The organism is Bradyrhizobium sp. NBAIM14, from assembly GCF_020193895.1.
In the GTDB taxonomy this organism is placed as follows: Bacteria; Pseudomonadota; Alphaproteobacteria; order Rhizobiales; family Xanthobacteraceae; genus Bradyrhizobium; species Bradyrhizobium yuanmingense.
In genome coordinates, this window is record NZ_JADYVQ010000001.1 from 511,593 (window position 1) to 966,470 (window position 454,878).

Here is a 454,878-nt window from a genome sequence, read left to right on the forward strand (position 1 = left end):
CGATCAGCTTGATGCCTTTGCTGCGCATGGCCTCGAAATTCGCGATTGCATCGTTGATGTCCTTCGCGAACACGGTCTGGCCGTCGGCCCCGAGCGCGTAAGGATGGAGCGCGCCGCGCCGGCCGGTCTCGGTGAGGCCGACTGCATAGAGAATGCCGAGCGGAATCCCATGCTGCCGGGCCGCGCGCGCCATCTCGCGCTCGCAGGGGCGCGCAGTCTCGGCGGCGGCTTCCGAAGCGCTCGCGTTACAGATAAACAGGGCCGCGACGGTGATGCGGCGCCACGTCCTGCTCATGACGCGTCTCCTGGTTGAACTGGCGCTCCTGGCGAGCCTGTTTCGCGCCGCCGCCGGATTGCCCCGACGACGTGCCGGCACCGCCGAACGCGCCTTGCGACTGCGGCGAGGATTGTTGCTGGCCCGAGAGCTGGGGCTGGGACTGGCCGGAGCCGCTCTGGAATCCGTCCAGCGAGCCGTGCTGGACCGGCGCGACGTCGGCGACGTAGCCGGCCGACTGCATGAGCTCGCGGATCTGGTCGCGCTGCTGGTCGAGCATCTGGCTCGTGTCCTTGCGCTCGGCCGCGAGCTGGACGGACACTTCGGTGCCGACGAGACGCAGGCGCACCGTGACGTTGCCGAGGGCGGGCGGTTCGAGATTGACCGTCAGGATCCTGAGCGGCTGATCCGGTGCGTTGGTCTGGGATGCGGCGAGATCGGGTGCCGCGGACGCAGCCGGTGCCAAGGACTCCTTCAGCTCGGCGACGACTGCATTGGCAACCTGCTGCGGGGCGTTGAACTGCGCCGGTGGCAGATGGGTTTCCTGCTGGACCACGGTGACCTTGGTTGTCTCGGGTAGCGCGGCGCGCGCCGAAGCCTTGGCAGCGCGCTCGACATCGGCCGTAACCGCCTCGAAGCCGGGTGATGCCGGCCTTGCGCTCGAGGCTTCCGCACCTTGCGTCAGCGCAGATTGCGACGCCGCCATCGCTTGCGAAGCCGCCGCCTGCGAGCGCGCGCCGGCCGGGGCAGGACTGGATGGACCGGCATCGCCGGTCGCCGCCTTCACCGCGCCCGGTGCCTCGTGCTTCGCCGAGGGCGACCGCTCGTCACGCGCGGGCGCGTCCTTGTCTGCGGAGGGCACTTGCATCTGCGGTTTCACGGCAGACACAGCAGCGATCTCCTGCCCGACCATCACAGCGATGCCGGATTGATCCTGGCGATCTGTCCCGGTGAGATGATCGACCGGACGTGGTTGCTCCGCCAGCTTGTCGGACTTGGTGTCGGAGGTCTCGTCCATGGACTTTGGATCAGCAATGGTCGCGACGCGTTCGCGCAGCGCCGCCTCCTTCGGCTGCTCCTGCTCGGCCGGATGGATCGAACGCGTGCGCAGCGTTCCGGTCTTCGCGGCCGCCTCGCTGCCGTCTTCGCTCAGCGCCTGCTTGGCGAGATTCGAGACGGTGTGGAGCAGATCATTGAAGGACGAGTTCGCCTGTGGTTTGGTCGCGGCACCCTTTGCCGCGCGCGACCCGCGCATGTTGAGACTCTCGGCGAGACCGTTGAAGAGCTGTCCGGAGATTCCACTGAGCTTGGTCATGGCCGGCGATCCTTGGTCAGGAGTTCGAGCTCCCCGAGCTGCTTCTGCGCGCGTGCGAGCGTCGCGGTCGATGACGCCAAATCGAGTCGCGCCGGCGTTGCCGGAGGCTTGTCCGCTGCCGCGGCGGATCCGCCCGCGAACGGCTTGCGAACGTCGAGCGCGAGCTGCACCGTGGCATTGAGAAGGGGGACGTCGCGTTCGGGCAGCTTCGACCGGTCGAGCGCCTTCAGTTCGGCGAGACCGCCGTCATATTCGTCGGTGAGCACGCGCGAGGCGCCGCGGAAGAAATGGGCGCGCTCGCGTTCCGCCGATGCATCCGCGCTCAGGGTCAATGCCCGCTCGCCCGCAAGTCGGGTCACGGTCAGCCGTCCGCGCACCATCGCGGCGCGCGCGATCACGAGATAGAGCTTGAGGCGGCTGGCGCGATCGATCTGCTCGAGCAAGGCTGAGATCCGCGCAAAGCGGCGCTCGTCGAGTGCCAGGCTCGATTGCGTCAGCCCCGCGGAGAAGCGCTGCCAGAAATCGCCCGCATAGATCGAGTTGCGGTAATGGCGGATATAGGCCAGCGTCAGGAACTCGAACTTCTCGAAATCCTCCGCCTGCCCCACCAGCAGGATCTCGCGCCGCAGGGCCGCCTCCTCGACCAGCGTGCCGGGCAACAGCAGGCGCGCATCGTCCAGGCGCTCGATCGCGAGCGAGGCCTCGGCGCGCGCGAACAGCGCGCCTTGAACCAGCGCGACCTGTCCGCCCAGTCCCGAAGGAATCGTCCGCGGCTTGATCTCCTTGAGCAGCTCCCGTGCTTCCTCTTGGCGACCCTCGACATAGGCGAGCGCACCGTTGAACAGCCGCTCGTCAACGTTCAACTTGTCGCGCGGCAGTTTGCGGACGATTTGCGGCGCACCGCCGCTGAGCAGGTAGATAACGACCGCCTGGCCGTTCCGCAGATTGCTCCACACCGCGGGATCGGCCGCGAGAAACTTCTCGCCGATTTGCCGGATCAGCGCGATATGACTGCCATGTGCGGCGGTGTCGCCACTGGCGATGCCGTCCTGCACCGCTTGCAGCGCGCGGACGAGCTCATAGGGTTCGCTGCCCTGGGGTGCAGGCTGGGCAAGCGCATTTGCCGCGATGAACGGCAGCAGCAAGACGGCGCGGCGCAGCACCCTGATCAAGGTCGCTTCTCCCGGATCAGGATTTCGATCCGGCGGTTCTGGGCGGCCGCCGGATCGTTCGGGAGCTTCGGCCGCCGATCGGCGTAACCTTCGATATGCTCGATCCGCCGCGCATCGACGCCGGAACGGACCAACATGTAATAGGCCATCTGCGCACGCGCGGTCGACAGCCTCCAATTGTCGTAGGTTTCCGATCGATACGGCCGATTGTCGGTATGCCCGCGGACGATGATCATGCCCTGGCGCTTCATCAGCAGCGGCCCGATCTTGTCGATCACGCGGATCAGCTCGGGCCGCGGCTCCGCCGAGCCGACCGCGAACATGCCGAAGCTCGCATCGTCGGTGAGGCTGACCAGGAGCCCTTCCTCGACCTGACGCACCTCGGCCGCCGGCCCCGCCCCTGCTTTGATGTCCGACAGCGCCTCCGCGACCGCGGACTGAAGCTGCTTGAGGGTGGGCTGCTGTGTTTGCGCCGCGTCGCGCGCCTCCGGCTCCTTCGCCGCATCGTTGGGACGAGCCTGCGGGGCGGTGCTCACCTGGACGCCAGCTTGGGCGCTGCCCTCGCGCGGCGACTGCGTCGGTGCGGCGCCCGGCGGCATCAGCGGCGACAGGCTTGCGGACGAGCTCTCCGGGCCCGGAGCCACGTTGCCGCCGGCATCATCCGTCCTGCTCCGGCGCGCCTGCACCTCGCCCGGATTTGCTCCGGCTGCGCCGTCTCGCGCGGAGGCATTCGGCTTCGGCTCGCTCTCGATGAAGCGATCGGCGTCCTTGGACGCCTGTGGCGCCAGCTTCCAATAGCCCGGATCGAATGGATCGCGATAGGCATCGCCTCCCTTGAGGCCGTCCTCTTCAGCGGAGGTCAGAGCGCCGGCGCGCCGCTGGCCCGTCGACTGGTTCGCGCTGTTGGCGATCTCGGCGAGCGTCGCATAGGGGTCACGGAACAGGACCTTCTCCTCGAAAGAGGCCGGCTTCTCAGCCGTCGGAGAATCGCCGCGCCTTTCCTCGTTCGTACCGGCCGGCTGACGCTTGCCGTCCTGGCCTTCGAACGACGACGGCTCCTTTTTGGAGAGATCCTTGAGGCCCTTTGGGGCAGGTGAGTTCTCAGCGAGCTTGATCGGGTTGAAATAGCTCGCGACGACCTGCTTCTGGTCCTGGTTGAGCGCGTTGAGCAGCCACATGACCAGGAAGAACGCCATCATCGCGGTCATGAAGTCCGCATAGGCGATCTTCCAGACGCCGCCGTGATGCGCCTCCTCGGCGAAGGCGCTGCGGCGGCGGACGATCACGATCTCATGCTTGACCTCCTCCATGGCGGACTACCGGCGCGCTTCCTTGAGGCGTTCACTCCAGGCGGAGATCTGCGTCTCGATCACGGTCTGGTCGGCCACGACGCGCACCTCGAGCGTCTCGGCGGCCTCGTATGCGATGCCCGCTCGCCTGGATGCCTCGAGCTGCGTCTTCACGAGGTCCAGCAGCTCGCTCGGGCCGGTGACCTTGAAGGCCGGCGCCGACGAGCTGCCGGTCAGCGCCGCGATCTGCTCGACCAGCGATCCGATCGCCTTGTCGCGCACCGCATCGGTGAGGAACGGCAGCAGGATCCGCGCCACGGAGCTTGCGATGTTGGTCTCGATCTCGCGGCAGGCCGCCTCGAAGCCGCTGACGATCGCGACTGCCTGCTGGTCGGACCATTTGGCCCGCTCTTCGCCGAGCCGGATCGCGCTGCGGACGCGCTCCTCGGCCAATTTGGCGTCGCCTTCCGCGACGCCCGCGGCATGGCCGCGCCGATAGGCATCGTCCAGGAGATTGACCGGCGGCGCTTCCGTCGCGGGCGCCGGGGACTGAGCCTGAAGCTGCGTGTGGGCCTGCGGCTGGGATTGAGGCTGCGGATCGCGCCTCGCCTCCTTTGGCCTGGTCAGCACGTCCTGGATTTTTGGAGGCGGGGGCGGCGGCGACGACTTGACCCGGCCATTCGCATCGAACTGCGTCAGGAGTTTTCCGATTGCCGCGTTCATGCCGCCTCCTCGCGTCGCATCCAGTCTTTAAGGATCGCCGCCGCCTGCATCTGGTCGAGCCGGACGATCTGCTCGAGCCGCTTCTGCGGCGTTCGCTGCATCTTGCCTTCGAGGTCTTCGACGAGGTTGAGCTCGGCCTCCTCGCCGTCGGGCAGTGCAAGGGCCGCCGAGGCCTCGAGCTGGGCGGCCTCGGCCGCCTCGGCCTGCTCCTGCTCCGCGCGATGGGTCAGGATGCCGTTGACCGCCGGCCGCAGCCCGAACCAGACCAGCATCGAAGCCACGGCCAGGATCGTGATCGCGTTGATGACGCTGCCGAGCTGCTTGTTGATCATCTCGACGAAGCTGATCGGCGGCACCGGCGCCAGCTCACGCGAGCCCTCGATGAAATCGACGGCCGTCACCTGGATCTGATCGCCGCGCGCCTTGTCCAATCCGCCCGCGGTCGCCGCGAGCTGGCTGATCTCGGCGAGCTTGCTGTCGATGATGGCCTGGTTGCTCTTGTCGCCGAGATCGGCAACCAGCCGAGCGCGATTCACCAGGACGGCGATGAACAGCTTCTTGACCGAATAGCCGTCGCTGACCGTCGTTGTGGTCTTGGAGGAGACCTCGAAATTGGTGACGTCCTCGCGGCGGGTCTTGTCCTCGCTGGAGTTCTTGCCGCCGCCCGCATTCACCTGCTGGTCGGGGAGATTCTGCTGCACCGTGGTCGGCGACGAGCGGTCGGCGTTCTGCGAGGATTCCTTCTCGCGTACGGCCCGCACCGAGCGCTCGGCGCGGTTCTCGGGATCGTAGACCGTCTCGTTGATCTGCCGCTTGTCGGTGGACAGCTGCGGAGCGACGCTCACCTCGAAGTTGTCGAGGCCCAGATACGGCGTCAGCGCCTTGCGGATGCTCTCCTGCACCATGCCGCTGACCGTCTTCTGCAGGCTCGCCATCTTGGCTGGCGCGGCGCTGGCCTCGTCCTCTTCGGCGAGCAGCATCGAGCCGTCGGCATCGAGCACCGTCACCTTGTCGCGGCTCATGCCGGGAATGGCGGCGGCGACGAGATGCCGGATCGACTGTGCCGTGCGCGCCTCGATCGCGCCGTCGGTGCGCAGCACGACCGATGCCGAAGGCGGCTGCTGCGTGGCGCGGAACGAGCCGCGCACCGGCAGCACGATATGCACGCGCGCCGCCTTCACGCCCTTCATCAGCTGGACGGTGCGGGCGATCTCGCCTTCGAGCGCGCGCAGCTTGGTGACCTCCTGCATGAACGAGGTCAGCCCGAGCGAGCCGATCTTGTCGAACAGCTCGTAACCGGAATTGGCGCTGGTCGGCAGCCCCTTCTCGGCAAGCAGCATCCGCGCCTGCATGGTCTGGCTCGGACGCACCGAGACCGCATCGCCGGCGGAATTGACGTCGAAGGTGATGTTCTGCTCGCGCAGTGCCGCGCCGATGCGCGTCACATCTTCGCGGGTGAGGCCGGTGTAGAGCGTTTCGAACTCGGGGCGGCTGAGATAATAGGCGCCGCCGACGACGGTGACGAGAACCGCAAAACCGATCAGTCCCAAGGCCATCAGGCGTCGCGGCCCAAGCTCCAGCAGATTGTTGAGCAGTTGCTGTACCTGCGCACGACTGAGCATATGACCTCGTACCAATGCGAATGGTGACGACACTCAGCTGCCAACCTTGTCTGAAGGTTGCGCGAGGCGCGAATGTGTGGGTTCGCTGGCAAGGCGTTGCAATTATGCAAGACGAGGCGACGCAATCGGTTTGGCAGGCGCGAGCGAGCGCTCGGGCGCACGGCAGCCCGACCGGCCGCGGCATGTCGCAAGACGTATGACGAAGGTTCGATTGCCGGCATATCGCGTGTCGGCGCCCACCATCACGGCGGGGACCGTGCTCCCTGAGGGAGCACGGTCGTTTTCGAAAGCGCCGCTTAGCCGCGGAACAGCGACAGGATGCTCTGGCTGTTCTGGTTGGCGATCGAGAGCGCCTGAACGCCGAGCTGCTGTTGGGTCTGCAGAGCCTGCAGGCGGGTCGATTCCGCATTCATGTCGGCGTCGACGAGCTGGCCGACGCCGCGATCCACGGAGTCCATCAGGGTCTTGACGAATTCCGTGTTGGTCGAGATGCGGTTCTTGACCGCGCCGAGATCGGCAGCGGCCGAGGCCACCGAGTTGATCGCCGCCGTGACCTGCGCGATGTAGCCATCGAGCGTGGTCTGATCGGCCGCCGAGTCGGTCAGCGCGGCGATGTTGATCGTGTCGACCGAGGCGCTGCCGGCCACGGTGTCCAGAATGCCGGTCTGCGTGGTCGAGTAGAGCGTGTAATTGGCGGTCGTCACCGTGATCGAGCCGATGGTGGGCGTGCCGCCGACACGCGAGTAGGACGAGACGAGGTTGAAGCTCGTCGGGGTGGTGCCCGTCGTGGTGCTCAGCCAGTTGATGCCGTTGAAGGTGGCCGAATTGGCCTTCAGCTTCATGTCCTGCTGGATCTGGGTGATGTCGGCCTGGATCTTGGTGCGGTCGATACCGGCGGTCTTGGCTTCGACCAGCAGCGCCTGGAGCTTGGTCAGACCCGAGTCCTTGTCGCCGATCACCGAGGTCAGAGCGGTGTATTCGGTGTCGACGGTCGCAGCCGACAGGCCGAGCGAGTCGGAGACCGCGGACAGCGCGGCGTTGTCGGAGCGCATCGAGGTCGCAATCGACCAATAGGCAGCGTTGTCCGAGGCGGTGGACACGCGCTGACCGGTGGAAATCCGGTTCTGCGTGGTGGCGAGTTGCGTGCTGACAGACCGCAGGGTCTGCAGCGCGGTCATGGCGGAGGAGTTGGTGAGAAGACTAGAACCCATTTTGATGTCCCTTTGAAGATTGACTTGAGTTGGGGACATACCGGGCTTGCACCGGTACGACAGGGCGGCGTCATGCCTTTGGGCGTGCCGCAAACGCGGGTTCAAGGCCCAATCTGTCGTAGCGGCGAGGTTAGCGAGCGAAGCTTGTGCGGGGCTTGTGGCCCTGTGTTCCGGCCGCAACAGGCGGCCGGACTTGGGCGCGCGTGGCTGCCTAAGCGAAAGGGCCGCGCTTCGCGAGAAGCGCGGCCCTCCCCCGATGACTTCCGTCTTAGCGGAACAGCGACAGGATGCTCTGGCTGCTGTTGTTGGCGATCGAGAGCGCCTGCACGCCGAGCTGCTGCTGGACCTGAAGGGCGGCCAGGCGGGTGGATTCCGCGTTCATGTCGGCGTCGACGAGCTGACCGACACCGCGGTCAACCGAGTCCATCAGCGACTTCACGAAGTTCGTGTTGGTCGAGATACGGTTCTTGACCGCACCGAGATTGGCGGCGGCCGAGGCCACCGAGTTGATCGCAGTCGTGACCTGCGCGATGTAGCCATCGAGCGTGGTCTGGTCGGCGGCCGAGTCGGTCAGCGCGGAGATGTTGATCGTGTCGACCGAGGCACTGCCGGCCACGGTGTCCAGAATGCCGGTCTGCGTGGTCGAGTAGAGCGTGTAGTTGGCCGTCGTCACCGTGATCGAGCCGATGGTGGGCGTGCCGCCGACGCGCGAGTAGGATGACACGAGGCTGAAGCTCGTCGGGGTGGTACCCGTCGTGGTGCTCAGCCAGTTGATGCCGTTGAAGGTCGCCGAGTTGGCCTTCAGCTTCATGTCCTGCTGGATCTGGGTGATGTCCGCCTGGATCTTGGTGCGATCGATACCTGCGGTCTTGGACTGGACCAGCAGCGCCTGGAGCTTGGTCAAACCCGAGTCCTTGTCGCCGATCACCGAGGTCAGAGCGGTGTATTCCGTGTCGACGGTCGCGGCCGACAGGCCGAGCGAGTCGGACACCGCCGAGAGCGCGGCGTTGTCGGAGCGCATCGAGGTGGCGATCGACCAATAAGCGGCGTTGTCCGAGGCAGTGGACACGCGCTGGCCGGTGGAGATCCGGTTCTGCGTGGTGGAGAGTTGCGAACCCACAGACCGCAGGGTCTGGAGTGCGGTCATGGCAGTCGAGTTCGTAAGCAGGCTTGACATTGCGAATGTCCCTTTATGTACGCGTTTACATTTTCACGAGGGGACATACCGGGCTTTCACCGGTACGGAAGGGCGGCATCATGCCTTTGGACCGATCTGTGTGGGTCCAACCCGCCGTACCGTGTTGCTAGCACGCCGAATCTTGCTTCCGGATTAAGACGAGCTTGAATTCCGCAGTAGAATCATATGGTTAAAATAACGCGCCGCTAACCAAATCCAGCACCTTTCGCTTAACCATAACCGGCCGGCCAGTGCTCACGAGAACGAGCGGACCAGCCCGGAGGCCAGCAGATTCCAGCCGTCGATCAGCACAAAGAACAGCATCTTGAACGGCAGCGCGAGGATCGTCGGCGGCATCATCATCATGCCCATCGACATGGTCAGCGTCGCCACGATCATGTCGATCACCAGGAACGGCAGGATGATGAGGAATCCGATCTCGAACGAGCGCCGGAGCTCGGAAATCATGAAGGCCGGAATGATGACGCGCAGATCGACCCGCTTGTCGTCGAACTTCCTGCGGAAGCTTTCGGCGGCGAGCGCTTCGAAGGTCTGGAGATCCTTGTCGCGGACATGGGCCAGCATGAACTCGCGGAACGGGTCCGTGATCTTCAGATAGGCTTCCTCTTCCGATATCTCGTTCTTCATCAGCGGCTGGACGCCGCTCTCCCAGGCCCGGTCGAAGGTCGGCGCCATGACATAGAAGGTCATGAACAGCGCGAGGCTGATCAGCACCAGGTTGGCGGGCGTGGTCTGGAGGCCGAGACCGGCGCGCAGGAACGACAACGCCACCGCAAATCGCGTGAAGCTCGTCACCATGATGAGCAGCCCCGGCGCCACCGACAGCACCGTGATCAGCGCCATCAGCTGGATGATCCGGCCGCTGGTCGAGCCGTTTCCGGGCGGCAGCAGGGAATTCAGGTCCGGAATTTGGGCCAGCGCCGCTTCGGGCAGCACGACCAGAACCAGCGCGAGCAGCAGGACTTTCACCCTCACTGGATCACCAGCGTCTCGATGATCAATTCGCGGACCTTGCCTGACGAGCGGATATTGGCGCGCTCGGTCAGGTCGTCGCGCAGATGCTGGAGCCCGCGCGATCCCTCGAACTGCGCGACCGTCGCCGACCGCAGATAGGTCACGATGTCCTCGCTGATATGGGCGGCCAGAATGCCGGCATCCTCGTCGCTCATGCTGTCGGTCACCATCGAGGCTTCTATGCGCGCCCAATTGTTGGCTGGCGCCGCGAGATTGGTCACGATCGGAGACAATTTCCTGAGCCGCGCGCTGCCGGCGTAGCTCGACGCGATCGGCGGCGATGTGGCGTTCTTCTTGGCGTCGGCAACGCGTTCGGCGGTCGCGATCAGATGCAGACCGGCAATCGCGCCCGCGCCGATCGCGATCAGGGTCAGCACGACGATGGCAGCGATCAGGCGCATGGCGTCTCCTGCCATCGCGGCGCGATCCAGCCGGCTCGGGCCTCAGAATGGTGCCACGGCGTCATAGATCCGGTGTCCCCATCCAGGCTGCTGCACGTCCGACAGATTTCCGCGCCCGCCGTAGGACACGCGCGCCTCGGCGATCTTGTCGTAGGAGATGGTATTGGCCCGCGAGATGTCACGCGGACGCACGATGCCGCCGACTTTGAGCACGCGCATCTCCGTGTTGACGCGAAATTCCTGCGAACCGCTGATCATCATGTTGCCGTTGGGCAGCACGTCGGTGACGACGGCTGCGATCGAGAGCCTGATGTCCTCGGTGCGGTCGATCTGGCCGTTGCCCTTGATCTGGGTATTGGTGCTGAGATTGGCGTTGGCCGAACCCGTGTCGTTCCATCCGGCGATGTCCATCAGCCAGTCGAGCCCGAACTTGACCTGCGAATCGCGCGAACGGCCGGTCTTGTTGTCGAGCTTGGCCTTGTCCTGCATCGAGATGATCACCGTCACGACGTCGCCGGTGCGGCGGGCGCGCGGATCGCGGTAGAGATCGGTGCCGTCGTCCCAGGTCGAGCGATAGCTGACGGGCGTGCGCATGCGCGGCGTCACCGGGATCGGATCGGCCTGCATCCGCAGGCCGCTGCCGACGGGCGACATCTGCGGACCGGTCAGGACTTCGGCCGGATCATGGAAGCAACCGGCCAGAAGTACGGACGCCGCGAGCAGCGAGAGGATGAGGATCGGCTTGGTCATCTATTTGCTCTTTCCGTCGTCCACGCGACGCATGCCGCCGAGCAGGTCTGCGAGGTGCGCCGCGCGTGCCGTGTCCATCTCGTTGAAGATCGCGCTCGAGCTGCGCGGGCTGAGCTTGGCGAGCACGGCGGCGGCGGTCTCGTCGGCCATGCCGGCGATCTGCGTCGCCGCAGCTTCGGGCTTCATGCGCGAATAGATCTCGACGACGCTCGCTTCGGCCTTCTTCAGGAAGTCGTCGCGCAGCGCCATCCACTTCTCGTATTCGGCGCGCTTGGCCTCGACCTCGGCGATGCGCTCGCGCAGCAGGCTCTCGGCCTTCTCGAGCTCCTTGAGCTGCCAGGCCAGCCTGGCATCGACGGCGGGATCGGCGACGTTGCTGCAGAACAGCGCGATTTCGTTGTCCGGGGGCGGCGCAGCCTGCGGCGGTGCAGGCTTCGGCGGCGCCGTGACGCTGCCAGGCTTGGCCGGACGGGCAGGCGCCGGTGTCTCCGGCACCGCACCGGTGACCGCGGGGCCCGAATCTTCGGCCGCCCATGCCGTGGCCCGGACCGACGCATTGTCGACAGGTGTCGCGGTGGCCGACGGCTGCGGCTTCTGCGGTCCGCCAGCGCGGGCGCGGGCGAAGGAGAGCAGGTTGAGCGGTTTCGACGGCTTGGCCTCGTCCAAGGCGAGCGCGGGCGAGGCGCTCGCGAGCATTGCCGCCGCGGCCAGCAGGAGGAGTTTGCCTTTGTGATCCAGCTTCAGCATCGGGCCGCGTGCGATTCTCGCTTCAGACCTGAGCATTGAGCGACCAAGCTTGCACGACGCTTGCGCATCATTGCACGATAACGTCGGCCTGGAGCGCGCCTGCCGTCTTGATCGCCTGCAGGATCGCGATGATCCCCGACGGCTTCAGGCCGATCTGGTTCAGGCCACGCACCAGGCGTTGGAGATCGACCCCGCTCAGGATCGCCACCTGCGATCCGGCCTCGTTGGCTTCGACCACCGTCTGCGGGACGACCACCGTCTGTCCTCGCGAGAACGGCGCCGGCTGCGACACCACCGGCATCTCCGTGACGCGAACCGTCAGATTGCCGTGGGTCACGGCAACGGTCGATATCCGCACGTCGCGCCCGATCACGACCGTGCCGGTGCGCTCGTTGATCACGACCCGCGCCGGCGTATCCGGCTCGACCACCAATTCGCCGATCTCGGCGAGGAAGCGGACAGGGCCGACATGACGCGGCTTCGACAGCACGATGGTGCGGTAGTCGCGCTCGAAGGCGATCTGCGCGCGGTAGCGACCGCCGGCGTAGCGGTTGACAGCGTCGAGGATGCGCGTTGCGGTGACGAAGTCCGGGTTCTTCAGCTGTAGCACCAGGAACTCCATCTCGTGGAGACTTCCCTGCACCTCGCGTTCGACCAGCGCACCGTTCGGGATGCGCCCGGCCGTCGGCGTGCCCTGGCTGACGTTCTGCGCCTGGCCTCCGACGCTGTAGCCGGCAACCGTGATCGCGCCCTGTGCCACCGCATAGACGGCGCCGTCCGCCGCGCGCAGCGACGTCATCACCAATGTGCCGCCGAGCAGCGATGTCGCATCGCCGAGCGAGGACACGGTGACGTCCATGCGCTCGCCGGGCCCGATCGAAGGCGGCAGGTCCGCCGTCACCATCACCGCTGCGACGTTGCGCGTGCGCAGCGTGGTCGGACGCGGGGGATTGTTGGTGCTCGTGGTCTCGTTCCTGACGTTGATGCCCATGTTCTCGAGCATCGACTGCAGGGACTGTTCGGTGAACGGAGCGTTGCGCAGCGTGTCGCCGGTACCGTTGAGGCCGATGACGAGGCCGTAGCCGACGATCTGGTTCTCGCGCAAACCCTTGATGTCCGCGATGTCCTTGATGCGGACGGCGGCCTGGGCGCCGGCGGCCGACACCAGCAGCATGAGCGCAAGCAGGAGCCTGGTCATGACCCGTCCATGACCTTGACGCTGCCGTCCGGCTGGACGACGCCCCTGATGATCACGCCGGTGTCCGTATTGCGCACGGGGATCAGCGCGCCGGCCGCACCCGACTGCATGGCCGAGCCGTAAGTGACGATGGACAGGCCGCTGTCCTCGACCACGACCTTGACCATGGCGCCGCGCGCGACGGTCCAGGGGTCCTCCACCGCGTTCGTCGGAATGGGCTGGCCCGGCAACAGCGCGCGCCGCGCCATGCGGCCGACCAGGATCTGACGCGCCTCGATGAACATGGCGACGCCGAGCAGGCTCGGCGCGAAGGCGCGCTCGGTGATCATCTCCTCGCGGATCAGCTCGCCGGCGCGGATCGAGACGGCCGGCACGGGAAGCCGCTTCTCCTCGGCCGCGGCGACCCGCGCCGTTACGAGAACCAGCAGCACGGCGGCCAACCCGCGCACGATCAGGCCCACCCTGTTCAACATCGAGACACCGGAACTAGCGCATGCCCTTCGAGACCGTCTGGGCCATTTCATCCGAGGCCTGGATGACCTTGGCATTCATTTCGTAGGCACGCTGTGCCGAGATCAACTCGGTGATTTCCTTGACCGGGTCGACGTTCGAGGCTTCGAGCCATTTCTGGTTGATCTTGCCATAGCCGGCATCGCCCGGCAGACCGACGACCGGCGTGCCGGACGCCGTGGTCTCCTTGTAGAGATTGCTGCCCAGCGGCTCGAGACCCGCTTCGTTAGCGAAGTTGGCGAGGTTGAGCTGGCCGATCTGCCGCGGATTCACTTCCGTGTCGAGCTTGGCAAACACCTGGCCGGTCTGGTTGACCGTGACCTCGACCGTCCCCTGCGGGATGGTGATCGCGGGATCCAGCAGGTAACCGTCGATCGTGACCAGCTGAGCGTTGGCGTTGACGTTGAACGAGCCCGCACGGGTGTATTGCACCTCGTTGTTGGGGCCGAGCACCTGAAACCAGCCACGTCCGTTGATCGCGAGATCATAGGGATTGCCGGTCTGCGTCAGCGCGCCCTGGATGTGCAACTTGCGGATCGCCGCCGACTTGACGCCGAGGCCGAGATTGGCACCTTCCGGAATCGGCGAGGAGCCGTTGGTGTTCGCGACGCCCTGCATGCGGTCCATCTGGTAGAACAGATCGGTGAACTCCGCGCGCGCCCGCTTGTAGGAGGTCGAGTTGATGTTGGCGATGTTGTTCGCGATGACTTCGATGTTGGTCTGCTGGGCGTTCATGCCCGTGGCCGCAATGGCGAGCGATTTCACTGGTCCCACTCCTTCAGATCAAATCGACATCCGAACGACTTCCTGGTAGGCCTGGACGACCTTGTCGCGAACCGCGACCGCCGTCTGCAGGGCCTGCTCGGCCGACATCAGCGCTTCCACGACGCGGCGCGTCGATTCCTTGCCCTGCATTGCAGAGATCGATGCCGCCTCGCCCGCCTTCAGCGTCCCGATCGCATCCGACGTCACCTGCTTCATCACCGATTCGAAGCCGACGTCGTCACTGGTCTGGATCGCGGTGGTCGCCGCCGGCGAGACGGCCTGCGTCTCGGTCGCACGGCCCGCGGCTTGCCCTGCGGAAATCGCGGTGGATGAAATCGCCTCAAGCATGGTCAGCTCCTCAAGAGGTCGATGGTCATGCCGAGCATGGACCTCACCTGCTTCACGACCTGGAGGTTGGCCTCATAGGAGCGGTTGACCTCCCGCATGTCGGCCATCTCGATCATCATGTTCACGTTCGGCAGCTTGACGTAGCCGGCCTTGTCTGCAGCGGGATGCCCCGGATCGTACTCCACCCGGTAAGGCGTGGTGTCGACCCCGATCTCCTTGACCTTCGCGAGCTGTGCGCCCGAGGCGCGATCCATCGCCGCATCGAAGGTGATGGTCTTGCGCTGATACGGATCGGCGCCGGCGGCGCGCCCCGTCGAGGTGGCGTTCGCGAGGTTCTCCGAGACGATGCGCATGCGCGTCGACTGCGCTTCGAGCCCGGAGCTTGCGACCGTCAGCGAGGCGCTCAATGAGTCCAGCATGTCAATTCACCTCAGGCCTTTGCACTCGACAGCACCATGCGGTGAAACGACCGCACGATCGCCGCGTTCATCGAATAGTCGCGATTGACGTCGCTGCCCTTGATCATTTCCTGCTCGAGGCTGACGGAGTTGCCGGAGTGAACCACTTCCCAGCTGTCCTTCTTCGCGGTCGCCCGCGTGTCGGTCTCGGCTGCGGCCAATTGCATGTGCGAAGGCGACGTCGTCGCGAGCCTCACCGGCATGCCGTCGAGCACCTTGCTGAACGGCTCGACGTCGCGCGCCCGGAATCCCGGCGTGTTGGCGTTGGCGACGTTGGTGGCGATGGTCGACTGACGCAGCTCGAGATAGCGCGCCTGCGACGATGCGAGTTCGAAGAGATAAAGCGGTCCCACGACGGCCCCATTCTGATCCATTCGGGACGAGCCTAGGGCGTTAAGCTTTCGTCAAGCTGTTGCGCGAAGCACCATCCTCGGAAATCTATCGGACGTTCTCGGGCCGCGGCGCCTGCTTGGATTGGAGGAAGTAGATGATCTCGGCAACGGGCCGGAAGAATTCCGCCGGAATCACCTGATCGACCTGGACTGCCTCGTAGAGCGCGCGCGCCAGCGCCTTGTTTTCGATGACGGGGATTCGGTTCTGCTCGGCAATCTCGCGGATCTTCAGCGCGATCACGTCCATGCCCTTGGCCACGACCAGCGGCGCGGCGTTTTCCTCGCGCTTGTAGCGCAGCGCGATCGCGAAGTGCGTCGGATTGGCAATCACCAGCGTCGCGCGCGAGGCCGAGGCGATCATGCGTTGGCGCGACCGGTCGCGCGCCAGCGAGCGCAAGCGCGCCTTGATCAGGGGATCGCCTTCCGCCTGCTTGTGCTCGTCCTTGATCTCCTGCTTGGTCATGCGCAGCTCGCGCCGCCAGTGGAAGCGCGCCCAGGCGAGATCGATCGCCACCAGCACGATGGTGGCGATGCAGATCGCCGAGACGATGCGCATCGCGATGTTGAGGATCATCTCCGGCAGCGCGACCGGGTCGGTGTACATGGCCTCGAAGGCCCTTGCTTCGGATGAGCGCAGCACGAAGGCGACCACGGCGGTCACCGCGGCGAGCTTGAACAGCGACTTGGCGAACTCGATCAGGCCCTGCGTCCCGAACAACCGCTTCCAGCCGCTGACGGGAGAGATTCGCGACAAGTCAGGCTTGATCCGCTCGAGCACCAGGCGCGGCGCGTTTTGCAGCAGCGAGGCCGCGAGCCCGAACACCACCAGGATGACCACCAAGGGCACCAGGAACCGCAGCGCCTGCAGGCCGACCACGGTGAGCAGGTTCTGCGCGTCCGCACCGGTCGAGAGCGGGAAGCCCTCGGGATCGTCGAGCAGGCTCTTCAGCGTCGGCGTCAATTGCTGCACGCCCTGGCCGATCAGGAATGCCTGGATCACCATCAGCGCGGCCATCGAGGCGAAAATGGAGGCCTCCCGAGAGACCGGAATCTTGCCCTGTTCGAGCGCATCGCGGACTTTCTTCTCGGTCGGCTCTTCTGTCTTGCTCTCCTGATCGGATGTTTCTGCCATGCCCGTTCAGCGGTCAGCGGAAGACCAGCCCATCCTCCTGCTCGGGGTTGAGCTCGATTTCGCCCTTCTCCGCGAGGTCGAGTGCAAGGTCGGTGATCACACGGCGCGCCTCGAGCACGTCGCGCTGGTTCGACGGCTCGCCGATCGCGAGCTCGGCCTCGACGACGCGGCGGACGCGCGAGGCGACCGCGGACAGGATCACCTCGCGGAAATGCTTGTCGGTGCCCTTCAGTGCGACCACGATGCGGTCGGTCGGAACCTGGTCGAAGATCATGGTGCGCGCCTTCGGCGCCAGGTTGATGACGTCGTCGAAGGTGAACAACAGCTCCTTTAGCACCTCGGCCGACTTCGGACGCTTCTCCGACAGGCTCTTCAGGATGTCCTCGATGTGGCCGCGCTCCATCTTGTTGATGATGTCGGCGACGCGGGCGTAGGTGTCGGCGCCGAGGTTGCGGGCGAAATTCAGCGTCAGATCTTCGTGCAGCGTCTTCTCGAGGACCTTCATCGCGTCATCAACGATCGGCTTGAGGCTGAGCACGCGCCGCATCAACTCGTTGCGCAGACTCGACGGCAGCTGGCTCATGACCTTGGCGGCGCAGGACGGCTTGACTTTGGACAGGATGAGCGCCGCGGTCTGCGGATGCTCCTTGGACAGGTAGGTGGCCAGCGAATTTTCCGACACCGACGAGACGCGGTCCCACACAGAGCGGCTCGAATTGCCGAGTAGGTCCGTCATGATCGCCGAAACCTGATCGGCCGGAAGCACGTCGCCGAGCACCGCTTCCAGGCCACCGAGGGTGCCGAGAATGTTCGCGCCCATCGAGAACTGCTGGGCGAACTCCTCGACGATCCCCTCGAGCTCCTGCGCGGTGATCGGCCGCAGCTCCGCCGCCGCCTTGGTGACGATGCGGATCTCCTGCGGCTCGAACTGCTGAAGCACGCTCGCCGCCGCCTGCCGGCCCATGGCCAGCAGGAGCGCGGCGACCTTTTCCGTGCCGCCCAGCGTGGTAACGCCTCGCTGCTTGACGGGAGCGATGCCGACCGGTGCCGCCATGGTCAGGTATCACCCTGCCCCAGCGGTCCGACGATCTCCGTGAGTGAGACGCCGAAGCGGGAATTGTCCTCTTCGACGACGACCACCTCGCCGCGGGCGACGATGCGACCGTTGACGACGACGTCGACGGGCTCCCCGACCCGGTGATCGAGCGGAACCACCGCGCCGCGTCCGAGCTTCATCAGGTTCGCCACCGGAATGGTCGCCGATCCCAGCACCACCTGCATGGTGACGGGAATGCGCAAGATGGCGTCGACATTGGCGAACTTGCCGGTCTCCTCGGCCGTGCGCTGGGCGATCTCGGCCAGGCGTTCCAGCGGTGACGTCTCGGTCTCAGCCGATGCAGGTGCAGACTCGTAGTCGAATGATTGCGCCATATGGTATCGCCTCTTGGTACTTCCGCTGCCGGAGCGCCGTGGCGTTCCGGCCGTATTGCTCTGCCGGTGCCGGCATTCAGTGCTTGTTCAGCTCGGCGGTCGCGGCCGTCGCCGCGGGTGCGAGCCCGCTGCGCGCATCGAGCGCTGCGATCGCCTCGTGAGCCTGGTCGATCTTCGTGCTCAGCACGTTGGCGAGGCGTCCGAGATTCGCCGTGGAATCGTGCGCCGCGGTGATGACCGTGTCGAAGGCACCCGCGGTCTCGTGCATGATGGTTGAGAATTCGCCCTGATAGCTGCGCAGCCGCGCCAGCTCGCGATGCATCCTGGTCACCCGCAGGCTGGTGAAGGCGAGCGCAACCAGCAGCACGATATCAACGAGATAGGATATCATCGACGAACTCCCGCTTCTGATCGACGGGATCTGCCACCTGCATGGCGTAATAGCCGTCGAGCTGGCCGATCTGACACCAGAACAACACCTGATTGTTGCTTTCGAGACGGGCCAGCGTGCGCGGCGTGGCCTCGAGCTCGAGCACCTGCCCGACCTCGAACTTCACGACGTCGCCGAGCGTCACCATCTTCTCGTCGAGGACGGCGCTGAGGGTCACCTCGGTCCGCTGCACCTCGCTTTCCATCTGTTCGCGCCAGCGTGGGTCGGCGGCGCGACCGTCGCTGACGACCACGTGAGCGAGCTTCTGACGCAGCGGGTTGAGCGCGGAGTGCGGAATGATCAGGAACATCTGACCGCCGCGGTAGAGTGCCTGCACCATCATGTTCGCGCAGATCGACATGTTGCTGGCGCGTCCGATCGCCAGCGACGCCATCGCGGTCTCGACACGCTCGACGCGGAAGGTGACGTTGGACGTTCCGGCGAAGGCGCCTTGCAGCGCCTTGGCGAACCGCTCGAACAGCGCCTGGACCAGCCGTATCTCAATGTTCGAGAACGTCCGTTCGACGTCAAGCGGCGGTTCCGCTCCGTCAGAGCCGAACATCGCCTCGACCATCGTGAATACGAAGTCGCGGTCGAGCATGATAATGACGCGCGAATCCCACTGCTCGGCATAGAGCACGGCCGCGACCGCGTTGCCCTCGTAGTCCTTGATGATGTCGCCGAGCGGATCGTTGGTGATGCCGTTGACCGAGAAATAGCAGGGCGTTCCGGCCATCGGCTGCAGGCTGTCGGTGCACGATGCCGCCATGCGATCGAAGATCACATTGAGCATCGGCATACGCTCGATCGATATGCCGGCAGCGTCCAGCAGGTAGTTCGGCAGCTGCTTGCGCTGGTCGACTTCTGCGTCTTCCATCATCATGCGCGCGCCGCCTTGGGTTCAGCGTCGGCAGCGACGGGCTTGGGACCTGCGATCGTCTCGTTTTCGACGACGTCGATCGAGGGACGCTCGCTGCTGGAGATCATCTTGCGGCCGTGCTCGACGGCGATCTGCGGCATGGCACCGTTCATGAATGCCAGCAGCGTCTGCTTGACGATGATGTAGGGCCGACACTTCTTCTCGCGCGTCATCTTGATCTTGATCGCGAAGGGCGAAAGCACGCCATAGGACAGGAAGATGCCTGCGAAGGTGCCTACCAGGGCTGCACCGATAAAGCCGCCCAATAGCTTCGGAGACTGGTCGAGCGCGCCCATCGCCTTGATGACGCCAAGCACGGCGGCGACGATGCCGAGCGCCGGCAGCGCCTCGGACACCGTCACCAGCGCATGATAGGGCGCCAGCTTGCCTTTCACGATGGTATGGATCTCCTCGTCCATCAGCGCCTCGATCTCGTGCGTGCGCGCATTGCCCATGATGATCAGGCGGACATAGTCGCAGATGAACTGGAGCAGCGAGGGATCTTCGAGCACGCTGGGGAACGCCTTGAAGATTTCGGAGGAGGCGGGATCGTCGATATGCGCCTCGACTTCGTTGCGCCCCTTGCCACGCAGCTCGCGCATCAGAGCGTGGAGCGCGCCGAGCAAGTCAAGGTAGTAGCGCTGGCCGGGCACCGCGCCGGTGATGGCCTGCATACAGGCGACGCCCGTGTCCACCACCGTCTTCCATGGATTGGCCACGATGAAGGTCCCGACCGCGGTTCCCATGATGATCACGAACTCCCACGGCTGCATGAGCACGGCCAGGTGCCCGCCCATGGCGGCAAAGCCGCCGAGCAGCGCCGCTACCGTGATGAAAATCCCCACGAAACTGCCCAACGCGCCGCTCCATCGCCGATCCCACCTGGAATACCTAGTCGGCGACGCTTGCGCGAAGCTGGCTTCGAGGTCGCCAGCCCCGCGCAAGCAATTGGCGGCAGCTTGAAGCGGGGTCGCGACCTGCGGCCAGAGGGGCGCGTGTCATGCTATCCACCATCGCGGACTACACCAGGCTGACCAAAGACATGGGCAAGTCGCTGACGCAGGTCGCGAAGCAGCCGGACGTCAGCCGCGACACCGACTATTTCCTCGGCCATATCGGCAAAGTGAAGACTATCGACGATTTCCTGAAGGACTATCGTCTCTATTCCTATGCGATGAAGGCCTATGGCCTCAGCGACATGACCTACGCCAAGGCGTTCATGCGCAAGGTGCTGACCGAGGGGGTCACGAGCAAGGACGCCTTCGCCAACAAGCTGACCGACACCCGCTACCGGCAATTCGCGACCGCCTTCAATTTCGCCGCACTCGGCGACAAGGCGACCCAGACCGCCGCGGCCACGACCGGCACCGCGACCCAGTACGTCACGCAGACGATGGAGGAGAAGGCCGGCGATCAGAACGAAGGCCTGCGTTTGGCGCTGTATTTCACCCGCAAGGCTTCCACGATCACGACCGCCTACCAGATCCTGGCCGACAAGGCGCTGACGCAGGTGGTGCAGACCGCGCTCGGCCTGCCTTCGACGATCAGCGCGGCGAACATCGACGCCCAGGCCAAGATGATCGCGGACAAGATCAAGCTCACCGACTTCCAGGATCCGGCCAAGGTGACCAAGTTCGTGCAGCGCTTTGCGGCGATGTGGGATGCGACCCAGGCCCGGAACGACAGCTCGACCAATCCCGCGCTGGTCCTGATCGCCGGCGCCGCGACGTCGGTCAGCATGGATACCAACGTGCTCACGACGCTTCAGAACATCAAGTTCAACAGGTAAGTCATGCAATCGGCTCTCTATGTGGGATTGTCGGCGCAGGTCGCCCTCGAAAAGCGCCTCCAGACGATCGCCAACAACGTCGCCAACGTCAACACGGCCGCGTTCCGCACCGACGTGGTGAAGTTCGAGACCGTGCTGTCCAAGGCCGGTCCGACGCCGGTGGCGTTCTCCTCGCCCGGCGACAACGTCATCTCGCGCGAGATGGGAAACATTACCGAGAGCGGCAACCCGCTGGACGTCGCCGTGGTCGGCCAGGGCTGGATCGCCTTCGCCGGTCCGAACGGCACGGTCTACACGCGCGACGGCCGGCTCCAGATCGCCCCCAACGGCGATCTTCAGACCGTGAGCGGCTTTCCGATCGTCGATTCCGGGGGCGCGCAGATCACGCTCGACCCGAACGGCGGACCGATCTCGATCGCGCGCAGCGGCGCGATCATCCAGGACAACAACGAGATCGGCACCATCGGCCTGTTCAGCATTCCGGCCGACGCCAATCTCGAACGCTACGGCAATTCAGGCGTGACGCCCGACCGGCCTGCGACCGCCATCGCGGACTTCTCCCGGGACGGCTTCAAGCAGGGCTATGTCGAAGGCTCCGGCGCCAATCCGATGCTCGAACTGACGCGGCTGATCTCGGCCTCGCGCGCTTTCGATGGCACCAACTCGATGATCGAGGGCACCGAGAGCTCGCTGCAGAACGCGATCCGGACCCTCGGCGAACCCGGCAAGTAGATTGCGCGCCAAGCGCGCAGGATGAGGTTGGACGGTTTCCTTGAACGCTCTTCGGCAACTCGAGTGGGCGCTGCTGGAGCTTCAGCAGAGCACTCCCCTGGCAAGCGTCAGTGGCGCGATCTCCGAGATCGCGCCGACGCATTTCCGCGTCTCCGGCCTGTCGCGCTTCGTCAGGCTCGGCGAGCTCATCGGCGTCGATTGCGGCGGTAAGCGCCAGATCGGCGAGGTGGTGCGGATCGACAGCGAGGGCATCATCGCCAAGCCGTTCGACCGGCAATTTGGCGGCGGGCTCGGCTCGGCGGCCTACCGGATGCCGCCGCTGTCCTTCGCGCCCGATCCGAGCTGGAAGGGCCGCGTCATCAACGCCCTCGGCGCGCCGCTGGACGGACAGGGGCCGCTCACGCAAGGGTCGCAGGCGGTCTCGACGGAGGCGGAGGCGCCGTCGGCCATGAAGCGTGCGCGCGTGCACAAGCCGCTGCGCACCGGCGTACGCGTCATCGACCTGTTCGCGCCGGTCTGCGCCGGCCAGCGCGTCGGCATCTTTGCCGGATCGGGCGTCGGCAAATCGACGCTGCTCGCGATGCTCGCCCGCAGCCAGGGCTTCGATACGGTCGTGCTGGCCCTGGTCGGCGAGCGCGGCCGCGAGGTGCGCGAGTTCATCGAGGACGTGCTGGGCAACGACCGTCATCGCGCTGTCACAATCGTCTCGACGGGCGACGAAAGCCCGATGATGCGGCGACTGGCGCCGAAGACGGCGATGGCGGTGGCCGAATATTTCCGCGACCGCGGCGAATCGGTCCTGCTGATGGTGGATTCGATCACCCGTTTTGCCCACGCCGCCCGCGAGGTCGCGCTCGCCGCCGGCGAGCCCGCGGTGGCGCGCGGCTACGCGCCGACGGTCTTCACCGATCTGCCGCGCCTGCTCGAGCGCGCCGGTCCGGGCGAGGAGGGATCCGGCACCATCACCGGGATCTTCTCCGTGCTGGTCGACGGCGACGATCACAACGAGCCGATCGCCGACACCATCCGCGGCACGCTCGATGGGCACATCGTGCTCTCAAGGCACATCGCCGACCAGGCGCGCTATCCGGCCGTCGATGTTCTGGCCTCGGTCTCCCGCCTCGCCCACAACGTCTGGGACCCCGAGGAGCGCGAATTGGTGAGCAAGCTGCGCGCCATGATCGCGAAATACGAGGACACGCGCGACCTTCGCCTGATGGGCGGTTATCAGCCGGGACGTGATTCGGGCCTCGACCAGGCGGTCGAGATGGTTCCGCGAATCTACAACGCGATGCGACAGGGCGCGTCGGCGCCGCCGAGCGCCGATCCGTTCCGCGAGCTTCGGGACATGCTCAAGGGCGACTGACGGGTGGAGAGGGTGAGGCGCCTGCCGTCCGCCCTGCCCGTGGTTTTCGACAAGAGATTGCGCATGTCGCTACGCTTCCAGCGCATGCGCGTGCACACCGGCTCACCCATTTTCGTCGTGAGCGAATTCGCCGTTCGCGGTGTGCACGAGCTGGCAAGCGCTGTGCAAGCGATCGAAGAGTCTATTCTGCAAGCACGACGGGAACAACCGCCGCGTGCAATTCCAATGAGTTCCCTCGACGATTCCGCGGCAGAACGCACAAGTTGTGGATGACGTGCCGCCAAACGTCATCGTGATGCACAAGCTTCGATCAGTTTGCATCAACGCAAGACAACAACGCGCGTGCAATCAAACTCTCACAATATCGAGTGCATATTACTCGCCGCGCCATGTATTGCGTTCACCATCATGTGTCCCGAACAACGAGATTGCCCTTGAACGTTACATTCGCCTGCCACGACATCCAGCCTGTGAGAGGGTCTCTACTTGATTTTGTTGAGAAGCTCATCCATCGTTTTGGTTGAGTATAAGAAACGTCTGCTTGTGACTTGAACTTTGGGGGCTTCGGTTGAGCCACTCCGATCCACCGTTTGCCGGCGACGGCAACCCGAGCTCCCGCGCGACGACCACGCCGTTGGCATGCCATCAGCGATACGGCTTCTCGCTGCGGACGATGCAACGCTCCTCGGCCGAGGTCGGGCGCGGTGCGATCCGCGCCATTGTGCGAGAGTTCGACAGGGCATGCTCGTCTGACACTCAGGGCGCAAAGCGGCTTCGGGACGCCGCAGACGAAGTTCCGGGGACGAGGTAGATTCATGCCATTGGCGCGGGAAGCCGTCGAGCTGCTGGTTCAGGCGGCGCGGGCTTGGTATTTCGAAGGCAATCAGCATGGATTGCGCGATCGGGAATGGATAGCGCTGCGCTTTCTCGGGCGCGCCAACAGGTTTTCGCGCACGCCGTCCGCACTGGCCGGCTTCATCGGCGCCACACGCGCGACGGCGTCGCAGATCGTGAAGACTCTGGAGAGCAAGTCGTTCCTGGTGCGAAAGCCGTCGCATGAGGACAAGCGTTCCGTCGTCCTGCACGTCACGCCGCAGGGCGAGAAATGCCTGAGCCAGCACGACCCGATCAATCACGTGGTCAACGCGGTGACGTCGCTCGGGACCGAGGAGTGCATCAGGCTGCGCGACTCTCTCCGCGAGATCCTCAATCACCTCGATGCTGCCCATCAACGGCTCGAAGCGAGCATCTGCCGGGACTGCATGTTTCTCGCAGAGCGCGGGCCGGGCACCGGCAAGGGGCGTGGAAACGCCGAATTCATGTGCCGGCTCTATCGTGCTCCGATCTCGCTCGAGGAGACCGAGCTGCTCTGCACCAGCTTCGAGCGCACGCGTGACCGCCCCAAGATCGAGCAGCATCTCGACCGCGAGCGCATGGCGAGCCAGGGCTGAGGCCGCCAAGAAGCGGCGCTCCATCAACGTCATTGCGAGCGAAGCGAAGCAATGACGGAGTATGAGGCGATAGCTCGCTCTCCGAGTGACGGCTGTCATTCCCCGCGAAGGCGGGGAATCCAGTACGCCGCGGCCTCTGCATTGAACAACTGTCGTCTCGGAGTACTGGATCGCCCGGTCAAGCCGGGCGATGACAGCGAGTGTGTGGTCGCAGACGTGCATATTCATTCTCGCGACTGATTTCGCCCGAGCTTTGCTTCGTCTCGCCGCCCTCATCGGCAAGAGGGCGCAGGGAAGACCGGGTGCTGACATCGCACCCGCGGTCCGCTGCGCAAAACGCACACGCAGAAAACCGCACAGCAGCATACAGGTGGTGCCAATCACTCGGCCTTCCCTGCGCGATGGCCGGACGGCTTATGCCGTGCTCTCCCGGGAGCCGAGTTCCTTCTGGCCTCCCTCACCCTCGCAAAAGTCACCGGCACCGCGCCGGTTGACGCCAATGCCGCATTCGCGAGAGCTTGACCGTAGCAACGACAGCCAGGACCACACGGTTTTGCCGTACGCACGGCCCGCCATTTCGCCCGCAGTATTCCCTGACACCGTCGACAGCGCCGGAAACTTACAGACGAGACGAAACCTAGCAGCGCCGTTCGTCCGCGCGCGGCCGCGAGCTCACCGGGGACTACCCTCCCTGCCCGCACCTTTCGCGCCCGACGCTGCCGCGTCCACCGCAAGCCCGGCTCGCGACAATGACGACCTCATGATCGCCCCTCGAGATTGAGCCGGGATGACCGACACATACGACAAATCCGAATTTCGGTAAAGAAGAATATCTTTGCTTCACTGTGTTGACACGAGACCGAAACAGGCCGCCAGGCTGGCCCTCGAACCCGCGGGGACCAGACGCACCCTTGTATGCATTATCCCAGTTGCCATTCCCCTGCGCTTCGCTTTACATGCCCTCAACTGCCCCGCGGAACGGCCGGGGCCGGAAAAATCACACAGATTTCCAGGGGACGGAGCATGGCGCGCAACATATTGATTCTTGGGGCTTCTTACGGCTCCCTGCTGGGCACGAAGCTGCTGATGGCCGGGCACAACGTGACCCTGGTCTGCCGCGCAAAGACCGCGGAGCTGATCAACCGCGACGGTACCGAGGTGCGCATTAAGCTACGCGACGAGGCGGTGCACCGGGCGATCTTCTCCCGCAACCTCCCTGGCAAGCTCGACGCGGTGACGCCGGCCAATGTCGACCTCTCCCGCTACGATCTGGTCGGCCTCGCGATGCAGGAGCCGCAATACACCAACCACACGGTGCGCGTCCTCATGGTCAAGATTGCCGCGGCGAAGCTGCCGTGCCTGTCGATCATGAACATGCCGCCCCTGCCCTATCTGAAGCGGATTACGGCACTCGCCGACATGGATCTCGAGGAGGCCTACACCAATGCGCAGGTGTGGGAGCGGTTTGAGCCCGGGCTGGTGACGCTGTGCTCGCCCGACCCGCAGGCCTTCCGGCCGCCGGAAGAGGCCGCCAACGTGCTGCATGTCGGCCTGCCCACCAACTTCAAGGCGTCGGTCTTCGCCGACGAGAAGCACAACAAGCTGCTGCGCGAGCTGGAGGCCGACATCGACGCGGTGACGCTCGACGGCCACGACGTGCCGGTGAAGCTGAAAGTGTTCGATTCCCTGTTCGTGCCGCTGGCGAAATGGTCGATGCTGCTGACCGGCAATTACCGCTGCATCACGCCGAACGAGCCGCAGTCGATCCGCGACGCCGTGCACGGCGATCTCAATCGTTCGCAGACGATCTACGACCATGTCGATGCGATCGCCCGCCGCCTCGGCGCCGATCCGCAGGACCAGGTGCCGTTCGCGAAGTACGCCAAGGCCGCGGAGAGCCTGCTCAAGCCGTCATCGGCGGCGCGCGCGGTCGCGAGCGGTGCGCCCTTCATCGAACGCGTCGACCTGCTGGTGAAGCTGATCTCGCATCAGCTCGGCGTGCCCAACGCCGAGATCGACCGCACCGTCGACACCGTGGACCAGAAGCTGAACGAGAAGATCGTGCAGGGCGGCTCCGGCGCGCAGTAGCGCCGCTCCCACCGAGGTCCGCTCAGGCAACCAGGAAGGATTGCAGCCAGATCAGGCCGGTCACGGCGACCAGCGTAACCGCGCCGGTGCGCGTGACGAGGTCAGGGCGCCCGAGGCGACGGGCGCCGCGGCCGAGCGTTGCGCCGAGAATGATCCACGCGGCGCCGGCGGTGAGAATCTGCAGCACGATCACGCCGAGCCACGGCAGCAGTTCGAGCGGCCCGGCCCCAAGCGGCAGCAGCAGGAACGCGAAGACCAGTGCTTTCGGGTTGAGCAGCGTCGTCAGCAGCACCTGGCCGAACGTCACCGCAGCGCCGTCGCGCAGCTCGCGCGTATTGACGCGCCAGAGCATGACCGCGAGGCACAGGATGTAGATGGTCACGGCGACGCGGAGCAGCAGCGCCGCAATCGGGATGTCGCTGATGACCGGACCGAGCGCCAGCCGCAGCACCGCGATCGCCAGCAGATAGCCGCACAGTTCCGCCGCAAGCAGATGAAGGGAGCGCGAGATGCCCGCTCCGGCCCCCGATGTCGCCAGCAGGGTGTTGGTCGGCCCCGGCACCGCCAGCAGGAAATAGGTCGCCGTGAAGAAGGTCAGAAAGGTCATACGGCCGGATAGCAGGTCTCGGGCCCGTCGATCTTGATCTGCGTCATTTCGGGCCGAGCGATGGCGGTCTGCACCATCTTCCCCGAGCCGGCGCCGTTCGGCACCGGGTTCCTGCCGCGCACGGCGGAGCTTTCCGGTTTTGGCGTGGGCAACACCATCTGATTCGCGCTGGAGCGCTCGACGCGCCGCGGCTGGATTGATAAGCCGCTGTCCGCGAATGACGGGACTTTGAGTCGGGGACATGACGGTTGCGATCGAGATGGGGCAGACCACGGCAGGCGCCGCGGCCGCCATGGACCTCGAGGAACTGCTGGCGACCCGTCTCCTGGTGCAGGGCAATTCGGGCTCCGGCAAGTCGCATCTCTTGCGGCGGCTGCTGGAACAGAGCGCCCCCTGGGTGCAGCAGGCCATCATCGATCCCGAGGGCGACTTCGTCACGCTGGCCGAGCGCTTCGGCCATCTGGTGATCGAGGCCGAGGATCACACCGAGCGCGGCCTCCAGGTCGCGGGCGAGCGCGCACGGCTGCATCGCGTCTCCACCGTGCTCAATCTCGAAGGTCTCGACGCCGAGAACCAGATGCGGCGCGCGGCTGCGTTCCTTGGCGGGATGTTCGACGTCGACCGCGATCATTGGTACCCGATGCTCGTCGTCGTCGACGAAGCGCAGTTGTTTGCGCCGGCGGTGGCGGGCGAAGTCTCGGACGAAGCACGCAAGCTCTCGCTCGCCGCCATGACCAATCTGATGTGCCGCGGCCGCAAGCGCGGGCTTGCCGGCATCATCGCAACCCAGCGCCTGGCCAAGCTCGCCAAGAACGTCGCGGCCGAAGCCTCGAACTTCCTGATGGGGCGGACCTTCCTCGACATCGACATGGCCCGCGCCGCCGACCTGCTCGGCATGGAGCGGCGGCAGGCGGAAGCCTTCCGCGATCTCGAGCGCGGTCAGTTCATGGCGCTGGGACCTGCGTTGTCGCGCCGGCCGCTGCGCCTCAACATCGGCCCGACCGAGACCAGCCCGCGCAATTCGACACCGCGGCTGATGCCGCTGCCGGAAGCCACGCTTGAAGATGCCCGCGCGGTCATCCTCGCCGCACCGCCGCCCGATGCCAGCCGGCCGCAGCGACGGCCGGCTCCGGATCTGCTCGAGCAGCTTCGCGCGGCGAAGGCCGCCGCGGTGCCGGAGATTCGGGTCGAAGTGGTCGAGGCTCCCGTCAGTGCCGAAGAGCTCGCCGAGCGGCGCGATCGCGTGGATCGCACGCTGCGTGCCGTGATGGCCGAGCCCGACGCCGGCTTCCGCGCCATCGGCGTGCTCTATCAGGAGTTCGTGGTTCGCTGCCGCATCGAGGGGTTAGGGGCGGCGGTGCCCGATCTCAACGAATTCCGTCGCATGCTGACGCATGCGCGCGCCGGGCTCGGGACGGATCTCACCGAAGACGACGCCTGGCAGGACGTGGCGCTGCGCGCCTCGATCCTGCCCGACGACATGCAGGGCGTGTTCATGATGATCGCGCGCGCGGCGAAGGAAGGCTGGCCCTGCCCCGGCGATGCCGCGATCGCCCGTGCCTACGGCTCGCACTCGCTGCGCCGCGCGCAGCGCCTGCTCGGCTACATGGAGGAGCAGGGCCTGATCGTCGTCCAGCTCGACGGCGGCGGCCGCCGGATCGTGACGCTGGTGGAGCTCGCCTGGGCGACCGCGCCGGGCGATCCCAACGGCGATGATCAGCCGGCGGAGCAGGTCGCGAGCGCGGCGTCGGCTTGACACGGGATGGAGGTCGTCATGCCCGGGCTTGTCCCGGGCATCCACGTTCTTCGTGCCGGGAGGCAAGACGTGGATGGCCGGGTCATAGGCGAGCGCAAGCGACGCCGTCCTTCGGACGGCTATGCCCGGCCATGACGCGGAGAGGTCAGCGCACTGCGTCAGGCCGCCTCGGAGCCGCCGAGATAGGCGTCGCGGATGCGGGGGTCGTCTTTCAGCGCGCGCGCGGGGCCAGACAGCACGATCTTGCCGGTCTGCAGCACATAGGCCTCGTGCGCGATCTCGAGCGCGAGGCTGGCGTTCTGCTCGACCATGAAAACCGAGACGCCCGCCTGGTTGATGCTGCGGATCAGCTCCAGCACGCGATCAACATAAAGCGGCGACAGGCCCATGGTCGGCTCGTCCATCACGATCATGCGCGGGCGGCTCATCAGCGCGCGCGCCATCGCCACCATCTGCTGCTCGCCGCCGGACAGCGAGCCGGCGCGCTGCGACAGCCGCTGGCCGAGCTTCGGGAACAGCGTCAGCATCCTGTCGAGATCCTGCGCGATGGCGTCGCGGTCATTGCGCACGAAGGCGCCCATCAGGATGTTCTCGCGCACGCTCATGTCGGCGAACAGCCGCCGCGCCTCCGGCACGGAGCCGATGCCGCGGCGGACGATCTGCGGCGTGGAGAGCCCGATCAGCGAAGCGCCGTCGAACGTCACCTCGCCCGAGCGCGGCTTCACCAACCCTAAGATGATCTTCATCGTGGTCGACTTGCCGCTCGCGTTGCCGCCGAGCAGGCAGACAATGTGGCCGCGCGCGACCGTGATCGACAGGTCGAAATGCACCTGGGCCTGACCGTAGAAGGTGTTGACATCAGACAAAGCCAGCAGTGCTTCGGGTGCGCTCGTCATGCCGCGCTCTCCTGCTCCGTCGTCCCTGACAGTCCGTGGCCGAGATAGGCCTCGATCACCTTGGGATCGCTCCGCACCTGCTCGCCCGGCCCTTCCGCGATCTTCTTGCCCTCGTCCATGACGATGACGCGGTCGGACAGGCGCATCACCATCTCCAGCTTGTGCTCGATCAGCAGGATGGTCAGCCCTTCGGCTTTCAATTCGGCGACGAGCCCCTGCATCTCCGCGGTCTCGGTCGGGTTCATGCCGGCGGTGGGCTCGTCGAGCAGCAGCAGCCGCGGCTTCAGCGCGAGCGCACGCGCGATCTCGACGCGGCGGCGGTTGGCGTAAGACAGACTATAGGCGGGCTGGTCGATGCGCGGCAGCAGCCGTTCGCCGAAACGCGCGAGGATGGCCTTCACCTCCTCGCGCAGCCGCTCCTCCTCGGCCCTGACGCGCGAGGGACGCAGCAGGGCCAGACCCAATTCCAGCAGCGGGCCGATCACCGGCACGGTCGGCTTCACGGCGCGCAGCCGCGTGTGCGCGCCGATCAGGACATTGTCCATGACGCTGAGATTGCCGAACACGCGGCCGAGCTGGAAGGTGCGCGCGATGCCTTCGGCCGCGAGCCGCTCCGGCGACAGGCCGGTGACGTCCTGCCCTTCGAAGCTGACTGCGCCGGCATCGGGCCGGTCCAGCCCGGTGACGAGATTGAACAGCGTTGTCTTGCCGGCGCCGTTCGGGCCGATGATGCTGATCAGCTCGCCCCTGGCAAGGTCGAGGTCGATCGTATCGACCGCGGTGAGGCCGCCGAAACGGCGCGTCAGGCCGCGCAGGGACAGCATGGCGTGAAGCTGCTTCTCCATCAGACCGTTCCCAACAGGCCCTGCGGCCTGAACCGCACCAGAAGCAAGAGAACGATGCCGTAGATCAGGATGCGGTACTCGGCCGCGATCCGGAACACCTCGGGCAGGCCGACCAGCGCGACCGACCCGACGATCGCGCCGACGACGTTGCCGAGGCCGCCGAGGATCACGACGGTCAGCGCCAGGATGGATTGCTGCGTGTTGAAGGTCTCGTGGTTGATGTAGGAATAGAGATGCGCGGCGATGCCGCCGCTGACGCCGGCGGCGAAGCCGCCGAAGATGAAGGCGATCGACTTGTAGCGGTTCAGGCTGAGGCCATAGGCGCGCGCGGCGATGTCGTCGTCGCGGATGGCGCGAAAGCTGCGGCCGAGATGCGAGGTAAGCAGCCGTCCCTGCAGCAGCGCCAGCACGACCATCACCGCAAGGCTGAACCAATAGACCGAGGTCGGGCTGATCAGGTCATAGCCGAACAGCGACAGCGGCGGAATGCCGGAGATGCCGATCGGGCCGCGCGTCACGCTCTCCCAGTTCAGGATCACCAGCGCCACGATCTCGCCGATCGCGAGCGTCGCGATCGACACGTAATGCCCGCGCAGGCGGAAGGACGGCGAGATCAGGAGCGTGCCGAGCGCGGCGCTCATCAGGCCACCGCCGATGACCGCAAGTCCGGCCGGAACGGCCAGCACCAGCGACAGCAATGCGGAGGTGTAGGCGCCGATCGCAAGCAGCGCGGCATGACCGAGCGACACCTGCCCCATCGTGCCCGCAACCAGCGTCAGGCTGAGCCCGAGCATGCCGAGCAACCAGGCATTGACCAGGGTCTGGAGCACGTAGAAGGACACCGGGAACAGCGGCAGGATCGCAAAGCCGGCAACAGCGACCAACAGCGCCCAGCGCGGAATATTCACCGGGCGGCTCGGCGCGATGAACGTGCCGGTGAGCGGCTCGGGCGGCGCCTGCCGTGCGCTGACGAACAGGCCGTTCGGCCGCAGCACGAGCACGACGACGAGCAGCAGGAACGCGAACAAATTGCGGTAGCTGGTGCCGAGCACGGCGACGCCGTAGCTCTCGACGAGGCCCAGCAGCAGGCTGCCGATCACCGCGCCCGGCACGTTGCCGGCACCGCCGACGACTTCCGCGACGACGCCCTTGAGCGTCGCCTGAAGGCTCATCGCCGTGTCGATCTGGTTGTAGTACATGCCGACCAGCATGCCGGAGACGCCGCCGAGCGCCGCCGCGATACCGAACACGGCCTGATTGACCCGGTTGACGTCGACGCCCATCTGCATGGCGGCGTCGCGGTCCTGTGCCGTGGCACGCACGGCCCAGCCGAGCTTGGTGTAACGCAGGAACACGAACAGCAGCAGCGCACTGGTGAGGCCGACGCCGGCAATGAGCAGATCAAGCGGCCCGATCGTCCCGCCACCGACCTGGAAGCGGACATCGGGCAACTGGCTCGGCAGCGCGCGCGGATTGGGCGAGAAGATCAGCATCACCAGTTGATCGAGCACGAAGCTGATGCCGATGGTCGCGAGCAGCGGCGCGATGCGCACCGAGTTTTGCAGCGGCCGTAGACCGAATCGCTCGATGATCAGACCGACGATCGCCGCGGCCACGGCGACCACGATGATGGTGAGAGGCAGCGGCGTGTGCAGTTGCACCACCGCGATCCAGCCGATATAGGCGCCGACCAGATAGATCGAGCCTTGCGCGAAGTTGATCAGCCGGCTGACGCCGAAGATCAGCGCGAGCCCGACTGCAACGAGCGCGTAGACATTGCCGACGATCAGCCCGTTGATGGTGTGGTCGAGCCAGGAGGACACGCAGCATTCCTAATCAGGGAGAAGCGGCCGGAGCGATCGCTTCGGCCATCACATCAGGTCGGCTTGCCGTCCCAGAGCGCGAACTGGCCCTTGCGCACGACGAGTTCGGCGTTCATGGCGCCCTTGACGCGGCGGCTCTCGACGTCGAACGTGGCCTGACCGAAGATGACGCTGGAGACGTCCTTCACCTTGGCGAAGGCATCGCGGATGGCGCGGCGGTCGGTGCCGCCGATCTTCACCACGGCAGCGGCCATGTTCATCGCGTCATAGGAGTATGCATTGAAGGCGTCGGGCTCCTGCCCGTTGTACTTGGCCTTGAAGCCGTCGATGAACTTCCTCACCTCGGGCCGCGGATCTTGCGGGAAATAGCGCGTGCCGAGATGGACGTCCTCGACCGCCTCGCCCCCGAGCTCCAGGAATTTCGGCGAGTACACCGAGCTGGCCGCGCAGATCGTCTGCTTCAGGCCGACCTGGCGGGCCTGGCGCGCGATCAGCGCGCCGTCGGAATAATAGGAGATCAGGATCAGCCCGTCCGGGCTGGCGTCGCGCACGCGCACCAAGGTGGAGCGGAAGTCGCGTTCCTCGGCGATGTAGCCCTCGGTGATCGCGACCTCGGCGCCGTATTCCTTGGCCGCCTTGACGAAATGGTCGCGGCTGGTACGGCCCCAATCGGTGTTGAGGTGCAGCACCGCAAGCTTCTTCAGGCCGAGCCGCCTGACGGCGTAGGACGCCAGTAGCGGCTGCTCGTCGGCCTGGCTCACGGACGTGCTCCACATGAAGTCACCGCCCTTGGTGAAGTCGGGGTGCGAATTGGTGAAGCCGAACTGCACCAGGCCGCCGCGCTGATAGATCGGGGAGGCCGCCATCGAGGCGGGACTGGAGAAATCGCCGAGCTCCATGACGATGCGGGGATCGGAGACGAATTTCTGGGCGATCGCGACCGACTGGCGCGGATCGCTCTGGCTGTCCTCGAACTGGTAGGCGAGCTTGCGGCCGTTGATGCCGCCGGCGGCGTGAATCTCGTCGAGCGCGAGATCAAAGCCCTGCTTCCACTGCGCGCCATATTGCGCGTTCGGTCCCGTGAGGGGGCCGCTGACGCCGAGCAGGATCGGCTCGGCGGATTGCGCCAGTGCGGCGCGCGAGAAGGCTGTGCCAGCCATCATGGCGGCGAGCGAGCCTTTGACCAGGGTACGGCGATCGATGTTGCTCATTCACGGCTCCATCCATTCAATGTTGATACAGCAGCAATTCTCGTGCCGGTAAGATTGCCTATTTCGAGGGCTCGCCGAGCGACAGCATCAGCCGATTCGCCCAGTTGAAGAACGAGGCGCCGTTGATGACGTCGACGATCTCGGCGTCGTCGAGACCGGCGCGGCGCAGCTCGGCGATATTGTCAGGCCCGAATGCGATCGGCGTTGCGGCCAACGCCACCGAGGCCTTGACCACCGCATTCCAGCGCTCGCCGAGATCGGCCCCAACGCCCTCGTCGAGCAGGCGCTGGACGTCGTCGCGCCGTTTGGAATAGGTGCTGGCGAAGCGCGCATGCACGGAGGCGCAATAGATGCAGCCGTTGTAGCGCGAGGTCGCGGCAGCGGCGAGCTCGCGCTCGGCGCGCGGCAGGCCGTCGGCGACGTTGTAGAAGATGTCCTTGTCGGTCTTGGTGCGGGCTTCCAGCACTTCGGGATCGCGCACCAAAAGACGAAAGTATTCCGACTTGGCGCGGGCGCGGTCGACGAGGCCGGCGTAGTGCCGCTCGGTCAGCTCGGCCTCGGGCAGCGGGTCGATCCACGAGACCCAGCCGAGCTCGTCCTGGGTGAAGACGACGGGCGGATTGACGGTGCTCATGATTGGGCCTCCTACGCGCTTGCCGCGGCGAGCGTGCGCAGGCCGCTGACGACGCGCACCTGGAACGACAGGAACGCAACGAGCTGGGACAACGTGACGATGCCGGTGGATGACCAGCCGGCAGCCAGTAGCGCCTTCATGTCGGCGGACGCGGCATCGCGCGGGTGGAAGAGAAGCAGATGCGCGTGCTCCAATGCTGCGACCAGCCTGGCGCCGAGGACAGGCTTGCGCTCCGCGCTGACGCGATAGATCAAGCCGGCCTTGTTCTCGATCGACAACGGACCGGCCGGATAGGCGCCGTATGGGCCGGAGGTCTTGCCGCGCTCGATCTCGGCGTTGATCGCATCGAGCAGAGGCGCGCCATCCGCAGTCGCGGCAAGCTTGTCGCGATAGAAGGCGGCGACGGGGGACTCGCCATGGAGCCCGGTCACGAAGGCCGCGACCACCGCGCGCTCGGCAAGCGAAAAATCGCCGGCCTCGATCGGCTCGAACAAAGCGAGATAGCTCTTCTGCGCATTCTCGCGCGCCTGCAGGCGGCGCGCGCGGATGGCGTCGAGCGTGGAGCCGGGCTCGATGCCGGCGAGCGTGTCGATGATGTCTTGCGTTCCCATTATTCAGCCTCGTGCAACGCGTTTTTCGTTCATTCCGGCTAACCTGCGAGGGCAATGTCTTTGGCGGCCGTCCGGGTCCAGCCCAGCACTGGGGCGACCTGGTCGGCGACGAGCTCGATCGAGCGCAGGACGTCAGGATGCGGCGCATCGACCGAATGCACCTGGAAGACGAGATCGGTCACCCGTTCCAGCGTGGCGTCGGTGCGGAGCGAGGCAATGACGTGGTCGGCATCGCCGACATGGGTGTCGAACGCGGTGATCATCTCCTCCAGCGTCTCGCCCGGAGGGGGATGTCCGCCCTTCATGAATTGCGGCAGCGCGCGGCGCAGTCCGATATCGGCAAGCCGCAGCGCCTCGCGATGGTCGTCGGCAACGAAGATGCTGCGCGAGGCCATGATGCGCGGCTCGCAGCCCGGCGGCAGCGCGGCGAGATAGGCATCGATGATCGGGTTCTGGATCTCGGCGAGCGTCGCGTTCGGCGCGTCCTTGGCCCGTGGCTGCGTGCGCGAGAGCAGGAGGCCGTCGCCGGCCTTGCCGGCGCGGGCGCCGCCAGCAACGGAGAATGTCGCCTGCCAGATGCGCTTATCCAGTTGCGGCCGCTGCGGATAGAGCGTGTCGCCGCCATCGAGCGGCTTGCCGGTCAGGGCGTTGCGGACGATATCCAGATTGCGGCTGAAAATCTCATTGCGCTGGGCGCTGTCGAGGCCGAAGGCGGCGAAGGCGGACGGGTTGCCGCCGGTGCCGACGCCGAGCTCGAAGCGGCCGTTGCAAAGGAGATCGAGCACCGCGGCGTCCTCCGCCACCCGCACTGCGTTCTCCAGCGGCAGCGTGACGATGCCGGTGCCGAGGCGGATGCGCGAGGTCTGCGCGGCGACATAACCCAGGAACGTGAAGGGCGACGGCAGGCCGCCCTCGCGCTCATGGAAATGATGCTGAGCGATCCACGCGGAATCGAGCCCGGCCTTCTCGGCGCGCACGATCTGCTCGGCGGCGAAGCGATAGCGGTCCGCCGCCGGCGCCTCGTCGAGCAGCCGCGTGAAGAAGCCCAGGCGTTTCAGGTTGGCAAAGCGTTTCATACGATCCCTGTCGGGCGAGGATGGGCCCCGATGATGTCGGTTGCCGCAGCTCCCGACAAGCGGGGCATTGCGCAGGGCACATACGCAAGGCACATACGCAAGCCCCATACGCAGGGCTGCCCGCCGGATCGCCCTAATGTGGACTCTGGGCGGGCAGATTGCCTACCAGCTCGGCAGCACCGCGCCCTTGAACTTGGTCAGGACGAACTCCTTGACCTCAGGCGTGTGGTAACTGTCCACGAGGATCTTGACCCAAGGCTTGTCCTTGTCGGCGCTGCGCACCGCGATCAGGTTGACATAGGGCCCCTTCGGGTCCTCGCGCAGGATCGGATCCTTGACCGGATCGAGGCCCGCCTGGGTTGCATAGTTGGTGTTGATCGCGGCGGCATCGACGTCGTCGAGCGCGCGCGGGGCCTGCGCCGCGTCGACCTCGATGAACTTCAGCTTCTTGGGATTGTCGGTGATGTCGAGCACGGTCGGCTTGAAGCCGGTGCCGTCCTTCAGCTTGATCACGCCCTTGTCGCGCAGCAGCAGCAGCACGCGGCCGCCATTGGTCGGATCGTTCGGGATCGAGACCTTGCCGCCCGCGGGGATATCGCCGAAGGCCTTGTGCTTCTTCGAATAGACGCCGATCGGGAAGTTCACGGTCAGGCCGACGGATTCGATCTTGTAGCCGCGGTCGGCCTTCTGGTTGTCCAGGTAAGGCTGGTTCTGAAACGAATTGGCCTGGATCTCGCCGGCATCGAGCGCGGCGTTCGGCACCACGTAATCGGAGAACTCCAGGAGCTGGATGTCGAGGCCCTGCTTGGCGGCGATCGGCTTCACCGCTTCGAGGATCTGCGCATGCGGCCCCGGCGTCACGCCGATCTTGATGGTCTCGGCCGCGGCTGCGGCGGACCATGCGGCCAGCACGGCAGAGAGAATCAGGGGAAGGCGAAACGGCATCTTGGTCTCCTTAGGTCTTGCGGCAACGGACCCGTATTCCCTTTTCTGCGGTGCGAAATCAATGAAATGGAAATCCATATTGTCCGCGGCTCGGGGCCAGCCTTTCTCCATTCGGCCGCAAACGGAAAACGAATGCAGAGTGCGACAAAGTGCGCGCGCGTAACCCGGATGAAGCGCCGCGCAAGCAGGGCTGCTGCCGCTCGTGGCAAGAATCCCGGATTACACTTTCGTTCCATCCGCAGCCGGGCCGGCGTCCTTCTCTTTGACTCCACCACGCCCGACGTGCTGAGTTAGCGCGCACTGAGCCGGTGGCGACGAAGTGGGGATCATCCAATGAACGAGAACGAAATCCGCAATCTGGTCGCAGAGGTGAAGCAAGGCACGCTGTCGCGGCGCTCATTCATCAGGACAATGGCCGCGGTCGGAATCGCGGCGCCGATCGCGAGCCAGATCCTGGTCTGGCACGACGTCGCGATGGCTGACGCCACGCTGCCGTACAAGCCGGCCAAGGCCGGCGGCGGCGGCACGCTCAAGATGCTGCTCTGGCAGGCGCCCACCCTGCTCAATCCGCATTTCGCGCTCGGCACCAAGGACCAGATCGCCTCGCGCATCTTCTTCGAGCCGCTCGCCGGCTGGGACAAGGAGGGCAACCTCATTCCCTGCCTCGCCGCCGAGGCGCCGACCAAGGCGAACGGCGGCCTTGCGGCCGACGGCATGAGCGTAATCTGGAAGCTGAAGCGGGGCGTGACCTGGCATGACGGCAAGCCCTTCACCGCCGACGACGTCGTCTTCACCTGGCAATACGCCGCGGATCTCGCCACCGCGGCCTACACCACGGGCTCCTACAAGGACATCAAGGTCGAGAAGATCGACGACCACGCTGTCAAGGTGATCTTCCGGGCGCCGACGCCGTTCTGGGCGGATCCGTTCGTCGGCTCGGTCGGGATGATCCTGCCGAAGCATCATTTCGGCGAGTATGTCGGGGCCAAGTCGCGCGAAGCGCCGGGCAATCTGAAGCCGGTCGGCACCGGCCCGTACAAATTCGTCGAGTTCAAGCCCGGCGATATGATCCGCGCCGAGCGCAATCCCGACTATCACATCAAGAACCAGCCGCATTTCGACATGGTCGAGATCAAGGGTGGCGGCGACGCGGTGTCCGCGGCGCGCGCCGTGCTGCAGACCGGCGAGTACGACTTCGCCTGGAACATGCAGGTGGAGGAGGAGGTCCTCAAGCGCATGGAGGCCGGCGGCAAGGGCAAGCTCGAGATCACGCCTTCAGGCAATGTCGAGTTCATCATCCTCAACACGACAGACCCCTGGACCGAGGTCGACGGCGAGCGCTCGAGCGTCAAGACCAAGCATCCGACGCTGTCCGATCCCGCCGTTCGCCGCGCGATCAACTTCCTGATCGACCGCGATTCGATCCAGAAGTTCATCTACGGACGCGGCGCCATCGCCACCGCGAGCTTCGTCAACGCGCCCAAGCAGTTCAAGTCGCCCAAGCTGAAATACGAGTTCGACATCGACAAGGCCAACAAGATCCTCGACGAGGCCGGCTGGACCAAGGGCGCGGACGGCATCCGGGAGAAGGACGGCAAGAAGCTCAGATACGTATTCCAGACCTCGACCAACGCGCCGCGGCAGAAGACGCAGGCCATCATCAAGCAGGCGTGCCAGAAGGCCGGCATCGACATCGAGATCAAGGCGGTCACCGCCTCCGTGTTCTTCTCATCCGACGTCGGCAATCCCGACACCTACTCGAAATTCTATGCCGACATGGAGATGTACAACACCACGCAGCCGCAGCCCGATCCGGAGCGCCTCTTGAACCAGTGCGTGTCCTGGGAGATCGCCACCAAAGACAACAAATGGCTCGGCCGCAACAATTCGCGCTATTCCGACCCCGAAGCCGACAAAGCCTACAAGGCCGCGCAGAACGAGCTCGATCCGGTCAAGCGCGCCGCGCTGCTGATGAAGGTCGACGAGATCTTCTGCGAGGCAAACGTGTTCCTGCCGCTGCTCTCGCGCCACGTCGTCAACGCCGGCGCCAACAATTTGATGATCGACATCTCCGGCTGGGACACCATCACGTGGAACCTGGCGGCGTGGTACCGGACCTGAGGGGGCTCGTGAGCGCGCTGATGGTTGCAGCGCAGCGCGGGATTCAGATCGCGATGCCGAATCCCGTCCACTGTGTGCTCCAGATCACAGCGGAATCGCGCAACCTCGCCTACAAGGATCAGGCATGGCCGCAAACAAGGTAACGGCGGTACGCACGAGGCTGGGAAGACCATCAACAGCTATGGACTTTGTGACGCCGCCAGGGTGAACAACCCGGCGGCTTTTTTCTTGCTCGGGCGACCGGCACCTGCGGTCCGCGCGCAGAGGACGGAGATACCGCCCGGCGCTATGAAGCGCCCGAGCTCTTTCGCTCCTCGCGTTCATCTTCGATCTGACGTTCGGCTTCCAGCCAGAACTCCAACTCGCGATTGCTCGGCCGTCCCGCCTGCTCCCAGAGCTCATAGGCGCGTGTGCGCACCTTGCCACGGCGCATTATGCGAAGCAGCTTTCGTTTCAGTTCCTCCGCGAAGCTCCTGAAGCGTTGTCCGGTGGTTTCATCCCTGACGAGCGAGGCCGCTCGCGTTGCGAGTTCGATCTGGTGCTCTAGCTTCTTCTGCTCGTCCACCACCGAAACTGCCGCGGAAAGAATTGTTGTCGGAGCCGTGCGGACACTAAATTCCTTTCCGGGATGGTCCGTTCCCTGAGGTGCAGCGTTTCGGAAGTGACCAGCCGAGCAGGCATCGGTTGGGCGCCGCTAGTGCCACGTCGTGTCGGCTTCGACGATCACCACCCTGATTTCAGGGTCCTCGGTCGTGTTGCAGGAGCAGGGCATGCCCTCGCCACAGCGGCAGCCGCCGAGCTTCTCGCTCCAGACCCGGAGCGGATGGTTTTCGCAGACCCATCCAAGACCCTGGCAGAATGGGCAGGTCTTGTCGGTCACAGCGTATCCGGCGTCCGCAGCGTGCTCGACCTGTCCTCGTTGCGCAGCTCCTGCTCCGCCGCGTGCCAAAATTCCTCCTCGCGCCCTTCGGGCTTGCCCGCCTGCTCCCACAATTGGTGCGCGCGTTCTCTGATCTCTTGCTCGGTCGGCTCGGACAATTGCACCTCCTGCTTGGAAGCACGGCCCCACCCAGGGGGGTATGGGGGGCTTGGAGGCGGGGCCGTGCAGGCCAGCGATCGGCGGCGATGCTGACCCGCGGAGTCAAGTTTCGATCGGGCGCGAGAGTTCCAAGCTGCGCCTGTGCGGCACGACGCCGCGAAGGAAAATCCAGGACGCGGCAAACAATCCACCATGTTCCCAAGGCGAGCGGCCGCAGCAATTGCCTCAAGGCAGTCGGCACTCGGGGCACAGCTGCTGCTGTGCCCCTTTCTGAGATGCCAAGGACGCGCGTTAGAGCAATCCCACCCTGTGCATGATTTCCCGGATCTGCGCCGGATTCGGATCCACCATCATGGGCGCGACTGCCGCGCCTGCGGTCTGTGCGGCACCGTGAGCGACGGAGCTCGATCCGTTCTTGATCGGATCGACGGACTGCAGATTCATTGCGGCCGCCGTTTGTGCCGGACCGCGCGCCACGTGGATCGCACTGCCGTGCACGGGATCGGCGGACGGCGGCGGCGACCCCACGGGAACCATGCTCGGCGCTTCGACCGACTGCAATCCAAGCAGACGCCGCAACGTTGCCAGCGCAGGATCGGTAGCGGCGGCGATCACCGGGGCGACGCCGGTTTCCAGGCCGAGTGCCCGCATCACGTTCGGCAATCCCGCGCCGGTCCGATTTGGGTCGCCAAACTGCAGCGGCGTCGCGGTTTCCTTCAGAATTTGGAACAGCCGCTCGACACGGCGTGCGTCGCGATTCTGAAAGTTGCCTTTGGTGAAGTCTGGATGATGCGCCAGCACCAGCGCGGCCAGGCCCGTGACATGGGGAGTCGCCATCGAGGTGCCGTCCCATGCTCCGAAGCCATCGGCGGGAAGCGACGAGACGATCGCCACACCAGGCGCGCAGACGTCGACCTCCGGACCGAAGCAGGAGAACTTTGCCGGAAAATATCCGTCGCGGCTCTGGAAGCCGTCGAGGGCCTGCTGCGAATGATAGCTGTCGTTGGGGAATTCGCCCCACTTGCCGATCGCGGCAACCGCCAGGCAATGCGGCGTCGACGCGGGAAACTGCACCGGCCCCGAGGAATTGCCCGCGGCGATGATGCAGGCCATACCCATTTGCTTGGCCCGGATGATGCGTTCCTCGATAATGCGCGAAGGCTCGCCGCCGCCCAGGCTCATATTGGCAACATCGATGCCATGCTCCATGCAGTAATCGAGCGCGGAGACGAGATCGCTGAACCGGCCGCCGGGGAAGATGCGGCAGACGTGGATTTCCGCCGCGGGAGCGAAGCCGCGGATGCCGCCACCGGCGCCGACGGGTCCGCCAGCGATGATTCCAGCGCAATGCGATCCGTGGCCGATCGTATCGACGGTCCAGGCCGCCTTGTCGGTCCCGACGATACTGGTGCCTGCCGTGATGCCGTGCAGATTGCGATGGGTCGGCGCCAGGCCGGAATCGATGACTGCGATCTTCATGCCGGCGCCATCGAAGGACGGAGGCAGACGATCAAGGCCCATCGCGCGCTCACCCCATCCCATCAATTGCTGGCCGGGGAAATCCCGCAACACCGCGCCGAGCGCCCTGACAACGATCCGGTTGACGCTGTTAGGAACGAGCTGCGGACGATCGAGCCAGAAGGTCCAGTAGTCGATCTTCGGTTTGACCAGGATCGAGCGGATGGTCTCGGGTCTTTCGCCTTGCAGGGTCACTGTGGCGCGGCCGGTGGCGTCGGTGATGCCTTGGGCCGGCCACATGCTGCCGAACACATAAACCTCGGCTTCAGGCAGCGGACCATCCTGGCCCAGCACTTCGATCGTGGTCGTGAAGCCGTCGGCCAGCGGTGTCAGCACCCCCGGATTGGGCAGCTGCGGCGTGGTCGGATCGAGCATGTAGCTCAGCCGCTCGTCGCGCTCCACCGCGCAACGCTGTCCCGCCTGGGTCTGCAGCAACTTGGCCTTGTCAGGAGTCATCTTGGCGAGGACCAGCGGGCTGAGCGGCACTTGTCCGAGCTCTGCGCTCTGAAATCCGAACAGGCGCGGCGGAGAGACCGTTTTCACCACTTCGATGTCGGGACTGTTGCTGAGCTGCTGAGTCAGGAAATCGACGCTGAAGGTCGCAAGCCCGGGCTGCTGCTGCGGCGCGATCATGAATTGCGCCGGGCGCGCTGCGATCGTTGCGGGCTCCTGCCCCCGTGACGATGATGGAGCGGTGCCCTGGTCCGGAACGGACCCATTGCCGTTCATCGCGGCTTCGGTCGCGTCGTGCTCGCCCTGCGTGGAAGTTCCTGATTTGCCTTTCGTGGCCATCTGCGGCCTCCTTGATGTTTTGCGTGTCCAATGTTTGCCCACCGACGTCAGTCGGCATCGAATGGCTTCAGCGCTGAATCCGGTTCGACCACCAGCGTGGCAAACGTCGATTTCAGGCGATCGGCCTGTGTCGTCGTCATCGACAGGATGACGACATCGGGTGCGACTTGCGCGACTCGCTTCACGCCGGGTTCACGCTGCAAGTGTTCGTTGAGCTCACCGGATTGGACCGGGCCTCCCTGCACGATGAATTGCTGCGACGCGGTTGAATCGGCCATCTGGTTTCCATTCACGTCTAAGCGCAGAGGGCGGGCTTGCGCCCGCCCCCACGCGTTGGGTCTAGTGCATCGTGCCAGCGGGCTGGCCGGCGTTGAAGACTCCGAGCTGACGGCCGATATCGAGGCCGGTCTGGGCGCCCTGGCCGATCTTCTTCAGCACGCTCCAGAAGCCCTGCAGCTCGATGTCGGAGACCTGCGCCGCCGCGGGCTGCAGGCCGGGCTGGGCGCTGAACACGCCGAGCTGCTTGCCCACATCCAAGCCGGTCTGCACGCCCTGGCCGATCTTCTTCAGCACGCTCCAGAAGCTCTGCAGCTCCATGTCGGAGACTTGCGCCGCCGCGGGTTGCAGGCCGGGCTCGGCGCTGAACACGCCGAGCTGCTTGCCCACATCCAAGCCGGTCTGCACGCCCTGCCCGATCTTCTTCAGCACGCTCCAGAAGCCCTGCAGCTCCATGTCGGAGACCTCCGCCGCCGCGGGCTGCAGGCCGGGCTGGGCGCTGAACACGCCGAGCTGCTTGCCGACGTCCAAGCCGGTCTGCACGCCCTGGCCGATCTTCTTCAGCACGCTCCAGAAGCTCTGCAGCTCCATGTCGGAGACTTGCGCCGCGGCAGGCTGACCGCCGGGGCCGGCACTTAACACGCCGAGCTGGCGACCGATATCGAGGCCGGTCTGGGCACCCTGGCCGATCTTCTTCAGCACGCTCCAGAAGCTCTGCAGCTCGATGTCGGAAACCTGCGCCGCGGCGGGCTCCAAGCCGGGCTGGGCGCTGAACACGCCAAGCTGCTTGCCGACATTCACGCCGGTCTGCACGCCCTGACCGATCTTCTTCAGCACGCTCCAGAAGCTCTGCAGCTCCATGTCGGAAACCTGCGCCGCCGCGGGCTCCAGGCCAGGCTGGGCGCTGAACACGCCGAGCTGCTTGCCGACATTCACGCCGGTCTGCACGCCCTGGCCGATCTTCTTCAGCACGCTCCAGAAGCCCTGCAACTCCATGTCGGAGACCTGCACGGTACCTTGCATGTCCGGACCGGCCGAGAACGGCAGGAAGCCACCACCGATGTTGCCGATCGCGCCGCCGATCTGCTTCCCCTTCTTGCCGCCGAGCAGGTTGCCGATAACGCGTCCGGCCGCGCCGCCGAGGATCGAGCCGAAGATCCCCTGCGGGTCCAATTGGCCGTAGTCCTCAGTCTGTTGCTGAAATCCAGTCATGTTCAAAATCTCCTGATGAAGTGCTTGAGCCGTGAGCGACACGCGCTCCCCACAGGGAGGCGGGATCACTGCGCACGATTGTGCGAGCGGCTGAAGGCTACGACAGGGATCGTGATGCAGGCGTCACGTCGAGCGTGAAAGTTGCGTCAGAATTCTTATCGGGAGGCAATTTGAGTGAAGTAGATCTCACAGCGGCTCGGAACGTGTGCCGGATTTCGAGCTGCAGCCGTTCCGTCTCTCGCTCCGGCGCTGCGCGAACCTCGCGCCACAGTACGGAGCGGCAGAGATCGTACTGACGGAGCGCATCGGTCCGGCGGCCTTGCTGCGCGTAACAGCGCATCAAGATGCGATGGATCTCTTCCTGCAACGGGTCGATTGCGAGGATCCGTAGCGCGAGTGCGATCGCGATATCCATGTGTTCGCGCCCGCCGGAGTCGAGCAGGCCCGCAAGCGCCCGCATCGCCTGGGTCCGCAGTCGCTGGCGCTCGGCAGACAGCCAGGCCTCGAATTGGCATGAGGTCGAGCCGATGCCCTCGAGAAGGTCGCCGCGATAAAGCACCGCCGCGCGGGCCAGACGTTCGGGATCCCCTCCCGTCAAAAGCCGCTCGAATTCCCCGACATCGGTGCTGATGCTGTTCGGACAGATGCGTATATCATCGCGATCGGCCAGGATCACATCCGAACATCGCGGCAGCTCACGCCGCAACGTGAGCAGGGCTTGTCGAAGACTGGCGCGCGCGCGATCGCCGAAATGACCGTCCCACAACAGCGTCGCGAGCTTGCCGCGCGAAATGGCGCGAGGAGAACTGAGCGCCACGTAGCCCAGGAGAGTTGCAGCCTTGCGACTGGGGATCAACACCGACTCGCCGGTCGCACACACGACCTCGACACCGCCGAAGAGATTGATCTGGAGCAGCGACATTGTCCTTTTCCTTCGGTCATTGTCTTCTGTCCCTCATTCTATCCGGGGGCGAACATTCTTCTTATGATCATGATCACTAGGACACGGACAGCGCCGATTGGCCGCACATCGTCGATCAGACCGGATGCTCTTACGGGCACCATACAATCTAGGTTAGACAAAGCAATGGAACTCGCCTTGGCTCCGCGTCAGCAATTTGTGAGAGCGGAAATTTCAGATGTGTGAGGTAGCCCATAGTCAGCATGCAAATTGCAGGCGCCACAATTGCTCGCATTTGATGCATCTTTCGTGCGGACGTCGGACGCCGCAAGCTGTCGCATGACGTGACGCACCGAAGGCCGGTGCAAGTTGTCTCACTCGGCGGTACTCGACAAAGCGAAGTCATGGGTCATGATTGCATCCATATAGAGCAGATCCGTCGACAACGGGTTCCGCGGCTTCGCGACCGCCTTACGTCATCCGAACCCAGACGCCATTACCCGCGGACGACTTCACCGCAGCATCGATCAACTTCACGCCGGCGAGGCCATCCTCGACCGTCGGGAAGACGACATCGGGATGCGGCTTTTCACCGGCCGCTGCCGCGCGGATGGCGCGCGCCGCCTCGGCATAGATCGTTGCGAAGCCTTCAAGGTAGCCCTCAGGGTGGCCTGATGGGATGCGGCTAACGCGGGCGGCCTCGCCCATTGCGCCGGCTCCGCCGCGGGTCAGGAGCTGCCTGGGCTTGCCGTAGGGTGTGAACCAGAGATGGTTCGGATTCTCCTGCGCCCATTCGAGGCCGCCTTTGCTGCCGTAGACGCGCAGCGTGAGCCCGTTCTCGTTGCCGACGGCAACCTGACTCGCCCACAGCATGCCCTTGGCGCCGCCCTTCCACTTCAGGAGGATCTGGACATCATCGTCGAGCCGCCGCCCCTCGACGAAGGTCGACAATTGGGCGAGCAATTCGTCGAGCTCGAGCCCGCTGACGAAGCAGGCAAGATTGTAAGCATGGGTGCCGATGTCGCCGATGCACCCGCCGGCGCCGGACCGGGACGGGTCGGTGCGCCACGCCGCCTGCTTCTGGCCGGTGGTTTCCAATGGCTCAGTCAGCCAATCCTGCAGATACTCGGCCTTGACGAGACGGATCTCGCCGAGATCGCCATTCGCGACCATGGCGCGCGCTTGCCGGATCATGGGATAGCCGGTGTAATTGTGCGTGACGACGAAGATCCTGCCGGTCTTCCTGACCAGCGCCACCAGTTCCTCGGCCTCGGCCACGGTCGTCGTCAGCGGCTTGTCGCAGATGACGTGGATGCCGGCTTCAAGGAAAGCTTTCGCGACCGGGCTGTGCAGGTGATTGGGTGTCACGATCGAGACCGCCTCGATGCCATCCGCCCTCGCCGCTTCAGCCCGCGCCATCTCCTCGAAGGAGCCATAGGCCCGGCCGTCAGCGATACCGAGCTCCTTTGCGGTCGTCTTGGCGCGAACCGGATCCGACGCGAGCGCGCCGGCGACCAGCTCGAACTGGTCGTCGATGCGCGCGGCAATGCGGTGGACGGCACCGATGAAGGCGCCCTGGCCCCCGCCGACCATGCCGAGGCGGATACGGCGATGGCCGCCGGTTTCAGTGCTTGCTTCGATCGCCATGTTGCACCCTCTCTTTTAGGAGATGCCGAGCATCTTGCGGTTGGCAGCCGCGTCAGCGCCGCCGCCTGCGAAATCGTCGAAGGCTTTCTCCGTCACCCGGATGATATGGTTTCGGATGAACTCGGCGCCTTCGGCCGCGCCTTGCTCGGGATGTTTCAGGGCACACTCCCACTCGAGCACCGCCCAGCTATCGTAATCGTATTGCGTGAGCTTGGAGAAGATGGCGCCGAAATCGACCTGACCATCGCCGAGCGAGCGGAAGCGGCCGGCGCGGTCGACCCAGCTCTGGAAACCGCCATAGACGCCCTGGCGACCGGTCGGATTGAATTCGGCGTCCTTGACGTGAAACGCCTTAATGCGCTGGTGGTAGATGTCGATGTAGTCGAGATAGTCGAGCTGTTGCAGCACGAAGTGCGAGGGATCGTAGAGCAGGTTCGCGCGCGGATGATTGTTCACCCGCTCGAGAAACATTTCGTAGGAGACACCGTCGTGGAGGTCCTCGCCAGGATGGATCTCATAGGCGAGATCGACACCGTGCTCGTCGGCATAGTCGAGGATCGGCCGCCAGCGCCTGGCGAGTTCGTCGAAGGCGGTCTCGATCAGGCCGGCGGGGCGCTGCGGCCAGGGATAGACATAGGGCCAGGCAAGCGCGCCGGAAAACGTTGCCTGGGCCGTCAGCCCGAGCCGCCGAGACGCCAGGATGGCGCGCTTGACCTGATCGACGGCCCATTCCGTGCGGGCCTTGGAATTGCCACGCACGTCCGGCGCGGCGAAGCCGTCGAACGCCGCATCATAGGCCGGGTGAACGGCGACGAGCTGGCCTTGCAGATGGGTCGAAAGCTCGGTGATGGAAAGCCCGTGCCGAGCCGCAACACCCTTCACCTCGTCGGCATAGGTCTGAGACTCCGAGGCTTTGTTCAGGTCGAAGAGCCGCCCATCCCAACTCGGAATCTGAATTCCCTTGTAGCCAAGCGAGGCGGCCCATCCGCATATGGCATCGAGCGAATTGAACGGCGCCGCATCGCCAGCGAACTGAGCGAGGAATATCGCAGGCCCCTTGATCATCTTCATCGCGTGCTTCCTTCCTTGGACGTTTTTGGGCGCTTTTCCGCGCACTTGGTTCGAGGATGCCGGCCATCAAGGGAGAGAGCAATACCGGACTATGCAACGAGAAAAGCTTCAAACGGCCGCAGGACAGATCCAGGCCGCAGCTTCATCGCTTCTGCAACACGCTGGAAAGCGCCGGACCGTCGTTCAAGATCGAGAAGATTTCCCGCGAGGATAGATGCTCTGCGGCCTCCTCGAAAGTTTCGCTTGCATCGACCTTGGCACGGCCGACCGCCAGGTTGGCGTCGACCGTATCGGGCCTGGTGGCGCGAGGAGGCAGCAGCTGCGCGAGGTGGAAGGCCAGGAGCGCGGGGTCTTGGCGCAGCTCCACCAAGGCGGGGCTGCCCCCTACGTCTGCCGACGCGCTGAGTTCGTTCGCTCGCCGCAGCACGGAAGGCGGCTCTCGTTCTTCGGGAGTAACAAACAATCTTCCGGAGGCGGGCATGGCGGTCAGCGCGCCTATGGGAACGGCGAACAGCAGCCCAACGATGACCGGCGACATCCAAAGCAGAAGGGGCACCGAAACCGCGTACGCGCTTGCGGCCATCGCAACGCCGCACAGGGTTGGAATGCCGTACTTCCGATAGAGTTCGCGGCGCTCCACCGTGCCGTCGTCGCGCCTCTGGGTCTGCCAGCCGGCATCGCGGCCGGCCAGAATCTCGACGACGGCGATCGACTGAAAGATCATCATCACCGGCGCCATCAGCGCGGACACGACGATCTCTGCGAGAACTCCGGCCGAAGCACGCAACGCGCCGCCGAACTGGCGTCTCACCGAGCCCCGCATCCAGACGAGGACCAGGCTGAGCAGCTTCGGCAACAGCAGCAACCCCATGGTGGCGACGAATACCCAGATGGCGAGCACGGGATCCTGGGCCGGCCAGGTCGGAAACAACGAGAACCCCTTCGGAAAATACTCCGGCCGCACGAAGCGGGCCTGCAGCGAGATCAGCATTCCCAGCAGCAGGAACAGCAGCCACAGCGGCGCCGTCAGATACGCTCCTATGCCCACCATGAAATGCACACGCGATACCCAGTGAAGACCCCGCGCTGGCACGACAGCCAGATGCTGAAGATTGCCCTGACACCAGCGTCGGTCGCGCGCCGCAAAATCGAGCAGCGAAGGCGGCACCTCTTCGTAGCTCCCGCCGAGCGTCGGCAGCATGTAGATGCCCCACCCGGCCCGCCGCATCAACGCAGCCTCGACGAAATCGTGGCTCAGGATGTGCCCGCCGAATGGCTTGCGTCCGCGCAACTGCGGCAGCGCGGCCGATTCCGCGAACGCCTTCACCCGGATGATCGCGTTGTGGCCCCAGTAATTACCTTCCGAGCCGTGCCACCAGGCGACGCCGGCGGCGATCATCGGTCCGTAGAGGCGGCCCGCGAATTGCTGGACCCGGCTGAACAGGCTTCGCGCGTTGACGACCATGGGGAGCGTCTGGACGAGGCCGGCGCTCGGATTGCTCTCCATGGCATGGACCAGTCGGACGATGGTCTGCCCGCTCATGAGACTGTCGGCGTCGAGCACGATCATGAAGTCGTAGGCGCCGCCGAACCGCGTGATCCACTCGGAGATGTTGCCGGCTTTCCGAGCCGTGTTGTCGGCTCGATGGCGATAGTACAGCCTTGGCGTTCCGACGGCTTGTCGCAGCACGAGGAGCGCTTTTTCCTCGGCGACCCAGATGTCGGGATCGGTGCTGTCGCTCAGAACGTACCAGTCGAACAGCCTTCCTTGCGAGGTCGTCTCCAGGGATTCGATGATCGCGCGAAGCCGCGCCGTCAATCGGTGCGGATCTTCATTGTAGGTGGGAAGCAGCATGGCGGTGCGGCTTGCGATCGCAGGCAACTCCGCCTCTGGCGCGAGGGCGCCTGGACGATGGGCCAGCAGCACGAAGAAGCCGGCCAGCGCGGAGGCGAACGAGAAGGCGACCCAGGCGAGCAGGACCAGGAAGAGCGCCAGCACCATGGCTTCAAGGACGGTGACGCCGCCGACCTGCAGCACGCGATACATCTCATATCCGCCGGCCCCCGTGAGCGCCGCCGTCGAGAGCAGGATGAGGCCGCGCCGCCAGGCCATTGCGGGGGCAGCCGGCGCAGGAATACGGTCGGGTACCAAGCTTTTTCCGAGGTCGCCAGGAGCCATCGGAAGGGGGGCCTCCGTCGGCAGCAGGCGCTGGGTCGCGATATCGCCGGCAATCGGCCGCGGTGCAGTGCTCAGGGTGCCCATCGGTAGACCCAGATTTCCGACAAGGGCTTGTCGCCTTCTGCCAGAAATGCCCGCAGCTCGATCGGCTCGCTTTTCACCTGGCACTGGAAGCTGAGCCGCCACCCACCGGTGTAGGGATTAGGCTGCGTGACGATGTTCTTCACCTCAGACTTCCCCGCCGACACCACGCCTTTGACAGCGGCAGGATCGACGCCCTTGAGGTTGTCGCCATGCAGATCGAGCACGAACAGGCGCGCATCTCCGCCCCTCGCCCCTATCCCGCTTCGCGTAAATCTGGCCAGCGAATGCGGCTTCGGGCTATCTGGCCCCCAATGCAGCCGATAGGTGTAGTTGTGTTCGCCCTTGGCCTGGAGCGGGCTTTTCGGGCGCCAGAATGCGGCAATGTTGTCGTGGATCTCCTCCTTGGTCGGGATCTCGAACAGCACGACGCCGCCCTCGCCCCAATCGCCGATCGGCTCCATCCAGAGGCTTGGGCGTTTTTCGAAACTGGATTCGATGTCCTGGTAGGCGAAGAAGTTTCTCTCCCGCTGCATCAGCCCGAAGCCACGCGGATTGAGATCCTGGAAGGTGCTGATCTGGAGATCGCGGGGATTGCTGAGCGGCCGCCAGAGGCTTTCGCCCTTCCCGTTGAAGATCGCAAGGCCATCGGAATCGTGGACGGAGGGGCGGAAATCGTCGATGTCGTTGCGGTCGTTCGGACCATAAAAGAACATGCTGGTCATGGGCGCGAGACCGGCGCGCGGCATCTCGACGCGCGGGTAGACCGACATCTCGACGTCGAAGACCGTCGTCTCCCCGGGGCGCACGGTGAATCGGTAGCTCGCGGTGCAGCTCCTGCTGTCGAGCAGAGCATGAATCACCAACGAGGTCGCACCCGGCGCCGGCCGTTCGAGCCAGAACGTCTTGAAGAGCGGAAATTCCTCGCCCTTGGCTTCGCCCGTATCGATCGACAGCCCCCTCGCGGAAAGCCCGTAGGTCTGCCCCTTGGCCACGGCGCGGAAATAGCTCGCACCTAGGAAGACGCAGACCTCGTCGTAATAGTCGGGACGGTTCATCGGCGCATGGATGCGGAAGCCCGCGAACCCGAGATCGCTGTCCTCGAACGGCGGGACCTTCTCGCCGAAGGAGAAGTCCGCCTTGCGGTACTTGAGCTCGGATGCCTTTCCGTCCGCGACCTCGAAGATGTTCACTCTGTTCTTGTAGAAGAAGCCGCGGTGGAAAAACTGCGCTTCGAACGGAAGATTTTTGCCGCGCCAGAGCGCCCGCTCGGGCAAAAAGCGGATCGAACGATACTGATCGTAGTCCAGGTCCTTCAATCCGCCCGGGAGCTTCTCGTCCGGCGCCTCGTACGGCTTGCCCGCCAGCCTCCGCGCCAGGTCCCTCACGGTGGACGGCCCGAACATGTCATCCGAAGGGGCGGCCAGACTGCATCGGGAAGCAAGCAGCAAGGCCGGCAGCACTGCCGACCCTTGAACAAGCTGGCGTCGGTTCACGTGCTCTCCCCGATCGTTACTGCTGCCCCGGCCAAGCAAACGACCATCACGCCCACGAGTTCCAGCCCGTCCGGCGCCCAACTCGAGGAGCGGCCAAATAGAGGTAAGCTAAATGCCCAAACCGGATGAAATTCGCCGTCCGGCAGTGTGCCTGGTGCAAGCGCTGGCGATCGGCTTCAATGTCGCAGCGGAGTGACATTTCATAGCAGGAAGAGGATCATGGCATCGCCTGACAGGACGAGGATTTTGGCTGGGCAGGTGGCCCTGGTGACCGGCGCAGGGCGAGGGCTCGGCCGCGCCTTTGCGGAAAAGCTCGCCGCGCTCGGTGCCAGCGTCGCGATACACGGCATGCGCGAGAACGGACCGGCCGAATATGGCGAGGGCACCACGCTCACTGCCGTTGCCGCGGAGATCAGCCGAGAATTCGGCGTGAGCACCGTGCGCGTCCTTGGCGATCTCACCAGGACCAACGATATCTCGCGGGTGATTGCCGAAACCGAGGCCGCTCTCGGGCCGATCGACATCCTCGTGCACAATGCGGGCGGCGATATCGCGGCTGCGGGTGGCAAGCCCGATCCGAACGATGCCGTGAACATCAAGGAAGCCGACATACGGGCTGTGCTGGAACGGAACCTGCTCTCGACCATCCTGACCTGCCAGGCGGTCGCGAAGGGCATGATGGAGCGGCGGCGCGGCCGCATCGTCACGCTCGGCTCGGTCGCCGCCTTCAAGGGCCGCACCAACGGCTCGATCTATGCGGTGGCGAAGGCCGGCGTGACGCATTACACGCGTTGTCTTGCCGACCAGCTCCGTGCCTACGACATCGCCGTCAATTGCATCGCGCCCGGCGACACCCGCACCGGCCGATTTCTTGGCACCCGAGCGGTCGACCCCAACCGGATGGTCGAGACCGGGACGCTCGACCGCATCGCCACCGTCGACGAGGTCGCGCGCGTGGTCGAGTTTTTTGCAGGACCCATGGGTGCCTTCGTCTCGGGCCAGGTGTTGCGGATCGACGGCGGTGGACAGGCGTGGCCGGCGTGAGCCGCCGAAAATGTCACCATGTCGCAAGTCCGATTGCCGGGCACGATGCGTGACCCGCGGACAGGGCCCTTGCGCCGATGGACCAGGGGGCAACATGCCTCCGACAGGCGCCACTCATTGCAGGCGACCTAGCAGCGCCGTTCGTCCGCGCAAGGATGAGCCGGGATGGGCGGGGTGTACGATATTCCGAAATTCGGCTCAATACCGTGAATTTTGGCCCGCGCGACAGCCAAAGCCTTGCGTCTCATTTCCCGGCAACGAAGTAAAAATCCTGCCGGCCCGAGACCGATCCGTAGCTGAACGGTTTTTGTGCACGATTGGTCGCCTCCATGACGTCGTCACGCACGACGTCGAACAGCCGGCGCACCTCGAGACCGGGCTTGCGCATGTTGTTGACGAACGCCGTGGCGAACGGGCTGTTCCTGCCCTCTCCGTCGAGCGCCATCTCTCCGTCCTTGGCGGCATACACCACCAGCGTGCCCGCCTCGGGCTCGATCGCCGCAAGGCCGCGCGACACCGAACGGGACGCCAGCGTCATGGTGCGCTTCATCTGGTTGGCGAAGGGATTGTCGCGGCAGGCATCGAGGACGATGAGGCGCAGCCGCTTGGCGCGTTCCGCCGCGTTCAACACCTGGTCCAGCGCCACGGCTTCGAAGCTGACGTCGCGGTCGGAGGCGATCTTCGCGTCGATCGGGATCAGGTAGTTGACGCCGCCGACCTCCATGCCGTGACCGGCGTAATACACCATCGCCCAGTCGGCGATTTCCGCCTGCCTTGCAAAGTCGCGCAGCGCCGCGGTCAACGCATCCTTGCGCAGATCGGTCAGCAGCGTGACGGATTCGAATCCGGTGAGCTTGAGCGTTTCGGCGACGAGCGCCGCATCGCGCGCCGGATTGGCGAGCGCTGCGACATTCTCATAAGCGGAGTTTCCGACCACGAGCGCGATGCGCCTGTCATTTCGACTTGACGGTCCCGGCAGCGCGATGACCGACGTGGTGGTGGCGGGAACGGACTTGATGGACGTATCGTCCAGCGCGGCGAGGCGTTCGCGCGCCTTGTCCATCGCCCATTTCGCGCTGTCGTACTTCTGCGGCGCAGCCAGAGCTGCGTTGAAGTCGGCGCGGGCCTTTGCGACCTCGCCCAGCTTCTCGAACACCATTCCGCGGTTTACCAGCGCGCTCTGATGTTGCGGATCATTGCGCAGCGACTCATTGAAATCGGCGAGGGCTTGATCGTACCTGCCCTGAAGGAGATAGATGTCGCCACGGTTGTTGTAGGCCAGCGTCGTCCTCGGCAAAAGCCGGATCGCCTCGCTGAAATCGGCCACGGCACGCTCGGCCTGGCCGGTGTCCCGATAGGACAGTCCGCGATTGTTGAATGCATAGCCGTAGGTCGGGTCAATGCGAATGACCTCGGAGTATTCGGCGATCGCCCGGGTGTGGTCGCCCTTGCCGGCATAGAGCCGCCCTCGATTGAAGTAGGCGAACTTGAACCTCGGATTGATGCGGATCGCAGCGTTGTAATCCGAAAGCGCGCGCTCGGAATCACCTGCTGCGGCATAGGCCATGCCGCGGTCGTTCAAGGCGTTCAGATTGTTTGCATCGAGCCGGATCGACTGGGTCAGGTCAGCGATGGCCCGATCCACCTCGTTCCGGCGAAGCAGGGCGGCGCCGCGGTGCTGCCAGGCAAGCGCGTATTTCGGATCGATGCGGATGGCCTCGCTGAAATCGGAGATTGCGCGATCGTAGTCGCCCTTGTCGCCATATTCGGCACCGCGATTGTCGAACGCCACGGCGTCGCGCCCGCCGCTCTTTGCGATCAGCCGTGAGCACGCGGCGATGCGGTCTTCATGGCCGCGCTGCGCGCAGATTGTCCGATCGTCTGCGGCCGCACGATCAGCGGCTGCCAGAGAAGTGAAAAAAAAGAAACTGAAAACCAGTGCAATCCGATTCCGCATGGTCGCCACCCTGCTCCGAGCCGGCAATATACACACAGGAAGGCGGCCACGCCTGTGATGGTGATCACAGAACCGGTCGCTTGCTTCCCGAGCAAACCTTCGAGGACCGGCGCGACGGCCAAGTCAAATCGGTATTCGAGCATAAGTCGGCGTGAACGGTCGAGGGTCTCGTCCTTGTCTCCAGCACGGACAGGGCGCCCGCGCCGAGAGAGTAAAGGGCAGCGTCGTGGGGGCTCCGACAGCGCTTCGCATCACAGACACGCCTTCGCAGCCTCGCGACTGATTTCGCCCGAGCTTTGCTTCGTCACTTCACCCTCTGAAAGCCAAGAGGGCACAGGGAAGGCCGGGTGCTGACATCGCACCCGCGGTCCGCTGCGCAAAATGCACACGCAGAAAACCGCACAGCAGCATACAGGTGGTGCCAATCACTCGGCCTTCCCTGCGCGATGGTCGGACGGCTTATGCCGCGCTCTCCCGGGAGCCGAGTTCCTTCTGGCCTCCCTCGCGCTCGCGGAATTCACCGGCACCCGCGCCGGTTGACGCGAATACCGCCTCCGCAAGAGCTTGACCGTAGCAACGACGGCCAGGACCACACGGTTTTGCCGTACGCACGGCCCGCCATTTCGCCCGCAGTATTTCCAGCTCCGTCGACGAGGCCGGAAACTTACAGACGAGACGAGACCTAGCAGCGCCGTTCGTCCGCGCGCGGCCGCGAGCTCTCCGGGGACTACCCTCCCTGCCCGCTACCCTTCGCGCCCGACGCTGCCGCGTCCACCGCAAGCCCGGCTCGCGATCAAGACGACGACGCGATCGCCCCTCAGGATGAGCCGGGATGGGCGGGGTGTACGATATTTCCGAATTTCGGTAAAGGGGAATATTTTTGTGGGGAGGGATTGACGGTGCGAAACAGGGAGGGACACATCGCTGAGGCTTAGCTTCCCTTCGGTATCGCCTCTTTTAGCCAGAGGATTATCTGCCAAACACCCACGCCGATGGTAATTACTGTTGCAAATAGCCCGACAGCTTTCGCATAGCCCCCCTCGAAAATCCGATCTAGTGCGACACCAAATCCACGCGATGCAGTATGCAGCCGACCTGAGATAAATTTGTGAATAGCGGAGTGGAGAAAGCCAACTTTGCCCAAAGTTGAATTGTGCATTCTAATGAATTCATTGTTTTGAAAAGCCTGCACCTCTTCTTCGCCAGTGAGAAAATGCCGGTGAATTCCTCCGTTCAATTCCATCAATGATTTCAACTTGGGATGGGAGGCATAGTCGTTGCCATAGCGGTCTGCCAAGAGGTCATTGAGATTCAGCCTTCGTTCGACCGGAATAACGGGGGCATCATTACCACCCAGAACTCTGTACCGATGTTCCAAATGCTCGAAACCATAAGTAAGGTTTCGCATATTCCAATGAACCCAATATTTGTCGCGACGGTCGCGTATGAACGCGTAGAAACCTCTAAGCAATTCACGCTCCACCTCATCGAAGCGATCTCTAACAAACTCGCGAGGTATATGGAGCTCCTCGGCTATTGCATGCGTTGAAAAGCTTACCGTCTGCTCCGTCGCATAGTGCGCAATAGCTATGGACGTAATGCGCGGAGAGAGCGCCTCATTGTCATCGTACAAACTCTGACAGGAATAGTGGATAACATAGAAATTCTCGGGATGAGCCTTCGCTTCGCTTATAAAGTCCGCGCTGTTGTATATACCCATCCTGAACTACCTACCTTACACCGCCCTTTTTCGCTTTAGATGGCCTTCGTTTGCCCGACCCACGTGTACTCCGCATCGCGCTCGTCACACGTACTGCATTCTGTTCGAGCGCTGTCACTGGCATATTTATCTTGGCTAGCGAGCCCGTGGTCGATTCGATGATTTGCTTCTCAAGCACTAAATAGAACGGGAACTTCAGGTCAACGATTGGCTGCTTAGTACCGCCGATCCAGTCTTGAAATTCACCTGAATTCTTTCTGCTCGACCGCTCAAAAAGCTCGCGATATCTACGAGGAGAAACACCGTCAAAATGCTCAAAACTCACCCCACCAAACGTCGAGTACTTGCCCCGATCAGCGCCCTCTATGGTTATTGAGTCTGAGTGAAGATTCGCGGCAAGGCTTTTCGGATATGGCTCGAGGAAGATAACTTTCTTAATGCCGGCCGCAACGACGTGCTTGGCGCACAAATGACAGGGGAAAGTCGTTGTAAAGAGGATAGCGTCCTGAACCGACCTACCAAGTCGGGCCGCGTCGCAAATCGCCGACATTTCTGCGTGTATGATCCGACCATACTCAAGCGCATCCATGAACTGAGAATCTTGGATTTTCTTGTTCTCGACGAGCTTCTTTGCATCGCGTACTTTTGCTAACTCAAGAAGCTCTAACAGCAATTGAGCCTTCCGCTTGTCGTTTGCATCGTGACCTCGTTGATAGTCACGATCATCATGTCCTTCCGGATCATCGCACCAGTAGGTGCCGCCGCCGGCTTTGGGAACCTCGTTGGATCCCATGGAAATAATTTCCCCGTTTTGCGAGAAGATAGCTACGCCGACCTGACGCGATAAGTCGAGAGTTCGCAAAGCCGCCGCTTTGGCTGCGAACATTCCGTACTCATTCCTATTCGGAGAAATTCGATTTGACCCGAACAACAAATCGCAGAAGCGTCTGACCTGCCGGTCAACGTCTTCTTCGCCTTTGTCAGAATTCACAATCACATCTGCATCGTGAAAGATTCTAGATACTCGCTGGCCGTGCTGCTCGTCGGACTCATTTTCGTCCCGTTGAACAATTTCTTCTGCCGCGCCTCTATAAGTATTGGTATTGCCTCGGTTGTGGCCTTCAGCAAAACGTCTCGAAAGATTGTCCACACGGGCCCCCCTTCGCGAATACACTGACACTTGAAAAAAAGCGCGGCCATAAACTGACCGAAGCAGGTCTATTTCTTCACGTCGCTTGAATTGGTAGAGTAGGTAAACATTCTTCTCAGGTGCTGCGGCTTTGTCTGCAGCACTTCGTGCAAGGCGCCACTGGACAATTCGCGTGATAGTTATTGCTGCCAGGACTTGATCGTCATCAAAGGTGGAGCGAAGCTGGTTCCCGTACTTGATATAGGTTTCTAAACGGCCAGCCTCATCGCTTTGCACCAGCTTCTTTTTGGGGGGAAGATAGGCAGCAAGCTTGTCAAAGACTTCCGTTACTTTAATTGGAACAACGTTGTAGCCCTCAGCTTTGAAATAGCTAGAAAAACTGTTGATTGACGCACGCACATCTGTGCCGATGGGTGCGACAAAACCTATAAAGAGCTCTGGGTACTCAATTCTTGTGATGCCGTGTGCCAAGGATTCACGTCCCGTTGAGGTTTTGGTAAGAAGGTTGCTTAGGGGGTGATTCGCGATGTCAAAAATTCAAACTCGAAATCAGTCAGTTGAAATGAATGATGCCGCCGCTGAATTGGTGATCGCCCACACCAGAATTATGGATGCTTGGTTCGAGCAATGGCGAATTCAGGAGCGATCGAGAATCGATATTGCCTTCCGGAAAAGTGGCGCCACTGAACAGCCGCGTAGACACATTGCCTAAACTTTAGATAGTTCGGCAGCGCCGATGTATAGTGGATTGAAACTATAGTTAACACACGCGCTGCGTGCGAACAATCTTCTGACCCATTCTCGACTAGGTCTTCATCGGATGGGCGATTTACGACAATTCCGCGAGCCAGACGCTTCGCGGGACAGCAGAGTGCCGCTGGAATCTACGCAGGCCGTCGGCATACTTGAGGATGAAACGTTTAAACTATGGTAGCGGGGGAGGGACTCGAACCCCCGACCCCAGGATTATGATTCCCGTGCTCTAACCAGCTGAGCTACCCCGCCACAGGGATCGCGGCGGCGAACTAAGCCGATCTCGCGAACGCGCGGCATATAAGGAAGGGGGCGGGGGTAAGTCAACGCCAAAAGCTTCCGCCTTCGCCGAGGCTTCCACCTTCGCTAAAGCTTCGGCGAACAAGGTCGGCGGGACAAGTCGGCGAGAAAAGCACGATTTCGGCGCCGGATTTGCCGCTCCTTAGGACCAGACTCGTGGACGGTCCCCCTCACCCGCAATCCGCGCGTCGCGCGGATTCCGGCCTCTCCCCGGCGGGGAGAGGCGAAGGGAAGCGTCCCTTATTTCGGCCTCACATTGGGGTCGCCGCCGGGGCTGCCGGGGGGCGGGATCACCGGGGTATTGCTGTCGGTGCTGGGCGCGGGGGCGTGCATGTCGGGATCGACGCCCGCGGGCGGGCAGAGCACGCCGTCCGTCTTGGCCAGCTTGTCGCCGAGCGGTTCCCGGGACTGGCCGGTGGTGGTGCCTTCCGGGGTGGTCGCCAGCCGATCGGATGGGGCACAGCCGGCGGCGCGTTGCGGGGATGGCGGCGCGGTCGCTTGCGGCGGCGTCGCCGGGGCGGGCGGGGCCTGCGCGATCGCCGGTGCAGAGGCGGCGATCAGGAGGCCCGCAAGAATGAGGTTTGTCGTGCGCATGGGAAGGAAACGCGCGCGCGACGCCCCCTGTTCCCGCAGGTGGCAATCACGATTTGCGGTAGCGGATCAGCGAGAAATGGCCCATCGGCGGCATGGGACGGCGCTCGGTGAGCGCGACGCCGCCGTGCCTTGCGGCCCAGCCCTCGAGGCGCGCCCACGGGAATTCCGGGCGCCAGCCGAGGCGGCGGGCGATGGGCGCGAAAGCGAGCTCGAACAGCTTGCGAGGGCCGCTCTCCGCACCGATGTGGTTGACCAGGATCAGCTCGCCGCCTGACTTAAGCACGCGCATGAACTCGTCGAGCGTGCCTTCGGGATCGGGAACGGCGGTGATGACATATTGCGCCACCACGGCGTCGAAGAAATCATCGGGGAAGGCGAGGTTCTTCGCATCCATCACCGAGAGCACTTCGACGTTGGAGAGGCGGAGCGAGCGCACGCGCGCCTGCGCCTTGCGCAGCATCGGCTCGGAGATGTCGACGCCGCAGACCTTGGTGGTGCGCGCGTATTCGGAGAGCGAAAGACCGGTGCCGACGCCGACGTCGAGGACGCGGCCGCCGATGCGGTCGGCCTCGGCGATGGTCGACTGCCGGCCGGCGTCGAACACCTTGCCGAACACGAGATCATAGACCGGCGCCCAGCGGCCATAGGCCTTCTCGACCCCGGCCCGCGAGATGTCTGCTGCCATGCCCCCTGCCCTTACTTCACCTCTCCCCAACAGGAGAGGTGAACCCAGCCCAATGAGTTGTGCTTGATGTCGTCATTCCCTCAGCCGCGCACGGCTTCCGCGAGCGGGCGCGATGTGCCCGTGCCGACCTTGGCCGCAGCGCTCTGGATGAAGCCGCCGCCGAGCACGCGGGCCTGGCCGCCGGCTGCGTCGTAGAACACGCAGGCCTGTCCCGGCGAGACGCCCTCTTCGCCTGCGACGAGCTCGACCTCGTAACGGCCATTGCTGCCGCGCAGCCAGGCCGGTTGGGGGCTACGGGTGGAGCGCACGCGCACGAACATTTCGAGGCCGCTTCCGATGGCGCGGTCGATGTCGCCGTCGCCGATCCAGTTGACGTCGCGAAGTGCGATGCGGTGCATCTTCAGTGCCTCGCGCGGGCCGACCACGACGCGGCGGGTCGCCGCGTCCAGCCGCACCACGAACAGCGGCGAGCCGGAGGCGATGCCGAGGCCGCGGCGCTGGCCGACGGTGAAGTTGGCGATGCCGTTGTGCCGGCCGAGCACGCGGCCCTCGAGATCGACGATGTCGCCGGGGTCCATCGCATTGGGGCGCAGGCGCGTGATGATGTCGGTGTAGCGGCCGGTCGGCACGAAGCAGATGTCCTGGCTGTCGTGCTTGTCGGCGACCGCAAGGCCAAAGCGGCGCGCGAGCTCGCGCGTCTCGGGCTTGGTCATGTCGCCGAGCGGAAAGCGCAGGAAGTCGAGCTGTTCCTGCGTGGTCGCGAACAGGAAATAGCTCTGGTCGCGATCGGCGTCGGCGGCGCAGACCAGCGCGCGCGAGCCGTCGCCCCGACGGCGCGAGGCGACGTAATGGCCGGTGGCGAGCGCCTGGGCGCCGAGCTCGCGGGCGGTCTTCAAGAGGTCGCGGAATTTGACGCTGCGGTTGCACTCGATGCAGGGCACCGGCGTCTCGCCGAGCGCGTAAGAGTCGGCAAAGTTGTCGATGACGGACTCGCGAAAGCGGTCCTCGTAGTCGAGCACGTAATGGGGAATGCCGAGCTTGGCCGCGACGTCGCGTGCGTCGTGGATATCCTGGCCGGCGCAACAGGCGCCCTTGCGGTGGGTGGCCGCGCCATGGTCGTAGAGCTGCAGCGTGATGCCGACGACGTCGTAGCCCTCAGCCTTCAAGAGCGCAGCCGTCGTCGAGGAATCGACGCCGCCCGACATGGCAACGACGACCCTGGTGTCCTCGGGACGGCCTTCGAGATCCAGACTGTTGAGCATGGGCCCTAGAGCGTTGTGACGGCGGCGACGCGCGAATCCGCGATTTGCTTTCTCGGGGGACGGCGGCGATCCCCCGGAACCTTGGTTCCCGAAGAGCACGACTGCCCAAGTCGAAAGCGGCTGAGAGTAGCCTCTTTAATATAGGCGGCATTCCGGTGAAGCAATCACGCGAGCCCCCCGCTTAGGGCAATTCTTGCCGGGGCGGCAGAAATGGCGGGGTCGGAGCCCGCGGCCCGGCAACCCACTCACATCGCCAAATCATTGATTATATTACTGAAATCTTCGAGTTGAGGCGCTGGCCCGCTCCTTGCTCCCTCTGGTCCGAAGTTGCTCGCAAGGGGTTGCCTGTGGTCGGTCGGATGTCAGATGTCGTGGCAAGCGTGCAAATCCAGAGCGCGCAGCAGAAGCCTGCCCGGTCGCAAGCCCCGAAGGACACGCCCGCGAGCGAGGCTTTCGGCTCGCTGGTCGACAGCAACACGCAGGCCAGCGGCAACAACGCGCCGGCGCAGGACAGCCCGCCGCGCCGGAACGAGCAGAGCTCGTCCTCCCCGGCGGCCGAGCGGCCGTCGCGCGACACCTCTTCCACGGACCAGCCTTCGCAGAGCAAGGCGAGCGACGACACCGAGGCGTCTGCGCCTGCGGAGAATGACAGGGGCGAGGCGCCCAGCGATCCGACCAAGGACGCCGGCAAGGTCAAAGACAAGTCCGAGACGGCCGACGCCAAATCGGCCGACAAATCCGACGAGCCCGAGAGCGACGCGACTGATGGCACCGAGGTCCTCACGGCCGCCGTCGAGGCGGCTGCCGCCGCGCCGTCCGCGACGACGCAGACCGCCCTGCCCGATCTTGGAATCATCGTTGCCGCGCCGGTCGTCCCGGTCGACCCGAATGCAGCTGCGAACCAGGCTGGCGATGCCGCCGCCGCGCCGCTCGCGATCGCCGCGGCAGGTCTTGCCGCCAGCGCCTCCATCGCGGCCCAGATCGCCGGCGCCAAGACCGATACCGCCACGGCGAGCGCCAAGGCCGCAGGCGCCGAGGTCGATGCCGAGACCACGACGACGCTCGGCGAGGCCGCCGCCGGCACGACCGAGACCGCCTCGACCGATGCAAAAGCTGGTGGCGGGCTGATCGCCGCGGTCAGCCAGGGCACGCCCAAGACCGCGTTCAAAGAGGCCGCCACGGCGCAAGCCCAGACCGACATCTCCAATATCGGCCAGGACACCGGCAAGGCGAACGTCGCTGCGCAGGCACCGGCCGCCAACGCCGCCCATGCGCAAGGCTTGAAGCCGCAGGCCGATCACGTCGCGACCGACGCCAAGGCGGGTCCCGCCGACCGCGCCGCCGATCAGGCCCAGGGCACGTCGGCCGCGCCGGCGCATGCCGGCCCGCAAGCCACGATCGCTCCGACGGATACCAGCGCGCAGGCCGCTTCTACCGTGCAGGCGCCGCTGACGAATGCGACCTCGGCCGCGACAGCATCAACCGCGACGCTCACCGCGACCGCGGCGACCCACCCTACGGCGGTGCCGATCAGCGGCATCCCGATCGAGATCGCAGCCGCCATTCGGTCCGGCAAGTCGCGGTTCGACATCAGCCTCGATCCGGCCGAGCTCGGCCGCATCGACGTGCGCATCAACGTCGACCGCGCCGGCAACGTCACCTCGCATCTCACCGTCGAGAGGCCGGAGACGCTGCAGATGCTGCGTCAGGACGCCCCGCAATTGCAGCGCGCGCTCGACGATGCCGGCTTCAAGACCGGCAGCAACGGCCTGTCCTTCAGCCTGCGCGACCAGAATTCATCCGGCCAGCACTCGGGCCAGAACAACGACAATGGCGGCAATGCGCGCCGCCTGATCATCAGCGAGGACGACAGCGTTTCCACGGCGCCCATCGGGCGCGGCTATGGCCGCATGCTCGGATCGAGCAGCGGCGTCGACATCAGAGTGTGAGGAGTATCTGGCAATGACCACCACGAATGCCGCCACTTCGCCCCCGGTCGTCTCCGGGACGACCGACCTGCCGAAATCCTCGTCGAATTCGTCGATGAGCTCGACCACGGGGTCGACGCTCGCCGGCAATTTCCAGACCTTCCTGACCCTGCTGACGACGCAGCTGCAGAACCAGAACCCGCTCGATCCGCTCGACACCAACCAGTTCACCCAGCAGCTGGTGCAGTTCGCCGGCGTCGAGCAGCAGCTCAAGACCAACGAATCGCTGGCTCAGCTCGTCACTCTGCAGCAGACCACGCAGGCGACCCAGGCGCTGGGCTTCGTCGGCAAGACCGCGCTGGTCGACGGCTCGACCGCGACGATGACCAACTCGACGGCTGTCTGGCATCTCAACGTCCCGACCGACTCCACGGTCGAGATCTCCATCGCCAACTCGAGCGGCCAGACCGTGTTCAACGGCAAGTACACCGCCGCCGCCGGCAACGACATTCCCTTTACCTGGAACGGCATGGGTAATGACGGCACGCAATGGCCCGACGGCAAGTACACGATCTCGGCCACGGGCAAGGACGTCGCGAACAACAATGTCGGCATCGCCGCGCAGGTGCAGGGCGTGGTGTCGTCGGTCGATCTGACCCAGTCGCCGCCGCTGCTCACCATCGACGGCGCCAGCTACACGCTGAGCCAGGTCAAGAGCATCATTGCGACGAGCAATTGAGGGCGGGCAAGCGAACCACATACGAGATGTCATCCCCGCGAAGGCGGGGATCCATAACCCCAGGAAGTCGTTTTCGCATTAGGTCGTAACCCCGAGTCGTCGTCAAACTGCTCCCTGGGGTTATGGGTCCCGGGCTCGCGCTACGCGCGCCCCGGGATGACAAGAGAGGGCCTCCACGGCACCTCGGCAGACCCTCTTTGTTAGTAAAGTATTTACCTTCTGCCCCGCTCAGCCGGCCGAGATTGCGTCTTTCGCCCGCCGAGTCGGCCGCGTTCCGGCAAGATTCAACGAGAATTGTATTGAACCCTTAGGCTTAGCGGATTTTTAAGCCGCGGGGGTTACGGTTACGGCGTGAGTTCAGTGGTTGAGAGTTTGTGAGTACGCCATGACAGAACCCCATCGCCCGAGGGTAAAATACGTCATCGGGCCGGACGGCAGTCCGTTGACGATCGCGGATCTGCCTGCACCCGGCACCAAACGCTGGGTCATCCGCCGCAAGGCCGAAGTCGTCGCCGCTGTCCGTGGCGGACTTCTCTCCCTGGAGGAGGCCTGCAGCCGTTATACCCTGACGGTCGACGAATTCCTCTCCTGGCAGTTTTCCATCGACCAGCACGGTCTGGCGGGTCTTCGCACCACCCGCATCCAGCAATATCGCCAGTAGGCGATCCGGAATTCTGCGGTCTTTGACGAAAATCGGCCTCGCTTTGCGAGGCCGATTTTTTTCATGATGCACTTTTGTCCGACCTCTTAACCTTCGTTAACCATATCGAAACCATCACCTAGGCAATAATTGCCCAGTCGACCGCTCGGTTGCGGGTCGGATTGGTCGGGGCGGTTGCTTGCAAGGTCTTGCGGACTTCTTAAAAAGTATCGGTGCCGCCCGGTTCGGGGCGATGATCGCGGTCACCGCCGCGCTCATCGGCTTCTTTGCCTTCGTCATCATGCGTGTCACCACGCCGCAGATGACGACGCTGTTCACGGACCTGTCAGTCGAAGACTCCTCCAGCATCATCAAGGACCTGGAACGCCAGGGCATCCAGTTCGAGATCCGCAATGAGGGCTCCATCATCATGGTGCCCAAGGACAAGGTCACGCGGCTGCGGATGAAGCTCGCCGAGGGCGGCCTGCCCAAGGGCGGCGGCGTCGGCTATGAGGTGTTCGACAAGTCGGACGCGCTCGGCACCACCTCCTTTGTCCAGAACATCAATCATTTGCGCGCGCTCGAGGGCGAGCTCGCCCGCACCATCCGCGCCATCGACCGCATCCAGGCCGCCCGCGTCCACCTGGTGCTGCCCGAGCGCCCGCTGTTCGCCCGCGAGGCGCCGGAGCCGTCGGCCTCGATCGTGGTGCGCGTCCGCGGCGCGCTGGAAGCCCAGCAGATCCGCGCCATCCGCCACCTCGTCGCCTCCGCCGTCAACGGCCTGAAGCCGCAGCGGGTCTCGATCGTCGACGAGGCCGGCCAGCTGCTCGCCGACGGCGCCCAGACCGATCCGGAACAGGCGATCGGCGAGGAACGCCGCATCGCCTTCGAGAAGCGGATGCGCAAGCAGGTCGAGGACATCGTCTCCTCCGTGGTCGGCTCGGGCCGCGCCCGCGTGCAGCTCTCCGCCGATTTCGACGTCAACAAGGTCACCCAGACCTCGGACAAGTTCGACCCCGAAGGCCGCGTGTTGCGCTCGAGCCAGACCCGCGAAGAGCAGAGCATGACCGCCGACAACAACGGCCAGGTCACCGTCAACAACGAGCTGCCCGGCAACCAGCAGAACAACGGCGTCGCGCCCAAGGACCAGAGCAAAAAGACCGAGGAGACCAACAATTACGAGATCTCCCGCACCACCAAGACCGAGGTGACCGAGGCCGGCCGGGTCAACCGCATCTCGGTCGCGGTGCTGGTCGACGGCATCTACAGCAAGAACGACAAGGGCGAGCTGGCCTACCAGGACCGCACCAAGGAGCAGCTCGACCGCATCGCCACGCTGGTGCGCTCGGCGATCGGCTTCGACCAGAAGCGCGGCGACCAGGTCGAGGTCGTCAATCTGCGCTTCGCCGACGCGCCCTCCACCGCCCCGATCGGCGAGCCCAGCGGCTTTCTCGGCATGCTGCAGTTCACCAAGGACGATGTCATGTACTTCGTCGAGCTCGGCGTGATGATGCTGCTCGGCCTCGTCGTGCTGTTCCTGGTGATCCGCCCGCTGGTCAAGCGCATTCTCGCCTCCGACGAGGTCGCCGCCGCCATCTCCGGCGTGCTGACGGGCCCAGCCGCCTCGGAAGAGGCCGCGCCGGCCGGCCAGCCGCTGCTGCCGAGCGGCGGCACCAGCGCCATCGACGTCGCCACCATTCAGGGCCAGGTCCACGCCCAGTCCGTTCACCGCGTCGGCGAGCTCGCCGAACGCAATCCCAACGAAACCGTCGCAATCATCCGCCAGTGGCTGACTGAGCCGACGAAATAACCGAAGCCAAGTGCATCAAGAAGTGATCTGACATGGCCGCCACCTTGCAAAACGCCAACTCGAACGACATCACCAGCGTGATCTCCACGCTGGGTCAGCGCGCCGGCAATCGCGCCGCCGACGGCAAGGGCCTCGAGCAGCTGCCCGGGCCGAAGCGTGCCGCGATCCTGATGCTGGCGCTCGGCGAGCAATATGGCGGCAAGATCTGGGGCCTGCTCGACGACGACGAGGTGCGCCAGCTCTCGCTGGAGATGTCGACGCTCGGCACCGTCGAAGTCGACACCGTCGAGGACATGCTGCTCGAATTCGTCTCGCGCATGTCGGCCTCGGGCGCTCTGATGGGCAATTTCGACGCCACCGAGCGGCTGCTCCAGCAATACCTGCCGCCGGAACGCGTCAACGGCATCATGGACGAGATCCGCGGTCCCGCCGGGCGCAACATGTGGGAGAAGCTCTCCAACGTGCAGGAAGAGGTTCTCGCCAACTATCTCAAGAACGAATACCCGCAGACCATCGCCGTGGTGCTGTCGAAGCTGAAGCCGGAGCACGCCGCGCGCGTGCTCGGCATCCTGCCCGAGGAGCTCGCGCTCGACGTCGTCAACCGCATGCTGAAGATGGAGGCGGTGCAGAAGGAGGTGATCGAGAGTGTCGAGAAGACGCTGCGCACCGAATTCATGTCCAACCTGTCGCAGACCCGCCGCCGCGACGCCCACGAGGTCATGGCGGAAATCTTCAACAATTTCGATCGCCAGACCGAGACCCGCTTCATCACCTCTCTGGAAGAGGACAACCGCGAATCCGCCGAGCGCATCAAGGCGCTGATGTTCACCTTCGACGACCTCGTGAAGCTCGATTCCGGCTCCGCCCAGACCTTGATGCGCAACGTCGACAAGGACAAGCTCGGCGTCGCGCTCAAGAGCGCGAACGAGGACGTCCGCAATTTCTTCTTCGGCAACATGTCCTCGCGCGCGGCCAAGATGCTCCAGGACGACATGGCGGCGATGGGCCCCGTGCGCCTGCGCGACGTTGACGAGGCCCAGGCGCTGCTGGTCAATCTCGCCAAGGACCTCGCCGCCAAGGGTGAGATCATGCTGACCAAGAACCGCGCCGACGACGAGCTGGTGTACTGATGGCCGCTCCGGCAAAATTCCTGTTCGATACCGACTTCGCGGCGCCCGAACGGGCGACGCGCGAGAAGGCCGCGACCGCGGCCGAGATCGCGCAGAAGGTCGCGGAAGCCGAGGCCCGCGCCTATCAGGACGGCTTTGCCGCCGGCCAGCGCGAGGCTAAGGCCGAGAGCGACCGTCGCGTCGCGCTCGCGATGGAAGAGATCAACATCGCCATCCGCGGCGTCGCCGCCGGCATCGGCAACATCGAGACCAGGATGGAGACCGAGGCGGTCGAGGTCGCGATCGCGGTGGCGCGCAAGCTGTGCGCCGACCTTGTCGCCGCCGAGCCGCTCGGCGAGGTCATCGCGCTGGTCAAGGACTGCTTCTCGCATCTGGTCGCGACGCCGCATCTCGTCGTCCGCATCAACGATTCGCTCTACGACAGCGCGCGCGAGAAGATCGAGCGGCTCGCCAAGCAGAGCGGCTTCGAGGGCCGGCTGGTGATCCTGGCCGAGCCGGAAATTGCCACCGGCGACTGCCGGATCGAATGGGCCGATGGCGGCGTCGTGCTGGAGCGCGGCGCCATTGCGGCCAAGATCGACGAAATGGTCGGACGCTATATCGCGTCCCGCAGGGGGAGCTAAACCATGAGCGACACCGACGGACAGGTCCCGCTGCCCGATCTCAACGGCCCGATGCCGCCTGCCGGCACCGACGTCGGCTACAACGAGGACGAATATGCGGCGCGTGCCGCCGCCGACCTCGAGGCGGTGTTCGACGTGCCGGTGCAGGTCTCGGCCGTGCTCGGCCGCTCCAAGATGGACGTCGGCGAGCTCCTGAAGCTCGGACCGGGCACCGTGCTAGAGCTCGACCGGCGCGTCGGCGAGGCCATCGACATCTACGTCAACAACAAGCTGGTCGCCCGCGGCGAGGTCGTCCTGGTCGAGGACAAGCTCGGCGTGACCATGACGGAAATCATCAAGGCCGAACGCGGCTGAGACGCAAGGACATGACGCGCGACGGCGCGAGCAGACGGACAGGAGACTGACATGCGGCTTCTCATCGTTGGCACATTGAAGGGCCAGCTCACCACCGCCACCAAGATCGCGATGGAGAACGGCGCCACCGTGACCCATGCCGAGGATCACGAGCAGGCGATGCGCGTGCTGCGCGGGGGCAAGGGCGCCGACCTCCTGCTGGTCGACGTCGCGCTCGACATCCGCGACCTCGTGCTGCGGCTGGAAGCCGAGCACATCCACGCCCCGATCGTCGCCTGCGGCATCACCAACGACGCCCGCGCCGCGGTCGCTGCGATCCATGCCGGGGCCAAGGAATACATCCCGCTGCCGCCAGATCCGGAGCTGATCGCCGCGGTGCTGGCTGCCGTCGCCAACGATTCCCGCGAGCTGGTCTACCGTGACGATGCGATGGCAAAGGTGATCAAGCTCGCCCAGCAGATCGCCGGCTCGGACGCCTCGGTGATGATCACCGGCGAATCCGGCACGGGCAAGGAAGTGCTGGCCCGCTACGTTCACTCCCGTTCGGCCCGGGCCAAGCGTCCGTTCATCTCGATCAACTGCGCCGCCATCCCGGAGCACCTGCTGGAATCCGAGCTGTTCGGCCACGAGAAGGGCGCCTTCACCGGCGCGGTCGCCCGCCGCATCGGCAAGTTCGAGGAGGCGACCGGCGGCACGCTGCTGCTCGACGAAATCTCGGAGATGGACGTTCGCCTGCAATCGAAACTGCTGCGCGCCATCCAGGAGCGTGTGATCGACCGCGTCGGCGGCACCAAGCCGGTTCCGGTCGACATCCGCATCATCGCGACCTCGAACCGCAATCTCGCCGAGGCCGTGCGAGAGGGCACGTTCCGCGAGGACTTGCTGTTCCGCCTCAACGTCGTGAATTTGAAGATCCCGCCGCTGCGCGAGCGTCCCGCCGACATCCTCGAGCTCGCCCAGCACTTCGTGAAGAAATATGCCGACGCCAACGGCGTGCCGCTGCGTCCGCTCTCGGCCGAGGCGCGCCGCGTGCTCTCCGCCAACCGCTGGCAGGGCAACGTCCGCGAGCTCGAAAACACCATGCACCGCGCGGTGCTGATGGCCCAGGGCGACGAAATCGGGCCCGACGCCATCATCACGCCGGACGGCGACCGCCTCGACCTCGCCAAGACCGCCCCGGCCGTGGCGCATGCCACCATGGCCGCCGAGCAGGTGACGCGCGCGCTGGTGGGGCGCACCGTCGCCGACGTCGAACGCGACCTGATCCTGGAGACGCTGAAGCACTGCCTCGGCAACCGCACCCATGCCGCCAACATTCTCGGCATCTCGATCCGCACGCTGCGCAACAAGCTCAACGAATATGCCGACGGCGGCATCCCAATCCCGCCCGCAGGCACGCCCGGGGAATATCCGCGGATGCCGATGATGGGGGCGTAGACGCCCGCGACCATCGAGCGGACGCGAATGCCCGGGCCAAGTCCGGGCATTTTTCGTTTGGCGCAGGCCGCCACCCCGTCATTGCGAGCGCAGCGAAGCAATCCAGAATCCCTCGGCGGCGACAGACCGGATTGCTTCGCTGCGCTCGCAATGACGAACCTCAAGAGCATCCTTCGCATGACCGAACCGCGCCACGTGACTATGCCATCCGCGCGGCACGCCCTATAACCCCGCCCGAAAACCACGCGAGGGACCACATGTCTGAAGCTCAAATCACGGATTGGCTGGCGTCGCAGAAGCAGGCGATGATCGACCTGCTCCGCGACGTCGTGAACATCGATTCCGGCTCCTACGACAAGGAAGGCGTCGATGCGGTCGGTGCGCGGTTCGAGCGGTACTTTGCCGAGCATGGCATTCCGTTCCGGCGCGAAAGCCACGGCACGTTCGGCGACGCGATCCATGCCGAGGTGGCAAAGCCCGGCAGCAACGAGAAGCCGGTGCTGTTGATGGGACACCGCGACACGGTGTTCGGCAAGGGCGAGGCTGCGCGGCGGCCGTTCACGATCCGGGATGGCCGCGCCTATGGACCCGGTGTCGCCGACATGAAGTCCGGCCTCGTCATGAACGTGTTCGTGGCCGCCGCCTTCCACAAGTTCGGCGGCTCACCGCATCCGATCAAGGTGCTGATCACCTCGGACGAAGAGATCGGCTCGCCCTCCTCGCGGCCGGTGATCGAGCGCGAAGGACGCGCGGCGCGCGCCGTGTACAATTCCGAGCCTGGCCGCCCGACCGGCAACGTCGTGACGGGGCGCAAGGGCGGCATCTTCATGCACATGGCCATCACCGGCAAGGCCGCGCATTCCGGCGCCAACTTCGCCGCCGGCGTCAGCGCCATCGGCGAGCTCGCGCACAAGATCGTCCAGATCCACGCGCTCACCGACCTAGACAAGGGCATCACGCTCAATGTGGGCCTCGTCTCGGGTGGGCAGTCCGTCAACACGACCGCGCCTTACGCGGAAGGGCAGATCGACCTGCGCTATGTCGATCCGGCCGATCGCGCGCGGATCATGGGTGCGATCGAGAAGATCGTCGCGACGCCTTACGTGCCCGGCACCAGCGCGACGCTGTCGATCAAGGGCGAGTTCGTGCCGGTGGTGCAGAGCGCGGAGTCGAAGGCGCTGTTCGAAAACTATCAGGCGGCCGCAAGGCAGGTGGGCCTCACCACGCTGCAGGGCGAGTTCTCCGGCGGCTGCGCCGATTCCGGCTTCACCGCCGCCGTGGGCACGCCGACCATTTGCGGTCTCGGCCCGGTCGGCGGGCTCGCGCACACGCCGGAGGAATATCTGGAGATCGACAGCATCGTGCCGCGCGCGCAGGCGCTGGCGCTGGCGATTCTGCGGGGGTAAACACAGGTGCGTAGGGTGGGTTAGCCCTGCAGATGCGCAAAGCGCATCTGCTCGGCGTAACCCACCTCGTCATTTTCCGTGGAGACAAACAGTGGTGGGTTACGCCTACGGCTAACCCACCCTACGAGACCGTCACGAATAGCTCGGCGCATCCGGCTTGCGGAAGATGTGGATGGGATCGCCCGGCACGATCGGAGAGCCAGAGAACATCGCGTAGGCGTAGAGCGCGAGATAGGCGATCGCGAGCGCGCCGATGGCGTAGAAGATCAAGGTAGCCACGCGCTTCATCGTCCGCTCCATGCGTCCGGCGGGACAGTCAGGAGCGCTTCTAGAGCGACGAGGCGGAAAAGGCCAGCCTTGCGCGAGGCTCGCCGACGGCGATCAAATGCCGCGCCGGCCGCGCGCGGGAAGGCTGACATCGGCGAGCCGGGCCGCGTCTTCGTCCTGGTCGACCGCCACGTATTGGCCGTGCCAATAGGCCAGCGCGGCATTGCGAGTCGAGCTCCTGATATCCCTGACACGGCCGATGACGATGCCGTGCGAGTGCCGTTCGACGATCTCCTCGACTTCGCAATCGAAGGCCGAGAGCGCGCCGGCCAGCAGCGGGACACCAGAGACTGCCGTCACCCACTGGCTGCCTACAAAGCGATCCGCACCCTTCAGCCCGCCCTTGCCGGCAAAGCGTTCGGCAATGTCGAGTTGGTCAGCATTGAGGATGTTCACGCCGAAGGCGCCGTGGCGGCGGATCAGCGGAAACGACGAGGCGTCGCGGTTGATGCTGACCAGCAGCGTCGGCGGCTCGACCGACAGCGAGGTGACCGAGGTCACAGTCATGCCGGAGATGTCCTTGCCCCGCCCGGCCGTAATGATGCTGACGCCGCCGGTGAGGTGGCGCATGGCGCCGCGGAAATCGGCGGACGAGACGGGAATTTCGGTCATGAGCTCGCGGGGCACTACATTCATGGCGCTACTCCCCGCAAGCGGGGGTTCCCTTTATTTAGGTACGATCGTCCGCCGACAACAGGTGGCTCAGGATGGAGCCTTCGAGCCCGGCAAGCTCGGCCGAGCCGCGCTGGCGCGGCCGGGCGGCGTTAACCGTGACGTCATGGGCGATGCGGCCCTCCTCGATGACGAGCACGCGGTCGGCCAGCGCCACGGCTTCCGAGACATCGTGGGTCACCAGGATCGCGGTAAAGCCCTGATCGCGCCAGACCCGCTCGAGGAGCCGCTGCATCGAGATGCGGGTCAGCGCGTCCAGCGCGCCGAGCGGCTCGTCGAAGGCGAGCACGCGCGGGCGCGAGACCAGCGCACGGCCGAGCGCGACGCGCTGCTTCTGGCCCCCTGAGAGCACCGAGGGCCATTGATCGCGCTTGTCGGCGAGGCCGACCTCGATCAGCGCCTTCTCGGCGCGGGCATGCGCATCGCTCGAGGCACGATCGCGGCCGAGGCCGACCTCGACATTGGCGAGCACGCGGGCCCAGGGCAGCAGCCGCGGCTCCTGGAACATCACGCGGATGTCCTCGGGCTGAATATCCTGCCCGAAGCTGATGCTGCCGGCATCGATCTTGTCGAGGCCGGCGATCAGGCGCAGCAAGGTGCTCTTGCCGCAGCCGCTCTTGCCGACGATCGCGACGAACTGGCCGGCGGGAATGTGCAGGTCGATGCCGCGCAGCACCTCGTTGTTACCGAAGGATTTGCGCAAGCCGCGGATGCTGAGCGGCAGGCCGCTGGCCTGAACTCGGTGTTCTTTTTGCCGCTCCTCGCGCACCACGCGGGCGTGTGGGGCGAAAGCGGCGCGGCCGGCGAGCTCGGTCTCGGGAAGAGAGGTACGAAGCGCTGTCTGCATGTGATTCCCAGTATTTTGCTCAACGTTTCTGGAAGGCGGGGTGCCAGGAGAGCGTCAGACGCTCCAGCACGCGGGAGGCGCTGTCGGCGAGCTTGCCGAGCAGGGCGTAGATCAGGATCGAGAGCACGACGACGTCGATCAGCATGAACTCGCGCGCTTGCATCGCCATGTAGCCGAGGCCGGAAGAGGCCGCGATGGTCTCGGCGACGATCAGCGTCAGCCACATGATGCCGAGCGCAAAGCGGATGCCGACGAAGATCGAGGGCAGCGCGCCCGGGAAGATGACGCGGCGGAACAGTTCGCCATCGGTCATGCCGTAGATGCGGCCCATCTCGATCAGCTGCGGATCGACGGTGCGGATGCCGTGCAGCGTGTTGAGATAGATCGGGAAGAACACCCCGAGCGCCACCAGGAAGAGCTTTGCGCTTTCGTCGATGCCGAACCAGAGGATGACCAGCGGGATCAGCGCCAGATGCGGCACGTTGCGCACCATCTGCAGGGTGGTATCGGTGAGCCTGGCCGAGAGCTGCGACAGGCCGTTGGCGAGGCCGAAGGCGAAGCCGATGCTGCCGCCGATCAAAAAGCCGACCGAGGCGCGCCAGAACGACACCCAGATGTTGCGGACGAGCTCACCGGAGACCAGCAGCTTCCAGCCCGCGAGCACGACGTCGCTCGGGGCCGGCAGCACCCGCGTCGGCACGAAGCCGGTGACGCTCGCGACCTGCCAGACCGCGATGATGGCGAGCGGCACGATCCACTGGATCAGGCCGTCGGCCCGCGGCAGGCGGATGCTGCGCGGAAGCGAAATGCTGTCGATCAGGCTCATGACTGCGACACCCGGTGCTGCGGACGGAAATCGCTGCCGACGGTCTCGCCGAACGGACCGCCGTTGAAATGCAGCTTCGTCACGTTGCTCGGCTGCTCCAGCGCGAGCAGCGGGAACACCAGCTCGGCGAAGCGATAGGCTTCCTCCAGATGCGGATAGCCCGACATGATGAAGGTATCGATGCCGAGATCCTGATACTCCTTGATGCGGGCCGCAACCGTCTGGGCGTCGCCGACCAGCGCCGTGCCGGCGCCGCCGCGGACGAGGCCGACGCCGGCCCACAGGTTCGGCGCGATCTCGAGCTTGTCGCGCTTGCCGCCGTGGAGCTGCGCCATGCGCTGCTGACCGACCGAGTCCATACGGGCAAAGTTCTTCTGGGCCAGCGCGATGGTGTCGTCGCTGACGTGCCTGATCAGCTCGTTTGCGGCGTGCCAGGCTTCTTCGTTGGTCTCGCGGACAATGACGTGTAGACGGATGCCGAAGGAGAGTTTGCGGCCACGAGCGGCGGCAACCTCCCTCACCTTCGCGATCTTCTCGGCGACCAGCGCCGGCGGCTCGCCCCAGGTGAGATATTTGTCGACGGTGTCGACGGCGACGTCGATGCCGGCATCGGAGGAGCCGCCGAAATAGAGCGGCGGGCGCGGCGACTGCACGGAGGGAAACAGCAGCTTGCCGCCCTCGATGCGGATGTGCTTGCCTCCGACGTTCACCGTCTTGCCGGCGAGCAGGTCGCTGTAGACGTTGAGGAACTCGCGGGTGACCTCGTAGCGCTCGTCGTGGCCGAGGAAGATGCCGTCGCCCTTGTTCTCGACGGGATCGCCGCCGGTGACGACGTTGACGAGGAGCCGGCCGTTCGAGATGCGATCGAGCGTCGCGGTCATGCGCGCGGCTACGCTCGGCGATTGCAGGCCGGGACGAACGGCGACGAGATAGCGCAACCGCTCAGTGAACGGCGCGACCGAGGACGCAACGATCCAGGAATCCTCGCAGGACCGCCCGGTCGGCAACAGCACGCCGAAATAGCCGAGCTGATCGGCGGCCTGCGCGATCTGGCGCAGATAGTTGAAGTTGACCTCGCGGCCGCCGATGCCGGTGCCGAGATAGCGGCCGTCACCATGGGTCGGCAGGAACCAGAGGATGTTGGCGTTGGATTGGCTCATGGATTGCCCCTAGCCGTAAGTGGTGCCGACGGCGGCCGCGACGATGCCGATCGACAGCACGATGGCTGCGATCACGCGTTGAACGATGCGCTTCATGTTCAGACCTTTTTGAACGGGAAGAGTTGTCGGCACGGTCAGGCTGCCGGGTTGCGCCAGACGATGTCGCGAATATGAATCGGCTTCGGGATCAGGCCGAGCTCGTAGAAGCGGTCGGCGACGCCCTGCTGGGTCGCAACGATCTCGTCGGTGACGGGGCCGACCACGAAGTTCGCGCGATTGGCGGCGACGGTCTGGATATCCAAGGGAACGCCGGTGATCGCGGCGAGCGATCTTGCGACCTCGTCGCGGTGCTGCTCGGCCCATTGGCCGGCCGCGGTCGTCACGTCGACGATCTGCTGCAGGATCGCCGCATGGTTCTTCGCGAACTCGCGGTTGGCGATGTAGAAGGAATTGGTCTTGGTGACCTCGCGCGCATTGATCAGGATGCGGCCGTTCTGCTTGGTCTCGCCGATGGCGAAATAGGGATCCCAGATCGCCCACGCTTCGATGCTGCCATTGGCGAAGGCGGGGCCGGCATCCGGCGGCGTCAGGTAGACCGGCGTGATGTCGGCATAGGTGAGGCCGGCCTTCTCCAGCGTCTGCACCACGACGTTGTGGGCGCTGGAGCCCTTGGTGAAGCCGATGCGCTTGCCCTTGAGGTCTTTGATGTCGCGGATCGGCGAATCCTTGGGGACCAGGATGCCCTGGCCGTTGGTGATGGGCTGGCCGGCGGCGTAGACGATCGCCGCGCCCGCGGCCTGGGCGAACACAGGCGGGGAATCTCCGACCGCGCCGAAATCGACGCTGCCGACGTTCATCGCCTCCATCATCGGCGGGCCCGAGGAGAACTCGATCCACTTCACCTCGATGCCTGAGGCTGCGAAATGTCTTTCCAGGGCAGCCTGCTGGCGCGTGATGACCAGCACGCCGGTCTTCTGGTAGCCGATACGAATTTCCTTCACCGCCCCTTGCGCGATCGCAGGCGATGCGAACGCGGCGGCGGCCGCAGTTCCAACCGAAAGTTTCAGAAAGTCTCGACGCTGCATTCCACACTCCCGGCCGCGTGCGGCCGTCATCATTCACGTTTACCGAATGATGGTGCGCGTCATCGGAAGTGTCGAGACGTCCGCGAAAATAGCGATGCGAGCACTGCGCTGCATGCCGCGCGCGTGACTAATCTTTCAAGCGGCGAAGCGAATGAGGATGGAATTTTTCTGCACGCGAATGTGAGGGCTCCACGGATTTGGTCGAGCCCGGACCGGCGGAACATAAAAAGTCGCAAAACAACCCCATGCACAGTAGCCGGGCGTGCGAAAACAACGACTTACGTATTATCCGAAGTGCGGTTGACTCGTCGGGCAAAACAGCGGCAGAATGGCATGATTTCGTAGTGGGTGCCGAGGCGCGGAGCTCCCTCCACCCTCTCGCCGTCATTCCCCGCGAAGGCGGGGAATCCAGTACGCCGCGGCCCGGCGATTCAACCACAACTGTCTCGGAGTACTGGATCGCCCGGTCAAGCCGGGCGATGACACCGAACGTGTGACGGGCGACGTGCCACGAGCACCACCGGCCTATCGCTCCCACCTCACCGGCAGATTCTGCAGCCCGCGGAAGGCCCAGCCGCCGATCCGCACCTCTTCGTCCTCGGCGAGCTCGATGCGCGAGGCCCGCGCGAACAATGTCGGCAGCGCGACGTCGGCGATCATGGCGCGCGAGGCGAAGGCGCCGGCGCAGAAATGCGGGCCGGCGCCGAAGGCGACGCTCTTGGAGGTGTCGCGCCGCACGTCGAACTGATCGGCGCGCTCGAAATGCTTCTCGTCGCGGTTGGCGGAGCCGAACATCAGGAACACGCGCTCGTCGAGCTCGAACGCCACATCGCGAATGGTCCAGGGTTTTGCGATACGGCGCGGCGACATGCCGATCGGCGAGATCCAGCGGGCATATTCCTCGAAGGCTTGCAGCCACGACACCTCCCCGCGCAGGACCAGATCGAGCTGGTCGGGATGGGTCAGCAGCGCCCAGACCGTGCCGGCGATCGCCTTGCGCGGCTCGTTCTGGCCGCCCGAGATGGCGAGCTTGACGTTGGCGCGCACGCTCTCCATCGGCATGCCCGAGGCGAGCAGCACGCCCAAAATGCTCTGGTCGGGATGCTTGCGCATCACCGGCAGGATGTCGTCGATCGCGGCGTCGATGCCCACGGTTGCCGCATGACAGCGCGCCTCGACCGCGGGGTCGCCGGCATAATTGGCGATGCCTTCGATCATGCCTTGCGACCACGAATCCATGTCCTGAAAGCCGATATTGGTGAGGCCGGTGATCGACTTCAGGCATTCGCCGGAGAACGGCAGCGCGAAGTCGCGCATCAGATCGATCCGGCCCGGTTCGAGCGAAGCGATGATGCGATCCGCATGGGCCTGGAACTGGGCGGTCCAGTAGCCCTTCACCGTCTTCGGCGAGACCGTCGGAAACATGGCGCGGCGCTCGACGAGATGCGCTTCGCCGTCCTTGCGCATCATGTTGTGGCCCATCAGCCGGTTCATCAGGCCGGCGGGCTGGTGCGAGGAGAACACGTCGATCTGCTTCTCGGAGATCGAGATGTCGTCGCGGCTCGTCAGCAGCGTCGAGCCGAGCTGCGGCACGAAGGCGATCGGCGCCTCCTTCCGCATCTTGGCGAGCATCGGATAGGGGTCGGCCCAGAAGGCAGCCGGGTCGATCTCGATGCGCGGCGCGGTGCTCAAGCTTCGCTCCCTTGTCGTCTCCTCGATGCCGAGGCTAGCGCCTTTCAGTTGCCGCCGTCTGTCCCCATGGATTGGGACAGGCGGGCCAAAAGCTGCCTTTGTCCGCTTTCAACTCAGATGGCAGCTCCGGCCAGCAAGAAAGCGCCGCCAAGCGCGACCATCACAAGTCCAGGCCAGTTCGATTTGACGCCGAAGCCGCTACCGGGCCTTTCAGGCTCCAGCGTGTCACGTCCGGAGCCAAGCCACTTCCCACCACTGAATCGACCTCGCCAAATGGGCTGAAACGCCATTTGGAATAGGCCGCCGAAAACAAGGAGCACTCCAAGCCATATGAGGATCATGCTCGCCTCCTCTATCCGCGAACGCCGATAGGTTGATGCGCCGAGAACCGTGGTCCATTCAGCGCTGCCCCCGGCTTACGGGATCAGACCGACCTTGAAAGCCGCCGGGACAACCTCTGACCTGTCAAATAGTTGATATATGGACATGATTTCTGCTAGCCGTCCATCCGGGCCGGCTTGGGAAATAGTAGCAATTGGTTCCGCCGAAGCGGATTGGTATCAAGGGCCTTGGGCGGGCGAAGCACGAAGGCTGCTGCAGAAATGCACGCCGCGCGTCTGAAAGATCGGTCGAATCTGATGGGTCCAGCGCAGCAATGACGGGCATCGATTTCGAGCAGATCGTGGACCGCATCCACGAGGCAGCGACCGTTCCGGAGCTCTGGCCGGACGTCCTGGAGAACATCGCTCATGCCGCGGGCGCGCATGGCATGGTCATGATCACCTCGGACTCCGATCAATGGTCCGGTGTCTGGAATGGTGTCGTGACGTCGCCGTCGATCCGCGAGGCTTTCTCGGCGTTCCTGCGTGGCGACCTCTCCAGCCGGACGGAGACGACCCCGCGACTCCTGGCGCTTGATCACCCCGGCTTCGTCGGCGAGCACGAGGCATTTTCGCCGGAGGAATGGGAGCGCGATCCCTATCGGGTGGAATGGAACAAGAAGTGGGGTTTCGAACACGCCTGCGCGACGGCGGTCCGCAGCCCGTCCGGTGAGATCATCGTCTTCCACATGGAAAGACTGGCCGGCCGCCCCGCCTTTTCGCGGCAGGACCTCGATTTTCTCGACCGCTTTCGCCCCCATCTCGCGCGGGCGGCTTTGCTGTCGACACGCTGGCGCCTCACCCGGATGCGGGCGGCAACCGAGGCGCTGTCGCTGGTCGGCTTGCCGGCCCTCGCGATCACGCGCTCCGGGCGGGTTCTGGCCGCCAACGCCTTGATCGAAGCCATGACCGACCTTCTGCAATGGTTGCCGAAGGACCGGATCGCGATCAAGGACCGCGCCGCCGACACCCTGCTGCGCGCCGGCCTCGCCCAACTCGATGCGCCGGACAAGGCCGTGTGCTCCTTCGCCGCGCGTCGCGCCAGCGATCTCGATCGGGTGGTGCTTCATCTGGTTTCGATGCCGGGCGAGGCCCGCGATCTCTTCGATGGAGCGGTTGGCCTCCTCATCGCGACGCCGGTCACCGCCTCGCAGGCCCCGAGCCTCGCCCTCATTCGCGGCCTGTTCGACCTCACCCCGAGCGAGGCGCGCGTTGCGCGCGGAATCGCGCAAGGACAGACGATCGGCGACATCGCCGCGCATCACGGGCTCAGCCGCGAAACCATCCGCACGCAGGTCAAGGCCGTCCTCGCCAAGACGGGAACGCGCAACCAGAAGAGCGCAGCTGCCCTCTTCGGCGCGATCCCCAAATTACCGCTGAGAGATTGACGCCAGACTTGTTTGATGGCGTGCGTCGGCAGGGACAAGCTTCGCTTCACCCAAATGGGTGAAGACACAGGCCGGCGCTCCGGGTTCAACTTCGCCCAAATTGGATGTCTGGCGAGAAGCGGCGGCAATGGCGGGACCGGAATTTCCGATCTTCGAAGTGACCCTGGCGCAGCGCAGGCGCAGGACATGGAGCTGGAGCGTCTGCACCATTCAAGGGGCGGTGGTGATGCAGGGCCGGGAAGCCAGTCGACCCGCAGCAAAGTACCAGGCCGAGAGAGCGCTGTTCATGCTGCTGCTCACCGCGCCCTATCGTTCCCGACTTTCCGCATAGCAAGGGGCTCCTCGAGCGCTGCAGGGTTGCCAGTGTGCGGGACAGCAAGCTAAGCGTCGGTCGGCGAGCGACCATGCGTCAGCCAATGGTCGATCTGCCAGGTCTCGTAACCGAGCAATTCGCCGAAGCGCCGTTCTCGATCATCGGACCAGGCTCCGGGCTCGTCAGCAGCGCAAGCGTGGCGTCAATCCGCCACTCGTGACCGGGCAATGTGTAGAACAGCATCCGATATTCGAGCTGCGGCGCCCCAGGACATGGCTCGATCAGCTCGCGCTTCGTCAGGCGGCCTTCAGCGACATGCCGGTCGAACATGCGCCAATACCGAATACAGATGTCCGGCTCCTGGCCGACGATATCCATGAAATATGCGAGGGCTTGGTGCCCCGGAGCATCAGGCCGAGCTCTCTGTTGGTGTGAACCAGATAGGGCACTTGACGACGCCGTTTGGAATGCATGTCGAGCATGTTGGCGACGCAACGTTAATTTCCGCTGAGGGACCTCGCGCGAACGTCCTGAGCGAAAGGCAACGACGGCTTCCGGCTCAATCCGGACAATTGCAACGAATTTCACGGTGTGCCCTTGTGACGGTGGGCGTCATGATGGCCAAGGCGTACAGCAAAGAAACGGCTAACCACGTTGCAACGACCGCATGCGCGAGAGCATGGAGGAGAAATCAACTCATGATAGTATCGGCCTTGTCAGCCGACCAAAGGGAACTGCCGTGACTGAAATGACCAAGCTTCGATCTCGACTTCTGTTGATTGCCTTGTGGGTCAGTCTCGTCGGAGCTCTCGTTGTCTTGTTTACGTTCGTCAACGCACGAGGCGGAAGCGATGGTTCATCCTGGGCGTTCAGCCTGATCGTGTCCTGGTTGCCATTCCTGGCGCTGATGGGCTTCTGGCTGTGGTACGCGCGTTTTAGCCGGCGTTCGTCATCCGGAACGAGTTGGGTCGATCTCTACGAGCAGCAGGTCGCCGAAAACAGGCGGACCAATGCATTGCTGGAGAGGATCGCGGCGGCTCTGGAAAAGCCGTCTCCGGGTTAGCTCAAACGCCGGTACAAGTGAGCAGCAGTATGCGCTCAGGATTTTCCGCGCGGATCTGGCTGGTTGCCCTCGCAGTCGCCGTCGTCAGCCGGCCCGCGACTGCCGACGATCGACAGGCTTGTCTGGAAGGATCGAAGGCGGCCGCTGCCGAGACCATCGCCGCCTGCACACGCGCGATCCAAAGCGGAGACTACAACGACCAGGACCTAGCCAATTTGTATCATGCGCGCGGCTATTCCTGGTCATGGACAAGCTTCTCCGATCGCGGCGACCGCGCCTTGGCGGACTTCACCGCGGCGATCCGAGCCAACCCGAAGTCTGGCGGTTCACTGCTGAACCGGTCGCACATCTACAATCAACGGCGCGACTACGACCGGGCGATAGCCGACGTCAATCAGGCCTTCGAAGCCGGTCTATCGGACTACGGAAAGCGGGTCGGATACGGCGAGCGCGGCCATGCCTATCACGGGAAAGGGGACAACGATCGCGCCATCGCAGACTTCACCGCCAGCATCCAGCTGAATGCGAACGATGGTTTCGCCATCATGGCCCGGGGCAACGCCTATTTTGCCAAAGGCGATTTTGACCGTGCCATTGCCGACTACAACCGGGTGATCGCAGTTGATCCCGAATATGCCCACGACTATGCCGCCTACGGCAGCCGCGCGATTGCGTACCTGCGCAAGGGCGACCTCCGCCAGGCCTTCGCGGACGTCGACCGGAAGCAGGCGCTATCCTGGCTCGCTGCCGGCGTCTTTCTGGCAGCGCTGATCTGGCTTTGTTGCCGAGGGGGCGCACGGTCGTTCGGATGGCGGTCTGGACGAACGATCATCGAGATGTGCGAACAGCAGCTGGTCGACTTGCGGCACACAAACGCCGCCCTGGAGAAAATCGCGGCGGCTGTCGAGAAGCGATCGTCGGGTTAGCTCGGGTTCGTCGGACGTTCGGCCGCGCCGACGTTGCTAACTTCCGGAATGGCCGTCAGAGCCGCCGGACCAACCATCATTCTGGCCGGGTCCAAAGTTCGTATTGTTTCGATCCGGCGGGACCCTCATGCCCTGGTAAAAGGCGTAGCCAATGACTCCCAGCAAGGCGACCAGGCAGATAGGTGCAAGAAGCCAGTCTGGCATGTTCTCATCCTCGGATCGGCCCTACGTGCCGCAACCGCATCGGATGATAGGCCAAATGCTTCAACTAAAGTTGGATGGACACAGACATCGCGGACTTGGAGCCCCTAGTTCAGGCCGCGCGGACCCGTCAGCAGGCGCAGCACAATTCCGAATAATTCGCTCTGCGAGGAGATGCCGAGCCGCTCATAGGCGCGCTTGCGGTAGGTCAGGATCGAATGCAGGCTGATGCCGAGCGCCTGCGAAATCGCCTCCGAGCTGAAGCCTCCGAGGATATGGCGGCAGACCTCCTGCTCGCGCAGGGTGAGCGCGGAGAGCGGCTTGCGCGTCGCGAACAGGGACGCAAGATCGGACGTCGGCTTCTCCTGGAAATGGCGGGCGACGCTGGCTGCGATCGCCGGTGCGATCGCCCCGAGCCGCTCGCGCTGGGCGGCGCTGAAGCGGCCCTGCGCGGCGATCCGATAGAAGTTGACGTAGAAGCAGGTGTCACCGGTCCAGATCGCGGTCGCACATTTGTCGACGATGCCGGAATCCTGGAAGAAGATCTTGCGATAGCGCGCGCCGTACATGCGCGGCGCGAAGCGAGGCAGCATGATCTGCGCGCCGCCCTCGCCTTCGAACAGCGCATCGCGGTTGGGATCCGTTTCGTGGAACTGGCCGGCATAGGCGGCGCCGAGATCGGCGCCGATCGGGATGTTGCCGGCATCGAGCAGGCAGCTTGCCGCGCCTGCCCGGCTCAGCGCGAACACCATGCAATGGCCGACATCGGCCCGCCGGCGCAGCGTGTCGATGAGCACATCGGGAAAATCGGAGCGGCCGATGGCGAGCACCGCGGGCGTGACATCGCCGGCCGACGGATGAAAGGTTGTCCCGTTGGGTCGCACCGTATTCCTCCGCAAGACGCTCTTTTGCGAGAGGATAGCAGCAACGGAATCTTACCGGAAGCGCTCACGAGCACCGCCCAAGGCCGCTCGGCTGTTGCAGACAACATTGGCGGGTCTCACGCTGCGCCTCCCCCTTCGAGACGGCATCGTCGCGATTTTCTCAGATGAGGCTGATCCGATGGCCCCACCGAGTCACTTCACCCTGTGCCTGAAAGCAATCTCGCGCAGATGACTGAAAAGCTTTGAGAGCCGCTTCAAGCGCTCACTGACCAGCGCGCAAAGAAGCATCAGCCACGTTGCGAGCGCGACACACCACAACAGAAATTCCAATGCTGCGGGCATGAGGGCACCTTTCGAAACGAGTTGCGAAACAAAGGCGGGGCAATGATGCTCGTTGAAAAACGCGAGCGCTGCGTCTGCGTTATCAGCCTTTATGGCCTCTCGCGCTGCCGCGATCATGATCGCCTCCGCTGCCGACCGCATTCGAAGGCTATTACGACCTCCTGAATTGCACTAGAATTAATGCTGAAAGTCACAATTCCATTTCGGGGAATGATCCGATGGACAGGCTCGATGAACTTGCGACATTCGTCGCGATAGTTGAGGTTGGAAGTCTGGTAGGCGCAGCAAAGCGATTGAAGCGTTCGCCTCCCGCGGTCACTCGCGCGCTTGCGGCCCTCGAGGAAAGGGTCGGAAGACGATTGGTGGAGCGAACAACCCGCCGCCTTGCACCGACGGATGCCGGACGCCACTTTGCTGAGCGCGCCCGCGAGCTGGTCAACGGCTACTCGACCGTCATGAGCAGGCTTGTCGAGACGGAGGGGGCTCCGCTGCACGGTATCCTGCGAATAGCCGCTCCCACCATCTTCGGACGCCGTCATGTCGCTCCGATCGTATCGAGCTTCCTTGACGCTCATCCGGCGATCCGTATCGAGCTCGTCATGGGCGAAAGATCGCTCGACCTGATCAGTGAAGGCATCGATGTTGCGGTCAGGATAGGTCAGCCGCGCGACTCGCGCCTCGTCGTCAGATCAGTGGGGTCGGTCCGTCGCGTCCTGGTCGCCAGCCCTTCCTACTTGCGCAGGCAACCTGAGCTTCGACATCCGCGAGACATACCGAAGCACGATGTCGTGTTCTTTTCCGGATTTGCGGGGCCGACCGAACTGCGTTTTCAGAATCGAGGTCGCTTGCACACGGTTCGCATGATGCCGCGCCTCATGACGACAGATCTCGACACGGTCATTGCCGCCGTGACATCGGGCCAAGGCATCGCTCGACTGTTATCCTATCAGGTCGAAGCCGAGATTTCGTCAGGCAAGCTCGTGCGTCTTCTTCCGGCCTATGAGCCGCCGGCCGTACCGGTTCAAGTCGTGATTCCCGGTTCCCGGCGCACCGCACCGGCTGTGAGGGCATTCGCGGATCACGCCGCTGCGTCGCTCCGTACCCTTTCGATCATCCGCCATTGACTTCAAGGGAGCTGCGCGGGGCGGGGTGTCCGGTTCTCTGCCTGCAGCCAAACCCATCAGTTCCCCCGCGAGGAACGATTGCAGCCCCGCTTTATTGGTCCGTATCTTCAAGGCTTGATCAGGGCGTTGCCCAGGCCGCTCATCGAAGGATCAGTCGATGCGCATCCTTCTCGTCGGGGCTACAGGACTTATCGGATCGGCGATCCACGCCAGGCTGTCCGCCGAAGGACATGACTGCATCTTGGTGTCGCGTCATCCCGCGGCGGCGCACGATCCTCGCCACGTCGCGCTCGACGTCGCCCGGACCACCGATGTGTCGAAATGGAAGGGCCTTCTCGCCGGCGTCGATGCCGTGATCAATGCAGCGGGTGCGCTGCAGGGACAGGACATGCAAGGCGTTCATGTCGCCGGCAGCGCGGCACTCTATGCGGCCTGCGAGACCGCCGGGGTCCGCAGGGTCATCCTGTTCTCGGCAATCGGCAGCAATGTCGATGCGCTCAGCGATTTTTCCCGCACCAAGCGCGAGGGCGAAGCCGCCTTGATGGCGCGGGAGCTCGATTGGGTGGTGCTGCGGCCTTCTGTCGTGGTCGGCCGGCCCGCCTATGGTGGCAGCGCGCTGCTGCGCGGGCTGGCGGCGCTGCCGGTTCTGCCGGTCATGCCCGACACGGCGGCGATTCAACCGGTGCATCTCGACGACGTCGTTGAGACCGTGCTGTTCTTCCTGCAGCCCGGCGCGCCTTCACGGGTCGCGGTCGATCTGGCCGGCCCGCGGCGGATCGCCTTCAGCGATGCGGTCGCGCTGTTTCGCGCCTGGCTGCGCTGGCGCCCGGCCTATCGCCTGCAGCTGCCGCGCTGGGCGGCTTCAATTGCCTATCGTGCGGGCGACGTTGCGCAGATGCTGGGATGGCCAACGCCCATCAACACGACGGCACAGGCGGAAATGCGCCGCGGCGCGACCGGCGATCCCGAGCCCTGGCGTCGATTGACCGGCACTCCACCGCGCGATCTCGAAACCGCGCTCGCACGCGAGCCTGCGTCGGTGCAGGAACGCTGGTTTGCACAGCTGTATGCGCTCAAGCCGCTGATCTTCGGCGTCTTCGGCGCGTTCTGGATCGCCACAGGCATCATCTCGCTGAGCGCGGGCTGGGACATCGGCATGTCGTTGCTGCTTGAAGGCGGGCTGCAAAGAAACGTCGCGGCGCTCGTCGTCACCGCCGGCGCGCTCGCCGACATCGTCATCGGCATCGCCATTCTCTGGCGGCCTCTGAGCCGCTACGGACTCTGGGCCGCACTGATCATCTCGCTCACCTATGCCGTGATCGGCACCGTCCTGGTGCCGCGGCTGTGGGCCGATCCGCTGGGACCGATGCTGAAGATCTGGCCGGTGATCATGCTCAACCTGGTCGCCATGGCGATCCGGGAGGATCGCTGATGCTCTACTTCCTCGTGAAGATGGCGCACATCATCGGCGCTGCCGTGCTGCTCGGCACCGGGGCCGGCATCGCCTTCTTCATGCTGGTGGCACATCTGCGCGGCGACCCGCGCGAGATCGCGGGCGTCGCGCGCACGGTGGTGCTGGCCGACTTCCTGTTCACGGCGAGTGCCGTGATCCTGCAGCCGATCACCGGGACATGGCTCGCCTGGTCGAGCGGGTATTCCCTCGGCGACGGCTGGGTGGCGGCGTCGATTGCACTGTATCTCGTGATCGGCGCCTTCTGGCTGCCGGTGGTGTGGATGCAGATGCAGATGCGCGATCTCGCCGTTGCGGCGGTCGCGAGCAACGGCAAGCTGCCCGCCCGCTATCACCGTCTCTTCTGGTGGTGGTTCGCGTTCGGCTTTCCGGCTTTCGCGGCCGTGCTGATGATCTTCTGGCTGATGATCGCCCGTCCGGCCATTCCATACTGGGATTAGGTTCGCCTTCAGGACAACTCACCTGCCTGATCACCCAACCAGAGCGAGGCGCGTGGCCAGCGCATCCCGCTCTCCCTCGCCTCACTACGGAGCCTTCACCTCGGCGCGGGCAGCTGCCGCAGCGTCCATCCCGGCCTGCTTGACTCGGTCCACAATCTCGGCGCCGGTATCGCTGATTTCCGAGACAACCGTGTCCGAGGCTTCACGCAGGGCCTGCGAGACCGCACCGGCGCGCCGGTTCAGGTCAGCCTTCACGTCGTCGCTGACGTCTCCGATGTACTGGTTCTCGATCTCGGAGGCGCGGAACGCGCCCGCCACGGCCGCACCAATTGCGATGCCCACGACCCCCAGCACGAGCGGTTGCCGCTCCAGCATGTCTGCCAGTGACGACTTCGCACTCGCCATGGTGTCCTTGTTCGGAAGCGCATTGCCCAGCTTGCTGAATTGCTCCTGCGCGAAGGCGACGCCCTCGTCGAAACGATCCCGGACGCCCTCGGCGGCCTGCGACATAGTATCGGAAGCGGCGGCGGTCGCGCCACGCAGGGTCTCCCCGACCCCTTGCGAGCCGTCGTTGTCCATTTCGGGGGCGGTCGGCGGCGCCACGGTCCGCTTGATCGCGGATGCTGCCGAGCTGAAGCCGCGCGTCCCTAAGTCGGCAACGGGTTCGACGGCCTCGGCAGCAGAACGCGCTACAGTCTTTAACTTCTGGTCGCCGGCCAATAGCCAAAGCGCGCCGCCTCCGATGAGGGCCGCGGCAAGCGGATTGTCCCTGGCGGCCGTTACCAGATTGTCGATAAAACCGGTTTTCGTGCTGCTCATCGCACCATTCCCTTCACGGTGTCCTTGTCTTTTTCCAGCTGGCCGATCGTTTCGCGGGGAGCCAGCTGACGCATATCAAGCCGGTTCATGCCCATGGCCACCAGCGCGGCGGCGATGGCCGCAGCGATGACTGCCGATGTCAGATATGACAGTGGCTGCGACCATCCTGCGGAGATCAATGCGGCCGAGAGGGCAAACAAGGCCATGACGATGGCCGGGATCACCAGAACGGCGCCGCCTACGATCAAGCCGACGGCGCCGCCGATCTTCTGGAGCTTCTCGCCAACTTCTGCCTTTGCCAGGTCGATCTCGTTCTGGAACAGCTTGGCGAACTGCGACATGGCATCGCCGAGCAGCGTCGAGATTTCCCTGAACTCGCTTTTGCTGGTTTTGATATCGCGCTCGATGCTCATGGTAACGTGCTGCCCTGGAAGGATGAGGATTGTTGCGTATGGGGGTTACGGGTCCCGGACTCCCGATTCCAGTTTTGCTCTCCCGCCGAAAACGGTCTCCCGCCCGACGTTTGCCCGCTCCCCGACGTGCTGCCGGGGGTGTTGCGCTGCCCTTGGGATGACGACTGTCCGCCCGATGCCTTCAGGAAGCGAACGGCCGCGAAGCCAGCCAGCACCGATATGCCAAGAAAGGCGGCCGGCTGACGTTTGGCGAAATCGGTCGCGCCTGCGACAAGATCTCGGAAGCTTCCGTCCCGAATCTTCTGGGCGGCATCCTCGACATAGTCCGCCGCCGAACCGATGCCGCGTGCGGCGAACGGTACGTCGCTCTCGAAAGCCCGTCCGGCCTCGCGGATGTTGGCCGCGAGGCGCTCGACGAAATCGGCGCCCGATCGCTGCTGTTCGCGCGCCTGGCTCTGAATCTGGTCCATGGTTCCGTCCGCGACGCCCTTTGCTGCATCCGCGGCCTCGCCGAACTTGTCTCGCGCGACGTCGGCCGATGCCCGGAACGCATCGCCGGCGCGCTGCTTCATCTCCGCTCCGGCATCGCCGATCTGCTCTTTCATGTCCTTCGCGGTGCCCTTGTCCTGGTTCTTTGTGAACTGCTTCACGTTCTGCGGGTCCAAATCGCTCATGATGGTTTCCTTCAGGTTTTGGTTTGAGAGGGGCTAAAGGCAGCTTTGACGACGTCGTCCGCAGCCTCCTTCAGAGTGTCCGCCATGTTCTGCGTCATGCGGCTGGCATGGGTGCCGAGATCAGCATCGGCGACCCTTTGCGCCGCAGCATCGGCCGCCGACGTGGTGGCGTCTCTTGCGGCCTCGAACCCGGATTGCGCCGCGGCGGCAGCAGCCTGCTTCACCCCGTCGCTCGTCCGGCCCATAACCTTAGCTTCGACCTTGGTCTCGGGAAGAGCAGCCGCAATGATGGCGCCGATCGCGATGCCCAGGCCGCCGATGAGCGCAGCATTGTCGCCAATGGCCTGCCGGGCCTGGTCAGGCGCGCTCGCGGCGGCATCCCTGGTTGCATTCATGCCACTCTTGAGCTTTTCACTCGCAAAACTGGCAGCACGCGCCGCGCTCTCCCGCAGATCGGCGGCAATGCCGGCGGCCTTCTCCTGCGCGTCATCAGCCATGCCAGCGGTTCGGCTTTGCGCGGAGGATAGCGTCTCCTTGGCGTCACCCTGCATCGCCCGTGCGCTCTCGGCCACCTCCTCAAGCATGTGCCCGGCTTTGTCCATGACCGGGGCGGTGACGTCTGCAGCACGATCGCGCACCGTCTTCGAGGTCAGAGCGAGTCCTGCGCCGATCATGAGAAGTGGCAACGGCGTACCTCGCACCAACCGAAGCAACGGAATGCCGACTGCGGCGCCCGCGGCGACTGCGCCCATCGGGTTGTCCATGATCTGTTGCTTGAGCCCTTCGACCCAGCTCTGGGTCTTGTGGCTGACGTATTCGGTAACTTCGGATTTGATGTGCTGCGGCGAGACCTTGTGGCGAATGTCCTCGGCGGTGTCCGATATCTGCTCCTTCAACCGTCCGACCGTTGCCGCCAGCTCGGCGCGGCTACGCTCGGACTCGCGTCTCAACTCCTCCACGGATCGTGTCATCGCGTTACCCTCTTGCCTTTGTTTCTTAGATTTGAGGTCGAACTCACGCTGTGTTGAATCGTTCCTCGCGCCGCTTGGGCGCTTGCCGGGACGACGATATGCGTGAAGCAGCGCAACGGCGCGCGACCTCGGCCGCCTAGCCATTGCTGGATGCGGAAGGGTTCGAAAGGTCTGCTCCGGGTCAAAACGCCGCACTGATGCGCGGCTCACCGCACCGCTTCAGCACCAGGAAGCAGGACCTGTCGTTGCTTACAGGCTACCCCGCCGCCGCCTTCGCGGGGGCCACGTTGATCGCCAGCTTGCCGTAGCGATCGGTGAAAGCCTCGGTATCGATCTCTTCCAGCTCGATCTCGCCGCTCATCACGCCCTGCTTCCAGGCCGCCTGCGCCGGATCGTTCTGGAACTCCGGCATCACCTCGCGGCCGAACAGCTCCAGCGACTCGCAGATATGCTCGTGGCTGTTCTTGCCGGCCTGGTTGAGCAGGATGACCTGGTCGATGTGCGAGGACTGGAAGCGCTTCAGCTTCCTTCGGATCGTGTCGGGTGAGCCGATCAGGCCGCCACGCAGCGCCGCCTCCTGGGCTTGCGGATTGTCGCGCTTCCACTTGTTGTACTCGTCCCACATGTTGACGGTGTAGGGCGCGGGGCGCTGGCGGTTCTGCGCGGCGCCGTAGAAGCGCAGCGCAAACTGGAAGAAGGTGGCGCCGTCGGCGCGGGCGCGCGCCTCTTCATCCGTCTTCGCGCACATGAAGAACGAGACCAGCGCCATGTTCGGATTGATCTCGTAGTCGGCGAGCTTGTGCAGCCGCTTGGTGATGGCGTTGTAATAGGCGTGCACCCAGGCATGCGCGGCATCGGCGCTGACGAACTGGAAGCCGAGCGCACCGAAGCCGTGGCGGCCGGCGCGCTCGATGGTCGGCAGCTGCGAGCAGGCCATCCACAGCGGCGGGTGCGGCTTCTGCACCGGCTTGGGCACGACGTTGCGCAAGGGGATGTCGAAATATTTGCCGTGATGCTCTGAGCCTGCGTCCTTGAACATCGGGAAGATGGCCGCGACCGCCTCCTCGAACACCTCCTTCTTGGTCTCCATGTCGCGGCCGAACGGCTCGAGCTCGGTGATCGAGGCGCTCTCGCCCATGCCGAACTCGCAGCGGCCGTTCGAGAGCAGATCCAGCACCGCGACGCGCTCGGCGACGCGCGCCGGATGGTTGGTGGTGAGCTGGAGGATGCCGTGGCCGAGCCGGATGTTCTTGGTGCGCTGGCTTGCGGCAGCCAGGAACGATTCCGGCGAGGGCGAGTGCGAATATTCTTCGAGGAAGTGATGCTCGACCACCCAGGCATGGTCGTAGCCGAGCTTGTCGGCGAGCTCCATCTGCGAGAGCGCATTCTGATAAAGGGCGAGTTCGTCGCCGGCCGCCCAGGGCCGCGGCAGCTGCAGCTCGTAGAAGATGCCGAACTTCATGGCGTCGCTCTCCCGCTTGTTGTTGTTAACGGCATCTTAATGCGCGAGGCGACGCTGTCTACGGATGCGCAATTCCGCCACGTGGGAGACGATCCATCCTCCGGCGCAGCGAGAGGCAGCCAACCGACATTGATCCAAATCAACGCGCTGTCGGGTGGAACGTATCTAAAGTGCAGCAAGGCGACGGCCCGGATGCCGTCACGATTCCCCACAGCTTCAAGAGACCGAATATGTCGGCCCCTGACGACACGACGTCGCGCGTGCGCCGTAAGCGCATGGAGATTTTCGCCTTCCTGTTCCTGACCGCGATCGTGATGCCCATGCTCGCGGTCGGGACGGTCGGCAGTTACGGGCTCGGCGTCTGGATCTACCAGATGTTCGCCGGCCCTCCCGGCCCGCCGCCCTCCCCGCATTGATCGGCAACTAGCGAAAGACAGGCATCATGGCTCACGCCACACTCAACCGCCGCGCCTTGATCACCGGCCGGGTGCTCAGCGCCGACCGCGTCATCGCGCCGCCGGGCGCCGAGATCGCCAGCATCATCGTGCAGGCGCGGCCCGAACGCCTTGCCGAACTCGAAGCCGAGATTGCCGCGCTGCCCGGCTGCGAGATCCACGGCCGCGACGCGCGCGGAAAGCTCGTCGTCGTGGCTGAAGCGGCGGATGCCGGCAGCCTTGGCACCATGCTCAACACCATCCAGTCGCTGCCGAACGTCTATTCCGCAGCGCTCGTCTTCCACGCCATTGAAACCGCCTGAGTCAGGAAGAGCCATCATGACATCGCCGAAGCTCGACCGCCGCCAGATGCTCAAGCTCGAGGCCGCCGCGATCGCCGCGGCCGCCGCCGGCCTGCCGGCACCGGCGCTCGCCGCCAACCTCGCCGCCGAGCGGAAGGAGAGCGAATTGAAATGGGACAAGGCCGCCTGCCGCTTCTGCGGCACAGGCTGCTCGGTGATGGTCGCGACCAAGGACAACCGCGTCGTCGCCACCCATGGCGACATCAAGGCCGAGGTCAATCGCGGCCTCAACTGCGTCAAGGGCTACTTCCTCTCCAAGATCATGTACGGCCATGACCGGCTGACGCAGCCGATGCTGCGCAAGACGGGCGGCAAGTACGACAAGAACGGCGAGTTCACGCCCGTCACCTGGACCGAAGCCTTCGACATCATGGAGCTGAAGTGGAAGGAAGCGATCAAGAAGCGCGGCCCCAACGGCGTCGCCATGTTCGGCTCCGGCCAGTGGACGATCTGGGAAGGCTATGCCGCCGTCAAGCTGTTCAAGGCCGGCTTCCGCACCAACAACATCGATCCCAATGCGCGGCACTGCATGGCCTCGGCGGTCGCCGGCATGATGCGCACCTTCGGCATCGACGAGCCGGCCGGCTGCTACGACGACATCGAGGCCACCGATGCCTTCGTGCTGTGGGGCTCCAACATGGCGGAGATGCATCCGATCCTGTGGACGCGCATCGCCGACCGCCGGCTGTCCGCACCGCATGTCCGCGTCGCCGTGCTCTCCACCTTCGAGCACCGCTCGTTCGACCTCGCCGACATCGGCATGGTGTTCAAGCCGCACACCGACCTGTACATCCTCAACGCCATCGCCAACCACATCATCAAGACCGGTCGCGTCAACAAGGACTTCGTTGCCGCACATACCGTGTTCAAGCGCGGCCAGACCGACATCGGCTACGGCCTGCGGCCCGAGCATCCGCTGCAGAAGAAGGCGACGGGCGCGGCGAAACCCAACGACGCCACCGACATGAGCTATGACGAATTCGCCAAGTTCGTGTCGGAGTACACGCTGGAGAAAGCCGCCCAAATGTCGGGCGTGCCGCTGAACCGGCTCGAGGCGCTGGCCGAGTTGTATGCCGACCCGAAGACAAAAGTGGTCTCGTTCTGGACCATGGGCTTCAACCAGCACACCCGCGGCGTCTGGTGCAACAACCTCGTCTACAACATCCACCTTTTGACCGGAAAGATCTCCGCGCCCGGCAACAGCCCGTTCTCGCTGACCGGCCAGCCCTCGGCCTGCGGCACCGCGCGCGAGGTCGGCACCTTCTCGCACCGTCTGCCCGCGGACATGGTGGTGACCAACAAGAAGCATCGCGACCACACCGAGCAGATCTGGCAGCTGCCCGAAGGCACCATTCCGGACAAGCCGGGCGCGCACGCCGTGCTGCAAAGCCGGATGCTGAAGGACGGCCTGATCAACGCCTATTGGGTGCAGGTCAACAACAACCTCCAGGCCGGTCCCAACGTCAACGAGGAGATCTATCCAGGCTTCCGCAACCCCGACAATTTCATCGTGGTCTCCGACGCCTATCCAACCGTGACGGCGCTCGCCGCCGATCTGATCCTGCCCACCGCGATGTGGGTGGAGAAGGAAGGCGCCTACGGCAATGCCGAGCGGCGCACCCAGTTCTGGCACCAGCTCGTCCCCGCGCCGGGCGACTCGAAGTCGGATCTCTGGCAACTCATGGAGTTCTCCAAGCGCTTTAGAATCGAGGAGGTCTGGCCCGCGGAGCTGATCGCCAAGAAGCCGGAATATCGCGGCAAGACCCTGTTCGACGTGCTCTACAAGAATGGCCAGGTCGACAAATTCCCGGTCACCGATATCGAGCCGGGCTATGCCAACGACGAATCCAAGGCGTTCGGCTTCTACGTCCACAAGGGCCTGTTCGAGGAATATGCCCAGTTCGGCCGCGGCCATGGCCACGACCTCGCGCCGTTCGACACCTATCACCGGGAGCGCGGCCTGCGCTGGCCCGTCGTCAACGGCCAGGAGACCAAGTGGCGCTTCCGCGAAGGCAGCGACCCCTACGTCAAGCAGGGCACCAACGTGCAGTTCTACGGCCATGCCGACGGCAAGGCCCGCATCTTCGCGCTGCCCTACGAGCCGCCGGCGGAATCGCCCGACAACGAATATCCCTACTGGCTCTCCACCGGCCGCGTGCTGGAGCACTGGCATTCCGGCACCATGACGCGCCGCGTCCCCGAGCTGTTCAAGGCCTTTCCCGAAGCCGTCTGCTTCATGCATCCGGACGATGCGCAGGAGGCGAAGCTGCGCCGCGGCGACGAGGTGAAGGTGGTCTCCCGCCGCGGCTTCATCCGCGCCCGCGTCGAGACGCGCGGCCGCGACCGGCCGCCGCGCGGCCTCGTCTTCGTGCCGTGGTTCGACGAATCCAAGCTGATCAACAAGGTGACGCTCGACGCCACCGATCCGATCTCGCTGCAGACCGACTTCAAGAAATGCGCCGTGCGCATCGAGCGGGTGAACATGTCATGATGAAACGATCCGCAATCATCCTGCTCGCCTTCGCGATCGCAGCGGGCACGAGCTCGCTGACGGCGCAGACGGTGACCTCCGGCCTGCGCGGCCCGACCCCGCTCAACGACGAGGGCCCGGCGCCGCCGATGCTGCCGAACCGCAACACCTCCGAGAAGGAGGTGCGCAACTATCCGGAGCAGCCGCCCGTCATCCCGCATAATATCGACGGCTACCAGGTCGACCTCAACGGCAACAAATGCCTGTCCTGCCATGCACGGGCGCGCACGGCGGAGTCGCAGGCGCCGATGGTGTCGATCACGCACTTCATGGATCGCGACGGCCAGTTCCTGGCCTCGGTCTCGCCGCGCCGCTTCTTCTGCACCGAATGCCACGTGCCGCAGAACACCGCCAATCCTCCGGTCAGCAACGATTTCACCGACATCGACACGCTGCTGTCACGCGCAAGCCCGGGTGGCCGCAGATGACGACGACTGCCGACGATCCCAACGCGGAGCTGAATGCCAAGCGCGGCGTCATCGCGCGCAGCCGGGCGTTCCTGCTCGAGCTGTGGCAGGTGCTGACCCGGCCGAGCTCGGTGTTCGCGCTCGGCACCCTGGTGCTGGCCGGTTTCGTCGCCGGAGTGATCTTCTGGGGCGGCTTCAACACCGCGCTGGAGATCACCAACACCGAGAAGTTCTGCACCGGCTGCCACGAGATGAAGGACAATGTCTACGCCGAGCTGAAGTCGACCGTCCACTTCACCAACCGCTCCGGCGTGCGCGCGACCTGCCCGGACTGCCACGTGCCGCACAACTGGACCGACAAGATCGCGCGAAAGATGCAGGCCTCCAAGGAGGTCTGGGGCAAGATCTTCGGCACGATCGACACCCGCGAGAAATTCCAGGATCACCGGCTCGAGCTCGCCGCGCACGAATGGGCGCGCTTCAAGGCCAACGACTCGCTGGAATGCCGCAACTGCCACAGCGCCGATTCCATGGACATCACCAAGCAGTCGCCGCGGGCCTCGGTGGCGCACCAGCGCTTCCTGTTCACCAAGGAAAAGACCTGCATCGACTGCCACAAGGGCATCGCCCACCAGCTGCCCGACATGCGCGGCGTTCCCGGCTGGCAGTAGGGTTTGGCGACGCCTGAGCGAACGCCTCGTCCTTCGAGATGGCTGCTTCGCAGCCTCCTCAGGATGAGGCTCAACGGCATCTTGCCCGCCAAAAATGCCGCCGCGCACTCCGCCCTGATCCTGAGGGCCCGCCAAAGGCGGGCGTCTCGAAGGATGGCGGCCGGGAACGGACTTCAAATGCGACGGGCCCGCGCTTGAACCAGCGGGGCGAATGGTTAGTTTGGGGGAAGGCGAATCGCCTCATTCGCCGCTCCCTCAAGACAGACATGGCCACTTTCACCCCGCACCAGGATGCTGCGCTCAAGGCCGTCGGCGACTGGCTCAAGGCCAAGCCGGGACGGGGCGGCACGCCGCCGGTGTTCCGCCTGTTCGGCTTTGCCGGCACCGGCAAGACCACGCTGGCGCGGCACATTGCCGAGGGTGTCGACGGCGAGGTGAAGTTCGCCGCCTTCACCGGCAAGGCGGCCCTCGTCATGCGCAACAAGGGCTGCGACGGCGCCTCCACCATTCATTCGTTGATCTACCGCGCCCGCGAATCCGGCGAGGAGCAGCCGAGCTTCGAGCTGTGGGACGATGCGCCGGCGTCGAAGGCGAAGCTGATCGTGATCGACGAATGCTCGATGGTCGATGCCGAATTGGGGCGCGACCTGATGTCGTTCGACTGCCCGCTGCTGGTGCTCGGCGATCCCGCGCAGCTGCCGCCGATCCAGGGCGGCGGCTTCTTCACCAATTCCGAGCCGGACGCGATGCTGACCGAGGTGCATCGCCAGGCCCAGGACGATCCGATCGTGCGGATGTCGATGGACGTGCGCGAGGGACGCGAGCTCGACATCGGCCGCTACGGCGAGAGCGAGGTCGTCACGCGCAAGGAGCTCGACCCCGATCGCGTCATGGGCGCCGACCAGATCCTGGTCGGCCGCAACAACACGCGCCGCGCCTACAACATGCGGGTGCGCCAGCGCCAGAACATCGAGGACCAGTTCCCGGTCGCCGGCGACAAGCTGGTGTGCCTGCGCAACAACCGCAAGAAGGGCCTGTTCAATGGCGGCCTGTGGCGCGTCAAGTCGCGGAACACCTCTCGATCGAAATCGCGCATCCTCTCAATGCGGTTGTCGCCGGATGAGGATTTCGGTCACAAGGTGACCAAGGTCTCAGTGCGCGCCGATTGCTTCGAGGGCGGCGTCGAGCAGATCGCCTGGGAGCAGCGCAAGCCCTATGACGAGTTCGACTACGGCTACGTCCTGACCGTGCACAAATCGCAGGGCTCGCAATGGGACGACGTCGTGCTGTTCGACGAGAGCTTTGCGTTCCAGGATTCGCGGGCGCGGTGGCTCTATACCGGCATCACGCGTGCCGCGAAACGGCTGAGCGTGGTGGTATGAAGCTGCCGTAGCTCGATCAATATTCAATACAAAAGCACTCGCATGTAGCTGCGCTCAAACGAACCACTCCCGCACGCGATGAGCAGCCACGACGAGGTGCGTTCACTGCCCGCTAGGCTTTGTGCTGTATCAGCTTGCGATCTGCCTCGGAGTGGAACGCATGACCTCGCGCGCGACAAAGCCTGATGACCTCGATCGCCGGCTCGATGATGTTGCAGTGAGCCGCCGGAGCTTCCTCAAGTCCGGAAGCGCGGCAGCGGGCCTTGCGCTCTCGACCACAATTCCGGACACCGCTTTTGCATTGCCGGCGCAGGTACGACGCACGGATGCGGGCAAGCCTGTGCGCGTCTCCAAGGAACGGCTCAATACGCTGGCCGCAAAGTTCTATGCCGTCTTCAACGAAGGCAATATCCTGCCAGCTGCCTTTCCCGAAAGATATGCGGCACGAAACGACGTGGAGCTGCGGCGCATCGTCACCTTCACACGCATCCCGGATACCGGAGAACGCGTCAAGGTCAGCGGCCTGCTTGCGGTTCCGGTCGGCGCGCGCGGCGCCTTGCCGCTGCTGTCATGGCAGCACGGCACGATCCTCTCCTTCGACCAGGTCCCATCGAACCTGCTGCGGCTGAAGGAGGAAAATTACGAGCTGCGCGACAATGTCGATTCGCTCGAGACCCTGTTCAACATCCAGCGCTTCGCCGGCAACGGCTATGCCGTCATCGCCGCCGACTACATCGGCAAGGGCCTCCATCGCGACGGTCGGAGCGAAGCCTATGCCGTGAAGGGCGCGACGGTGCCATGCTGCCTCGACATCCTGACGGCAGGGTTGCACGAATTGCGGACCCTGGGCCTGCGCCAATCAAACCTGTTTCTGAACGGTTGGTCGCAAGGCGCCCTAAACACGCAGTGGCTGAAACAGGAGCTGCAGCGCCGCGGCATCAAGGTGCGGGCGACCGCAACACAGAGTCCGTTCAACGATCTCGCCGAGAGCTTTCATTACTGGACCGATCCGAAGCTCTATATTCCGGCCAATGAGACGTCCTACCCGATGCCGCCGGTCTGGATCACACCTTGCTTGATCGTCCTGCTCGGCAGCTATCGGCGCTATTACGGGCTGACCGACTTGTTCAAGACGGCGGTCAAGCCCCAGTATCAGGCGTTCGCGGAGAGATACTGGTCCGATTACAGCCTCGACGGCGAGATCGCGAAGAGCATTCCTGCGGCGGGCGATTTCCTGGTCGAAGGCTTCTTCGACCGCTTCACCAACGATACCAACAGCGCATTGCTGCGCCGCCTTGGTGGCAATGGTGCGACGTTCTGGGAGTACGATTCCCCGATCAGATTTTACTACGGGCTGGCGGATGAGGCCCTGCATCCCCGGCTGGTGCGGCCCGCGATCGCCGCCGGCGGGCATTTCGCCGCGGGCGTCGCGGTCAATGGCGCAAGCCATCGCGGCACGTTCCTGTCAAGCCTGTATGGCGAAGCGGCCGTTCTGAGCGGACACGCGACGGCGTTCGACTGGTTCAATTCGCTGGCGTGAGCGCGGCTACTTCCCAGCGACGAAGTAAAAATCATCTAGCGCGGAGTTCCGCATCCCGCCAAGCCGGCCCGTCGCCGCGTCAGCCGCGTCCTCACGGTCTCGTGTCCGCCCCGGCGTAACAATCTGCGGTACGGCCCGTATCTCGGATGATGCGAAAACGCGGCCGGGCAGGCTGTTCGCCCGGTCCTGACCGCCCTAGACTGTCAGCCCTTCCGAAAGAGGATGCCCATGCGCCGAACCGCCCTCGCCACCCTGCTGGCCGCAACCACCGCCCTGACGCTGGCTTTCGTGATGCCGTCGCGGGCCGCGGAGGAGGCGGTCGTTATCCCAGCCCCTACATTGGACGCGGCGCCCGCGAGTGGCGTCCAGACCGCCGTGCTCGCCGGCGGCTGCTTCTGGGGCGTGCAAGGCGTCTTCCAGCACACCGCAGGCGTCGTCAACGCGGTCTCCGGCTATGCCGGCGGTACCAAGGCGACCGCCGACTACAAGACCGTGTCGAGCGGCCGCTCCGGCCATGCCGAGGTGGTCGAGATCAAGTACGACCCGAAGAAGATCTCCTACGGCAAGATCCTCCAGATCTACTTCTCGGTGGTGCACGACCCGACCCAGCTCAACCGCCAGGGTCCCGACGTCGGCCCGCAATATCGCTCGGCCATCTTCACCACGTCGGACGAGCAGAAGAAGGTCGCGGAGGCCTATATCGCCCAGCTCAACGGCGCCAAGGTGTTCAACAAGCCGATCGTGACCAAGATCGGCGCGCTGGAGGCGTTCTATCCGGCGGAGGCCTATCACCAGGATTATCTGACGCTGCACCCGAACCAGCCCTACATCGTCTATAACGACATCCCGAAGGTCGAGAACCTGAAAAAGCTGTTCGCGGATAACTACATCGAGAAGCCGACGCTGGTGAATGCCGGCAAGGCCACCAACTGATCGCGAGATCCCCAAAGCAACGGGAGACCCATGCCCGACACCAAGACGAAAGCGACCGACGACAAGGTCATCAAGAGTGAAGAGCAGTGGCGGCGCGAGCTGACGCCGATGCAATACGCCGTGCTGCGCGAGAAGGCGACCGAGCGTCCCTTCTCGGGCGAATATGAGCACGACCACCGTGCCGGCACCTATGTCTGTGCCGGCTGCGGCAATGTGCTGTTCGAGTCGGATGCCAAGTTCGATTCCGGCTGCGGCTGGCCGAGCTTCACCCAGCCCGCGATCGAGAGCCACATCGACGAGGAGCGGGACACCAGCCACGGCATGATCCGCACCGAGGTGCTCTGCTCCAAATGCAGCGGCCATCTCGGCCACGTCTTCCCCGACGGCCCCGGGCCGACCGGCCTGCGCTACTGCATCAATTCCGCGGCCCTGAAGCTCGAGCCCAAATAAACCCAAGCCCGCCGCCGGGTTCCCCCATGGAACCCGGCGGCGCGATGTGCTTTTCTGCTCTGGCGGTGCGGCCGATCATCGCATTTCGGTGGCCGCCAGGGAGGATGCCATGGCGCTTGGGACCATCCTGATCATCCTGGTGATCATCTATCTCGTCGGCGGCCTGTCCGGCCGGTTCGGCGGCTACGGCTATGGCCTTGGCCATTCCGGCATCGGGATCGGCGGGGTCGTGCTGGTCATCCTGGTCGTGCTGCTGCTTCTTGGCAAAGTTTAAGTCACATAAGCCTTTGAGATATCGATAGGTTTCGTCCCCGCGGGGCTGCCATGCGCTGATTCATCATCTCGCATCGCGGGGGTCGCATTTTTGTCAAATCGGCCTATATTAGAGGGCGACAACGACATGCGGCGGGCCCGCTCGATTGCGGCCCCTGCCCTCCCCAACCCCACGCGCTTAAAGCCCCAGAGAAGATCACGAGGTCTTTGACCATGCGTCCACTGCGTCCGTTCAACTTCAACACCTCCGCCGAACTCTTCCCCGCCGCCATCCGCAAGAAGAAGCGTGCGGGCTTCACCTATCGGCGGTTCGGCACTGCGGCCGAGGCCGTGCAGTTCGCGATGGAGCAGTTGCCGACGGACTCGCTGAACGGCGCCTATCTCCAGGTCGAGGAAGCGCGCTTCGACCAGAACGGCATCCGCTCGCTGTACGAGAGCGATGCCTTCCCGCTGCCCCGCCGGCCCAAGCCGGCCCCGGCCGCGGAGACCGACGCCGACGCGGCGTAAGCTTTCGCAACAAAGTTCGATGTGCGCAGAAGGCGCGATGGCCGAAAGGTCGTCGCGCCTTTTGTGTTTGGGGCTTTCTCATCCGCTATCTCTCATCCGTCATTGCGAGCGCAGCGAAGCACCCAGCGTCCCTCCGCGGAAAGATTCTGGATTGCTTCGCTACGCTCGCAATGACGACTCTGGAAGATCGAGCGCATTGTCGACCAATCGGACTCGCGGCGAGCGCTCTCAGCCAGGCTACATCCGCGGCTGCTTTTCCAGCCAGCGCTGGAGCAGGCGGACGTTGCGCGTGTTGGCGCGGAACATGACGTCGAAGGCGTCGCCCGCGAACGGGACCAGGCCGACCACGCCGTCGACCGCGACATTGCCGAGCATGCGCGCCGTGATGTGCCAGGGCGCGCCCAGCGCGCGGGCTTCGCGCACCAGCCACAGCGAGATCGCGGTGGTGATGATGTCGCCGACGACGGGAATCAATCCGATCAGCCCGTCGATGCCGTAGCGGATGTTGGTGCCGGGCAGGATGAAGGCGACGTCGAGCAGCTTGGCGATCGCCTCGAGCCGCGCGATCCGCTGCTCGCGCGTCAGATTGCCGAACGGGCTGCCTTGACCGAACTCGAAACGAAACTCGCGAAATCCCTGCTCCAGGCTTTCCGGCCTGATCTCGTGGCCGTCCTGGTCGATGATCGGGCCGCGCGCCTCATCGCGCGAAAAGCGCGCATGCGGGCCGCTCCCGGAACGGGATTTGCGCGGAGCGAGGATGTCGTCGTCTTGCATGGCCATGGCCTTCAGTGAACGCGCCAGCGCGGCGGAGGTTGCGGCCGCGCCCGAACGCCGCGCGTCAGGTCGGCACCGGCGCGGCTTGCGGCTCCTCGACGTAGCGATGCACCAGCCAGGATGAAATCACCGCCGGCACGAAACCGACGAGCCCGTACAAGATGAACTGCACCGCGCCCGAATCCGGCCCGCGCGAGCTGTGGGTGAGCGAGGCCAGAGCGAAGGCGAACAGGCCGACCAGGAGCATCCGCAAGACCGGCCCAATCCGGCGGATGTGGATCAGGATGTCATCGACTGCGCCGATCATCAGCGCAGGCAAGAACCCGAACAGGTAGCTGTATTGGAGCGTCTTGAAGAACACCGCGAACAGCTTGCCGACCTCGCCGAGGTTGGTCTGGGCCCAATAGCCGGACTGGTAGGTCGTCGTCAGCAGCAGCAGGAACCCGCCGATGAATGGGACGACCAGCGCAAATACCAGATAGCGTTTCATCAAGCACCTCACACTCTGCAGGCGTTATAGCAGCGCAGCGGGAACCTTGAACAGCGGGCGCCGGGCTCCTTAAGGGGAACAAGTGGCAAGGCGATGAGTTCATGCTGGACCTGAATTGACCGCTGGCAGACTGGAGCCGCCGATGGCCCGCAAATTTCTCCTGGCGACGATCGCGCTGGCGGCCCTGAGCAGCCTGCCGACGGCACCCGCGCTGGCCCAAGGCCATATGGGCACGCCGCAGGAGCGGCAGGCTTGCACGCGCGATGCGCAGCGCTTCTGCCGCAAGGACCTCGGCAATGACGGCGCGGTGCAGAGCTGCCTGCAAGCCAACCGGGCCAAGCTGTCGAAGTCCTGCAGCAAGGTGTTTCAGAGCCACGGCATGTGAGGACGGACCCATACCCGCGAACGGAGAGTGACGCCATGTTGCACGACGAAGAGCTCTCGATCCTGCGGGACATCAGCCAGTCCGTTGCCTTTGCCGACGACCGGCATGGCAAGATGGGGCAATTGATCGCCGACGGCTACGTGATGAAGGACGGCGATCTGTTCGAGCTGACGCCCAAGGGCGTTACCGCTGTCGAGGAGCACGCCGCCGCTCTCGGCGCGAGCGATGAGGAACAAGCGTCTCCGATCGGCTGATCTGATCGCGCGACGTGACTGGCGTGCAACAATTGCGAATTCCTTTGTGCCGGCCATTGCGGGCGCGTGACAATGGCGCATACTTCGCTCGGGCGGCGCAGCACTTTCGATTCGAGCATCAAGAAGTCGAGCGACCACACGCGGGATCGAAGCTCCCGACGTGAAGGCTGCGACATGCGGCAGATCAAGCCGCGTGCGGCGCCCCAAAACCAAGCGGCTCAAGCCTTAAGGGAACTCGGGGATCCATTCCACATGACACGCCTTCAGACCATCGCTTCGCTCTTCGCAGTCGCCACCACCTTCGCTCTCCAGACCTCACCCAGTTTCGCCTTCACGCAAGAAGCCCAGCAGATGTGCTCGGGTGACGCCATGCGGCTGTGCTCCAGCGAGATTCCCGACATCCCGCGGATCACCGCCTGCATGGTGCGGAACAAGGCGCAGGTCAGCCCCGGCTGCCGCGCCGTGATGGACCGCCAGCACGCCGCCGCCGCGGCATCGCGCAAGCGGGAAGCCGCGGCGCAGTAGTCCTCTCGGACGTCATTCCGGGGCGTGCGAAGCACGAGCCCGGAATCCATCGGGCGGCATGTGACGCGGTGAAATGGATTCCGGGTTCGCGCTACGCGCGCCCCGGAATGACAGAAGAGCCTTAATCGCCCCACTGCGCGAAGGCGTCGTTGAAGGCGCGCTCGCCGGGGGCGCCCTTCTCGATGGCGATGATGGCGCGGCGCTGGTTGGCGTAGACCAGCGGCACGTCGAACCAGGAGCGCTCCTTCAGGAGCTGGACGTTGCGGGCGCGGTCGGCGTCGACATTGGAGAGGCCGACCAGGAAGAAGCCGTCGGTGACCTTGACCGCGAGGCCGGCGAGCGGCGTGCCGCGGGCCTGCTCGTTCGACTTCATCAAGATGCCCGGCACGTTGGAGACGCTGCCGCCGGGGAAATCCTGCGGCAGGATGAAGGTCAGCTCCGCCGTGTGGCTCGCCGGCAACGAGGAATCGGTGTTGCGGCGGAACGACATCGTCATCTTGAACTTGCGGTCGGGAATCTCGATGTCGGCGCGCACGGCGACATCGGCCTTCTGGTTGCCCGAGGCCTTGATCGGCTCGAGCCGCCACACCACCGAGCCGACATATTGCTTGCCCTTCGGATCGGACGGATCCTCGTCGTAGAGCACGACCTTCTGCGCCACCGGCGCGACCGGCTGGTCCGCCGAGGGCTGACCGACGCGATCGGGAATCTTGGGCTTGCTCTGCGGCTGCGCCGGCGTCGTCGGCGTGTCAGCAACTTGCGTCGCGGACGGCTTGAGAAAGCCGTTGACGATCTGGACCAGTTGCTTGCCCCAGAGAATGCCGGCGCCGACCAGGATGAGCACGATGCCGACGGCAATCGCGCTCTTGAACGGAAAGGCGGAGCCGGTGCGGGCGCGCTTCTTGACGTCGCGATCGGGGGCGATGCGCGGACGCGGCGACGGCGGCTGCGGCGCGTAGCGCTCGGCCTCCTCGATCGACTCGTCGTAGGAATAGGGCGCTTCGGTCTCGCCGGCGCGGTTTTCCAGGCTCGGCTCCAGCCGGTCGAATTCCGGCGAGGGCGAGGGCACGTTGGCGTAGGTGCGGCGCGCGGCGCGGCTGGCCTGCGCGGCGGCACCGCCGAGATCGTTGGCGTCGGCCGCGGGGCCTCGCCTTGATCATCGACGTTGAAGGACGGGCGGTCGGCGCGCGGCGGCGTCGGGGCCGGACGCGTGCGCGGCGGCACTGCTGCCGGGTTGGCCTCGGTGGCACGGGTGCTGGCGCGGCGGAAGGCATCGCCACTCGAGCCGGAGCGGGCGGCGCCACCGGGACGCGAGGCCTCGCGGGCCCGCTGGGCGGCCTCCGATTCGACCTTGCGGACGGCCTCCTCCAGCGACAACCGTTCCCGGGTGATCTCGGATTCGGAGAGCGGCGGCTGCACGCTGCGCAGCTGCGCGATCAGGGCCGTGCGCGCCCGTTCATAGAGCGCGCGACGGCTTTCGCCGGGAGCGTTGGGGTCCAGGGCGGCAATAGCGCGGGCGATCAGCGGATAGTAATCAGCCATTTCTACTCAACTATACGCGCGTCCCGGTAAGATATCGTTAAGCCTCAAACGGATTTTGCACCAGGATAGTATCTTCGCGTTCCGGGCTGGTGGAAAGCAGCGCGACCGGACATCCCACCAATTCCTCGATCCGCCGGACATATTTGATGGCCTGCGCCGGCAGGTCGGCCCAGGACCGCGCATTGGCGGTCGGCTCCTTCCAGCCCTCGATGGTCTCGTAGATCGGCTCGACCCGGCTTTGCGCGCCCTCGCCGGCCGGGAAATGGTCGATCTCCTTGCCGTCGAGCTTGTAGCCGGTGCAGACCTCGATTGAATCGAAGCCGTCGAGGATGTCGAGCTTGGTCAGCGCCAGGCCATTGATGCCGCAGGTCCGGACCGCCTGGCGGACCAGCACGGCGTCGAACCAGCCGCAGCGGCGCGGACGGCCGGTATTGGTGCCGAACTCGCGGCCGCGCTCGCCGATCTTGCGGCCGATCTCGTTGTCCTGCTCGGTCGGGAACGGGCCCTGGCCGACGCGGGTCGTGTAGGCCTTGCACAGGCCGAGCACGTAGCCGACCGCGCCCGGCCCGAGGCCGGCGCCGGTCGCGGCCTGCGCCGCCACCGTGTTGGACGAGGTGACGTAGGGATAGGTGCCGTGGTCGACGTCGAGCAGCGCGCCTTGCGCGCCCTCGAACAACATGCGCTTGCCGGCGCGCCGCTCGATATCGAGCAGCCGCCAGACCGTCTCGGCATAGGGCAGCAGCTGCGGCGCCATCGCCATCAGCTCCTTCAGGATCACCGCGCCGTCGAATTCCGGCAGGTTGAGGCCGCGGCGCAGCGCGTTGTGGTGCGCCAGCAGGCGGTCGATCTTGTGTGGCAGCGTCTGATGATCGGCCAGATCCATCAGGCGGATGGCACGGCGGCCGACCTTGTCTTCATAGGCCGGCCCGATCCCGCGGCGGGTGGTGCCGATCGCAGTCGCGGCGCTGGCGGATTCGCGGTGCGCGTCGAGCTCGCGGTGCAGCGGCAGGATCAACGTGACGTTTTCGGCGACACGCAGGTTGTCGGGGCTGACATCGACGCCCTGCGACCTGAGCCTGGCGACCTCGTCGAGGAAAGCGGCGGGATCGAACACGACGCCGTTGCCGATCACCGACAGCTTGCCCTCGCGCAGCACGCCGGAGGGCAGCAGCGCGAGCTTGTAGGTCTTGCCGTTGATCACCAGCGTGTGGCCGGCATTGTGGCCGCCCTGGAAGCGGACGACGATATCCGCCTGCTCCGACAACCAGTCGACGATCTTGCCCTTCCCTTCGTCGCCCCACTGGGCGCCGACGACGACAACATTGGCCATTCGCGGGTAATCCTGTTCAATCTGTCTCTAGAAGGCATGATCCTCGCGGAAAACCGGTGCCCACTCTTCCGGGATCACGCCTGCGCCCAGCCCAATCGGCAGCCGGAGCCGCCCGCACGCAAGGCAGCCAACCGGATAAAGGAAGCAGCCCTTCTAGGCAAGCAAGAACGGGGCTTTTTCGGGGTCCAACGTCCGGTCCAAGCCCTTGATATCCGCGGAAAATCCCGGACCCTGGCGGGCCGGCGCAGGCGGCTTCGACCAAAGCGGGAGAGGCCGCCTTCGCCGCCAGCATGGTCGCGATGCGCCCGTCCCCGTTGATGCAACCTGGTTTTCCGTGTCTTTGGACCTGCCGGGTGATCAGCCGGCCCGGACCTCGCCGGGCCGGAGGGCTCGGCGTACTCGACGCGGGGCTCAACCATCACAATGTCCGCCACCGGCCAGACCACGCCCGCGGAAACATCCGGCCACAGCTGGATCGCCAACCAGCCTTACCTGCTGCTCAGCATCACCGCGCTGTGCTGGGCCGGCAACGCCATCGTCGGTAGGCTCGCTGCCGGCCACATTCCGCCGGTGACGCTGTCGTTCCTGCGCTGGTTCTTCGCCTTCCTGCTGGTGCTGCCGTTCGCCTTCAAGCACCTCGTGCAGGACTGGCCGGCGATCCGCGGCAAGCTCGGCCTGATGGTCACGCTCTCGGTCACCGGCATCGGCGCCTTCAACACGCTGCAATATTGGGCCCTGGAGCACACCCAGGCGCTCAACACGCTGCTGCTGCAGTCGGCCGCGCCGCTGCTGGTGGCGCTGTGGTCGCTGGTCATCCTCGGCATTCGTCTCACCGCCGCGCAGGCCTTCGGCGTGCTGCTGTCGATGTGCGGCGTGCTGACCATCCTGCTGCATGGCGATTTCACCACGCTGTCGAGCATCGACTTCAACAAGGGCGACCTGATCTTCCTGCTCGCGCTCCTGATCTTCGCGCTCTATTCGGTGCTGTCACTGAGGCGGCCGCCGATGCACGGCCTCTCGTTCCTCGCCTTCACCTTCGGCTGCGGCGCCGCCTGTCTCATTCCGCTGGAGATCTGGGAACTGTCTGCTCGCCCGGTGATGAAGCTCGACGGGCCGAACCTCCTGACGCTGTTCTACGTCGCCGTCTTTCCCTCGACGCTCGCCTATCTCTGCTTCAATCGCGGCGTGCGCCTGATCGGCGCCAACCGCGCCGCACCGTTCTTCCACGTCGTGCCGGTGTTCGGCTCGATCATGGCGATGGCGTTTTTGGGCGAGCACCCGCAGGCGTTCCACTTCATCGGTTTCGCATTGGTGCTGGCGGGCGTGTTCGCGGCGTCGCGAAAGCAGGCAAGTTAGGCGGCTTCATCGAAGCGCTCGCTGCACTTCCCTTCTCCCCTTGTGGGAGAAGGTGGCGCGAAGCGCCGGATGAGGGGTTGTCTCCGCGCATTCAATTGGGAGTGGACTCGCGGAGAGAGACCCCTCACCCGTCTCGCCGCTACGCGGCGAGCCACCCTCTCCCACAAGGGGAGAGGGGAAAAGTGCACGCGCTGCTACTTCGTCTTGAACTTGCTGTACGCCTCGCTCGTCGCAATGATCACGTGCTCGGCGCAGCCGTTGACGCGATGCGGATCGGCTTCGCGCTCGTAGGCTTGCGAGGTCATCATGTCGAGAAAGGCCGAGACGGACGGGTAATGGACCAGCGCGACGAAGTCCCAATCGTTGCCCGCGTGCGGACCGAGTGCGACCTCCCTGCCTTCACCGGTCCAGAGCAGCGTGCCGCCGCGCGCCTTGATCATCGGCACCGTGATCGCGCTGTAGCGCAAGTATGCGTCCCAGCCCGACCCGTCGCCATCGAGCGAGCGCGCGTGGAAGCGCATCAGGTTCAGCATCACCACCGGCGCATTCGGATCGAGCCGCTCCAGGCCCTCGATGTTCAACATATTGACCGCCAATGGCACCTCCTTAGGGCTCGGCTGCATTGTAGCATTGCGGCGCTGTGACTTGTGCCATCGCGGCAATCGGGCGCAAGTTGTATCCAACGCCCATGACGACCGCTTCGCCCGCGCCACCGGCCGCCAATCCGGCCAGCTGGCTCAACAACCAGCCTTATCTGCTGCTCAGCCTTAGCTCGCTGTTCTGGGCCGGCAACATCGTGCTCGCGCGCCATGTCGGGGCGCATGTGCCGCCGCTGACGATCACCACGATCCGCTGGTTCGGCGTGTTCCTGATCCTGTTGCCGTTCGCCTGGCCGCATCTGAAGCGCGACTGGCCTGCGTTGCGCAAGAGCATGCCCCTGATGCTGTTCCTGTCGCTGGTCGGCTTTGCCTTCAACAACGCGATCTCGTACTGGGCGCTGCAATACACCGAGGCGCTGAATGCGCTGCTGATCCAGTCGGCGGGTCCGCTGTTCGTGGCGCTGTGGTCGCTGGTGCTGTTCGGCGTGCGGCTGACCGGCGCGCAGCTCGGCGGCATCGCGATCTCGCTGCTCGGCGTGCTGATCATCATCCTGCGCGGCGACCTCGCGGCGCTGGCAAGCATCAGCTTCAACAGGGGCGACATCATGTTCGCCTCCTCGCTGGTGGCGTTCGGGCTCTACTCGGCCTTCATCCCGCGCCGGCCGAAGATCCACCAGCTCTCCTTCCTGTCCTTCACCACCTGCTGCGGCGCGACGATGCTGCTGCCGACGGCGATCTGGGAGGCGGCGAGCGGCCTCGTGCTGCAATTCGACGCGACCACGCTAGCGACACTGGGCTACATCCTGATCTTCCCCTCCACACTCGCCTATCTCTTCTTCAACCGCGGCGTGGCGCTGATCGGGCCGAACCGGGCGGCGCCGTTCTTCCATTTGGTGCCGGTGTTCGGCTCGGCGCTGGCGATCGTGCTGCTGGGCGAGAAGCTCCAGCCGTTCCACCTAATCGGTTACGCCCTGGTGCTCGCCGGGGTCGTGCTTGCATCGCGCCGGGGCTCGGCGATGACATAATTCCGCGCGACGGACGCGGTCACGACCTATAGCCATCTTCCGATTCCCCTTTGGACAAGCTAGGTTCCCCGCCAACCAAAAAGAGGGAACGACCGACATGATTTCAGGGCTGATTCGAAACCTGCGGACCGTCGCCGCGGCCGCGCTATGCCTCACGGCAGCATCCACCGCTCACGCCGACACCTATCCCAGCCGCAACATCACGCTGGTGCTGCCCTTCGCGGCCGGCAGCGGCACCGACACCACGACACGGCTGATTTCGCAGCATCTGTCGCAGGCGCTCGGCGTTCCCATCGTGATCGAGAACAAGGCGGGGGCCAACGGCATGCTTGCCGCGACCTATGTCGCGAAGGCTGCTCCCGACGGCTACACGCTGCTGGTGACGACCAACACGACGCATTCGGCCAATCCCTATCTGCTCAAGAGCCTCACTTACGATCCGGTCAAGGATTTCACCCCGATTGCCCGCACCGGCGATCTGCCCTTCATGCTGGTCATCAATCCCGAGGTGCCGGCCAAGACGGTCGGAGAGCTGGTGGCCTATGGCAAGGCCAATCCGGGCAAGCTGAGCTACGCCTCGGGCTCCTCGGCGGCGATCGTGTCGGGCGCGACCTTCGCGCACAATGCCGGGCTCGACCTGCTGCACGTGCCCTACAAGAGTTCGCCGCCGGCGCTCAACGACGTCATGGGCGGCCGCGTGTCGATGATGTTCGTCGACATCCTGACCGGCCTGCCCCATGTCAACGGCAACGCGCTGCGCGCGCTCGCCGTCACCACCAAGAACCGCACGCCGCTGGTGCCACACCTGCCCTCGATGCAGGAGGCCGGCGTGCCGGACTTCGACATCACGTCCTGGCAGGGCTATTTCGGCCCGGCCGGCATGCCGAAGGAGATCGTGACCCGGCTCAACACCGAGATCCGCAAGATCATCGAGAACCCGGAGATCAAGGCCAAGCTCGCCACGCTCGGCATGGACGCTTTTTCCGGCACGCCGGAGCAGCTCGGCACCTTCGTGAACGAGCAGCTGGTGCTGTGGGAAAAGCTGATCGCCAACGCGAAGATCGAGAAGCAGTAGAACGGTCTCGTAGGGTGGGCAAAGCGCAGCGTGCCCACGAAGAGTCGCACCGTACTCAAAAAGAAAAGGTGGGCACGACGCTTCGCGTCTTTGCCCACCCTACGAATTCAGCGTAAGAATTTACGCCGCGCGGACCTTGGCGAGGAAGCCGTCGACGGCATCGCGCAGCGCGCCGGACTGGGTGTCCAGCTCGCGGGCGTTGGTGAGCACATCGCTGGCCGCGCTGCCGGTCGCTTCGGCGGCCGAGGTGACGCTGCCGATATGGGCGTTGATCTCGCTCGAGCCGGCCGCGACCGACTGGATGTTGCGGGCGATCTCGCGCGTCGCCTCGCCCTGCTGCTCGATCGATGCGGAAATGCCGGCGGTGATCTCGCTCATCTCGGCGATCGTCTGGGTGATGCCGGAGATGGCCGACACCGCATCGCTGGTCGAGGTCTGCATCGCCGCGACCTGGGCGGAGATCTCCTCGGTCGCCTTCGCGGTCTGGTTGGCGAGCGCCTTGACCTCGGAGGCGACGACGGCGAAGCCGCGGCCGGACTCGCCGGCACGCGCCGCCTCGATGGTGGCGTTGAGCGCGAGCAGGTTGGTCTGCGCCGCGATCGAGTGAATGAGCTTGACCACCTCGCCGATCTTCTCGGCACCGGTGGAGAGCTCCTGCACCGTGGCGTTGGTGCGCTCGGCATCGCTGACGGCACGGCTCGCAACTTCAGTCGAGCGCGTCACCTGGCGGGAGATTTCCGCAACCGAGCTCGACAGCTCTTCGGCGGCGGCCGCAACGGTGCCAACATTGCCGGACGCCTTCTGCGAGGCGGCACCGACGGTTGCCGCGCGCGAGGAGGCATCGCTGGCGGTCGCGGTCATCGATTGCGCCGTGGTCTGCATGCCGGCTGCGGCCGAGGAGACCGAGCGGACGATGCCGTTGACGCTGCGCTCGAAATCGTTGGCGATCTCCTCCATGGCGCTGCGGCGATCCGCCGCGGCGCGTTCCTTGGCGTCCGCGTCGGTCTTCTCGAGGTCGCGGATGCGGATCGCGTTGTCCTTGAAGATCTGCACGGTCGATGCCATCGCGCCGATCTCGTCGCCACGACCGACGCCGGGGATGTCGCCTTCGAGCTTGCCGTCGGCCAGCTCCCGCATCCGGGTGCCGAGCAGCCCGAGCGGAGCACTGATGCTGCGGCCGATCATCCAGGCGACGCTGCCGGCAACGATGACGATGCCGAGCACCGCCAGGCCGAGCAGCCAGTAGACCGGACCCATCTTGGCGTCGATGTCATCCAGATAGGCGCCGGTGCCGAGATACATATCGAAGCCGGGGACCGCGACCGCGTAACCGATCTTGCGGATCGGCGTTTCCTGGCCGGGCTTCATATATTCATAGTGAAGCAGGATCTCGCCGTTGGCCTTGACGCCGTTCATCAATTCCAGCGACAGCTTGCGGCCGTTGGTCACGACGTCCATTCGGTTGGTGCCGATCACCTTCGGATCGGGCGCAAGCTGGGTGAGACCGTCATAGGACGTGCCGAACAGGTAGCCGGCACCCTTGTCATAGGTCATCGCGTTGCCGTAGCGGCGAAGCTCGGCCATCGCGGCGTCCTTCGTCATCTCGCCGGCATCGACGCGCTTCTTCAACGCGGCGGCATAGTTGCGCGCCAGCTCGACGATCGCCTTGGCCTGGTCGATGCGCGCATTTACCATCTCGCGCTTCATCAGATAGCCGGCGAGAACTCCGGAGATGCAGAGGCCGAACAGCGTGACGCCGACGAGAATGCCAAGCTTCGGGGCGATCTTCAGATTGCTCAACTTCACAGGTTAGCTCCGGCAATGATGGGGTACAGGCGCACGACGAGATCGATCAAATTCGAATCAAGTCTTAGTGGCGGAGCCCTTAGCAAGTTACTTACGCACCTCCGTAGAAGCCCGGGGCTTGCACGGAAAAGCGGAAATATACCTCGCCCGCAACAACCGTGAATTGTACGCACTCGCCCGGATTTCGCGTAAAAGACGCAAAGGCCCGCCCGTCGAGGCGGGGCGCAACAAGAAACCAAAATCGGGAGCAGATAATGCCGAAATACAGGGTGGTGACGCCGAAGGGTGCGAGCTTCACCGTCGCGGGCAGCGATTATTCCTATGAGCGCGAGGCGCTCGATCCGATCGATGCCGAGATCGTCGAGGGGCCCGCCGACGAGGCGGGGTTCATCGCCGCCGCGAAGAATGCCGACGCGATCTACGCCAAGGGCATCCCGATCACCAAGACCATCATCGACGCGCTCGAGAGCTGCAAGGTGATCACGCTCGGCTCGGTCGGCGTCGACAGTGTCGACGTCAAGGCCGCCACGGCCCGCGGCATTCCGGTCACCAACATTCCCGACACCTTCATCGAGGAGGTCGCCGACCACGCCATGATGCTGCTGCTCGCCGGCTTCCGCCGCCTGGTCGAGCAGGACCGCATGGTGCGCGACGGCCGCTGGGCCGAGGGCCGGCCGGCGCTGCTGAAAATCCCGAGGCTGATGGGCCAGACGCTTGGCTTCATCTCGTTCGGCCGGGTCGCGCGTGCGGTCGCGAGACGCGCCGCGCCTTTCGGCCTGCGCATGATGGCCTACGATCCCTTCATCCAGGAAACGCTGATGTACGAACACGGCGTGATCCCGGCGACGCTGAACGAGGTGCTGTCGCAATCCGACTTCGTCTCGATGCATGCCCCGGCGCGGCCCGAGGTGCATCACATGCTGACCGAGAAGCACTTCCGACAGATGAAGAAAGGCTCGATCTTCATCAACACCGGCCGCGGTGCCACCGTGGACGAGGAGAGCCTGATCAAGGCGCTGCAGGAGGGCTGGATCGCGCACGCCGCTCTCGACGTGCTGGAAAAGGAGCCGCCCTCGCACAACAATCCCCTGCTCGGCATGGAGAACGTGACCCTGACCGCCCATGTCGCCTCGGCCTCGGCACGGTTCGACGAGGCGCGCAAGCGCCGGGTGGGCTACGAATTGTCACTGGTGCTCCAGGGCATGTGGCCGGTAAGCTGCGTCAATCCGTCGGTGCTGCAGAACACCGCGCTCCGCCGCTGGCAGCCCGTCAGCATGGACCGCGGGCCGAACAGCTAGGCGGGCGGCGCGAAGGCGCCAAGGACCAAACGGCCCCTTCACCGGCGATCAACGCCGGGAAGGGAGACATCATAGGGAGGTACTGATGAGGAACGACATCACACGTCGTGATGCCTTGGCGCTGGGCCTGTCCGCTGCAACGCTCGCGGCCACCGGTGCTGCAGCGCAAACGTCCGCTATCAAGGCTGCCGACGTCCCGGCACCCAAGCGCGAGATCGAAAAGGGCGCGTCCTTGCGCATGCTGCGCCCGGTGCGCTTCGTCCAGGCGGACGAGGACGTGTTCCGCGCCAATGCGGCAAAGTTCACCAAGGACACCGGGGTCGAGGTCAAGGTCGACTTCGTCGGCTGGGAGGACATCAACCAGCAGACCGCGGTGACCTCGAATTCCGGCGCCGGCCCCGACATCATCATCGGCTTCTCCGACGCGCCTCACATCTACATCGACAAGCTGATCGAGCTCACCGACGTCGCCGACTATCTCGGCAAGAAGTACGGCGGCTGGCTGCCGCTGGCGCAACGCTACGGCAAGAAGAACAAGAGCGAGTCCTGGATCGGACTGCCGTTCGGCGCCACCGCAGGTCCCCTGATCTACCGCAAGTCGGTCCTGCAATCGGTCGGCTTCGACAAGGTTCCGGAAGATCATGCCGGCGTGCTCGACCTCTGCCGCAAGCTGCAAAAGGCCGGCAAGCCGGCCGGCTTCGCACTCGGCAACGCCAAGGGCGACGGCAACGGCTTCGCCAACTGGGCGCTGTGGTCGCACAACGCCTCGCTGCTCGACGAGGAGGGCAACGTCACCATCAACAGCAAGGAGACGATCGCCGCACTCAACTGGGTCAAGGAGCTGTATCCGACCTTCATCGCCGGCACGCCGTCCTGGAATGACGTCAGCAACAACCGCGCCTATTCCTCGCAGGAGATCGCGCTGACGGCCAACGGCGTCTCACTGTACTTCTCGCTGAAGAACGACCCGGCCACCAAGTCCATCGCCGAGGACAGCGAGCATCAGCTGCTGCCCAAGGGCCTCGCCAAGGTCTCGCCGATGGCGGGCCTGACATTGAACGCCATGGTGTTCAAGCACAGCCCGTACCCCAATGCCGCCAAGGCCTTCCTGCAGTACATGCTGGAGAAGGACCAATACGAGCCGTGGCTCAATGCCAATTCGGGCTACTGGTCGCAGCCGCTGGCCGCCTATGCCGAGGCTGCCGTGTGGTCGCAGGATCCGAAGGTGAGCCTGTTCAAGAACACGATGAACAGCACTTACTATGACGGCTACAAGGGGCCGATCTCGACGGCCACCGGCGCAGTCAGCGCCGATTACGTGCTGATTCAGATGTGCGCGTCCGTCGCCACCGGAGCCGCCACGCCGGAAGCCGCGGCTGCGGAAGCCGAGCAGCGCTGCAAACGCTACTTCCGGCGGCAGCGGTAGAGCGCGACGACGACAGAGCCGCCGTCATTGCGAGGAGCACTTGCGACGAAGCAATCCAGACGATCACTGCGGAGACAGACTGGATTGCTTCGCTTCGCTCGCAATGACGGTGTCGTGACACTTCAGACGGGACAAACCAATCTATGTCCGTGACCACCCTCTCCTCCCACGCACTGGCGCAACGACAGCCGAACTGGATCGTGCGCCTGTTCGACTACAAGCCGTTCCTGATCGTGATGTGCCTCGCGCCCGCGCTCGGGCTGCTCACGGTATTCCTGACCTACCCGCTCGGCCTCGGCGTCTGGCTCGCCTTCACCGACACCACGATCGGCCGTCGCGGCATCTATGTCGGGATCGAGAATTTCCAGTACCTGCTCACGGATCCCTTGTGGTGGAACGCGGTGTTCTACAGCGTGTTCTACACGGCCGTGGCGACCTTCGGAAAATTCGCGCTCGGCTTCTGGCTCGCCCTGCTGCTCAACAACCATTTCCCGTTCAAGAGCCTGCTGCGCGCCATCGTGCTGCTGCCCTGGATCGTCCCGACGGTGCTGTCGGCGCTGGCGTTCTGGTGGATCTACGATCCGCAGTTCTCGATCATCTCCTACCTGCTGGTCGACGTGCTGCATTGGCGCGACAGCAATATCGACTTCCTCGGCTCGCCCTGGCCGGCGCGGTTCTCGCTGATCGCCGCCAACATCTGGCGCGGCATTCCCTTCGTCGCGATCTCGCTGCTGGCGGGCTTGCAGACCATCTCGCCCTCGCTCTACGAGGCCGCGATGCTGGACGGCGCCAGCGCCTGGCAGCGCTTCCGCTACATCACCTTCCCGATGATGCTGCCGATCCTCGCCATCGTCATGACGTTCTCGATCATCTTCACCTTCACTGACTTCCAGCTGGTCTACGCCATTACCCGCGGCGGTCCGGTGAACTCGACGCATTTGCTGGCGACGCTGGCGTTCCAGCGCGGCATCGCCGGCGGCGAGCTCGGCGAAGGCGCGGCGATCGCGGTGTCGATGATCCCGTTCCTGGTGTTCGCGACGCTGTTCTCCTATTTCGGCCTAGCACGCCGCAAATGGCAGCAGGGAGAGGCCAATGACTGAAACCGTCGCGCAATCGACCGTCGCGGACGCAAAAGCGCCGCCCGACACCATGGCCTGGGATTCCGGGCTGCGGCGGCTGATGATGATCTACCTGCCGCTCGGCTGCTTCGTTCTGATCCTGCTGTTTCCGTTCTATTGGATGGCGATCACCTCGTTCAAACCGAACGCGGAGCTGATGAACTACCGGGACAACAACCCGTTCTGGATCTCCTCGCCGACCCTGGCGCACATCAAGCATCTGTTGTTCAACACCGCCTATCCGCAATGGCTGAAGACGACGATGCTGGTCGCGATCGGCTCGACCACGCTGTCGCTGATCGCGAGCACGCTGGCGGCCTACGCGATCGAGCGCCTGCGCTTCCGCGGCAGCCCCTATGTCGGCCTCGGCATCTATCTCGCCTATCTGGTGCCGCCGTCGATCCTGTTCATTCCGCTCGCCACCGTGGTGGTGCAGTTCGGCCTGTTCGACTCGCCGCTGGCCCTGATCCTGGTCTATCCGACCTTCCTGGTGCCGTTCTGCACCTGGCTCCTGATCGGCTATTTCAAGTCGATTCCTTACGAGCTCGAGGAATGCGCGCTGGTCGATGGCGCCACGCGGCTGCAGATCCTGCGCCGGATCACGCTGCCGCTCGCGGTGCCCGGGCTGATCTCGGCCGGCATCTTCTCCTTCACGCTGTCCTGGAACGAGTTCATCTACGCGCTCGCCTTCATCCAGAGCGGCGCCAACAAGACGGTGCCGGTCGCGATCCTGACCGAGCTCGTCACCGGCGACGTCTATCAATGGGGTGCGCTGATGGCGGGATCGCTGCTCGGCTCGCTCCCGGTCGCGATCTTCTACTCGCTGTTCGTGGATTACTACGTCTCTTCGCTGACGGGTGCGGTGAAGGAGTAGCCCCGCTCTCTCGTCCCCCTCTCCCCGTTCTCACGGTCTGCAGGCGGGGAGAGGCGAAGAGCGCTGCGGCCTTTGGCCCGGCTTCACAATACTGCAACATGCGATCCGCATAAGCGTTGCGTCCGCCAACAGGAGACGCACATGCGCGCGACTTTTCTTTGCACCGTCGCCACGATCATCCTCACCGCGAGCACAGCGCTCGCGCAGAGCGAGGGCGAATTCCCCGCCAAGCTCGCCGGCCACGCGGTGATGCCCGCCGAAACCTTCATCGAGGCGCCGGCTGATGCCCCCGCCGATCTCAAGGCGGCGGGCAAATATACCACCGGCAAGCGGGTCGACGCGCTCGGCACCGTGATGGGCAAGTCCTTCGAGCGTCCGACCGGCGTGTCGCTGCCGTTCAAGGGCCAGCCGCTGCAGGGCCATTCCGGCATCAAGACCCTGCCCGACGGCACGTTCTGGGTCCTCACCGACAACGGCATGGGCGCGCGCGCCAACTCGCCGGATTCGATGCTGTACCTCAACCGCTACAAGATGGACTGGGCCAGCAGTAAGATGGAGCGGCTGGAGACCATCTTCCTGCACGACCCCGACAGACGCGTCCCCTTCCGCATCGTGCACGAGGACACCCAGAAGCGCTATCTCACCGGCTCCGATTTCGACACCGAAGGTTGCCAGATCGTCGGCGACACCTTCTGGATCGGCGACGAGTTCGGCCCCTATGTCCTGAAGGCGGACAAGTCAGGCAAAATCCTCGGCGTGTTCGATACGGTCGCCGACGGCAAGCCGGTGCGCTCGCCCGACAATTGGGCGGTGGGGACGCCGGCCGCGCCGGGCGCGACCTACACCAATGTCAATCTCCGCCGCTCCAAGGGCTATGAGGGCTTCGCCGCGTCCAAGGACGGCAAGTTCCTCTACGGCCTGCTCGAGGGACCGCTGTGGGACGCGGAGAAGAAGGAGTGGGAGAAGGTCGACGGCAAGGAAGCCGCCCGCATCCTCGAATTCGACGTCGCCGCCGAGAAATTCACCGGCCGGTACTGGCACTATGTGTTCGAGCAGAACGGCAACGCCATCGGCGACTTCAACATGATCGACCAGGCTTCCGGCCTCGTCATCGAGCGCGACAATGGCGAGGGCACCGCCGACAAGGCCTGCCCGCAAGGCCAGCGCGGCGAGAACTGCTTCCCCGACCTCGCCAAGTTCAAGCGCGTCTACAAGATCGAGCTGACCGACGCCAATGTCGGCAAGCCCGTGCGCAAGATCGGCTATATCGACCTGATGAAGATCAGGGATCCCGACAAGAAGGCGCGGAAGCCGCTCAACGACGGCGTCTACACCTTCCCGTTCTTCACCATCGAGAACGTCGATCGCGTCGACGACACCCACATCATCGTCGGCAACGACAACAACCTGCCGTTCTCCTCCAGTCGCGATCCCAACAAGGCCGACGACAACGAGTTCGTGCTGCTCGAGGTCGCGGATTTCCTGAAGGCGAAGTGAGGCGAGGCTCGCTCTCTCTCCCTCCCGCTTTTCCGCGGGAGGGAGAGTCATTGCCCATGGCTACTTCCCGAAAATCACCGGGACGTTGATGGGTATGGTTGCATAACTGATCTCGGCCGGCACCGGCGGGAATGGTTGGGCCTGGCGCACCATGGCCATCGCCTGGGCATCGAGCGCTGCGACGCCCGAGGAGCCGCCGAGGCGGCTGGACAATACCTGACCGTTACGGCCGAGCGTGAAGCTCACCTTGACCACGCCCCTCTGGCCATTCGCGCTCGTCGGATACTGGTGGAAGCGCATGAGATGCGCGCGGACGCGCTGATAATAGGTCGCCATCGCAGACGCGAGCGAGCCGGCATTGACGGCAGAGGCCAGCGGAGCCTGCCGCTCCGTGCGCGGCGGTGCGCTGGTGCGCGGCGCCGGAAGGGCATCCGACGGCTTCCGGGCGTCGAGGCGGACCGCCTTGGGCTTCGCCGGGGCGGGCTTCTCCACGGGCACAACTTTCGCGGGCTCGGGCTGCGGCGGGCTCGGCTCGAGCTTCTGTTCCGGTGGAGCCAACACCTCCGGCCGCTCCTGCGGCGGTGTCGGCGGGATCATTTCCTCGACAGCCTGCTGCTGCACCGGCTCGGGCGGTGACGCATCCGCCTGCTGCATCATCGGTCCCGGCGCGATGTCCAGCGGCGTTGACTGCGGTGCCGACGTCTCCGGCGTCATGTCGATCAGGATGGCCGGCATGTTGACGCCCTCGTCCGGCACCTGCTTCAGCCAGTTCATCGCAAGCAGCGCGGCGCCGAGATGCAGCGCCACGATCATCGCCGCCGAGGCGCCCCAGCGCGCGCCCTCCCGCTCGTCAAGCGGCTGATGCAAGGCAAAGGCGTTCGCTGCCATCAGCTGCGTCCGTCGAGCCCGACGAGGGCGACCTTGAGATAGCCGGCGTTGCGCAGGGTGTTCATCACCTCCATCAGGTCGCCATAGGAGACGGCCTTGTCGGCGCGCAGATAGATGCGCTCGTCCTTGCGGCCCTTGGTGGCGGCATCGAGTGAGGTGCTGAGCCCGTCGCGAGCGACGATATCCTCACCCACGGCGATCGAAAGGTCCGGCTTGACGGTGACGAAGACCGGCTTGTCGGGCCGCGGTGCCGGCTCGGCGGCGGTCGCCGGGAGATCGACGCCGATGTCGACGGTGGCGAGCGGTGCGGCCACCATGAAGATGATCAGGAGCACCAGCATCACGTCGATGAACGGCGTGACGTTGATCTCGTGGGTGACGTCGAAATCCCTCGTCTCGCCGCGCGAGCCGAGCTTCGATGTTCCGAGCTTGACGGCCATGGCTACTCCGCTGCCCGCGCCAGACGGAAATGGCTGTGGTCGCGCTGGCGGCTCACCAGCAGCATGAGCTGCGCCGAGGCGTCGCCGAGCAAAGCGCGGTAATTGGCAATGCCGCGGACGAGGTGATTGTAGATCACCACCGCCGGAATCGCGGCGACGAGACCGAGCGCGGTCGCGAGCAACGCTTCGGCAATGCCGGGCGCGACCACCGCCAGACTGGTGGTGTGGCTCTCGGAGATGCCGATGAAGGAATTCATGATGCCCCAGACGGTGCCGAACAGACCGACGAACGGCGCGATGGCGCCGATGGTCGCGAGCACGCCGGTGCCGCGCGCGATCTGCCTGGACATCGCCGCCTCGACCCGCTCCAGCCGCAACGCGACGCGCTCCTGCAGGCCGTCGTCGAGAATGCCGCCGGAGAGCTCGGCCTCCCTGGCGCAGGACTGAATCAGCTGCGCGACTGCGTCGCGGGCGTCGCCGGTCCGCGCGGATGCCTCGGCCAGCGTCATGTTGCCTTCGAGGGTGCGCGTCCGCTGCAAGGCGAGCGAGCCCTTGCGACGCAGCTCGATGGTCTTGGCGAGCCAGACCGTCCATGTCGCCAGCGAGGCAACGGCAAGCCCGACCATCACGACCTTCACGACGATGTCGGCACCGAGGAACATGCCCCAGGGCGACAGATTGCGCGGCAACAGCGCCGCGTCGATCGCAAAGGCCGGCGCCGGCACGAGCGCCAGTGCGATTGTGAGGATCACGTGCCCTAGCGTGGAATTGCTCTGCATCCTGATCTCCCGACAAATGGAAGTCACGCCGAAAGCTTCGCCGCGATCCGGTCCGCGAGCCGCCGGAACCGCGCCAGCTGATCCGCCCGCAGCGCCCTCGTCTCGTCGCGGCCGACGAAGACCTTGAACATGATGCCGCCGTCGGCGTTCACGAAGGCGACGAAGGCCGAGGACTTGCCCATGAAGGGCCGCTCGACGAAGGCAATTCCCGCGCAGCGCTCGTGGCGGAGATGGCCGTGCAGGCCCTTTGGCTGCATCAGGTTGAAATAGCCGCGGCCGATCTCGCCCGCGGGAATGGTCCCGGTGAACTCGAAGATCGCATCATCGGTGTGGACGATCAGCGTGACCTCGCCCCATTCCGCGATGTCCTGCATGGCGGCGGCAAAATGTTCGCCGCTCCCGATGCGCACCATTGACGGCGGCAACGCCTCGATCACCGCGCGCGGCGTGGCGCTGCGCTCGCGCGCGACGTCCTCGATCACGGCACCCGGATTGTCCGCCATATGCGCCTTGAGGTCGGCGAGATCGGTGCTCAGCATATCTGGCTCCTCAACCCCGGCGCCTCAAGCGGCCGCGCTCGCCTTGCGCTCGGTCATGATGACCTCGAAACCTTTGAACTCGGGGTGACCGAGATAGAGGCTCTCGCCGGTCTTGTTGTCGGCGCGCGCATGAGCGCGGCGGAATTCCTCCGAGCGCGTCCAGGCGTCGAAAGCCGCCTTGTCGACCCACACGGTATGCGAGGAATACAGCGTGTGGTCCTCGGCGACCGGCCCCTTGAGCAGATGGAATTCGACGAACCCCGCCATGCTGCCGAGATAGGACTCACGGGTCCGCCAGACGGTTTCGAACGCGGCTTCCGAGCCGGGCTTCACCTGGAAGCGATTCATGGCGATGAACATTCGACTTTTCTCCTGTGACTTGTAGATCGGCAATTGCCGACCGGATATTTCAGAACGGGTCGAAAGCCACGCTGACGCATCAGCGTGGCTTTCGAGATCAGCAAGGCATAACCTGCGGTGTCTTCCTCAGGTGCCGCCAAAGTGGTATTTGAGACCTCCCTTGATCACGAGCCCAGCACCGGCGCTCGCCCACTTCACGTCGTTTTGCGTGTCGCCCGTGCTACCGACCGGAATGGCGTACGGACGATAGTAGCGATTGAAGAGGTTCTCGACGGAGAAGTTGAGCGTGAGATCGGGCGTCGGGTGATACTGCGCGTAAAGATTGACGAGATCGTACGACGTCGCGGGCGTGTAGGTCCTGGGGATGTCGTAGTTGGCGATTGCCGACGTCCACATCATCGAAAGGATGAGGGTGCGGTCGAGCAGACGCACGCCGGCCGTCGTCGTGATCTTCTGCGGCGGAATGCTGTAGAGGCCGAAGCCGGTCTGCAGATTCTTTCCGCTCTGATAGGTCCCGGAGAGGCCGAAGAACCACAGGTTCGCGTCATACATCGCCTCGGCCTCGACGCCTTGTATGAGCGCGGACGCCACGTTCTGATACTGCAGGAACGGGAGCACCGTGATCGACGGCGCCGGTGGCGGCCCGGTCGGGACCACGAGCGGGTTTCCGTAAGCGACCTGATCGATGAAGTCGCTGATGTCGTTGCGGAACACGTTGATCTTGCCGCGCAGCGTGTCGCCCGCCGTGAACAGATCGTTCTTCTTGATATTGAAACCGATCTCCTTGTTCTTGCCGACCTCGGGGCGCAGGTTTGGATTGGGCACGAAGCAGAAGGTCGAGTCCGCGCCCGGTCCCGGCGTGCCCGACGGACAGCGGAAGAACGAGTCGTTGACCGTCGCGCCGGCATGTGGCCCGCTCACCAGCGTCTCCGTGATCGAGGGCGCCCGATAGCCTTCCGCGTAGCTGGCATAGGGGGTCACGACCGCGGTCGGAACGAGAGCAACGGTGATCTTCGGCGAGAGGCGATCGCCGCCCGACGACGAGGATGCCGAGGAAAGCTGATAATTGTCGTAACGGAGCGCACCGATCACCTCGAGCATCGAGGTGTAGTTCGCCCTCCACTGCACGAAGCCGCCAGACACCGTGCGCTGGCCGCCCGGCGTAGTCACTTCGCCGGTACCCGTCCTATCCTGGGTAGATACTTTGTCCTGGAACGCATCCAGACCGTAAGTCACCGCGTGGCGCCAGCTTCCCGTTTCGAAGCGTGTCGTGTTGTGCACGTCGATACCGATCGTATCGAGCAGATATCCGCGGTTGCTCCCGATGCACCCCGAAACGGCATTGCCCGGCACGCCACCGCAATAAACTGACGGCGTCGTGGTGGTGTGCCTGGTCTTAGTCTGGTCGTTCTCGGTGCGATTCCAGTAGATCTTCGCATCCCAGTCGAACCACTGATCATCCGGCTGCGAGTATTTCCAGCCGAGCGTCGTGGTGTAATTCTTCACGTTGGAGGCGTAGATGGACGTGCCGTTCAGATTGTTCGTGCCGTTCGCATTGGTCGAATTGGGATCGCCGGCGCGTCGCGGCGGCTGGCCCAGACTGTAGATGTCTTCCTGAAAGATGGCGCCGAGCTTGACCTCGTGGCCGTCCGCCGGCCGCACCGTCAGCTTGGCGATGCCGCTGCTGAGCCGATTGCCGGTATTGGCGACCTCGAAGCCGGTGCCGTCCTTGTAGCTCTCCTGCGTCGAATAGGTGCCGCCTGCGAACACGTCGACATTCGGATTGACGTGCACGCCGCCAAAGGCCGAGCCGAGTGCGCGACCATAATTGCTGCCAAGGATAGTCTTGACATCGACGCCCCAGCGCTCGCCCACACGGACGACATCCTCGATGTCCTTGGTGCGGAACGAGGCCACGCCGCCGATCGCGCCGGAGCCGTAGATGTTCGCGGTCGGGCCGCGCACGATGTCGATGCCGCTGATCAGCTCCGGATTGAGGAAGAAGGAGCCGTTGGCGAAGTGGCCTGTGCGCTGATAGTTCTGCCGCGCGCCATCGACGACGACAGCAACGCGGCCGAAATCCTGCAGGCCGCGAATGTTGATCGAGGTCGACGGCTCGTCGCCGCGATTCTGGACCCATACGCCCGGCACATTATAGATGAGGTCACCAACCGTGCTGGCCTGACGTCCCTCGATCTGCGCCGAGGTCACGACGCTGACCGGTGCCAGCGCATCCACGGCACGCTCCTCGGTCTTCGTTGCCGCGACCGTAATCGCATCGAGCGTTTGCACCGGCGCTGCGCCGCCGGCCTGGGCGCGGGCGTTCATCACCTCCGGCGCGGCCTGCTGCGCAACTTGCGGCGCCTGCTTGCGCTTGGCCTGCTTCGGCCTTTCCGACGACGCGTTTTCACTCTGCGGCGATGCGGTCTGCGCGAGACTGCCCTCCGCCGTCATTGCCGCAATTGAAACCACCGACGCGCCCAAAATCAGGGCGCGCGAATACCTAGCCCCGTCAGCCATATCAGCCCCAGCCTGCACTTCACTTTAGTTTTTGATGTCGTCTGGCTGGCGCGCGCTCGCAACGCGAGCGACTGGCTGGCTGATTGTTCCAAGAGGCGGGCGAGTTCCCCGCCGTCAGAAATGGTTACGTGGCAACACTCTGACGGTCAATGACATCGGGTTACAGTTTATATCGATTGTAAACTGCGATGGTTGGAATGCGCTTGGCGCCACCTGTACAAACGGGCGGTACTCCAGCTTTCGAAAGCGCATCACACCGACAATGTCAGCCACATCAGGAGACAGCAGCGGCAGCGCGGCAGGACCGGCACAAAGCCCTTCTGCGGCAACCCGAACTCTCACCATGCGCGGCAGCCGCATCGATAGCCGCGAGCTGTTTGCCGCCGAGCGCGAGATCATCATTGCGCATGGCGAGGACAGCTATCGTCTCCGCCTGACCTCGCAGAACAAGCTGATCCTGACGAAGTAACTGCAATGACATGTTGCCGCACCCTCACCCGTCTCCTGCTCTCCGGCGGACTCGCGTTCGCGTCTGCTGCGCACGCCGCGGGCATCACCGTGCATGACGCGCGCAATCGCCACGTCACTGTTACCGATTTTGCCCGCACGGTGTCGATCGGCGGCGCCATCACCGAGATCCTCTATGCGCTGGGATTGGAAAGCCGGCTGGTCGGCGTCGACACGACGAGCCTCTATCCGGCGGCGGCACTGCAAGACAAGCCGAATGTCGGCTACGTGCGCCAGATCTCGGCCGAAGGCGTGCTCGGTCTCAACCCGACGCTGATCCTGGCGATCCAGGGCTCGGGCCCACGCGAGACCATGGACATCCTGGAGACGGCGAAGGTGCCGCTGGTGCTGGTGCCCGAGACCTTTTCCGAGGAAGGCCTGATCGAGAAGATCAAGCTGGTCGGCCACGCCATGGGCGTCGATGCGCGTGCCGAATGTCTCAGCGCCGCGGTCGGCGCCGATCTTGCACAGCTCCGTGCCCTGCGCGCCAAGGTGACGAAGCCGGTGCGGGTGATGTTCGTGATGTCGCTCCAGAACGGGCGGGCGATGGTGGCGGGCCACAAGACCGCGGCGGATGAGATCATCCAGCTCGCGGGCGCGGCCAACGCGGTCGAGGATTACGATGGTTACAAGGTCATCAGCGACGAGGCGATCGTGGCCGCAAAGCCCGATGTCGTGCTGTCGATCGAGCGCGGCAAGGATTCGCTGCAGGCCGATGCAGTCTACACGCACCCCGGCTTTGCGCTGACGCCGGTCGCGGCCAACAAGAGCTTCATCAGCATGGATGGGCTTTATCTGCTCGGCTTCGGGCCGCGCACCGCGGCAGCGGCGCGCGATCTCTCAGTCAAGCTCTTTCCGGCCTTGGCCGAGGGCGGCGCGTTCGCGTCGGCGCTGTCGACGGCGAATTGCCGGCAATGAGCGTGGCCGCCGGGATCGAAACACAGAGCCCGCGACACAGCGCGGGACGGCGAGCAGCATCGTTCGCGATTCCCCTTCTGCTCGTGGTGCTCCTGGTCACCGCGATCGCCGCCCTGACGGTCGGCGCCGCCGGCATCCCGCTCTCCCGGCTGCCAGCCGCGCTGGGCTTGGCCGGCGAAAGCGCGGCCATGACGGCCCGCGACCAGCTCGTGCTGTGGTCGATCCGCATTCCCCGGATCGCGGCGGCGGCGATGATCGGCGGCCTGCTTGCCGCGGCCGGCGCGATCATGCAGGGGCTGTTTCGCAACCCGCTCGCCGATCCCGCCCTGGTCGGCGTCTCCAGTGGCGGCGCGCTCGCAGCCGCGAGCGCGATCGTCTTCACCGATTCCCGCTTCGGCGAGGCGCTGCGCTTTCTCCAGACCGAGCTGTTGCCCCTCGCGGCCTTCGCAGGTTCGCTGGCGACCACCACAATCCTCTACGGCATCTCCAGCCGCTCGGGACGCACCTCGATCGCGATCTTCCTGCTCGCCGGCGTCGCCATCACCGCGATTGCCAATGCGGGCATTGGCCTGCTGGTATTCATCGCCGATGACCGTCAGCTGCGCGACATCACGTTCTGGATGCTGGGCTCGATGAGCGGCGCGACCTGGACCAAGGCCGCCGTGCTCGCGCCGGTGCTCATTGCCGGACTCGCAGGCTGCGCCTTCATCGCGCGCGGCCTCGACCTGCTGGTGCTCGGCGAGGCCGACGCCTTTCACGGCGGCGTCGACGTCGAGCGCCTGAAGCGGATCTCGATCGTGATGGTCTCGGCCATGACCGGCGTCGCGGTGTCGATCAGCGGCGTGATCGGCTTCGTCGGCATCGTCGTGCCGCATCTGCTCCGTCTCGTGATCGGCCCGGCGCATCGCCTGCTGCTGCCGGCCTCGGTGCTATCAGGCGCGATCCTGATGGTCGGGGCCGACACGCTGGCGCGGACCATCGTGGCGCCCGCGGAGATGCCGATCGGCATCCTGACGGCGGCCGTCGGCGCACCCGTCTTTCTCTTCATCCTGCTGCGGCAGCGCGGGCTCGCCGCGCTATGACCGCAGTGCTCGATGCACGACACCTAGGCAAGCGCGCCGGCCGCGCGACATTGCTTGACGGCGTCGGCCTAACGGTTGCGGCCGGCGAGATGATCGCCATCATCGGCCCGAACGGCGCCGGCAAGTCGACGCTACTGCGGCTGCTCTCCGGCGATCTCCGCCCGAGCGCCGGCGAGGTGCGGCTCAAGCAGCGCGACATCGGCAGCTTCGCGCCGCGCGAGCTCGCCGCGCGCCGCGCGATGCTGTCCCAGCACATCAACGTCACCTTCCCCTTCACCGTCGAGGAGATCGTGCTGATGGGCGCGGGCGAGCGCAGCTGGCGCGAGGCCGGCCCGCTCGTCGACGCCGCGCTGGACGAGGTCGGACTGTCGCATTTCCGCGAGCGGCAATTGCCGACGCTGTCGGGCGGCGAGCAGCAGCGCGCTCATTTCGCCCGCGTGCTGGTGCAGCTCGCCTGCGGCGAGGCCAAGCACGGCCCCGGGCTCTTGCTGCTGGACGAGCCGACATCGAGCCTCGATCTGCGCCACCAGATCGACCTCGTCGAGGCGGCCCGCCGCCGCGCGGCTGCCGGCACCGCCGTGATCGCGATCCTGCACGATCTCAACCTCGCGATCCGCTTTGCCGACCGCCTGGTCGTGCTGGCCGGCGGCAGGCTCGCCGCGGACGGTCCGCGCGCCGAGGTCGTCACGCGGGAGAGGATCCGGGATATTTTCGAGATCGACGCGGACGTGCATCAGGTTGACGGCGTGCCGTATGTGCTGCCGCAGTCGATGCGGGTTGCGGGGCAAGCTGAACTGCCGCCACGGTGAAGGTGCGCTGCCTCGCCCCGTTCTTACGGGGAGAGGGGTGGGGTGAGGGGCCTCTCTCCACACGCGAGATGGTCGAGAGACCTGTACCCCCTCACTCGGATTGCATCTTCGATGCAATCCGACCTCTCCCCGCAAGCGGGGCGAGGTGAAGCTGCGCCACCTGTGCAGGAAATCAGCCCGCCGGGACGATCACCATGCTCTTGTCCTTCGGCCAGCGGATGCGCCAGGCGAAGTTGATGTCGCGGGCCTCGCCGGGCTTGGCGTCGAACGACCATTCCAGCACGCCGCGCTTGTCGCGGATGTTGTTGGCGGTCGGCTGGGTGCTCGAGGGCAGCATCTCGACGACGATGTCCTCGTTCTCGCTGACCGGCAGCTGATCCTCGATCGCGACGCGAATCGGAAAATCATGCCCGTTGCGGATCGTGGTCTTGAACGAACGCTCGTCGGTCTTCGACGTCGTGACCAGGAGGCCTGCCGAGCCTTCGTTGCGCTTGAGCACGGCGCGTTCGATCTTGACCTTGTCGTCGGCGCCGAACCCGAGCCGCACGATGTCGTCCTTGGTGGACGCCGTGATCTTGCCGCGGCCGACGAAGGTGCCGTCGCGATAGATCGCGACCTTGCCCGGCAGCAGGGTCGTGTCGTCGGTCTGTTTGAAGCTGGCTTCCAGGAATGCGGTCGGATCCAGCACCGGCGCGGCGCGCACCGCGAGATCGGCGGGCACATTCACCGAAGCGATACGTAGGCTCTTGGCACCGTCGGCGGCGCCGAGGCTGACGCGGCCGGGAATCCTGAAGGTGGCCTGGAAATCGCCGATCTCGGCGACGGCCTGTTGCTCGTCGGCGCGCTCGCGCAACTCGGTCGCTTCGGCAGCGTTGGACATGGGCTCGTACGAGCGCTGGCGAACAGTTGGCGCAGGCCGCGCTAGATCCGAGGCCGTGCCAAGGGCCATGGGCTTCGGCACTTGTGGATATTGCGCGATCAGCGAATGCAGCTCCGGAGCACTGCCGCCGCGGCTGATGCGCACGGTGGAGACGCCGAGCGTCACGTTCGACCAGTCCTCGCCGGTGGCCTGCGTCACCTCGGCGCGACGAACCAGTTCGAGCTGCGGCTTGCGATCCTTGGCGCCGGTATCGAGCCGCGCATCGTAGAGCGGCACCCAGCGCGCGTTGCGCACAGCATAGGTCACGCGCAGCGTCGCCTTGGTCGCGGCGGCCGAGGCGACGTCGATCCGCACTTCCAGCTTGCTCGGCGGCTTGGCCGAGCGCTCGGCTTCCAGTTGCGCGATCTGGCGGTCGAGCTCGCGCTGTTTTCGCGTGGAATCGCGAATTGCGCTGTCGGCGGTCGCGATCTCCTCGGCGACCGCGGCAAAGGCCGCGCGCCATTCAGCAATCGGGCGCGCCTCGCCCTTCTCGCCGAGGCCGGCCGGCGACGCCTCGGCAAAATGCTGCGCGAACTTGCGCCGGGCATTGGCCGAGTCGATCGCACCCTGCAGGTCGGCCCGTTGATCCTTCAGCGCTTCGATGCGCTTGTCGAGCTCGGGCAGGTTGACCGGCGGCGCGGCCTTCGGTGGGCGTGCATCGATCGTGCCGATGGTGAGCTTGGCGCCCGCCTCGCCTTCGACGCGGAGGGAAGATGGATCGAGCGAGAGCGGAAAATCCTTGGCCACCAATGTCGAATCGCCGGAGGCGAGATCCAGCGAAATGACGCGGGTGACGGTGGCACCGTCGGGATAGACGGTGACCGTGTCGATCGTCGAATTGGCGTCCACATTGGCCGCCCATAACGGCGATGCGAGCGCCGTGGTCACCAGGACCAGGCCCGTGGTTGCCAAATATCTTGCGGTGATGCGCATAAAGTCCCTCCTGCCGGTATCGCCGCGCCGCCAGCCGGACGCGCGCGATGAGATGCCTCGCCATCGTGGTTGGACGCGGCAGGGAAGGAACCGGTTCGATTGAGACTTCCGTGGGGCGCCGCCGCGGCGGCACCATGTCTGTGGAACGCTCGGTGGTCCGGGCGGCTTCAGGCCTGGGCCTAAGAGCCCTGACCGAAAATGCGCCGGAGCAGATCGGTCACGTTCTTGGCGCCGGCCTTCTTCAGGACGCTGGCACGGTAACCTTCGACCGTCCGCGCGCTCAGATGCATCCGCCGGGCGATCCCCTTGTTGGTGAGGCCGGCGGCAAGATGCTCGAGCACGTCGGCTTCGCGCGCGGTCAGAGGCTCACAGCCCGGCAGCCAGCGTTGCCCGATCGCCCCGGGTTGCGCGAATTGATCGATGGCGGCATCGATCCGGTTGACAATGTCGTGGGTGCGGAACGGCTTTTCGATGAAGTCGGTCGCGCCGCTCTTGATGGCGTCGACCGCCATGGCGATGCTGCCATTCGCCGACGTCACCAGCACCGGCGCCATGCAATTCTCCTCGCGCAGCTGCCTGAGCACCTCGAGAGCGGAGCGATCCGGCGGCATCTCCAGCAGCACACAGGCCGGCATCCGCGTCTTGGCTTCCGAGAGCAGAGAGGCACCATCGGCAAAGCAGATCACGTCATAGGCGCTCTGTTCGAGCGCGGCGGAAAGTTGTTCGCGGGAGGCGGCGTCAGTGTCTATGACGAATACCTCGCCCTTGGAATGCATGTTCCCCGGCATAGTCCCGATCCAGCAATGTCTTGGTCAAATGGCCCGAGACGGCCGGGCCCCGTCGCGCCCGCCGTCAATGCGCACGGCATTCACGCCAGTGCATCGGTTTTCCTTATGTATGCGCCACCGGGTTCCCCGATTTGACGTATTGAGACAGAAACTTTACATTTCGGGACATCTGCGGGTATGGCTGGCAGGAACGGTTTGCATGACCGACCTCATTCGCAGCGCAGGCTTGAGCTGTTACCCCGAGGTCGCGCGGTCGGTCGGGCTGGACCCCAGCCAGATGATGCGCAAGGTCAGGCTCCCGCTGGCCTGCCTCGACCAGCCCGACATCCCCATCGCCGTCACCGGCCTGCGCCGCCTGCTCGAACTATCGGCAAAGGCGTCCGGTGCAGAGGATTTCGGCCTGCGTCTCGCCGAGCGCGGCGGCCTCACCAATTTCGGCGCGGTCGGCCTGATCGTGCGCGAACAGGCGACCGTCGGCGAAGCGATCGAGGCGTTTTCGCGCTTCATCCATATCCATCACGACGGCATGCGGCTCGACGTCACGCGTGACGAGCGGACCGTGACCATCACGCTGCATTTGCGCGGCCGGCAGCCGCGCGCGCCGCGGCAGTCGATCGACATGGCGCTCGGCAGCGTTCAGCGCATCATCCAGTCGCTGTTCGGAGGCGATTGGCGGCCGCTGGAAGTGCATCTGCACTACCCGCCGCCGCTCGACCGCAAGCGTTACCGCGACTTCTTCGGCTGCCGGGTGATCTTCAATGCGGACGACGATGCGATCCTGTTGTCGGCGCACGACATGCAGCGCCGGATCCCAAGCGCGCATCCCTTGATCGCGAGTTACTTGCGCAAGCGGATCGAGGCGATCGAGAGCAGGCCGGCAAGCTGGGAGGCGAAGGTCGACGAGGTGGTGCGGACCCTGCTCGCCAGCGGCGATTGCACGGTCGAGCGCGTCGCCGAGCATCTGGCCTGCACCCGCCGCACCATCCACCGCCGCCTCGCCGCATCGGGCACCAGCTTCTCGGCCATCCTGGACGCGCAGCGCGCCGATCTCGTGCTCCAGCTGATCGAGGATCACACCCGGCCGCTCGCCGACATCGCGGTGCAGCTCGGCTTCTCCGCGCAGAGCGCCATGGCGCGCTGGTTTCGCGGCCGCTTCGGCTGCACCATCACCGATTGGCGCAAGGGCGTGCGGCCTCGCTCCGCACCGCCCTCGGCAAGTGCAGCCTGACTTCAGCGCGCGGGGGCGGGCACGCCCATCGTGGCGAGCGCCCGCCGCCCGCTGCCGGCGAGCAGCGGACCGAACGCGACGGCAAATCCGAGGAAGGCGAGGATCCAGCCGCAGGCAGCGACGTACAGCAGCACGTCGCCATACGCGGGCAACACGACGGCACCGATTCGGGCCAGAGCCGCGATGACGATTGCAGCATAGATTGCCTGGACCGCCGGCGAAGCCGTCAGCGCCTGTCCGGTATGGCCGAGGCTGGCGCGGGTCATCACCGCGAGCGTCATCGTTCCCGCAGCACCCGCCATCCAGGCATGGATGCCGGCGCTCGGCGGCAGCTCGCCGAAGGCGGCCACAGCGTTCAGGATGAAGCCGAGCGGCACGAAGACATAACCGACATGCAGGATCAGCAGCAGCCGCTCCCGCGTGGTGCGGTCGCCGGCCCAGCGTGCAAGCCGAACCAGATGCAGCACGCCGACTGCCGCCATCGCGACGCCGGTGATCATGTTCAGCGGTGCCGCGATCCATGCGATCAGCGCCAGCGCGCTCAAGCCAATCACCGCGCCATCGAATCGTCCGAACGGCACCGGCAGGCGGCCGGGATTGAACTTGACCAGCCAGTTGCGGGTGAAGCTCGGAATGATGCGGCCGCCGATCAAGCCGATCAGCAGGACGACCACGCCGATGCCGACGCGGATGCTGACGTCGGCCGCGCCTGCGTAATGCGTCTCGACATGGAAGGCGACGTTGCCGGCGAGCAGAACCAGCACCAGCCCCACCACCGGCAGGTTGCGCCAGTTGCCGCCCGCGATGATCTCGCGCGTTGCGGCGGCAACGACCAATGCCAGGAACGCGGCATCGACGACCAGTGCAAACATCCAACCGGTATTCGCCGACAGCGTCACCGCGACGCGTCCGGCAAGCCAGACCGTCACCAAGCCTGCGAGCGGCGCGCCCTGGATCGGCAGGCGCCCCGTCCAGTTCGGGATGGCGGTGAAGAGGAAGCCGGTGATGACGGCCGGCAGGAAGCCATAGAGCATCTCGTGGATGTGCCAATCGCGCGGCGCGAATGCGGAACTCACCGACAATTCGCCGTAGAACATCGGCAGCCAGACCAGGATCGACAACGCCGCCTGGATTGCGGCGAGCAGGAAAAAGGGGCGAAAGCTGTTCGCAAACAGCGGCCAGCCCGTAAAGTTGCGGGATCGGGCGCCAGCCATGGGTCAACTCCAATCAAATCAGACTGTTGCTTGGAAAAATACTGCCACCGGGCGGCCTCGTTTTGCGCTAACGCAAACTACCTGACGATTGCAGGTGCCATCACACTCCCTGATGCCAGGGGAGGCAGAATGGCCAAGGTCGACACATCGCTGGTTGCGCATTTGCCGCTGTTTGCGGGGATGACGCCGGAAGCTCTCGACGAGATCCTGCGTGAGGCCCGCTCGGCGCGCTATCCCAAGAACAGTGCGATTTTCGAGCAGGGGGCGGACGCGCAGTCCTTCTTCCTGCTGCTGCACGGCCATGTCCGCGCGGCCAAGACCACACCTGCCGGCGAGCAGATCGTGGTGCGCTATGTCACGCCCGGCGAGACGTTCGGGCTCGCGATGGCGATCGGAGCCGCGCGGTATCCGGCGACGGCCATGGCGGTCGACGACAGCGTCGTGCTGATCTGGCCGACTTCGGCCTGGCCGCGGCTGGTCGAGCGGTTTCCGGCGCTTGCCGCCAACACGCTCCAGACCGTCGGCACGCGGCTGCAGGAAAGTCACACCCGCATCCTGGAAATGTCGACCCAGCAGGTCGAGCAACGCGTCGCGCACGCGCTGCTTCGCCTCGCCAAGCAATCCGGCAAGAAGCTCGACCACGGCATCGAGATCGACTTCCCGATCAGCCGCCAGGACATCGCGCAGATGACGGGCACCACGCTGCACACCGTCAGCCGCATCCTGAGCGGCTGGGAGAGCCAGGGCCTGGTCGAGAGCGGCCGCCAGCGCATCATTCTGCGCGAGCCGCACAAGATTGTGGTTCTGGCGGAGCGGAGCGTCGACAGCGGCACGGCGTGAGAGACACCTCTCTGCTCAAGTCAGGGATGAGGCGCGCTTCCGCTTACGGCGAAAGCGCGCTCATCATCCGGGAACCCACGCACACCTGCGCGATTCCTGATCGTTTCACGCCGGCACGCACTCGATCAGCGCGGCGAGGAACTTGTCGCGGTCAATGCCATGCTCGCGGCAGGCGTCATCGACCGTGTGGAAGGTCGCGATCGGACAGCCGACGCAAGCCATCCTGAAGGCGAGAAACACGCGGATCGTGTGCGGCGCCGAATGCATGATGTCATCGACCAGATCGTCGGATCGGAAGGACATGGACAACTCCATTCCGATCGACGATAGCGACGCGGGACCGAGTTTCTTTGTTGGAGCGCAAGCTGGCTCGTCATTGCGGGGCGCGCGTAGCGCGAACCCGGAATCCATCGAGCAGCAACCAGTGCAGTGAAATGGATTCCGGGTTCGCGCCAAGAGGCGCGCCCCGGAATGACGGGGGGCTACACCGCCCGACTGTGCAACTGCTTGCCTGGATCCAGATGCGCATCGAACGCAGCGGCGACGCTGCGGACCAGGAAGCGCGAGTCCTTGGCGACAGCGAGTCGATCGCCCTCCACCCTCACGACGCCGTCGGAAATCAGCGGCTTCAGACGCGAGGCAGATTTCAGCATGGCGCCGGCCTCCGCGCCATGGCGCGCGCAGATGTCACCGAGATCGGCACCGAACTCGCACATGATGCGTTCGATAATGTCGGCGCGCAGCCGGTCGTCATCGGTGAGGCCGTAACCCTTCGCGGTGGCGAGGCGGCCGGCAGCGATGCTCTGCGAATAGGCGCCGATCTGCACCTCGTTCTGGACATAGCCCTGCGGCAGGTGCCCAATCGCGCTGGCGCCGAAGCCGAGCAGGACTTCGCTCCGGTCGGTGGTGTAGCCCTGGAAGTTGCGCCGCAGCGTGCCCTGCTCGAACGCCACGGCCATGGCATCGTCGGGCCGCGCGAAATGATCGAGCCCGATCTGCACGTAGCCGGCCTCTTTCAAGGCATTGGCGATGGCGCAGGCCTGGTCGTGGCGCGCAAGGCCGTCGGGCAACACGCCTTCATTGATCATGCGCTGGTGCTTCTTGAAGGCTGGCACGTGAGCATAGCCGAACACCGAGAAGCGGCTGGGTGAAAGCGCGAGGCTGCGTCGCACCGTCTCCAGGCACGAAGCCACTGTCTGGTGCGGCAGTCCGTAGATCAGGTCGAAGTTGACACCCTCGATCGCAGCGCCGCGGAGCATCTCGACCACGGAGGCCGTCTGCGCGAAGCTCTGCACACGGTTGATCGCCCGCTGCACCACCGGGTCGAAGCTCTGCACGCCGAGGCTCGCGCGGTTGACGCCGGAGAGCCGCATCGCCTCGACCATGTCCGCGCTCAATGTACGGGGATCGATCTCGACCGCGATTTCCGCCGAGGGCAGCACGAAGAATTCCTGGCGCATCGTCGCCATCAGCTCGGCAAAGGCGTCCGGCGCCATGATCGTCGGCGTACCGCCGCCGAAATGAATGTGCTCGACCTTGATGCGGTGGCCGATGGTTTCGGCCGTCAGCGCGATCTCTCTGCGTAGCGTCCGCTGGTAGCCGGCGATCAGTTCGTCGCGGCGGACGATCTGGGTATGGCAGCCGCAGTACCAGCACATCTCGCGGCAGAACGGCACGTGCAGATAGAGCGAGGCGCTGGCGGCCACGGGCAGCTCCGCCAGCCAGCGGGCATAGGCGTCCGGACCGATCGCGGGCGTGAAATGCGGTGCGGTCGGATAGCTGGTGTAGCGAGGCAGGCGCTCCTCGCCGTAGATCGCCGCAAGATCAGCTCTCATAAGTTACCCATTCGTAAATGCCCGCCGCGCGCGAGACATCGCGGCAAATCACGGAATGAATTCAAATAACCCGGATCGGCGGACGCGGCTTTGCGCTCGCGCAAAGCGCGGATACCGGTTCCCGGCCATGGTGAGAAAAAATCGCGGCCATCCGGAGCGTTCGCCATGAGGCTTTTCGCACTCGAACTCATTCTCTCCCTGCTCGACGTCCGCGGCCATATCCCGCGTTTCGACGACTTCCGGCCGGCCCCGGCCGCGCCGGCCCCCGCAGGCGCGGTGCGCGCCCTGGCGGCCGCGATCGCCGTCTTCGTCGCGCTGTCACTGGCGATCTGGGGATTGGTCTGGCTCGCCGTGAACCTGCTCTGAACGGACGCGCCTTCGCCAAGGCCTGTCTTGCGATCTCGTCCACGCGCATGAGCGGGGCAACCGAGATCGTCATCCAGCTTGAACATGCAAACGAGTTGCCGCTGAGTTGACGCTCGGCCTCGATCGGCATCGCGCCTGCGGACGCGGTGAGTTGCCATCGCCGATCCCGCTCCTTCGAGAAATCTAGGTCATGTTGCCGAACGCGAATCCGGCGGAAGCTTGTCGCAGCACAAACACGCTTGCCGCAATCGGCGCACACTGCACTCCGTCATCAAAACCATTTCAGATGAAGGATGCTTCCGATGTTCACCCGCAGAGCCGCATTGATCAGCGCCGCCGCGACCGCCCTGATGTTGGCGATCCCGGCTTTCGCCGCCGGCGATCTCAAGCTGCCGCGTCAGAAGGTAGAGCTGGTCGCTCCGCCCTTCGTGCACGCGCACGAGCAGGCCACGACACAGGGCCCCAAGATCGTCGAGTTCAGGATGACGATCGAGGAGAAGAAATTCGTTATCGACGACAAGGGCACCACCTTCCAGGCGATGACGTTCAACGGCTCGATGCCGGGCCCGCTCATGGTCGTGCACGAGGGTGACTATGTCGAGCTGACGCTAGTCAATCCCGCGACGAACACCATGCCGCACAACATCGACTTCCATTCCGCGACCGGCGCGCTCGGCGGCGGCGAGCTCACGCTCATCAATCCCGGCGAGCAGGTCGTGCTGCGCTGGAAGGCGACCAAGACCGGCGTGTTCGTGTATCACTGCGCACCGGGCGGCCCGATGACCCCCTGGCACGTCGTCTCGGGCATGAACGGTGCCGTGATGGTGCTGCCGCGTGAGGGGCTGAACGACGGCAAGGGCCGCGCGCTGAAATACGACAAGGTCTACTATATCGGCGAGCAGGACATGTACGTGCCGCGCGACGAGAAGGGCAACTTCAAGTCCTACGAATCGCCGGGCGAAGCCTTCACCGAGACCGAAGAGGTGATGAAGAAGCTGACCCCGACCCATGTCGTGTTCAACGGCAAGGTTGGCGCGCTCACCGGCAAGAACGCGCTCACCGCGAAGGTCGGCGAGAACGTGCTGATCGTGCACTCGCAGGCCAATCGCGACAGCCGTCCGCATCTGATCGGTGGCCACGGCGACTATGTCTGGGAGACCGGCAAGTTCGGCAACGCGCCCGAGGTCGGGCTCGAGACCTGGTTCATCCGCGGCGGCTCGGCGGGAGCTGCGCTGTACAAGTTCCAGCAGCCCGGCATCTACGCCTATGTCACGCATAACCTGATCGAGGCGGCCAGTCTCGGCGCCACCGCGCACTTCAAGGTCGAAGGCAAGTGGAACGACGATCTGATGATGCAAGTGAAGGCGCCTGCCGAAATACCTCCTGCCAGCACCAACTAGACGCGACGAAGGGGCCGGTCATCGCCGGCCCCTTTTTTCCTTCTGCGGAGGAATGATTGTGCTGATCGCATTCAAGCTCAAGCTGGCACTTGCCTGCGCGGCCGGGCTTGCGGGGCCGCTGGCCGTTGCGCCTCTGGTCTCGGAACTGACGATGCGCCATGCCGTCGGCGAGCCGGCCTTGGTCGAGGTCGCCCCGGGCAGCTTCGCCTATCGCGAGGCCGGCGATTTCACCCGCGGCGGACAGCAGGCGGAAGCGCCGATGCGCACCATCCGGATCAACCGGCCGCTGCGCATCATGCGGAATCAGGTCGCTTCATCCGACTATCAGCATTGCGTGCAGGATGGCGCCTGCCGCGCACTCGATCGCGACGTGGCAATCGCCCCCGATCGCCCAGCAGTGCAGGTGAGCTGGCACGATGCCGAGGCCTACGCAGGCTGGCTATCGCGCAAGACCGGCCATCAATACCGCCTGCCGAGCGACGAGGAATGGGCCTTTGCCGCCGGCTCCCGATTCAAGGACGACGGCGCACCGGTCGATGCAAGCGACCCTTCGAAGCGCTGGATCAGCCGCTATGAGCGCGAATCCGAACGCGACCTCTCCGACACCACGGCTCATCGCTTCGGCAAGTTCGGGCCGAACGAGCATGGCGTCGAAGACCTCGCCGGCAATATCTGGGAGTGGACCGCGACGTGCTTCGTGCGCTCGCGTGTCGATGATTCCGGCAATCCCGGCCGCGCGACCGTGAATTGCGGCGTGCGCGTCGCCGAGGGTGCGCACCGCGCCTATGTCACCGACTTCATCCGCGACGCCCGTGCCGGCGGCTGCGCCCAGGGCGTGCCGCCCGCCAATCTCGGCTTCCGCCTGGTGCGCGAGGAGACGTCGTGGCTGGCCAGCGTCTCGCAGCGCCTGAGCAAGATGAGGCCGGCAGGATCATAGGGCGTCAATTATTTCCCATGACCGTCGCTTCAGTATTAGAATGAGTCTAAAAGATACTTTGGAATTGCTCTAAGCTTATGCTCTCGCGACATCGCGTCGCTAACGTTGGCCCCCCGCCTGCGCTACTCAATCGGCGTTCAATCTCGCGCCTGGGAGCAGCCCTTATGATCTATCTTCGCGTCCTCGCCGCGTCTGCGGCGGTGTTGAGCCTGACCACGTCTTTCGTGTCGGAGGCAGCCGCCAACGGCGAGGTCAACGTCTATACCTACCGCGAGACCAAGCTGATCCAGCCGCTGTTCGATGCGTTCACCAAGGACACGGGCATCAAGGTCAACGTCGTCTCCGCAAGCTCCGGTCTGGAGCAGCGCATGAAGGCGGAAGGGGCCAACAGTCCGGCCGACGTGCTGCTGACGGTGGACATCGGCCGCATCGACGAGGCCGTGCAGGCCGGCGTCACCCAGCCGATCAAGTCGGAGGCGGTCGACAAGGTCGTGCCGGCGCAATATCGCGATCCGGACGGACACTGGGCCGGCATCTCCATGCGCGCGCGCGTGATCTATGCCTCGAAGGATCGCGTCAAGCAGGACAAGATCACCTATGAGGAGCTCGCCGATCCCAAGTGGAAGGGCAAGATCTGCATTCGCTCGGGCCAGCACATCTATAACAACGCGCTGTTCGCGGCCTACGCGGCCAAATACGGCGAGGCCAAGGCCGAGGAATGGCTGCGGGGCCTGAAGGCGAATCTCGCGCAGAAGCCGTCGGGCGGCGATCGCGAAGCCGCGCGTGACGTCGCCGCCGGCAAATGCGATATCGGCATCGGCAACACCTATTACTGGGCGCTGATGATGAACAACGATCCCGAGAAGAAGCCGTGGGCGGAGGCGACCCGCGTCATCCTGCCGACCTTCGAGGGCGGCGGCACCCACGTCAACCTCTCCGGCGTGCTGCTCGCCAAGAACGCGCCCAACAAGGCCAACGGTACCAAGCTGATCGAGTGGCTCGTCAGCGAGCAGGCGCAGCAGATGTATGCCGACCAGAACTACGAATATCCGGTTCGGAGCGGTGTCGCCGTCAATGCGACCATCGCCGGCTACGGCAAGCTCGTCCCGGATCCGTTGCCGATCGCAAAGATCGCCGCCAACCGCAAGGCTGCGGCCTCGCTGGTGGACAAGGTCGGCTTTGACAACTGATCTCTGGCGGCCCACGTCTATCGAACTGCTGGAAGCTACGAGCACACGGCCTCGATCGAGGGGCCGTGTGCGGGCCGGTCGCGCCGCAACCGCCATCGCGATCGCAACCGCGGTCCTGGTCGCGGCGCCCGTGATCTCGATCGTTTCGCTGGCTTTGCAGCCGGCATCCGATGTGTGGCACGACCTGATCAACTACGTGCTGCCGGCCGCCCTTCTCGACACTGCCCTTCTGCTCGTCGGGGTCGGCGCGGTCACACTTTTGATCGGCGCCGGCACTGCATGGGTGATGTCGCGCCACGATTTTGCCGGCCGGGGCATGCTGCTGTGGCTGATGCCGCTGCCGCTGGCGATTCCGACCTATCTTGCGGCGTACGTCTATGCCGATCTGTTCGAACCGCTGGGCCTGGTGCATCGCACCCTGGCGACCTGGCTGCCGCTGGGCGATGCCCTCGGCCTTCTGCCCAACCTCCGCTCGCTGCCGGGCGCCATCTTCGTGATCGGGCTCGTGCTCTACCCTTACGTCTATCTCTCGGCGCGTGCGACGTTCCAGGTTCAGTCAGCCGAATTCGCGGAAGCGGCCACGACGCTGGGCGCCGGCCGATGGACCATCTTGTGGCGCGTTTCACTGCCGATGGCGCGGCCGGCGCTGGCGGTCGGCGTGGCGCTGGTCGCGCTGGAAACGCTCAACGACATCGGAGCCAGCGAATATCTCGGCATCCGCACGCTGACGGTCTCGATCTTCACCACTTGGCTCAACCGCGGCAGCCTTGCCGGTGCAGCGCAGCTCGCATGCCTGATGCTTGCGATCGTCGCCGGCCTGATCGCGATGGAGCGTTACGGCCGTCGCAACGCCAGCATCGAATTCTCGGCCGAAAGCCCGCATGTGAGGCGGCGAACCCCGCTGTCGGGCGCAAGAGCGTCGATCGCGTTCGCGGTCTGCGTGCTGCCGGTGCTGATCGGTTTCGTGGTCCCGCTGCTCTATCTGGCGCATCAGGCTCTCGGCCGCGGCCTGCTTGCAAATTTCGACCCGCTGCTGTGGCGCCACACCTTCCATTCGTTTGCCTTTGCAGGGCTCGCAACGCTCATGGCCTTGATGCTTGCGCTCGCCACGACGATCGCGCATCGCTTGCGGCCGGATCCTCTGCGATATGTCGCGCTGAGCATCGCGCAGGCCGGATACGCGCTGCCGGGTCTCGTCATCGCTCTCGGCCTGCTCACCCCGGTCCTGGCGGTCGACAATGCGCTGAGCGCGGTCGCGACCTGGACCGGACGTTCGCTTCCGGGGCTGGTCCTGGTCGGCTCCGGGATGGCCGTCGTGATCGCCTACACGATTCGTTTTCTGGCTGTGCCGGTCGGCATGATCAAGGCCGGGTTCGACAGCATTCCGAGCGACTATGACGAGAGCGCACGCGCGGTCGGCGCCGGCCAGGGGGTCATGTTGAGGCAGATCTATCTGCCGTTGCTCCGGCCCGCGATGCTTGGCGCCGTCATCATCATGTTCGTCGACTGCCTGAAGGAGCTGCCGGCAACGCTGCTCCTGCGGCCCCTCAACGTCGAAACGCTGTCCACGTCGATCTACCAGTACGCAAGCCGCGGCAATTTCGAGGACGGCGCGCTCGCGGCCCTCCTGATCATCGCCGCGAGCATCGGCCCAGTTGCCTGGCTGACCCGGTTCTCCGAGGTGCCGAGCGGCCCCGCTTGAAGGGGCACATCGTCCGCACATTCATGGCGCTTCGACCAATTGATAGCAAACGCTTGGTTGTCGCCGGTGCCTGCAACCTGCTCAAATCTTCCGCGCGAACATGCGAAAACCGGGCGCGCCGATGATTGCCTCGAAATTCGGGTCGCGCTTCTCTTCCGCGAAGACAAAACCCGCCTTCGCGTAGGCGCGCTCGGCCGGCTCGTTGCCGATCAGGAACGATATCGTCGCCCGGGCAAACCCAGCTGCCCGCCCTTTGTCCAGCGCATGCGCGATCAACGCCTGCATCAAGCCACGACCACGATAGGCAGGGTCGGTCGCGACATGCTCGATCATCCAGTCGCCCTCGCCGCCCTGGACCCAGCAAGCTCGCGAATAGGCACCGCGCTGGCGGATGGCGTCGAGCTCTGACGCCGTCAGCCCAATTGAGAGACCGACCTCTTCGACCGCGCGCCATGCCGCCGGTCCGGTGCCGGCTGCCGGCACGGCGCAAAGTGCAGCAGCGGGCTTGCCATCGATCTCGGCGACCAGGAACTGCGAAAAATGCCACATCGACACCGCCCGTGCGACGGCGACGCGCGCGACGGAAGCGAGGCACTCCGCTTCCGGCCAGCCGAGCGCCACGTCGAACCAGCCGCGCGGCCGGTGGCCGCGCATCGAATTCAGGATGGTTTGTGCGATGAATTCGGCATCTTCGGGACGCGCGGACCGTATCGTCATGCGCGCCCCTTTACGACGACCCTACGTGTTCTTCAGCGCGACGCGGAATTCGGCTTCGGTCTTGGACTTGATCTCGTCGAGCGTGACGCCGTCGGCGAGCTCGATCAGCGCCATGCCGCCATCGCCGTGCTTGTCGATGGTGAAGACGGCAAGATCAGTGACGACCATGTCGACGACGCGCTCGCCGGTCAGCGGCAGATTGCACCTCTTCAGGAGCTTCGGGCCGTCCTTGGCCGAATGCTCCATCACCACGACGACGCGCTTGACGCCTGCGACGAGATCCATCGCGCCGCCCATGCCCTTGACCATCTTGCCCGGGATCATCCAGTTGGCGAGATCGCCGTTCTGGGCCACCTGCATGGCGCCGAGGATCGAGAGATCCATGTGGCCGCCGCGGATCATGCCGAAGGAATCCGCGCTCGAGAAATACGAGGTCGATGGCAGCTCGCTCACCGTCTGCTTGCCGGCGTTGATGAGATCGGCGTCTTCCTCGCCCTCATAGGGGAACGGCCCCATGCCGAGCATGCCGTTCTCGCTCTGCAAGGAGACGTCCATGCCATCGGGGATGTAGTTCGAGACCAGCGTCGGGATGCCGATGCCGAGATTGACGTAATAGCCGTCGCGCAATTCCTTCGCAGCGCGCGCGGCCATCTGTTCACGGGTCCAGGCCATGTGAGTCTCCTGTTGCGCTAAGCGGCGGTACGCGGGCGGGTGTTGCGGAATTCGATGCGCTTCTTGGCCGTGCCGACCTCGACGATGCGCTTCACGAAGATGCCGGGCGTGTGGATGTGGTCGGGATTGAGTTCACCGGCGGGAACCAGATGCTCGACCTCGGCCACCGTGATCTTCGCGGCGGTCGCCATCATCGGGTTAAAGTTGCGCGCGGTCTTGCGGTAGATCAGGTTTCCGGCGGTGTCGCCCTTCCAGGCGTGCACGATGGCGAGGTCGGCGAACAGGCCGCGCTCCATCAGGTACTTCTCGCCGTCGAATTCCTTCACTTCCTTGCCTTCGGCGATCAGCGTGCCGACGCCGGTCTTGGTGTAGAAGGCCGGGATGCCGGCGCCGCCGGCGCGGATGCGCTCGGCCAGCGTGCCCTGCGGATTGAACTCGAGTTCCAGCTCGCCGGCGAGGTATTGCTGGGCGAACAGCTTGTTCTCGCCGACATAGGACGAGATCATCTTCTTGATCTGGCGGGTTTCGAGCAGGCGGCTAAGGCCGATGCCGTCGACGCCGGCATTGTTGGAGACCACGGTCAGGCCCTTGACGCCGGAATCCCGGATCGCGTCCGACAGCTCCTCGGCAATGCCGCAGAGGCCGAAGCCGCCCGACATGATCATCATGTTGTCTTTTAGAATGCCTGACAGCGCCGACTTGGCGTCGGGATAGACCTTGTTCATGCAAAAAACCTCGACTGAACCTTGGGCTGGCGGGCGTCGCGCCTCATTGGCGGCGATTATTAGGCGAAATCGTCCGAAGCCGTCAATGATACGGGGTTCTCCGCTCCGCCCCCGGGTGATAGAAGCTGCCCATGCCGTGGGCATAACCGCGCAGCGGCCTTGAAAGCGTCAAGAAAACCCATCAAGTTGCGGTACTTAACACCATAGGATCTGGGCGTCGGCACAGACGTTTCGCGGCCCGCCCTTCTGGCTCCAACGACCAACCCGATCAGGACATGCCATTGACCATGGCCCAAGGAATGAAGCGCCTCGGGACGCCGATCGCGGCGCTGCTCGGCGTCGCGCTGATCGCCCTGATCGCGACCTCCTGGCTCATCAACCGCGACGCGCTGCGCAAGGCGGTCGAAGCGCAGATCCGCGACGTCACCGGGCTCGAGCTCAATGTCGCAGGCAGCATCGAGATCTCGGTGCTTCCGGCGAGCTACATCTCCTTCCGCGACGTCGGCCTCAAGGGCGGCGGCACCAGCGCTCCCGCGCTCCAGGTCGACGTGCTCACCGCGAATTTGCGGTTGCTGCCGCTCCTGCTGCAGCGTTTCGAGATCGCCGACCTGACGCTGCTGCGGCCGCGCATCCACGTCAGCCTGAAGCCGGACGGCGAGAGCAACTGGACGCCCTTCATCCAGACCATCGCACGCACCATGAAGCCCGGGGCCGAGAACCAGGTCTCGTTCTCCGAAATCCGCATCCAGGACGGCGTGCTCGACTACGAGGACGTTGCCACGCATGCCACCGAGAAGCTCGAGGACATCGACCTGTCGCTGGCCTGGCCTTCGATCTCGCGCTCTTTTGCCGCGACCGGGCAGTTCGACTGGCGCGGCGAGCGCGTCGACGGCTCGATCAGCTTTTCCGATTTCGTCGCCGCCCTCTCCGGCGACCGCTCCGGCCTGAAGGCGCGCATCGCCAGCGCGCCGCTCAAGCTCGCCTTCGACGGCAGCGTCGCCAATCGCACCAGCGCGATGATGGAGGGCACGCTCACAGTGGACAGCCCGTCCTTGCGCAACGCGCTGCGCTGGACCGGACAGCCGCAGCCCGGCAGCGGCGGCTTCGGCCGCTTCGTGCTGAAGGCGCGCGCCAACGTCGTCGGCGCCTCGATCGCGCTCACCAATGTCAACGTCGAGCTCGACGGCAATGCCGCCGAAGGCGTCATGACCTACGCCAATAACGGCCGGCAGACGCTGCAGGCCACGCTCGCCGCCGACGCGCTCGACTTCACACCTTATATCTCGACGTTCCGCCTGCTCGCGAGCGGCGCGCGCGACTGGAACAGGCAGCTGTTCGACCTCCAGGGATTGTCGACCACCGACCTCGACATGCGCCTGTCGGCGGCCAAGCTGACGGTGGGGCCCACGCGGCTCGGCCGCACCGCGATCGGCGCCAATTTGCGCAATGGCACGCTGGCCCTCTCGGTGGGCGAGGCGCAGGTCTATGGCGGGATCGCCAAGGGCTCGTTCGGCATCGCGCGGTCCGATACGGTCGCCGACATCAAGGCGCAATTCCAGTTCACCGATGTCGATCTGCAGGCCTGCGCCACCGAGCTGTTCGGCCTCAACAAGCTGTCCGGCCGCGGCAACATCAACGTCTCGCTGTTCGCCTCGGGCTCGAGCCCGTTCGGCCTCGTGCAGTCGCTCGACGGCAGCGCCACCGTGACCGGGCATAATGGCGCGATCGCGGGCTTCAATGCCGAGCAGCTGCTGAAGCGGCTGGAGCGGCGGCCGCTGTCGGGCGGCGGCAATTTCCGCAGCGGCTCGACGCCATATGACAAGCTCACGATCGCCGTGAAATTCTCCGACGGCATCGCAACCGCCGAAGACATCCGCATCGAAGGCCCGGCGGCCAAGATTACGCTGACCGGCACCGCTTCGGTGCCGGCCCGCGAATACGACATGAAGGGCGTGGCGAGCCTCAACACAGCGTCCGGCTTTCAATTGCCCTTCATGGTGCAGGGCCCCTGGGACGATCCCCTGATCTTTCCCGATCCCGAAAGCCTGATCCGGCAGTCGCCGGCGGCGTCTCCCTTCCTCGATCTCCTCAAGCAACGCATCACGGGTGGAAAGCGCCCGGAGGGACCGCCGACCGCCGAAAATGCGAAAGAGGGCGCGAAGTCGAACTGACGATTGTGCGCCGTGGAGCGCGCGCGAATTGATCCCGGTGAATTGATGCGGCGATTGGATCGATGCGCGCATGATGCATCTCCGACGCGCTACGACCTTGGTCCGACAAGATGCGTTGATTGCGCTACCACCATGCGCTAGTGTTTTATACGACCGGTTAAAACACCGGCCGTTTGAGGGAGAAAAACGTGAAATCCAAGGTTATTGGCGCAGTTTCATTGGCGGTCGCTGCGGTTGGGCTGTTTGCCGCCACTGCGCCCGCATTTGCACAACAGAAGACGATCACGGTCTGGTGGGTCAAAGGCTTTTACAAGTCTGAGGACGAAGCGCTCGCCGAGACGATCAAGAAGTTTGAAGCCAAGACCGGCATCAAGGTCGAATTGTCGCAATACGCGATCCAGGACATGATTCCGAAGACCGTCGCAGCGCTCGATGCGGGCACCGTGCCCGACGTCGCCTATTCCGACAGCTACGACGTGCAGGTACAGGGCAAGTGGGCCTATGAGGGCAAGCTCGAGGACCTCACCGACGTCATGGAGCCGATCAAGGGCCGGTTCGTGCAGAACACGCTGGACGCCTCGATCCTCTACAACGACGTCGCCAAGAAGAAGGCCTATTACGGCTTCCCGCTGAAGCAGCAGAGCATGCACGTCCAGATCTGGAACGACATGCTGGAGAAAGCCGGCTTCAAGCAGAGTGACATCCCGAACGACTGGACCGGCTACTGGAGCTTCTGGTGCGACAAGGTGCAGCCGGCGATCCGTAAGGCCACAGGCCAGCGCATCTATGCCGTCGGCCAGCCGATGGGCGTGGAATCCACCGACTCGTTCCAATCGTTCTACACCTTCATGGACGCCTACCACGTCAAGCTGGTCGACGACGACGGCAAGCTGCTGGTCGACGACCCCAAGGTCCGCGACGGCCTGATCAAGGCGCTGAAGGACTACACCGACACCTACACCAAGGGCTGCGCCCCGCCCTCCGCGACCACCTGGAAGGACCCGGACAACAATGTCGCCTTCCACAACAAGACGATCGTGATGACCCACAACTTCACGATCTCGATCGCAGCAAAATGGTACGAGGAGTCACAGAACCAGAACCTCACGCCGGAACAGCGCGAGGCCGGCAAAAAGGCTTATGAGCAGGACATCGTCACGGCGTCCTTCCCCAAGGCTCCCGATGGCTCGACCATCAAGTATCGCTCCGACGTCAAGACGGGTCTGATCTTCACCGCGGCCAAGAACAAGGCCGAGGGCAAGCAGTTCCTCAACTTCCTGCTGCAGGAAGAGAACATCCGTCCCTACATCGAGGGCGCGCTCGGCCGCTGGTTCCCCGTGACGAAAGAAAGCCAGGAAAGCCCGTTCTGGCAGGCCGACAAGCATCGCAAGGCCGTCTACACTCAGTTCAAGGGCGGCACCTCTCAGTTCGACTTTACCAGGAACTGGAAGTTCACGATCTTGAACAATGAGAACGTGTGGGCGAAGGCGATGAACCGCGTCGTCAGTGAGAAGGTTCCGGTCGACAAGGCCGTCGACGAACTCATCGCCCGCATCAAGCAGGTCGCGGGCTGAGTCGTCCGCCCATCTCTCCGCGTTGCGGGGGAGAGTGCAACAACAACACCGGCCGCGTCTCGCGGCCGGCTTCTCTTTGAAGAGTCCGAAAGAATGGCGATCACGCTCTCTGGCGATCAGGCAATACCCGGCCCGCCCCTGTCGTCGCGGCTGACCCCGGCGCAGGTCTGGGGCATCCTCCTGCTAACACCTTATCTGCTCGTCTTCCTTGCCTTTGTCGTCTATCCCGTCTGCTACGGGCTCTGGCTGGCACGCGATCCGGCGAACTATGTGGCGCTGTATCACGACCCGATCTTCGCGCGCGCTGCAATCAACACGCTGATCTTCCTGGTCGTCGGCATCAACATCAAGATGATGATTGCGCTGTTCCTGTCCGGCTTTTTCGCGCAGCAGCGCACCTGGATCAGATGGCTGTCGGTGATCTTCATCCTGCCCTGGGCGGTGCCGTCGATCCCGACCATCCTGTCGGTGCGCTTCATGCTCAATCCCGAATGGGGCATGGTCAACCACTTCATCTTCTCCCTGACCGGCGATGACGGCCCGAACTGGCTGAACGACCCGACCGTCGCGCTGTGCATGGCGATCGCCGTGCACATCTGGAAGTCGCTGCCGTTCTGGACGCTGATCCTGATCACCGGGCGCCTTGCGATCTCGCACGATCTGTTCGAGGCCGCCGAGGTCGACGGTGCCAGCTGGTGGCAGAAATTCCGCTACATCACCTGGCCGTCGATGCAGACGCTCTACGTCACCTGCACGCTGCTCTCGATGATCTGGACGCTGGGCGATTTCAACAGCGTCTACCTGCTCACCGGCGGCGGACCTGCCGACCTCACGCACGTGCTGGCGACGCTCGGCATCCGCTATCTTCGGCTCGACCAGCTCTCGCTCGCGATGGCATCCATCGTCTGCGCGATGCCGTTCGTCCTGCCACTGGTTTACTTCATGATGAAACGGTTGTCGCGATGAAGCTTCCCTCCCTCCGTGACGTCGCGACGGAAGCGCGGCTGCTGCTGATCGGCATTCCCGTCTTCCTGTGGACGATGATCCCGATCTACCACATGTTCCTGTTCGCGATCTCCCCGAAGGAGGACGCGTTCTCGGGCAAGCTGTGGCCGGACCATCCGACGCTGCACAACTTCGAAATCGTGTTCAAGCAGCAGCACTACTTCCTGCGCGACTTCTACGCCCAGTTCTGGAATTCGACGCTGATCGCAGTCTCCGTGGGCGTGCTCACGCTGTTCATCGCGACCGCCGCGGCGTTCGCGATTTCGCGATTGAAGGTGCCGGGCGGCCGCGCCGTGCTGAACCTCGCGCTCTTCACCTATTTCATTCCCGCGGCGTTCCTCGCGGTGCCGATGTATCGCACCATGGGCAATTACGGCCTGCTCAACAATCACTGGTCGCTGATCCTGGCCATGGTGACGATCGCCTCGCCTTACGCGATCTGGGTGCTGAAGCAGGCCTCGGACAAGCTGCCGGTGGAGCTGGACGAGGCCGCGGTGATGGACGGCGCCACCACGCTGCAGATCTTCCGCCTGGTCTATTTGCCGCTGATGATGCCCTCGCTGGTCGCGATCGGCACCTATGCGGTGCTGCTGGCCTGGAACGAGTATCTCTACGCGTTCCTGCTGCTGTCGAACGACCGCGACATCACCCTTCCCGTCGCGCTCGGCAACTTCCTCGCCGCCGACGACTCGCCGTGGGAGCTGCTGATGACGACGGGCTTCATCTACGCGCTGCCGCCGGCCGCGGTCTATTACGCCTTCCGCCGCTACATGGTGGGCGGGCTCACGGCGGGTGCGGTGAAGTCGTAAATGGGCTGTCATTCCGGGATGGTCCGAAGGACCAGACCCGGAATCTCGAGCTTCTCAGGTGCGCCATTCCGCACCATGGTTCAATGCTGCGTATCGCTCCGGAGTGACGCTCTCCCCTACAGCGGCGCCGCGCTCTCGCCCTGCGAGTTCGACAGCTTCGAGGCGAGCGAGGCAATGACGATCACCACCGCGATCAGCGCGATCACCAGCGTGCAGATCGCGTTGATCTCGGGCTTCACGCCGAGCCGCACCTCCGAATAGATGCGGATCGGCAGCGTCGCCGAGCCTGGGCCCGTGGTGAAGCTCGCGATCACGAGATCGTCGAGCGACAGCGTGAATGCCAGCATCCAGCCGGCGACGATTGCAGGGGCGATCAGCGGCAGCGTCACGGCAACGAACGCACCGACGGGATTGCAGCCGAGATCCATCGCCGCCTCCTCCAGCGAGCGATCGAGCGAGCCGAGGCGCGACTGCACGACCACCGTGACGAAGCACATGGTGAGCGTGGTGTGGGCGATCGTCACCGTCCAGAAACCGCGCTCGGCGTTCAGCGCAACGAACAGCAAGAGCAGCGACAACCCGGTGATCACCTCCGGCATCACCAGCGGTGCGTAGAGCATGCCTGAGAACAGGGTGCGACCACGAAAGCGTTCACCGCGCGACAGCGCCACCGCTGCGAGCGTGCCGAGCAGCGTCGCGATCGTCGCGGAGGCGACAGCGACCCGCAGGCTCATCCAGGCCGCCTCGATCATGGCGCGATCGTTGAACAACTCATGATACCAGCGCAGCGACCAGCCGCCCCACACCGTCACCAGGCGCGAAGCGTTGAAGGAATAGAGAACGAGGATCAGGATCGGCAAATAGAGGAACGCCAGCCCCAGCGCGAGCGAGGCGATGTTGAAGCGGGACAGGCGGGAGATCCTGCGCATCGCCGCTAGCTTCCCTGCTCCAGCTGCCGCTTCTGCAGCCGTTCGTACAGCAAGAGCGGCACCAGCAGCACGACGAGCAGCACGATCGCCGCAGCGGAGGCGACCGGCCAGTCCTTGTTGGTGAAGAATTCGAGCCACAGGGTCTGGCCGATCATCAGCGCGTTGGAGCCGGCCAGGAGATCCGGGATGACGAATTCGCCGACGATCGGGATGAAGCACAAGAGCACGCCGGCGCCGACGCCGGGCAGCGACAGCGGGAAGGTGACGAGCCAGAACACCCGCCAGGGCGGCGCGCCGAGATCGGCAGCCGCTTCCTCCAGCACCGGCTCCATCTTGGCGAGCGTCGCGTAGAGCGGCAGGATCATGAACGGCAGATAGGAATAGACGATGCCGATATACATCGCGGTGTCGGTGGAGAGCCACACCACGGGCTGGCTGAAAAGATGCAGCGCCAGCAGGACCTGGTTCAGCAGGCCGTCGTGCTGGAGGATGTTGATCCAGGCGTAGATGCGGATCAGGAACGAGGTCCAGAACGGCACGATCACCAGCACCATCGCCACCGCCTGCCAGCGCTGCGGCAGCCGCGCCATCCCGTAGGCGATGGGATAGCCGATCAGGAGCAGTAGCGCGGTGGCCGTGAGGGCGACGGTGAGGCTGCGGACATAGGCGAAGACGTAAATGTCGTCGGAGGCGAGCAGCTTGAAATTGTCGACCGAGAGCGCAGCGAACGCTGCCTTCAGCGCGTCCCATCCCGCCGTGAGGTCGAACACCGGCTCGTAAGGCGGCTGCGCGATCGCGGTCTGGGACAGGCTGATCTTGAGCACGAAGCCGAACGGCACCAGGAAGAACAGCACCATCCAGACATAGGGCGCGATGGCCGCGAAGCGCGCCGGCTTTGCGAAGATGCGGCGCGAGCTCATGATTGCAGCACCACGCAATCGTCGGGCGTGAACCAGGCGACGACATGCTGGTTCAGGCTGTACGCGTCGACGTCCAGCCGCGCGCTGTTAGCGACCGACGCCTGCAGCATCCCGCCGGTGTCGAGCTTCACCTTATAGGTGGTGGTGCCGCCGAGATAGCAGATGTCCGCGATCACGCCCTCGAGGGTGTTGATCGCCGTCTCACGACCGGCCTCGTTGGCCGGGCCGCGCCGCGACAGCTTGACCTTCTCGGGGCGGATCGCGACCGCCAGTTTTCCGGTGCCGACGGCCTCGCGCGGCTCGGCCACCACCAGCGCCCCCGCATCAGGCGTGCCGATGACCAGACGATGACCGTCGCGCAATTTTGACTCGCCGTCGAACAGGTTGATGTCGCCGACGAACTCGGCGATCCAGCGCGAGCGCGGCGCCTCGTAGAGCTCGCGGGGGCTCGCGACCTGGGCGAGCTTGCCTGATTTCATCACGCCGATCCGGCTCGCCATCGTCATCGCCTCCTCCTGGTCGTGGGTGACGATGATGAAGGTCATGCCGAGCCGCCGCTGCAGTTCCATCAGCTCGGCTTGCGTGTTTTCGCGAAGCTTCTTGTCGAGGGCTGCGAGCGGCTCGTCGAGCAGCAGGAGCTGCGGGCGGCGCGCCAATGCGCGGGCGAGCGCCACGCGCTGGCGCTGACCGCCGGACAGCTGGTCCGGCTTGCGCTTCTCCAATCCCTCGAGCTTGACCAGCGCCACCATCTCCGCGACGCGCGTGGCGATGTCGGCACGCGGCATGCCGGCGCGCTTCAGGCCGAAGGCAATGTTGTCGCGTACCGACAGATGCGGGAACAGCGCATAGTTCTGGAACATCATGTTGATCGGGCGCTCGTGCGGCAGCGCCTGCGCGATATCCTTGCCGCCGAGCAGGATACGCCCCTCGTCCGGCGCCTCGAAGCCCGCGAGCATGCGCAAGAGCGTGGTCTTGCCGCAGCCGCTCGGGCCGAGCAGCGCGAAGAACTCGCCGGCCTTGATATCGAGCGACACGCCGTCGACGGCGCGGAACGTGCCAAAGGTCTTGGCGACGCCCTCGATGCGCAGCAGCGGCTGGCCGGCCGCCGGACATGCGTCTCCGCCAGCCGGTTCAGCCGCAACGTTCATCCCGGGCAATTCTTCCGCCATGGTCCCTGCCAACCCCGATTCCGCCGCACGCTAGCGGCCGATTGGCTTTTGCTCAACCGGTTCGGGGAAAACTTACATCGCGCCGCCGTAGCCCGGATGGAGCGAAGCGGAATCCGGGGCTGTTCGCCGGCGCAGAGACTCTCCCGGATTTCGCTTCGCTCCATCCGGGCTACACCAGTGACCGGCTCACATCCGCCATGAACGCCGCCAGCGCGTCGTGGTCCGCCGCAGGCATTGTCAGGCCCAGCTTGGAACGGCGCCACAGAACGTCATCCGGAAAACGCGCCCACTCGCAGGTCATGAGATATCGCACCTCCGCGCCGGTCAGTTCGGGACCGAAGGCTGGGCCAAGCTCTTTGCGCGTCCTTGCTTCACCGAGCACGGCCGCCAATCGCGAGCCGTAGGCCGCGACCAGGCGCTGGGCTTCCGGCTCGGACAGAAAGCGCCAGCGCTCGCGTGCGCGGTCGACCTCGGTGTCGAAACGATCCCAGGCGAAATCTCCGCCTGGCAGCGCTGCGCCGGCGGTCCAGGGCGGCGACATCGGATAGAACGGCGTCAGCCTCGTCACCGCCCGCTCGGCGCGCCGGCGCGCGGTGGTGAGGTCGCCGCCGAACATCGTGATCAGCGGTGCCTTGCGCCGGCGCGCGTGGAACAGGGTTGTGCCCTCGCGTTGCCGCGCGGACGCGGGCCTCAGATTGACGCCGCAGACCGTCCGGACCACGTCGGTCGGGGCGACGCGCTCGCGGAAGTAGCGGCTCGCCGCTTCGCAGAGATAACCGACATCGGCCCCTCGCACTGCCACGATGGCGGGGTCGCCGGTGAAATCGTGCGTGACTGTGCCGATCAGCGTGAACGCGCGCTCAAACGGGCTTGCGAAGATCAGTCGGCCGTCGCTGTTCTGGAACACGTAGACATTGTCTGAATCGAACAGCCTGGGCACGATGATCTGGCTCATCTGCATGGCCGTCGCGGCGGGCTGCGGCTGGCGCAGGACGGTCTCCGCGACGATCGAGGTCCAGCCGCCACTGGTATTGGCCAGCGCCCTTGCTGTAACGGAGCGGCGGTGGCCGCGGTCGACCACGGCGAGCCGCCAGATGTCGGTTCGGTCGGCACGCACGCAGCGCGCCCCGGTCCGGATCGTCGCACCACGCTCGGCGGCGTCCAGCGCCGTGAGCACGACAAGGCGGGAATCGTCGACGATACAGTCCGAATATTCGAACGCCGTGCCGAACGGGCGCTTCAGCGCGTTGCCGACCGGGTGATGGGTGATGTCGAGGGTCGTCGATCCGGGCAGGCCGCTCCGGCCGGCGAGGACGTCATAAAGAAACAGGCCGGCCCGCAGCAGCCACGGCGGACGCTCGTCCACATGTGCAGGAATCACGAAACGCATCGGCCGCACCAGATGCGGCGCGATGGCGAGCCAGGTCCGGCGCTCGGCCAGTGCCCGGCGCACCCGCCAAAAGCCGCGGCGCTCCAGCACCGAGAGATCGCCGTGGATCAGCCGCGGTGTGGCCGACGACGCCGCGCCGCCGAGATCGCCCTGCTCGAACAGGATCACCCGCAGGCCGCGGCCCGCCGCATCGCGGGCGAGGCTGACGCCGTTCAGGCCGCCGCCGATGATCGCGAGGTCGTAATCCGCCATGAAGCCGTCGAATGGGAGCGAAGCACTCCCATCCACTAGAGCGATTTCCGTTCCGATGAAATCGGAACGGTGGCTCTAGATTCATATTCTGACGCGTTTTCTTGACGCGAGCCGCTGTCCACTTCGCTCGAAAACGCTCTAACCGGTCTTCAGCGCAAGCTCCATGGCTTCGGCGCGGCCGACGAGCCCGGCATATTTGCCGATCGGCAACGGCTTGCCGAGCAGATAGCCCTGCACCCCGTCACAGCCTTCCTTGGCGAGGAAGGCGAGCTGGTCGAGCGTCTCGACGCCCTCGGCGATGATCGACATTTCGAGGCCGTGGCCGAGGTCGATGACGGCGCGCACGATCGCCGCCGATTGCGGGTTGCGGCCGAGATTGATGATGAAGGCGCGGTCGATCTTGATCTTGTCGAACGGGAACGCCTGGAGATAGCTCAGCGAAGAATAGCCGCTGCCGAAATCGTCCATGGAGATGCGCACGCCGAGCGCCTTCAGGCGGCGCAGCAGCGCAAGGCCGCGATCGAAATCCTCGATCAGAACACCTTCGGTGATCTCGAGCTCGAGCCGGCCGGGTGCGAGGCCCGTCTCGATCAGAATCGAATGGACGAGGCCGACCACGTCGCCGTGCATGAACTGCGCCGGCGACAGATTGACCGCGACCTGCAGCGGCTTCGGCCAGGACGCCGCCTCGCGGCAGGCCTCGCGCAGGATCCACTCGCCCATCTCGACGATGAGGCCGCTCTCCTCGGCGATGGGAATGAATTCGGCCGGCGAAACCTGGCCGCGCACCGGATGCTGCCAGCGCGCCAGCGCCTCGAAGCCGATGATCTCGCTCTCGGCGACGCTGTGGCCCGCGGCCCCCTGCGGCTGGAAGGCGAGCGAGAGCTCGCCGTTCTTGACCGCCATGGAGAGGTCCTGGTGCAGCACGCGGCGGTCGCGGATCTGCTGGTCCATCTCGGGCTGGTAGAGGCTGATCGTGCCGCGCGACTTCTGCTTGGCGCGGAACAGCGCCGCGCCGGCATTGGCGAGCAGCGAGGCGCCATCGGTGCCATTGTGGGGAAAGACCGACATGCCCGTGGTGATGCCGGCGCGGACCGGCCGGCCGTCGATCTGAAAATCCTTCGCGACGGCTTCGCCGATCTGCTGCGCCAGCGCGAGGCCGGCCTCGGGCTGCTTGCCGTCGATGATCAGGCCGAACTCGTCCCCGGACAGGCGCGCCACCACGCCGCCGCGTGCGGAATCCTGGAGCCGATGGGCGACCTCGATCAGGAGCTTGTCGCCGAGCGCATGGCCGAAGACGTCGTTGACCTCCTTGAGGCCGTCGAGGTCGACGCAGAGCACCGCGAACTCCTCGCCGGTGCCCTCGCAAGCCTCGATCATCTGGGTCAGAGCCTGCAGGAAGGCGGCGCGATTCGGCAGATCGGTGAGGCCGTCGTGATAGGCCATGTGCGCCATGCGCGACTCGGTCTGCCGGCGGTCGGTGACGTCCTCGTGGGTCTTGATCAGATATTGCGGCTCGCCGGCATCGTTGACCACAGTGGCGCGGCGGGTCAGGAACAGCCGCAGGCCGCCCTTGGTGGAGATCGGATGCTCCTCGGTGATCATCCCGCGCTTCTTGATCGCGGCCTCGTCGCGCGCGACGATCAGCTTGGCTTCCTTGGCGTTGAAGATGTCGGACGCGGTCAGTCCGGTGGCTTCCTCGCGCCTGCGGTTGAGGATCGTCTCCGCGCTGCGGTTGGCGAGCAGATAGCGGCCATCCTTGACCTGCTCCACGATCAGCGCAACCGGGATGTTGTCGACCACGAGCTCGAGGAACTTCTTGGTGCTCTCCAGCTCCTGCGACAGCGAGCGGCGGTCGGTGATGTCCTCGAACAGGATGAGCAGAAATTCGGGCTTGTTGCTCTCGTTGCGGACCACGATCCGGATCGAGGCGACCATGCGCCGCGCGCCGGCACGATCCACCTCGAACTCATTGCGGTGCTGGCCATCCGGCGAATTGAGCGCGGCCTGGTCAGCGGCCTCGATGCTGGCCGCCGAGGCCGACGCAAACAGCTCCCGTGCATTCCTGCCGACGGCGAAGTCTCGCGACAATCCCCAGAACTTCTCATAGGCGCTGTTGGCGAAGATGTAGCAGCCGTCCTCGATGTTCTTGGCCGCCACGCAGGCCGGCACATGATCGAGCACCGATTCCAGGAACTGCTTGGTGGAGGCGAGCTGCCGCGACAGGTTGCGCTGCTCGGTGACGTCGAGATGGGTCGCCACCGAGCCGCCGTTCGGCAACACGAAATACTTCACCAGGATAGCCCGTCCGTCCGGCAGTTCCGTGGTCAGGCCATTGGCGCTCGATGCCTTTTGGTAAAATTCGTCATCGGTGACGCCGAGCACTCCGCGCTCGCGGCGCAGCCTCAGGATGTCGCAACCGGTCATGTTGGGCCGGAGGTCGGATCGCGTCAGGCCATAGATCTCGAGATAGCGGTCATTGCAGAAGATGACGCGGCGCTGCGCATCCGTCATCACCACGCCCTGGTTGAGGTTGTTCATGGCGGAGGAGATGAAGGCGTTGCGACGCAGCTGCAAACGGCTGGACCGGCGCAGCGAGGAATGGATCCACAGCCCGATCGCGGCGAGGAACGAGCAGACCACGATGCCCGCGATGAGGGCTTCCCAGATCACGCCGGGATCAAGCCTGGTGAGATCGCCCGGAACGGCAAGGCTGTCCGATGCCGCAAAGGCGCGCGCAGGCGCGCCCGTAACGGCCAGGCATAGGAGGGCGTGCACAGCAATCGAAAGCGTGCTGCCCACGTGCCAGTTCTTCTCAGCCATCAGCCACCCGCGATTTCAACGTCGGATTGTCTGGCTTCGCGGGTTTGGATCGGGTAAACGCCTGTGGGCACAACAGAATAATGTGACATAAAATGCGGCAATTGCCCTGACATGATAAACGACTTCTTAACGGAAGCCCCGCCTGCGCCGCCGCATCCGGACCGTGCGCCACCGGTGCTTCCAACTGGTATCCTGCACAACCATGGATAGGGTCGATTGCGTCGTCATCGGAGCCGGCGTGGTCGGGCTCGCGGTGGCCCGGAAGCTCGCCCAGGCCGGGCGCGAGGTGATCGTGCTCGAGGAAGCCGAGGCGATCGGCACCGTCACCTCCTCGCGCAACAGCGAGGTGATCCATGCCGGCATCTACTACCGGGCCGGGAGCTGGATGGCGCGCATGTGCGTGGCAGGCAAGCACGCGCTGTACCGCTACTGCGCCGAGCGCGGCATCCCGCACAAAAATTGCGGCAAGCTGATCGTCGCGACCAGCCCGAAGGAGACCGAGAAGCTGCAATCGATCAAGGCGCATGCCGAGGCCAACGGCGTGCTCGACATGCAGCTGCTCTCGGGCGAGGCCGCACGCGCGCTGGAGCCGGCGCTCGCCTGCGACGCCGCGCTGCTGTCACCGTCGACGGGCATCATCGACAGCCATTCCTACATGCTCTCGCTGCGCGGCGAAGCCGAGGACGCCGGCGCAGCTTTCGCGTTTCACACCCCGCTGATCCGTGCCAAGGCGGCGGCCGGCCTCATCGAGATCGATGCCGGCGGCGAGGCACCGATGACGCTGCAATGCAGCCTCCTCGTCAACGCCGCGGGGCTGTCGGCAACGCATGTGGCGCGCAGCATCGACGGCATGCCGCTGGACCGGATTCCGCCGGCCTATCTCGCCAAGGGAAACTACTTCAGCTGCAACGCCAGGGCGCCGTTCTCGCGCCTGATCTATCCGGTGCCGGAGCCCGGCGGCCTCGGGGTGCACTTGACGCTGGACATGGCAGGACAGGCGCGCTTCGGGCCTGACGTCGAATGGATCGAGACGATCGACTACGAGGTCGATCCGTCACGCGCCGAGCGCTTCTATCCCGCGATCCGCAAATACTGGCCGACGCTGCCTGACGGCGCGCTGATGCCGAGCTATTCGGGCATCCGCCCGAAGATCGTGCCGCCGGCCGTGGCCACGCAGGATTTCTTGATGCAGGGCCCGCGCGATCACGGCGTTGCAGGCCTGATCAATCTGTTCGGCATCGAATCGCCGGGACTGACGTCCTCGCTCGCGATCGCCGATCACGTCGCCGAGCTCGCAGATATCGACAGTGTTTCGAGAAGCGGATAAGTGTGCGCGTCGAGAGCCACGGGTCCAAGCAAGAGTGAGCGCCGCACAACCGTGTTGCACGGTACACACCTTGCAGCAGGGATGAGCACGGATGCTCTCATCCCTGCGTGAAGGACGTGATCAACTCTACACTGTCACGGGGGTTACTAGTGGAGCGTGTCGCCAGATTGCTTCAGACGCTCGATCTGGTCCTTGACCATCAACTTCCGGCGCTTCAACTCAACAATTTGCAGGTCGTCTGTTGAAAGGTGCACGAGAGCTTCGTGCAATTCGTTTTCGAGAAGTTTGTGCTTCCGTTCCAATTCAACGAGATGTGCCTGAATTGTCATTCGAAACCTCCTCGGTAGGGTTGAACCTTTAGGATTCGATCCGGACAACCAAGTCTACATCACCGATTCGTCCTGTCGATGGGTATCCGTCGTTGCAGCGTCATTTTTGAAAGTTCATATGTAACGAAGCGTGACTAAGGGAACCACGCCGGAAAAATCCATGATATCAATACGCCGACGCACCGCCGCAGCTCCCTGCAGAAATATGTTGCTGGAGATCGGGGACGAGGGATCGCAGATCGCTTGCGATCACGCGGCGCAAGGACGATAATTTCCACAGGGCATCCACAGCCCGGATCTCACGCCTATCGGTTTTCGGCCACCGCAGACATGACCAATGAAGATGAGCGTGAGCTCGAAGCCGAGCTCACCCGGTTGCAGCAGGAACACCGAGATCTCGATGCGGCGATCGATGCATTGCATCAATCGCCCGCCCCCGACCTGTTGCGGTTACAGCGCCTGAAGAAGCGCAAGCTGTTGTTGCGCGACCGCATCGCATTCATCGAAGACCAGATCACCCCCGACATCATCGCCTGACCGTGAGCCGGTCTTGCGCGGCGCCCCGCCGCTTCCGAATCCGCTTGACTCAATAAGAACAAAATAGGAACATTCGCGGGCGCCCCAACACCTCAGAGAACGCTCAAGGACAACACACGAGGACAACGCAGATGTCGGCAACCGCCCTTTTTGACAACAGCCATTACGAACAGGCCTGCGATCAGGCGATCGCGATGTGCGACGGCAATCTGCGCAGCACCATCAAGGCGCTGATCATGGCCAACGAATATCTGGAAGCCGAGCTGGAGGAATTGCAGGCGGCGATTTCAGCCGGCTGCATTCCGGAGATCTCGCGCAGCAAGATGCGGAGCAAGAGCAGCGCCGCATAATCTTCAACCTTGGAGCAACGCCATGTCGGATGTGACCTATTACGTTGCAATGCCCTTCTTGATCGATGACGACGGATCACCCGTCGCAGGCGCTGCAGAGGAGTGTCAGTCCTCGACGGCGGCGCTGCGACGCGCAGAGATGCTGGCGCGCGGCGCCGGCCATATCGGCGCGATCGCGTTCAGCCGCAGCGGCGATCCCATGACCGGCGAATTCGGCGACGCGACGCTGCTGCGCAAGTTCGGCACCGTGCCGGAAGATCTTGCCACCCTCTAGACTAGCGCTCGCCGCCGACCAGCCTGATCCGCGGCTCGTGCCGGCGGCTCGCCTTGCGCACATACATGGCGGCATCCGCCTCCTCCAGGGCGCGGCCTGCACCGGATTGCGGACCGAGCAGCGCGACGCCGGCCGAGGCGCCCGCGGTCACGTGCTGGCCGCGAAAAACGAATGACAATTCGTCGATCGCCTGCTCCAAGGCCGCAGCCTTGACCTTCGCATCGGTCTCGCTGAGATTCCAGAGCAGCAGCGCGAACTCGTCGCCCCCGAGCCGGCCGACCACGTCGGAGGCGCGGACCTGTCGCGTCAGCGTGGCGACGATCGCCTTGAGCACCTCATCGCCGGCGGCATGACCGAAGGAATCGTTGATCGGCTTCAGCCGATCGACGTCGAGCACGATCAGCGCCCCGCTGGCGCGGTAGCGCTTCATATAGGCGATGGCGCGCGCAAGCTCGCGCTCGAAACCGCGCCGGTTGGGAATCCCGAGCAGGAAATCGGTATCGGCGGCCGCCTCGAGCTCCGAGATCCGCAGCAGGGCCGCCTTGAGCTTGCTCCTGAGGCCGCGGATGATCGCCTTGCCGTCATCAGCAGCCGGCGCTCTGCGCAAGGCCGGTTTGGCCGCGCGGCTCGAAACGGCTTTGGAGCGGGCGGCGCTGATGTTCCGGCCCTTTCTGGCCTTCACAGGGCTCGCCCTTTTCGGTTTCTTCATGGGCATCCTGCTCAATGAAGGCTTGCGGGGATTCACCAAGACAGGATAGTGGATTCCCTTCTCCTTGCCACCGCCTTGCGAGCCGCCGGCCGGAATCATTAATCTGGCCTATCTCTCTGTTTTTCTGGGCACAATTGACGTCATGACCGCGCCGATCGCCATCATCATGGGAAGCCAGTCGGACTGGGACACGATGCGGCACGCCGCCGACACGCTTGACGCGCTCGGCATTGCTGCCGACAGCCGCATCGTCTCGGCCCACCGCACGCCCGACCGGCTGTTCGCATTCGCCAAGGGTGCCAAGGCCGCAGGTTACAAGATTATCATCGCCGGCGCCGGTGGCGCGGCCCATCTGCCCGGCATGGCGGCGGCGCTGACGGAACTTCCCGTCTTCGGCGTTCCCGTCGAATCCAAGACGCTCAAGGGCGTCGATTCGCTCTATTCGATCGTCCAGATGCCCGCGGGCATTCCGGTCGGCACCCTCGCCATCGGCAAGGCCGGCGCGATCAATGCCGCGCTGCTGGCAGCGGCCGTGCTGGCATTGTCCGACCCGGCCCTGTCGGATCGCCTCGCCGCCTGGCGCAAGGCCCAGACCGAGGCGGTCGCCGAGCGGCCGGAGGACAAGGCGTGACGGACACCAGGCACGTGAAGCTGAAGCCCGGTGACACCATCGGAATCCTCGGCGGCGGACAATTGGGCCGGATGCTGGCCATGGCCGCGGCGCGACTCGGCCTGCGCTGCCAGGTGTTCTCGCCCGATCCGGATTCGCCGGCCTTCGACGTCGTGCTGAACGCGACCTGCGCCGAATATGCCGACGTCGAGGCGCTCGAATTGTTCGCGCATGATGTCGACGTCATCACCTACGAATTCGAGAACGTGCCGGCGGCAGCCGCGCTGGTATTGGACGCGCGCCGCCCGGTGCTGCCCAACCGCAAGATCCTCGAGACGACCCAAGACCGGCTCGCCGAGAAGGATTTCGTGACGAAGCTCGGGATCGGCACTGCCGCCTACGCCGACGTCACCTCCGTCTCCTCGCTGCGCGAGGCGATCGCCAGGATCGGCCTTCCAGCGGTGCTGAAAACCCGCCGCTTCGGCTATGACGGCAAGGGCCAGGCCATCATCCGCGAGGGCGACGACATCGCGAAGGTGTGGACCAGCCTCGCCACCAAATCGGCGATCCTGGAGGCCTTCGTGCCCTACGAGCGCGAGATCTCCGTGATCGCCGCGCGCGCGGCCACGGGCGAGGTCGAGTGCTTCGACGTCACCGAGAACGAGCACCGCGACCACATCCTGAAGATATCGCGTGCGCCCGCGCCGATTCCTGACGCGCTCGCCGAGGAGGCGCGCAGCATCGCGAGCAAAATCGCAAGCGCGCTCGACTATGTCGGCGTGCTCGCGGTCGAAATGTTCGTGCTGGCAGGCGGCACCGGACCGAAGGTGCTGGTCAACGAGATCGCGCCGCGCGTGCACAATTCCGGGCACTGGACGCTCGACGGCGCCTCCGTCTCGCAGTTCGAGCAACACATCCGCGCCATCGCCGGCTGGCCGCTCGGCAAGCCGGTGCGCCACGGCGACGTCGTCACCATGACCAACCTGATCGGCGACGAGATCAACGATTACGAAAAGTGGATGAGCGTGCCGGGCGCGACCGTGCACATCTACGGCAAGGGTGCGCCGCGCCCCGGCCGCAAGATGGGCCACGTGACGGAAGTCAGGCCGCCCCGCGACAAGTGACGGGATCGCAGCAAGAGCTGCAATCCCGCCGGGCGATTGTGACTACGCCGTCTTCACGCCCGCAACGACGCCGCTGGGCTCCTCGCTGAGCCAGCGATAGATCACCCCGCCGAGCGCGCCGCCGATCAGCGGCGCGACCCAGAACAGCCACAGCTGCGACAGCGCCCAGCCGCCGACGAACAACGCCGGGCCGGTGCTGCGCGCCGGGTTCACCGAGGTGTTGGTGACGGGAATGCTGACGAGGTGGATCATCACCAGCGCGAGCCCGATCGCCAGCGGAGCGAAACCCGCCGGCGCGCGCCCATGGGTCGCCCCCATGATGATGAACAGGAACATCATGGTCATCACCACCTCGGTGAGGAAGCCGGCCATCATGCTGTACTGACCGGGCGAATGCGCGCCATAGCCGTTGGAGGCGAAGCCCTTGCTGACGTCGAAGCCGGGCGCCCCACTCGCAATGACATAGAGCAGCGATGCGGCGACAATCGCGCCCGCCACCTGGGCGATCACATAAGGCAGGATCTGGCCGGCCGGAAAGCGGCCGCCGGCGGCGAGACCGACCGTGACGGCCGGATTCAGATGGCACCCGGAGATGTGGCCGATCGCGTAGGCCATGGTGACGACGCTCAATCCGAAAGCCAGGGACACGCCGACCAGCCCGATCCCGACCTGCGGGAAGCCGGCGGCGATCACCGCGCTTCCGCAGCCCGCGAATGTCAGCCAGAAGGTGCCGATGGCTTCGGCAGCATATTTTTTGATGTCCATTGTAGTCCCTCATTGCAAAGATTCCGGAACAAAGCTCCGGTGCGGCCCCGTCCTCGGCGCCAAATCGCCCAAATCGGGGCCGCATGGAGGTATTTTCGCCGCATTTAATGGCCGAACTTGGCCCGAAAATCCGCTTGGCCGGTGGACATCTGCGGTTTTGTCTGATACATCCGCGCGCTCAAGGTTAAGGGCTTGCGCGTTTCGCCATCCCCTTTGACTTACCAGAATTCAAATCCGATCCACCTGAAGAGGATGCCGCGTGCAGGTTCTCGTTCGCGATAACAATGTTGATCAAGCCCTCAAGGCGCTGAAGAAGAAGATGCAGCGCGAGGGAATTTTCCGCGAGATGAAGCTCCGCGGTCATTACGAGAAGCCCTCCGAGAAGAAGGCCCGCGAAAAGGCCGAAGCCGTGCGCCGCGCGCGCAAGCTGGCCCGCAAGAAGCTGCAGCGCGAAGGCCTGCTGCCGATGAAGCCGAAGCCGGTGTTCGGCGCCGGCCCGGGCGGTGATCGCGGCGGTCGTGGCGGCCCCGGCGCAGGTCCGCGCGGACCGCGCTGAGCCGATTCAGCAAGACTCTAGTTTTCGATGACGCGGGCCCCGGGCCCGCGTTATTGTTTTGAGGACTTGTCGGATCAAGCTCTAGCGCGAGCCAACCGTAGATGGCCTCCCCTTTCTCCCAGCGCGGCCTTCCGCGACGGCGCCGGATCTGGCAGCCGCCGCTCGCGGCGGCCCTGACGGGGATCGTGCTGGGCGGCTGCTCGTTCGATCTGGGATCACTGATGCCGGAGAAGGACAAGCCGCAGGAGGCCCCCAAGGCCGCCGCGCCGGCCGAGAGCGCGGTGAGCGCCGGCAACGTCACCGAAGCCCAGGCCCATACCGCGAAGGCTCAATCTCTGGCGAAGTCAGGCGAGGCCGCGGCAGCGCTCGACGAGTTCAATCGCGCGATCGGCCTCGATCCCTACAATGCGCAGGCGCTCTATGGCCGCGCCCTGATCTACCAGGGCAACAACCAGCACGACTTCGCGATCGCCGATTTCAGCGCCGCCAGCGGACTCAACCCGCAAAAGGCCGAGCCGCTGCTGGGCCGCGCCAACAGCTATCTCGCGCTCGGCAAGGTCAAGGAGGCCGCAGCCGATCTCGACGAAGCCTCCGAGGCCGATCCGAACAATGCCCAGGTCTGGACCGCGCGCGGTCAGGTCTATGAGCGCTTGGGCGACAAAGCCAAGGCGGCGGCGTCCTACACCAAGGCGGTTGCGCTTCGTCCACGCGACGAACCCGCTCGCAGCGGTCTCGCCCGCGTCGGCGGCTGACGGTTTGGCGGAGGCTGAGCGGAGTTCTAGTCGGGCGTGGCGCTCTTGGGCAGAACGGCGTTGAACATCGACTTCATGCCCGACAGCATCTCGTCGGCGACATTGGTCTTCTTCGGCCGCGGCAGGGCGGCGCCCGCATCGGCACGCAGGTCGAGCGGCGGTGCGATGACCGGCACGGGAATGTCGGCCGGCGGCGTCACCCGATTCGGATCATCGTTGCCGATCGAGGCCGTGTAGGGCGGATTGGAGCCCCCATTGCCATAGGCCTCGGGTGAGGGCGTCGAGACATTGATCGGCGGCGGCAGCGGACGGACTGGAGACGGCTCCACATTCACGACACGCGGAGCCTCCGGCGTGCGGGCGGCGTCCCGCACCGCAGGCTCAGCCGGCTTGGTCTCCGACGCGCGAGCCTCGGCAGGCTTGGTTTCCGACGACCTGGCCTCGGCAGCCTTGCCCTCGGGCGACTTGCGCAGGCGCTCGATCGCAGCACGCGCCAGATCGTTGGCGTCGGGAGCCGCGGAAGCCGCCGTCGGGGCCGAATTGGCCTCAACCACGGGAGCAGAAGCCGCCGGTGCGGATTTCGCCGCGGCCTTGTCGCGGGCAGAGGGACGTCCGCGCGGACCGGTGTCAGCGGGAGCCACGTCTGCGGCCTTGGTCTCGGCGGCCGGCGGATGATCGACCGGCTTCTCGACCGCCGCCTTGTCCGTCACGCTCTTCTCGGGGATGCCCTTGGCCTTGACGCCGGAGGCGGGAAGGTTGGCGGTATCGGTGGGTTTGCCGTCGCTGCCGGTCTGGGCAGGCGCGGTCACGGCGGCTGGGGTGTCGGCGGCCGGCTTGGCGTTGATGTAATGATTGACGATGTAGGCCCCGATGATCGTCGCGAGCACCGAGGGGAAAATATCCATCGAAATTTTTGCGAGGTATTTCAGCATTCCGACCACACTCCCCGCGCGACCTGATGCGGGAACTTTAGGGCATTGTGAGGGATCAACTGCGACGGATCGATGGCAAACGGTGGCGCGACCCTAGCGCTTCAGCTCAATTTCAAGGAACACGATCTCAGTTGAGGTTTCGTTAAGTACGTCATGCTGGACGCCGGCCTTGCGGAAATAGGATTTCCCGGCGGCAAGCTGCGCCTTGGACCTTTCGCCATTGGGCGCGACGATGGTCATCTCGCCGGCGGCGAGCGGAACGATCACATAGTCCATGCCATGGGTGTGATGGCCGGTGGCGCTGCCGGGGGCAAGCCGCCATTCCGTCACCCGGACCTCTTCGTTGTCGACCTGAACCTCGGACTGGGCGGCAAGCACCGGGAGCTCCTTCTAGGGTACGAAAACCATGAACACGTAGACGGCAAATACCACCATATGCACCAGGCCGAACAGGACATTGGTCCTGCCCGTGCCGAAGGTCAGCATGCTCAGGAAGAAGGTCAGCAGCAGGAGCACGCTGCCCTGGGCGCCGAGGCCGAGCTCGAGCTCCTTGTCGAGCGCGTAAGTGGCGACCCCGACGGCAGGAATGGTCAGGCCGATGGTCGCCAGCGACGATCCCAGAGCGAGGTTGATGCTCTTCTGGAGGTCGTTCTGGCGGGCCGCCGAGACGGCCGCGACGCCTTCCGGCATCAGGATCAGAAGCGCGACCAGAAGCCCGGCAAAGGCCGGCGGCGCGCCGATCTTGGCCGCGACGGCGTCGACCACCAGCGAGAATTTCTTGGAGAGCAGCACGACCGCCAGCAGCGCGATCAGCAGCAGCACGACGCTGAGCACCAGCATCCTGCCCGACAGATGCACCTCGCCGCTGCCGGCGTACGCCCGCTCGTGGACGAAGTAATCCTTGTGCAGGACCGTCTGGGTGTAGAGAAACACCGCATAGAGCGCCAGCGTGACCACGTCGACGAAGCCGAGCTGGACCGCCGAATAGACAGGCCCCGGCGTGGTGGTGGTGTAGTTCGGCAGGATCAGCGTGATGGTCGCGAGCGCGAACAGGACGCTGAGATAGACGTTGGCGCCGGAGAGCTGAAAACCCTGCTCGCGATAGCGCAGGCCGCCGATGAAGATGCAGAGCCCGACGAGGCCGTTGCAGACGATCATGACCACGGCGAACACGGTGTCGCGCGCCAGTGCCGGGGCAGGCTTGTCGCCCAGCATGATCGTGGTGATCAGCGCGACCTCGATGATGGTCACCGAGAGCGTCAGCACCAGCGTGCCGTAGGGTTCGCCGACCCGCTCCGCGATCACCTCGGCATGATGAACCGCCGCGAACACCGTGCCGAACAGGATGACCAGAAGGACGACGGTGAAGAGAAGACCGCCAAACGACAGCGTGAAGACGTAATCCGTGGCGCTGACGGCTGCGAACAACAGCAGGGCCAGCGCCGGAAAGACCCAGGCCGACCGGGGCATCGGATCATGAGCGCTCATCCATCGGCTCCAACTACAAAGCGAGCAATAGCAAATCGGCCGGCGGATTCAATGCCAGTGCAGGATCGGTGCGACCGGCAGGAACGTCAGCAACAGGAACAGCGGGATCAGCACGGCGCCGGCGCGCAGGAGATAACCGAAGAAGCTCGGCATCGCGACGCCGTTCTCGCGGGCGATGCTGCTCACCATGAAGTTCGGCGCGTTGCCGATATAGGTGAGTGCTCCCATGTAGACCGCTCCCATGGAGATCGAGGCGAGCGTGCCCGAGAGCTGATGCATCAACACCTGCGGATTGCCGCCGGCGAGCTCGAAGAACAGCAGATAGGTCGGCGCATTGTCGAGGAACGCGGACATCAGGCCGGTGAACCAGAAATAAACGACCTCGCGCGGCGCGCCATCCGGCGCCGTCACCGCCGACAGCAGCCAGGCGAACGCGCCGTGATGGCCGGCATTGAGCATGGCAATGACCGGGATGATGGCGACGAAGATGCCCGCGAACAGTTTTGCGACCTCGCGGATCGGCTCCCAGGTGAAGCCGTTGGCCTGCCTGTGCTCGTCGGGCGTCAGCCACACCGACAGCGCCGCGATGGCCAGCAGCGCCAGGTTGCGCGCGACGTCCTCCAGCTCCAGCTTGGTACCGAAAATGTCGAAGGCAATGTCGGGCCTCCACATCGCCGAGGCGAGAAGGCTGGCGACGATGGCTGCGATCAGCACCAGATTGACGAGGCCGCGGATGCGCAACGGCTCTCCCCGGCCTGTGTCGGCGGGCGGCGGCTCACTGCGAAAGCGCCAGACGTCGACGACGGCGAAGATCGCGAGCAGCAGGACGGCGACGAGTGCGGTCTGCAACCAGATGGTCCGCGTGGTCCAGAAGAAGTCAACGCCATGCAGGAAGCCGACGAACAGCGGGGGATCGCCGAGCGGGCTCAGCGCGCCGCCGACGTTGGCCACCAGGATGATGAAGAAGATGACGACATGGGTGTTGTGGCGCCGCTGCCGGTTGGCGCGGATCAAGGGGCGGATCAGGATCATCGCGGCACCCGTGGTGCCGACGATGCTCGCCCCCAGCGTGCCGAGCGCGAGGATGCCGACATTCGCCGCCGGCGTGCCCTTGATGTCGCCGGTGATGAGGATGCCGCCCGCCACGACATAGAGAGCGAACAGCAGCACGATGAAGCCGAGATATTCGGCGAGCATGGCATGGACCAGCGCCGCCAAGGTCGCCGCGCCGCCGGCAAAGACGACGAGCGCGGCGAGCGCCAGCAGCGACCAGGCGGCGGTGATCTTGCCGTAGTGGTGATGCCAGATCTTCGGCAACAGCAGCGGCCCCATTGCAATCGACAGCAACAAGCCGGCAAAGGGCAGCGCATAGGGCCAGCGCATCGCCGCACCATCGAGGCCGGTCGCGGCAAGCGCATTCTGCGGCAGAAGCGTCAAGCAGGAGGCAGCGAGCGCGGGGATGTAACGTTGAGCCAAGCCGTCAGCCGCCAATGAAGCCTCTCGCCGTTTCGATCGCGCCATATTGATCGAGATCGTCGTGCCCGCCGCCCTCGATGCGAACGAACCGCTTGGGCTCGCGGGCGAGCGCGAACAGACGCTCTCCGAAGACGATCGAAATGACAAGGTCATTGGTGCCATGCATGACGAGCAGCGGCACCGTGACGCGCGACATGCGCTGGTCCGAATGGAACGGGTCGCGCATCAGAAGGCGGACCGGAACGAACCAGAACGATGACCCCGCAATGTCGGCCGTCGACGTATAGGGCGCCTCCAGGATGAGTTTTCCAACGCGATGCTCCGAGGCGAGCGCGACCGCGACGCCCGTCCCGAGCGAAAAGCCCCAGGCGACGATTCGTTCCGCCGCATAGCGCGCGGTGGTGAACGCGTAGGCGGCTGCAGCGTCGCGCAGCAGGCCCTGCTCGCTCGGCATCCCGCTCGAGCCGCCATAGCCGCGATAGGACAGCGCAACGAGGCCGGTGCCGTCGGCAGTCATCGCCTTGAAACGGCCGACGCGGCCGGCGAGAAAATCGCCATTGCCGTGGAAGTAGAGGATCACGGAACGACCGGGCTTGGCCGGCACGTGCCAGACGATGACCTGCTCGCCATCAGACGTGGTCAGGACATGCTCTTGCGCCTCGGGAAGGCCCGCAGCATCGGGTGCGGTGCGGCCGGCGGGCGGGATCGGAAACAGCATCTCGCGCTGGCGGACGTACAGCACGAGGAGACCGGCGCAATAGACGGTCAGGAGCACGATGGCGATCCACTTGACAATGCTCATCATTGCGCGGCCGCTCCCTCGCTTGAGACTAGGGCTTGCGACGGCTCCGCAGCAATTTCATGACGTCGGTCGCAGGCTCGCCGGAACGTCGCGGCAGCTGCACGCCGCCTTGTGGGCAGCGTGCCAGGCGACGCGCTGCTCGCGCACGCCTTGGGCGGCATGCGATCGGACTGGTGCCATTCCTAATTGATGGCCACGGTCCCTCCCCCCGTCACATCGCCTTGACGATGTTCTCGGTGACCTTCTTGGCGTCGCCGAGCAGCATCATGGTGTTGTCGCGGTAGAACAGCGGATTGTCGATACCGGCATAGCCCGACGCCAGCGAGCGCTTGATGAACATCACCGTGCCGGCCTTCCAGACCTGGAGCACCGGCATGCCGTAGATCGGCGAAGTCTTGTCCTCTTCGGCCGCCGGGTTGGTGACGTCGTTGGCGCCGATCACGAAGGCAATGTCGGCCTGCGCGAATTCGGAGTTGATGTCCTCGAGCTCGAACACCTCGTCATAGGGCACGTTGGCTTCGGCCAGCAGCACGTTCATGTGGCCGGGCATGCGGCCGGCGACCGGGTGAATGGCGTATTTCACCTCGACGCCTTCCTTCTTGAGCATGTCCGCCATCTCGCGCAGCGCGTGCTGGGCCTGCGCCACCGCCATGCCGTAGCCGGGCACGATGATGACCTTGGAGGCGTTCTTCATGATGAAGGCCGCATCGTCCGCCGAGCCGAGCTTGGCGGGCTTCTGCTCGCCCGTGGCGCCGCCGGCCGCCGTGGTCTCACCGCCGAAGCCGCCGAGGATGACCGAGATGAAGGACCGGTTCATCGCGTGGCACATGATGTAGGACAGGATCGCGCCCGAGGAACCGACCAGCGCGCCGGTGATGATCAGCGCGGAGTTGCCGAGCGTGAAGCCGATGCCCGCGGCGGCCCAGCCGGAATAGGAGTTCAGCATCGAGATCACGACCGGCATGTCGGCGCCGCCGATCGGGATGATCATGAGCACGCCGAGCGCCAGCGCGATGATGGTGATCATCCAGAAGTCGAACGCGCCGCCGGTGAGGACGAGACGGACGATGAAGAACACCAGCGCGACGGCCAGCGCGATGTTGATGACGTGGCGGAACGGCAGGATGATCGGCGCGCCGCTCATGCGCGCGGACAGCTTCAGGAAGGCGATCACCGAGCCGGTGAAGGTCAGCGCGCCGATGGCGACACCGAGCGACATTTCGACCAGACTTGATGCATGAATGGCGCCAGGCTTGCCGATGTCGAAGGCCTCAGGCGCGTAGAACGCGCCGGCAGCGACCAGCACCGCGGCCATGCCGACCAGCGAGTGGAAGGCGGCGACCAGTTCGGGCATCGAGGTCATCGGCACGCGGCGGGCGATCACCGCGCCGATGCCGCCGCCGATCGCGACCGCGAGGATCACGAGGACCCAGGCCACGCCATCCGCCGGCGGATGGCTCGCCAGCGTGGTGGCGACCGCGATCGCCATGCCGATCATGCCGAACAGATTGCCCTGGCGCGAGGTTGCCGGGCTCGACAGCCCGCGCAGCGACAGGATGAACAGCACCCCCGCCACGAGATACAAGAATGCAGAGAGATTGGCGCTCATCTCAGGTCCCCATTGATCCCTTCAGCCCGAGGTGGCCGCTTACTTCGACTTCTTCTTGTACATCGCCAGCATGCGCTGGGTGACAAGGAAGCCGCCGAAAATGTTCACGCAGGCGAAGACGAGCGCGACGAAGCCAAAGCCGCGCGCCCAGCCCGAGCCGCTCGAAACCATGCCGACGCCGACCGCGAGCAGCGCGCCGACCACGATCACCGAGGAGATCGCGTTGGTCACGCTCATCAGCGGCGTGTGCAGCGCCGGCGTCACCGACCACACCACGAAATAGCCGACGAAGACGGCGAGGACGAAGATCGACAGCCGGAAGATGAAGGGGTCGACGACCTGTGCAGCGTGCTCCATGGCAATCTCTCCTTAAGCTTTCGGCTGGAAGTTCGGGTGGATCACGGCGCCGTCCTTCGTCAGCGCGGTAGCCTTGACGAGTTCGTCGTCCCAGTTGACGGCGAGCTTCTTCTCTTTCTTGTCGACCATGGTCTCGATGAAGGAGAACAGATTGCGCGCGTAGAGGCTGGAGGCCGAGGCCGCAACGCGACCCGCAACGTTGGTGTAGCCGACGATCTTGATGCCATCGAGGTCGACGACTTCGCCGGCCTTGGCGCCCTCGACATTGCCGCCGCGTTCGACGGCGAGATCGACCAGCACCGAGCCGGGCTTCATCGACTTGACCATGTCGGCACTGACGAGCTTCGGCGCCGGGCGGCCCGGAATCAGCGCGGTGGTGATGACGATGTCCTGCTTCTTGATGTGCTCGGCGGTGAGCGCGGCCTGCTTGGCCTGGTATTCTTTCGACATTTCCTTGGCGTAGCCGCCGGCGGTCTGCGCGTTCTTGAACTCCTCGTCCTCGACAGCGAGGAATTTCGCGCCGAGGGATTCCACCTGCTCCTTGGTGGCGGGCCGCACGTCGGTCGCGGTCACGACGGCGCCGAGACGGCGCGCGGTCGCGATCGCCTGGAGGCCGGCGACGCCGACGCCCATCACGAACACCTTTGCGGCAGGCACGGTGCCGGCTGCGGTCATCATCATCGGAAAGGCGCGGCCGAAGGCTTCGGCGCCCTCGATCACGGCGCGGTAGCCGGCGAGGTTGGCCTGCGAGGACAGCACGTCCATCACCTGCGCTCGGGTGATGCGCGGCATCAATTCCATCGCGAAGGCGGCGATGCCGGCATCGGCCATCGTCTTCAGCGCGGCCTCGTTGCCGTAGGGGTCCATGATGGCGATGACGAGGGCGCCGCGCTTGTACTGCGCCAGCTCGGATGCCTCAGGGCGCTTCACCTTGATGATGATGTCGGCGTCCTTGAGCGCGTCAGCGCTGACGGTGGCGCCGACCGCGGTGAATTCGGAATCCGGCAGGCCCGATTTGATGCCGGCACCCGGCTCGACGGCGATCTCGGCGCCCAACGCCTTGAACTTCTTCACCGTATCAGGCGAAGCGGCGACCCGCGGCTCCGACGGATCTATTTCTTTGGCAACGGCGATCTTCATAGGCCCTCCGGCGACGCGGACAAAAACGCGCACGCGAACTTAGCGTTACTCCCGCAACGTTTGGATACCGGTTTTGAAACCGGCTTGTATGCAAATTTAATGAGCAGCCGCCGGCGTTGGCGGATGCAGCCGACGATGGATCAGGTCAGAAAGACCGCCATCAGGATCACGATGAGCGCGACCGAGACCGTGCCGTACTTCACCAGCTTGATGAAGCCCTCATAGGTCTGCTCGTGGGCAACGTAGTCGTTGCCGTCGGCGGTGGTGTACGCCACTTCGCTATGGTCAGCCATGGAATGTCCCCAGTCGAACGTCGAATTCTCGGGCTGGGATACCTGAAAGATTTAGACAGGGCAACGGCACCGAGGCGGGGTTTTCCCGCAAATCGGGTCATTTGGAATTCCAATTGTCCCGGATCCATCGCGTCAGACTCTCCTCACTGACTTCGCCGGCGGCGAGGGAGAGGATGATCGTTGTCGCTTCCGCGGGATCGGGGCTGAAAGCTACGCCGTTCTTGCGAAGAAAAGCCATCATGGCCATGAAGGCGATGCGCTTGTTTCCATCGACGAATGCATGATTTTTCGCGAGGCCGAATGCATAGGCTGCAGCGAGTTCGTCCAACGGCGCCTGTTCCGAGCGCCATTTGTTGATCGGGCGCTCCAGCGCCGAGCGCAGCATGCCTTCGTCGCGCAATCCCGGCGCACCGCCGAAGCGCCGGAGCTGTCGACCATGAAGTGCGACAGCCTGCTCGTAGGTGACCCAGAGCGGCTCCTGAGGATCGCTCATGCGCATCGCCAGCTATTTTGCGAGCGCAGCGAGCGTGTCGCGATACTTATCCATGATCTCGTCGGCGATCTCCATCGTCCGCTCGAAATCGGGGTCGTAGGGCAGCAGCTGAAAACCACCACCAGGCAATTCCACCACATGCAATTGCTGGCCGCGCTTGAGATCGAGGCGCTGCATCAGCTCGCGTGGCAACAGCAAACCATCCGAATTGCCGATCTTCTTGATCTCAATTTTCATGGCTGACCTCCGGCGCGTTATACACTTGTATAACACAACCAACGGGTCGGTTCAACGGATGTTTTACGGATGGCGAATGCGTCAGCCCATCGCCTCCAGCTCGTCGATCATTCCGGCGATGACGCTGAGCCCGCCGTCCCAGAACTTTGGGTCCTTCGCATCTAACCCGAATGGCCGCAGCAGCTCGGAATAGTGCTTGGTACCGCCGGCGGCGAGCATGTCGAGATAGCGCTCGGCGAAACCCTCGGCTGCGTTCTCGTAGACGGCATAGAGCGAGTTCACGAGACAGTCGCCGAACGCGTAGGCGTAGACGTAGAACGGCGAATGGATGAAGTGCGGGATGTACATCCAGTAGTTCTCGTAACCCGCCTTGATCTCGATCGCCGGCCCGAGGCTCTCGCCCTGCACCGACAGCCAGATCTCGCCGAGCCGCGTCGCGGTGAGCTCGCCGTTCTTGCGCTCGGTGTGGACCGCACGCTCGAAGGAATAGAACGCGATCTGCCGCACCACGGTGTTGATCATGTCCTCGACCTTGCCGGCGAGCAGCGCCTGGCGCTGCTTCGCGCTCTTGGTCTGGGCCAGCAGCCGCTTGAAGGTGAGCATTTCACCGAACACGCTCGCGGTCTCCGCCAGGGTCAGCGGCGTCGGCGCCATCAGCGCGCCGTTCTTTGCCGCGAGCACCTGATGGACGCCATGGCCGAGCTCATGCGCGAGCGTCATCACGTCGCGCGGCTTGCCCTGGTAGTTCATGAGAACGTAAGGGTGCGCTGACGGCGTGGTCGGATGCGAGAACGCCCCGGGCACCTTGCCCGGCCGGACCGGCGCGTCGATCCAGCGGTCGGTGAAGAAGCGCTCGGCGATATCGGCCATTTTGGGCGAGAAGCCGCGATAGGCCGTCAGCACCATGCTGCGCGCCTCCGGCCAGGCGATGACATCGGTCGCCGCAAAGGGCAGCGGCGCGTTGCGGTCCCAATAGGCCAGACGCTTCTTGCCGAACCATTTCGCCTTCAGCGCATAATAGCGATGCGACAGTTTCGGATAGGCTGCGCGCACCGAGGCGACCAGCGCATCGACGACCTCGCGCTCGACACGATTGTTCAGATGGCGGGAATCGGCCACGTCCTTGAAGCCGCGCCAGCGGTCGGAGATGTCCTTGTCCTTGGCGAGCGTGTTGGTGATCAGCGCAAAGGTGCGCTCATTGGCCTTGAAGGTCTTCGCCAGTGCCTCCGCCGCGCTCTTGCGCTTGGCGCCGTCGCGATCCTGCAGCAGATTCAGCGTCGGCTCGATCGCGAGCTCCTTGGCGCCGACCTTGAAGCGGAGGCTGGAGATGGTCTGATCGAACAGCCGGTTGAAGGCTGAATAGCCGGTCTGCGCCTTCTCCAGGAAAAGCTGCTCGAGCTTGTCGTCGAGCTGGTACGGCTTCTCCTTGCGCAGATCCTCGATCCAGGGACCGTAGTGCGCGAGCTCGGCGGCCTGCATCGCGCGATTCAAAATATCGTCATCGATCCGATTGAGCTCGAGCGCGAAGAACAACAGATGCGTGGACGCCGCCGTCAGCCGCTCGGACACGTCGCCGTAAAACTTTGAAATCGCAGGGTCCACACTGTCGCCGGCATGGACGAGCCCGGCATAGGAGCCGAGACGGCCGGCGAGATCGTCGATCGCCTCATAGCGTCGCACCGCCTCGGCGAGCCACTTTCCGCCATCTTCGTTTGCTGTCCCTGTCGCCAGCTTGCCCCTGTAGTCCGTCTCGAAGGCGACGCAGTCGGCATCCATTCTCTCGAGGTCGCGCGCCACCTCCGGCGCCTCGATCCCGGAATAGAGGTCGGCCAGGTTCCACTCCGGAAGCTTGCCGGTCTTGCTCGCAGCTTTGGAGGGTGCAGCTTTGGAGGGCCTTGCCTTGGGGGCGGATTTTTTGGTGCTTGGCTTGCGGAGAGCGGGCTTGCCGGGAGCGGACTTCTTGAGAGCGGACTTGTTCAAGGCAGATTTGTTCAAGGCGGACTTGGAGCGCGAATTCATTGTGTGGGAAACCTGTGTTCAACAATCGCGGCGGCAGGCGGGGGCATCAAGGTTTAAGCGTGCGTTAACCGGCTTCGGCCAGAGTGCCCCGATTCGAGACAGATAGTAGTAGCGTGCGGGGAACACCATGGCTGCCAGTATTTTGATCGCCGACGACGACGCTGTAGCCCGCCGGCTGGTCGAGAACATGGTGCAGAAATGCGGCTATGAGACGGTCGTCGTGGACTCCGGTGACGCCGCAATTGCCGCCCTCACTGCCCCCGACGGACCGGCCATCGACGCCGTCATCCTCGACCTCGTCATGCCCGGCCTCGACGGCATGGGCGTATTGGCGAAGATCCGCGAAGCCGGCCTGAGCGTCCCCGTCATCGTGCAGACCGCTCATGGCGGTATCGACAACGTGATCTCCGCGATGCGCGCGGGCGCGGCCGATTTCGTCGTCAAGCCGGTCGGCGTCGAGCGGCTCCAGGTCTCGCTTCGCAACGCGCTCAACACGTCCGCGCTCAAGGGGGAGTTGCAGCGCATCCGTCACAGCCGCGAAGGACGGCTCACCTTCTCCGACATCATCACCCGCTCCGAAGCGATGACGGGCGTGATGCGCGCCGCCCAGAAGGCGGCAAACTCCGCGATCCCCGTGCTGATCGAGGGCGAGTCCGGCGTCGGCAAGGAGATGTTCGCGCGCGCCATCCATGGCAGCGGCGAGCGCAAGGCCAAGCCGTTCGTTGCGGTCAATTGCGGCGCAATTCCCGACAACCTCGTCGAGTCCATCCTGTTCGGCCATGAGAAGGGCGCCTTCACCGGGGCCACCGAGCGGCACACGGGCAAGTTCGTCGAGGCTCATGGCGGCACGCTGTTTCTGGACGAGGTCAGCGAGCTGCCGCTGACGGCGCAGGTAAAGCTGCTCCGTGCGCTCCAGGAAGGCGCCGTGGAATCGGTCGGCGGCCGCAAGCCGCTCAAGGTCGACGTCCGCATCATCTCGGCCACCAATCGCAAGCTGCTGGAGCGGGTGAAGCAGGGACAATTCCGGGAAGACCTGTTCTACCGGCTGCACGTGCTGCCGCTGACGATCCCCTCGCTGCGCGCGCGGCGTGAGGATATCCCGCACCTGCTCAGGCATTTCATCGCGCGCTTTGCCGCCGAGGAGAACCGCCCGATCACCGGGATCAGCGGCGAGGCGGTGGCCCATCTTGCCCAGCTCGACTGGCCCGGCAACATCCGCCAGCTCGAGAACGCGGTCTATCGCGCCGTGGTGATGAGCGACGGGGACCAGCTTGGTCTCGGCGACTTCCCTCTGCTCGCCTCGCAGGCGCATCCCGTCACGGATATTCCGACCGCTCCGTTGCTGCTCGAGCCGGCGGCGACGCCCTCCGTAGTGTCGGGTAATGAAATACCAATCGCCCCGCTCCCCGCGGTGGGAACGCTGTCTATGCTCACTGCGACCGGGGATGTCCGCCCGCTGGAGGACATGGAGAACGAGATCATCCGTTTCGCCATCTCGCATTATCGCGGCCAGATGTCCGAAGTGGCTCGCCGACTCAAAATCGGCCGCTCGACGCTCTACCGCAAACTCGACGAGGCCGGGGTTCCCGGGCATGGCGGCAAAAGCGGCGAGGAGACGCATTGAGCCCAGTGCGAACGAAGCTTCGCGCGGCGGTGCGAGATCGCTCTAAGCCGTTCGCGTGACGACGGAATTCGTCTGCGATTTGAACCGTGACTTGGAAGTGACAGACAGAGGGAAAAGCGCGTGGCAGAGGCGTACAATCCGTTGCCAAGAGGCTCCCTTGAAGTCAGTTTGTCGTGAGTTGCCCCGGGCAGCGCTGGCCGCAAAATCGGGGCCTGTATATCGTCTGCGTCAGAATCGTTGGGTGCAGGCGTGCAACTTTCGAGAGGCCGGCGCGGTTTAGCCGAAACATCAATAAGCGATAACGAGCTGTTCCATGAAGGAACAGTTCACCCGAGGGGTGCGACACAATGCGTGACTGTTTGAACCACCGTGTGGGCTTTGACCGTGTCTTGATGACGGTCGCGGCGACCTTCCTCACGGTGTCAGCCAGCTCGGCCCTGGCGCAGGATCTGCCGCGCAGCAGCGCCGCGGAACTCGCGATCGAAGCCGCGATCCCGCGCCCCGAACCGGCAAACGTCCCGCCCCCGACTGCAGCCGACATCAAGCTCGACACCACCGCCACGGTGCAGGATTCCACGAAGGACGTCGCAAGGGATTCCGCCAAGGTGAACGTCGCGCCCACGGCGGACAAGGTGGAGACCAAGCCCTCCGACGTTGCCACCACACCCGCGCCGGAAGCGCCGAAGAGCGAGACTGCGAAAACCGAGCCGGCCAAGGCCGACACCGCAACGGCCACGCCGGCGGCTCCCGCAGCACCGGCCGCCGAACCGGTGAAGGCCGCAAGCAACGTGCCCACCGCCGACCAACCGGTCGCGGACAAGCTCAAGGACATCATCGGCGCTAAGACCTCGCGCCATTTCGACCGCAAGAACGAGCGTGCAGCGATTGAGAAGTTCTATGGCGCGCGCGACTTCGCGCCGGTCTGGACGCAAGGCGGCAACCTGACTGCTGCGGCCAAGGGCGTGATCGCACGGCTCAAGGACGCGGCGTCCGACGGTCTCAATCCCGCCGACTATCCGGTGCCGGATTTCGCCGCCACGACCCCCGATGCGCTGGCTGATGCCGAGCTCAAGCTCACCGCCAGCATGTTCGACTATGCCCGCCACGCCCAGAGCGGCCGCATGCATTGGTCGCAGGCCGGCGGCGACATTCTCTATCCCGAGCATCCGGTCGATCCCGGCGAAGTGCTCGCCAAGGTCACGACGGCGGCGGACGCCTCCGCGGCGCTCGAGAGTTACAACCCGCCGCACAAGCTCTACAAGGAGCTGAAGGCCAAGCTCGCCGAGCTGCGCGGCCAGGGCAGCGGTCCGGTGATCGAGATCGCCGACGGCCCTGCGCTGAAATACACCCCTGCCGGCAAGAAGCAGGCTGAGATCGTCGTGGAAGATCCGCGCGTGCCGCAACTGCGCGCCAAGCTCGGCCTCGCCGAGAATGCCAGCGACACCCGCTACGACGCTGCGGTCGCCGAAGCCGTGCGCAAGTTCCAGACCGGCGCCGAACTGAAGCCGACCGGCATCCTAGACGACAAGACGGTCAAGGCGCTCAACACCCCCAAGCGCGACAAGCAGATCGACGTGGTGCTGGTGAACATGGAGCGCTGGCGCTGGCTGCCGCGCGATCTCGGCGCGCCGGCGCTGGGTGACGCCTATGTCATCCTCAACATTCCCGATTTCACTTTGAAAGTGATGCAACGCGGCCAGCAGGTCTGGACCACACGCGTCGTCACCGGCAAGCCGGGCAAGCAAGCCACCCCGCTCCTCACCGAGACGATGAAGTACATCACGGTGAACCCGACCTGGAATGTGCCGCCATCCATCGTTTACAACGAGTACCTGCCGGCATTGCAGCAGGACCCGACCGTGCTTCAACGCATGGGCCTGAGGCTTGAGCAAAACCGCGACGGCTCGGTGCACATTTCGCAGCCGCCGGGCGAAGCCAACGCGCTCGGCCGCATCCGCTTCAACTTCCCGAACAAGTTCCTCGTCTATCAACACGACACGCCGGACAAGCATTTGTTCGCCAAGGAAGAGCGCGCCTTCAGCCATGGCTGCATGCGCGTGCAGAATCCGGATCAGTACGCCTCCGTTCTGCTCAACATCGTCATGCCGAACGAGAAGTACACGCCGGAGCGCATCCGCAGCATGTACGGCAAAAGCGAGATCGACCTGAAATTCCCGACCCCAATCCCGGTCAACATCACCTATCAGACCGCGTTCGTGGATGAGGCCGGCAAGCTGCAGTTCCGCAAGGACGTCTATGGCCGCGACGCGGCCATGATCAACGTCCTGAAGAACAACCGCGGCAAGGACCTCGAGGCCGTCGTGGCGCATTCCCAGCCGAGCTATTCGCGTCCGGCAACGACGCTGCCCTCCGGAGTGGCCGTGGCCAACAACGGCAGCGGCTTCGGCTCGTCCGGGCCGAACTTCTTCGAGCGGCTGTTCGGGGCGCCCACCCAGGCCGTGCCGCCGGCACCGGTCGGCCGCCGTCCGCAACAGCAGCGGGTGTTTACCCGCTGACGCCCGTCCCGCACTCGTTTTCCTGAAATTCTGCAAGGAAATCAGCGACCCCGTCCCCAGGATGGGGTCGTTGACGTTAACCATGCTGCGACCTGCGATGGGGCGGCGGGCGTTTTTTTGCCACAGTCAACCGCTTAGGATCGTAATCTGACTTGGTTTGGGGGCGAGAAGGTCAACCTCAAATTAACCTTCTCGCTTTAAGAAAGCGTTCATCCTCTTTCGCGCTGCTAACGGGGTTGGCGGGAGAGTCCATTTGAACGCTCGTCGACTGGGTGGGCTCATACGTGCTGACTGGTCTCGCACGCCAATTCGTTGTGCTGTCGTTGTCCCATGCGGGCGTGAAGGCCGGATCCCGGATCGGCCTTGCGGCTGCATTGCTGCTTGCGGCCGCCGGTTCGGTTCATGACGCCGCCGCTCTGAACGAGACCAAGACGCTCTCGTTCCACCACACCCATTCCGGCGAAGACCTCACCGTCACCTTCAAGCGCGACGGGCGCTACGACGAGGCGGCGCTGAAGCAGCTCAACCACTTCCTGCGCGACTGGCGTACCCAGGAACAGACGGTCATGGACCGTCGCCTGTTCGACATCCTCTGGGAAGTCTATCGGGACGTGGACGGCAAGCAGCCGATTCAGATCATCTCCTCCTATCGCTCCCCCGCCACCAACGCCATGCTCCGCCGCCGCTCCTCCGGCGTGGCGCGCGCCAGCCAGCACATGCTGGGCCATGCGATAGACTTCTTCATCCCCGGCGTACCGCTGGAGCAGATCCGCTTCGCCGGCCTGCGCCTGCAGCGCGGCGGGGTCGGCTTCTATCCGACATCCGGCTCGCCTTTCGTGCACCTCGACACCGGCAGCGTCCGGCACTGGCCGCGGATGACGCATGACCAGCTCGCCCGCGTCTTCCCGGACGGCAAGACGGTGCATCTGCCGACCGATGGCGTGCCGCTGAAGAACTATGAGCTCGCCAAGGCCGAGATCGAGCGGCGCGGCAACGGCGATGATGCCGGCAGCAAGCCGAATTTCTTCGCAGCCTTGTTCAGGAGCAAGCCGGCAGCTCCGGCCGCCAGCGACGAGGATGACGAGGGCGCGCCCGCCCCGGCCGCGAAGCCGGCGGCACCGACCGTCGTCGCAGCCGCCGCCAAGCCCGCCGAGCCGGTGCCGACGCCGCGCGCCAAGCCGCAGATCGCCGCCGCGATCCAGCTCGCGTCGGCCGATGCGCAGATCGTCGCGCCGCCCAAGCCGAAGCCCGCGCCCGTGGCTGACAAGCCCGCTTCCGGCAAGCCTGTTGACGGAAAGCCGGAGACCCCGGCCGACATCATCAATGCGCGCGGCTTCTGGGATGACGTTCCGGCCACGCCGCAGCAGGCGACACCGGCGCAGGTCGCCGCGCTGAAGGCGCGCCAGGCGCTGGCCGCGGCCACCGATCCGCAACCGACCGCGAGCGTGTCCAACGCGGCCCTGCAAGCCCTGGCTTACGCGCCGGCGGCCTCCCCGGTCGACCGCGCCAATGTCGTCGCCGCCTCGGCGCCGATCCCGCGCACCACCCGCCCCCGCAGCGTGGCTCAGGCGCCGGAGATCAACAGCGTGGTCGGCAAGAGCGTCGACGGCAGGGTCGCAACCGCGACCCGCCTGTCTGCGGCCAAGGGCGAGAGCATCTGGCTCAAGATCGTGATGCTGTCGCCGAGCGCCAGCCACGCGATGTCGGTGACGCTGATGGGCGAGCTCGATACCGCGGCGCTGCGCGGCTATTTCGTCAAGCCGCGCTCCGTGATCGCGATGGGCTTCTCCGACGACCCGATGCAGGGCCTGTCCTGCGACAATTTCTCGGGCAGCGCGACCGCAAAGCTCGAGACGACGTCGTTCGTCGTGCGCACCGCCGCGCTGCGCTGAGTCCTCTGTACCAGCAAAGCTCTCTCTGTTCGTCCTTGCCCGGGGTTGATCAAGCCGGCAAGCCGGCCGCGATGAGGCCGGCCTCGTGACGCTGCCGGTCGGGCTCGCGCTTGTAGTGCAGCGTCGCAAGATAAGCTGCCACCGAGAATCCCGGTTCGCGCTTCAAGACCTCGGCGGCGTGAGCGCCGGCCGCGATCGCGTTCTTCATCTGCGCGAATGTCGCCGCCAGGAACGCATGATGGGTATAGTCGGGGCGCGTGATCCTTGAAAACGCCTCGGCGGCCTCGGCGTATTTCTCCGCGCAATAATAGGCGCGGCCCAGATGGCTCCAGAAGCGCTCGGGATGATAGGGGTTGAGACGCATCGCTTTCCTGATCCAGTCGATGCCTTCCTCCGGCAGGCCCAGCCAGGTCAGAAGCTCTCCCTGTTGCACGACGACGAGGTCGTAGTTGGGATTGAGGGCGAGTGCACGCTCCTGGTGATAGGTGGCCTTTTCGTAGTCGTGTCGCGTCAGATTGAGCGCGGCGAGAATTCGGTGCACGTCCGCGTCGTTGTCGTCGAGCGCCAACGCAATTTCCAGCTCCGAAGCAACCTGCTCGAAGGTCGCCTCGCGGTCGGCGCACCAGCCATAGATCCAGCACTGACCGAGCACGCATGCCTTCCAGGCATGAGCGTGGGCATAGTTCGGATCCATCGCCAGCGCGCGGTTGAGCAGCGTCTGCGCCTGAGCGTTGTCGTCGCGGGTTGACCGATGATGCAGGAGCTTTGCAGCCAGCACGCATTCGTAAGCGGGCATGTTGTCGGTCGGCTTGCGCTTGGTGCGGTCGTGCGTTGCGGCTTCTACTCGCCCCGGCAACGTCGCCACGATCGCGCGGGTCATCTCGTCCTGGATGGCGAAGATATCCCGGAGCTCGCGGTCGTAACGTTCGGCCCAGATATGGCGGTCGGTCTCTGCATCGATCAGCTGCACGGTGACGCGGACGCGCTCGCCGGCCTTGCGAACGCTGCCCTCGATGACATAGTCGACTCCGAACTCACGGCCGATGTCCTGGACCTTTACGGCCTTTCCCTTGTAGACGAACGTCGAGTTGCGGGAGATGACGAGCAGGTCGTGGAAGCGCGAAAGCTCGGTGATGATGTCCTCGGTGAGACCGTCAGCGAAGAACTCCTGCTCCGGATCGCCGCTCATATTGGCGAACGGCAGCACGGCGATGGACGGCTTCTTCGAAACACCCGGCGGCGTCAGAGCACGATTGGACCCGTCAGGCAGGCTTGCGGGCCCCTCCGCCAGCCGAATGCGGAAGATGCGGATTGGACGGGCGATGTTCTTGACGCTCTGTTCACCGAGATCGTCGAACTGAACGCCGTCGAGCCGGTCGCCGACCTGATCGCGCACCGCGCCGGAGACGCAGATTCCTCCGGGCTCGGCCAGCGTCTCCAGCCGCGCCGCGACGTTGACGCCATCGCCGAATATGTCGTTCTGATCGACGATGACGTCGCCGAGATTGATGCCGATGCGGAATTGGATCCACCGCGGCGGCGGGACGTCGGCATTGCGCCGCGCCATGCGGCGCTGAACCTCGGCCGCACATAGCACGGCATCGACGACGCTGTGGAATTCCGCGAGCATGCCGTCGCCGGTCGTCTTGATGATACGGCCGCGATTCTTGGCAATGGCAGGATCGATGAGCTCGACACGATGGGTCTTGAGGCGCGCAAGAGTGCCGGCCTCGTCGACCTCCATCAGCCGGCTGAAGCCGACCATGTCGGCAGCGAGAACCGCGGCAAGCCTGCGCTCTGGTCCCGGCACATCCATCGCTCGGTCCCTTCACCGAGCAACCTAGCAGATGCCGAGATTTTGCCCAAGCTTGGTGCGCTGCAACGCCGACCGGGCGGGGCGCCTCAGAGCATCCCCAGCGCCTGCATGTAGGTCTCGAGGATGGTCTCTGCCTCGGCGCGCTCGTTGGGGTCCTGCTTGCGCAGGCGCACGATGGTGCGCAGCGCCTTGACGTCGTAGCCGTTGCCCTTGCTTTCGGCATAGACGTCGCGGATGTCGTCGGAGATCGCCTTCTTCTCTTCCTCCAGCCGCTCGATGCGCTCGATGATGGATTTGAGCTGGTCCTTGGCGAATTTCGTCGCGGGCTCGTCGTCGCGGACGGCGGCGGAGGTGGCCATCTTGGTACTCCCAATGGAACTGGCAAAACGAGGTGACGCCGGCATCCCTCACCGCGCGTGCTGGGTAGACCCTTAGGGTCGGCGCTCCCAGCGTTCAAGCAAGCATCACGCTCGTCCACAGCGCGCCCACACCTTCCTGCGCCGACGCATAGAAAGCTGTTGTGTGGTGCGACTCAGGGCTCGGCGATGGGCCGTTCAATGCCCGTGGGGATGGACCTTCTTCATCGCCTCGAGCTGCTCGGGCGTGGCCGTGCCCTGGTGCTTCGCCTTCCAGGTCTCATAGGGCATGCCGTAGACGGCCTCCCGGCTCTCGTCCTTGCTCAAGGCGACGCCCTGGGCGTCCGCGGCGTCCTTGAGCCAGTTGGACAGGCAATTGCGGCAGAAGCCGGCCAGATTCATCAGGTCGATGTTCTGGACGTCGGTGCGGCTCCGCAGATGCTCGACCAAGCGCCGAAAAGCGGCCGCCTCGAGCTCCGTTCTGGTTTTGTCGTCGATTGCCATGGCTGTCTTCCTCAAGGTCCGTTCCGGGGCAGGGTTACGGGATCAGGTGGGTCTTGTCACAGATTTTGCCATATCGCGGCGCAAAGGGGCCACTGCCCGGCTGCCCCCGGCCGAACGCCAAATCGTCAATGATCTGGTATAGCTTCCGCGACAATGACTGCCGAATCTCCCCGCTCCCCGCTTTACCTGCTCGCCCGGTTGGTCCCGGTGCTGGTGGTCGCCCTGGCGTGCCTCTACGCCGGCCCGGCCTCCGCCGATTTCCGCCTCTGCAACAACACGTCGAGCCGGGTCGGGATCGCGCTCGGCTACAAGGACGCCGAGGGCTGGACCACCGAGGGCTGGTGGAACATCTCGTCCCGTTCCTGCGAGACGCTGCTGCGCGGCACGCTGGTCGCCCGGTACTACTACATCTACGCCATCGACTACGACCGCGGCGGCGAATGGTCGGGCCAAGCCTTCATGTGCTCCCGCGACAAGGAGTTCACCATCCGCGGCACCGAGGATTGCCTGGCCCGCGGCTATGACCGCACCGGCTATTTCGAGGTCGACACCGGCGAGCAGCGCGCCTGGACGGTGCAGCTGACCGACGCCAACGAACAGCCGGCGCAGCAGCGCGTGCCTGGCCTGCCCGGCCCGGTGGGCCCGGGCGGCGTTCCGGGTTTGCCCAATAGCCTGCCCGGTGCTACGCCCCCGGGCTCGCCCGGCCTGCCACCCCCGTCTGGAAATAAGCCATGAGGCGCCTTCGCCGTATCAAGATTCTCGCGACCCTGGGACCAGCCTCTTCAGACCTCGCGATGATCCGCCGCCTGTTCGAGGCCGGCGCCGACCTGTTCCGCATCAACATGAGCCACACCCCGCATGACAAGATGCGGGAGCTGGTGGCGACGATCCGCAACGTCGAGAGCAGCTACGGCCGGCCGATCGGCATCCTGGTCGACCTGCAGGGCCCGAAGCTGAGACTGGGCTCCTTTGCCGAAGGGGCGATCCAGCTCCAGAACGGACAGACTTTCACGCTGGATTCCGACAAGACGCCCGGCGATGCCACGCGCGTCCAGCTCCCGCATCCGGAGATCCTGGCGGCGCTCAGGCCCGGCCATGCGCTGCTGCTCGACGACGGCAAGGTGCGGCTGATCGCGGAGGAGACCTCGAAGGAGCGTGCGGTGACGCGTGTCGTGGTCGGCGGCAAGATGAGCGACCGCAAGGGCGTCAGCCTGCCCGACACCGACCTGCCGGTCTCGGCGATGACGCCCAAGGACCGCGCCGACCTCGAGGCCGCCCTCGTCACCGGCGTCGACTGGATCGCGCTGTCCTTCGTGCAGCGCGCCGACGACGTCATCGAGGCCAAGAAGATGATCCGCGGCCGGGCCGCCGTGATGGCCAAGATCGAGAAGCCGCAGGCGATCGACCGCCTCGCCGACATCATCGAGGCTTCCGATGCGCTGATGGTGGCGCGCGGCGACCTCGGCGTCGAGCTGCCGCTGGAGCGGGTGCCGAGCCTGCAGAAGCAGATGACGCGGATGGCGCGCCGCGCCGGCAAGCCGGTGGTGATCGCGACCCAGATGCTGGAATCGATGATCCAGTCGCCGGTGCCGACCCGCGCCGAAGTCTCCGACGTCGCCACCGCGGTCTATGAGGGCGCCGACGCCATCATGCTGTCGGCGGAATCGGCGGCCGGCAAATTCCCGGTCGAGGCGGTCTCGACCATGAACCGCATCGGCGAGGAGGTCGAGCGCGATCCGACCTACCGTTCGGTGATCATGGCCCAACGTCCGGCGCCGGAATCCACCGCGGGCGATGCCATCGCCGACGCCGCGCGGCAGATCGCCGAGACGCTCGACCTGCCGGCCTTGATCTGCTGGACCTCATCGGGCTCGACCGCCGTGCGCGTGGCGCGCGAGCGGCCGAAGCCGCCGATCGTGGCGATCACGCCGAACATCACCGCCGGCCGCCGGCTCGCGGTCGCCTGGGGCGTGCATTGCGTGGTGGCGGAGGACGCGCGCGACCAGGATGACATGGTGAGCCGCGCCGGCCAGATCGCCTTCCGCGACGGTTTCGTCCGCGCCGGCCAGCGCGTCATCATCGTCGCCGGCGTGCCGCTCGGCATCCCCGGCACCACCAACATGGTGCGCATCGCCTCGGTCGGCCCCGAGGGCGACGCCAACATGTGAGGCCCGCCCGGGGGCGGCCAAACAAAAAGTCGAAAAACAACCCCATGCACAGTAGCCGGCCACTCTGGCCGGTCTTGCCGGGGTTTTGCGAAAAGGCACGCTCGGGCAATGGCCTGAGCGCGATCAGGTCGCCTTTTGGCTCGCGGCGCGATTTCTTCAGGTCCCGACCAGCGCCGTGTTCGCAGGCAGCAGCGTCTGCTGCACCAGGCCGCTATCGCTAGGAACCGGTTATATGGCCACCACCGTAGAATCCGAAGCCCGCGCCCGCCCGACGCTGGGCATCGTGCTCATGGCGGCCGCGATGCTTTCGATCCCGCTGGTCGATGGGATCGCCAAATATCTGAGCGCCGACTATTCGCCGCTCTTCATCGCCTGGGCGCGCTACGCCGTGGCAAGCGCCGTCGTCCTTCCGGTGGCCGCGATCAGGTACAAAGGAGAGATCTTTCCCGCCGAACGGCGCGCCTCCCATATGCTGCGGACGGTGTTCCTCGTCACCGGGATGACACTTTACTTCCTGTCCATCGCGACCGTTCCGCTGGCTACAGCCGTCAGCGCCTATTTCGTGGGGCCGGTCATCGCGGTCGCGCTCGCCGCCATGGTCCTGAAGGAGCGTTTGACGCAACGAAAGATCGCGAGCCTGGCGCTGGGCTTCACCGGCGCCATCGTCATTCTGCGCCCGGACGGCGACATCGAGCCCGGCATCCTGCTGGCGCTCGGCGCCGGGCTAACGTTCGCGCTCTATCTGATCGCAACGCGGCAGGCTTCTCTGGTCAGCGATCCCGTCAAGACGCTCGCCTTCCAGTGTGTCGTCGGCATGGTGCTCCTGACGCCACAAGCCATCTTGACCTGGACCACACCGGCTTGGGACGCTGTCATGTTCTTTCTGGCTTTGGGTGCGCTCTCTGCTGTCAGTCATGTCCTGTCCATCGCGGCATTTCGCTTCGCCGAAGCGTCCACCCTGTCGCCGCTGGTCTATCTCGAACTGCTCGGTTCCACAGCCATCGGCTATCTTGTCTTCAAGGATATCCCGCAAGGCTCCACGATCGCCGGAGCCGTCCTCATTGTGACCGCCGGGCTCATTCTTCTGAAGCGTCCCACCGGGGTTGATCAGTCCGGCCGGGAAAATGCTGATGTAGCAGGATAACAGCGGGCCCGGGCGATCCCGGTGGCGGGTCGGCTCAGGCGCCGACCAGTGCCTTGGTCGTCGGCAGCAGCGTCTGCTGCACCACGAGGCCGCGGGCACGAGCGTCCATGACGCCGACGGCGCGCAGCGCCAGCAGGGTCACGGTCTGCACCGCATCGCGCATCTTGACGGGATCATCGAGATTGTCGGGCGCGAGCGGCCCGACCAGGGCCTCATGCAGCGCGCCGAGCAAGGCGGTGGCGGCGAGCGCGGTGTCCTGCGCCGGCAGATGGCCGGCACGCACGGCGGCGTCGATCCGCGAGGCGATCTCGCCGGCGATCTCGCGCCGGCTGGCGAGACGGGAGGCGCTGACATCGACATCGACAGGCTCGGCCAGGATGCCCCAGGCCAGCCTGCGCTGCGACAGCGTATGCACCGCCACGGTGGTGACCGCGGCCGCCAGCGCCGAGGACGGCCCCGGCGCGGCATCTGCCGCTCTTCGGATCGCCGCGAGCTCGTCGCGGGAGACCTCGGCAATGAGCTCGGAGATCAGCTCGGCCTTGGAGGGGAAATAGCGATAGACGGTGCCGGCCGCGACATTGGCCCGTACCGCGACCGGCGCGATCTGCACCGCCGCCATCCCGCCTTCCGCCGCCGCCTCCCGCGCCGCCGCCAGTATGGCGCTGCGCCGCGCCGCAAGGCGCTTAACCACTTGATGCGTCCGCCGATAAACCATGGCGCGCTTCCTGTCCCACACGCCGGCCGCACGCCCTGCGGCCGAACGCTTCTCACGCAATAGATGCAAATCGCCCCGCAAGGACTGAACAACTATTCAGGGTGAATGACAAGATGCAAATGCGTGGGGCGTCATGGTGGGCGGACGGAGGCGTCAAGCTGCGTCGGCGGGCGCGTGGGCTTCGTTCTGCAACGCACTCCGCCCTCGTTCCCGTTTCCGACATCCACAATCTCTAGGTGTCAAATCAGAAAATTCTCGCAAAGATTCATGCAACCTTAACTGGCTACCCGTAGTCCTACGGTTGTAAATTGGAATTCGGCAATGCGTTTCACGAGCGGGCTTTCTGCGGTTCAGCGACCCGGCTCTGCTCGTGATGTTCCCGGCGCATATGGCGCCTTGATGCTGGAACGCGCGGCGATTTCTTCCGATCCGCGAGAGGTCATGTCCCTTCCCGCGGCCGACAGGCTGCGGCGGTCGTGGAGGGCGAAGCAGCGCGGCAATGCGCTTGCAGCGATCGCCGTTGTCGTCTGCTCGATGCTGGCAGGCGCGCTCTACACCCTGGCCATGGGAGAGGACGTCAACTGGGATTGGCAGAACTACCACGAATACAATGTCTGGGCCGTTCTCAACGGCCGCTATGGCGTCGATGTGGTCCCGCCGGGCTTTCAGACCTACTTCAATCCGCTCGTCTATTTCCCCGTCTACTATCTCCGCCACGTGCTGCCGGCGCCCTATGGGCTGATGATCATCGGCGCTGTTCACGGCCTCAACCTTGCGCTGATCTGCCTGTTCGCGCGGCTGCGCCAGGCCGCAACCATCGCGTCGGTCGCAGCAGTGGTCGTCATCGCTGCCTCGGGTCCGATGACGCTCTCGGAAGTCGGCACGAGCTTTTCCGACGTGCTGCTGGCCTTGCCCGTGATCGGCGGCTGCCTTCTGATCCTGGTGGCGGATCGCCGACCGGCGATCTGCGTCCTGCTCGCGGGATTGCTGATCGGTGCCGCCGTCGGGCTGAAGCTGACCAATGTCGTCTACGCGATCGGCGCTGCCGCGGCGCTGATCGTCTCCGCGCGTCCGCTGCGGGCGATCACGCTTCTTGGCATCGGCGGAATGGCCGGCGCGGCGCTCACCGGCGGCGGATGGTGCCTGATCACGTGGCGCGACACCGGCAATCCGATCTTCCCGCTGTTCAATGCACTGTTCCAGTCGAGCGAGGTGGCCGGCGTCAACCTGATGGATGCGCAGTTCATGCCTCATGGCGTGCTCGACGCATTGGCCTACCCCTTCTACTGGCTGATCGGCGACCACCGAGGCGCGGAGCATCCGTTCCGCGACGCGCGCTTCGCGGTGGTGATGGTCCTGCTCGTGCTCGGCCTGTGGGTCCGCGCGAGGCGCAAGAGCGCGATCCTCACCCGGGGTGACGTGCAGCTGGTGGTGCTGTTTGCGGCCTCTTACCTCGCATGGCTCGGCTTGTTCTCGATCCAGCGCTATGCGGTGGTTCTGGAGCTCCTGTGCGGTCCGCTGATCGTTCTCCTGCTCACGCGCCTCGCCGCGAGCACCGGACCGTCATCGCTGACGGCGTCCCCTCGTCCGCTCGCCGTGTTGACGTTGACGCTCGCAGTCGCGATCGCAGCGTGGTCGCAGCCGGCGGACTGGTGGCACCGCCCCTGGTCCGACGTCTACCGGCCGAAGATCGCCCACGAGCTCGATCAGCCCGCGACCTATTTCATCCTCGGCAAGCCACTGGCCTATATCGCGCCGCAGCTGCCCTCCCAATCGCGCTTCTACCTGCTCGCCGATATCGCCGTGCCGATCGTCCCCGGCGGCATCTTCGACCAGCGCATTCGCGCCGGGCTGAAGACGCCGCTGCCCGGCGGCGTCCGCGAATTGCACATGCGCGGCGATCCGGACCGCAGCGCGCTGCTGGATCGCTACGAGCTCACCATCGATCGCTCCCGGCCCTGCGTCACCATTGAGGGCGCCCGCCCCGGCACGGTGATCGAAAGTTGCCCGCTGATCGCGCGGACTGCGCATTAGTCGCCGTCCGCGCGGAACTCAAACTTGAGAACCATCGCGCCTCTCGAACAGAGGCCTTACCCTTTGAGCGTACAATGAGTCATGGCAAGCTTGGCACAGGCAATCCAGCATCAGTAAGGATCTACGCGTCCCTCACCGTGGTCGCTGCGGCCATTCTGCTGGCGGTTGTCATATTTGACTTCCAACTGGCAGCATCCCAGTCGTTCCCATCGTTCGTACTTGACCCAGGCGGCTTTCCGGTTGGTCGAGATTTTCTGAACACTTGGATAGGCGGCCGATCGGCTTTTTCCGGCGGCCCTGCGGACTGGTTTGATTCCAGCGCCTACATGGCTGCGATAGCGAAGGTGACCGGCATTCCCGATTTGGCACCTCTGTATTGGTCGTATCCGCCGCATCTTCTGTTCGTCATTTGGCCCTTTGGTTTGCTCGGTTTTCTGCCGTCGTACATTGTGTGGTGCGTCACCGGGCTCGCCCTGTATGTTTGGGCGGCAACATCATGTGGTGTCGAACGAAAATACTGGGTGTTTCTGGCCGTCGCACCTGCCGTCACGGTTAACGTATTCCTCGGCCAAAATGGCTTCTTGACCGCTGCGCTCTTGATCGGCGGTCTGGCAAACCTCGAGCGGCGGCCGATACTCGCTGGAATTTTGTTTGGTATGCTGACTATCAAGCCGCAACTCGGTCTCCTGCTTCCGATCGTGCTGGTGCTGGGAGGGCACTGGCGAGTCATTGGTTCAGCCGTCGTCATGACGGTGTCGCTTGTCGCCGCGACTGCAGCATGGTTTGGGCCAGAAATCTGGATCGCATATTGGCATAAAGTTTTGCCGCAACAGCACGAACTGCTCGACGTGGCAGGTATCATGGGCTGGCCGATCGTTGCCTCAGCCTTGATCAACGCCCGCCTTGCGGGTCTTCCGGCTGATTTGGCCTGGGTAGTGCAAGGAGCGGCGTCGGTATGCGCCGTCGGTGCAGTGGTTTGGACATTCTGGCGCAAGCGCGATCCGGTCCTCTCACTAGCGCTCTTCGTTACCGCCACCTTCTTGTTTTCGCCCTGGATCATGAACTACGACATGGTCGTATTCGGATGGATTGTCGCGCTCCTGCGTCAGCGCGGAAACGAAACGTTCGTGGATCAAATTCTTTCGCTTGCGTTATGGGCGTTGCCTATTCTGATGTTCCCATTCGGCTTCGCGCAAATACCGATTGCTTTACTGATCCTCCCCTTGTTCGCCGCGCGTCTCCTATGGCGGTTGTCCAATGGCAAAACAAAGCAGGCCTCGTCAGTGGCATCGCCAGCTTTAGCTTGAGTGGCGACATTTCCCATCTGACGTCTGACCAGTGCCTGTGCCCGACCGAGCTTCTCAGCTCGTTCGTGTGAGAGCGACCTGCGTTGACGCGGCCTCGGCACTCCGCCAGGCTGCGCAGCGTCCGAGGATCAGCCCGAACACGATCAGGATCGCCGGGAAGCCGACCGGCTGCCCGAGAAACAGGAAGCTCGCAAGCAGGCCGAAGACGAGCGCCAGCGCCATCACCTCGTGGCGTGCGAAACCTTCGTCGAGACCGGCTCGGATGAGGAAGGCCACGGCGATGCCCAGCACGACCAGATCGTACATGAAGAGATAGGGCGTCGTCAGCAGCGCCGCGGTCGCGAGCATCGCCGCCTTGAGGGCATAGGGCAGCCGGCTCCGCCACACCACGACCAGCGCCACGGCAACAGCTGTGGTCAACACCCACTGGAAGATCCATGCGAGCTGCTCGGTGCCGCCGAGATAGCGCACCAGCGCGAAGATGCTCTGCATCTTGAACCAGGGCGCCCTGCCTTCGGTCAGGAAGGCCTGGGAGAACATCGGAATCCAGTGGAAGAACGCCTGCCAGCTTTCGGTGCCGAAGGCGAACCAGGATAGTGCAGCGATCGCAACGGTGACGATCGCGGCGCTGAACAGCACGGTCCATTCGGCGGCGGCGAGCAGGACAAGCGGAAACAACAATCCGTATTGCGGCTTGTAGCTGAGAAGGCCGAGGCAGATTCCAGCCAGCACCGGCCGCGTCGGCAACAGATAGAGCATGCCGCCGATCAGCGAGGCCGTGAGGAAACCGTTCTGCCCGACCAGGATGTTGAGGAAGGCGGCCGGAAATCCAACCGCAATTACCAAGCCCGCGTTGCGCCCGATGATGGCGCGCATCACGGCGAGATAGGGCACCATGCTGAACGCGGCCCAGCCGATGAACGCCACCGTATAGGGAAATTGCGCGAGGAAGGACGCGACGAACAGGAAGGGCGGCGGATAATGCCAGGCGAAATGGCCGACAAAATCCTGCTTGAGAAGCGCAAGCTCGACCTGCTTCTGAATGTCCCAATCCCAGGCCTGCGCGGGATGCCCCTCGAGCGCCAGTCTTCCGGCCGCCCAGACGTTGACGAAATCAGTGGGGATGCCGCGCCCGTCGGCGTCAAAGATCCAGAGATGGGCGAGATAGGCCGTCGGAAAATACGCCAGCGTGACGATCGCCAGCACGAAGGAGATGTTGACGAGGATCGCTGGGACCGCACCGTGACGGCCGATTGCAGGCGGAACGGAGGAGGCTTCGGCCATGCGGCTTCCTTGCGCGATGATGTGAGGCGGATGCGCCCAAGCCATACACCCGAGTGGCTTGAAGGAGGCTTAAGCCTGATCGTCGAACGCCCCGCGCCGATTCCTGGACAACGCAAAAGAGCCCCGTCGATGACGGGGCCCTTCGCTATTCCGCTGGTCGTCCGGCCTTACTTGAGGCTGGTCGAGATCGAGCTGAACTTCGTGTTCAGCGTGGTGCCGAGGTTGTTGACGACGGTGATGATCGCCAGCGCGATGCCGGCAGCGATCAGGCCGTATTCAATGGCGGTGGCGCCGGATTCATCCTTCATGAAACGCGCAACGAGGTTCTTCATAGAGTGCTCCAAATGAGTACACGAGGCTACAACTGATCTGGTCTCTTCGGCTTCCCAGCGCCGCCCGACCATGGCAACGGAACGTAGAGGCAAAGAATTGCACCGCAGTTAATTCGGCTGCGTAAACACCGAGCGGATTGCGTGTATCGGCCCATGGTAAATCCAAGTTCGAAACAATCCGTTAAATTGTAAGCATCTGACCCCGGCCTGGCGCGGCCGGTTTACCCGAAGTTATGACCGGCGTGGTCCAATGCCGCCCGCTCGGGCCGGCAAGAACAACCAGGACGACGAGGCGGCATGTCCCTTTCCTTCGCCAACAGCATCGCGGTGCAGGGCCGCGCGCGCGCTCTGGCGCCGTTGTGCGTCGGTGCCGGCGCCTATCTGTTCTTCCTGTTCCTCGGCGACACGCTGCTTCAGGATTCCGACTCGTTCTGGCAGATCAAGATCGGGCAATGGATCCTCGATCACCGCGCCATGCCCATGATCGACTTCTATTCCTTCACGCGGACGGGCGCGCCGTGGATCTCGACGTCCTGGCTGTCGCAGGTCGCGTTCGCCTTCTCGCATGCGCACTGGGGCTGGGCAGGCCCCGTCATCCTCACCGCGGCCGCCGTCGCGCTCACCGTCGCGATCTTCGTCCATCTGCTCGAGGCGCATATCGGAGCCCCGCGCGCGGTGCTGTTCGCGATGCTGGCGCTGCTGCTGTCGATCCATCACGTGCTGGCGCGGCCGCATATTCTGGCGCTGCCGGTGATGGTGGCGTGGGTCGGCTTGCTGATGGCGGCTGCGAGCCGCCGGAGCGCGCCGTCCTGGACCTGGCTGCCGCTGATGGCGCTGTGGGCGAACCTGCACGGCGGCTTCGTGCTCGGGCTCGCGCTGATCGGCCCGATCTCGCTCGAAGCGGTCGAGCATGCCGGGAAGGGACGGCGGCTCGCCCTGTTCATGCGCTGGGTGCTGTTCGGAATCGGGGCGCTGATCGCGAGCTGCTGCACGCCGTACGGCTGGCGAACGCTGCAGGGCGCGACCAACATCCTCAGCCTCGGCGAATTGCTGACGCTGATCGTCGAATGGATGCCGGCGAACTTCGCCACGTTCACCCCGTTCGAAGGCGCCCTGCTCGCCCTGATCGCATTCGGTTATTATCGCGGCCTGGTGCTGTCGGCACCCCGGATCTTCCTGATCCTCTTCCTGACCTGGAGCGCGCTGAGCCACGTCAGGAGCATCGACGCATTTGCATTCCTGGTGCCGCTGGTGCTGGCAAAGCCGCTCGGCGAGATGTTCCCGCAGCCGGCGCTTGAGCCCGCCGGTGCCGACAGCTGGCCGGGCCGCTATGTCACGGCGCTCGGCGCGCTGATGATCGTGGCGGCAAGCTGGACCTCGACCTCGCTCTATCTGGGGCACCACCGCTTCACCTTCACGATGACGCAGACGCCGGTCGCGGCGGTCGACCTGCTCGAGCAACGCAAGCTACAGCGCGTCTTCAACGCCTACCAGTTCGGCGGCTATCTGATCTCGCGCAATATCCCTGTTTTCGTCGACGGCCGCGCCGAGCTCTACGGCGAGAAATTCATCATGGACTTCTTCAAGGCGACCGAGGGCAAGAAGCCCGAGCTGTTGCCGCGCCTGCTCGACGAGCACAAGATCGATGCGACATTGCTGGGCGCGGATGCGCCGGGCCCGCAGATCCTCGACCAGCTCAAGGGCTGGAAGCGGATCTATGCGGACGACATCGCCGTGATCCACGTGCGCGACGCCGCAGATGGCGCGACCGCGGCGCCTTCGAAGTGACGACCCACTCCAGCGCGCGTCTTCGGCCTCAGCGACTTCATCAGATGGTTCCTTCCAGCAAGCCGATCCTGACAGATCCGGCGCGTTCCGCCCCGGACCGAGCCGTGGCGATGATCGTGCTTGTGATGCTGGCTGTGGTCTCGTTTGTTCCGGTGCTGCTGACGCCCATTCCGGCGATGGTCGATTATCCCAATCACCTCGCCCGCATGTCTGTTCTGAGCCAGAACGGCACCGCGGGTGCAAATCCGTATTACGAGGTGAGGTGGGCCTTCTATCCCAACCTCGGAATGGACCTGCTGGTCCCGCAGCTGGCGCGGCTGATGAGCGTCGAGAACGCGACGCGGCTGTTTCTCCTGCTGAGCCAGGTCCTGATCGTCACCGGTGCGCTTCTGCTCGAATGGGTCAGGAAGGGACGCATCCATCTCGCCGGCTTCGCCGCGCTCGCTTTGCTCTATTGCCTGCCGTTCAGCTGGGGTTTCGTGAACTTCGAGTTCGGGCTCGGCCTCGCGCTCTGGGGCATCGCCGTCTATCTGATGCTGGCGGAAGGCCCCTGGCCGCTGCGCTTCATGGCCAATCTGATCTTCGTCGCCGCGCTCTATGTGGCGCATTTCTTTTCGCTCGGCATCTATGGCGCAACGCTCGGCCTTTTCGAGCTGTCGCGCGTCCGCCAAGGGCGGGTCGCGTATTCCGTCGCGGCCGCGCGGCTTGGCGCGCTGGCCCTACCGGCGCTTGCGCTGCTTGCGATCATGCATGTCACGGCAGGCGCGATCGGAAGCCAAGGCAACGATTGGTTCCTCGCATTCAAGCCGGTCTGGCCGCTCCGCGTCATGAACGGCTACAATCTGACGGCCGCGGCGGTGACCGGGCTGACCCTCATGACCGCGTTGCTGTTCGCCGCAAGGCGCGGCTTGCTCAGGCTCGAGCCCGCCGGGATCTGGATCGCGCTCGGTCTTGCGCTCCTGTACGTGGCCATTCCCTCGAGACTGTTCGGGACCTCTTTCGCCGACCTCCGCGTGTTTCCTGCTGCGGCGCTGATCCTGCCGGCGTTCTGCTCGCTGTCGCTGCCAAGCCGGGCTTGGCGGATGGCTGCACTCGCTGCGATCAGCAGCATCACGCTGATCAATCTCGCCGTTGTCTTCACGGTATGGCTGCCCTACCGCGCTGACTACGCGGCCATTGTCGAGTCGTTCCGCAAGCTCGAACGCGGCTCGCGCGTCCTCGTCAGCAATGCGGACGAAGCTGGCGACCCGCCCTTCGCCGATCTCACCGCGTATCCGATGTATTATGCGCCAACGCTGGCGGTGCACTATGCCAATGCGTTCGTGCCCAATCTCTTCACGGAGGCGGGCAAGCAGCCTGTTCGGGCCGTCGAGGCCGTGCGCCATCTTGCCACTCCGGATGGCGGACTGGTGTCCTCAGGCCTGCTCACCGCGATAGCAGCGGGCCACCCGCCGGCGGACTCGCCGCGCTTTGTCCGCACCTGGTACCGGGATTTCGACTACCTCTATGTGCTGGGACCGCGGGCCGCAAACCCGCTGCCGGATCTGCTGGAACTATTGCAGACCTCGGATCGGTTCGTGCTCTACAGGATTCGCCGCAAGTCCTGAGAAAGGCGACCTTAACCACCTGCCCGTAGACTTCCGTCCCTGCAACCCAGCTGGACTCCTTCGCATGGCGGCCAATTCCGGACCGATCCGCTACAGCCTCGTCATTCCCGTCTTCAACGAGGAAGCCGTACTGCCGATATTGTTACGCCGGCTCGACTTCCTGCTGTCCCGGCTCGACGGGCCGGCAGAGGCGATTTTCGTCGACGACGGCAGCAGCGATTCCAGCTCGATCGTGCTACAGGCACTCGCTGTGCGCGACGCCCGCTTTCGCTATATCGGCCTGTCGCGGAATTTCGGCCATCAAGTCGCCATCACCGCCGGCATGGACGCCGCGCAGGGCGACGCGATCATCGTCATGGACGCCGATCTGCAGGATCCGCCCGAAGTGATCGAGCAATTGATCGCAAAATGGCAGGAAGGCAACGACGTCGTCCACGCCCGCCGCCTGTCGCGCGAGGGAGAGAGCCGATTCAAGCGCGCGACCGCACACCTGTTCTACCGGCTGCTCGGCAAGATGTCCTCCGTCGGCATCCCCGCCGACGTCGGTGACTTCCGCCTGATCGATCGCAAGGTGCTGGACGCGCTCAGGCAGATGCCGGAGCAGGATCGCTTCGTACGCGGCATGATCGCCTGGCTCGGCTTCCGCCAGGCCGAGGTCACCTTCCATCGTCTCGAGCGCGCCGCGGGCGAGACCAAGTACCCCCTGTTCAAGATGATCCGCCTAGCGGTGAACGCCGCGCTCGGCTTTTCTGATCTGCCCTTGCGCCTGGCGATCTGGTGCGGATTGACCGTCTCGGCATTCGCTCTGCTCTACGGCGGCTGGGTCGTCGTGATGTGGCTGAGCAACGACGCTCATCTCGTGACCGGCTGGTCCTCGACCATCGTCCTCCTCTCGCTGTTGTGTGGAATGAACATGCTGATGACGGGGATCGTGGGCCTTTACGTCGGCCGCATCCATGCCGAAGTAAAGCGCCGTCCACTGTACGTGGTCCAGAAACGAGCCGGCTTCGATCGCAACGAGGCGGCGACCGTACCCGCCAAGCACGCAATCAACGAGTGATCCGCCGCAATCATCTCGGACGTGAGGCCAACACCTCGTCTTCGATGCTGCTGCCGAGCGGGCTTTACTGCATCTCCCGACGCTTGTGGACGACCGCCACATCGTCGCTGTACACGCGCTGCCAGTGCGGCAACCGATCAAGCATCGCTGTGGCGGGCGTATTCGGTGCGAGCAGCGTCGCGCGGATCTTGTAGTCGTCGAGCAGCTTGAGAAAATCTCCGAGGTCAATCAGCGCCAGGGCGCGATTGTAGCGGTCGATGAACGGTCCGCCGAACAGTTCCGCGCGGCCGTCGATGAAGGTTGGAATGCCGGCAAAGACCAAATAGCCGCCGAAGGAATAATCGTTGAGCAGCGGCCCCGCCTTGGCGAGGTCGGCACGGGCGACCGCCGCCTCGGGGGTGATGAGGGGAGCCGGCCGGATGTCGCGCGCCAGCGCCAATCCACTCATCGCGGCCAAGATGCCGAATGCCGCCAGGTTCAAGCCACGCGAGGAGCGGTCGGTCTCGTTCCCGCTCGGCCCGCCGAACCTCCGGGCCAGCGGGGCCGCGAGGTAGAGCGGTGCCAGCATGGCCAGCAGATCCGCATTGCGCATCTGCGCCAGCGCGAAATGGAGCAAGCCGATCACCACCAGGGTCCGCACGACCGGCAGCGTGACGCCGCGCGAGAGCGCGAAGATGCCCCCCAGCAACAGCAGCTCGAAGCCGCCGATGCGGCTGAAATCCTGCGGCCGCCATTCCGCGATCCAGGCGAGCGCGGGACCGAGGCCGAGTGTCGTGATCGGCATCAGCAGCGGCTCCGGCCCATGCGGCGTCAGGCAGGATGCGGCGACGGCAAGCAGTGTGAATGGCACCCAGCGCAGCAGCACGCGTGGCCATTGGCTTCGCTCCTCGCGCAGCAGCGCCTCGAGCACCACGGGTCCAATCAAGCCAAGCGCCAGCACTCCGCTGCCGTGCAGATTGCCCCACACGACCAGCAGCGGCAGGGCCCAGTATGGTGGCGGCCTGCCATGATCCATGCAACGCACCAGGGCAGCCGCCCAGATCACCATGATGGGCATCACGAGCACGTGTGGCCGCGCCAGCATGTGCGGCGCCGTCAGGATGACGGCCGCGATCACCATGATCAGCGTCTGGGTCGGCGACAGCTCGCGCAGCAGGAAGTATGTGAGCAGACCAAAGGCGAGTGCGATCGCCGCGGCCGCGACGACGACGACGCCGGACCAGCCGGACAGGACGTAGGCTCCGGCATAGATGACTTCCGACAGCCATTCGAACGTGATCCAAGGCGCGCCATGCTTCGAAAACGAAAATGGATCACTCGTCGGCAGGGTCCCATGCGCCATGATCCAGCGCCCGAGCTCGACGTGAGAATAGCTGTCGGGATCTCCGAGCAGCTTCGGGCCGACAGCCAGCAATACAGCGTAGACGGCGAGCCCCACAGCCCAAGGGAGCACTGCACGCGCCGAAAACGGTTGAACCGCGCTGGAGACGACCTGATCAGTCATGGCGGGCCAAGCTAGGCCTTAATTGTTAAGGTGTTCTTTAATGTTTCACCGATCGCGCGTGCGGAAGCGAGAGAACCGCCATCGCAACGCCCGGGTCCTCCGCCGAAACGCCACGCGGGCGCTATCGCACGAGATCGATCAGGAGCAACGCGGCGCTTGTGAACAGTCCTGCGATCGGCACCCAAATGGGCACGAAGAACACGCCGGCGGGAGGCTTGGATTCTCTCGTCTTGATGCGAACAAGCGCCAGGTTGACCAGGACGAAGATCCCGAGCGTCAGGCGTGAGGTCCATTCGGCCAATCCGGTCAAGGGAACGCCGAGGGCGAGGATCAGGATGGCGCCCACGCCGAAGAGGGTTGCAACCACCGGCGCGCCGCTTCTGGCGTTCACACGGGCCAGAAAGGCCGGAAGGCTGCCTTGGTCCGCAAGCCCGTACAGCACACGTCCGATCATCAGCATGTGAACGATGATCCCGTTGACCGTCGCAACGATCGCGATGACGCTCAATACCGAGAGGGGAAGACCGGTCAACCGCTGAAAGACAAGTGCAAGCGGAGCCGAGGCGTGCGCGAGCTCGGCCGGGGGCACCGCGACCACCGCGACCCAGACGACGATCATGTAGAGGAGCGCGGTCACGCCGAGGGTGATGAAGAGCGCCCAAGGCAGCGTTTGGGACGGATTCTTCATCTCCTCGGAGATGTTCACGAGGTGCTCGAACCCGATGAACGCAAACACGGCGAGCAGCGACGTCTGTGCGATCCCGGTCCACGCTGCTTTATCGCTCAGGGGAGCCAACAGTTCGGGCAGCCGGGAGACCAGGGCGTCGCCCTCAAACAGCCCGGCTCCGACAATGAGGACCAATCCTCCGATCTCCACGACCGTCATCAAGCCGGCGAAGCTGATGGACTGAACCGCGGAGAGGCAGGCGATCGCTCCCATCGCGAGCACGACGCCCGCGATGATCCAGCTGGCAGGCAGCGGCAGGAACACGCTGATGTAGCCGGCGCTCCCCACGGTGATGGTCGCGCCCGAAATCGTCGCTGCAGCCACCACGAGCAACCCTGTGGCACCGCTGAGCCATTTTCGATGAAACGCGGCCTGGACATAGGCGGCCTCGCTCGCCGCGACCGGCAGTCGCGTGCCCAGTTCGGCAAAGCTCCCGGCCGTCACGCCCATCACGACCGCGGCAACGAGGAACGCCAGAGGTGCATGCATTCCGCTCCGGGCAGCGGCCGCGCCCACCAGGACGTAGATGCCGGCGCCGATCGTCACGCCGAGCCCATAGAGGACCGCGTGCGTGAGCGTCAGCGATCTGACCAGTTTCGTAGACCCGAGCGGCGCCACCTCCTGCATCACCAAGCGTCAATGCGAAAACAGGATCGGCACCGGCGGCTTGGACAGCAGGCCCCTGGTCGCGCCGCCGAGCACGAATTCCCGCCACCTCGGCGTTCCGTACGCGCCCATCACGAGGACGTCGATGCCGTGGGACAGCACGTAAGATGTGAGGACCTCGTCGATCGGCTTGCTCTCGGCATCGATCTCATCCAGCACGACCTCGATGCCGTGACGAGCCAGGTTCTTCGCCAGTTCTCGGCCGGAATGTCTGGAATCCAGGGGCTTTTCGTTGGTGACAGTCACGACGCGTACGCTTCTTGCGCTTTCAAGCAAAGGAAGTGCGTCGGAAACCGCTCGCGCAGCGGTGCGGCTGAAGTCCCAAGCCACGCAGATGGCATCGAGCCGCAAGGGACGCGACCGCGGGCCGGTGGGCAGGATCAGCGTCGGCCTGCCGGATTCGAAGATCACCTCCTCGGCGTACCCCAGATCATGGGAGTCCGGCACCGCCATGATCGTGAGATCCCGAAGCCTTGCATAGTCAACCAGCAGCGCGGCCTCGCTGGCGGTTGCACAGTGCTCGAAGATGGTCTCATGCCGGACGCCGGATTTGTCGGCGGAGGCTTCGAATGCGGCAAGCAGGGCTTTCGCATTCTCGCGGCTCTTGGCGGCCTCGCGCGCAATAAGCGCGGGTATGTCCAGGATGACATCCCCGAGCAGGCTTGCGCGCACCTCCGCATGGACCTCGCAGGAAATGGCTGCGAGGTGCGCCCCCAGGGTGGCGGCCACCGAGACGGCATCGTCGATCACTGAAACCGGCGTCGGCTCCGGGTAGCTCGCCAGGGTCAACAGAACATCCTTGAAAGCCATGTGTGCCTCCTTTGACGAGTCGGAACCTAACGCCGTCGAGATGCTCCTTCTTGACCCACCGCAACCGATTCAACCGGATGGCTGTGGCAAAACGGCCCAGGCTCGAACGATGGCGCCGGAACAGAACGCTCTGGTTCGGCGGCGCCTGCCTTGCGGGAGGGCCAGCGCAATGCGAGCTCGCGAAGGCGCGCTCGGACAATAAAAAACGCGGCGTTACCGCCGCGTTTTTCGATTCTCAGCTGCCGCTTGGAATTACGCCTGCGGCTGCGGCTCCAGGCCGGGATCCGGATCGGGACGCGGGCGCGGCTTGCCGGCCGGGGGCACGGCGGAGGCGCGCGGTGTGGTCGGCTCGAGCACGGACTCGCGGTTCGGCTTCTTGCCCTTGAGCAGGTCGACGATCTCGTCGCCGGTCAGCGTCTCGAACTCGAGCAGGCCCTTGGCCAGCGTCTCGAGATCGGCGCGCTTCTCGGTGAGGATGCGCGTCGCCTCCTTGTAGCCTTCCTCGACCAGACGCTTGATCTCGGAATCGATCTTCTGGACGGTGGCTTCGGAGGCGTTCTGCGTGCGCGACACCGACATGCCGAGGAAGACCTCGTCCTGGTTCTCGCCATAGGAGACGGTGCCGAGCTCTTCCGACAGGCCCCAGCGCGTCACCATCATGCGGGCCAGGCGCGTGGCCTGCTCGATGTCGGACGCCGCGCCCGAGGTCACCTTCTCGCGGCCGAAGATCAGCTCTTCGGCGACGCGGCCGCCCATCATGATGGCGAGGCGCGAGGTCATCTGCTCCAGCGACATCGACAGCTTGTCGCGCTCGGGCAGCTGCATGACCATGCCGAGCGCACGGCCGCGCGGGATGATGGTCGCCTTGTGGATCGGATCGGTCGCGGGCACGTTGAGGCCGACGATGGCGTGGCCGCCCTCGTGGTAGGCCGTGAGCAACTTCTCTTCCTCGGTCATGACGAGCGACTTGCGCTCGGCGCCCATCATCACCTTGTCCTTGGCCTCCTCGAACTCGGCCTGCGTCACCATCCGCTTGTTGCGGCGGGCGGCGGTCAAAGCGGCCTCGTTGACGAGGTTCATCAGGTCGGCGCCGGAGAAGCCCGGGGTGCCGCGCGCGATGGTCTTGAGGTTGATATCGGGCGCCAGCGGAACCTTGCGAACATGCACCTTCAGGATCTGCTCGCGGCCGACGACGTCGGGGTTCGGCACCACGACCTGACGGTCGAAGCGGCCCGGACGCAGCAGCGCGGGATCGAGCACGTCGGGGCGGTTGGTGGCGGCGATCAGGATCACGCCCTCGTTGGCCTCGAAGCCGTCCATCTCGACCAGCAGCTGGTTCAGCGTCTGCTCGCGCTCGTCATTGCCGCCGCCGAGACCGGCGCCGCGGTGACGACCGACGGCATCGATTTCGTCGATGAAGATGATGCAGGGCGCATTCTTCTTGGCCTGCTCGAACATGTCGCGGACGCGGCTCGCGCCGACGCCGACGAACATCTCGACGAAGTCGGAACCGGAGATGGTGAAGAACGGCACGTTGGCTTCGCCCGCGACCGCACGCGCGATCAGGGTCTTACCGGTGCCGGGCGGGCCGACCAGCAGCACGCCGCGCGGAATGCGGCCGCCGAGGCGCTGGAATTTGCCGGGGTCGCGCAGGAACTCGACGATCTCCTGCAGGTCCTGCTTGGCTTCGTCGACGCCGGCGACGTCTTCGAAGGTGACGCGGCCATGGGCCTCCGTCAGCATCTTCGCACGCGACTTGCCGAAGCCCATCGCCTTGCCGGCGCCGCCCTGCATCTGCCGCGACAGGAAAATCCAGACGCCGATCAGCGCGATGAAGGGCAGCCAGGAGACCAAGAGCGAGACGAACCACGGCACGTTGTCGCCGGGCGGCTTCGCGGTGATCTGCACCTTGCTGTCATAGAGGCGCTTCACCAGCGTCGGGTCGTTCGGCGCGTAAGTCTGGAAGCTGGAGCCGTTGGTGAAGGTGCCGTGGATGTCCGGCCCCTGGATCACGACGTCGCGCACATTGCCGCGGTCAACTTCGCTCAGCAGCTGCGAGAAGGCGATGTCCTGCGAGGAGGCCCGCTGACCCGGATTCTGGAAGAGCGTGAACAACGCCAACAGCAGCAAGACAATGATGACCCAGAGGGCGAAATTGCGCAGATTGGCGTTCATCGATCTTCCTTCGTGGTCGCGCGGATCGCGGCCGTGATCCTTGGGCAGTTGATTTGGTCAATGCGAGGAAATCCCAAGGAATCCTCATCGTTAGACGGATACAATTTAGGTGCCGCCCCGGTCGCTGCCAAGGGAACGAGATGGGACTATTTATCCCATCTTAGCGCGATTCCCGCTGAAATCATGGCGTCCGAACCCGGGTTTTTCCTGCCTGGTTAAGGTGGCCTGACGGCACGGACGCGAATTGACCGGTGTCATGATCCGCTCTCGTCGCGCTCATCTGCCCTTGCGCCGCCGGGCCGGCGCCGGCGCGATCTGGATACGCCCGCCGGCAAGGCTGATCAAGGCTCCCGCGAGGGTCTGCTTCAGAACCGGCCGGCCATTTGCGGCTGCACCGGGGCCGGCGATCGCCCGATCAAGCACCGACATCAGGGTTTCGACCTTGCCGAGTTCCGCCGGCCCTTCATGGCCGAGCGCGTTGATGGCCCGCAGCAGGAGCCGCAGCCGCACCTCCTCCGGCAGGGCGGCAAAGGTTGCGGCCTCGAAGCTCCTGACACTCGCCTGCGGCGCATCGCCGCGATCCCGCAGGCGGAGGAAGCGCTCGGCGCCGTCGGCAAGCACCTCGACCGCCGCATTGGCCCGCGCCAGCCTTGCCGCGAGCCGCGCCAGATTTCTGGCGTCGCCGCCCTCGGCCGCGAGGAGCGGCAGCAGCGCGCGCAGCCGCGGCCGTGTGTAGGCGGTGTCCCGGTTGGTGGGATCCTCGGCAAAGCCGATCCTCGCCCGCCGCAAGGTCGCGATCAGCTGCGATTTCGGAACGTCGAGCAACGGACGCGCCAGCACGATTCCGTCGCGCTCGGTGAATGGAGCCATGGCCGAGAGTCCGGCAAGTCCGCTGCCGCGGAACAGGCGCATCAACAGGGTCTCGGCCTGGTCGTCGCGGGTGTGTGCCGTCAGCACATGGCTCGCGCCGGCGGCACGGGCGGCCTGTGCGAGCAGGCGGTAACGGGCCTCGCGCGCGGCGGCAGGCAGCCCCGTCTTCGGCTTTTCACCGCGCCAGCGCAAGGTCCGGTGCGGCAATCCGAGCGCCGCGGCGAGCCGCTTGACCTCGCGCGCCTCACGGGCGGCCTCCGGGCGCAGGCCGTGATCAATCGTGACGACCGTGATTTGCGGGCCTCGCGCGAGGCTGCGCTGCCAGCGCGCTGCAAGCCACATCAGCGCAACCGAGTCGGGCCCGCCGGAGACCGCGAGCACCAGCGCCGGGGCATCTCTCAGGCCCGCGAAGAGCCGCCTCGCCTCGCGCGCCGAGATCGGTGAATCGTCGTCGTCTGACATGACGCTGCAATCATCCGCGGATTGACCGAATGTTTAGCGCAACGCCATCCGCTTTGTCAGCGGATCAGCACTTCACCCGCTTCTGCTCGCGATCGACGGCGGCTTTGACGCCGGCGGAGGCGCGAGGATATTTGCGGCCGATCTCGCCGAAGGCGGCGCAGGCGGCCTCCTTCTCCTTCAGCGCGGCGAGCGACTGGCCGAGCCGCAGCAGCGCATCCGGCGCCTTGGCCGATTTCTCGTATTTGGTGGTGACGGCGAGGAACGCTTCGGCGGAATCGCGATATTGCTGGCGCTGGAAATAGCTCTCGCCGAGCCAGTATTGCGCGTCGCCGACCAGCGGGTCGCTCGGAAATTTCTGCGTGAAGTTCTTCATGGTCTGCTCGGCGAGCGCGTAGTCCTTGCGCTGCATGTAGCCGATGCCGAGATCGAACTCGTCGCGCGGCGTCGCCGACGGCGGCAGAGTGGCCAAAGCAGCGCCACCGGCCGGTGCGGGATAACCCGATTGTGCCGGCGGATAGCCGGGCTGCGCGGCCGGCGGCACACCTTGTTGGTAGCGCGGGCTGGTGTTGGCGAGATCGAGCGGCTCGCCCGCATTGCGGCCGCCGCCAGGCGTGACCGCCGGCATCGGCTGCTGCCCGCCGCCGAGTGCGCGCGGCGCGCCGGGTGCATTCGGGTTCTGGTTGGGGTCGAAGGCATCGCCGCGGCGGCGTGTGCCGGGAGCGCCGGGCGCCGGCTGCTCCTGAACGATCGGCGCGGGCGCGGCGATCTGCGGCTGCTCGTAGCTCGGCTGCGCGGCTTGCTGTTGCGGCGGCGGCTGGCGATAGCCGGGCGCGACCTGACCTGGTGCAATCTGGCTGGGTGCGATCTGCGCGGGCGGCATCGCCGCGACGTTGGGTGCCTGCCCGGGCGCCCCTTGCGCGCCGCCCTCGAGCGCCCGCAGGCGCTCTTCGAGCTGGCGGTTGCGATATTGCAGCTCCTCGTTCTGGCCGGTGAGCTGGCGCAGCCGGTTCTCCAGCCGCTCGATCCGCATCTCAGGGTCGACATCATCCGACTGCCCGTAGACCGATTGCGCAAGCGCGGGCGAGCACAAAGAGAGCAGCGCGGCGGTCGCCGCGGTACCGGTAAAAGCCTTAAATCTGGATGACATCTTGCCCTGACGACGAAAGCGAAATGGCCTGCGACGGAACCCTCGACGCGCCACACATCGAAGTGGAGTACGCCAAAAATGTGACTGATACCAAGGGGTTTTCAGTCACAGAATGCTGAAACGAAACCGGCGCCCAAGAGGGCGCCGGCATCATCCAATTGCAAAGCTGAACGGGGCCTGACTGACCACCGGGGACCTGACCGAGCGTCAGGAGCTGGCGTTCAGGACAGTGACGGCGCGGCGGTTCTGCGACCAGCAGGAGATGTCGTTACAGACGGCGACCGGCCGTTCCTTGCCGTAGGAGATCGTGCGCATGCGGTTCGGGTCGATGCCGCGCGAGGCGAGGAACGAACGGACCGACTGGGCACGGCGGGCGCCGAGCGCGATGTTGTATTCGCGGGTGCCGCGCTCGTCGGCATGACCTTCGATGGTGAAGGAGTAGCGCGGATAGGTCTGCAGCCACTGCGCCTGCTTCTCCAGGGTTACGATCGCCTGCGGGGTCAGATCGGTCTGGTCGCTTTCGAAGAACACGCGGTCGCCGACGTTGACGACGAAGTCCTGCTGGCTGCCGGGCGTCGCCGCATTGGCCATCGCATCCGTCGCGGCATTCTTGTTGGCGCAGGCGCCCATCGACAGCGCGACGGCGAGCACCGCGGCCAGCTTCAATCCCTGGAGGATACGCATAGGATGTCTCATTCCGGAGCCTCCACGCTCACGTTAGTCCACTGCTGTCCGGTCTACAGGGGGTTGGTTAAGCGAACGTTCCGTCAACCTTGACGGAACCTTGCCTCAGCCGGTCAAATGCCCCCAACCAGCGAAAAGCAAACGTCATGGTTAATGGGTTGTAAATGTGGCGCGAGGGTGAAGGCAAGCCGCGTCGGCCGGCAAAAGAGCCGGCACTTGCTGGAATTTTGGGCCGAAATGACCGGGGAGCGCCCGCCTAGACCGAACCGAGCGCTTGAGAGGCCACGTCCAGGGTGCGCGGCGTGGTGAGCAGAATCGGCCGCGTGGCGGCCTGCCGGGGGATGCTGCGTTCAAACAGCATGCGCCGCTCGAACGCGCTGGAGCGCATGATCGGAAAGCGCGCGAGCACCTTGTCCCGCTGCCGCCGGACGTCGGTCGCCATCAGGACCGCCTTCTTGGTGGGCCAGCCCGGAAAGCCCCGCGGCTCCGGCGAAATGGTCTCGTGCAGGAAGATGCGGCGGTAGAACGCCTGATGATCGGTCCGGATCATGGCAAGGCCGGTGTCGGCGTTGAAATGATCGCACGCGACAAAGGCGAGGCGGACGGTCAAATAGGGCAGCTCGGGAAAGCGGTGGTGCTTGTCGGGATCTGCAACGAGCCGGCACGGATCGACAAAAACCTCGCCGCGATCGAGGCGGGGATGCAGGATGTCGCCGAACACCTCGGTGGTATAGGACATCCGCCATTCCGACGTCAGCAGATGGATGCGGACGGAGCTGCAAAGCTCTCCGTCAACGTAGACCCCGAAATTCCAGGTGTTGGGCGTTTCGTCGAAACGATCGCTGACGCGCAGCGAAGGTGATGGCTCGATCAGACCGGCCTGCAGATAGGCGCGGTAGCGCATCAGATACAGGTTGTCCTTGTCCTCGGGCGTTTCGATGAGCCGATAATCGATGCGGTCAAACAACGCGGCGCCTCGTGGAAGGAGCGCCGTGTTCGGTTCGGCTCCGGACTTCATCTGCAACCTCTGACTCCAAGCAACTTCCACGAGTAGCCAGACCTTAATGGTTCCTTAACGGAATTGCAAAGCTATAGAATCGTTAGGGTTAACCTTTGCGGGCCCGCAAGACTACGGTGCACACGGGAGCCGATTGCGAGAGTGGAGCTGCCGGGAAGGGATCGGGCCTATCGCGACGACACGAGGGCGAGCTGGTCGTCGGGCACGCGACGACCATGCGAGGCGTTGAGCAATTGCCGGATCCGCACCGCCGGTACGGGCCGGCTGAACAGGTAGCCCTGCCCTTCGGTCACGGTGCCGTCGGCGCTGATCAGCTCGAGCTGCTCGTTGGTCTCGATGCCTTCGACCACGACGGCCATGCCGAGGTCGGCGGACAGCCGCGCGACACCGCGCAGCAGCGTCAGCGGCCGGTCGGAATCGATACCTTCGAGGAAGGAGCGATCGATCTTCACCTTCTGCATCGGGAAATTGTGCAGGTAGCTGAGGCTGGAGTAGCCGGTGCCGAAATCGTCGAGCGAGATGCGCACGCCGAGCGCATGCAATTGCGACAGGATGTCGTGGGTGAGCTGGGTGTTGCGCAGCAGCGAGGACTCGGTGATCTCGATCTCAAGACGATGCGCCGGCAGGCCCGACACTTCGAGCGCGTAGCGGATTTCGCTCAGGACGTCGCGCTGGTGGAATTGTTGCGGCGAGAAATTGACGGCGACGCTGACGCCTTCCGGCCACTTCATGCATTCCATGCAGGCGCGGCGCAGGATCCAGCGGCCGAGATCGACGATCAGGCCCATGTCCTCGGCGACCGGGATGATGTCGACCGGCGAGACCGTGCCGCGCACCGGATGATTCCAGCGCAGCAGCGCTTCGCAGGTGGTGATCTTGCCGGACCTCAGATTGACCAGCGGCTGGAAGAACAGCTCGAATTCCTCGTTGGCGAGCGCCTTGCGCAGGTCGAGCTCGAGGATACGGCGCGCCTCGACGGTCGCGGCCATCTCGTCGCGGAAGAAACAATAGGTGCCGCGGCCGTCGGCTTTGGCGCGGTACAGCGCCATGTCGGCGTTCTTGAGCAGCGTGTCGGCGCTGGTGCCCTCCGGCGAGGTCAGCGCGATGCCGACGCTGGCGCCGATCTCGACCAGATGATTGTCGATGCGGTACCGCTCGCTCAACCGCTCGACGATGCGGCGGGCGAGTGCCGCGGCATCCTCGGGCGACGTGAGGTTCTGCTGGAACACGACGAACTCGTCGCCGCCGAACCGGGCGACGAAATCCTCGGGGCGCAGCATCTCGCGCAGGCGGTTGGCGACGGCGCACAGGAGCTGGTCGCCGCAGGGATGGCCCAGCGTGTCGTTGACCTGCTTGAACTGGTCGAGGTCGATGAACAGCAGCGCGGAGAGCTGCGCCGCATCGTGGGAGACAGCCAGCAGGTGCTCGATCTGGTCGCGGAAGTTGACCCTGTTCGGCAACGCCGTCAGGTCGTCGTATCGCGCAAGATGGGTGATCTTGGCCTCGGCGTTGCGCCGCTCGGTGATGTCCTCGAGCAGCAGCACCGCCCCTCCGTCCGCCATCGGCTGAACGGTCCAGCACAGCGACCGATTTCGCTCCAGGTTCGCCTCGGCGGTGATGATCTCCTTCTCCCGCGAACTTTCGATGCCGGCGACGATATGCTCGCCGTCCGCGCTCGAGATGGATCTTGCCTGCACGCACGCCGCGATGATGTCGCGCGCACTGGCGCCGCTCCGAGGCAGATGGTCGGGCAGGTTCATCATCGCCGCGAAGCGGTGATTCATCACCGCGAGCTGGCCATCGCGATGGAACATGCAAAGACCGTGCGGCATGTTGTTGAGGGCGGTATCGAACTGGCCCGCAAGTGCGGCTTCGCGCTCGCGCGCCACCACGGCGCCCATGAAGATCCGGTGCAAGTTGACCGAGAGCTGCATGATCGCCAGCAGGAAGGCCGCGCTCACAACGGCCATCGCGATGTAGTAGGGCGTGCCGCGCCACGCCAATGCCAGCACCGCCGGGGCGAAAATGAGCAGCGCCTGCAGATGGAAGATCGACGGTCGTCCGTACGCCCTTCCCGCTCCCCCTGCGGCAATGCCTGTCGTGACCGACAGGGCAATCATATGCGCGACCGCGTCGTCGGTGGCGAGCAGAGTCGTGCCGCACCAGATGCCGATCGCTGCAGCTTGGATCTTCGCGCCAATCTGATACCGCGCCTGCCAGCGTTTGGCCGCCTCGGCGGTCACGCTCGACTTGCGTCCCTGATAGCGACGCAAATCGATCGCCCGCACCGTTCCGGCCAAGACGAGCAGCGCCACGCACGCCCAAATCAGGGGCTCACCTGTCTTCAGCGCAGTCAGCGCAGCACCGATCGACACGAAGATGAGACCGGCCAGCAGCGGTCCGGGCGCTTCAAAGAGCGAATCGATCTGCGCCGCCGGATTGACCGGCGGCGGCTGCCCCTGCTCTCCGCTCTGGCTTGCGAACTGCATTTTGGTTTGTACGCGCGTCCTGTTCAGCGCGTAGTCTTACCCAGCCGAGATGAAGCTTTTCTGAGGGAACATCGTTAAAGTCGGGTTGTTTTTCGGCAATAGCGAAATGATTTCTGCTGGAATATCAAGCAGGTAGGCAAGCCTTGCCGGGCGCAAGGTGAAGGAAGTGTTGCCGTTCACGGCAAACTCGGAAAAAATCGGCGCGGTTTTTCGAAAACATCGCGCGTCTGAACGCGCGATGTTTCAACTGCGCCGTTGTCAGCCCGAGGTCGAGGACAACAGCGGCGACCATGCCGGGTCCGAGGCAAAGCCCGGCGTCGGCACCTTCAATTCGTTGCGGCCGGAGATGTCGACCGAGTACAGCGACGGCCCGCCATTGCCGCCGGGATCGCGGAAGAACATCAGCACGCGGCCGTTCGGCGAGAAGGTCGGGCCTTCGTTGTGAAAGCCGGAGGTGAGCAGCCGCTCGCCCGAGCCGTCGGGCTTCATGACGCCGATCGCGAACTGCCCGCCGCCCTGCCGGGTGAAGGCGATGTAGTCGCCCTTCGGCGACCACACCGGCGTCGAATAGCTGGCGTTGGTGTCATCCTTGGAGAAGGAGATGCGCTGCGCCTGTCCGCCGCCCGCACTCATCACGTAGATCTGCGACCTGCCGCCACGATCGGACTCGAAGCAGATGCGGCTGCCATCGGGCGAATAGGACGGCGAGGTGTCGATCGCCGGCGTGTCGGTGAGACGCGTGGTCGAGCGCGAGCGCAGATCCATCACGAACAGGTTGGAATTGCCGCCCTGCTGCAGGCTCATGATGACGCGCTGCCCGTCCGGCGAGAAGCGCGGCGCAAAGGTCATGCCGGGGAAATTGCCGACGATCTCGCGCTGGCCGGTCTCGATGTTGTAGAGATAGACCTTCGGATCACCCTGGCCGAACTCCATGTAGGTGATCTCTTGCGAATTCGGCGAGAAGCGCGGCGTCAGCACGAGGTCGGAGCCGCGGGTCAGATAGCGCACATTGGCGCCGTCCTGGTCCATGATCGCGAGCCGCTTGACGCGGCGCTCCTTCGGCCCGGTCTCGTCCACGAACACGACGCGGCTGTCGAAATAGCCCTTCTCGCCGGTCAATTTCTCATAGATCTGATCGGAGATGATGTGCGCGATGCGGCGCCAATATTCCGGCGAGGTGAAATATTGCTGGCCGGTGAGCTGCTGGCCGGAGAGGACGTCCCACAGGCGGAATTCGGCCTTCAGGCGGCCGTCCGGCTGCCGCGTCATGCGGCCGGTGACCAAAGCCTGCGCGTTGATGGTCTTCCAGTTCTCGAATTGCGGCGCGACGTCGATGTTGCTGATGCGCTCAATGAAGGCGGCCTGGTCGATCGGCGCGAACAGGCCCGAGCGCTTCAGGTTGTTGGTGATGACCTGCGTGACACCGTTAGCGACGTCGCTGTCGGAGGGCGAGCCGGGCACGAAGTTGCTGATCGCGATCGAGATGGGCTGAAATCCGCCGGGACTGACTTGAAGTCGCCCCTGCGCCGTCGCGGCGCCTCCGGCCAGCAGGGTGACTGACGATCCCGCGGCCGCGATGAATCCACGTCGCGTCAGAAATGGCATCTTGTTCACCTGAGTTAATTCATGTCTCATCTACTGCTGATCTTTCATATCGAAAGTCAGCGCAATCGTTTTCCAAGTGTCGTACTGAGCTTTGGGCAAGAACGTGTAGGCCTGACACTGTTGGATCGCACGCTTGGCACTCTCCGCCATCGCATTTGCAATTGCCCGAGACGGTCCTCGAACCGCGACAATCACAGGCGCTGACGCGAGCGTGCCGTCGGGGCGCATCTGAATGTCTATGTCGGCCGTAAACTGATCCCTGTCCTGAGCATCATAAGGGAAATTGAAGCAGTGCTTGACGGCAGCGACGAAAGCTCCCTGCCAAGTCGCGACGTTGTTGGCGGCCGTCCCTGTCGCTGTGCCCAGCGAGGCTGATGCATTCAACGCCGAGCCGGTCTGCTCGTGCCGGGTCGCGGCGCGCTTGTCGAGGTCGCGCTGGATCTGCGCGGGGTCGAAGGTGCGCTCCTTGGGCTTAGGCTGCTGCTGCGGCTGCACCGCCGCGACCTTCTGCTCCACGGGCTTCGGCGGCGGCTTCTTGGTCTCCATCTTCTTCTGCAGCTCGGCGATCGGATCTTCCTTGGCCGGATCAGGCTTCTTTTCCTGCGGCTTCGGCTCTTCCTTCGGCTTGGCCTCCGCCACGGGCTTCGGCGGCTCCGGCTTCTTCTCCACCGGCTTCTCGACCGGCTTCGGCGGCGGCTCCGGCTGCGAATTGGTCTTGATCAGCTCTTTCTTCTCAGTGACCTTGCCGACGGCGTCTTCCTCGGGCTTGGGCTCCGCGATCTTCTCGACCTTCGGCTTCGGCTCTTCCTTCTTGCCGGTCTTCTGCCCCGCCATCATCTTGGCGAGCTGATCGGAGGAGATGATGTCGATCGGAAGCGATTCCTGCGTAGCGATGTAGGCCTTGCTGCTGAAGGTGACGAGCCCCCATCCCAGCACGAGGACATGCAGGGCAATCGACGCAACGAGTGTCTTGTCGACGTTCACCTTCACGGCCTCAAGACCCCTGATCCGCTTCCGTGACGAGCGCCAGCTTCTTGAATCCGGCGCCCGAGAGCTGGCCCATCACCTTGGCCACGGTGCCGTAATCCGCCTTCTTGTCGGCGCGCAGATAGATGCGTTCCTCGAGGCCGCCGCGCGCATCGGTGATCGCCTTCAGCTTCGGGATCAGCTCGTTCAGCGCAATCTCGGTGTCGTTGATGAACACCTTGCCCTTGATGTCGACCGACATCTGGATCGGCTTCTGGTCGTTGTTTTCGAGGCTCTTGGCACTGGTCTGGGGCAAATCGAGCGGGACGCCGACCGTCAACATCGGTGCCGACACCATGAAGATGATGAGCAGCACTAGCATGACGTCGACCATCGGCGTGACGTTGATCTCGGCCACGACCGGCTTGCGCCGGCCACGGCGCCCGCCGCCGCCGGACGAACTCGCAACGTTCATGGCCATGATCGCGTGCCCAGATTGCCCTTCACACTATACATGCCGTCCGTCAGCCCCGCTCGTCGATCTGACGAGACAGAATGGCTGAAAATTCATCAGCAAAGCCCTCGAGCCGCTGGGCCTGCCGGTTCACCTCGGAGGTGAACTTATTGTAGAAAATAGTGGCAGGAATGGCGGCGATAAGGCCGACGGCGGTCGCAAACAGCGCCTCGGCGATACCGGGGGCGACCACCGCCAGAGAGGTATTCTTCGAGGCCGCGATCGACTGGAAGCTCGACATGATGCCCCAGACCGTGCCGAACAGGCCGACGAAGGGGCCGGCGGAGCCGACGGTCGCCAGCACCAGAAGGCGCCGTTCCAGCCGCTCGACCTCGCGCGCAATCGAGACGTTCATCACCTTGTCGATGCGCATCTGAAGCCCTGCGACCGAGCGGGCATGGCTCTCGAACGAGCGCTTCCACTCGCGCATCGCCGCCACGAAGCAGGCCGCCATGGAATGCGTCGGCTTGGCCGACAGCGTGCGATAGAGCTCCTCGATCGACTCGCCGGACCAGAACGCCTGCTCGAACCGGTCCATCGAGCGGCGGGTGCGCGCGTAGAGAAAGATCTTGTCGATAGCGATCGCCCAGACCCAGACCGAGCAGGCCAGAAGCCCCAGCATCACCGCTTTCACGATCCAGTGAGCCTGCCAGAACAGCGCGATCAGCGACACGTCGGCGGAGGCAGCAACCGGAAGGGCTGACTGAGCCAATTCGGCCGGATTCATAAGCAGTATCCTCTCAAGGCGATCGTTACCTAATGTCCTTCGGCCAGCAAATCGCGGCCGGTGTTCCCCAACAGCCGCGCTGGACCCGCGCGGCGGGCAAGCCCGCTCAAAGCCTTGTCTTTCTGGGGTGCAGGGCTCGTCCAAAGGCTCGTCAAAAGCCGGCCGCCTGCATTCCCCGCCAAGATGTCAAAACTAAGGGGCCTCGACCCCAGGCCTTGACGTCGGGCTCCGGGCACGCCTGTCCGCACATACCAGAGCCCGCCGATGGTTAATGCGGGGTTACCGGCGGCGCATTTGGCTGCAGGAAAGACAGTCCGTGCAGGGGGATGGACCCCGGATCCCGTGTTCCAGACGCACCGGCCGGAGGAACCTGCTCTCGTGCCAAAAATTGTCGGGAAAATCACTCTCCGCGAGGTCCTGCCATGTCCATCAACCCCAAGACGACCGCCGCGATCGGCGATCACCCGCTCCACCCCATGCTGATCCCGTTCCCCGTCGCGTTCCTGGTCGGCGCTCCCATCGCCGATCTGGCCTTCATCGGAACCGGCGACGGTTTTTGGGCACGCGCCGCGATGTGGCTGATCGGCGCCGGCATCGTCATGGCGCTGGTTGCCGCCGCAGCCGGCTTCACCGACTTCTTCAGCGAGCCACGCATCCGCCGCCTGAACGATGCCTGGTACCACATGGTCGGCAATCTCGCGGCGGTGGTGCTGGCCCTGGTCAATTTCTATCTCCGCTACGCCCAAGGCGCGGAGGCGGCGATCAAGCCCTGGGGCGTCGTGCTGTCCCTGGTCGTGGTCGGCATCCTTCTGTTCACGGGATGGAAGGGCTGGGAAATGGTCTATCGCCACCACGTCGCGGTGCTGGATGCGCCGGGCCAGACCAGCTCGGAGCCGGTCAACCCGCATCATGGCGGCGAAAGCCACCGCCGCGCCGCCTGAGCGACAGTCAAGCGGACGAAGCGGCCGCAAGGCAATTGGTGAGCCGCGCGGGATTGCCGATTGCGGTGCAGCCGCCAGGCACGTCACCGGTCACGACAGTCCCGGCGCCGATCTTGGCGAAGTCGCCGATCTCGATGTCGCCGAGGATGGTCGCGCCGGAGCCGATGAACACGCCGCGGCCGATGCGAGGCGAGCGCATCGGCAGGTCGCCATGGCGTCCGATGCTGACATTCTGAAGGATGGTCACCTCGTCGCCGATGACGACATTGGCACCGATCACGATGCCGGTGGCATGGTCGAGATAAACCGACGAGCCGAGGCTCGCGGCCGGATGAATGCTGACCTGCAGGACGTTCGAAGCCTCGTTCTGCAACAGCAGCGCCGCATCACGATGGTCATGACGCCATAGCCAGTGCGAGACGCGCCAGGACTGCAGCGCGACATAGCCCTTGAAGTGCAGCAGCGGCGGCAACAATCCGGCGATGGCGGGATCACGGAGCACGATGGCGCGCAGGTCGCGGCCGGCCGCTTCGACCAGATCCGGTTGGCCGCGAAAGGCATCGCGGGAAAACGTCGTGAAGCGCTCGCGATCGGCGGCGCTGCCGCCCAGCCGACGCCCGATCAGATCGGCCAAGGCAGCGGTAAAATCGTCATGGGCAAGGATGGCATCGGCGACAGCCTTGCCGAAGACGGGATCCGCCGCTGCGGTGCGCCGCGCCTCGCCGCGTATCTCCTGCCAGAGGATGTCGCTCGCCACGATCGCAGTCTCCGTCCGCATTGCCGCCTGCGGTGTTTTGACGCTTGCTTCTCGCTGTCGAATATAGGACGCAGGCCGCCTGCGCGCCAATTGGCGTCGGCAACACGCGCGGCCACCTGTGCGCCATGCTCCCCGTAAGACTACGGGCTTGCTTGCCAGAGAGCTGCGGCCAGCCTTCGGCCGAAGCCCGCGGTGGCATCCGCGGGTTTTGGTACCCGCCGGACGTCAAGCTGCCGGCCAGTTCCGAATCCACGTCATCCGAGGTCACGCTCAAATATGCCGCTCAACGCCCCCGCCGACGACCAGCACGACGACATCATGTATCCATCCGCCCTGCCGTTCCTGCTGGTCCATCTCGGCTGCCTTGCGGCAATCTGGTCGGGCGTCACCTGGCAGGCGGTCGCGATCTGCGTCTCACTCTATTGCTTGCGGATGTTCGCGATCGGAGCCGGCTACCATCGCTATTTCTCGCATCGGGCGTTTGCGACCAGCCGGGTGTTTCAGTTCATCCTGGCCTGCCTTGCGCAAAGCAGCGCCCAGAAGAGCGTGTTGTGGTGGGCGGCCAAGCATCGCCACCATCACCTGCATTCCGACACTGAAAACGACGTGCATTCACCGCGTCACCGCGGCTTCCTCTATAGCCATCTCGGCTGGATCTTTTACCGGCAGCACGACGCAACCGACCTCGTGAAGGTCGGCGATCTCGCCGCCTATCCCGAGCTGATGTGGCTGCATCGGCTGGAGCTGCTGCCGGCCTTCGTGCTGGCAGGGCTCTGCTTCCTGGTCGCAGGATGGTCGGGTCTGGTGGTCGGCTTCCTCTGGAGCACGGTGCTGGTCTATCACGCGACCTTCTGCATCAATTCGCTTGCCCATGTGCACGGGCGCAAGCGCTACGTGACCGGCGATGATTCCCGTAACAACTGGCTGCTGGCATTGGTCACGCTGGGTGAGGGCTGGCACAACAATCACCACGCCTATCAGAGCAGCGTGCGACAGGGCTTTCGCTGGTGGGAGGTCGACGTGACCTATTACATCCTGACGCTGCTGTCGTGGATCGGCGTCGTCTGGAACATGAAGGCGCCGCCCGAACAGGTGCTGCGCAACGAGCAGCCGCTCGGCGCGCGGGTCATCCAGCGGGCGGCCCGCGAGCTCGCCGGACGGTTCGATGCGCAAACCCTGGCGCATGCGATCTCGTCGGCACGCCGCCGGGCCGATCTCGCCCAGTTGCAGCTGCCGACGCTGCACGACATCCTCAATCGCGCGCATGAAGGTGTCGACGCGCTGACGCATCTGCATCTGCCGAAGATCCCGACACGCGAGGAGTTTCTCGCGGAAGCCAAGGCGATGTTCGCGCGCACGCGATCGCTCAACGAGATCGTCGACCACGCCTACGAATACTTCCTGGCCTCGGTTCGCGCGCAGCTCGCCACGGCGCGCTGAAGCTTCACGCCATGCGACACCGGCCGGCAGCGGTCATGCTGCCGGGGCGCGTCCATCGCGGGCGCGGCCGGGGTCAGCTTGCTTGCGGAGGCTGAGCGCATAGAGCCAGCCGCCTGCGGCGATCAGCACCGGCAGGACGAAAAGCGCGAAATCGCGGAGCAGGATCATGGGACGATACTTCCCTGCGCGAACGACACAGCGCGGCTGAGTGCGTACGATGCGCCCCAATATAGATTGGCGCTGAGAAACAACCGCCAGGACTCGCCGAGCTGCCATTCCGGGTAGAGCTGAACTTCCGTGGGCCACCCATTGAGGAACGCGATCGCCACCGGGACGACCGGGCCGAAGCGCTCGAACAACACGGCCGCGCGCTCGAACAATGCGAGGCGCTGGCTGATTTGTTTGCGTTCAATATTGGTCATGATCGTGCCCGTCGGCGCCGCGGAGGCGCAGTCAAGGCTTGGTCGGTGCTCGCGCGGTCCGGGTTCTATCGATCCTGCACATCTGCGTGATGGGCCTCGCAAAGCCCTCGCAGGCGCTTCGCATCGCCAGGACGACCATCGAAGTGTGACATAAACCAAACCGCCCGCCTGCGGGTTGCGCAGGCGGGCGGCTCGGGGCCATCAGGACTTTGGGGGCATGCGCCTGAAGGCTTTGAGAGGTGCAATTCTTCGGATCAGCCCTGCTGCTGATCGGTCGGCGGCGGGGTCGGACGCGTCTTGTGCTGCGCCATGAACTGGTCGAACTCTTCCTTGTCCTTGGCGTGACGCAGGCGGTCGAGGAAGTTCTTGAACTCGACCTGCTCTTCCTCGAGCCGGCGCAGTGTCTCAGTGCGATACTCGTCGAAGGCGCGGTTGCCGGAGGACGGCGGGCCGAAGCCAAAGCCGAAGCCGCGGCGCTCCATGCGGTCGCGCATGCGATCCATCTTGTACTGCATCTTTTCCATCTTGTTCTGCCAGCGATCCTGATTGCTCCAGCACGACATTCTTCTGCTCCCGAGTGTGAAAAAGAGGAGGGCAAGTCCGATCGGCCACCAGATGATGAAGCCGAGAATGGTCACGGCGATCCAGCCGGGATGCCAGGGCGTGTCCAGCATGCGGGGGCGCTCGTAATATTGCTGTTGGTCCGACGGGCCGCGCCAGCGATTGACATCAGCGGTGTAGGCCATTTCCCTTCTCCATCACGGCACCAGCGCCGTTGTGAATGTAAATAACATTTACATAGCTAGACCATCCCGCGATTTTGTCAAGCTGGCAGCAAGACACGCCCGCGTGATTACTTGCGCAATCTTATTTCGGCTTGCCCCAGGGGCTGCCGGGCGGCAGGCCCGAACCGGAGGGAGCCTCCGGCGGCACCGGCGGCGGCTCGGCGCCCCTGGCCGGAGGACGGCGGTCGATCGGGAAGCCGAGGCCGCGCAGATAGATCAGCACCTCGGCCTCCAGCAGCTCGTCCGGCGACATCGGCAGCTTGCGTCGCGCAGCATCGCCGCGGGAAAACAGCGAGGCCACGCCATGCGACATCGACCAGATGTGCAGCGCCATCATCATCGCCGGCGGGCGGGGTGTGCCGGGCGGCGTCAGTGCGGCGAGCCGCTCGGCTGCGGCTCGAATGATGTTGAAGGCGCGTTCGCTGGCCGCCTGAAGTGCGGGATTGGCATCGACCGGCACGCCCGATTCGAACATCGCGTTGTAGAAGGCCGGCTCCGCGCGGGCAAAGGCGAGATAGGCCTTGCCGACGCGCTCGAAGGCGGTGACGGTGTCGGGCCGCCCGTCGTCCCAGGCCGCCGACAGGCGCGCCTCGAACTGCTCGAAACCGCGCTGGGCGATAGAGGACAGCAGCTCGTCACGGTCGCGGAAATGCCGGTAGGGCGCCGCCGCACTGACTCCGGCCATGCGCGCGGCGTCGGCGAAGGTGAAGCCGGCCGCCCCCTTCTCGGCGATCAGCCCGAGGGCCGCCTGCAACAGGGCTTCCTTCAGATTGCCGTGGTGATAGCCGCGCTCGGCGCGGCGCTGCTCCTTGCGCCAGCTCATGTGAACGAGCTTTACATGAGCCGGGCGTGAAGGTCACTAGCGGCGGCCGGACTGGTTGACCCGTATTTTCACGTCATTCCGGGGCGATACGGAGCATCGAACCCGGAATGACGGGTGACCGGGGCTACATCTCCGGAATCGGCAGCACGGGCATGACCTCGATTGCCTCGCCCGGGAAGATCGCAAAATGCGGATGGTTCTCGAACAGCTTTGCGGCGTCCTCCTGCGAGGCGGCACGCACCACCGTGAAACCGGTCAGCGCGTTGCTGACCTCGGTGATTCCGCTCCCGTCGATCCTGCGGGTCTTGCCGAGCGGGCCCCCCATCTCGACGATCACGGATTTGTGCTTCTCGACCCAGCCGTGCCAGGCGGCCATGCCCTCCTGCTCCTTCGCCTTCCGCTCGGCCTCGGGCAGCGCGCGCCACGCCGCCATTTTCGATCCGCTCGTGCTGCCGAGATAGACGGCGAGAAATTTGTGTTCGGTGCTCATGGGTTTTCTCCTCAGGGTTGATTGGGAATCGCGCAGCCGCCGTCTCGTCTACGTCTTCAGGTCGCCAAACCCGGCGACGATCTCTTGCACTTCGGGCGAGTAATCGGCCATCTCCTGCACCTGGCGGACCTCGATGATCTCGTTGGCTGAAGCGGGACATTTCTTGGCCCAGGCGATCGCCTCGGCGCGCGAGGCGACCTCGATCATCCAATAGCCGCCCAGGACTTCCTTGGCTTCCGCGAAGGGCCCGTCGGTGACGATGGGCTGGCCGGTCGCAAACGAGACGCGTGCCCCGGTCGACGGCGGGTGCAGCCCATCGAGCGTGATCAGCACGCCTGCGTCCTTCAGCGCCTCGTTGTAGCGCATCATCGCGGCGACGCGCTCGGGATCGAGCTGCAGCTCCGGCGGCGCGTTCTAAGACGAACGGCCTTCTGCCGGGCCGACAGCGGGACAGAAATTATTTCGAGGCCGCAGCGCAGCCGCGGCTGGCGCATTCTGGGCCACATTGGGCTCGATCGGCTCGGCGAGGCCTTTCATGCCGGAACGAAAGCGCAGTAAAAGGAACCGGCGCTTCGCGCGCTGCTCCCGGACACAGGACAGATCAGCCAATGCCGCAAGCCCCGCAAAAAGTCGCCCTCGTCACCGGTGCCGCCCGCGGCATCGGGCTTGCGACCGCGAAGAAATTCTTGGCCGAGGGCTGGCGCGTGGCCCTGCTCGACATCGAGCACGAACTGCTCGGCCGCGCGGTCGCGGACATCGGCCAGAGCGAGGCGACGCTGGCGCTGACCTGCGATGTCGCCGACGCGGCCGCAGTCAGCACCGCAATGACGACGATCGAGCGGCGGTTCGGCCGGCTGGACGCGCTGGTCAACAATGCCGGCATCGCGGTGTTCGCGCCGCTGATGGAGACGTCGGGTGCCGACTGGCGCCGCGTGCTCGAGGTCAACCTCACCGGACCGTTCCTCTGCACCAAGGCCGCGGTGCCCCTGATGCGCGACGGTGGTGGCGGCGCCATCGTCAACATCACCTCGATCTCAGCCGTGCGCGCTTCGACACTGCGCTCGGCCTACGGCACCAGCAAAGCAGGCCTTGCACACCTTACCAAGCAGCTCGCGGTCGAGCTCGCCTCCCTCAACATCCGCGTCAACGCGGTCGCACCGGGGCCGGTCGACACCGCGATGGCGAAGCAGGTGCACACCAAGGAGATCCGCGCCGACTATCACGACGCCATTCCGCTCAACCGCTACGGCCTGGAAGAGGAACTCGCGGAAGCGATCTATTTCCTGTGCTCGGGCCGCGCGAGCTACATCACCGGCCAAATTTTGGCCGTGGACGGCGGCTTCGATGCGGCGGGCATCGGCCTGCCGACGCTGCGCGGGCAAAGGCGCAACGGGTAGGCGCAGGATTTGTAGGGTGGGCAAAGGCGCAACGCGCCGATCCCAAATTTGCGGTGCGGATGGTGGGCACGCTACGCTTTGCCCACCCTACGAAAGCGAGTTGGTGGAGAGTTCATGCAACGCATCACCTTCCTCAAAGCTCTGATGCTTGCATCCGCGCTGCTCGCCGCCGCGCCCGCAGCGGCCGAGATCCGCATCATCCAGTCTCCGGGCGGACAGGTCGGGCCGTTCCTCGATCTGTTCGAAAAGGTCCGCGACAGTGGCGAGCGCGTGGTGATCGACGGTCCCTGCCTGTCCGCCTGCACGCTGGTGCTGAGCATCGTGCCGGGCGAGCGCATCTGCGTCACCAAGCGCGCCGTGCTCGGCTTCCATGCCGCACGCTCGGTTGACCGGCGCGGCCGCTTCTATGCCGAGCCGGAAGCATCGGTCGCGGTGCTTGCCGCCTATCCCGGTCCGGTGCGCGACTGGATCAGCCGACGTGGCGGTCTGACCTCGCGGCTGCTGCTGTTGAAGGGGCGCGATCTCGCCGCGATCTATCCGCGTTGCCGCTGATACAGCCGGCAGCCGCCAACCGCTTTCAAAACAGCGTCTGGATCACTGGCGCCAGCTTCGCGCTGGCGCAAATGAGCATTCCCCAAAGAGCAAAGTTGATCTGTAGCGCCGCCGCCATCGGTCGCTCCCCTTGCAAGTGACGTCCATCCCAGTTTGTAGCTTTTATGACTCACCAATAACGATTCTGACGTGCAGAGCACAGCCCAATCTTGCGCCAATTGTTGTGCGATGCAGCTCGCTTCACGAAGCGGCCTCACTGCGTCCGCAAAGTGATGCGAAAGCACGACTCATATTCGGCCATGCCGGCAAGTTTGTTTTGCCTTGAGTTCCATTGAACCGACGATGCGCGTGTCTCACGCAGATTCTGCGCGCCGATTGTGGAGGCAAAAGCCCGGCATGATTCGACACGGCTTGATCGTGCTCACTTTTTGCACAGCGCTGATCGGATGCGCAGAGGCGCCAGCGCAGGAACGCCGCGCCATTGCATGGGATGGCCTCGGCAAGGATCCGAACCGTCCGCATGTGGCCAAGCGGCGCGTCACGACCGGCGCGCCGGCTGCAAGTGATCCCAATCAGGAGCGCGAAAAAGTGCTCGGCACATTGCGCCCCTATTCCGAGGCGTGGTGGGCGGTCCAGGACGAGATACAGGCGGAGAACGACAGGAAGCTGGGCGCCAAGCTCGTGATCTGTCCTCGCTGCGTGGAATCGTCGCCCGAGGACGTCACCGGATCAATCCGGTGAAAGGACAACGGCTGATCGGCGCCTGACGTAACGAAACGTACGTCCCCTCTCCCGCAGCATTGGAGAGAGGGGATCGCAACGCGACGGTCGCGCCCAAAGCGCGATGCGATAGGATAAATCGTCATCGCGCTTTAGGTTGTTGTTTGAGCATGATCTTTTCGGAAAACCGCTTCACACTTTTCCGGATCATGCTCCTATCACATGCCCTCGGCCGGGCAATTCACCATCCAGGGAATGCCGAACTTGTCGACACACATGCCGAAGCCCTTGGCCCAGAACGTCTTGCTGAAGGGCATGGTGACGCTGCCGCCGTCGGCAAGCGCGTTGAACTTGCGCTCACCATCTGCGGGGTCCTTGACCGTAAGCGAGATTGCAAAGCCCTGCGGCTTCTGGAAATGCTCGGCCGGCGAGTCGGAGGCCATCAATACCGTGCCGTCCGGCAGTGACATCCGCGCATGCATGATCATCTTCTCGCGCCCGGGCGTAGCCGGCACCTCCGGCGGCGCATCCGATGCGCGCATCATCGCGTCGATCTTGCCGCCGAGAACCTTGGCGTAATAGTTGAACGCTGCTTCGCAATTGTCCTGGTAGAACAGATAGGGATTGAGCATCGTTTCTCTCCTCTTCGTTTGCAGTGAGGCTTATTGCTTCTCGGTGAGCTTCTTCAGGCCGGCGAGGCCGGTCTCGAAATCCTTGCCGATCATACTGTCCATGTTGAAGAACACCTGCATCAGCTTGGACAGGAACGGGGCCGGACCGTACATTACCCATGTGACGAGTGTGGCATCGCCTTGCGGCACAAAGGTGAACTCGGCGGTGTTGTGGCCTTCGAACGGCCGCTCGAAATCAAGCTTGATGCGGAGCTTGGAGGGGCCGTTCGCCTCCAGGATCTCCATATGGCCGGCGCCGACCTTGTTGTTGCCCTCCCAGGCATAGGTCGCACCCTTCCCTGCCGGGGTTCCGCCGAACGTCCGCTTCATGGCGGGATCGCGGGTCTCATACGGCGACCAGGCGGTCCAGCGATGGAAAACGGCAACCAGCGGATAGATCACAGCGGCCGGTGCCTTGACGGCGAGCGAGCGTTCCACACGGAACGTGTCGGGTTTCGTCAGGGCGAAGACGAGGACCGCGGCAAGGCCGGCGGCGAGAACGATGGCGATGACGGCAATGGCTTTCAGCATGGATGGCTCTCCGTGGATACGGAGCCTAGGACGAACGGGGGAGGCCCCGGCCCGACAATGGGACAGAAATTCTTTGGCGCACTGCGCACCCCACGTCATGGCGTGGAAACAGACGGGCCTACTTCGCCTTGGCGCTTTCCTTTGCCTTCGGCTGGCTGTCCCGGATCAGGCGATCGAGATGCATGCGGATGTGGGCGGCTTCGGCCGAGGTGTTGGCGAGCGCGATGGCGCGGTCGAAGGCGATTCGGGCTTCGTCGTTGCGGCCGAGCTGCATCAGGAAGGCGCCGCGCACGCCGTAGAAATGGAAATAATTGGCGAGCTTCGGCGCCAGCGGCTCGATCAGCTCGAGCGCGGCCTGCGGCCCGCGCACCTTGGAGACCGCGACCGCCCGGTTGAGCGTCACCACCGGCGAGGGCTGCACCACTTCGAGCGCGCCGTAGAGCAGGTCGATCTCCGTCCAGTCGGTCTCCTCCGGCGTCGCCGCGCGCGCATGCAGGGCGGCGATCGCGGCCTGAATCTGGTAGGGCCCGCTGCGGCGGTGGCGCATCGCCTTGTCGATCAGCGCGAGGCCCTCCGCGATCATGGTGCCGTTCCACAAGGAACGATCCTGATCGTCCAGCAGGACCAGCGAGCCGTCCGCGGCAAAGCGCGCCGCGCTGCGCGCGTGCTGCAACAGGATCAGCGCGGTCAGGCCCATGATCTCCGGCTCGCTCGGAAACAGCCGCAGCAGCAGCCGCGCCAGCCGGATCGCCTCCTCGCACAGCGGCTTCCTGATCTCCGCGGTGTCACCGCTCGCCGAATAGCCTTCATTGAAGATCAGGTAGATCATCGCCGCGACGCCGGCGAGCCGTTCAGAGCGCTCGACCGCGCCCGGCGCCTCGAACGGCGTCCCGGCCTCGGCCACCTTTGCCTTGGCGCGCGTGATGCGCTGCTCCATCGCCGCTTCCGAGACCAGGAACGCGCGGGCGATCTGCTTCACCGTGAGGCCCGAGACGATGCGCAGCGCCAGCGCGATCTGCTGCGTCGCCGGCAGTCCTGGATGGCAGCAGATGAACATCAGCCGCAAGATGTCGTCGCGATAATGCGAGCCGTCGAGCCGCTCGGCCAGCTCGCCTTCGGCGTCGTCGAGATCGGAGATCGCCTGGTCGTCCTCAGGCAGCGGCTGCTGCCTGCGCGCGCGTCGCACTTCGTCGATCGCGACGTTGCGGCCGACCATGATCAGCCAGGCCGCGGGATCGCGCGGCGGCCCATTCTGCGGCCAGGTCTTGAGCGCGCGCAGGCAGGCGTTCTGAAACGCCTCCTCGGCGGTGTCGAGATCGCGGAAATAGCGCAACAGCGCGCCGACCGCCTGGGGTCGCGCCGAAGTCAGCGCAGTCTCGATCCAGGCGGTATCGGCCTCGCTCACGTCAGGTTTCCTCCGGGCCGGAATACGCCGACGGGACGCACCTCATAGGCGCCGCCGGGATTGGCGGCACCCAGCTCGCGTGCGACGTCGAGCGCGTCGTCGAGATTCTTGCAGTCGACGATGTAGAAGCCGAGCAGCTGCTCCTTGGTCTCGGCATAGGGGCCGTCGAGCACCAGCGGCGGATCCTCCTTGCGCAGCGTCGCCGCCGCGGTCGTCGGCAACAGCCGCGCCACCGGCCCGAGTCGACCCTGCCTGGTGAGCTTCTCCTGCACCACGGTGAGCTTCTTCATCACGGCCTCGTCCTGTTCCTTGCTCCAGGAGCCGACGAAATCCTCATCGTGATAGCAAAGAATGGCGTAAAGCATGGGCAGCACTTCCCTCGTCTGTTCTGAAGACGCGCCAATATGCCCCGCCCCGACAGCGCTGCGGAAAAAATTTGCAAGAAAAATCCGGCAGATCGTGCCAAGGAGGGCCTTCTTGCGCGGAACCTGAAGAGGCACTTCGAATGACCATGGGCACACTGGCCGTCCTGATCAACAGCACGCAGCAGAACTGGCTGCCGGAGCGCTGGAAGGCCCGCTTCGACGCGGTCTGCGGGGGACGCCGCGTGGTGCTGCTGCCGGACGCCGGGCTCGATCCGGCGGAGGTGCATTATGCGGCGGTGTGGAAGCCGGTGCCCGGCGATCTCGGTGCGTTCCCCAATCTGCGGGCGATCTTCAACCTTGGCGCCGGCGTTGACGCGCTAATGGCGGACAAGAGCCTGCCCGAGGTGCCGCTGGTGCGCGTCGCCGTGCCCGATCTCACCAATCGCATGACCGAATATGTCATGCTGCACGTGCTGATGCATCACCGCCAGGAGCTTTACCTGCGGCAATCGCAGCGCGAGAAGCGCTGGGAGCCCAGATATCAGTGGCCGGCCAGCGCGGTCACGGTCGGCGTCATGGGATTGGGCACGCTAGGCGCCGATGCGGCCGACGTGCTGCGGCGGCTCGGCTTCCGCGTCGCCGGCTGGAGCCGCAGCCCGCGCACGATCGAGGGCGTCGAATGCTTCCATGGCGCCGCCGGAATGGACGCGTTCCTGCGCAAGACCGATATCCTGGTCTGCCTGCTGCCGCTGACATCAGACACGCACGGCATCCTCAACCGCGAGGTCTTCGCCAAGCTCAATCGCACCAGCCCGCTCGGCGCGCCGGTGCTGATCAATGCCGGCCGCGGCGGCCTGCAGAACGAGGCCGATATTCTCGCCTGCCTCGACGACGGCACGCTCGGCGCCGCCTCGCTCGACGTCTTCGTGCAGGAGCCGCAGCCGAAGGACAGCCGGTTCTGGACCCACCCCAAGGTGGTGTTGACGCCGCACAATGCCGCCGACACCGACGCGGATGCGATCTCGGCCTATGTCGCCGAGCAGATCGCCCGGTTTGAGGCGGGCGGCGCGCTGGAGAACGTGGTGGATCGAACGCGGGGATATTGAAGCTTCGCTTCCAGCTTATCCTTTGGCGCCGATCATCACGTCGATCGCGCCCTTGACGATCGCCTCCAACTCCTTGCGCGGCACGCGGGCGCGGGAGCGGATGGCGATGGTGTGGATGGTGGCCGATGCGATCTGTGCCAGCGCGAACGGATCGGCGCTCTCCGGCAGCTCGCCTTTCTCCTTGGCGCGGCGGAAGCAACTGGCAAAGGCCTTGTCGAGCCCGGTGAGGCCGTCCAGCACCATGGCGCGGATCTCGGGATCGCCGACCGCCTCGGAGGCCGCGGTCACGACCGTGAAGCAACCGCGCGGTCCGGTGTCGCCGGACAGATAGATGTCCAGCGCGGCTGCGTAGATGCGCTCCAGCCGCTGGCGCAGCGGCATCTCCTCGCGGAAGATCGCGACCATCGCCGCGCCCGCCTCGTCGCGATAACGCTGGTAGCTCTTGATGTAGAGCTCGCGCTTGTCGCCGAAGGCGCCGTAGAGGCTCGGCCGATTCATGCCGGTGGCGGCGCTGAGATCGTCGAGCGAGGTGGCCGCGAAACCCTGCTTGCGGAACAGATCGAGCGCCTTGCCGAGCGCGACATCGGGCTCGTAGGCGCGCGGACGGCCGCGGCGCTTAGGCCCACCGCGACGCTCGGGCTCGCCGCGGCGTTCGGGCTGATTGGCAGCAGCTGGCGGCTTCGATTTTTGTACCATTCCGCAAGTTATTCCTTGACCTCACCCATATTATGCAAGATGGTACAAAAATCAATCTGGCCAGGTTGAGCGACACCCACAGAGGAATTGCCCAAGGAGGCTACAGATGGATCTCTATTTCTCGCCGCTTGCCTGCTCGATGGCGACACGCGTCGCGCTGTATGAAGCCGGCGCCGAGGCGAACTACCTCGAAGTCGATCCGCCGACCAAGAAGGTCTTGAGCGACGGCTCCGACTTCCGCACCGTGAATCCGATCGGCCTCGTGCCGACGCTGCGCACCGAGGACGGCATGGTGCTGACCGAGAACGCTGCGATCCTGCAATATGTCGCGGATCGTTTCCCGCAAGCCGGCCTCGGCGCGAGCGCCGGCATCGAGCGCACGCGGCTGCATCAATGGCTCTGCTTCATCGGCACCGAGCTGCACAAGGGCCTCTTCATCCCCATGCTCGACCGCAAGGCGCCGCAGGAAGCCAAGGCCTATGCCCTGGAAAAGAACCTGTCGCGGCTCGACTATCTCGACAATTACCTGAAAGGACGCGAGTTCCTGCTCGACCATTTCAGCGTGGCCGATGCCTATCTCGTCACGGTCATCAACTGGACCATGGCGACGCCGCCGATCGAGCTTGCGAAATGGCCGAACCTGAAGGCGTATCACGAACGGCTGCGTCAGCGACCTTCGATTGCCAAGGCGATCGCGGAGGAGTTCGAGCTGTACAAGGCCGAGCTCGCGCGGAAGAAGGCCGCGGCCTGAGGCCGCACGCGAGCTCCGTAATCGCGCGGCAGCGCGCTATCTCGGCGCCTGCAGCGCGATTCCGTAGCGGCGGTAGATCCGGTCGATCGTGCCGTCGCTGCGCAGCCGCGCCACGGCTGCGTCGATGGCTTCGCGCAACGCATCGTCCGGGCGGACCATGCCGACGCCGACGTTCCAGTTCAGATCGGCCGTGCTCTCATCGCGATCGAGGATCCGGAGCGGATTGTCCGGATGGGTCAGATTGAAATAGCTCGCCGCAGTGGGCGTCACCGCGGCGGCGTCGATCTCGCGGTTCAACACAGCCTCCAGGCTGTCGCTCTCGAAGCCGAAGGTCGAGATCGGCACCCGCCGCCGGCCGATGATCATGGCTGCGATCGATCCAACCTGCACGCCCACCTTGGTCGATTCGTTGAGGCTGGCGAAGGACGTGAGCGTGCTGGATGACGGCACGGCGAGCGCGACGCCTGTGCGATAATACGGTTTGGAGATTCTCAGGCGGGTTTCGCCTTGCGCTTCGCGATCGGCGATGACGTCCAGAAGGATGTCGCAGCCGGCGCTGCGCATCTGGTACTGCGTGATGATCCAATCGAGCCTCAGCGAGACACCGAGCTCGCGTGCCAGCACCCGACCGAGCTCGACCTGGAAGCCGGGCGGATCGCCGGTCTTGTGCGCGAAGGGAAGCGAATTGGGATGTGCGCAGAGCCCGATCACGCCGCTGGAGCGGATCGCCTCCAGGGGGCGCGCCGCCGCCTGCCCGGACAGAGCGATGGCGGCAGCGACGATGACCGGGGCAAATGTCTTCATTCCACACTCTATGCTAGTCAGCCGTCGCGCGGTTTCAGCGCGCGGATGTACTTGACCATCTGATCGATCTGGGCGTCGGTGAAGGCGCCGTCAAAGGCCGGCATCGCTCCTTGCTTGCCGAGCTTGATGCGACTGCGGATATAGTCGTCGTCGCGCGGCGAATTCATCAGTTGCGGCCCCTTCCCAGCGGCCCGGCCACCGTCGGAGTGACAGAAGCCGCAAGTCCCCGCAAACACCTGCTCGACCTCGAACGCCGCGTTCTCCGGCGCGGGTGTGGCGGATTGGGCCTGGGCCATCGCAGCCCACAGCAACGAGGCGCCCAGCCCCGCCAAAATCGTCTTGCAAGACAGTCTCAACAGCTACGCTCCATTCCTGAGCCACGCGGCCGCGACATCGATCGAGGAGCGGGCTTGCGCCCGCTCCAGGATCGGAACATCTGCGGCAGACTATTTCAGGCTGAAGACGACCAGGGCGCCGTCGTCACGCGGCATGCTCTTGTAGACGCCGCCGAAGTTCGGCGCATATTCGTCCGCCAGCATCCCGCCGAAGCCCGCCGTCACCGCGATATATTGCTTGCCGCCGACGGAGTAGCTGACGATGCCGCCCTGATGGCCGGTGCCGTTGTTGTGCCTCCATAGCTCGGCGCCAGTTTCGGCATCATAGGCGTGCAGCACGCCACGCGAATCAGGCACGAAGACGAGGTTGCCTGCGGTCGACAGCACGCTTCCGAGCGGAGGCTCGGGATAGCGAACCTCCCATTTCTTCGCGCCCGTGATGGGATCGCGCGCGTCGAGATGTCCGTAGATCTCGCCACCCGGAGGAGGCACCATCTTGAAATCGGCACCGATGTTGAGCTGGACCTGCGGCGTGGTGACCGGCGTCGTCTTCTGGATATCCAGCGTCATGCACCATTCCTGTCCGATCTTGTAATAGAGACCGGTCTTGGGGCTGTAGGAGCCGGCGTTCCAGCTGATGCCGCCGCCGATGAACGGACACAGCGGCGGTTCGGTGACCTTGCCGACCGGGAAATCGCGACGGCCGATCAGGGCGCCGGTCTTGGGATCGATGTCCTTGACGAAGTTGATGTTCTCGACCAGCCGCCAGACGTTCTTCACTTTGAGATTGCGGTCGTAGACGAAGACAAAGCCGCCCTTGTTCGGATGGACGACGTATTTCTGACCGTCACGCTCGAGCATCACGAATTCGCCGACCGAGCTGTCGAAGTCCCAGGCATCGTGCGGCAGTTCCTGATGGTAGAATTTCAGCTTGCCGGTATCGATGTCGAGCCCGATCACCGAGCTCGTATAGAGGTTATCGCCGGGACGCGCCCCCTGGGTCTTGTAGTCCGGACCCGACCAATCGTAGAGCGGCGCCGGATTCGCAGTGCCCCACAGGACAGTGTTGGTCTCGGAATCGTAGGTGCCCGGCATCCAGCCGCCACCACCGCCGGTGCGCCAGGACTCGTTGCCCCAGGTCTTCATCGCCTCTTCGGTGCCTGCGACCGTGAGGAACTCCCACTTCTTCTTTCCGGTTGCGGCATCGAGCGCGAAGATCGGGCCGCGGCCCGGCCATTCGCCGCCTTGCGCGCCGATGATCACGCTGCCCTTGGCGTAGAGCGGCGCGCCGGTGAAGCCGACCGTCAGCTTCTGCGAGTCGATCAGCCTGGTCTCCCAGAGAACCTTTCCGGTCTTGGCGTCCAGCCCGAAGACACGACCGTCCATGGTGCCGACGAAGACCTTGCCTTCGCCGAGAGCGACGCCGCGGTTATAGGGCGAGTGGGTCTGGCGGCTGATCAGCGCTTCATCCAGCTCCGGAAAGAACGACCAGATCACCTCGCCGCTGGCGCCGTTCAGCGCGAAGACCCGGCTGTAAGAGCCCGAATAGTACAGCACGCCGTCGGCGACGAGCGGCATCGACTGCAGGCCGCGCGTCGATCGCCCGGGAATGTGCATCCATGCCACGCCCAGATTGCCGACATTGCTCGTATTGATCTGTGTAAGCGGGCTGTAGTGATGGGATTTGTACGAACCGTGATAGGTGAGCCAATCGTTCTGGCCGGCGGCCTCGATCCGGGCCGTATCCACGGACTGAGCCAATGCCGCCGTCGCTGCAAGTGTCGCAACGACAACGACAGCCAAGGCCGAGCTGAGCCACTGTTTCCTCATTTGCACTTCCTCCCGCTCTTGTGTTTGTTGATTGCGTCTCGTGAATGCGGCTTGCGAGGGGTATTTGCAGTTCAGTGTGCGTCGATCGTCCTCCATCGGACCGAATCGTCAACAGACGTCCCCTTCCTCGGCGCATCGCGCCGAGGAGCCACGTTCACCGGAGTGGTTGCTGTTGTACTTCTGCTTGCCGTCACACTGTACGACGGATCACAGGGCCTGCAAATATGGAATGCGCGCCGAAGTCGCTTCGATGCAGGGGGACTTGAAACGGCAGCGGCGCTGACCGTTTTGCTTTCGATCCGCCGATCCCGGAACAAGTTGTCTTATCCGTAAAGCACCTTCGGCAGAATCGTGACGATGCCCGGCCACAGCGTCAGCAGCAGCACGAACCCGATCATGATCATGAGGTACGGCATCGTGACGCGGGCGATATAGCCGAGACCGTCGTCGGTCAGCCCCTGGATCACGAACAGGTTGAAGCCGACGGGCGGCGTGATCTGCGCCATCTCCACGGCGAGCACAAGGAAGACGCCGAACCAGACCTCGTCGAAGCCGGCACCCTTCACGATCGGCAGCACGATCGGCAGCGTCATCACGATCATCGAGAAGCCGTCGAGGAAACAGCCGAGCACGAGATAGAAGACGATCAGCGCCACGATCAGCATGAAGGGCGACAGGCCGAGGCTCTTGACGAACGCGGCCACCGCCTGCGGGATGCCGAGGAAGGCCGCGGCATTGCCGAGGATCGAGGCTCCCAGCACGATCAGCGCGATCATCGAACAGGTGACGACCGAGCCGATCAAGACGTCGCGGATCACCTGCTGCGACATTGCGCCTTGCACCCAGGCAACCAGGGCCGCGCCGAGCACGCCGACCGCGGCAGCTTCGGAGGGCGTTGCGAGCCCGCCATACATCGAGCCGAGCACGCATGCGATCAGGAACAGCGCCGGCGCGAGATCCTTCAGTGCTGCAAAGCGCTCGCTCCACGGCACCTGCGAGAGCTTGGCTTCGGTCTCGGGCACCATCGCGGGTTTGAGGGTGGTGTGCAGCATCACCCAGGCCATGAACGTCGCGGCCAGCAGGAAGCCCGGCAGCACGCCGGCGGTGAACAGCTTCAGGATCGAGACGTCGCCGAGCACGCCGTAGATGATCATGATGTTGGAGGGCGGGATCAGGAAGCCCAGCGTGCCGGCGCCGGCGAGCGAGCCGATCGCGATGTCACGGGAATAACCTCGGCGCGTGAGCTCGCTGAGCGACATGCGGCCGATCACCTGCGTCGTCGCGGCCGACGAGCCCGAGATCGCCGCGAAGATGGTGCAGCCGATCACGTTGACATGCAGCAGGCGGCCGGGCAGCAGCCCGGCCCACGGTGCCAGTCCCTGAAACAGCGAGCGCGACAGGCGGGTGCGGAAAAGCAACTCGCCCATCAGAATGAACAGCGGCAGCGCCAGCAGCTCCTGCGTGGTCAGGATGTTCCAGGCGTATTGCGGCAGCAGTTTTTCAAGCGGGATCGAGCGGAACATCGCGAGCAGCAGCGTCGCGGTCAGCGCAAGCGTGAGGCCGATCCAGACGCCGCAAGCCAGCAGCACAAACAGGATCGCGAACAGGGCGACGACTTCGACGGTCATGCGAACTTGGATCCGGATGCGGGCAAGGCGGTCATTCGACGGGCGAGGCCTTCATGCGATGGTCCTCCAGCGGCAGGCCGAGCGCGGCCTGGATCGCACGCGCGAGGAACTGCAGCGTCAGCAGCAACATGCCGAAGGTGACGATCGCTTGCGGAAACCACAGCGGCGTGTCGCTCGAGGTCGAGACCTGGCCGCGCACGAAGGCGCTCCAGGCGAATTTCGCCATGGCCATGGTCAGGAACGCCATGAAGGCGAAGCCGGCCGCCGCCGAGAGGATCTCGAGCGCGCGCTGCACCGGCACGGGTGCGTTCTTCAGGAGCAGCACGACGCGGATGTGGCCGCCGACGCGCAGCGTCATGGCGGCGCCGAAAGTGAAGGCCGCCGCCATCAGATAGGAGGAATATTCCCACGCGATCGAGATGGTCGGCGGGAAGAACGGCAGGAAGTTCGAGAGGAAGCGGGTTGCGACCTCGCACAGCATCAACAGCGTCAGCATCAGGAGACAGAAGCCGCCGATCCAGCCGTCGAGCCGGCCGAGGCGATCGATGGCGTCGAGGACGATGCGCAGCGGCGCGGGCGCCGCTGCGTTGAGGCTTTGCGATGCTTCGGGCGAAAGGCTCACCACGTCTCGCCCTCAGCCGCGCTTGATTTCGGCGAGATAGGCCCGCACCGGCTTGTCCGCCGCCGGCACGCGCTTGAGGAAGGCGTCCAACTGCGGCGCGGTCTTGGCCCGGATGTCCTTCATCATGGCGTCCGAGACCGGCACCACCTCCATGCCGCCCTCCTTGAGGCGGTTGAGGCTGTCGACATCGGCCTTGAGCGAATTGGCCCAGAAGCCGGGCTCCATCTTCGCCGCGATGTCAGCGACCAGCTTCTGTTGATCGGCGCCGAGCGCCTTCCAGGCATCGAGATTGACGGTGAGCATCTGCGACGACCAGACATGGTTGGTCGGGTAGACGTATTTCAGGAACTCCCAGAACTTGCCGTCGACGCCGGACACCGACGAGGTGGAGACCCCGGCCACCGCGCCGGAGGCGAGTGCGGGGATCGTTTCGCCCCAGGGGATCATCACCGCCGCCATACCGATGGCATTGAGCATCTCGACCGCATTCTTGTCGGGCACGCGGATCTTGATGTTCTTGAGGCCCTCGACCTCGGCGACCTTCGCCTTCAGATGCAGATATTGCGTCGGCCACGGCACGATGTAGAGGATCTTCTGGTTGTTGCGCGCAGCGATCTTCTCGTATTCAGGCCGCACATATTTGTGCAGCACCTTGAGCTCCTCCACGGAGCCGCAGAGGAAGGGGATGCTCTCGACGCCCATGAAGGGCTCGTCGCCGACCTGCTGGATGTTGAGGACGTCGGCGAGCGGCACCAGGCCGTCGCGCACGGCCCGCAAGTGCTCGGGCCCCTTGAAGCCGAGCTGGCCGCCGGCCTTCACGGTGATGGCGACCGCACCATTGCTCTGCTTCTTCACCTCCTCCGCAAACGCCATCGCGTTCTGGGTGTGGAAATTGCCGTCGGGCCAGACCGTCGACATATCCCAGCTCGTTGCCGCCCGTGCGCGAGTCGAGATGTGGCCGGCGGCGAGCAGCGTCGCTGCGCCCACAGTGAAGTTCCGTCGCGTAATCATTGCTCCCCTCCGTTTACCGAGCGCGTTGATGCATCAACGCGCGTACCCATAGACCTTGACTGCGTTCTCCGAAGACACGAGACCGCTTGCGACGTCGTCGTTGACGGCCGCGCGATCGCGCTCCCTGGGATCGCCGATGCCGGCACCGCCGGGCGTCAGCACGACCAGCCGGTCGTCCGGCGGCACCTGCTGAAAGCCCTTGCCGCGCAGCTTCTTGCCGGATTTGAGACCGACATAGCCGGCCTCGCCGTTCTGGCCGCCGTCCCGCCCGCGCGGCGGGTGGTCGATGCGGTCGAACGCGGCGAGGATGTCGAACGGCGCATCGACCCCGCTGCCGACTTCGATGATCTGGCCGAGGCCGCCGCGGGTGCGCCCTGCCCCGCCGGAATCCGGACGCAGCTCCTTGCGCCAGAAGATCAGCGGCGTCTGCGTCTCCGCGATCTCGACCGGCGTGCCGCGCACGCCGCTTGGGTAAGCGGTCGCCGACAGCCCGTCCTTGCCGAAGCGCGCACCGGTGCCGCCGTTGGAGGTGACTGCCATCGAGAACCCGTAATTGCCGCCGGCGCCGGAGCGGGTCTGGCCGCGCACGTTGAGATTCCACAGGCAGGAGGTGCCTTCGGCGGGCACGCGCTGGGGTATGATCTGGCGCAGGCAGCCGAACACGACGTCCGGCAGCATCTGGCCGATCACGTGGCGCGACGCCACGGGCGCCGGCTTTGGCGCATTGAGGATGGCACCAGCCGGCGCCGACACCGTCAGCGGCGAGAGCGAGCCGGCATTGTTCGGGATCTGCGAGGCGACGACGCAGCCGAGGCCGAACACGGTGTAGGCGGTGGTGTAGGACAGCGGCACGTTGATGCCGAACTTCGAGGCCGCCGAGGTGCCGTCGAAATCGACGTGGATGCCGGTATCCGAGATCGTCAGCGTCGCCGCCAGCGCCACCGGCGCATCATAGCCGTCGACCACCATGGTGTTGCGCCAGCTGCCCTTCGGCAGCTTGGCGATTTCGGCCAGCACCGCCTCGCGCGAGCGGTCGCAGATGTAGTCGCCGAGCTCGTCGAGCGTCTCGATGCCGAACTCGCTCATCATCTCGACCAGGCGCTCGCAGCCAACGTCGTTGCAGCCGGCGAGCGAATAGGTGTCGCCCTCGGTGTCGATCGGAAGCCGCGTATTGGTGCGGATCATCGCCATCAGCGTCTCGTTGACGACGCCCTGGTCGATCAGCTTCAGCATGGGGATGTAGAGCCCCTCCATGAACACGTCGGTGGCATCGGGCCCGAAGCCGATGCCGCCGATGTCCATGAGATGGCTGGTGCAGGAGAACAGTGCGACGACCTTGCCGTCCTTGAAGCAGGGCGTGGTGACGACGAAATCGTTGAGATGACCGGTCCCCATCCAGGGATCGTTGGTGATGTAGGCATCGCCCTGCTTCATCGTCTCGATCGGGAAGTGAGCGATGAAGTGCTTGACCGATTCCGCCATCGAGTTGACGTGGCCGGGTGTGCCGGTCACCGCCTGCGCCAGCATCCGCCCCCTGAGGTCGAACACGCCGGCCGAGAGGTCGCCGCATTCGCGCACGATCGGGCTGAAGGCGGTGCGCAAGAGCACCTGCGCCTGCTCCTCGACCACGGCGATCAGCCGGTGCCACATGATCTGAAGGTCGATCAGGCTCGCGCCATTTGCCTTGCTCATGATCAGGCCGCCTTTCGTTCCATGACGATGCTGCCGGCACCGTCGATATGGGCGTCGAAACTGGTGGAGACGAAGGTCGAGGTTTCGTCTTCCGCGATCACGGCGGGGCCTGCGATGGTCGCCCCTGGCGCCATGTCCTCGCGCCGATAGAGCGGGATCTCGATCACTTCGCCGGCCCGGCCGTCGAAGAATTTTCGGCTGCCGGACGCCTTGGCCGCGGGCTGGCGCGCCACGGAAGCGACGGCGGGCGGATTGCGCGCCTCCGTGGTCGCGAGCACCGACCAGCTCAACACCTCGATCGCCGCGCCCGGGATCGGTCGCTCGAACATCGCCGAATAGTCGGCCTCGAACTTTTGCCGCAGGTCAGCGAGATCGGCCGTCGTCAGCGGACGGTTCGGCAGCTCGACGGTGATCTCGTGGCCCTGGCCGACATAGCGCATGAAAGCCGCGCGGCGCTCGCGCAGCGGCGCGCCGGCCGCGCCCGGCTCGACCAGCGCGCGCGCTTCGGTCACCATGTCCTGAAGCAAGTCAGAGACCGCCTCGGTATCGAAATCATCGAGCCGGACGTGACGGCTGCGCACCAATTCATACGCGATGGGAGCCGCCAGAAATCCGACCGCCGAGCCGACGCCGGCGTTCGAGGGCACGATCACGCGGGAGACGCCGATCTTCTCGGCAACGCGCGCCGCATGCAGCGGCGCGGCGCCGCCGAAGGCGATCAGCGTGTGCTGGCCGACCACCGCGCCACGCTCGACAGCGTGCACGCGCGCCGCGCTCGCCATGTTCTCGCAGACCACCTCGTGCACGGCATAAGCCGCTGTTTCCGCCGACAGGCCGAGCGGCGCACCGACATCGCGCAGCAGCGCCTGTTTCGACAGCTCCGGATCGAGCTTGATCGTGCCGGCCGCAAAGGCGTCAGGATCGATCATGCCGAGCGCAACGTCGGCATCCGTCACCGCGGGGCGCTGACCGCCGCGGCCATAGCAGGCCGGTCCCGGCTCCGACGAGGCGCTCTCCGGGCCGACGGTGACGCGCTTCATCGCGTCGACATGGGCGATCGAACCGCCGCCGGCGCCGATCTCGACCATCTCGATCACGGGGATGCGCACCGGCAGGCCGGAGCCCTTGAGGAAGCGCGCGGCGCGATCGACCTCGAACACGCGCGAGGTCTCGGGCTGGTATTTCTCGATCAGGCAGATTTTTGCGGTGGTGCCGCCCATGTCAAAAGAGAGCACCTTGCTCTCGCCAAGGCGCGCCGCGATCTGCGCCGCGAAGATCGCGCCGCCCGCAGGACCGGATTCGACGAGACGCACTGGAAAGCGCCGCGCCGTCTCGATCGAGGTGACGCCGCCGCCTGAGGTGACGAGGTAGATCGCGCCGCGGAACTGCTCGACCTGCAGGGCGTCGGCCATGCGGGCGAGATAACCGTCGATCAGGGGTTGCACATAGGCGTTCGCGACCGCAGTCGATGTGCGCTCATACTCGCGAATTTCGGGACAGACGGCGGAAGACAATGTGACGGAGATGCCGGGCATCTCCTCGGCCATGATCGCCGCTGCGCGTCGCTCGTGCTCGGGATTGGCGTAGGAGTGCAGGAAGGCGACCGCGACGCTCTCGACGCCGAGTTCACGCAATTTCGGCGCGAGCGCGCGCACGGCCGTCTCGTCGAGCGGGAGGCGGACGGCGCCGTGGGCGTCGATGCGCTCGGGCACGGTGAAGCGGAGGCCGCGCGGCGCCAGCGGCTTCGGCTTGTCGATGCTGAGATCGTACTGGTCGTAGCGGCTCTCGGTGCCGATATCGAGCACGTCGCGGAAGCCCTCGGTCGCGATCAGCGCCGTCTTGGCGCCGCGCCGCTCGATGATAGCGTTGGTCGCAAGCGTCGTGCCGTGGATGAAGACGTCGATATCGCTGATATGCGCGCGTGCATCGGCAAGAATGAGCCGCATGCCGTCCAGCACCGCCTGCTCGGGCCGCTGCGGCGTCGTCAGCACCTTGCGGGTTTTGCGGTCTTGTCCCACGTCCAGCACGATGTCGGTGAACGTGCCACCGATATCAACGGCAAGCCGCACCTCGGCTCCCTCGAGCATTCCAATTTCTCCGTGCTGATCGTCAAGTTCGGGTCCAAAAGCACAGCAATTCCCGTGCCATGAGGCATGCCTGCAACGCTGTGCCCGGCTATTTTGCGCGGCACCTATGCAATAGGCAAGGCGTGTTCGCGCCTGAGCGATCAGAGCAGGAATGCAAGCGCCGCTTCACAGCGCTCCTCAACCTTCAGCGTCAGGAGATCGTCGGCGCGCGTGCGGCCGAGATTGACCGCGGCGATGGGGATATTGCGCCGCGCGGCGGCTTGGACGAAGCGGAAGCCGGAATAGACCATCAGTGACGAGCCGACGATCAGCATGGCATCGGCTTCTGCCAGATGATCCTGCGCCGTGGCCACCACCTCGCGCGGCACGTTCTCACCGAAGAACACCACGTCGGGCTTGAGGATGCCGCCGCAGGCTTGGCAAGGTGGCACCTCGAAGGAGGAAAAATCCTCGTGCTCCAGATCGGCGTCGCCGTCGGGCGCATCCGCGGCATCGAGCGTCAGCCATGCCGCATTGGCGCGGCCGAGCGCGTGCTGAAACTCCTCGCGCGACGTCTTCGCCCCGCAGCCCATGCAGCGGACCAGATCGAGCCGGCCGTGCAGGTCGATCACCTGCCGATGGCCGGCCGACTGATGCAGCCGGTCGACGTTCTGGGTCAGCAGCATCCCGCACCGGCCGTTCGCCTCGAGCCGGGCCAGCGCGCGATGCGCATCGTTGGGCCTCGCCCGGCCGAACCGCCGCCAGCCGATCAGGCTGCGCGCCCAATAGCGCCGGCGGGTCTGCTCGTCCGACATGAAGGCCTGGAAGTTGACGGGCTGGGTCCGCTTCCAATTGCCCTGGCTGTCGCGATAGTCGGGAATCCCGGAATTGGTGCTGCAGCCGGCGCCCGTCAGCACGAACAGGCGTTCGTGCCGGCCGATGAAATCCTGGAGCGGAGGTTTTGCCGGAGGGGCATTCGTCATGGCGCATGATGTAGTTCGCGCCGGCCCGTTTTGCCAGATGACGACAATCCCGGCGCATGGCGGCCGCATAGCCGCTATCGCGGCGACCGCCGTCCCGTGAGATCGAGCGGACGAGCTTTCTCTTGTCCCGCGATCCGCGCGGCCTGCTGCAGCGTCAGCCTGAACTCGTCCCGCTTCTCGTGCACCGAGGCGATCGCATGCCCGACTGCAACGCCGAGGCCGACCAGTGCGGCTTCGGAGAGCTGCAGGCTCGCCTCGATGGTTTCCGGCACCGCATCGGTTGCGCCGATCGCGTAAAGGTGCCGGGCATGATCGGCGTCCCGCGCACGCGAGACGATCAGCACGTCCGGCCGCACCGCCCGGATCCGCTCGACGACGGCATCGATCGCCGGCCGCGACTGGATGGTGATGATCACGCCGGTCGTCTGCATCAAGCCGCAGGCTTCGAGGAAACCCGGCTCTGTCGCATCGCCAAAATAGACCTTGTGACCGTCGCGGCGGTCGCGCGCCACGTCGACGGCCGCGTGATCGACCGCGATGTAGTTCAGGCCATGGCTGGTCAGCAGGGAGCAGACGACCTTTCCAACACGGCCATAGCCGACCACGATGGCTTGCGCCCGGTCGCCGGGCGGCCGGACCGCGAGCTCGGGATCGGGCGTGCGTTCGCTGCTCAGCTTCGCGGCCAATCGTCGCCCGAGCATGCCCAGAAGCGGCGTCAGGGCCATCGTCACGGCGGTGACGGCGACGGCAAAGCTCGACACGCGGGGCTCGATCATGCCTCCGGCCGCCGCCATTCCGATGCTGACGAAGGCGAATTCGCCGACGGGGCCCAGCAGGAAGCCGATCTCGATCGCCGCGGGCCATGACAGCCTGAAGAGGCGCCCCAGGATGATCAGCACGATCGCCTTGCCGACGAGAATGCCGACGACGGCGGCCAGCAGCCAGCCGGGCTCGCGCAGGAACACACGGACGTCGATCGCCATCCCGACTGTGAAGAAGAAGATGCCCAGCAGCAGGCCCTTGAACGGCTCGACGGTGGCCTCGATGGCCTTGCCATATTCGGTTTCCGCCAGCATCAGTCCTGCAACGAAGGCTCCGAGCGCCATCGACAGGCCAGCCTGGTGGGCGGCAAGGCCTGCGCCGACGATGACGAACAAGGTCGCGGCAACGAACAACTCCGTCGAATGGGTGCCTGCGACCATCTGGAAGAGCGGACGGATCAGCAGCCGTCCGACCAGAGTGAGGAAGGCTACCGCCAGCACAGCCTTCAGGACCGCACTGGAGATGTGCGCCACGACCGAGCCACCGCTTCCCGCGCCGAGCACCGAGACGAAAACCAGAATGGGGACGACTGCGAGGTCTTGAGCCAGCAGCACCGAGAAGCTGGCGCGCCCGGCCGAGGTGGAAAGCCGCCTCTCGGCGGACAGGAGCTCGAGCACGATCGCCGTCGAGGACAGCGCAAGGCTCGCGCCGAGGATCACGGCCGTATCGGAGCTCTGCCCGAAGAGAAGCGCCACGCCGAAAATCATGGCCGACGTCGCGAGGACTTGCAGGCCGCCGAGCCCGAACACCAGACGCCGCATCGTCATGAGCCGTCTGAAAGACAGCTCGAGCCCGATCAGGAATAGCAGGAACACGATGCCGAGATTGGCGATACCCTCGACGTTCTGGGCGTCCGTCACGGTGAACCAGTACAGGACCGGGACGTCCTTGACGAGCGAGCCGAGCCCGAGCGGACCGAGAATGGCGCCGGCCCCGAGATAGCCCAGCACGGGATTGATGCCCCAATGCCGGACCATTGGCACCACCACGCCGGCAGTCCCGAGCACCACCAGCGCGTCACTATAGGCATTGATGTTGATGGTTGTGGTCACGGGCCCTTCACGTGTCGGCGCCCGCCAATAGCGGCAGCGCCATCCACGGTCGATAGCACACGGCGCCGCAGATCCCCAACCGGTCGCGCCCCTCTATCCCACGCGAGGCGCGCGCAACCCCAAGCCGGTTTTCAGCTTGCCCAGTTCTCCCGAAACTCTGGAAACAGCGTCAGGCCCCCGCAGGCATAGATGGTCTGGCCGGTGATGTAGCTGGCGTCGTCCGAGGCGAGGAAGGCGAACACCGCGGCGATCTCTTCCGGCGTGCCGACGCGCCCCATCGGAATGTGGGAGGTGACGACGCCGCGCTTCTCCGGATCGCCGGTCCAGGCCGCATTGATCGGCGTGTCGATCGCGCCGGGACCAACCGCATTGACGCGGATGCGCTGGCCGGCGAATTCCAGCGCCAGCGTGCGCGTCAGATTGGCCATGCCGCCCTTGCTGATCGAGTAAGCGAGATAGCCGGGTTTGGGGATGATCTGGTGGACGCTGGAGCAGTTGATGATGCTGCCGCCTGCCCCGCGCGCGACGAAATGCGCCAGCGCCTTCTGCGCACACAGCACGGCGCCGTTCAGGTTGACGTCGATGATGCGGCGATAGGTTTCGACGTCGAGCGCCTCGCTCGGCGATTCCCGCTGGAAGCCGGCATTGTTGACGAGACAGTCGAGGCGCTTGAAACGCGCCAGGACCGTCTCGAACATCGCGGCGATGTCCTGCTCATTGCCGATATCGGCCTTGACGACGATATGGTCGAGCCTGCCGTGGCCGCGATCGCTCGATGCGGTTCGTGCGAGCGCGAGCGTCTCGTCCGCCCCCTCGGGACTGCCGAAATAATTGATGGCGACGGTCGCGCCTTCCTGGGCGAGCCGGATGGCGACGGCACGGCCGATGCCTTGTGAGGCGCCGGTCACCAGCGCGTACTGGCCGACGAGGCGCGAGGGAAACGGGGTCGAGCGTTCGGTTTGCGGCATGTGTTTTCTCCGGGATGCATCATCATGGATGGAACCGGCGTTTTGTTCCATCCCTCGCAGATGCCGGGATCTAGTCAGCTCGCTGCGCGCGCGGCGAGGTCAAGATCTGATAGAGGATGATCGCGCCGAAGGTCGCGGTGCCGATGCCGCCGATCGTGAATGCACCGAATTTGAGCGTGAGATCGCCGGCCCCTGCGATCAGCGCCACCGCGACCGTGATGAGGTTCGCAGGATTAGCGAAGTCGACCTTGTTCTCGACCCAGATTCGTCCGGCCATCGCCGCGATCAATCCGAACAGCACGATCGAAAGCCCCCCGATGACGGGACCCGGGATGGACAGGATGAGCGCGCCGAATTTCGGCGAGAAGCCGAGCAGGATCGACACCAAGGCTGCGAACGCAAACAGCAGGGTCGAATAGACCTTGGTCGCCGCCATCACGCCGATGTTCTCGGCATAAGTGGTGACGCCGGTACCACCGCCGCACGCCGCCACGATGGTAGCTAAGCTGTCGGCGAAAAGAGCGCGGCCAAGATAAGAATCGAGGCTTCGGCCGGTCATGGCGCCAACGGCCTTGATGTGCCCGAGATTCTCGGCAACGAGAATGACGGCAACCGGCGCGATGAGGAAGATCGCATCGGCATGGAAGCTCGGCGCAGTGAAGTTCGGCAGCCCGAGCCACGGCGCGGCCGACAATTGCGTGAAGTCGATCGGCTTGCCAAAGCCGAGGCCGTTCGCGAACAGCAGGTAGAGGAGATAGCCGCCGACCGCCCCGAGGATGATCGGTAGGCGGCGCCACAGGCCTGGTGCTGCAACGGCGACCACGCCGATGATCAAGACGGTGGCGAGGCCGATCCAGGTGTCGAATGCATTGGCGCTCACCGCCTTGACCGCCACCGGCGCGAGATTGAGGCCGATCGCGGCGACGACGGCGCCGGTAACGGCCGGCGGCAGCAGCCGCTCGATCCAGCCGACACCGGACCACATCACGACCAGCGAAATCAGGCCATACAGCACTCCGGCGCCGACGATGCCGCCGAGCGCAACCGACAGGTTCGGGTTCGGCCCCTGCCCGGCATAGCCGGTGGCGGCGATGACGACGGCGATGAAGGCGAAGCTCGAGCCGAGATAACTAGGCACGCGCCCGGCGACGATGACGAAAAAGATCAGCGTGCCGACGCCGGAGAACAGAACTGCAACGTTGGGATCGAACCCCATCAACAGCGGCGCGATGATCGTCGCACCGGACATCGCGACGCAATGTTGAAGACCCGAGACGATGGTCTGGCCCCAGGACAGCCGCTCCTCCGGCATAATCACGCCCGAGGTCTTGAGCTTCCAACGTGGAAAATAACTCTGCTCGTCCGAGCCTGTTGCGATCGTCATGTTCCCACCCAAGTTCGACGCAACGACCGATGGTCGTGCCAACAGACAAAAATGTGATTGTCGCTTCTGCGGCGCCCATCACATGATGCAAATCATGCACGATCAATCCGTTCCCGAGCCTACATTATGACACAGATTGCGATCCCGTCAGCCATCCAGCGCCGGCACCAGCCCTGGTACAAGATCCTCTACGTCCAGGTGCTGATCGCGATCGCACTCGGCGTGCTCATCGGCTATGTCTATCCCGATCTCGGCAAGGCCTTGAAGCCGCTCGGCGACGGCTTCATCGCGCTGATCAAGATGATGATCGCGCCCGTGATCTTCTGCACCGTGGTGCACGGCATCTCCTCGATGGGCGATCTGAAGCGGGTCGGCCGGGTCGGGCTGAAATCGCTGATCTATTTCGAGACGGTCTCGACCGTGGCCCTCGCGGTCGGCCTTCTGGTCGGCGAGATTCTCCAGCCCGGGCGCGGCTTCAACATCGATCCGGCGACGATCGACCCGAAATCGGTGGCGACCTACGTCACCAAGGCCCACGAAGAGGGCATCGTAGCCCACCTGATGGCGATCATTCCCGACAGCTATCTCGGGGCGATCGCGCGCGGCGACCTCTTGCAGGTGCTGCTGATCTCGATTCTCTCCGGCTTCGCCATCGCCTTTCTCGGCAAGGCCGGCGAGCCCATCGCGGACGCGATCGACAAGGCGGCGAAGATGTTCTTCGGCATCATCCGCATCATCGTGCGCGTCGCGCCGATCGGCGCCTTCGGCGCCATGGCGTTCACCGTCGGCGCCTACGGCCTCGGCTCGCTGCTCAATCTCGCCGCGCTGATCGGCACGTTCTATCTGACCAGCATCCTGTTCGTGCTGATCGTGCTGGGTTCGATCGCCCGGCTCGCCGGCTTCTCGATCCTGCGCTTCATCGCCTATATCAAGGACGAACTCTTGATCGTGCTCGGCACCTCGTCCTCCGAGACCGTGCTGCCGCAGATGATCCAGAAGATGGAGCATCTCGGCGCCTCACGCTCCGTGGTCGGCCTCGTCATCCCGACCGGCTACAGCTTCAACCTCGACGGGACCAACATCTACATGACGCTGGCGACGCTGTTCCTGGCGCAGGCGACCAACACCCATCTGACCATCTGGCAGGAGCTCGGCATTTTGGGCATCGCCATGATCACCTCCAAGGGGGCCTCGGGCGTGACCGGCGCCGGCTTCATCACGCTCGCTGCGACGCTGTCGATCGTGCCTGATATCCCGATCCAGTCGATCGCGATCCTGGTCGGCATCGACAAGTTCATGAGTGAATGCCGCGCGCTCACCAACCTGATCGGCAATGGCGTTGCCTGCGTGGTCATCAGCATCTCCGAAGGCGAGCTCGACCGCGACGCGCTGCACGAGACCATGGCGCATCCGCTGGAGATCGGCGAGGCGCTGGAGCCGGGTGGAGGCGCGGCATCCTAGGCCGCGCAATCGGTAGGCAGACGAAGCCTGGTTCCGATGCGGTAGTTTCCCGGAGTAGAAAATCGATGCGGCCCGCGTCACAACAATGGCGTTGGGATCACGGATTTATACTCATTTTTTTCCGCCCGACGCGCTGGGGGCAGGGCGTCGGGCTTTTGAAAATCACAGCCAGATCCAGAGCGCCAGGCGGGATCAGACGATCCCGCCATCGATGCGCGGCAAATTGGCGGCAAGTTCGATCCGCCGCGTGATCCCGATCGCCTGCAGGAACGCCTCGTCATGGCTCACGACCAGCAGTGCGCCGTCATAGGCCCGCAAGCCGGCCTCGACGGCTTCGATGGACTCGAAGTCGAGATGATTGGTCGGCTCGTCCAGGATCAGCAGCGACGGCGGCGGCTGCCCGCCCAGCACGCAAGCGAGGCCCGCGCGGAAGATTTGCCCGCCGCTCAGGCTCCCGGCGATTTGCAAGGCGGCATCGGCGCGAAACATGAACCGGGCCAGCGCGGCATGGCACTCGTTCGCACCGGCCTTCGGATTGAGACGCCGAAAATTGTCCAGGATGGAGCGCGCCGGGTCGAGCAGGCTGACCTTCTGGTCGAACAACGCGAAATCCGGCCTGAGCCGCACGATGCCCGCAAGCGGACGCAGCTCGCCCACGATGAGCTTCAGCAGCGTCGTCTTGCCGGAGCCATTGGGCCCGACCAGCGCGACGCGCTCCGGCCCGACCACCGCAAATGAGAGGTCGCGCACGACAGGCTGCTCCGGCCAAAAGCCAGCGCTGACACCGTCAAGCCAAAGCACTTCCCTCCCCGCCGGCAGGTCGGTTGCGGGCAATTTGACCGAGAGCGGCTGAAGAACCTCGATGCGCCGGCGCGCCGTGTCGATGGCTTGAAGCGCCTCCGCGCGCTGCCGCTCCGCGATTTGCGCATTCTTGCCGCCGGTGTCCTCGCTGCGATCCTTGCGGGCGCCGGCCAGGATGCGCGGCATGTCGCCCTTGGCGCGCTTCTTTCTGCCGCCGCTGTCCTTGCGCGCTTTCTTCTCCGCGGCCTCCTGCGCCCTCCCGTCGATCTCGGACAGGCGGTTCTCGGCATGCGCGAGATCGTGCCTCACAGCCGCGAGCTCGATGGCCTTCTGCGTTCGAAAGCTGCTCCAATTGCCACCATATCGCGTCGCGCCGAGCGACGTCAGTTCGACGATCGCATCCATGGTGTCGAGCAGTGTCCGGTCGTGGCTGACGATAATCGCGCCGCCGCGCCAGGCAGACAGCAGATCGGTGACGGCCTTGCGTCCGTCCTGGTCGAGATTGTTGGTGGGCTCGTCCAGCAGCAGGAAGTCAGGCGCAGCGAACACCAGCGCGGCGAGACGAACCCGCGTGATCTGGCCACCGGACAGGCACGACAGCGCCGTATCGGGAGACGGATCGAACCCGAGGCGCGCCAACGCGGCCTCAAGCCGCGTCTCGAGCGTCCAGTCGACCGCAGCGACCTCGTCGGCGGAGGCGTCGCCCCGCTCGGCACGGCGCAGCAACTCGAGCGCCGGCCGCACGCCGAACAGATCCGCCACGGTCGCGCCGGCAAGAACCTGCACGTCCTGGCGCAACAAGCCGATAGTGCCGTTGATCAGAACGCGTCCCGACTGAGGAACATGTTCGCCGAGCATCGACGCAAGCAGCGTCGTCTTGCCAACGCCGTTACGGCCGACGAGACCAGTTCGCTCGGCGCCGAGTGTCAGATCGAGGTTTGAGAAAAGAGAGCGCCCGTCAGGCGTGGACAGCGACAGGTTCGACAGGACGATTGAAGCAGGCATGGAATTCCCCGTGAGCAAGGCGGATGGGCGTTGCGGTCGGAGAGAAATCCATGGCTGCGAAGATCCTGATTGAGGAACTCTCTAACTAGTCCCATCAAAAGGCGAGATCAAGGCGCGGCTCGAGGAGACAACAGCGTGATTGGCGCTGTCGTCCTTCCTCGCCGTGCGCCATCAGCCCTTGAGCGCGGTCACCACCACCTCGATTAGCGCGCCGCCGCCGAGATCGGCGACGCCGACGGTGGCGCGGGTCGGCAGGTTGTCGCCGAAGAATTCGGTCCAGGCCGCGTCCATCTCTTTCTTCTTGGAGAGATCGGTGACGAAGATCGAGGCGCTGACCACGCGGCTCTTGTCGGTTCCCGCCTCTTTCAGATAGCCGGCGATCTTGCCGAGGATGTTGCGGGTCTGCTCGCCCATCGAGACCGAGGTGTCGTCGGCGATCGTGCCGCCGAGGAAGACGAAGCCATTGGCTTCGACGGCGCGGTGCATGATGGGCGTGCGGATGCTGCGGGTGATGCTCATGATATCCTCTTGTTTAGAGCGTGGAAGGGTGGAAGCGGTCGATGCCGAGTTCGCCGATACGGGTCTGGGTGCCGCCGTTGACGATCAGTTCCGCCATCACGGCGCCGGCGCCAGGGCCGAGCTGGAAACCGTGCAGCGAGAAGCCGAACTGGTGATAGAGGCCCTTGTGACGCGAGCTCGGCCCGAACACGGGAATGTCGTCCTTCATCTTGGCTTCAATGCCGGCCCAGGCACGGACGATGTTGGCGCTGCGCATCACCGGAAACAGCTCGAACACGGTCTGCGCACTGGTCGCAAGGCTCTTCCAGTCCAGCACCGTCTCGTTGCGATCCTGATAGGGCGTCGCCAGATGGCCGCCACCGATCAGCACGGTGCCGTTCTTGAACTGCTTGAAGGACAGCTTTCGACCACGCAGGATCACGACGGGGTCGATGAAGTGCGGCACGCGCGAGGTGATCATCAGCATCGGCGCCACGGTTTCGACCGGGACGGGCTCGCCGAGATGAGCCGCGATCCTGCCGGCCCAGGCGCCGGCAGCATTCACCAGCACCGGCGCGGCAAAGCTCTCCGACCCGGCATCGACGTGCCAGAGGCCGTCACGGTGCCGGATGCTGCCGGCAGCTACGCCTTCGCGCACAGTTGCGCCCAATTGCTCGGCCTTGCGGCGGAACGCCGTCGTCGTCTGCGCCGGATTGGCCGCACCGTCACGCCGAGAAACCACACCGCCGGGACAGGTCTCGGCCACCGCCGGCACCAGCCGGCGCAGTTCGGCGGCGTCGATCAGCTCCTCGTGGGTGAAGCCCAGCGCATTGAGCTCGGCGACGCGCGCGCGGCAGAGGGCGAGTTCTTCCTCGTTCTCGGCGACCAGCACCTGGCCGTAGCTCTCGAAGCTGCAATCGTCGTCGACGAGATCCGTGATCTTCTCCCAGATGTCCATCGAGCGGATCGACAGCGGAATCTCGGGAATGTGCCGCGCGAGCTGCCGGACGCCGCCGGCATTGACGCCCGAGGCGTGACGGCCGGCATAGTCCTTCTCGATCAGCACCGGCTTCAGGCCGGCGAGACACAGATGCAGCGTGGTCGAGCACCCGTGGATGCCGCCGCCAATGACGATCGCATCCACATTTGTGCTCATCCGCGCACCACAGCCTTGACGTCGGCCTCGCTCTTGGGAACGGCGGCGAGTTCGGCCAGCGTGATCGGCTTCACCGGCGCGCGCAGCCGGTAGTAACCGATCTCCTGCGGGGTCTTGCCGCGCGCCCGCGCCATCAGCTCGGTGACGGTGAGGCCGCAGAGCCGGCCCTGGCACGGGCCCATGCCGGTGCGGCGATAGGCCTTGAGCTGATTCGGCCCGGTCGCGCCGATCGCGACGGAATCGAGAACGTCCTTTGCCGTGACCTCTTCGCAACGACAGACGATGGTATCGCCTGAAGGAATCCGGAACTGCGGCGCGGGGCGGAACAGCGTGTCGAGGAACAGGCGGCCACGCTCAGCCTTGGCGAGGTCGGAACGGAGCGTCGCCATTGCGGGAAGTTTTGCGGCAGAAGCGGGCGCCAGTGCTTCGACGGCGGCGCGCGCGGCAATGCGACCGCGCACCACGGCTGCACTCGCGCCGCCGATGCCGGCCCCGTCACCGGCGATCGCGATGCCGGCGACCGACGAATTGCCGCTCGCGTCGAGCACTGGCGACCAGCACAATTGCAGATCATCCCAGCGATGCTCGATGCCGGCTGACATCGCCAGATTGACGTTGGGCACGACGCCCTGATGCAGCAGCAACAGGTCCGCAGCGATGGTCTCGCGCTTGCCGCCGGCGACGTAGCTCACGCTGGCAAGCTGGCCATCACCGGAAGCCGCAAGCTCGGTGACGCCGGAGACGACCTGCACCTTCGCCCTCACCTCGCGCATCATCGACAGGCCCTTGGCGAAATAGGGCGAGGTGAGGAAGGCGAAAGCGTGCGGGAGCGCGGCGAAATAATTGCCGCGCTGGGTGGTGTCGAGGATGCGATCGATGCGGCCGCCAAGCCGCAGTATCTGCGCGGCGAGCAGCCAGAGCAGCGGCCCCTGCCCTGCGATCACCGTGCGTCCGTCGGGCACCAGGGCCGAGGACTTCAGCATGGTCTGCGCCGCGCCCGCGGTCATCACGCCCGGCAGCGTCCAGCCGGGAATTGGGAACGGCCGCTCCAGCGCACCGGTCGCGAGAATCACGCGTTTCGCCTTGACGAAGGCCGAGGCGCCGCCGATCGAGACGGCGATATCGAGATTGCGGTCGAGGCTCCAGACGGTGGCGCGGTGAATGACCTCCGCATTGCTCGCGCGCAGCGACTGCACGAGATCGGCGCCGACCCAATAATCGGCGCCGAGCTGATTGCGCTCGGTAACCGGCGTCGAGGCGATGGCGCGAAACACCTGACCACCGGGGCCGATGTTCTCGTCGAGCAGCAGCGTCGAGAGGCCGGCCTCGGCGGATGTTGCGGCAGCAGCAAGGCCCGCGGGCCCGGCGCCGATCACCACGACGTCATAGTTTTCGCGCTTGGGAGCCACGCTCATTTTCCGATCTCCCGCTTGCCCTTCTGGATTTCGATCTGCATGCCCTCGGCGACGGGCACGAGGCACCCTTGCCGGTTGCCGACGCCGTCGATGGTGACGAGGCAGTCGAAGCAGACGCCCATCATGCAATAAGGCAGACGCGGCGCGCCGCTCACCGCGGTGGAACGCCGTGCGTCAACGCCGGAGGCCAGCAGTGCGGCGGAGACGGTGTCGCCCTGGCGCGCTGCGACCGCGACGCCGTCGACGAAGATCTGCACCTGTGGCCGCTTGTCCTGTTCGGATCGCTTGAACATGGGGATGCCTCTTGGCTCCTTCTCAGAATCTCTAGTAGCCGCTGCTGTTCGCAGCACCTGCGCCACCAAAACGGCTGGCCGAGAACGCGCCGACCAGCTCCGGCTCGAGCGCGCCCTGCACCACCATGCGCGCGATCTCGAAGGCGTGGTTGGAGGCGAGCGTCACGCCGGAATGGCAGCAGGCGACGAAGGCGCCGGGATGCGTCTCCGACTGATCGTAGATCGGAAAGCCGTCCTGCGGCATGACGCGAATGCCGGACCAGCTCCTGACCACGTTGAGCCGCGCCAGATGCGGGAACATGCGCTGCGCGCGATCGGCCATGACGCCGCTGATCGACGGCTTCAGCGTGCGATCATCGAGCTCGTCCTCCTTGCTGTCGCCGATCATCACCGTGCCCTCGTCGGTCTGGCGGATCGTGGTCAGCGGATGCGGCAGGAACGGCATGGTGCGCTCGGTCACGACGACCTGGCCGCGAGTCGGGCCCATCGGCGCAAAGAGGCCGACCATCGGCGCCAGCGTCTGGTTGGCGTTGCCGGCGGCGAGCACGATCTTGGCGGCGCGCAGCTCGCCCTGCGGCGTGATCAGCCGAAATTCGCCCCCGCTCTTGCTGATCGCCGAGACCGGACGCTCCGGAAAATAGTCGATGCCGAACGCAATGAAGCCGGTGTGGAAGGCGCGGAACGTGCGCAGCGAATTGACGTGGCCGTCGAGCGGACAATAGCTGCCGCCGGAGACCTCGGGGCCGATCAGCGGCAGCGCCTCCTTCACCTCGGACGGCCGCAGCATCTCCATCTTGTAGTCGGCCGCGCCGACCTGGTTGTGCATGCGCTTGACGAGCTCGGTGCGCTGGCCGAATTCGTCCTCGCCGAGCGTGAGATGAAAACCGCCGTTCTGCTGCAGGGCGACGTCGAGGCCGGTCTGCTGCTTCAGCTCGGAGGCCAGCCGGCCCCACGCCTGCGAGGCCTGCACGGTCCACCGCGTATAGGCCGGCATGCCGAGCCCTTTGCTCTGCACCCACACCAATGCGAAGTTCGCGCGCGAGGCGCGCTTGGTGATGTCGCCTTCGTCGAGCACGGCGACCTTCTTGCCGAGCCGGCCGAGGCCCCAGGCAATGGCGGAGCCGAGCAGTCCGCCGCCGACGACGGCGACGTCGTAATCTCCTGACATGAGTTCTCCTATCGTCCCGTATCGCCCTTGCCAGCGAGCACACGGTCGAGCCCGTAGAAGCGGTCGAGCAAAATGAGGGCGGCCATGGTGATTGCGATCACGCAGGCCGAGACCGACGTCACGAGCGGATCGATGTTGTCCTGGATGTAAAGGAACATGCGGACCGGCAACGTCTCGGTCCCGGGCGCAGCAAGGAAGACGGTCATGGTGAGATCGTCGAAGGACTGAATGAAGGCGAGCGCCCAGCCGCTAATCACGCCGGGCAGGATCAGCGGCAAGGTCACGCGGCGGAACAGCGTCCAGCCGCCGGCGCCGAGCGAGACCGCCGCCATCTCGACCGTGCGGTCCATGCCGGTCGCCGCCGCCAGCGTCAGCCGCAGCGCGAACGGGAACACGATGATGACATGCGCGACGATCAGCGCCGCGAAGCTACCGCCGAGACCGGCCGAAGTGAAGAAGCGCAGGAAGGCGATGCCGAGCACCACATGCGGGATCATCAGCGGCGACAGGAACAGCGCCGCCAGCACATCACGACCACGGAAGCGATAGCGCGCGATCGCCAGCGCCGCCGGCACCGCGAACAGCAGTGCCGCGAGGGAGGACAACGCGCCAAGGCCGAGGCTGACCCAGAAGGCGTGAATGAATTCGGGGTAGTTCGCAATGGTCCTGAACCAGCGCAGCGAGAAGCCGTTGGTCGGCAGCGACAGGTATCCCTCAGGCGTGAAGGCGACGAGGCAGACCACCAGGATCGGCGCCACCATGACGATGACGAAGATGGTGTGAAAGATCAGCGCGAGCGGACCGTTCCGGCTCATCGGAACACCTCCGCATAGCGGCGTTCGATCAGTGCGTTGCTGCCGACGACGATCAGCACCAATGCGGCCAGCAGCAGCGTTGCGACCGCAGCGCCCAGCGGCCAGTTCAGCGTGTTGAGGAATTCGTCATAGGCGAGCGTTGCCGCGACCTTGAGCCGGCGGCCGCCGATGATCGCAGGCGTTGCGAAGGCGCTGGCCGAGAGCGAGAACACGATGATGGCGCCCGACAGCACGCCCGGCACGATCTGGGGCATGATGATGCGGCGGATGATGGTCGCAGGGCCCGCGCCGAGCGACATCGCGGCATTCTCGATCTGCGGATCGAGCCGCTGCAGCGCCGCCCACACCGAGAGCACCATGAACGGCATCATCACGTGCGCGAGCGCGATCACCACGCCTGTTTCGGTGAACATGAAGGGAATGGGGGAGCCGATCAGCCCGAGCGAGATCAGGAGCTTGTTGACGAGGCCGTTGTTGCCACCGAACAGCAGGGCCCAGCCCAGCGTTCGCGCCACCACTGAGATCAAGAGCGGCCCGAGAATGACCAGTAGGAAAAAACTCTTCCAGCGGCCGCTCATGCGGTTGAGGATATAGGCTTCGGGCGCGCCGAGCAGCGCGGTGAGCAGCGTGGTCAGAATCGCGATGCGAAAGGTCCGCGAGAACATCTCGGCGTAATAGGGATCGGTCGCGATCTCGTGCCAGTTCTTGAGGATGAAGACCGGCTCGATGCCCTTGTACTGGCCCCAATCGTGGAATGACAGCATTACCGTCATCGCCAGCGGAATCAGCAGCACGCCGACGAACAGCATCAAGGCGGGTGCGGTCAGCACCCACGGCGCGCGCAGGCTGCGCTCCTCGGCCGCCATGCTCATGCGCCGGCCCTCACGCGAACGCTCATGTCTTCGGGCCGCCAGGTGAGGCGAACCGCGTCCCCTTCGGCCGGCTGCGCTTTGCCGTCGTTCTGGCGGATCACGATCGCCGGGCCGCATTCACTGTCGCACTGGAACAGCCAGTGATTGCCCTGGAAGATGCGCGTGATGATTTTTGCGCTGAGCCCTGTATCGCCAAAGCCGATTCTTTCGGGGCGAACGCTGACGGTGACGGGACCGCCGAGCCCAGCCGGCGCCGGTGCGCGCCAGGAGCCGGCCACCAACTGCGTCGGCGCGACGGTCCGGTCGATCGTTCCGGCAAAATCGTTGGTCTTGCCGAGGAATTGCGAGACGAAGGCCGAGGCCGGCCTTTCATAGGTCTCTTGTGGCGTGCCGATCTGCTCGATCTTGCCCTGGCTCATGACCACGATGCGATCCGACAGCGACATCGCCTCGTTCTGGTCATGCGTGACCAGGATCGTGGTGGTGCCGACGGTGCGCTGGATCTGGCGCAGCTCGATCTGCATCTCCTCGCGCAGCTTGGCGTCGAGGTTCGACAGCGGCTCGTCGAGCAGGAGCACGCTGGGCTTGATCACCAGCGCACGCGCCAGTGCCACGCGCTGCTGCTGGCCGCCGGACATGCGGCGCGGATGGCGATCCTCGTATCCGGCGAGGCCCACCATCGCGAGTGCGGCGCGGACGCGTTCGGACCTTTCAGCGCGCGGCACGCCACGCATCTCCAGGCCGAAGGCGACGTTCTCCGCCGCGGTCATGTGCGGAAACAGCGCGTAGCTTTGGAACACGATGCCGAGGCCGCGCTTTGCCGGATGGATCGCGGTCAGGTCCTTGCCCTCGAGGCGGATCGCGCCGCGCGTCGGATCGAGGAAGCCCGCGATCATCTGCAGCGTCGTGGTCTTGCCGCAGCCGGACGGGCCGAGGAAGGAGATGAACTCCCCCTTCCCCACCGACAGGCTGAAGTCATCGACCACAGTCTGCGTGCCGAACTGCTTTGCGACCCGATCGAGCTCGAGATAGGCCATGACGCTGTCTCCGCGGCGACCGATCAGCGTTCGACCTCGCGATTCCAGCGCTTGGTCCACTCCTCGCGCTTCTCGTTGATCACGGTCCAGTCCGGATTGTAGAGCTTGGCCGCGCGCTCGCCGATCGGCGCCATCTTGCCGAGCTCGGGCGGGATCACCAGCGATTTCAGCACCGGGCCGTAGCCGTAATCCTTCAGCATCACGAGCTGGGTTTTCGGATCGAGCAGCATCTTGACGAAGCTCGCAGCCAGCGGCGAAGCATTGGGCTTATTGATCGGGCACGCCGTGGTCAGCAGCGTCGCTGCGCCTTCCTTCGGGTAGACGAAGTCGACGGGGAAGCCGGTATTGGCGAAGCTCTGCACGCGGCCGGTGCCCCATACCGCGATCACGGCCTGGCCGGACTGGAACAGCTCGGTCATCTTGCCCGGCGACGGCTCATAGGCCAGCACGTTCGGATTGATCTGCTCCTTGAAGATCTTGAAGCCGGACTCGACGTTGGTCTCGCCGCCGCCGTTCATCTTCGACAGCATCACCAGCGCTTCGAGACCGTAGGTGTTGTTGATCGGTGGAATCACGAGCTGTTTTGCGTATTTCGTGTCCTTCAGGTCGTTCCACGAGGTCGGCGGCGCCCAGCCTTTCTCCTTGAACACTTTCGTGTTGTACATCAGCCCGGTGGCGACGATGCCGATCGCAACCGCGCGATCGTCCTTGAAGCGTGCAGTATCGTAGAGATCGGCGGGCAAGCCGTCGAGCTTGCCGCAGAAGCCGAGCTGGATGGCCTGGTACATCGGGCCATCATCGACGATGGCGACGTCGATCTGCTGGTTGCCTTTCTGCGCCTGGAGCTTGGCCAGCGTGTCGGTGGAATTGCCGGCGACGTATTCGACCTTGACGCCGTTCTCCTTCTCGAAGGCCGGGATCACCTCGTCGCGGATGGTCTTCTCGAACGAGCCGCCATAGCCGGCGACGTAGAGCGTTTTCTGCTGGGCCGAGGCGACCGAGGGGACGGCAATGAGCGCTGCGATGCTGACCGCGGTCAGAAGGCGAAAAGTCTTCATGTGGACCGATCTCCAATACCGGAATGAGGTGACGTGCCGACGAGTCTCGCTGGCTGAAGCGCGTTGCCGCATTCCCTTCCGCGCCAATCCGCTTCCGATCAGGGCTCCGGCCCCCATTCGGCGGGTTTTGGCGCGATCTGGAGGTTTGAACCCCTCCAATCTGCCGAAAAAGCGGGCTGTCTCCAGTCCTGATGAAAAAGATCGCAGACCTATACTTCCATCGTCCAATGAATAATGGCACCCTCTGCATGCCGAAATGTTATGGATGGAGTTGGAATGGCGCGTATCAATTCGCGGCAGGTGGAGGCCTTCCGCGCGATGATGCTGACCGGCAGCGTGACGGAGGCGGCGGCGCTAATGAAGGTGACGCAGCCGGCCGTCAGCCGGTTGCTGCGCGACCTCCAGGCGCTGCTGAAGATGGAGCTGTTCGAACGGCGCGGCACCGGCCTGGTGCCGACCGCCGCGGCGATGGCGCTCTACACCGAGGTCGAGCGCTCCTTCGTCGGCCTCGAACGCATCACTGCGGCAGCAGAAGAAATCCGGGGACGCCGCACCGGCTCGCTACGCATCGCGGCACTGCCGGCGCTGTCGAACGGCTATCTGCCGCGGCTCACCGGTCACTTTCTGAAGGAGCGGCCAAACCTCAACCTCGCCTTCTTCGGTGTCATCTCGCCGATCGTGGTTGACTGGGTGCTGAACAATCAATGTGACGTCGGCTTTGCCGAGGTGCCGATCGCGCATTCCGGTCTGCCGAGCCAGAGACTGCCGGCGCCGGCGCGCGTCGCAGTGCTGCCGACCGGTCATCGCCTCGCGGAGAAGGAAGTCCTGGAGCCGCGCGATTTCGAGGGCGAGACCTTCATCTCGCTGTCGGCGGGATCGTCGAGTCGGCATCTCGTCGACCAGGTCTTCCACCGCCACGATGTCCGCCGCGTGCTGCGCGTTGAGACCACGCTGTCGGAAATCATGTGCGGCATGGTGTCGTCAGGCCTCGGCGTCGCGATCTGCGATCCCTTCACGGCGCAGGAATTTGCAACGCGCGGCGTCGTCGTGCGCCGCTTCCTGCCGCGCATCGATTTCGAATTCTCCGCGGTCTTTCCGGCGCAGCGCAGCCCGTCCCCGGTGGCGCTGGACCTGGTCGAGACCATGCGCAAGGCGCTGGTGGAGTTCGAGGACGACGAAGCCGGGGTCAGCCGTTGAACGCGGCCTGCGCCTCCGGCAGATCCCAGATCTTGCCGATCGCGGCGGTGCCGGCCGCCGTAATCGCGGCTTCATCCGCGCCGAGATAGCGTCCCTCATCGACCAGGACCCGGCCATCGACCATGACCTGATCGATATTGGCGCGGTTGGCGAGTGCGATCAGCGCGCGGCGCGGGTCGAACAGCGGCTGCAGATGCGGATGGGTGAGATCGACCACCGTGAGATCGGCGGTCGCGCCCGGCTCGATGCGGCCGAGATCGGGCCGCTTGATCACGTCGGCGGCGACCGTCGTGTTCGCCTCGATCAGTTCGGGTGAGTTCGCGACGTCAGGGCGCGCCGAAATGATCTTGGAGATCAGCGACGCCGCATTGAGCTCGCCGAGCAGGTCCATGTTGTAGCCGTCGGTGCCGACCACGGTGCGCACGCCGTGCTCGGCGAAGCGGCTGAACGCCGCGGTGATGCCGGCACGCGCGAACACGCGCGGGCAGTTCAAGACGGTCATGCCGCGCGCGGCCATCAGCTTGAGATCGTCGTCGCTGCTGAACATGCAATGCGCCGCCATCAGATCGGGCGCGAGCAGGCCGAGCCAGTCCAGGTATTGTGCCGGCGTGCGGCCGCCATAGCGCTTGCCGATGGTCTCGACCTCGGCGCGGCTCTGCGCCATGTGCGTGGTGATGGGAACGCCGAGCTCGCGCGCCCGCGTGGCGCAGGCCTTCAGCAGATCGGGGCCGCAGGTGTCGGTGGCGTGCGGGCTCATCGCAAGGCTGATGCGGCCGTCGCCGCGATTATTCCAGCGCTGATAGAGCGCGTCCCACGCCGCCATATCCGCAGCGCCGTCATCGCCGGAATATTGGACCACACCGTCAGGCCCGGCCTTGGCGTCGGAGGTCGAGAACAGATAGGGCGCGCCGTAGAAGCGGATGCCCATCTTTTCCGCCGCGTCGAACATCTCGGGGATCGAGTTGCGGAACGGCTCCATCACCGTGGTGGCGCCGCCCTTGAGCAGCTGGAGGATGCCGAGCCGCGCCACCGCAAGGCGCTCTTCCGCCGACAAGATAACGGCGCCACGCTTGGTCAGCGGCAGCAGCACCGTGTAGACGATGCTCTGGTTGTTCTTGCGGCCGTTGCCGTCCTCGGTGTGGCTGCGCGCCACCGCTTCCGAGAAGCAATGATTGTGCAGGTTGAGCAGGCCTGGCAGGACGAAGCGGCCTGGGCGATCATAGACCTGATCGGCGCGCGGCTTGTCGCGCGTGATCGCCGCAATCTTCTTGCCTTCGACCAGAACCCAGCGGTCGCGCAGCACGTCCTGCGCGCCGTCTTTCCGTGACAGCACATAGCTGCCGAAGATTGCTGTGGTGCTCATGCGGGGCGCACGTTCCAGAACACGGCGGTGCCGTCGAGAATGCCGGTGATGGCCTTGCGATAGGCCGTCGGCTGCTTGTAGAGGCCGATCGGAATATAGGGGATTTCCTCGAACGCCACCCTCTGGACTTCGCGGCAGATGCGCTGCTGTTCGGCGAGTTCGGAGGCCGCCAGCCACTGGCTGCGCAACTCGCCCATCTTCGTGCTCGCGTACCAGCCGGCGACCTTGCCTTCGCCGCGAATGTTGGTGTTGCCGGCCGGGTTGAGCCAGTCGATGCCCTGCCAGTTGCCGACCGCGGCGCTCCAGCCGCCCTGCGGAAGCGGATCCTTCTTCAGCTGGCGCTGCAGCACCACGGCGAAATCGAGGCCGGCATATTCGACGTTCATGCCGGCCTTGCGCAACGAGTCCACCGCGATCTCGCCAAGCGGCTTTTGCGCCAGCGAGTTGGTCGGAACGAGCAGCACGATCTTCTCGCCGTTGTAGCCCGCGGCTTTCAGGTCGGCCTTCACCTTGGCGTAGTCGCGCGGGCCGCGGAACACGTCGAGGCCGACCTCATTTGCCATCGGGGTGCCGGGTGCGAAATAGCCGACCGGTGAGACCTGGAACGCCGGATCGGTGCCGGCGACGGCGGTCATGAATGCGGACTGGTCGATCGCACCCAGGAGCGCGCGGCGGATGGCGGGATTGTCGAACGGCGGCTGCAGGTGGTTGAGGCGCAGCATGCAGGCGTAGCCTCGGGGATCGAGGATGCGCGTCTCGATATCGCCGGCCGCCTTGATCACCGGAAGCAGATCGTGCGGCGTAGTCTCCTGCCAATCCTGCTCGCCGGTCTGGAGCGCGGCGACGCCGGTGCCGGCATCGGGCGTAGTGGTCCAGACCACGCGATCGTAGTGCACGATCTTCGGCCCCGCAGTCCAATCCGGCTTGCCGTCGGTGCGCGGCTGATAGCGCTCGAACTTGGCATAGGCATTGCGCGCGCCCTGCACGCGCTCGTCGGCGAGATAGCGGAACGGACCGCTGCCGATCACCTCGGTGAGCGGCTTGAACGGATCCTGGCTCGCCAGCCGCTCCGGCATCATGAAGCAGGCATTGATCGCTGCCTTGCCGAGCGCCTGCGGCAGCAGCGGAAAAGGACGCTTCAGACGGAAGCGGATGGTGCGGTCGTCGGCAGCCGAGAGCTCGGCGGTCGCCTCCATCAGCTCGCCGCCAAAGCCGTCGCGCGCGGCCCAGCGACGGATGCTGGCGACGCAATCGCGCGCCAGCACCCGCTCGCCGTCGTGCCAGAACAGGCCGTCGCGAAGCGTGAGGTCCCACTGTAGCTGGTCGGCGGAGATGGCGTGGCCCGACAGCATCTGCGGCGAGACCTGGAGCGAGGAGCTCATGCCGTAGAGCGTGTCGTAGACCATGAAGCCGTGGTTTCGCGACACCTGCGCGGTCGAATAGATGGGATCGACGAAGGCGAGATCGATGACGGGGATGAAGCGCAGCGTGGATTGCGATTCAGCGCGGACGATGCCCGGCAGCGACAGCGCCGGCAGCGCCGCGCCGGCCTTGAGGAGCGAACGGCGGGAGATCGACATTAGCGGTGACCCGCTTCGTGGCGCAGGAAGTTCTCCGCGATGTTCTCGCCAGTGGTGATCCAGACATCAGGGCACGATTTTGCGTAGGTCAGGAATTCGCGCAGCAGCCGCAGCCGCATCGGGCGGCCGCTGCATTGCGGATGCAGCACGGTTGTCACCATCGCGCCCCAGTCGCGGACCTCATCCAGCTCGTCCTTCCACATCGAGAGCACGTGTTCCCTAGGGAAGATCGAGCGCGGACTGAAGCGCGCGGACAGGCCGTGCATCCAGTCGTCATAGCTCGCGGTCACCGGCAGCTCGATCGTGCCGGGCTTGCCGTCGGCGAGGCGATGACGATAGGGCCTGACGTCGTCGCGGAACGATGACGTATAGACGATGCCGTGGCGCACCAGCGCGACGCGCAGCTCCTCGGTGAACTCGCCATAGGGCGCGCGATAGCCGGTCGGCTTGACGCCGAGCCGGCGCTTCAGCGCCTCGAAGCCGCGCTCCAGCTCCTCCTCGATCCAGGGATCGCCGGGATCTGGCAGCAGATGGTGATAGCCGTGATGGCCGATCTCGTGACCGGCCTTGAGGATGGACTCCGCCATCGCCGGATGCGCATCGACCGACCACCCCGTGACGAAGAACGTCGCCTTGAGATCGAGCTGGTCGAGCAACTCCAGGAGTTTCGGCGTGCCGACGCGCGCCTCATAGCCGCCATAGCTCATGGTGATGAGCCGCTGCGCATGACCTGCGTCCTTGCTGGTCCAGGCACTCTCGGCGTCCACGTCGAACGACAGGAACATCGCGGATGTGTACGGCTTCGGCCACGGATATTCGGGCGCGGGATCCGCGGTGTTGGCCGGAACGAGCGGAATGCTCTGGAGTGCCTTACTGTCCAGCATTGATGGTCGCCTTCTCGATTGCGTTGTCGCTCAATTTCCACTTCGCCAACAGCGTCTTGTAGGTGCCGTCCGCGATCAGCGCGTCGACCGCCTCCAGCATTGCCTGCTGCAATGCCTTCTCCTTCACCGGCAGAGCAATGCCGGTAAATTGCTGTGCGATGGGCGCGCCCACGGTCGCATAGGTGTTGGGCTCGAGGTCCATGATGTAGGGCAGCGTCTCGTTGCCCTGGGCGGCGGCATCGATGCGGCCTTGCCTCAGCTGGGTGCGTGCATCGGCCGAGCCGTCGGTGCCGACGAACTGGATCGGAGAGCTGCCGCAATTCTTCTCGCTCCACGCCGCAATCTGGGCCGGGAACATGGTGCGTCGGCTGGCGCCGACCTTCTTGCCGCACAGCGACGTCGCATCCTTGAATTCCGCCTTGCGTGACGCCTGCACGAAGAACTGCGGGCCGCTGCGCAAATAATCGACGAAGGTCGCGACCTCGTGCCGGCTCGCATAGTCGGTGAAACCGGACAGGATCGCATCCACCCGCCCCGTCGAGATCGAGGGCATGAACTCGGCAAAGCTGGTCTCGGTCCATTCGATCTTGACGCCGAGCTTGCGGCCGATCGCCTCGCCAAGATCGACGTCGAAGCCGGAGAGCGCGTTGGTGGCGGGATCGCGGAACTCCATCGGCGGATAGTTCGGCACCACCGCGACCTTGATGCTGCCGCGCTTTACGATCTCAGGCGGCAGTTCGGCCGCCATTGCCGACACGCTCATGGCGCCCAGGAACGCCGCCGCAAGCAAGAATCTCTTCATCACCATACCCCCAATGTCAGATCACTGCCGAAAGAAATGCCTTGGTGCGCTCCTCGCGCGGCGCGCCCAACACGTCGGAGGCCCGGCCCTGCTCGACGATCGCGCCCTGGTCCATGTAGACGACGCGGTCGGCGACCTCGCGGGCGAAGCCGAGCTCGTGCGTCACCACCATCATGGTCATGCCGCTTCGCGCCAGCTCCTTCATGACCGCGAGCACCTCGCCGACCAGCTCGGGATCGAGTGCGCTGGTGGGCTCGTCGAACAACATCAGCATCGGCTTCATGGCGAGCGCCCGCGCGATCGCGACGCGCTGCTGCTGGCCGCCGGAGAGCTGCGCCGGATACCAGTCGGCCTTGGCCGACAATCCGACGCGCCGAAGCAGCTCGGTCGCCTCGGCGCGCACCTCATCCGGCTTCCGCCCCTGCACCTGGGTCGGGCCTTCCGTGATGTTCTCCAGCGCGGTCTTGTGCGGAAACAGGTTGAAGCGCTGGAACACCATGCCTGTCTTGAGCCGCTGCCGCCCGATCTCGCGCTCGCTGAGGCGATGGAGCTTCCCGCCTTGCTCGCGCACTCCGAGCAGTTCGCCGTCGAGCCAGATGCCGCCGGCATCGATCGTGGCGAGCTGATTGATGCAGCGGAGCAGCGTGGTCTTGCCGGAGCCGGAGGCGCCGATCAGGCACATCACCTCGCCGGGCCAGACGTCGAGCGAGACGTTCTTGAGAGCCTGAAACTCTCCAAAGTTCTTGGCTACGGAGCGGATCGCGACGAGCGGCTTTGTCATCGCGCCAGCCGCAATGTGCCGCGCGCAAAGCGGCGTTCGAGCAACATCTGGAGCGGTGTCAGGATCGAGACCGCGAGCAGGTACCAGAGCCCGGCGACGATCAGGAGCTCGATGACGCGGGAGTTGGCGTAGTAGATGTTCTCGGCATTGTGCAGCAGCTCCGGATACTGGATCACGCTGGCGAGCGAAGTCGCCTTCACCATGCCGATGAACTCGTTGCCGAGCGGCGGGATCACCACGCGCATCGCCTGCGACAGCACGATCCGGCGCAACGCGCGCAGCCGTCCCATGCCGATCGCCTGCGCCGCTTCATATTGCCCGATATCGACCGACAGCATGCCGGCGCGCATGACTTCGGAGGTGTAGGCGCCCTGGTTGATGCCGAGCCCGAGCAGCGCGGCAAGGAACGGCGTCATGACATCGACGGCGCGTGCAGACCACAGGCCGGGGATACCGATGGTCGGAAACACCAGCGCGAGGTTGAACCACAGCAGCAGCTGCAGGATCAGTGGCGTGCCGCGAAACAGCCAGGTGTAGCCGGCGGCGACCGACTTCAGCACCGGATTGGGCGACAGCCGCATGATCGCGACGACGATGCCGAGGAAGATGCCGAGCATCATCGCCAGCATCGCCATCACCATGGTGTTGACGATGCCTTCGAGGATGACCTTTGCGGTCAGGAAGCGGCTGACATAGGACCATTCGATCTGGCCGTTCGCAAAGGCGCGCGCGATCGCCGCCAGCACGAGGACGATCAGGGCCGCGCTGATCCAGCGAAACCAGTGCGGCTCGCGCGCGATCCGCATGCCCGACAGATCGGGAAATCCTTGCGCGAGTGCCGGCGCCTGCTTCATTGCGGCGCCGCGTTCAGCATGGGCTGGGCGACTGCATTGGTCCCTAGGCCCCATTTGTCGAGAATGGCCTTGTACGAGCCGTCAGCGATCATCGCCGCGAGTTTCTCGGTCACGACTTCGCGCAAGGCGGCATCGTCCTTGCGGAACATGATGCCTTGATAGCCCTTGGCAAAGGGCTCGCCGACGATGCGGTACTTGCCGGGCTCCTGTTGCTGCGCATAAGGCAACGTCTCGCTGCCCTGCACGGCGGCGTCGATGCGGCCCTGCTTGAGCTGGTTGCGGACGTCGATGGAATTCTCGCCCGGAACGTACTGGATCGCCGGCTTGCCGGCCGGCTCGCAATTCTGCTTGCTCCACTTCTCGATCTCGACCGGGAAGCTGGTGCTGCGGGTGGTGCCGACCCTCTTGCCGCAGAGATCGGTGGCGTCCTTGGCCGCGCTCTCCGCCATCACGAAGAACTGCGGCCCGGTTGCGAGGTAATCGACGAAATCCGCCGTCTCGCGCCGCGAGGCACGATCGGAGATGCCGGAAATGATGAAGTCGGCCCGCTTGGTCGTGAGCGAAGGGATCAGCTCGGCGAACGGCGTCTCGCTCCAGACGATCTTCAGCCCTCCGAGCCGCTTGGCGAGCTCCTTCGCCAGATCGATGTCGAGCCCGACCAGCTCGTTGGTTGCGGGGTCGCGATATTCCATCGGCGCGTAGGTGGAATTGACCGTGAGCTTCAGCGTACCAGCCTGCTTGATCTCCGCCGGCAGCTCGGCGGCTCGCGCCGACGTCACCGCAGCCAGCGCTGCGCAGGCAAGCAAATACGAGAGGCGTGTCATGTCAGCTCCTTTTGCCAACGCCGCGACCGGCCGTTGGTCAATCTGCGTCGAGAACGGCCGGCTCGATGATGCCGGCACGCTCGGTGATCACCCTGTATTGCTCGGGCCGCCGGTGGGCGGCGAAGTTGAACATCTTGTCCTTGCCCTGGCGGCAGAGGTCGAGATCGATGTCGGCGACGATCACCTCGTCGGCCAGCGTCTGAGCCTGCGCGACGATGCGGCCGTTGGGATCGACGATGCAGGAGCCGCCGATCAGGCCGGACCCGTCCTCCTCGCCCGCCTTCGCCACCGAAATCGCCCAGGTCGCGTTCATGTAGGCGTTGGCCTGCGTCACCAGCGTCGAGTGGAAGGTGCGCAAGGCTCCGTCTTCGGTCGTGCCGCCGTTGGGATCGTAGGCCGCCGAATTGTAGCCGATGCAGACGAGCTCGACGCCTTGCAGACCGAGCACGCGCCAGGATTCCGGCCAACGACGATCATTGCAGATCATCATGCCCATGATGGCATGGGCCCAGGACGAGCCGGCGCGGAAGGCGGGAAAGCCGAGGTCGCCATATTCGAAGTAGCGCTTCTCGAGTTGCTGGTAGCGCGCGCCCGGACGCGGCTCGACCGAGCCCGGCAGATGCACCTTGCGATAGCGGCCGAGAACCTCGCCGTCGCGATCGACCAGGATGGAGCAATTGTAGCGCCGCCCCTCCGGCGTCAGCTCGGCATAGCCGACATAGAAGCCGACGCGCAGCGCACGTGCGCGATCGAATAGCTTTGCCACCGCGGGGTTCGGCATGCTGCGCTCGAAATACCGGTCGAGGGCCTCGCCTTCGAGCAGCCAGCGCGGGAAGAAGGTGGTGAAGGCGAGCTCCGGAAACACCACAAGGCTCGCACCCCGACCGGCCGCCTCATCGAGCATGTCGAGCATCCGCGACAACGTGTGCTCGCGCGTATCGGCTTTTTGCGTCGGCCCCATCTGAGCGGCGGCGGCGCGAAGGACACGAACCAAGATTGCCTCCAATCTGTGCGCAGTGCTGCCTCAATGGGCGAACGAACCCTTTGATGCGACGTGCAAATCCGCTGCCATTACGGGCGAGCGGTGCTGCAAAATCAATTCGCGTTGCTATGATGTTTTGGCCCTGACTATAATCGGCAGTGATATGAACCTGCGTCAGCTCGAGATCCTTCGCGCCGTGATCCGCCACCGCACCACGGTGGCGGCGGCGGACGAGCTGGCGCTGTCGCAGCCGGCGGTCAGCAACGCGCTGAAGACGATGGAGGCGCAGGCGGGCTTTGCGCTGTTCGAGCGCGTCAACAACCGGCTGTTTCCAACCGCCGAAGCGATGGCGCTCTACAAGGAGAGCGAGGCGATCTTCGCGCTGCACGCCAAGCTCGAGAACCGCATGCGCGATTTGCGCGAGAACCGGTCCGGGCATCTCGCCATCGTGGCGACGCCGCCGCTCGCGTACAGCATCATTCCGTCCGCGCTGTCGGGCTTCCTGCGCCGCCGCCCGGAGACGCGGGTGTTCTTCGACGTACGACGCTATGAGGGCATCATCGAGGGTGTGCTGAGCCGCGTCGCCGAGCTCGGCTTCGCGCTCGGCCTCACGCATCATCCAGGGATCGCGCACGAGGTGGTGCACACCGGCGAGATGGTCTGCGTGCTGCCGCCACAGCATCCACTCGCCGACCGGCCGATGATCTCCGCTTCCGATCTCTCCGGCCTACCCTTCATCGGGCTCGAACGCGGCACGCGGCTCGGCGAAGCCGTGCGCGACAGCTTTGCCCGCGCCGGCGCGCCGTTCCGGCCGACGGTCGAGGTGCGCTACTGCAACACGGCCTGCGTGCTGGCCGCCGCCGGCGTCGGCGCGGCGGTGGTCGATCCTTTCTCGCCGCGGCAGAACGGCGGCAGCGGCCTCGTCGTCCGTCCGTTCACGCCGACGACGCAGGCGGTCGCCTATATGCTATGGTCTGAAGCCGAGCCGCTGTCGCGTCTGGCCAAGGCCTTTCTCAACGAGATCCGCAAGGAGAGCGCTCTGCTCGAGCGCACAGCGCCGCACCAGCAACATGGGGCAGAAAGCGGCTGAGCTTCGCAACCTTTTGACCGGGAGGCCCATGGCACGCATCACCATCATCGAGACCGGAGAGGTGCCGCAAAAATACCGCGAGCGCCACGGTTCATTTCCGGACATGTTCGCGCGCATGATCCGCGCCGAGGAGCCGGCCGCGACGATCGAGGTCGTCAGCATCCCCAGCGGCGATGCGCTGCCCGATCCGAGCAAGCTCGAGGCCATCCTCATTACCGGCGCGGCGGCCGGGGTCTATGACGGGCTCGACTGGATCGCGCCGCTGGAAGATTTCGTGCGAACGGCTTACGCCAACAAGACACCGATGGTCGGTGTCTGCTTTGGCCACCAGCTGATCGCGCAGGCGCTCGGCGGCACCGTGCGCAAATCAGAACAGGGCTGGGGCATCGGCCGGCATGTCTATCAGGTGCTGCCGGAGAACGGCCTCATCGACGGTGAAGCGGTCGCGGTCGCCGCCTCGCATCAGGACCAGGTGATCGAGCCGCCAAGCGAGGCGCTGACGATCCTCTCCTCCGAGTTCACCCCGCATGCCGGCCTGCTCTATGCCAATGGCGCAACGCTGACCGTGCAGCCGCATCCGGAGTTCGATGTCGGGTTCGCGCAAGTGTGCTGCGATCTGCGTGACGGGAAAGCGCCGGAGGATGTCGTTGCCACAGCAAGGGCGTCGCTGGCGGAGCCGATGGACAATGCGAAGCTCGGCGGGGCGATTACGCGGTTTCTGGCTAAGAGCACCTGACTACGAAGCTCGAGACGCACTCGTCTTCCCTTCTCCCCTTGCGGGAGAAGGTGGCGCGAAGCGCCGGATGAGGGGTTCTATCCATTCGCCGGACTGCTCGTGAGGAGAGAGACCCCTCACCCGTCTCGCCGCTATGCGGCGAGCCACCCTCTCCCGCAAGGGGAGAGGGTGAAGCAGCGGTCGCTTTGTTAATTTCAGAACGGCTCGCTTCCCAGCCCCGGCACATCGGCCGGCCGCGGGCCCGGCGCCGCCCAGTGAAATCGGCGGTCCTTCTCCGCAATGGCGATGTCGTTGATCGAGGCCTCGCGCCGTTTCATCAGGCCGTGCTCGTCGAACTCCCATTGCTCGTTGCCGTAGGAGCGGTACCACTGGCCGCTTGCATCGTGCCATTCGTACTGGAAGCGCACCGCGATGCGGCTGCCGTCGAAGGCCCAGAGGTCCTTGATCAGGCGGTAATCCTGCTCCTTCTCCCATTTGCGGGTGAGGAAGGCGACGATGGCCTCGCGGCCCTGAAACACTTCCGAACGGTTGCGCCAGCGGCTGTCCTCGGTATAGGCGAGCGAGACCCGCACCGGATCGCGTGAATTCCAGGCGTCCTCGGCCATGCGGGCCTTTTGCGCGGCGGTCTCGCGGGTGAAGGGTGGAAGCGGCGGGCGCGACATGGTGGCCTCATCGGTTGATCGGGACCGCGAATGTATCGTCGCAATTGGCGGAGTCGATAGGCGATCCGCTATCGAGCGATCACGTAACCAGATCGGCCTTCATCAGCTGGCGGATCGACTTCGGAATCGGCTGGGCCCGGCCGCCGCTGATGAAGGCGACGCGGACCTCGGCTTTCACCAGCACGTCGTCACCGCGCCGCACCTCCTGCGCCAGCATGATTGACGCCCCTTTCACCGCGACCGGCCAGGTCACGACGTCGAGCACGTCGTCCATTCGCGCGGGCTTCAGGAAGTCCAGATGCATCGAGCGCACCACGAAGGCGAAGCCCGCGCCGTCCGTCTCGGTCTGCTCGAACAGCACCTGCTGCTCGGCACCCATCAGCCTGAGATGATTGGTGCGTCCGCGCTCCATGTAGCGCAGGTAATTGGCATGATAGACGATGCCGGAAAAATCCGTGTCCTCGTAATAGACCCGGACCTGCATGTGGTGGCGGCCGTCGCGGATCTCGCCGTCGAGATGAGCTGTCACGTCCGGAGCCTCTTCGCTGGTCGGTAACCGGCACGTTTTGCGCAAAAACAGCCGGACGCGCAAGCGTGTTAGGACACGACCGGTCCTGGCCTTCCCAGCGTCACCTCGACGATCTCAGGCGGCACGCCGAAGCGGAGCGGCATGATGCTGCAACCGAGGCCGCCGGACACGATGAGATCGCATTTCAGGCGGAAATGGCCATAGGCGAGACGCAGGCCGTTCCTGGGCGCGACGGCCGGTGACCAGCCGAGCAGGCGGACCTGGCCGCCATGGGTATGGCCGGACAATTGCAGCGCGACGCGCGCGGGCACGAGCGGAGCGACATTGGGCTCGTGCGCGAGCAGAATGACCGGCGCATCGTCGGTGATCTTCGCCAGCGTAGCATTGAGATCGTCGGCACCGAAGTGCGCCATGCTCCGGAAGCGCCGCGCCGGCAGGAAGGCGAGCTGATCGCCGAGGCCGGCAAGCCAGAACGGACGGCCGTCCTTGGTGAGGCGCACAGCATCGTTCTCGTAGACGGGGATGCCGGCCGCCTCCAGCGCCCGATGTGCGATGGTCGGCCCGTGCCCTGCCTGCTGCACTGTTCTGTCATCCCAATAGTCGTGGTTGCCCATGACGGCATGGACGCCGAGGGGCGCCTTCAGGCGCCCCAATACCCTTGCCCATTCGCTCGACGGAATGAAGCGCGTGACATGGTGAAGGCCGGCGACATAGTCGCCGAGCAGCACGATGAGATCGGCGTTGAGCGCGTTGGTCCGGTCGACGATGCCCTCGATGCGCTCCAGCGACATCCAGGGATCGCAGGCATGGATGTCAGCGATGGCGGCAATCTTCAGCGGAAAATCCGCCGGCCACTGCCGCGGCATCGGATGATAGCGCGTGACGCGAAGGCGCAGCACCGGCTCGACACCGACGCCGTAGGCTGCGGTCGAGACGCCGAGGGCGGACAGACCGCCGATGGAACGGATGAGATGACGGCGCGTGATCATGGAAGCCCGATGATGATGCGGCGCCTTGATGATATCCGATTGGAGCGGAATTGGGGTGCGTTCGTGCAGATCGTCTGCACGAGGTTAACGGAAATTCATCAAGCCGGAACAGCGCGAGGTTCGGCAGATCACTCGTCGCTGTCATCCGTGCCGAACAGGCCGAACTGCGCCGCCGCATCGCGCGAGGGCTCGGCGAGACCGAGATGGCGGAAGGCGTGCGAGGTCAGCAGGCGGCCGCGCGGCGTGCGCTGCAGATAGCCGCACTGGATCAGATAGGGCTCGATGATGTCCTCGATGGCGTCGCGCGGCTCCGACAAGGCCGCAGCCATGGTCTCGACGCCGACCGGTCCGCCGCCATAGTTGAGCGCGATGGTCGAGAGATAGCGCCGATCCATCGCGTCCAGCCCTGCGGCATCGACCTCGAGCGCGCTCAGCGCATGGTCGGCAATCTTACGGTCGATCTTGTCGGCATCGGCCGCCGAGGCGAAATCGCGCACGCGGCGGAGCAGGCGGCCGGCGATGCGCGGCGTGCCGCGGGCGCGGCGCGCGATCTCGTTGGCGCCATCGGCGCTCATGCCGACGTTGAGCACGCGCGCGCCGCGGCTGACGATGCTCTCCAACTCCTCGATCGTGTAGAAGTTGAGCCGGACCGGAATGCCAAAGCGGTCGCGCAAGGGATTGGTGAGAAGGCCGGCGCGCGTGGTGGCGCCGACCAGCGTGAATTTCGACAGCTCGATCTTGACCGAGCGCGCCGCCGGGCCCTCGCCGATGATGAGGTCGAGCTGAAAGTCCTCCATCGCGGGATAGAGCACCTCTTCCACCGCGGGGCTGAGGCGATGGATCTCGTCGATGAAGAGCACGTCGCGCTCTTCGAGATTGGTCAAGAGGGCGGCAAGATCGCCGGCCTTGGCGATCACGGGCCCCGAGGTGGCGCGGAAACCGACGCCGAGCTCCTTCGCCACGATCTGCGCCAGCGTGGTCTTGCCGAGCCCCGGGGGACCTACGAACAGCACGTGGTCCAGCGCCTCGCCGCGCTTGCGCGCCGCTTCGATGAAGATCGAGAGATTCTTGCGCGCCTGCGCCTGGCCGACGAAGTCGGACAGCGATTGCGGCCGCAGCGCGGTGTCGCCGACATCATCGCTGCGGCGCTCGGGCGAGACCATGCGGCTGGCCTTGGGGTCGCTCACTCAGCGAACTCCATCGGATCGTAGGGTGGGCAAAGGCGCACTTCGCGCCGTGCCCACCATGTCGCTGCTCGCTTTGTAGATGGTGGGCACGCTTCGCTTTGCCCACCCTACGAGACTGACCATTGACGCACTCACTTTGCCAATTCCTTCAGCCCGAGCCGGATCAGCTGCGCCGTCTCAGCGCCCTCACCCGCACTGCGCGAGGCCGATGCAATCGCCGCGGCGGCCTGCGGCTGGCCGTAGCCGAGATTGACCAGCGCGGAGATCGCATCCGCCACAGGCCGCGGCGCGCGCTGGTCGTCGACGGCGCCGGCAAGATGCACGACGGCGGGATCGACGTTGGCGAAGGCCGGCGCCTTGTCCTTCAATTCGGTGACGATGCGCTCGGCGACCTTGGGGCCGACACCGGGCGTTCGCGCCACCGCGGCCTTGTCGCGCAGCGCGATGGCATTGGCGAGATCGGCCGGCGACAGCGTGCCGAGCACGGCCAGCGCGACCTTGGCGCCGACGCCCTGCACGGTCTGGAGCAGGCGAAACCATTCGCGCTCCTGATCGGTGCGGAAGCCGAACAGCTTGATCTGGTCCTCGCGGACATAGGTCTCGATCGACAGCACAGCGGCCTCACCCGGCGAGGGCAGATGCTGCAAGGTGCGCGAGGAGCAATGTACCTGATAGCCGACGCCGCCAACGTCGAGGATGACGAAATCCTCGCCGTAGGAATCGATCAAGCCCTTGAGCTTGCCGATCATATCCCCACCACCTTCAGCCTGAGAGCGGTGCTCTGGCGGTGATGGGCGTGGGTGATGGCGATGGCGAGCGCGTCGGCTGCGTCCGCGGACGGCGGCTCGGCCTTCGGCAGCAAGATTTTCAGCATCATCGCGATCTGTTGCTTGTCGGCGTGGCCGGCGCCGACCACGGTCTTCTTGACCTGGTTCGGCGCGTATTCGGCGACAGAGATGCCGAACATTGCCGGCGCCAGCATGGCGACGCCGCGGGCCTGGCCGAGCTTCAGCGTCGCAACGCCGTCCTTGTTGACGAAGGTCTGCTCCACCGCCGCTTCCACCGGCCGGTGATCGGACAAGACGGAAGCGAGCCCTTCATGGATCGCGAGCAGCCGGCTCGACAGCGGCAAATCGTCGGGCGGTTCCACCGAGCCGCAGGCGACGTAGATCAGGCGATTGCCCTCGGCCTCGATCACGCCCCAGCCGGTGCGGCGCAGGCCGGGGTCGATGCCGATGATGCGAACGGGGCCACGAATCGGGAGCGCAGTCATGCGCCAGTGATAGCGGCTGGCTGCCCTGGAGGAAACAGAAACAGAACGAAAGTAACAGGGGAAGTGCCGTCGAGCCCTAGCCGCCCATCTTCGCAACAAGCGCGTCCGACACCTCGAAATTGGCGTAGACGTTCTGCACGTCGTCGTGCTCGTTGAGCAGGTCCATCAGTTTCAAGAGCTTCTCGCCGGTCTCGTCGTCGACCGCAACCGTGTTCTGCGGCTTCCAGATCAGTGCGGCCTTGCGCGGCTCGCCGAACTTGGCTTCCAGCGCCTTGGCGACATCGCGATAGCTTTCTGTCGAGGCGTAGATCTCGTGACCGTTCTCGCCAGAGACGACGTCGTCGGCGCCGGCTTCGATTGCGGCATCCAGCACCGCATCGTCGGAGGCGACGCTGCGGTCGTATTCGATGATGCCGGTGCGGTCGAACATGAAGGAGACCGAGCCGGTTTCGCCGAGATTGCCGCCGGACTTGGTGAAGAAGGAGCGGATGTCGGAGGCGGCGCGGTTGCGATTGTCGGTCAGTGCCTCGACGATGACGGCGACGCCGCCGGGGCCGTAGCCCTCGTAGCGGATCTCATCATAGTTCTCGCCGTCGCTGCCGAGCGCCTTCTTGATGGCGCGCTCGATATTGTCCTTCGGCATGTTCTCCTGGCGCGCAGCGATCACGGCGGCACGCAGGCGGGGGTTCATGGCGGGGTCGGGAGTGCCCAGCTTGGCAGCGACGGTGATTTCCCGCGCCAGCTTGCCGAACAGTTTCGACTTCTGGGCATCCTGCCGCCCCTTGCGGTGCATGATGTTCTTGAATTGGGAATGTCCGGCCATGCGTGGTCTCTTGAGAAATCGTCAGCCAAAGATGAGCGTGGGAAGCGCGGCCTTATAGGCCGCCAACCCACCGGAATCAAAGGGCTCGGCTGCTCCTGAGGTAGCACTGTAAAGGTAGCCGCCGTAACGGCGCCTGCCTAGATGGGCACCGTTAACCCTGATTTCATTCCGGACTGCGAAAATAGCGCCCGACCGTCCCCCGACAAGAGAGACCCGATGGCGTTCGGATTATTTCGGAAGCGTCTGCCGGACACGGCCGCGCCCGCGGCAGCCCCGGAGGCTGCGCAGCCGGCGGCCCCTGCCGCACCCGCCCCGACCGCCGAAAGTGATTCGGCCCGGGAAATCCTGGAATTGCTGGAACTCGAGCTCGGCGCCATGATCCGCCAGCTTGAGCGCGCCGCCAATTCGGTGGCTGGCGGCGCCGAGGCGACCGCGGCGACCCTCGCTGCCATTCGCGACCGCACCGACGCCCTGACCGGCCGGACCAACGCGGCGCAATCCACCGCCTCCACCTTCGCCCATGCCGCCGACAAGTTCACCCAGTCCGCGCAAGGGATTGGCGCGCAGGTCCGGGAAGCCGGCAAGCTCGCCGACGAGGCCAGCGCCGCCGCGCAGGAAGCCCGCGCCAATGTCGACCGCCTGCGCGAATCCTCCGCCGCCATCGGCAACGTCGTCAATTTGATCGCGCAGATCGCGCGGCAGACCACGCTGCTCGCGCTCAACTCGACGATCGAGGCCGCGCGCGCGGGCGCAGCCGGAAAAGGCTTTGCCGTCGTTGCCACCGAGGTCAAGGCGCTCGCGGTGCAGACCCAGAGTGCGACCGAGGAGATCACGAAGAAGATCGACGCATTGCAGCGCGACGCCGCCGGTTCGGCGGACGCCGTGCACCGCATCTCGCAGGCGATCGAGGCGATCCGTCCGGTGTTCGACACCGTCAACGGCGCGGTCGCCGAGCAGAATGCCACGACCAGCGAAGTCTCCGGCAATGCCGCCAGCGCCTCGGAGTTCATCATCTCGGTCGGCGAGAGCGCGGCCGAGATCGACGCGGCGACCAAGGCGGCCGAGACCCATGGCGAGAGCGTCGCCAGCGCCGGCAAGGCCGTCACCACCTTCGCCCAGAAGCTGAAATCGCGCTGCGCGGTGCTGCTGCGCCAGAGCGAGCACGACGACCGCCGCAAGACCGAGCGGCTGCCCTGCCACCTCAAATTCGAGACCGCGCGCGGCGTGATGCCGGTCTATGAAATCGCGATGGAAGGCGTGCTGATCGGCGGCGCGGACGCAAGCCGGCTGGCAACGCAAGCGACGATCGAAGGCAGCTTAGAGGACATCGGCGCCTGCCGCCTGCGCGTGATCGAGCAATCCAAGGCCGGCGCCCGCGCGCAATTCGTCGGCGCCACCGCCGCTCTCAACGAGAAGATCGAGGACAAGCTCTGGTCGATCCATGAGGAGAACACCGAGTTCGTCACCCGTGCCATGGAAGCCGGCAATGCGCTGACGCAGATATTCGAGCAGGCGGTTGCGCGCGGCGAGGTCAAGCTCGACGACCTCTTCGACACGGACTATTTGGAAATCGCCGGCACCAATCCGCAGCAATACCGCACCAAATATCTCGACTGGGCCGACCGCGCCCTGCCGCCGTTCCAGGAAGCCTTTCTGGCGCGGGAGTCGCGGATGGCGTTCTGCGCCATGGTCGACCGCAACGGCTTTTTGCCGGTGCACAACAAGATCTATTCGCATCCGCAGCGGCCGGGCGACGTCGCCTGGAACACGGCCAACAGCCGCAACCGGCGCATCTTCAACGATCCGGCGGGGCTGGCCGCCGCGCGCAACCTGCGATCGTACCTGGTCCAGAGCTATGCGCGCGACATGGGCAACGGGAACACGGTGATGATGCGGGAGATCGACGTCCCGATCCGCGTGCAGGGCCGGCACTGGGGCGGCTTCCGCACGGCCTACAAGCTGTAGCGCTCCCGCGCGTGCACGCACCTGCACGCACCTGCACTCCTGGGCAAGACGCCGGGCGCGAATCATCCTCTAAGGTCGGATCTGGAATCGGAATGCCGCCAAGGAGCCGATCAACGGCTCCGACTGGAGAGAGCCCGTACATGTCCTCTGCACAACTTGCCGTATTGGACACTTCCTCCAACCGGACGCTGGCCGAACGCCTGATCGACCAGCTCGCCGACCGCATCGGCGGTCTCGGCGTCGAGCTCGCCGACATCGCCGGCAACGTCCAGGACGTCGCCAACCGCGTCGCGAGCCAGTCGGAACGGTTTCACCATTTGCAGAAGACGGCCGAGACGATGGTCTCGGCCAACCACGACATCGCCAATGCCTCGCAGGCGGTGCAAACCACGACGTCGGCCGCGGTCGGCGAGATCGCGCAGTCGCGCGGCGCGGTCGACACCGCGGTCAGCCACATCTCCGAGCTCGTCGCCGCGGTGGAGCGGATCGAGGCGCGCCTGTCCGCCGTCGGCGCGGCGCTGGCGCAGGTGGCGAAGGTCTCCGGCTCGATCGAGGCGATCGCCAAGCAGACCAATCTGCTCGCGCTCAACGCCACCATCGAGGCCGCGCGCGCCGGCACTGCCGGCCGCGGCTTCGCGGTGGTCGCAAGCGAGGTCAAGAACCTCGCGGAGGCCACGCGCCAGGCCACGCATGAGATCTCCGACACCGTGCGCGATCTCGACGGCCAGATCGAAGGCCTGATCGGCGAGAGCAGCGACGCCTCGCAGCGCGCCAAGACCGCCGGCGAAGGCGCGCAAGCGATCTCCGGCATCATCTCGCGGGTCCAGCAGGGCTTCGCCTCGGTCGAAGCCGAGATCGACGGCGTCGCGCGCGCGGCGACCTCCAACCTCGGCCACTGCGACACCGTGATCAGCGAGCTCAACGAGCTCGCCAAGGGCGTCGACCTCTCCTCGCGCGACCTCCGAAGCGCCGACGAGCGGGTAGCAAAGCTGCTCGACGCCTCCGAAGGCCTGATCGCGCTGATCGCCGACAGCGGCGTGGAGACGTCGGACGCGCCGCTGATCCGCATCGTCGTCGACACCGCGAAGCGGATCTCGGCCGAGTTCGAAGCTGCGATCGACCGCGGCGAGATCACGCTCGACCAGCTCATGGACGAGACCTACCGCGAGATATCAGGCACCGATCCGAAGCAGTACCTCACCAATTACGTCGAGTTCACCGACCGCGTGCTGCCTGCGATCCAGGACCCGATCCAGAAGACCGATCCGCGCATCGTGTTCTGCGTCGCCTGGGCGCGGGGCGGCTACCTTCCGACCCACAATCCGAACTACCGCCTGCCGCAGGGCAAGGACCCCATCTGGAACAACGCCAATTGCCGCAACCGCCGCCTGTTCACCGACCGCGCGGTGAAGAAGGTCGCGGCCAACACAAAACCCTTCCTGCTGCAAACCTATCGCCGCGACATGGGCGGCGGGCAGTTCGTGCTGATGAAGGACCTGTCCTCGCCGATCATGATCCGCGGCAAGCACTGGGGCGCCTTCCGGATGGGATTCCGGCAGGGCTGACGGGCGGCGCTAAGGCCTTTGACTCAAAACCTAAAAAACAACCCCATGCACAGTAGCCGGGGTGTGCGGAATCAATGGTTTACGCCGGCGGGCCCCGACGCGCGTTGACTCGTCGGGCAAAACAGGGGCAAAATGCTATTATTCCGAAATTGTGAGAGGCGTGCGGTTCTCCCCGCCGTCCGCCGAGCACAGAAGCCGACTGCACTGGTGCGGCGGCCGACGTTGCCGTAGAAATGCCGCCGCGCATCCGCGCGAACCCGAACACAGCAAGCGGGCTTTTCGATGTCCTGTCCACCCGCCCAAATCGGCGCGCCGTTTTCCGAGATCGATACACCGGCGCTGATCATCGACCTCGACGCCTTCGAGCGCAATCTCGACACGATGGCGGCGGCGGTGAGCAAGCTCGGCGTTCGCTTGCGTCCGCATGCGAAGACTCACAAGTCACCGATCATTGCGGCCAAGCAGATAGCGCGCGGCGCAATCGGCATGTGCTGCCAGAAGGTCGCCGAGGCCGAGATCCTGGTTGCGGGCGGGGTGAGCGACGTGCTCGTCAGCAACGAGGTGGTGGGCCTGCGGAAGCTGGAACGGCTCGCAGGCCTCGCGCGCCACGCACGCATCAGCGTTTGCGTGGACGATGCGATCATGGTCGAGCAACTGTCGCACGCCGCGGAGCGGGCAGGATCGCAAATCGAAGTCCTGGTCGAAATCGACGTCGGCGCCGGTCGCTGCGGCGTCAGGCCGGGGCCGGCGGCGGCCACCCTGGCGCGGCAGGTGGCGGCTTCACGCTTCCTATCGTTCGGCGGCTTGCAGGCCTATCACGGCTCTGCCCAGCATTTGCGCACGCCGGAGGAGCGGCGCGCTGCCATCGCCGGTGCCGCGAACGCGACCGCGGAGACACTGCGGGTCCTCAAGGACGCGGGCTTTCAGTGCCGGACGATTGGAGGTGCGGGAACCGGCACATTCGAGCTCGAAGGCGCGAGCGGCATCTGGAACGAATTGCAGGCGGGCTCCTATATCTTCATGGACGCCGACTACGCCAAGAACCTCGCCGACGGGGCGCGCAACGCCAATCCGTTCGAGCATGCGCTGTTCGTGATCGCGACGGTGATGAGCACAGGCGCCGGCGAACACGCGGTCATCGATGCCGGCCACAAGGCTCTGTCGAACGACAGCGGATTTCCGGTCGTGCTCGGCCGGCCCGATCTGCGCTATCATCGGCCATCTGACGAGCATGGCTTGCTCGATTTCGACAGCGCTTCGTCGCGACTGGCGATCGGCGACAAGGTGACGCTGATCCCCGGCCATTGCGACCCGACCGTCAATCTCTACGACTGGTATGTCGGCGTGCGCGGCTTCAACACGCCGGATTCCCGCGTGGAGGCACTTTGGCCAGTCGCGGCGCGGGGCGCGGTCACCTGAGATTGACGCGTGATTGCGCGCGACGCCGTAGCGCCCGGCCACTATCCTGTGCTGCATCTTAGAATGAATGTGGCCGACGCCATCGACGACTTGGAGACGATATCATGAGCGCAGACTCGGAAATCAAATCTGCGGGCGCCAACATTCAGGCAAGCACTATCAGCACCATTGTACTTGGCTTTGCAGCCGATCCGATGGCGCGTTGGGTTTGGCCCGATTCATCCGAATATCTCAGGATTATGCCTCAATTCGTCAAGGCATTTGGCGGACGGGCATTCGAGCATGGCACAGCTTACATCACAGAAGGGGCTCGCGCGGCCGCCCTGTGGCTGCCGCCCGGCGTCGAGCCCGATGAAACGGCCATGGACGCACTCATGGCGCAATCCCTGCGTCCGGAGATCGCCGATGATATTGGACACATGCTCCAGGGAATGGCCGAACATCATCCCCACGAGCCCCATTGGTATCTGCCTCTCATTGCCTCCGATCCGAACTGGATCGGCCAAGGTCTCGGCACATTGTTGATGAAGCACGCTCTTCGACGATGCGACGAGGAGGGCATCGCCGCCTACCTCGAAAGTTCGAATCCGCGAAACATCTCCCTTTATGAACGCCACGGCTTCAAGATCATCGGCGAGATACAACATGGTTCTTCGCCGACGATGACACCAATGTTGCGGACAGCTTCTTGAACGGAATCCAATCTGTCGAAGAGAAGGGCTCGCAGCCGCCAATGACTGTTGACTTCCGCTTGTGGCCCAAAGCGGAGTTCCCTTGTTGCCCGTCGATGTCCGCTGCTGAGGGCAAAGTTTGATATAATCGTCCGGGGACGACACCGGGTGATTTCGCTCGCGCTTCAGCTCAACCAGAATTTCGGCGTCGTCGGCTCCAGCCTTCCACCCACGCGCACCGGCGCGATCTTGAGCGCGAGCCCTGTCGCATCGTCCGTTTCCACGGCGACGCCGCTGAGCGTCGCGGCGCCTGCGGCCGGCTCGAAGCGGCCGGACGGAATTCCTGATGTGAACCTCCGCAGCGGCTCTTCCTTCTGCATGCCGATGATGGAATCGTAATCGCCGGTCATGCCGGCGTCGGTCATGTAGGCGGTGCCGCCTGACAGGATCTGGTGGTCGGCGGTCGGCACATGCGTGTGCGTGCCGACGACGAGGCTGGCGCGGCCGTCGCAGAAGAAGCCGATCCCCTGCTTCTCGCTTGAAGCCTCGCAATGGAAATCGACGACGATGGCGTCGGCGGCGACGCCGAGCGGACAGGCGCCAAGCTCGCGCTCGAGCGCGGCGAAGGGATCGTCGAACGGGGTCATGAAGACGCGGCCGAGCGCGTTGACGACGAGGGCGTGCTTGCCGTTCTTGGTCTCGACCAAGGCGGCGCCGCGGCCGGGCGTGCCGCGCGGATAGTTGGCGGGGCGCACCAGGCGGTCGGCGCGCTCGATGAACACCAGCGCCTCGCGCTGGTCCCAGGAGTGATTGCCGAGCGTCACCGCGTCGGCGCCGGCCTCGAGAAACTCCTGGTAGATCGCTTCCGTGATGCCGAAGCCACCGGCCGAATTCTCGCCGTTGACGACGACGAGATCGAGCGACCAGTCCTTGACCATGCCGGGCAGATATTCGGAGACGGCCTCGCGTCCGCTACGGCCGACGACGTCACCCACGAAGAGAATGCGCAACTTCAGAACTCCGGAAATCGAACACGTCCGATTCCGTTAGCACATAATCGAGCGCCACGTCGTGGGATAGTGCCGGAACCGCCTCGATCTCCTGCACTGCAAACGCAAGGCCGATGCCGACGATGTGCTTGGCTTTGCGCAAATGCGCGAAGGTGAAATCGTAATGCCCGGCGCCATAGCCGATGCGATGGCCGAGGCGGTCGAAGGCGGCGAGCGGCGTCAGCATGATGTCGGGAATGACTTCGGCCGCAGCAGGTGAAGGTTCGGGAATGCCGAGCGGGCCGAGCATCAGGCGGTCGTTCGGATGGAAGAGACGGAAGATCAGCGACTGGCCGCGCGCGGTGACGCAGGGCAGCGCCAGCCTGGCGCCCTCTTCCGCGAGCTTTGCGAGCAGCGGCATCGGATCGATCTCGCTGCGGATCGGCGAATAGCCGGAGACGATGCTGCCGGGCAGCAGCTTGAACGGTAGCCCGCGCTTGGCGAGCTTTGCGGCGGCCGCGATGCGTTTCTTCTCGCTCAGCGCATCGCGCTTGGCGAGGGCTTTGGCACGGAGCTCGGCTTTGGAGTTGGACATGTGCTTTGGTCCCCACGTCATCACCCGCGAATGCGGGTGATCCAGTATTCCAGAGGCGGTGGTGATTCACACAAGGGCCGCGGCGTACTGGATTCCCCGCCCCGTGCGCAATTGCGCACTCGGGGGGAATGACACCTGTTGAATTGGCCGCAGTCGTTTCAACAAGCACAAACGAACCAAACGAAAGTGCGAAGCCGCGAACGCCGTTGAAGCACTCGATCCCGGAGTTCCCTACGAAAGTAGGTGGGCACCATATGTCCGAGCCCACGGGCCCGGCCAGGGACAGTTCCCTAAAGGATCGATAAGGCCCCGGGGATATATGGCTCCTGACGCACGTCGCAGCCTCGCGCAGGCAATGTAACAACTGTACTGACGAATCGCCAGTGCGACGAGAGTGCGGCTTCCGCTGCGCGCTTTCTTACCCTCCCCTGGAGGGGTCCGGGACGAGCGAAGCTCGCCCGTGGGTCGGCTCACATGGAGCGCAGCGAAATGTGAGACGGGGTGGGGTGATCTCTCCCCACGGGCACTGTCCGTGTGGAGAGATCACCCCACCCCGCTCGCGCTACGCGCGATCGACCCTCCCCCTCCAGGGCCCTCCAGGGGAGGGTAAGGGCACGGCTCCTATCGAGCTTCAGCCGATCGCGATGCCGTTCCCCACCGTCCGGTTCAGGACCTGGGTCGATTTCTCGATGCGCTCGGCGGCGGCGTTCAGCGCGTTGACCACCGCGGTCTGCGTCATCCTGGCGCGCTCGACGGCGGCATTGCGGAAATCCCTGAGCTCGGTCAATTCCTGCTCAAGGGTGCGGACGCGGTTGGTGGTGTCGATCAGCTCATCGCACACGGTGAGCGCAGCCATGACGGTGAGGCGCGCATCGCCGATCTCGCCGAATTTTCCGCGCAGCGACTGGATGCGCGTCTCCAGCGTCTCGGCGAGCTTGAGCAGCCGCACCTCCTGGCCCTCCTCGCAGGCCATGCGATATTGCCGGCCGTTGATGGTGACGTTGATGTGGCTCATCCGTCCTCTCCGGTATCGAGCACCGAGCGTATCGTCACGATCGCGGAATCCAGCCGGTCAGAAATCTCGCGATTGGTGCGCTCGAGCTTGCGTGCCTTCACCAGCGCGCCGTCGAGCTCGTCGGCAAGACGCGAGCGATCCGCGCCGAGCGCCTGGATGCGCGCCGCAAGCTCGTTCTCGTCGCGATCGGCATCGCGACGCCGCTCCACCGCACTTTCGAGCGCATCGAGCGCCGCCATGAGTCTGCGGGTCGCAATCTCGATCTCGACGGCGGACGACTCCGTCATGGCGGAACTGTTGGATACGCGATCGTTCATGCAGTCAGCGGCGGAACCTGGCGGCCTTTGCCCAGTGGCCTTTCCCTGGAGCTTGCCGTCCGGCAAAAGACTCGGTTCGGCAAGCGGTTAGAAGCAGAAATTTACAAAGCAAGCTAGCCAAGCGCAACGCCGCCGCAAAACTATGCACTGTTCAATCGGGACGACGTGTCGCTGCGTCGCTTCCGCCCGGCGCGATCCCGGCGGAAAACCGATGTCCACACAGGCAACTTTTGCGGCCAAACCGGCGTTCGATTGCCTTGGACTCCCGGAACCGAGGTGCTATCCCAGCGCCAACCTTCAGTGGCCGCCAGGCTTCTCCCCGCGCGGGCAACCATCGCCAAGCGCTTCATTTCAGACGGATTTCAGACATGACGCAGGTCGATCACACCCGTATGGCCAACGCGATCCGCGGCCTTTCGATGGACGCTGTCGAGAAGGCGAAATCGGGCCATCCCGGCCTGCCGATGGGCGCCGCCGACATCGCCACCGTGCTGTTCACCCAATTCCTGAAATTCGACGCCGCCGCGCCCGCCTGGCCGGACCGCGACCGCTTCGTGCTCTCGGCCGGCCACGGCTCGATGCTGCTCTATTCGCTGCTGTATCTGACCGGCAATGCCGAGATGACGCTGGACCAGATCAAGCAGTTCCGCCAGGTCGACTCGCTGACCCCCGGCCACCCCGAGAACTTCCGCACCAGGGGCATCGAGACCACCACCGGCCCGCTCGGCCAGGGCATCTCGACTGCGGTCGGCATGGCGCTGGCCGAGAAGATGCTCGCGGCCGAGTTCGGCAAGAAGATCGTCGACCACCACACCTATGTGCTCGCCTCCGACGGCGACCTGATGGAAGGCGTGTCGCAGGAAGCGATCGCGATGGCCGGGCACTGGAAGCTCAACAAGTTGATCGTGCTCTACGACGACAACGGCATCTCGATCGACGGCCCGACCTCGATCTCCGATTCCGTCGACCAGGTGAAGCGCTTCAAGTCGGCGGGCTGGGCGGCCGAGAAGATCGATGGCCACGACCAGGCCGCGATCGCCGATGCGATCACGCGCGCGAAGAAATCCAGCAAGCCGACGCTGATCGCCTGCCGCACCACGATCGGCTTCGGCGCGCCGCACAAGCAAGGCACCTCGAAGGTGCACGGCGAAGCACTCGGCGCCGACGAGCTCAAGGCTGCCAAGGAAAATCTCGGCATTTCGCTCGAGCCGTTCGCGGTCGCCGACGACGTGCTGAAGGCATGGCGCGCGGCCGGCAGCCGCGGCGCCGCGGCACGCCAGGAATGGGAAGCGCGGCTCGGTGAGCTCGGCAGCCGCAAGCGCGCCGAGTTCGAGCGCCGCCTGCGTCATGAGCGTCCGGCTTCGCTCGCCAAGGCCGTGCGCGCCTACAAGAAGGAGCTGCTGGAAAAGCCGATGACCGCGGCCACCCGCAAGTCGTCGGAAGCGGTGATCGAAGTCATCGCCGGCGCCATGCCGATGGAATTCCTGGCAGGCTCGGCCGACCTCACCGGCTCCAACAACAACAAGGCGAAGTCGGCGACCGCCTTCTCAGCCAAGACGCCGAAGGGACGCTTCATCCATTACGGCATCCGCGAGCACGGCATGGCGGCCGCGATGAACGGCATTTTCCTGCACGGCGGTTTCGCACCGAACGGCGCGACCTTCCTCGTCTTCACCGATTATGCGCGTCCGGCGATGCGCCTTGCCGCGCTGATGGGCGCCGGTGTCGTCTACGTCATGACCCATGACTCGATCGGTCTCGGCGAAGACGGCCCGACCCATCAGCCGGTCGAGCATCTCGCAGCGCTCAGAGCCATTCCCAACATGCGCGTGTTCCGTCCCTGCGATGCCATCGAGGTCGCCGAGTGCTGGGAGCTCGCGCTCAACCGCGTCGATGGCCCGACCGTGCTGGCGCTGACGCGGCAGAACCTGCCGCAGCTGCGGACCACCGCACCGAACGACAATCCCTGCGCGGCTGGTGCCTACGAGCTGGTCGCCGCCCAGGGCGAAGCCAAGGCGACGCTGTTCGCCTCGGGCTCGGAGGTCGAGATCGCGGTCGCGGCCCAGAAACAATTGGCGGAACGCGGCGTCGCTTCGCGCGTTGTCTCCGTTCCCTCGCTGGAGCTGTTGTTAGCGCAACCAGAGGCCAAGCGCGCCGCCATCATCGGCAACGCGCCGGTGAAGATCGCGATCGAGGCCGCCGTGCGCTGGGGCTGGGACGCCGTGATTGGCCAGGATGGCGAATTCATCGGCATGCATTCGTTCGGCGAAAGCGGCCCTGCCAAGGAGCTTTACAAGCATTTCGGCATTACCGCCGAGGCCGCGGTTAACGCTGTGCTGAAGCGCGTTTCCTGAGAGTTGAGCTTGCCGCAAAAAAGGACTACCTAATCTCCCATATGATCAAGCACCGCCCGGCCGAACCGGGCGTCCGCCCCTAAAAAACCCTCGCAGGCGCGTATAGCGCGTTGTGCGGGATGACAACGGTCATTGAAGGAGACGAAACATGGCAGTCCGCGTCGGAATTAACGGTTTTGGCCGCATCGGCCGCAACATCCTGCGGGCTATCGCCGAGTCCGGCCGCAAGGACATCGAGGTCGTCGGCATCAACGACCTCGGCCCGGTCGAGACCAACGCTCATCTCCTCCGCTTCGACAGCGTCCATGGCCGCTTTCCCGGCACCGTCACCGTCGACGGCGACTCCATCAGCCTCGGCAACGGCAAGATCAAGGTCACCGCCGAGCGCGATCCCTCGAAGCTGCCCTGGAAGGATCTCGGCGTCGACATTGCGATGGAATGCACCGGCATCTTCACCTCGAAGGACAAGGCTAGCGCGCATCTGACCGCCGGCGCCAAGCGCGTGCTGGTCTCCGCGCCCGCCGACGGCGCCGACGCCACCATCGTCTACGGCGTCAACCACGACACGCTGACCAAGGATCACCTCGTCGTCTCCAACGGCAGCTGCACCACCAACTGCCTTGCGCCGGTTGCCAAGGTGCTGAACGATCTCGTCGGCATCGAGACCGGCTTCATGACCACGATCCACGCCTATACCGGCGACCAGCCGACGCTCGACACGATGCACAAGGATCTCTACCGCGGCCGCGCGGCGGCGATGTCGATGATCCCGACCTCGACGGGTGCTGCGAAGGCGATCGGCCTCGTGCTGCCCGAGCTGAAGGGCAAGCTCGACGGCGTCGCGATCCGCGTGCCGACCCCGAACGTCTCGGTCGTCGACCTCAAGATCGTCGCCAAGCGCGCCACCGACGCCAAGGAGATCAACGCGGCGATGAAGCGCGCCAGCGAGCAGCAGCTCAAGGGCATCCTCGGCTACACCAATGCGCCGAACGTCTCGATCGACTTCAACCACGACCCGCACTCCTCGACCTTCCACGAGGACCAGACCAAGGTGCAGAACGGCACGCTGGTGCGCGTGATGTCCTGGTACGACAACGAGTGGGGCTTTTCGAACCGCATGGCGGACACCGCCGCCGCGATGGCGAAGGTGATCTGAGGGAAGCCAAGGTGCTTCCTCACTGGATTGGCATCCCTGGCGTCATACTGTTGATCGCGTTGATCGCGTACGGATTTCGCCGGGGCCTCGCAGTGAAGTCTCCGAAAGACGGTGGAGGGAGCGGCGACCACGGCCATTCGCCTCCCCCCGATTCCGACACTCCGACGCACGGATGATGAACGATGCCCGCTAAATTCCGCACCCTCGACGACGTCGACGTGAAGGGCAAGCGCGTGCTGCTGCGCGTCGACCTCAACGTGCCCATGGAGAGCGGGCGCGTCACCGACGCCACCCGGCTCGAGCGCGTGGCGCCGACCATCACCGAGCTCGCCGACAAGGGCGGCAAGGTCATCCTGCTCGCGCATTTCGGCCGGCCGAAGGGACGCGACGCCAAGGACTCGCTCAAGCCCGTCGCGGAGGCGCTGGCGAAGGTGGTGAAGAAGCCCGTCGCGTTTGCCGAGGATTGCATCGGCGAGCCCGCGGCCAAGGCGGTCGCCGGCCTGAAGGATGGCGACATCCTGTGCCTGGAAAACACCCGCTTCCACAAAGAGGAAGAAAAGAACGATCCCGCCTTCGTCGCGGAACTCGCGAAGCTCGGCGACATCTGGGTCAATGACGCGTTCTCGGCCGCGCACCGCGCCCACGCCTCGACCGAAGGTCTCGGCCACAAGCTGCCGGCCTATGCCGGCCGCACCATGCAGGCCGAGCTGGACGCGCTGGAGAAGGCGCTGGGCTCGCCGAGCAAGCCCGTGATCGCCATCATCGGCGGCGCCAAGGTCTCGACCAAGATCGACCTGTTGGAAAACCTCGTCACCAAGGTCGACGCGCTCGTGATCGGCGGCGGCATGGCCAACACGTTCCTGCACGCGCAGGGCGTTGCGGTCGGCAAGTCGCTGGCCGAGAAGGATCTTAGCCCCACCGCGCTGCGCATCATGGAGAAGGCGGAAGCCGCCAATTGCGCCATCATCCTCCCGGTCGACGCCACCGTCGCCTATCACTTCGCCGCCAACGCGCCGTCGCATGCCTATGGGCTCGATGCGATCCCGGCCGACGGCATGATCCTCGACGTCGGCCCGCAATCGATCGCGCGCGTCCATGCCGCGATCGACGATGCGGCGACGCTGGTCTGGAACGGCCCCCTGGGCGCATTCGAGATGCAGCCGTTCGACCGCGGCACGGTCGCGGCCGCCAAGCACGCCGCCGAGCGCACCAAGGCCAAGAAGCTGATCTCGATCGCGGGCGGCGGCGACACCGTCGCGGCGCTCAACCAGGCCCATGTGGCCGGTGACTTCACCTATGTGTCGACCGCCGGTGGCGCGTTCCTTGAATGGATGGAAGGCAAGCCCCTGCCCGGCGTTGAAGTTCTGCGTAGCAAGTAATCAAGCGGCCTTTGAGGCCCCAACGGGAGACAAAGACAGATGGCTCGGATCACGTTACGTCAATTGCTCGACCACGCGGCGGAGAACGATTACGGCGTACCGGCCTTCAACATCAACAACATGGAGCAGGCGCTGGCCATCATGGACGCGGCCAACCAGGTCGACGCGCCCGTCATCATCCAGGCCTCGCGCGGCGCGCGCTCCTACGCCAACGACGTCATGCTCAAGCACATGATGGACGCGGTGACCGAGATCTATCCGCACATTCCGGTCTGCGTTCATCTCGACCACGGCAACGAGCCGGCGACCTGCATGACCGCGATCCAGGCCGGCTTCACCTCGGTGATGATGGACGGCTCGCTCAAGGCCGACGGCAAGACCCCCGGCGACTGGGGCTACAATGTCGGCGTCACCAAGACCGTCACCGACATGGCCCATCTCGGCGGCATCTCGGTCGAGGGCGAGTTAGGGGTGCTCGGCTCGCTCGAAACCGGCATGGGCGACAAGGAAGACGGCCACGGCGCCGAAGGCAAGCTCAGCCACGACCAGCTGCTGACCAATCCGGACGAGGCCGTCAAGTTCGTGCAGGAGACCAAGGTCGACGCGCTCGCGATCGCGATGGGCACCTCGCACGGCGCTTACAAGTTCACCCGCAAGCCCGACGGCGACATCCTCGCCATGAACGTGATCGAGGAGATCCACCGCAAGCTGCCGAACACGCATCTCGTCATGCACGGCTCCTCCTCGGTGCCGCAGGACCTGCAGGACATCATCAACGCCTATGGCGGCAAGATGAAGCCGACCTGGGGCGTGCCGGTGGCCGAGATCCAGCGCGGCATCAAGAACGGCGTGCGCAAGATCAACATCGACACCGACAACCGCATGGCGATGACCGGCCAGATCCGGAAAGTTCTGAAGGACAACCCGGAAGAGTTCGATCCGCGCAAGTACCTGAAGCCGGCGATGGAAGCCATGACCAAGCTGTGCAAGCAGCGCCTGCAGGAGTTCAACACCGCAGGCCAGGCCTCCAAGATCAAGAAGGTGCTGACCACCGCCGAGATGGCCAAGCGCTACGCCAAGGGCGAGCTCGATCCCCGGGTCGCGTAAGGCCTCCGTCACATCCTCCCGTCATTCCGGGACACGCGAAGCGTGGGCCCGGAATCCATAACCACAGCCTGGGGTTATGGATTCCGGGCCTGCGCCTTTCGGCGCATCCCGGAATGACAGAAAGACCCTTTACCCTGCGACGAACGATAACTCGGCAATTGCCCGAGAACGGTCTATTTTCACGGGCAAGGGCAGAATCGTTTTGGGAGGACCTCTCGATGAATCTGACTGAGCTCAACAAGATCGCGACCGCCATGGTGGCGCCCGGCAAGGGCATCCTTGCTGCCGACGAATCCTCCGGCACCATCAAGAAGCGCTTCGACGCCATCGGCGTGGAATCGACCGAGGAGAACCGCCGCGACTATCGCGAGATGCTATTTCGCGCCAAGGACGCCATGAGCCAGTACATCTCCGGCGTGATCCTCTATGACGAGACGATCTGGCAGAATGCCAAGGACGGCACGCCGCTGGTCAAGCTGATCGAGCAGGCCGGCGCCATTCCCGGCATCAAGGTCGACGAAGGCACGCAGGCCTTGCCGATGTGCCCCGGAGAGCTCGTCACGGTCGGGCTCGACAGGCTCGCCGAGCGGCTGAAGAAATATTACGAGCGCGGCGCACGCTTTGCCAAATGGCGCGCGGTGATCGACATCGGCAGCGGCATCCCCTCGATGACCGCGATCAGCGTCAACGCCCACGCGCTGGCGCGCTATGCTGCGCTGTGCCAGGCCGCGCAGATCGTGCCGATCGTCGAGCCGGAGGTGCTGATGGACGGCGACCACGACATCGAGCGCTGCTACGAGGTGACGAGCCGCGTGCTCAACAAGACCTTCCAGGAATTGCGCGTGCAGCGCGTGGCGCTGGAAGGCATGGTGCTGAAGCCGAACATGGCAATCGCCGGCAAGAAATGCGCAAAGCAGGCCTCGGTCGAGGAGGTCGCGGAGAAGACGATACGGCTGCTCAGGGCCTGCGTGCCGGCGGCGGTGCCCGGCATCGCCTTTCTGTCCGGCGGCCAGTCGGACGAAGAGGCGACCGCGCATCTCAACGCCATGCACAAGCTCGGTCCGCTGCCCTGGGGCCTGACCTTCTCCTACGGCCGCGCGCTGCAGGCCGCGCCGCAGAAGGCCTGGTCGGGCAAGCCTGAGAATGTCGCGGCCGGCCAGCGCGCCTTCAGCCATCGCGCCCGCATGAACGGCCTCGCCTCCAAGGGCGAATGGCAAAGCAGCCTGGAACAGAAGGCAGCCTAGACCTTGTCGAACAAACCGCCTCCGCCGCGCCCGGCGCCGCGTCTCTATCTCGCGACGCCCGTCGTCGATGATCCCGCGACGCTGGTCGCCGCGCTGCCGGGGCTGATCGCGTCCGCCGACATCGCCGCCGTGCTGCTGCGGCTGAAGGAGACCGATCAGCGCGGCATGATCTCGCGCGTCAAGGCATTGGCGCCGCCGGTGCAGAAGGCGGGCGCGGCACTCCTCGTCGACGGCCATCCTGATATCGTCGCGCGCGGCGGCGCCGACGGCGCGCACCTGCCCGGGATCGCCGCGCTGAAGGAGGCCCTGCCGTCGCTCAAGCCGGATCGCATCGCCGGTGTCGGCGGGCTGACGACGCGGCACCACTCCATGGATGCGGGCGAGATGGGCGCGGATTACGTGCTGTTCGGCGAGCCCGATGCGAAAGGCCAGCGGCCGTCGTCGCAGGCGATCGCCGAGCGGCTCGACTGGTGGGCCGAGCTGTTCGAGCCGCCCTGCGTCGGCTTTGCCACCACGCTGGACGAGGCCTACGATTTCGCCGCCAGCGGCGCCGATTTCGTGCTGGTCGGCGACTTCATCTGGGCCGATCCGCGCGGGCCCAAGGCCGCCCTGATCGAGGTCGATGCCGCGATCAAGAAGGCTCATGCGACGGCGCAGGCCGGCCAAGATCCTGCGGGCCAGGAGCACGGCTAGCGCCCGACATGAAGCTCCCGTGCATCACCATGCTGGCCACGCTGCTGCTGACAGTGCCCGCGGCCGCGCAGCTGCAGATCACCCCGCCGGCGACGACGCCGAGCGCACCGGCAGAGAAGCAGAAGCCAAAGCCGCCCGCCCCTGCCAAGAAGAAGGAGGCAGCACCGGCGCCGAAGCCTACGGCATCTCCCAAGCCGTCCGCTTCGCCCAAGCCGGCAACCGTGATCCCCGCGCCGCCGTCCGACGATCCCAACGTCGACCTCGTGTTCGGCGCCTATCAGCGCGGCCAGTACAAGACGGCGTTCGAGCTCGCCACGGTGCGCGCGCAAGCCGGCGATGCCAAGGCGATGACCATGCTCGGCGAGCTCTATTCCAACGCCATGGGCATAAGGCGCGACTACGTCAAGGCGGCCGAATGGTACAAGCGCGCCGCCGATGCCGGCGATCGCGAGGCGATGTTCGCGCTCGCCATGCTGCGCATCTCCGGCCGCGGCGGCCCGGTCGACAAAAGCGAGGCGGTCAGGCTGATGGCCTCCGCCGCCAAGCTCGGCGAGCCCAAGGCGGCCTATAACCTCGCCCTGCTCTATTTGGACGGCCAGACGCTGCCGCAGGACGTCCGGCGTTCGGCGGAACTGCTGCGCCAAGCCGCCGATGCAGGCCTGCCCGAAGCGCAATACGCGCTCGCGACCTTCTACAAGGAGGGCACCGGTGTGCCGAAGGACCCCGAACGCGCCGTGCGACTGCTCCAGGCCGCCGCGATCGCCGACAATGTCGATGCCGAGGTCGAATATGCCATCGCGATGTTCAACGGCACCGGCACGCCGAAGAACCAGCCGGCGGCTGTCGCCCTGCTTCGCAAGGCCTCCCGCCAGGGCAGCGCGATCGCGCAGAACCGGCTGGCCTGGGTGCTGATCAACGGCGTGGGCACGCCCGTGGACAAGATCGAAGGCTTCAAATGGCACCTGGTGGCCAAGACCGCCGGCAAGGGCGACCCCGAGCTCGACAAGCAGCTCTCCGATCTGCCGGCCGATGACCGCGCCAAGGCCGAGGCCGCTGCCAGGAAGTGGCTCGGGTCCAAATGACTTGACGCGGGGCCCCTCACGGGGCACCCAATCCCTCAAACAGGCGTGTTTCCGCGCCCCTCTCCCCGATCAAGACCAGAAGCATATGCTGTATTCCGCCACTATCAACGTCATGGTCAAGGCGGCGCGCCGCGCCGGCCGCAGCCTCAAGCGCGATCTCGGCGAGATCGAGCATCTCCAGGTCTCGCTGAAGGGACCGGCCAATTTCGTCTCGCTCGCCGACAAGCGCGCCGAGGAGATCCTCTACCAGGACCTTGCCAAGGCCCGCCCCGGCTACGGCTTCATCGGCGAGGAAGGCGGCACCCGCGAGGGCACCGACAAGAGCCACACTTGGATCGTCGATCCCTTGGACGGCACCACCAACTTCCTGCACGGCATCCCGCAATTTGCGATCTCGATCGGGCTCGCCCGCGAGGGCACCATGATCGCCGGCGTGATCTACAACCCCGCCAATGACGAGCTCTACATCGCCGAGCGCGGCAAGGGCGCCTTCCTCAACGACCAGCGCCTGCGCGTCGCCGGCCGCCGCCAGCTGAGCGAATGCGTGGTGGCCTGCGGCCTGCCCCATATCGGCCGCGGCGACCACGAGGAATTCCGCCGCGAGATGACCGCGATCCAGGACCGCGTCGCCGGCTTGCGCCGTTTCGGCGCTGCCTCGCTCGATCTCGCCTTCGTCGCCGCCGGCCGGCTCGACGGGTATTGGGAGCGCGATTTGCAATCCTGGGACATCGCGGCCGGTATGCTGATGGTGCGCGAAGCCGGCGGCACCATCAGCGATATCGCAACGCCGGGCGACCCGCTGGTCACCGGGCACGTCGTGTGCGGGAATGAGTACGTGCACGGGGAGCTGGTGAAGATCTTGCGGAAGCCGGCTTAAGGCGGCAGCTCGCGCTCCACATTCCCCTGTCATTCCGGGCCGCGCCTCTTGGCGCGAGCCCGGAATCCATTGATCCTCGTCAATGGTGGCCCGCTGGATTCCGGGCTCGTGCTTCGCACGCCCCGGAATGACGGGGGTGCATCAGTGGCCGGTGTGCGCCCGCGCCGGTCGGCCGTGCGCTTCAGCTTCCCGCGCCGCGTTCGGCTCCCTGTCCCCACCCAGCACGCGCTGCACCGAGACGAAGAACACCGGCACCATCAACAGCGCCAGGATCACCACGGCGATCATGCCGCCCATCACCACTGAGCCGAGCGCCTGCTGGCTGGCGCCGCCGGCGCCGTGGGCGATGGCCATCGGCAGCACGCCGCAGATGAAGGCAAGGCCGGTCATCAAGATGGGGCGGAAGCGCAGGCGGCAGGCTTCGATGGTGGCTTCGACCAGCGGCTTGCCTTCTTTCCGCAGATCTTTCGCGAACTCGATGATCAGGATCGCGTCCTTTGCGGCGAGGCCGATGATCGTGATCAGGCCGACGGTGAAATAGACGTCGTTGGGCAGGCCGCGCAGCATGGCGGCAGTGACCGCGCCGACGATGCCGAGCGGCACGGTGAGCAGCACCGCGAGCGGAATGGTCCAGCTCTCGTAGAGCGCGGCGAGGCACAAGAACACCACGAACACCGACAGCGCGAGCAGGAACGGCGCCTGCGAGCCCGACAGCTTCTCCTGTAGCGACTGTCCGGTCCATTCATAGCCGAAGCCGCGCGGCAATCGGTCGGCGAGCCGCTCCATCTCGGCGATCGCGTCGCCCGAGGTGAAGCCGGGCCTGGCCTCGCCGGAGATGCGCACCGCCGGATAATAGTTGAAGCCGGCGATCTGCGTCGGGCCGCGCGCCCATTCGATCGTGGTGAAGGACGAGAACGGCACCAGCTGGCCGCGGCTGTTCTTGACGTTGTAATTGAGGATGTCCTCGGCCCGCATGCGGTCGCGCGCGTCCGCCTGCACCACGACGCGCTGCATGCGGCCGCGATTCGGGAAGTCGTTGATGTAGTTCGAGCCGAGATTGGTCGAAATGGTGTTGTTGATGTCCTCGAAGGTGACGCCGAACGCGCCGGCCTTCTCGCGGTCGATCATGAGATTGACCACGCCCGCCTCGGGCAGGCCTTCGATATAGACCTTCTGCAGCACCGGGCTGGCATTGGCCTCCGCGATCAGCTGGTCGGCGGCGCGCATCAATTGCTGATAGCCCTTCTGGCCGCGATCCTGGAGGCGAAACGAGAAGCCGGACGAGTTGCCGAGATTGTCGATCGGCGGCGGCTGCAGCGCCGAGATTTTTGCGTCGCGGATCGACGAGCCCAGGTCGCGGTTGACGTCGTTGACGATCGCGGCAGCGGAGTCCTTCGGCCCGCGCTCCGACCAGTCCTTCAGCGTGATGAAGGCCTGCGCGGTGTTCATGCCCTGGCCGGAGAAGCTGAAGCCGGTGAGGAAGGTGACGTTGTCGACGCCCGGCCGCGCGGCGAGATATTTTTCGACCTTCTCGATCACGGCCTCGGTGCGGGCATAGGACGAATCCGAGGGCGTCTGCACGTCGGTGGTGATGAAGCCCTGGTCGTCGACGGGGAGGAAGCCGCCGGGCAGGTTGACGAAGGCCCAGGACAGGCCGACCAGCAGCGCGGCATAGACCAGCATCAGGCGGCCGGTGCGATTCAGCGAAAAGCCGACGGTGCGTGAATAGCGTTCCTTGACGCCTTCGAGCATGCGGTTGAACCAGCCGAACACGAAGTTGGTCGAATGACCGTGCCCCTTTGCCACAGGCTTCAACAGCGTCGCGCACAGCGCCGGCGTCAACGACAGCGCCAGGAAGGCGGAGAAGCCGATCGCGGCGACCATGGTGACGGAGAACTGGCGGTAGATGATGCCGACCGAGCCCGGGAAGAACGCCATCGGCACGAACACCGCCATCAGCACCAGCGTGATGCCGATGATGGCGCCGGTGATCTGCGACATGGCTTTACGCGTCGCTTCCTTCGGCGGCAGGCCTTCCTCGGCCATGATGCGCTCGACGTTCTCGACCACGACGATGGCGTCGTCGACGAGGATGCCGACCGCCAGCACCATGCCGAACATCGAGAGCATGTTGATGGAATAGCCGGCGAGCAGCAGCGTGGAGCAGGCGCCCAGCAGCGCCACCGGGACCACGATGGTCGGAATGATGGTGTAGCGGATGTTCTGCAGGAACAAGAACATCACCACGAACACCAGCACCACGGCTTCGACCAGCGTCGTCAGCACCTTCTCGATCGAGGCCTCGACCACAGGCGTGATGTTGTAGGGGATCTCGTAGGTGATGTTGGCCGGGAAGAAGCGCGACAGCTCCTTCATCTTCGCTTCGACCGCGCTGGCGGTCGCCAGCGCATTGCCGGTCGGCGACATCAGGACCGACAGGCCCGCCGTCGGCTTGCCGTCGAGGCGCGTGTTGAACTGGTAGCTGAGGCCGCCGACCTCGATGCGCGCGACGTCGCGCAGGCGCACGGTCGAGCCGTCGGCATTGGCGCGCAGGATGATGGCGCCGAACTCGTCGGGCGAGGAGAGCTGGCCTTTGACCAGCACCAGTGCCGAGGTGCGCTGGTTCGAGGTCGACGGCTCGGCGCCGATGCTGCCGGAAGCGACCTGCGCGTTCTGCGCGGTGATGGCCTTGTTGACGTCGTCGGCGGTCAGGCCATAGCCGACCAGCTTGGCCGGATCGACCCAGACACGAAGCGAGCGCTCGGTCGAGTACAGTGTGGCGCGGCCGACGCCGGGAATGCGGCGGATCTCGCCGAGCACGTTGCGGATCATGAAGTCGCCGAGGCCGACTTCATCCAGGCTGCCGTCAGTCGAGTTCAGCGTGATGATCTGCAGCACTGCGCTCGAGGCTTCCTCGATCAGGATGCCCTGCTGCATCACCGCGCGCGGCAGGCGCGCCTCGACGCGCTTGATGCGGTTCTGGACCTCGACCGAGGCGGCACTGGTGTCGGTGCCCGGCTGGAAATTGGCGATGATCTCGACCTGGCCGAGCGAGTCGCTGGTCGATTCGAAATTGAGGATGTTGGCGGCGCCGTTGAGCTCCTCCTCGATCAGCCGCGTGACGCTATTGTAGAGGTTTTCCGGCGAGGCGCCGGGATAGCTGGTCGAGACCGAGATCGAGGGCGGCGCGATGATCGGATATTGCGCGATCGGCAGCAGCGGCACCGCGATCGCGCCGATCAAGCAGATGAACAGCGCGACCACCCAGGCGAAGATCGGCCTGTCGATGAAGAAACTCGGCATTGGCCGTTTTATCCTCGTTGTTCGGTTAGACCCTCATGGTGAGGAGCGCGGAACGCGCGCTCCGGACGATGCCGCGCATCGCCGCGAGAACCATGAAGGCCCGGCTCTCTCCCGCGGCCATCCTTCGAGACGCCCGCTTGCAGCGGGCTCCTCAGGTTAAGGACGACACTTGCTGCGCGGAGCGTTACCGCGTGAGCTGCTGAGCGTGCCGGTTGTCTGCGGTCGCTTCCGCCTCCGACCAGGATTGCGGCTTGACCTTGTCGCCGGCCGCGAATTTCTGGAAGCCTTCGACCACGACCTTGTCGCCGGACTTCAGGCCTTCGGTGATGAACCAGAGGCCGTCCTGCACCGAGCCGGTGCGCACCGGCTGCACCGCGATGTGATTGTCGTCCTTGACGACGAACACCTCGCTGCCGCCGCCGCCATTGCGCTGGATCGCCTGCTGCGGCACCGCGATCGCATCGGAATCGAGACCCTGGTCGATGCGGACCCGGACATACATGCCCGGGAGCAGCTCGCGCTTGGGATTGGGGAACTCGCCGCGCAACGTCACCTGCCCGGTGTGGGCGTCGACCTTGGCGTCGGAGAACAGCAGCTTGCCGTCGAGCGAATAGATGGTGTTGTCGTCGAGCACGAGGCGCACCTTGGCGGCATCGGCGGCGATGCGATCGAGGTCGCCGGTCTCGAAGGCGCGGCGGAGCTGGTTGAGCTCGGTCACCGACTGGGTAAAGTCGGCATAGATCGGATCGAGCTGCTGGATGGTGGCGAGATTGGTCTCGTTCTGCACGGCGAGCGCGCCCTCGCTGACGAGGGCCGCGCCGACCACGCCGTCGATCGGCGCACGCACGGTGGCGTAGTCGAGATTGAGCCTGGCCCGCGCGAGCTCGGCCTTGCGGCCCTCGACCTCGGCATGGGCCTGGCGTTCGGCCGCAATCGCCTTCTCGTTCTCGGCTTCGGGCGCGGCGCGATCCCTGGTCAGGGTGGCGATACGATGCGCCTGCTGCTTGGCCTGCGCCAATGCCGCTTCGGCCTTCGCCAGCGCGGCCTCGTTGGCCATGACCTCGACCTCGAACGGGCGCGGATCGATGCGGTAGAGCGGATCGCCGGCCCTGACCTCGCTGCCCTGGCGGAACAGGCGCTCTACCACGATGCCGGACACGCGCGGCCGGACTTCGGAGACCCGGGTCGGGGCGATGCGGCCCGGCAGCTCGCGCACCACGGCGCGCGGCTGCGGCTTGACGATAACGATGCTGACGTCAGGGGCAGGCGGCTGGGCGGCGGACACCGCGGAACTGGATTCCTCGCAAGCACCCAGCAGCGGCGCAAGGGCCGCGAGCATCATTGCAACGCATGCCGATCGCGCTCGAATTCCAAACATGAAGTGGGATGCCCCGATTGTTGAAACTGATCATGCTCGCGCGAAGCCCGTTCTGGACCTTTTGCACGCGGCTGATGCCGCCAAAATAGAATGCATCTGCTGCGATGCAACGCATGGCGCGGGCGGCTCATTGTCACACAGCTTATCCCGTTGAAATCAGAAGGCTTTTGCGGTGTAACTTGATTGTGAATCTAAGTTCCACCGGCGCGTGCTGCGGCGGAACACCGCAATTACTCGGCGGCCTTCATCCGGTAATGGCTGACGCCCCATTCTGTTCCGTCGGCGTAACCGAACAGGCCCGAGGTCGCGAGCAGGAACCAGCGCCAGCGACGCATCCAGAGAGCGGTCTCCTCGCCGTGGACCCCGTGCAAGGAGGCTTCGATGGCCTCGCGATGGGCATCGAAATTGGCCAGCCAGTCGTTGGCGGTGCGCTGGTAGTGCGTGCCGCTCCAGCACCATTCCTTCTCGATGGCAAAGATATCGTCGAACTGCCTGACGAGGTGATGGCTCGGCATCAGCCCGCCTGTGTAGACGTATTGCGCGATCCAGTCGTCGCGATCGGCCGGGTCAGGCAGATGCGAGCCGGACCGGTGGGTGACGACGTGCATGAAGAACCGTCCCTCCGGCGCGAGCCATGACCGCACGCGCGTCATCAGCTTGCGCCAGTTGCTCATCCGCTCGAACATCTCGACCGAGACGATGCGGTCGAACTGGCCATCGGGCGCGAACACGTTCATGTCGGCCGTGACCACGCGCAGATTCAGCAGCCCGCGCCGCCGCGCCTCCTCCTCGACGGAGGCGCGCTGCGCCTGCGAGGCCGCGACCGCCGTCACCGTCGCGTGCGGAAATTGCCGTGCCATCCACAGCGACAGCGAGCCCCAGCCACAGCCAAGCTCCAGAATGGCCTGGCCGTCGGCCAGGCCGGCATGCTCGACGGTCTGGCGCAGCGCCTCCTCCTCCGCCTCCCGCAAGGTGGTCGCGTCGGTCTTGTAGAAGCAGGAGGAGAATTTGCGTTTGGGGCCGAGCAAGTCGGCGAAGAAGGCCGCGGGCACCTCGTCATGCCCCGCTGCCGCGCCCTCGGCGATCGGCCGCAGCATCATCCGCCCGGCGAAGGCGGCATCGTCGCCGAGGCCCAGCCCGGACAGGCGCGTCGCCATGCGGGAGCACAGGCGCTGGATCGCGGCGCGGATCACCACGTCCGGCAGCGGCACACGCTCGGCAGTCCCGATGATCGCGGAAACGACGCTCATGCGCCCCCCGAATGGCGAACTTCTGCAGAGACCTGCTTATCAAAGCACCGCTTCCGGTCCGGGTTCCCCGAGCTGTCCCCGAAATCGGCGCATCCGGCGCTTTTTTTGGGCCGGCGCTGTGCCATAGTGCGCGCCGCAAGCAAGCTTTACGTAACGGATGATACCGGCATGAGGTCTGGCACTTCCCGATCCACCATGGACATCGAGTACACCAAACTGTCCTCGCCCAGCGTCTTCCTGGTGCGGATGCTGGTCTTCCTGGTGCTGTGCACGCTGGTGAGCGTGGTGCTCTACAAGCAGATCGTCCAGGCCTTCTTCGCCAATCCCGGGCTCAACGCCCTGATCGGAGGGGTGCTGTTCATCGGCATCATCCTGGCCTTCCGCCAGGTCATCCGGCTCTATCCCGAAGTCTCCTGGGTCAACAATTTCCGCGTCGCCGATCCCGGCCTGGCGCCGGCCCGCCACCCCAAGCTGCTGGCGCCGATGGCTGCGATCCTTGGCGGGGAGCGCTCGGGGCGGATGACCATCACCCAGACCACGATGCGGCACCTGCTCGATTCGATCGCGACCCGCCTGGACGAGGCCCGCGACATCTCCCGCTACATGACCGGCCTCTTGGTCTTCCTCGGCCTGCTCGGCACCTTCTGGGGCCTGATCGAGACGGTGGGCTCGGTGGGCAAGGTGATCGACGGGCTCAAGGTCGGGAGCGATTCCGGGGCGCTGTTCGACACGCTGAAGGAAGGTCTCGCCGCCCCGCTCGGCGGCATGGGCATCTCCTTCTCCAGCTCGCTGTTCGGCCTTGCCGGCTCGCTGATCCTCGGCTTCCTCGATCTGCAATCGAGCCAGGCGCAGAACCGCTTCTACACCGATCTCGAAGACTGGCTCGCCACCACCGTGCGCGAGTATGGCAACGGCGAGGCGCCTGTCGCGACCGGCGGCGGCGTCGCCAGCGGCGAGCTTCAGGCCGCGGTCGAACGGCTGCGGTCCGTGCTCGAGGAAGGCAGCGGCGGCCGCGGCACCACCGCGGCGATGGCGAGCCTTGCCGAAGCCATCCAGGCGCTGGTCTCGCACATGCGCACCGAGCAGCAGATGATCCGCGAATGGGCCGACGGCCAGGGCGAGCAGAACCGCGAGATCCGCCGCCTGCTGGAGCGGATCGCGCGCCAGCCCGAGAAGAGTTGAGACGGTGTTGTGCCCCGGACGCGACGCAGCATGAAATGATGCATCGCTGAGCCGGGGCCCAGCGTCAGGGACAAGATGGGTCCCGGCTCTGCGCAGCAGCGTTGCACGCTGCACCGCGTCCGGGACACAAGAGTGGAGACGGATGACATGGCCCTTGCCCGCGCCCGCCGCAGCGAAGGCGGTCTCAACTACTGGCCCGGCTTCGTCGACGCGCTGTCGACGCTGGTGCTGTCGATCGTGTTCCTGCTGTCGGTATTCCTCGTGGTGCAGTTCTTCCTGTCGCAGGAGGTCACCGGCAAGGACAAGGCGCTGGAGCAGCTCAACGCCAAGATCGCCCAGCTCAACGAGCTGTTGTCGCTGGAGAAGCTCGGCAAGCTCACCCTCGACGACCAGGTCTCGTCGCTGAAAGCCGGGCTCGCCTCGGCCGAGTCCGAGCGCGACCGCATCAAGGGCCTCTATGACGGCTTGGCTGCCGCCGGCAACGACGCGCAAGGCAAGACCGCCGAGCTCGGCAAGGCGCTGGACTCCGAAAAGGCGGTCTCGGCGCGGGCGCTGGCGCAGATCGAGGTGCTGAACCAGCAGATCAGCGCGCTGCGCCGGCAATTGGCGGCCCTGGAGGAGGCGCTCGATGCCTCCGAGAAGCGCGACAAGGAATCGCAGAACCGCATCGCCGACCTCGGCTCCCGCCTGAACGTGGCACTGGCGCAGCGCGTGCAGGAACTGTCGCGCTACCGCTCGGAATTCTTCGGCCGGCTGCGCGCCATCCTCGGCAACCGCCCCGACATCCGCATCGTTGGCGACCGCTTCGTGTTCCAGTCCGAAGTGTTCTTCGACACGGGACAGGCGGTGCTGCTGCCCGAGGGCCGCGCCGAGCTCGACACCTTGGCAGCGGCGCTGATCGAGCTCGACAAGAAGATCCCGAGCGACATCCCCTGGGTGCTGCGCGTCGACGGCCATACCGACGTGCGGCCGGTGAGCGGCGCGAACTTCAGGTCGAACTGGGACCTGTCCGCGGCGCGCTCGATCTCAGTGGTGCAATATCTGGTCTCGCTCGGCGTGCCCGCCCAGCGCCTCGTCGCGGCCGGCTTCGGCGAATTCCAGCCGCTCGATACCGGCAACACCGAGGAGGCCTACAAGCGCAATCGCCGCATCGAGCTGAAGCTGACGGAGCGGTAGTGGTGAGGGACGCACGACCTCAACGTCATGGCCGGGCTTGTCCCGGCCATCCACGATCTTTGGCCCGCCGCGACAGAAAGGCGTGGATGCCCGCGACAAGCCGGGCATGACGACCTTCGTAAAATGAGCGCGCTCCACCTCCGCCTTTACCGACCCGAAGACGAAGCCGTCGCGATCGATCTCTGGCATCGCACCTGGCAGCAGGCCTATCCGCAGATCGACTTCGCGGCACGGCTCGAATGGTGGCGCGAGCGCTGGCTGAGGGATCTGGTGCCGAAGGCCCAGATCGTGGTGGCGGAGCAGGACGGCGCGCTGGTCGGTTTCGTCACCATCGACGGCGAAGGCTATCTCGACCAGCTCGTCGTCGATCCCGCGCATTGGGGCTCCGACGCGGCAAGGCTGCTGGTGGACGAGGCCAAGCGCCTGTCGCCCTCGGGCGTCACGCTGCTCGTCAACAAGGACAATGCCCGCGCGATCCGCTTCTACGAGCGTAGCGGCTTCGCCCATGCGGGCGACGACGTGAACCCGACCTCGGGGCGGCCGGTGTTGAAGATGGTGTGGAAGGCGTGAGGTCCCCGGTACTTTCCGCCGTGTGAGGCGTCTACGCGCCCTCGAACTGCAGCCGCGCCAGCCGCGCATAGAGCCCGTTCGCCGCGACGAGCTCGGCATGCGTGCCCTGCTCGACGATCCGGCCCTGGTCCATCACCAGGATGCGGTCGCAGGAGAGCACGGTGGCGAGGCGGTGGGCGATGACGAGCGTGGTGCGGTGGCGCATCAGCTCTTCCAGCGCGGTCTGCACCAGCGTCTCGCTTTCGGCGTCGAGCGCGGAGGTGGCTTCGTCCAGCAGCAACAGCGGCGCGTCGCGCAGGATGGCGCGTGCGATCGCAATGCGCTGGCGCTGGCCGCCGGAGAGCGTCACGCCGCGCTCGCCGAGCGCAGTCTCGAAACCTTCGGGCAGGCGGCGGATGAATTCGGCGGCATGGGCGAGCTCGGCGGCGCGCTCGACCTCGGCATCGGTCGCATCGGGCCGGCCGAAGCGGATGTTCTCGCGGGCGCTCGCGGCGAACACCACGGATTCCTGCGGCACCAGAGCGATGCGCGCGCGGAAATCGCCGGGGTCGGCGGACCTGACCGGCACGCCGTCGAGCGAGATCGTCCCGCTGCGCGGATCGTAGAAGCGCAGCAGCAGATGAAAGATGGTGCTCTTGCCGGCGCCGGAGGGACCGACGATCGCGACCTTCTCGCCGGGACGCACGGTGAACGACACCGCGTCGAGCACCTTGACGTCGGACCGCACCGGATAGGCGAAGCTGACCCGATCGAAGCCGACTTCGCCGCGCGCCGGCACCGGCAGCACAAGCGGGGCCGCAGGCGCGGTGATCTCGGGCTCGACGTGGAGGATCTCGAACAGGCGCTCGGCCGCGCCCGATGCCGCCGAGACCTCGCCCCAGACCTCGCTGAGCTGGCCGAGGCCCGCCGCGGCAAACACGGCATAGAGAACGAACTGGCCGAGCCGGCCCGGCGTGATCGCGCCGGAGAGCACGTCATGCGAGCCGATCCAGAGGATGGCGACCACGCTTGCGAACACGATGAAGATGATGATCGCCGTCAGCACGGCGCGGGCCTGGGTCGAGGTGCGCGCGGCTTCATAGGCCTGCTCGACCTCGCCGCCGAAACGCTTCTCGGCAAATTGCTCGCTGGTGTAGGCCTGCACGGTGCGGATCGCGCCGACCAATTCGCCCGCATAGGCGGAGGCGTCGGCGAGCGTGTCCTGCGCATTGCGCGACAGGCGCCGCACCCAGCGCCCGAACGCCACCAGCGGCAGCACGATCAAAGGGATGGCCAGCAGCACAAAGCCCGAGAGCTTCGGGCTGGTGATCACCATCATCGCCGTCGCGCCCAGGAACATCATCAGGTTGCGCAGCGCGATCGAGACGGAGGCGCCGACGGCCGATTTCAGCTGCGTGGTGTCGGCGGTGAGGCGCGAGATCAATTCGCCGCTGCGCGCGGAATCGAAGAAGGCGGGCGAGAGCGACAATAGATGGGCGAAGACGTCGCGCCGGAGATCGGCGACGATGCGTTCGCCGATCGTCATCACGAGGTAGTAGCGCGCGGCGCTGGCGATCGCGAGCACGGCGACGACCGCGAGCATGACCGAGAAGTAGCTGTTGATCAGCTCGATGCCCTCGGGCGTCAGGCCGAAATCGATCATCCGGCGCACCGCGACCGGCACCAGCAGCGTGGTCAACGCTGCGATCGTCAGCGCAACGAAGGCCAGCGCCGCCCGGCCGCGATAGCGGATCACATACGGCGCGAGCGCGAGCAGCGGCCGCAGCTTGGCGCGGCCCTTGGCCGGCGCTTCGATCAGCTCGGCCTCGATCGAGGGAGTGTCTGCGGCGTTCATTGCGGGCCGTTCGACATCGTGGTCATCCAGCCGTTCCACTGCGCTCATGAGATCCGACCCGTTGCATTGATCTGCTCCCAATAGGCCGGTGCATGAGTAGTGGCAAATCCGGGAAGTCCCTTAGGGGCAAACCCGGTCCAGCGCGCCGGCATGGCTTGTTTTGCGGGGTTTCGTGAGGTATAGAGCCGCCCAAATCCGTCATTCGCGAGCCACCCAAGAAGGCGCCGGAGCGCCGAGGAATTGCCATGAAAGCCGAAATTCATCCGAATTATCATACGATTAAGGTCGTCATGACCGACGGAACCGAGTACCTGACCCGCTCGACCTGGGGCAAGGAAGGCGACACGCTGAACCTCGACATCGATCCGAAGTCGCACCCGGCCTGGACCGGCGGCTCCGCCCAGATCATGGACCGCGGCGGCCGCGTCTCGCGCTTCCAGAAGAAGTTTTCGGGCTTCCTCAAGAAGGATTGAGCCGCCCGCAAGGCTGGAGATGAAAACGCCCCCGGGAGACCGGGGGCGTTTTTTGTTTCTAGCCGTCATTCCGGGGCGCGACGAAGTCGCGAGCTACGATGCGCAATTGCGCATCTGAGAATCCATAACCTCGATCGGGAGTATGGATTCCGGGCCCGCGCCAAGAGGCGCGTCCCGGAATTACGATTGTTGATAGACCCTACCGCTCGAACGCGGCCTTCAGCGCGTTGAGGTGCGGCACCAGCGGGTTGCCGATCGTGGCCTGCTCGGCCGGCGGGGTGTGGATCGTGCTGTCGAGGCGGCGGACGCGGGTCTGCAGGCTCATCGAGCGATGGATCAGGTCCTGAAGCTGCGCGGGCAGCTTCTCGATGGTGTCGGCGGGACCGGGATCGGCGGCGGTAAGCTTGACCTTGGTCTTCTCGCGATTGGCCTGGCTTAGCGTCATCTCGCCTTCCTTGACCGCGCGGTGCAGCAGCAGCCAGGAGGCGAGCTGCATCAGGCGCGTCGTGAGGCGCATGCTCTCGGTCGCATAGGTGAGGCTGACGGCGCGGTCGAGCGCCTTGGCCTCAACGCGGCCGGCGCCGTCGAGATAGGCGGCGGTCTCCTCGACGAGGTCCATGCCCTCACGGAACAAATTGCCGAACGCCGCAGAATTGGTGAATCGCTCACTGAGCTGAACGAGCGCGCCGTCGGCCTGCAAACGTTCCATGGTTAACGCCTCTTACGCAACTGTTTGACTGCCCGGCTTTGCCGCCGGCTTATGATGAACAAATCATTGCGCGGGCGGGACGCGGAGTCCAGTGACAAGCGCGGATATGGTTTCTGCGGGTCAATCCTTTCGAATGCAACCGGGATGAGAGGTGCAAACCGGGCAGTGAACGCAAAAAAGAGCCGCCGGAGACCGGCGGCTTTGAAAGTTGATAACAGGGAGGCGTCAAACAGAGTGGACAGGAGCCACTCGGTGTCCAAACGAGGACAGTTCCAGTCATAAACCCGAAAGCTTAATCTGAAGTAAACGAGCTAATTTTTTCAGAGTTCATTAGTCATGTGAGCCAGTGGCCGAGTGTGCTGCGGGAACAGACTCTCCGTCGTCATTCCGCGGCGCGACGAAGTCGCGAGCTACGATGCGCAATTGCGCATCTGAGAATCCATAACCACGAGCGGATGGAACGGCCCGGCTCTCTTGGCGCGCCCTTTTGCAAGAGCCTGGATTATGGATTCCGGGCTCGGCGCTGACGCGCCGCCCCGGAATGACGAGGCGGGGAAAGTTCGGCCCACGCGTCCGGGACGACAGTCGTTGTGCGGCGACCACTACGACTTGAAAATACTGTTCGCCGCATCGCGCGAGGCGCGTTTCTTGGCGGTGGCTTCTTCCAGTCTTGCGATCTCGGTCTTGAGCAGCGCCACGCGCTCGGTCAGTTCCTCCACTGACAAAAGTGAGAGGTCCTGCCCAATTTCATGGCTGATCTTTTTGCGCGGGCGATCGTCCTCTTCTAGCGGCATCGTCGTTGCTCCTCTCGTCCGCGGACCGGACCACACGGCCTAAGGCGGTTGCCAGCCTGCACCGCGCTGGCTAAGCAAGGGCCTCGTTTCCTCCCGCACTTTTGCTCAAGGACACATCATGGACAAGCTGCCCGCGCAAATGACCGTGGTCGCCATCTCCAAGCCCGGCGGGCCGGAGGTGCTGGTGCCGGAGCAACGCAGTGTTCCGCAGCCCGGCCCCGACGAGATCCTGGTCAAGGTCGAAGCTGCCGGCGTCAACCGGCCCGACGTGGCGCAGCGCTCCGGCGCCTATCCGCCGCCGCCCGGCGCCAGCGACCTGCCCGGCCTCGAGATATCAGGCGAAGTCGTCGCGGTCGGCAGCAACGCCAAGCGGCACAAGGTCGGCGACAAGGTGATGTCGCTGGTCGCCGGCGGCGGCTATGCGCAGTACTGCATCGCCCAGGACGCCCAGGCGATGAAAGTGCCGCCGGCGCTGTCGATGAAGGAAGCCGGCGCGCTGCCGGAAACCCTGATGACGGTCTGGCACAATGTGTTCGAACGCGGCGGCCTCAAGGCCGGCGAGACGCTGCTGATCCATGGCGGCTCGTCCGGCATCGGCACTATGGCCATTCAGCTTGCCAAAGCCTTCGGTGCGAAAGTGTTCGTCACCGTGGGATCGCAGGACAAGATCGACGCCTGCCTCAAACTGGGGGCCGACCGCGCCATCAACTACAAGACCGAAGACTTCGTCGCCGTGGTGAAGGCGGAGACCAACAACGTTGGCATCAACCTGATCCTCGACATGGTCGCCGGCGACTATGTCGACCGCAACTATGATGCCGCCGCGGTCGACGGCCGCATCGTCCAGATCGCGACCCTCAACGGCCCCAAGATCAGCGTCAACATCGCCAAGGTGATGGTCAAGCGCCTGACCCATACCGGCTCGACCTTGCGTCCCCGTAGTAATGCGGACAAGGCAGCGATGGTGGCCGCGATCGAGCAGAAAGTGATGCCGCTTTTGCGCGAAGGCCGCGTCAAGCCGGTGATGGACAGCACTTTCCCGCTGGAAAAGGCGGCAGACGCCCACCGGCGCATGGAAACGAGCGCACATATTGGCAAAATTGTGTTGGAGGCCTAGGCCGCTGGCCGACAGGGCAAGCCGGAAACCCTTTGATTTTCCTCGCTTTCGTGGCATCTATCGCGACGCACCGAACCGCATCGGTCCGGTCAGAAATCGCCTTCTAGATTTGCCTTGCACTGACGAGTTTGCGTCGAACGCGGAGAACTGACCTTGCGTCTGATCAGGTGCCTCGCGCCCATCGCGCTGGGCCTCATGATTCTTGTCGCCGCGTATCCTGCGCGCGCGCTCGACGCCGTCAGCGTCCGTAGCGACGCGCCCGCGATCGACCTCACCGGCGTGCTCGAGCATCAGCGCAGCGATGCCGATCGTATCCAGGTCTCCACCGCACCCGGCACCGACGGCATCGTCCGCCGCATCGAGGTGCGCGCCCGCGAGGGCGGACAGAACTGGGTGGTGTTCGCGCTCGCCAACAACACCGACGACCAGCTCGACCGCCTGATCGTCGCTCCGCATTACCGCATCGTCTCCTCGGGATTGCTCTGGCCCGACCTCGGCCTGTCGCGCATCGCGACCATCACGCCCTCGATCGGCGACCGCCCGGAACGGCAGGAAAGCGCCACCGCGGACGTGTTCCGCATCACGCTCGACCCCGGCGCCGTCGTCACCTTCGTTGCGGAGCTGCGCACCGACAAGCTGCCGCAGCTCTATCTGTGGGAGCCGGAAGCCTACAAGGACAAGGTCAACTCCTTCACGCTGTACCAGGGCATCGTGATCGGCATCTCCGGCTTGCTTGCCTTGGTGCTGACCATCCTGTTCGTGGTGAAGGGCAGCATCATGTTCCCGGCCGCGGCGGCGCTGGCCTGGGCGGTGCTGGTCTATATCGGCGTCGACTTCGGCTTCTGGGGCAAGGTGCTCGACATGTCGAACAACGCCGAGCGCATCTGGCGCGCGGCGGGCGAAGCGATCCTGGCGGCGACACTCCTGGTGTTCCTGTTCGCCTATCTCAATCTCAGCCGCTGGCACGTGCGCTATTCGCACATCACGGTCGGCTGGCTCGCGTTCCTCGGCTCGCTGGTGGCGCTCGCGCTGTTCGACCCGGCGGTGGCCTCCGGCATCGCCCGCATCTCGCTGGTGCTGATCGCCTTCGCCGGCTTCGCGCTGATCGTCTATCTCTCCACCCACGGCTTCGACCGCGCCGTGCTCTTGATCCCGACCTGGTTCCTCCTCGTGGTCTGGGTGGTCGCGGCCGGCATGACGGTGGCGGGCTCGGTCACCAACGACATCGTCGGCCCGGCCCTGCTCGGCGGCCTCGTGCTGATCGTGATGCTGATCGGCTTTACGGTGATGCAGCACGCCTTTGCCGGCGGCGGCGCCAGCACGGGCGTCGTCTCCGACATCGAGCGGCGCGCCTTGGCGCTGGCCGGCTCCGGCGACCTGATCTGGGACTGGGACGTCTCCGCCGACAAGGTGTTCACCAGTCCCGAGACCGAAGCCCTGCTCGGGCTGAAGCGCGGGACGCTGGAAGGCCCGGCCGCCTCCTGGTTAGAAGTACTGCATCCGCTCGACCAGGACCGTTTCCGCGCCGCGCTCGACAGCGTGCTCGACCAGCGCCGCGGCCGCCTGGTGCAGGATTTCCGTCTGCGCACGCCGGACGGCCACTTCATGTGGTTCGCGCTCAAGGCGCGCCCGGTGGTCGGCTCGGACGGCGAGGTCTCGCGCGTGGTCGGCACGCTCACTGACGTCACCGAGCTGCGCAACGCCGAGGAGCGCCTGCTGCACGATTCCGTGCATGACAATCTCACCGGCCTGCCCAACCGAAAACTGTTCATGGACCGGCTGGGCGCGGTCGCGCATTTCGCCAAGACCATGCCGACGCTGCGGCCGACGCTGATGGTGATCGACCTCGACCGCTTCAAGCAGGTCAACGATTCCGTCGGGATCGCGGTCGGCGATTCCATCCTGCTCACGCTGGCGCGCCGCCTCACCCGCATCCTGAAGCCGCAGGACACGCTGGCGCGGATGGCCGGCGACCAATTCGGCCTGATCCTGCTGTCGGAGCAGGACCCGGCCCGCATCACCGCTTTCGCCGAGACCATCCGCAAGACCATCCGCGCGCCGATCGCCTTCAACGACCGCGAGATCTTCCTCACCGCGTCGATCGGCCTCGCGCTGTCCGATCCGCAAACCCAGCTCACGGACGAGATCATCAAGGACGCCGAGCTGGCGATGTATCACTCCAAGCGGATCGGCGGCGACCGCATCGACGTCTACAAGCCGGCGATGCGGGCGCGCAAGACCGACCGCCTGACGCTGGAGAGCGAGTTGCGCCGTGCCATCGAGCGCCAAGAGATCACGATCCTGTACCAGCCGATCGTGCGGCTGGAGGATCGCTCCATCGCCGGTTTCGAGGCCCTGGCGCGCTGGGACCACCCGAAGCTCGGACGCATGGCGCCCTCCGAGTTCATCACCATCGCCGAGGAGACCGGGTTGATCGTCGACCTCGGCATGTTCGTGCTCGACCAGACCGCCAAGCAGCTTTCGGTGTGGCAGCGGGCGATGCGCTCGCGCGAGCCGATCTTCGCTTCCGTCAACGTCTCCTCGCGGCAGCTGCTGCGCCACGATTTGATTCACGATGTCCGTACCGTGCTGTCGCGCTCCTCGGTGGCGCGCGGCACGCTCAAGCTCGAGCTGACGGAATCGCTGGTGATGGAGAATCCGGAGCACGCAGCCCAGATGTTGACCCGGATCCGCGAGCTCGGCACCGGGCTGTCGCTCGACGATTTCGGCACAGGCCACTCCTCGCTGGCCTATCTGCAGCGCTTCCCGTTCGACACTATCAAGATCGACCAATCGTTCGTACGCACCACCAGCCGCGGCACCCGCCCCGTGATCCTGAAGTCGATCATCGCGCTCGCGCATGACCTCGGCATGGACGTCGTCGCCGAAGGCGCCGAGACCGATTCGGACGCCGTCGAGCTCTACCAGATGGGCTGCGAATACGCGCAAGGTTTTGCCTTCGGCGAGCCGATGGACGCGGACGCGGCGATGCGGCTGCTCACGGAAGTGCGGCTGGAAGCTGCGAGCTAGAGTCTTTTCTGCCCTCTCCCCTTGTGGGAGAAGGGCACTGCCTAGAATGCCAATGAGATCAATACGAATCGGCTTTGGTACCCAACCAGTATCAAGACCAGCGCCGCAGGCTTCCTACAGCGGCAAGCCTGTGATCCGGTAGGCTTCTGTCAAGCTGTATGCAGCGCTACGGCTGCTAGGATGGCGCGCGGACCAAAGCGCTGATCGCCTTACAGGACCTCCAATCCCGCGCATCGATGAGAACCGCGACGCCAAGCGCGCGATGTTGATCAACGGGGGCTTACGTCGCCGTTGTTCATTAGTACTGCTACCCACTCGACAACGCGATCTATCGCAACGGGATGATTGTAGATGCTGTGCGACAACTCGCCGAAAGATGAACCGGGCAACGGGGACAACATCTCGACATTCCATTCGCCTTCAGGGGCGCTTTCGGTATTGATCTCGATCATCAGCGCCAATAGCCCCGCACTGACAACAAATATCGGAAATCGGATGCCTGAACCCTCTCGAACGTGCTTCGGAATTGAAGTTCCTAGCAGAAAACGGTTTAGCAACAGCGAGACGATCAGCGCGGCCGTCGCTAAGCCGAAGAGAAGGCGATCAAACCAAGTCGTCTTGATTAGCAGTACCAAAAATAAGAATGCAGCAATAGCGCCGCCCAACCACGGAAGCAACGCGACTACCGTCGTCGGTGCTGCGAAGATCAGAACAACCGCGATGGCCGTCAGAATGCTCAGTACAACCGCTGCATTTCTGACGAAGGATGGCAGCTTCTGCCCTCTCACACGCAGGTAGAATGGGTTCTTTTGTTCGGCCCTCGCAAGTTTTTCGGTCGAGTGGCGCGACACCCATGCGGTTAGCTGACCGAAACTGAGGACAAGCGATGCCTCGTCGCCTGGAGCACGCAGTATCTTAAGATTAGTTGTTGGCGACCGCGCATGCGTCCAGTGAACAATGTTCTCCGCCAATGGCCGCAGGGAATCTACGCCGCCCGATAGGAAGGCAGCAACTCCGTTGCTCACGATAACTACGATCACCAGATAAACAAAACTCCAGAAAAGCGAGATGCCGATGATCATATTGACGATGAAATAAGGAACCATGAGCAGCGCCAGTATTACCGAGCAGATAAACTTCCCAGACAAATCGGCGCCATGGCGCAATCGAGAGTGAAAGAACGGCGTAGCCAAGCAACAGATACCATCTATTGGCCGACTCAGGCTGCCGTGGCTAGCGGCTTGGAGAGCGAGGTTTCCGCCGTGGCTGTGCGCTATGAGAACATGACGAATGTTTGGATGCGTCGCCTCGACGGCTCTAAGGTGCGCAATGAGATCTCTAGCAGCCAAGATGCGCTCGAAGCTATTATTGGCGCCATTCCAATGAAAGGGCGCGACAAGACAACGGTCGCCATACAGAGCAGACAATGCTATCCGCATACTAGACGTGGGACGAACCCATTCGGCATCGGCCGCGAAGGTGCCGTGGATCAACGTAATTGCATGAGTCGGGGCTGCATCCTCGATCATCCGCACTCCCAACCGTTTTGCTGCTCCATTCAATTTACAAGTGATGTTAGACACGCTCAACTCATCGTAGTCTATTCTAAATGCTCTCAGGCGGGAACGTGGTCGGTTCCATTTTGGTAGGCAAGTACGGCGGCGACAGTCAGGGGCTTCAGAGAGAAAATTTCTTCTCGGCGTTTTCACAATGCGCCGGCGTTAAAATCGCAGCGCCGCGTACAGCTCGCACAGCTGCAGCGTGACATGCAAAGGAGTTAGCCGCCACGACCAGTCCGGAACGGCTTCTTGTTGCCACCGATCTGCGCCGGCTAGGGCCGGCGCCGATGCCATCGATAGACAGATGAGCGCGCCCTTCGATGGTGCTACGGCAAATCGAGGCAGCCCACGCTTTACCGATGGAAGGCGTGGGCCCCTCTGTGGAACGGCCGCAGCCCGGACTGCGCCGCCCCCATCCGACTGAGATGGATGAAGAATTGGACGCGGAGTGGTCCCTGTGGCTCAGCACAATTAGATCACAAGAAGCCGTCCATCACGAAAGATATCATTCACCGGCGGCAGAGCCGATTATGAAGTCAGGCGGTTCGGGCACATCGATGGTCTGCTCGGGCTTCAATGGCCGCTTGCCAGGGTTGCCTCTGTTCGCCTCACGCTCCACCTTCGTCCTGCCCATTGACTCGTATTAGTAGAGGTGCCGATTGCCGTCAGAAAAAAGCGTCAACTGCGGGCGCTAAATTTCCGGCGCCGCCAGTGCTCAGAAATAGCAATTCCGCTTTCCTGTCCCCCCGCCCCTAGAAATACAACCAGCCCGCAAGGCGCCATACAAGATTCGCCGGTCCTCGCGCGTCCCCGCCATTTGCATCACGTTCGGCAGGTTGATCACCTTGCCCGCATTGTCGGCTGCTCACCAAGCGTACTTGTCTGCCCGACCATTAACAACTAAAAATAGATAGATTGCAATATTTGGTATTTGGGAGAAACTCGGATGTTCAAATTTGAGGCGATAACCACAACCAACATCATCAGCATAATTCAATTGTTAGCGGTTATAGCCGGCTTCTATTTTTCCTGGCGGACACTCATGTTGGGACTTCAAAGCCTAAACGCCACTCGTGCCAACATCGAGTTGGCAACACAAAATGCTCAATCGCAGCTCTACCATAATATGTTGATTCAAGGACGCGGATTGCAGTTGAAATTCATGGACGATCTCGTTCCAGAGGGTGAGACCAAGACGAAATTCTTCATGGCCATTGTCATTGCATACTACGCAAGTTGTTTCGAACTTAGGCAGGTTCTTTCTTTACCTGCATCTGCGATAAAATTGCTAGACAATGACGTTAAGGAATCTATGCGAGACCCTTCGTTTCGCCAACGATTTGACGAACTCAGAAACCTACACAGCCGAGAATTTGGGCAATACGTTGATAGTCTGAGGGGAGTGGCATGACGTTTTTTGCAAACGCCGGAGTAAAGTGGCCGTCCGTCCAATCGCAACTTCAGCAAGCTGGCACCGACGCGCTAACTGGGGGCGCAGAGCTTTGGAAGCTGTTCTCTAAGATTGAAGCATGGAAGTTCGATCAAGCCACAATCCATGAAGACGAGGAAGACGTTAAAGGTCGTTGTGTAAAGGCATTGCGAAATGCAGCGGACACTTACTCAAGTAATCTTGAGTCTTTCGAGACATCAACGGTTGATCTACTTACTCCGGCCGAGATAGAGGCGGCCGCATTACCAAGTTACTATGATGATCAGTACCCGTTCCAGTTCGTGCCAAGTCAATTTAATACGCGAGAGCTCTACCGCGAACTGATTACTAGGATTCGGACTCTTGCATCGCAGGTTACTACCTTTAACCTCCAGAGCGATAGACGCGATCTGGCCGTTCAGGTTTTCCGAGCTATGCGAGACTGGGAGACTATTGCTTCCCTGGCGCGGCTCATAGCCGTTCTAAATCTGAGACAAGGGAAATGAAGACAGCGTTGCTGTGATGTAAACGACCAGCGGATTCTTCCCGTATTCATCCCAAGACCATCAGAGCCCAGTTCGTAGGTCTCCATCAGCGTGATCCCGCTCCAAAACGACGACCTAAGGTGACAAATGTCTCCGTGCCATCACGCGCTACCCGCCGCATGGCCGATGGCAATCGCCTTGATTCCATATCATCGCGTAGATCGGGCTCTACAAGATCGGAGGAGTCGAGGGCCTTCTTTCATTCGCGCGAGACCCCATAAGGGGAGAGGGAAGAGCGCGCCTCATCGACATCATCGCCGCCGCTCACCCTTCTGCTTCCTGAACCGGACGCTCTGACCATCCGGCATGCGCGTTGCCACGAAGCCGGCGGCGAGGCAGGCTTCGCGTTGCGGCATCTGGATGTCGGGGCTGCGAAGGCTGTCCCACCATGAGGCACGCTGGGCCGCGCGCGGCAGCGCCGCGCCGATGATCTCCTCGATCTGCTCAAAGCTCAGCACGAGCTCCTCCTGCTTCTGCCGCAGCAGATAATCGCGCAACGCGTCGTAGTCGTTCACACTCGTCCTCTCGTCCGGGGCGAAGTCAGGCTGCTCAAAACCGTCAGCCGCATAAACCGATTCTTAACTCATTGCGGCAGCGCCGTCGCGGCTTAAACACTACGCAAGCTTTCGGGCGCATCCACTATGGACAGGAGCAAAAAATGTTCTCTGGATGGCGCGACGTTGCGGCCCGCCGGCCGTGGCGGATTTCGGCGAAGCTGCTGATCATCTCGTCCGTGGTGACGGTGATCGGTTTTTCCGCCATTTGCGTCAACGTCATGCTCGACATGCGCCGCGGCGAGGAGGCACTCGCCCGCCAGACGCTGGAGAACCTCGCGACCACGATCGAGTCCGACGTCAGCCGCAACGTCGAGATCTACGATTTGTCGCTGAAGGCGGTGGCCAGCAACATGCTGCTGCCCGAGCTCGCGACGGTCTCCAAGACGATCCGTCACCTGATCCTGTTCGACCACGCGACCACCGCCAAGCATTTCGGCGCCATCCAGGTGTTCGATGCCGAGGGCCGGCTGACCATCGATGCCTCCACGCTCGATCCCCTGCCCGAGGACCGCAGCGAGGAGGACTACTTCAAGGTCCACCGGGATAATCCCGGCGCAGGCCTGTTCATCAGCCGTCCCATGCTGTTTCGCGGCGCCTACTCGATCGTGCTGAGCCGGCGCATCAGTGACGCTGACGGCGGCTTCATGGGCGTCGTCGCCGGCTCGATCCGCTTCAGCTATTTCCACGAGCTGTTCGATCGGCTCACCCTCGACCCTGAGGACACCATCACCGTGCTCAAGCGCGACCGCACCATCATCATGCGGCGACCGTTCGATCTCGACATCATCGGCACGAACCTGAACGACCGTCAGAACTGGAAGGCCGACAATCTCAGGGTCGGCGCCGCCTATTCGGGACAGGGCCCGGTCGATGCGACGCCGCGGCTCTATGTCCGCAGCAAGAACAATGGTCCGCTGTTCGTGGTCGCCGGCAAGCCTTTGGCCGCGGTGTTCGCGCTCTGGCAAAGGGAGGCGCTCCGCATCGGCACCGTGGTGCTGGCGCTCATCCTGTTCGTGCTGGGATCGACCCTCGTGCTCGCGCGCGAGATCGGCCGGCGCGCCGAGGCCGAGCGCAAGCTCGAGGAGTTGGCGACGACCGACGCGCTCACGGGCTTGAAAAACCGCCGCAAATTCGATTCCGTCATCGACGTCGAATGGCGGCGCGCCATGCGCCAGAAGGCGCCGATCGCGCTGCTCATGATCGATACCGATCACTTCAAGGCTTACAACGACACGTTCGGCCATCAGGCCGGCGACCAGGTGCTGGTCGGCATCGCCATCTGCATTTCCGACTCGGTGAGCCGCGCCGGCGATTGCGCGGCGCGCTACGGCGGCGAGGAATTCGCCGTGCTGCTGCCGAACACCTCGGCCACTGAGGCCCACAAGGTGGCGGAGATGATCCGCCTCAAGGTGCAGGGCTGGTCCGACGATCAGGCGATGTCGACGGTGTCCTGCGGCATCGCGAGCCTCGTCCCCGCCGCCGGCATGGACTGGCCGCTACTGGTTGCCGCCGCCGACAAGGCGCTCTACGCCGCCAAAGCCGGCGGGCGCAACCAGTCGGTGGTGGCGAGCCTGCCGCAGCTGTCGCTGGTGGCGTGAGGCTCACTTCTGGGCCGCGCTTCGCGCGGATCCGTTGGCTCGCGATGACGGCGGGAGCTACTGCCCCAGATACTTTTTCATCTCCGCGACCAGGCCGTCGCGCAATTCTGGCCGCTTCAAGCCATAGGCGATGTTGGCGCGCAGGAAGCCGGGCTTGGAGCCGCAATCATGGCGCTCGCCCTCGAACTCGACGCCGTAGAATTTCTGCGTCTTGGCAAGCCCGATCATGGCGTCGGTGAGCTGGATCTCGCCGCCGGCGCCGCGCTCCTGGGTCTCCAGGATCTTGAAGATCTCCGGCTGCAGGATGTAGCGGCCGGTGATCGAAAGGTTGGAGGGCGCGGTGCCCTTGGCCGGCTTCTCGACCATGCCGTCGACCTCGAACATCTTGCCGTTGCGCTTGCCGACGCCGCAGATGCCGTATTGATGGGTCAGGTGATCGGGCACCGCCTCGACCGCGATCAGATTGGATTTCTCGCCGAGCGAGGACGCCATTTCGATCATCTGCTTCAGGCAGCCGGGCGTGTTGAGCACGAGCTCGTCCGGCAGCACGACGGCGAACGGCTCGTTGCCGACGATGTCGCGCGCGCACCAGACCGCGTGGCCGAGGCCGAGCGGCGCCTGCTGGCGGGTGAAGCTGACCGCGCCGGCTTCGGGCTGGTTCTGCGCCAGGATATCCTGCTCGGCTTTCTTGCCGCGCGCGGCCAGCGTCGTGTCGAGCTCGAACATCCGGTCGAAATGATCCTCGATGACAGCCTTGTTGCGGCCGGTGACGAAGACGAAGTGCTCGATGCCGGCTTCCTTCGCCTCGTCATAGACGTATTGGATCAGCGGCTTGTCGACGATGGTCAGCATTTCCTTCGGCATCGCCTTGGTGGCAGGCAGAACGCGGGTGCCGAGGCCGGCGACGGGGAATACGGCTATGCGAATCTTCATGGGATCGATCGAATACCTTGGGGCACATGGGACGGGAGCAATGGCATCCTTGCTAGCCTGTTTGCAGCCGCCAACAAAGGCGGATGTGGGGCCTCGCCCCGACGGAGTTAAGAAAAAGGCCGCCACCAAAATTTCACCTTTGTTAAGCTATTGGCAACGCTAACCAGGCCTCCTGTGGCGGGTTTTTCAGGCCGACGGGTGGAACATGATGCAATCAATGGCAGGACTGGCGAGACGGGCTGGCGGCGCAGTCGTTGCGGCCGCTTTGCTGCTGCCGGCCGGCGCACACGCCCAGGCGCAGAACGGCCTGTCCAACCTGTTCGGCGGCATCTTCTCCGGATCGAACCCGGCACCGGCGCAGCCCTCGCCGGGCCCGAGCGGCGCGCCGACGGGTCCATTGCCGTGGAGCGGCGAGGACGGCGCCTCCGGCCATCCCTTGATGACGGCCGCCGCGATCCGCGAGGCTGCCGGCAATTTCAACAATTGCGTCGCTGCGATGTGGCCCGATGCCGCACGGCGCGGCGTCACGCAGGAGAACTTTCAGCGCTTCACCGCCGGACTGTCGCCCGACCTGCGCATCATGGACCTCATGGATTCGCAGCCGGAATTCACCAAGTCGATCTGGGCCTATCTCGACATTCTGGTGAACGACAACCGCCTCGCCAAGGGCCGCGAGGTCCTCGCCAAATACAAGGCGCAGTTCGACGCGACTGAGAAAGCCACCGGCGTCGACCGCTACATCATCGCCTCGATCTGGGGCATCGAGTCCAATTACTCGACGCAGATCGGCGATCGCAGCGTGCTGCAATCGACCGCGACGCTCGCCTGCATCGGCCGCCGCCAAGCCTATTTCAAGGACGAATTCCTCTCCGCGCTGGAGATCCTCAACCGCGGCGATTTGCGTCCGGAGCAGCTGCGCGGCTCCTGGGCCGGCGCCTTCGGCCCGACCCAGTTCATGCCGACCGCGTTCAAGCGCTTCGCGGTGGACGGCGACGGCGACGGCCGGCGCGACGTCGTCGACAATCCGACCGACCTGATCGCGTCGACCGCCAACAATCTGAAGAAGGACGGCTGGCAGCCAGGCCAGACCTGGGGCTACGAGGTCGTGGTGCCGCAAGGCTTCAACTACATGCTGGCCGACCGCGCCAAGGCGATGCCGATCGCGCAATGGGAGAAGCTCGGGCTCAAGCGTCCGAACAACCAGGCCTTCCCGCATCCTGCGGACAAGGCCTACCTGCTGGCACCCGCCGGCGCGCAGGGACCGGGCTTTTTGATGCTGCAGAATTACCGCGTCATCATGAAGTACAACCCGGCGGAAGCCTATGCGCTGGCGATCGGCCATTTCGCCGACCGCCTGCGCGGGGGACAGCCTTTCGTGCAGCCCTGGCCGCGGCAGGAGCGCGAGCTGTCCCGCACCGAACGGCTGGAGCTGCAGCAGCTGCTGGCTCAGCGCGGCTACTACAAGGGCACCCCGGACGGCCAATTCGGCGGCCTGACCAGGGAGGCTCTGCGTAATTTCCAGGCCTCGATCGGGGTCCCCGCCGACGGTTTTGCCTCCTCCGACGTGCTGGACCGGCTGCGCGGGCGGTAAAATCGCGCTCGAAGTAACCTTGAAGGGGGATTTTGGCTGATAGCCTTGACCGGGACTGGTGTTCCCCGGTCTATGGACAAGAATCTGCGATGGAATTTGCCCGTTTGGCGCCTGATTCCGTTATTATATTGAGCTAACTCCGATCCCCCATTGCGCGTGCCCGAGATCGCATGTCGAAGAAGTCCCTGTTCAAGGCGCTGACCGAGACCGGCCCGTTGATCGCGCTGGGGACGGCGCTTGCGATCCTGGTGTCGGTGGCGGCACCCGCTTCGGCGCAGTTCTTCAACTTCCCTGGCTTCGGCGGTCCGCCGCAGCGTTCGGCCCCACCACCGCCACCACGGGGCGGCGGAGGTGGCGGATGGTTCGGCGGCGACTTCTTCGCACCCTTCCAGCCGCCGCCGCAGGCGCCGCGCCAGGATTTTTCGCGCGCGCCGGCACCGGCCAAGCGCGACACGATTCCTGAGAAGAACGTGCTGGTGATCGGCGATGCCATGGCCGACTGGCTCGCCTATGGCCTCGAAGACGCCTACGCCGAGCAGCCCGACATGGGCGTGATCCGCAAGCACAAGACCACGTCCGGCCTGATCAGGTACCAGCCCAAGGGCGAGCCCGCGGACTGGGCCGCGGCGGCCAAGGGCATTCTCGAGACCGAAAAGCCCGACGTGATCGTCGTCATGCTCGGCCTCAACGACCGCGTCGCGATCCGCGAGCCGGCCGCCGACAAACCCGATAAGCCGGCCGCGGAGAAGGACAAAGATAAGAAGAACGACAAGGGTGCGCGCGCAAAGCCGCAAGGCAAGCCCAGCGACGCCAAGCCCGGCGACGCCAAGCCCGGCGACAGCGCCGCCAAGCCGGACGATAAGCCTGCCGACGCCGACCTGCCGCAGGACGACGCCGACAATGCCGACACGCCGGCAGCCGCGCCGGAAAAGACCGCGCGCAATCCGAACGGCCTCTACGAATTCCGTGACGAGCGCTGGGTCGAGCTCTACGGCAAGAAGATCGAGGAGCTCGCGGCCGTCCTCAAAACCAAGGGCGTGCCGGTGCTCTGGGTCGGCCTGCCCGCGGTCCGCGGACCGAAGGGCACCGCGGACACGCTGTTCCTGGATTCGCTGTACCGTGAGGGCGCGGCCAAGGCCGGCATCACCTATGTCGACGTATGGGACGGCTTCGTCGACGAAGCCGGCCGCTTCCTGCAGAAGGGCCCGGACTTCGAAGGCCAGATCCGCCAGCTCCGCAGCTCCGACGGCATCTATTTCACCAAGGCCGGCGCGCGCAAGCTCGCGCATTATGTCGAGCGCGAGATCACGCGCCTGCTTGCCGGACGCTCCGGCCCGATCGCGCTGCCGAGCGAGCCCGCGACGCCCGACACCAGCGCCGAGCCGGGCAAGCCCGCGCCGCGTCCGCTGGCCGGGCCGATCGTGCCGCTGGTTGCAGCCTCGATCTCGACCGATCAATTGCTGGGCGGACCGGGCACGCGTCCCGCCGCTGTCGATGCGCTCGCCGCCAAGACGATGGTGAAGGGTGAACCGCTGGCAGCCCCGGCCGGCCGCGCCGACGATTATGCCTGGCCGCGCCGGGAAGTCGGCCGCGAGCAGGCCAAGGGCGATACGCCGATGGCGGCAACGACGCCGGACGGCGGGGCAGCTCAAGGCGTATCGGCCGCGGCCGCCGCGATCGCACCGCCAAAGCTCGCGCCGAAGAAGCCGCAGGTCGCCCCGCAACTGCCGGCCCAGGCAACGCCCACATTCCGTGATTTCTTCGGCTTCGGCTCGCCGCAGCCCCCGCCGCCGCGCCAAATGGCGCCGCCGCCCGGGCCGCGCAATCCGAATCCCAATCCTGGGATCCCGCGTCCGCCGGCTAACGTCGGCCGTTCCGCCGAGATGTTCCGGTAAGGTAAGATCTCGTGTCCCGGACGCGACGCTGCACCTTCTGGTGATGCGGCGCAGAGTCGGGACCCAATTCGTGCGGCATTCAGAAAAGATGGCCCGGCTCAGCGATGCAGCGTCTCACGCTGCATCGCTGAGCCGGGGCACGCGTGACAGGCGTTTCGGCAACTAGCCGTAATAGCGCCAGCGTGACGGCGGGCGGCGGGCGGGACGCGACATCAGCAGCGCCAGCGCGAAGCCGATGCCGCCGGCAACCAGCAGCGCGCCGAGCGGATTGTCCTGCACCTTCTGCGCAATGGCCTTCGAGCCGTCGCGGAAAGTCTCACCACTGTTCTCGTAGGCGTCCTTGGCATAGCCCGCGGCGGTGTCCGTGGCGTCGCGCACGGCATCCTTGGCCTGGCCGTAGAGATTCTGCACCGTGCCCGCGGCTTCCCGCGCCTTGCCCGACGCCTGCGTCTTGGCATCGCCTGCCATGTCTCCGATCGCGCCTTCCGCGCGTCCGGCATATTCCTTCGCCGATCCAACAATCCGATCCGTGTCCATGATGATCCTCCTCGATGGTCAGCCGAAGTAACCGATCAGACGCAGCGCGGTTCCTTAGGCTCTCCTATAGAATCAGGCCGCCATCGACGACCAACGTCTGGCCGATGATGTAGGACGACAGCGGCGAGGCCAGGAACAGCGCCGCGCCCGCCATGTCGGCCGGCGTACCCAATCGCCGCAACGGGATGCGTGCGAGCGCGCCTTCGAGCCGCTTCGGATTGTCGGTCGTCACCTTCGTCATCTTGGTGTCGACGAGCCCTGGCGCGATGCCGTTGACGCGGATGCCGTCCTCGGCCCAGGCCTCGCCCAGCGTCCGCGTCAATCCGACCGCACCGGTCTTCGAGGCATTGTAGGCGGGATTGCCCATGGTGGAATGATAGGCCGCGGTCGAGGACACGATGATCAGCGCGCCCTTCGCGTCCCGCAACATGGAATGAAAGCGCGTCGCGCAGGCCATCAGGCTCATCAGATTGATCTCGACGACCTTGCGGAAGCCCGCCATCTCGAATTCGCCGCGGCGGTAGATCACCGCGCCCTGCGCGAGCACCAGGATGTCGAGACGGTCGAACGACGGCTTGAATGCTTCGATCGCACCGGAATTGCCGACATCGAGCTGCGCGTAAGCAAGACCTTCGAGATCGGAGCCTTCGTCGGCTGAATATTCCGTTGCGCGAGCACGCGTGCCGCAGACGGCAACAGCTGCGCCCTTGGCGCGAAAGGCCTGCGCGATGCCGTTGCCGATGCCGCTGGAACCGCCGATCACCAGCACCTGCTTGCCTGAGAAATCGAGCTCGTTTGCCATTGTCGGCCTCCCCTTTTGTTTTCTGCTTGTTTGACCTGTCTGCGGATCGATGCCAGCCTTGTCAATCACAACAAGAACCAGCTCGGCGCGAGGGAACAGCATGTCCGACGTCAGGGAGCTCAGCCGGTCCGTGAAGGGGCTCACCGTGCTCGTCACTGGCGCAGCCAGCGGCATGGGGCGCGCCACTGCGCGCGTATTCGGAAACGAAGGTGCGAACGTCGCCGTCACGGATTTCGACGAGCAAGGCGCGCATGACGTCGCCAGGGAGATTGCGGCAAGCGGAGGCGCGGCAAGGGCGTGGAAGCTCGACGTCGCCGACGGCGGCGAAATCAAACGTGTGGTCGGCGATGTCGCCGCGCATTTCGGCGCCCTCGACATCGTCGTCAACAATGCCGGCATCTCCGTGCGCGTCGCGATCGACGATGAGGGCTACGAGGACGCCTGGGCGAAGGGCATCGCCGTGATGCTGACGGCGCACCCACGCATCATCCGCGCCGCGCTGCCGCACTTGCGCAAGTCGAAGAGTCCCCGCATCGTCAACATCGCCTCGACCGAGGCGCTCGGCGCCACCGCATTGCACAGCCCGTATTCGGCCGCGAAGGGCGGCGTCGTGAGCCTCACCCGCTCGCTGGCGGTGGAGCTCGGCCGCGAGGGCATCACCGTCAACTGCATCTGCCCCGGACCGATCCGCACAAAAATCACCGACCGCATCCCGGAGGAGCACAAGACCATCTACGCCAAGCGCCGCACCGCACTCGGCCGCTACGGCGACCCTGAAGAGGTCGCGCATATGACGCTGAGCCTGTGCCTTCCGGCGGCGTCCTTCCTCACCGGCGCGGTGATCCCGGTCGATGGCGGGCTGATGGCGCGGAACGCGTGAGAGCCATGCGCGCGGCGCGTTGACATCGCCGGATGCGGGAGTCATTTTTTCCACAAACAGAGCGGGGAAACCGCTCGTAGATGCGGGAGGAACGCAATGACCATCGCCATCCGGCAGCTTCAGAAACATTTCGTCGGCGAGGTGTCCGGCCTCGACTTGCGCAAGCCGCTCACGCCGGATCAGGCGCGCGAGATCGAGGCCGCCATGGACAAGTACGCGGTGCTCGTCTTCCACGACCAGGACATCACCGACGAGCAGCAGATGGCATTCGCGCTGAATTTTGGCCAGCGCGAGGAGGCGCGCGGCGGCAACATCACCAAGGCGGATGAACACCGCCTCACCTCAGGCCTGAACGACGTCTCCAACCTCGGCAAGGACGGCAAGCCGCTGCCCAAGGACAGCCGCGCCAATCTGTTCAACCTCGGCAATTGCCTGTGGCACTCGGACAGCTCGTTCCGTCCGATCCCCGCAAAATTCTCGCTGCTATCGGCGCGCGTGGTGAACCCGAAGGGCGGCAACACCGAGTTCGCCGACATGCGCGCGGCCTATGACGCGCTCGACGACGAGACCAAGGCGGAGATCGAGGATCTCGTCTGCGAGCATTCGCTGATGTATTCGCGGGGATCGCTCGGCTTCACCGAATACACCGACGAAGAGAAGGAGATGTTCAAGCCGGTGCTGCAACGGCTGGTGCGCACGCACCCCGTGCATCGCCGCAAGTCGCTGTATCTGTCATCGCATGCCGGCAAGGTCGTCGGTATGAGCATGCCCGAGGGGCGGCTATTGCTGCGCGATCTGACCGAGCACGCCACGCAACCCGAGTTCGTCTACGTGCACAAATGGAAGCTGCATGACCTCGTGATGTGGGACAACCGCCAGACCATGCACCGCGTCCGCCGCTACGACCAGTCCCAGCCCCGCGACATGCGCCGCGCGACGGTGGCGGGGACGGAGCCGACGGTGCAGCAGCAGGCGGCGGAGTAGGCCGGGTCGGAGTAGCCACAAATTCGGTCGTCGTCCCGGACAAGCGGAGCGCTGGGCAACGCGTAGCGTTGTCCGGCGCGAAGCGCCGATCCGGGACGACAGCGGAGAATAACTGAGGGCAGTGGAGAGTGTGGCAATAGCGGCCGATAACGCTACGCGTGCCCGGCCTCGTTCGAGAGCATGCCGGGGTCGATGCCGATCTTCTGCAAAGCGCGATTGTACTTGTCCTCGACGTCGTCGCCGAAAATCAGATCCGCGTCCGCGTCGCAATGCAGCCAGCCGTTGCTCTGGATCTCCGTCTCGAGCTGGCCCGGCGCCCAGCCGGCATAGCCGAGCGCGAGGATGGCGTGCTTGGGGCCGGAGCCGTTGGCGATGGCGCGCAGAATGTCGACCGTCGCGGTCAGGCAGACGCCGTCATCGATCCGCAGCGTCGCGTTCTCGATGTAGAAGTCGCTGGAATGCAGCACGAAGCCGCGCCCGGTGTCGACCGGCCCGCCCCGCAGCACCTTCATACTTTCGGCATTCTCCGGCAGCTTGATGTGCTCGCCCTTCTTGATGATGCCGAGCTGCTGCAAGAGCTCGGGGAAATCGATGCTGCCGGCGGGGTGGTTCACGATGATGCCCATCGCCCCCTCCGCCGAATGGGCGCAAAGATAGATCACCGAGCGCTCGAAGCGGGAATCGCCCATCACGGGCATTGCGATCAGGAGCCGGCCGTCGAGATAGCCGCCGGAACTGGGCAGCGCGGCGCCCGAGCTGCGGGTGCTTTCGCCCGTCCTCTTGCCTGTGGGAGCCATCGCTCGAGCACTCCGGTTTCAATTCCTATCCTGATGTCGGGCCGGGCGGCTGTCAAATCAAGGGTTGCGGCGAGTTGATTCGAGTGCATCCATCACAAGCAATTCAATGGTTTGGCCCTAGGTGACCCTGTAAAGACGTGCCATGTCCAGCATTGTTCCCCTGCGTGCGGCGATTGGCGTCGCGACAACCCTGCTCGCGTCGTCGTTGGCTATCGCGGCCCGTGCCGATGACGCATCGCCTTGGCAGCGCGATGGACATTCCGCGGTGCGGCTCCTGGCGGGCTCGCGCAGCGGCGCGGTGCTGCTCGGCGGTATCGCCTTCCAGCTGCAGCCCGGCTGGAAGACCTACTGGCGGTCGCCCGGCGATTCCGGCGTTCCACCCCGGTTCGACTTCTCCAAGTCCGACAATGTCGAGGCGGTGACGGTGATGTGGCCGGCGCCGCTGAAGTTCGACGACGGCGCGGGCGGCCATTCCATCGGCTATCGCGACCAAGTCGTGCTGCCCCTGCGCATCGTCGCCAAGGCTGCAGACAAGCCGGTGACCTTGAGGGCCGAGATCAACTACGCGGTGTGCGAGAAGCTCTGCATTCCCGTAGAGGCCAGCGCCGAGCTCGGCTTCAACAGCGTCGCCTCGACCGAGGACGCGAACTTGCGTGCCGCGCTCGACACCGTGCCGAAGCCCGCCAATATCGGCGACCCCAATCCGCTCACCATTCGCGACGTCAAGCGGGACGGGCCCAAGAACGTAGTGGTCGATGTGGTGGCGCCGGACAGCCGCAAGGTCAATCTGTTCGTGGAAGGCCCGACTCCCGATTGGGCGCTGCCGATTCCGGCGCCGGTGCAGCCCAGCCCGCCCGGGGTCGTGCGCTTCTCGTTCGAGCTCGACGGGCTGCCGCCGGGCGCCAAGCCCGAGGGCGCCGCGCTGAAGTTCACGCTGGTCGGGCCGGAGAAGGCGTACGAGTTCAACACGAATTTGAACTAGCGTCCGCCCAACCGAATCTTAACGAATGGTTGCTAATCCCTCGCCTGCCGCTGCAGGTCGCTGGGGATTGTTCGAATTGGCCGTGATGGATGCACCACCCGCAACGACCGGACCGGCCGGGCTGATCGCGCGGCTGCGCGCCAGGCTCGCGGGCGGATCGAGCGAGGCGTCGCTGACGCGCCGGCTCGCCGGCACCATCTTCATCATCCGCGTCATCAGCGCCGGCCTGGCTTATGTCTCGCAGGTGCTGCTGGCGCGCTGGATGGGCACGTCCGATTACGGCATCTACGTCTATGTCTGGACCTGGGTGCTGCTGCTCGGCAGCATGATGGATTTCGGCATCTCGGCCTCCGCGCAAAAAATCATTCCGGAGTACCGCGCCAGCGGCGCGCACGCGCTGCTGCGCGGCTTCCTGTCCGGCAGCCGCTGGCTGACCTTTGCCGTGTCCACGCTGACGTCGCTCGGCCTTGCCGGCCTCGTCAAATTGCTGTCGCCCTGGATCGATCCGGCCGAGGTGCTGCCGCTCTATATCGGCTGCATGACGCTGCCCGCCTTCGTGGTCGCCAACACCCAGGACGGCATCGCGCGCTCGCACGACTGGATGCAACTCGGCCTGATGCCGCAATTCATCATCCGCCAGGCGCTGATCATCGGCATCACGGCGCTCGCCTTCCTGCTCGGCTATCACCTCGGCGCCGTCGCCGCGATGGTGGCAAGCCTTTGCGCGGTATGGATCGCGATGGCCGGGCAGATGGTGGTGCTGAACCGCAAGCTCGCCGATCACATCACACCGGGACCGAAGGCCTATGACGTCAAGGGCTGGCTCGCCGTCTCGCTACCGATCCTGCTGGTCGAGAGCTTCTACCTGCTCCTGTCCTACACCGACGTGCTGGTGCTGCAGCAATTCCGTCCCTCGGACGAGGTCGGCGTCTATTTCGCCGTGGTGAAGACGCTGGCGCTGGTCTCGTTCATCCACTACGCGATGTCAGCTACGACGGCACACCGCTTCGCCGAATACAATGCCAGCGGCGACAAGGCGCGCCTGTCGGCCTACGTCGCGCATGCCATCACCTGGACGTTCTGGCCGTCGCTGGCCGCGACCATCGTGCTGCTCGCGCTCGGCAAGCCGCTGCTCTGGCTGTTCGGACCACAATTCGTGATCGGCTACGACATCATGTTCGTGGCCGCGATCGGCCTCGTCGTGCGCGCCGCGATCGGTCCGGTGGAGCGCCTGCTCAACATGCTCGGCCAGCAGAAGATCTGCGCGCTCGCCTATGCGCTAGCCTTCGTGATGAACCTCGTGCTCTGCATCGCGCTGGTGCCGCGCCACGGCGGCCATGGCGCCGCGGCTGCAACCTCGATCTCCCTCACCTTCGAGACGGTGCTGCTGTTCTGGATCGTGCGGCAGCGGCTGGGGCTGCACGTGCTGGCGTTCGGCAAATAGACGACGATCGAAAACGCCGATCCACTCTCGCTGTCATCGCCCGGCTTGACCGGGCGATCCAGTACTCCGAGGCGGCTGTGATTAACCAAGAGGCCGCGGTGTACTGGATGCCCCGCCTTCGCGGGGCATGACCGAGAGTTGTCAGGTGGGCACGAATTACTCCGCGGTCCAGCCGCCGTCGATCGAGAGGTTGGTGCCGGTGATTTGGGCGGCGTCGTCGCTGCACAGGAACAGCGCGAGCGCGGCGACCTGCTCGGAGGTGACGAACTCCTTGGTCGGCTGCGCATCGAGCAGCACGTCGTTGATGACCTGCTCGCGCGTCAGATTGCGCGCCTTCATCGTGTCGGGGATCTGCTTCTCGACCAGCGGGGTCCAGACGTAGCCGGGGCTGATGCAGTTGCAGGTGATCTTGTGGGTCGCGACTTCCAGCGCCACGGTCTTGGTGAGGCCGGCGATGCCGTGCTTGGCCGAGACGTAGGCCGACTTGAATGGCGAGGCCACCAGCGAGTGCGCCGACGCCGTGTTGATGATGCGGCCCCAGCCCTTCTTCTTCATGCCGGGCACTGCGGCGCGGATGGCGTGGAAGGCCGAGGACAGATTGATCGCGATGATCTGGTCCCATTTCTCCGGCGGGAATTCCTCGATCGGCGAGACGAACTGGATGCCGGCATTGTTGACGAGGATGTCGACCGAGCCGAACGTCTTCTCGCCGAGCGCGATCATGCCGGCGACCTCGGCGGGCTTGGTCATGTCGGCGGGCGAGTAGACCGCCTTTACGCCGAAATCGGATTCGATCTTGGCGCGCTCCTTCTCAATGTCCTCCGGCGAGCCGAAACCGTTGATGACGACGTTGGCACCGGCGCCGGCGAAGGCGCGCGCGTAAGCGAGCCCGATGCCGCTGGTCGATCCGGTCACGACGGCGTTCTTGCCTGACAGAGTACCCATTCTATTCGCTCCTTTTTGCCGGGGGCGCGGTGACGTCCCCCGTGAGATCGTAGGTCACCATGGTCTCGCCGGATTGCGGCCGCTCCAGCCAGTCCTTGTGGCGCATCGACAGGTGCACGTCACGCACGCCGGCCTCCCAATGCTCGACCATGGCAATGTGCGAGAAATCGTAATCCTTGGACGAGGATTCGTAGTTCTTGCTGCGGTAGATCAGATGCACCACGGTGACGGTGCTTTCGCGCGACACTTTCGCCAGGAATTCGACGGAAGGATCGTTCTTGAGATAGTCCGGCAATTTGCCGATCAGATCGCGCACGGCCCTGCGGGCGTTGTGCAGCTGCTTGTTCTTGTCGGTGTTCATCCGCGTGCGGCTGGAATAGCGGATGTCCTTCTCGCGCTCGGCCGCCTCCAGCAGCGAGTTCGGCAGGTCGCCGCGCGCGGAAAACAAATCGACCTGAAAGATCAGCATGTCGCGTTCGACCTCGGCATCGAGCACGTAGTCGAGCGGAGTGTTGGAGGCGATGCCCCCGTCCCAATAATGCTCGCCGTCGATGACAACGGAGGGAAAGCCCGGCGGCAGCGCGCCGGAGGCCATGATGTGCTCGGGGCCGATCTTCTTGCCGAGCTTCTTGAACGCGTAATTGTCGAAATATCTGAAATTGCCCGAGGTGACGCCGACCGCGCCGACCGACAGGCGTGTCTTCAGATCGTTGATGCGGTCGAAATCGACGAGTCGCTCCAGCGTCTTCTTCAGCGGCGAGGTATCGTAATAGCTTTCGGCCTCGCGATGCCCCGGCGGCCACAGCGGCGCCGGCGGAATGCGTGGCGTGAAGAAGCCGGGCACGCCGAACGTCGCAATCAGCGCGGCACTGGTGGAATTGAACAGCTCGCGGCTGCGGTCGCTCTTGCCGACCGGCTTCCACGGCACCGGGGCCGACACCATTTCCCAGAATTCCTTGAGCCGCTCGACGCGGGTGTGCCCCTCGTTGCCGGCGATGATGGCGGCATTGACCGCGCCGATCGAGATGCCGGCGACCCATTCCGGATCGAAGCCGTAGCCACACAGCGCCTGGAAGGCGCCAGCCTGGTACGAGCCGAGCGCGCCGCCGCCCTGGAGGACCAGGACGCGTTGCGCATTCGTGGGGATTGTTGCGGTTTCCGGACTATGATCGGTCATGCGGGAACAATAGCAAAAGGCTGGCCACCGTGGCGACACTCCGCCGCGACGTCAATGCATCCCCGGGATCAAGTCTGGCTTATCGAGGCTCGGTGGAGGCCAGGATCATGGTCCAGAACACCTTGTATTTGGTGCCTGGAGCATAGCTCGCCGCGATGCCCAATTTTGTGACACCGCTCTTGAGCATGTTCGCGCGGTGCGGAGGCGAGTCGCGCCAGCCGGAAAACGCTTCCGCCAGCGTATGATAGCCGGCCGAGATGTTCTCGACCGCCACGGTGGCAGGATAACCGCCAGAGGCCAGACGCTTGGCGAGCGGCGCGCGGACGTCGTGGTCCATCTTGTTGGCCGCCGCCATCGCGCCCGATTGGGATTCGGCGAGCCGAGTCAAATCCGGGTCGACCACGACCGTACCGAGCCCGTTGTTCTGGCGGTATTGCGAGATCATGATCGCAGCTGCCTGGACGTCGAGCTTGGAGCCCGGCACCGCCATGTCGGCATACATCGACGGCTGCTGGACCGGTGCTTCGTTGCCGGCACAGCCGGCGAGCAGCAACATGATCAGAATTGCGGCCGCAGCGCGCATGAATCGGGGCCCCCAAATGAGGGGCTGTTGTTGCATACCAACAATGGCTGAAAGGTGAATTTTGAAGAGAATTTGAGCCGTCATTCCGCGGCGGAATGACGGCGGGGCTTAGCCCGCAAAAATCCGGTAGCGACGCGGATTGAGGCCGATGGTGTCGCCTGCGCGCAGTTCCTTGTCGCGGGGGGCGTCGATTTCGATGGTCTCGCCGCCGGACAGGGCTACTTCCGCCCGCTGCACCGGACCGAAATTGCGGACGTGCTGGACCGCGCCCTCGAAGGCGCCGCTGCCGGGCGGGCCGACCAGCATGTCATGTCGCCGCACGAACAGCTTCGACGCGCCAGGCGCAAGCCCATCGGCCGCCAGATCGAGCTGCCGGTCGCCGAGCCGGATCGCACCATCGCCGATCTGGATCGGCAGCACGATGGATTCGCCGATGAAGCCGTGCACGAACGCCGTCGCCGGATTGTCGTAGACATCGTCGGGCGAGCCGATCTGCTCGATCCGTCCCTTGTCCATCACCACGACGCGGTTGGCGACTTCCAGCGCCTCCTCCTGGTCGTGCGTGACGAAGATCGAGGTGACATGGATCTCGTGATGCAGCGAGCGCAGCCATTTGCGCAGCTCCTTGCGCACCTTGGCGTCGAGCGCGCCGAAGGGTTCATCGAGCAGGAGGATGCGCGGCTCGATCGCAAGCGCACGGGCGAGCGCGATGCGCTGACGCTGGCCGCCGGAGAGCTGGCTGGGATAGCGGTCGGCGAGCCAGTCGAGCTGCACCAGATCGAGCAGCTCCTTGACGCGCGAGCGGATCGCAGCCTCATCCTTTCGGACCGCGCGCGGCTGCACGCGGAGGCCAAAGGCAACGTTCTCGAACACCGTCATGTGGCGGAACAGCGCATAATGCTGGAACACGAAGCCGACGTGGCGCTCGCGGGCTCCTTGCGCCAGCGCGTCCTCACCGTTGAAGGAGACTTCGCCCGAGTCCGGCCAGTCGAGGCCGGCGATGATCCGCAGCAAGGTGGTCTTGCCGGAGCCGGACGGGCCGAGCAGCGCCAGCAGCTCACCGTCGTTGACCTTGAGATCGACGCCGTCGAGGGCAGCAAAACTGCCGAATTTCTTGACGAGATTCTTGACTTCAATGGTCACTGGCGTCTTGTCCTTCGTCGAGATGACGTTCGAGAATGGTTTTTGCGATCAGCGTGATCAGCGCCAGCATTGCGAGCAGCGAGGCGATCGCGAAAGCGGCGACGAACTGGTATTCGTTGTAGAGGATCTCGACCAAGAGCGGCATGGTGTTGGTCTCGCCGCGGATGTGGCCGGAGACGACGGAGACCGCACCGAACTCGCCCATCGCGCGCGCGTTGCAGAGCAGGACGCCGTAGAGCACGCCCCATTTGATGTTGGGCAGGGTGACGCGGAAGAAGGTCTGCAGGCCGGAGGCGCCGAGCGAGATCGCAGCCTCCTCCTCCTGCGTGCCCTGCTCCTGCATCAGGGGGATCAGCGCGCGCGCCACGAAGGGGAAGGTCACGAAGGTGGTGGCGAGCGCAATGCCGGGGACCGCGAACAGGATCTGGATGTCGTGCTCGCGCAGCCAGCTGCCGAGATAGCCTTGCGCGCCGAACAATAGCACGAAGACGAGGCCCGAGATCACCGGGCTGACCGAGAATGGCAGGTCGATCAGCGTGATCAGGAAGGTCTTGCCCGGAAACTCGAATTTTGCAATCGCCCAGGCGGCGACGAGGCCGAACACCAGATTGAGCCCGACCGAGATCGCCGCGACGATCAACGTCAGCTTGATCGCCGCCATCGCCTCCGGCTCGGCGAGCGCGGCGAAATAGGCGAGGATGCCGCGCGAAAATGCCTGCGCGAACACGACGACCAGCGGCAGCACGACGAAGACGGTGAGAAACAGCAACGCCAGCGTGATGATGACGATGCGGACAGCGCGCGGCTCGGTGCGCAAATTGTTCCGCGCCGCCGCCGCGTGCGCGCGTGCCTGCGAGTCGGAGGCCGAGAGCGACACGGAATCTGCGATCTGCATCGTCATGGTCCGCCCTCAGCGCGCCGGGATCCGGCTCTGCGCCCAGCGCTGGAGCCGATTGACCGCGAAGATGATGACGAAGGAGACGACCAGCATGACCACCGCAATCGCGGTCGCATCGGCGTAACGGAATTCGGACAGGCGTATCACGATCAAGAGCGGCGCGATCTCGGAGACGTTGGGCAGATTGCCGGCGATGAAGATCACCGAGCCGTATTCACCGACCGCGCGGGCGAAGGCGAGCGCGAGGCCCGTGAGCAGCGCCGGCGCGAGCGAAGGCAGGATCACGCGAACGATGGTCTGCAAGCGGCTGGCCCCCAGGCTGCCCGCGGCTTCCTCGATTTCAGGGTCGAGATCCTGCAGCACCGGCTGCACGGTGCGGACAACGAAGGGAATGCCGATGAAGATCATGGCGACGAAGATGCCGACCGGCGTGAACGCCACCTTGAGGCCGAGCGCGGCGAGCGGCGCCCCCAGCCAGCCCTTCTCGGCGAACAGCGCCGTCAGCGCGACGCCGGCCACCGCCGTCGGCAGCGCAAACGGCACGTCGACGATGGCATCGAAGATGCGGCGGCCGGGGAAGCGGTAGCGCACCAGCGCCCAGACGATGATGCTGCCCATCACCAGATTGACGCAAGCCGCCGCAAAGGCGAGGCCGAACGAGACGCGGAGCGCGTTCAGAGTGCGGCGGCTGGAGAGGATGTTCCAGAACTGCTCGGGGCTGAGCTCAAGCGATCTCAGGAACAGGCCGGCGAGTGGAATCAGGATGATCACGGACAGCCAGGAAAGCGTCAGTCCCATGGTGAGACCGAAGCCCGGCAATGTCCGGCGTCGTGCTGCGAGTGCGCTCACCAGGCCCCCTGCTAAAGCCCCCTACGACAGCGCCCGATCAGTTCTTGTAAATCTGATCGAAAACGCCGCCGTCTGCAAAATGTTCCTTCTGTGCCTTGGTCCAGCCGCCGAAGACGTCGTCGATCGTGAACAGCTCGACCTTGGCGAAGGCATTTTCGTACTTTTTGGCGGTCTCGGCATCACGCGGACGGTAGAAATTGCGCGCGGCGATTTCCTGCCCTTCCTTGGTGTACCAGTATTGAAGGTAGGCGTCAGCCGCATTGCGGGTGCCCTTTTTGTCGGCAACCTTGTCCACGATCGCGACCGGCGGCTCGGCGAGGATCGACTGCGGCGGTGCAACGATCTCGAACTTGTTCGCACCGAATTCCTTGAGGGCCAGGAACGCCTCGTTCTCCCAGGCGAGCAGCACGTCACCGACGCCGCGCTCGACAAAGGTCACAGTGGCGCCCCGGGCGCCGGTATCGAGCACCGGCACCTGCTGGAAGAGCTTCCCAACGAAGTCCTTGGCCTTGTCGGCCGAACCGTATTTCTTTTGCGCAAAGCCCCAGGCGGCAAGATAATTCCAGCGCGCGCCGCCCGACGTTTTCGGGTTCGGGGTGATGATGGCAACGCCCGGCTTGATCAGATCATCCCAGTCCTTGATGCCCTTGGGATTTCCCTTGCGCACCAAGAACACGATGGTCGACGTGTAGGGCGACGAATTCTGCGGCAGCCGCTTCTGCCAATCCGTCGCGGTGAGGCGCTTGCTCGCGATAGCGTCGATGTCATAGGCCAGCGCAAGCGTCACCACATCGGCCTGCAAGCCGTCGATCACCGCGCGCGCCTGCGAGCCGCTGCCGCCGTGCGACTGCTTGATCTCGACGCTCTTGCCGGTTTCCTTCTGGTAGGCGCTCGCGAACGCCTTGTTGAACTCGACATAGAGCTCGCGCGTCGGATCGTACGACACGTTCAGCAAATTGATGTCGGCGGCCAGAGCCGAGCCTGCCCAGAACCCCGTCGCGAGCAATCCTGCGGCGAGCGGAACGATACGGCGCATCATGTCCATCTCCATTCACCTCGACGACATCGGCGTCGTCGACGGCAGGCATAACTCGTGGCGAAACGCTCTTGTGTCAACGGAACCCGATTTTCTTGTTCGCTAGCTTGCAGCGCGACTGTGCTACGAAGTCTTCATCGTATGGATGCCGCATTCTGTCTTGGCCCGGCCGCGCCACCGGCCGGCGCGTGCATCCTCGCCCTCAGTCGTTCTGCTGGTGCAAGGCATACACCCAACCGACAGGAATCCTGACACAACCAGAGGGTGCCGCGGCAATTTAGCGCGGGTGAAGATCGCCTCGATCTCCTCGCGCGAGACGTTGGCGAAGGGATTGAACTTCAGCCGCGCGCCATCGTCCTCGACGACCGGAATGTCGGCGCGCGCATTGCCCTGAAAGCGCTTGCGGCCGTTGAGCCAGGCGCCGAACGGCTTCAGCGCACGCGCCAGCGGCTCGACCTTGCGGATGCGGCAGCAGGCGTCGGGATCGGAGAACCAGAGGTCGCGGTCGGGATCTTCGCGCGACAGCGTCTCCTCGGCCGGCTTGATCGAGCGAACGTCCTTCAGGCCCAGCGTCGCAATGAGCGTATCGCGATAGGCCAGCGTCTCCTCGAACAACCAGCCGGTGTCGAGAAAGATCACGGGGATTGCGGGATCGACATCCGACATGACCTTCAACAGCGTCGCCGATTCCGTGCCGAAGGACGACACCAGCGCAAGCTTCTCGCGCCCGACCGTCTTCAGCGCCGCGGCAATGACCTCCGCAGGCGAGGCATCCCGCAAGGCGCGATCGAGCTCGTCCGCCGAAGGTAGCGCAGACACGGGCGAAACCTGAGGCGCGATCGCGTTCACGTGCCGACCCCTTCGGAGTGGCGCAATTGCATGCGCCGGTGCAGCGCTGTGATGCGGCCATCGCCGGTCGGCTGGTAGAACACCGAATAGCGCTTCGCGGTCTGCATGAAGGCCTCCGCATCGGCCTGCTTCTTGACCTCGAAGGCATCGAAGCCGGCGCGCAGCATGAACACGAACTGGTCGCGCAGCACCTGACCGGTCGCGCGCAATTCGCCGCGATAATTGTAACGTTCGCGCAGCAGCCGCGCCTGGCTGTAGGCGCGCCCGTCACGGAAGGTCGGGAACACCAGCGCGACGGCGGCGATCCGGCCGAGATACGGCACGAGCTCGGCGATGTCGCGATTGTTGGGCCAGATCACCCCGACCTTTCCGGCGCGCTTGAGCAAGCCCTCGGCCTCGCCGAGGAAGCGCTCGGCGGGCACCAGGATGTCGCCGCCCTCGGGCAGCGGCGTGTCGACGGCGAGCTTAACGAAGCGGTCGTCCGTGATCTTTCCGCCATTAACGAGTGGCATAGACGCGCTCCTTGAAGGGTTCGACGCCGAGGCGCTTCACCGTGTCCATGAACAGCTCTTCGGGCCGCTCGCGCAGCGCCAGATAGGCTTCCACGATGTCCTCGACCACGTCGGCGACCTCGTCGAACTTGACGCCGGGACCGATCAGGGTGCCGAGCGCGGCGTTCTCGTCGGCACGGCCGCCGATGGTGATCTGGTAGACCTCCTCGCCGTTCTTCTCGACGCCGAGAATGCCGATATGGCCGACATGGTGATGGCCGCAGGCATTGATGCAGCCGGAGATGTTGATGTGCAGACGGCCGATCAGGTTAGCGAGCTCGTGATTGGCGAAGCGCCGCGTCAGCTCCTGCGCGATCGGAATCGAGCGGGCATTCGCCAGCGAGCAATAGTCGAGCCCGGGGCAAGCGATGATGTCGGTGATCAGGTTGACGTTGGGCGTCGCCAACCCGAGCTTGTCGAGCGCCTTCCACAGTGCCGGCAGGTCGCGCTTGGCGACGTGCGGCAGCGCTAGATTCTGCTCGTGGCCGACGCGGATCTCGCCGAAGGAATATTTGTCGGCAAGATCTGCCAGCGCGTCCATCTGCTCGGCGGTGGCATCGCCCGGAGGCCCGCCGGTCGGCTTCAGCGAGATCGTGACGATGGAGTAACCCTGCACCTTGTGCGGGGCCACCGAGTTCTTGCGCCATGCCTCGAAATCGGGGTCGGCCGCGGCCTGGCGCAGCTCGTCCGGCATATGCGGCAGCTTCTCGTAGGCCGGATAGGTGAAGCGCGAGCGGATGTCCTCGATCACCTCCTCGTCGATCTGGAGCGAGGAGTTGCGAATGTGCTGCCACTCGTCCTCGACCTCGCGCGAGAATTTCTCGATGCCGAGCTCGTGCACCAGGATCTTGATGCGCGCCTTGTAGATGTTGTCGCGGCGGCCGTACTGATTGTAGACGCGTAAGATCGCCTCGATGTAGCTGAGGATGTCGCGGCCGTGCACGAAGTGCTTGATGGTCTTGGCGATGAACGGCGTCCGGCCGAGACCGCCGCCGACCAGAACCTCGAAGCCGGTCTCGCCCTTCTCGTTCTTGATCAAGCGCAGGCCGATGTCGTGGATCTTGATCGCGGCGCGGTCGTGGTCCGAGGCGGTGATCGCGATCTTGAACTTGCGCGGCAGGAACGAGAATTCCGGATGCAACGTGGTGTGCTGGCGGATCAGCTCCGACCAGATGCGCGGATCCTCGATCTCGCCCGGCGCGACGCCGGCCCACTGGTCCGAGGTGACGTTGCGCATGTTGTTGCCGGAGGTCTGCATCGCGTGGATGCCGACCTTGGCGAGGTCTTCGAGTGCATCCGGCAGCTCGGCGAGCTTGATCCAGTTGAACTGGATATTCTGCCGCGTGGTGAAGTGGCCGTAGCCGCGATCGTATTTGCGCGCGACATGGGCGAGCGCCCGCATCTGGTTCGTCGCCAGTGTGCCATAGGGGATCGCGACGCGGAACATATAAGCGTGCAGCTGCAGATAGACGCCGTTCTGCAAACGCAGGATCTTGAACTCGTCCTCGGTGAGCTCGCCGGAAAGGCGCCGCTTCACCTGGTCGCGGAACTCCGAGACGCGCTCGTTGACGAGCGTGCGGTCGATTTCGTCGTAAGCATACATAAGTGGGTGCCTTAAACCTGGGCCGGCTGTCCGATGGTGACGCCGGTGCGGCGAATCTGCTCGCGCAGATTGCCGGGCTGGACCTTGCCATCGTCGCCGATCTGCACCGGCGCGATATAGGGGCCGATGGCGCCGACGTCATCGGCCACGGCTTCCGCAAGCAACGCCTTGGCCTCGTCGGAGTTGCGCACGATCGCGGCTTCCGACAGCTCGGCGGACCAGCTGTTGGCGGCGGTGCGGTAGACCACGATGCCGTCCCAGGTGCGGTTGGCGGTCACGACCGAGGGGCCGGCGATACGGATCTTCTTTTGTTCGAGCGGAGAGGTCATTCGGCTGCATCCAATAGGTCAGAGATGATTTGTTTGGGTGTCTGGCGGCGAAGCGAGCCGGCATGCCGGACCACGTCGCCGATGATGAGGATGGCGGGACCGCCATGGATCCGCCGCACCAGTTCCGGCAGATCGCGCAGCGTGCCAATTGCGCCTTGCGCATCGGGCCGCGTGACGCGGGCGAACACGCCGACCGGCGTCTCCGGCGAGCGGCCGGCCGCGAACAAGCCTGCGCGCACGGCGGGCGCTGCGGTCATGCCCATGTAGACCACGACGGTCATCTTGGTGTCGGTCAGTGTCGACCAATCCACGTTCTCTGCATCGCGGGCCTTGTGTGCGGTGAGGAAGGTGATGCGGGTCGCTTCGTGACGATAAGTGAGCGGCACCTCGAAATCGGCAGCGGCGCCGAGCCCTGCGGTGATGCCGGGAATGATCGAATAGGCGACGCCGGCGGCGCGCAACGCTTCCACCTCTTCGCCGCCGCGGCCGAACACGAAGGGATCGCCGCCCTTCAGCCGCACGACGCGCTGGCCCGATTGCGCGGCCTCGATCATGCGCTTGTTGATGGCGTCCTGGCCGATGCCGGGCTTGCCGACGCGGCGGCCGACCGCAACGCGCGTGGTGTCGCGGCGAATGCGGTCGAGAATCTCGGGCGAGACCAGCTCGTCATGGAAGACGATGTCGGCGTCCTGCAAAGCGCGCAGCGCCTTGATGGTGAGCAGATCGGGATCGCCGGGGCCAGCGCCGACCAGCGCGACGGAGCCTTCCGGCTTGTCGGCGCGCGCGAACGCGGAAAGGTCGGCAATCGCCTTGAGCGATGCATCGGCTTCGCTGTTGCGGCCGGCGAGCACGGCGGCGCCGATCGGACCGTCGATGACGCGCTCCCAGAAGCGGCGGCGCAGCGGAAACTCGGCGATGCGCTCGTTGATCGACTTGCGGAAGGTGCCGATGAACTCGGCGAGCTCGCCAATGCGCGCCGGCAGCAGCGCCTCGATCTTCTCGCGCACACGCCGCGCCACCACCGGAGAGGTGCCGCCGGTGCCGACGGCGACCACGACATCGCCGCGATCGACGATGGCCGGAAAGATGAAGCTGGAATGCTCGAGGTCGTCCATGACGTTGACGGGCAGGCCAGCCGCCTTGGCGCGAGCCGACATGGCGACACCGACATCACCTGCGCCCGCGCAGACGACGGCGATGACGCCGGAAATATCCGCCGTGAGCGGATCGCCTGCCGCGATCTCGATGCGCGCCAAGTCTTCGGAGCCGAGGCCAAGGTCGTGATTGCCATCGATCGCATGCACGCGCAGGCGCGCGCCGGCAGCGGCGAGCACGCGCAGCTTGGCGCGCAAAAGCTCGCCCGCCCCGATGAGGACCACCGGGCCGGCCTTGAGATCGAGAAACACCGGCAAGAACCGCATGTGATACTCGCTTCCCCACAAACGGGGTTGACTGGAATTATTTTCTATATATGTCTCGTTTCGAGCGCGCAAAGAGAAAATTTTTTCTTCTCTTCCGCACCGCAACTATAGAATTTTCGCCTCCAAACGCAAAGTGGCAGAGATGCATCTTCTCAAGGACGATTCCGCTGCTGATCGACTGAGCAATCCGGCGCTGGCTGAGCGCGTGCGCGCGCAAGAATTTGCTGCCGAACTTGCCTCGAGCATGGACCATCTCGACCAGCTCGAAGCGCAGAGCATCTACATCTTCCGTGAGGCCTTTGCCCGGCTGAAGAAGATTGCCCTGTTGTGGTCACTCGGCAAGGACTCCAACGTCATGATCTGGCTGGCGCGGAAAGCCTTCTTCGGCAAGATGCCGTTCCCGGCGCTTCACGTCGATACCGGCAAGAAGTTTCCGGAGATGTATCGCTTCCGCGATCATTACGGCAAGGAATGGGATCTCGATCTGCGCGTCGAGCCCTGCCCGCCGATCGATGCCGTCGACCCAACGCTGCCGCCGGCCGCCCGGTCCGCCGCGCGCAAGACCGAGGGCCTCAAGATGGCGCTCGCAAAATATGGCTTCGACGGCCTGATCGCCGGCATCCGCCGCGACGAGGAAGCAACGCGCGCCAAGGAGCGGGTGTTCTCGCCGCGCGGCTTGGAGGGCAATTGGGACGTGCGCGACCAGCCGCCGGAATTCTGGGATCATTTCAACGCCTCGCCGCCGCAAGGCGCGCATCTGCGCATCCATCCGATCCTGCATTGGACCGAGGCCGACATCTGGGCCTACACCAAGCGCGAGAACATCCCGATTATTCCGCTGTACCTCGCCAAGAACGGCAAGCGTTATCGCTCGCTAGGAGACCAGGACATCACCAATCCGGTTGCCTCGAATGCCTCGAACATCGACGAGATCCTGATCGAGCTCGAACAGACCAAGGTGCCGGAGCGCTCGGGGCGCGCGCTCGACCACGAGACCGAGGACGCCTTCGAGCGCCTTCGCGTCGCCGGCTATCTCTGATCAAGGACGCGGCCATGAACATGATCGTCACGTCAGCCTCGCCCGGCACGCCGAACGGCACCACGCGTCCCCAGGTCCGCATCGTCATCGTCGGCCATGTTGACCACGGCAAGTCGACCCTGGTCGGCCGCCTCCTGCATGAAACCGGCAGCCTGCCCGAGGGCAAGCTCGAAATGCTCAAGGCCGTCAGCGCGCGGCGCGGCATGCCGTTCGAATGGTCGTTCCTGCTCGACGCGCTGCAGACAGAGCGCGACCAGGGCATCACCATCGACACCACCCAGATCCGCTTCCGCACCAATTCGCGCGACATCGTGCTGATCGATGCGCCCGGCCACGCCGAATTCCTCCGCAACATGATCACCGGCGCCTCGCAGGCCGACGGTGCGGTGCTGATCATCGACGCGCTGGAGGGCGTGCGCGACCAGACCAGGCGGCACGGCTATCTCCTGCATCTGCTCGGGGTGAAGCAGGTCGCCGTCGTCGTCAACAAGATGGACCGCGTCGATTTCTCCGCCGCACGCTTCAAGGACATCAGCGACGAGATCTCCGCGCATCTGAACGGCCTCGGCGTGACGCCCACGGCCGTGATCCCGATTTCCGCGCGTGACGGCGACGGCGTCGCGATGCGCACCGACCGCATCTCTTGGTACAAGGGACCGACCGTGGTCGAGGCGCTTGATCACCTCGAGCCGGCGCGTCCGCTGGAAGCGCTGGCGCTGCGGCTGCCGGTGCAGGCGATCTACAAGTTCGACGACCGCCGCATCGTCGCCGGCCGCATCGAATCCGGCAGCCTGATTGCCGGCGACGAGATCGTGATCATGCCGGCCGGTAAGATCGCCAAGATCAAGACGGTCGAGAGCTGGCCGGCGACGCCGGTAGCGGGCCGTCAGGGCGCCGGCCGCTCGGTCGGCATCACGCTCGACCGCGAATTGTTCATCGAGCGCGGCGACATCATCGCGCATGCGGGCAGCGCCCCGCGCGAGACGCGGCGGCTGCGCGCGCGCATCTTCTGGCTGCACGACAAGCCGCTTGCCAAGGGCGACCAGCTTTTGGTGCGCTGCGGCCCCAAGGAAAGCCGCGCCACCGTGGTCGCCATCGAGAAGGCGGTCGATCCCGGCGAGCTCTCGAGCAGCGAGAACAAGGCGATCGGTCGCAACCATGTCGGCGAGATCGACATCTCCCTGTCCAATCCGATCGCGACCGATCCCTACACCGAAAATCCGCGCACCGGCCGCCTCGTGATCGAGGTGTCCGGGCGCATCGCCGGCGGTGGCCTGGTGCTGTCGGTCGATGCCGGCCAGCGTGCCGTGCCTGTCGACATCGTGCCGGTGGAATCGGCGCTGCGTAGCGACGAGCGCTCGGCCCGCTACCGCCACAATGGCGCCGTGGTCTGGCTTACCGGCCTGCCGGCCTCCGGCAAGTCGACGCTGGCGCGGGCGCTGGAGCGGCGTCTCTTCACCAATGGCGGCTCGCCGATCCTGCTCGATGGCGACACGCTGCGCGCCGGGCTCAACAGCGATCTCGGCTTCTCCGCCACTGATCGCAGCGAGAACATCCGCCGCCTCGCCGAGGTCGCGACGCATCTCGCCCGCAACGGCCACATCGCCATCGTCGCGGCGGTCTCGCCCGCGCGCGAAGATCGCGCCGCCGCGCGTCGCATCGCCGACACCGCGTTTCGCGAAATCCATGTCGCGACGCCCGCCGAGGTGTGCGAGGAGCGCGATCCCAAGGGCCATTACAAGAAAGCCCGCGCCGGCGCACTCGCCTCGTTCACCGGCATTGGCAACGACTACGAGAAGCCTGAGGCCGCCGAGCTCGTGATCGATACGTCGAAGCGGACGGTTGCGGAAGCGGCCGACGAGATCGAGCAGATGCTGAAGGCATCAGGCGTGCTGTTCGACGAGCTCGTGGACCTCGCTGCGAATATTTGAGGCCGCCCTAGTCGTCGCCCGGCTCGGCCGGGCGACCCAGTATTCCAGAGACAGCGTTGGAATACGAAGAAGCCGCAGCGTACTGGATTCCCCGCTTGCCGCCTTCGCTAAAGCTTCGGCGCCCCTAGACCTCAACCTCGGCGAAGCCTTAGCGTAGCCGGGTCGCGGGGAATGACACCGGTGCGTGGGACCGTCTCCCACCTCTCCTTGACATTTTGACAAGCTCCCGGGGGTCTTCTCACGGCCTCTTTTTTGGGGCTAATAGGCCCCCGAAAGCTGCCCCGCGCGGGCGCATTTTGCTGCTGTCGGGTCAAAAGCAGCCAAAAACAGCCATTTCCAACAAGAAAGCCCATCATGAAACGCGTCGACGCCCACGGATTGAAGATCGCACCCGTCCTGTTTGACTTCATCGCCAAGGAAGCGGCCCCGAAAACCGGGATCGCGCCGGATGCGTTCTGGGCCGGGCTGGCCGGCATCATCAAGGAGCTGGGACCGAAGAACCGCGAGCTGCTCGCATTCCGCGACAATCTGCAGGCCAAGATCGACGACTGGCACCGCGCCAATAAAGGCAAGGCGTTCGACCTCAATGCCTACACCGCCTTCCTAAAGGAGATCGGCTATCTCGTCCCGGAGCCGGCGACGCAGAAGGTCGAGACCGCCAATGTCGACGAGGAGATCGGCAAGATCTGCGGCCCGCAGCTTGTCGTGCCGCTCACCAATGCGCGCTACGCGCTGAACGCGGCGAACGCACGCTGGGGCTCGCTCTATGACGCCTTCTACGGTACCGATGCGATTCCGCATGATCCGTCCGAGAGCGGCAAGGGCTACAACAAGGCACGCGGCGACAAGGTGATCGCCAAGGCCAAGGCGTTCCTCGATAACGCCGTGCCGCTCGCGACCGGCAGCCACACCGACGTGACCGGCTATAGCATCGTCGCGAGCCAGCTCGCGGTGAAGCTGAAGAGCGGCAACGCCACCGCGCTGAAGAACGCCGCGCAGTTCGCGGGCTTCCAGGGCGATGCGGCTGCGCCGAGCGCCGTGCTGCTCGTCAACAACGGCCTGCATATCGAGGTCAAGATCGACCGCAGCAGCGCGATCGGCAAGGACGATCCGGCCGGCGTCGCCGACATGATCATGGAGGCCGCGGTCTCCACCATCCTCGACATGGAGGACTCGGTCGCCGCTGTCGATGCCGAGGACAAGGTGCTGGTCTACCGCAACACGCTCGGCCTGATGAACGGCACGTTGTCGGCCGATTTCGAGAAGGGCGGCAAGACGCTGACGCGTTCGCTCAATTCCGACCGCCTCTACAAGACGCCGGACGGCAAGGGCGAGCTCAAGCTGCACGGCCGCAGCCTGCTGTTGATGCGCAATTGCGGTCACCACATGTTCACGGACGCGGTGCTCGACGAGAAGGGCGAAGAGGTTCCGGAGGGCCTGCTGGACGCCGCCGTCTCGGGCCTGCTCGCGATCCACGACCTCAAGGGCAATTCCAAGGTCAAGAACAGCCGCACCGGTTCTGCCTACATCGTCAAGCCGAAGATGCACGGCCCGGACGAGGTCTCGCTGACCTGCGAGATTTTCGACCGCGTCGAGAAGATGCTCGGCCTGCCCGAGAACACGCTCAAGGTCGGCATCATGGACGAGGAGCGACGCACCACCGTCAACCTCAAGGCCTGCATCCAGCGCGCCTCCAAGCGCATCATGTTCATCAACACCGGCTTCCTCGACCGCACCGGCGACGAGATCCACACCTCGATGGAAGCGGGCCCGATGATCCGCAAGAACGAGATGAAGGCGCAGGCCTGGATCAAGGCCTATGAGGACTGGAACGTCGACATGGGCCTGATCGATGGCCTGCCCGGCCACGCCCAGATCGGCAAAGGTATGTGGGCCGCGCCCGACAAGATGGCGGACATGCTGGCACAGAAGCTCGGCCATCCGCAGGCCGGCGCCACCACCGCCTGGGTGCCCTCGCCGACCGCGGCGACGCTGCACGCGCTGCACTACCACCAGGTCAACGTCATCGCGCGCCAGGAGGAACTCGCCAAGGGCGGACCGCGCGCAAAGCTGTCCGACATCCTCACCATTCCGGTGTCGAAGTCGAACTGGGCGCCCGATGACGTCAGGCAGGAGATCGACAACAATTGCCAGGGCATCCTGGGCTATGTCGTGCGCTGGATCGACCAGGGCGTCGGCTGCTCGAAGGTGCCCGACATCCACGACGTCGGCCTGATGGAAGACCGCGCCACCTTGCGCATTTCCAGCCAGCACCTTGCCAACTGGCTGCATCAGGGCGTCATCACCGAGGCGCAGGTGATGGAATCGCTTAAGCGCATGGCCGTCGTCGTCGACAAGCAGAACGCGGATGATCCCATCTACAAGCCGATGGCGCCCGCCTTCGACGGCGTCGCCTTCAAGGCCGCCTGCGACCTCATCTTCAAGGGGCGCGAGCAGCCGAACGGCTACACCGAATACATCCTCACCGCGCGCCGCCGCGAGGCCAAGGCTCTTGCATAAAAAGGCTCTTGCATAAAGAGGCTCTTCGATAAAAGAGGCTCTTGGATAAAGAGGCGCTCGGCTGAGCAGAGTCACGGAACATCGAAAGCCCCGGCGGAAACCGGGGCTTTTTCGTTGGGCGAAACGTCGCGCTGTGTCACGGAACAGGCTGCGTGCGCCTCGCGTTGTCGGGCCATCAACCAACGGGAGATGGTCATGGACTGGAATCGGATCGAAGGAAACTGGAAGCAGTTCAAGGGATCGGCCAAGGAGAAATGGGGCAAGCTCACTGACGACGACCTCCAGCTGATCGAGGGCCGCCGCGAGCAGCTTGAGGGCCGGTTGCAGGAGCGTTACGGCAAGGCCAAGGACCAGGTCCGTCAGGATGTCGACGACTGGCTGAAGTCGCTGCACTGAAGCAGCACGAACGAAGCCCCGGCGAAAGCCGGGGCTTTTGATTTGAAAACATTTGCATTCGTAGCCCGGATGCAGCGTAGCGCAATCCGGGATCGGTTTCGCTGTGGCAAGACTCCGGATTTGCTTCGCTCCATCCGGGCTACGCGCCTACCCCCGCTAGAACACCGCGAGATATTTCAGCAATGAGACAATGCCGATGATGATGACGATGACGCGCGCGATCTGCTTGGCGCGGCCGTCCATTGGCAGCATGTTGATGAGATAAAGCACAAGAATGACGACGAGAAAGGTGACGAGTACGCCGACCAGCATCGCGAGGCCCCCTTCAGGCAATTGCTACGCTGTTCTAACGCGCTGCACCCAAGCCGGTTCCATCTCGGAAACCCTGCCGCGCAACGTCCCGCGGCGGGCCTAGTCCAGCATTTGGCCGTCCGACAAGGTTCGGACGCCGTCCGATCGGGCGCTCCCTACTCCTTCGCCACCACCGGGACTTGACGGAATCTGGCACGCACCGATTCCGGCAGCGGCGAGAAGTTCATCGCGACGCCACGGCGGTCATTGGCATTGCGGCTGGCGACCACGAGGCCATTGGCGCCGGCGACGATGTCGCCCTTGCGCAGGGTCGGGTCGTCCTCGACCTTGACCGATGCGAGCCCGACCGGGTCCTTGCCGTTGCAGGTACAGCCCGCGACGATCTCGTTGCGATAGCGGAACGCGTTCGGCAGGTCGGAATAGGACTTTCCCTTCTCAGTCGTGGCATCGTCGATGTTGCCGCCATAGACGAGCGAGGTCTCCGAGGCAGGGCAGAAGCTCTTGCAGGATTGCGCCTTGCTCTCGGCATCATTGCCTTGTGCCGGGAAGTAGCGACCGTCGCAGCTGCGCACGCAATAGGCGGTGCCGCCGCCGTAGGACGCGCGCTGGCGTGGCGCCTCATAGCGCGGCATATCGTCGGTGGGGAAAGGCATCCGGATTTCCGGCGGCGGCCGCATCCGAAAGCCGCCGAACAGGCCCGAGAAGAAATCCTGCGCATGCGCCGACGGCGCCATCGCCAGCCCGCTGGAGACGACGACGACAATCGCCGCTCCGCCCGCCAGTTTGTCAATCAGCCGTCTCGCCATAGGACCTCGCAGACTAATTCACGGCCGACGTGGTCATGTTCAGCGCCTGCCGACCCGAAGGCAGTGTCGTCACGGCCGGACGCTTGCGCACGGGATCACCTCCCTTCGCCATTAACGGCGCGTTCTTCGGCAGCACCACGACCTTGGCGCCGACATTGACGCGGCTATACAGGTCGACGACGTCCTCGTTGGTCATGCGGATGCAGCCGGACGAGACGAACTTGCCGATGGTGGAGGGATCATTGGTGCCGTGGATGCGGTATTGGCTCGAGCCGAGATACATCGCGCGCGCACCGAGCGGGTTGCCGGGCCCGCCGGCGACGAAGCGCGGCAGATAGGGCTGGCGCGCGATCATCTCGGCCGGCGGATGCCAGTCCGGCCACTCGGCCTTGCGGCTGACGCTTTGCACGCCCGACCAGGTAAAGCCCTCGCGGCCGACGCCGACGCCGTAGCGGATCGCGCGGCCGCCTCCGAGCACGTAATAGAGATAGGTGCTGTTGGTATCGATGACGATGGTACCGGCCGGCTCGCTCCGGTCAAAGCCGACGATCTGCCTGCGCAGCCGGTCGGGCAATTGGGCATCCTCATCGGCGACCTGCGGCGCCTCGTTGATGTCATCCTGCGAATAGCCTTGGTCCTGCAAGTGTTGGCCCTGCAAGTATTGGCCCTGCGAGTAAAGGTCCTGCGGATACACCCGCTGCATCGGCGCATAGCCGAAGGTTTGGGCGCTTGCGGTGCCCACCGGCACTGCGAGAAGAGCGGTTGCGAAGGCGAACGCGCCGACGGCGCGCGGCGAGAAGCTGCGACGGACTGCAAACAACTTTGTCATGAGCTGCCCCGTTGGATGTGCATCAGGTGATGCGCTGCCTCAACAAACTCCGCCGCCTCGATCGAAGTTCCGGCGCAGCGTGCGGCAGCGACGTCACAGTCAAGCGAGCATCCGTTCACGAAGCCGCGATGGAACCAGCACGCCGCCCAAGCATTAGTCACGTCATCAATGGGCGCGCGGATCACGGATTCCGTGCGGGAGAGATATTGTGCGCGTCCTACCCAGTGAACGTTTGATTTCCGGCAACAGCGAAGGCGATCCGCTTCCCGAGAGCCATGTCGAGCTGCCGCCGGTGATCCGCCGCACTGAATTCGTCGCGTTCGCGCTGGCCGGGCTGTTGCTGATCGCCATCGTCGCCGTGCTCTATGTCGGCCGGGCGTTCTTCCTGCCGGTCGTGATGGCGTTCGTCATCGGGACCATGCTGTCTCCGGCGGCCACCTTCCTGGAGCGAAGCAAGGTCCCACGCAGCGTCGGCGCCGTGCTGATCGTGGTCGCAGTGAGCGCGGTGGTCGCTTTCGCCGTCGCGTTGATCGCTTCGCCGGTCATGGCGTGGAGCACGCGCCTGCCAGAGCTCGGCGCGCAATTGAAGGACAAGCTGCACGTGTTCGACCGGCCGCTTGCGCTCTGGCGGGAGCTGCAAGCCATGCTCGGCGGCTCGGAGGGATTGCCGAGCCTGCACATGCCCAAGATCGAGTGGGTGCAGCCGACGCTGGAATTCCTGTCACCGACCTTTACCGAATTCCTGCTGTTCTTCGTCACCCTGATCCTGTTCATCGCAAGCTGGCGCGACCTGCGGCGGGCCATGATCATGACCTTCAGCAATCACGACGCGCGGCTGCGCACGCTCCGGATCCTCAACGAGATCGAGGTCCATCTCGGCAATTATCTGCTGACCGTCACCCTCATCAATGTCGGCGTCGGCGTCGCCACCGGCCTGATCTGTGCGCTGACCGGAATGCCCAATCCGGCCGGGCTCGGCGCACTGGCGGCCACGCTCAACTTCATCCCGATCATCGGGCCCGTGGCGATGTTCGTGGTGCTGGTCGTGGTCGGGCTGATCGCCTTCCCGACCCTCGGCGGCGGCCTGATGGCCGCGCTCGCCTTCGGTGGCCTCACCTTTCTCGAGGGTCACTTCATCACGCCGACGATCATCGGGCGGCGGCTCGCCCTGAACGCGCTCGCCGTGCTGCTCGCGCTCGCGTTCTGGACCTGGCTGTGGGGGCCGATGGGCGCGTTCCTGTCGTCGCCGCTCCTGATCGTCGCGCTGATCCTGAAGGACCACCTATTGCCGGAGAATTCGCCGCAGCTGCCGCAAGCCTGACCGGTTTCAGCGAACGGAACTTACCCGGCGACGAAACGTTCTCCGCCCATCTCAGCCGTCAACAGTTCGGAGCTCCCGATGTCCACGCCCAATGCCGAAGCCGGGATGAGAGACTGGACCGACAAAGCCACCCGAGACCGCCTCGAAAAGGATGTAGCAGCCGTGAAAAGCGATATCGCCGCCCTCACCGACCAGATCACCGACGCGCTCAATACTTTCGCCAACTCCACCAGCAAGCAGGCTCGCCGCGGCTATCGCCAGGCGCGCGAGAACATGGACTCCGCGATGGACGACATGTCCGAGCGCGGCAGCGCGATGATGGAAGCTGCACATGACGCCTACGGCTCGATCGAGGAGACGCTGGAAGAGGCGATCACGCAGCGGCCGCTGGCGACCGTCGGGCTGGCGCTCGGCATCGGCTTCCTGATCGGCGTCGCCTGGCGTCGCTAAGGATGTCGACGCCCATTTGATACGGCGGCGGCACGCCGCCGCTGTTGGCTCGTGACCATTCGGCTGGCGGGGATTGAGGAGCAAGGCCATGTTTCAGCGCATCATCGACGGCATCAGCGCATCAACCGGCACGACGGTTCGGCTGACCTCCCTTGCCGCGGGCGCTGCCTTCGCGCTGCTCGTGACCACAGGCTTCCTCTGTGCCGCCGTCTTCATTTGGGTGCTGCAGAAATATGGCCCGGTGCAGGCTTGTCTTGCCGGCGCCGGCATCTTCTTCCTGTTGACCCTGGCCGCGGCAGGCTCCTATTGGAGCTACAAGCGCGAGGTGCAGAAACGCGCCCAGATCGCGGCCGAGCGCGCCGCGAAATCGGCCGCGCAGAGCATGCTTGCAGATCCGATGCTCCTCGCCACCGGGCTCCAGATCGTTCGTGCCATCGGCGTCAAGCGGCTGCTGCCGATCCTGGCGATCGGGGGCGTCGCCCTGGGCATCCTGGCGAGCCGCGCCGGCGTATCCGACGAGGTGTCGGCCGAACCTGCCGAGTAGAGTCCGGCATTATAATTACTGCGCGCGCATCTATCTGCATTTCATAGAGCAAGCGGCACATTTGACGCCGTTTGGCGCGGTTCTTCCCTGCTCACGCAAACGCTACTCGGACGAGCAGGCGGTTGCCGTTAAAAGCATCATCCTGATTCCCAAAGCTATTTTGCTCAATGAAACCGTCCGTCAAGGCGAACCTCGCCGCATTCCAGCATGACGCCAGGCTCTATCTGACGCTCGGCATCGCCAATTGGTCCATATTCGTCGACCATATTCCCAACAACGTCGTCAACCTGCTGACGCTGCGCAATTTCGGCTTCAGCGGCGCGGCGGACCTGTTCGTGTTCGTGGTGGGGTATGGGGTCGCCATCATCCATGGCAGGATGGCGCTGGAACGCGGCTACTTGGTCGCGGCGACGCGCATCTTTCGCCGGGTCTGGCGGCTCTATGCCGCCTATGTCGTGCTGTTCGTGATCTATATCGATGCCATCGCCTATGTCGCCAGGCAATCGATGGCGCCGGAGATCATCCACCAATACAACATCTCCGGAATTCTCGAGCATCCACTGCGCATCCTGGTCCGCGGTCTCGTGCTCCAGGAAGAGCCGCTGAACCTTGACCTGCTGCAGCTGATGGTCCCGCTGATGGCGTTCTTTCCGTTCGCGTTGTGGGGCCTGCTGCGGGGCCCGAACCTGACGCTGGCGGCATCGGTCGCGCTGTATCTCGCCGCACGCTGGTTCGACTGGAATTTTCGGATCTATCCGGACGGGGAATGGACCTTCAATCCGCTGTGCTGGCAGATGTTGATGGTGCTGGGCGGCTGGTTCGCCGTGACGGGCGCTCCGGGACGTGCGCTGCACGGCATGTCCTGGCTGCGGATCCTCGCCGGCGCCTACCTGGTCTTCGCGATGGCCGTCACCTTGATGCGCCATTCGCCGGCGCTGTCGGCTTACCTGCCCGATCTGCTCCTCAACAGCATCGCTCCGACCGACAAGGAAAACCTCGCTCCCTATCGGGTGGTCCACTTCCTCGCCCTCGCGTTCATTGCCACCCATCTCATTCCGGCGGATCACCCCGGCCTGAGATGGAAACCGCTGCAAGCGGTGATCGCATGTGGTGAGGAATGGCTCGCGGTATTCTGCGTCGCCGTGTTCCTATCCTTCGCTGGCCACCTCATCCTAATCACCGGGCCGAACCTGGCGGTGATGCAGGTGGCGGTGAGCATCACCGGCTTCGCGGCGATGACCGGGCTCGCCTACTACATCGCCTGGTCGAAACGGCAGGATCTGCCGGCAGCCCTGCGGCAGCAGGCCCAGAGCTGATCGCTTCGCGACGAAATCGTGCGATTCTGCTAGGCCGAATGCCGCCCCTGGGCTATGCCGGGACCCTGCGTGAGGAGACCGGGCGTGGCGATGGCGAAAGACGGGCGTGAAGAGGCGGAGCGCGCGCCCCGGCGCGGCCGGCCAAGGTCGATTGAGACCACCAACGCCATCCTCGAAAGCGCCTATGCACTGATGGCGACCACCGGCCTTGCCGCCACCACCATCGATGCGATCGCACGGCACTCCAGCGTCTCCAAGATGACGATCTACAAATGGTGGCCGTCGCGGGAAGCGCTGCTGATCGACGCCTTCCTCCACCATGCGTCGCAGATGCTGCCGCTGCCGCCCGCGAGCGCGGGCACGCCCGCGGCGCGCGCGCGGCGCCACGCCGCCGCCTATGCCGAGGCGCTGCAGGGCGAGTTCGGCAAGGTGCAGCTCGCCGTCGTCTCCGAATGCATTTCCAAGACCGGGTCGGCCGAGCTGTTCTACGCCCGGTACCTGCAATTCCGCCGCGACGCGCTGGTGGACATGATCGCCGCCGGCCAGAAGGACGGCAGCATTCAGGCCGAGGGTCCTCCTGAGAATCTCTACGACGCGATCTATGGCAGCCTGTTCTACCGCTATATCTTCGGCATCGCGCCGATCACACCCGGCTACGCGCGCAGCCTCGTCGATCTGGTGTTGCAACCGAAAGGTTAGCCGCGCACCGGCCTGACCGGCGCCGAGATTTTATCCGTGCGGTCGCGCTCGGTCATGTCGACGACCGTCTCCATCGGCGCGGTCAATTCATAGACGTAGGAGACGTCGGTGAAGAAGCGCTTGGCGGTCCCGCCCAGCGCCTCGGGCGCGACGCGGTCGAGCAGGATCAGGCCGAAATCGGAATCGGGCCGGCGCGTCGCCTCGCTGGTGTTGAACTCCTCCCAGCGGAAATGGAAGACCTCGTCGCCCTCCTCGCCGGTCACCGTCCAGTTGGCGGTGATGTGCGGGTGCTTGCCGACCAGCGACAGGCCCTCGTCGGAATGCGAGGCGAGCTCGAAGAACAGCAGCGACAGGCTCTGTGCGGCACGCGCGCTGACCGCGATGTCGGGGCCGGTGACGGCGATGCGATCGGCATGCGGAATCGCGCGCGCCTCGAACAGGCCCTTCAACTTGACACCCTGCCACTGGCTCTCGCTGAGCAGCGACACCACATTGGACATGGCGTGGATGCGCCCGATCAGGAGCTCGCGCGCGATGTCGATGTCCGAGCCGTGGCGCAAGGTGCGCGTCACGATCGACTGGATCACCGCCAGGATGTTCTTGACGCGGTGGTTGAGCTCGTCGATCACCGCGGTCAACCGCCGCTCGAATCCGATCCTGACCTGGATCTCCCGGCTGAGCCGCAGATTGTTGTAGGCGACGTAACCGAACAGGCCGCACACCATTGCGGTGATGGCAAAGCCGATCGCCGCTACGATGATGGCGGTCTGCTCGGCGCGGCGCACCGAATTGGTCTTCGCGTAATAGCCGAGCTGCCAATCGCGGCCACCGAAGCTCACCGTGCGCGTCGCCGACGGGGCCCCGTCCGCCGCCGCGATCCGCGTCGAGACCACGCCCTGATCATTGGCGATCAGCTCGCCGCCGTCCTTGCGCGGATCCCTGAGCGCCACCGCGAACAGCGACATGTCGTCATTGGCCAGCATCAGCGAGGCGAGCTCGTAGGAAAATGTGACGAAGCCGGCCGGCTCCGTCGCACCCTCGGGAACGACTGGCGCGGCCACGATGATGCCGATCGGCCCGTTTCCGCGGATCAACGGCACCGGGTCGGAGGCAACCGACCTCTTTTGGGCGCGCGCCCGCGTGAGCATCGCGCTGCGAACCGGATCCTGATCGTAGCTGCGGCCGGGCAAGGCCGTGGTCTCGTTGCTGCGCGGCTCGAGATCCAACAGCACGTCGATCGGCTGGGTGACATCGGCAGGATTGATCGGCTTGTCGTCAAACGAGCGGATCTGCGGATTCGGGAAGCCGGCGCTGGCGATGGCGGCTTGCGCGTCCGCAAGCTCGTTCGGCTTCAGCCGGGCGATCCAGCCGGCCACCACAAAGTCGGTCTTGAAGGCGTAGATCGCCGAGCGCAGCGGCTCCAGCATGTTCGGCTTGATCACCGACGGCGCGCGGAACAGGCCCGAGGCGACACGCGCGAGCAGCTCCCGCTCGGTCAGGCGGTCCTGAACCAGGCTCGCATGCACGTCGATCGCCCGCGCTAGCGCGATCCGGTCCAGCGCCAGCTCCTGGTCGTGGACGCGATAAGCCGCAAGCCCGGAGAGCAAGGCCCCGAGCAGAGCGATGAAGCCGATGATGAAACCCAGCCTGACCACGCGATTACTCAGGCGAAAGCAGGAGGTCGGCAATGAACACGGAGCACATGAACGCCGCTCGAACGGCCAGAGGCCGAAGCAGGGTAAACCCCAGTGGCGGAGATAATGAAGGAGGAGGCATCAGTACGCAACTTGGGTCGCCTGAAAAGCTTAATCCGCCCGGCCGATGGTCTGGCCGGGATGAATTCGCCCCGGGCGCCGGAGGTAGTTAATCGCCGTGTCCGAAATTTGTTCCGTGGGTTGCGGCACGGCCCAGGCGTTAACGACGAAAAACGCCTGCGCCAACTGGTCGCGTCCGGTCAGCCCGCCCGTTTCAGGCCGCCTTTGGCCTCGATGAAGCCGACGATTCGGTCGAGCCCCTCGCTCTTCTTGAGGTTGGTCATGACGAAGGGACGTTCGCCGCGCATGCGCCTGGCGTCCGTCTCCATCTTCTCCAGGGAGGCGCCGACATGGGGCGCAAGGTCGGTCTTGTTGATGACCAGGAGGTCGGACCGGGTGATGCCGGGGCCGCCCTTGGACGGGATCTTGTCGCCAGCGGCGACGTCGATGACATAGATGGTGAGGTCGGCCAGCTCCGGGGAAAAAGTGGCAGCGAGATTGTCGCCGCCGGATTCGATCAGCACGAGGTCAAGTCCGGGAAACTTGGCGCGCATGTCCGCGACCGCAGCGAGATTCATCGAGGCATCCTCGCGGATCGCCGTGTGCGGACAACCGCCGGTCTCGACGCCGGCGATGCGATCCGGCGTCAGCGATCCCGAACGCACCAGGAACTCCGCATCCCATTTGGTGTAGATGTCGTTGGTGATCGCCGCAATGTCATAGCGCTCGCGCATGGTCTTGCAGAGCAGGTCCATCAGCGCGGTCTTGCCCGATCCGACCGGACCGCCGACGCCGACACGCAAGGGACCGTGAGATTTCGCCATGTGACTCGTTCTCTCCTGATGACTTGACGGCCGCACCGCTCACGACCGAAACAAGCGGGTATATTGCGTCTCGTGCCGCAAGCTGGCGAGATCGGCCCGGAACGTCGCGCTGCCGAGATCATCCAAGGTTGCATTCAGCGCGCGATTGGCGGTGGCGGCGACGGCGGCTTCCAGCTTCACCAGCACACGCTGGCTATCGGTCTGGCCGAGCGGAATGAGCCGGCTGGCGGCGGAAATCCAGTTCGAGACCAGCGCATGCAGGAAGGCGTGCAGCGTCGGCGCCAACGGCACGGCGTGCATCGCGGCAACCACACCGACCGCGACCGGATAGACTAGCGGCGCGCCGCATGCCGCGACCGTGGCATCCAGTCCGTCGGCATCCCATGCGGCGCGCGAGATATCGATGAAGGCGCGGCCCTGTGAGGTCGTCTCCAGCTGCCGCTCGCGCGACGGCACGAAGGCGCTCGCGAGCTCGGCGATCTCGTTCAAAGCGGCCGTCTCGCGCGATTCCGTGGCGCGATAGGCGTGGACCAGAAACGTCGCGTCACAGAAGCCGGAGCCGTCGCCGAGCATCGCATCGAGCCAATCCGCCAGCGTGGTCGTGTCGGTGACGTCGCCCGCCTCGACCGCCCATTCGATGCCGCTGGAATAGGAGAAGCCGCCGACGGGAAATGCCGGCGAAAGCCAGGTCATCAGCCGGTACAGCGCCGCCGCCTCGCCCTCGGCAAGATCACCGGCGCCGACCGGCTCATTTGTGGTCATGAGCATGCTTGTGGCCGTGGTGATGGTCGGGATGATCGCAATGCTCGTCGTGGTGATGGTGGTGCTCGTGGCTATGGTCGTGCGAGCCATGATCATGGTGGTGGCCATGGTCATGGTGATGATGGCCGTGATCGTGATGCGCATGGTCGTGTCCATGCGCGTGGCCGGCATCGGCGTAGGCGCCGCCTTCGGGATCGAACGGCGCCTCGATCTCGATCACACGCGCGCCGAGGCCCTTCACCATCGCCGCGATGACGTGATCGCGGCGGATGCGCAGGGCCTTGGCCAAGATCTGGGTCGGCAGATGACGGTTGCCAAGATGCCAGCCGACGCGGACGAGGTGGTGCGGATCGCGGCCGCGGATTTCGAGCAGCGGCTCGGGCGCCGCGACCACCTCGATCAGCCTTCCGTCCTCCAGCACCAGCGCATCGCCGCCGCGCAGCGCGACGGCATGTTCCAGGTCGAGCAGGAATTCGAGACCACGCGTTCCGGTCATCGTCATGCGGCGGCGGTGCCGGTCGTCAAAATCGAGCACGACCGTGTCCACTGGTGCTTCCGTGAAGCGGTGCTGTCCCCTGACCTGCGTCGCCCGGATCATGCGTCTTACCTCTTTACCGTGTCTCGACCTTCTCGGGCGTGATGTATTCGATCTTCGGCGGCGCCGTGAAACATTTCACCGCAACGCGGCCGAACGTCTTCATGTGCTCGGCAGCGCGATGCGGCCCCAGCGCTTCCATATTCTCCCACTGCTCGACGAACACCATCTTGGCAGGGTCGGTGACGCTCTCATGCAGGTCATAGGCGATATTGCCGGGCTCTCTCCGCGTCTCCTTGATGCAGGCGGTGGCGGCTGCAATGAATTCGGCGCGCGTCTCGGGCTTGATGGTCAAGGTAGCAACGACGTAGATCACGAGAAATCCTCCGGCTTTTCTTCTGAGGGTTACGATACCGGGCGGGACATTAGACCAGGCGGGACCGAACGCAAAACCGCAAAAAGCCGTCCCCAGACACCGCCGGGACATGCGTCGAGCGCTATTTCAGTACATGAAATATCGCTGCGCCATCGGCAGCACCTCCGCCGGAGCACAGGTCAGGAGCTCGCCATCGGCGCGCACTTCATAGGTCTCCGGATCGACCTCGATATTGGGCGTCGCGTCGTTGTGGATCATGCTCTTCTTGGAGATCTTGCCGCGGGTGTTCTGGACGGCATAGAGCTTCTTCTCGAGGCCGAGCTTGCGCGCGAGGCCACCGGTGATCGCGGCCTTGGAAGTGAACACCACCGAGGAGGCCGTACGTGCCTTGCCGAACGCGCCGAACATCGGCTGGTAGTGCACCGGCTGCGGCGTCGGGATCGAGGCGTTGGGATCGCCCATGGGCGCCGCGACGATGGTGCCGCCCTTGACGATGCAGTCCGGCTTGACGCCGAAGAAGGCCGGCGACCACAGCACGAGATCGGCCATCTTGCCCTTCTCGACCGAGCCGATCAGCTTCGACACGCCATGCGCGATGGCGGGATTGATGGTGTACTTGGCGATGTAGCGCTTGACGCGGAAATTGTCGTTGTCCTTGCCCTTGTCCTGCGGCAGCGACCCGCGCTGCTTTTTCATCTTGTCCGCGGTCTGCCAGGTCCGGATGATGACTTCGCCGAGGCGGCCCATGGCCTGCGAGTCCGAGGACATCATCGAGAGCGCGCCGAGGTCGTGCAGGATGTCCTCGGCCGCGATCGTCTCCTTGCGGATGCGGCTTTCGGCGAACGCCAGATCTTCGGCGATGGACGGATCGAGATGGTGGCACACCATCAGCATGTCCAGATGCTCGTCGATGGTGTTGCGGGTGAACGGCCGCGTCGGGTTGGTCGACGACGGCAGCACGTTCTTCAGGCCGGCGACCTTGATGATGTCAGGAGCATGGCCGCCGCCGGCGCCTTCGGTGTGGAAGGCGTGGATGGTGCGGCCCTTGAACGCCTTGATCGTGTCCTCAACGAAGCCGGATTCGTTCAGCGTGTCGGTGTGGATCATCACCTGGATGTCGTGATCGTCGGCGACCGACAGGCAATTGTCGATCGCGGCCGGCGTGGTGCCCCAATCCTCGTGCAGCTTCAGCGCACAGGCGCCGGCCCTGATCATCTCGACCAGCGCGGCGGGGCGCGACGCGTTGCCCTTGCCGGAAATGCCGAGATTGACCGGGAAGGCGTCGAACGACTGGATCATCCGCCCCATGTGCCACGGCCCCGGCGTACAGGTGGTCGCGAAGGTGCCGTGCGACGGGCCGGTGCCGCCCCCCAGCATCGAGGTGACCCCTGACATCAGCGCGTGCTCGATCTGCTGCGGACAGATGAAATGGATGTGGCTGTCGAAACCGCCGGCGGTGAGGATCTTGCCTTCGCCGGCAATCACGTCGGTGCCGGGGCCGATGATGATGGTGACCCCGGGCTGGATGTCGGGATTGCCGGCCTTGCCGATGCCTGCGATCATGCCGTCCTTGATAGCGACGTCGGCCTTCACGATGCCCCAATGGTCCACGATCAGCGCATTGGTGATGACGGTATCGGCCGCGCCCTGCCTGTTGGTGACCTGCGACTGCCCCATGCCATCGCGGATCACCTTGCCGCCGCCGAACTTCACCTCCTCGCCATAGGTGGTGAAATCCTTCTCGACCTCGATGATGAGGTCGGTGTCGGCCAGCCGCACCTTGTCGCCGGTGGTCGGACCGAACATGTCGGCATAGACGGAACGCTTCATCTTGACGGACATCACAAGCCCCGTTTGCGATTGAATGTCTGGTTTGTCACAGCAAGGCCTTTGCTGCTTTCACGGCGTCATCGAATTTTTCGTCGAGCCACGCATTGCCGCCGCGGCACCCCGCCACGACCTGCGTGGCCCAGGCGATATAGTCGGCGAGATCTTCGCGCTCCCCAGCATTCGGATCGGTCTGAATGCGCGCGCCCGTATTGCTGATCTTGTCGGCGATCTTGATCAGCTTGGCGCCCGGCGATTTGTGGGGCGCGTCCTCGATCTGCTTCTGCCGCCGCTTCGCTTTCGGCAAGCTCATGTCGTCGGTGCACTCGGCAACGAGGGACGCGACCCGATCGGAAAATCTCTGCGCGAGCTCCTCGCGCGTGGTGTCGGTGTCCTCGATGGTGTCGTGCAGCCAGCCGGCCGCGACCAGCTCGGCATCGGCGCCGTCGGTCGCAGTCGCGAGCAGGTTCGCGACCTCTGCGAGATGATTGATATAGGGCTCATTGCCGCGGCCCTTGCGCGCCATGCCGTTATGGCGCTGCGCGGCGAGCTCGGCAGCTTCCGAGACGAGGCGGATTGGTGAGAGCATGGAAATACCTCCGTTTCCGCCTCAACCATGCCGCGCCGTGCTCGTTCCTGCGGAGGTCATAGCTTCCCCATCACATCGCCGCGGAAGCCGTAGATCGTCTTCTTCCCCGCCATGGCGACGAGCTGGACGTCGCGGGTCTGGCCGGGCTCGAAGCGGACGGCGGTGCCGGCGGCGATGTCGAGGCGCATGCCGCGCGCCTTCTTGCGGTCGAACTTCAGCGCGGGGTTGGTCTCGAAGAAATGGTAGTGCGAGCCAACCTGGATCGGGCGGTCGCCGGTATTGGCGACCGTCAGCGTCACGGTCTTGCGGCCGGCGTTGAGCTCGATCTCGCCGTCCTGGATGAAGAGTTCGCCGGGGATCATGCTCTGCTCCTACCTGATCGGCTCGTGCACGGTGACGAGCTTGGTGCCATCAGGAAAAGTTGCCTCGACCTGGATGTCGTGGATCATCTCGGGAATGCCCGGCATCACCTGGTCGCGGGTCAGAACTTGCGCGCCTGACTGCATCAGCTCGGCGACGGTGCGGCCGTCACGCGCGCCTTCCAGAATGAAGTCGGAGATGATCGCGATCGCCTCGGGATGGTTGAGCTTGACGCCGCGGTCCAGCCGGCGGCGGGCCACGATCGCCGCCATCGAGATCAAAAGCTTGTCCTTTTCGCGGGGAGACAGATTCATGCGACATCTCTTCCGTTCAACACGTCAATTCAACCAGTCTAGTTCAGCCAGAGCCGCGGCAGGGCCGCACCGGTGCGCGCCAGCACCGTCATCATGTCGGCGCGCAAGCGCGCCGCATCTTGGGCACAGAACCGCGCCATTGCAAAGCCATTCCAGGCCGAGATTCCGACTTCGCCGGAGAACGATTCCGACGCCTCCCGGATGCGCTCGACCAGGGCTTCGTCGCCGGGCACGATCAGGGCTGTGCCGATCGCCGCGCCACCTTTGGCGACGGCGGACCGGCCGAGCTTGGCACCGATATCGCCGTCGAGCCGGACCGTCTCGGCGAACACCAGCCGCCCGCCGCGGCGTAGCCGCCAGCGGTCGACGAACTCGCCCTGCTCCATCCGCTCGCCCATGGCGGTCCGGCCGAACACGACGGTCTCGCAGAGCAGGAGCGAGGCCGCCTCGTCGAGGTCGATGTCGAAGCGGCGCTGGACGCGGGCACGGTCGAACAGAATCGTCTCCTGGGGCAGCCAGGCAAGATGCGCGTCCGCGCCGACCTTCAGGGCGATGTTGAGCTGCGCTGCCGCTCCGGGCGTGCGATAGACCTTTTCGGCGGCCGCTGTGGTCAGCGTCAGCCGCGCTGCATCCGCCGCCGCTATCTCGATATCAAAGCGATCACCGCCGGCAACACCGCCGGCCGTGTTGACGAAAACGCCGGACAGGCCCTGATCTTCCGGCGAGGGAAAGCGGACGCGGAGCGAACCGGATTCATGCAAGGTGCCGCGCCGTGTCACCCCGTCGCGCGCATGCACGTCGAAGCGCACGGTGCCACGGGCACGGTTGGCCTCGAACAGCGTGGACGTGGCTGACAATTCGCTGCGCATCCGTCTCCCCCAACCGGTCGCGGCAGGTCTGTTCCGGCTTACAGCGCCATCTGGCGGCTGATCTCGCCCGGATCGAGATTGGAGCGGTCGCAGGTGAACTTCACCGCGCCGCGATCCATCACCGCGAAACTGTCGCCGAGTTCGCAGGCAAAGTCGAGATATTGTTCGACCAGCACGATGGCGATGTTGCCGAGGTTGCGCAGATACGAAATGGCGCGGCCGATGTCCTTGATGATCGAGGGCTGGATGCCTTCGGTGGGCTCGTCGAGCAAAAGTAGTTTCGGCCGCATCACCAGCGCGCGGCCGATCGCGAGCTGCTGCTGCTGGCCGCCGGAGAGGTCGCCGCCGCGCCGGCCCAGCATGGATTGCAGCACCGGAAACAGCGAGAACACATCGTCGGGGATGTGCTTGTCCTCGCGCTTGAGCGGACCGAAGCCGGTCTTGAGGTTCTCCTCGACTGTCAGCAACGGGAAGATCTCGCGGCCCTGCGGCACGAAGCCGATGCCCTTGCGCGCCCGCTCGTACGGCTTGAGGCCGGTGATATCGCTGCCGTCGAACACGATTGCGCCCGACGAGATCGGATATTGCCCGACCATCGCGCGCAGGAGCGAGGTCTTGCCGACGCCGTTACGTCCGAGCACGCACGTGACCTTGCCGGGCTCGGCCGAGATCGAGACGCCGCGCAGCGCCTGGGCAGCACCGTAAAACAGGTTGATGTCTTTCACTTCAAGCATCGGAAACACCTTTGCGGGCGAATAGCGAATGGCGAGTAGCGAATAGGAGAAGCGGCCAGTCCATTCGCCATTCCCTATTCGCCATTCGCTACCTTCCCAAATACACTTCGATGACCCTCTCGTTGGACGAGACCTGGTCGATGGTCCCTTCCGCGAGCACCGTGCCTTCGTGCAGGCAGGTGACCTTGACGCCGAGCTCGCGCACGAAGGTCATGTCGTGCTCGACCACCATGACGGTGTGGGTCTTGTTGATTTCCTTCAGCAGCTCGGCGGTGAGATGCGTCTCGACGTCGGTCATTCCCGCGACGGGCTCGTCGACCAGCAGCAGTTTCGGGTCCTGCGCCAGCAGCATGCCGATCTCCAGCCATTGCTTCTGGCCGTGGCTGAGGCTGCCGGCGAGACGATTGCGAGCCTCGGTGAGGCGGATCGTCTCCAGCACCTTGTCGATGCGTTCGGACTCCGCCTTGCTGCCGCGCCAGAACAGCGTGCCGCGAACCGAGTGGTCGACATTGAGCGCCAGCAGGAGGTTGTCCTGCACGGTCTGGCTCTCGAACACCGTCGGCTTCTGGAATTTGCGGCCGATGCCGAGCTCGGCGATGCGGGTCTCGTCGAGCCGCGTCAGGTCGGTGACGCCGTCGAACAGCACGGTGCCTTCATCCGGCTTGGTCTTGCCGGTGATGATGTCCATCATCGTGGTCTTGCCGGCGCCGTTCGGGCCGATGATGGCGCGCATCTCGCCGGGCTCGAGCGTCAGCGACAGATTGTTGATGGCGTGGAAGCCGTCGAAGGAGACGTGCACGCCGTCCAGATAGAGCATCGCGGAGGTCGCGCGGGTGTCCATGACGTTCATGACCGCTTACTCCGCCATCTTGGGTTCGGTGACGCCGTCTTCGGCCGCGGCGCTCACGGAAGTCGCGGGGGTGCGTTTTTCCTTCGACTGATCCCACCAGGCGTTGAAGGTGCCGACGATGCCCTTGGGCAGCAGCAGCGTCACCAGGATGAACAATGCGCCCAGCATGAACAGCCAGTACGGCGCGAGCACGCCCGAGGTGAAGAACGTCTTGGCGTAGTTGACGACGACGGCGCCGAGCGCCGCGCCGACCAGCGTGCCGCGGCCGCCGACCGCGACCCAGATCACCGCCTCGATCGAATTGCCCGGCGCGAATTCGCTCGGATTGATGATGCCGACCTGCGGCACGTAGAGCGCGCCGGCGACTCCGGCCATGCAGGCCGACACCGTGAACACGAACAGCTTGTAGGATTCGACGCGGTAGCCGAGGAAGCGCGTGCGCGATTCCGCGTCGCGCACGGCAATCAAGACCTTGCCGAGCTTGGAGGAGACGATGGCGCGGCAGATCAGGAAGCCGATGATCAGCGCCAGGCAGCTCAGCGCAAACAGCGCGGCGCGCGTCCCTTCCGCCTGCACGTTGAAGCCCAGGATATCCTTGAAGTCGGTCAGGCCGTTATTGCCGCCAAAACCAAAGTCGTTGCGGAAGAAGGCGAGAAGCAGCGCGTAGGTCATCGCCTGCGTGATGATCGACAGATAAACGCCGGTGACACGTGAGCGGAAGGCGAGCCAGCCGAAGCAGAAGGCGAGCAGGCCGGGCACGACCAGCACCATCAGCGCGGCGAACCAGAACATGTCGAAGCCGTACCAGTACCAGGGCAGCTTCTCCCAGTTCAGGAACACCATGAAGTCGGGCAGGATCGGATTGCCGTAGACGCCGCGGGTGCCGATCTGCCGCATCAGGTACATGCCCATGGCGTAGCCGCCGAGCGCGAAGAAGGCGCCGTGACCGAGCGAGAGGATGCCGCAATAGCCCCAGATCAGGTCGATCGACAGCGCCAGGATGGCGTAGCAGACATACTTGCCCCAGAGCGCGACGAGATAGGTCGGCACCTGCAGGAACGAGCCCGCGGGAAGCAGCAGGTTGGAGAGCGGAATGAGGATGCCGCAGGCCGCGACGACGGCAAGGAAGATCGTCGCGCTGCGGTCCAGCGATCGCGTCAGCATGTGAGGGGTCATGCTTCCACCGCACGGCCCTTGAGCGCGAACAGGCCGCGCGGCCGCTTTTGAATGAACAGGATGATGAGAACCAGGATCGCGATCTTGCCGAGCACGGCGCCGGCGACCGGCTCCAGGAATTTGTTGGCGATGCCGAGCGTGAAGGCGCCGACGAGCGTGCCCCAGAGATTGCCGACCCCGCCGAACACCACGACCATGAAACTGTCGATGATGTAACTCTGGCCGAGATTGGGGCTGACATTGTCGATCTGCGACAGCGCGACGCCGGCGATGCCGGCAATGCCCGAGCCGAGGCCGAAGGTCAGGGCGTCGACGCGCGAGGTGGCGATGCCCATGGAAGCCGCCATGCGGCGGTTCTGCGTCACCGCACGCATTTCGAGGCCCAGCGCGGTGTAGCGCAGCATCGCGAGCAGAATCGCGAACACGGCGAGCGTGAAGAGAAGGATCCAGAGCCGATTATAGGTGATGGTGATCTGGCCGAACTCGAACGCGCCGCTCATCCAGGAGGGGTTGCCGACCTCGCGGTTGGTCGGGCCGAACATGGTGCGCACCGCCTGCTGCAGCACCAGCGACAGGCCCCAGGTCGCGAGCAGCGTCTCGAGCGGACGGCCGTAGAGGAAGCGGATGATGCTGCGCTCGATCAAGACGCCGATCGCGCCGGCGACGAGAAAGGCGAGCGGCACGGCGATCAAGAGCGAATAGTCGAACAGGCCGGGATAGCGGGTGCGGATCACCTCCTGGACCACGAAGGTGGTGTAGGCTCCGATCATCACCATCTCGCCATGAGCCATGTTGATGACGCCCATCACGCCGAATGTAATGGCGAGCCCGATCGCGGCGAGCAGCAGCACCGAGCCGAGCGAGAGACCGTACCAGGCATTCTGCACCATCGACCAGACCGCGAGCGAATTCTGGATCGAGCCGATCGCGCTCGCGGCGGCCTTGGTGACCGAGGCCGGCTGGTCGCCCATGCCGGTGAGCAGCGCCAGCGCATCCTGGTCGCCCCGCGCCTTGAGGGTTGCGACCGCTTCGAGCTTCTCGACCTCGGTGGCGTCGGACTTGAACAGCAGGATCGCGGCTCGGGCCTCAGTGAGCGCCGCCTTGACGGATTTGTTGGCTTCCTTGGCAAGCGCGGCATCGACCGCCTCGAGCGCGGTCTCCTCGTGCGACTTGAAGACGGACTGCGCGGCTTGCAGGCGCGTTCCCAGATCCGGAGACTGCAGTGTCAGGCTCCCGAGTGCGGCGTCGACGCTGCGGCGCAGGCGGTTGTTGAGGCGAACCGCGCTCGCACTGTCGGGAACGCTGGCAACGGCCTCGCCGGTCGCAGCGTCGATCGACTTGCCGTCCGCATCGGTGACGTAGACCTTCTTACTGTCGGGATCGGCCATGAGGCGACCGTCCTGAAGCGCATTGATGATCGGAAAAGCCAGCTTGCTGCCGCTGCCCGCGATCACACCGATCGCTTCTTCTGTGTCGGAAAAATCATCGTTGGCGAATTTGGCGACCGCATCCTCGAACGGACCGGCGAAGGCCGGCAGCGCGAACGCAATCAGGAACAACGAGAGTGCAAGCGAACAGAGACGAGCGGACAAATGGGCTGGCACTGTGAATGACCCCGGCAGAAATGAGTGGAGAAGGCGGCGGGATCGCCGCCCTCTCCGGTCTTGCAATGGAGCGTCAGATCGGGATCAGGAGCCCGAGCCGAGGCACTTGTTGGACTTGGTGTTGAAGTTACCGCACTTCTTGCCGACCCAGTCGCCGATCAGGTCCTTGGAGCCGTCGAGCTCCTTCGACCAGGCGTCGCCGGGGACGAGGCTCGGGGTCTTCCAGACCACGTCGAACTGGCCGTTGCCCTTGATCTCGCCGATGAACACCGGCTTGGTGATATGGTGGTTCGGGAGCATCTTGGAGGTGCCGCCGGTCAGGTTCTTGGCTTCGATGCCCGGGAGAGCGTCGATGACCTTGTCGGGATCGGTCGACTTCACCTTCTCGACCGCCTTGACCCACATGTCGAAGCCGATCACGTGCGCTTCCATCGGATCGTTGGTCACGCGCTTCGGATTCTTGGTGTAGGCCTGCCACGCCTTGATGAACTTCTCGTTCTCCGGCGATTTGATCGACTGGAAGTAGTTCCAGGCGGCGAGGTGGCCGACCAGCGGCTTGGTGTCGATGCCGGCGAGCTCTTCCTCACCCACGGAGAACGCCACCACCGGGATGTCCTTGGCCTTGATGCCCTGGTTGCCGAGCTCCTTGTAGAAGGGAACGTTGGCGTCGCCGTTGATGGTCGAGACCACCGCGGTCTTCTTGCCGGCCGAGCCGAACTTCTTGATGTCGGCCACGATCGTCTGCCAGTCGGAATGACCGAACGGCGTGTAGTTGATCATGATGTCTTCCTGGGCGACGCCCTTGGACTTCAGATAGGCCTCCAGGATCTTGTTGGTGGTGCGCGGATAGACGTAGTCGGTGCCCGCGAGCACCCAGCGCTTCACCTTCTCGTCCTTCATGAGGTAGTCGACGGCAGGGATCGCCTGCTGGTTCGGCGCAGCCCCCGTGTAGAACACGTTACGCTCGCTCTCCTCACCCTCGTATTGCACGGGGTAGAACAGGATGCTGTTGAGCTCCTTGAACACCGGGAGCACCGACTTACGCGACACCGAGGTCCAGCAGCCGAACACGACCGAGACCTTGTTCTTGGTGATCAGCTCGCGCGCCTTTTCGGCGAACAGCGGCCAGTTCGATGCGGGATCGACGACGACGGCTTCCAGCTTCTTGCCGAGCACGCCGCCCTTCTTGTTCTGCTCGTCGATCAGGAAGAGGATGGTGTCCTTCAGCGTGGTTTCGCTGATTGCCATGGTGCCGGACAGGGAGTGGAGTACACCCACCTTGATGGTGTCGTCGGCGGCCTTTGCGCCAGTCAATGAAGCCAGACCGAGCATCAGTCCGGCGGTCGCAGCGAGCACGCCGCGGCGGCTAAATGACGCCGCTATATCGTGAGTGGATTTGTTAAACATGAGTGCCTCATCTCCCTGACGCAGACGTGAAAAACGCTGCGAAACGGCCCCACGGCCGCCTGCGGTTAACGGAATCGCAAGAACCATGCCATGGGCTGGGCACCCATCAACTTATTGAATTTGCAAAACTAATTGGCAGAAATCGAAGTTTCTTCGCAGTCTTGCAGCCTAAATCATAGGCAACATAAATGTATGCGAAAGCGGCAGTCAGACTACTTTCTAAGCAAATCGCCAATTCTGGCTAAATTTCTGGCAGCAGTATTTTTGCACCGCACCCGCTGTTTTGGAGGCAAGTGCCTTGAAAGCGCCCCCTCGATGTTCCATATGAGCGTCCGAGACCTCTTGCGAATCAAGGGGTCGTAGCGAGCCGCGTGTTCTTAAGCCCTCTACGGGCCTCTGGCTTGCCCCATATCATCCAAGCCATCCGACACCCCAAACACGCAGGTGTCTTCTCGACACCCTTTTGCGCGCGCCGCGCTGATGCGCCGGGCGTTCGCTTTTGACATGGAAAGAACCCCTCTTTTGACTTCGTTTCAGGACTTCGGCCTCGCCGAACCCATCGCGCGCGCTCTTCGTGAAGAGAATTACGTCACCCCCACTCCGATTCAGGCCCAGACCATCCCGCTGGCACTGACCGGTCGCGACGTCGTCGGCATCGCCCAGACCGGTACCGGCAAGACCGCGTCCTTCGCGCTGCCGATCCTGCATCGTCTGCTCGAGAACCGCATCAAGGCGCAGCCCAAGACCGCCCGCGTGCTGGTGCTGTCGCCGACCCGCGAGCTGTCCGGCCAGATACTTGACAGCTTCAACGCCTACGGCCGCCACATCCGCCTGTCCTCGACGCTCGCGATCGGCGGCGTGCCGATGGGCCGCCAGGTCCGTGCGCTGATGCAGGGCGTCGACGTGCTGGTCGCCACCCCCGGCCGCCTGCTCGACCTCGTGCAGAGCAACGGCTTGAAGCTTTCAAGCGTCGAGTTCCTCGTGCTCGACGAAGCCGACCGCATGCTCGACATGGGCTTCATCAACGACATTCGCAAAATCGTCGCCAAGCTGCCGATCAAGCGGCAGACGCTGTTCTTCTCGGCCACCATGCCGAAGGACATCGCCGAGCTCGCCGATTCCATGTTGCGCGACCCCGCCCGTGTCGCGGTGACCCCGGTGTCCTCGACCGCCGAGCGGATCAACCAGCGCATCCTGCAGGTCGACTTCGCGGCCAAGCCGGCCTTTTTGACCAAGCTGCTGCAGGACGAGGCGATCAACCGCGCGCTGGTCTTCACCCGCACCAAGCACGGCGCCGACAAGGTGGTGAAGACGCTGGCCAAGGCCGGGATCGCCGCCAACGCCATCCACGGCAACAAGTCGCAGAACCATCGCGAGCGCACGCTGGCCCAGTTCCGCTCGGGAGAGATCCGCACCCTGGTCGCCACCGACATCGCCGCTCGCGGCATCGACGTCGACGGCATCAGTCACGTCATCAACTTCGACCTGCCGAACGTGCCGGAGACCTACGTCCACCGCATCGGCCGCACCGCGCGCGCCGGAGCCGACGGCACCGCAATCTCGCTGGTCGCGGGCGGCGAGGAGCTCGGCTATCTGCGCGACATCGAGCGGCTGATTCGCGTCGCCCTGCCGCGGGAGGACCACCGCACCGACGCCGGCCGCCGCGATGCTGGTCCCGCCCCGTCGCAGCAACGACAGGGCCGGCCGGGCGGTCGTCCGGGCCAGCGCCCGCAAGGCGCACGCCACGGTGACGGACGTCGCGCCGACGAACGGCATGCCGACGGGCGCCACCATAGTGCCGGTAAGCAAGGCGACGGCAGGCACGGTGAAGGCCGGCACGCCGAGGCGAGGCATGCCGACGGACGGCCCGGCAGTGGCCCGAATGCCTCCAAGGGTTCTCGCCGCCGCCGCTCCGGTGGTAAGATGCATTCGTCGCCTGTCGACCGTCCGGAACAGCGTTCCGCGCATAGCGCCGGGACCCCTGATGGGATACAAGGCGTTGCCTTTTTGCGCCGCCAGAGTCGGCCAAACAGCCAACCGAACCGCAAACCCTATTCGCACTAGCCGTCCACGACCTGGAGATATCAATGGCTAAGGAAGAGCTGATCCAGTTCGAAGGACTGGTCACCGAAATCCTCCCCGATGCCCGCTACCGCGTGCAGCTCGACGCCGGACACGAGATCGTTGCCTATACCGCCGGCAAGATGAAGAAGAACCGCATCAAGACGCTCGCGGGCGACCGCGTGACCGTGGAGATGTCGCCCTATGACCTCGAGAAGGGCCGGCTGATTTTCCGCCACAAGGACGAACGTCCCAGCACGCCGGGCGGACCGCCCCGTCCCGGACAGCGCGGCGGCCAGTTCCGCCGCCGCTAGTCGGCTGCGGCGCGGGTTCGAATTCCGATCTGTCAGGTGATCCGGCGTTGACATCACGGCGGATCAAAAAATCGTGCGCGTCCGGATTGTTTCGAACCGTTGCTTCCGATAAAATGAATTAATCGATTTTCGGCCGGACGACATTGGCATCCACCGGTACAGCCGGTTCAGACACGCTGACGACCCTTCCAGAAATTCGATCTAACCCTGCCCGCGCGAGCGGGCTCCGACATTAGTGTTATCTGAGAGGGACTACCCCCGTGAGCATGGGAACCGTGAAGTGGTTTAACGCAACCAAGGGCTATGGCTTCATTCAGCCCGACGATGGCGGCCAGGACGTGTTCGTTCACATCAGCGCCGTGGAGCGCGCCGGCCTCGGCTCGCTCCGCGAGGGCCAGAAGATCTCCTACGAGATCGTGGCCGACCGCCGTTCCGGCAAGTCTGCGGCGGACAACCTGCGCGCTGCGGGCTGAGCCCGCCGGGCGCCGGCCCGATCAGCGAGCCAAAGCAAAAAGGCCGTGCGCAACGCACGGCCTTTTTCATGTCACGGGCGGCTGACAGATCTCAACACGTCGACGGCACGTTGTTGTAGGGCACGCAGGTGACCTGACGCGGCCGCGTGTAGGAGAGATCGCTCAGGGTTACGCTCGACTTCAACACGTAGCCGATGGTCGGCGTGTAAGTGTAGTTGGCTTCGCTCAGGATGAGATAGCTCGACGGAATCAAGAGTGCCGGGGGAATCATCGTGGTGACCGTGTCGCCGGCGTTCCGAGCCGAGGTCGCAAGCGTGGCTTGCGTCGCGCCGCTCGCAATCGTGCCGGCCCTGCTCCACTGGACCTTGGCGATGCTGTTGGCGTCGATGTAGATCTGGGAGATCGTGCCCTTCACGAGCGCAGCGTCGTAAGGCATGACGACGGAGATGCTGGCCGTGAACGTATCCTTCATTCCGGCATCGTTGAGCGTCGTCGACTGCGAGGTCAAATCGGACAATGTCCGCGCGATCAACGTGATTTTGCGGTCGATCGCCACGGCGGACGAAAATTCGACAGTGCCGAAGAACATCACCAGCATCAGCGGTACGATGATCGCGAATTCGGTCGCCGCCAGGGCGCGCTTGTCGGCGACGAAGCCGCGCACGGAGCCGCGTGCATTCCTCCAGATGTTCGCAATCGCCCGCATCGGTCCGCCCAGATCCATCTGCATCAGAAGGGTTCGTTCTTGAACGCCACCGTCGCCACCATCAGCCGCTTGTTGCTGCATCCCGCGTTGTAGCCGAGGCCGGTGACGATGAGCGGCCATTGATAGAACAGGCGCACCACGACGACCTGACCGGAGCTTCCGGCACTGTACTGCATGCCGGAGGGGTTGAAGGTGCAGGAATTGCCGAAATTGGTGAGGCTGAGCGTTCCGAAGGAGCTGGTGCTGACAACGTCGACGTAAAGCTTGCTGCAATCGAACAGCGCCGGAATCTTGCTGCAGACGAAGGTCTTAAACGTCGTCTGATCGCATGCAGCGACCGTGTTGGGCGCGGACTGGCAGGCCGCCACCGAGCCGCCCTGCGCCTGAGCCTGGCCGGTTAGAATCGCGCGCGCGGAGTCCTGCGCGATGGTCTCGAGCACCTGGCTGGAGAAGAACATGAGCGCCGTCTCGAGGATCGCGAACAGCAGCGCGAAGAACATCGGTGCGACCAGCGCAAATTCGACGGCTGCGGAGCCGCGGCGGTTGCCGCGAAACCGGAGCAGCGCTTTCCGGAGCGTGAACCTCGTAGGTGCAGGCGATGGCATCTCGTCAAATTCCCCAGCGGCCGGCGATCATCTGCCCGTTCAATAGCGGAAACTGATTGTCTAAGTGTTTCAGACGATCCGCTTCCGGCGGACCGCGCCGTTAACACCGCGTTAACCAGCGCCCGCAAGCGGGAGGAAGCACGGCATGCAACGAGGTGCCGCCCTCGAATCGAGCGGCTTGGCGGGATCGAGGCCCGCCCGTGGGCTAGTTTGGCTTGGCAGCCGCGCCGGCACCCGCACCTCCGCTGGCGCTGCTGCTCAGCGTACCGGCCTGGCTCATCGCGTTGTTGAAATAGGTGTCGCTGTCGCCGAGCGTCACGCGGCGCTGGCAAAGCGGCACGCAACTGTAGGACTCCCGCTCGACCCCGCGATAGACGGTGACGAGCCGGTCGCTCGGACCTTCGACCTGGATCTGGCGGTCCACCAGAATCTCGCCGCCGCGGTCGAGCGCGATGAAGTTGGTGGCCCCGTAGCCCTTTCCGGTCACGACGATCATGCCGCCGGGCTGGAGCGTGACGTCGGCGATCAGGGGATTGCCGACCACGATGGTCGCCACCTTGCCGGGCAGCCGCACCAGCTTGGCCTGGTCGACATTGACGGCGATGGTATCGGCGACGGGCTCGGCAAGGCTGGCGGCCGGCGAGGCCAGCACCGCAGCGGCAACCAGAACACAGACGCGCACATGACGGCGCAGCATTTCTTTACGCATACTCTTACCCCCGGGACGTCACAGACCGGCAGAAGCGACCGAATACAGCGGAGCCGGTGCCCGACCCGGCTAACCTGCCTTTAATTCGTGAACGTTCCGCAAACTCGCCGAGTATTGTTTGAACGGACGGACATTTGCGGGGCCCGCCCCCTAATGCCGGAACGGAAAGGCGAGCTGCCCGCCGATCTCCTTGGGCATGGCCGCTTCGTCCTTGCCGTAGTCCTGCGGCAGCCTGCCCTCCGGCATGCGGAAGGTGCCGAACAGCACGTCCCAGATCGGGAACGTTCCGGCAAAATTGGTGTCGCCGCCCTCTTCGAGGGAGGTGTGGTGCCAGCGATGGAAGACCGGCGTCGCCAGCACGTATTTGAACGGTCCGAAAGTCCAGTTCAGGTTGGCGTGCACAAAGGCCGAGTGGAAGGTGGTGAACGGGCCGACCCAGACCATGACGTTCGGGGAGATGCCTGCCATCAGCAGCACGACGTCGACGCTGATCGTCCCGAGCAAGAGATTGACCGGATGGAAGCGCGCCGCGGAGATCCAGCCGATCTCCTCCGACGAATGATGGATGGCGTGATATTTCCAGAAGCCGCCGTCGTGGAAAAGCCGATGCAGCCAGTACAGCATGAAATCGGACAGCACCAGGAACAGCACGGCCTGCAGCCACAGCGGCAGCTGCGCCAGCGGACCGTGGCCATTGTCGTAAAAGGCGATGAGCTCGTCGGCGTCGTGGATGTTGAAGACGACGCTGGCGCCGACAACCAGCAGCCCGATCCGCATGGTGCGGGCGAACACCGGAACGAAGAACCAGTAGCAGATGTCGGTGACGATCTCCCGCTTGCGCCACCACGGCGCGCCGGGATTGCAGGCCCAGAAATGCTCCAGCACGGTGAAGACCGCCGCGAGCACCAAGGTGACCGGGATCACCTTGACGATGGTCTCGCCGAGCATCAAGGCGACTTGCATGGGCAGGCTCGACATCGTCGCCTCTCTCCGCGAATTCCGCTGTAGCTCAAGGCCTACTCCGCGAAATTTAAGGGAGGGTGAAGCACGCGCCGCGTTGGCGGCGCATCCGGAACCGCAACGAATTTGCAGGTGCCGTCTTAAGGCGAAATTCACTCTGGGCAAAAGCATCGCGCCGGACGTGGGATTACCCGGTCGAATTAACTCTCCCGAAAGAGCTCGGCTCTCATGGTCGTCGCGTCAACGACAGCGCCGAACGAGGCGGTCCCCACCCAGACGGAGTTTTGTTCATGAAGAACTTGATTGCGCGTTTCGCGAAGGATGAATCCGGCGCCACCGCCATCGAATACGGCCTGATCGCCGCCGGCATCGCGCTGGCCATCATCACCGTCGTCAACAATCTCGGCACCACGCTGAACGCCAAGTTCAGCTCGATCAGCACCTCGCTGAAGTAAGCGGGTCCACGAAAGACGGCAAAAGCCCCGGACCTCCGGGGCGTTTGTTTTTCTGAAGACGGCGAGTTCCAGTGGCGTTGCACGAGTTCAGAACCGATGCCGCGGTCGCGGCGCACGAGGCGGAAGCGGCGCAGGCCGGCTCGTCGGTCTATTGGATCTGCCTTGCGCTGCTGGTTGCGACGGTCGCGCTCGCCGCACGTATTGCCAGCTTCTGGTGAAAGCGCGTTCGTCGGCCGAGGCCCCGGCGCGCCCGTGCCTCCGTTGTCGGTTTGTTTAGCATCGCGCGCTAGCATCGCCCGAAGCAGCTCCCGCGACAAACCCAGGCCTCAAGACGCAGCCCATGATTCTCGACTTTGCGCGCCTTCTGCTCTTCCCGGCCCTGATGGCGTTCGCCGCCGCGAGCGATCTCTTCACGATGACGATCTCGAACCGCGTATCGCTGGCGCTGGTGGCGGGCTTCTTCGCGCTCGCCCTCGCCGGGGGCATGGCACCTTACGAGATGCTGAGTCATGTCGGCGCCGGTGCGCTCGTTCTGGTCGTGGCCTTCACCTGCTTCGCCATGGGCTGGGTGGGCGGCGGCGACGCCAAGGTCGCTGCCTCCGTCGCGCTCTGGTTCGGCTTCCCACATCTGATGAACTTCCTGCTCTACGCCTCGCTGTTCGGCGGCGCGCTGACGCTGCTCCTGCTGCAGTTCCGGCAGTGGCCGCTGCCTTACGGGCTGGCAGGACAGGCCTGGCTCGCACGGCTGCACGCCAAGGAGAGCGGCATTCCCTACGGCATCGCGCTCGCGCTGAGCGCGCTGATGGTCTACCCGGAGACCGAATGGGTGAAGACGATCGACCTCGCTCGCCTCGCGCTGCGCTGAACGCCCCGGGTAAACCCGGCGTTAAGGCGATTTAGATACGCCTCATTAACCATGCTTTGACGAATAGCTGGTCAACTGCCGATCACGGCGGCGGCAGCGTCGCGGCGTATTGTTGGAAAGTTGAAGCGTATGAATAGGGCACGCATTGTCGTCCTGACGGTCGCCATCTGCGCCGGCGGCGTCGCCGCGTACCTGGCGAGCGGCTCCGACAATTCTGCGCCGCCTCCGGTTCCGGTCGCACAGCTGCCGACCGTCGACGTCCTCGTGGCCAAGAACGACATCGGCCTCGGCCAGACCGTGAAGCCCGAAGACGTGCAATGGCAGACCTGGCCGACCGCGACCGCCAGCGCCACCTTCATCCGACGCAACGAGCGCCCCGACGGTGCGACCCAGGTGACCGGCTCGATCGCGCGCGCGCCTTTCATCCAGGGTGAGCCGATCCGCGACCAGAAGCTGGTCAAGGCCGAAGGTTCCGGCTTCATGGCGGCAATCCTGCCCACCGGCATGCGGGCGATCTCGACCGAGATCTCGCCGGAGACCGGCGCGGGCGGCTTCATCCTGCCCAACGACCGCGTCGACGTCCTGCTCACCCGCCGGCTCAAGAACCCGGATCAGAGCAGCGGCGCTCCCGACATCGTCACCTCCGAGATCATCCTGGCCAATATCCGGGTCCTGGCCATCGACCAGGCACCCAAGGAGAAGGACGGGCAGAACGCGGTGATCGGCAAGACCGTCACCCTCGAGCTCAATCCCGCGCAGACCGCAACGCTCTCCGCGGCGCGCCAGAGCGGCACGCTGTCGCTGGCGCTGCGCAGCATCGTCGACGTCAAGATGAGCGAGATCACGCTCGATGACTCCGCGCAGAAGCGCGACGGTGTCTCGATCATTCGCTACGGCATTCCAAGTCAGACGGCTAAGGCACGATGAAGACAGTCGACATCAAATACAGGGCAAATTCGGCGACGATGCGGACCTCACTGGTCCGCGCCCTGTCGTTTTCGGCCGCCCTCGCGCTGGCGCTCAACCCGGCGATCGCACCGGCGGTCGCCGCCGATTACCGCCCCGTGCCGCAGGCCGCGGCGGACGGCCAGATCAACGCGCGTTTCCTCTCGCTCGGCATCGGCAAGTCGGTCGTGATCGACCTGCCGCGCGACATCAAGGACGTGCTGGTCGCCGATCCCAAGATCGCCAATGCGGTGGTCCGCTCCGCACAGCGCGCCTATATCATCGGCGCCGCGGTCGGCCAGACCAATATCGTGTTCTTCGATTCCGCCGGGCAGCAGATTGCGGCGTACGACATCGCGGTGAAGCGCGACCTCAACGGCGTGCGGGCCGCACTGAAGCAGGTTCTGCCCAACTCAGACATCCAGATCGACGGCCTGGGCGACGGTATCGTCCTGTCCGGCACGGCCGCCAACCCTATGGAGGCGCAACAGGCCAACGAGCTCGCTGCGCGCCTGGCCGGCGGCGTCGACAAGGTGGTGAACTCGATCGTGGTGCGCGGCCGCGACCAAGTCATGCTCAAGGTGACCGTTGCCGAAGTCGCGCGCACGATCGTCAAGCAGCTCGGTATCGACCTCACCGCCAACCTCAACTACGGCACATCGGTGGTGAGCTTCAGCAACTCCAACCCGTTCACGGCCCTCGGCCGTAATCTGGTGGATGGCAACAATCTCACTGCGAGTTTCGGCGCGACGCCTTCGGTGCAGGCGACCCTGCGTGCGATGGAGAGCGCGGGCGTGATCAGGACGCTTGCCGAGCCGAACCTGACCGCGATCTCCGGAGAGTCCGCCACCTTCCTCGCCGGCGGCGAATTTCCGGTGCCCGCAGGCTATTCGTGCGATCCCGTCACACGCGTCTGTACCACTCAGATCAGCTTCAAGAAGTTCGGCATCTCACTCAACTTTACGCCTGTGGTCCTGAGCGAAGGCAAGATCAGCTTGCGGGTGATGACCGAGGTCTCCGAACTGTCCAATGAGAATGCGATCACGCTGTCGCAGGCGGTGACCTCGAACACGGTCAACTCGCTGACGGTACCCTCAATCAAGACACGCCGCGCAGAGACTTCGCTGGAAATTCCGTCCGGCGGCGCGATGGCGATGGCCGGCCTGATCCAGCAGCAGACCAAGCAAGCTGTCAACGGAATGCCGGGGCTGATGCAGCTCCCGATCCTCGGCACGCTGTTCCGCAGCCGCGACTTCGTCAACAATGCAACCGAGTTGGTCGTGATCGTGACGCCCTATGTGGTCCGCGCGGTGGCGCCGAAGGACCTGTCGCGGCCGGATGACGGCTTCGCCCCGCCTGCGGATCCGCAGGCGCAGCTGATCGGCAATATCAACCGGATCTACGGCGTGCCGGGCCGGACCGAACCGGCCAAGAACTACCGCGGCACCTACGGCTTCATTACCGACTGAGGCGGAACGGGGATTTCACGATGATCACGAGACCACCCCAGCTTCGCAAGCGCGCCATCAGCCTCGGTGGCGCGCTCATCGGCCTCGCGCTCGCGGTCGGGGGCTGCCAGCACGACGACGTCCTCACGGCGTCCATTCCCGACGACTACAAGCAGCGCCATCCGATCGCGGTCGAGGAGCAGAATCGCTCGATCGTCGTCTTCGTGGGTCATGCCCGCGGCGGATTAACCGCGGCCCAACGCGCTGACGTGATGGGCGTGGCATCGGCGTGGTTGCAAGAAGGCACCGGCGCGATTCGCATCGACGTGCCTTCCAATACGCCCAATGCTCGCCCGGTCGCCGATACGATGCGTGAGATCCAGGCGATGCTGGCGGCGGCAGGCGTTCCGCCGCGCGGCGTCAGCCTTCACCCCTACCAGCCGCAAGACAAGCGCTTCCTCCCCCCGATCCGGCTCACCTATTCCAGGATTGCCGCAGTCGCCGGTCCCTGCGGCCTGTGGCCGGAAGACATCGGACCCTCGATGAAGAACAAGCGCTGGTTCGAGAACAAGGACTATTACAATTACGGCTGCGCTTATCAGCGCAACCTCGCGGCCATGGTCGACAATCCGTCGGATCTTGAGCAGCCGCGGCCCGAAACTCCGTCATACACGCCGCGGCGCATCACCGGGTTCGAGAAGTATCGCAAGGGAACGACGACGGCGACCACCTATCCCGAGGCCGACAGGGCCAAACTCAGCGACACCGGCAAATGATCAGTTACGCGCGCCAGACACACGAAGAGCAGCCGGCAGCAGCTCCTCCGCCGGTCGAGGAGCATATTGCGCCCGCGCCGCGCGTCTCGGTTCAGGCCTTCTGCGAAACCGTGGAGACGGCCGCCGCGGTGCAGTCGGCCGGCGAGGATCGCCGTCTCGGCAAGGCTCACCTGAAGATCCAGATGGGCGGCATGGCGGCCGCGATCGAAGCCTACCGCTCGGCTCCCACGCCGAACGTGATCGTGCTCGAGAGCGACGGTCGCAACGACCTGCTGGGCGGACTCGACCAGCTCGCCACTGTCTGCGATGCCGGCACCCGCGTGGTGGTGATCGGCCGCATCAACGACGTCACGCTCTATCGCGAGCTGGTGCGCCGCGGCGTCAGCGATTACGTGCTCGCGCCGGTCGGCGCGATCGACGTCGTACGCTCGATCTGCAACCTGTTCTCGGCCCCCGAAGCCAAGGCAGTCGGCCGCATCATCGCCGTGGTCGGAGCCAAGGGTGGCGTCGGGGCTTCGACCATCTCGCACAACGTCGCGTGGGCGATCGCGCGAGACCTCGCGATGGACGCCGTCGTCGCCGATCTCGACCTCGCCTTCGGCACGGCCGGGCTCGACTACAACCAGGATCCGCCGCAGGGTATCGCCGACGCCGTGTTCTCGCCTGACCGCGTCGACACCGCGTTCATCGACCGCCTGCTGTCAAAATGCACCGACCATCTCAGCCTGCTGGCGGCGCCTGCGACGCTCGACCGGGTCTATGATTTCGGCACTGACGCTTTCGATGCCGTATTCGACACGCTGCGCTCCACCATGCCATGCATCGTGCTCGACGTTCCGCATCAATGGTCGGGCTGGACCAAGCGCGCCTTGATCGGGGCGGACGACATCCTGATCGTGGCCGCCCCGGACCTCGCCAATCTGCGCAATACCAAGAACCTGTTCGATCTGTTGAAGGCCGCCCGCCCCAATGACCGGCCGCCGCTCTACTGCCTGAACCAGGTCGGCGTGCCGAAACGGCCCGAGATCGCCGCCGCGGAGTTCGCCAAGGCGATCGAGAGCCAGCCGGTCGTCTCGATCCCGTTCGAGCCGCAGATCTTCGGCTCGGCGGCCAACAACGGCCAGATGATTGCGGAGATCTCCGCCCATCACAGGTCGATCGAGATGTTCCTGCAGATCGCCCAACGCCTGACCGGCCGCAGCGAGACCAAGAAGCAAAAGTCGTCCCTGCTTTCACCTCTGATTGAGAAGTTGCGGGGAAGATAAGCCGCCGCATGGAGTTGTTAAGTGTTCGGTAAGCGTAGCGGAACAGACACCGACCTTCGGGCGCCCAAGCCCGGCGCCGTGTCGCTCGAGCCTGCCCCGGCTCAGGCGCCGACGGTGTCGCGCGCTCCGCCTCCGCCGGCCGTCGCCTCGCCGCCGCTTGCGCCCGCCAAGGCTCCGCCGCCTCCGACCATGGAGAGCCGGCGTTCGGACAATTATTACGAGGTCAAGGCGACCATCTTCGGCGCGCTGATCGAGGCCATCGACCTCGCCCAGCTCGCCAAGCTCGATTCGGAGTCCGCGCGCGAGGAAATCCGCGACATCGTCAACGAGATCATCGCGATCAAGAACATCGTGATGTCGATCGCCGAGCAGGAGGAGCTGCTCGACGACATCTGCAACGACGTCCTCGGTTACGGCCCGCTCGAGCCGCTATTGTCGCGCGACGACATCGCCGACATCATGGTCAATGGCGCCAACACCGTCTACATCGAGGTCGGCGGCAAGATCCAGCGTACCGGCATCCGCTTCCGCGACAACCAGCAGCTTCTCAACATCTGCCAGCGCATCGTCAGCCAGGTCGGCCGGCGCGTCGACGAATCCTCGCCGATCTGCGACGCGCGCCTCGCCGACGGCTCCCGTGTCAACGCCATCGTGCCGCCGCTGTCGATCGACGGCCCCGCGCTCACCATCCGCAAATTCAAGAAAGACAAGCTGACGCTGGATCAGCTTGTCAAGTTCGGCGCGATCACGCCGGAAGGCGCCGAGATCCTTCAGATCATCGGCCGCGTCCGCTGCAACGTGCTGATTTCCGGCGGTACCGGCTCGGGCAAGACGACCCTGCTCAACTGCCTCACCAACTACATCGAGCACGACGAGCGCGTCATCACCTGCGAGGACGCCGCCGAGCTCCAGCTGCAGCAGCCTCACGTGGTGCGGCTGGAAACCCGTCCGCCCAACATCGAGGGCGAGGGCCAGGTCACGATGCGCGAATTGGTGCGCAACTGCCTGCGTATGCGTCCCGAACGCATCATCGTCGGCGAGGTCCGCGGACCCGAAGCCTTCGACCTGCTGCAGGCCATGAACACCGGCCATGACGGCTCGATGGGCACGCTGCACGCCAACAACCCGCGCGAGGCGCTGTCGCGCTGCGAATCCATGATCACGATGGGCGGCTTTTCCCTTCCGTCGCGAACAATTCGCGAGATGATCTGCGCCTCGATCGACGTCATCATCCAGGCCGCGCGCCTGCGCGACGGCTCCCGCCGCATCACCCACATCACCGAGGTGATGGGCATGGAAGGTGACACCATCATCACCCAGGACATCTTCCTCTACGACATGGTCGGCGAGGACGCCAACGGCAAGATCATCGGCCGGCACCGCTCAACCGGCATCGGCCGTCCGAAGTTCTGGGAACGCGCCCGTTATTACGGCGAGGAGAAGCGCCTCGCCGCGGCGCTCGACGCGGCGGAAGTCGCGCCGAAGACGTGAGCAGATTGGCAGCGCCATGAACATGCAGGTCCTCGCCCTCGCCTTCCTCGCCACCGCAGCAGTTGGTGGCATCGCCTGGGTATTCCTCTATCCGGTGCTGTCTGGGGAGCGAAAGGCGGAAAGCCGCCGTGCCTCGGTCGCGCGCGCCGAAGCGCCCACGGCCCGGCAGGCCGAGAAAACCCAGCGCTCTCGCCGCGAGCAGGTCGAGTCCACGCTGAAGGACCTCGAGGCGCGGCGCGCCCAGGAGAAGAGCGCTCCGCTCAGCGTCCGCCTGTCGCAGGCCGGGCTCGACTGGACGCCGCAGAAGTTCTGGACCGTGTCCGCCGTGGTGGCCGGCGTTTTTTTCGCGGCCGCTATGTTCGCGGGCGGGGGCCTGATCGGCGCCGCCGGTCTTGCCTTTGCCGGCGGCTTCGGCCTGCCGCGCTGGGCACTCGGCTTCCTCAAGAAGCGTCGCGAAACCAAGTTCCTGGCTGCACTGCCCGACGCGGTCGACGTGATCGTCCGCGGCATCAAGGCAGGCCTGCCCTTGTTCGAATCGATCAAGGTCGTAGCCGCCGATTCGCCCGAGCCGCTGCGCAGCGAGTTTCTGGCCATCATCGAGACGCAGGCGATCGGCATGCCGCTGGGCGAGGCCTGCGCGCGGCTTTACGAGCGCATGCCGCTGCCGGAAGCCAATTTCTTCGGGATCGTGGTGTCGATCCAGCAGAAATCGGGCGGCAACCTCTCCGAAGCGCTCGGTAACCTCTCCAAGGTGCTGCGCGACCGCAAGAAGATGAAGGAAAAGATCCAGGCGATGTCGATGGAAGCCAAGGCCTCGGCCGGCATCATCGGCTCGCTGCCGCCGATCGTGATGTTCCTGGTCTATCTCACGACGCCGCAATACATCTCGGTGCTTTGGACTCATCCCACCGGCCAGCTGATGCTGGTCGGCTGCGTCGTCTGGATGTCGATCGGCATCCTGGTGATGAAGAAGATGATCAACTTCGATTTCTGACGGTGTCGCATGGTCGAATTCCTCGTCTCGAAACTGCACGACGTCCGTTTCATGACCATGCTGCTCGCGGCGATCGCCGCGAGCGCCACCGTCTATACGCTGGTGATGCCGTTGTTCGCCGGCGAGGGCCTCTCCAAGCGCATGAAGGCGGTGGCGAGCGAGCGTGAACGCATCCGGCAGCGCGAGCGTGAGCGTCTCAACAAGAGCGAGAAGGTTTCACTGCGCCAGACGCCGAAGCAACTCGTCTCCAAGGTGGTCGAGGACTTCAACCTGACCAAGTGGCTCGCGCAGGAGGCTGCGCGGGACAAGCTCATCATGGCGGGTTACCGCGGCCAGGCGCCCTACATCACCTTCCTGTTTGCCCGCATGGTCGCCCCGATCGTGTTCTTGATCGGCTCGGCCCTCTACGTGTTCGTGATCGGAAACATGCAACAGGCGATGCCGATCAAGATCGGCATCTGTATCGGCGCCGCCTATCTCGGCCTCCAGGCGCCGATGCTGTTCCTCAGGAACGCGATCTCCAAGCGCCAGCTCTCGATCAAGCGTGCGTTTCCCGACGCGCTCGATTTGCTCCTGATCTGCATCGAATCGGGCATGTCGGTCGAGATGGCATTCCGGAAAGTTGCGACCGAAATCGTGGGCCAGTCGATCGCGCTGTCGGAGGAGTTCACCCTGACCACGGCCGAGCTGTCCTACCTGCAGGATCGCAAGGTCGCCTATGAGAACCTGGCACGGCGCACCGGGCTCGAGGGCGTCAAGTCGGTGTGTCTGGCGCTGCAACAGGCGGAACGATACGGCACTCCGCTCGGCCATTCCCTGCGCGTCATGGCGCAGGAAAATCGCGACATGCGCATGAACGAGGCCGAGAAGAAGGCGGCCGCGCTGCCGCCGAAGCTCACGGTGCCGATGATCCTGTTTTTCCTGCCTGTGCTGTTCGTGGTCATTCTCGGACCCACCGCCATCAAGGTCACCGAGATGCAATGAGCCGGGCTGGACCGTACGGTCCGCCACCAAGGCCAGGAAGTCAGATGATCAGCCGGGCTGGCTCAGCGAAGCGACCGGCGTCCGCTTCGGCGCGCCGCGCGGGGCCTCGCTACGGCTCAGCATCTCCTTGAGATAGGCGACATTGGCCGCAGCTTGGTCCGGCGGCAGGTCCGCCTTGACGATGGTCTCCGCCTCCGCGAAGCGGCCCTGCAGGCCGACGACCAGGCCGAGGTTCTGCCGGACCCGGGCGCTGGCACGCGGCGAGGCATGCGCCTGCCGCAGCGCCTCTTCCGCCTTCGGCAGCTCTTTCGACAGCATGTAGGACAGGCCGAGGTTGGAGAGCACGCCGGGATCACCCGGTGCGATCTTGAGCGCGCTCGCGTAATAGGATCGCGCCTCCTCATGACGGCCCATCTGGTCGAGCGCGGTGCCCTGCACGGAGAGCAGGCGCCAGTCCGGATTGTCGGGCGAATGCGCCTTCGACAGCACGTCGAAGGCCTGCTGGAAATTGCCGTTGTCGGCGAGTGCGCGGCCGTACTGGGCAAGCAGCGCCTTGTTGCCGGGGTTGGCGATGGTCGCCTGCTCGAGCACGGCGGCGGCCTGGGCGCGCTGGCCGTTGGCGCGCAAGGCCTGTCCATAGGCGAGCGCGGCGTCGGCATCTTTGGGATTGGCGCGGTAGCGCTCGCCATAGGCTTCGACCGCACGCGCCGGATCGGTGGGCGCGCGGTCGGCGGAGGCCGCGTCCGCCCGGGGGCCGACCGAGCCCGTCACCTCCGAGAGCTTCGACATCGCCGTGCAGCCGCCGAGGCTCATCGCCACCGTCGCGACCAGCGACGTCGAAGCAAGTAGCCGGGTAAGCCTGATCCGTTGACGCATGACGCTTTGACTCTCGAGCTGCTCGATCGAGCCGAACGTGTCAGCAGTAGAATGTTAACCCTAACGGCCGGTTAACAGCGCTCAGACGCGCTTCTCTCACGCCGGCGATGGTTGCGGCGGCGCTTTGCCGCCGAGGCCGAGATCGGGGCCGAGCGCCTGCACCTGCTGATCCAGCTCCAGCAGCAGTTGCAGCCTCTGCCGCCCCCGCCGCTGAACGTCGACACCTTCAGAAGGCAGCCGCGGCACCTGACGCAGGAAGTCGTTACAATTGATCAGGCCTCTCCCGTAGAGCTCATCGAGCTGAGCGCGATCGATGCCGAGCACGTCAGCGGATTGCTCGATCAATCGGCCGAGCAACGTTTTCACCGCGGCGAGCGCGTCGCTGTCGAATCCCGGCCGGGATCTCGCGGCCTTACGCTCGAGCTCCGCCCAGGCATGGGCCGAGACCATGTAGGTGTAGAGCGCTATCGCCCAGTTCGGCTCCGCCTCATCGTAAAAGCTGCCACGCATGAACAGCCGGCGGACGATCGCCGCGACCTGGTCGCGTTTCAGTGTGCGGGACGAGGCCGCCTCGATCGCCGACTGGACGGCCGGATCGCGGGAAAAATCCCGCCCCGCCGGCAGCCTGATGACGCCGCCCGGCAGGTTGGAATCGAGCGGCCTGAAGGCCGCATCGTTGCGGAGCCTCGTATAGCGGGTGATCGCGAAGCGGTGCTCGTTGCGGCCGGCATGGGACGCGGGGCCGAAATGGACGAGGTTGAAACCGGCATCGTCGCCGGCTTGCCCGGTCGAGGACGGACAGGAGAGCACGTAGATCGTGCGCCAGAACGCCTCACCGCTCTCGCTCGACGTCGCACGCGGATCGGGGATGGAATAGCGGGTCAGCCCCTCGACATGGCGATGACCGTGCAGAACCAGATCGACGTTGAGCGAGGTGGCGGCCTCGAGAAAGGTCGCGGGTGCGGCGAGATACATCAGCGGCTCGTCCGGCATGCCTAGAAAGCGCTTTCCTTCGCCGGTGGCCTGCGGCAGTGGGTGATGGTGCAGGGCCAGCACACGAACCAGATTTTCCGCCGGCTCGGCGTAGTCGGCGCGCCCGGCCGAACCGATGCTTCCCGCGACCTCGGCGCTCAGCCGGGCGGAATCGGCGACCATCGCCTTGTAAGCGCTCTCGTCGATCTTGCCGCTCGCGAGCGCCTTCAAGTTGGCGCGATTGGAATCGAGCAGCACCAGGTCGAGGCCTGCCTGACGGTAATAGACATTCTTCGCGGTCCGCGGCAGGTGCAGGTAGTCGTAGGCGTCGTGACGGCCCGCACGCTGGTTCGGCCGCTTGACGTCGTGATTGCCTGCCACGGCTTGGATGTCGGTGAACAGCCCCGTCTGCCGGAAGCATGCGATGACGGCGAGCGCCTCGTCGAACGCGCGCGGCGTTGGGTCGTCCACCAGATCGCCCGTGATCAGCAGGATGCGATCGGGAACATTCGCGGCAGCCGCCATCTTCTCGCAAATCGCGGCCCTGAGCGTCTCGATGGCCGGAAGCAGCCGGCCCGACCCGTCCAGATGCAGGTCGGAAATCTGCGCAACAACGAACGATCTATCCATTTTGCGCCGCTCATCTGCATATTCTGCGCCGCCCAAACAATGAGAAAAATGCTTCGACGAGCAGATTCAGCCGTATCGATCCAACCTGGGCAGGCACCATGCCGCCGCGTGTCTGCGTTCGGGTTCATGCAGAACAAGCGACACAATCTAAAATGTTCGTCGATAATGCCACAACCGAAGCGCTAGTAAAGCCCTGGGGCCGTGGCGTTGCGAACGGCAGCTCTCGGCGTGAGATACGAGATTTGTCCGCGGACGGTTTCGTCGCGCCCGGTCGATACTCGATGGCAAGCCGCTCGCGGATCTCGTCGAGCGCATCGAACCGCATGCCCACCTTGCGGCGAGTAGCGGCTCGCTAAACGGTGACGGCAAAGCCGATTGCAGCGGCGGCCAAACTCTGCGAAGTCTCGTCCGTTCGCATGACTCGCCTGAACTGACGATCCGGACCCGCCAATGCCTTCTGTCTTCGAGACGTCATCCACCGCCACCCCGATCACCTTCGTCACCAAATCGAGCTGGGATCAGGTCGCCGAAACGCTGCCGCCGGCGCAACGCCAGTTCGCGCGTGCCAGCGCCTTCGCCGCCAAGCCGGGCAGCTATCTGGCGCTGCCCGCGACCGACGGCACCATTGCGCAGGTGCTGTTCGGGCTCGAGGAAGAGGATGCAAGATCGCGCGACCTGTTTCGGCCCGGCGCCCTGCCCGGCCTCTTGCCGCCCGGCACCTATCGGTTTGCCAATGCACCGCACGATGCGCGGCTGGCCGCGCTCGCCTTCGCATTGGGTTGCTACCGCTTTGCCCGCTACCGCAAGGCAGATCGCCCCGAGATCCGGCTGGTGCCGCCTGACAGTGTCGACGCGGCCGAGATCGAGCGGATTGCCGATGCGGCAATGCTCGCGCGCGACCTCATCAACACGCCGTCCAACGACATGGGCCCGGATGAGCTCGCCGCAGCCGCGCAAGCGCTCGCCGCCGAGTTCGGCGCGAGCTTTTCCTGCACCGTCGGCGAGGAGCTGGCGAAGAACTTTCCGCTGATCCACGCCGTCGGCATGGCCTCCAGCCGCGCGCCACGGCTGATCGACATCGTCTGGGGCGATCCTGATCATCCCAAGGTGACGCTGGTCGGCAAGGGCGTCTGTTTCGACACCGGTGGGCTCGACCTGAAGCCGTCGAGCGGCATGCTGATCATGAAGAAGGACATGGGCGGCGCAGCCAACGTGCTGGCGCTGGCGCGCATGGTGATGGATGCGAAGCTGAAGGTGCGGCTGCGCGTGCTGATTCCGGCGGTGGAGAACGCCGTCGCCGGCAATGCCTTCCGTCCGCTCGATATCTTCACCTCGCGCAAAGGGATCACCGTCGAGATCGGCAACACCGACGCCGAAGGCCGCCTCGTGCTCGCCGACGCGCTGGCTCTGGCCGACGAGGAGGAGCCCGATCTGCTGATCGACCTGGGCACGCTGACCGGCGCCGCCCGCGTCGCGCTGGGGCCGGATCTGCCGCCGTTCTACACCCATGATGAGACGCTGGCTGCCGACCTCGCGCGCTGCGCGATGAGGGAGAACGATCCGTTGTGGCGCATGCCGCTGTGGCCGCCCTACGATGCCTGGCTGGACTCCAAGGCCGCCACCATCACCAATGCACCCTCGGGCGGTTTCGCCGGCTCGATCACCTGCGCGCTGTTCCTGCAACGCTTCGTCGAGCACGCCAAGAGCTGGCTCCATGTCGACATCTATGGCTGGACGCCGTCGGCGAAGCCGGCGCGGCCCGAGGGCGGCGAATGCCAGGCCGCACGCGCCATCTACGCACTGCTGAGCGAGCGCTATGCCTGATCCAGGACACGACCCGAGGCTGACGCCGGCGCGGGGCGACCTTGCCGCCAAATATCTCGAAGGCAAGGTCGAGGCGCAGCGCTTCGTCGAGGGTGACGAGTTCGAGGTCGTCGAGCCGATCGCGCCCATACGCGAGCAGCCGTCCTCGAACGCGACGTTGATGACCGAAGCGCTGCGCGGCGAACGCGTCACCATCTACGACCGCAACGGCGAGGGTTGGGCCTGGGGCCAGCTCAGTAGCGATGGCTATGTCGGCTGGCTCCCGGATGCGGCGCTCGCAAAGCCGTCGGCCGCCCCAACGCACGTGGTCGGCGCACTGCGGACGTTTGCGTTCCCCGGCCCCTCGATCAAGCTGCCGCCGGCCGACACGCTCGTGATGGGATCGAAGCTTGCCGTGGCGCGCGAGGACGGCAGCTTCGCCGTGACGCACGACGGCAGATATCTGCCGAGAACGCATCTCATCCCGCTCGATCATCGCGAGCCGGATTTCGTCGCGGTGGCCGAGCGCTTCGTCGGCACGCCCTATCTCTGGGGCGGCAAGAGCAGCTTTGGCATCGATTGCTCCGGCCTCGTCCAGGTCTCGCTGACATCAGCCGGGATCGGCTGCCCGCGCGACAGCGACATGCAGCTCGCCGGTCTCGGCCGCACGCTGGAGCCGCATGAGCGGAGCAGCTCGCAGCGCGGCGATCTGATCTTCTGGAAAGGTCATGTCGCCATCGTGCGCGACGCCACCACCATGGTTCACGCCAATGCGCATCACATGGCAACGGTGATCGAGCCGATCGAGCCGGCGATCGCGCGGATCAAGGCGGCTGGCAGCGAGGTCGTCGCGATCAAGCGGCTCTGACGGAGCGCTACGTCGCCACCGCCCCGTTCCCGGCCGTCTCCAGCCGAAACGCGGCCGCGAACAGCGCTCGGGTGTAATCCGTCTTCGGATTCCTGAACAATTCGGCCGCCTGCCCCTCCTCGACCACCTTGCCGCCGCGCATCACGATGAGGTGGCTGGCGAGCGAGGCGACGACACGCAAATCGTGCGAAATGAACATGTAGGTGAGCTCGCGCTTGCGCTGGAGCTCGCGCAACAGATCGACCATCTGCGCCTGGAACAGCATGTCGAGCGCGCTGGTCGGCTCGTCCAGCACGACGAAATCAGGCTCCAGCACGATCGCGCGCGCGATCGAGATGCGCTGACGCTGGCCGCCGGAGAATTCGTGCGGATAGCGGAAGCGCGTCTCCGGATTGAGTCCGACATCCTCGAGTGCCTTGACCACGCGCGCCTCGCGTTCCTCGCGCGAGAGCGCCGGCTGATGCACGGACAGGCCCTCGGCGATGATGTCGGCGACCGACATGCGCGGTGAGAGCGAGCCGAACGGATCCTGAAACACGATCTGCATGTCGCGCCGGAAGGGACGCATCTCCTTGAAGCGCAGGCCCTGGATGTCGTTCCCTAAGAACACGATGCGTCCGTTCGAGGAGATCAGCCGCAGCAGCGCCAGCCCCAGCGTGGTCTTGCCCGAGCCGGATTCGCCGACCACGCCGAGCGTCTCGCCCTTGCGTACGGCGACACTGACCCCATCGACCGCCTTGATGTGACCGACCGTTTTGCGCATCAGGCCGCGCTTGATCGGGAACCAGACTTTTAGGTCATTGGCCGACATCACCACCGGCGCATTCGGCTGCGGCGGCGCCGGATCGGGCTTGGGCTCCGCCGCGAGCAGGTCGCGTGTATAGGGATGTTTCGGGGTCTTGAAGACCTGCTCGACCGGACCCTGCTCGACGATCACGCCCCCCTTCATGACACAGACGGTGTCGGCAATGCGGCGCACGATGCCGAGATCGTGGGTGATGAACAGCAGGCTCATGCCGAGCCGCGCGCGGATCTCGGCGAGCAGCGCCAGGATCTGCGCCTGCACGGTGACGTCGAGCGCCGTGGTCGGCTCGTCCGCGATCAGAAGGTCCGGCTCGTTGGCGAGCGCCATCGCGATCATCACACGCTGGCGCTGGCCGCCGGAGAGCTGGTGCGGATAGCTGTTCAGCCGCGTCTCTGGATCGGGAATGCCGACCTGGGTCAAGAGCTCCAGCGTCCGCTTGCGGGCCTGCGCATTGCTGGTCGGATTGTGCAGCTGGATGATCTCGCCGATCTGCGCCTCGATCGTGTGCAGCGGATTGAGCGAGGTCATCGGCTCCTGGAAGATGATGGAGATGTCGCTGCCCCTGATCTCCCGCATCTGCTGCTCGGACTGGTCGATCAACTCCTGGCCCTTGAAGCGGATGCTGCCGGAGGGATGGGAGGCATTCGGATACGGCAGCAGCTTCAGGATCGAGAGTGCGCTGACCGACTTGCCGGAGCCGGACTCGCCGACCAGCGCGACGCATTCGCCGCGCTTGATCTGGAACGAGACCTTGTCGACCGCAAGCGTGGTGGCGCCGCCCTGGTGAAAGGCCACCGAGAGGTCGCGAACGGCGAGCAGGGGCTGGTTGATCGCATCCATGGCCTTACCTGAACGTCTTGCGCGGGTCGAAGGCGTCGCGCACGGCTTCACCGATGAAGATCAACAGCGAGAGCATGATCGCGACCGAGAAGAAGCCGGAGAAGCCGAGCCACGGTGCCTGCACATTGGCCTTGGCCTGCGAGAGCAATTCGCCGAGCGAGGGCGATCCCGGTGGCAGGCCGAAGCCGAGGAAATCGAGCGCCGTCAGCGTCATCACCGAGCTCGAAACGATGAACGGCAGGAACGTCATGGTCGCGACCATCGCGTTAGGGAGCAGGTGGCGGAACATGATCAGAGGATTGGAGACGCCGAGCGCACGTGCCGCCTGGACGTATTCGAAATTGCGCCCGCGCAGGAATTCGGCCCGCACGAGGCCAACCAGCGAGACCCAGGAGAACAGCAGCAAGATGCCGAGTAGCACGAAGAAACCGGGCACCAGCACCGAGGACAGGATCAGGAGAAGATACAGCGATGGAATCGCGGTCCAGATCTCGATGAAACGCTGGAAGATCAGATCGACCCAACCGCCGAAATAGCCCTGCACCGCACCCGCCGCGATGCCGATGACCGACGAAACGATGGTGAGGCAAAGGCCGAACAGCACCGAGATGCGGAAGCCGTAGATCAGCCGCGCCACCACGTCGCGGCCCTGATCGTCGGTGCCGAGCCAATTGTATTCGAGATCGCGGCAGCTCTTCAGTCCCTTCTTCTCCACCACCGGCTTGCACTGCTTCTCCGTCAGCATCCAGGTCGGCGGCGACGGCGCCGGCGTCGGCAGATCGAGATTGTGGGTATCGTAGGAGTAACGGATCAGCGGCCAGACGATGCTGCCGCCCTTCTCCTTGATCAGCTTCTGCAAGTAGGGGTCACGATAGTCGGCCGCCGTCTCGAAATCGCCGCCGAACGTCGTCTCCGAATAGGTGACGAAAGCCGGCCAATAGAGACGGCCATCGAACTTGATCAGGAAGGGCCGATCGTTCGCGATCAGCTCGGCGAACAGCGAGATCACGAACAGGCCGATGAAGATCCAGAACGACCAGTAGCCGCGGTGGTTCGCCTTGAAGTTCTGCCACCGCCGCCGGTTAAGCGGCGATGGAGCGAACGGCTTGCCCGTGATCGGAACGGCATCGCCGAGCGGCGACTTCGCTGTGGTCTCGATCGGCGTCGGCGCGGTGATCGTCATCAGACCTCCCGCGCTTCGAAATCGATCCGGGGGTCGATCCACATATAGGTCAGGTCGGAGATCAGGTTGATCACGAGGCCGACCAGCGAGAAGATGTAGAGCGTGCCGAACACCACGGGATAGTCGCGATTGAGAACGCTCTCGAAGCTGAGCAGTCCGAGCCCGTCCAGCGAGAAGATGGTCTCGATCAGCAGCGAGCCGGAAAAGAAGGCGTGGATGAAAGTGCCGGGGAAGCCGGCGATCACGATCAGCATCGCGTTGCGGAAGACGTGGCCATAGAGCACCCGGTTCTCGCTGCAGCCCTTGGCGCGGGCGGTCATGACGTATTGCTTGCGGATCTCATCCAGGAACGAATTCTTGGTCAGGAACGTCATGGTGGTGAAGGCACCTAGCCCCATGGCGATAAGTGGCAACGTCAGATGCCAGAAATAATCGATGATCTTCCAATACCAGGGAAACTGCGACCAGCCGTCCGAGGTCAGTCCGCGCAGCGGGAACCAGTTGAAGAAGGAGCCGCCGGCAAACAGGATGATGAGGAGAATGGCGAACAGAAAACCGGGGATGGCATAGCCGAGCACGAGCACCGTCGAGGTCCAGGTGTCGAACCGCGCCCCGTCGTTCACGGCCTTGCGAATGCCGAGCGGGATCGAGATCAGGTAGGTCAGAAGTGTTAGCCAGAGGCCAAGCGAGATCGAGACCGGCAGCTTTTCCTTGATGAGCTGCAGAACGCTGACGTCGCGAAAATAGCTCTTGCCGAAATCGAAGCGGGCGAAGTTCCACACCATCAGCAGGAAGCGTTCCGGCGCGGGCTTGTCGAAGCCGAACTGCACTTCCAGCTTCTTGATGAAATCGGGGTCGAGGCCCTGTGCGCCGCGATATTTCGAGTTGACGGAATCGCCGCCGGCACCGACCTGTCCCGGCGCGCGCTGCGCAAAATCACTGCCGCCGGAAATACGCGAGGTGCCGCCGGTGTCGGCGCCCGAGAGTTGCGCGATCACGCGCTCAACCGGGCCGCCGGGCGCGAATTGCACCACGACGAAGGACACGAAGAGGATCCCAAGCAGGGTCGGAATCATTAGCAGGAGGCGGCGGGCGATATAGGCGCTCATGGCTATTTTGCCTGCTCGAGCTTGGCCGCCTTGGCGGGCTCATACCACCAGATGTCGGGCGCGCCGACGCCGTTGGCATAACGCGGCAACCTCGGTGGATGGCCGAACTGGTCCCAATAGGCCAGCCGGTGCGTCTTGTTGTACCATTGCGGGACCCAATAGCGGCCGGCGCGGAACAGGCGATCGAAGGCGCGGCAGGCGACGGTCAGCTCTTCGCGGCTGTCGGCCGCCATGATCTTCTCGATCATGGCGTCGATCGCCGGACTGGCGACGCCAGCCAGATTGTACGAGCCCTTGGTGTTTGCGACCTGCGAGGAGAAGAACGCGCGCATGGCATCGCCTGGCGTCGCCGACATGCTGAAGCGCTGAATGGTCATGTCGAAATCGAAATCTTCCTGCCGGGCCTTGTGCTGTACGGCATCGACGAGGCGCACGCTCGCTTCGATCCCAAGCGTCGCGAGATTCTTGATGTAAGGCGCGTGGTGCGGCTGGAACGAGGGCTCGTCCAGCAGGAACTCGATCTTGAACAATTCGCCGTTCGGCAGCACCCGCTTGCCGTCCTTGATGGGCACGCCGGCCTCGGTGAGCAATTGCTGCGCCTTGCGGAGCAGGCTGCGGTCCTGTCCGGAGCCGTCGGAGGCCGGCGGCGTGAATGGCGCCGCGAACACTTCGTCAGGAACCTGGCCGCGAAACGGCTCCAGCAGCTTCAGCTCTTCCGGCGAAGGCGGCGCATTGCCGGCCATCAGGTCCGAGTTCTGGAACGGCGACACCGTACGAGCGTAAGCGCCGTACATGATTGTCTTGTTGGTCCATTCGAAATCGAAAGCGTTGATCAGGGCCTCGCGCACGCGGGGGTCTTTGAATTTGTCGCGCCGCGTATTGATGAACCAGCCTTGCGCGCCGGAGGGCGTATCGTCGGGCACGACCTCCATCTTGACTCGGCCTTCCTTCACGGCCGGGAAGTCATAGCGCGTCGCCCAGATGCGCGAAGTGAACTCCTCGCGATAAAGATAGCTCTTGCCGGTAAAGCCCTCGAAGGCGACGTCACGATCGCGGTAGAATTCATAGCGGACCACATCGAAATTGTAGCTGCCGCGGCAGGGCGGCAGATCAGCGGCCCACCAGTCCTTCACACGCTCGAACTCGATGTAGCGATTGACCTCGAACCTGCCGACCCTGTACGGGCCCGAGCCGAGCGGAATCTCCAGCGACGATTCTTCGAACGGGCGGGAGGCGTAGTACGCCTTCGAGAAGATCGGCAGGCTGGCGACATAGAGCGGCACGTCGCGTGCACGTCCCTTGGCGAAGGTGACGACGAGCGTCGCATCGTCGAGGGCTTCGGCACTGACCATGTCGCGCATCTGCACGGTGATCAGCGGATGCCCCTTGGTCTTCAGAGTCGTCAGCGAATAGGCTGCATCGTGGGCGGTGAGCCTGGTCCCGTCGTGGAATTTCGCCTCGGGTCGCATCGCGAAGCGGTAGACCAGCTTGTCCGGCGATATCTGCACGGATTTGGCCGCCAACCCGTACATTGCGTCGGGCTCGTCAGCTGCGCGGATCATCAGCGGCGAGAACGTCATACCCATACCTTGTGCGCCGTCGCCTTTCAGGATGAAGGCGTTGAGCGAGTTGAAGGTCTGGTAGGACTGATTGTAGGCCCGCACCGACGGGATTAGCGAGAACGTGCCGCCTTTCGGCGCGTCGACATTGACGTAATCGAAATGACGGAAGTCGGCGGGATATTTGAGATCGCCGAATGCCGACATGCCGTGCGCCTCGGTCGCCGCTTCCGATGCTCGCGCGCTGCGCAGCAGCGGCGCGCCGACGGACGCCCCGAGGGCGCCGCCAACACCCAGGACCAGCACATGGCGGCGTGACATCTGCGTCATGCGGGGATTGTCCTTCACGATTTCTTTGCGATCCGTGCCGCCTTGTCTGCGTCGTACCACCAGATGAACGGGAAGCCGGACAGACCATACCTGGGCAATTCCGTCGGCCGGCCGAAGCGATCCCAGCGCGCGGTGCGCACCTTGTTGTAGGTCCATTGCGGCACGACGTAGTGATTCCACAGCAGCACGCGGTCGAGGGCCTTGGTGGCCGCGACGAGATCGTCGCGATCAGTGGCGTAGATCACCCGCTCGATCAGCTTGTCGATGGCCGGATTCTTGATGCCGGCGATGTTGCGCGACCCGGCGATGTCGGCCGATTTGGAGGACCAGAACTCGCGCTGCTCGTTGCCCGGCGATTGTGACTCGCCCCAGGAGTTCGTCACGATGTCGAAGTCCCACTCGCGCGTCCTGTTCTCATACTGGGTCGGATCGACCGTCCGAACGCTCACCGCAATGCCGAGCCGCTCCAGCGACGGCTTGTAGAACAGCGTAATTCGTTCGAAGCTGGGATCCGAGTTGAGCAATTCCAGCGAGAACTGCGCACCGGTCTTGACGTCGACCAGCTTGCGATCTCGCACCTCGTAGCCGGCTTCCTTGAACAGGCGCAGCGCCTCACGCAAATTGTCGCGCACCGCCTCCGGACTACCCCCGACCGGATTGGTGTAGGGCGTCGTGAAGACCTCGGGCGGTACCTGGGCGCGGACGGTCTCGAGAATTTCGAGCTCCTTACCCTGCGGCAATCCCGTTGCCATCAGCTCCTCGATGCCGTCGAAATAGCTGCTGATGCGCTTGTACTGACCGTAGAAGATCTGCTTGTTCATCTCCTCGAAGTCGAACGCGTAGTTGAGCGCACGACGCACGCGCGGATCGCTGAACTTGGCGCGGCGCAGGTTCGGCACGAAGGCCTGCATCACGCCCGAGCTGCGATTGACGAATTCCTCGAGGATCACCCGCTTTTCGGTCACGGCCGGGAAATCATAGGCGGTCGCCCAACTCTTCGCGCTGTTCTCGGTGCGCCAATCGACCTGGTCGGCCTTGAAGGCCTCGATCGCAACGGTGCCGTCGCGAAAATATTCGTAGCGCAGCTCATCGAAATTATTGCGGCCCACATTGATGGGAAGATCGCGGCCCCAATAGTCCTTGACGCGCTCCAGCGCGATCGAGCGTCCTGCGACGAATTCCTTGACCTTGTAGGGGCCCGAGCCAAGCGGCATTTCGAGCGTTGTGGTGGAGATGTCGCGCTTGCGGCCCTGCGCGTCCGTCCCCTCCCACCAATGTTTCGGAAGGACGATCAGCTGTCCCACGATCAGCGGCAGCTCGCGGTTGCCGGGTGCGTCGAACACGAACTTCACGTCACGCTCGCCGACCTTCTCGGCCTTCACCACATGGCTGTAATAGGCCGAGTACATCGGATGGTTCTTCTTGAAGGAATCGAGCGAGAAGATCACGTCCTCCGGCGTAACAGGCTTGCCGTCATGCCATTTCGCCTGCGGGCGCAGGCGATAGGTGACGAAGGAAAAATCGTCGGGATGGCTGACCGCTTCGGCCAGCGCGCCGTATTCGGTCGAGACCTCGTCGAGCGACTGCGTCAGGAGCGATTCATAGATGAACGCGACGGCACCGGCGACCTGGCCCTTCACACCGGAGACGACGATGTTGAAATTGTCGAACGTGCCGACGGCGATCTGGCGCGCGACACCGCCTTTGGGGGCGTCCGGATTGACGTAGTCGAAGCGCTTGAAGTCGGCGGGGTACTTGACCTTTCCGAACAGCGACAGCGCGTGGCGCCAAGGCAACCCGCCGGAAGGCAGCTCAGTTGCTGATTGCGCATGCGCCACGCCGACGGGAACGCCCGCGACGGAGCCAAGGGCTGGAAGCGCTGCGGCTGCAGTGCCGGTGAGCAGGAGATCGCGTCGGGTAATGGCCAAATCAACATCCCTGTCTTGAAGGAGGCTACTCCTTTAAGTTCCCAATATAGGCGAGGTTTCGACCGAATATGTTGCTTTTTCCTCATCTTGGAAGCCCGGCCGGCCTATCGGATGCGGCCAAACGCCCCGATAACGTCGCCGCGAGGCCCGGATAAGGAAACGGCCAGACTTTTCAGCCTGGCCGTATTCGAGCGCCGGTTCTTGGGACCTTATTTTGACGCCGTCGGCAGCGGCTGAGGTTTCTCCGACTGCGAATTCAGATAGGCGATGATATCGGCACGCTCGGAATCCTTGGCAACACCGGCAAAGCCCATCGCGGTGCCCGGAATGAAGCCCTTCGGATTGGCGAGGAACTTGTTGAGGTCGTCGAAGCTCCAGTTGCCACCCTTAGCCTTGATGGCTGCCGAGAAGTTGAAGCCACCACGGCCCTGGCCCTTGGGCTCGCCAACGACGCCATAGAGGTTCGGACCGACCCGGTTCGGGCCGCCCTTCTCGAAGGTGTGGCAGGCGCCACACTTCTTGGCGGCCGCGGCGCCCTTCTCGACGGAGGCGGTTTGGAGCAGCTTTTCGATCGGTTCGGACGGTGCGGCGGCGGCGCCCTCCTTGCCGGAGCCGGCATCTTGCTTGACCGCGATCTCGAAGCCCGGCTTTTCCGGCATCTTGGGAGAGAACAGCGCGCTCGCGGTGAAGCTCGTCACCAGCAGGAAGAGACAGGTGCCGAACACGGCGCCGAGAATCTTGTTGAGTTCGAAAGAGTCCATTTCCGGCCAGGCCCCACCGCAAGAAGGAAACAGCGGCCCGGATGGCCGCAGGACGAGCCTCGGAGAATCAAACGTTCCTTATTGTTTCCCCGAGTTTTGCCATTGAGATATCGGTTTGCCCGGGGTCTGGCAACCCGTATAAGCGACCCGGCTTCAGGCCCGTCCCCATCCCATGTCCCGGTGCGGAAAACGCTCCGTTTTCAGGCTCTTGACCTCAGACCTTTGAACCCGATGATCGATCCCCGCATCCTGGTGCTGATCCCGGCTCGCATGGCCGCCACCCGCCTGCCCGGCAAGCCGCTCGCCGATATCGCGGGATTGCCGATGATCGTGCATGTGCTGCGCCGTGCCGAGGCCGCCGCAATCGGCAGGGTCGCGGTGGCCACCGACACCGACGAGATCGCCTCGGTCGTGACCGCCCATGGCGGCGAGGCCGTGATGACCCGCGGCGACCACCCCTCCGGCTCGGACCGTATCCACGAGGCCATGCAGAAGCTCGATCCCGAGGGCAAGGCCGAGATCGTGGTCAATGTCCAGGGGGATTTCCCGACCATCACGATCGACAACATCCGCGAGGTGCTGCCGCCGCTGCAAGACCCGGCCGTGGACATCGCGACGCTGGCCTCGCGGATCCACACCGAGGAAGAGGATCTCGCCCCAAGCGTGGTGAAGGCGATCGGAACCTCGGTTGGCGGCAGGCGGATGCGCGCACTTTATTTCACCCGCGCGACCGCCCCGACCGGCGACGGACCGCGTTATCACCATATCGGCCTCTATGCCTTTCGCCGCGCCGCGCTGGAGCGCTACGTCTCTCTTCCGCCGTCTCCGCTGGAATTGCAGGAGAAGCTCGAGCAGCTCCGGGCGCTTGAGGCCGGAATGCGCATCGATTTCACCATCGTCGACACCGTGCCCCGCGGGGTCGATACGCCGGCGGACCTCGAGACCGCGCGCAGCATCCTTTCCAAATCCTGAGCCGCTGCTACAAGGCCGAGCATGAGCAAGATGAAGATCGCATTCCAGGGCGAGCCTGGCGCCAATTCCCACATCGCCATCGTCGAGGCCTATCCCGACGCCGAACCGATGCCCTGCGCCACATTCGAAGACGCGCTGTCGGCGATCTCGTCGGGCGAGGCCGATCTCGGCATGATCCCGATCGAGAATTCGGTCGCCGGCCGCGTCGCCGACATCCATCACCTCCTGCCGGCGTCCGGCCTCTTCATCGTCGGCGAATGGTTTCTGCCGGTCCGGCATCAGCTGATGGCCGTGAAGGGCACCAAGCTCGAAGACATCAAGAGCGTCGAGAGCCATGTGCATGCGCTCGGCCAGTGCCGGCGCATCATCCGCAAGCTCGGCATCAAGCCGATCGTGCATGCCGATACCGCCGGCAGCGCCCGCGACATCTCGGAGCGCAAGGACAAGACGGTGGCCGCGATCGCCTCGCGCCTTGCTGCAAAGATCTACGGTCTCGACATCCTCGCCGAGGACATCGAGGACGAGGCCCACAACACCACGCGCTTCGTGGTACTGGCGCGCGAGCCGAAATGGGCGCCCCAAGGCACCGGGCCGCTCGTCACGACCTTTGTTTTCCGGGTGCGCAATTTGCCGGCGGCGCTCTACAAGGCGCTCGGCGGCTTCGCCACCAACGGCGTCAACATGACCAAGCTCGAGAGCTACATGGTCGACGGCAATTTCTTCGCCACGCAGTTCTATGCCGACGTCGACGGCCATCCCGATGACAAGGGCCTCGCCTTCGCCATCGAGGAGCTGAAATTCTTCTCGCGCGAATTCCGCATCGTCGGCGTATATCCGGGCCATCCGTTCCGCGCCACGTTCAGCGAAGTGCAGGATTGATCCCTCACCCTCCCCTGGAGGGGTCCGGGACGAGCGCAGCTCGCCCGTGGGTCGCTACGCATGGAGCGCAGCGCAATGCGTAGCGGGGTGGGTGACGGTCTCTCCACGTCGAATACTGCCCGAGTGGAGAGATCACCCCGCTCGCGCTGCGCGCAATCGACCCGCCCCCTCCAGGGGAGGGTAAGCTACCCCGCCGCTCTGAGCCCGAATGCCTCCGCCAGCAGCGAATACGACTTCTTTCGCGCCGCGTGGTCATACACCGCCGTGATCACCATCAGCTCGTCCGGCTTGCTTGCGTAGATCAGCGGCTGCAGCTTCTTCTGCACCGTCGCGGGACTGCCGACGAACAGGCGCGAGCGGTTGCGCAGGATCGAGGTGCGCTCGGCGTCCGTATACGGATAGGCCATCGCCTCCTCGACGCTCGGCAGCGGCAGATATTGACCGCGGTCGCGGCGAAGACGGTTGAGGTCGAAGGACGAGGCGAGCCTTTCGGCCTCCTCGTCGGTATCGGCCGCAATGACGGCGACCGCGAGAATGGCATGTGGGCTCGCACGCCAGGCCGAGGGTTGAAAGCGATTGCGGTAATGCACCATCGCATCGATCGCGTCGTGGGACGCGAAATGATGGGCGAAGGCGAAGCCCATGCCGACCTGGGCGGCCAATTCCGAGGAATAATCGCTGGAGCCGAGCAGCCAGATAGGCGGCAGTCTGGTGTCGTCGGGCATTGCGACGACGTTGTTGTAGGGGTGCCCCGCGGGGAATTCGCGGGTCTCCCACAGGATCAACTCGTGCAGCCGCTCCAGGAAATCGTCGCCCTCGCGGCGGTCGAGCCGGCTCCTGAGCGCGTAAGCCGTCGCACCATCGGTGCCCGGCGCGCGGCCGAGACCGAGATCGATCCGGCCCGGAAATAGCGCCTCCAGCATCTTGAAGCGCTCAGCGACGACCAGCGGCGCATGGTTGGGCAGCATCACCCCGCCGGAACCGACGCGGAGGTGCTTCGTCACCGCCGCGATCTGGCCGATCATCAGGTCGGGCGCGGGGCTCGCGACGGAGGCGAGATTGTGATGCTCGGCGAGCCAGTAGCGGACATAGCCGAGGCCATCGACGTGACGCGCCAAATCGATGCTGTTGCGCAGCGCCGCGGCGGGCTTGGTGCCTGATGTGACGACGGAGAGGTCGAGGACGGAGAGCGGGATCATGGCGGCTTAACCTAATGGAGGCGGTCGCGGCGACAATGGGCAGGCTGCGCAGGCCTGACGTGTACGGACGGGCTGGCACGCCAGCGGCTGGAGTTGGGACAACCGCCGCTACTTTGCAGACGATTCTCATCTGCCCACCAAGAAAATCGTTCATAAAAGATGGCTTACGAAAGATAATATCTGAAAATTCAACACATTATGTCATGCAGCGCGCTTCCCACCCAAAACATGATTCGCAAGAATGACCCATCTAAATGCGCCTGAATGGGCAACTTCCCATGCATGATGGGCTGTCGATCAAGGGGCCTTTGCCGTATTTTAGCTCTCCGAGGCTAGACCCCGATTGCCGGCCTGACATTGGAGTGAGTGGCGCCATGACTGACCTGACGACGCCTGCGACAGCCGACCGGCAGGACAGGCACCTGAAGCGGCCCGCGATCTCCTTCGAGTTCTTTCCGCCGAAGACGGAAGAGATGGAGCGCAATCTCTGGGAGACCATCAACCGGCTGGCCCCGCTCGAGCCGAAGTTCGTCTCGGTGACCTATGGCGCCGGCGGCTCGACCCGCGAGCGCACCCATTCGACCATCACGCGCATCCTGAAAGAGACCGCGCTGCTGCCGGCGGCGCATCTGACCTGCGTCGGCGCTTCGCGCGGCGAGATCGACGAGATCGTCGACCGCTATCACGAGGTCGGCGTCCGCCACATCGTGGCCTTGCGCGGCGATCCCGTCGGCGGCATCGGCACGCCCTATTCGAGCCATCCCGAGGGTTATCAGAGCTCGGCCGAGCTCGTCGCCGGCATCAAGAAGCGGCACGGCGACATCGAGGTCTCGGTCTCTGCCTACCCCGAGAAGCACCCCGAAGCGCGCGACTTCGATGCCGATATCGACACGCTCAAGGCGAAGGTCGATGCGGGCGCGACGCGCGCGATCACGCAGGTGTTCTTCGACAACGATCTCTACTTCCGCTATCTCGACCGCGTGCGTGCGCGCGGCATCGACATCCCCGTAGTGCCGGGCATCATGCCCATGCACAACTTCAAGCAGGCGCGCAATTTCGTAACCCGTGCCGGCACCACGGTGCCCGACTGGTTCGCGGCGAAGTTCGAAGGGCTCGATGACGATGCCGAAACGCGCAAGCTGGTGGCCGCGACCGTTGCGGCCGGCCAGGTGCAGAAGCTCGCCAAGCACGGCGTCGACACCTTCCATTTCTACACCATGAACCGCGCCGATCTCGTGTTCGCGATCAGCCATTTGCTCGGCATTCGCGCCAAGAGCGCGCAGAAGGCGGCGTAAGAGAACATGACCGTGACCGTCTCTCCGAAGCGAACTGCCCTTCTGAACGCCGCGCGCGAGCGCATCCTGGTGCTCGACGGCGCCATGGGCACGATGATTCAGAACCTGCAGCTCGACGAGAAAGCCTTCCGCGGCGAGCGCTTCAAGAACTTCCATCGCGACCTGCGCGGCAACAACGATTTGTTGATCCTGACCCAGCCGCAGGCGATCGAGGACATCCACGCCGCCTATTTGCGCGCCGGCGCCGACATCGTCGCGACCAATACGTTCTCGACGACCTCGATCGCGCAGGCCGATTACGACCTCACCGACATCGTCTACGAGATGGCGCGTGAAGGCGCCCGCCTCGCCGGCAATGCCGCACGGCGCGTCGAAGCCGAGGACGGCAAGCCGCGCTTCGTCGCCGGCGCCATCGGCCCCACCAACCGCACGGCCTCGATCTCGCCCGATGTTTCCAATCCGGGCTACCGCGCCGTCACGTTCGACGATCTGCGCAAGTCCTATGGCGAGCAGATCCGCGGCCTGATCGACGGCGGCGTCGATCTCCTGCTGGTCGAGACCATCTTCGACACGCTCAACGCCAAGGCGGCGCTCTATGCGATCGCCGAGATCACCGAAGAGCGCGGCATCGACGTTCCCGTGATGGTGTCGGGCACCATCACCGACAAGTCCGGCCGCCTGCTGTCGGGCCAGATGCCGGAAGCTTTCTGGAATTCGGTGCGGCACGCCAAGCCCGTTACCATCGGCTTCAACTGCGCGCTCGGCGCCGAAGACCTGCGCGCGCATATCGCCGATATCGGCCGCGTCGCCGACACGCTGGTTTGCGCCTATCCCAATGCCGGCTTGCCGAACGAGTTTGGCCAGTATGACGAAACGCCCGAATACATGGCGCGGCTGATCGGCGAGTTCGCGCGCGACGGGCTCGTCAACATCGTCGGCGGCTGCTGCGGTACGACCCCGGACCATATCGCGGCGATTGCTGCGGCAGTGGCCCCGCACAAGCCGCGCATCGTGCCGGAGATCACCCCGCGCCTGCGGCTTTCCGGACTCGAGCCGTTCGTGCTGACCGACGCGATCCCCTTCGTCAACGTCGGCGAACGCACCAACGTCACCGGCTCGGCCCGCTTCCGCAAGCTGATCACCGCTGGCGACTACACCGCCGCGCTCCAGGTCGCGCGCGATCAGGTCGAGAACGGCGCCCAGATCATCGACGTCAACATGGACGAGGGCCTGCTCGATTCCGAAGCGGCGATGGTGACGTTCCTCAATCTCCTCGCCGCCGAGCCCGACATCGCGCGCGTGCCTGTGATGGTCGATTCCTCGAAATTCTCGGTGATCGAGGCCGGCCTGAAATGCGTGCAGGGCAAGCCGGTCGTCAACTCGATCTCGATGAAGGAAGGCGAGGAGAAGTTCATCCTTGAGGCCAAGATCGCCCGCCGCCACGGCGCGGCTGTGGTGGTCATGGCGTTCGACGAGGTCGGCCAGGCCGACACGTTCGCGCGCAAGACCGAGATCTGCAAGCGCGCCTACGACATCCTGGTGAACAAGGTCGACTTCCCGCCGGAAGACATCATCTTCGATCCGAACATCTTCGCGATCGCGACCGGCCTCGAGGAGCACAACAATTACGGCGTCGACTTCATCGAGGCGACGCGCTGGATCCGGCAGAACCTGCCGGGCGCGCATGTCTCGGGCGGCGTCTCCAATTTGTCGTTCTCGTTCCGCGGCAACGAGCCGGTGCGCGAGGCGATGCACTCGGTGTTCCTGTATCACGCCATCAAGGCCGGCATGGATATGGGCATCGTCAATGCCGGTCAGATGATCGTCTATGACGACATCGATCCCGAGCTGCGGCAAGTGTGCGAGGACGTCGTCCTCAACCGCGATCCGGGCGCCTCCGAGCGGCTGCTCGCGCTCGCCGAGAAATTCCGCGGCAAGAAGACGGAAAGCAAGGAAGCCGATCTCGCCTGGCGCGAATGGCCGGTGGAGAAGCGGCTGTCGCATTCGCTGGTGCACGGCATCACCGAGTTCATCGAGCAGGACACTGAAGAAGCCCGCAAGAAATCCTCGCGCCCGCTCGACGTCATCGAGGGCCCGCTGATGGCCGGCATGAACGTCGTCGGCGATCTCTTCGGCGACGGCAAGATGTTTTTGCCGCAGGTGGTGAAGTCCGCGCGCGTGATGAAGCAGGCCGTCGCTTACCTCATGCCGTTCATGGAGGAGGAGAAGGCGCGCAACCTTGCGAGCGGCATCGGCACCGAGGGCTCCTCGTCCGCCGGCAAGATCGTGCTCGCGACGGTCAAGGGCGACGTCCACGACATCGGCAAGAACATCGTCGGCATCGTGCTCCAGTGCAACAATTTCGAGGTCATCGATCTCGGCGTGATGGTGCCGGCCGCCAAGATCGTCGAGACGGTGAAGGCGGAGAAGGCCGACATCGTCGGGCTGTCAGGCCTGATCACGCCCTCGCTCGACGAGATGGCGTTCTTCGCCGGCGAATTGCAACGCGAAGGCTTGAGGCTGCCGCTCCTGATCGGCGGCGCCACCACCAGCCGCGTGCATACGGCCGTCAAGATCGACCCGAGCTATCGCGCCGGTCCCGTCGTGCATGTGAACGACGCCAGCCGCGCGGTCGGCGTCGCCTCCGCGCTGCTGTCGCCGGAGAAGCGCGAGGCCTATGCGGCCGAGGTGCGGGCCGAATACGCCAAGATCTCGGAGGCGCATCTGCGCGCGCAGGCCGACAAGAAGCGGCTGAAGCTGGCTGACGCGCGCGCCAACCGCGTGCCAGTCGATTTTGCCAAGAGCAAGCCGGTGAAGCCGACTTTCCTCGGTATTAGGAGCTTTGACGACTACGACCTCGCCGAGCTCGTGCCCTATATCGACTGGACGCCGTTCTTCCAGACCTGGGAGCTCGCCGGACGCTTCCCCGCCATCCTCGACGATTCCAAGGTCGGCGAGGTCGCGCGCTCGCTCTATGACGATGCGCGCAAGATGCTCGACACGATCGTCAAGGAGAAGTGGTTCCGGGCGCGGGCGACGATCGGCTTCTGGCCGGCGAACGCGCAAGGCGACGACATCGTGCTCTATGCCGACGATAACAGGACCAAGAGCATCGCGACGCTGCACACGCTGCGCCAGCAGCTGGAGAAGCGCGAGGGCCGCTTCAACGCCGCACTGTCCGACTTCATCGCGCCTGCCGGTGTGCCCGATTACATCGGCGGCTTCGTCGTCACCGCAGGGATCGGCGAGGATGCCGTGGCCGACCGCTTCAAGATGGCGAACGACGACTACTCCTCGATCCTGTGCAAGGCGCTGGCCGACCGCCTCGCCGAGGCCTTTGCCGAACGCATGCACGCCCGCGTCCGCCGCGAGTTCTGGGCCTATGCACCTAGCGAGGCGCTCTCCAACGAGGAGCTGATCCTGGAGAAGTACTCCGGGATTCGCCCCGCGCCCGGCTATCCCGCGCAGCCTGATCACACCGAGAAGGCGACGCTGTTCGAGTTGCTCGATGCTGAAGCCACCGCCGGCGTGAAGCTGACCGAGAGCTTTGCGATGTGGCCGGGCTCGTCGGTCTCCGGGCTCTATTTTGCCAGCCCCGAAAGCTATTATTTCGGCGTCGGCAAGATCGAGCGCGACCAGGTCGAGGACTACGCCGCGCGCAAGGGCATGAGCGTGGCCGAAGCCGAGCGCTGGCTCGCGCCGGTGCTGAACTACATCCCGTCGCAGGACAAGCCCTTCGCCGCCACGCCGGCGAACGACGAAATGCCGAAAGACCTCGCCTCGCATCCGCCGGGCTGCACCTGCGCGGTGCACTTGGTCTGGCAGAAGAAGCGCGCCGGCGCGGGGTAGACGCCGCCGAAACACAAACGTGAAAAACAACCCCATGCACAGTAGCGATGGGGTTGAGAAGGCTTGACGTTTTCTGACTTGCCGAAAACACGGTTGCGGCGTCGGGCAAAACAGGGGTATTATTGCATCATCGACTGCGGTGGCCGTCCGATACTCTCGCCAGGCCCCGCGCTGTCATTCCGGGGCGCGCCTCTTGGCGCGAGCCCGGAATCCATTGCTCCACATCATCCGCTGCACGGATTCCGGGCTCGCGCTTCGCGCGCCCCGGAATGACAGAGCGCTTCACCCCTTCGGCGGGGACAGCGGCTGCACGATCTCCTTGAACGGCGCCAGTGCCTCGCAACGCTCGCTATGGGCCGCGAGCGCCGGATAGCGCGCGGCATCAAACAGCTGCGGATGCGCTTCGCGGGTGAAGCGGACGACACAGGCGACGGCAACGTCGGCGTGGCCGATGCGGTCACCCAGCCAGTACGGCGTCGTCACCTTGGCGCGCTCGGCCTCGAGCACTTTCAGCACGTCCGCGATCTGCGCCTGGCAACGCTCGACCCACAGCGCGAGCTGCTCCTTCCGCAGCACGCGCTCGTAGAGCAGGCTCACCGCCTTGTCGCCGAGGCCGGAAGCGAGCGCGCAGATGCGCAAATGCTTGCGCCGCTCGGTGCCGCCGCGCGGCAGCATGGCCCTGTCCGCGCCGACGAGGTCATCGAGATAATCGAGGATGATCGTGCTCTCGATCAAAGCCTCACCGTCGTCGAGCACCAAGGTCGGCACGCGGCGGAGCGGATTGTACGGCGCGATCTTGTCGGCATCGCCGAAGGTCGACCATGGCCTGTGCTCGAAGGCGAGCCCGTAAAGCCGGAGCGCAATCGCGACGCGGCGGACGAAGGGGGAATCATATTGGCCGATCAGGAACATGGTTCTCGCTCTTCTCTATCATTGAACAAGGCAGGGCCGATCAGTCTCCACGACCAGCTCGGCGCGGCGCAACAAATATCTCGGAAACGGAGCATTGCGCCGGCTGCAACGACCCGCGACGGCCTCACCGCGCACCACGCTCAAAGGCCGTCCTGGATCGAGCGCTTGATCGCGGCAATGGCGGTCTCGTTGCGCTTGTACATCGTCCACTGCTTGATCCGCTTGGCGCGCACCAGCTTGGCTGCCGTCAGCACCCGCATGTGCTCGCTCAATGTCGGCGCGCTGACCCCGAGCTTTTCGGCGATCAGCAATCCGCAGACACCGTCCTCGACCAGGTCGCCGTCTTCCTGCTCGCGAAAATGCTTCCGCGGATCCCGCAGCCATTCCAGGATCTGCAGGCGGCGTTCGTTAGCGAGCGCGCGCAGGGCGACGGCAAATTTCATTTAGCCATTTTGCTAATTACCTAATTGATGTCAACTCTCAGTTGGGTTATCCTGGACGGCATCATGACAGCGACAATGGACATCACACGGGAGCGGATTGCGGCGACCGAGCCGGTCATCCGTCCGCATATCAGGCGCACGCCGCTTGTTCAGGCCGACCTCGCCGATTTCGGCCTGCCGGCCGCGCCGGTCACGTTCAAGCTCGAGATGCTGCAGCATTCCGGATCGTTCAAGGCGCGCGGCGCCTTCGCCAATCTGCTGCTGCAGCAGGTGCCGCAGGCCGGTGTGGTCGCCGCATCCGGCGGCAATCACGGCGCCGCCGTTGCCTATGCCGCGCATCGGCTCGGCATTCCCGCCACGATCTTCGTGCCCGACATCACCTCGCCGGCCAAGGCCGAGCTGATCAGGACCTATGGCGCAAAGCTCGTGATCGCCGGCAGCCGCTACGCCGATGCGCTCGCCGCGAGCGAGGCGCATGTCGCGCAGACCGGCGCGCTGGCCGTCCATGCCTACGATCAAGCCGAAACCCTGCTCGGCCAGGGCAGCGTCGGGCTGGAGCTTGAGCAGGATGCGCCCGGCATCGACACGCTGCTGGTGGCGGTCGGCGGCGGCGGGCTGATCGGCGGCATTGCGGCGTGGTACGGCGGCCGGACACGCATCGTCGCGGTCGAGCCGGAGCAATCGCCGACCCTTCACAAAGCGTTCGAGGCGGGCGCGCCGGTCGATGCGCCGGCCGGTGGCATCGCCGCCGACAGCCTGGCGCCGCGGCGCGTCGGCGAGCTGATGTTTCCGGTCGCGCGGGCCCATGTCGAGCGCGTCGTTCTGGTCAGCGACGATGCGATCCGGCAGGCCCAGGCCGCGCTGTGGTCGCACTTGCGCCTCGTGGCCGAGCCCGGCGGCGCAGCTGCATTTGCCGCGGTGCTCTCCGGCCGCTATCGTCCCTCACCTACCGAGCGCGTCGCAGTTCTGGTCTGCGGGGCAAACACGACGGCGGTGAATTTCGAGAGCTGAGCGGGAATGACATGACGGCACGGCGCGGACTGATCCTGATGGCGATCCTGCTGCCGATGATCGGCGCCGCCCAATCCCAGGAGCGCCCGATCGGCTTTCTGACACCGTCGAAGAACATCGCCTGCCAGTTCTTCACCGACAACGGTCAGGGCGTCTCCGCTGCGACATCATGAACATGGACGCGCGCCCGCGCCGGCCCGCCGATTGCGAGCTCGACTGGGGCCACGCCTTCGAGATGAGCGCGAAGGGCACTGCCGGCCGTATCTGCGCCGGCGACACCGTGATGGACCCCTCGCTGCCGGTGCTGGCCTATGGCGAGGTGTGGCAGCGCGGGGGATTCACCTGCCGGTCGGAGCAGACGGGATTGACGTGCTTCAATGCGATGCAGCGGGGGTTTTCGCTGGCAAGGGGGAGGCAGGAGGTGTTTTGAGGAAGCTCGACCAGAACGACAAGAATGCCGACCAGAAGCCATCGCTCAGTATCTTGGGCGTCTACTCGTTCAGCGCGGACAAGGCCGCCTATGCGCGCTTCATCCGGGAGCTGATCGATTCCCACGATCCGCCTAATTTCAGCGAAGAAGTTAAGGATATCCTCCGTAACGGCGGCAGGGGTGACGAGATCGTGCCGTTGACTCCTGAAGAGCGGCAGGATTGGGAAGGCGAGCTGCGTTTCTATATGGACGACGCCGCGGTTCTCGAGGTGCTGGTGAAGAATCCGGACCCACGATTTAATCCCCATGACTTTGCTCAGATTGACCCGTCCAACCCCAAGGACCACTCGGAGATGGCGTGGAACGAGATGTTCCTGACGGCAGACGGCGAGACGGAGATTGAGACCGACTACAAGCAAAGGCTGCCTGCGGCGAAGCAATATCGCGTGGTATTCGTCATCCATCGCTGGGTGCCTAGCCTCCCACTGCTTTCCAGCTACGGAGAGCTTCAGGCTCCTCCCGTGCAGCCGCTTCCGGAGCGATTATGGTGTCTTGTTTCCTATGACCTTCCGGAGCCGAGTGCTGGTGCAATCCAGTAGTCCGTAGCGCACAATCCGAATGGGTCGGCCCGTTACCCCATCCACGGCCGCCAATTGGAAGATTGACAGCAGCGCAGCACTCCGTCCTTAGCGCAGCGGAGCGATCCAGAATCTCTCCGTACAGACATTCTGGATTGCTTCGTCGCAAGGGCTCCTCGCAATGACGGTGAGGAGGCAGCCGCGCACTATTCGATGATCGGCACATGCTTCGCTGCATCGCGCGGTGCCGTACCGTCGAGGCGCGGATCATCGGCGATTTCGATCTGGCGGCGGAAGGGGCGGAAGCCGGAGCGCTGGTAGAAGGCGACGGCGGCGGGATGGTCGAGGGTGCAGGTATGGACCCAGACGCGGCGGACGTCGTGTGACCAGGCGCGCTCCAGCGCGCGGTTCATCAGGAAGCGGGCGGCGCCGGTGCCGATCAAGCTAGACGTGACGCCGAAATAAGTCAGCTCGCACTGGCCGGGCTCGCGGAAGTCGAGCTCGAGCAGGCCTTCGTCTCGGCCGTCGAGGACGAGGGCATAGACCTCGATTCCAGGCGCATGGATGATCGCGGCGAGCTCGGCGTCGGTCATGCGCGCGCGCGAGAACCACAGCCAGCCCTCGCCGACGCGGCGGAAGAGATCGCGGTACCAGGGAAGCGCGGGGGCATCGACCTTGCGCAAGGTCCAGGCGCCGGGCGGATCATCGCGGCGCGCGGGCGGTGCAGTCATCTCCAGATGGGTGACGATTGCGGCGATCTTGCCGTTCGGGACGTCGGAATAGCCGTCGGGGACGATCATGCTTCGTTTCTTCTTTTGTTAGCGATTAGCGGGCGGCGCCGTTTGAGGCACCACAGCAGCGCCACACTCCGTCATTGCGAGCGCAGCGAAGCAATCCAGGATCTTTCCGCAGAGGCAGTCTGGATTGCTTCGTCGCAAGAGCTCCTCGCAATGACGGTGTAGAGGCGGTGGTGTAGCCCGGATGGAGCGCAGCGCAATCCGGGATTTGTGCCACCATCGACAGCGGACCCGGATTACGCTGCGCTCCATCCGGGCTACGACATTTGCCGCTACCCCTCCCCCTCGTCGCTCGCCAGCACGCCCTTTACCGCGCGCGCCCAGCCGGCGAGCTTCCGCTCGCGCGTGGCCTGGCTCATGTTGGGCTTGAAGCGGTGCTCGAGGCGCCAATTGTCGGCGAACTTGGTCGGCTCGGGATAAACGCCCGCCTGGAGGCCAGCGAGGTAGGCGGCGCCCAGCGCCGTGGTCTCCTGGATCACCGGGCGGTCGACCGGCGCATCCAGGAGATCGGCGAGGCGCTGCATGGTCCAGTCGGAGGCGGTCATGCCCCCGTCGACGCGGAGCACGACGCTTGCGGTTTCCGAACTCGGCCAGTCCGCGCGCATTGCGGCCCAGAGATCGAAGGTCTGGTAGCAGACGCTTTCCAGCGCGGCATGGGCGAGCTCGGCGGGGCCGGTGTTGCGGGTGAGGCCGAACAGCGCGCCGCGGACGCGCGGATTCCAATAGGGCGCGCCCATGCCGACGAAGGCGGGGACCAGGTAGACGCTCTGCATGGAGTCCGACTGATCGGCAAGCGGTCCGGTTTCGGCGGCATGCTTGATGATGCCGAGGCCGTCGCGCAGCCATTGCACGGCGGAGCCGGCGACGAAGATCGAGCCTTCCAGCGCGTAGGTGCGTTTGCCATCGAGCTGATAGGCGACGGTGGTGAGCAGCTTGTTCTTGGAGACGACGGGCGTGGTGCCGGTGTTGAGCAGCGCGAAACAGCCGGTGCCGTAGGTCGACTTCATCATGCCCGGGCGGAAGCAGGCCTGGCCGATGGTGGCGGCCTGCTGGTCGCCGGCGATGCCGGCGATGACGATGGGGCCGCCGAACAGGTCCGGCGTGCTCTCGCCGAAGCGGGCGGAGGAATCCTTCACCTCGGGCAGCATCGAGCGTGGCACGCCGATGATCTCCAGGAGCTCGTCGTCCCACGCGCCGGTGTGGATGTTGAACAGCAGCGTGCGCGAGGCGTTGGTGGCGTCGGTGGCGTGCACCTTGCCGCCGGTGAGGCGCCAGAGCAGATAGCAATCGATGGTGCCGAACATCAATTCGCCGCGCGCGGCGCGCGCCCGGGCGCCGGGGACGTGGTCGAGGATCCATGCGACTTTGGTGCCGGAGAAATAGGGGTCGATGATCAGGCCGGTCTTCTCAGAGATCACGGGCTCGCGGCCTTCTGCCTTGAGCTTGGTGCAGATGTCGGCGGTGCGGCGGTCCTGCCAGACGATGGCGCGGTGCACGGCCTGGCCGGTGGCGCGGTCCCACACCACCGTGGTCTCGCGCTGGTTGGTGATGCCGATCGCGGCGATATCCTTGGCGCTGATGCCGGCGTGCTCGATCGCCTCGCGGCAGACCATCACGGTCGAGGTCCAGATGTCCTCCGGCTCGTGCTCGACCCAGCCGGAGGCCGGAAAGTGCTGCGGAAACTCGGCCTGCGCCTTCGCCGCGATGGAAATATCGCCGCGAAACACGATCGCGCGCGAAGAGGTGGTGCCCTGGTCGATGGCGAGGACGAAAGACATGGCGGCTTACCTTGGCGTTTTCTTTGGGCGTTTTTCCCTGGAGGGGTCATTGTGTCGCGCCAAAGGGAGCGGATTAGGGCGGCAAGGTCAAGGTTTGGATCAGTGGGGGCCGCTGCTCTTCCTTCTCCCCTTGTGGGAGAAGGTGGCATAGGCGGCCGTCGGCCGCCGTTCTCAAGAACGCCGAAGCAAGGCTTCGGCTACGGCGCTGGATGAGGGGTATGCTTCGGCGAACACAGCCGCAAAAGAGTCACACGCGGAGGGATACCCCTCACCCGTCTCGCCGCTTCGCCATAGCCGATGCGAAGCATCGGCGTTCTTGAGAACGGCGGCCGAAGGCCGCCTATGCCACCCTCTCCCGCAAGGGGAGAGGGGAAGAACCCTACACCGCCGCCGTCGTCACGCCGCCGTCGATGACGATGGTCTGGCCGGTCATGAAGCTCGAGGCGTCGGAGGCGAGGTAGGCGACGGCGCCGGCGATTTCGTCGGGTTCGCCGATGCGGCGGAGCGGCGTGGTGGCGGTGCGGCGCTTCAGATTGGCTTCGTCTTCCCAGAGGGCGCGGGCGAAGTCGGTCTTGACGAGGCCGGGCGCGATGCAGTTGACGCGGACGCCTTTCGGCCCCCATTCGCCGGCGAGCGAGCGGCACAGCGCGAAGTCTGCGGCCTTGGAGATGCCGTAGGCGCCGATTACGGTGGAGCCGCGCAGGCCCCCGATCGAGGAGATGATGATCACCGAGCCCTTGCCGCGCTCGGCCATCTCAGGGATCGCGAGCGCGGAGAGCCAGATGTTGCTCTTGACGTTCGAGCCCATGATCTTGTCGAAGGCTTCATCTGATATGTCGAGCAGCGGGCCGTAATAGGGATTCACGGCAGCGTTGCAGACGAGAATGTCGATCTTGCCGTAATGCTTCGTCGCGCCCGCGATCAGCGCCTCGACCTCGTTCTTGCGCGCGATGTTGCAGGGGATGACTATTGCCTCGCCGCCGGACGCATTGATGCGGTCGGCGACCTCGTTGCAGGCCTCCGCCTTGCGCGAGGAGACCACGACCTTGGCGCCGAGCTTGGCGAGGAGTTCGGCGGAGGAACGGCCGATGCCGCGGCTGGAGCCGGTGACCACGGCGACCCTGCCGGTGAGATCGAACGGGGTGTTCTTCATTGTTGTTGCCTCCTCCTGGTCATTCCGGGGCGCGCATAGCGCGAACTACGATGCGCAATTGCGCATCTGAGAATCCATTTCACCGCGCGTATTGCCGCCCGATGGATCCCGGGTTCATCGCTGCGCGATGCCCCGGGATGACAGTCGTCGTGTGGTCTAGGTCAACTCAGATCAACCCGCCCGCATCCGCGACACGGCGCTGGTGGTAGTCGGTGTCGCCAAAGGTGTTCTCGATCATGGTGAGGCGCTTGAAGTAGTGGCCGATCTTGGCCTCCATGGTCATGCCGATGCCGCCGTGGAGCTGGATCGACTGCTGGCCGACGAATTTCAGCGACTTGCCGATCTGCACCTTGGCCGCGGCGATCGCGTTGCTGCGCTCCTTGGCGTCCTCGAAGTCGTTCGCCATGGTCGCGAACATCGACATCGAGCGCGCCTGCTCGGTGGCGACGAACATGTCGGAGGCGCGGTGCTGCAGCGACTGGAACGAGCCGATCGCGACGCCGAATTGCTTGCGCGTCTTGATGTACTCGACCGTGGTCTTGAGCGATTCGTCCATCAGGCCGACCGCCTCGGCGCAGAGCGCGACGCGGGCTTCGTCCACCACGCGCTCGATCAGCGCGAGCGAATCCTCGGGGTTGCCGAGCACGGCGTCGGGACCGACCTCGACACCGGTGAAGGTGATGTCGGCGGCGTGCAGGCCGTCCTGGGTCGGATAGGACTTTTTCGCGACGCCCTTGGCATTGGCCGGAACCAGAAACACGCCGATGCCTGACTTGTCGCGGCGGTCGCCCTTGGTGCGCGCGGTGACGATCAGGGTGTCCGCGTTCTCGCCGTTCAGCACGACGAACTTCTCGCCGTCGATCACGTAGGCGTCGCCCTTCTTCTTCGCGGTCGTGACGACGTCGAACAGATCGTAGCGCGAGTTCTTCTCGAGCTGGGCGAACGCAAACGTCTTGCTGCCGTCGATGATGCCGGGCACGTGCGCGGCCTTCTGCGCATCGGTGCCGGCATGACGCAGGAAGCCGCCGCCGATCACGACGGTGGCGAGATACGGCTCCAGCACCAGCGCCTTGCCGAGCGCTTCCATCACGATCATGGTCTCGACGCCGCCGCCGCCGAAGCCGCCATCGGCCTCCGCGAAGGGCAGACCGAGCAGGCCCTGCTCGGCGAGCTTGAGCCAGACCGTTTTGCTCCAGCCGCCCTTCTCCGCCATGTACTTCTTGCGCTGCTCGAAATCGTAGGAATCGGTCAGCAGGCCGTCGATGCTTTCCTTGAGAAGCCGCTGCTCCTCGGACAGATCAAAATCCATTTCTTTGGTTCCTCGTACCCGGACTTATTTGATTTCGTCATTCCGGGATGGCCCGAAGGGCCAGGCCCGGAATCCATTTCGCCTCAGCGTATGGGCCCGATGGATTCCGGGTTCGCGACTTCGTCGCGCCCCGGAATGACGGTGGAAATATTGCCCTCCCCGCGGTCGCGGAGAGGTGGCAGATCACAGCCCCAGCACCGCCTTGGCGATGATGTTGCGCTGGATCTCGTTGGAGCCGCCGTAGATCGAGACCTTGCGGTTGTTGAAGTAGCTCGGCGCGATCTGGGCGGTCCAGTCCATGGCTTCGTTCGAGCCATCGTCGCCGTGCACGTCGTAAGGCGCGGCGAACGGGCCGATCACTTCCATCAGCAGCTCGGTGGTGGTCTGCTGGATCTCCGAGCCCTTGATCTTCAGCACCGAGGAGGCCGGATTGGGCTTGCCCTTGCCGTGCTTGCCTTCGTCGGCGACGACGCGCAGCTGGGTGAGCTCGAGCGCCTTCAGCTCGATCTCGCAGGCCGCCAGCTTCTCGCGGAAGGCGGGATCCTGGATGATCGGCTTGCCGGCGGATTCGACCTTCGAGGCCAGATCCTTGATGCGGCGGATGCGCTCCTTGGAGACGCCGACGCGGGCGATGCCGGTGCGCTCATTGCCGAGCAGGAACTTGGCGTAGTCCCAACCCTTGTTCTCCTCGCCGATCAGGTTCTCGTAGGGAACCTCGACGTCATCGAAGAAGACCTCGTTGACCTCACGGCCGCCGTCGATGGTCTGGATCGGGCGAACGGTGACGCCCTTCGACTTCATCGAGAACACGATGAAGGAGATGCCCATCTGCTTCTTGGCGTTGTTGTCGGTGCGGCAGAGGCAGAAGATCATGTCGGCGTGCTGGGCGAGCGTGGTCCAGGTCTTCTGGCCGTTGATGATCCATTTGTCGCCACGGCGCTCGGCCTTGGTCTTGAGCGAGGCGAGGTCGGAGCCGGAGCCGGGCTCGGAAAAACCCTGGCACCACCAATCGTCGACATTGGCGATGCGCGGAAGATATTTCTTCTTCTGCTCCTCGTTGCCGAAGGTGTAGATGACGGGGCCGACCATGCTGACGCCGAAGGCGAGCGGCTGCGGCGCCGGATAGGACTGCAGCTCCTCGTTGAAGATGTAGTGCTGCACGCTGGTCCAGCCGGTGCCGCCATATTCCTTCGGCCAATGGCTGACGCCCCAGCCCTTCTTGTTGAGGATGCGCCACCACGTCACCATCTCGTCCTTGGAGAGGTGACGGCCCTCGACCAGCTTGCGCCGCGTATCCGGCGGCACGTTGTCGCGGAAGAACTGCCGCACTTCGTCGCGAAACGCCTGCTCTTCTCTAGTGAATGCGAGATCCATTGGATCCTCCTGTGAAACGTTACTTCATTTTCGTCATTGCGGGGGCATCGGCAGCGCGAATCCCGGACGATGGTTTCTGCTGCTGGCGCAATTCGTGGCGCGACAATTTGCCGACCGGCGTGCGCGGCAGGTCGTCAACGAACTCGACCGCGGCCGGCAATTCGTGCTTGCCGAGCTTGCCGGCAAGCTGCGCGCGCAGCTCCTCGAGCGAGAACGGCTTTGCCTCGGGCCTCAATTTGATGAAGGCCTTGGCGGCTTCGCCGCGATAGGGATCGGGAATGCCGAGCACGATCACCTCGTGCACGCCCGGGATGGTGTAGATCGCCTGCTCGATCATCTGCGGATAGACGTTGAAACCGCCGGAGATGATCATGTCCTTCTTGCGGTCGACCAGGAAGAAGTAGCCGTCGGCATCGACATAGCCGATGTCGCCGGTGAGAAAGCGGCCATCGACGAAGGCCTCGGTCGATCCCTCCGGCTTGTTCCAGTAGCCCTTGGTGACGTTCGGGCCCTTGATGCGGATCTCGCCGATTTCGCCCGGCGGCAGCACGCGTCTGGGATCGTCGAGCGCGACGACGTCGAGCTCGATGCCGGGCAGCGTCAGGCCGATCGAGCCCGGTTTCTCGGGGCCCTCGGGCGGATGGCCGGTGCCGGGCGAGCAGGTCTCGGTCATGCCCCAGCCGCTCTTCAGCTTCTTGCCGACCTTGCGCTCGAAGAAGCTGGCGATCTCCACCGGCAGCGGCGCGCCGCCGGAGCCGATGGTGACCAGCGAGGAGAAGTCGCGTTTGTCGAGATCGGGCAGCGCGGCGATCGCGATCCACATCGTCGGCACGCCTGGGAAATACGTCGCACGCTTGACCTCGATGTCGCGCATCACGGCTTCGACGTCGAAGCGCTGATGCAGCGAGATCAGATTGCCGCGGCGGAGCGAGGACAGCAGCACCACGGTGAGCGCGTAGATGTGGAACAGCGGCAGCACGCAGATCACGCGCTCGATTGTCTCGCCGCGGGCGGCACGGGCCGGCTTGCCCCAGACGTCGTAGATCGACACCGCCGAGGTGAGATTGCCGTGGCTCAGCATCGCGCCCTTCGGCAGGCCGGTGGTGCCGCCGGTATATTGCAGCAGCGCGACGTCGTCGGCCGCGACAACAGGCCATTGCGCGGGCGCGGTGGCGCCCTCGACGAAAGCCGCGAAGGTGACGATGCGGGGATCGTCGGGGATCGCCGCCTGCGGCGTGCCGACCTTGCCCCAATGATCGTCCTCGCAGACGACCAGCGTGTCGATCAGGCCCTTCTCCAGGAATTTCAGCGCGGTCGGCAGCAGGGCCTGGAGGTTGGAGGTGACGAGCAGGCGCGAGCCGGAATCGGTGATCTTGTGCGTCAGCGCGATCTCGCCGTCGAGCGGCGACAGATGCGCGACGCGGCCCCCGGCCTTCAGCGCGCCGAAGAAGCTGACGGGATGATCGGGCGTGTTGCCGAGGAACAGCGCGACCGACGCGCCTTTGCCGCAGCCGGCGCGCAGGAACGCTGCGGCGGCACGATCGGCCAAGCTTGCGAGCTCGGTGTAGCTGATCGGCCGGTCGCGGAATTCCAGCGCGGTGCGCGGGCCGTAATCGGCGGCGGCCTTGGCGAGAAGGTCCGGCAGCGTGCCCTGGACGATGGTGTCGTCCCACCGCACGCCCTCGGGATAAAACTGTTCGCCGGGATGGGTCATTTTCCTGATTGCTCGAGCGAACAACTAACACAGACCGTCATTCCGGGGCGCGACGAAGTCGCGAGCCCGGAATCCATAACCACCAGCTGGGGTTATGGATTCCGGGCCTGCGCCTTGCGGCGCATCCCGGAATGACGAAGGTTGGGACGAAGCCCCGATCACGCTGCTTTCGACTCCGCAGCCAGCGACGCAAACGTCTTGCCCTCCGCGGCGAGCTTCTTCAGCAGCGGGGAGGGCTCAAGGCTGGGGTCGTTGGTCTCCTTGGCGTAGAAGGCGAGACGATCGGCGATGTGCTTGAGGCCGACGCTGTCGGCCCAATACATCGGGCCGCCGCGATAGATCGGCCAGCCATAGCCGTAGAGCCAGACCACGTCGATGTCGCTGGGACGCGCGGCGATGCCCTCTTCGAGGATCTTCGCGCCCTCGTTGATCATCGGATACATCATGCGCTCGAGGATCTCCTCGTCGCTGACGATTCGCTTCTTGCGGCCGAGACGCAGCAGGGTCTCGTCGATCAGCTTCTCGACATCGGGGTCCGGCAGCGGCGCACGAGAACCCTGCTCGTACTTGTAATAGCCCTTGCCGGTCTTCTGGCCGAAGCGGCCGGCTTCGCACAGCGCGTCCGCGATTTCCGACTTGATGCCGCGATCTTTCCGCGAGCGCCAGCCGATGTCGAGGCCGGCGAGATCGCTCATCGCGAACGGGCCCATCGGCATGCCGAACTTGGTGACGACGGCATCGACCTGCTGCGGCAGCGCGCCCTCGAACAGCAGCTTTTCCGACTGCTTGCCGCGCTGGGCCAGCATGCGGTTGCCGACGAAGCCGTCGCAGACGCCGACCACGGCCGGCACCTTCGCGATTTTTCGCGCGATGGTCACCGCAGTCACCAGCGCATCCGGCGCGGTCTTGTCGGCGCGCACGATCTCGCACAGCTTCATGACGTTCGCCGGCGAGAAGAAGTGCATGCCGAGCACGTCCTGCGGACGCTTGGTCGACTTCGCGATCTCGTCGATGTTGAGATACGAGGTGTTGGAGGCGAGCACGGCGCCCGGCTTGGCGTACTGGTCGAGCTTGCCGAACACCTCCTTCTTGACCGCCATGGTCTCGAACACGGCCTCGATGACGAGATCGGCATCGCCGACATTCTCGATGCCGACGACGCCGTTGATCAGCGCCATGCGCTTGGCGGGCGCATCGGCCGGGATGCCGCCGCGCGCGGCGGTCGCTTCCCAGTTCTTCTGCATGATGCCCATGCCGCGCTTGAGCTGCTCCTCGCCGGTCTCGATCAGGGTGACGGGAATGCCGGCATTGGCGAAGGACATCGCGATGCCGCCGCCCATGGTGCCGGCACCGAGAATGGCGACGCGGTTCACGGGCCGCGGCTTGGTGCCTTCAGGAACGCCGGCGATCTTGTTGGCCTCGCGCTCGGCGAAGAAGGCGTAACGCTGCGCCTTGGACTGGTCGCTGGCGACGAGCTTGAGGAAGCCCTCGCGCTCCTTCTTCAGGCCTTCGTCGAACGGCAGGTCGATGGCATAGCCGACGGCGTCGGCTGCGGCGAACGGCGCCTCGAGGCCGCGCGACTTCTTGGTCATGGCCGCGACCGCATTGGTGAAGATCGAGCGGTCGGCCTTGGCGGCTGCGAGCTTGGAATCGTCGTCGCGCAGGCGGCGCAGCGGGCGCTTCTCCGCGAGCAGCTTGCGCACGAAAGCCTCGCCGCCGGAGGCCGGGCCCTCGACGATCTCCTCGATCAGGCCGTTCTTCAGCGCCTCCGCCGCCCCGATCGGGTCGCCGCCGACGATCATCTTGACCGCAAGCTCCGGGCCCACCGCACGGGGCAGGCGCTGGGTGCCACCGGCGCCGGGCAGAAGTCCGAGCTTCACCTCGGGCAGGCCGAGCTTGGCCTCTTTCACCGCGACGCGGAAATGGCAGGCCAGCGCGACCTCGAGGCCGCCGCCGAGCGCGGTGCCGTGGATCGCGGCAACGACCGGCTTGGGCGAGTTTTCGATCTCGGACAGCACGTCGTTGAGCGCGGGCGGCTTCGGCGGCTTGCCGAACTCGGTGATGTCGGCACCGGCAATGAACGTGCGGCCGGCGCAGGTCAGCACGATGCCCTTGATGGCGGGATCGGCAATCGCGGCCTTGATGCACTCGAGGATCCCGCCTCGGACTGCGGCACTCAGCGCATTGACCGGCGGGCTGTTGACCGTGACGATCCCGACTTCATCATGACGCTCAAGCTTGACCACTTCGCTCACGGTGTCCCTCCTTGGTGGGGATTTACTTTTATTCGATTTCGCATTGCGGAATTTAATTCCGCATCTTGACGGCAGGGTTATTTTGAAGCACGGACGTTGTCAACGACTCCGCGCAAGAAGCAGATCAGGGATGAAGCGTACAGGAAAGAAGACCGCGACCGATCGGAATTTCGTCGTCGCGCTTTCCCGCGGACTGGAAGTATTGCGCGCGTTCCAACCCAATGACGGCCTGCTCGGCAATCAGGAGATTGCGTCCCGCACCAATCTGCCCAAGCCCACCGTGTCGCGGCTGACCTACACGCTGACCAAGCTTGGCTATCTGACGCCGGTTCCCCGCTTCGAGAAGTACCAGCTCGCCCCGGCAGCGATGTCGCTCGGCTACGCGGCGCTGGCCAATCTGGGCGTTCGGCATTTGTCCGAGCCGTTCCGCGAAGAGGTGATGCGCGCGACCGGCGGCGCCGTCGCCGTCGGCGGCCGTGACCGCCACAGCATGATCTATTTCGGGCAGAGCCGCGGCAGCGAGACCGTCGGCGTTCAACTTGACGTCGGCTCGCGCGTGCCGATTGCAACCAGCGCGATGGGCCGCGCCTATTTCTGGGCACTCGATGACGAAGGTCGCGCCGAAGTGTCGCGCATCCTGCGCGAACATTACGGCAGCCGCTGGCCGAAGATGCGCGAGGGCTTGGAACGTTCCGGCGAGACGGTCGCGAAATACGGCTTTGCGATTTCGGTCGGCGATTGGCACGACGACATCGGCGCCGCCGGCGTCGCGCTCAAGCTCAACGACGGAACCGGGCCTTACGCATTCAATTGCGGCGCGCCCGCATTCCGTTTCACGGAAGAGCGTTTGATCAACGACATTGGACCGCGTCTCTTAGCGATGGTAAGGAACATCGAGGCGGCGCTCGGGGGTCTGATGCCGCATTCAAAAAAAGACATCAGCAAAAAGCTGAAATCAGGAGGAAAAGTTGCGCGTGTGGCCGAGGGATTCAGATAGCCTTTGTCATCATCGGGAGCGGCTCGCATCGCCCCATCGCTCACTGTACGTCGTGAGCGAGACGAGATGACGCAGGCACAGCTCGCGCAGGGTACATCGCCCCTGCTCGCGGTTCGCGACGTCAGCGTCGTGTTCGGCGGCATCGTCGCGCTCAACGGCGTGTCCTTCGACATGCACAAGGGAGCCATCCTCGGATTGATCGGCCCGAACGGCGCCGGCAAGACCACGCTCTTCAACTGCCTGTCGCGGCTGTACCAGCCGTCGTCCGGCGACATCTTGATGGACGGCGTGAGCATCCTGACGCGGCCGCCGCACCGGATCGCCGAGATCGGCATCGGCCGCACCTTCCAGAACGTGGCGCTGTTTCCCAACCTTTCGGTGATGGACAACGTCCGCGTCGGCGCCCATTCGAAGACCTCGAGCGACATTATCAGCGACTCCCTGAAGCTTGCCTGGGTCCGGCGCAGCGAGACCAGCATCAACAAGAAGGTGCACGAGATCCTTGCTTACCTCGACCTCGAGGACGTCGCCCATACCGTCGTGTCCGGCCTACCGTTCGGTACGCAGAAGCGGGTCGAGCTGGCGCGTGCGCTGGCGGCCGATCCGAAGATCCTGCTGCTCGACGAACCCGCCGGCGGCCTCAACCACGAGGAAGTTCATGTACTCGGCGACCTCATCCGCAAAATCCGCGACGAGCGCCATATGACCGTGCTCCTGGTCGAGCATCACATGGGCCTCGTGATGTCGATCGCCGACCACGTTGTCGCGCTGAACTTCGGCAAGAAGCTCGCGGAAGGCACGCCCGCCCAGGTGCAGGCGGACCCGGACGTCATCAAGGCCTATCTCGGGAGCAAGGATCAATGACGCCACTGCTCAACGTCAAGGACCTGCGCGCTTATTACGGCCAGGTCCAGGCGCTCCATGGCCTGTCCTTCTCGCTCAACGAGGGTTCGCTCGTGACGCTGCTGGGCGCCAACGGCGCCGGCAAGACCACCACACTGCGCGCGATCTGCAACATGGTGCGCTCCACCGGCGGCGTCGAGTTCGAAGGCAAGCCGCTGAACAACCGTTCGACCGAGAGCATCGTGCGGTTCGGCATCGCCCACGTGCCGCAGGGCCGCGGCACCTTTACCAACATGACGGTGGAGGAGAATCTCCAGCTCGGGGCCATCACCCGCAAGGACCGCGCCGGCATCGTCTCCGACATCGAGCGCATGTACGCGCATTTCCCAGTGTTGAAGCAGCGCCATACCCAGCAGGCCGGCACGCTCTCCGGCGGCGAGCAGCAGATGCTCGCGGTCGCCCGCGCGCTGATGCTGCGACCGCGGCTGATGCTGCTCGACGAGCCCTCCTTCGGCCTCGCGCCGCTGGTGGTGCGCGACCTGTTCGGCATCCTCGGCAAGATCAACCGCGAGGACAAGGTCTCGATCCTGGTGGTCGAGCAGAACGCCCAGCTCGCACTCGAGCTCGCCGATCAGGCCTATGTGATCGAGACCGGGCGCATCGTGATGTCGGGCAAGGCCAAGGACATCGCGAACAACGAAGAAATCCGCAAATCCTATCTGGGTTACTGAGGGAGCCGGCACAATGGAGCTGTTCACCAACCAGGTCCTGGCCGGCATCGCCACGGGGGCGATCTATGCCTGCATGGCGCTCGCCGTGGTCATGATCTACCAGGCCATCGACCATCTCAACTTCGCGCAAGGCGAGATGGCGATGTTCTCGACCTTCATCTCATGGCAGCTGATGCAGTGGGGCGTGTCTTATTGGGCTGCCTTCCTGATCACGCTGGCATTTTCTTTCGTTGCCGGCATCGCGATCGAGCGCATCCTGTTCAAGCCGCTCGTCAAGGCGCCGGTGCTCACCAACGTCGCCGGCTTCATCGCGCTGTTTGCGATCATCAACTCCTCGGCGGGCCTGATCTGGGACTTCACGATCAAGCAATATCCGACCCCGTTCGGCTCCGCACCGTTCCTCGGCAGCCAGCTGATCTCGACGCACCAGGCCGGCATGATCGGCGTCACCGTGGCGCTGCTGCTCGCGCTCTATTTCTTCTTCCAGTACACGCGCATCGGCCTTGCGATGCGAGCCGCAGCGTCGGTGCCCGAATCGGCCCGCCTCGTCGGCATCAACACGAGTTGGATGATCGCGCTCGGCTGGGGCATGGCGACCGCGATCGGCTCGATCGCCGGCATGCTGATCGCGCCTGTCGTGTTCCTCGAGCCGAACATGATGGGCGGCGTGCTGATCTACGGCTTCGCCGCGGCGGTGCTCGGCGGGCTGTCGAGCCCGTTCGGCGCCGTGGTCGGCGGCTTCCTGGTCGGCGTGTTCGAGAATCTCGCCGGTACCTACATTCCCGGCGTCGGCAATGAGCTGAAACTCCCGATCGCGCTCGCGCTGATCATCTCCGTCCTGGTCGTCAAACCCGCTGGTCTGTTCGGCCGGCATATCGTCAAGCGAGTTTGATCATGAGCGCAGCAGAAGAAGTCGTCGCTGAGGGCCACGAGGCGGTCGAGGCGGTTCCGAAGCGGGCCATGACGCTGGGCACCGGCACCTCGCTGGTGGTGCTGGCCGCGCTGTTGATCGTGCCGATGTTCGTCAAGAACTTCATCATCTTCCAGATGACGATGCTCCTGATCTACGGGCTCGCGGTGCTGGCGCTGAACATCCTGACCGGCGGAAGCGGCCAGTTCTCGCTCGGCCAGAGCGCGTTCTACGCCGTCGGCGCCTATGTGTCTGCGGTGCTGATGGAACATGCCAACGTCAACTACGCGCTGACCATTCCGATCTCCGCCGTGATTTGCTTCGGATTCGGTTACCTGTTCGGCAAGCCGGCGCTGCGGCTGTCCGGCATCTATCTCGCACTCGCGACCTTCGCGCTTGCGACTGCGATGCCGCAGCTGCTCAAGCTGAACTTCCTCGAGCACTGGACCGGCGGCGTGCAGGGCCTCGTCGTCACCAAGCCGGACGCGCCGTTCGGCCTGCCGATGTCGCAGGACATGTGGCTGTACTACTTCACGCTCGCCGTGACGGTCGCGATCTACATCTTCTCGGTGAACCTGTTGCGTTCCCGCTCGGGCCGCGCCTTCATGGCGATCCGCGACAACGAGATCGCGGCCTCCTCGATGGGAGTCAACGTCGCGCTGTACAAGACGCTGGCTTTCGGCGTGTCCGCCGGCATCACCGGCGTTGCCGGCTCGCTCGGCGCCATCGCGGTGCAATTCGTCGCGCCCGACAGCTACACCATCACGCTCGCGATCTCGCTGTTCCTCGGCATGGTGGTCGGCGGCGTCGGCTGGCTGCCCGGCTCGTTCGTCGGTGCGGCCTTCATCATCTTCGTGCCGAACATGGCGGAGAGCATCTCCAAGGGCCTCTCCGGCGCGGTATTCGGCGTGCTGCTGTTCCTCGTCATCTACCTCGTGCCGCATGGCGCAAGGCAGGTCGCGATCCTGGGCCAGCAACTCGTCGGCAAGCTCAGGAAGAACTGAAGACCCGTTGAATTAACCAAGGAGACCGAATTGTATTTTGGAAGAACACTGCGAGCCGCCGCGCTGATCACGGCAACGGCGGCCATCACTCTCACCTCCGGCGCTGCACTCGCCCAAAAGAAATACGACACCGGCGCGTCCGATACCGAGATCAAGATCGGCAACATCATGCCGTACAGCGGTCCGGCGTCGGCCTATGGCATCATCGGCAAGACCGAAGAAGCCTATTTCAAGATGATCAACGACAAGGGCGGCATCAACGGCCGCAAGATCAACTTCGTCACCTATGACGACGGCTATTCGCCACCGAAGGCTGTCGAGCAGGTTCGCAAGCTGGTCGAGAGCGACGAGGTGCTGGTCGTTTTTAACCCGCTCGGCACGCCCTCGAACAGTGCGATCCAGAAGTATCTCAACTCCAAGAAGATCCCGCAGCTCTTCGTCGCGACCGGCGCCACCAAGTGGAACGACCCGAAGAACTTCCCCTGGACCATGGGCTGGCAGCCCTCCTACCAGAGCGAAGCGCAGATCTACGCGAAATGGCTGATGAAGGAGAAGCCGGACGCCAAGATCGCAATCCTCTACCAGAACGACGATTTCGGCAAAGACTACCTCAAGGGCACCAAGGACGGCCTCGGCGCCAAGGCCTCGTCCATGATCGTCATGGAGGAGAGCTACGAGGTCTCCGAGCCGTCGATCGACGGCCATATCGTCAAGATCAAGGCCGCCAATCCCGACGTGCTCCTGATCTACACCACGCCGAAGTTCGCGGCCCAGACCATCAAGAAGACCGCCGAGCTCAGCTGGAAGCCGCTCCAGATCCTCACCAACGTGTCGATCTCGGTCGGTAGCGTGATGAAGCCGGCCGGCTTCGAGAACGCGCAGGGCGTGCTGTCGGCCGCCTACGCCAAGGACTCCACGGATCCGCAATGGGCCAACGACCCCGGCATGAAGAAGTGGAACGAGTTCGTCGACAAGTACATGCCGGGTGCCGACAAGTCGGACACCAGCATGGTTTATGGCTATGGCGCCGCCTCGACGCTGGCCAAGGTGCTGGAGATGTGCGGTGACGATCTCACCCGCGCCAACATCATGAAGCAGGCCGCCTCGTTGAAGGACTTTGCTCCGGATACGCTGCTGCCCGGTGTCAGGATCAACACCAGCGCCACCGACTTCGCTCCGATCGCGCAGCTGCAGATGATGCGCTTCAAGGGCGAGAAGTGGGAACTGTTCGGCGAGATCATCAGCGGTGACGTCGCCTCCGAGTGACGCGTGACGCGATGATCGAGGACGAGGAGCCCCCGCGGACAGTCGCGGGGGCTTTTTGTTGACGACAGGCGCCAATCTTGTTCAATGCGATCGATCCATCCCGGGGTAGGAGAGCAATGGCCGCCGTTCGTTCCCAGGTTGCGACGCTCTGGGCCGCGCTTGCCTTGTGCACTGCAATGAGCGGCGAGGCGCTGGCGCAGAAGAAATACGACAGCGGCGCCTCCGATACCGAGATCAAGATCGGTAACATCATGCCCTACAGCGGTCCGGCCTCCGGCTATGCTGCGATCGGCAGGACCGAGGAAGCCTACTTCAACAAGATCAATGCCGAGGGCGGCATCAACGGCCGCAAGATCAGATTCATCTCCTATGACGACGGCTATTCGCCGCCGAAGACGGTGGAACAGGCGCGAAAACTGGTCGAGAGCGACAACGTGCTGCTGATCTTCGGCTCGCTCGGCACCTCCACCAACAGCGCCATCCGCAAGTACATGAACGAGAAGAAGGTGCCGCAATTGTTCGTGGCGAGCGGCGCCTCGAAATGGAACGACCCCAAGCAATATCCCTGGACCATGGGCTGGCAGCCGAGCTACGTCAGCGAGGCTCGGATCTATGCCAAATACATCATGAAGGAGAAGCCAAACGGAAAGATCGGCGTGCTCTACCAGAACGACGATTTCGGCAAGGACTATCTAAACGGGTTGAAGGAGGGCCTCGGCGCCAAGGCTTCGATGATCGTGCGGGAGGAGGCCTACGACACGTCCGAGCCCGCAATCGACGAGCGAGTCGTGAAGCTGAAGGCGGCCGGCGCCGATATCTTCATCAGCCTCACCAACCAGAAATTCGCCGCGCAGGGAATCAAGAAAGCCGCGGAGATCAACTGGCATCCGATGCACATCATCTCCAACGTCTCGGCTTCGGTCAGCGGCGTATTGGAGCCGGCGGGCATTGAAGTCTCGCAAGGCATCCTGTCGGCGACCTACACCAAGGACGGCTCCGACCCGCAGTGGAATGCCGACGACGGCATGAAGAAGTTCTACAGTTTCCTCGCGCAATACGAGCCCAGGGCCAACAAGCTCGATGCCGGCGTCGTGTACGGCTATGCCGCCGCACAGACCATCGTGAAGGTGCTGCAGATGTGCGGCGACGATCTCACCCGCGAGAACGTCATGAAGCAGGCCGCCAGCCTGAAGGACTTCGCACCCGACACGCTGCTGCCAGGCATCAAGATCAACACCGCGCCCGACGATTTCGCCCCGATCGAGCAGCTGCAGATGATGCGCTTCAAGGGCAGGAAATGGGAGCTGTTCGGCGACATCATCTCGAGCGAGATGAGCCACTGAACGACGCAATTCAAAATAGCCGCTTTCTCGTAAAGCAACTCAAGCGGTGAGTTTGCCCCGCAAAAAGAATCTCACGCGCCGGAATATTCAGCACCGCCTTCGACGAGATCGCCGCCTGCGCGAGGCCCGTGCAGGCGTTCTTCTTGCTGACGGCCGTGGATAGGTATTGAATGCGTGACGGAGCGACGCGCAACGATCGCTCCCAATAAGAACAAACGACACATTCAATCCTGTCCAGGGAGATCAAAATGCCTGCAATGCATGTGCGATTGGGGGCCTTCTCGGCTGCCCTCGTGCTAGCCGCCACGCTGTCCACGACAGCGCTCGCGCAGAAGAAATACGACACCGGCGCATCCGACACGGAGATCAAGATCGGCAACATCATGCCCTATAGCGGTCCCGCGTCCGCCTACGGCGTGATCGGCAAGACCGAAGAGGCCTATTTCCGCAAGATCAACGCAGAAGGCGGCATTAACGGCCGCAAGATCAACTTCATCACCTATGACGACGCCTATTCCCCGCCGAAGACCGTGGAGCAGGCGCGCAAGCTGGTCGAGAGCGACGAGGTGCTGCTGATCTTCAACTCGCTCGGCACCCCGCCGAACTCGGCGATCCAGAAGTACATGAACCAGAAGAAGGTTCCGCAGCTGTTCGTCGCCACCGGCGCCACGAAGTGGAACGACCCGCAGACCTTCCCGTGGACGATGGGCTGGCAACCCAACTACCAGATCGAGTCGATCATCTACGCCAAGTACATCCTGAAGAACCATCCGAACGCCAAGATCGCCGTGCTCTACCAGAACGACGATTACGGCAAGGACTATCTGAAGGGGTTCAAGGACGGGCTCGGAGCCAAGGCCGCCTCGATGATCGTCATCGAGGACAGCTACGAAGTCTCCGAGCCGACCATCGACTCCCACATCGTCAAGATGAAGTCGACCAACGCCGACGTGTTCTTCAACATCACGACGCCGAAATTCGCGGCACAGGCGATCAAGAAGAACGCCGAGATCGGCTGGAAGCCGCTGCACTTCCTCAACAACGTCTCGGCCTCGATCGGCAGCGTAATCAAGCCGGCCGGCTTCGAGAACGCGCAGGACATCATCTCGTCGCAGTACTTCAAGGATCCCACCGACGCGCAGTGGAAAAACGACAAGGCGATGATCGCCTGGAACGAATTTCTGGATAAGTACTATCCGGAAGCGAACCGCGCCGATGCCTCGGTAATGTACGGCTACATCGTCGCCCAGGGCCTCGTTCACGTGCTCAAGGCCTGCGGCGACAATCTGACCCGCGAAAACATCATGAAGCAGGCCGCCAACATCAAGGACTTCGAGCCGGCGGGCCTGTTGCCGGGCATCAAGGTCAACACCTCGGCCACCGACTTCGCGCCGCTGTCGCAGCTGCAACTGATCCGGTTCAAGGGCGAGCATTGGGTGCCATTTGGCGAGGTGCTGAGCGGCGACGTCGGCGGCTGACCATTAACCACTTGCTCAAGATGTAGCCAAATCGAGTAAAGACGCAGCCCCTGCGGCCATGCCGCAGGGGCTTTTCCTTGAAGCGTTCAGGCAAATCGTATTGAATTGCGGCCGCGTCGCGAAGAAAAACGAGACAAGAAAAGGGACGCACACACAAAGAAAAACAGGGAGATTGGAATGCCTGCTGTCACCGGCAAGCTTGCGGCCGCATCATTGGCGCTCGCGCTCATCGCGGCCTCGGCCTCAACCGCAACGGCCCAGAAGAAATACGATACCGGTGCGACTGACACCGAGATCAAGATCGGCAACATCATGCCCTACAGCGGACCGGCCTCCGCCTACGGCATCATCGGTCGCACCGAAGCCGCCTATTTCAAGAAGATCAACGAAGAGGGCGGCATCAACGGCCGCAAGATCAATTTCGTCTCCTACGACGACGCCTACTCGCCGCCGAAGACGGTGGAGCAGGCGCGCAAGCTGGTCGAGAGCGACGAGGTGCTGCTCGTCTTCAACTCGCTCGGCACGCCGCCGAACTCCGCGATCCAGAAATACATGAACTCGAAGAAGGTGCCGCAGCTGTTCGTCGCCACCGGCGCCACCAAGTGGAACGATCCGCAGAACTTCCCGTGGACCATGGGCTGGCAACCCAACTACCAGAGCGAGACGCAGATCTACGCGAAATACATCCTCAAGGCCATGCCGAACGCCAAGATCGGCGTGCTCTACCAGAACGACGATTACGGCAAGGATTACCTGAAGGGCCTGAAGGACGGCTTGGGGGCCAAGGCCGCGAGCATGATCGTGCTGGAGGAAAGCTACGAGACTTCGGAGCCGACCATCGACAACCACATCGTCAAGCTGAAAGCCACCGGCGCCGACGTCTTCATCAACATCACCACGCCGAAGTTCGCGGCGCAGGCGATCAAGAAGATCTCCGAGATCGGCTGGAAGCCGACCCACTTCCTCAACAACGTCTCGGCCTCGGTCGGCAGCGTAATCAAGCCCGCCGGCTTCGAGAATTCGCAGGACATCATCTCGGCCGCCTATCTGAAGGACGTCTCCGATCCGCAGTGGAAGGACGACGCCGGCATGAAGGCGTTCCTGGAGTTCATGACGAAGTACTTCCCCGAGGGCGACAAGCTCGACGGCGGCACCATCGTCGGCTACGGCGTCGCGCAGACGCTGGTCGAGGTGCTGAAGAAGTGCGGCGACAATCTCACGCGCGAGAACGTCATGAAGCAGGCGGCGAGCCTGAAGGACTTCCGCACCGAAGTGCTGCTGCCCGGCATCAAGATCAGTACCGGGCCGAACGACTTCGCACCGATCAGCTCGCTGCAGCTGATGAAGTTCAAGGGCGACAAGTGGGACCTGTTCGGCGAGGTGATCAGCGCCGACGCCGGCGGCTAGAAGCTTCAAAAGCCCGGACAACGAGCCCCCTGCGCTGATCGCGCAGGGGGCTTCTGCTTGTGTGGCAATTATGATCACGCGATTGCACAATCGAATGACGGCGAAGGCGCTTACGCTTCGGCACACGATGCGGTAGGCAGATGGCGGCGACCTCCTCGCCGCCAGTCCAGTCTGCGCAAGGCCATTGTCCATGACCGACCGACGTCCCCTGCTCCGCGCGCTCTACGACGCTGCCGTCGCCGCCGCCCATCCCGAAATGGTGCTGGCCCCTCACCTGCGGCCTGCGCCCAGGGGGCGCGTGATCTGCCTCGCGGCCGGCAAGGGCGCCGGCGCGATGGCCGCGGCCGCGGAGCGGCATTATCTCGATGCGCTGGGATTGGCGCCGGAGCGCCTCGTCGGCATCGCCACCACGCGCCACGGCTACGGCGTGCCCACGCGCAGCATTCGCGTGGTCGAGGCCGGTCATCCCGTGCCTGACGAAGCCGGCCTGAAGGGCGCGGCCGACACGCTCGCACTCGCGGGCGAGGCCGGGCCGGACGATCTCCTGCTGGTGCTGCTCACCGGCGGCGGCTCGGCCAACTGGATCGCGCCGGTGGACGGCATCAGCTTCGCGCAGAAGCAGGCGGTCAACAAGGCGCTGCTGCGCTCGGGCGCGCCGATCGGCGAGATGAACGTCGTGCGCAAGCACCTGTCGCGGATCAAGGGCGGCCGCCTGGCGCGCGCCGGCAGCAACGCCGCGGAGATCGTGACGCTCGCGATCTCCGACGTGCCGCATGACGATCCGTCCGCGATCGCCTCCGGCCCCACCGTGCCCGATCCGACCACGCTGGCGGATGCGCGCGCGATCGTGGCGAAATACAGGCTCGACATCGACGATGCGGTGCGGCGCGCGCTCGACGATCCCAACAACGAGAGCTGCAAGCCGGGCGACGCCGCCTTTGCGCACGCCTCGTTCGAGCTGATCGCGCGGCCCAAGCAGTCGCTGGACGCTGCGGTCAAGCTCGCGCGCGAGGCCGGCTACGAGACCATCGATCTCGGCGCCGATCTCGAAGGCGAGGCGCGCGAGGTCGCCGCCGATCACGCCAGGCTGGCGCTTCAGGCACGCAGCCAGGGCAAGCGCGTCGCGATTCTCTCCGGCGGCGAGCTCACGGTCACCGTGCGCGGCAACGGGCGCGGCGGGCCGAACCAGGAATACGCGCTGGCCCTGGCCTCGCTCTTGAAGGACACTTCCGGCATCGCGGCGCTGGCCGGCGACACCGACGGCGCCGATGGCGGCGCCGGCCACCCGACCGACCCCGCCGGCGCGCTGATCGATGCGGCGACGTTCGCGAAGATGAAGGCGCTGGGGCTCGAGCCGCAGGCCTATCTCGCCAACAACGACGCCACCACGTTTTTCGAGGCGACCGGCGACCTGCTACAGCCTGGACCGACGCTGACCAACGTGAACGACATCAGGGTGATTTTGGTGGATTGACGTTCGCTTACCCTCCCCTAGAGGGTAAGAGTCAAAACTCGTTGGCGATCTTCGCGAGCATCTCGATCAGGGCTTCGCGGTTGGCCTGGCCGAGCAGATCGTTCAGCCGGGCCTCGTGCTTGGTGGCGACGAGCTTCTTGGCGCGCGCCAGCACGGCCTTGCCCTTGTCGGTCAAGACCAGGATGTGCGAGCGGCGGTCGTTGGTGGAGCGGATCCGCGCACAGAGGTCGCGGCTCTCCAGATTGTCGAGCATGGCTACGAAGTTCGGCCTGAGGATGCCGAGCGTGGAGGCGATCTCGGTCTGGTTACGGCCGGGGTTTTTCTCGACCAGGAGCAGCACCGAGAACTGCGCCGGCGTCAGCTGGAGCGAGGCCATGCAGCGCAGGAAATTCTCGAACACCTTGAGCTGCGCACGTTTCAGGACATAGCCGAGCTGCTCGGAAAGCTCGCCGAGCTGGAGGGCCTCCGCCTGCGGCTCGCCTGCCTCCTTGCGGCCCTTGGCCGCGTCGGCCGACTTGTCGGAGGACTTTTCAGCGGTTTTGGAAACGGTCATCGCCTCGTGCTCGTAATCCCGCTAAATTCCGGGGCGGGTCGTTCCCACCCTTGAAGTTATATTTGATAATTGTTATGGACCATACCAAATATCGCCTGCGTTTTTCAATGGCTGTGAGCGGACCGTCCACCGCAATCGAGGGGACCGGTCCGGATTAGGGGGAGCGTCCGGTCTTGAATACCACCATCATGCTGTTCCTGGTGCAGGACGGCATCACCAATGGCGCGATCTATGCGCTGCTCGGCCTGGCGCTGGTGCTGGTGTTCGCCGTCACCCGGGTCATCCTCATTCCCCAGGGCGAATTCGTCACCTACGGCGCGCTGACCTATGCCTCGCTGGCCGCCGGCCAGATGCCGGGCACGGCAAAGCTGGCGCTGGCGCTCGGCATCGGCGCCTTCGTCTTCGACCTGTTCGTCGCGCGCAAGGCGCTGCACGGGCGGCTGGTCGTCCGCAGCTTCATCGCCAACGTCGTGCTGCCCGCGATCGTGTTGGCGCTGACCCTGTCCCTCGCCGCGCAGAAGCCGCCGGTCGCAGTCTGCATCGCGCTGTCGCTGGTGATCGTGGCGATGATCGGCCTCTATCTCTATCGCATCGCCTTCCAGCCGCTGGCGCACACCTCGGTGCTGGTGCTGCTGATCGCCTCGGTCGGCGTCCACCTCGCGCTGCAGGGCCTCGGCCTGTTGTTCTTCGGCGCCGAAGGCCAGCGTGGGCCTGCCGTGCTGTCCGGCGCCTTCACCGCCGGCGCATTGCGCTTCACCGGCCAGAGCATCACCGTCTATGCCATCACCATCGCCTTCATCGTCGCGCTCTGGCTGTTCTTCGGCCTGACGCTCTACGGCAAGGCGCTGCGCGCGACCGCGGTCAACCGGCTCGGGGCGCGGCTAGCCGGCATCCGCACCACGCTGTCGGGCCAGATCGCCTTCCTGCTGGCTTCCGTGATCGGCGCACTCTCCGGCATCCTGATCGTGCCGATCACGACACTGTATTACGACTCCGGCTTCCTGATCGGGCTGAAGGGCTTCGTCGCCGCGATCATCGGCGGCCTCGTCAGCTATCCCCTCACCGCCGTCGCGGCGCTGGTGGTCGGCATCGTCGAGGCGTTCTCGTCCTTCTATGCCTCCAACTACAAGGAGGTGATCGTCTTCATGCTGCTGATCCCCGTGCTGCTGCTGCGCTCGCTCGCCGCGCCCGCGGTCGAGGAAGAGAAGGACTGAGCCCGATGCAGAGCCGGCTTCCCATCCTCGTCTTCGCGATCCTCATGGCGGCGATCCCGCTCATCCCGGGCGTGCCCCCGTTCTGGATCGTGCTGCTCGACAATATCGGCCTTGCCGCGCTGGTCGCGATGGGCCTCGTGCTGCTGACCGGCGTCGGCGGCCTCACCTCGTTCGGGCAGGCCGCCTTCGTCGGTTTCGGTGCCTACACCACCGCCGTGCTGACGACGGCCTATGGCCTGTCGCCCTGGCTGACGCTGCCGCTGTCGCTCGTGGTCAGCGGCTCGCTCGCGGTGCTGCTGGGGCTAATCACCGTGCGCCTCTCGGGGCATTATCTGCCGCTCGGCACGCTCGCCTGGGGGCTCGGGCTGTTCTACCTGTTCAGCAAGCTGGAGTTTCTCGGACGCAACGACGGCATCTCGGCGATCCCGCCGCTGTCGATCGGTGCCTTCAAGATGCTCTCGCCCGGCTCGATCTATTACGCGATCTGGGTCGCCGTGATCCTCTCGGCCCTGCTGACGATGAACCTCTTGGACTCCCGCACCGGCCGTGCCATCCGCGCGCTGCGCCGCGGCCATGTCGCCGCCGAAGCGTTCGGCGTCCACACGCCGCGGGCAAAGCTGCTGGTGTTCATCCACGCCGCGGTGCTCGCCGGCCTGTCCGGGTGGCTCTACGCCCATCTCCAGCGCGCCGTGAACCCGACGCCGTTCGGCGCGCATATGGGCATCGAATATCTCTTCATCGCAGTGGTCGGCGGCGCCGGCTATGTCTGGGGCGGCGTGCTGGGCGCGGCGATCGTCGTGATCCTGAAAGAGGTGCTGCAGAGCTATCTGCCGCTGATCCTGCCGGGCTCCGGCCAGGTCGAGACCATCGTGTTCGGCATCATGCTGGTGGCGCTGCTGCAGCTTGCGCCCGGCGGCCTCTGGCCCTGGCTGATGTCGTTCTTCCCCGAGCGCACCGACGGCAGGAAGCCGGACACCTCGCTGAAGCTGGAGCATCGCACCCGCGCGCCCGCCGAGACCGGCGTCCTGCTTCAGGTCGAGAAGGCGCGAAAGCAGTTTGGCGGCGTGGTCGCGGTGAACAACGTGTCCTTCGACGTGCAGGCCCGCGAGATCGTCGCGCTGATCGGCCCGAACGGCGCCGGCAAGAGCACGACCTTCAACCTGATCACCGGCGTGCTGTCGGCAACCTCGGGCTCGATCTCGGTGCTCGGCAGGAAGGTCGACAACGCGCCGCCGCAGGAGATCGTCAAGCTCGGTATCAGCAGGACCTTCCAGCACGTCAAGCTCGTCCCCGACATGACCGTGCTGGAGAACGTCGCGATTGGCGCACATTTGCGCGGCCATTCCGGCCCAATCTCCTCGATGCTGCGGCTCGACCGCGCTGACGAGGCCAAGCTGCTCGCCGAGGCCGCCCGCCAGATCGAGCGCGTCGGCCTCGCCGAGCAGATGCACCAGCTGGCAGGCTCGCTCTCGCTCGGCCAGCAGCGCATCGTCGAGATCGCCCGCGCGCTCTGCGTCGATCCGATGCTGCTGCTGCTCGACGAGCCGGCAGCCGGACTGCGCCACATGGAAAAGCAGCGGCTGGCAACACTGCTCCGCGAGCTGCGCGACGGCGGGATGTCCGTCCTTTTGGTCGAGCACGACATGGGCTTCGTGATGAACCTTGCCGACCGCATCGTGGTGCTCGATTTCGGCACCAAGATCGCGGAAGGCACGCCGGCGACGATCAAGACCAATCCCGAAGTGATCAAGGCCTATCTCGGAGTGGCGGCATGAGCACGCTGTTGTCCGTCACCGACGCGCATGTCGCCTATGGCAAGGTCGAGGCGGTGCGTTCGGTCTCGCTCGAGGTGGGCGCCAACGAGATCGTCACCATTGTCGGCGCCAACGGCGCCGGCAAGACCACGCTGCTCTCGGCCATCATGGGAATCCTGCCGCTGAAGGGCCGCGTCGCCTTTGCCGGGCAGGATCTCGCCCGCCTCGACATCGAGGACCGTGTCGCGATGGGCCTCGGTCTCGTTCCCGAGCATCGCGAATTGTTCGTGACCATGAATGTCGAGGACAATCTCGAGCTGGGCGCGTTCCGGATCGAGCGCAGCAAGGCCAAAGCCTCGATGGAGCGGGTCTATGCGCTGTTTCCGCGGCTGAAGGAGCGGCGCAAGCAGCTCGCCGGCACGCTCTCCGGCGGCGAGCAGCAGATGCTCGCGATGGGCCGCGCGCTGATGGGCGAGCCGAAGCTCTTGATGCTGGACGAGCCGAGCCTGGGCCTGGCCCCGATCATCGTCGCCGACATCTTCCGTATCGTCACCGAGCTCCGCGCCGCCGGGGTCTCCGTGCTGCTGGTCGAGCAGAACGCGCAGGCCGCACTGAAGATCGCGGACCATGCCTATGTCATGGAGCTCGGCGAGTTCGTGCTCAGCGGCAAGGCCAGCGACATCGCCGCCAACGAACGGGTGGCCGCGAGCTATCTCGGCTTCCAGCACGAAGGCGAAAGTGTGATTTAGCGATTCAGCGCTCTTCTTCCCTTCTCCCCTTGTGGCAGAAGGTGGCGCGAAGCGCCGGATGAGGGGTTCTCTCCGCGCGTGAGACCGTCCGAGAGGACAGAACCCCTCACCCGGCTTCGATGCTTCGCATCGAATCCACCCTCTCCCACAAGGGGAGAGGGTGCACCGCGCAGCCTGCTTCAGCTTTCGTTAGAGGCTAAGCTCGCCGCCTACCCCTTCAACGCCGCAAGCTCCGCCTCCAGCTCTGCGATCCTCGCATCTCTCGCGGCGAGCGCGGCCGCGACATCGGCTGCATCAAACTTCTGCGGGATGTGCTGCGGGCAGTTGGTGTCCCAGGCCGCGATCTTGAACAGGATCACTTGCTCGGGCCGGGCGCGGTAGCCTTTCGGCATCAGCGACGTGGTCAGGGCTTCGTCGTTCTCGACCACGCGCGCCTCGCCCCAGATCTTCACCCGGCGGCGGTGGGCGTAGTCCATCACGAAGATGTAGGCCTTGGGATTCTCCGAGAGATTTCCTTGCGTGATGAACTGCTGGTTGCCGGCGTAGTCGGCGAAGGCGAGCGTCTGCTTGTCCAGCACCTTGAGAAAGCCCTTCGGGCCGCCGCGGTGCTGGATGTAGGGCTGGCCGTCGGCTGAAGCCGTGGCGAAATAGAAGCTGTTGGCGTCGGCCAGGAACGCGGCGAGATTGTCGTCGACCTCGGTGCGCCAGCCGCGCTGCTCGCTGCGCGCATAGGCCTCGCGCGAGCCCTTGCGCGCCTGGATCGTCTTCACCGCCGGCGAAAAGGCCACGTCGCTGGCATAGGTGTGAACTGCCGTCATCGGAACATCTCCTGAAATCCCGGCGCATTGCTGCGTCTTCCGCGCCTAATCTGGACCTTTCGGCGTCTAAAACAATTCAGCAGCTTGACACTTCATCATTGCGATTTATGCAATAATGTCCATGGACCGCCTGGAAGCCATGCACGTCTTCGTCACGGTCGCCGACCTGCGCGGCTTCGCGCCGGCCGCGCGCAAACTGCGGCTGTCGCCGTCGGCGGTGACGCGGATGATCGCGGCGCTGGAGGAGCATCTCGGCGCGCGGCTGCTGCAGCGGACCACGCGGCAGGTGGCGCTGACCGACGTCGGCACGCGCTATTTGGAACGCGCGCGGCGCATCCTCGCCGACGTCGAGGAGGCTGACGGCTCGGCGCGGGAGGAGCGCAATCGGCCGAGCGGGCGTCTCGTCGTGTCCGCGCCGGTCGGCTTCGGCCGGCTGCATGTCGGGCCTCTCATGACCGCCTATCTCAAGCGCTATCCCGAGGTCGCCGCCGAACTCAGGCTGTCCGACCATCTCGTCAACCTCGTCGAGGACGCCGTCGATGCCGCGGTGCGGATCGGCCATCTCGCTGATTCCTCGCTTGTGGCGCGCCAGGTCGGCGAGATGCGGCGGATCGTGGTGGCCGCGCCCGGTTATCTCAAGCGCAACGGCGAGCCGAAGACGCCGGAAGCGCTCGCCACGCACCAGACCATCCAGTTCGGCCCCTGGTCCGAATGGCGTTTCCTGCGCGACGGCCGCGATATCGGGCTGCCGCTGTCGCCTCGCTTCATCAGCAACAGCGCCGACGCCGCCCTGCAATATGCCGAGGCCGGCGGCGGCGTGACGCGGGTGCTGGCCTATCAGGCCGCCGAGGGCCTGAAGCGCGGACGCCTGAAGATCGTTCTGGCGCAATACGAGCAGCCGGCGTTGCCGATCCACATCGTCTACCCGACCTCGCGCCTGCTCTCGGCCAAGGTGCGCGCGTTCGTCGACCTCGTGGTGGAGACGGCGGAGTGGAGGTTTGGGTGATCTTTTCCGTCATGGCCGGGCTTGCCCCGGGCATGACGACGGAGAGAGTTGGGCCTTACCCCTTCTTCGGCACTACCCGAAACGTGCCGCTGGCCCGCGCGATCACGGCGTCGTCCGCCTTCACCAGGCACTGCGCGAAGCAGATCGTGTTCCCGGTCTTGATCGCCTCGCCCTCGACCGCCAGCCATTGGCCGATCTCGGCGGCGCCGACATAGTCGACCGACAGCGAGATGGTGACGAATGACGTGGTCCAGCCCGTCGCCTGGGCGCAGCTGTAGCCCATGGCGGCGTCAGCGAGCGCCGCGATCAGCCCGCCATGGATCAATCCGCGGGCGTTGGTGTGCGGCGTCGCCAGGCGCAGTCCGACGGTGACGCCCTTATCGGTCTTCTTCGAATAGAGCGGCTCCCAGGGATCGGTCAGCGGCGCTTTGCGGAAATGTGGCTCGTAGCCGGCGGGGATGTCGGTGCGGGTCATGGCGGTCTCGCTTCATTGCCTCGGCTGCATTGGAAGCGAATGACGCGAGGAATGCATCACCTACAAAGCTTTAAACGGAATTTGTGCAGATGTTTGAAACGAGCCCCGCCATCGCCGCAACGGCCCGACGATTGCGACCTTTGTCCGCAATACATGCTGCTTCCGATCCTGTTAGGCTTTGGCCGCAGCCTGCTTGTGGCAAAGGCTCGCAGGCGATAATTATACCATATAACGTTTGCGCAAAGGGAGAGCGGTGGTCGCCCGAGCAGCGACAAATCCATGCAACATGACTGACGTAGATGGCGCGACACGGCGGGCCTCAGTTCCGGCTTGAACGCGCCGGCGAATTAGATAACATGTTAATTAACGAGACCGGGCCAACGAAGCCCGCCGTCGCAAAAGGGAGAGACGCGTGATGAGGAAAGCCTGTCTGGCCTTGCTGCTGGCAGCAAGCGTGAGCCCCGCGCTCGCGCAGGACAAGACATTTGACCTAAAGGTCTCGCACTGGGTGCCGGCATCGCATCCGCTGCAGAAATCGCTGGAAGACTGGGTGGCTGCGGTGAACAAGGATTCCGGCGGCACCATTACCGGCAAGGTGTTTCCGGCCCAGCAGCTCGGCAAGGCCTTCGACCATTACGACATGGCGCGCGACGGCATCGCCGACGTCACCTATGTCAATCCCGGCTACCAGCCCGGCCGCTTCCCGATCATCGGCGCCGGGGAATTGCCGTTCCTGATCTCGGATGCCAAGGGCGGCTCGATGGGGCTCGACGCGTGGTATCGCAAATTTGCCGAGAAGGAGATGAAGGACGTCAAATACTGCCTCGCCTTCGTCCACTCGCCCTCCTCGTTCCATTCCCGCACCAAGAAGATCGTCAACCCCGAGGACGTGAAGGGCATGAAGATCCGCCCGGCGCACGCTACCATGGCGAACTTCGTCACCTCGCTTGGCGGCACCAATGTGCAGTCCTCGGCGCCGGAAGTGCGCGACATCATCGAGCGCGGCGTCGCCGACGGCGTCACCTTCCCCTGGGGCTCACTGGTGCTGTTCGGCATCGACAAGGTGACCAAGTACGACATGGAGGCGCCGCTCTACACCACGACCTTCGTGTTCGTGATCAACAAGGACAAGTACAATGCGATGTCCGACAAGCAGAAGGCCGCGATCGACAAGAACTGCACGGTCGAGATGGCAGGCGCGGTCGGCGAGCATTGGGGCAAGTTCGAGGACGCCGGCATCGCCAAGGTGAAGGCGGAATCCAGCCATGAGGTCTACAAGCTGACGCCCGAGCAGACCGCGGCTTGGAAGAAGGCCGCCGAGCCGCTGGTCAAGACCTGGGGCGACGGCGCCAAGAAGGCCGGTGCCGATCCCGACGCCGCGCTCGCGGATCTCAAGGCCTCGCTGAAGAAATACAACGCGCTGGCGGAGTGACGCGGTGGCGAAGGAAACGCGGCGGCGGGATTGGTCCTGCCGCCGTTGCCTTGCAAGCTGAGAGCAGCTGAGGAGCGCACCGTGTCTCTTCCCCCTCTCCCCGCTTGCGGGGAGAGGGTTGGGGTGAGGGGGAGTCTCCGCAGGGACGGTGACAATCGGACGCGTGGATAGTCCCCCTCACCCGCCACGCTTCGCGTGTCGGCCTCTCCCCGCAAGCGGGGAGAGGCGAAGTGCCGCCGCCAGAGCCGAGAATGAGAATAGCAGTGCTTAGGAAACACCCATGAAGCGCTCCTGGATGGATCGCGTGATCGACTCGATCGAATGGATCGCGGCCGGCTTCGTCGGCATCGTCGCGCTCGACATCTTCCTGTCGGTGCTCTTGCGCAACACGCTGAACTATTCGATCCCCGACAGCTTCGACATCGGCCGAATGCTGCTCGGCATCCTCATCTTCTGGGGCATCGCGGCAACCTCCTATCGCGGCACCCACATCACGGTCGACCTGGTCTGGGGCAATGTCGGGCCGCGCCATCAGCGCTGGATCGACGTGTTCGCGACCCTGGTGCTGCTGTTCGTCGTCACCGTGCAGACCTGGACGCTGTTCGACAAGGTCCGGCTGACCTACAACGACAACGTTCAGACCTTCGACCTGCACATGCCGACATGGCCGTTCTTCCTCGTCGCGTGGATCGGCGACGTCTGCGCCGTGCTGCTGATCGCGATCCGCACGTACCGGCTGATCTTCCACCCCGAAGACATGCATGAACCCAAGATCAAGGTGACGGAGTAACCATGAGTACCGACGCCGTCGCCGTCATCGGCTTCGTCGCCCTGTTCGCCCTGATGCTGCTGCGCGTGCCGGTCGGCATGGCCATGGGCCTCGTCGGCGTGTGCGGCTTCAGCTATCTCGTGGGCTCGACACCGGCCCTGAAGATGGTCGGTCAGGTCACCATGCGCACCGTGACCGACTACACCTTCGGCGTCATCCCGATGTTCCTGCTGATGGGCTCCTTCGTCAGCAATTCCGGCATGAGCCGCGAGCTATTCCGCGCCGCCAACGGCTTTGTCGGACATTTGCGCGGCGGACTCGGCATTGCCACCGTTGGCGCCTGCGGCGGCTTTGCCGCGATCTGCGGGTCCTCGGTCGCGACCGCGGCGACCTTCTCCGCCGTCGCCTATCCCGAGATGCGGCGCTTCGGCTATCCGCAATCCTTCGCCACCGGCGTGATCGCGGCCGGCGGCACGCTGGGCGCGATGCTGCCGCCATCCACTGTTCTTGCGGTCTACGGCATCATCACCGAGCAGGACATCGGCAAGCTGTTCATCGCCGGCATCATCCCGGGCCTGCTCGCGATGACCATGTACATGATCACGATCTCCCTGATCGGCTATTTCCGCCCCGAGTTCCTGCCCAAGGGCAAGGTGACGCCGTGGCGCGAGCGCTTTGCCGGATTGAAGGAGATCTGGGCACCGGTGCTGCTGTTCATCTTCGTCATCGGCGGCCTCTACGGCCTGCCCTTCCTGCCGCGCTTCACGCCGACCGAGGCCGGCGGCGTCGGCGCGACCGGGGCCTTCATCATCGGCGTGCTGACCGGCCGGCTCGACCGCGAGAAGGTGCTGGCCTCGCTGCTGCAGGCGACGCGCACCGCGGCTGCGGTGTTCACCGTGCTGATCGGCGCGCTGATCTTCGGCTATTTCCTCACGGTGACGCAGACGCCGCAGAAGGTGACGGAATTCCTCACCGGGCTCGGCCTCGGCCCCTACGGCGTGCTGGCGCTGATCATGGTGATGTATCTCGTGCTCGGCTGCCTGATGGATGCCATGGCGATGATCATCCTGACCGTGCCGATCATCTTCCCGGTGATCATGCATCTGGGGTTCGATCCGATCTGGTTCGGCATCATCATCGTCGTGACCGTCGAGCTCGGCCTGATCACTCCGCCCGTGGGCATGAACGTCTTCGTCATAAAAAGCGTGGTGAAGGACGTCTCCTTCTCCACCATCTTCAAGGGCGTAAGCCCGTTCGTGGCAACGGACCTCGTGCGCCTCGTGATCCTGATCGCCTTGCCGCTGCTGGCGACCTGGCTACCGACGCGAATGATGGCGCATTAGAGGTGACAAGATTGAATGCCGCACGGCGTGGCTGCTTCCCCTCTCCCCTTGTGGGAGAGGGTGGCTCGCCGCGATAGCGGCGAGACGGGTGAGGGGTCTCTCTCCGCGAGCACGCGTGTGGAGATAGACCCCTCATCCGGCGCTTCGCGCCACCTTCTCCCACAAGGGGAGAAGGGAAGGCTCGTCGATAATTGGAGGCAGACATGACCACCCCGACCCTCGAAACAAGATACGTTTTCACCATCACCGCGCGGATCGGCGACGTCGTGACCGCGGGCGAGACCGGGATCGGCGTCCGCCGCATCATTCCGATCATCGGCGGCGAGGTGACGGGCGCGGTCAGCGGAAAGGTGCTCCCCTTCGGCGCCGACTTCCAGACCATCCGGCCCAACGAGTTGATCGATCTCGAAGCGAAATACGCCTTCGAGACCGACGACGGTGCGACCGTCTACGTCGAGAACAAGGGTATGCGCTTCGGCCCGGTCGAGCTGTTGCACAAGCTCAAGCGCGGCGAGCCGGTCGATCCGAAGCTGATCTATTTCCGCACCGTGCCGAAGTTCGAGACCGGGCACGAGACGTACCGCTGGCTGATGGAGCACATCTTCGTGGCGTCAGCGGCGCGCCATGCGGATCGCGTCGTGATCGACGTGCATCAGGTGATGTGAGGGAGAGGCCGTAGGGCCTCTAGCCGGATCGCGCCGGACGATGCTGCGCATCGCCGGGGGCGACCCGGATGAGGTGAAGACGCCTACAACGTCTCTTGCTTATGCCCGCAGTTCTTGCAGGCGAACTTGACGCGGGTCTGGCCCTTCTCCGCCTGCACCCGGTTCGGCGCTCCGCACTTGCCGCAGACAGCCTCGATGCGGGTCGTGCCCTGCTTGACCACGATGGTCTTCTTTTCCATCGATTCGCGGATCAGGCGCTCGGCCTCCTCGCGCAGGGATTGTTTCGACAAAGCTCGTCTCCGCCTCTGGAAAGCGCGAGAGCCATATCGCACCTGCACGCGAAGCACAATGCACCCTGCCTGCCGCGCGCGCCCCTGTCGCCCCAGAGCGCGCGCTGCGACCGTTCGCCTTACGCCGCCTTCGAGACCTCCATCAGCAGCCGCTCGGCCTTGGCATCCTCGATGCGGTTCACGAGGCGGCTGCTCTCATGATTGTCGCGCACGGTCTTGGTCAGGGTGACGCAGGTCTGGATCATCATCACGATGCCCATGGTGAGATAACCCTTCATCCAGAGGTCGATCGGCAGGAAGAAGATGCCGATGGCGACGAGGAAGGCGGAAGCTGCGAAGGACGCGTAGGTGAAGCTCACCCAGGCGCCGCTGTGGGGCTGGCCATTCTGGTTCATGATGGTCTCCTGTCGATTGGAATGATGATTGCGTTCGGATTGGAACTTGAGATCAGGCCGCCGGCATGCGCCTGGACTTCAAGCGCGCCAGCACATCGTCGGCGGTCGTCTTGAGCCGCGGGCCGAAGCCCTGCTCGGCGAGTCGTTCGGCGGTGGCGAGCGGGCCGGTGGCCGCGTCGAGCTCGACCAGGGCATCGTCGGCCGCCTGAGCCTCCATCTGCCGCTCGCGCAGACGCCTCAGCGTCCCCTCCGCCTCCGGCAATGTCGATTCATAGGGGCGCGCGGCCTCGATGCCGCTGCGGCGAAGCGAGCGCACCGCTTCCGAGGCGCGGGCGATCCGGCGACCGCGATCGAGCTCGGTGATGCGGGCCTGCGCGTTGGCGACGTGGCGCTTCAGCCTGATGATCTCGGTCGCGAACAGCGCGCGCGCCGTCATGGCCGCATCGCGATCGGCCTCCAGCGCCGCAATGGCTTCGGCGGCCTCCTTGGCGAGGTCCTCGCGGCCGCCATCCAGCGCCGCAACGGCACGGGTCTCGAGATCGGCGATACGCGCATTCGTGGCCTCGAGCTTGCGGCCTTCCTGCTGGTCCTGCGCGATTGCCAGCGCCAGCGTGCGCTTGCTGCGCTCGACGGCTGCGGCTGCATCGCGCATCTGCTGATCCAGGATCAGAAGGGCGGTGCGATCTTCCAGTTCCTCGCCCGCAGCGGCGACGCTGCCGCGGAAGAGGGTCACGACGGTCTTGAACATTGGTTGCTCCCTATCTATGAGCGTTGCTCACAGAGTTTGTAGCAGGAACCTTGAACATCGTTCAATATTATTTTGAGCGACGCTCAAGAATTTGGTTAAGAATGACTAAGGCCCTGGAACGGCGAGAGAAATTGCGTGCGGCCCTGATCCAGGCGGCCGAACAGATGATCGCCGAGCGGGGGCTGGCGGGTCTCAAGACCCGCGATTTGGCCCGCGAGATCGGCTGCGCCAATGGCGCGGTCTACAATCTCGTGGCTGATGTCGACGAACTGATCCTGCGGGTCGGCTCGCGCACGCTGCTCCGGCTCGACGAGACGCTGAATCTCGCAACAAATGCCGGCGAGCCATCGCCACGGGAATCCCTGGTCCGCATCGCCCTCGCCTATTGCGATTTCGCCGCCGAAAACCTCCAGCTCTGGCGCGCGCTGTTCGAGCACCGGATGGAGACGGGCAAGCTGGTGCCGGATTGGTCCGTGCACGACCAGATGCAGCTGTTCCGTCATATCTACCAGCCGCTGGCCGCACTGTTTCCTGGGCGCAGCCCGGAGGAACTCGGCATCACCGCACGCAGCCTGTTCTCGGCCGTGCATGGCATGGTGGCGCTCGGGCTGGAGCAGAAGCTGGTGGCCGTGCCGCTGCCGGCGCTGCGCAAGGAGATCACGGGCCTCGTGCGCGCGATGATCGACGGGCTGATCGCGCACGACGTGAAAGGAGCGGCGGCGGCTGACTAAAATTTCACCTGTCGCATCGCCAGTCGCGCGCTTAGCCTTCGAGCCGTCCCTCACCTCTCGGAGCACCTCATGCCCCTCCTCATCCGCGGCGGCACCGTCGTCAATCACGATCATTCGCGCCGCGCGGACGTGCTGATCGACGGCGAGACCATCGTCGCGATCGGCGCAGCGCTCGATGCGCCGACAGGTAGCGAGGTCATCGATGCAGGCGGCGCCTACGTCATCCCGGGCGGGATCGATCCGCACACCCATCTCGAAATGCCGTTCATGGGCACCGTCACCGCCGACGATTTCGAATCCGGAACCAAGGCGGCGCTGAGCGGCGGCACCACGATGGTGGTGGATTTCTGCCTGCCCGATCCCGGCCAATCCATGCTCGCGGCGTATCAGGAGTGGCGGCACAAATCCGAGAAGGCGGCCAGCGACTACGGCTTCCACATGGCGGTGACGTCATGGTCGAAGCAGATCCATGACGAGATGGAGATTGTGGTCAAAACCTACGGCATCAACACCTTCAAGCATTTCATGGCCTACAAGGGCGCGCTGATGGTGAACGACGACGAGCTCTACAACTCGTTCGCGCGTTGCGCCCATCTCGGCGCCATGCCTGTCGTCCATGCCGAGAACGGCGACGTCGTCGCCCTGATGCAGGACGCGCTGATTGCGCGCGGCGTCACCGGCCCGGAAGGCCACGCCTATTCACGGCCGCCGGAGGTCGAGGGCGAAGCCACCAACCGCGCCATCATGATCGCGGACATGACGGGCACGCCGGTCTATATCGTCCACACCAGCTGCCGCGAGGCGCATGAGGCCATCGCGCGGGCACGCGCCGCCGGCAAGCGCGTCTATGGCGAGCCGCTGATCCAGCATCTGCTGCTGGATGAGCGTGAATATCAGAACAAGGACTGGGATCATGCCGCACAGCGCGTGATGTCGCCGCCGTTCCGCGACAAACAGCATCAGGACAGCCTCTGGGCCGGCCTGCAAGCCGGCTCGCTCCAGGTGGTTGCGACCGATCATTGCGCCTTCACCACCGAGCAGAAGCGGTTCGGGCGCGGCGATTTCAGGAAGATCCCGAACGGCACCGGCGGCCTCGAAGATCGCCTGGCGCTGCTCTGGACCGCGGGCGTCGCCACGGGGCGGCTGACCAAAGAGGAATTCGTCGCGGTGACCTCGGCGAACATCGCCCGCATCCTCAACATCTATCCGCGCAAGGGCGCGGTCGCCGTCGGCTCGGATGCCGATATCGTGGTGTGGGATCCCAAGGCGAGCAAGACCATCAGCGCCAAGCGGCAGATGAGCCGGATCGATTACAACGTGTTCGAGGGTTTTGCCTGCACCGGCGGTGCGGCCGCGACGCTGTCGCGCGGCCGTATCGTCTGGAAGGATGGCGACCTGCGCGCCGAGGCCGGCGATGGACAATACGTCGAACGTCCCGCCTTCTCGCCGGTGCATGTGGCAAATTCGACCTGGAAGGAACTGACGGCCCCGCGCGCCGTCGCGCGCAGTGCGGTGACGCCGTAAGCCATCGCGCTCCCTGGCAGAGGTCCGGGGCAACGACAGCCTCGATCCTGGAGAGACTTAGGAACGAACGGCTGGAGGCCTCGTTGTCGCGTAGTTTCTCTCCAGCACGCGAGTCTCCCCATGTATCACCACGTCAAGAAGCTGATGTTCACCGTGCGCGTCGACGAACCCGATCCGCGCTTCGGCAATATGCTCCTCGAGCAGTTCGGCGGCGCCAACGGCGAACTTGCGGCTGCGATGCAATATTCGATTCAGGGACTGAATTGCGAGGATCCCGACCGCAAGGACCTCTTGATGGATATCGGCACCGAAGAGCTCAGCCATCTCGAGGTCGTCGGTTGCCTCGCCCGGATGCATCTTGCGCCCTCGCGGAACGACCGCCAGGCGGCGGAGGCCGATCCGCTGATCGCGATTGCCGGCGGAGGCGGCGTCAATCTGTTCAACTCGCAAGGCAATCCCTGGACCGCCGATTATCTCAAGATCACGGGCGAGCTCGACGTCGATCTCCGCAGCAACATCGCGGCAGAAGCGCGTGCCAAGATCGTCTACGAGCGCCTGATCAATTTTTGCGACGATGCCGGCAGCAAGGACGCGCTGCAATTCCTGATGACGCGCGAGATCACGCATATGAAGGCGTTCGCGCGCGCACTCGAGAGCCTGTCGAAGCCGGCCTTCAGCATCGGCCGGATTGCCCCGACGCCCGGCCTCGTGAACCAGTACTTCAACGATTCCACCGGCAGCGGCGACCATGGCGAAATCGACACCCGCGGCCCGTGGAACGAGGGCGAGGACTGGGTGTTCACGGAATCGCCTGCGCTGCAATCCGCCGATCCGGGCGCTGCCACCCCGATCGTCACGGAGAGCTCGCCGCCTGTAGACGAGGCCGGCCTGACCGATCTGCTGCTCCATGAGCTGCGTGACATCCTCCATGCCGAGAAGCAGCTGACCAAGGCGCTCCCGAAGATGGCGCAGTCCGCCCGCTTCGACCAGTTGCGGGAACTGTTCGAACAGCATCTGGCCGAGACCGAAAACCAGGTCGAGCGCATCAACGAGTGCTTCGAGCTGCTCGGCGAGAACGCTCGCGCCAAGCCTTGCAAGGGCATGATGGGCCTGATCGAGGAAGGCCAGGAGGTCATGAAGGAAAGCCAAGAGAAGGAGGATGCAGCCGCCGACCTCGCGCTGATCTCCGCGGCGCAACGCGTCGAGCATTACGAGATGTCCGGCTATACCACCGCGCGCAACCTCGCGCAGCAGCTGCGCCACAGCGCGATCGTCGCCCTGCTCTCCAAATCCCTTGCGGAAGAAGAGAATGCCGATCTCCTGCTCAACCAGGTCGCGCGATCGCTGATGTCGGTGGCGAAGATGCCCGCCGCGCTGGAGCAGGCCGAGTAGTCCGCGCCGACGCGCAACACCTATCGATCCAAGCCGCCTCGCCTTGTCGCGGGGCGGCTTGGGGCTTCCTGGCTCTGGCATACAGCTTGCCTCTCGATGCCGGACAATTCCGGAACGGGAGGCACTCTTGAGCATTTCACCCCTCGATTTGAACCGCCGGAGCGTCATGCTCGGCGGCCTCGGTGTCGCCGGTACGGCAGCCTTTGCGCCGCGTCTTGCCTGGGCGCAGGGACGCAGCGAGACGTTGCTGGTGGTGCAGGAGCTGGGGCCGAATTCGCTGGACATGCAGGGCGTCGGCTCCAACCAGACCGTGACGGCCTGTCCTGGAATTGCTACGACCGCCTGCTCACCTACGCCGCCAAGACACTGCCGGACGGCACGTTGTCGTATGACCGCGAGAAGCTCGCGCCCGAGCTCGCCGAGAGCTGGGAGGTCGCCGCCGACGGCATGTCCTGCACCTTCAAGCTTCGCAAGGACGCAAAATTCCACGACGGCACGCCTGTGACCGCCAAGGACGTCAAATGGTCGTTTGACCGCGCCGTGAAGGTCGGCGGCTTTCCGACCTTCCAGATGTCGGCGGGATCGCTGGAAAAGCCGGAGCAGTTCGTGGTGGTCGACGACCACACTTTCCGTATCGACTATGTCCGCAAGGACAAGATGCTGCTGTTCAACGTGGCCGTCGTCGTGCCCTTCATCATCAATTCCGAGCTCGCCAGGAAGAACGCGACGCCGGAAGATCCGTGGGCGCTGGCCTGGCTGAAGAACAACGAGGCCGGCGGCGGCGCCTACAAGATCGAGAGCTGGAAGCCGGGCAGCGAGACCGTGCTGACGCGCTTCGACGACTGGAAGAGCGGGCCGCTGCCGAAGGTCAAGCGCGTGATCGCCCGCGACGTTCCCTCCGCCGGCACGCGGCGTGCCATGCTGGAGCGGGGCGATGCGGATATTTCCAGCGGCTTTGCCCCGCGCGATTTCGAGCAGATCATCAAGGAGGGCAAGGTCAAGGTCTCGGGCGTGCCGATCCCGAACGCGCTGTGGTACGTCGCGCTGAACACCGCCAAGCCGCCGTTCGACAATGTCAAGCTGCGCCAGGCCATCGCCTGGGCCATGCCGTACGAGCAGATTCAGACCAGCGCCTTCTTCGGCCGCGCCGTTCCCATGTATGGCGGCACCGCCGAAGTCTCAAAGCCGGTGTGGCCGCAACCGTTTCCTTACGTCACCGATCTCGACAAGGCCAAGGCTCTGCTGAAGGAAGCGGGCTTCGAAGCCGGCCTGGAGACGACGCTGTCGCTGGACACAGGCACCGCCACCGTCGGCGAGCCGACCGCGATCCTGATCCAGGAGAATCTCGCCAAGATCGGCATCAAGGCGGCAATCGAAAAGATTCCCGGCGCGAACTGGCGCACGACGCTGAACAAGAAGGAGCTGCCGCTCGCGCTCAACCGCTTCAGCGGCTGGCTCGATTATCCCGAATATTACTTCTACTGGAATTTCCACGGCAACAACTCGATCTTCAACATCTCCTCATACAAGAACAAGGAGATGGACGCCCTGATCGACAAGGCGCGCTTCACCACCGATGCCGCCGAATACGACAGGACGGTGAAGGATTTCATCGCGCTCTGTATGCGCGACGTCCCCGTGGTTCCGCTCAACCAGCCGATCCACGACGTTGCCATGCAAAAGGGCATCTCCGGCTACGAATTCTGGTTTCACCGTGAACCGGACTACCGCCAGTTCGCGAAGGGCTAGTTCTGCCGGGCGACGCTGATGGCGCGTGAGGCAGCTCGTGCCTGCATGGTCGAAAAGCCGCGCTCCAGGCGCGCGGTGCTCGCATGCAGCATCGCAGCGTCGAGCCTGCCCTGTCGCGATCCTTCCAGGGCGCAGGCAAAGACACGGTAGAACTGCGCGCCGTCATAGGCGACCAGCAGCAGATCGACGCCGGCATTGATCGCCTCGACCACGGCCTTGCAGACGTCGTTCTGGTAGATCGCGCCCATGATGAGGTCGTCGGTCATCACCACGCCCTGGTAACCCCACGTCCCACGAATGATCCCATCGACAACGCGCTTCGAATGCGAGGCGGCGCGATCGGGATCGACGGCTGTGAGCGTGACGTGGCCGACCATGAGGGCGCTGCGCGAATGCGACAGCACCTCGCGGAACGGGAGCCAGTCGGTTGCTTCCAGCTCCTTCACCGGCGTGTCAAGATTGGCGCTGAAATGATGCGTGTCGGCGCGCACGCGGCCAATGCCGGGAAAATGCTTGAGCGTGGCGCCGACGCCCGTCTCTTCCAGCCCGCGCACATAGGCGCTCGCAATGGTGCTGACGACGGCGGGATCGCTCGCAATCGCGCGCTGGCCGATCAGCGTGTGAAAATCGAGGCGGTTGCGCCGCGCCGGCGGCTTGAGGTCGAGCACCGGCGCAAGATTGAGGTTGACGCCGACGTGGGCGAGCTCGCGGCCGTGGATGCGGCCGAACTCCTCGGCCTTGGCCTGCTGCGCATCGGAAGCCAGTCCCGTGAGCGTCGCCAGCGCCGGCACTTTCGTCAGTGGCGGCGCAAGATGCCCGACGATGCCGCCCTCCTGATCGGCGGCGACGATCAGCGGCGGCAGGCCGGCTGCGCGCCTGAGATCCTGCAGCGCCGCGATCTCGGCCCGCAGCGTCTCGATGGCACGGCCGCGGATGTTGTGCCGGGTGACATAGACGCCGCCGATCAGGCCCTGCTCGGCGAGACGCGCGACCTCGGGAAAGGAGGAATAGCCGACCATGAAGTGCGGCCCGAGCTGCCGCGCTTCGGCGGCGCCGGCGCCGAGAACGTCATGCTTGCGCAGCTCGAACTTCAGATGCGCGGCGGACATCAAGCCAGGCGGCACGCACCAGAGCACGACGAGCGCCTTGCCGGCGAAGGTGCGCCAGTGACCGCTGCGCAACAAAAGAGCGACGATTGCGATGCTTGCGACGACAAGGGAGATGTTTCCGGCGCCACGCAGCACGAGCAGATAGGGATCGTTCTTGTTCGCGGCGACAAATGCAGCGAGCGGCGCGGCGAGCCAGAGCAGGACGAGACCGATGCGGTTGAGCAATTGCATGATGCACCAGGTGCGATGGGCGATGAATGTTTCGCACCTAGCAAAGCGAATCGCGCTGCGCGAGAGGCAAAAGCGCGCCTGCACGAAAACTGCAAGAAACTCCTGAAGCCGTGCAGACGATGATCCCGCCGTCTGCACAAGTGCCGTTCAGAATTCGTGATGCCACCATTCACGGAGACTTTCTGGACATGACGAGCCTGGCTTCGACGACGGATATCCAACCGATCAGGCCTTCTGCACTGTCGGCCAAGCTCGCAATGGCGCTGCTGCTGGCCGGGCTCGCCGACTGGCTGTTCTACGGTCAGCGGATCGGGCTGTCGCTGGCGCTGTTTGCGATCGCGACCGCCTGCGTTTCGTTGCTGTTCAATCACGCGGCCCTGGACTGGCGGCGCGCGATGATCAGCGGGGCCATCGTCGCCGCCGGCCTCGCGCCGGCCGTGGAGGAGCTCAACACGCTGTCCTTCCTGATCCTCGTCGCGTCGCTGACGATTGCGCTGTTGCTTGCGACCAATCCTGATACGACCGGGGTCACCGACCGCGCCCGCGCGCTGTGCAATTTCCTCCTGGTCGGTCCCTTCAGGCTCTTCCTCGAGGCGCCCCAGATGTTCAACATGTCGGCGTTCACCCGCGGCATCGCGCTCTGGCTGATGCCCGCTGCGCTCAGCACCGTCTTCATCGCATTGTTCGCCGCCGCCAATCCGGTGATCGAGCAATGGGTGTCCCTGCTCAATCCCAAGGTTATCTTCAACCATGTCAATATGTGGCGCGTCCTGTTCTGGACCTTGATGCTGGCTCTGGTCTGGCCGTTCATCCATGTGCGCTGGCGGCGCAGGGCGGTCGTCGCCGCCGCCGTCGCCGAGGGCCCCGTGCCACCGCCGCTGCCGCCCATGGTCTCGGCGGAATTTCTCGGCCCCTCCACCATCCTGCGCTCGCTGATCCTGTTCAACCTGCTGTTCGCGGCGCAGTCCATTCTCGACGGCATCTATCTCTGGGGTCACGTGGCGCTGCCCGACAACATGACTTATGCGACCTACTCCCATCGCGGCGCCTATCCGCTGATCGCGACCGCCCTCCTCGCCGCTGCCTTCGTGCTGGTGGCGATGCGTCCGGGCGGGCCGGCCGAGAAATCGAAGGTGATCCGGCCGCTGGTCTATCTCTGGGTCGGACAGAACGTGCTGCTGGTCGTCTCCTCCATCCGCCGGCTCGATCTCTATGTCGACATCTACATGCTGACCTATTGGCGGATTGCAGCGTTCGTCTGGATGGGACTGGTAGCGCTCGGCCTGATCCTGATCGTCGCGCGCATCGTGCTCGACAGGTCCAATCAATGGCTGATCGGCGCCAATCTCGCCGCATTGGCGATCGTGCTCTATGGCTGCTCGCTCGTGAACTTCGACGCCTTCATCGCCGACTACAATGTCGTCCACAGCCGGGAAGTTTCGGGAAAAGGCGTGCAGATCGACATCGACTATCTCCTGACGCTCGGGCCGCAGGCTGTGCCAGCCATCGACAAGGCGATCGCGCTACGGCCCGCCGTCAAAGAGGGCTGCCTTGTGTCACGCCGCGACCGCCTTGTAGAACAGCAGCGTCAGGACCTGGCCTGGCGAAGCTGGGGCTTTCGCAACTGGCGACTCCAGCGCAGGCTGGACGCCGAGGCGAAAGCTCAGGCCGGCAGCCAGCCGGCGAGTTGACGAGGACACGGAGAGTTTCTTGGCGCATCGCATTCTCATCGTCGACGACGAAGGCCACATCCGCGAGGTCATCCGCGTCGCCCTGAAGAAGGCCGGCATGGACGTGATCGAGGCCCGCGACGGCAAGGAGGCGCTTCTCCGCTTTGCCGCCGACAGGCCCGATCTCATCGTGCTGGACATCGGCATGCCCGAGTTCGACGGCCTCGACGTCTGCCGCGAGATTCGCAAAGGCTCCGACGTGCCGATCCTGTTCCTGTCGGCGCGCGACGAGGAGATCGACCGTATCCTGGGCCTCGAGATCGGCGGCGACGACTACGTCACGAAGCCGTTCAGCCCGCGCGAGCTGGTGGCGCGGGTCAATGTCATCCTGCGCCGCCTCAGCCCGCGCAACGGCGAGGCCAAGGCCGGGCCCACCGCGCTGACGCAAGGCGGGCTGCTGATCGATCCCGAACAGCATGTCGCGTCCTTTGCCGGCACGCCGCTGAAGCTGACCGCGATCGAGTTCGGCATCCTGCGCGCGTTCCTGTCCCGGCCGACATCGGTGTTCAACCGCGAGCAGTTGATGCGCGCAGCCTATCAGCTCAACATCCAGGTCTCCGACCGCACCATCGACAGCCATATCCGCAACATCCGCGCCAAGCTCGCGGCGCTTGCTTGCGACAACGTGATCGAGACCATCCACGGCGTCGGCTTCAAGCTCGGCCGCTGCGAGAAAGAGGCATGAGCGCCGCGCCCGACAAATGGCGGCCGTCACTCACCCTCGTGATCTTCACGGTGCTGGCGACGGTCGGCATATTGCCGCTGGTCGGCCTATTCTTCTTCCGTCTCTACGACAACCAGCTGATCCGCCAGACCCAGGCCGAGCTGATCGCACAGAGCCGCGTGCTGGCGACGATCTATGCGCAGGAGGTGACGGCCCGGCTCGACAGCGGCCTCGTGCTCGGCGCCGAGGTGCCGCCGGGCGTGCTGCCCGATCCCGGCGACCAGGTCACACCGATCCGCCCCGCGCTCGACCTCACCGCGAACGACCTGTTGCGGCGGCGGCCCGACGCATTGCCCGCGCCGGGGCAGGCGCAAGCAGCCTATGTCGAGATCGGGGCCAGGCTGACGCCGATCATCCGCGAGACCCAGAAGGTGACGCTGGCCGGCTTTCGCATCCTCGATCCGCAAGGCGTCGTGATTGCCGGGCGGCAGGAGGTCGGGCAGTCGCTCGCCCATATCGAGGAAGTCGCGGACGCCCTGCACGGGCAATACCGCGCGACTTTACGCAACCGCGTGCCGGACAAGCCGCCGCCGCCGATCTATTCCTTCAGCCGCGGCCTCGGCGTGCACGTGTTTTCGGCCATGCCCGTCATCGTCAACAACCGCGTCGCCGGCGTGATTTACACGACGCGCACGCCGAGCAACATTTTCGACCATCTCTATCAGGAGCGGGCCAAGTTCGTGCTGGCCGGCCTTGCCGTCATCCTCGGCACCATCGCGATCGGCCTCGTGTTCTCGCGCACGATCACGCTGCCGATGCGCGAGCTGATCGACCGCGCCGCCCGAATCGGCCGCGGCGACCGGGAGGCGTTCCAGCCGCTGAAGCATTACGGCACGCGCGAGTTCGCCCAGCTCTCGCACAGCTTTCTCGGCATGGCCGAGCAGCTGGCGCGGCGCTCCGACTATATCGCGACCTTTTCGGCCCATCTCACCCACGAGCTGAAATCGCCGCTGACCTCGATCAAGGGCGCGGCCGAGCTGCTGCAGGATTCGGTTCAGGGCAAGGCCGAGGGCCTGACGCCGGCCGAGCAGAACACCTTCATCGCCAACATCCTGTCGGATACCCAGCGGCTGGAGGCGATGGCGCAGCGGCTGCGGGAGCTCGCCCGCGCCGAGAGCCTGCCGCAGAACGAGCGCACCGAGCTGGCGCCCGTGATCGCCGATCTCAGAAGCCGGTTTCCGGCAAGCGCGATCGAGGCCAGCGGCAGCCTCGACCGGGCGATCGGAATGTCCTCGGAGAAGGCGCTGATCGTGCTGTCGCACATCGCCGACAATGCGGTGCGGCACAAGGCCGGGACAATCAGGCTGGAGGCGGTCGACGCCCGGACGACCGTGCTTGTGACGGTCAGCAATGACGGCGAGCCGATCTCGGCGCCGAACCGCGACAGGATCTTCGATGCGTTCTTCACCACCCGCCGCGACCAGGGCGGCACCGGGATGGGGCTGGCGATCGCGCGCGCGGTGATGGCGAGCCATGGCGGCTCGATCAGGCTTAAGCCGACCGACGAGGGCGCAGCCTTCGAGCTCCAGTTTCCGGTTGCCTAGATCGCAAAGACCCAGACGGCGACGATGGTGCCGATGGTGGCGAGACCGGCGATGGTCCAGCCGGCGGCGTATTCCAACTCAGGATGACCGGTCGCCCGCATGATCTCAACCGGATCGGCGGTATGCTTCTCTGCCATGACAGCCTCGCACGTTTCTTCCCGCGTCATAGATAAGTCGCATCAGCCGCAAAGAGGTTCCATCACGGAAATGCGAGGCATGACGCAGCTAGGTTTGTTCGCCGACCCGCAGGAAGGCCCGGCCGGACTTCGCTACACGGACGATTTTATCGATCGGGCCGCCGAGCAGGATCTGATCGGCCGCATCGCAGCATTGCCGCTCCAGCGCTTTCAGTTCGGCGCGTTCGAGGGCAACCGCCGGGTGGCGTCGTTCGGCTATCGCTATGACTACACGCTGCAGCGTCTCGCCGAGGCCGATCCGATCCCGGACTGGGTGCGGCCGGTCGCGCGCCAGGTCGAGGCCTGGGCCGGGCTGCCGGAGGGCAGCGTCCGGCAGGTGCTATGCACCGAATACGAGGTCGGCGTCGGCATCGGCTGGCATCGCGACAAGCCGCATTTCGACAAGGTCCTCGGCCTGTCACTGGGCTCGCCGTGCAACTTCCGCTTCCGCCGCCGCAAGGGCGAGACCTGGGAGCGCCACACGCTCACCGCCCTGCCGCGCTCGCTCTACATGATGGATGGCGAGGCGCGGTCGCAATGGGAGCACAGCATCCCGCCGGTCGCGGCGCGGCGCTATTCCATCACCTTCCGGACGATGAAGCGGGCCTGACGGACCATCCAAAACAAAACTGCGAAAACAACCCCATGCACAGTAGGAGGCGGTTTCCGGCGCGAGCCTCGGCGGCGCTGGACAGCGGCCTGACGGATCGGGATAAACGGCGGCTGCGCATCCAAGGTGCCGCGAATTCGCCTCAAGGCCGGCTGACTAATGAGATGAATTGAAAAGACGGGCCAGATCAGCGAGCCGATATGGAGCCCCGCAAGGCCGCCACATCCATGAAGAATTATCTGACATTTTTCCTGTTTCTGACCATGACCACGGCCTTCGCGCACGGACCCGTGCCGGGCCGGCTTCGGCCGCCCTCGGGTCTCGTGCAGGCGGGCCTCACCGATTCCGACACCACCGCAGGCGGCACCGCACGACTCTGCGAGCAGGTCACCTTCTCGCGCGGCCTGCGCTATGGCGAGAGCGAGGCCAATGTGCTCGATGTCGCGACCAGCGCAACCAAGGCCGACACGCCGCGGCCGGTGCTGCTGTTCGTGACGGGAGATACCTTCACCGGCGACCGCGGAGCGCCGGAGCTGTCGCGCCAGATCCAGGACCAGGCGATGTGCTTTGCCGCGCGCAACGGCATGATCGGGGTCCGCGTCGATTATCGCCTGGCGCCCGCGGCGACCTGGCCGGCCGGCGCGACCGATGTGGCCGCGGCGCTGTCCTGGGTTCATGGCAATATCGACCTCTTCAACGGCGATGCCCGCGAGATCGTCGCGGTCGGCTACGGCGCCGGCGCCTTCCACGTCGCGACCATGCTGGCGCATCCCGAGCTGCAGACCGCCGGCGCCGACGTCGCGGGCGTGGTGCTGGTGTCCGGGATCTACCGCGTCGGCAAGGACGCGAGCGACAGCGAGAAGGCCTATCTCGGCGGTGATGCCACCCAGTACGACAAGCGCTCGGTATTCCCCGGCATCCTCAATGTCGACGTGCCCATCGTGCTGGCCTGGGCCGCGGATGATTCCGCCGACCTCGTGGCGCAAGGCGAGACGCTGAAGAAGACGCTGTGCGGCGCCGGCCATTGCCCGCGCAGCACGCTGCTGCGCAGCCGCGACGGCATCGCGAACGCCTTCGGCCTCGATGGTTCCGGCGACAGCCTCGCGGAGCCGACGCTGCTGCTGGTGCGTCAGCTGGAAGCGCGAGGGTTGCCGTAACGCGTTGCGGCAGCACGCCTGCCGCTTTCATCGAAGCGCGACAGCCACACGATTGCCAAACGCTTGACCTAGATCAAGCGGCCTTGGTGGGGATTGAGCCGACCTCGTTGGGGGCCAACCACAAGGCATCGAACATGCGCGTCATCGGCAGGATGCTGTTCGTTTCCGTGATTGCCATCGCATCGCTGGGCGCGATGTCGCGGCAGCAGCACTCGGATCAACCCGCAAGCGATGAGGAAATCCGCATCGGCAATGTCATGCCGTATTCGGGGCCGCTCTCGGAATTCGGCGCGATCGGCCAGGCGGAAGCGGCCTATTTCGACATGGTCAACGCGCGCGGCGGCATCAATGGCCGCAAGATCCGCTTCATCACCCGCGACGACAATTCCGATCCGTCGACCGCGCTGGAGCTGACGCGCAAGCTGGTCGAGAAGGACGGCGTGCACCTGATGTTCGGCTCGTTCGGCACGCCCGGTAATCTCGTCACGCGCTCGTACCTGAACGAGAAGAAGATCCCGCAACTGTTCGTCGCCTCCGGCGACGAGGAGCTGAGCCAGCCGAGCGCGTTTCCCTGGACCATGGGCTGGCAGCCGTCGTTCCGGTCGGAAGGGCGCATCTACGCCAACTACATCCAGGCCTCTTACCCGAGGAAGAAGATCGTCGTGCTCTGGCAGAACGACCAGTTCGGGCGCATGCTCTACAAGGGCATCCAGGAGGGCCTCGGCGATCTCAACCGTCACGTCCTGGTCGACATCGCCTTCGACCTTGCCGACGAGCATCTCGACGGGCACGTCTCGATCCTCAAGCGCGCCGGCGCCGACATCTTCGTCTTCCTCGGCGTGCCCTCGACCGCATCCAAGGTGATCAAGCTGGCAGCGTCCCTGAATTGGCGTCCCGTCTTCATCGTCAACGATGCCTCCGCCTCGATCGCCAACGCGATGGCGCCCGCGGGGCTGGAAAACTCTGCCGGCGTGATTTCGGCGGCCTTTTTGAAGGATCCGAGCGATCCCGCCTGGAAGGACGATCCCGGCATGAAGGACTGGTTCGCCTTCATGGACAAATACCATCGGGTCGAAAGCACCAACAACAGTGCGGCCGTCTATGGCTACGCCGCGGCCGAGGCGCTGACGCAGGTGCTGAAGCAATGCGGCGACGATTTTTCACGCGACAACATCATGCGCCAGGCGGCCTCGCTCAGGGACTATCAGCCTTCGGTCGCATTGCCCAACATCAGGATGAACACCTCGCCCAACCGCTACCTGCCGATCAGGCAGATGCGGCTGGTGCAGTTCGACGGGCGGTCGTGGCAGCCATTTGGGGATGTGATCGAGACGGCGTTCACGGAAGGGGCGGCAAGGTGAGGTCACTTACCCTCCCCTCACGCCGGCTTGAGCGAGGCCAGCGCGTTCTCCAGCAGCGAGCGGACGCGTGCGGCGTCGCCTGATTTCACCACGGCGGGGTCGAGATAGAGCTCGAGCCCCGGCGCGCGTTCGGTGATGATGCCGCTGTTCTCCGCAGCTTTGTCGCTCAGTGCATCCACCGAATAGGGGATCACCTCGCGGCTGATGCCCTTCATCGTGATCGCCGGCAGCGCGTGGGCGCGGACGATGTCGCTGACGAGGGCGAAGGTCTCGTAGCTCAGCACGATGCCGCCGGGCTCGGCGATCGATTGCAGGCGCGCAGCGAGGTTCGCCTCCGCACCGATGATGGTGTAGTCCATGCGGTCGGCGCTGCCGAAATTGCCGACATTGCAATAGCCCGAGTTGATGCCCATGCGCGAGCGGAACGGCTGCTCGATGCCGGACGCCCGCCATTTCGCGTTCAGCTCGGCAAGGCGTTGCTGCATGCGCCAGGCCATCTGCAGGCAGGCCTGTGCATCGGCACGGTCGCCCCTGGTCTCGGGGTCGCCGAAGAAGATCAGCATGGCATCGCCGATGAACTTGTCGATGGTGCCGCCATATTCGTGGGCGATCGCCGACATCTCCGTGAAATATTCGTTGAGCAACTGTGTCAGCTGCTCCGGCTGGAGCCGTTCCGCGGTCGCCGTGAAATTCTGGATGTCGGAAAAGAAGATGGTGAGCTTCTTGCGCTCGGTGTGGATGGTGACGTCCTTCTGGCCCGAGAAGATGCTCTTGTAGACCTGCGGCGGGATGTAGCGCGAGATCTTCATCGACAGCGAGGCCAGGAAGTCGTTGGCGGATTCGAGCTCCTTGTTCATGTTCTTGATGCGGCGCGCCTGACGGCGCTGCAATGACAGGAACGCCAGTCCGCTCCCGGCGGCGATCACGAAATAGGCCAGCAGGAACTTGAACGAGAAAATGTTGGCGGCGATCGGCTGGGCGATGATCACCTCCTGGATGCCGCGGACGTCGCCGACCTTCCAGTCCTTCTTCGGGCTTTCGGGGTGGCTGTTGTGGCAGCTGACGCAAGCCGGCCCCATCGTGACGGGCGCAACCAGGCGGACCTTGTCGTTGAACAGCGAGGTTTCGGTCTCCACGATCTTCTGCTCGGGATCCCGGCGCAGCGCATCGAGCGCGTCCTTCTCGAACTTGTCGAGCTGGTGCGGAGCGCGGTTCTGGAACGGGAAGTCCGAGACGAAGCGATAGGTGATGTTCTCCTGCTGGGCGCCGATCACCCGGCCGAGCTCCAGCGACAGCGTCGCGGGGATCGGGATCGCGCCGGGCACCGATTCGTAATTGTGCACGACCTTGGTGCTGCCGTTGGGGTTGGCGAGCACGCGCCCGACCACGTTGGAGGCGTAGTAGCTGCGCACGCTCGTGATCACCGAGTTGAGATCGATCGCCTGCCGGCGCAGCGCCGTCTTGCTGAGCTCGGTCAGGTCCAGCCACACCGCGACCGGCAGGGCGAGCAGGAGGAAGACGATCACGGCGCCGGTGAGAATGCCACTCTTGCGCTGTTGTTCGGAGATCTCTTGTTTCACCCTGTGGCTCCGTTCTGTGCGATTTTGTCGCAAATCCTTCCGGAATCCGAGACAATGCATGCGGCGGCACAGAGCCAAGAATTGCCGGCCGGCGCAACCCCATTTTATGGTGGTCGCAGCAAGCGCCTTTTCGTTTGATCACGGATGCTTAAGATCGGCGCCGACCTGCATCCGCTCCGCCGGGAGAGAGCCATGACCGAGACCGTCCGCATCAAGCGCTTCCAGGCACGTCCCGTGATCGTGCCGATGAACCTGCCGCTCCAGACCGCGACCGGGGCGGTCGCCAAGGCACCGCTGGTGCTGATCGACTGCGAGACCGACCACGGCGCGGTGGGTCATTCCTATCTGTTCTCGCTCACGCCCTCGGCCTTGAAGCCGCTGGCGGCGATGGTCACGGAAATGTCGGACCTCGTCGCCGGCGACGAGCTGCTGCCGTTCGAGATCGAGCGCAAGCTGAGCCAGCGCTTCACGCTGCTGGGCCTCGCCGGCCTGCAGCGGCTGGCGCAATCCGGCATCGACATGGCGGCATGGGACGCGCTGGCGCGCTCGCGCGGCCTGCCGCTCGCCCGCCTGCTCGGCGGCACGCCGAAGCCAGTGCGCGCCTACAACTCGAAGGGGCTCGGCATCATGCCGGCAGGCGCCGCGGTGGAGGAAGCCCACAAGCTGCTGGCCGAGGGGTTTCACGCCGCAAAGATCCGCGTCGGCCGACGCGATGCGCGGGAGGATCTCGCCGTCGTGCGCGCGGTGCGCAAGGCCGTCGGCGACGAGGTCACGCTGATGTGCGACTACAACCAGGCGCTGACGGTCACCGAAGCGATCCGCCGCGGTGAGATGCTCGACGACGAGGGCCTCAGCTGGATCGAGGAGCCGATCCGCCACGACGATCATGCCGGTTGCGCCCGCATTGCCGACGCGCTGCAGACGCCGGTCCAGATCGGCGAGAATTTTGACAGCGCGTTTTCCATGCAAGCCGCGCTCTCGGCAGAGGCCTGCGACTACGTGATGCCTGATGTCCAGCGCATTGGAGGCGTCACCGGCTGGCTCCGCGCCGCTTCGCTTGCCCATGCTGCCGGCATCGAGATGTCGTCGCACCTGTTCTCTGAAGTCAGCGCGCATCTGCTCTGCGTGACGCCGACCGCGCATTGGCTGGAATATGTCGACTGGGCCGACGCGGTGCTGGCAACGCGGCTGCAGATCAAGGACGGCTTTGCGCTGCCGAGCGAGGAGCCGGGCAACGGGATCGCGTGGGACGAAGCGGCGGTGAAGAAGTATCTGGTGGAGTGACGGGTCTCTCATCTCGCCATCGCAAGCACACGATCTCGTCCCTCGTTGCGAAAGCATGCGACACGGATTAACGATCCGCCATGACCACTTGGCGCCCACATCCCGGTATCCGCGTCGTCGCTATCGGCCTGCATTGGCGCGGCGGGCGGCTGCTGGCGGCCGAGGTGCGCGACGATGCGGGGCGGATCAAGGGGGTGCGCCCGCTCGGCGGCGAGATCGAGTTCGGCGAGAGCTGGCGCGCGGCCTTGGTGCGGGAATTCAACGAAGAGCTCGGCATCGACGTCGGCATCGTGGGTGAGCCCTTGATGCTGGAGAACATCTTTGTGCACGAGGGATCGACCGGGCACGAGGTGATGTACATCGCGGAGGTCGCGTTTCCGGATGGCGCATTCGCCGGCCGGGAGCGCATCGACTTCCGCGAGGACAATGGAGAGCAGATCGTCGCGCGGTGGTTCGACCTTGCCGATCTCGACCTGGACGGCGGGCCGAAGCTCTATCCGACCGGACTGAAGGACTTGCTGCTGCAGCCTGCGCGTCGTGCATCAACGGAAGAGTGATGCGTGATCCATGTCGAGACGCCGACGACGTCAGTTGACAAGCATGGCGCTCTCAAGCAAATTTCGAAAGGTTGATACCGCCGGCCGCTTGCGCCCTTCGGGGTATGGTGAAGTGTATCGGACCGCCGCCCGCTTCCTTTGCTCACGCGAACGGGTCAGTAACGCAAGCCCTGACATTCTCCGTTCATGTTGCAAAGGAACAGAGTATGCGCGATTTCCGCGACGCCAAAGCCATGGCGCAGACGCTCCGAGAATCCCTCAACGCCCGATCGGTCTCCCTCACCGTCAGCGAGAGCCTCGAGCTCGTCGCGAGGTTATTCGGGCTGGCCGATTGGAATGTCCTGGCGGCCCGAATCCGTTCTGCGGAGCAGGCCGGCTCGGGCCGCAGCAACGAGGAAAGCACCAAGACCGATGCTGCGGATCAGCTCCGCTCGAGAGCCAAAGAAACTCAGTTGCCGCAGGCGGTGCTGGATCGTTATGCCGGAACATACCAATTCCATAGCGCCGTCTTCACCGTGACGCGTGAACAGGATCATCTGTCCGGACGGCTGAGCGGTCAAAGCTCGGCGCAATATTACGCGGTGGGCGAAACGGAATTCGCCGCGCGGGAGATCGATGTCGAGCTACGGTTTACCCTCGGGCCGGATGGGGTGCCTACCGCCGTGATCCTGCGCCAGCACGGCAACGATCACACCATGCCACGCATCGACACGAGCACGGCGCAAGAGCTCCAACGCGCGATCGAGTCTCGTATGAGCAGCCGGTCCGCCAATCCCGGGACCGCGGCCGCGCTTCGCCGTCTGATCGAGAGCGTCGCATCGGGCCAGCCCAATTACGGCGAGATGAGCGCCGACTTGGCCGAGGCGACACGCAAGCAATTGCCGCGCCTGCAGCCGGGCCTTGCCGAAATGGGTCCGATCACCTCGATCGAATTCCTCGGTGTGAACGCACAAGGACAGGACGTCTATTCCGTCTGGCATCAGGGTGGCGCAGCCTCGCACTGGCACATCGCGCTCGGCAACGACGGCACGATCATCTCGGCCTTCGTCACGCCGGGACCATGAGCTCGGTCAGGCTACCACACCTCCGCGCCGGGAATTTTCTTCCGCACCGCCATCCGCTGGATCCAGATGCAGCGGCGGACGGACCTGCTGGAGCGGCCGACGGCGGAGATCCCCTCGCCGGCCTGAAGCAGCGGCGCCACGTTCTGGCGCAAGCTGCGGCAGCGCTGGAGCTCGGCTTGCCAGTCGACGATCGCGGCGTCGGCGCGCGGCGCCATCAGCGCCAGCATCGCCATGGCGAGACAGATCGTCCGCATCGCTCCTCTCACTGTGATCCGCCTCCATCCCGGCGGTAGCGGAAATCGCAATGAGAGGCGCCCTGCATGATGGTCTGCGTGCGCGTGAGCCTGACGTCGGGACCGAACCCCTCCGCGGTCGCAAAGTCCGCGGTGCAGATCAGCAGGAAGCCGAGTTCGGGCTCGCCCAGGGCCTTGTAGAACTCGGCATAGGCGCAGCGCGTCACGTCGAACGCGAAGGCGTCCGCCGTCTGTTCGATCACGTCATAGGCGAGCGCATCGTCGCGGGCATAGGTGCGGAAGGCCGACGACACGGCCTTGCCGAGATTGCTCTCGTTCTTGGTTTTCCAGAATGCCTCGCCGAAGCCGCGATAGAGATCGCCGAGCGCCTTGCGCACCAGCGCATTGGCGCGCGCCTCGCCGAGCTCGGCCTGCAACGTCTTGATCAGCGGCACCAGCACCTGCGCCTGGATCTTCGCTTGCTCGATGACGGACACGGTCATGGGCGGCCTCGTGTCGGAGATGTCATTGTAGCCCGGATAGAGTGCAGGGTCATCCGGGACAGCGGCCGGGAAACTGCGGCCGGATTGCGCGTCGCTGCAACGGGCTAGAAGCTTTCGAGCAAGCCGCACCAGTCCGTCTTCGCTCTTCGAGCTGCGCCGGACACGCTTCGCCGCAATCTTCCAGGCTGTGCCACGCGAAGCCGAAGGCGAAGCGTGGTGGGCACGACAGGGATCGAACCTGTGACCCCTACCATGTCAAGGTAGTGCTCTCCCGCTGAGCTACGTGCCCTAAAGTCCACTTGTATCGGGTGGGGTCCCTATAACGGCTCAGGGGAGCCGGCGCAAGGACGGAAGGGGGCCGATTCAGGCCGCCAGCATCTTGTTCACTTCGCTGACCAATTCGCGCAGATGCACCGGCTTGGACAGCACCTTGGCGTTCTTGGGGGCGTCCGAATCCGAGTTCAGGGCGACCGCGGCAAAGCCAGTGATGAACATGATCTTGATGTCGGGGTCGAGTTCCGAGGCTCGGCGGGCGAGCTCGATGCCGTCCATTTCCGGCATGACGATGTCGGTCAACAGCATCTCGAACGGCTCTTCCCGCAGCCGCTGATAGGCGGCCATGCCGTTGTCGTGGGACGAGACCTGAAAACCGGCGTTTTCCAGCGCCTTGACCAGGAAACGGCGCATGTCGTTGTCGTCTTCGGCGAGCAGGATCTTTGGCATGGCAGGAAACGTCGAATCCCCAGAGGATATCAGCAGAGGTCACTAAGCCCGACAGAGGGTAAATTTGGGGTGAAAATCTTAACCCTGCGCCGGCCCCGCTGCCGGCTCTTTGTGGACCGGAACGAGGTCCAGATCAATCGAGCCGGACCGGCGCGTCCCCATCCCGATGCCTGCACGGTTAAGACGTGTTCCAAGGGGCCATGACATCTTTTCGCTTGGCAGAATGGTTGCGATTCCGGACAATGACGACACATAAGAGCCGCGAGATCGGCCGAATCATTGGACCCGGAGCTTGTCCGGATCGTGCGGCACGAAGGGACGAAGCCTGAGAAGATGACCCGCTTTGACGGCGACATGTCGCCAGCCTTCGAGATCTTCGAGCCTGCCGAATGGCGCGCGCCCGTCATCTTCAACTCGCCGCATTCCGGCTCGACCTATCCTGAAGAATTCCTGGCGGCGTCGCGGATCGACCTGCCCACGCTGCGACGGTCGGAAGATTCGTTCATGGATGAGCTGATCGGCCATCTGAGCGCGCGCGGGTTTCCGACGGTGCGGGTCAACTTTCCCCGCTCCTATGTCGACGTCAACCGCGAGCCCTATGAGCTCGACCCGCGCATGTTCACCGGCCGGCTGCCGAGCTTCGCCAACACCCGCTCGATGCGGGTCGCCGGCGGCCTCGGCACCATTCCCCGCGTGGTCGGCGACGGCCAAGAGATCTACCGCGACCGCCTCCTAGTCGACGATGCGCTGGGGCGGATCGAGACGCTGTACAAGCCCTACCATCGCGCGCTTCGCCGGCTGATCAACAAGGTGCACCAGATGTTCGGCACGGTGGTGCTGGTCGACTGCCACTCGATGCCGTCGGTCGGCGTCAGCAGGGACGAGCCGCGCCGGCCCGACGTCGTGATCGGCGATCGCTACGGCACCAGCTGCACGCCGCTCTTGCCCGATCGCGTCGAGGAGACCATGAGCGGGCTCGGCTATTCGATCGGCCGCAACAAGCCCTATGCCGGCGGCTTCATCACCGAGCATTACGGCAATCCCGCGAGCGGCCTGCACGCCGTGCAGCTCGAGCTCAACCGCGCGATCTACATGGACGAGCGGCGGCGCGAGCGCAGCGCTCGCTTTGCGCAAGTGGCCTCCGACTTCGGCGTTCTCGCCGACGTGCTGGCGACCACGATTCCGTTCGCCGATCTCGGCCCATTCCAGGCCGCGGCGGAATAGGACGCAGCTTCTTCTCTGAAACGACGAGGCCTTGCGCGCGACTGCGTTTTCGCTTCGCAAGCTTGCGCGCCCGAAATGAAAACGGCGTGGCTCAGAAAAAAGGGCCGCTCGCGAATGACGCAAGCGGCCCAAGTCTAGGGAGGAAACGCCCAAGGAGGGCAGCGGTAACGCGAGGCGCTACCGCACCGCAACAATATGCGACCGCGCCGCACAAAGTGCAAGGGCTTTTGCGCGGTTTCCCATGCAAATCGCACATGGCTCAGTTGCTTCTATGGAAACCCAGATTCAGTTTCTTTGATAAGGGAATTCAATGGGTTGATAGTCATTTGCATACGAACAAGGCAAGGTCGGAACTAAGATTTCAACTCCATGATCGATATTTGGCCAGCAGATGACTGGAATGGGGCAGCCCGCCCCGGCATCCAAAATACCAGGGAGCAACATCAAGACAGCGCTGCACGCGGCAGGCGAATTGAGCTAGGCAGGAGGCAAGCTCTCCAACTTCGCTTCGAGGATTTCGCCTGTGACGGTGATCGACTTCTCCGCCTTCATCGGTCGGCTCGCCACCGCCTCCGGCGAAACCATCCTGCCGTTCTTCCGCACCTCGCTGTCGATCGACGACAAGAGCAAGACCAAGGATTTCGACCCGGTGACGGAGGCCGACCGCGCCGCGGAGGCGGTGATGCGGCGGCTGATCAAGGCCAACTTCCCCCAGCACGGCATCGTCGGCGAGGAATTCGGCAACGAGCGCGAGGACGCCGACTATGTCTGGGTGCTCGACCCCATCGACGGCACCAAATCCTTCATCGGCGGCTTTCCGATCTGGGGCACGCTGATCGCGCTGTTGCACAAGGGCACGCCGGTGTTCGGCATGATGCACCAGCCCTTCATCGGCGAGCGCTTTTCCGGCGACAACGGTTCGGCCAATTATAAAGGGCCGTCGGGCGAGCGCCGGCTCCAGGTCCGCCGCTGCGCTTCGCTGTCGGAGGCCACGACCTACACCACCAGCCCGCTGCTGATGAACGAGCGCGACCGCGCCATCTTCGGCCACATCGAGAAGAGCGCGCGGCTGTCGCGCTATGGCGGCGACTGCTACTCCTATTGCATGCTTGCCGCGGGCCACGTCGACCTCGTGGTCGAGACCGAGCTGAAGCCCTATGACATCGCGGCACTGATCCCGATCGTGACCGGCGCCGGCGGCGTCGTCACCACCTGGGAAGGCAAGCCGGCCCAGGGCGGCGGCCGCATCATCGCCGCTGGCGACGCGCGGGTGCACGAGGCAGCGTTGAAGCTTTTGAACCAGTAGCGCGCGGGCGGAGGGCTTGCATCACCGACGCGGGAGCGGAGATGGCGAAGTAGGTGTCTTACCCTCCCCTGGAGGGCCAAGGCTATCGCATATGAGATGCCGCTATGGCAGCGTCATGGCCGGGCTTGTCCCGGCCATCCACGCCTTTCCACGCGGCACAAAGAACGTGGATG

The 454,878-nt window shown here is 64.8% G+C and carries 439 protein-coding genes, 2 tRNA genes, 1 other RNA gene and 2 pseudogenes (1 of these 444 cut by a window edge); 184 read left to right on the forward strand and 260 right to left on the reverse strand.

The features are described 5' to 3' along the window. The 24 genes from I6F28_RS02305 to motA all read right to left on the reverse strand — a co-directional run. Positions 1-295, reverse strand: the 5' portion of a protein-coding gene (locus tag I6F28_RS02305) for a transglycosylase SLT domain-containing protein (RefSeq protein WP_036007033.1). 287 nt of this gene lie to the left of the window's left edge; only the first 295 of its 582 coding nucleotides appear in the window; it begins with the start codon at positions 293-295; the stop codon falls past the left edge of the window. Then, a complete protein-coding gene (locus I6F28_RS02310) occupies positions 246-1,589 on the reverse strand; it encodes a flagellar hook-length control protein FliK (RefSeq protein WP_225139196.1) in 1,344 nt (447 codons plus the stop codon). The genes I6F28_RS02305 and I6F28_RS02310 overlap by 50 nt, the downstream gene beginning before the upstream one ends. Next, positions 1,586-2,761 carry a chemotaxis protein gene (locus I6F28_RS02315; protein WP_225139197.1) on the reverse strand — a complete coding sequence of 392 codons (1,176 nt, stop codon included), beginning with the start codon at positions 2,759-2,761 and terminating at the stop codon, positions 1,586-1,588. The genes I6F28_RS02310 and I6F28_RS02315 overlap by 4 nt, the downstream gene beginning before the upstream one ends. Next, positions 2,758-4,071, reverse strand: a complete 1,314-nt coding sequence (locus I6F28_RS02320) for a MotB family protein (protein ID WP_225139198.1) — start codon at positions 4,069-4,071, stop codon at positions 2,758-2,760. The genes I6F28_RS02315 and I6F28_RS02320 overlap by 4 nt, the downstream gene beginning before the upstream one ends. 6 nt (positions 4,072-4,077) lie before the next feature. Further along, entirely contained in the window at positions 4,078-4,773 is a 696-nt protein-coding gene (locus tag I6F28_RS02325; protein WP_225139199.1) for a FliH/SctL family protein, read from the reverse strand. Further along, entirely contained in the window at positions 4,770-6,395 is a 1,626-nt protein-coding gene (fliF, locus tag I6F28_RS02330; RefSeq protein ID WP_225139200.1) for a flagellar basal-body MS-ring/collar protein FliF, read from the reverse strand. Before fliF (I6F28_RS02330) ends, I6F28_RS02325 begins: the two co-directional genes overlap by 4 nt. 296 nt (positions 6,396-6,691) lie before the next feature. After that, the gene (locus I6F28_RS02335; protein ID WP_036007019.1) at positions 6,692-7,606 is read right to left on the reverse strand and encodes a flagellin N-terminal helical domain-containing protein; all 915 of its coding nucleotides are present in this window, start codon (positions 7,604-7,606) and stop codon (positions 6,692-6,694) included. A gap of 268 nt (positions 7,607-7,874) precedes the next feature. Next, on the reverse strand, positions 7,875-8,783 hold the full coding sequence (locus tag I6F28_RS02340; RefSeq protein ID WP_157281907.1) for a flagellin N-terminal helical domain-containing protein: 909 nt from the start codon (positions 8,781-8,783) through the stop codon (positions 7,875-7,877). 255 nt (positions 8,784-9,038) lie between these two features. Continuing rightward, on the reverse strand, positions 9,039-9,779 hold the full coding sequence (gene fliP / locus I6F28_RS02345) for a flagellar type III secretion system pore protein FliP (protein ID WP_036007014.1): 741 nt from the start codon (positions 9,777-9,779) through the stop codon (positions 9,039-9,041). Then, a complete protein-coding gene (locus I6F28_RS02350; protein WP_036037699.1) occupies positions 9,776-10,219 on the reverse strand; it encodes a flagellar basal body-associated FliL family protein in 444 nt (147 codons plus the stop codon). Before I6F28_RS02350 ends, fliP begins: the two co-directional genes overlap by 4 nt. Positions 10,220-10,261: 42 nt before the next feature. Beyond that, positions 10,262-10,969 (reverse strand): flagellar basal body L-ring protein FlgH, encoded by a 708-nt coding sequence (gene flgH / locus I6F28_RS02355; protein WP_057030122.1) that lies wholly within the window; start codon positions 10,967-10,969, stop codon positions 10,262-10,264. After that, the gene (locus I6F28_RS02360) at positions 10,970-11,716 is read right to left on the reverse strand and encodes a MotE family protein (protein ID WP_036027426.1); all 747 of its coding nucleotides are present in this window, start codon (positions 11,714-11,716) and stop codon (positions 10,970-10,972) included. A 67-nt stretch (positions 11,717-11,783) separates the two neighbouring features. Beyond that, entirely contained in the window at positions 11,784-12,914 is a 1,131-nt protein-coding gene (flgI, locus tag I6F28_RS02365) for a flagellar basal body P-ring protein FlgI (protein ID WP_036007006.1), read from the reverse strand. Continuing rightward, complete coding sequence (gene flgA / locus I6F28_RS02370; protein ID WP_074447553.1) at positions 12,911-13,387, reverse strand: flagellar basal body P-ring formation chaperone FlgA; 477 nt, start codon at positions 13,385-13,387, stop codon at positions 12,911-12,913. Before flgA ends, flgI begins: the two co-directional genes overlap by 4 nt. A gap of 13 nt (positions 13,388-13,400) precedes the next feature. After that, positions 13,401-14,189 (reverse strand): flagellar basal-body rod protein FlgG, encoded by a 789-nt coding sequence (gene flgG, locus I6F28_RS02375; RefSeq protein ID WP_036006992.1) that lies wholly within the window; start codon positions 14,187-14,189, stop codon positions 13,401-13,403. A gap of 18 nt (positions 14,190-14,207) precedes the next feature. Next, entirely contained in the window at positions 14,208-14,537 is a 330-nt protein-coding gene (gene fliE, locus I6F28_RS02380; RefSeq protein WP_036037689.1) for a flagellar hook-basal body complex protein FliE, read from the reverse strand. 2 nt (positions 14,538-14,539) lie between these two features. Then, positions 14,540-14,956, reverse strand: coding sequence for a flagellar basal body rod protein FlgC (gene flgC / locus I6F28_RS02385; protein WP_036006988.1), 417 nt, complete (start codon positions 14,954-14,956; stop codon positions 14,540-14,542). Positions 14,957-14,967: 11 nt separating this feature from the next. Further along, positions 14,968-15,369: a flagellar basal body rod protein FlgB gene (gene flgB / locus I6F28_RS02390; RefSeq protein ID WP_057030120.1), complete on the reverse strand. Its 402-nt coding sequence runs from the start codon at positions 15,367-15,369 to the stop codon at positions 14,968-14,970. Positions 15,370-15,433: 64 nt separating this feature from the next. Continuing rightward, the gene (gene flhB, locus I6F28_RS02395) at positions 15,434-16,519 is read right to left on the reverse strand and encodes a flagellar biosynthesis protein FlhB (protein WP_036006984.1); all 1,086 of its coding nucleotides are present in this window, start codon (positions 16,517-16,519) and stop codon (positions 15,434-15,436) included. Between the two features lie 13 nt (positions 16,520-16,532). Continuing rightward, positions 16,533-17,573, reverse strand: coding sequence for a flagellar motor switch protein FliG (locus tag I6F28_RS02400; RefSeq protein ID WP_036027431.1), 1,041 nt, complete (start codon positions 17,571-17,573; stop codon positions 16,533-16,535). Between the two features lie 2 nt (positions 17,574-17,575). After that, positions 17,576-17,950, reverse strand: a complete 375-nt coding sequence (gene fliN, locus I6F28_RS02405; RefSeq protein WP_036006979.1) for a flagellar motor switch protein FliN — start codon at positions 17,948-17,950, stop codon at positions 17,576-17,578. Between the two features lie 76 nt (positions 17,951-18,026). Beyond that, on the reverse strand, positions 18,027-18,341 hold the full coding sequence (locus I6F28_RS02410) for a hypothetical protein (protein WP_036006976.1): 315 nt from the start codon (positions 18,339-18,341) through the stop codon (positions 18,027-18,029). Continuing rightward, entirely contained in the window at positions 18,322-19,263 is a 942-nt protein-coding gene (locus I6F28_RS02415; RefSeq protein WP_036006973.1) for a flagellar motor switch protein FliM, read from the reverse strand. Before I6F28_RS02415 ends, I6F28_RS02410 begins: the two co-directional genes overlap by 20 nt. Then, positions 19,260-20,156: a flagellar motor stator protein MotA gene (gene motA, locus I6F28_RS02420; RefSeq protein ID WP_225139201.1), complete on the reverse strand. Its 897-nt coding sequence runs from the start codon at positions 20,154-20,156 to the stop codon at positions 19,260-19,262. The genes I6F28_RS02415 and motA overlap by 4 nt, the downstream gene beginning before the upstream one ends. Before the next feature lie 143 nt (positions 20,157-20,299). On the opposite strand from motA, the gene I6F28_RS02425 reads away from it, so the two are divergent. The 5 genes from I6F28_RS02425 to I6F28_RS02445 all read left to right on the forward strand — a co-directional run bounded on the left by I6F28_RS02425 (position 20,300) and on the right by I6F28_RS02445 (position 26,725). Beyond that, on the forward strand, positions 20,300-21,088 hold the full coding sequence (locus I6F28_RS02425; RefSeq protein ID WP_036006968.1) for a DUF1217 domain-containing protein: 789 nt from the start codon (positions 20,300-20,302) through the stop codon (positions 21,086-21,088). A gap of 3 nt (positions 21,089-21,091) precedes the next feature. Then, complete coding sequence (gene flgF, locus I6F28_RS02430) at positions 21,092-21,820, forward strand: flagellar basal-body rod protein FlgF (protein WP_225134438.1); 729 nt, start codon at positions 21,092-21,094, stop codon at positions 21,818-21,820. Between the two features lie 40 nt (positions 21,821-21,860). Next, on the forward strand, positions 21,861-23,186 hold the full coding sequence (gene fliI, locus I6F28_RS02435; RefSeq protein WP_225139202.1) for a flagellar protein export ATPase FliI: 1,326 nt from the start codon (positions 21,861-21,863) through the stop codon (positions 23,184-23,186). 815 nt (positions 23,187-24,001) lie between these two features. Beyond that, positions 24,002-24,637, forward strand: a complete 636-nt coding sequence (locus I6F28_RS02440) for a MarR family winged helix-turn-helix transcriptional regulator (RefSeq protein ID WP_225139203.1) — start codon at positions 24,002-24,004, stop codon at positions 24,635-24,637. Between the two features lie 1,023 nt (positions 24,638-25,660). Then, the gene (locus I6F28_RS02445; protein WP_225139204.1) at positions 25,661-26,725 is read left to right on the forward strand and encodes a ketopantoate reductase family protein; all 1,065 of its coding nucleotides are present in this window, start codon (positions 25,661-25,663) and stop codon (positions 26,723-26,725) included. 22 nt (positions 26,726-26,747) lie between these two features. Here I6F28_RS02445 and I6F28_RS02450 read toward each other — a convergent pair whose 3' ends face one another. Then, on the reverse strand, positions 26,748-27,332 hold the full coding sequence (locus I6F28_RS02450; protein ID WP_036027459.1) for a LysE family translocator: 585 nt from the start codon (positions 27,330-27,332) through the stop codon (positions 26,748-26,750). Then, positions 27,329-27,454, reverse strand: coding sequence for a hypothetical protein (locus I6F28_RS37425; RefSeq protein ID WP_275945379.1), 126 nt, complete (start codon positions 27,452-27,454; stop codon positions 27,329-27,331). The genes I6F28_RS02450 and I6F28_RS37425 overlap by 4 nt, the downstream gene beginning before the upstream one ends. Positions 27,455-27,573: 119 nt before the next feature. Here I6F28_RS37425 and I6F28_RS02455 point away from each other — a divergent pair, with 119 nt between their 5' ends. Beyond that, positions 27,574-29,088, forward strand: a complete 1,515-nt coding sequence (locus I6F28_RS02455; protein ID WP_225126177.1) for a helicase HerA domain-containing protein — start codon at positions 27,574-27,576, stop codon at positions 29,086-29,088. A gap of 158 nt (positions 29,089-29,246) precedes the next feature. Here I6F28_RS02455 and I6F28_RS02460 read toward each other — a convergent pair whose 3' ends face one another. From I6F28_RS02460 to I6F28_RS02495, 8 genes are all read right to left on the reverse strand, one after another. Further along, positions 29,247-29,984, reverse strand: coding sequence for an ABC transporter ATP-binding protein (locus I6F28_RS02460; RefSeq protein WP_036027461.1), 738 nt, complete (start codon positions 29,982-29,984; stop codon positions 29,247-29,249). Next, positions 29,981-30,829, reverse strand: a complete 849-nt coding sequence (locus I6F28_RS02465) for an ABC transporter ATP-binding protein (protein WP_225126179.1) — start codon at positions 30,827-30,829, stop codon at positions 29,981-29,983. Before I6F28_RS02465 ends, I6F28_RS02460 begins: the two co-directional genes overlap by 4 nt. After that, complete coding sequence (locus I6F28_RS02470; protein WP_225126181.1) at positions 30,829-32,652, reverse strand: ABC transporter permease; 1,824 nt, start codon at positions 32,650-32,652, stop codon at positions 30,829-30,831. Before I6F28_RS02470 ends, I6F28_RS02465 begins: the two co-directional genes overlap by 1 nt. Before the next feature lie 53 nt (positions 32,653-32,705). Continuing rightward, entirely contained in the window at positions 32,706-33,863 is a 1,158-nt protein-coding gene (locus I6F28_RS02475) for an ABC transporter substrate-binding protein (RefSeq protein WP_225126183.1), read from the reverse strand. 58 nt (positions 33,864-33,921) lie between these two features. Further along, a complete protein-coding gene (locus I6F28_RS02480) occupies positions 33,922-34,497 on the reverse strand; it encodes an alkylhydroperoxidase domain protein (protein ID WP_036006929.1) in 576 nt (191 codons plus the stop codon). 11 nt (positions 34,498-34,508) lie between these two features. After that, the gene (locus I6F28_RS02485; protein ID WP_036006927.1) at positions 34,509-35,108 is read right to left on the reverse strand and encodes a CMD domain protein; all 600 of its coding nucleotides are present in this window, start codon (positions 35,106-35,108) and stop codon (positions 34,509-34,511) included. 38 nt (positions 35,109-35,146) lie between these two features. Continuing rightward, positions 35,147-36,184 carry a putative FMN-dependent luciferase-like monooxygenase gene (locus tag I6F28_RS02490; protein WP_225139205.1) on the reverse strand — a complete coding sequence of 346 codons (1,038 nt, stop codon included), beginning with the start codon at positions 36,182-36,184 and terminating at the stop codon, positions 35,147-35,149. A 162-nt stretch (positions 36,185-36,346) separates the two neighbouring features. Then, positions 36,347-37,129: a MetQ/NlpA family ABC transporter substrate-binding protein gene (locus I6F28_RS02495; protein ID WP_036027487.1), complete on the reverse strand. Its 783-nt coding sequence runs from the start codon at positions 37,127-37,129 to the stop codon at positions 36,347-36,349. Positions 37,130-37,462: 333 nt separating this feature from the next. On the opposite strand from I6F28_RS02495, the gene I6F28_RS02500 reads away from it, so the two are divergent. Continuing rightward, positions 37,463-39,250, forward strand: a complete 1,788-nt coding sequence (locus tag I6F28_RS02500) for a peptide ABC transporter substrate-binding protein (protein ID WP_225139206.1) — start codon at positions 37,463-37,465, stop codon at positions 39,248-39,250. A gap of 286 nt (positions 39,251-39,536) precedes the next feature. On the opposite strand, the gene I6F28_RS37600 is transcribed toward I6F28_RS02500, so the two are convergent. From I6F28_RS37600 to I6F28_RS02555, 11 genes are all read right to left on the reverse strand, one after another. Beyond that, the gene (locus I6F28_RS37600) at positions 39,537-39,815 is read right to left on the reverse strand and encodes a DUF2934 domain-containing protein (RefSeq protein ID WP_036006918.1); all 279 of its coding nucleotides are present in this window, start codon (positions 39,813-39,815) and stop codon (positions 39,537-39,539) included. A gap of 129 nt (positions 39,816-39,944) precedes the next feature. Further along, positions 39,945-40,130: a hypothetical protein gene (locus I6F28_RS02510; protein ID WP_074447556.1), complete on the reverse strand. Its 186-nt coding sequence runs from the start codon at positions 40,128-40,130 to the stop codon at positions 39,945-39,947. After that, positions 40,127-40,288 carry a DUF2934 domain-containing protein gene (locus I6F28_RS02515; RefSeq protein ID WP_074447557.1) on the reverse strand — a complete coding sequence of 54 codons (162 nt, stop codon included), beginning with the start codon at positions 40,286-40,288 and terminating at the stop codon, positions 40,127-40,129. The genes I6F28_RS02510 and I6F28_RS02515 overlap by 4 nt, the downstream gene beginning before the upstream one ends. A gap of 292 nt (positions 40,289-40,580) precedes the next feature. Continuing rightward, positions 40,581-42,599 carry a S8 family serine peptidase gene (locus I6F28_RS02520; protein ID WP_225139207.1) on the reverse strand — a complete coding sequence of 673 codons (2,019 nt, stop codon included), beginning with the start codon at positions 42,597-42,599 and terminating at the stop codon, positions 40,581-40,583. Positions 42,600-42,646: 47 nt separating this feature from the next. Then, positions 42,647-42,877: a hypothetical protein gene (locus tag I6F28_RS02525; RefSeq protein ID WP_036006916.1), complete on the reverse strand. Its 231-nt coding sequence runs from the start codon at positions 42,875-42,877 to the stop codon at positions 42,647-42,649. 61 nt (positions 42,878-42,938) lie between these two features. Continuing rightward, positions 42,939-44,087 carry a hypothetical protein gene (locus tag I6F28_RS02530; RefSeq protein ID WP_225139208.1) on the reverse strand — a complete coding sequence of 383 codons (1,149 nt, stop codon included), beginning with the start codon at positions 44,085-44,087 and terminating at the stop codon, positions 42,939-42,941. A 97-nt stretch (positions 44,088-44,184) separates the two neighbouring features. After that, entirely contained in the window at positions 44,185-45,009 is an 825-nt protein-coding gene (locus I6F28_RS02535) for an AfsR/SARP family transcriptional regulator (protein WP_225139209.1), read from the reverse strand. 450 nt (positions 45,010-45,459) lie between these two features. After that, positions 45,460-46,635, reverse strand: a complete 1,176-nt coding sequence (locus I6F28_RS02540) for a Gfo/Idh/MocA family protein (protein ID WP_225139210.1) — start codon at positions 46,633-46,635, stop codon at positions 45,460-45,462. A gap of 15 nt (positions 46,636-46,650) precedes the next feature. Further along, the gene (locus I6F28_RS02545) at positions 46,651-47,706 is read right to left on the reverse strand and encodes a sugar phosphate isomerase/epimerase family protein (protein ID WP_225134428.1); all 1,056 of its coding nucleotides are present in this window, start codon (positions 47,704-47,706) and stop codon (positions 46,651-46,653) included. 142 nt (positions 47,707-47,848) lie between these two features. Next, positions 47,849-49,969, reverse strand: a complete 2,121-nt coding sequence (gene mdoH, locus I6F28_RS02550) for a glucans biosynthesis glucosyltransferase MdoH (protein ID WP_225139211.1) — start codon at positions 49,967-49,969, stop codon at positions 47,849-47,851. Next, on the reverse strand, positions 49,957-51,462 hold the full coding sequence (locus tag I6F28_RS02555; protein WP_225139454.1) for a glucan biosynthesis protein G: 1,506 nt from the start codon (positions 51,460-51,462) through the stop codon (positions 49,957-49,959). The genes mdoH and I6F28_RS02555 overlap by 13 nt, the downstream gene beginning before the upstream one ends. A 219-nt stretch (positions 51,463-51,681) precedes the next feature. On the opposite strand from I6F28_RS02555, the gene I6F28_RS02560 reads away from it, so the two are divergent. Next, positions 51,682-52,506, forward strand: a complete 825-nt coding sequence (locus I6F28_RS02560; protein WP_225123894.1) for an SDR family NAD(P)-dependent oxidoreductase — start codon at positions 51,682-51,684, stop codon at positions 52,504-52,506. A 244-nt stretch (positions 52,507-52,750) separates the two neighbouring features. Here the strand turns inward: I6F28_RS02560 and I6F28_RS02565 are convergent, their stop codons facing one another. From I6F28_RS02565 to I6F28_RS02575, 3 genes are all read right to left on the reverse strand, one after another. Further along, entirely contained in the window at positions 52,751-54,298 is a 1,548-nt protein-coding gene (locus I6F28_RS02565) for a tetratricopeptide repeat protein (protein WP_225139212.1), read from the reverse strand. Between the two features lie 1,096 nt (positions 54,299-55,394). Next, on the reverse strand, positions 55,395-56,183 hold the full coding sequence (locus I6F28_RS02570) for a hypothetical protein (protein WP_225139213.1): 789 nt from the start codon (positions 56,181-56,183) through the stop codon (positions 55,395-55,397). Positions 56,184-56,193: 10 nt separating this feature from the next. Then, a complete protein-coding gene (locus tag I6F28_RS02575) occupies positions 56,194-57,804 on the reverse strand; it encodes an anti-phage dCTP deaminase (RefSeq protein WP_225139214.1) in 1,611 nt (536 codons plus the stop codon). A gap of 55 nt (positions 57,805-57,859) precedes the next feature. Between I6F28_RS02575 and I6F28_RS02580 the strand changes: the two genes are divergently transcribed. After that, the gene (locus tag I6F28_RS02580; protein ID WP_225139215.1) at positions 57,860-58,045 is read left to right on the forward strand and encodes a hypothetical protein; all 186 of its coding nucleotides are present in this window, start codon (positions 57,860-57,862) and stop codon (positions 58,043-58,045) included. Positions 58,046-58,261: 216 nt separating this feature from the next. Here I6F28_RS02580 and I6F28_RS02585 read toward each other — a convergent pair. The 4 genes from I6F28_RS02585 to mnmA all read right to left on the reverse strand — a co-directional run bounded on the left by I6F28_RS02585 (position 58,262) and on the right by mnmA (position 60,927). Next, positions 58,262-58,338, reverse strand: a tRNA-Met gene (locus I6F28_RS02585). Positions 58,339-58,626: 288 nt separating this feature from the next. After that, the gene (locus tag I6F28_RS02590; protein ID WP_057027990.1) at positions 58,627-58,980 is read right to left on the reverse strand and encodes a hypothetical protein; all 354 of its coding nucleotides are present in this window, start codon (positions 58,978-58,980) and stop codon (positions 58,627-58,629) included. Positions 58,981-59,026: 46 nt separating this feature from the next. Beyond that, positions 59,027-59,665 (reverse strand): class I SAM-dependent methyltransferase, encoded by a 639-nt coding sequence (locus I6F28_RS02595; RefSeq protein WP_109142574.1) that lies wholly within the window; start codon positions 59,663-59,665, stop codon positions 59,027-59,029. An 80-nt stretch (positions 59,666-59,745) separates the two neighbouring features. Continuing rightward, positions 59,746-60,927, reverse strand: coding sequence for a tRNA 2-thiouridine(34) synthase MnmA (gene mnmA, locus I6F28_RS02600; RefSeq protein ID WP_225139216.1), 1,182 nt, complete (start codon positions 60,925-60,927; stop codon positions 59,746-59,748). A 347-nt stretch (positions 60,928-61,274) separates the two neighbouring features. Between mnmA and I6F28_RS02605 the strand changes: the two genes are divergently transcribed. From I6F28_RS02605 to I6F28_RS02645, 9 genes are all read left to right on the forward strand, one after another. Beyond that, on the forward strand, positions 61,275-62,876 hold the full coding sequence (locus I6F28_RS02605; protein WP_225139217.1) for a flagellar hook-length control protein FliK: 1,602 nt from the start codon (positions 61,275-61,277) through the stop codon (positions 62,874-62,876). 13 nt (positions 62,877-62,889) lie between these two features. After that, positions 62,890-63,594, forward strand: coding sequence for a flagellar hook assembly protein FlgD (locus I6F28_RS02610; RefSeq protein ID WP_109142571.1), 705 nt, complete (start codon positions 62,890-62,892; stop codon positions 63,592-63,594). A gap of 385 nt (positions 63,595-63,979) precedes the next feature. Next, a complete protein-coding gene (gene sciP, locus I6F28_RS02615) occupies positions 63,980-64,255 on the forward strand; it encodes a CtrA inhibitor SciP (RefSeq protein ID WP_002714638.1) in 276 nt (91 codons plus the stop codon). Between the two features lie 178 nt (positions 64,256-64,433). Then, a complete protein-coding gene (fliF, locus tag I6F28_RS02620; protein WP_225139218.1) occupies positions 64,434-66,044 on the forward strand; it encodes a flagellar basal-body MS-ring/collar protein FliF in 1,611 nt (536 codons plus the stop codon). Between the two features lie 32 nt (positions 66,045-66,076). Next, a complete protein-coding gene (gene fliG / locus I6F28_RS02625) occupies positions 66,077-67,174 on the forward strand; it encodes a flagellar motor switch protein FliG (protein ID WP_225139219.1) in 1,098 nt (365 codons plus the stop codon). Continuing rightward, the gene (locus tag I6F28_RS02630) at positions 67,174-67,797 is read left to right on the forward strand and encodes a FliH/SctL family protein (RefSeq protein WP_109142568.1); all 624 of its coding nucleotides are present in this window, start codon (positions 67,174-67,176) and stop codon (positions 67,795-67,797) included. The genes fliG and I6F28_RS02630 overlap by 1 nt, the downstream gene beginning before the upstream one ends. Before the next feature lie 3 nt (positions 67,798-67,800). Beyond that, the gene (gene fliN / locus I6F28_RS02635) at positions 67,801-68,151 is read left to right on the forward strand and encodes a flagellar motor switch protein FliN (RefSeq protein WP_035704875.1); all 351 of its coding nucleotides are present in this window, start codon (positions 67,801-67,803) and stop codon (positions 68,149-68,151) included. A gap of 51 nt (positions 68,152-68,202) precedes the next feature. After that, positions 68,203-69,588, forward strand: a complete 1,386-nt coding sequence (flbD, locus tag I6F28_RS02640; RefSeq protein WP_035999037.1) for a sigma-54-dependent transcriptional regulator FlbD — start codon at positions 68,203-68,205, stop codon at positions 69,586-69,588. A 257-nt stretch (positions 69,589-69,845) separates the two neighbouring features. After that, positions 69,846-70,994 (forward strand): M20 family metallopeptidase, encoded by a 1,149-nt coding sequence (locus tag I6F28_RS02645; protein ID WP_225139220.1) that lies wholly within the window; start codon positions 69,846-69,848, stop codon positions 70,992-70,994. A 132-nt stretch (positions 70,995-71,126) separates the two neighbouring features. On the opposite strand, the gene I6F28_RS02650 is transcribed toward I6F28_RS02645, so the two are convergent. The 8 genes from I6F28_RS02650 to I6F28_RS02680 all read right to left on the reverse strand — a co-directional run bounded on the left by I6F28_RS02650 (position 71,127) and on the right by I6F28_RS02680 (position 77,603). Continuing rightward, a complete protein-coding gene (locus tag I6F28_RS02650) occupies positions 71,127-71,282 on the reverse strand; it encodes a hypothetical protein (RefSeq protein WP_035999067.1) in 156 nt (51 codons plus the stop codon). A gap of 93 nt (positions 71,283-71,375) precedes the next feature. Continuing rightward, positions 71,376-71,957, reverse strand: coding sequence for a flavin reductase family protein (locus I6F28_RS02655; protein ID WP_109142566.1), 582 nt, complete (start codon positions 71,955-71,957; stop codon positions 71,376-71,378). Between the two features lie 34 nt (positions 71,958-71,991). Beyond that, positions 71,992-72,840 carry an ATP-binding cassette domain-containing protein gene (locus tag I6F28_RS02660; protein ID WP_225126218.1) on the reverse strand — a complete coding sequence of 283 codons (849 nt, stop codon included), beginning with the start codon at positions 72,838-72,840 and terminating at the stop codon, positions 71,992-71,994. Between the two features lie 19 nt (positions 72,841-72,859). Further along, positions 72,860-73,666, reverse strand: coding sequence for an aliphatic sulfonate ABC transporter permease SsuC (gene ssuC / locus I6F28_RS02665; RefSeq protein ID WP_035999023.1), 807 nt, complete (start codon positions 73,664-73,666; stop codon positions 72,860-72,862). Beyond that, entirely contained in the window at positions 73,663-74,826 is a 1,164-nt protein-coding gene (gene ssuD, locus I6F28_RS02670) for an FMNH2-dependent alkanesulfonate monooxygenase (protein ID WP_225139221.1), read from the reverse strand. The genes ssuC and ssuD overlap by 4 nt, the downstream gene beginning before the upstream one ends. A 9-nt stretch (positions 74,827-74,835) precedes the next feature. Then, complete coding sequence (locus tag I6F28_RS37430; RefSeq protein ID WP_260344179.1) at positions 74,836-74,958, reverse strand: hypothetical protein; 123 nt, start codon at positions 74,956-74,958, stop codon at positions 74,836-74,838. Between the two features lie 2 nt (positions 74,959-74,960). Then, positions 74,961-75,911: a sulfonate ABC transporter substrate-binding protein gene (locus I6F28_RS02675; RefSeq protein ID WP_225126223.1), complete on the reverse strand. Its 951-nt coding sequence runs from the start codon at positions 75,909-75,911 to the stop codon at positions 74,961-74,963. 525 nt (positions 75,912-76,436) lie between these two features. Further along, the gene (locus I6F28_RS02680) at positions 76,437-77,603 is read right to left on the reverse strand and encodes a cytochrome P450 (protein WP_225139222.1); all 1,167 of its coding nucleotides are present in this window, start codon (positions 77,601-77,603) and stop codon (positions 76,437-76,439) included. A 655-nt stretch (positions 77,604-78,258) separates the two neighbouring features. Between I6F28_RS02680 and I6F28_RS02685 the strand changes: the two genes are divergently transcribed. Together I6F28_RS02685 and I6F28_RS02690 are read left to right on the forward strand one after the other, a co-directional pair. Next, positions 78,259-79,371, forward strand: coding sequence for a helix-turn-helix transcriptional regulator (locus I6F28_RS02685; RefSeq protein WP_225139223.1), 1,113 nt, complete (start codon positions 78,259-78,261; stop codon positions 79,369-79,371). Between the two features lie 127 nt (positions 79,372-79,498). Further along, complete coding sequence (locus I6F28_RS02690) at positions 79,499-79,702, forward strand: hypothetical protein (RefSeq protein WP_050995847.1); 204 nt, start codon at positions 79,499-79,501, stop codon at positions 79,700-79,702. Positions 79,703-79,780: 78 nt separating this feature from the next. Here I6F28_RS02690 and I6F28_RS02695 read toward each other — a convergent pair whose 3' ends face one another. Continuing rightward, entirely contained in the window at positions 79,781-80,062 is a 282-nt protein-coding gene (locus I6F28_RS02695) for a hypothetical protein (protein ID WP_225139224.1), read from the reverse strand. Positions 80,063-80,423: 361 nt separating this feature from the next. On the opposite strand from I6F28_RS02695, the gene I6F28_RS02700 reads away from it, so the two are divergent. Together I6F28_RS02700 and I6F28_RS02705 are read left to right on the forward strand one after the other, a co-directional pair. Next, positions 80,424-80,747, forward strand: coding sequence for a hypothetical protein (locus tag I6F28_RS02700; protein ID WP_225139225.1), 324 nt, complete (start codon positions 80,424-80,426; stop codon positions 80,745-80,747). Between the two features lie 215 nt (positions 80,748-80,962). Then, positions 80,963-81,673, forward strand: a complete 711-nt coding sequence (locus tag I6F28_RS02705; protein ID WP_225139226.1) for a tetratricopeptide repeat protein — start codon at positions 80,963-80,965, stop codon at positions 81,671-81,673. Between the two features lie 308 nt (positions 81,674-81,981). Here I6F28_RS02705 and I6F28_RS02710 read toward each other — a convergent pair whose 3' ends face one another. Then, positions 81,982-82,758: a helix-turn-helix transcriptional regulator gene (locus tag I6F28_RS02710; protein WP_225139227.1), complete on the reverse strand. Its 777-nt coding sequence runs from the start codon at positions 82,756-82,758 to the stop codon at positions 81,982-81,984. 192 nt (positions 82,759-82,950) lie between these two features. Next, a complete protein-coding gene (locus I6F28_RS02715) occupies positions 82,951-83,217 on the reverse strand; it encodes a hypothetical protein (RefSeq protein ID WP_225139228.1) in 267 nt (88 codons plus the stop codon). 101 nt (positions 83,218-83,318) lie between these two features. Here I6F28_RS02715 and I6F28_RS02720 point away from each other — a divergent pair, with 101 nt between their 5' ends. From I6F28_RS02720 to I6F28_RS02730, 3 genes are all read left to right on the forward strand, one after another. Further along, positions 83,319-84,224: a LysR family transcriptional regulator gene (locus I6F28_RS02720; RefSeq protein ID WP_225114793.1), complete on the forward strand. Its 906-nt coding sequence runs from the start codon at positions 83,319-83,321 to the stop codon at positions 84,222-84,224. A gap of 157 nt (positions 84,225-84,381) precedes the next feature. After that, positions 84,382-85,656, forward strand: coding sequence for an SDR family oxidoreductase (locus I6F28_RS02725; protein ID WP_225139229.1), 1,275 nt, complete (start codon positions 84,382-84,384; stop codon positions 85,654-85,656). Continuing rightward, a complete protein-coding gene (locus I6F28_RS02730; protein ID WP_225126236.1) occupies positions 85,656-86,135 on the forward strand; it encodes a DUF2269 family protein in 480 nt (159 codons plus the stop codon). Before I6F28_RS02725 ends, I6F28_RS02730 begins: the two co-directional genes overlap by 1 nt. A gap of 84 nt (positions 86,136-86,219) precedes the next feature. On the opposite strand, the gene I6F28_RS02735 is transcribed toward I6F28_RS02730, so the two are convergent. The 5 genes from I6F28_RS02735 to I6F28_RS02755 form a co-directional block, all read right to left on the reverse strand. Next, on the reverse strand, positions 86,220-86,954 hold the full coding sequence (locus I6F28_RS02735) for a hypothetical protein (RefSeq protein WP_225139230.1): 735 nt from the start codon (positions 86,952-86,954) through the stop codon (positions 86,220-86,222). Further along, a complete protein-coding gene (locus I6F28_RS02740) occupies positions 86,951-87,367 on the reverse strand; it encodes a phage holin family protein (RefSeq protein WP_036022122.1) in 417 nt (138 codons plus the stop codon). Before I6F28_RS02740 ends, I6F28_RS02735 begins: the two co-directional genes overlap by 4 nt. Next, a complete protein-coding gene (locus tag I6F28_RS02745; protein ID WP_036022119.1) occupies positions 87,364-88,041 on the reverse strand; it encodes a hypothetical protein in 678 nt (225 codons plus the stop codon). Before I6F28_RS02745 ends, I6F28_RS02740 begins: the two co-directional genes overlap by 4 nt. A gap of 11 nt (positions 88,042-88,052) precedes the next feature. Continuing rightward, on the reverse strand, positions 88,053-89,012 hold the full coding sequence (locus tag I6F28_RS02750) for a DUF3618 domain-containing protein (RefSeq protein WP_225139455.1): 960 nt from the start codon (positions 89,010-89,012) through the stop codon (positions 88,053-88,055). A 256-nt stretch (positions 89,013-89,268) separates the two neighbouring features. Next, complete coding sequence (locus I6F28_RS02755) at positions 89,269-90,474, reverse strand: LLM class flavin-dependent oxidoreductase (protein WP_225139231.1); 1,206 nt, start codon at positions 90,472-90,474, stop codon at positions 89,269-89,271. A 230-nt stretch (positions 90,475-90,704) separates the two neighbouring features. Here I6F28_RS02755 and napE point away from each other — a divergent pair, with 230 nt between their 5' ends. The 11 genes from napE (at position 90,705) to I6F28_RS02810 (ending at position 99,963) form a co-directional block, all read left to right on the forward strand. Further along, positions 90,705-90,890 (forward strand): periplasmic nitrate reductase, NapE protein, encoded by a 186-nt coding sequence (napE, locus tag I6F28_RS02760; RefSeq protein WP_225139232.1) that lies wholly within the window; start codon positions 90,705-90,707, stop codon positions 90,888-90,890. Between the two features lie 26 nt (positions 90,891-90,916). Beyond that, positions 90,917-91,231: a chaperone NapD gene (locus I6F28_RS02765; RefSeq protein ID WP_036022112.1), complete on the forward strand. Its 315-nt coding sequence runs from the start codon at positions 90,917-90,919 to the stop codon at positions 91,229-91,231. Between the two features lie 16 nt (positions 91,232-91,247). Beyond that, on the forward strand, positions 91,248-93,761 hold the full coding sequence (gene napA, locus I6F28_RS02770) for a nitrate reductase catalytic subunit NapA (RefSeq protein ID WP_074447709.1): 2,514 nt from the start codon (positions 91,248-91,250) through the stop codon (positions 93,759-93,761). Continuing rightward, the gene (locus tag I6F28_RS02775) at positions 93,758-94,228 is read left to right on the forward strand and encodes a nitrate reductase cytochrome c-type subunit (RefSeq protein ID WP_035998936.1); all 471 of its coding nucleotides are present in this window, start codon (positions 93,758-93,760) and stop codon (positions 94,226-94,228) included. Before napA ends, I6F28_RS02775 begins: the two co-directional genes overlap by 4 nt. After that, positions 94,225-94,878, forward strand: coding sequence for a NapC/NirT family cytochrome c (locus I6F28_RS02780; RefSeq protein WP_035998932.1), 654 nt, complete (start codon positions 94,225-94,227; stop codon positions 94,876-94,878). The genes I6F28_RS02775 and I6F28_RS02780 overlap by 4 nt, the downstream gene beginning before the upstream one ends. Before the next feature lie 266 nt (positions 94,879-95,144). Beyond that, the gene (locus I6F28_RS02785; protein WP_128264114.1) at positions 95,145-96,260 is read left to right on the forward strand and encodes an ATP-dependent DNA helicase; all 1,116 of its coding nucleotides are present in this window, start codon (positions 95,145-95,147) and stop codon (positions 96,258-96,260) included. Between the two features lie 160 nt (positions 96,261-96,420). Beyond that, positions 96,421-97,800 carry an alpha/beta fold hydrolase gene (locus I6F28_RS02790; RefSeq protein ID WP_225139233.1) on the forward strand — a complete coding sequence of 460 codons (1,380 nt, stop codon included), beginning with the start codon at positions 96,421-96,423 and terminating at the stop codon, positions 97,798-97,800. Positions 97,801-98,028: 228 nt separating this feature from the next. After that, positions 98,029-98,733, forward strand: coding sequence for a peptide-methionine (S)-S-oxide reductase MsrA (msrA, locus tag I6F28_RS02795; RefSeq protein ID WP_057028015.1), 705 nt, complete (start codon positions 98,029-98,031; stop codon positions 98,731-98,733). A 30-nt stretch (positions 98,734-98,763) separates the two neighbouring features. Continuing rightward, complete coding sequence (gene msrB / locus I6F28_RS02800) at positions 98,764-99,183, forward strand: peptide-methionine (R)-S-oxide reductase MsrB (RefSeq protein WP_109142549.1); 420 nt, start codon at positions 98,764-98,766, stop codon at positions 99,181-99,183. Positions 99,184-99,292: 109 nt separating this feature from the next. Next, a complete protein-coding gene (locus I6F28_RS02805; RefSeq protein ID WP_035998916.1) occupies positions 99,293-99,457 on the forward strand; it encodes a DUF3309 family protein in 165 nt (54 codons plus the stop codon). A gap of 212 nt (positions 99,458-99,669) precedes the next feature. Beyond that, positions 99,670-99,963, forward strand: a complete 294-nt coding sequence (locus I6F28_RS02810; protein WP_024337713.1) for a hypothetical protein — start codon at positions 99,670-99,672, stop codon at positions 99,961-99,963. 237 nt (positions 99,964-100,200) lie between these two features. On the opposite strand, the gene I6F28_RS02815 is transcribed toward I6F28_RS02810, so the two are convergent. Both I6F28_RS02815 and I6F28_RS02820 read right to left on the reverse strand, forming a co-directional pair. Beyond that, complete coding sequence (locus I6F28_RS02815; protein ID WP_225126252.1) at positions 100,201-100,743, reverse strand: DUF4112 domain-containing protein; 543 nt, start codon at positions 100,741-100,743, stop codon at positions 100,201-100,203. A gap of 58 nt (positions 100,744-100,801) precedes the next feature. Next, entirely contained in the window at positions 100,802-101,227 is a 426-nt protein-coding gene (locus tag I6F28_RS02820) for a DUF5413 family protein (protein WP_035998913.1), read from the reverse strand. A gap of 142 nt (positions 101,228-101,369) precedes the next feature. Here I6F28_RS02820 and I6F28_RS02825 point away from each other — a divergent pair, with 142 nt between their 5' ends. From I6F28_RS02825 to I6F28_RS02835, 3 genes are all read left to right on the forward strand, one after another. Continuing rightward, positions 101,370-101,612: a hypothetical protein gene (locus tag I6F28_RS02825; RefSeq protein ID WP_036022082.1), complete on the forward strand. Its 243-nt coding sequence runs from the start codon at positions 101,370-101,372 to the stop codon at positions 101,610-101,612. 35 nt (positions 101,613-101,647) lie between these two features. Then, entirely contained in the window at positions 101,648-101,866 is a 219-nt protein-coding gene (locus tag I6F28_RS02830) for a PIN domain-containing protein (RefSeq protein ID WP_036022080.1), read from the forward strand. Positions 101,867-102,118: 252 nt separating this feature from the next. After that, positions 102,119-102,391: a hypothetical protein gene (locus tag I6F28_RS02835; RefSeq protein WP_036022099.1), complete on the forward strand. Its 273-nt coding sequence runs from the start codon at positions 102,119-102,121 to the stop codon at positions 102,389-102,391. Between the two features lie 121 nt (positions 102,392-102,512). Here I6F28_RS02835 and I6F28_RS02840 read toward each other — a convergent pair. Both I6F28_RS02840 and I6F28_RS02845 read right to left on the reverse strand, forming a co-directional pair. Next, positions 102,513-103,933 (reverse strand): annotated as a pseudogene (locus tag I6F28_RS02840) (hypothetical protein). A 37-nt stretch (positions 103,934-103,970) separates the two neighbouring features. Next, complete coding sequence (locus tag I6F28_RS02845; protein ID WP_225139234.1) at positions 103,971-105,263, reverse strand: adenylosuccinate synthase; 1,293 nt, start codon at positions 105,261-105,263, stop codon at positions 103,971-103,973. Between the two features lie 423 nt (positions 105,264-105,686). Here I6F28_RS02845 and I6F28_RS02850 point away from each other — a divergent pair, with 423 nt between their 5' ends. Beyond that, positions 105,687-106,619, forward strand: a complete 933-nt coding sequence (locus tag I6F28_RS02850) for a DMT family transporter (protein ID WP_035998893.1) — start codon at positions 105,687-105,689, stop codon at positions 106,617-106,619. Positions 106,620-106,813: 194 nt separating this feature from the next. On the opposite strand, the gene I6F28_RS02855 is transcribed toward I6F28_RS02850, so the two are convergent. Further along, the gene (locus I6F28_RS02855) at positions 106,814-107,215 is read right to left on the reverse strand and encodes a DUF1330 domain-containing protein (RefSeq protein WP_035998891.1); all 402 of its coding nucleotides are present in this window, start codon (positions 107,213-107,215) and stop codon (positions 106,814-106,816) included. 92 nt (positions 107,216-107,307) lie between these two features. Here I6F28_RS02855 and I6F28_RS02860 point away from each other — a divergent pair, with 92 nt between their 5' ends. Continuing rightward, on the forward strand, positions 107,308-108,243 hold the full coding sequence (locus tag I6F28_RS02860; RefSeq protein WP_035998888.1) for a DMT family transporter: 936 nt from the start codon (positions 107,308-107,310) through the stop codon (positions 108,241-108,243). A 97-nt stretch (positions 108,244-108,340) separates the two neighbouring features. Beyond that, positions 108,341-109,318 carry a Bug family tripartite tricarboxylate transporter substrate binding protein gene (locus tag I6F28_RS02865; protein ID WP_035998887.1) on the forward strand — a complete coding sequence of 326 codons (978 nt, stop codon included), beginning with the start codon at positions 108,341-108,343 and terminating at the stop codon, positions 109,316-109,318. A gap of 120 nt (positions 109,319-109,438) precedes the next feature. Here I6F28_RS02865 and I6F28_RS02870 read toward each other — a convergent pair whose 3' ends face one another. Beyond that, the gene (locus I6F28_RS02870) at positions 109,439-111,124 is read right to left on the reverse strand and encodes a methyl-accepting chemotaxis protein (protein ID WP_035998883.1); all 1,686 of its coding nucleotides are present in this window, start codon (positions 111,122-111,124) and stop codon (positions 109,439-109,441) included. Between the two features lie 254 nt (positions 111,125-111,378). Between I6F28_RS02870 and I6F28_RS02875 the strand changes: the two genes are divergently transcribed. The 5 genes from I6F28_RS02875 to I6F28_RS02895 all read left to right on the forward strand — a co-directional run bounded on the left by I6F28_RS02875 (position 111,379) and on the right by I6F28_RS02895 (position 117,337). Then, the gene (locus I6F28_RS02875; RefSeq protein WP_035998879.1) at positions 111,379-112,422 is read left to right on the forward strand and encodes a C-terminal binding protein; all 1,044 of its coding nucleotides are present in this window, start codon (positions 111,379-111,381) and stop codon (positions 112,420-112,422) included. 85 nt (positions 112,423-112,507) lie between these two features. After that, positions 112,508-113,848, forward strand: coding sequence for an ABC transporter substrate-binding protein (locus tag I6F28_RS02880; protein ID WP_225112909.1), 1,341 nt, complete (start codon positions 112,508-112,510; stop codon positions 113,846-113,848). Positions 113,849-113,991: 143 nt separating this feature from the next. Further along, positions 113,992-114,948 (forward strand): carbohydrate ABC transporter permease, encoded by a 957-nt coding sequence (locus tag I6F28_RS02885; protein ID WP_035998865.1) that lies wholly within the window; start codon positions 113,992-113,994, stop codon positions 114,946-114,948. Continuing rightward, the gene (locus tag I6F28_RS02890; protein ID WP_035998862.1) at positions 114,941-115,840 is read left to right on the forward strand and encodes a carbohydrate ABC transporter permease; all 900 of its coding nucleotides are present in this window, start codon (positions 114,941-114,943) and stop codon (positions 115,838-115,840) included. The genes I6F28_RS02885 and I6F28_RS02890 overlap by 8 nt, the downstream gene beginning before the upstream one ends. 141 nt (positions 115,841-115,981) lie before the next feature. Next, on the forward strand, positions 115,982-117,337 hold the full coding sequence (locus I6F28_RS02895; RefSeq protein ID WP_035998858.1) for an esterase-like activity of phytase family protein: 1,356 nt from the start codon (positions 115,982-115,984) through the stop codon (positions 117,335-117,337). A 60-nt stretch (positions 117,338-117,397) separates the two neighbouring features. Here the strand turns inward: I6F28_RS02895 and I6F28_RS02900 are convergent, their stop codons facing one another. The 6 genes from I6F28_RS02900 to I6F28_RS02925 all read right to left on the reverse strand — a co-directional run bounded on the left by I6F28_RS02900 (position 117,398) and on the right by I6F28_RS02925 (position 122,863). Continuing rightward, positions 117,398-118,225 carry an energy transducer TonB family protein gene (locus tag I6F28_RS02900; protein WP_225112910.1) on the reverse strand — a complete coding sequence of 276 codons (828 nt, stop codon included), beginning with the start codon at positions 118,223-118,225 and terminating at the stop codon, positions 117,398-117,400. Next, on the reverse strand, positions 118,225-118,665 hold the full coding sequence (gene exbD / locus I6F28_RS02905) for a TonB system transport protein ExbD (RefSeq protein WP_035998845.1): 441 nt from the start codon (positions 118,663-118,665) through the stop codon (positions 118,225-118,227). The genes I6F28_RS02900 and exbD overlap by 1 nt, the downstream gene beginning before the upstream one ends. A 2-nt stretch (positions 118,666-118,667) precedes the next feature. Continuing rightward, positions 118,668-119,444, reverse strand: a complete 777-nt coding sequence (exbB, locus tag I6F28_RS02910; RefSeq protein WP_035998843.1) for a tonB-system energizer ExbB — start codon at positions 119,442-119,444, stop codon at positions 118,668-118,670. 23 nt (positions 119,445-119,467) lie between these two features. Continuing rightward, the gene (hutX, locus tag I6F28_RS02915) at positions 119,468-119,983 is read right to left on the reverse strand and encodes a heme utilization cystosolic carrier protein HutX (protein ID WP_035998840.1); all 516 of its coding nucleotides are present in this window, start codon (positions 119,981-119,983) and stop codon (positions 119,468-119,470) included. 24 nt (positions 119,984-120,007) lie between these two features. Next, a complete protein-coding gene (hmuQ, locus tag I6F28_RS02920) occupies positions 120,008-120,343 on the reverse strand; it encodes a heme-degrading protein HmuQ (RefSeq protein ID WP_225139235.1) in 336 nt (111 codons plus the stop codon). Between the two features lie 126 nt (positions 120,344-120,469). Then, entirely contained in the window at positions 120,470-122,863 is a 2,394-nt protein-coding gene (locus I6F28_RS02925) for a TonB-dependent receptor, heme/hemoglobin family (protein WP_225139236.1), read from the reverse strand. A gap of 262 nt (positions 122,864-123,125) precedes the next feature. On the opposite strand from I6F28_RS02925, the gene hemP reads away from it, so the two are divergent. From hemP to I6F28_RS02945, 4 genes are read left to right on the forward strand one after another with little or no spacing between them, the layout of a single operon-like run. Continuing rightward, entirely contained in the window at positions 123,126-123,332 is a 207-nt protein-coding gene (hemP, locus tag I6F28_RS02930; RefSeq protein WP_036022033.1) for a hemin uptake protein HemP, read from the forward strand. A gap of 5 nt (positions 123,333-123,337) precedes the next feature. Then, complete coding sequence (locus I6F28_RS02935) at positions 123,338-124,288, forward strand: heme/hemin ABC transporter substrate-binding protein (RefSeq protein ID WP_225139237.1); 951 nt, start codon at positions 123,338-123,340, stop codon at positions 124,286-124,288. Next, on the forward strand, positions 124,285-125,370 hold the full coding sequence (locus I6F28_RS02940; protein ID WP_225139238.1) for a FecCD family ABC transporter permease: 1,086 nt from the start codon (positions 124,285-124,287) through the stop codon (positions 125,368-125,370). The genes I6F28_RS02935 and I6F28_RS02940 overlap by 4 nt, the downstream gene beginning before the upstream one ends. Next, positions 125,367-126,179, forward strand: a complete 813-nt coding sequence (locus tag I6F28_RS02945; RefSeq protein WP_225139239.1) for a heme ABC transporter ATP-binding protein — start codon at positions 125,367-125,369, stop codon at positions 126,177-126,179. The genes I6F28_RS02940 and I6F28_RS02945 overlap by 4 nt, the downstream gene beginning before the upstream one ends. A gap of 172 nt (positions 126,180-126,351) precedes the next feature. Here I6F28_RS02945 and I6F28_RS02950 read toward each other — a convergent pair whose 3' ends face one another. Beyond that, on the reverse strand, positions 126,352-128,031 hold the full coding sequence (locus tag I6F28_RS02950; RefSeq protein WP_225139240.1) for a mucoidy inhibitor MuiA family protein: 1,680 nt from the start codon (positions 128,029-128,031) through the stop codon (positions 126,352-126,354). Positions 128,032-128,210: 179 nt separating this feature from the next. Continuing rightward, the gene (locus I6F28_RS02955) at positions 128,211-128,819 is read right to left on the reverse strand and encodes a response regulator transcription factor (protein WP_035998802.1); all 609 of its coding nucleotides are present in this window, start codon (positions 128,817-128,819) and stop codon (positions 128,211-128,213) included. A 199-nt stretch (positions 128,820-129,018) separates the two neighbouring features. On the opposite strand from I6F28_RS02955, the gene I6F28_RS02960 reads away from it, so the two are divergent. Continuing rightward, entirely contained in the window at positions 129,019-130,047 is a 1,029-nt protein-coding gene (locus I6F28_RS02960; protein ID WP_109142535.1) for an AraC family transcriptional regulator, read from the forward strand. A gap of 2 nt (positions 130,048-130,049) precedes the next feature. Here the strand turns inward: I6F28_RS02960 and I6F28_RS02965 are convergent, their stop codons facing one another. Continuing rightward, complete coding sequence (locus tag I6F28_RS02965; protein WP_225139241.1) at positions 130,050-131,261, reverse strand: NnrS family protein; 1,212 nt, start codon at positions 131,259-131,261, stop codon at positions 130,050-130,052. 129 nt (positions 131,262-131,390) lie between these two features. Between I6F28_RS02965 and I6F28_RS02970 the strand changes: the two genes are divergently transcribed. Further along, complete coding sequence (locus I6F28_RS02970; RefSeq protein WP_036021991.1) at positions 131,391-132,101, forward strand: Crp/Fnr family transcriptional regulator; 711 nt, start codon at positions 131,391-131,393, stop codon at positions 132,099-132,101. A 105-nt stretch (positions 132,102-132,206) separates the two neighbouring features. On the opposite strand, the gene I6F28_RS02975 is transcribed toward I6F28_RS02970, so the two are convergent. After that, on the reverse strand, positions 132,207-132,404 hold the full coding sequence (locus tag I6F28_RS02975; protein WP_035998817.1) for a DUF1858 domain-containing protein: 198 nt from the start codon (positions 132,402-132,404) through the stop codon (positions 132,207-132,209). A gap of 179 nt (positions 132,405-132,583) precedes the next feature. Beyond that, a complete protein-coding gene (hemN, locus tag I6F28_RS02980; RefSeq protein ID WP_225139242.1) occupies positions 132,584-133,936 on the reverse strand; it encodes an oxygen-independent coproporphyrinogen III oxidase in 1,353 nt (450 codons plus the stop codon). Positions 133,937-134,101: 165 nt separating this feature from the next. On the opposite strand from hemN, the gene I6F28_RS02985 reads away from it, so the two are divergent. The 5 genes from I6F28_RS02985 (at position 134,102) to I6F28_RS03005 (ending at position 139,531) form a co-directional block, all read left to right on the forward strand. After that, complete coding sequence (locus I6F28_RS02985; RefSeq protein WP_035998787.1) at positions 134,102-134,302, forward strand: hypothetical protein; 201 nt, start codon at positions 134,102-134,104, stop codon at positions 134,300-134,302. Between the two features lie 302 nt (positions 134,303-134,604). Continuing rightward, positions 134,605-135,702 carry a copper-containing nitrite reductase gene (gene nirK, locus I6F28_RS02990; protein WP_036022006.1) on the forward strand — a complete coding sequence of 366 codons (1,098 nt, stop codon included), beginning with the start codon at positions 134,605-134,607 and terminating at the stop codon, positions 135,700-135,702. Between the two features lie 58 nt (positions 135,703-135,760). Further along, on the forward strand, positions 135,761-136,639 hold the full coding sequence (locus tag I6F28_RS02995; protein ID WP_225139243.1) for an SUMF1/EgtB/PvdO family nonheme iron enzyme: 879 nt from the start codon (positions 135,761-135,763) through the stop codon (positions 136,637-136,639). A gap of 164 nt (positions 136,640-136,803) precedes the next feature. Beyond that, positions 136,804-137,829, forward strand: coding sequence for a Fe(3+) ABC transporter substrate-binding protein (locus I6F28_RS03000; protein ID WP_035998784.1), 1,026 nt, complete (start codon positions 136,804-136,806; stop codon positions 137,827-137,829). Between the two features lie 67 nt (positions 137,830-137,896). Next, positions 137,897-139,531 (forward strand): ABC transporter permease, encoded by a 1,635-nt coding sequence (locus I6F28_RS03005; protein WP_035998781.1) that lies wholly within the window; start codon positions 137,897-137,899, stop codon positions 139,529-139,531. A gap of 81 nt (positions 139,532-139,612) precedes the next feature. On the opposite strand, the gene I6F28_RS03010 is transcribed toward I6F28_RS03005, so the two are convergent. The 3 genes from I6F28_RS03010 to I6F28_RS03020 are packed head-to-tail and all read right to left on the reverse strand — an operon-like array spanning position 139,613 to position 141,645. Next, the gene (locus tag I6F28_RS03010) at positions 139,613-140,248 is read right to left on the reverse strand and encodes a GNAT family N-acetyltransferase (RefSeq protein ID WP_225139244.1); all 636 of its coding nucleotides are present in this window, start codon (positions 140,246-140,248) and stop codon (positions 139,613-139,615) included. A gap of 21 nt (positions 140,249-140,269) precedes the next feature. Next, a complete protein-coding gene (locus I6F28_RS03015) occupies positions 140,270-140,920 on the reverse strand; it encodes a CoA transferase subunit B (RefSeq protein WP_035998776.1) in 651 nt (216 codons plus the stop codon). A 17-nt stretch (positions 140,921-140,937) separates the two neighbouring features. Next, positions 140,938-141,645, reverse strand: a complete 708-nt coding sequence (locus tag I6F28_RS03020; RefSeq protein WP_035998773.1) for a CoA transferase subunit A — start codon at positions 141,643-141,645, stop codon at positions 140,938-140,940. 287 nt (positions 141,646-141,932) lie between these two features. Here I6F28_RS03020 and I6F28_RS03025 point away from each other — a divergent pair, with 287 nt between their 5' ends. From I6F28_RS03025 to I6F28_RS03040, 4 genes are all read left to right on the forward strand, one after another. Then, complete coding sequence (locus I6F28_RS03025; protein WP_225139456.1) at positions 141,933-143,816, forward strand: AsmA family protein; 1,884 nt, start codon at positions 141,933-141,935, stop codon at positions 143,814-143,816. Between the two features lie 188 nt (positions 143,817-144,004). Next, entirely contained in the window at positions 144,005-145,390 is a 1,386-nt protein-coding gene (locus I6F28_RS03030) for an ABC transporter substrate-binding protein (protein ID WP_109142529.1), read from the forward strand. 93 nt (positions 145,391-145,483) lie between these two features. Further along, the gene (locus tag I6F28_RS03035) at positions 145,484-146,356 is read left to right on the forward strand and encodes a carbohydrate ABC transporter permease (protein ID WP_035998764.1); all 873 of its coding nucleotides are present in this window, start codon (positions 145,484-145,486) and stop codon (positions 146,354-146,356) included. Beyond that, positions 146,353-147,204 (forward strand): carbohydrate ABC transporter permease, encoded by an 852-nt coding sequence (locus I6F28_RS03040; protein WP_035998760.1) that lies wholly within the window; start codon positions 146,353-146,355, stop codon positions 147,202-147,204. The genes I6F28_RS03035 and I6F28_RS03040 overlap by 4 nt, the downstream gene beginning before the upstream one ends. Before the next feature lie 116 nt (positions 147,205-147,320). On the opposite strand, the gene I6F28_RS03045 is transcribed toward I6F28_RS03040, so the two are convergent. From I6F28_RS03045 to I6F28_RS03065, 5 genes are all read right to left on the reverse strand, one after another. After that, positions 147,321-148,133, reverse strand: coding sequence for an ABC transporter permease (locus I6F28_RS03045; protein ID WP_225139245.1), 813 nt, complete (start codon positions 148,131-148,133; stop codon positions 147,321-147,323). A gap of 5 nt (positions 148,134-148,138) precedes the next feature. Continuing rightward, on the reverse strand, positions 148,139-149,053 hold the full coding sequence (locus I6F28_RS03050; protein ID WP_225139246.1) for an ABC transporter permease: 915 nt from the start codon (positions 149,051-149,053) through the stop codon (positions 148,139-148,141). Beyond that, complete coding sequence (locus I6F28_RS03055; protein WP_225137456.1) at positions 149,050-150,222, reverse strand: ABC transporter ATP-binding protein; 1,173 nt, start codon at positions 150,220-150,222, stop codon at positions 149,050-149,052. Before I6F28_RS03055 ends, I6F28_RS03050 begins: the two co-directional genes overlap by 4 nt. A 169-nt stretch (positions 150,223-150,391) precedes the next feature. Further along, the gene (locus tag I6F28_RS03060; protein WP_225139247.1) at positions 150,392-151,864 is read right to left on the reverse strand and encodes a glycerol-3-phosphate dehydrogenase; all 1,473 of its coding nucleotides are present in this window, start codon (positions 151,862-151,864) and stop codon (positions 150,392-150,394) included. A 138-nt stretch (positions 151,865-152,002) separates the two neighbouring features. Then, on the reverse strand, positions 152,003-154,687 hold the full coding sequence (locus tag I6F28_RS03065; protein ID WP_225139248.1) for an EAL domain-containing protein: 2,685 nt from the start codon (positions 154,685-154,687) through the stop codon (positions 152,003-152,005). A gap of 202 nt (positions 154,688-154,889) precedes the next feature. Here I6F28_RS03065 and I6F28_RS03070 point away from each other — a divergent pair, with 202 nt between their 5' ends. Further along, a complete protein-coding gene (locus I6F28_RS03070; protein WP_036021966.1) occupies positions 154,890-156,014 on the forward strand; it encodes an NAD(P)/FAD-dependent oxidoreductase in 1,125 nt (374 codons plus the stop codon). Between the two features lie 146 nt (positions 156,015-156,160). Here I6F28_RS03070 and I6F28_RS03075 read toward each other — a convergent pair whose 3' ends face one another. Continuing rightward, positions 156,161-156,343 carry a YdcH family protein gene (locus tag I6F28_RS03075; RefSeq protein WP_008546178.1) on the reverse strand — a complete coding sequence of 61 codons (183 nt, stop codon included), beginning with the start codon at positions 156,341-156,343 and terminating at the stop codon, positions 156,161-156,163. Between the two features lie 330 nt (positions 156,344-156,673). On the opposite strand from I6F28_RS03075, the gene I6F28_RS03080 reads away from it, so the two are divergent. From I6F28_RS03080 to I6F28_RS03090, 3 genes are all read left to right on the forward strand, one after another. Continuing rightward, positions 156,674-156,880, forward strand: a complete 207-nt coding sequence (locus I6F28_RS03080; RefSeq protein WP_008546179.1) for a YdcH family protein — start codon at positions 156,674-156,676, stop codon at positions 156,878-156,880. A gap of 131 nt (positions 156,881-157,011) precedes the next feature. Further along, a complete protein-coding gene (locus I6F28_RS03085) occupies positions 157,012-157,230 on the forward strand; it encodes a hypothetical protein (protein ID WP_035998725.1) in 219 nt (72 codons plus the stop codon). 22 nt (positions 157,231-157,252) lie between these two features. Further along, positions 157,253-157,504, forward strand: coding sequence for a hypothetical protein (locus I6F28_RS03090; RefSeq protein ID WP_035998722.1), 252 nt, complete (start codon positions 157,253-157,255; stop codon positions 157,502-157,504). 1 nt (position 157,505) lies between these two features. Here the strand turns inward: I6F28_RS03090 and I6F28_RS03095 are convergent, their stop codons facing one another. Further along, positions 157,506-158,213, reverse strand: coding sequence for a GGDEF domain-containing protein (locus tag I6F28_RS03095; RefSeq protein ID WP_051056819.1), 708 nt, complete (start codon positions 158,211-158,213; stop codon positions 157,506-157,508). Positions 158,214-158,355: 142 nt separating this feature from the next. Here I6F28_RS03095 and purE point away from each other — a divergent pair, with 142 nt between their 5' ends. Further along, positions 158,356-158,844 carry a 5-(carboxyamino)imidazole ribonucleotide mutase gene (gene purE, locus I6F28_RS03100; protein ID WP_035998720.1) on the forward strand — a complete coding sequence of 163 codons (489 nt, stop codon included), beginning with the start codon at positions 158,356-158,358 and terminating at the stop codon, positions 158,842-158,844. Beyond that, positions 158,841-159,947: a 5-(carboxyamino)imidazole ribonucleotide synthase gene (locus tag I6F28_RS03105; protein ID WP_035998717.1), complete on the forward strand. Its 1,107-nt coding sequence runs from the start codon at positions 158,841-158,843 to the stop codon at positions 159,945-159,947. Before purE ends, I6F28_RS03105 begins: the two co-directional genes overlap by 4 nt. Before the next feature lie 42 nt (positions 159,948-159,989). Here I6F28_RS03105 and aqpZ read toward each other — a convergent pair whose 3' ends face one another. Continuing rightward, positions 159,990-160,712 carry an aquaporin Z gene (gene aqpZ / locus I6F28_RS03110; protein WP_035998714.1) on the reverse strand — a complete coding sequence of 241 codons (723 nt, stop codon included), beginning with the start codon at positions 160,710-160,712 and terminating at the stop codon, positions 159,990-159,992. 259 nt (positions 160,713-160,971) lie between these two features. Here aqpZ and rpsU point away from each other — a divergent pair, with 259 nt between their 5' ends. Then, positions 160,972-161,268, forward strand: a complete 297-nt coding sequence (gene rpsU / locus I6F28_RS03115; RefSeq protein WP_008546194.1) for a 30S ribosomal protein S21 — start codon at positions 160,972-160,974, stop codon at positions 161,266-161,268. 101 nt (positions 161,269-161,369) lie between these two features. Continuing rightward, positions 161,370-162,020, forward strand: coding sequence for a tetratricopeptide repeat protein (locus I6F28_RS03120; protein WP_074447704.1), 651 nt, complete (start codon positions 161,370-161,372; stop codon positions 162,018-162,020). Positions 162,021-162,046: 26 nt separating this feature from the next. Here the strand turns inward: I6F28_RS03120 and I6F28_RS03125 are convergent, their stop codons facing one another. The 12 genes from I6F28_RS03125 to I6F28_RS03180 form a co-directional block, all read right to left on the reverse strand. Then, positions 162,047-162,952, reverse strand: coding sequence for a hypothetical protein (locus tag I6F28_RS03125; protein ID WP_036021950.1), 906 nt, complete (start codon positions 162,950-162,952; stop codon positions 162,047-162,049). A gap of 93 nt (positions 162,953-163,045) precedes the next feature. Then, positions 163,046-163,330 (reverse strand): cupin domain-containing protein, encoded by a 285-nt coding sequence (locus tag I6F28_RS03130; RefSeq protein ID WP_035998690.1) that lies wholly within the window; start codon positions 163,328-163,330, stop codon positions 163,046-163,048. 12 nt (positions 163,331-163,342) lie between these two features. Further along, the gene (locus I6F28_RS03135; protein ID WP_035998688.1) at positions 163,343-164,440 is read right to left on the reverse strand and encodes a calcium:cation antiporter; all 1,098 of its coding nucleotides are present in this window, start codon (positions 164,438-164,440) and stop codon (positions 163,343-163,345) included. Positions 164,441-164,488: 48 nt separating this feature from the next. Further along, complete coding sequence (locus tag I6F28_RS03140; RefSeq protein ID WP_035998706.1) at positions 164,489-165,823, reverse strand: sodium:proton antiporter; 1,335 nt, start codon at positions 165,821-165,823, stop codon at positions 164,489-164,491. Between the two features lie 97 nt (positions 165,824-165,920). After that, entirely contained in the window at positions 165,921-166,718 is a 798-nt protein-coding gene (locus I6F28_RS03145; RefSeq protein WP_035998702.1) for an alpha/beta hydrolase, read from the reverse strand. A 211-nt stretch (positions 166,719-166,929) separates the two neighbouring features. Further along, positions 166,930-168,327 carry an NAD(P)(+) transhydrogenase (Re/Si-specific) subunit beta gene (locus tag I6F28_RS03150; RefSeq protein ID WP_225139250.1) on the reverse strand — a complete coding sequence of 466 codons (1,398 nt, stop codon included), beginning with the start codon at positions 168,325-168,327 and terminating at the stop codon, positions 166,930-166,932. A gap of 39 nt (positions 168,328-168,366) precedes the next feature. After that, complete coding sequence (locus tag I6F28_RS03155; RefSeq protein ID WP_035998681.1) at positions 168,367-168,684, reverse strand: proton-translocating transhydrogenase family protein; 318 nt, start codon at positions 168,682-168,684, stop codon at positions 168,367-168,369. Positions 168,685-168,696: 12 nt separating this feature from the next. Beyond that, on the reverse strand, positions 168,697-169,824 hold the full coding sequence (locus tag I6F28_RS03160; protein ID WP_035998677.1) for a Re/Si-specific NAD(P)(+) transhydrogenase subunit alpha: 1,128 nt from the start codon (positions 169,822-169,824) through the stop codon (positions 168,697-168,699). Positions 169,825-169,964: 140 nt separating this feature from the next. Then, positions 169,965-170,117 (reverse strand): aa3-type cytochrome c oxidase subunit IV, encoded by a 153-nt coding sequence (locus I6F28_RS03165; protein ID WP_035998674.1) that lies wholly within the window; start codon positions 170,115-170,117, stop codon positions 169,965-169,967. 97 nt (positions 170,118-170,214) lie between these two features. Continuing rightward, positions 170,215-170,610: a type II toxin-antitoxin system death-on-curing family toxin gene (locus I6F28_RS03170; RefSeq protein ID WP_225139251.1), complete on the reverse strand. Its 396-nt coding sequence runs from the start codon at positions 170,608-170,610 to the stop codon at positions 170,215-170,217. A 12-nt stretch (positions 170,611-170,622) separates the two neighbouring features. Next, positions 170,623-170,847, reverse strand: coding sequence for an AbrB/MazE/SpoVT family DNA-binding domain-containing protein (locus I6F28_RS03175; protein WP_035998672.1), 225 nt, complete (start codon positions 170,845-170,847; stop codon positions 170,623-170,625). Between the two features lie 81 nt (positions 170,848-170,928). Continuing rightward, on the reverse strand, positions 170,929-172,866 hold the full coding sequence (locus tag I6F28_RS03180) for a M3 family oligoendopeptidase (protein WP_225139252.1): 1,938 nt from the start codon (positions 172,864-172,866) through the stop codon (positions 170,929-170,931). 127 nt (positions 172,867-172,993) lie between these two features. Here I6F28_RS03180 and I6F28_RS03190 point away from each other — a divergent pair, with 127 nt between their 5' ends. From I6F28_RS03190 to mepK, 3 genes are all read left to right on the forward strand, one after another. Further along, a complete protein-coding gene (locus tag I6F28_RS03190) occupies positions 172,994-174,490 on the forward strand; it encodes a sigma-54-dependent transcriptional regulator (protein ID WP_057028054.1) in 1,497 nt (498 codons plus the stop codon). 347 nt (positions 174,491-174,837) lie between these two features. After that, positions 174,838-177,006, forward strand: a complete 2,169-nt coding sequence (locus tag I6F28_RS03195) for a L,D-transpeptidase family protein (RefSeq protein ID WP_225139254.1) — start codon at positions 174,838-174,840, stop codon at positions 177,004-177,006. Positions 177,007-177,290: 284 nt separating this feature from the next. After that, positions 177,291-178,898 (forward strand): peptidoglycan L,D-endopeptidase MepK, encoded by a 1,608-nt coding sequence (mepK, locus tag I6F28_RS03200; protein ID WP_225139255.1) that lies wholly within the window; start codon positions 177,291-177,293, stop codon positions 178,896-178,898. Positions 178,899-178,947: 49 nt separating this feature from the next. Here the strand turns inward: mepK and I6F28_RS03205 are convergent, their stop codons facing one another. The 3 genes from I6F28_RS03205 to I6F28_RS03215 form a co-directional block, all read right to left on the reverse strand. Further along, entirely contained in the window at positions 178,948-180,714 is a 1,767-nt protein-coding gene (locus I6F28_RS03205; protein WP_035998656.1) for an adenylate/guanylate cyclase domain-containing protein, read from the reverse strand. An 86-nt stretch (positions 180,715-180,800) separates the two neighbouring features. After that, positions 180,801-181,073, reverse strand: coding sequence for a DUF2312 domain-containing protein (locus I6F28_RS03210; RefSeq protein WP_018641571.1), 273 nt, complete (start codon positions 181,071-181,073; stop codon positions 180,801-180,803). Between the two features lie 195 nt (positions 181,074-181,268). After that, complete coding sequence (locus I6F28_RS03215; protein WP_035998652.1) at positions 181,269-181,574, reverse strand: DUF1244 domain-containing protein; 306 nt, start codon at positions 181,572-181,574, stop codon at positions 181,269-181,271. Positions 181,575-181,727: 153 nt separating this feature from the next. Between I6F28_RS03215 and I6F28_RS03220 the strand changes: the two genes are divergently transcribed. The 3 genes from I6F28_RS03220 to I6F28_RS03230 all read left to right on the forward strand — a co-directional run bounded on the left by I6F28_RS03220 (position 181,728) and on the right by I6F28_RS03230 (position 184,886). Then, positions 181,728-182,309 (forward strand): DUF1036 domain-containing protein, encoded by a 582-nt coding sequence (locus tag I6F28_RS03220; protein WP_225139256.1) that lies wholly within the window; start codon positions 181,728-181,730, stop codon positions 182,307-182,309. Continuing rightward, positions 182,306-183,742, forward strand: a complete 1,437-nt coding sequence (pyk, locus tag I6F28_RS03225) for a pyruvate kinase (protein WP_225139257.1) — start codon at positions 182,306-182,308, stop codon at positions 183,740-183,742. The genes I6F28_RS03220 and pyk overlap by 4 nt, the downstream gene beginning before the upstream one ends. A 232-nt stretch (positions 183,743-183,974) precedes the next feature. Further along, positions 183,975-184,886, forward strand: a complete 912-nt coding sequence (locus I6F28_RS03230) for a DMT family transporter (RefSeq protein WP_035998642.1) — start codon at positions 183,975-183,977, stop codon at positions 184,884-184,886. A 34-nt stretch (positions 184,887-184,920) separates the two neighbouring features. Here I6F28_RS03230 and I6F28_RS03235 read toward each other — a convergent pair whose 3' ends face one another. Further along, positions 184,921-185,601, reverse strand: a complete 681-nt coding sequence (locus I6F28_RS03235) for a TetR/AcrR family transcriptional regulator (protein WP_057028549.1) — start codon at positions 185,599-185,601, stop codon at positions 184,921-184,923. 441 nt (positions 185,602-186,042) lie between these two features. Between I6F28_RS03235 and I6F28_RS03240 the strand changes: the two genes are divergently transcribed. Both I6F28_RS03240 and I6F28_RS03245 read left to right on the forward strand, forming a co-directional pair. Continuing rightward, positions 186,043-187,635 (forward strand): glycosyltransferase 87 family protein, encoded by a 1,593-nt coding sequence (locus I6F28_RS03240; RefSeq protein WP_225139258.1) that lies wholly within the window; start codon positions 186,043-186,045, stop codon positions 187,633-187,635. Positions 187,636-187,709: 74 nt separating this feature from the next. Next, a complete protein-coding gene (locus I6F28_RS03245) occupies positions 187,710-188,942 on the forward strand; it encodes a glycosyltransferase family 87 protein (protein ID WP_225139259.1) in 1,233 nt (410 codons plus the stop codon). A gap of 54 nt (positions 188,943-188,996) precedes the next feature. On the opposite strand, the gene I6F28_RS03250 is transcribed toward I6F28_RS03245, so the two are convergent. Both I6F28_RS03250 and I6F28_RS03255 read right to left on the reverse strand, forming a co-directional pair. Continuing rightward, a complete protein-coding gene (locus I6F28_RS03250) occupies positions 188,997-190,226 on the reverse strand; it encodes a glycosyltransferase family 87 protein (RefSeq protein ID WP_225126301.1) in 1,230 nt (409 codons plus the stop codon). Positions 190,227-190,393: 167 nt separating this feature from the next. Next, complete coding sequence (locus I6F28_RS03255; RefSeq protein WP_035998610.1) at positions 190,394-190,558, reverse strand: Flp family type IVb pilin; 165 nt, start codon at positions 190,556-190,558, stop codon at positions 190,394-190,396. 297 nt (positions 190,559-190,855) lie between these two features. Between I6F28_RS03255 and I6F28_RS03260 the strand changes: the two genes are divergently transcribed. From I6F28_RS03260 to I6F28_RS03270, 3 genes are all read left to right on the forward strand, one after another. Then, a complete protein-coding gene (locus I6F28_RS03260; RefSeq protein ID WP_225139260.1) occupies positions 190,856-192,346 on the forward strand; it encodes a hypothetical protein in 1,491 nt (496 codons plus the stop codon). A gap of 110 nt (positions 192,347-192,456) precedes the next feature. After that, positions 192,457-193,953, forward strand: a complete 1,497-nt coding sequence (locus tag I6F28_RS03265; protein ID WP_225139261.1) for a hypothetical protein — start codon at positions 192,457-192,459, stop codon at positions 193,951-193,953. A 64-nt stretch (positions 193,954-194,017) separates the two neighbouring features. Further along, on the forward strand, positions 194,018-195,013 hold the full coding sequence (locus I6F28_RS03270) for a glycosyltransferase family 2 protein (RefSeq protein WP_225139262.1): 996 nt from the start codon (positions 194,018-194,020) through the stop codon (positions 195,011-195,013). A gap of 64 nt (positions 195,014-195,077) precedes the next feature. Here I6F28_RS03270 and I6F28_RS03275 read toward each other — a convergent pair whose 3' ends face one another. From I6F28_RS03275 to tolQ, 14 genes are all read right to left on the reverse strand, one after another. Beyond that, entirely contained in the window at positions 195,078-196,517 is a 1,440-nt protein-coding gene (locus tag I6F28_RS03275) for a hypothetical protein (RefSeq protein WP_225139263.1), read from the reverse strand. A 121-nt stretch (positions 196,518-196,638) separates the two neighbouring features. Further along, a complete protein-coding gene (locus I6F28_RS03280) occupies positions 196,639-197,871 on the reverse strand; it encodes an APC family permease (RefSeq protein ID WP_225139264.1) in 1,233 nt (410 codons plus the stop codon). A gap of 9 nt (positions 197,872-197,880) precedes the next feature. After that, a complete protein-coding gene (locus tag I6F28_RS03285) occupies positions 197,881-198,720 on the reverse strand; it encodes a universal stress protein (RefSeq protein WP_225126311.1) in 840 nt (279 codons plus the stop codon). 252 nt (positions 198,721-198,972) lie between these two features. After that, positions 198,973-200,895, reverse strand: coding sequence for an ATP-dependent zinc metalloprotease FtsH (ftsH, locus tag I6F28_RS03290; protein ID WP_035998585.1), 1,923 nt, complete (start codon positions 200,893-200,895; stop codon positions 198,973-198,975). Between the two features lie 276 nt (positions 200,896-201,171). Beyond that, entirely contained in the window at positions 201,172-202,227 is a 1,056-nt protein-coding gene (gene tilS, locus I6F28_RS03295; RefSeq protein ID WP_035998583.1) for a tRNA lysidine(34) synthetase TilS, read from the reverse strand. A 64-nt stretch (positions 202,228-202,291) separates the two neighbouring features. Further along, positions 202,292-203,374, reverse strand: a complete 1,083-nt coding sequence (ybgF, locus tag I6F28_RS03300) for a tol-pal system protein YbgF (protein WP_109142503.1) — start codon at positions 203,372-203,374, stop codon at positions 202,292-202,294. Between the two features lie 207 nt (positions 203,375-203,581). Further along, positions 203,582-204,070 (reverse strand): peptidoglycan-associated lipoprotein Pal, encoded by a 489-nt coding sequence (pal, locus tag I6F28_RS03305; protein ID WP_035998574.1) that lies wholly within the window; start codon positions 204,068-204,070, stop codon positions 203,582-203,584. 244 nt (positions 204,071-204,314) lie between these two features. Further along, positions 204,315-205,076, reverse strand: a complete 762-nt coding sequence (locus I6F28_RS03310) for an N-acyl amino acid synthase FeeM domain-containing protein (protein ID WP_035998571.1) — start codon at positions 205,074-205,076, stop codon at positions 204,315-204,317. Positions 205,077-205,243: 167 nt separating this feature from the next. Then, positions 205,244-207,565, reverse strand: coding sequence for a putative bifunctional diguanylate cyclase/phosphodiesterase (locus I6F28_RS03315; RefSeq protein WP_036021865.1), 2,322 nt, complete (start codon positions 207,563-207,565; stop codon positions 205,244-205,246). 36 nt (positions 207,566-207,601) lie between these two features. After that, positions 207,602-207,745 carry a hypothetical protein gene (locus I6F28_RS03320; protein ID WP_193760487.1) on the reverse strand — a complete coding sequence of 48 codons (144 nt, stop codon included), beginning with the start codon at positions 207,743-207,745 and terminating at the stop codon, positions 207,602-207,604. A 78-nt stretch (positions 207,746-207,823) separates the two neighbouring features. Further along, positions 207,824-209,170 carry a Tol-Pal system beta propeller repeat protein TolB gene (gene tolB / locus I6F28_RS03325; RefSeq protein WP_225112957.1) on the reverse strand — a complete coding sequence of 449 codons (1,347 nt, stop codon included), beginning with the start codon at positions 209,168-209,170 and terminating at the stop codon, positions 207,824-207,826. 30 nt (positions 209,171-209,200) lie between these two features. Then, positions 209,201-210,160 carry a cell envelope integrity protein TolA gene (gene tolA / locus I6F28_RS03330; RefSeq protein WP_225112958.1) on the reverse strand — a complete coding sequence of 320 codons (960 nt, stop codon included), beginning with the start codon at positions 210,158-210,160 and terminating at the stop codon, positions 209,201-209,203. 4 nt (positions 210,161-210,164) lie between these two features. Continuing rightward, complete coding sequence (gene tolR / locus I6F28_RS03335) at positions 210,165-210,617, reverse strand: protein TolR (protein ID WP_036021864.1); 453 nt, start codon at positions 210,615-210,617, stop codon at positions 210,165-210,167. Between the two features lie 43 nt (positions 210,618-210,660). After that, positions 210,661-211,377, reverse strand: coding sequence for a protein TolQ (gene tolQ / locus I6F28_RS03340; protein WP_008546343.1), 717 nt, complete (start codon positions 211,375-211,377; stop codon positions 210,661-210,663). Positions 211,378-211,799: 422 nt separating this feature from the next. On the opposite strand from tolQ, the gene I6F28_RS03345 reads away from it, so the two are divergent. Next, positions 211,800-212,318 carry a DUF2231 domain-containing protein gene (locus I6F28_RS03345; protein ID WP_035998550.1) on the forward strand — a complete coding sequence of 173 codons (519 nt, stop codon included), beginning with the start codon at positions 211,800-211,802 and terminating at the stop codon, positions 212,316-212,318. A gap of 7 nt (positions 212,319-212,325) precedes the next feature. Here I6F28_RS03345 and I6F28_RS03350 read toward each other — a convergent pair whose 3' ends face one another. After that, on the reverse strand, positions 212,326-213,096 hold the full coding sequence (locus I6F28_RS03350; protein WP_036021861.1) for a serine acetyltransferase domain-containing protein: 771 nt from the start codon (positions 213,094-213,096) through the stop codon (positions 212,326-212,328). Positions 213,097-213,351: 255 nt separating this feature from the next. Between I6F28_RS03350 and I6F28_RS03355 the strand changes: the two genes are divergently transcribed. Then, positions 213,352-214,515, forward strand: a complete 1,164-nt coding sequence (locus I6F28_RS03355; RefSeq protein ID WP_074447699.1) for an acyl-CoA desaturase — start codon at positions 213,352-213,354, stop codon at positions 214,513-214,515. A gap of 33 nt (positions 214,516-214,548) precedes the next feature. Here the strand turns inward: I6F28_RS03355 and I6F28_RS37435 are convergent, their stop codons facing one another. From I6F28_RS37435 to I6F28_RS03380, 6 genes are all read right to left on the reverse strand, one after another. Continuing rightward, entirely contained in the window at positions 214,549-214,683 is a 135-nt protein-coding gene (locus I6F28_RS37435; protein WP_271542926.1) for a hypothetical protein, read from the reverse strand. After that, positions 214,680-214,937 carry a hypothetical protein gene (locus tag I6F28_RS03360; RefSeq protein ID WP_035998541.1) on the reverse strand — a complete coding sequence of 86 codons (258 nt, stop codon included), beginning with the start codon at positions 214,935-214,937 and terminating at the stop codon, positions 214,680-214,682. The genes I6F28_RS37435 and I6F28_RS03360 overlap by 4 nt, the downstream gene beginning before the upstream one ends. A gap of 254 nt (positions 214,938-215,191) precedes the next feature. Next, complete coding sequence (locus I6F28_RS03365; protein ID WP_225139265.1) at positions 215,192-215,683, reverse strand: DUF2852 domain-containing protein; 492 nt, start codon at positions 215,681-215,683, stop codon at positions 215,192-215,194. A gap of 121 nt (positions 215,684-215,804) precedes the next feature. Beyond that, complete coding sequence (locus I6F28_RS03370; RefSeq protein WP_057028075.1) at positions 215,805-216,545, reverse strand: TetR/AcrR family transcriptional regulator; 741 nt, start codon at positions 216,543-216,545, stop codon at positions 215,805-215,807. Positions 216,546-216,669: 124 nt separating this feature from the next. Then, positions 216,670-217,035 carry a YciI family protein gene (locus tag I6F28_RS03375; protein WP_036021849.1) on the reverse strand — a complete coding sequence of 122 codons (366 nt, stop codon included), beginning with the start codon at positions 217,033-217,035 and terminating at the stop codon, positions 216,670-216,672. A gap of 48 nt (positions 217,036-217,083) precedes the next feature. Further along, the gene (locus I6F28_RS03380; protein WP_225139457.1) at positions 217,084-217,434 is read right to left on the reverse strand and encodes a YciI family protein; all 351 of its coding nucleotides are present in this window, start codon (positions 217,432-217,434) and stop codon (positions 217,084-217,086) included. Positions 217,435-217,643: 209 nt separating this feature from the next. Between I6F28_RS03380 and I6F28_RS03385 the strand changes: the two genes are divergently transcribed. The 3 genes from I6F28_RS03385 to I6F28_RS03395 all read left to right on the forward strand — a co-directional run bounded on the left by I6F28_RS03385 (position 217,644) and on the right by I6F28_RS03395 (position 219,725). Beyond that, on the forward strand, positions 217,644-218,432 hold the full coding sequence (locus I6F28_RS03385) for an SDR family NAD(P)-dependent oxidoreductase (RefSeq protein WP_225139266.1): 789 nt from the start codon (positions 217,644-217,646) through the stop codon (positions 218,430-218,432). A 114-nt stretch (positions 218,433-218,546) separates the two neighbouring features. Then, positions 218,547-218,984, forward strand: coding sequence for a hypothetical protein (locus I6F28_RS03390; protein WP_035998510.1), 438 nt, complete (start codon positions 218,547-218,549; stop codon positions 218,982-218,984). Between the two features lie 396 nt (positions 218,985-219,380). Next, complete coding sequence (locus I6F28_RS03395) at positions 219,381-219,725, forward strand: hypothetical protein (RefSeq protein ID WP_035998508.1); 345 nt, start codon at positions 219,381-219,383, stop codon at positions 219,723-219,725. Positions 219,726-219,922: 197 nt separating this feature from the next. Here I6F28_RS03395 and I6F28_RS03400 read toward each other — a convergent pair whose 3' ends face one another. From I6F28_RS03400 to I6F28_RS03415, 4 genes are all read right to left on the reverse strand, one after another. Continuing rightward, positions 219,923-220,336 (reverse strand): VOC family protein, encoded by a 414-nt coding sequence (locus tag I6F28_RS03400; RefSeq protein WP_035998505.1) that lies wholly within the window; start codon positions 220,334-220,336, stop codon positions 219,923-219,925. A gap of 30 nt (positions 220,337-220,366) precedes the next feature. Continuing rightward, complete coding sequence (kdpF, locus tag I6F28_RS03405) at positions 220,367-220,906, reverse strand: K(+)-transporting ATPase subunit F (RefSeq protein WP_225139267.1); 540 nt, start codon at positions 220,904-220,906, stop codon at positions 220,367-220,369. Between the two features lie 118 nt (positions 220,907-221,024). Next, positions 221,025-222,311 (reverse strand): RNA polymerase sigma factor, encoded by a 1,287-nt coding sequence (locus I6F28_RS03410; protein WP_225139268.1) that lies wholly within the window; start codon positions 222,309-222,311, stop codon positions 221,025-221,027. Further along, entirely contained in the window at positions 222,308-222,676 is a 369-nt protein-coding gene (locus I6F28_RS03415) for a YciI family protein (RefSeq protein WP_035998498.1), read from the reverse strand. Before I6F28_RS03415 ends, I6F28_RS03410 begins: the two co-directional genes overlap by 4 nt. A 140-nt stretch (positions 222,677-222,816) precedes the next feature. Here I6F28_RS03415 and I6F28_RS03420 point away from each other — a divergent pair, with 140 nt between their 5' ends. Next, entirely contained in the window at positions 222,817-223,782 is a 966-nt protein-coding gene (locus tag I6F28_RS03420) for a 2-hydroxyacid dehydrogenase (protein ID WP_225139269.1), read from the forward strand. Between the two features lie 15 nt (positions 223,783-223,797). Here I6F28_RS03420 and I6F28_RS03425 read toward each other — a convergent pair whose 3' ends face one another. Next, on the reverse strand, positions 223,798-224,478 hold the full coding sequence (locus tag I6F28_RS03425; RefSeq protein ID WP_225139270.1) for a TetR/AcrR family transcriptional regulator: 681 nt from the start codon (positions 224,476-224,478) through the stop codon (positions 223,798-223,800). Between the two features lie 106 nt (positions 224,479-224,584). On the opposite strand from I6F28_RS03425, the gene I6F28_RS03430 reads away from it, so the two are divergent. After that, positions 224,585-225,229, forward strand: coding sequence for a glutathione binding-like protein (locus tag I6F28_RS03430; protein ID WP_225139271.1), 645 nt, complete (start codon positions 224,585-224,587; stop codon positions 225,227-225,229). A gap of 36 nt (positions 225,230-225,265) precedes the next feature. Here I6F28_RS03430 and I6F28_RS03435 read toward each other — a convergent pair whose 3' ends face one another. From I6F28_RS03435 to I6F28_RS03490, 12 genes are all read right to left on the reverse strand, one after another. Further along, a complete protein-coding gene (locus I6F28_RS03435; protein WP_225139272.1) occupies positions 225,266-226,033 on the reverse strand; it encodes a substrate-binding periplasmic protein in 768 nt (255 codons plus the stop codon). Positions 226,034-226,050: 17 nt separating this feature from the next. Then, a complete protein-coding gene (locus I6F28_RS03440; protein WP_225112963.1) occupies positions 226,051-226,365 on the reverse strand; it encodes a c-type cytochrome in 315 nt (104 codons plus the stop codon). Positions 226,366-226,479: 114 nt separating this feature from the next. Further along, positions 226,480-228,198 carry a pyrroloquinoline quinone-dependent dehydrogenase gene (locus I6F28_RS03445; RefSeq protein ID WP_035998486.1) on the reverse strand — a complete coding sequence of 573 codons (1,719 nt, stop codon included), beginning with the start codon at positions 228,196-228,198 and terminating at the stop codon, positions 226,480-226,482. Positions 228,199-228,521: 323 nt separating this feature from the next. After that, positions 228,522-229,826: a TRAP transporter large permease gene (locus I6F28_RS03450; protein ID WP_225126333.1), complete on the reverse strand. Its 1,305-nt coding sequence runs from the start codon at positions 229,824-229,826 to the stop codon at positions 228,522-228,524. 31 nt (positions 229,827-229,857) lie between these two features. Then, the gene (locus tag I6F28_RS03455; protein WP_225126335.1) at positions 229,858-230,451 is read right to left on the reverse strand and encodes a TRAP transporter small permease subunit; all 594 of its coding nucleotides are present in this window, start codon (positions 230,449-230,451) and stop codon (positions 229,858-229,860) included. Positions 230,452-230,460: 9 nt separating this feature from the next. Next, positions 230,461-231,459, reverse strand: coding sequence for a TRAP transporter substrate-binding protein (locus I6F28_RS03460; protein ID WP_225126337.1), 999 nt, complete (start codon positions 231,457-231,459; stop codon positions 230,461-230,463). A gap of 33 nt (positions 231,460-231,492) precedes the next feature. After that, positions 231,493-233,151 carry a hydantoinase B/oxoprolinase family protein gene (locus tag I6F28_RS03465; protein WP_225139273.1) on the reverse strand — a complete coding sequence of 553 codons (1,659 nt, stop codon included), beginning with the start codon at positions 233,149-233,151 and terminating at the stop codon, positions 231,493-231,495. Between the two features lie 2 nt (positions 233,152-233,153). Beyond that, positions 233,154-235,238 carry a hydantoinase/oxoprolinase family protein gene (locus tag I6F28_RS03470; RefSeq protein ID WP_225139274.1) on the reverse strand — a complete coding sequence of 695 codons (2,085 nt, stop codon included), beginning with the start codon at positions 235,236-235,238 and terminating at the stop codon, positions 233,154-233,156. A 140-nt stretch (positions 235,239-235,378) separates the two neighbouring features. Then, the gene (locus I6F28_RS03475; RefSeq protein WP_035998466.1) at positions 235,379-236,200 is read right to left on the reverse strand and encodes an NAD-dependent protein deacetylase; all 822 of its coding nucleotides are present in this window, start codon (positions 236,198-236,200) and stop codon (positions 235,379-235,381) included. Positions 236,201-236,274: 74 nt separating this feature from the next. Further along, the gene (locus I6F28_RS03480; RefSeq protein WP_225139275.1) at positions 236,275-238,074 is read right to left on the reverse strand and encodes a cation:proton antiporter domain-containing protein; all 1,800 of its coding nucleotides are present in this window, start codon (positions 238,072-238,074) and stop codon (positions 236,275-236,277) included. A gap of 131 nt (positions 238,075-238,205) precedes the next feature. Continuing rightward, entirely contained in the window at positions 238,206-239,042 is an 837-nt protein-coding gene (locus I6F28_RS03485; protein WP_035998460.1) for an SDR family oxidoreductase, read from the reverse strand. A gap of 70 nt (positions 239,043-239,112) precedes the next feature. Further along, complete coding sequence (locus I6F28_RS03490) at positions 239,113-240,426, reverse strand: solute carrier family 23 protein (protein WP_225112966.1); 1,314 nt, start codon at positions 240,424-240,426, stop codon at positions 239,113-239,115. 126 nt (positions 240,427-240,552) lie between these two features. On the opposite strand from I6F28_RS03490, the gene I6F28_RS03495 reads away from it, so the two are divergent. Further along, positions 240,553-241,887, forward strand: a complete 1,335-nt coding sequence (locus I6F28_RS03495; protein WP_035998454.1) for a dicarboxylate/amino acid:cation symporter — start codon at positions 240,553-240,555, stop codon at positions 241,885-241,887. Between the two features lie 192 nt (positions 241,888-242,079). On the opposite strand, the gene I6F28_RS03500 is transcribed toward I6F28_RS03495, so the two are convergent. From I6F28_RS03500 to I6F28_RS03545, 10 genes are all read right to left on the reverse strand, one after another. Further along, complete coding sequence (locus tag I6F28_RS03500; RefSeq protein WP_225139276.1) at positions 242,080-243,693, reverse strand: ABC-F family ATP-binding cassette domain-containing protein; 1,614 nt, start codon at positions 243,691-243,693, stop codon at positions 242,080-242,082. 171 nt (positions 243,694-243,864) lie between these two features. Beyond that, the gene (locus I6F28_RS03505) at positions 243,865-244,212 is read right to left on the reverse strand and encodes a RidA family protein (RefSeq protein WP_028138431.1); all 348 of its coding nucleotides are present in this window, start codon (positions 244,210-244,212) and stop codon (positions 243,865-243,867) included. A gap of 13 nt (positions 244,213-244,225) precedes the next feature. Then, positions 244,226-245,347, reverse strand: a complete 1,122-nt coding sequence (locus I6F28_RS03510; RefSeq protein WP_036021805.1) for an NAD(P)/FAD-dependent oxidoreductase — start codon at positions 245,345-245,347, stop codon at positions 244,226-244,228. Next, positions 245,344-246,762, reverse strand: a complete 1,419-nt coding sequence (locus I6F28_RS03515; protein ID WP_225139277.1) for an FAD/NAD(P)-dependent oxidoreductase — start codon at positions 246,760-246,762, stop codon at positions 245,344-245,346. Before I6F28_RS03515 ends, I6F28_RS03510 begins: the two co-directional genes overlap by 4 nt. Continuing rightward, positions 246,759-247,055, reverse strand: a complete 297-nt coding sequence (locus I6F28_RS03520; RefSeq protein ID WP_025034065.1) for a (2Fe-2S)-binding protein — start codon at positions 247,053-247,055, stop codon at positions 246,759-246,761. The genes I6F28_RS03515 and I6F28_RS03520 overlap by 4 nt, the downstream gene beginning before the upstream one ends. 31 nt (positions 247,056-247,086) lie before the next feature. Then, positions 247,087-248,223: an NAD(P)/FAD-dependent oxidoreductase gene (locus I6F28_RS03525; protein WP_225139278.1), complete on the reverse strand. Its 1,137-nt coding sequence runs from the start codon at positions 248,221-248,223 to the stop codon at positions 247,087-247,089. An 8-nt stretch (positions 248,224-248,231) separates the two neighbouring features. Next, a complete protein-coding gene (locus tag I6F28_RS03530) occupies positions 248,232-249,038 on the reverse strand; it encodes an ABC transporter permease (RefSeq protein WP_225139279.1) in 807 nt (268 codons plus the stop codon). After that, complete coding sequence (locus I6F28_RS03535) at positions 249,035-249,910, reverse strand: ABC transporter permease (protein WP_225139280.1); 876 nt, start codon at positions 249,908-249,910, stop codon at positions 249,035-249,037. The genes I6F28_RS03530 and I6F28_RS03535 overlap by 4 nt, the downstream gene beginning before the upstream one ends. Continuing rightward, entirely contained in the window at positions 249,907-250,947 is a 1,041-nt protein-coding gene (locus I6F28_RS03540) for an ABC transporter ATP-binding protein (RefSeq protein WP_035998437.1), read from the reverse strand. The genes I6F28_RS03535 and I6F28_RS03540 overlap by 4 nt, the downstream gene beginning before the upstream one ends. A 23-nt stretch (positions 250,948-250,970) precedes the next feature. Next, positions 250,971-252,005, reverse strand: coding sequence for an ABC transporter substrate-binding protein (locus I6F28_RS03545; protein WP_035998434.1), 1,035 nt, complete (start codon positions 252,003-252,005; stop codon positions 250,971-250,973). Between the two features lie 276 nt (positions 252,006-252,281). Between I6F28_RS03545 and I6F28_RS03550 the strand changes: the two genes are divergently transcribed. After that, positions 252,282-253,202, forward strand: coding sequence for a LysR substrate-binding domain-containing protein (locus tag I6F28_RS03550; protein WP_225126351.1), 921 nt, complete (start codon positions 252,282-252,284; stop codon positions 253,200-253,202). Here I6F28_RS03550 and I6F28_RS03555 read toward each other — a convergent pair. Genes I6F28_RS03555 through I6F28_RS03590 form a run of 8 tightly spaced genes read right to left on the reverse strand, consistent with a single transcriptional unit; the run spans position 253,192 to position 261,284 of the window. After that, on the reverse strand, positions 253,192-254,565 hold the full coding sequence (locus I6F28_RS03555) for an amidohydrolase family protein (protein ID WP_225139281.1): 1,374 nt from the start codon (positions 254,563-254,565) through the stop codon (positions 253,192-253,194). The genes I6F28_RS03550 and I6F28_RS03555 overlap by 11 nt on opposite strands. After that, positions 254,562-256,145: an ABC transporter substrate-binding protein gene (locus tag I6F28_RS03560; protein ID WP_225127267.1), complete on the reverse strand. Its 1,584-nt coding sequence runs from the start codon at positions 256,143-256,145 to the stop codon at positions 254,562-254,564. The genes I6F28_RS03555 and I6F28_RS03560 overlap by 4 nt, the downstream gene beginning before the upstream one ends. Then, entirely contained in the window at positions 256,145-257,029 is an 885-nt protein-coding gene (locus I6F28_RS03565; protein ID WP_225139282.1) for a polysaccharide deacetylase family protein, read from the reverse strand. Before I6F28_RS03565 ends, I6F28_RS03560 begins: the two co-directional genes overlap by 1 nt. After that, on the reverse strand, positions 257,016-257,831 hold the full coding sequence (locus tag I6F28_RS03570) for an ABC transporter substrate-binding protein (protein WP_035998422.1): 816 nt from the start codon (positions 257,829-257,831) through the stop codon (positions 257,016-257,018). The genes I6F28_RS03565 and I6F28_RS03570 overlap by 14 nt, the downstream gene beginning before the upstream one ends. Positions 257,832-257,847: 16 nt before the next feature. Next, positions 257,848-258,612 (reverse strand): amino acid ABC transporter ATP-binding protein, encoded by a 765-nt coding sequence (locus tag I6F28_RS03575; RefSeq protein ID WP_057028105.1) that lies wholly within the window; start codon positions 258,610-258,612, stop codon positions 257,848-257,850. Further along, positions 258,609-259,466, reverse strand: a complete 858-nt coding sequence (locus I6F28_RS03580; protein ID WP_225139283.1) for an amino acid ABC transporter permease — start codon at positions 259,464-259,466, stop codon at positions 258,609-258,611. The genes I6F28_RS03575 and I6F28_RS03580 overlap by 4 nt, the downstream gene beginning before the upstream one ends. Beyond that, a complete protein-coding gene (locus I6F28_RS03585; protein WP_225139284.1) occupies positions 259,463-260,290 on the reverse strand; it encodes an ABC transporter substrate-binding protein in 828 nt (275 codons plus the stop codon). Before I6F28_RS03585 ends, I6F28_RS03580 begins: the two co-directional genes overlap by 4 nt. 37 nt (positions 260,291-260,327) lie before the next feature. Next, the gene (locus tag I6F28_RS03590) at positions 260,328-261,284 is read right to left on the reverse strand and encodes an N-carbamoyl-D-amino-acid hydrolase (protein ID WP_225126358.1); all 957 of its coding nucleotides are present in this window, start codon (positions 261,282-261,284) and stop codon (positions 260,328-260,330) included. Positions 261,285-261,435: 151 nt separating this feature from the next. On the opposite strand from I6F28_RS03590, the gene I6F28_RS03595 reads away from it, so the two are divergent. Continuing rightward, positions 261,436-262,362, forward strand: coding sequence for a LysR family transcriptional regulator (locus tag I6F28_RS03595; RefSeq protein ID WP_036021753.1), 927 nt, complete (start codon positions 261,436-261,438; stop codon positions 262,360-262,362). Between the two features lie 28 nt (positions 262,363-262,390). Further along, entirely contained in the window at positions 262,391-263,098 is a 708-nt protein-coding gene (locus I6F28_RS03600; protein ID WP_225126360.1) for a type 1 glutamine amidotransferase, read from the forward strand. Between the two features lie 194 nt (positions 263,099-263,292). Here I6F28_RS03600 and I6F28_RS03605 read toward each other — a convergent pair whose 3' ends face one another. From I6F28_RS03605 to I6F28_RS03635, 7 genes are all read right to left on the reverse strand, one after another. Continuing rightward, complete coding sequence (locus I6F28_RS03605) at positions 263,293-263,760, reverse strand: nuclear transport factor 2 family protein (RefSeq protein ID WP_036021747.1); 468 nt, start codon at positions 263,758-263,760, stop codon at positions 263,293-263,295. 79 nt (positions 263,761-263,839) lie between these two features. Continuing rightward, entirely contained in the window at positions 263,840-264,289 is a 450-nt protein-coding gene (ybgC, locus tag I6F28_RS03610) for a tol-pal system-associated acyl-CoA thioesterase (RefSeq protein ID WP_036021745.1), read from the reverse strand. 68 nt (positions 264,290-264,357) lie between these two features. Then, entirely contained in the window at positions 264,358-265,278 is a 921-nt protein-coding gene (locus I6F28_RS03615; RefSeq protein ID WP_225126362.1) for a metallophosphoesterase, read from the reverse strand. A gap of 128 nt (positions 265,279-265,406) precedes the next feature. After that, on the reverse strand, positions 265,407-266,441 hold the full coding sequence (gene ruvB, locus I6F28_RS03620; RefSeq protein WP_157283837.1) for a Holliday junction branch migration DNA helicase RuvB: 1,035 nt from the start codon (positions 266,439-266,441) through the stop codon (positions 265,407-265,409). A gap of 155 nt (positions 266,442-266,596) precedes the next feature. Further along, positions 266,597-267,214, reverse strand: coding sequence for a Holliday junction branch migration protein RuvA (gene ruvA, locus I6F28_RS03625; protein WP_035998377.1), 618 nt, complete (start codon positions 267,212-267,214; stop codon positions 266,597-266,599). Further along, a complete protein-coding gene (gene ruvC / locus I6F28_RS03630; RefSeq protein WP_035998374.1) occupies positions 267,211-267,738 on the reverse strand; it encodes a crossover junction endodeoxyribonuclease RuvC in 528 nt (175 codons plus the stop codon). The genes ruvA and ruvC overlap by 4 nt, the downstream gene beginning before the upstream one ends. A gap of 76 nt (positions 267,739-267,814) precedes the next feature. After that, on the reverse strand, positions 267,815-268,561 hold the full coding sequence (locus I6F28_RS03635; protein WP_035998371.1) for a YebC/PmpR family DNA-binding transcriptional regulator: 747 nt from the start codon (positions 268,559-268,561) through the stop codon (positions 267,815-267,817). A gap of 216 nt (positions 268,562-268,777) precedes the next feature. On the opposite strand from I6F28_RS03635, the gene I6F28_RS03640 reads away from it, so the two are divergent. The 4 genes from I6F28_RS03640 to I6F28_RS03655 all read left to right on the forward strand — a co-directional run bounded on the left by I6F28_RS03640 (position 268,778) and on the right by I6F28_RS03655 (position 274,202). After that, positions 268,778-270,526, forward strand: coding sequence for a methyl-accepting chemotaxis protein (locus I6F28_RS03640; RefSeq protein WP_225139285.1), 1,749 nt, complete (start codon positions 268,778-268,780; stop codon positions 270,524-270,526). A gap of 140 nt (positions 270,527-270,666) precedes the next feature. Further along, positions 270,667-272,091 (forward strand): methyl-accepting chemotaxis protein, encoded by a 1,425-nt coding sequence (locus I6F28_RS03645; RefSeq protein WP_225139286.1) that lies wholly within the window; start codon positions 270,667-270,669, stop codon positions 272,089-272,091. A gap of 282 nt (positions 272,092-272,373) precedes the next feature. Beyond that, positions 272,374-273,510, forward strand: coding sequence for a DSD1 family PLP-dependent enzyme (locus tag I6F28_RS03650; protein ID WP_225139287.1), 1,137 nt, complete (start codon positions 272,374-272,376; stop codon positions 273,508-273,510). Positions 273,511-273,614: 104 nt separating this feature from the next. After that, positions 273,615-274,202, forward strand: coding sequence for a GNAT family N-acetyltransferase (locus tag I6F28_RS03655; protein ID WP_085971997.1), 588 nt, complete (start codon positions 273,615-273,617; stop codon positions 274,200-274,202). A gap of 164 nt (positions 274,203-274,366) precedes the next feature. On the opposite strand, the gene I6F28_RS03660 is transcribed toward I6F28_RS03655, so the two are convergent. From I6F28_RS03660 to I6F28_RS03680, 5 genes are all read right to left on the reverse strand, one after another. Further along, positions 274,367-275,191, reverse strand: a complete 825-nt coding sequence (locus I6F28_RS03660; RefSeq protein WP_035998346.1) for a TIGR00282 family metallophosphoesterase — start codon at positions 275,189-275,191, stop codon at positions 274,367-274,369. Further along, a complete protein-coding gene (locus tag I6F28_RS03665) occupies positions 275,169-275,765 on the reverse strand; it encodes a 5-formyltetrahydrofolate cyclo-ligase (protein ID WP_225139288.1) in 597 nt (198 codons plus the stop codon). Before I6F28_RS03665 ends, I6F28_RS03660 begins: the two co-directional genes overlap by 23 nt. Before the next feature lie 187 nt (positions 275,766-275,952). After that, positions 275,953-276,113: non-coding RNA, 6S RNA (gene ssrS, locus I6F28_RS03670), on the reverse strand. A gap of 283 nt (positions 276,114-276,396) precedes the next feature. Then, positions 276,397-276,780, reverse strand: coding sequence for a cell division protein ZapA (locus tag I6F28_RS03675; protein WP_035998340.1), 384 nt, complete (start codon positions 276,778-276,780; stop codon positions 276,397-276,399). Continuing rightward, positions 276,777-277,097, reverse strand: coding sequence for a DUF4164 domain-containing protein (locus I6F28_RS03680; protein ID WP_020608063.1), 321 nt, complete (start codon positions 277,095-277,097; stop codon positions 276,777-276,779). The genes I6F28_RS03675 and I6F28_RS03680 overlap by 4 nt, the downstream gene beginning before the upstream one ends. A gap of 368 nt (positions 277,098-277,465) precedes the next feature. Here I6F28_RS03680 and tkt point away from each other — a divergent pair, with 368 nt between their 5' ends. From tkt to I6F28_RS03720, 8 genes are all read left to right on the forward strand, one after another. After that, on the forward strand, positions 277,466-279,451 hold the full coding sequence (gene tkt / locus I6F28_RS03685) for a transketolase (protein WP_225139289.1): 1,986 nt from the start codon (positions 277,466-277,468) through the stop codon (positions 279,449-279,451). Positions 279,452-279,599: 148 nt separating this feature from the next. Next, positions 279,600-280,607, forward strand: a complete 1,008-nt coding sequence (gene gap, locus I6F28_RS03690) for a type I glyceraldehyde-3-phosphate dehydrogenase (protein ID WP_035998321.1) — start codon at positions 279,600-279,602, stop codon at positions 280,605-280,607. A 182-nt stretch (positions 280,608-280,789) separates the two neighbouring features. Continuing rightward, positions 280,790-281,986: a phosphoglycerate kinase gene (locus I6F28_RS03695; RefSeq protein ID WP_109142460.1), complete on the forward strand. Its 1,197-nt coding sequence runs from the start codon at positions 280,790-280,792 to the stop codon at positions 281,984-281,986. Between the two features lie 39 nt (positions 281,987-282,025). Beyond that, positions 282,026-283,093: a class II fructose-bisphosphate aldolase gene (gene fba / locus I6F28_RS03700; RefSeq protein WP_035998315.1), complete on the forward strand. Its 1,068-nt coding sequence runs from the start codon at positions 282,026-282,028 to the stop codon at positions 283,091-283,093. Between the two features lie 218 nt (positions 283,094-283,311). Further along, on the forward strand, positions 283,312-284,337 hold the full coding sequence (locus I6F28_RS03705; protein ID WP_225139290.1) for a class I fructose-bisphosphate aldolase: 1,026 nt from the start codon (positions 283,312-283,314) through the stop codon (positions 284,335-284,337). Positions 284,338-284,340: 3 nt separating this feature from the next. Beyond that, positions 284,341-285,030: a thiamine phosphate synthase gene (locus I6F28_RS03710; RefSeq protein ID WP_225139291.1), complete on the forward strand. Its 690-nt coding sequence runs from the start codon at positions 284,341-284,343 to the stop codon at positions 285,028-285,030. A gap of 8 nt (positions 285,031-285,038) precedes the next feature. Further along, positions 285,039-286,112, forward strand: a complete 1,074-nt coding sequence (locus I6F28_RS03715; RefSeq protein ID WP_225126373.1) for a tetratricopeptide repeat protein — start codon at positions 285,039-285,041, stop codon at positions 286,110-286,112. 85 nt (positions 286,113-286,197) lie between these two features. Continuing rightward, complete coding sequence (locus tag I6F28_RS03720) at positions 286,198-286,989, forward strand: inositol monophosphatase family protein (protein ID WP_225139292.1); 792 nt, start codon at positions 286,198-286,200, stop codon at positions 286,987-286,989. A 141-nt stretch (positions 286,990-287,130) separates the two neighbouring features. On the opposite strand, the gene I6F28_RS03725 is transcribed toward I6F28_RS03720, so the two are convergent. The 3 genes from I6F28_RS03725 to I6F28_RS03735 all read right to left on the reverse strand — a co-directional run bounded on the left by I6F28_RS03725 (position 287,131) and on the right by I6F28_RS03735 (position 292,920). Beyond that, positions 287,131-290,292 (reverse strand): multidrug efflux RND transporter permease subunit, encoded by a 3,162-nt coding sequence (locus I6F28_RS03725; protein ID WP_109142455.1) that lies wholly within the window; start codon positions 290,290-290,292, stop codon positions 287,131-287,133. A gap of 184 nt (positions 290,293-290,476) precedes the next feature. After that, complete coding sequence (locus tag I6F28_RS03730) at positions 290,477-291,670, reverse strand: efflux RND transporter periplasmic adaptor subunit (RefSeq protein ID WP_085968706.1); 1,194 nt, start codon at positions 291,668-291,670, stop codon at positions 290,477-290,479. 230 nt (positions 291,671-291,900) lie between these two features. Further along, a complete protein-coding gene (locus tag I6F28_RS03735) occupies positions 291,901-292,920 on the reverse strand; it encodes an SAM-dependent methyltransferase (protein WP_225126374.1) in 1,020 nt (339 codons plus the stop codon). 168 nt (positions 292,921-293,088) lie between these two features. Here I6F28_RS03735 and I6F28_RS03740 point away from each other — a divergent pair, with 168 nt between their 5' ends. The 3 genes from I6F28_RS03740 to I6F28_RS03750 all read left to right on the forward strand — a co-directional run bounded on the left by I6F28_RS03740 (position 293,089) and on the right by I6F28_RS03750 (position 295,848). Then, a complete protein-coding gene (locus I6F28_RS03740; protein WP_035998292.1) occupies positions 293,089-294,102 on the forward strand; it encodes a hypothetical protein in 1,014 nt (337 codons plus the stop codon). A gap of 147 nt (positions 294,103-294,249) precedes the next feature. After that, positions 294,250-295,278: a peptidoglycan -binding protein gene (locus tag I6F28_RS03745; RefSeq protein ID WP_036021776.1), complete on the forward strand. Its 1,029-nt coding sequence runs from the start codon at positions 294,250-294,252 to the stop codon at positions 295,276-295,278. Between the two features lie 123 nt (positions 295,279-295,401). Continuing rightward, positions 295,402-295,848, forward strand: a complete 447-nt coding sequence (locus I6F28_RS03750) for a GNAT family N-acetyltransferase (RefSeq protein ID WP_225126377.1) — start codon at positions 295,402-295,404, stop codon at positions 295,846-295,848. Between the two features lie 31 nt (positions 295,849-295,879). Here the strand turns inward: I6F28_RS03750 and I6F28_RS03755 are convergent, their stop codons facing one another. Further along, positions 295,880-297,730 (reverse strand): ABC transporter ATP-binding protein/permease, encoded by a 1,851-nt coding sequence (locus tag I6F28_RS03755; RefSeq protein ID WP_225139293.1) that lies wholly within the window; start codon positions 297,728-297,730, stop codon positions 295,880-295,882. A 197-nt stretch (positions 297,731-297,927) separates the two neighbouring features. On the opposite strand from I6F28_RS03755, the gene rpmE reads away from it, so the two are divergent. Beyond that, positions 297,928-298,155, forward strand: a complete 228-nt coding sequence (gene rpmE, locus I6F28_RS03760) for a 50S ribosomal protein L31 (protein ID WP_027573780.1) — start codon at positions 297,928-297,930, stop codon at positions 298,153-298,155. A 199-nt stretch (positions 298,156-298,354) separates the two neighbouring features. On the opposite strand, the gene rcdA is transcribed toward rpmE, so the two are convergent. Both rcdA and I6F28_RS03770 read right to left on the reverse strand, forming a co-directional pair. Continuing rightward, on the reverse strand, positions 298,355-298,864 hold the full coding sequence (gene rcdA, locus I6F28_RS03765) for a protease adaptor protein RcdA (protein WP_035998279.1): 510 nt from the start codon (positions 298,862-298,864) through the stop codon (positions 298,355-298,357). A 602-nt stretch (positions 298,865-299,466) separates the two neighbouring features. Continuing rightward, positions 299,467-299,658 (reverse strand): DUF1192 domain-containing protein, encoded by a 192-nt coding sequence (locus tag I6F28_RS03770; protein ID WP_225111693.1) that lies wholly within the window; start codon positions 299,656-299,658, stop codon positions 299,467-299,469. A 118-nt stretch (positions 299,659-299,776) separates the two neighbouring features. Here I6F28_RS03770 and I6F28_RS03775 point away from each other — a divergent pair, with 118 nt between their 5' ends. Next, complete coding sequence (locus I6F28_RS03775) at positions 299,777-300,775, forward strand: NAD(P)H-quinone oxidoreductase (protein ID WP_225139294.1); 999 nt, start codon at positions 299,777-299,779, stop codon at positions 300,773-300,775. 153 nt (positions 300,776-300,928) lie between these two features. Continuing rightward, complete coding sequence (locus I6F28_RS03780; protein ID WP_035998272.1) at positions 300,929-303,805, forward strand: EAL domain-containing protein; 2,877 nt, start codon at positions 300,929-300,931, stop codon at positions 303,803-303,805. A 269-nt stretch (positions 303,806-304,074) separates the two neighbouring features. Here the strand turns inward: I6F28_RS03780 and I6F28_RS03785 are convergent, their stop codons facing one another. Further along, on the reverse strand, positions 304,075-305,334 hold the full coding sequence (locus tag I6F28_RS03785) for an esterase/lipase family protein (RefSeq protein ID WP_225139295.1): 1,260 nt from the start codon (positions 305,332-305,334) through the stop codon (positions 304,075-304,077). A 976-nt stretch (positions 305,335-306,310) separates the two neighbouring features. Between I6F28_RS03785 and I6F28_RS03790 the strand changes: the two genes are divergently transcribed. Together I6F28_RS03790 and I6F28_RS03795 are read left to right on the forward strand one after the other, a co-directional pair. Beyond that, the gene (locus tag I6F28_RS03790; RefSeq protein ID WP_225139296.1) at positions 306,311-306,775 is read left to right on the forward strand and encodes a hypothetical protein; all 465 of its coding nucleotides are present in this window, start codon (positions 306,311-306,313) and stop codon (positions 306,773-306,775) included. Continuing rightward, positions 306,772-307,299 (forward strand): hypothetical protein, encoded by a 528-nt coding sequence (locus tag I6F28_RS03795; protein WP_225139297.1) that lies wholly within the window; start codon positions 306,772-306,774, stop codon positions 307,297-307,299. The genes I6F28_RS03790 and I6F28_RS03795 overlap by 4 nt, the downstream gene beginning before the upstream one ends. A gap of 290 nt (positions 307,300-307,589) precedes the next feature. Here the strand turns inward: I6F28_RS03795 and I6F28_RS03800 are convergent, their stop codons facing one another. Next, on the reverse strand, positions 307,590-307,853 hold the full coding sequence (locus tag I6F28_RS03800; RefSeq protein WP_035998268.1) for a DUF7662 domain-containing protein: 264 nt from the start codon (positions 307,851-307,853) through the stop codon (positions 307,590-307,592). Between the two features lie 143 nt (positions 307,854-307,996). On the opposite strand from I6F28_RS03800, the gene I6F28_RS03805 reads away from it, so the two are divergent. Further along, positions 307,997-309,493 carry a sensor domain-containing diguanylate cyclase gene (locus tag I6F28_RS03805; RefSeq protein ID WP_225139298.1) on the forward strand — a complete coding sequence of 499 codons (1,497 nt, stop codon included), beginning with the start codon at positions 307,997-307,999 and terminating at the stop codon, positions 309,491-309,493. Between the two features lie 57 nt (positions 309,494-309,550). Here I6F28_RS03805 and I6F28_RS03810 read toward each other — a convergent pair whose 3' ends face one another. Then, positions 309,551-310,426, reverse strand: a complete 876-nt coding sequence (locus I6F28_RS03810; RefSeq protein ID WP_225139299.1) for a UTP--glucose-1-phosphate uridylyltransferase — start codon at positions 310,424-310,426, stop codon at positions 309,551-309,553. A 208-nt stretch (positions 310,427-310,634) separates the two neighbouring features. On the opposite strand from I6F28_RS03810, the gene I6F28_RS03815 reads away from it, so the two are divergent. Both I6F28_RS03815 and I6F28_RS03820 read left to right on the forward strand, forming a co-directional pair. Beyond that, entirely contained in the window at positions 310,635-312,017 is a 1,383-nt protein-coding gene (locus I6F28_RS03815) for a lytic murein transglycosylase (RefSeq protein ID WP_225139458.1), read from the forward strand. A 170-nt stretch (positions 312,018-312,187) separates the two neighbouring features. Further along, a complete protein-coding gene (locus I6F28_RS03820; protein ID WP_225139300.1) occupies positions 312,188-313,912 on the forward strand; it encodes an SGNH/GDSL hydrolase family protein in 1,725 nt (574 codons plus the stop codon). 162 nt (positions 313,913-314,074) lie between these two features. Here the strand turns inward: I6F28_RS03820 and I6F28_RS03825 are convergent, their stop codons facing one another. Together I6F28_RS03825 and I6F28_RS03830 are read right to left on the reverse strand one after the other, a co-directional pair. After that, positions 314,075-314,449, reverse strand: a complete 375-nt coding sequence (locus tag I6F28_RS03825; protein ID WP_035998251.1) for a CsbD family protein — start codon at positions 314,447-314,449, stop codon at positions 314,075-314,077. Between the two features lie 64 nt (positions 314,450-314,513). Further along, entirely contained in the window at positions 314,514-315,251 is a 738-nt protein-coding gene (locus I6F28_RS03830; RefSeq protein WP_225139301.1) for an SDR family NAD(P)-dependent oxidoreductase, read from the reverse strand. Positions 315,252-315,351: 100 nt separating this feature from the next. Here I6F28_RS03830 and I6F28_RS03835 point away from each other — a divergent pair, with 100 nt between their 5' ends. Together I6F28_RS03835 and I6F28_RS03840 are read left to right on the forward strand one after the other, a co-directional pair. After that, complete coding sequence (locus I6F28_RS03835; protein WP_225139302.1) at positions 315,352-316,131, forward strand: SDR family NAD(P)-dependent oxidoreductase; 780 nt, start codon at positions 315,352-315,354, stop codon at positions 316,129-316,131. A 96-nt stretch (positions 316,132-316,227) separates the two neighbouring features. After that, the gene (locus tag I6F28_RS03840) at positions 316,228-317,115 is read left to right on the forward strand and encodes a TauD/TfdA dioxygenase family protein (protein WP_035998242.1); all 888 of its coding nucleotides are present in this window, start codon (positions 316,228-316,230) and stop codon (positions 317,113-317,115) included. A 152-nt stretch (positions 317,116-317,267) separates the two neighbouring features. Here the strand turns inward: I6F28_RS03840 and I6F28_RS03845 are convergent, their stop codons facing one another. Further along, a complete protein-coding gene (locus tag I6F28_RS03845; RefSeq protein WP_035998239.1) occupies positions 317,268-317,912 on the reverse strand; it encodes a YqgE/AlgH family protein in 645 nt (214 codons plus the stop codon). 142 nt (positions 317,913-318,054) lie between these two features. Here I6F28_RS03845 and I6F28_RS03850 point away from each other — a divergent pair, with 142 nt between their 5' ends. Beyond that, positions 318,055-318,894 (forward strand): protein-disulfide reductase DsbD domain-containing protein, encoded by an 840-nt coding sequence (locus I6F28_RS03850; RefSeq protein ID WP_035998237.1) that lies wholly within the window; start codon positions 318,055-318,057, stop codon positions 318,892-318,894. 76 nt (positions 318,895-318,970) lie between these two features. After that, the gene (locus I6F28_RS03855; RefSeq protein ID WP_524536097.1) at positions 318,971-320,338 is read left to right on the forward strand and encodes a flippase; all 1,368 of its coding nucleotides are present in this window, start codon (positions 318,971-318,973) and stop codon (positions 320,336-320,338) included. A gap of 156 nt (positions 320,339-320,494) precedes the next feature. On the opposite strand, the gene I6F28_RS03860 is transcribed toward I6F28_RS03855, so the two are convergent. The 12 genes from I6F28_RS03860 to cysG all read right to left on the reverse strand — a co-directional run bounded on the left by I6F28_RS03860 (position 320,495) and on the right by cysG (position 331,722). Beyond that, on the reverse strand, positions 320,495-321,283 hold the full coding sequence (locus tag I6F28_RS03860) for a 3-hydroxybutyrate dehydrogenase (protein ID WP_057028138.1): 789 nt from the start codon (positions 321,281-321,283) through the stop codon (positions 320,495-320,497). Between the two features lies 1 nt (position 321,284). Continuing rightward, positions 321,285-322,460, reverse strand: coding sequence for a DUF3734 domain-containing protein (locus tag I6F28_RS03865; protein WP_035998231.1), 1,176 nt, complete (start codon positions 322,458-322,460; stop codon positions 321,285-321,287). A 79-nt stretch (positions 322,461-322,539) separates the two neighbouring features. Beyond that, positions 322,540-323,043, reverse strand: a complete 504-nt coding sequence (locus I6F28_RS03870; RefSeq protein WP_035998228.1) for a CAP domain-containing protein — start codon at positions 323,041-323,043, stop codon at positions 322,540-322,542. A 108-nt stretch (positions 323,044-323,151) separates the two neighbouring features. Further along, positions 323,152-324,186, reverse strand: coding sequence for a sulfate/molybdate ABC transporter ATP-binding protein (locus I6F28_RS03875; protein ID WP_035998225.1), 1,035 nt, complete (start codon positions 324,184-324,186; stop codon positions 323,152-323,154). Further along, entirely contained in the window at positions 324,176-325,087 is a 912-nt protein-coding gene (gene cysW, locus I6F28_RS03880) for a sulfate ABC transporter permease subunit CysW (RefSeq protein ID WP_035998223.1), read from the reverse strand. Before cysW ends, I6F28_RS03875 begins: the two co-directional genes overlap by 11 nt. A 9-nt stretch (positions 325,088-325,096) precedes the next feature. Beyond that, positions 325,097-325,933 carry a sulfate ABC transporter permease subunit CysT gene (cysT, locus tag I6F28_RS03885; RefSeq protein WP_074447692.1) on the reverse strand — a complete coding sequence of 279 codons (837 nt, stop codon included), beginning with the start codon at positions 325,931-325,933 and terminating at the stop codon, positions 325,097-325,099. Positions 325,934-325,970: 37 nt separating this feature from the next. Next, entirely contained in the window at positions 325,971-326,972 is a 1,002-nt protein-coding gene (locus I6F28_RS03890; RefSeq protein ID WP_225126395.1) for a sulfate ABC transporter substrate-binding protein, read from the reverse strand. A gap of 120 nt (positions 326,973-327,092) precedes the next feature. Further along, entirely contained in the window at positions 327,093-327,818 is a 726-nt protein-coding gene (locus tag I6F28_RS03895; RefSeq protein ID WP_109142443.1) for a phosphoadenylyl-sulfate reductase, read from the reverse strand. After that, complete coding sequence (locus I6F28_RS03900; protein ID WP_036036913.1) at positions 327,815-328,330, reverse strand: DUF934 domain-containing protein; 516 nt, start codon at positions 328,328-328,330, stop codon at positions 327,815-327,817. The genes I6F28_RS03895 and I6F28_RS03900 overlap by 4 nt, the downstream gene beginning before the upstream one ends. Next, a complete protein-coding gene (locus I6F28_RS03905; protein WP_109142442.1) occupies positions 328,317-329,972 on the reverse strand; it encodes a nitrite/sulfite reductase in 1,656 nt (551 codons plus the stop codon). Before I6F28_RS03905 ends, I6F28_RS03900 begins: the two co-directional genes overlap by 14 nt. Positions 329,973-329,983: 11 nt before the next feature. Continuing rightward, the gene (locus I6F28_RS03910; protein ID WP_036021663.1) at positions 329,984-330,301 is read right to left on the reverse strand and encodes a DUF2849 domain-containing protein; all 318 of its coding nucleotides are present in this window, start codon (positions 330,299-330,301) and stop codon (positions 329,984-329,986) included. Next, complete coding sequence (gene cysG / locus I6F28_RS03915) at positions 330,298-331,722, reverse strand: siroheme synthase CysG (RefSeq protein WP_225139304.1); 1,425 nt, start codon at positions 331,720-331,722, stop codon at positions 330,298-330,300. Before cysG ends, I6F28_RS03910 begins: the two co-directional genes overlap by 4 nt. Before the next feature lie 244 nt (positions 331,723-331,966). Between cysG and cysD the strand changes: the two genes are divergently transcribed. The 4 genes from cysD (at position 331,967) to I6F28_RS03935 (ending at position 337,608) form a co-directional block, all read left to right on the forward strand. After that, complete coding sequence (gene cysD, locus I6F28_RS03920; RefSeq protein ID WP_035998209.1) at positions 331,967-332,761, forward strand: sulfate adenylyltransferase subunit CysD; 795 nt, start codon at positions 331,967-331,969, stop codon at positions 332,759-332,761. Positions 332,762-332,775: 14 nt separating this feature from the next. Further along, complete coding sequence (cysN, locus tag I6F28_RS03925) at positions 332,776-334,692, forward strand: sulfate adenylyltransferase subunit CysN (protein ID WP_225139305.1); 1,917 nt, start codon at positions 332,776-332,778, stop codon at positions 334,690-334,692. A 354-nt stretch (positions 334,693-335,046) separates the two neighbouring features. Continuing rightward, the gene (locus tag I6F28_RS03930) at positions 335,047-337,212 is read left to right on the forward strand and encodes a malate synthase G (RefSeq protein WP_035998186.1); all 2,166 of its coding nucleotides are present in this window, start codon (positions 335,047-335,049) and stop codon (positions 337,210-337,212) included. 195 nt (positions 337,213-337,407) lie between these two features. Further along, complete coding sequence (locus tag I6F28_RS03935; RefSeq protein ID WP_008546815.1) at positions 337,408-337,608, forward strand: CsbD family protein; 201 nt, start codon at positions 337,408-337,410, stop codon at positions 337,606-337,608. 156 nt (positions 337,609-337,764) lie between these two features. Here I6F28_RS03935 and I6F28_RS03940 read toward each other — a convergent pair whose 3' ends face one another. The 3 genes from I6F28_RS03940 to I6F28_RS03950 all read right to left on the reverse strand — a co-directional run bounded on the left by I6F28_RS03940 (position 337,765) and on the right by I6F28_RS03950 (position 339,555). Further along, complete coding sequence (locus I6F28_RS03940; protein ID WP_008546817.1) at positions 337,765-337,920, reverse strand: Thivi_2564 family membrane protein; 156 nt, start codon at positions 337,918-337,920, stop codon at positions 337,765-337,767. 155 nt (positions 337,921-338,075) lie between these two features. Beyond that, the gene (locus I6F28_RS03945) at positions 338,076-338,726 is read right to left on the reverse strand and encodes a DUF2865 domain-containing protein (RefSeq protein ID WP_035998181.1); all 651 of its coding nucleotides are present in this window, start codon (positions 338,724-338,726) and stop codon (positions 338,076-338,078) included. 13 nt (positions 338,727-338,739) lie between these two features. Further along, positions 338,740-339,555, reverse strand: coding sequence for a L,D-transpeptidase (locus I6F28_RS03950; protein ID WP_035998178.1), 816 nt, complete (start codon positions 339,553-339,555; stop codon positions 338,740-338,742). A gap of 208 nt (positions 339,556-339,763) precedes the next feature. On the opposite strand from I6F28_RS03950, the gene I6F28_RS03955 reads away from it, so the two are divergent. From I6F28_RS03955 to I6F28_RS03975, 5 genes are all read left to right on the forward strand, one after another. Further along, on the forward strand, positions 339,764-340,876 hold the full coding sequence (locus I6F28_RS03955) for an AI-2E family transporter (RefSeq protein WP_035998174.1): 1,113 nt from the start codon (positions 339,764-339,766) through the stop codon (positions 340,874-340,876). A gap of 78 nt (positions 340,877-340,954) precedes the next feature. Next, positions 340,955-341,326, forward strand: a complete 372-nt coding sequence (locus tag I6F28_RS03960; protein ID WP_035998171.1) for an ElaB/YgaM/YqjD family protein — start codon at positions 340,955-340,957, stop codon at positions 341,324-341,326. A gap of 88 nt (positions 341,327-341,414) precedes the next feature. Then, entirely contained in the window at positions 341,415-341,870 is a 456-nt protein-coding gene (locus I6F28_RS03965; RefSeq protein ID WP_057028148.1) for a hypothetical protein, read from the forward strand. A 167-nt stretch (positions 341,871-342,037) separates the two neighbouring features. Then, positions 342,038-343,186 carry an OpgC domain-containing protein gene (locus I6F28_RS03970; protein WP_035998141.1) on the forward strand — a complete coding sequence of 383 codons (1,149 nt, stop codon included), beginning with the start codon at positions 342,038-342,040 and terminating at the stop codon, positions 343,184-343,186. Positions 343,187-343,276: 90 nt separating this feature from the next. Beyond that, positions 343,277-343,885 (forward strand): TetR/AcrR family transcriptional regulator, encoded by a 609-nt coding sequence (locus tag I6F28_RS03975; protein ID WP_035998138.1) that lies wholly within the window; start codon positions 343,277-343,279, stop codon positions 343,883-343,885. On the opposite strand, the gene I6F28_RS03980 is transcribed toward I6F28_RS03975, so the two are convergent. The 15 genes from I6F28_RS03980 to urtA form a co-directional block, all read right to left on the reverse strand. After that, positions 343,882-345,540: a CHASE domain-containing protein gene (locus I6F28_RS03980; RefSeq protein ID WP_035998135.1), complete on the reverse strand. Its 1,659-nt coding sequence runs from the start codon at positions 345,538-345,540 to the stop codon at positions 343,882-343,884. The genes I6F28_RS03975 and I6F28_RS03980 overlap by 4 nt on opposite strands. A 299-nt stretch (positions 345,541-345,839) precedes the next feature. Beyond that, the gene (ureG, locus tag I6F28_RS03985) at positions 345,840-346,463 is read right to left on the reverse strand and encodes an urease accessory protein UreG (RefSeq protein WP_025033975.1); all 624 of its coding nucleotides are present in this window, start codon (positions 346,461-346,463) and stop codon (positions 345,840-345,842) included. Positions 346,464-346,502: 39 nt separating this feature from the next. After that, positions 346,503-347,231, reverse strand: a complete 729-nt coding sequence (locus I6F28_RS03990; protein ID WP_225139459.1) for an urease accessory protein UreF — start codon at positions 347,229-347,231, stop codon at positions 346,503-346,505. After that, complete coding sequence (locus I6F28_RS03995; protein ID WP_225139306.1) at positions 347,212-347,823, reverse strand: urease accessory protein UreE; 612 nt, start codon at positions 347,821-347,823, stop codon at positions 347,212-347,214. The genes I6F28_RS03990 and I6F28_RS03995 overlap by 20 nt, the downstream gene beginning before the upstream one ends. Positions 347,824-347,836: 13 nt before the next feature. Next, positions 347,837-348,136: a putative quinol monooxygenase gene (locus I6F28_RS04000; protein ID WP_225139307.1), complete on the reverse strand. Its 300-nt coding sequence runs from the start codon at positions 348,134-348,136 to the stop codon at positions 347,837-347,839. 126 nt (positions 348,137-348,262) lie between these two features. After that, a complete protein-coding gene (ureC, locus tag I6F28_RS04005) occupies positions 348,263-349,978 on the reverse strand; it encodes an urease subunit alpha (protein WP_225139308.1) in 1,716 nt (571 codons plus the stop codon). 34 nt (positions 349,979-350,012) lie between these two features. Next, positions 350,013-350,552, reverse strand: a complete 540-nt coding sequence (locus I6F28_RS04010; RefSeq protein ID WP_035998123.1) for an HD domain-containing protein — start codon at positions 350,550-350,552, stop codon at positions 350,013-350,015. 56 nt (positions 350,553-350,608) lie between these two features. Then, entirely contained in the window at positions 350,609-350,914 is a 306-nt protein-coding gene (locus tag I6F28_RS04015; RefSeq protein WP_026202067.1) for an urease subunit beta, read from the reverse strand. Positions 350,915-350,923: 9 nt separating this feature from the next. Further along, positions 350,924-351,226, reverse strand: a complete 303-nt coding sequence (locus I6F28_RS04020; RefSeq protein ID WP_007605424.1) for an urease subunit gamma — start codon at positions 351,224-351,226, stop codon at positions 350,924-350,926. A 38-nt stretch (positions 351,227-351,264) separates the two neighbouring features. Continuing rightward, positions 351,265-352,095: an urease accessory protein UreD gene (locus I6F28_RS04025; protein ID WP_225139309.1), complete on the reverse strand. Its 831-nt coding sequence runs from the start codon at positions 352,093-352,095 to the stop codon at positions 351,265-351,267. A gap of 38 nt (positions 352,096-352,133) precedes the next feature. Then, complete coding sequence (urtE, locus tag I6F28_RS04030) at positions 352,134-352,829, reverse strand: urea ABC transporter ATP-binding subunit UrtE (RefSeq protein WP_036021619.1); 696 nt, start codon at positions 352,827-352,829, stop codon at positions 352,134-352,136. Between the two features lie 88 nt (positions 352,830-352,917). Next, complete coding sequence (gene urtD / locus I6F28_RS04035) at positions 352,918-353,679, reverse strand: urea ABC transporter ATP-binding protein UrtD (RefSeq protein WP_018646608.1); 762 nt, start codon at positions 353,677-353,679, stop codon at positions 352,918-352,920. A gap of 6 nt (positions 353,680-353,685) precedes the next feature. Beyond that, positions 353,686-354,855, reverse strand: a complete 1,170-nt coding sequence (urtC, locus tag I6F28_RS04040) for an urea ABC transporter permease subunit UrtC (protein WP_036021615.1) — start codon at positions 354,853-354,855, stop codon at positions 353,686-353,688. Further along, positions 354,852-356,459: an urea ABC transporter permease subunit UrtB gene (gene urtB, locus I6F28_RS04045; RefSeq protein WP_225139310.1), complete on the reverse strand. Its 1,608-nt coding sequence runs from the start codon at positions 356,457-356,459 to the stop codon at positions 354,852-354,854. Before urtB ends, urtC begins: the two co-directional genes overlap by 4 nt. 84 nt (positions 356,460-356,543) lie before the next feature. Beyond that, positions 356,544-357,866, reverse strand: a complete 1,323-nt coding sequence (gene urtA / locus I6F28_RS04050) for an urea ABC transporter substrate-binding protein (protein ID WP_035998103.1) — start codon at positions 357,864-357,866, stop codon at positions 356,544-356,546. Positions 357,867-358,346: 480 nt separating this feature from the next. Between urtA and I6F28_RS04055 the strand changes: the two genes are divergently transcribed. The 3 genes from I6F28_RS04055 (at position 358,347) to I6F28_RS04065 (ending at position 360,714) form a co-directional block, all read left to right on the forward strand. Beyond that, the gene (locus tag I6F28_RS04055) at positions 358,347-359,930 is read left to right on the forward strand and encodes a DEAD/DEAH box helicase (RefSeq protein WP_225139311.1); all 1,584 of its coding nucleotides are present in this window, start codon (positions 358,347-358,349) and stop codon (positions 359,928-359,930) included. Positions 359,931-359,953: 23 nt separating this feature from the next. Further along, positions 359,954-360,241, forward strand: coding sequence for a translation initiation factor IF-1 (gene infA, locus I6F28_RS04060; RefSeq protein ID WP_035998101.1), 288 nt, complete (start codon positions 359,954-359,956; stop codon positions 360,239-360,241). A gap of 260 nt (positions 360,242-360,501) precedes the next feature. After that, positions 360,502-360,714, forward strand: coding sequence for a cold-shock protein (locus tag I6F28_RS04065; RefSeq protein ID WP_035998097.1), 213 nt, complete (start codon positions 360,502-360,504; stop codon positions 360,712-360,714). Between the two features lie 91 nt (positions 360,715-360,805). On the opposite strand, the gene I6F28_RS04070 is transcribed toward I6F28_RS04065, so the two are convergent. The 4 genes from I6F28_RS04070 to I6F28_RS04085 form a co-directional block, all read right to left on the reverse strand. Then, positions 360,806-361,438: a TadE/TadG family type IV pilus assembly protein gene (locus I6F28_RS04070; RefSeq protein ID WP_081493699.1), complete on the reverse strand. Its 633-nt coding sequence runs from the start codon at positions 361,436-361,438 to the stop codon at positions 360,806-360,808. A 5-nt stretch (positions 361,439-361,443) separates the two neighbouring features. Beyond that, entirely contained in the window at positions 361,444-362,025 is a 582-nt protein-coding gene (locus I6F28_RS04075) for a TadE/TadG family type IV pilus assembly protein (RefSeq protein ID WP_036021610.1), read from the reverse strand. 205 nt (positions 362,026-362,230) lie between these two features. Continuing rightward, positions 362,231-362,734, reverse strand: a complete 504-nt coding sequence (locus I6F28_RS04080; RefSeq protein WP_035998084.1) for a pilus assembly protein N-terminal domain-containing protein — start codon at positions 362,732-362,734, stop codon at positions 362,231-362,233. Between the two features lie 150 nt (positions 362,735-362,884). Continuing rightward, complete coding sequence (locus I6F28_RS04085) at positions 362,885-363,712, reverse strand: sterol desaturase family protein (RefSeq protein WP_225139312.1); 828 nt, start codon at positions 363,710-363,712, stop codon at positions 362,885-362,887. A 272-nt stretch (positions 363,713-363,984) separates the two neighbouring features. Here I6F28_RS04085 and I6F28_RS04090 point away from each other — a divergent pair, with 272 nt between their 5' ends. The 10 genes from I6F28_RS04090 (at position 363,985) to I6F28_RS04135 (ending at position 372,917) form a co-directional block, all read left to right on the forward strand. Continuing rightward, a complete protein-coding gene (locus tag I6F28_RS04090) occupies positions 363,985-364,149 on the forward strand; it encodes a Flp family type IVb pilin (protein WP_025033956.1) in 165 nt (54 codons plus the stop codon). A gap of 77 nt (positions 364,150-364,226) precedes the next feature. Continuing rightward, on the forward strand, positions 364,227-364,367 hold the full coding sequence (locus I6F28_RS04095) for a hypothetical protein (protein WP_162130831.1): 141 nt from the start codon (positions 364,227-364,229) through the stop codon (positions 364,365-364,367). Positions 364,368-364,489: 122 nt separating this feature from the next. Then, complete coding sequence (locus tag I6F28_RS04100) at positions 364,490-365,014, forward strand: A24 family peptidase (RefSeq protein WP_225139313.1); 525 nt, start codon at positions 364,490-364,492, stop codon at positions 365,012-365,014. A gap of 129 nt (positions 365,015-365,143) precedes the next feature. Next, on the forward strand, positions 365,144-365,941 hold the full coding sequence (gene cpaB, locus I6F28_RS04105; RefSeq protein WP_036021604.1) for a Flp pilus assembly protein CpaB: 798 nt from the start codon (positions 365,144-365,146) through the stop codon (positions 365,939-365,941). Continuing rightward, entirely contained in the window at positions 365,938-367,428 is a 1,491-nt protein-coding gene (locus tag I6F28_RS04110; protein WP_225139314.1) for a type II and III secretion system protein family protein, read from the forward strand. Before cpaB ends, I6F28_RS04110 begins: the two co-directional genes overlap by 4 nt. Before the next feature lie 20 nt (positions 367,429-367,448). After that, a complete protein-coding gene (locus I6F28_RS04115; protein WP_225139315.1) occupies positions 367,449-368,183 on the forward strand; it encodes a CpaD family pilus assembly protein in 735 nt (244 codons plus the stop codon). Next, positions 368,180-369,448 carry a CpaE/TadZ family protein gene (locus I6F28_RS04120; RefSeq protein ID WP_225139316.1) on the forward strand — a complete coding sequence of 423 codons (1,269 nt, stop codon included), beginning with the start codon at positions 368,180-368,182 and terminating at the stop codon, positions 369,446-369,448. Before I6F28_RS04115 ends, I6F28_RS04120 begins: the two co-directional genes overlap by 4 nt. A 21-nt stretch (positions 369,449-369,469) precedes the next feature. Further along, positions 369,470-370,939: a TadA family conjugal transfer-associated ATPase gene (locus I6F28_RS04125; protein WP_036036829.1), complete on the forward strand. Its 1,470-nt coding sequence runs from the start codon at positions 369,470-369,472 to the stop codon at positions 370,937-370,939. Between the two features lie 16 nt (positions 370,940-370,955). Continuing rightward, positions 370,956-371,933, forward strand: a complete 978-nt coding sequence (locus I6F28_RS04130) for a type II secretion system F family protein (protein ID WP_057028159.1) — start codon at positions 370,956-370,958, stop codon at positions 371,931-371,933. 9 nt (positions 371,934-371,942) lie between these two features. Further along, on the forward strand, positions 371,943-372,917 hold the full coding sequence (locus I6F28_RS04135; RefSeq protein WP_036021591.1) for a type II secretion system F family protein: 975 nt from the start codon (positions 371,943-371,945) through the stop codon (positions 372,915-372,917). A gap of 48 nt (positions 372,918-372,965) precedes the next feature. On the opposite strand, the gene I6F28_RS04140 is transcribed toward I6F28_RS04135, so the two are convergent. Further along, positions 372,966-373,793 carry a tetratricopeptide repeat protein gene (locus I6F28_RS04140; RefSeq protein WP_036021589.1) on the reverse strand — a complete coding sequence of 276 codons (828 nt, stop codon included), beginning with the start codon at positions 373,791-373,793 and terminating at the stop codon, positions 372,966-372,968. A gap of 96 nt (positions 373,794-373,889) precedes the next feature. Then, the gene (locus I6F28_RS04145) at positions 373,890-375,395 is read right to left on the reverse strand and encodes a metallophosphoesterase family protein (protein ID WP_225139317.1); all 1,506 of its coding nucleotides are present in this window, start codon (positions 375,393-375,395) and stop codon (positions 373,890-373,892) included. Between the two features lie 450 nt (positions 375,396-375,845). Here I6F28_RS04145 and I6F28_RS04150 point away from each other — a divergent pair, with 450 nt between their 5' ends. After that, positions 375,846-377,219: a leucyl aminopeptidase family protein gene (locus I6F28_RS04150; protein WP_225139318.1), complete on the forward strand. Its 1,374-nt coding sequence runs from the start codon at positions 375,846-375,848 to the stop codon at positions 377,217-377,219. Continuing rightward, the gene (locus I6F28_RS04155) at positions 377,212-378,066 is read left to right on the forward strand and encodes a C40 family peptidase (protein ID WP_225139319.1); all 855 of its coding nucleotides are present in this window, start codon (positions 377,212-377,214) and stop codon (positions 378,064-378,066) included. Before I6F28_RS04150 ends, I6F28_RS04155 begins: the two co-directional genes overlap by 8 nt. Positions 378,067-378,073: 7 nt before the next feature. On the opposite strand, the gene I6F28_RS04160 is transcribed toward I6F28_RS04155, so the two are convergent. The 6 genes from I6F28_RS04160 to I6F28_RS04185 form a co-directional block, all read right to left on the reverse strand. Then, positions 378,074-379,711, reverse strand: coding sequence for an ABC transporter ATP-binding protein (locus I6F28_RS04160; protein WP_036021581.1), 1,638 nt, complete (start codon positions 379,709-379,711; stop codon positions 378,074-378,076). Positions 379,712-379,715: 4 nt separating this feature from the next. Next, a complete protein-coding gene (locus I6F28_RS04165; RefSeq protein ID WP_225139320.1) occupies positions 379,716-380,894 on the reverse strand; it encodes an ABC transporter permease in 1,179 nt (392 codons plus the stop codon). Continuing rightward, entirely contained in the window at positions 380,894-382,003 is a 1,110-nt protein-coding gene (locus I6F28_RS04170; protein WP_035998032.1) for a microcin C ABC transporter permease YejB, read from the reverse strand. The genes I6F28_RS04165 and I6F28_RS04170 overlap by 1 nt, the downstream gene beginning before the upstream one ends. 2 nt (positions 382,004-382,005) lie before the next feature. Then, complete coding sequence (locus I6F28_RS04175) at positions 382,006-383,892, reverse strand: extracellular solute-binding protein (RefSeq protein WP_225139321.1); 1,887 nt, start codon at positions 383,890-383,892, stop codon at positions 382,006-382,008. A gap of 14 nt (positions 383,893-383,906) precedes the next feature. Then, positions 383,907-385,820, reverse strand: a complete 1,914-nt coding sequence (locus tag I6F28_RS04180; RefSeq protein WP_225139322.1) for an extracellular solute-binding protein — start codon at positions 385,818-385,820, stop codon at positions 383,907-383,909. A 209-nt stretch (positions 385,821-386,029) separates the two neighbouring features. Next, a complete protein-coding gene (locus tag I6F28_RS04185; protein WP_035998026.1) occupies positions 386,030-386,581 on the reverse strand; it encodes a c-type cytochrome in 552 nt (183 codons plus the stop codon). A 231-nt stretch (positions 386,582-386,812) separates the two neighbouring features. On the opposite strand from I6F28_RS04185, the gene I6F28_RS04190 reads away from it, so the two are divergent. Together I6F28_RS04190 and I6F28_RS04195 are read left to right on the forward strand one after the other, a co-directional pair. Next, positions 386,813-387,553, forward strand: a complete 741-nt coding sequence (locus tag I6F28_RS04190) for a 3-deoxy-manno-octulosonate cytidylyltransferase (protein WP_035998024.1) — start codon at positions 386,813-386,815, stop codon at positions 387,551-387,553. Between the two features lie 21 nt (positions 387,554-387,574). Continuing rightward, positions 387,575-388,432 (forward strand): prephenate dehydratase, encoded by an 858-nt coding sequence (locus I6F28_RS04195; protein ID WP_035998021.1) that lies wholly within the window; start codon positions 387,575-387,577, stop codon positions 388,430-388,432. A 185-nt stretch (positions 388,433-388,617) separates the two neighbouring features. On the opposite strand, the gene I6F28_RS04200 is transcribed toward I6F28_RS04195, so the two are convergent. Further along, positions 388,618-389,631, reverse strand: a complete 1,014-nt coding sequence (locus tag I6F28_RS04200; protein WP_036021573.1) for an LLM class flavin-dependent oxidoreductase — start codon at positions 389,629-389,631, stop codon at positions 388,618-388,620. A gap of 374 nt (positions 389,632-390,005) precedes the next feature. Between I6F28_RS04200 and metF the strand changes: the two genes are divergently transcribed. Both metF and metH read left to right on the forward strand, forming a co-directional pair. Continuing rightward, positions 390,006-390,926, forward strand: a complete 921-nt coding sequence (gene metF / locus I6F28_RS04205) for a methylenetetrahydrofolate reductase [NAD(P)H] (protein WP_225139323.1) — start codon at positions 390,006-390,008, stop codon at positions 390,924-390,926. Positions 390,927-390,932: 6 nt separating this feature from the next. After that, positions 390,933-394,775 carry a methionine synthase gene (gene metH, locus I6F28_RS04210; protein ID WP_225139324.1) on the forward strand — a complete coding sequence of 1,281 codons (3,843 nt, stop codon included), beginning with the start codon at positions 390,933-390,935 and terminating at the stop codon, positions 394,773-394,775. Between the two features lie 282 nt (positions 394,776-395,057). On the opposite strand, the gene I6F28_RS04215 is transcribed toward metH, so the two are convergent. Then, a complete protein-coding gene (locus I6F28_RS04215; RefSeq protein ID WP_225126436.1) occupies positions 395,058-395,687 on the reverse strand; it encodes a glutathione S-transferase family protein in 630 nt (209 codons plus the stop codon). Between the two features lie 140 nt (positions 395,688-395,827). Next, a complete protein-coding gene (locus I6F28_RS04220) occupies positions 395,828-396,130 on the reverse strand; it encodes an ArsR/SmtB family transcription factor (protein WP_036021541.1) in 303 nt (100 codons plus the stop codon). Positions 396,131-396,157: 27 nt separating this feature from the next. Between I6F28_RS04220 and I6F28_RS04225 the strand changes: the two genes are divergently transcribed. Genes I6F28_RS04225 through I6F28_RS04240 form a run of 4 tightly spaced genes read left to right on the forward strand, consistent with a single transcriptional unit; the run spans position 396,158 to position 398,170 of the window. Then, on the forward strand, positions 396,158-397,141 hold the full coding sequence (locus I6F28_RS04225; RefSeq protein WP_225139325.1) for a threonine/serine dehydratase: 984 nt from the start codon (positions 396,158-396,160) through the stop codon (positions 397,139-397,141). A gap of 11 nt (positions 397,142-397,152) precedes the next feature. After that, on the forward strand, positions 397,153-397,314 hold the full coding sequence (locus I6F28_RS04230) for a hypothetical protein (protein ID WP_225139326.1): 162 nt from the start codon (positions 397,153-397,155) through the stop codon (positions 397,312-397,314). Beyond that, the gene (locus I6F28_RS04235; RefSeq protein WP_225139327.1) at positions 397,311-397,571 is read left to right on the forward strand and encodes a DUF6636 domain-containing protein; all 261 of its coding nucleotides are present in this window, start codon (positions 397,311-397,313) and stop codon (positions 397,569-397,571) included. Before I6F28_RS04230 ends, I6F28_RS04235 begins: the two co-directional genes overlap by 4 nt. Next, positions 397,568-398,170, forward strand: coding sequence for a hypothetical protein (locus tag I6F28_RS04240; protein WP_225139328.1), 603 nt, complete (start codon positions 397,568-397,570; stop codon positions 398,168-398,170). The genes I6F28_RS04235 and I6F28_RS04240 overlap by 4 nt, the downstream gene beginning before the upstream one ends. 185 nt (positions 398,171-398,355) lie before the next feature. Here I6F28_RS04240 and I6F28_RS04245 read toward each other — a convergent pair whose 3' ends face one another. The 7 genes from I6F28_RS04245 to I6F28_RS04275 all read right to left on the reverse strand — a co-directional run bounded on the left by I6F28_RS04245 (position 398,356) and on the right by I6F28_RS04275 (position 408,529). Further along, entirely contained in the window at positions 398,356-398,949 is a 594-nt protein-coding gene (locus I6F28_RS04245; protein WP_109142414.1) for a GNAT family N-acetyltransferase, read from the reverse strand. A gap of 269 nt (positions 398,950-399,218) precedes the next feature. Continuing rightward, positions 399,219-400,724, reverse strand: coding sequence for a glycerol kinase GlpK (gene glpK / locus I6F28_RS04250; protein ID WP_225139329.1), 1,506 nt, complete (start codon positions 400,722-400,724; stop codon positions 399,219-399,221). A 379-nt stretch (positions 400,725-401,103) separates the two neighbouring features. Beyond that, positions 401,104-401,877 carry an SDR family NAD(P)-dependent oxidoreductase gene (locus tag I6F28_RS04255; RefSeq protein WP_225139330.1) on the reverse strand — a complete coding sequence of 258 codons (774 nt, stop codon included), beginning with the start codon at positions 401,875-401,877 and terminating at the stop codon, positions 401,104-401,106. Positions 401,878-402,043: 166 nt separating this feature from the next. Further along, positions 402,044-403,186 carry a pimeloyl-CoA dehydrogenase small subunit gene (gene pimD / locus I6F28_RS04260; RefSeq protein WP_225139331.1) on the reverse strand — a complete coding sequence of 381 codons (1,143 nt, stop codon included), beginning with the start codon at positions 403,184-403,186 and terminating at the stop codon, positions 402,044-402,046. A gap of 183 nt (positions 403,187-403,369) precedes the next feature. After that, entirely contained in the window at positions 403,370-404,560 is a 1,191-nt protein-coding gene (gene pimC / locus I6F28_RS04265; protein ID WP_035997966.1) for a pimeloyl-CoA dehydrogenase large subunit, read from the reverse strand. A 19-nt stretch (positions 404,561-404,579) separates the two neighbouring features. After that, positions 404,580-406,274: a dicarboxylate--CoA ligase PimA gene (gene pimA, locus I6F28_RS04270; RefSeq protein ID WP_225139332.1), complete on the reverse strand. Its 1,695-nt coding sequence runs from the start codon at positions 406,272-406,274 to the stop codon at positions 404,580-404,582. 158 nt (positions 406,275-406,432) lie between these two features. After that, positions 406,433-408,529 carry a 3-hydroxyacyl-CoA dehydrogenase NAD-binding domain-containing protein gene (locus I6F28_RS04275; protein ID WP_225139333.1) on the reverse strand — a complete coding sequence of 699 codons (2,097 nt, stop codon included), beginning with the start codon at positions 408,527-408,529 and terminating at the stop codon, positions 406,433-406,435. A 130-nt stretch (positions 408,530-408,659) separates the two neighbouring features. On the opposite strand from I6F28_RS04275, the gene I6F28_RS04280 reads away from it, so the two are divergent. The 7 genes from I6F28_RS04280 to I6F28_RS04310 all read left to right on the forward strand — a co-directional run bounded on the left by I6F28_RS04280 (position 408,660) and on the right by I6F28_RS04310 (position 415,623). Next, positions 408,660-409,526, forward strand: a complete 867-nt coding sequence (locus I6F28_RS04280; protein WP_035997958.1) for an IclR family transcriptional regulator — start codon at positions 408,660-408,662, stop codon at positions 409,524-409,526. 66 nt (positions 409,527-409,592) lie between these two features. Beyond that, a complete protein-coding gene (locus tag I6F28_RS04285; RefSeq protein ID WP_035997955.1) occupies positions 409,593-410,390 on the forward strand; it encodes an ABC transporter ATP-binding protein in 798 nt (265 codons plus the stop codon). Next, a complete protein-coding gene (locus I6F28_RS04290) occupies positions 410,387-411,100 on the forward strand; it encodes an ABC transporter ATP-binding protein (protein WP_035997952.1) in 714 nt (237 codons plus the stop codon). Before I6F28_RS04285 ends, I6F28_RS04290 begins: the two co-directional genes overlap by 4 nt. Before the next feature lie 13 nt (positions 411,101-411,113). After that, the gene (locus I6F28_RS04295; protein ID WP_035997949.1) at positions 411,114-411,992 is read left to right on the forward strand and encodes a branched-chain amino acid ABC transporter permease; all 879 of its coding nucleotides are present in this window, start codon (positions 411,114-411,116) and stop codon (positions 411,990-411,992) included. A 2-nt stretch (positions 411,993-411,994) separates the two neighbouring features. Beyond that, positions 411,995-413,014: a branched-chain amino acid ABC transporter permease gene (locus I6F28_RS04300; protein WP_036021517.1), complete on the forward strand. Its 1,020-nt coding sequence runs from the start codon at positions 411,995-411,997 to the stop codon at positions 413,012-413,014. A 30-nt stretch (positions 413,015-413,044) separates the two neighbouring features. Beyond that, entirely contained in the window at positions 413,045-414,280 is a 1,236-nt protein-coding gene (locus I6F28_RS04305; RefSeq protein WP_109142408.1) for an ABC transporter substrate-binding protein, read from the forward strand. A gap of 116 nt (positions 414,281-414,396) precedes the next feature. After that, entirely contained in the window at positions 414,397-415,623 is a 1,227-nt protein-coding gene (locus tag I6F28_RS04310) for an ABC transporter substrate-binding protein (protein WP_109142407.1), read from the forward strand. A gap of 10 nt (positions 415,624-415,633) precedes the next feature. On the opposite strand, the gene I6F28_RS04315 is transcribed toward I6F28_RS04310, so the two are convergent. Next, a complete protein-coding gene (locus tag I6F28_RS04315; protein WP_156447016.1) occupies positions 415,634-415,816 on the reverse strand; it encodes a hypothetical protein in 183 nt (60 codons plus the stop codon). A gap of 55 nt (positions 415,817-415,871) precedes the next feature. Here I6F28_RS04315 and I6F28_RS04320 point away from each other — a divergent pair, with 55 nt between their 5' ends. The 3 genes from I6F28_RS04320 to I6F28_RS04330 all read left to right on the forward strand — a co-directional run bounded on the left by I6F28_RS04320 (position 415,872) and on the right by I6F28_RS04330 (position 419,982). Next, on the forward strand, positions 415,872-417,101 hold the full coding sequence (locus I6F28_RS04320) for an ABC transporter substrate-binding protein (RefSeq protein ID WP_035997935.1): 1,230 nt from the start codon (positions 415,872-415,874) through the stop codon (positions 417,099-417,101). Positions 417,102-417,278: 177 nt separating this feature from the next. Then, positions 417,279-418,508 (forward strand): ABC transporter substrate-binding protein, encoded by a 1,230-nt coding sequence (locus I6F28_RS04325; RefSeq protein ID WP_035997932.1) that lies wholly within the window; start codon positions 417,279-417,281, stop codon positions 418,506-418,508. A gap of 190 nt (positions 418,509-418,698) precedes the next feature. Further along, the gene (locus tag I6F28_RS04330) at positions 418,699-419,982 is read left to right on the forward strand and encodes a glycerate kinase type-2 family protein (RefSeq protein WP_225139334.1); all 1,284 of its coding nucleotides are present in this window, start codon (positions 418,699-418,701) and stop codon (positions 419,980-419,982) included. 31 nt (positions 419,983-420,013) lie between these two features. Here the strand turns inward: I6F28_RS04330 and I6F28_RS04335 are convergent, their stop codons facing one another. Further along, positions 420,014-420,535, reverse strand: coding sequence for a MarR family winged helix-turn-helix transcriptional regulator (locus tag I6F28_RS04335; RefSeq protein ID WP_225139335.1), 522 nt, complete (start codon positions 420,533-420,535; stop codon positions 420,014-420,016). A gap of 173 nt (positions 420,536-420,708) precedes the next feature. Here I6F28_RS04335 and I6F28_RS04340 point away from each other — a divergent pair, with 173 nt between their 5' ends. Genes I6F28_RS04340 through I6F28_RS04350 form a run of 3 tightly spaced genes read left to right on the forward strand, consistent with a single transcriptional unit; the run spans position 420,709 to position 424,252 of the window. Next, positions 420,709-421,749, forward strand: coding sequence for a branched-chain amino acid ABC transporter permease (locus I6F28_RS04340; protein ID WP_035997923.1), 1,041 nt, complete (start codon positions 420,709-420,711; stop codon positions 421,747-421,749). 5 nt (positions 421,750-421,754) lie between these two features. Then, the gene (locus I6F28_RS04345; RefSeq protein WP_128264314.1) at positions 421,755-423,524 is read left to right on the forward strand and encodes a branched-chain amino acid ABC transporter ATP-binding protein/permease; all 1,770 of its coding nucleotides are present in this window, start codon (positions 421,755-421,757) and stop codon (positions 423,522-423,524) included. Further along, positions 423,521-424,252 (forward strand): ABC transporter ATP-binding protein, encoded by a 732-nt coding sequence (locus I6F28_RS04350; protein WP_035997921.1) that lies wholly within the window; start codon positions 423,521-423,523, stop codon positions 424,250-424,252. The genes I6F28_RS04345 and I6F28_RS04350 overlap by 4 nt, the downstream gene beginning before the upstream one ends. Before the next feature lie 209 nt (positions 424,253-424,461). Here the strand turns inward: I6F28_RS04350 and I6F28_RS04355 are convergent, their stop codons facing one another. Then, complete coding sequence (locus tag I6F28_RS04355; protein WP_035997919.1) at positions 424,462-425,070, reverse strand: pyridoxamine 5'-phosphate oxidase family protein; 609 nt, start codon at positions 425,068-425,070, stop codon at positions 424,462-424,464. Between the two features lie 121 nt (positions 425,071-425,191). On the opposite strand from I6F28_RS04355, the gene I6F28_RS04360 reads away from it, so the two are divergent. After that, positions 425,192-426,076, forward strand: a complete 885-nt coding sequence (locus I6F28_RS04360; protein WP_035997918.1) for a LysR family transcriptional regulator — start codon at positions 425,192-425,194, stop codon at positions 426,074-426,076. A 55-nt stretch (positions 426,077-426,131) separates the two neighbouring features. On the opposite strand, the gene I6F28_RS04365 is transcribed toward I6F28_RS04360, so the two are convergent. Then, positions 426,132-426,551, reverse strand: a complete 420-nt coding sequence (locus I6F28_RS04365) for a PaaI family thioesterase (protein ID WP_035997915.1) — start codon at positions 426,549-426,551, stop codon at positions 426,132-426,134. A 415-nt stretch (positions 426,552-426,966) separates the two neighbouring features. Here I6F28_RS04365 and I6F28_RS04370 point away from each other — a divergent pair, with 415 nt between their 5' ends. The 4 genes from I6F28_RS04370 to I6F28_RS04385 all read left to right on the forward strand — a co-directional run bounded on the left by I6F28_RS04370 (position 426,967) and on the right by I6F28_RS04385 (position 430,760). Beyond that, entirely contained in the window at positions 426,967-427,983 is a 1,017-nt protein-coding gene (locus tag I6F28_RS04370; protein ID WP_225139336.1) for a TRAP transporter substrate-binding protein, read from the forward strand. A 280-nt stretch (positions 427,984-428,263) separates the two neighbouring features. Next, positions 428,264-428,773, forward strand: coding sequence for a TRAP transporter small permease (locus I6F28_RS04375; RefSeq protein ID WP_035997911.1), 510 nt, complete (start codon positions 428,264-428,266; stop codon positions 428,771-428,773). Between the two features lie 2 nt (positions 428,774-428,775). Continuing rightward, positions 428,776-430,095, forward strand: a complete 1,320-nt coding sequence (locus I6F28_RS04380; RefSeq protein ID WP_225139337.1) for a TRAP transporter large permease — start codon at positions 428,776-428,778, stop codon at positions 430,093-430,095. Between the two features lie 203 nt (positions 430,096-430,298). Further along, on the forward strand, positions 430,299-430,760 hold the full coding sequence (locus I6F28_RS04385; RefSeq protein ID WP_035997901.1) for a DUF3237 domain-containing protein: 462 nt from the start codon (positions 430,299-430,301) through the stop codon (positions 430,758-430,760). An 83-nt stretch (positions 430,761-430,843) separates the two neighbouring features. Here the strand turns inward: I6F28_RS04385 and I6F28_RS04390 are convergent, their stop codons facing one another. The 3 genes from I6F28_RS04390 to I6F28_RS04400 form a co-directional block, all read right to left on the reverse strand. Beyond that, complete coding sequence (locus tag I6F28_RS04390; RefSeq protein WP_025033895.1) at positions 430,844-431,050, reverse strand: hypothetical protein; 207 nt, start codon at positions 431,048-431,050, stop codon at positions 430,844-430,846. 119 nt (positions 431,051-431,169) lie between these two features. Next, positions 431,170-431,445 (reverse strand): YiaA/YiaB family inner membrane protein, encoded by a 276-nt coding sequence (locus I6F28_RS04395; RefSeq protein WP_035997898.1) that lies wholly within the window; start codon positions 431,443-431,445, stop codon positions 431,170-431,172. Positions 431,446-431,497: 52 nt separating this feature from the next. Next, complete coding sequence (locus tag I6F28_RS04400) at positions 431,498-432,193, reverse strand: PspA/IM30 family protein (protein ID WP_035997892.1); 696 nt, start codon at positions 432,191-432,193, stop codon at positions 431,498-431,500. 101 nt (positions 432,194-432,294) lie between these two features. On the opposite strand from I6F28_RS04400, the gene I6F28_RS04405 reads away from it, so the two are divergent. The 4 genes and pseudogenes from I6F28_RS04405 (at position 432,295) to I6F28_RS04420 (ending at position 437,589) form a co-directional block, all read left to right on the forward strand. After that, positions 432,295-432,924 (forward strand): TetR/AcrR family transcriptional regulator, encoded by a 630-nt coding sequence (locus I6F28_RS04405; RefSeq protein WP_225139338.1) that lies wholly within the window; start codon positions 432,295-432,297, stop codon positions 432,922-432,924. Positions 432,925-432,993: 69 nt separating this feature from the next. Beyond that, a complete protein-coding gene (gene hydA, locus I6F28_RS04410; RefSeq protein WP_036021456.1) occupies positions 432,994-434,448 on the forward strand; it encodes a dihydropyrimidinase in 1,455 nt (484 codons plus the stop codon). A 120-nt stretch (positions 434,449-434,568) separates the two neighbouring features. Beyond that, positions 434,569-435,840, forward strand: coding sequence for a DUF892 family protein (locus I6F28_RS04415; RefSeq protein WP_225139339.1), 1,272 nt, complete (start codon positions 434,569-434,571; stop codon positions 435,838-435,840). Between the two features lie 127 nt (positions 435,841-435,967). After that, positions 435,968-437,589 (forward strand): annotated as a pseudogene (locus tag I6F28_RS04420) (ABC transporter substrate-binding protein). Here I6F28_RS04420 and I6F28_RS04425 read toward each other — a convergent pair. After that, entirely contained in the window at positions 437,586-438,929 is a 1,344-nt protein-coding gene (locus tag I6F28_RS04425) for a glycoside hydrolase family 3 N-terminal domain-containing protein (protein ID WP_225139340.1), read from the reverse strand. The pseudogene I6F28_RS04420 and the gene I6F28_RS04425 sit on opposite strands and share 4 nt — an antisense overlap. Before the next feature lie 188 nt (positions 438,930-439,117). Between I6F28_RS04425 and I6F28_RS04430 the strand changes: the two genes are divergently transcribed. From I6F28_RS04430 to I6F28_RS04440, 3 genes are read left to right on the forward strand one after another with little or no spacing between them, the layout of a single operon-like run. After that, positions 439,118-440,620, forward strand: coding sequence for a DUF4153 domain-containing protein (locus I6F28_RS04430; RefSeq protein WP_225139341.1), 1,503 nt, complete (start codon positions 439,118-439,120; stop codon positions 440,618-440,620). A 19-nt stretch (positions 440,621-440,639) separates the two neighbouring features. Continuing rightward, positions 440,640-441,344 carry a response regulator transcription factor gene (locus I6F28_RS04435; protein ID WP_109142397.1) on the forward strand — a complete coding sequence of 235 codons (705 nt, stop codon included), beginning with the start codon at positions 440,640-440,642 and terminating at the stop codon, positions 441,342-441,344. After that, a complete protein-coding gene (locus I6F28_RS04440; protein WP_225111643.1) occupies positions 441,341-442,927 on the forward strand; it encodes an ATP-binding protein in 1,587 nt (528 codons plus the stop codon). Before I6F28_RS04435 ends, I6F28_RS04440 begins: the two co-directional genes overlap by 4 nt. Here the strand turns inward: I6F28_RS04440 and I6F28_RS04445 are convergent. Further along, on the reverse strand, positions 442,924-443,064 hold the full coding sequence (locus tag I6F28_RS04445) for a hypothetical protein (RefSeq protein ID WP_167361649.1): 141 nt from the start codon (positions 443,062-443,064) through the stop codon (positions 442,924-442,926). The two genes, I6F28_RS04440 and I6F28_RS04445, sit on opposite strands and share 4 nt — an antisense overlap. 79 nt (positions 443,065-443,143) lie before the next feature. Here I6F28_RS04445 and I6F28_RS04450 point away from each other — a divergent pair, with 79 nt between their 5' ends. The 3 genes from I6F28_RS04450 to I6F28_RS04460 all read left to right on the forward strand — a co-directional run bounded on the left by I6F28_RS04450 (position 443,144) and on the right by I6F28_RS04460 (position 446,231). Beyond that, the gene (locus I6F28_RS04450; RefSeq protein ID WP_225139342.1) at positions 443,144-443,713 is read left to right on the forward strand and encodes an alpha-ketoglutarate-dependent dioxygenase AlkB; all 570 of its coding nucleotides are present in this window, start codon (positions 443,144-443,146) and stop codon (positions 443,711-443,713) included. 227 nt (positions 443,714-443,940) lie between these two features. Further along, positions 443,941-444,870 (forward strand): alpha/beta hydrolase, encoded by a 930-nt coding sequence (locus tag I6F28_RS04455; protein ID WP_225139343.1) that lies wholly within the window; start codon positions 443,941-443,943, stop codon positions 444,868-444,870. Between the two features lie 134 nt (positions 444,871-445,004). Next, positions 445,005-446,231 carry an ABC transporter substrate-binding protein gene (locus tag I6F28_RS04460; protein WP_225139460.1) on the forward strand — a complete coding sequence of 409 codons (1,227 nt, stop codon included), beginning with the start codon at positions 445,005-445,007 and terminating at the stop codon, positions 446,229-446,231. 17 nt (positions 446,232-446,248) lie between these two features. On the opposite strand, the gene I6F28_RS04465 is transcribed toward I6F28_RS04460, so the two are convergent. Further along, positions 446,249-447,811, reverse strand: coding sequence for an adenylate/guanylate cyclase domain-containing protein (locus I6F28_RS04465; RefSeq protein ID WP_225139344.1), 1,563 nt, complete (start codon positions 447,809-447,811; stop codon positions 446,249-446,251). A 192-nt stretch (positions 447,812-448,003) separates the two neighbouring features. On the opposite strand from I6F28_RS04465, the gene I6F28_RS04470 reads away from it, so the two are divergent. The 3 genes from I6F28_RS04470 to I6F28_RS04480 all read left to right on the forward strand — a co-directional run bounded on the left by I6F28_RS04470 (position 448,004) and on the right by I6F28_RS04480 (position 450,716). Next, positions 448,004-449,095 carry an enolase C-terminal domain-like protein gene (locus I6F28_RS04470; protein WP_036021436.1) on the forward strand — a complete coding sequence of 364 codons (1,092 nt, stop codon included), beginning with the start codon at positions 448,004-448,006 and terminating at the stop codon, positions 449,093-449,095. An 80-nt stretch (positions 449,096-449,175) separates the two neighbouring features. Beyond that, on the forward strand, positions 449,176-449,652 hold the full coding sequence (locus I6F28_RS04475) for an NUDIX hydrolase (RefSeq protein ID WP_035997832.1): 477 nt from the start codon (positions 449,176-449,178) through the stop codon (positions 449,650-449,652). A 206-nt stretch (positions 449,653-449,858) separates the two neighbouring features. Next, positions 449,859-450,716, forward strand: coding sequence for a glyoxalase superfamily protein (locus I6F28_RS04480; RefSeq protein ID WP_225139345.1), 858 nt, complete (start codon positions 449,859-449,861; stop codon positions 450,714-450,716). Positions 450,717-450,727: 11 nt separating this feature from the next. On the opposite strand, the gene I6F28_RS04485 is transcribed toward I6F28_RS04480, so the two are convergent. The 4 genes from I6F28_RS04485 to cpdR all read right to left on the reverse strand — a co-directional run bounded on the left by I6F28_RS04485 (position 450,728) and on the right by cpdR (position 452,175). Then, positions 450,728-450,970, reverse strand: coding sequence for a hypothetical protein (locus tag I6F28_RS04485; protein ID WP_035997826.1), 243 nt, complete (start codon positions 450,968-450,970; stop codon positions 450,728-450,730). Positions 450,971-450,978: 8 nt separating this feature from the next. After that, positions 450,979-451,452: an L-2-amino-thiazoline-4-carboxylic acid hydrolase gene (locus I6F28_RS04490; RefSeq protein WP_225126464.1), complete on the reverse strand. Its 474-nt coding sequence runs from the start codon at positions 451,450-451,452 to the stop codon at positions 450,979-450,981. Between the two features lie 214 nt (positions 451,453-451,666). After that, positions 451,667-451,741, reverse strand: a tRNA-Val gene (locus I6F28_RS04495). Positions 451,742-451,815: 74 nt separating this feature from the next. Beyond that, complete coding sequence (gene cpdR, locus I6F28_RS04500) at positions 451,816-452,175, reverse strand: cell cycle two-component system response regulator CpdR (RefSeq protein ID WP_007597092.1); 360 nt, start codon at positions 452,173-452,175, stop codon at positions 451,816-451,818. A gap of 333 nt (positions 452,176-452,508) precedes the next feature. Here cpdR and I6F28_RS04505 point away from each other — a divergent pair, with 333 nt between their 5' ends. Both I6F28_RS04505 and hisN read left to right on the forward strand, forming a co-directional pair. Beyond that, positions 452,509-453,399: an N-formylglutamate amidohydrolase gene (locus I6F28_RS04505; protein ID WP_036021434.1), complete on the forward strand. Its 891-nt coding sequence runs from the start codon at positions 452,509-452,511 to the stop codon at positions 453,397-453,399. Between the two features lie 523 nt (positions 453,400-453,922). Then, complete coding sequence (hisN, locus tag I6F28_RS04510; protein WP_035997821.1) at positions 453,923-454,705, forward strand: histidinol-phosphatase; 783 nt, start codon at positions 453,923-453,925, stop codon at positions 454,703-454,705. The last annotated feature ends 173 nt before the right edge of the window (positions 454,706-454,878 follow it).

Coding starts and splice junctions, on each gene's coding strand:
- I6F28_RS03715 (WP_225126373.1), top strand. CDS start 285,039: ATGAAGCTCCCGTGCATCACCATGCTGGCCACGCTGCTGCTGACAGTG.
- urtE (WP_036021619.1), bottom strand. CDS start 352,829: ATGCTTGAAGTGAAAGACATCAACCTGTTTTACGGTGCTGCCCAGGCG.
- I6F28_RS02885 (WP_035998865.1), top strand. CDS start 113,992: ATGTCCGTGACCACCCTCTCCTCCCACGCACTGGCGCAACGACAGCCG.
- I6F28_RS03810 (WP_225139299.1), bottom strand. CDS start 310,426: ATGAAGATTCGCATAGCCGTATTCCCCGTCGCCGGCCTCGGCACCCGC.
- I6F28_RS03075 (WP_008546178.1), bottom strand. CDS start 156,343: ATGACAATTCAGGCACATCTCGTTGAATTGGAACGGAAGCACAAACTT.
- I6F28_RS04145 (WP_225139317.1), bottom strand. CDS start 375,395: ATGGATAGATCGTTCGTTGTTGCGCAGATTTCCGACCTGCATCTGGAC.
- I6F28_RS03500 (WP_225139276.1), bottom strand. CDS start 243,693: ATGCCTGCTTCAATCGTCCTGTCGAACCTGTCGCTGTCCACGCCTGAC.
- I6F28_RS03215 (WP_035998652.1), bottom strand. CDS start 181,574: ATGGCAATCGACGACAAAACCAGAACGGAGCTCGAGGCGGCCGCTTTT.
- I6F28_RS02690 (WP_050995847.1), top strand. CDS start 79,499: ATGGCGGGACCGGAATTTCCGATCTTCGAAGTGACCCTGGCGCAGCGC.
- I6F28_RS03245 (WP_225139259.1), top strand. CDS start 187,710: ATGAGTCATGGCAAGCTTGGCACAGGCAATCCAGCATCAGTAAGGATC.
- I6F28_RS03960 (WP_035998171.1), top strand. CDS start 340,955: ATGTCCACGCCCAATGCCGAAGCCGGGATGAGAGACTGGACCGACAAA.
- I6F28_RS03265 (WP_225139261.1), top strand. CDS start 192,457: ATGATCGTGCTTGTGATGCTGGCTGTGGTCTCGTTTGTTCCGGTGCTG.
- I6F28_RS03675 (WP_035998340.1), bottom strand. CDS start 276,780: ATGAGCCACATCAACGTCACCATCAACGGCCGGCAATATCGCATGGCC.
- I6F28_RS03910 (WP_036021663.1), bottom strand. CDS start 330,301: ATGACCTCTCCGCTCGAACAAAAGAAGATCCGTATCGCCGGCCCCTCG.
- I6F28_RS02830 (WP_036022080.1), top strand. CDS start 101,648: ATGTTGCACGACGAAGAGCTCTCGATCCTGCGGGACATCAGCCAGTCC.
- I6F28_RS03025 (WP_225139456.1), top strand. CDS start 141,933: ATGGCCCAAGGAATGAAGCGCCTCGGGACGCCGATCGCGGCGCTGCTC.
- pal (WP_035998574.1), bottom strand. CDS start 204,070: ATGAGACATCCTATGCGTATCCTCCAGGGATTGAAGCTGGCCGCGGTG.
- I6F28_RS02965 (WP_225139241.1), bottom strand. CDS start 131,261: ATGGCTGGCGCCCGATCCCGCAACTTTACGGGCTGGCCGCTGTTTGCG.
- I6F28_RS03835 (WP_225139302.1), top strand. CDS start 315,352: ATGTCCGACGTCAGGGAGCTCAGCCGGTCCGTGAAGGGGCTCACCGTG.
- I6F28_RS03905 (WP_109142442.1), bottom strand. CDS start 329,972: ATGTATGCTTACGACGAAATCGACCGCACGCTCGTCAACGAGCGCGTC.
- I6F28_RS04375 (WP_035997911.1), top strand. CDS start 428,264: ATGAAGCGCTCCTGGATGGATCGCGTGATCGACTCGATCGAATGGATC.
- I6F28_RS02425 (WP_036006968.1), top strand. CDS start 20,300: ATGCTATCCACCATCGCGGACTACACCAGGCTGACCAAAGACATGGGC.
- I6F28_RS03870 (WP_035998228.1), bottom strand. CDS start 323,043: ATGCGCGCTGCGGCCGCAATTCTGATCATGTTGCTGCTCGCCGGCTGT.
- I6F28_RS04135 (WP_036021591.1), top strand. CDS start 371,943: ATGGTCGAATTCCTCGTCTCGAAACTGCACGACGTCCGTTTCATGACC.
- I6F28_RS02720 (WP_225114793.1), top strand. CDS start 83,319: ATGGACAGGCTCGATGAACTTGCGACATTCGTCGCGATAGTTGAGGTT.
- flhB (WP_036006984.1), bottom strand. CDS start 16,519: ATGGCAGAAACATCCGATCAGGAGAGCAAGACAGAAGAGCCGACCGAG.
- I6F28_RS02545 (WP_225134428.1), bottom strand. CDS start 47,706: ATGAAGATGATCAAGGGGCCTGCGATATTCCTCGCTCAGTTCGCTGGC.
- I6F28_RS02815 (WP_225126252.1), bottom strand. CDS start 100,743: ATGGCCATGCAAGACGACGACATCCTCGCTCCGCGCAAATCCCGTTCC.
- I6F28_RS04415 (WP_225139339.1), top strand. CDS start 434,569: ATGTATCACCACGTCAAGAAGCTGATGTTCACCGTGCGCGTCGACGAA.
- I6F28_RS04380 (WP_225139337.1), top strand. CDS start 428,776: ATGAGTACCGACGCCGTCGCCGTCATCGGCTTCGTCGCCCTGTTCGCC.
- I6F28_RS02350 (WP_036037699.1), bottom strand. CDS start 10,219: ATGCGCCTGATCGCTGCCATCGTCGTGCTGACCCTGATCGCGATCGGC.
- I6F28_RS04155 (WP_225139319.1), top strand. CDS start 377,212: ATGCCTGATCCAGGACACGACCCGAGGCTGACGCCGGCGCGGGGCGAC.
- I6F28_RS03935 (WP_008546815.1), top strand. CDS start 337,408: ATGGACTGGAATCGGATCGAAGGAAACTGGAAGCAGTTCAAGGGATCG.
- msrA (WP_057028015.1), top strand. CDS start 98,029: ATGCGCCGAACCGCCCTCGCCACCCTGCTGGCCGCAACCACCGCCCTG.
- I6F28_RS03635 (WP_035998371.1), bottom strand. CDS start 268,561: ATGGCCGGACATTCCCAATTCAAGAACATCATGCACCGCAAGGGGCGG.
- I6F28_RS03605 (WP_036021747.1), bottom strand. CDS start 263,760: ATGTCGCGCCCGCCGCTTCCACCCTTCACCCGCGAGACCGCCGCGCAA.
- I6F28_RS04475 (WP_035997832.1), top strand. CDS start 449,176: ATGACCACTTGGCGCCCACATCCCGGTATCCGCGTCGTCGCTATCGGC.
- hmuQ (WP_225139235.1), bottom strand. CDS start 120,343: ATGTTCATCGCCATGAATCGCTTCCAGGTGAAGCCCGGCTCGGAAGCC.
- I6F28_RS03775 (WP_225139294.1), top strand. CDS start 299,777: ATGGACAAGCTGCCCGCGCAAATGACCGTGGTCGCCATCTCCAAGCCC.
- I6F28_RS03840 (WP_035998242.1), top strand. CDS start 316,228: ATGACCATCGCCATCCGGCAGCTTCAGAAACATTTCGTCGGCGAGGTG.
- I6F28_RS03195 (WP_225139254.1), top strand. CDS start 174,838: ATGCGTGACTGTTTGAACCACCGTGTGGGCTTTGACCGTGTCTTGATG.
- I6F28_RS03795 (WP_225139297.1), top strand. CDS start 306,772: ATGACGTTTTTTGCAAACGCCGGAGTAAAGTGGCCGTCCGTCCAATCG.
- I6F28_RS02765 (WP_036022112.1), top strand. CDS start 90,917: ATGGCTCACGCCACACTCAACCGCCGCGCCTTGATCACCGGCCGGGTG.
- I6F28_RS04190 (WP_035998024.1), top strand. CDS start 386,813: ATGATCGATCCCCGCATCCTGGTGCTGATCCCGGCTCGCATGGCCGCC.
- I6F28_RS03520 (WP_025034065.1), bottom strand. CDS start 247,055: ATGTTCAAGCGATCCGAACAGGACAAGCGGCCACAGGTGCAGATCTTC.
- I6F28_RS02500 (WP_225139206.1), top strand. CDS start 37,463: ATGAACGAGAACGAAATCCGCAATCTGGTCGCAGAGGTGAAGCAAGGC.
- ssuC (WP_035999023.1), bottom strand. CDS start 73,666: ATGAGCCTGATCGACAGCATTTCGCTTCCGCGCAGCATCCGCCTGCCG.
- I6F28_RS04090 (WP_025033956.1), top strand. CDS start 363,985: ATGAAGAACTTGATTGCGCGTTTCGCGAAGGATGAATCCGGCGCCACC.
- I6F28_RS03565 (WP_225139282.1), bottom strand. CDS start 257,029: ATGCTGGACAGTAAGGCACTCCAGAGCATTCCGCTCGTTCCGGCCAAC.
- I6F28_RS04370 (WP_225139336.1), top strand. CDS start 426,967: ATGAGGAAAGCCTGTCTGGCCTTGCTGCTGGCAGCAAGCGTGAGCCCC.
- I6F28_RS02785 (WP_128264114.1), top strand. CDS start 95,145: ATGGCCACTTTCACCCCGCACCAGGATGCTGCGCTCAAGGCCGTCGGC.
- I6F28_RS02650 (WP_035999067.1), bottom strand. CDS start 71,282: ATGAAGCGCGTGGCTACCTTGATCTTCTACGCCATCGGCGCGCTCGCG.
- I6F28_RS04010 (WP_035998123.1), bottom strand. CDS start 350,552: ATGCTCTCACCAATCCGCCTCGTCTCGGAAGCTGCCGAGCTCGCCGCG.
- I6F28_RS03705 (WP_225139290.1), top strand. CDS start 283,312: ATGAATCTGACTGAGCTCAACAAGATCGCGACCGCCATGGTGGCGCCC.
- I6F28_RS03845 (WP_035998239.1), bottom strand. CDS start 317,912: ATGGCTCCCACAGGCAAGAGGACGGGCGAAAGCACCCGCAGCTCGGGC.
- I6F28_RS03730 (WP_085968706.1), bottom strand. CDS start 291,670: ATGTTTGGAATTCGAGCGCGATCGGCATGCGTTGCAATGATGCTCGCG.
- I6F28_RS04230 (WP_225139326.1), top strand. CDS start 397,153: ATGACGGCACGGCGCGGACTGATCCTGATGGCGATCCTGCTGCCGATG.
- nirK (WP_036022006.1), top strand. CDS start 134,605: ATGTTCACCCGCAGAGCCGCATTGATCAGCGCCGCCGCGACCGCCCTG.
- I6F28_RS04110 (WP_225139314.1), top strand. CDS start 365,938: ATGAAGACAGTCGACATCAAATACAGGGCAAATTCGGCGACGATGCGG.
- I6F28_RS03385 (WP_225139266.1), top strand. CDS start 217,644: ATGCCGCAAGCCCCGCAAAAAGTCGCCCTCGTCACCGGTGCCGCCCGC.
- I6F28_RS03255 (WP_035998610.1), bottom strand. CDS start 190,558: ATGAAGAACCTCGTTGCGCGTTTCATGAAGGATGAATCCGGCGCCACC.
- I6F28_RS02495 (WP_036027487.1), bottom strand. CDS start 37,129: ATGCCGTTTCGCCTTCCCCTGATTCTCTCTGCCGTGCTGGCCGCATGG.
- fliN (WP_035704875.1), top strand. CDS start 67,801: ATGAGCGACACCGACGGACAGGTCCCGCTGCCCGATCTCAACGGCCCG.
- I6F28_RS04075 (WP_036021610.1), bottom strand. CDS start 362,025: ATGCCATCGCCTGCACCTACGAGGTTCACGCTCCGGAAAGCGCTGCTC.
- I6F28_RS03035 (WP_035998764.1), top strand. CDS start 145,484: ATGGCGATCACGCTCTCTGGCGATCAGGCAATACCCGGCCCGCCCCTG.
- exbB (WP_035998843.1), bottom strand. CDS start 119,444: ATGCAGAGCAATTCCACGCTAGGGCACGTGATCCTCACAATCGCACTG.
- I6F28_RS04150 (WP_225139318.1), top strand. CDS start 375,846: ATGCCTTCTGTCTTCGAGACGTCATCCACCGCCACCCCGATCACCTTC.
- I6F28_RS03240 (WP_225139258.1), top strand. CDS start 186,043: ATGTCCCTTCCCGCGGCCGACAGGCTGCGGCGGTCGTGGAGGGCGAAG.
- I6F28_RS03475 (WP_035998466.1), bottom strand. CDS start 236,200: ATGACGAATGCCCCTCCGGCAAAACCTCCGCTCCAGGATTTCATCGGC.
- I6F28_RS02465 (WP_225126179.1), bottom strand. CDS start 30,829: ATGGAGAAGCAGCTTCACGCCATGCTGTCCCTGCGCGGCCTGACGCGC.
- I6F28_RS03140 (WP_035998706.1), bottom strand. CDS start 165,823: ATGCGCTGGCCCTATGCGCTGCCCTTTGCCGGCTTGTTGCTGTCGATT.
- fliF (WP_225139200.1), bottom strand. CDS start 6,395: ATGCTCAGTCGTGCGCAGGTACAGCAACTGCTCAACAATCTGCTGGAG.
- I6F28_RS02780 (WP_035998932.1), top strand. CDS start 94,225: ATGACGACGACTGCCGACGATCCCAACGCGGAGCTGAATGCCAAGCGC.
- I6F28_RS03165 (WP_035998674.1), bottom strand. CDS start 170,117: ATGGCTGACCATAGCGAAGTGGCGTACACCACCGCCGACGGCAACGAC.
- I6F28_RS03900 (WP_036036913.1), bottom strand. CDS start 328,330: ATGCCACTCGTTAATGGCGGAAAGATCACGGACGACCGCTTCGTTAAG.
- I6F28_RS03045 (WP_225139245.1), bottom strand. CDS start 148,133: ATGCGCAGGATCTCCCGCCTGTCCCGCTTCAACATCGCCTCGCTCGCG.
- I6F28_RS04215 (WP_225126436.1), bottom strand. CDS start 395,687: ATGTTCCTGATCGGCCAATATGATTCCCCCTTCGTCCGCCGCGTCGCG.
- I6F28_RS03950 (WP_035998178.1), bottom strand. CDS start 339,555: ATGACAAAGTTGTTTGCAGTCCGTCGCAGCTTCTCGCCGCGCGCCGTC.
- I6F28_RS02750 (WP_225139455.1), bottom strand. CDS start 89,012: ATGACACGATCCGTGGAGGAGTTGAGACGCGAGTCCGAGCGTAGCCGC.
- I6F28_RS04470 (WP_036021436.1), top strand. CDS start 448,004: ATGACCGAGACCGTCCGCATCAAGCGCTTCCAGGCACGTCCCGTGATC.
- I6F28_RS03595 (WP_036021753.1), top strand. CDS start 261,436: ATGAACCTGCGTCAGCTCGAGATCCTTCGCGCCGTGATCCGCCACCGC.
- pimD (WP_225139331.1), bottom strand. CDS start 403,186: ATGGATTTTGATCTGTCCGAGGAGCAGCGGCTTCTCAAGGAAAGCATC.
- purE (WP_035998720.1), top strand. CDS start 158,356: ATGACCGCGCCGATCGCCATCATCATGGGAAGCCAGTCGGACTGGGAC.
- I6F28_RS04300 (WP_036021517.1), top strand. CDS start 411,995: ATGAGCGCAGCAGAAGAAGTCGTCGCTGAGGGCCACGAGGCGGTCGAG.
- I6F28_RS02490 (WP_225139205.1), bottom strand. CDS start 36,184: ATGAAACGCTTTGCCAACCTGAAACGCCTGGGCTTCTTCACGCGGCTG.
- I6F28_RS03755 (WP_225139293.1), bottom strand. CDS start 297,730: ATGAGCGCAGTGGAACGGCTGGATGACCACGATGTCGAACGGCCCGCA.
- kdpF (WP_225139267.1), bottom strand. CDS start 220,906: ATGCTGAAAGCCATTGCCGTCATCGCCATCGTTCTCGCCGCCGGCCTT.
- I6F28_RS03220 (WP_225139256.1), top strand. CDS start 181,728: ATGACTGCCGAATCTCCCCGCTCCCCGCTTTACCTGCTCGCCCGGTTG.
- I6F28_RS03310 (WP_035998571.1), bottom strand. CDS start 205,076: ATGAAGTCCGGAGCCGAACCGAACACGGCGCTCCTTCCACGAGGCGCC.
- I6F28_RS02655 (WP_109142566.1), bottom strand. CDS start 71,957: ATGAATGTAGTGCCCCGCGAGCTCATGACCGAAATTCCCGTCTCGTCC.
- I6F28_RS02335 (WP_036007019.1), bottom strand. CDS start 7,606: ATGGGTTCTAGTCTTCTCACCAACTCCTCCGCCATGACCGCGCTGCAG.
- I6F28_RS03865 (WP_035998231.1), bottom strand. CDS start 322,460: ATGACCGATCATAGTCCGGAAACCGCAACAATCCCCACGAATGCGCAA.
- I6F28_RS02595 (WP_109142574.1), bottom strand. CDS start 59,665: ATGGCAGCAGACATCTCGCGGGCCGGGGTCGAGAAGGCCTATGGCCGC.
- I6F28_RS04290 (WP_035997952.1), top strand. CDS start 410,387: ATGACGCCACTGCTCAACGTCAAGGACCTGCGCGCTTATTACGGCCAG.
- I6F28_RS03055 (WP_225137456.1), bottom strand. CDS start 150,222: ATGGCGGAAGAATTGCCCGGGATGAACGTTGCGGCTGAACCGGCTGGC.
- flgF (WP_225134438.1), top strand. CDS start 21,092: ATGCAATCGGCTCTCTATGTGGGATTGTCGGCGCAGGTCGCCCTCGAA.
- I6F28_RS04015 (WP_026202067.1), bottom strand. CDS start 350,914: ATGATCCCCGGCGAACTCTTCATCCAGGACGGCGAGATCGAGCTCAAC.
- I6F28_RS03490 (WP_225112966.1), bottom strand. CDS start 240,426: ATGACGATCGCAACAGGCTCGGACGAGCAGAGTTATTTTCCACGTTGG.
- ruvA (WP_035998377.1), bottom strand. CDS start 267,214: ATGATCGGCAAGCTCAAGGGCTTGATCGATTCCTACGGCGAGGATTTC.
- cpaB (WP_036021604.1), top strand. CDS start 365,144: ATGAATAGGGCACGCATTGTCGTCCTGACGGTCGCCATCTGCGCCGGC.
- I6F28_RS03460 (WP_225126337.1), bottom strand. CDS start 231,459: ATGATTACGCGACGGAACTTCACTGTGGGCGCAGCGACGCTGCTCGCC.
- I6F28_RS03230 (WP_035998642.1), top strand. CDS start 183,975: ATGGCCACCACCGTAGAATCCGAAGCCCGCGCCCGCCCGACGCTGGGC.
- pimA (WP_225139332.1), bottom strand. CDS start 406,274: ATGACCCATCCCGGCGAACAGTTTTATCCCGAGGGCGTGCGGTGGGAC.
- I6F28_RS03570 (WP_035998422.1), bottom strand. CDS start 257,831: ATGAAGAGATTCTTGCTTGCGGCGGCGTTCCTGGGCGCCATGAGCGTG.
- flgI (WP_036007006.1), bottom strand. CDS start 12,914: ATGACCAGGCTCCTGCTTGCGCTCATGCTGCTGGTGTCGGCCGCCGGC.
- metH (WP_225139324.1), top strand. CDS start 390,933: ATGACCGTGACCGTCTCTCCGAAGCGAACTGCCCTTCTGAACGCCGCG.
- I6F28_RS04080 (WP_035998084.1), bottom strand. CDS start 362,734: ATGCGTAAAGAAATGCTGCGCCGTCATGTGCGCGTCTGTGTTCTGGTT.
- flgA (WP_074447553.1), bottom strand. CDS start 13,387: ATGTTGAACAGGGTGGGCCTGATCGTGCGCGGGTTGGCCGCCGTGCTG.
- I6F28_RS02535 (WP_225139209.1), bottom strand. CDS start 45,009: ATGTCGCTGCTCCAGATCAATCTCTTCGGCGGTGTCGAGGTCGTGTGT.
- I6F28_RS04430 (WP_225139341.1), top strand. CDS start 439,118: ATGACGAGCCTGGCTTCGACGACGGATATCCAACCGATCAGGCCTTCT.
- I6F28_RS02860 (WP_035998888.1), top strand. CDS start 107,308: ATGACGACCGCTTCGCCCGCGCCACCGGCCGCCAATCCGGCCAGCTGG.
- I6F28_RS02890 (WP_035998862.1), top strand. CDS start 114,941: ATGACTGAAACCGTCGCGCAATCGACCGTCGCGGACGCAAAAGCGCCG.
- I6F28_RS03640 (WP_225139285.1), top strand. CDS start 268,778: ATGGCGTTCGGATTATTTCGGAAGCGTCTGCCGGACACGGCCGCGCCC.
- I6F28_RS03085 (WP_035998725.1), top strand. CDS start 157,012: ATGTCGGCAACCGCCCTTTTTGACAACAGCCATTACGAACAGGCCTGC.
- I6F28_RS37435 (WP_271542926.1), bottom strand. CDS start 214,683: ATGATCCTGCTCCGCGATTTCGCGCTTTTCGTCCTGCCGGTGCTGATC.
- tolR (WP_036021864.1), bottom strand. CDS start 210,617: ATGGCCATGAACGTTGCGAGTTCGTCCGGCGGCGGCGGGCGCCGTGGC.
- I6F28_RS03370 (WP_057028075.1), bottom strand. CDS start 216,545: ATGAGCTGGCGCAAGGAGCAGCGCCGCGCCGAGCGCGGCTATCACCAC.
- I6F28_RS03355 (WP_074447699.1), top strand. CDS start 213,352: ATGCCGCTCAACGCCCCCGCCGACGACCAGCACGACGACATCATGTAT.
- I6F28_RS03080 (WP_008546179.1), top strand. CDS start 156,674: ATGACCAATGAAGATGAGCGTGAGCTCGAAGCCGAGCTCACCCGGTTG.
- I6F28_RS03720 (WP_225139292.1), top strand. CDS start 286,198: ATGCTGTATTCCGCCACTATCAACGTCATGGTCAAGGCGGCGCGCCGC.
- I6F28_RS04345 (WP_128264314.1), top strand. CDS start 421,755: ATGCAGAGCCGGCTTCCCATCCTCGTCTTCGCGATCCTCATGGCGGCG.
- I6F28_RS03155 (WP_035998681.1), bottom strand. CDS start 168,684: ATGGAGCACGCTGCACAGGTCGTCGACCCCTTCATCTTCCGGCTGTCG.
- I6F28_RS03000 (WP_035998784.1), top strand. CDS start 136,804: ATGATCTATCTTCGCGTCCTCGCCGCGTCTGCGGCGGTGTTGAGCCTG.
- I6F28_RS02570 (WP_225139213.1), bottom strand. CDS start 56,183: ATGGGTATATACAACAGCGCGGACTTTATAAGCGAAGCGAAGGCTCAT.
- I6F28_RS04115 (WP_225139315.1), top strand. CDS start 367,449: ATGATCACGAGACCACCCCAGCTTCGCAAGCGCGCCATCAGCCTCGGT.
- I6F28_RS03070 (WP_036021966.1), top strand. CDS start 154,890: ATGGATAGGGTCGATTGCGTCGTCATCGGAGCCGGCGTGGTCGGGCTC.
- mdoH (WP_225139211.1), bottom strand. CDS start 49,969: ATGGGCACCCTGAGCACTGCACCGCGGCCGATTGCCGGCGATATCGCG.
- I6F28_RS02445 (WP_225139204.1), top strand. CDS start 25,661: ATGGCGCGCAACATATTGATTCTTGGGGCTTCTTACGGCTCCCTGCTG.
- hutX (WP_035998840.1), bottom strand. CDS start 119,983: ATGCTGAGCACCGATCTCGCCGACCTCAAGGCGCATATGGCGGACAAT.
- exbD (WP_035998845.1), bottom strand. CDS start 118,665: ATGGCCGTCAAGCTCGGAACATCGAAGCTCGGCTCGCGCGGCGAGACG.
- I6F28_RS03430 (WP_225139271.1), top strand. CDS start 224,585: ATGGATCTCTATTTCTCGCCGCTTGCCTGCTCGATGGCGACACGCGTC.
- I6F28_RS03770 (WP_225111693.1), bottom strand. CDS start 299,658: ATGCCGCTAGAAGAGGACGATCGCCCGCGCAAAAAGATCAGCCATGAA.
- I6F28_RS03010 (WP_225139244.1), bottom strand. CDS start 140,248: ATGACGATACGGTCCGCGCGTCCCGAAGATGCCGAATTCATCGCACAA.
- I6F28_RS04455 (WP_225139343.1), top strand. CDS start 443,941: ATGAAGAATTATCTGACATTTTTCCTGTTTCTGACCATGACCACGGCC.
- I6F28_RS03540 (WP_035998437.1), bottom strand. CDS start 250,947: ATGGCCTATCTCGAGCTCGATCGGGTCGCAAAGCAGTTCGGCACGCAG.
- I6F28_RS03350 (WP_036021861.1), bottom strand. CDS start 213,096: ATGCGGACGGAGACTGCGATCGTGGCGAGCGACATCCTCTGGCAGGAG.
- I6F28_RS04255 (WP_225139330.1), bottom strand. CDS start 401,877: ATGAAGAACACCCCGTTCGATCTCACCGGCAGGGTCGCCGTGGTCACC.
- I6F28_RS02400 (WP_036027431.1), bottom strand. CDS start 17,573: ATGGCGGCACCGGTCGGCATCGCTCCCGTCAAGCAGCGAGGCGTTACC.
- I6F28_RS04220 (WP_036021541.1), bottom strand. CDS start 396,130: ATGAAATTTGCCGTCGCCCTGCGCGCGCTCGCTAACGAACGCCGCCTG.
- I6F28_RS03805 (WP_225139298.1), top strand. CDS start 307,997: ATGTTCTCTGGATGGCGCGACGTTGCGGCCCGCCGGCCGTGGCGGATT.
- I6F28_RS02320 (WP_225139198.1), bottom strand. CDS start 4,071: ATGGAGGAGGTCAAGCATGAGATCGTGATCGTCCGCCGCCGCAGCGCC.
- I6F28_RS02685 (WP_225139223.1), top strand. CDS start 78,259: ATGACGGGCATCGATTTCGAGCAGATCGTGGACCGCATCCACGAGGCA.
- I6F28_RS02360 (WP_036027426.1), bottom strand. CDS start 11,716: ATGCTGAAGCTGGATCACAAAGGCAAACTCCTCCTGCTGGCCGCGGCG.
- I6F28_RS03235 (WP_057028549.1), bottom strand. CDS start 185,601: ATGGTTTATCGGCGGACGCATCAAGTGGTTAAGCGCCTTGCGGCGCGG.
- I6F28_RS02310 (WP_225139196.1), bottom strand. CDS start 1,589: ATGACCAAGCTCAGTGGAATCTCCGGACAGCTCTTCAACGGTCTCGCC.
- fliG (WP_225139219.1), top strand. CDS start 66,077: ATGGCCGCCACCTTGCAAAACGCCAACTCGAACGACATCACCAGCGTG.
- I6F28_RS03860 (WP_057028138.1), bottom strand. CDS start 321,283: ATGGGTACTCTGTCAGGCAAGAACGCCGTCGTGACCGGATCGACCAGC.
- fba (WP_035998315.1), top strand. CDS start 282,026: ATGGCTCGGATCACGTTACGTCAATTGCTCGACCACGCGGCGGAGAAC.
- I6F28_RS04405 (WP_225139338.1), top strand. CDS start 432,295: ATGACTAAGGCCCTGGAACGGCGAGAGAAATTGCGTGCGGCCCTGATC.
- I6F28_RS02610 (WP_109142571.1), top strand. CDS start 62,890: ATGACCACCACGAATGCCGCCACTTCGCCCCCGGTCGTCTCCGGGACG.
- I6F28_RS03210 (WP_018641571.1), bottom strand. CDS start 181,073: ATGGCCACCTCCGCCGCCGTCCGCGACGACGAGCCCGCGACGAAATTC.
- urtC (WP_036021615.1), bottom strand. CDS start 354,855: ATGACCCCTCACATGCTGACGCGATCGCTGGACCGCAGCGCGACGATC.
- msrB (WP_109142549.1), top strand. CDS start 98,764: ATGCCCGACACCAAGACGAAAGCGACCGACGACAAGGTCATCAAGAGT.
- metF (WP_225139323.1), top strand. CDS start 390,006: ATGACTGACCTGACGACGCCTGCGACAGCCGACCGGCAGGACAGGCAC.
- I6F28_RS04360 (WP_035997918.1), top strand. CDS start 425,192: ATGGACCGCCTGGAAGCCATGCACGTCTTCGTCACGGTCGCCGACCTG.
- I6F28_RS02940 (WP_225139238.1), top strand. CDS start 124,285: ATGAGCGTGGCCGCCGGGATCGAAACACAGAGCCCGCGACACAGCGCG.
- I6F28_RS03205 (WP_035998656.1), bottom strand. CDS start 180,714: ATGGATGTGCCGGGACCAGAGCGCAGGCTTGCCGCGGTTCTCGCTGCC.
- I6F28_RS04440 (WP_225111643.1), top strand. CDS start 441,341: ATGAGCGCCGCGCCCGACAAATGGCGGCCGTCACTCACCCTCGTGATC.
- I6F28_RS03830 (WP_225139301.1), bottom strand. CDS start 315,251: ATGGCAAACGAGCTCGATTTCTCAGGCAAGCAGGTGCTGGTGATCGGC.
- I6F28_RS03400 (WP_035998505.1), bottom strand. CDS start 220,336: ATGCTCAATCCCTATCTGTTCTACCAGGACAATTGCGAAGCAGCGTTC.
- I6F28_RS03555 (WP_225139281.1), bottom strand. CDS start 254,565: ATGAGCACCACAGCAATCTTCGGCAGCTATGTGCTGTCACGGAAAGAC.
- I6F28_RS03585 (WP_225139284.1), bottom strand. CDS start 260,290: ATGACACGCCTCTCGTATTTGCTTGCCTGCGCAGCGCTGGCTGCGGTG.
- ruvB (WP_157283837.1), bottom strand. CDS start 266,441: ATGGTCTCGCCCGAGCGCCGCAGCGATGATGTCGGCGACACCGCGCTG.
- I6F28_RS02735 (WP_225139230.1), bottom strand. CDS start 86,954: ATGAGCAGCACGAAAACCGGTTTTATCGACAATCTGGTAACGGCCGCC.
- I6F28_RS03785 (WP_225139295.1), bottom strand. CDS start 305,334: ATGATCGAGGATGCAGCCCCGACTCATGCAATTACGTTGATCCACGGC.
- I6F28_RS03060 (WP_225139247.1), bottom strand. CDS start 151,864: ATGGCGGATTACGACCTCGCGATCATCGGCGGCGGCCTGAACGGCGTC.
- I6F28_RS03645 (WP_225139286.1), top strand. CDS start 270,667: ATGTCCTCTGCACAACTTGCCGTATTGGACACTTCCTCCAACCGGACG.
- I6F28_RS03485 (WP_035998460.1), bottom strand. CDS start 239,042: ATGCCGCAAACCGAACGCTCGACCCCGTTTCCCTCGCGCCTCGTCGGC.
- I6F28_RS03695 (WP_109142460.1), top strand. CDS start 280,790: ATGCCCGCTAAATTCCGCACCCTCGACGACGTCGACGTGAAGGGCAAG.
- I6F28_RS02875 (WP_035998879.1), top strand. CDS start 111,379: ATGCCGAAATACAGGGTGGTGACGCCGAAGGGTGCGAGCTTCACCGTC.
- I6F28_RS02440 (WP_225139203.1), top strand. CDS start 24,002: ATGCCATTGGCGCGGGAAGCCGTCGAGCTGCTGGTTCAGGCGGCGCGG.
- I6F28_RS03260 (WP_225139260.1), top strand. CDS start 190,856: ATGTCCCTTTCCTTCGCCAACAGCATCGCGGTGCAGGGCCGCGCGCGC.
- I6F28_RS02525 (WP_036006916.1), bottom strand. CDS start 42,877: ATGGCCGATTCAACCGCGTCGCAGCAATTCATCGTGCAGGGAGGCCCG.
- I6F28_RS03680 (WP_020608063.1), bottom strand. CDS start 277,097: ATGAACGATCGCGTATCCAACAGTTCCGCCATGACGGAGTCGTCCGCC.
- I6F28_RS03420 (WP_225139269.1), top strand. CDS start 222,817: ATGACCATGGGCACACTGGCCGTCCTGATCAACAGCACGCAGCAGAAC.
- aqpZ (WP_035998714.1), bottom strand. CDS start 160,712: ATGGACATCAAAAAATATGCTGCCGAAGCCATCGGCACCTTCTGGCTG.
- urtD (WP_018646608.1), bottom strand. CDS start 353,679: ATGAACGTCATGGACACCCGCGCGACCTCCGCGATGCTCTATCTGGAC.
- I6F28_RS02975 (WP_035998817.1), bottom strand. CDS start 132,404: ATGTCCTTCCGATCCGACGATCTGGTCGATGACATCATGCATTCGGCG.
- I6F28_RS03180 (WP_225139252.1), bottom strand. CDS start 172,866: ATGAATTCGCGCTCCAAGTCCGCCTTGAACAAATCTGCCTTGAACAAG.
- I6F28_RS02850 (WP_035998893.1), top strand. CDS start 105,687: ATGTCCGCCACCGGCCAGACCACGCCCGCGGAAACATCCGGCCACAGC.
- I6F28_RS03435 (WP_225139272.1), bottom strand. CDS start 226,033: ATGAAGACATTTGCCCCGGTCATCGTCGCTGCCGCCATCGCTCTGTCC.
- I6F28_RS03280 (WP_225139264.1), bottom strand. CDS start 197,871: ATGCAGGAGGTGGCGCCGCTCGGGTCTACGAAACTGGTCAGATCGCTG.
- I6F28_RS02675 (WP_225126223.1), bottom strand. CDS start 75,911: ATGCAGCGTCGAGACTTTCTGAAACTTTCGGTTGGAACTGCGGCCGCC.
- I6F28_RS03600 (WP_225126360.1), top strand. CDS start 262,391: ATGGCACGCATCACCATCATCGAGACCGGAGAGGTGCCGCAAAAATAC.
- I6F28_RS03425 (WP_225139270.1), bottom strand. CDS start 224,478: ATGGTACAAAAATCGAAGCCGCCAGCTGCTGCCAATCAGCCCGAACGC.
- I6F28_RS03125 (WP_036021950.1), bottom strand. CDS start 162,952: ATGCTGAAATACCTCGCAAAAATTTCGATGGATATTTTCCCCTCGGTG.
- I6F28_RS02755 (WP_225139231.1), bottom strand. CDS start 90,474: ATGAAGTTCGGCATCTTCTACGAGCTGCAGCTGCCGCGGCCCTGGGCG.
- tolQ (WP_008546343.1), bottom strand. CDS start 211,377: ATGAATCCGGCCGAATTGGCTCAGTCAGCCCTTCCGGTTGCTGCCTCC.
- napE (WP_225139232.1), top strand. CDS start 90,705: ATGTCGGCCCCTGACGACACGACGTCGCGCGTGCGCCGTAAGCGCATG.
- I6F28_RS02895 (WP_035998858.1), top strand. CDS start 115,982: ATGCGCGCGACTTTTCTTTGCACCGTCGCCACGATCATCCTCACCGCG.
- I6F28_RS03360 (WP_035998541.1), bottom strand. CDS start 214,937: ATGACCAATATTGAACGCAAACAAATCAGCCAGCGCCTCGCATTGTTC.
- I6F28_RS02460 (WP_036027461.1), bottom strand. CDS start 29,984: ATGACGAGCGCACCCGAAGCACTGCTGGCTTTGTCTGATGTCAACACC.
- I6F28_RS03190 (WP_057028054.1), top strand. CDS start 172,994: ATGGCTGCCAGTATTTTGATCGCCGACGACGACGCTGTAGCCCGCCGG.
- I6F28_RS03445 (WP_035998486.1), bottom strand. CDS start 228,198: ATGAGGAAACAGTGGCTCAGCTCGGCCTTGGCTGTCGTTGTCGTTGCG.
- I6F28_RS02810 (WP_024337713.1), top strand. CDS start 99,670: ATGCGTCCACTGCGTCCGTTCAACTTCAACACCTCCGCCGAACTCTTC.
- pimC (WP_035997966.1), bottom strand. CDS start 404,560: ATGGATCTCGCATTCACTAGAGAAGAGCAGGCGTTTCGCGACGAAGTG.
- I6F28_RS03015 (WP_035998776.1), bottom strand. CDS start 140,920: ATGGCCTGGACCCGTGAACAGATGGCCGCGCGCGCTGCGAAGGAATTG.
- I6F28_RS02660 (WP_225126218.1), bottom strand. CDS start 72,840: ATGCAGACAGCGCTTCGTACCTCTCTTCCCGAGACCGAGCTCGCCGGC.
- I6F28_RS04185 (WP_035998026.1), bottom strand. CDS start 386,581: ATGGACTCTTTCGAACTCAACAAGATTCTCGGCGCCGTGTTCGGCACC.
- I6F28_RS04295 (WP_035997949.1), top strand. CDS start 411,114: ATGGAGCTGTTCACCAACCAGGTCCTGGCCGGCATCGCCACGGGGGCG.
- I6F28_RS02325 (WP_225139199.1), bottom strand. CDS start 4,773: ATGAACGCGGCAATCGGAAAACTCCTGACGCAGTTCGATGCGAATGGC.
- I6F28_RS03990 (WP_225139459.1), bottom strand. CDS start 347,231: ATGCTCATGACCACAAATGAGCCGGTCGGCGCCGGTGATCTTGCCGAG.
- I6F28_RS02580 (WP_225139215.1), top strand. CDS start 57,860: ATGTCAAAAATTCAAACTCGAAATCAGTCAGTTGAAATGAATGATGCC.
- I6F28_RS04055 (WP_225139311.1), top strand. CDS start 358,347: ATGCGCCGGGCGTTCGCTTTTGACATGGAAAGAACCCCTCTTTTGACT.
- I6F28_RS02715 (WP_225139228.1), bottom strand. CDS start 83,217: ATGATCGCGGCAGCGCGAGAGGCCATAAAGGCTGATAACGCAGACGCA.
- tilS (WP_035998583.1), bottom strand. CDS start 202,227: ATGTCAGACGACGACGATTCACCGATCTCGGCGCGCGAGGCGAGGCGG.
- I6F28_RS04160 (WP_036021581.1), bottom strand. CDS start 379,711: ATGGATGCGATCAACCAGCCCCTGCTCGCCGTTCGCGACCTCTCGGTG.
- I6F28_RS03975 (WP_035998138.1), top strand. CDS start 343,277: ATGGCGAAAGACGGGCGTGAAGAGGCGGAGCGCGCGCCCCGGCGCGGC.
- I6F28_RS02530 (WP_225139208.1), bottom strand. CDS start 44,087: ATGACTGGATTTCAGCAACAGACTGAGGACTACGGCCAATTGGACCCG.
- I6F28_RS03940 (WP_008546817.1), bottom strand. CDS start 337,920: ATGCTGGTCGGCGTACTCGTCACCTTTCTCGTCGTCATTCTTGTGCTT.
- I6F28_RS03535 (WP_225139280.1), bottom strand. CDS start 249,910: ATGAGCATGGCGGCCGAGGAGCGCAGCCTGCGCGCGCCGTGGGTGCTG.
- I6F28_RS03285 (WP_225126311.1), bottom strand. CDS start 198,720: ATGGCTTTCAAGGATGTTCTGTTGACCCTGGCGAGCTACCCGGAGCCG.
- I6F28_RS02725 (WP_225139229.1), top strand. CDS start 84,382: ATGCGCATCCTTCTCGTCGGGGCTACAGGACTTATCGGATCGGCGATC.
- I6F28_RS03530 (WP_225139279.1), bottom strand. CDS start 249,038: ATGAGCCGGAACGGTCCGCTCGCGCTGATCTTTCACACCATCTTCGTC.
- I6F28_RS02825 (WP_036022082.1), top strand. CDS start 101,370: ATGGCCCGCAAATTTCTCCTGGCGACGATCGCGCTGGCGGCCCTGAGC.
- I6F28_RS02455 (WP_225126177.1), top strand. CDS start 27,574: ATGACGGTTGCGATCGAGATGGGGCAGACCACGGCAGGCGCCGCGGCC.
- hemP (WP_036022033.1), top strand. CDS start 123,126: ATGTCAGCCACATCAGGAGACAGCAGCGGCAGCGCGGCAGGACCGGCA.
- ftsH (WP_035998585.1), bottom strand. CDS start 200,895: ATGAACGCCAATCTGCGCAATTTCGCCCTCTGGGTCATCATTGTCTTG.
- I6F28_RS03550 (WP_225126351.1), top strand. CDS start 252,282: ATGGCGCGTATCAATTCGCGGCAGGTGGAGGCCTTCCGCGCGATGATG.
- fliE (WP_036037689.1), bottom strand. CDS start 14,537: ATGCTTGAGGCGATTTCATCCACCGCGATTTCCGCAGGGCAAGCCGCG.
- I6F28_RS04120 (WP_225139316.1), top strand. CDS start 368,180: ATGATCAGTTACGCGCGCCAGACACACGAAGAGCAGCCGGCAGCAGCT.
- I6F28_RS03820 (WP_225139300.1), top strand. CDS start 312,188: ATGTCGAAGAAGTCCCTGTTCAAGGCGCTGACCGAGACCGGCCCGTTG.
- I6F28_RS02865 (WP_035998887.1), top strand. CDS start 108,341: ATGATTTCAGGGCTGATTCGAAACCTGCGGACCGTCGCCGCGGCCGCG.
- I6F28_RS04235 (WP_225139327.1), top strand. CDS start 397,311: ATGAACATGGACGCGCGCCCGCGCCGGCCCGCCGATTGCGAGCTCGAC.
- I6F28_RS04320 (WP_035997935.1), top strand. CDS start 415,872: ATGCCTGCAATGCATGTGCGATTGGGGGCCTTCTCGGCTGCCCTCGTG.
- I6F28_RS03560 (WP_225127267.1), bottom strand. CDS start 256,145: ATGTCGATCTCCCGCCGTTCGCTCCTCAAGGCCGGCGCGGCGCTGCCG.
- I6F28_RS02560 (WP_225123894.1), top strand. CDS start 51,682: ATGGCATCGCCTGACAGGACGAGGATTTTGGCTGGGCAGGTGGCCCTG.
- I6F28_RS03465 (WP_225139273.1), bottom strand. CDS start 233,151: ATGAGCAAGGCAAATGGCGCGAGCCTGATCGACCTTCAGATCATGTGG.
- I6F28_RS03615 (WP_225126362.1), bottom strand. CDS start 265,278: ATGATCACGCGCCGTCATCTCATCCGTTCCATCGGCGGTCTGTCCGCC.
- glpK (WP_225139329.1), bottom strand. CDS start 400,724: ATGTCTTTCGTCCTCGCCATCGACCAGGGCACCACCTCTTCGCGCGCG.
- I6F28_RS03270 (WP_225139262.1), top strand. CDS start 194,018: ATGGCGGCCAATTCCGGACCGATCCGCTACAGCCTCGTCATTCCCGTC.
- I6F28_RS02820 (WP_035998913.1), bottom strand. CDS start 101,227: ATGAAACGCTATCTGGTATTTGCGCTGGTCGTCCCATTCATCGGCGGG.
- flgC (WP_036006988.1), bottom strand. CDS start 14,956: ATGCTGGACTCATTGAGCGCCTCGCTGACGGTCGCAAGCTCCGGGCTC.
- gap (WP_035998321.1), top strand. CDS start 279,600: ATGGCAGTCCGCGTCGGAATTAACGGTTTTGGCCGCATCGGCCGCAAC.
- I6F28_RS03275 (WP_225139263.1), bottom strand. CDS start 196,517: ATGACTGATCAGGTCGTCTCCAGCGCGGTTCAACCGTTTTCGGCGCGT.
- rcdA (WP_035998279.1), bottom strand. CDS start 298,864: ATGGAACGTTTGCAGGCCGACGGCGCGCTCGTTCAGCTCAGTGAGCGA.
- I6F28_RS04100 (WP_225139313.1), top strand. CDS start 364,490: ATGATTCTCGACTTTGCGCGCCTTCTGCTCTTCCCGGCCCTGATGGCG.
- I6F28_RS02745 (WP_036022119.1), bottom strand. CDS start 88,041: ATGAGCGATTTGGACCCGCAGAACGTGAAGCAGTTCACAAAGAACCAG.
- I6F28_RS02805 (WP_035998916.1), top strand. CDS start 99,293: ATGGCGCTTGGGACCATCCTGATCATCCTGGTGATCATCTATCTCGTC.
- I6F28_RS03970 (WP_035998141.1), top strand. CDS start 342,038: ATGAAACCGTCCGTCAAGGCGAACCTCGCCGCATTCCAGCATGACGCC.
- sciP (WP_002714638.1), top strand. CDS start 63,980: ATGACAGAACCCCATCGCCCGAGGGTAAAATACGTCATCGGGCCGGAC.
- I6F28_RS03545 (WP_035998434.1), bottom strand. CDS start 252,005: ATGAAGACTTTTCGCCTTCTGACCGCGGTCAGCATCGCAGCGCTCATT.
- I6F28_RS04350 (WP_035997921.1), top strand. CDS start 423,521: ATGAGCACGCTGTTGTCCGTCACCGACGCGCATGTCGCCTATGGCAAG.
- I6F28_RS02900 (WP_225112910.1), bottom strand. CDS start 118,225: ATGGCAGCGAACGCCTTTGCCTTGCATCAGCCGCTTGACGAGCGGGAG.
- I6F28_RS03175 (WP_035998672.1), bottom strand. CDS start 170,847: ATGAAAATTGAGATCAAGAAGATCGGCAATTCGGATGGTTTGCTGTTG.
- I6F28_RS02590 (WP_057027990.1), bottom strand. CDS start 58,980: ATGCGCACGACAAACCTCATTCTTGCGGGCCTCCTGATCGCCGCCTCT.
- I6F28_RS04480 (WP_225139345.1), top strand. CDS start 449,859: ATGCGCGATTTCCGCGACGCCAAAGCCATGGCGCAGACGCTCCGAGAA.
- I6F28_RS03145 (WP_035998702.1), bottom strand. CDS start 166,718: ATGAGCATTGTCAAGTGGATCGCCATCGTGCTCCTGACCGTCTATTGC.
- I6F28_RS03250 (WP_225126301.1), bottom strand. CDS start 190,226: ATGGCCGAAGCCTCCTCCGTTCCGCCTGCAATCGGCCGTCACGGTGCG.
- I6F28_RS03890 (WP_225126395.1), bottom strand. CDS start 326,972: ATGATGCGCCGTATCGTTCCGCTCGCCGCAGGATTGCTCGCGACGGGG.
- I6F28_RS02790 (WP_225139233.1), top strand. CDS start 96,421: ATGACCTCGCGCGCGACAAAGCCTGATGACCTCGATCGCCGGCTCGAT.
- ureC (WP_225139308.1), bottom strand. CDS start 349,978: ATGTCCGTCAAGATGAAGCGTTCCGTCTATGCCGACATGTTCGGTCCG.
- tolB (WP_225112957.1), bottom strand. CDS start 209,170: ATGCCATTTCTGACGCGACGTGGATTCATCGCGGCCGCGGGATCGTCA.
- hemN (WP_225139242.1), bottom strand. CDS start 133,936: ATGAGAGCTGATCTTGCGGCGATCTACGGCGAGGAGCGCCTGCCTCGC.
- I6F28_RS02835 (WP_036022099.1), top strand. CDS start 102,119: ATGACACGCCTTCAGACCATCGCTTCGCTCTTCGCAGTCGCCACCACC.
- I6F28_RS03945 (WP_035998181.1), bottom strand. CDS start 338,726: ATGGCGAGACGGCTGATTGACAAACTGGCGGGCGGAGCGGCGATTGTC.
- pyk (WP_225139257.1), top strand. CDS start 182,306: ATGAGGCGCCTTCGCCGTATCAAGATTCTCGCGACCCTGGGACCAGCC.
- I6F28_RS04280 (WP_035997958.1), top strand. CDS start 408,660: ATGAAGCGTACAGGAAAGAAGACCGCGACCGATCGGAATTTCGTCGTC.
- I6F28_RS04395 (WP_035997898.1), bottom strand. CDS start 431,445: ATGAACCAGAATGGCCAGCCCCACAGCGGCGCCTGGGTGAGCTTCACC.
- I6F28_RS04310 (WP_109142407.1), top strand. CDS start 414,397: ATGGCCGCCGTTCGTTCCCAGGTTGCGACGCTCTGGGCCGCGCTTGCC.
- I6F28_RS04425 (WP_225139340.1), bottom strand. CDS start 438,929: ATGCAATTGCTCAACCGCATCGGTCTCGTCCTGCTCTGGCTCGCCGCG.
- flgH (WP_057030122.1), bottom strand. CDS start 10,969: ATGACCAAGCCGATCCTCATCCTCTCGCTGCTCGCGGCGTCCGTACTT.
- I6F28_RS03790 (WP_225139296.1), top strand. CDS start 306,311: ATGTTCAAATTTGAGGCGATAACCACAACCAACATCATCAGCATAATT.
- I6F28_RS04020 (WP_007605424.1), bottom strand. CDS start 351,226: ATGAATCTGTCTCCCCGCGAAAAGGACAAGCTTTTGATCTCGATGGCG.
- I6F28_RS02340 (WP_157281907.1), bottom strand. CDS start 8,783: ATGTCAAGCCTGCTTACGAACTCGACTGCCATGACCGCACTCCAGACC.
- I6F28_RS03725 (WP_109142455.1), bottom strand. CDS start 290,292: ATGCCGAGTTTCTTCATCGACAGGCCGATCTTCGCCTGGGTGGTCGCG.
- I6F28_RS02955 (WP_035998802.1), bottom strand. CDS start 128,819: ATGCCGGGGAACATGCATTCCAAGGGCGAGGTATTCGTCATAGACACT.
- I6F28_RS03470 (WP_225139274.1), bottom strand. CDS start 235,238: ATGCTCGAGGGAGCCGAGGTGCGGCTTGCCGTTGATATCGGTGGCACG.
- tkt (WP_225139289.1), top strand. CDS start 277,466: ATGACGCAGGTCGATCACACCCGTATGGCCAACGCGATCCGCGGCCTT.
- I6F28_RS02985 (WP_035998787.1), top strand. CDS start 134,102: ATGAGGCTTTTCGCACTCGAACTCATTCTCTCCCTGCTCGACGTCCGC.
- I6F28_RS04070 (WP_081493699.1), bottom strand. CDS start 361,438: ATGGATCTGGGCGGACCGATGCGGGCGATTGCGAACATCTGGAGGAAT.
- I6F28_RS04445 (WP_167361649.1), bottom strand. CDS start 443,064: ATGGCAGAGAAGCATACCGCCGATCCGGTTGAGATCATGCGGGCGACC.
- I6F28_RS03345 (WP_035998550.1), top strand. CDS start 211,800: ATGTCCATCAACCCCAAGACGACCGCCGCGATCGGCGATCACCCGCTC.
- I6F28_RS04385 (WP_035997901.1), top strand. CDS start 430,299: ATGACCACCCCGACCCTCGAAACAAGATACGTTTTCACCATCACCGCG.
- I6F28_RS03580 (WP_225139283.1), bottom strand. CDS start 259,466: ATGAAGCAGGCGCCGGCACTCGCGCAAGGATTTCCCGATCTGTCGGGC.
- I6F28_RS03315 (WP_036021865.1), bottom strand. CDS start 207,565: ATGCAGTTCGCAAGCCAGAGCGGAGAGCAGGGGCAGCCGCCGCCGGTC.
- ureG (WP_025033975.1), bottom strand. CDS start 346,463: ATGGCGAAATCTCACGGTCCCTTGCGTGTCGGCGTCGGCGGTCCGGTC.
- cysW (WP_035998223.1), bottom strand. CDS start 325,087: ATGACGATGCAGATCGCAGATTCCGTGTCGCTCTCGGCCTCCGACTCG.
- I6F28_RS03750 (WP_225126377.1), top strand. CDS start 295,402: ATGAGCGCGCTCCACCTCCGCCTTTACCGACCCGAAGACGAAGCCGTC.
- I6F28_RS03965 (WP_057028148.1), top strand. CDS start 341,415: ATGTTTCAGCGCATCATCGACGGCATCAGCGCATCAACCGGCACGACG.
- I6F28_RS02415 (WP_036006973.1), bottom strand. CDS start 19,263: ATGATGATGGAAGACGCAGAAGTCGACCAGCGCAAGCAGCTGCCGAAC.
- ybgF (WP_109142503.1), bottom strand. CDS start 203,374: ATGTCATCCAGATTTAAGGCTTTTACCGGTACCGCGGCGACCGCCGCG.
- I6F28_RS03170 (WP_225139251.1), bottom strand. CDS start 170,610: ATGAGCGATCCTCAGGAGCCGCTCTGGGTCACCTACGAGCAGGCTGTC.
- I6F28_RS03120 (WP_074447704.1), top strand. CDS start 161,370: ATGGCCTCCCCTTTCTCCCAGCGCGGCCTTCCGCGACGGCGCCGGATC.
- flgB (WP_057030120.1), bottom strand. CDS start 15,369: ATGGATCAGAATGGGGCCGTCGTGGGACCGCTTTATCTCTTCGAACTC.
- I6F28_RS03665 (WP_225139288.1), bottom strand. CDS start 275,765: ATGTCCAACTCCAAAGCCGAGCTCCGTGCCAAAGCCCTCGCCAAGCGC.
- I6F28_RS04085 (WP_225139312.1), bottom strand. CDS start 363,712: ATGTCGAGCCTGCCCATGCAAGTCGCCTTGATGCTCGGCGAGACCATC.
- I6F28_RS02520 (WP_225139207.1), bottom strand. CDS start 42,599: ATGGCCACGAAAGGCAAATCAGGAACTTCCACGCAGGGCGAGCACGAC.
- I6F28_RS04165 (WP_225139320.1), bottom strand. CDS start 380,894: ATGACGATCACCGCGCCGACGCCGATCGAGACCACAGCGAAGTCGCCG.
- hydA (WP_036021456.1), top strand. CDS start 432,994: ATGCCCCTCCTCATCCGCGGCGGCACCGTCGTCAATCACGATCATTCG.
- I6F28_RS04485 (WP_035997826.1), bottom strand. CDS start 450,970: ATGCGGACGATCTGTCTCGCCATGGCGATGCTGGCGCTGATGGCGCCG.
- I6F28_RS02475 (WP_225126183.1), bottom strand. CDS start 33,863: ATGAGCAACATCGATCGCCGTACCCTGGTCAAAGGCTCGCTCGCCGCC.
- I6F28_RS04355 (WP_035997919.1), bottom strand. CDS start 425,070: ATGACGGCAGTTCACACCTATGCCAGCGACGTGGCCTTTTCGCCGGCG.
- I6F28_RS02970 (WP_036021991.1), top strand. CDS start 131,391: ATGGCCAAGGTCGACACATCGCTGGTTGCGCATTTGCCGCTGTTTGCG.
- I6F28_RS02730 (WP_225126236.1), top strand. CDS start 85,656: ATGCTCTACTTCCTCGTGAAGATGGCGCACATCATCGGCGCTGCCGTG.
- I6F28_RS03450 (WP_225126333.1), bottom strand. CDS start 229,826: ATGACCGTCGAAGTCGTCGCCCTGTTCGCGATCCTGTTTGTGCTGCTG.
- I6F28_RS02880 (WP_225112909.1), top strand. CDS start 112,508: ATGAGGAACGACATCACACGTCGTGATGCCTTGGCGCTGGGCCTGTCC.
- I6F28_RS02410 (WP_036006976.1), bottom strand. CDS start 18,341: ATGATATCCTATCTCGTTGATATCGTGCTGCTGGTTGCGCTCGCCTTC.
- I6F28_RS02485 (WP_036006927.1), bottom strand. CDS start 35,108: ATGGGAACGCAAGACATCATCGACACGCTCGCCGGCATCGAGCCCGGC.
- I6F28_RS03415 (WP_035998498.1), bottom strand. CDS start 222,676: ATGCTTTACGCCATTCTTTGCTATCACGATGAGGATTTCGTCGGCTCC.
- I6F28_RS04450 (WP_225139342.1), top strand. CDS start 443,144: ATGACGCAGCTAGGTTTGTTCGCCGACCCGCAGGAAGGCCCGGCCGGA.
- I6F28_RS04335 (WP_225139335.1), bottom strand. CDS start 420,535: ATGACCGTTTCCAAAACCGCTGAAAAGTCCTCCGACAAGTCGGCCGAC.
- rpmE (WP_027573780.1), top strand. CDS start 297,928: ATGAAAGCCGAAATTCATCCGAATTATCATACGATTAAGGTCGTCATG.
- I6F28_RS02740 (WP_036022122.1), bottom strand. CDS start 87,367: ATGAGCATCGAGCGCGATATCAAAACCAGCAAAAGCGAGTTCAGGGAA.
- I6F28_RS04245 (WP_109142414.1), bottom strand. CDS start 398,949: ATGATCGTCCCCGACGGCTATTCCGACGTCCCGAACGGCAAGATCGCC.
- napA (WP_074447709.1), top strand. CDS start 91,248: ATGACATCGCCGAAGCTCGACCGCCGCCAGATGCTCAAGCTCGAGGCC.
- I6F28_RS03575 (WP_057028105.1), bottom strand. CDS start 258,612: ATGACAAAGCCGCTCGTCGCGATCCGCTCCGTAGCCAAGAACTTTGGA.
- I6F28_RS03930 (WP_035998186.1), top strand. CDS start 335,047: ATGAAACGCGTCGACGCCCACGGATTGAAGATCGCACCCGTCCTGTTT.
- I6F28_RS02645 (WP_225139220.1), top strand. CDS start 69,846: ATGTCTGAAGCTCAAATCACGGATTGGCTGGCGTCGCAGAAGCAGGCG.
- I6F28_RS04330 (WP_225139334.1), top strand. CDS start 418,699: ATGACCGACCGACGTCCCCTGCTCCGCGCGCTCTACGACGCTGCCGTC.
- I6F28_RS03020 (WP_035998773.1), bottom strand. CDS start 141,645: ATGAACAAGGTCTATCCCGACGCCAAGTCGGCGCTGTCAGGCATTCTA.
- cysN (WP_225139305.1), top strand. CDS start 332,776: ATGAACATGATCGTCACGTCAGCCTCGCCCGGCACGCCGAACGGCACC.
- I6F28_RS04025 (WP_225139309.1), bottom strand. CDS start 352,095: ATGCGCAGCGAATTGTCAGCCACGTCCACGCTGTTCGAGGCCAACCGT.
- I6F28_RS03065 (WP_225139248.1), bottom strand. CDS start 154,687: ATGGCTGAGAAGAACTGGCACGTGGGCAGCACGCTTTCGATTGCTGTG.
- I6F28_RS04175 (WP_225139321.1), bottom strand. CDS start 383,892: ATGACGCAGATGTCACGCCGCCATGTGCTGGTCCTGGGTGTTGGCGGC.
- I6F28_RS04170 (WP_035998032.1), bottom strand. CDS start 382,003: ATGAGCGCCTATATCGCCCGCCGCCTCCTGCTAATGATTCCGACCCTG.
- I6F28_RS03825 (WP_035998251.1), bottom strand. CDS start 314,449: ATGGACACGGATCGGATTGTTGGATCGGCGAAGGAATATGCCGGACGC.
- I6F28_RS04505 (WP_036021434.1), top strand. CDS start 452,509: ATGACCCGCTTTGACGGCGACATGTCGCCAGCCTTCGAGATCTTCGAG.
- I6F28_RS03995 (WP_225139306.1), bottom strand. CDS start 347,823: ATGATCCGGGCGACGCAGGTCAGGGGACAGCACCGCTTCACGGAAGCA.
- fliN (WP_036006979.1), bottom strand. CDS start 17,950: ATGGCGCAATCATTCGACTACGAGTCTGCACCTGCATCGGCTGAGACC.
- I6F28_RS04130 (WP_057028159.1), top strand. CDS start 370,956: ATGAACATGCAGGTCCTCGCCCTCGCCTTCCTCGCCACCGCAGCAGTT.
- I6F28_RS04460 (WP_225139460.1), top strand. CDS start 445,005: ATGCGCGTCATCGGCAGGATGCTGTTCGTTTCCGTGATTGCCATCGCA.
- ruvC (WP_035998374.1), bottom strand. CDS start 267,738: ATGACTGCGCTCCCGATTCGTGGCCCCGTTCGCATCATCGGCATCGAC.
- I6F28_RS04195 (WP_035998021.1), top strand. CDS start 387,575: ATGAGCAAGATGAAGATCGCATTCCAGGGCGAGCCTGGCGCCAATTCC.
- urtA (WP_035998103.1), bottom strand. CDS start 357,866: ATGTTTAACAAATCCACTCACGATATAGCGGCGTCATTTAGCCGCCGC.
- I6F28_RS02925 (WP_225139236.1), bottom strand. CDS start 122,863: ATGGCTGACGGGGCTAGGTATTCGCGCGCCCTGATTTTGGGCGCGTCG.
- I6F28_RS02935 (WP_225139237.1), top strand. CDS start 123,338: ATGACATGTTGCCGCACCCTCACCCGTCTCCTGCTCTCCGGCGGACTC.
- I6F28_RS03050 (WP_225139246.1), bottom strand. CDS start 149,053: ATGAGCTCGCGCCGCATCTTCGCAAAGCCGGCGCGCTTCGCGGCCATC.
- I6F28_RS02480 (WP_036006929.1), bottom strand. CDS start 34,497: ATGAGCACCGTCAATCCGCCCGTCGTCTTCACCCAGGACGAGCTCGGC.
- flbD (WP_035999037.1), top strand. CDS start 68,203: ATGCGGCTTCTCATCGTTGGCACATTGAAGGGCCAGCTCACCACCGCC.
- ssuD (WP_225139221.1), bottom strand. CDS start 74,826: ATGAGCCAATCCAACGCCAACATCCTCTGGTTCCTGCCGACCCATGGT.
- I6F28_RS04225 (WP_225139325.1), top strand. CDS start 396,158: ATGTCAACTCTCAGTTGGGTTATCCTGGACGGCATCATGACAGCGACA.
- infA (WP_035998101.1), top strand. CDS start 359,954: ATGGCTAAGGAAGAGCTGATCCAGTTCGAAGGACTGGTCACCGAAATC.
- I6F28_RS04140 (WP_036021589.1), bottom strand. CDS start 373,793: ATGCGTCAACGGATCAGGCTTACCCGGCTACTTGCTTCGACGTCGCTG.
- I6F28_RS03740 (WP_035998292.1), top strand. CDS start 293,089: ATGAGGTCTGGCACTTCCCGATCCACCATGGACATCGAGTACACCAAA.
- I6F28_RS03515 (WP_225139277.1), bottom strand. CDS start 246,762: ATGAGCGTGGCTCCCAAGCGCGAAAACTATGACGTCGTGGTGATCGGC.
- I6F28_RS02540 (WP_225139210.1), bottom strand. CDS start 46,635: ATGGCGATCGAAGCAAGCACTGAAACCGGCGGCCATCGCCGTATCCGC.
- I6F28_RS03090 (WP_035998722.1), top strand. CDS start 157,253: ATGTCGGATGTGACCTATTACGTTGCAATGCCCTTCTTGATCGATGAC.
- I6F28_RS04400 (WP_035997892.1), bottom strand. CDS start 432,193: ATGTTCAAGACCGTCGTGACCCTCTTCCGCGGCAGCGTCGCCGCTGCG.
- I6F28_RS02845 (WP_225139234.1), bottom strand. CDS start 105,263: ATGGCCAATGTTGTCGTCGTCGGCGCCCAGTGGGGCGACGAAGGGAAG.
- I6F28_RS03495 (WP_035998454.1), top strand. CDS start 240,553: ATGACACAGATTGCGATCCCGTCAGCCATCCAGCGCCGGCACCAGCCC.
- I6F28_RS03160 (WP_035998677.1), bottom strand. CDS start 169,824: ATGAAGATCGCCGTTGCCAAAGAAATAGATCCGTCGGAGCCGCGGGTC.
- I6F28_RS03390 (WP_035998510.1), top strand. CDS start 218,547: ATGCAACGCATCACCTTCCTCAAAGCTCTGATGCTTGCATCCGCGCTG.
- I6F28_RS03150 (WP_225139250.1), bottom strand. CDS start 168,327: ATGAGCGCCAATCTCTCTGCATTCTTGTATCTCGTGGCGGGGGTGCTG.
- I6F28_RS02450 (WP_036027459.1), bottom strand. CDS start 27,332: ATGACCTTTCTGACCTTCTTCACGGCGACCTATTTCCTGCTGGCGGTG.
- I6F28_RS03735 (WP_225126374.1), bottom strand. CDS start 292,920: ATGAGCGTCGTTTCCGCGATCATCGGGACTGCCGAGCGTGTGCCGCTG.
- cysD (WP_035998209.1), top strand. CDS start 331,967: ATGGACCATCTCGACCAGCTCGAAGCGCAGAGCATCTACATCTTCCGT.
- I6F28_RS03365 (WP_225139265.1), bottom strand. CDS start 215,683: ATGGCCTACACCGCTGATGTCAATCGCTGGCGCGGCCCGTCGGACCAA.
- I6F28_RS04325 (WP_035997932.1), top strand. CDS start 417,279: ATGCCTGCTGTCACCGGCAAGCTTGCGGCCGCATCATTGGCGCTCGCG.
- I6F28_RS02630 (WP_109142568.1), top strand. CDS start 67,174: ATGGCCGCTCCGGCAAAATTCCTGTTCGATACCGACTTCGCGGCGCCC.
- I6F28_RS02695 (WP_225139224.1), bottom strand. CDS start 80,062: ATGGATATCGTCGGCCAGGAGCCGGACATCTGTATTCGGTATTGGCGC.
- cysG (WP_225139304.1), bottom strand. CDS start 331,722: ATGCGGTTCTTGCCGGTGTTTCTCGATCTCAAGGCCGGCCCGGTGGTC.
- I6F28_RS03850 (WP_035998237.1), top strand. CDS start 318,055: ATGTCCAGCATTGTTCCCCTGCGTGCGGCGATTGGCGTCGCGACAACC.
- I6F28_RS04365 (WP_035997915.1), bottom strand. CDS start 426,551: ATGACCCGCACCGACATCCCCGCCGGCTACGAGCCACATTTCCGCAAA.
- cpdR (WP_007597092.1), bottom strand. CDS start 452,175: ATGCCAAAGATCCTGCTCGCCGAAGACGACAACGACATGCGCCGTTTC.
- I6F28_RS04200 (WP_036021573.1), bottom strand. CDS start 389,631: ATGATCCCGCTCTCCGTCCTCGACCTCTCCGTCGTCACATCAGGCACC.
- I6F28_RS03040 (WP_035998760.1), top strand. CDS start 146,353: ATGAAGCTTCCCTCCCTCCGTGACGTCGCGACGGAAGCGCGGCTGCTG.
- I6F28_RS03815 (WP_225139458.1), top strand. CDS start 310,635: ATGCAATCAATGGCAGGACTGGCGAGACGGGCTGGCGGCGCAGTCGTT.
- I6F28_RS02945 (WP_225139239.1), top strand. CDS start 125,367: ATGACCGCAGTGCTCGATGCACGACACCTAGGCAAGCGCGCCGGCCGC.
- I6F28_RS03395 (WP_035998508.1), top strand. CDS start 219,381: ATGATTCGACACGGCTTGATCGTGCTCACTTTTTGCACAGCGCTGATC.
- I6F28_RS03135 (WP_035998688.1), bottom strand. CDS start 164,440: ATGAGCGCTCATGATCCGATGCCCCGGTCGGCCTGGGTCTTTCCGGCG.
- I6F28_RS02960 (WP_109142535.1), top strand. CDS start 129,019: ATGACCGACCTCATTCGCAGCGCAGGCTTGAGCTGTTACCCCGAGGTC.
- I6F28_RS02775 (WP_035998936.1), top strand. CDS start 93,758: ATGATGAAACGATCCGCAATCATCCTGCTCGCCTTCGCGATCGCAGCG.
- I6F28_RS02950 (WP_225139240.1), bottom strand. CDS start 128,031: ATGCGCATCACCGCAAGATATTTGGCAACCACGGGCCTGGTCCTGGTG.
- mnmA (WP_225139216.1), bottom strand. CDS start 60,927: ATGCTCAACAGTCTGGATCTCGAAGGCCGTCCCGAGGACACCAGGGTC.
- I6F28_RS04490 (WP_225126464.1), bottom strand. CDS start 451,452: ATGACCGTGTCCGTCATCGAGCAAGCGAAGATCCAGGCGCAGGTGCTG.
- I6F28_RS03650 (WP_225139287.1), top strand. CDS start 272,374: ATGTCCTGTCCACCCGCCCAAATCGGCGCGCCGTTTTCCGAGATCGAT.
- I6F28_RS03525 (WP_225139278.1), bottom strand. CDS start 248,223: ATGTCAGGAGATTACGACGTCGCCGTCGTCGGCGGCGGACTGCTCGGC.
- I6F28_RS04285 (WP_035997955.1), top strand. CDS start 409,593: ATGACGCAGGCACAGCTCGCGCAGGGTACATCGCCCCTGCTCGCGGTT.
- I6F28_RS03655 (WP_085971997.1), top strand. CDS start 273,615: ATGAGCGCAGACTCGGAAATCAAATCTGCGGGCGCCAACATTCAGGCA.
- I6F28_RS03510 (WP_036021805.1), bottom strand. CDS start 245,347: ATGAGCACAAATGTGGATGCGATCGTCATTGGCGGCGGCATCCACGGG.
- I6F28_RS03505 (WP_028138431.1), bottom strand. CDS start 244,212: ATGAGCATCACCCGCAGCATCCGCACGCCCATCATGCACCGCGCCGTC.
- I6F28_RS03375 (WP_036021849.1), bottom strand. CDS start 217,035: ATGAGCACCGAACACAAATTTCTCGCCGTCTATCTCGGCAGCACGAGC.
- I6F28_RS03745 (WP_036021776.1), top strand. CDS start 294,250: ATGGCCCTTGCCCGCGCCCGCCGCAGCGAAGGCGGTCTCAACTACTGG.
- I6F28_RS03095 (WP_051056819.1), bottom strand. CDS start 158,213: ATGAAGAAACCGAAAAGGGCGAGCCCTGTGAAGGCCAGAAAGGGCCGG.